Origin of the sequence: Pseudarthrobacter oxydans, from assembly GCF_034258515.1 — a bacterium.
Lineage (GTDB): Bacteria > Actinomycetota > Actinomycetes > Actinomycetales > Micrococcaceae > Arthrobacter.
On record NZ_CP139438.1, the window covers coordinates 963,660 to 1,425,032 of the forward strand.

At 66.1% G+C, this 461,373-nt stretch carries 409 protein-coding genes, 2 tRNA genes and 5 pseudogenes (2 of these 416 running past the window's edge); 231 read left to right on the plus strand and 185 right to left on the minus strand.

The features are described from left to right. The 6 genes and pseudogenes from SMD14_RS04445 to SMD14_RS04470 all read left to right on the plus strand — a co-directional run. Positions 1-734: the final stretch of a hypothetical protein gene (locus SMD14_RS04445; RefSeq protein ID WP_321215456.1), read on the plus strand. 994 nt of this gene lie to the left of the window's left edge; the window shows 734 of its 1,728 coding nt (coding positions 995-1,728); its start codon lies off the left edge, out of view; it ends in the stop codon at positions 732-734. Positions 735-927: 193 nt separating this feature from the next. Beyond that, entirely contained in the window at positions 928-1,581 is a 654-nt protein-coding gene (locus tag SMD14_RS04450; protein ID WP_321215457.1) for a DUF6318 family protein, read from the plus strand. 431 nt (positions 1,582-2,012) lie between these two features. Continuing rightward, the gene (locus SMD14_RS04455) at positions 2,013-2,525 is read left to right on the plus strand and encodes a hypothetical protein (protein WP_321215458.1); all 513 of its coding nucleotides are present in this window, start codon (positions 2,013-2,015) and stop codon (positions 2,523-2,525) included. Between the two features lie 121 nt (positions 2,526-2,646). Next, positions 2,647-2,880: pseudogene (locus SMD14_RS04460) on the plus strand (alkene reductase); the annotation flags it as partial. A 109-nt stretch (positions 2,881-2,989) separates the two neighbouring features. Next, positions 2,990-4,279 carry an ISL3 family transposase gene (locus SMD14_RS04465; protein ID WP_321214244.1) on the plus strand — a complete coding sequence of 430 codons (1,290 nt, stop codon included), beginning with the start codon at positions 2,990-2,992 and terminating at the stop codon, positions 4,277-4,279. Between the two features lie 36 nt (positions 4,280-4,315). Next, positions 4,316-5,170: pseudogene (locus SMD14_RS04470) on the plus strand (alkene reductase); the annotation flags it as partial. A gap of 217 nt (positions 5,171-5,387) precedes the next feature. On the opposite strand, the gene SMD14_RS04475 reads toward SMD14_RS04470, so the two are convergent. Continuing rightward, positions 5,388-5,705: a hypothetical protein gene (locus SMD14_RS04475; protein WP_157238978.1), complete on the minus strand. Its 318-nt coding sequence runs from the start codon at positions 5,703-5,705 to the stop codon at positions 5,388-5,390. A gap of 131 nt (positions 5,706-5,836) precedes the next feature. On the opposite strand from SMD14_RS04475, the gene SMD14_RS04480 reads away from it, so the two are divergent. Then, entirely contained in the window at positions 5,837-8,248 is a 2,412-nt protein-coding gene (locus SMD14_RS04480; RefSeq protein WP_321215459.1) for a Tex family protein, read from the plus strand. A 115-nt stretch (positions 8,249-8,363) separates the two neighbouring features. Then, positions 8,364-8,684 (plus strand): hypothetical protein, encoded by a 321-nt coding sequence (locus tag SMD14_RS04485; RefSeq protein WP_157238977.1) that lies wholly within the window; start codon positions 8,364-8,366, stop codon positions 8,682-8,684. On the opposite strand, the gene SMD14_RS04490 is transcribed toward SMD14_RS04485, so the two are convergent. From SMD14_RS04490 to SMD14_RS04505, 4 genes are all read right to left on the minus strand, one after another. Next, positions 8,681-9,388 carry a DUF2071 domain-containing protein gene (locus SMD14_RS04490; protein ID WP_321216219.1) on the minus strand — a complete coding sequence of 236 codons (708 nt, stop codon included), beginning with the start codon at positions 9,386-9,388 and terminating at the stop codon, positions 8,681-8,683. The two genes, SMD14_RS04485 and SMD14_RS04490, sit on opposite strands and share 4 nt — an antisense overlap. A gap of 108 nt (positions 9,389-9,496) precedes the next feature. Continuing rightward, on the minus strand, positions 9,497-9,892 hold the full coding sequence (locus SMD14_RS04495) for a DUF1622 domain-containing protein (RefSeq protein ID WP_321215460.1): 396 nt from the start codon (positions 9,890-9,892) through the stop codon (positions 9,497-9,499). Positions 9,893-9,963: 71 nt separating this feature from the next. After that, entirely contained in the window at positions 9,964-10,824 is an 861-nt protein-coding gene (locus SMD14_RS04500; protein WP_321215461.1) for an SDR family oxidoreductase, read from the minus strand. Positions 10,825-10,827: 3 nt separating this feature from the next. Beyond that, positions 10,828-11,748 (minus strand): MSMEG_6728 family protein, encoded by a 921-nt coding sequence (locus SMD14_RS04505; protein ID WP_157238974.1) that lies wholly within the window; start codon positions 11,746-11,748, stop codon positions 10,828-10,830. 156 nt (positions 11,749-11,904) lie between these two features. Here SMD14_RS04505 and SMD14_RS04510 point away from each other — a divergent pair, with 156 nt between their 5' ends. Next, a complete protein-coding gene (locus SMD14_RS04510) occupies positions 11,905-12,495 on the plus strand; it encodes a hypothetical protein (RefSeq protein ID WP_157238973.1) in 591 nt (196 codons plus the stop codon). A gap of 182 nt (positions 12,496-12,677) precedes the next feature. On the opposite strand, the gene SMD14_RS04515 is transcribed toward SMD14_RS04510, so the two are convergent. Both SMD14_RS04515 and SMD14_RS04520 read right to left on the minus strand, forming a co-directional pair. After that, complete coding sequence (locus SMD14_RS04515) at positions 12,678-13,313, minus strand: transglycosylase family protein (protein WP_321215462.1); 636 nt, start codon at positions 13,311-13,313, stop codon at positions 12,678-12,680. 171 nt (positions 13,314-13,484) lie between these two features. Beyond that, on the minus strand, positions 13,485-16,061 hold the full coding sequence (locus SMD14_RS04520; RefSeq protein WP_321215463.1) for an excinuclease ABC subunit UvrA: 2,577 nt from the start codon (positions 16,059-16,061) through the stop codon (positions 13,485-13,487). A gap of 48 nt (positions 16,062-16,109) precedes the next feature. Here SMD14_RS04520 and SMD14_RS04525 point away from each other — a divergent pair, with 48 nt between their 5' ends. The 3 genes from SMD14_RS04525 (at position 16,110) to SMD14_RS04535 (ending at position 18,826) form a co-directional block, all read left to right on the plus strand. Then, entirely contained in the window at positions 16,110-17,174 is a 1,065-nt protein-coding gene (locus SMD14_RS04525) for an adenosine deaminase (protein ID WP_321215464.1), read from the plus strand. A 254-nt stretch (positions 17,175-17,428) separates the two neighbouring features. After that, on the plus strand, positions 17,429-18,358 hold the full coding sequence (locus SMD14_RS04530; RefSeq protein ID WP_321215465.1) for a glycosidase: 930 nt from the start codon (positions 17,429-17,431) through the stop codon (positions 18,356-18,358). Between the two features lie 108 nt (positions 18,359-18,466). Next, on the plus strand, positions 18,467-18,826 hold the full coding sequence (locus SMD14_RS04535; protein WP_321215466.1) for an acylphosphatase: 360 nt from the start codon (positions 18,467-18,469) through the stop codon (positions 18,824-18,826). Positions 18,827-18,864: 38 nt separating this feature from the next. On the opposite strand, the gene SMD14_RS04540 is transcribed toward SMD14_RS04535, so the two are convergent. The 3 genes from SMD14_RS04540 to SMD14_RS04550 all read right to left on the minus strand — a co-directional run bounded on the left by SMD14_RS04540 (position 18,865) and on the right by SMD14_RS04550 (position 25,610). Next, positions 18,865-22,515, minus strand: a complete 3,651-nt coding sequence (locus tag SMD14_RS04540; protein ID WP_321215467.1) for a TM0106 family RecB-like putative nuclease — start codon at positions 22,513-22,515, stop codon at positions 18,865-18,867. 177 nt (positions 22,516-22,692) lie between these two features. Continuing rightward, positions 22,693-23,892, minus strand: coding sequence for a TerC family protein (locus SMD14_RS04545; RefSeq protein WP_321215468.1), 1,200 nt, complete (start codon positions 23,890-23,892; stop codon positions 22,693-22,695). Between the two features lie 41 nt (positions 23,893-23,933). Beyond that, on the minus strand, positions 23,934-25,610 hold the full coding sequence (locus SMD14_RS04550) for a RecQ family ATP-dependent DNA helicase (RefSeq protein WP_321215469.1): 1,677 nt from the start codon (positions 25,608-25,610) through the stop codon (positions 23,934-23,936). Positions 25,611-25,833: 223 nt separating this feature from the next. On the opposite strand from SMD14_RS04550, the gene SMD14_RS04555 reads away from it, so the two are divergent. Then, a complete protein-coding gene (locus tag SMD14_RS04555) occupies positions 25,834-28,161 on the plus strand; it encodes an FdhF/YdeP family oxidoreductase (RefSeq protein WP_321215470.1) in 2,328 nt (775 codons plus the stop codon). A gap of 22 nt (positions 28,162-28,183) precedes the next feature. On the opposite strand, the gene SMD14_RS04560 is transcribed toward SMD14_RS04555, so the two are convergent. Continuing rightward, a complete protein-coding gene (locus SMD14_RS04560; protein WP_157238966.1) occupies positions 28,184-28,513 on the minus strand; it encodes a DUF6457 domain-containing protein in 330 nt (109 codons plus the stop codon). Between the two features lie 322 nt (positions 28,514-28,835). Between SMD14_RS04560 and fdhA the strand changes: the two genes are divergently transcribed. The 4 genes from fdhA to SMD14_RS04580 all read left to right on the plus strand — a co-directional run bounded on the left by fdhA (position 28,836) and on the right by SMD14_RS04580 (position 33,019). After that, positions 28,836-30,053 carry a formaldehyde dehydrogenase, glutathione-independent gene (fdhA, locus tag SMD14_RS04565; protein ID WP_321215471.1) on the plus strand — a complete coding sequence of 406 codons (1,218 nt, stop codon included), beginning with the start codon at positions 28,836-28,838 and terminating at the stop codon, positions 30,051-30,053. 103 nt (positions 30,054-30,156) lie between these two features. Continuing rightward, positions 30,157-30,507, plus strand: coding sequence for a GNAT family N-acetyltransferase (locus tag SMD14_RS04570; protein WP_157238964.1), 351 nt, complete (start codon positions 30,157-30,159; stop codon positions 30,505-30,507). Positions 30,508-30,679: 172 nt separating this feature from the next. Continuing rightward, positions 30,680-31,603 carry a serine hydrolase gene (locus SMD14_RS04575; protein ID WP_157238963.1) on the plus strand — a complete coding sequence of 308 codons (924 nt, stop codon included), beginning with the start codon at positions 30,680-30,682 and terminating at the stop codon, positions 31,601-31,603. A gap of 45 nt (positions 31,604-31,648) precedes the next feature. Continuing rightward, on the plus strand, positions 31,649-33,019 hold the full coding sequence (locus SMD14_RS04580; RefSeq protein WP_321215472.1) for an MFS transporter: 1,371 nt from the start codon (positions 31,649-31,651) through the stop codon (positions 33,017-33,019). A gap of 14 nt (positions 33,020-33,033) precedes the next feature. On the opposite strand, the gene SMD14_RS04585 is transcribed toward SMD14_RS04580, so the two are convergent. The 12 genes from SMD14_RS04585 to SMD14_RS04640 all read right to left on the minus strand — a co-directional run bounded on the left by SMD14_RS04585 (position 33,034) and on the right by SMD14_RS04640 (position 46,578). Next, positions 33,034-33,786, minus strand: a complete 753-nt coding sequence (locus tag SMD14_RS04585) for a metalloregulator ArsR/SmtB family transcription factor (protein WP_321215473.1) — start codon at positions 33,784-33,786, stop codon at positions 33,034-33,036. A gap of 46 nt (positions 33,787-33,832) precedes the next feature. Continuing rightward, positions 33,833-35,068: a mechanosensitive ion channel domain-containing protein gene (locus SMD14_RS04590; protein ID WP_321215474.1), complete on the minus strand. Its 1,236-nt coding sequence runs from the start codon at positions 35,066-35,068 to the stop codon at positions 33,833-33,835. Positions 35,069-35,199: 131 nt separating this feature from the next. Beyond that, positions 35,200-36,282 (minus strand): glycerophosphodiester phosphodiesterase family protein, encoded by a 1,083-nt coding sequence (locus SMD14_RS04595; protein WP_321215475.1) that lies wholly within the window; start codon positions 36,280-36,282, stop codon positions 35,200-35,202. A gap of 208 nt (positions 36,283-36,490) precedes the next feature. Continuing rightward, positions 36,491-37,765, minus strand: coding sequence for an MFS transporter (locus SMD14_RS04600; protein WP_321215476.1), 1,275 nt, complete (start codon positions 37,763-37,765; stop codon positions 36,491-36,493). Between the two features lie 250 nt (positions 37,766-38,015). Beyond that, the gene (locus SMD14_RS04605) at positions 38,016-39,290 is read right to left on the minus strand and encodes an AGE family epimerase/isomerase (RefSeq protein WP_321215477.1); all 1,275 of its coding nucleotides are present in this window, start codon (positions 39,288-39,290) and stop codon (positions 38,016-38,018) included. A 44-nt stretch (positions 39,291-39,334) separates the two neighbouring features. After that, the gene (locus tag SMD14_RS04610; protein WP_321215478.1) at positions 39,335-40,078 is read right to left on the minus strand and encodes a sulfite exporter TauE/SafE family protein; all 744 of its coding nucleotides are present in this window, start codon (positions 40,076-40,078) and stop codon (positions 39,335-39,337) included. Next, positions 40,079-41,518: an NAD-dependent succinate-semialdehyde dehydrogenase gene (locus SMD14_RS04615; protein ID WP_321215479.1), complete on the minus strand. Its 1,440-nt coding sequence runs from the start codon at positions 41,516-41,518 to the stop codon at positions 40,079-40,081. A gap of 76 nt (positions 41,519-41,594) precedes the next feature. Then, positions 41,595-42,410 carry a carbohydrate ABC transporter permease gene (locus tag SMD14_RS04620; RefSeq protein WP_157238958.1) on the minus strand — a complete coding sequence of 272 codons (816 nt, stop codon included), beginning with the start codon at positions 42,408-42,410 and terminating at the stop codon, positions 41,595-41,597. 4 nt (positions 42,411-42,414) lie between these two features. Further along, entirely contained in the window at positions 42,415-43,377 is a 963-nt protein-coding gene (locus SMD14_RS04625) for a carbohydrate ABC transporter permease (protein WP_157238957.1), read from the minus strand. Next, complete coding sequence (locus tag SMD14_RS04630; protein ID WP_321215480.1) at positions 43,374-44,660, minus strand: extracellular solute-binding protein; 1,287 nt, start codon at positions 44,658-44,660, stop codon at positions 43,374-43,376. The genes SMD14_RS04625 and SMD14_RS04630 overlap by 4 nt, the downstream gene beginning before the upstream one ends. 90 nt (positions 44,661-44,750) lie before the next feature. After that, entirely contained in the window at positions 44,751-45,635 is an 885-nt protein-coding gene (locus SMD14_RS04635) for an aldolase (protein ID WP_321215481.1), read from the minus strand. A 28-nt stretch (positions 45,636-45,663) separates the two neighbouring features. Beyond that, on the minus strand, positions 45,664-46,578 hold the full coding sequence (locus tag SMD14_RS04640) for a PfkB family carbohydrate kinase (protein ID WP_321215482.1): 915 nt from the start codon (positions 46,576-46,578) through the stop codon (positions 45,664-45,666). A gap of 142 nt (positions 46,579-46,720) precedes the next feature. Between SMD14_RS04640 and SMD14_RS04645 the strand changes: the two genes are divergently transcribed. From SMD14_RS04645 to SMD14_RS04655, 3 genes are all read left to right on the plus strand, one after another. Next, positions 46,721-47,863 (plus strand): Gfo/Idh/MocA family oxidoreductase, encoded by a 1,143-nt coding sequence (locus tag SMD14_RS04645; protein ID WP_321215483.1) that lies wholly within the window; start codon positions 46,721-46,723, stop codon positions 47,861-47,863. 70 nt (positions 47,864-47,933) lie between these two features. Further along, positions 47,934-48,716 (plus strand): DeoR/GlpR family DNA-binding transcription regulator, encoded by a 783-nt coding sequence (locus SMD14_RS04650; protein WP_157238954.1) that lies wholly within the window; start codon positions 47,934-47,936, stop codon positions 48,714-48,716. Then, positions 48,713-49,645: a 2-hydroxyacid dehydrogenase gene (locus tag SMD14_RS04655; protein ID WP_321215484.1), complete on the plus strand. Its 933-nt coding sequence runs from the start codon at positions 48,713-48,715 to the stop codon at positions 49,643-49,645. Before SMD14_RS04650 ends, SMD14_RS04655 begins: the two co-directional genes overlap by 4 nt. Before the next feature lie 114 nt (positions 49,646-49,759). Here the strand turns inward: SMD14_RS04655 and SMD14_RS04660 are convergent, their stop codons facing one another. The 4 genes from SMD14_RS04660 to SMD14_RS04675 form a co-directional block, all read right to left on the minus strand. After that, positions 49,760-50,623: a hypothetical protein gene (locus tag SMD14_RS04660; RefSeq protein WP_321215485.1), complete on the minus strand. Its 864-nt coding sequence runs from the start codon at positions 50,621-50,623 to the stop codon at positions 49,760-49,762. Then, entirely contained in the window at positions 50,620-51,219 is a 600-nt protein-coding gene (locus SMD14_RS04665) for a hypothetical protein (protein ID WP_321215486.1), read from the minus strand. The genes SMD14_RS04660 and SMD14_RS04665 overlap by 4 nt, the downstream gene beginning before the upstream one ends. Before the next feature lie 709 nt (positions 51,220-51,928). After that, on the minus strand, positions 51,929-53,188 hold the full coding sequence (locus tag SMD14_RS04670) for an MFS transporter (RefSeq protein ID WP_321215487.1): 1,260 nt from the start codon (positions 53,186-53,188) through the stop codon (positions 51,929-51,931). After that, the gene (locus SMD14_RS04675; protein WP_321216220.1) at positions 53,185-53,562 is read right to left on the minus strand and encodes a MarR family transcriptional regulator; all 378 of its coding nucleotides are present in this window, start codon (positions 53,560-53,562) and stop codon (positions 53,185-53,187) included. The genes SMD14_RS04670 and SMD14_RS04675 overlap by 4 nt, the downstream gene beginning before the upstream one ends. A gap of 215 nt (positions 53,563-53,777) precedes the next feature. Between SMD14_RS04675 and SMD14_RS04680 the strand changes: the two genes are divergently transcribed. Further along, positions 53,778-54,371 (plus strand): heme-binding protein, encoded by a 594-nt coding sequence (locus tag SMD14_RS04680; protein ID WP_321215488.1) that lies wholly within the window; start codon positions 53,778-53,780, stop codon positions 54,369-54,371. A gap of 70 nt (positions 54,372-54,441) precedes the next feature. On the opposite strand, the gene SMD14_RS04685 is transcribed toward SMD14_RS04680, so the two are convergent. The 6 genes from SMD14_RS04685 to SMD14_RS04710 all read right to left on the minus strand — a co-directional run bounded on the left by SMD14_RS04685 (position 54,442) and on the right by SMD14_RS04710 (position 61,335). Continuing rightward, on the minus strand, positions 54,442-55,917 hold the full coding sequence (locus SMD14_RS04685; RefSeq protein WP_321215489.1) for a mannitol dehydrogenase family protein: 1,476 nt from the start codon (positions 55,915-55,917) through the stop codon (positions 54,442-54,444). 4 nt (positions 55,918-55,921) lie between these two features. Then, positions 55,922-56,896, minus strand: coding sequence for a carbohydrate kinase (locus SMD14_RS04690; RefSeq protein ID WP_321215490.1), 975 nt, complete (start codon positions 56,894-56,896; stop codon positions 55,922-55,924). Positions 56,897-56,898: 2 nt separating this feature from the next. After that, positions 56,899-57,957, minus strand: a complete 1,059-nt coding sequence (locus tag SMD14_RS04695; protein ID WP_321215491.1) for an NAD(P)-dependent alcohol dehydrogenase — start codon at positions 57,955-57,957, stop codon at positions 56,899-56,901. A 49-nt stretch (positions 57,958-58,006) separates the two neighbouring features. Further along, a complete protein-coding gene (locus tag SMD14_RS04700) occupies positions 58,007-58,957 on the minus strand; it encodes a carbohydrate ABC transporter permease (protein ID WP_321215492.1) in 951 nt (316 codons plus the stop codon). Beyond that, entirely contained in the window at positions 58,954-59,922 is a 969-nt protein-coding gene (locus tag SMD14_RS04705; RefSeq protein WP_321215493.1) for a sugar ABC transporter permease, read from the minus strand. The genes SMD14_RS04700 and SMD14_RS04705 overlap by 4 nt, the downstream gene beginning before the upstream one ends. A gap of 63 nt (positions 59,923-59,985) precedes the next feature. Beyond that, complete coding sequence (locus SMD14_RS04710; RefSeq protein WP_321215494.1) at positions 59,986-61,335, minus strand: sugar ABC transporter substrate-binding protein; 1,350 nt, start codon at positions 61,333-61,335, stop codon at positions 59,986-59,988. Positions 61,336-61,605: 270 nt separating this feature from the next. Between SMD14_RS04710 and SMD14_RS04715 the strand changes: the two genes are divergently transcribed. Beyond that, positions 61,606-62,529 carry an AraC family transcriptional regulator gene (locus SMD14_RS04715; protein WP_321215495.1) on the plus strand — a complete coding sequence of 308 codons (924 nt, stop codon included), beginning with the start codon at positions 61,606-61,608 and terminating at the stop codon, positions 62,527-62,529. A 33-nt stretch (positions 62,530-62,562) separates the two neighbouring features. Here the strand turns inward: SMD14_RS04715 and SMD14_RS04720 are convergent, their stop codons facing one another. After that, the gene (locus tag SMD14_RS04720; RefSeq protein ID WP_321215496.1) at positions 62,563-62,958 is read right to left on the minus strand and encodes a DUF1801 domain-containing protein; all 396 of its coding nucleotides are present in this window, start codon (positions 62,956-62,958) and stop codon (positions 62,563-62,565) included. A gap of 55 nt (positions 62,959-63,013) precedes the next feature. On the opposite strand from SMD14_RS04720, the gene SMD14_RS04725 reads away from it, so the two are divergent. Both SMD14_RS04725 and SMD14_RS04730 read left to right on the plus strand, forming a co-directional pair. Continuing rightward, positions 63,014-63,340, plus strand: coding sequence for a hypothetical protein (locus SMD14_RS04725; RefSeq protein ID WP_157238943.1), 327 nt, complete (start codon positions 63,014-63,016; stop codon positions 63,338-63,340). A gap of 172 nt (positions 63,341-63,512) precedes the next feature. Continuing rightward, positions 63,513-63,857 carry a DUF1801 domain-containing protein gene (locus tag SMD14_RS04730; RefSeq protein WP_321215497.1) on the plus strand — a complete coding sequence of 115 codons (345 nt, stop codon included), beginning with the start codon at positions 63,513-63,515 and terminating at the stop codon, positions 63,855-63,857. 3 nt (positions 63,858-63,860) lie between these two features. Here the strand turns inward: SMD14_RS04730 and SMD14_RS04735 are convergent, their stop codons facing one another. Beyond that, positions 63,861-65,045 carry a metallophosphoesterase family protein gene (locus tag SMD14_RS04735; protein ID WP_321215498.1) on the minus strand — a complete coding sequence of 395 codons (1,185 nt, stop codon included), beginning with the start codon at positions 65,043-65,045 and terminating at the stop codon, positions 63,861-63,863. Between the two features lie 141 nt (positions 65,046-65,186). On the opposite strand from SMD14_RS04735, the gene SMD14_RS04740 reads away from it, so the two are divergent. The 4 genes from SMD14_RS04740 to SMD14_RS04755 all read left to right on the plus strand — a co-directional run bounded on the left by SMD14_RS04740 (position 65,187) and on the right by SMD14_RS04755 (position 69,877). After that, the gene (locus SMD14_RS04740) at positions 65,187-65,699 is read left to right on the plus strand and encodes a mycothiol transferase (RefSeq protein ID WP_321215499.1); all 513 of its coding nucleotides are present in this window, start codon (positions 65,187-65,189) and stop codon (positions 65,697-65,699) included. A gap of 219 nt (positions 65,700-65,918) precedes the next feature. Further along, positions 65,919-66,296 (plus strand): VOC family protein, encoded by a 378-nt coding sequence (locus tag SMD14_RS04745; protein ID WP_157238940.1) that lies wholly within the window; start codon positions 65,919-65,921, stop codon positions 66,294-66,296. A gap of 263 nt (positions 66,297-66,559) precedes the next feature. Further along, entirely contained in the window at positions 66,560-67,687 is a 1,128-nt protein-coding gene (locus SMD14_RS04750) for a DUF1524 domain-containing protein (protein WP_321215500.1), read from the plus strand. A gap of 255 nt (positions 67,688-67,942) precedes the next feature. Beyond that, positions 67,943-69,877, plus strand: coding sequence for a hypothetical protein (locus SMD14_RS04755; protein WP_321215501.1), 1,935 nt, complete (start codon positions 67,943-67,945; stop codon positions 69,875-69,877). 66 nt (positions 69,878-69,943) lie between these two features. Here SMD14_RS04755 and SMD14_RS04760 read toward each other — a convergent pair whose 3' ends face one another. Together SMD14_RS04760 and SMD14_RS04765 are read right to left on the minus strand one after the other, a co-directional pair. Continuing rightward, positions 69,944-70,378, minus strand: coding sequence for a nuclear transport factor 2 family protein (locus tag SMD14_RS04760; RefSeq protein WP_321215502.1), 435 nt, complete (start codon positions 70,376-70,378; stop codon positions 69,944-69,946). 65 nt (positions 70,379-70,443) lie between these two features. Then, on the minus strand, positions 70,444-70,842 hold the full coding sequence (locus tag SMD14_RS04765; protein ID WP_321215503.1) for a DUF1304 domain-containing protein: 399 nt from the start codon (positions 70,840-70,842) through the stop codon (positions 70,444-70,446). Between the two features lie 120 nt (positions 70,843-70,962). Here SMD14_RS04765 and SMD14_RS04770 point away from each other — a divergent pair, with 120 nt between their 5' ends. Further along, a complete protein-coding gene (locus SMD14_RS04770) occupies positions 70,963-72,012 on the plus strand; it encodes a helix-turn-helix transcriptional regulator (RefSeq protein ID WP_321215504.1) in 1,050 nt (349 codons plus the stop codon). 36 nt (positions 72,013-72,048) lie between these two features. Here the strand turns inward: SMD14_RS04770 and SMD14_RS04775 are convergent, their stop codons facing one another. Then, the gene (locus tag SMD14_RS04775; protein ID WP_321215505.1) at positions 72,049-72,780 is read right to left on the minus strand and encodes a hypothetical protein; all 732 of its coding nucleotides are present in this window, start codon (positions 72,778-72,780) and stop codon (positions 72,049-72,051) included. A gap of 200 nt (positions 72,781-72,980) precedes the next feature. On the opposite strand from SMD14_RS04775, the gene SMD14_RS04780 reads away from it, so the two are divergent. The 3 genes from SMD14_RS04780 (at position 72,981) to SMD14_RS04790 (ending at position 75,915) form a co-directional block, all read left to right on the plus strand. Next, positions 72,981-73,922, plus strand: coding sequence for an ABC transporter ATP-binding protein (locus SMD14_RS04780; RefSeq protein ID WP_321215506.1), 942 nt, complete (start codon positions 72,981-72,983; stop codon positions 73,920-73,922). Continuing rightward, positions 73,922-75,541 (plus strand): polyketide antibiotic transporter, encoded by a 1,620-nt coding sequence (locus SMD14_RS04785; RefSeq protein ID WP_321215507.1) that lies wholly within the window; start codon positions 73,922-73,924, stop codon positions 75,539-75,541. The genes SMD14_RS04780 and SMD14_RS04785 overlap by 1 nt, the downstream gene beginning before the upstream one ends. 188 nt (positions 75,542-75,729) lie before the next feature. Continuing rightward, positions 75,730-75,915: a DUF1660 family phage protein gene (locus SMD14_RS04790; RefSeq protein WP_157238932.1), complete on the plus strand. Its 186-nt coding sequence runs from the start codon at positions 75,730-75,732 to the stop codon at positions 75,913-75,915. Positions 75,916-75,960: 45 nt separating this feature from the next. Here SMD14_RS04790 and SMD14_RS04795 read toward each other — a convergent pair whose 3' ends face one another. After that, positions 75,961-77,247 (minus strand): hemolysin family protein, encoded by a 1,287-nt coding sequence (locus SMD14_RS04795; RefSeq protein WP_321215508.1) that lies wholly within the window; start codon positions 77,245-77,247, stop codon positions 75,961-75,963. 164 nt (positions 77,248-77,411) lie between these two features. Between SMD14_RS04795 and SMD14_RS04800 the strand changes: the two genes are divergently transcribed. Together SMD14_RS04800 and fdhF are read left to right on the plus strand one after the other, a co-directional pair. Continuing rightward, positions 77,412-79,112, plus strand: a complete 1,701-nt coding sequence (locus SMD14_RS04800) for an NAD(P)H-dependent oxidoreductase subunit E (protein ID WP_321215509.1) — start codon at positions 77,412-77,414, stop codon at positions 79,110-79,112. Then, positions 79,109-81,772: a formate dehydrogenase subunit alpha gene (gene fdhF / locus SMD14_RS04805; RefSeq protein WP_321215510.1), complete on the plus strand. Its 2,664-nt coding sequence runs from the start codon at positions 79,109-79,111 to the stop codon at positions 81,770-81,772. The genes SMD14_RS04800 and fdhF overlap by 4 nt, the downstream gene beginning before the upstream one ends. Before the next feature lie 31 nt (positions 81,773-81,803). Here fdhF and SMD14_RS04810 read toward each other — a convergent pair whose 3' ends face one another. From SMD14_RS04810 to SMD14_RS04820, 3 genes are read right to left on the minus strand one after another with little or no spacing between them, the layout of a single operon-like run. Beyond that, positions 81,804-82,235: a DUF2177 family protein gene (locus SMD14_RS04810; protein ID WP_321215511.1), complete on the minus strand. Its 432-nt coding sequence runs from the start codon at positions 82,233-82,235 to the stop codon at positions 81,804-81,806. Continuing rightward, complete coding sequence (locus SMD14_RS04815) at positions 82,232-84,100, minus strand: AMP-dependent synthetase/ligase (RefSeq protein WP_321215512.1); 1,869 nt, start codon at positions 84,098-84,100, stop codon at positions 82,232-82,234. The genes SMD14_RS04810 and SMD14_RS04815 overlap by 4 nt, the downstream gene beginning before the upstream one ends. Beyond that, positions 84,097-84,558 (minus strand): MarR family transcriptional regulator, encoded by a 462-nt coding sequence (locus SMD14_RS04820; RefSeq protein WP_321215513.1) that lies wholly within the window; start codon positions 84,556-84,558, stop codon positions 84,097-84,099. Before SMD14_RS04820 ends, SMD14_RS04815 begins: the two co-directional genes overlap by 4 nt. Before the next feature lie 123 nt (positions 84,559-84,681). On the opposite strand from SMD14_RS04820, the gene SMD14_RS04825 reads away from it, so the two are divergent. From SMD14_RS04825 to SMD14_RS04850, 6 genes are all read left to right on the plus strand, one after another. After that, on the plus strand, positions 84,682-85,548 hold the full coding sequence (locus SMD14_RS04825; RefSeq protein WP_321215514.1) for a DUF1295 domain-containing protein: 867 nt from the start codon (positions 84,682-84,684) through the stop codon (positions 85,546-85,548). 85 nt (positions 85,549-85,633) lie between these two features. Then, complete coding sequence (locus SMD14_RS04830; RefSeq protein WP_157238926.1) at positions 85,634-85,969, plus strand: cupin domain-containing protein; 336 nt, start codon at positions 85,634-85,636, stop codon at positions 85,967-85,969. Positions 85,970-86,229: 260 nt separating this feature from the next. Beyond that, on the plus strand, positions 86,230-87,624 hold the full coding sequence (locus tag SMD14_RS04835; protein WP_157238925.1) for an OFA family MFS transporter: 1,395 nt from the start codon (positions 86,230-86,232) through the stop codon (positions 87,622-87,624). A gap of 1 nt (position 87,625) precedes the next feature. After that, on the plus strand, positions 87,626-87,769 hold the full coding sequence (locus SMD14_RS04840) for a hypothetical protein (protein ID WP_199775332.1): 144 nt from the start codon (positions 87,626-87,628) through the stop codon (positions 87,767-87,769). Between the two features lie 184 nt (positions 87,770-87,953). Then, positions 87,954-88,832: a DUF1524 domain-containing protein gene (locus tag SMD14_RS04845; RefSeq protein ID WP_321215515.1), complete on the plus strand. Its 879-nt coding sequence runs from the start codon at positions 87,954-87,956 to the stop codon at positions 88,830-88,832. Between the two features lie 141 nt (positions 88,833-88,973). Continuing rightward, on the plus strand, positions 88,974-89,864 hold the full coding sequence (locus SMD14_RS04850; RefSeq protein ID WP_321215516.1) for a diacylglycerol kinase family protein: 891 nt from the start codon (positions 88,974-88,976) through the stop codon (positions 89,862-89,864). 18 nt (positions 89,865-89,882) lie between these two features. On the opposite strand, the gene SMD14_RS04855 is transcribed toward SMD14_RS04850, so the two are convergent. Beyond that, on the minus strand, positions 89,883-90,350 hold the full coding sequence (locus SMD14_RS04855; protein WP_321215517.1) for a hypothetical protein: 468 nt from the start codon (positions 90,348-90,350) through the stop codon (positions 89,883-89,885). Between the two features lie 106 nt (positions 90,351-90,456). Here SMD14_RS04855 and SMD14_RS04860 point away from each other — a divergent pair, with 106 nt between their 5' ends. Continuing rightward, entirely contained in the window at positions 90,457-90,723 is a 267-nt protein-coding gene (locus SMD14_RS04860; RefSeq protein ID WP_321215518.1) for a hypothetical protein, read from the plus strand. Between the two features lie 4 nt (positions 90,724-90,727). On the opposite strand, the gene SMD14_RS04865 is transcribed toward SMD14_RS04860, so the two are convergent. Then, positions 90,728-93,400, minus strand: a complete 2,673-nt coding sequence (locus SMD14_RS04865; protein WP_321215519.1) for a PEP/pyruvate-binding domain-containing protein — start codon at positions 93,398-93,400, stop codon at positions 90,728-90,730. Between the two features lie 404 nt (positions 93,401-93,804). Here SMD14_RS04865 and SMD14_RS04870 point away from each other — a divergent pair, with 404 nt between their 5' ends. The 5 genes from SMD14_RS04870 (at position 93,805) to SMD14_RS04890 (ending at position 97,487) form a co-directional block, all read left to right on the plus strand. Then, positions 93,805-94,356, plus strand: coding sequence for a DUF1326 domain-containing protein (locus SMD14_RS04870; RefSeq protein ID WP_321215520.1), 552 nt, complete (start codon positions 93,805-93,807; stop codon positions 94,354-94,356). 53 nt (positions 94,357-94,409) lie between these two features. Next, positions 94,410-95,177, plus strand: a complete 768-nt coding sequence (locus SMD14_RS04875) for a DUF2182 domain-containing protein (protein WP_321215521.1) — start codon at positions 94,410-94,412, stop codon at positions 95,175-95,177. Between the two features lie 12 nt (positions 95,178-95,189). Next, entirely contained in the window at positions 95,190-95,510 is a 321-nt protein-coding gene (locus tag SMD14_RS04880) for a GYD domain-containing protein (protein WP_157238918.1), read from the plus strand. Positions 95,511-95,711: 201 nt separating this feature from the next. After that, positions 95,712-96,143 carry an ester cyclase gene (locus SMD14_RS04885; RefSeq protein ID WP_321215522.1) on the plus strand — a complete coding sequence of 144 codons (432 nt, stop codon included), beginning with the start codon at positions 95,712-95,714 and terminating at the stop codon, positions 96,141-96,143. A gap of 108 nt (positions 96,144-96,251) precedes the next feature. Then, positions 96,252-97,487: an endonuclease/exonuclease/phosphatase family protein gene (locus SMD14_RS04890; RefSeq protein ID WP_321215523.1), complete on the plus strand. Its 1,236-nt coding sequence runs from the start codon at positions 96,252-96,254 to the stop codon at positions 97,485-97,487. Positions 97,488-97,493: 6 nt separating this feature from the next. Here the strand turns inward: SMD14_RS04890 and SMD14_RS04895 are convergent, their stop codons facing one another. The 5 genes and pseudogenes from SMD14_RS04895 to SMD14_RS04915 all read right to left on the minus strand — a co-directional run bounded on the left by SMD14_RS04895 (position 97,494) and on the right by SMD14_RS04915 (position 103,835). After that, positions 97,494-99,188, minus strand: coding sequence for a SulP family inorganic anion transporter (locus SMD14_RS04895; RefSeq protein WP_321215524.1), 1,695 nt, complete (start codon positions 99,186-99,188; stop codon positions 97,494-97,496). Between the two features lie 98 nt (positions 99,189-99,286). Beyond that, positions 99,287-99,799 (minus strand): isoprenylcysteine carboxylmethyltransferase family protein, encoded by a 513-nt coding sequence (locus tag SMD14_RS04900; RefSeq protein WP_321215525.1) that lies wholly within the window; start codon positions 99,797-99,799, stop codon positions 99,287-99,289. A 4-nt stretch (positions 99,800-99,803) separates the two neighbouring features. Further along, a complete protein-coding gene (locus SMD14_RS04905; RefSeq protein ID WP_321215526.1) occupies positions 99,804-101,381 on the minus strand; it encodes a serine hydrolase domain-containing protein in 1,578 nt (525 codons plus the stop codon). Between the two features lie 86 nt (positions 101,382-101,467). Then, complete coding sequence (locus SMD14_RS04910) at positions 101,468-101,761, minus strand: DM13 domain-containing protein (RefSeq protein WP_321216221.1); 294 nt, start codon at positions 101,759-101,761, stop codon at positions 101,468-101,470. Between the two features lie 369 nt (positions 101,762-102,130). Further along, positions 102,131-103,835 (minus strand): annotated as a pseudogene (locus SMD14_RS04915) (HNH endonuclease). Between the two features lie 282 nt (positions 103,836-104,117). Here SMD14_RS04915 and SMD14_RS04920 point away from each other — a divergent pair. Next, on the plus strand, positions 104,118-105,632 hold the full coding sequence (locus tag SMD14_RS04920; protein WP_321215527.1) for an MFS transporter: 1,515 nt from the start codon (positions 104,118-104,120) through the stop codon (positions 105,630-105,632). A 119-nt stretch (positions 105,633-105,751) separates the two neighbouring features. On the opposite strand, the gene SMD14_RS04925 is transcribed toward SMD14_RS04920, so the two are convergent. After that, positions 105,752-106,756, minus strand: a complete 1,005-nt coding sequence (locus SMD14_RS04925) for a bile acid:sodium symporter family protein (protein ID WP_321215528.1) — start codon at positions 106,754-106,756, stop codon at positions 105,752-105,754. A gap of 130 nt (positions 106,757-106,886) precedes the next feature. Here SMD14_RS04925 and SMD14_RS04930 point away from each other — a divergent pair, with 130 nt between their 5' ends. The 16 genes from SMD14_RS04930 to SMD14_RS05005 all read left to right on the plus strand — a co-directional run bounded on the left by SMD14_RS04930 (position 106,887) and on the right by SMD14_RS05005 (position 122,874). Beyond that, a complete protein-coding gene (locus SMD14_RS04930; RefSeq protein ID WP_321215529.1) occupies positions 106,887-107,924 on the plus strand; it encodes a LacI family DNA-binding transcriptional regulator in 1,038 nt (345 codons plus the stop codon). Positions 107,925-107,943: 19 nt separating this feature from the next. Beyond that, positions 107,944-108,942 carry an aldo/keto reductase family protein gene (locus SMD14_RS04935; protein ID WP_321215530.1) on the plus strand — a complete coding sequence of 333 codons (999 nt, stop codon included), beginning with the start codon at positions 107,944-107,946 and terminating at the stop codon, positions 108,940-108,942. 234 nt (positions 108,943-109,176) lie between these two features. Then, on the plus strand, positions 109,177-109,962 hold the full coding sequence (locus SMD14_RS04940) for a hypothetical protein (RefSeq protein WP_321215531.1): 786 nt from the start codon (positions 109,177-109,179) through the stop codon (positions 109,960-109,962). Positions 109,963-110,027: 65 nt separating this feature from the next. Continuing rightward, positions 110,028-110,795, plus strand: coding sequence for a type 1 glutamine amidotransferase domain-containing protein (locus SMD14_RS04945; RefSeq protein ID WP_321215532.1), 768 nt, complete (start codon positions 110,028-110,030; stop codon positions 110,793-110,795). A gap of 34 nt (positions 110,796-110,829) precedes the next feature. Then, positions 110,830-111,105 carry a hypothetical protein gene (locus tag SMD14_RS04950; RefSeq protein ID WP_321215533.1) on the plus strand — a complete coding sequence of 92 codons (276 nt, stop codon included), beginning with the start codon at positions 110,830-110,832 and terminating at the stop codon, positions 111,103-111,105. A 347-nt stretch (positions 111,106-111,452) separates the two neighbouring features. Next, a complete protein-coding gene (locus SMD14_RS04955; RefSeq protein ID WP_197432414.1) occupies positions 111,453-112,448 on the plus strand; it encodes a substrate-binding domain-containing protein in 996 nt (331 codons plus the stop codon). Between the two features lie 7 nt (positions 112,449-112,455). Then, a complete protein-coding gene (locus SMD14_RS04960) occupies positions 112,456-113,985 on the plus strand; it encodes a sugar ABC transporter ATP-binding protein (RefSeq protein WP_321215534.1) in 1,530 nt (509 codons plus the stop codon). Positions 113,986-113,999: 14 nt separating this feature from the next. Continuing rightward, positions 114,000-115,061, plus strand: coding sequence for an ABC transporter permease (locus SMD14_RS04965; RefSeq protein WP_321215535.1), 1,062 nt, complete (start codon positions 114,000-114,002; stop codon positions 115,059-115,061). Between the two features lie 28 nt (positions 115,062-115,089). Then, on the plus strand, positions 115,090-116,556 hold the full coding sequence (locus SMD14_RS04970) for an iron-containing alcohol dehydrogenase (RefSeq protein ID WP_321215536.1): 1,467 nt from the start codon (positions 115,090-115,092) through the stop codon (positions 116,554-116,556). A 4-nt stretch (positions 116,557-116,560) separates the two neighbouring features. After that, entirely contained in the window at positions 116,561-118,072 is a 1,512-nt protein-coding gene (locus tag SMD14_RS04975; RefSeq protein ID WP_321215537.1) for an FGGY family carbohydrate kinase, read from the plus strand. Next, on the plus strand, positions 118,069-118,905 hold the full coding sequence (locus SMD14_RS04980; RefSeq protein WP_321215538.1) for an HAD-IIA family hydrolase: 837 nt from the start codon (positions 118,069-118,071) through the stop codon (positions 118,903-118,905). The genes SMD14_RS04975 and SMD14_RS04980 overlap by 4 nt, the downstream gene beginning before the upstream one ends. A gap of 105 nt (positions 118,906-119,010) precedes the next feature. Beyond that, positions 119,011-119,997, plus strand: coding sequence for a thiamine pyrophosphate-dependent dehydrogenase E1 component subunit alpha (locus SMD14_RS04985; RefSeq protein WP_197432413.1), 987 nt, complete (start codon positions 119,011-119,013; stop codon positions 119,995-119,997). Beyond that, positions 119,994-121,040 (plus strand): transketolase C-terminal domain-containing protein, encoded by a 1,047-nt coding sequence (locus SMD14_RS04990; protein ID WP_321215539.1) that lies wholly within the window; start codon positions 119,994-119,996, stop codon positions 121,038-121,040. The genes SMD14_RS04985 and SMD14_RS04990 overlap by 4 nt, the downstream gene beginning before the upstream one ends. A 35-nt stretch (positions 121,041-121,075) precedes the next feature. Then, positions 121,076-121,318 carry a biotin/lipoyl-containing protein gene (locus SMD14_RS04995; protein ID WP_104997022.1) on the plus strand — a complete coding sequence of 81 codons (243 nt, stop codon included), beginning with the start codon at positions 121,076-121,078 and terminating at the stop codon, positions 121,316-121,318. A gap of 27 nt (positions 121,319-121,345) precedes the next feature. Beyond that, the gene (locus SMD14_RS05000) at positions 121,346-122,209 is read left to right on the plus strand and encodes a class II fructose-bisphosphate aldolase (protein ID WP_157238900.1); all 864 of its coding nucleotides are present in this window, start codon (positions 121,346-121,348) and stop codon (positions 122,207-122,209) included. Further along, positions 122,206-122,874 carry a 2-oxo acid dehydrogenase subunit E2 gene (locus tag SMD14_RS05005; protein WP_321215540.1) on the plus strand — a complete coding sequence of 223 codons (669 nt, stop codon included), beginning with the start codon at positions 122,206-122,208 and terminating at the stop codon, positions 122,872-122,874. Before SMD14_RS05000 ends, SMD14_RS05005 begins: the two co-directional genes overlap by 4 nt. 457 nt (positions 122,875-123,331) lie before the next feature. On the opposite strand, the gene pepD is transcribed toward SMD14_RS05005, so the two are convergent. The 8 genes from pepD to SMD14_RS05045 form a co-directional block, all read right to left on the minus strand. Further along, the gene (gene pepD, locus SMD14_RS05010; protein ID WP_321215541.1) at positions 123,332-124,795 is read right to left on the minus strand and encodes a beta-Ala-His dipeptidase; all 1,464 of its coding nucleotides are present in this window, start codon (positions 124,793-124,795) and stop codon (positions 123,332-123,334) included. Between the two features lie 84 nt (positions 124,796-124,879). Then, positions 124,880-125,899 carry an ABC transporter permease gene (locus SMD14_RS05015; protein ID WP_157238895.1) on the minus strand — a complete coding sequence of 340 codons (1,020 nt, stop codon included), beginning with the start codon at positions 125,897-125,899 and terminating at the stop codon, positions 124,880-124,882. Positions 125,900-125,904: 5 nt separating this feature from the next. Then, positions 125,905-127,455: a sugar ABC transporter ATP-binding protein gene (locus tag SMD14_RS05020; RefSeq protein ID WP_157238894.1), complete on the minus strand. Its 1,551-nt coding sequence runs from the start codon at positions 127,453-127,455 to the stop codon at positions 125,905-125,907. Beyond that, the gene (locus SMD14_RS05025) at positions 127,452-128,483 is read right to left on the minus strand and encodes an ABC transporter permease (protein ID WP_157238893.1); all 1,032 of its coding nucleotides are present in this window, start codon (positions 128,481-128,483) and stop codon (positions 127,452-127,454) included. Before SMD14_RS05025 ends, SMD14_RS05020 begins: the two co-directional genes overlap by 4 nt. An 81-nt stretch (positions 128,484-128,564) precedes the next feature. Beyond that, positions 128,565-129,689 carry a sugar ABC transporter substrate-binding protein gene (locus SMD14_RS05030; RefSeq protein ID WP_197432411.1) on the minus strand — a complete coding sequence of 375 codons (1,125 nt, stop codon included), beginning with the start codon at positions 129,687-129,689 and terminating at the stop codon, positions 128,565-128,567. Between the two features lie 192 nt (positions 129,690-129,881). Then, positions 129,882-131,126 carry an epoxide hydrolase gene (locus SMD14_RS05035; protein WP_321215542.1) on the minus strand — a complete coding sequence of 415 codons (1,245 nt, stop codon included), beginning with the start codon at positions 131,124-131,126 and terminating at the stop codon, positions 129,882-129,884. Between the two features lie 39 nt (positions 131,127-131,165). Next, positions 131,166-132,113, minus strand: coding sequence for a 3-keto-5-aminohexanoate cleavage protein (locus SMD14_RS05040; protein ID WP_321215543.1), 948 nt, complete (start codon positions 132,111-132,113; stop codon positions 131,166-131,168). Between the two features lie 148 nt (positions 132,114-132,261). Further along, positions 132,262-133,296 carry a sugar-binding domain-containing protein gene (locus SMD14_RS05045; RefSeq protein ID WP_321215544.1) on the minus strand — a complete coding sequence of 345 codons (1,035 nt, stop codon included), beginning with the start codon at positions 133,294-133,296 and terminating at the stop codon, positions 132,262-132,264. A 134-nt stretch (positions 133,297-133,430) separates the two neighbouring features. On the opposite strand from SMD14_RS05045, the gene glpD reads away from it, so the two are divergent. The 7 genes from glpD (at position 133,431) to SMD14_RS05080 (ending at position 141,510) form a co-directional block, all read left to right on the plus strand. Beyond that, positions 133,431-135,068 carry a glycerol-3-phosphate dehydrogenase gene (gene glpD / locus SMD14_RS05050; protein ID WP_321215545.1) on the plus strand — a complete coding sequence of 546 codons (1,638 nt, stop codon included), beginning with the start codon at positions 133,431-133,433 and terminating at the stop codon, positions 135,066-135,068. Beyond that, positions 135,065-136,576 carry a glycerol kinase GlpK gene (locus SMD14_RS05055; protein WP_321215546.1) on the plus strand — a complete coding sequence of 504 codons (1,512 nt, stop codon included), beginning with the start codon at positions 135,065-135,067 and terminating at the stop codon, positions 136,574-136,576. Before glpD ends, SMD14_RS05055 begins: the two co-directional genes overlap by 4 nt. Before the next feature lie 77 nt (positions 136,577-136,653). Continuing rightward, a complete protein-coding gene (locus SMD14_RS05060) occupies positions 136,654-137,376 on the plus strand; it encodes a lipoyl protein ligase domain-containing protein (protein ID WP_321215547.1) in 723 nt (240 codons plus the stop codon). Continuing rightward, positions 137,366-139,084 carry a glycerol-3-phosphate dehydrogenase/oxidase gene (locus SMD14_RS05065; protein WP_409339708.1) on the plus strand — a complete coding sequence of 573 codons (1,719 nt, stop codon included), beginning with the start codon at positions 137,366-137,368 and terminating at the stop codon, positions 139,082-139,084. The genes SMD14_RS05060 and SMD14_RS05065 overlap by 11 nt, the downstream gene beginning before the upstream one ends. Then, positions 139,081-140,094 (plus strand): lipoyl synthase, encoded by a 1,014-nt coding sequence (gene lipA, locus SMD14_RS05070; RefSeq protein WP_321215548.1) that lies wholly within the window; start codon positions 139,081-139,083, stop codon positions 140,092-140,094. Before SMD14_RS05065 ends, lipA begins: the two co-directional genes overlap by 4 nt. A 38-nt stretch (positions 140,095-140,132) precedes the next feature. Beyond that, positions 140,133-141,032, plus strand: coding sequence for a serine hydrolase (locus SMD14_RS05075; protein ID WP_157238885.1), 900 nt, complete (start codon positions 140,133-140,135; stop codon positions 141,030-141,032). Between the two features lie 25 nt (positions 141,033-141,057). Further along, on the plus strand, positions 141,058-141,510 hold the full coding sequence (locus SMD14_RS05080; RefSeq protein WP_231754800.1) for a 6,7-dimethyl-8-ribityllumazine synthase: 453 nt from the start codon (positions 141,058-141,060) through the stop codon (positions 141,508-141,510). Here SMD14_RS05080 and SMD14_RS05085 read toward each other — a convergent pair. The 3 genes from SMD14_RS05085 to SMD14_RS05095 form a co-directional block, all read right to left on the minus strand. Beyond that, the gene (locus SMD14_RS05085; RefSeq protein ID WP_321215549.1) at positions 141,496-142,998 is read right to left on the minus strand and encodes an FGGY family carbohydrate kinase; all 1,503 of its coding nucleotides are present in this window, start codon (positions 142,996-142,998) and stop codon (positions 141,496-141,498) included. The two genes, SMD14_RS05080 and SMD14_RS05085, sit on opposite strands and share 15 nt — an antisense overlap. A gap of 204 nt (positions 142,999-143,202) precedes the next feature. Next, entirely contained in the window at positions 143,203-144,861 is a 1,659-nt protein-coding gene (locus SMD14_RS05090; protein ID WP_321215550.1) for a thiamine pyrophosphate-binding protein, read from the minus strand. A gap of 117 nt (positions 144,862-144,978) precedes the next feature. Then, positions 144,979-145,482, minus strand: a complete 504-nt coding sequence (locus SMD14_RS05095; RefSeq protein WP_321215551.1) for an Lrp/AsnC family transcriptional regulator — start codon at positions 145,480-145,482, stop codon at positions 144,979-144,981. 93 nt (positions 145,483-145,575) lie between these two features. Here SMD14_RS05095 and hisC point away from each other — a divergent pair, with 93 nt between their 5' ends. The 3 genes from hisC (at position 145,576) to SMD14_RS05110 (ending at position 149,638) form a co-directional block, all read left to right on the plus strand. Beyond that, positions 145,576-146,673, plus strand: a complete 1,098-nt coding sequence (hisC, locus tag SMD14_RS05100; protein WP_321215552.1) for a histidinol-phosphate transaminase — start codon at positions 145,576-145,578, stop codon at positions 146,671-146,673. A gap of 42 nt (positions 146,674-146,715) precedes the next feature. Beyond that, positions 146,716-148,125 carry an amino acid permease gene (locus SMD14_RS05105; protein ID WP_321215553.1) on the plus strand — a complete coding sequence of 470 codons (1,410 nt, stop codon included), beginning with the start codon at positions 146,716-146,718 and terminating at the stop codon, positions 148,123-148,125. Between the two features lie 436 nt (positions 148,126-148,561). After that, positions 148,562-149,638, plus strand: a complete 1,077-nt coding sequence (locus SMD14_RS05110) for a methyltransferase (RefSeq protein WP_409339718.1) — start codon at positions 148,562-148,564, stop codon at positions 149,636-149,638. 233 nt (positions 149,639-149,871) lie between these two features. Here the strand turns inward: SMD14_RS05110 and SMD14_RS05115 are convergent, their stop codons facing one another. From SMD14_RS05115 to SMD14_RS05130, 4 genes are all read right to left on the minus strand, one after another. Continuing rightward, positions 149,872-151,365 (minus strand): PTS ascorbate transporter subunit IIC, encoded by a 1,494-nt coding sequence (locus tag SMD14_RS05115; protein ID WP_321215555.1) that lies wholly within the window; start codon positions 151,363-151,365, stop codon positions 149,872-149,874. 75 nt (positions 151,366-151,440) lie between these two features. Then, positions 151,441-151,713, minus strand: coding sequence for a PTS sugar transporter subunit IIB (locus tag SMD14_RS05120; protein WP_321215556.1), 273 nt, complete (start codon positions 151,711-151,713; stop codon positions 151,441-151,443). A 40-nt stretch (positions 151,714-151,753) separates the two neighbouring features. After that, a complete protein-coding gene (locus SMD14_RS05125; protein ID WP_321215557.1) occupies positions 151,754-152,212 on the minus strand; it encodes a PTS sugar transporter subunit IIA in 459 nt (152 codons plus the stop codon). Between the two features lie 113 nt (positions 152,213-152,325). Beyond that, positions 152,326-153,504, minus strand: coding sequence for an ROK family protein (locus tag SMD14_RS05130; RefSeq protein ID WP_321215558.1), 1,179 nt, complete (start codon positions 153,502-153,504; stop codon positions 152,326-152,328). Between the two features lie 175 nt (positions 153,505-153,679). On the opposite strand from SMD14_RS05130, the gene SMD14_RS05135 reads away from it, so the two are divergent. Continuing rightward, a complete protein-coding gene (locus SMD14_RS05135) occupies positions 153,680-153,913 on the plus strand; it encodes a hypothetical protein (protein ID WP_321215559.1) in 234 nt (77 codons plus the stop codon). Positions 153,914-153,921: 8 nt separating this feature from the next. Here the strand turns inward: SMD14_RS05135 and SMD14_RS05140 are convergent, their stop codons facing one another. The 3 genes from SMD14_RS05140 to SMD14_RS05150 form a co-directional block, all read right to left on the minus strand. Continuing rightward, positions 153,922-154,212, minus strand: a complete 291-nt coding sequence (locus SMD14_RS05140) for a hypothetical protein (protein WP_321215560.1) — start codon at positions 154,210-154,212, stop codon at positions 153,922-153,924. Between the two features lie 258 nt (positions 154,213-154,470). Beyond that, entirely contained in the window at positions 154,471-155,364 is an 894-nt protein-coding gene (locus SMD14_RS05145) for an Ltp family lipoprotein (RefSeq protein WP_321215561.1), read from the minus strand. A 349-nt stretch (positions 155,365-155,713) separates the two neighbouring features. After that, the gene (locus tag SMD14_RS05150; protein WP_321215562.1) at positions 155,714-156,481 is read right to left on the minus strand and encodes an FCD domain-containing protein; all 768 of its coding nucleotides are present in this window, start codon (positions 156,479-156,481) and stop codon (positions 155,714-155,716) included. 95 nt (positions 156,482-156,576) lie between these two features. Here SMD14_RS05150 and SMD14_RS05155 point away from each other — a divergent pair, with 95 nt between their 5' ends. The 9 genes from SMD14_RS05155 (at position 156,577) to SMD14_RS05195 (ending at position 168,825) form a co-directional block, all read left to right on the plus strand. After that, the gene (locus SMD14_RS05155; RefSeq protein WP_321215563.1) at positions 156,577-157,455 is read left to right on the plus strand and encodes a carbon-nitrogen hydrolase family protein; all 879 of its coding nucleotides are present in this window, start codon (positions 156,577-156,579) and stop codon (positions 157,453-157,455) included. Positions 157,456-157,464: 9 nt separating this feature from the next. Further along, on the plus strand, positions 157,465-158,814 hold the full coding sequence (locus tag SMD14_RS05160; RefSeq protein ID WP_321215564.1) for an APC family permease: 1,350 nt from the start codon (positions 157,465-157,467) through the stop codon (positions 158,812-158,814). Positions 158,815-158,860: 46 nt separating this feature from the next. Further along, positions 158,861-159,640, plus strand: a complete 780-nt coding sequence (locus SMD14_RS05165) for a carbon-nitrogen hydrolase family protein (protein ID WP_321215565.1) — start codon at positions 158,861-158,863, stop codon at positions 159,638-159,640. A 201-nt stretch (positions 159,641-159,841) separates the two neighbouring features. Continuing rightward, a complete protein-coding gene (locus SMD14_RS05170) occupies positions 159,842-161,476 on the plus strand; it encodes a reverse transcriptase domain-containing protein (RefSeq protein WP_321215566.1) in 1,635 nt (544 codons plus the stop codon). Positions 161,477-161,904: 428 nt separating this feature from the next. Next, the gene (locus SMD14_RS05175; protein WP_321215567.1) at positions 161,905-162,534 is read left to right on the plus strand and encodes a DUF6338 family protein; all 630 of its coding nucleotides are present in this window, start codon (positions 161,905-161,907) and stop codon (positions 162,532-162,534) included. A gap of 663 nt (positions 162,535-163,197) precedes the next feature. After that, the gene (locus SMD14_RS05180) at positions 163,198-165,807 is read left to right on the plus strand and encodes a DUF3427 domain-containing protein (protein WP_321215568.1); all 2,610 of its coding nucleotides are present in this window, start codon (positions 163,198-163,200) and stop codon (positions 165,805-165,807) included. 246 nt (positions 165,808-166,053) lie between these two features. After that, positions 166,054-166,356 carry a nucleotide pyrophosphohydrolase gene (locus tag SMD14_RS05185; RefSeq protein WP_409339719.1) on the plus strand — a complete coding sequence of 101 codons (303 nt, stop codon included), beginning with the start codon at positions 166,054-166,056 and terminating at the stop codon, positions 166,354-166,356. A gap of 40 nt (positions 166,357-166,396) precedes the next feature. After that, positions 166,397-168,058, plus strand: a complete 1,662-nt coding sequence (locus SMD14_RS05190; RefSeq protein WP_321215570.1) for a DNA/RNA helicase domain-containing protein — start codon at positions 166,397-166,399, stop codon at positions 168,056-168,058. A gap of 263 nt (positions 168,059-168,321) precedes the next feature. Then, on the plus strand, positions 168,322-168,825 hold the full coding sequence (locus SMD14_RS05195; RefSeq protein ID WP_321216338.1) for a hypothetical protein: 504 nt from the start codon (positions 168,322-168,324) through the stop codon (positions 168,823-168,825). On the opposite strand, the pseudogene SMD14_RS05200 reads toward SMD14_RS05195, so the two are convergent. Both SMD14_RS05200 and SMD14_RS05205 read right to left on the minus strand, forming a co-directional pair. Then, positions 168,717-169,139 (minus strand): annotated as a pseudogene (locus SMD14_RS05200) (transcriptional regulator); the annotation flags it as partial. The gene SMD14_RS05195 and the pseudogene SMD14_RS05200 overlap by 109 nt on opposite strands. 214 nt (positions 169,140-169,353) lie before the next feature. Then, positions 169,354-169,992 (minus strand): hypothetical protein, encoded by a 639-nt coding sequence (locus SMD14_RS05205; RefSeq protein WP_321215571.1) that lies wholly within the window; start codon positions 169,990-169,992, stop codon positions 169,354-169,356. Between the two features lie 226 nt (positions 169,993-170,218). Between SMD14_RS05205 and SMD14_RS05210 the strand changes: the two genes are divergently transcribed. Continuing rightward, entirely contained in the window at positions 170,219-171,067 is an 849-nt protein-coding gene (locus tag SMD14_RS05210) for a class I SAM-dependent methyltransferase (protein WP_321215572.1), read from the plus strand. A gap of 61 nt (positions 171,068-171,128) precedes the next feature. Here SMD14_RS05210 and SMD14_RS05215 read toward each other — a convergent pair whose 3' ends face one another. After that, entirely contained in the window at positions 171,129-171,704 is a 576-nt protein-coding gene (locus SMD14_RS05215) for an HNH endonuclease (RefSeq protein WP_321215573.1), read from the minus strand. 304 nt (positions 171,705-172,008) lie between these two features. On the opposite strand from SMD14_RS05215, the gene SMD14_RS05220 reads away from it, so the two are divergent. Together SMD14_RS05220 and SMD14_RS05225 are read left to right on the plus strand one after the other, a co-directional pair. Beyond that, positions 172,009-172,746, plus strand: coding sequence for a hypothetical protein (locus SMD14_RS05220; protein ID WP_321215574.1), 738 nt, complete (start codon positions 172,009-172,011; stop codon positions 172,744-172,746). Between the two features lie 20 nt (positions 172,747-172,766). Beyond that, entirely contained in the window at positions 172,767-173,267 is a 501-nt protein-coding gene (locus SMD14_RS05225) for an SRPBCC family protein (protein ID WP_321215575.1), read from the plus strand. Positions 173,268-173,503: 236 nt separating this feature from the next. On the opposite strand, the gene SMD14_RS05230 is transcribed toward SMD14_RS05225, so the two are convergent. Beyond that, positions 173,504-173,923 carry a heme-binding protein gene (locus SMD14_RS05230; protein WP_321215576.1) on the minus strand — a complete coding sequence of 140 codons (420 nt, stop codon included), beginning with the start codon at positions 173,921-173,923 and terminating at the stop codon, positions 173,504-173,506. A gap of 181 nt (positions 173,924-174,104) precedes the next feature. On the opposite strand from SMD14_RS05230, the gene SMD14_RS05235 reads away from it, so the two are divergent. From SMD14_RS05235 to dhaK, 4 genes are read left to right on the plus strand one after another with little or no spacing between them, the layout of a single operon-like run. Continuing rightward, positions 174,105-174,968, plus strand: a complete 864-nt coding sequence (locus SMD14_RS05235) for a class II fructose-bisphosphate aldolase (protein WP_321215577.1) — start codon at positions 174,105-174,107, stop codon at positions 174,966-174,968. Next, a complete protein-coding gene (locus SMD14_RS05240; protein WP_321215578.1) occupies positions 174,968-175,795 on the plus strand; it encodes an HAD-IA family hydrolase in 828 nt (275 codons plus the stop codon). Before SMD14_RS05235 ends, SMD14_RS05240 begins: the two co-directional genes overlap by 1 nt. After that, positions 175,792-176,430: a dihydroxyacetone kinase subunit DhaL gene (gene dhaL / locus SMD14_RS05245; protein ID WP_310114722.1), complete on the plus strand. Its 639-nt coding sequence runs from the start codon at positions 175,792-175,794 to the stop codon at positions 176,428-176,430. Before SMD14_RS05240 ends, dhaL begins: the two co-directional genes overlap by 4 nt. A gap of 50 nt (positions 176,431-176,480) precedes the next feature. Further along, positions 176,481-177,476 carry a dihydroxyacetone kinase subunit DhaK gene (gene dhaK, locus SMD14_RS05250; RefSeq protein WP_321215579.1) on the plus strand — a complete coding sequence of 332 codons (996 nt, stop codon included), beginning with the start codon at positions 176,481-176,483 and terminating at the stop codon, positions 177,474-177,476. A 139-nt stretch (positions 177,477-177,615) separates the two neighbouring features. On the opposite strand, the gene SMD14_RS05255 is transcribed toward dhaK, so the two are convergent. Then, the gene (locus SMD14_RS05255) at positions 177,616-178,644 is read right to left on the minus strand and encodes an ATP-dependent 6-phosphofructokinase (protein WP_321215580.1); all 1,029 of its coding nucleotides are present in this window, start codon (positions 178,642-178,644) and stop codon (positions 177,616-177,618) included. Between the two features lie 215 nt (positions 178,645-178,859). Between SMD14_RS05255 and SMD14_RS05260 the strand changes: the two genes are divergently transcribed. Then, a complete protein-coding gene (locus tag SMD14_RS05260; RefSeq protein WP_321215581.1) occupies positions 178,860-180,734 on the plus strand; it encodes a GAF domain-containing protein in 1,875 nt (624 codons plus the stop codon). A 126-nt stretch (positions 180,735-180,860) separates the two neighbouring features. On the opposite strand, the gene SMD14_RS05265 is transcribed toward SMD14_RS05260, so the two are convergent. From SMD14_RS05265 to SMD14_RS05280, 4 genes are read right to left on the minus strand one after another with little or no spacing between them, the layout of a single operon-like run. After that, on the minus strand, positions 180,861-181,178 hold the full coding sequence (locus tag SMD14_RS05265) for a putative quinol monooxygenase (RefSeq protein WP_321215582.1): 318 nt from the start codon (positions 181,176-181,178) through the stop codon (positions 180,861-180,863). Positions 181,179-181,204: 26 nt separating this feature from the next. Beyond that, positions 181,205-182,239, minus strand: a complete 1,035-nt coding sequence (locus SMD14_RS05270) for an NAD(P)-dependent alcohol dehydrogenase (protein ID WP_310114733.1) — start codon at positions 182,237-182,239, stop codon at positions 181,205-181,207. Beyond that, positions 182,236-183,060: an iron-sulfur cluster assembly protein gene (locus SMD14_RS05275; protein ID WP_321215583.1), complete on the minus strand. Its 825-nt coding sequence runs from the start codon at positions 183,058-183,060 to the stop codon at positions 182,236-182,238. The genes SMD14_RS05270 and SMD14_RS05275 overlap by 4 nt, the downstream gene beginning before the upstream one ends. Further along, positions 183,057-184,103, minus strand: a complete 1,047-nt coding sequence (locus tag SMD14_RS05280) for an amidohydrolase family protein (protein ID WP_321215584.1) — start codon at positions 184,101-184,103, stop codon at positions 183,057-183,059. Before SMD14_RS05280 ends, SMD14_RS05275 begins: the two co-directional genes overlap by 4 nt. Positions 184,104-184,289: 186 nt before the next feature. On the opposite strand from SMD14_RS05280, the gene SMD14_RS05285 reads away from it, so the two are divergent. Both SMD14_RS05285 and SMD14_RS05290 read left to right on the plus strand, forming a co-directional pair. Next, a complete protein-coding gene (locus tag SMD14_RS05285; protein WP_321215585.1) occupies positions 184,290-185,762 on the plus strand; it encodes a helix-turn-helix domain-containing protein in 1,473 nt (490 codons plus the stop codon). An 81-nt stretch (positions 185,763-185,843) separates the two neighbouring features. Beyond that, positions 185,844-186,323 (plus strand): nucleoside deaminase, encoded by a 480-nt coding sequence (locus tag SMD14_RS05290; RefSeq protein WP_321215586.1) that lies wholly within the window; start codon positions 185,844-185,846, stop codon positions 186,321-186,323. Positions 186,324-186,441: 118 nt separating this feature from the next. Here SMD14_RS05290 and SMD14_RS05295 read toward each other — a convergent pair whose 3' ends face one another. Beyond that, positions 186,442-187,083, minus strand: a complete 642-nt coding sequence (locus SMD14_RS05295) for a hypothetical protein (RefSeq protein WP_321215587.1) — start codon at positions 187,081-187,083, stop codon at positions 186,442-186,444. 625 nt (positions 187,084-187,708) lie between these two features. Here SMD14_RS05295 and SMD14_RS05300 point away from each other — a divergent pair. Next, entirely contained in the window at positions 187,709-188,041 is a 333-nt protein-coding gene (locus SMD14_RS05300) for a hypothetical protein (protein WP_321215588.1), read from the plus strand. A gap of 11 nt (positions 188,042-188,052) precedes the next feature. Here SMD14_RS05300 and SMD14_RS05305 read toward each other — a convergent pair whose 3' ends face one another. The 10 genes from SMD14_RS05305 to SMD14_RS05350 form a co-directional block, all read right to left on the minus strand. Further along, positions 188,053-188,418: a hypothetical protein gene (locus SMD14_RS05305; protein WP_321215589.1), complete on the minus strand. Its 366-nt coding sequence runs from the start codon at positions 188,416-188,418 to the stop codon at positions 188,053-188,055. Between the two features lie 294 nt (positions 188,419-188,712). Further along, the gene (locus SMD14_RS05310; RefSeq protein ID WP_321215590.1) at positions 188,713-189,906 is read right to left on the minus strand and encodes a Gfo/Idh/MocA family oxidoreductase; all 1,194 of its coding nucleotides are present in this window, start codon (positions 189,904-189,906) and stop codon (positions 188,713-188,715) included. Between the two features lie 315 nt (positions 189,907-190,221). After that, complete coding sequence (locus SMD14_RS05315) at positions 190,222-191,355, minus strand: agarase (RefSeq protein WP_321215591.1); 1,134 nt, start codon at positions 191,353-191,355, stop codon at positions 190,222-190,224. Between the two features lie 25 nt (positions 191,356-191,380). Next, positions 191,381-192,355 carry an ABC transporter permease gene (locus tag SMD14_RS05320; RefSeq protein ID WP_321215592.1) on the minus strand — a complete coding sequence of 325 codons (975 nt, stop codon included), beginning with the start codon at positions 192,353-192,355 and terminating at the stop codon, positions 191,381-191,383. Continuing rightward, positions 192,330-193,955 carry a sugar ABC transporter ATP-binding protein gene (locus SMD14_RS05325; RefSeq protein ID WP_321215593.1) on the minus strand — a complete coding sequence of 542 codons (1,626 nt, stop codon included), beginning with the start codon at positions 193,953-193,955 and terminating at the stop codon, positions 192,330-192,332. The genes SMD14_RS05320 and SMD14_RS05325 overlap by 26 nt, the downstream gene beginning before the upstream one ends. A gap of 1 nt (position 193,956) precedes the next feature. Further along, positions 193,957-195,117, minus strand: a complete 1,161-nt coding sequence (locus SMD14_RS05330; RefSeq protein WP_321215594.1) for a substrate-binding domain-containing protein — start codon at positions 195,115-195,117, stop codon at positions 193,957-193,959. 165 nt (positions 195,118-195,282) lie between these two features. Beyond that, complete coding sequence (locus SMD14_RS05335) at positions 195,283-196,164, minus strand: alpha/beta hydrolase (protein ID WP_321215595.1); 882 nt, start codon at positions 196,162-196,164, stop codon at positions 195,283-195,285. 49 nt (positions 196,165-196,213) lie between these two features. Continuing rightward, positions 196,214-197,368 carry a substrate-binding domain-containing protein gene (locus SMD14_RS05340; RefSeq protein ID WP_321215596.1) on the minus strand — a complete coding sequence of 385 codons (1,155 nt, stop codon included), beginning with the start codon at positions 197,366-197,368 and terminating at the stop codon, positions 196,214-196,216. 113 nt (positions 197,369-197,481) lie between these two features. Then, positions 197,482-197,970: a hypothetical protein gene (locus SMD14_RS05345; RefSeq protein WP_321215597.1), complete on the minus strand. Its 489-nt coding sequence runs from the start codon at positions 197,968-197,970 to the stop codon at positions 197,482-197,484. 121 nt (positions 197,971-198,091) lie between these two features. After that, on the minus strand, positions 198,092-199,162 hold the full coding sequence (locus tag SMD14_RS05350) for a LacI family DNA-binding transcriptional regulator (protein ID WP_321215598.1): 1,071 nt from the start codon (positions 199,160-199,162) through the stop codon (positions 198,092-198,094). A gap of 317 nt (positions 199,163-199,479) precedes the next feature. On the opposite strand from SMD14_RS05350, the gene SMD14_RS05355 reads away from it, so the two are divergent. After that, positions 199,480-199,857, plus strand: coding sequence for a VOC family protein (locus tag SMD14_RS05355; RefSeq protein WP_157238837.1), 378 nt, complete (start codon positions 199,480-199,482; stop codon positions 199,855-199,857). Positions 199,858-199,903: 46 nt separating this feature from the next. Here the strand turns inward: SMD14_RS05355 and SMD14_RS05360 are convergent, their stop codons facing one another. Continuing rightward, entirely contained in the window at positions 199,904-200,650 is a 747-nt protein-coding gene (locus tag SMD14_RS05360; protein WP_321215599.1) for a haloacid dehalogenase type II, read from the minus strand. A 44-nt stretch (positions 200,651-200,694) separates the two neighbouring features. On the opposite strand from SMD14_RS05360, the gene SMD14_RS05365 reads away from it, so the two are divergent. The 13 genes from SMD14_RS05365 to SMD14_RS05425 all read left to right on the plus strand — a co-directional run bounded on the left by SMD14_RS05365 (position 200,695) and on the right by SMD14_RS05425 (position 215,149). Continuing rightward, positions 200,695-201,315 (plus strand): flavin reductase family protein, encoded by a 621-nt coding sequence (locus SMD14_RS05365; RefSeq protein ID WP_321215600.1) that lies wholly within the window; start codon positions 200,695-200,697, stop codon positions 201,313-201,315. Between the two features lie 83 nt (positions 201,316-201,398). After that, positions 201,399-204,245, plus strand: coding sequence for an FAD-binding and (Fe-S)-binding domain-containing protein (locus SMD14_RS05370; protein ID WP_321215601.1), 2,847 nt, complete (start codon positions 201,399-201,401; stop codon positions 204,243-204,245). Positions 204,246-204,270: 25 nt separating this feature from the next. Next, a complete protein-coding gene (locus tag SMD14_RS05375) occupies positions 204,271-204,951 on the plus strand; it encodes a GntR family transcriptional regulator (RefSeq protein WP_321215602.1) in 681 nt (226 codons plus the stop codon). 128 nt (positions 204,952-205,079) lie between these two features. Beyond that, positions 205,080-205,826 carry an SDR family oxidoreductase gene (locus tag SMD14_RS05380; RefSeq protein ID WP_321215603.1) on the plus strand — a complete coding sequence of 249 codons (747 nt, stop codon included), beginning with the start codon at positions 205,080-205,082 and terminating at the stop codon, positions 205,824-205,826. Then, positions 205,819-206,505: a carboxymuconolactone decarboxylase family protein gene (locus SMD14_RS05385; protein ID WP_321215604.1), complete on the plus strand. Its 687-nt coding sequence runs from the start codon at positions 205,819-205,821 to the stop codon at positions 206,503-206,505. Before SMD14_RS05380 ends, SMD14_RS05385 begins: the two co-directional genes overlap by 8 nt. Then, positions 206,502-207,521 carry a TAXI family TRAP transporter solute-binding subunit gene (locus SMD14_RS05390; RefSeq protein WP_321215605.1) on the plus strand — a complete coding sequence of 340 codons (1,020 nt, stop codon included), beginning with the start codon at positions 206,502-206,504 and terminating at the stop codon, positions 207,519-207,521. The genes SMD14_RS05385 and SMD14_RS05390 overlap by 4 nt, the downstream gene beginning before the upstream one ends. A 6-nt stretch (positions 207,522-207,527) precedes the next feature. After that, positions 207,528-208,043, plus strand: a complete 516-nt coding sequence (locus SMD14_RS05395) for a hypothetical protein (RefSeq protein ID WP_321215606.1) — start codon at positions 207,528-207,530, stop codon at positions 208,041-208,043. Then, complete coding sequence (locus SMD14_RS05400) at positions 208,040-210,145, plus strand: TRAP transporter fused permease subunit (protein ID WP_321215607.1); 2,106 nt, start codon at positions 208,040-208,042, stop codon at positions 210,143-210,145. The genes SMD14_RS05395 and SMD14_RS05400 overlap by 4 nt, the downstream gene beginning before the upstream one ends. Further along, on the plus strand, positions 210,142-211,047 hold the full coding sequence (locus tag SMD14_RS05405; RefSeq protein ID WP_321215608.1) for a dihydrodipicolinate synthase family protein: 906 nt from the start codon (positions 210,142-210,144) through the stop codon (positions 211,045-211,047). The genes SMD14_RS05400 and SMD14_RS05405 overlap by 4 nt, the downstream gene beginning before the upstream one ends. A gap of 11 nt (positions 211,048-211,058) precedes the next feature. After that, a complete protein-coding gene (locus tag SMD14_RS05410; RefSeq protein WP_321215609.1) occupies positions 211,059-211,820 on the plus strand; it encodes an SDR family oxidoreductase in 762 nt (253 codons plus the stop codon). 16 nt (positions 211,821-211,836) lie between these two features. Then, positions 211,837-212,733 (plus strand): fumarylacetoacetate hydrolase family protein, encoded by an 897-nt coding sequence (locus SMD14_RS05415; protein WP_321215610.1) that lies wholly within the window; start codon positions 211,837-211,839, stop codon positions 212,731-212,733. Between the two features lie 36 nt (positions 212,734-212,769). Beyond that, positions 212,770-213,984 carry a CaiB/BaiF CoA transferase family protein gene (locus SMD14_RS05420; RefSeq protein WP_409339709.1) on the plus strand — a complete coding sequence of 405 codons (1,215 nt, stop codon included), beginning with the start codon at positions 212,770-212,772 and terminating at the stop codon, positions 213,982-213,984. A gap of 4 nt (positions 213,985-213,988) precedes the next feature. Then, positions 213,989-215,149, plus strand: coding sequence for an acyl-CoA dehydrogenase family protein (locus SMD14_RS05425; RefSeq protein WP_321215611.1), 1,161 nt, complete (start codon positions 213,989-213,991; stop codon positions 215,147-215,149). Between the two features lie 14 nt (positions 215,150-215,163). Here the strand turns inward: SMD14_RS05425 and lhgO are convergent, their stop codons facing one another. Then, positions 215,164-216,381: an L-2-hydroxyglutarate oxidase gene (gene lhgO / locus SMD14_RS05430; protein ID WP_321215612.1), complete on the minus strand. Its 1,218-nt coding sequence runs from the start codon at positions 216,379-216,381 to the stop codon at positions 215,164-215,166. Positions 216,382-216,429: 48 nt separating this feature from the next. Between lhgO and SMD14_RS05435 the strand changes: the two genes are divergently transcribed. Beyond that, entirely contained in the window at positions 216,430-217,131 is a 702-nt protein-coding gene (locus tag SMD14_RS05435; RefSeq protein WP_321215613.1) for a GntR family transcriptional regulator, read from the plus strand. A gap of 161 nt (positions 217,132-217,292) precedes the next feature. On the opposite strand, the gene SMD14_RS05440 is transcribed toward SMD14_RS05435, so the two are convergent. Further along, positions 217,293-218,678, minus strand: coding sequence for an SLC13 family permease (locus SMD14_RS05440; RefSeq protein WP_321215614.1), 1,386 nt, complete (start codon positions 218,676-218,678; stop codon positions 217,293-217,295). 12 nt (positions 218,679-218,690) lie between these two features. After that, entirely contained in the window at positions 218,691-219,509 is an 819-nt protein-coding gene (locus SMD14_RS05445) for an Asp/Glu racemase (RefSeq protein ID WP_321215615.1), read from the minus strand. A gap of 175 nt (positions 219,510-219,684) precedes the next feature. Between SMD14_RS05445 and SMD14_RS05450 the strand changes: the two genes are divergently transcribed. After that, positions 219,685-220,473 (plus strand): IclR family transcriptional regulator, encoded by a 789-nt coding sequence (locus tag SMD14_RS05450; protein ID WP_321215616.1) that lies wholly within the window; start codon positions 219,685-219,687, stop codon positions 220,471-220,473. Positions 220,474-220,539: 66 nt separating this feature from the next. On the opposite strand, the gene SMD14_RS05455 is transcribed toward SMD14_RS05450, so the two are convergent. From SMD14_RS05455 to SMD14_RS05470, 4 genes are all read right to left on the minus strand, one after another. Continuing rightward, entirely contained in the window at positions 220,540-221,325 is a 786-nt protein-coding gene (locus SMD14_RS05455) for a DeoR/GlpR family DNA-binding transcription regulator (RefSeq protein WP_321215617.1), read from the minus strand. A 70-nt stretch (positions 221,326-221,395) separates the two neighbouring features. After that, positions 221,396-223,780, minus strand: a complete 2,385-nt coding sequence (gene pdxA / locus SMD14_RS05460; protein ID WP_321215618.1) for a 4-hydroxythreonine-4-phosphate dehydrogenase PdxA — start codon at positions 223,778-223,780, stop codon at positions 221,396-221,398. 155 nt (positions 223,781-223,935) lie between these two features. After that, complete coding sequence (locus SMD14_RS05465) at positions 223,936-224,472, minus strand: GNAT family N-acetyltransferase (RefSeq protein ID WP_321215619.1); 537 nt, start codon at positions 224,470-224,472, stop codon at positions 223,936-223,938. Continuing rightward, positions 224,469-225,335 carry a ribokinase gene (locus SMD14_RS05470; protein ID WP_321215620.1) on the minus strand — a complete coding sequence of 289 codons (867 nt, stop codon included), beginning with the start codon at positions 225,333-225,335 and terminating at the stop codon, positions 224,469-224,471. The genes SMD14_RS05465 and SMD14_RS05470 overlap by 4 nt, the downstream gene beginning before the upstream one ends. Positions 225,336-225,484: 149 nt before the next feature. Here SMD14_RS05470 and SMD14_RS05475 point away from each other — a divergent pair, with 149 nt between their 5' ends. Further along, on the plus strand, positions 225,485-226,927 hold the full coding sequence (locus SMD14_RS05475; RefSeq protein ID WP_321215621.1) for an MFS transporter: 1,443 nt from the start codon (positions 225,485-225,487) through the stop codon (positions 226,925-226,927). A 28-nt stretch (positions 226,928-226,955) separates the two neighbouring features. Then, complete coding sequence (locus tag SMD14_RS05480) at positions 226,956-227,972, plus strand: nucleoside hydrolase (RefSeq protein ID WP_321215622.1); 1,017 nt, start codon at positions 226,956-226,958, stop codon at positions 227,970-227,972. On the opposite strand, the gene SMD14_RS05485 is transcribed toward SMD14_RS05480, so the two are convergent. Beyond that, the gene (locus tag SMD14_RS05485) at positions 227,967-229,061 is read right to left on the minus strand and encodes a LacI family DNA-binding transcriptional regulator (protein WP_321215623.1); all 1,095 of its coding nucleotides are present in this window, start codon (positions 229,059-229,061) and stop codon (positions 227,967-227,969) included. The two genes, SMD14_RS05480 and SMD14_RS05485, sit on opposite strands and share 6 nt — an antisense overlap. A 209-nt stretch (positions 229,062-229,270) precedes the next feature. Between SMD14_RS05485 and SMD14_RS05490 the strand changes: the two genes are divergently transcribed. The 6 genes from SMD14_RS05490 to SMD14_RS05515 all read left to right on the plus strand — a co-directional run bounded on the left by SMD14_RS05490 (position 229,271) and on the right by SMD14_RS05515 (position 235,612). Then, complete coding sequence (locus SMD14_RS05490) at positions 229,271-229,753, plus strand: hypothetical protein (protein ID WP_321215624.1); 483 nt, start codon at positions 229,271-229,273, stop codon at positions 229,751-229,753. A gap of 49 nt (positions 229,754-229,802) precedes the next feature. Beyond that, the gene (locus SMD14_RS05495; RefSeq protein ID WP_321215625.1) at positions 229,803-230,963 is read left to right on the plus strand and encodes a substrate-binding domain-containing protein; all 1,161 of its coding nucleotides are present in this window, start codon (positions 229,803-229,805) and stop codon (positions 230,961-230,963) included. 51 nt (positions 230,964-231,014) lie between these two features. Next, positions 231,015-232,523 (plus strand): sugar ABC transporter ATP-binding protein, encoded by a 1,509-nt coding sequence (locus SMD14_RS05500; protein ID WP_321215626.1) that lies wholly within the window; start codon positions 231,015-231,017, stop codon positions 232,521-232,523. Between the two features lie 3 nt (positions 232,524-232,526). Next, a complete protein-coding gene (locus SMD14_RS05505; protein WP_321215627.1) occupies positions 232,527-233,510 on the plus strand; it encodes an ABC transporter permease in 984 nt (327 codons plus the stop codon). 46 nt (positions 233,511-233,556) lie between these two features. Further along, the gene (locus SMD14_RS05510) at positions 233,557-234,372 is read left to right on the plus strand and encodes a sugar phosphate isomerase/epimerase (RefSeq protein WP_321215628.1); all 816 of its coding nucleotides are present in this window, start codon (positions 233,557-233,559) and stop codon (positions 234,370-234,372) included. A 67-nt stretch (positions 234,373-234,439) separates the two neighbouring features. Next, positions 234,440-235,612 (plus strand): Gfo/Idh/MocA family oxidoreductase, encoded by a 1,173-nt coding sequence (locus SMD14_RS05515; RefSeq protein ID WP_321215629.1) that lies wholly within the window; start codon positions 234,440-234,442, stop codon positions 235,610-235,612. A gap of 117 nt (positions 235,613-235,729) precedes the next feature. Here SMD14_RS05515 and xylB read toward each other — a convergent pair whose 3' ends face one another. Further along, positions 235,730-237,130 carry a xylulokinase gene (gene xylB / locus SMD14_RS05520; protein ID WP_321215630.1) on the minus strand — a complete coding sequence of 467 codons (1,401 nt, stop codon included), beginning with the start codon at positions 237,128-237,130 and terminating at the stop codon, positions 235,730-235,732. Beyond that, a complete protein-coding gene (locus tag SMD14_RS05525) occupies positions 237,127-238,080 on the minus strand; it encodes a sugar-binding domain-containing protein (protein WP_321215631.1) in 954 nt (317 codons plus the stop codon). Before SMD14_RS05525 ends, xylB begins: the two co-directional genes overlap by 4 nt. A gap of 219 nt (positions 238,081-238,299) precedes the next feature. On the opposite strand from SMD14_RS05525, the gene SMD14_RS05530 reads away from it, so the two are divergent. The 7 genes from SMD14_RS05530 (at position 238,300) to SMD14_RS05560 (ending at position 245,260) form a co-directional block, all read left to right on the plus strand. Continuing rightward, a complete protein-coding gene (locus tag SMD14_RS05530) occupies positions 238,300-239,646 on the plus strand; it encodes a sugar ABC transporter substrate-binding protein (RefSeq protein ID WP_321215632.1) in 1,347 nt (448 codons plus the stop codon). 62 nt (positions 239,647-239,708) lie between these two features. Next, positions 239,709-240,677 carry a sugar ABC transporter permease gene (locus SMD14_RS05535; RefSeq protein ID WP_321215633.1) on the plus strand — a complete coding sequence of 323 codons (969 nt, stop codon included), beginning with the start codon at positions 239,709-239,711 and terminating at the stop codon, positions 240,675-240,677. Next, the gene (locus SMD14_RS05540) at positions 240,674-241,594 is read left to right on the plus strand and encodes a carbohydrate ABC transporter permease (RefSeq protein WP_321215634.1); all 921 of its coding nucleotides are present in this window, start codon (positions 240,674-240,676) and stop codon (positions 241,592-241,594) included. Before SMD14_RS05535 ends, SMD14_RS05540 begins: the two co-directional genes overlap by 4 nt. 55 nt (positions 241,595-241,649) lie before the next feature. Next, positions 241,650-242,711 (plus strand): NAD(P)-dependent alcohol dehydrogenase, encoded by a 1,062-nt coding sequence (locus SMD14_RS05545; protein ID WP_321215635.1) that lies wholly within the window; start codon positions 241,650-241,652, stop codon positions 242,709-242,711. Between the two features lie 23 nt (positions 242,712-242,734). Beyond that, entirely contained in the window at positions 242,735-244,207 is a 1,473-nt protein-coding gene (locus SMD14_RS05550; protein WP_321215636.1) for a mannitol dehydrogenase family protein, read from the plus strand. A 162-nt stretch (positions 244,208-244,369) separates the two neighbouring features. After that, on the plus strand, positions 244,370-244,681 hold the full coding sequence (locus SMD14_RS05555; RefSeq protein ID WP_321215637.1) for a hypothetical protein: 312 nt from the start codon (positions 244,370-244,372) through the stop codon (positions 244,679-244,681). 147 nt (positions 244,682-244,828) lie between these two features. Then, positions 244,829-245,260, plus strand: a complete 432-nt coding sequence (locus SMD14_RS05560) for an SRPBCC family protein (protein ID WP_321215638.1) — start codon at positions 244,829-244,831, stop codon at positions 245,258-245,260. Positions 245,261-245,367: 107 nt separating this feature from the next. Here SMD14_RS05560 and SMD14_RS05565 read toward each other — a convergent pair whose 3' ends face one another. After that, a complete protein-coding gene (locus SMD14_RS05565; RefSeq protein WP_104997112.1) occupies positions 245,368-246,150 on the minus strand; it encodes a GntR family transcriptional regulator in 783 nt (260 codons plus the stop codon). A 150-nt stretch (positions 246,151-246,300) separates the two neighbouring features. Here SMD14_RS05565 and SMD14_RS05570 point away from each other — a divergent pair, with 150 nt between their 5' ends. Further along, complete coding sequence (locus SMD14_RS05570; RefSeq protein WP_321215639.1) at positions 246,301-248,541, plus strand: EAL domain-containing protein; 2,241 nt, start codon at positions 246,301-246,303, stop codon at positions 248,539-248,541. A 611-nt stretch (positions 248,542-249,152) separates the two neighbouring features. Here the strand turns inward: SMD14_RS05570 and SMD14_RS05575 are convergent. The 5 genes from SMD14_RS05575 to eat all read right to left on the minus strand — a co-directional run bounded on the left by SMD14_RS05575 (position 249,153) and on the right by eat (position 254,939). Beyond that, positions 249,153-249,932, minus strand: coding sequence for a 3-oxoacyl-ACP reductase (locus SMD14_RS05575; RefSeq protein WP_409339710.1), 780 nt, complete (start codon positions 249,930-249,932; stop codon positions 249,153-249,155). Between the two features lie 24 nt (positions 249,933-249,956). Continuing rightward, complete coding sequence (locus SMD14_RS05580) at positions 249,957-251,324, minus strand: aldehyde dehydrogenase family protein (RefSeq protein ID WP_321215640.1); 1,368 nt, start codon at positions 251,322-251,324, stop codon at positions 249,957-249,959. Continuing rightward, positions 251,305-252,069 carry a gamma-glutamyl-gamma-aminobutyrate hydrolase family protein gene (locus SMD14_RS05585; protein ID WP_321215641.1) on the minus strand — a complete coding sequence of 255 codons (765 nt, stop codon included), beginning with the start codon at positions 252,067-252,069 and terminating at the stop codon, positions 251,305-251,307. Before SMD14_RS05585 ends, SMD14_RS05580 begins: the two co-directional genes overlap by 20 nt. Continuing rightward, complete coding sequence (locus tag SMD14_RS05590; protein WP_321215642.1) at positions 252,050-253,432, minus strand: glutamine synthetase family protein; 1,383 nt, start codon at positions 253,430-253,432, stop codon at positions 252,050-252,052. The genes SMD14_RS05585 and SMD14_RS05590 overlap by 20 nt, the downstream gene beginning before the upstream one ends. A 67-nt stretch (positions 253,433-253,499) precedes the next feature. Next, the gene (gene eat / locus SMD14_RS05595) at positions 253,500-254,939 is read right to left on the minus strand and encodes an ethanolamine permease (protein ID WP_321215643.1); all 1,440 of its coding nucleotides are present in this window, start codon (positions 254,937-254,939) and stop codon (positions 253,500-253,502) included. Between the two features lie 192 nt (positions 254,940-255,131). Here eat and SMD14_RS05600 point away from each other — a divergent pair, with 192 nt between their 5' ends. Both SMD14_RS05600 and SMD14_RS05605 read left to right on the plus strand, forming a co-directional pair. After that, positions 255,132-255,887, plus strand: coding sequence for an FCD domain-containing protein (locus SMD14_RS05600; protein ID WP_321215644.1), 756 nt, complete (start codon positions 255,132-255,134; stop codon positions 255,885-255,887). A 193-nt stretch (positions 255,888-256,080) separates the two neighbouring features. Continuing rightward, the gene (locus tag SMD14_RS05605; RefSeq protein ID WP_321215645.1) at positions 256,081-257,031 is read left to right on the plus strand and encodes a hypothetical protein; all 951 of its coding nucleotides are present in this window, start codon (positions 256,081-256,083) and stop codon (positions 257,029-257,031) included. 36 nt (positions 257,032-257,067) lie between these two features. On the opposite strand, the gene SMD14_RS05610 is transcribed toward SMD14_RS05605, so the two are convergent. Next, entirely contained in the window at positions 257,068-259,023 is a 1,956-nt protein-coding gene (locus SMD14_RS05610) for a S8 family serine peptidase (RefSeq protein WP_321215646.1), read from the minus strand. 190 nt (positions 259,024-259,213) lie between these two features. Here SMD14_RS05610 and SMD14_RS05615 point away from each other — a divergent pair, with 190 nt between their 5' ends. Next, positions 259,214-259,444 (plus strand): hypothetical protein, encoded by a 231-nt coding sequence (locus SMD14_RS05615; protein ID WP_157238817.1) that lies wholly within the window; start codon positions 259,214-259,216, stop codon positions 259,442-259,444. Positions 259,445-259,467: 23 nt separating this feature from the next. Here the strand turns inward: SMD14_RS05615 and SMD14_RS05620 are convergent, their stop codons facing one another. The 4 genes from SMD14_RS05620 to SMD14_RS05635 form a co-directional block, all read right to left on the minus strand. Next, positions 259,468-260,193 carry a hemerythrin domain-containing protein gene (locus SMD14_RS05620; protein WP_321215647.1) on the minus strand — a complete coding sequence of 242 codons (726 nt, stop codon included), beginning with the start codon at positions 260,191-260,193 and terminating at the stop codon, positions 259,468-259,470. A 148-nt stretch (positions 260,194-260,341) separates the two neighbouring features. Continuing rightward, the gene (locus SMD14_RS05625; protein WP_321215648.1) at positions 260,342-260,599 is read right to left on the minus strand and encodes a hypothetical protein; all 258 of its coding nucleotides are present in this window, start codon (positions 260,597-260,599) and stop codon (positions 260,342-260,344) included. 8 nt (positions 260,600-260,607) lie between these two features. After that, entirely contained in the window at positions 260,608-261,705 is a 1,098-nt protein-coding gene (locus SMD14_RS05630) for a C2 family cysteine protease (RefSeq protein WP_321215649.1), read from the minus strand. An 82-nt stretch (positions 261,706-261,787) separates the two neighbouring features. Continuing rightward, positions 261,788-262,291, minus strand: a complete 504-nt coding sequence (locus SMD14_RS05635) for a hypothetical protein (RefSeq protein ID WP_321215650.1) — start codon at positions 262,289-262,291, stop codon at positions 261,788-261,790. Between the two features lie 252 nt (positions 262,292-262,543). Between SMD14_RS05635 and SMD14_RS05640 the strand changes: the two genes are divergently transcribed. Beyond that, the gene (locus SMD14_RS05640) at positions 262,544-263,212 is read left to right on the plus strand and encodes a hypothetical protein (RefSeq protein ID WP_321215651.1); all 669 of its coding nucleotides are present in this window, start codon (positions 262,544-262,546) and stop codon (positions 263,210-263,212) included. A gap of 102 nt (positions 263,213-263,314) precedes the next feature. Here SMD14_RS05640 and SMD14_RS05645 read toward each other — a convergent pair whose 3' ends face one another. Continuing rightward, positions 263,315-263,767 carry a DUF4383 domain-containing protein gene (locus tag SMD14_RS05645; protein WP_157238814.1) on the minus strand — a complete coding sequence of 151 codons (453 nt, stop codon included), beginning with the start codon at positions 263,765-263,767 and terminating at the stop codon, positions 263,315-263,317. Between the two features lie 172 nt (positions 263,768-263,939). Between SMD14_RS05645 and SMD14_RS05650 the strand changes: the two genes are divergently transcribed. The 3 genes from SMD14_RS05650 to mgtA all read left to right on the plus strand — a co-directional run bounded on the left by SMD14_RS05650 (position 263,940) and on the right by mgtA (position 268,659). Next, the gene (locus SMD14_RS05650; RefSeq protein ID WP_321215652.1) at positions 263,940-265,190 is read left to right on the plus strand and encodes a S8 family serine peptidase; all 1,251 of its coding nucleotides are present in this window, start codon (positions 263,940-263,942) and stop codon (positions 265,188-265,190) included. An 82-nt stretch (positions 265,191-265,272) separates the two neighbouring features. After that, positions 265,273-265,953 carry a hypothetical protein gene (locus tag SMD14_RS05655; RefSeq protein ID WP_321215653.1) on the plus strand — a complete coding sequence of 227 codons (681 nt, stop codon included), beginning with the start codon at positions 265,273-265,275 and terminating at the stop codon, positions 265,951-265,953. Positions 265,954-265,959: 6 nt separating this feature from the next. Beyond that, complete coding sequence (gene mgtA / locus SMD14_RS05660) at positions 265,960-268,659, plus strand: magnesium-translocating P-type ATPase (protein ID WP_321215654.1); 2,700 nt, start codon at positions 265,960-265,962, stop codon at positions 268,657-268,659. A 27-nt stretch (positions 268,660-268,686) separates the two neighbouring features. Here the strand turns inward: mgtA and SMD14_RS05665 are convergent, their stop codons facing one another. Beyond that, complete coding sequence (locus SMD14_RS05665) at positions 268,687-269,463, minus strand: alpha/beta hydrolase (protein ID WP_321215655.1); 777 nt, start codon at positions 269,461-269,463, stop codon at positions 268,687-268,689. Positions 269,464-269,517: 54 nt separating this feature from the next. Then, entirely contained in the window at positions 269,518-270,774 is a 1,257-nt protein-coding gene (locus SMD14_RS05670; protein ID WP_321215656.1) for an NAD(P)/FAD-dependent oxidoreductase, read from the minus strand. 247 nt (positions 270,775-271,021) lie between these two features. On the opposite strand from SMD14_RS05670, the gene SMD14_RS05675 reads away from it, so the two are divergent. The 3 genes from SMD14_RS05675 (at position 271,022) to SMD14_RS05685 (ending at position 273,777) form a co-directional block, all read left to right on the plus strand. Beyond that, the gene (locus tag SMD14_RS05675; protein ID WP_009372930.1) at positions 271,022-271,225 is read left to right on the plus strand and encodes a cold-shock protein; all 204 of its coding nucleotides are present in this window, start codon (positions 271,022-271,024) and stop codon (positions 271,223-271,225) included. 141 nt (positions 271,226-271,366) lie between these two features. Further along, positions 271,367-272,638 carry a plasmid pRiA4b ORF-3 family protein gene (locus tag SMD14_RS05680; protein ID WP_321215657.1) on the plus strand — a complete coding sequence of 424 codons (1,272 nt, stop codon included), beginning with the start codon at positions 271,367-271,369 and terminating at the stop codon, positions 272,636-272,638. Between the two features lie 290 nt (positions 272,639-272,928). After that, positions 272,929-273,777, plus strand: a complete 849-nt coding sequence (locus SMD14_RS05685; protein ID WP_321215658.1) for an alpha/beta fold hydrolase — start codon at positions 272,929-272,931, stop codon at positions 273,775-273,777. 19 nt (positions 273,778-273,796) lie between these two features. Here SMD14_RS05685 and ctaD read toward each other — a convergent pair whose 3' ends face one another. Further along, positions 273,797-275,551 carry a cytochrome c oxidase subunit I gene (ctaD, locus tag SMD14_RS05690; protein WP_157238806.1) on the minus strand — a complete coding sequence of 585 codons (1,755 nt, stop codon included), beginning with the start codon at positions 275,549-275,551 and terminating at the stop codon, positions 273,797-273,799. 114 nt (positions 275,552-275,665) lie between these two features. After that, positions 275,666-276,400: a FadR/GntR family transcriptional regulator gene (locus tag SMD14_RS05695; protein WP_157238805.1), complete on the minus strand. Its 735-nt coding sequence runs from the start codon at positions 276,398-276,400 to the stop codon at positions 275,666-275,668. 190 nt (positions 276,401-276,590) lie between these two features. Between SMD14_RS05695 and SMD14_RS05700 the strand changes: the two genes are divergently transcribed. From SMD14_RS05700 to SMD14_RS05710, 3 genes are all read left to right on the plus strand, one after another. Next, positions 276,591-277,136 carry a gluconokinase gene (locus tag SMD14_RS05700; protein ID WP_321215659.1) on the plus strand — a complete coding sequence of 182 codons (546 nt, stop codon included), beginning with the start codon at positions 276,591-276,593 and terminating at the stop codon, positions 277,134-277,136. 41 nt (positions 277,137-277,177) lie between these two features. After that, entirely contained in the window at positions 277,178-278,581 is a 1,404-nt protein-coding gene (locus SMD14_RS05705; protein ID WP_321215660.1) for a GntP family permease, read from the plus strand. A 260-nt stretch (positions 278,582-278,841) separates the two neighbouring features. Next, positions 278,842-279,579 (plus strand): hypothetical protein, encoded by a 738-nt coding sequence (locus SMD14_RS05710; protein WP_157238802.1) that lies wholly within the window; start codon positions 278,842-278,844, stop codon positions 279,577-279,579. Between the two features lie 80 nt (positions 279,580-279,659). Here SMD14_RS05710 and SMD14_RS05715 read toward each other — a convergent pair whose 3' ends face one another. Next, the gene (locus SMD14_RS05715; RefSeq protein WP_321215661.1) at positions 279,660-281,249 is read right to left on the minus strand and encodes an alkaline phosphatase D family protein; all 1,590 of its coding nucleotides are present in this window, start codon (positions 281,247-281,249) and stop codon (positions 279,660-279,662) included. A gap of 115 nt (positions 281,250-281,364) precedes the next feature. Further along, entirely contained in the window at positions 281,365-281,751 is a 387-nt protein-coding gene (locus SMD14_RS05720; protein WP_157238800.1) for a TfoX/Sxy family protein, read from the minus strand. A 147-nt stretch (positions 281,752-281,898) separates the two neighbouring features. On the opposite strand from SMD14_RS05720, the gene SMD14_RS05725 reads away from it, so the two are divergent. Continuing rightward, positions 281,899-282,717, plus strand: a complete 819-nt coding sequence (locus SMD14_RS05725; RefSeq protein WP_157238799.1) for an SDR family NAD(P)-dependent oxidoreductase — start codon at positions 281,899-281,901, stop codon at positions 282,715-282,717. A gap of 118 nt (positions 282,718-282,835) precedes the next feature. Here SMD14_RS05725 and SMD14_RS05730 read toward each other — a convergent pair whose 3' ends face one another. Both SMD14_RS05730 and SMD14_RS05735 read right to left on the minus strand, forming a co-directional pair. Beyond that, a complete protein-coding gene (locus tag SMD14_RS05730; protein ID WP_321215662.1) occupies positions 282,836-283,453 on the minus strand; it encodes an FMN-binding negative transcriptional regulator in 618 nt (205 codons plus the stop codon). 2 nt (positions 283,454-283,455) lie between these two features. Then, positions 283,456-284,430 (minus strand): annotated as a pseudogene (locus SMD14_RS05735) (DMT family transporter). Between SMD14_RS05735 and SMD14_RS05740 the strand changes: the two are divergent. Continuing rightward, complete coding sequence (locus SMD14_RS05740) at positions 284,429-285,841, plus strand: PLP-dependent aminotransferase family protein (RefSeq protein ID WP_321215663.1); 1,413 nt, start codon at positions 284,429-284,431, stop codon at positions 285,839-285,841. The pseudogene SMD14_RS05735 and the gene SMD14_RS05740 sit on opposite strands and share 2 nt — an antisense overlap. A 3-nt stretch (positions 285,842-285,844) precedes the next feature. Here the strand turns inward: SMD14_RS05740 and SMD14_RS05745 are convergent, their stop codons facing one another. Further along, on the minus strand, positions 285,845-286,369 hold the full coding sequence (locus SMD14_RS05745) for a hypothetical protein (RefSeq protein ID WP_321215664.1): 525 nt from the start codon (positions 286,367-286,369) through the stop codon (positions 285,845-285,847). Between the two features lie 238 nt (positions 286,370-286,607). Between SMD14_RS05745 and SMD14_RS05750 the strand changes: the two genes are divergently transcribed. After that, positions 286,608-289,577, plus strand: a complete 2,970-nt coding sequence (locus tag SMD14_RS05750; RefSeq protein WP_321215665.1) for a BTAD domain-containing putative transcriptional regulator — start codon at positions 286,608-286,610, stop codon at positions 289,575-289,577. 36 nt (positions 289,578-289,613) lie between these two features. On the opposite strand, the gene SMD14_RS05755 is transcribed toward SMD14_RS05750, so the two are convergent. Both SMD14_RS05755 and SMD14_RS05760 read right to left on the minus strand, forming a co-directional pair. Then, a complete protein-coding gene (locus tag SMD14_RS05755) occupies positions 289,614-289,835 on the minus strand; it encodes a hypothetical protein (RefSeq protein ID WP_321215666.1) in 222 nt (73 codons plus the stop codon). Between the two features lie 39 nt (positions 289,836-289,874). Continuing rightward, positions 289,875-290,426: a dihydrofolate reductase family protein gene (locus tag SMD14_RS05760; RefSeq protein WP_321215667.1), complete on the minus strand. Its 552-nt coding sequence runs from the start codon at positions 290,424-290,426 to the stop codon at positions 289,875-289,877. A gap of 209 nt (positions 290,427-290,635) precedes the next feature. Here SMD14_RS05760 and SMD14_RS05765 point away from each other — a divergent pair, with 209 nt between their 5' ends. Continuing rightward, complete coding sequence (locus SMD14_RS05765) at positions 290,636-291,076, plus strand: hypothetical protein (RefSeq protein WP_321215668.1); 441 nt, start codon at positions 290,636-290,638, stop codon at positions 291,074-291,076. Here the strand turns inward: SMD14_RS05765 and SMD14_RS05770 are convergent. The 4 genes from SMD14_RS05770 to SMD14_RS05785 form a co-directional block, all read right to left on the minus strand. After that, positions 291,073-291,990 (minus strand): diguanylate cyclase, encoded by a 918-nt coding sequence (locus SMD14_RS05770; RefSeq protein WP_321215669.1) that lies wholly within the window; start codon positions 291,988-291,990, stop codon positions 291,073-291,075. The genes SMD14_RS05765 and SMD14_RS05770 overlap by 4 nt on opposite strands. Continuing rightward, complete coding sequence (locus SMD14_RS05775) at positions 291,987-295,040, minus strand: response regulator (protein ID WP_321215670.1); 3,054 nt, start codon at positions 295,038-295,040, stop codon at positions 291,987-291,989. Before SMD14_RS05775 ends, SMD14_RS05770 begins: the two co-directional genes overlap by 4 nt. Before the next feature lie 144 nt (positions 295,041-295,184). Further along, a complete protein-coding gene (locus SMD14_RS05780) occupies positions 295,185-297,326 on the minus strand; it encodes an EAL domain-containing protein (RefSeq protein WP_321215671.1) in 2,142 nt (713 codons plus the stop codon). A 183-nt stretch (positions 297,327-297,509) separates the two neighbouring features. After that, positions 297,510-297,779, minus strand: a complete 270-nt coding sequence (locus SMD14_RS05785) for a GlsB/YeaQ/YmgE family stress response membrane protein (RefSeq protein ID WP_104997136.1) — start codon at positions 297,777-297,779, stop codon at positions 297,510-297,512. A 165-nt stretch (positions 297,780-297,944) separates the two neighbouring features. Between SMD14_RS05785 and SMD14_RS05790 the strand changes: the two genes are divergently transcribed. Continuing rightward, the gene (locus tag SMD14_RS05790; RefSeq protein ID WP_321215672.1) at positions 297,945-298,811 is read left to right on the plus strand and encodes an HAD family hydrolase; all 867 of its coding nucleotides are present in this window, start codon (positions 297,945-297,947) and stop codon (positions 298,809-298,811) included. On the opposite strand, the gene SMD14_RS05795 is transcribed toward SMD14_RS05790, so the two are convergent. Then, entirely contained in the window at positions 298,808-300,187 is a 1,380-nt protein-coding gene (locus tag SMD14_RS05795) for a UDP-glucose/GDP-mannose dehydrogenase family protein (RefSeq protein WP_321215673.1), read from the minus strand. The genes SMD14_RS05790 and SMD14_RS05795 overlap by 4 nt on opposite strands. Then, on the minus strand, positions 300,184-301,341 hold the full coding sequence (locus SMD14_RS05800; RefSeq protein WP_321215674.1) for a glycosyltransferase family 1 protein: 1,158 nt from the start codon (positions 301,339-301,341) through the stop codon (positions 300,184-300,186). The genes SMD14_RS05795 and SMD14_RS05800 overlap by 4 nt, the downstream gene beginning before the upstream one ends. 259 nt (positions 301,342-301,600) lie before the next feature. Here SMD14_RS05800 and SMD14_RS05805 point away from each other — a divergent pair, with 259 nt between their 5' ends. Beyond that, positions 301,601-302,437, plus strand: coding sequence for a PRC and DUF2382 domain-containing protein (locus tag SMD14_RS05805; RefSeq protein ID WP_321215675.1), 837 nt, complete (start codon positions 301,601-301,603; stop codon positions 302,435-302,437). A 241-nt stretch (positions 302,438-302,678) separates the two neighbouring features. Here SMD14_RS05805 and SMD14_RS05810 read toward each other — a convergent pair whose 3' ends face one another. Then, entirely contained in the window at positions 302,679-303,137 is a 459-nt protein-coding gene (locus SMD14_RS05810) for a DUF4383 domain-containing protein (RefSeq protein ID WP_321215676.1), read from the minus strand. A gap of 155 nt (positions 303,138-303,292) precedes the next feature. On the opposite strand from SMD14_RS05810, the gene SMD14_RS05815 reads away from it, so the two are divergent. Next, complete coding sequence (locus SMD14_RS05815) at positions 303,293-304,606, plus strand: DUF6350 family protein (RefSeq protein WP_321215677.1); 1,314 nt, start codon at positions 303,293-303,295, stop codon at positions 304,604-304,606. A gap of 22 nt (positions 304,607-304,628) precedes the next feature. Here the strand turns inward: SMD14_RS05815 and SMD14_RS05820 are convergent, their stop codons facing one another. Then, positions 304,629-305,060, minus strand: coding sequence for a hypothetical protein (locus SMD14_RS05820; protein ID WP_321215678.1), 432 nt, complete (start codon positions 305,058-305,060; stop codon positions 304,629-304,631). Positions 305,061-305,099: 39 nt separating this feature from the next. Here SMD14_RS05820 and purN point away from each other — a divergent pair, with 39 nt between their 5' ends. Both purN and SMD14_RS05830 read left to right on the plus strand, forming a co-directional pair. Next, the gene (gene purN, locus SMD14_RS05825) at positions 305,100-305,693 is read left to right on the plus strand and encodes a phosphoribosylglycinamide formyltransferase (protein WP_321215679.1); all 594 of its coding nucleotides are present in this window, start codon (positions 305,100-305,102) and stop codon (positions 305,691-305,693) included. 715 nt (positions 305,694-306,408) lie between these two features. After that, the gene (locus SMD14_RS05830; RefSeq protein ID WP_321215680.1) at positions 306,409-306,753 is read left to right on the plus strand and encodes a hypothetical protein; all 345 of its coding nucleotides are present in this window, start codon (positions 306,409-306,411) and stop codon (positions 306,751-306,753) included. Between the two features lie 68 nt (positions 306,754-306,821). Here SMD14_RS05830 and SMD14_RS05835 read toward each other — a convergent pair whose 3' ends face one another. Continuing rightward, positions 306,822-308,174 carry an MFS transporter gene (locus tag SMD14_RS05835; protein WP_157238782.1) on the minus strand — a complete coding sequence of 451 codons (1,353 nt, stop codon included), beginning with the start codon at positions 308,172-308,174 and terminating at the stop codon, positions 306,822-306,824. Between the two features lie 142 nt (positions 308,175-308,316). Between SMD14_RS05835 and purH the strand changes: the two genes are divergently transcribed. After that, positions 308,317-310,014 (plus strand): bifunctional phosphoribosylaminoimidazolecarboxamide formyltransferase/IMP cyclohydrolase, encoded by a 1,698-nt coding sequence (purH, locus tag SMD14_RS05840; RefSeq protein WP_321215681.1) that lies wholly within the window; start codon positions 308,317-308,319, stop codon positions 310,012-310,014. Positions 310,015-310,144: 130 nt separating this feature from the next. Here the strand turns inward: purH and SMD14_RS05845 are convergent, their stop codons facing one another. Together SMD14_RS05845 and SMD14_RS05850 are read right to left on the minus strand one after the other, a co-directional pair. Next, positions 310,145-310,351 (minus strand): hypothetical protein, encoded by a 207-nt coding sequence (locus SMD14_RS05845; RefSeq protein ID WP_321215682.1) that lies wholly within the window; start codon positions 310,349-310,351, stop codon positions 310,145-310,147. Continuing rightward, complete coding sequence (locus SMD14_RS05850) at positions 310,335-311,300, minus strand: hypothetical protein (protein WP_321215683.1); 966 nt, start codon at positions 311,298-311,300, stop codon at positions 310,335-310,337. Before SMD14_RS05850 ends, SMD14_RS05845 begins: the two co-directional genes overlap by 17 nt. 329 nt (positions 311,301-311,629) lie before the next feature. Between SMD14_RS05850 and SMD14_RS05855 the strand changes: the two genes are divergently transcribed. Further along, a complete protein-coding gene (locus SMD14_RS05855) occupies positions 311,630-313,849 on the plus strand; it encodes an NADP-dependent isocitrate dehydrogenase (RefSeq protein WP_321215684.1) in 2,220 nt (739 codons plus the stop codon). 87 nt (positions 313,850-313,936) lie between these two features. Here SMD14_RS05855 and SMD14_RS05860 read toward each other — a convergent pair whose 3' ends face one another. Further along, positions 313,937-314,860: an EamA family transporter gene (locus tag SMD14_RS05860; protein ID WP_321215685.1), complete on the minus strand. Its 924-nt coding sequence runs from the start codon at positions 314,858-314,860 to the stop codon at positions 313,937-313,939. A gap of 83 nt (positions 314,861-314,943) precedes the next feature. Here SMD14_RS05860 and SMD14_RS05865 point away from each other — a divergent pair, with 83 nt between their 5' ends. Further along, entirely contained in the window at positions 314,944-315,867 is a 924-nt protein-coding gene (locus SMD14_RS05865; RefSeq protein WP_321215686.1) for a LysR family transcriptional regulator, read from the plus strand. 36 nt (positions 315,868-315,903) lie between these two features. On the opposite strand, the gene SMD14_RS05870 is transcribed toward SMD14_RS05865, so the two are convergent. From SMD14_RS05870 to SMD14_RS05910, 9 genes are all read right to left on the minus strand, one after another. Next, positions 315,904-316,383 (minus strand): FIMAH domain-containing protein, encoded by a 480-nt coding sequence (locus tag SMD14_RS05870; RefSeq protein ID WP_321215687.1) that lies wholly within the window; start codon positions 316,381-316,383, stop codon positions 315,904-315,906. Further along, the gene (locus tag SMD14_RS05875) at positions 316,380-317,600 is read right to left on the minus strand and encodes a serine/threonine-protein kinase (protein WP_321215688.1); all 1,221 of its coding nucleotides are present in this window, start codon (positions 317,598-317,600) and stop codon (positions 316,380-316,382) included. Before SMD14_RS05875 ends, SMD14_RS05870 begins: the two co-directional genes overlap by 4 nt. Positions 317,601-317,878: 278 nt before the next feature. Next, positions 317,879-319,588 carry a hypothetical protein gene (locus SMD14_RS05880; protein WP_321215689.1) on the minus strand — a complete coding sequence of 570 codons (1,710 nt, stop codon included), beginning with the start codon at positions 319,586-319,588 and terminating at the stop codon, positions 317,879-317,881. A gap of 94 nt (positions 319,589-319,682) precedes the next feature. Beyond that, on the minus strand, positions 319,683-320,597 hold the full coding sequence (locus SMD14_RS05885; protein ID WP_321215690.1) for a hypothetical protein: 915 nt from the start codon (positions 320,595-320,597) through the stop codon (positions 319,683-319,685). 184 nt (positions 320,598-320,781) lie between these two features. After that, a complete protein-coding gene (locus tag SMD14_RS05890) occupies positions 320,782-321,852 on the minus strand; it encodes a Gfo/Idh/MocA family oxidoreductase (protein ID WP_321215691.1) in 1,071 nt (356 codons plus the stop codon). 212 nt (positions 321,853-322,064) lie between these two features. Continuing rightward, positions 322,065-323,165: a sugar-binding protein gene (locus tag SMD14_RS05895; protein WP_321215692.1), complete on the minus strand. Its 1,101-nt coding sequence runs from the start codon at positions 323,163-323,165 to the stop codon at positions 322,065-322,067. A 48-nt stretch (positions 323,166-323,213) separates the two neighbouring features. Beyond that, positions 323,214-324,491 carry a multiple monosaccharide ABC transporter permease gene (gene mmsB, locus SMD14_RS05900; protein ID WP_321215693.1) on the minus strand — a complete coding sequence of 426 codons (1,278 nt, stop codon included), beginning with the start codon at positions 324,489-324,491 and terminating at the stop codon, positions 323,214-323,216. A gap of 46 nt (positions 324,492-324,537) precedes the next feature. Beyond that, positions 324,538-326,094, minus strand: a complete 1,557-nt coding sequence (gene mmsA, locus SMD14_RS05905) for a multiple monosaccharide ABC transporter ATP-binding protein (protein ID WP_321215694.1) — start codon at positions 326,092-326,094, stop codon at positions 324,538-324,540. A 131-nt stretch (positions 326,095-326,225) separates the two neighbouring features. Beyond that, positions 326,226-327,416: an ROK family transcriptional regulator gene (locus SMD14_RS05910; RefSeq protein WP_157238769.1), complete on the minus strand. Its 1,191-nt coding sequence runs from the start codon at positions 327,414-327,416 to the stop codon at positions 326,226-326,228. A 200-nt stretch (positions 327,417-327,616) separates the two neighbouring features. Between SMD14_RS05910 and SMD14_RS05915 the strand changes: the two genes are divergently transcribed. Continuing rightward, positions 327,617-328,411, plus strand: coding sequence for a carbon-nitrogen hydrolase family protein (locus tag SMD14_RS05915; RefSeq protein WP_321215695.1), 795 nt, complete (start codon positions 327,617-327,619; stop codon positions 328,409-328,411). 13 nt (positions 328,412-328,424) lie between these two features. On the opposite strand, the gene SMD14_RS05920 is transcribed toward SMD14_RS05915, so the two are convergent. Beyond that, complete coding sequence (locus tag SMD14_RS05920; RefSeq protein WP_321215696.1) at positions 328,425-330,050, minus strand: PucR family transcriptional regulator; 1,626 nt, start codon at positions 330,048-330,050, stop codon at positions 328,425-328,427. 109 nt (positions 330,051-330,159) lie between these two features. On the opposite strand from SMD14_RS05920, the gene SMD14_RS05925 reads away from it, so the two are divergent. Together SMD14_RS05925 and SMD14_RS05930 are read left to right on the plus strand one after the other, a co-directional pair. After that, the gene (locus SMD14_RS05925) at positions 330,160-331,707 is read left to right on the plus strand and encodes an amino acid permease (RefSeq protein ID WP_321215697.1); all 1,548 of its coding nucleotides are present in this window, start codon (positions 330,160-330,162) and stop codon (positions 331,705-331,707) included. Then, entirely contained in the window at positions 331,704-333,437 is a 1,734-nt protein-coding gene (locus SMD14_RS05930; protein ID WP_321215698.1) for an FAD-dependent oxidoreductase, read from the plus strand. Before SMD14_RS05925 ends, SMD14_RS05930 begins: the two co-directional genes overlap by 4 nt. On the opposite strand, the gene SMD14_RS05935 is transcribed toward SMD14_RS05930, so the two are convergent. The 3 genes from SMD14_RS05935 to purU form a co-directional block, all read right to left on the minus strand. Continuing rightward, positions 333,434-333,952 (minus strand): gamma carbonic anhydrase family protein, encoded by a 519-nt coding sequence (locus tag SMD14_RS05935; RefSeq protein WP_157238765.1) that lies wholly within the window; start codon positions 333,950-333,952, stop codon positions 333,434-333,436. The two genes, SMD14_RS05930 and SMD14_RS05935, sit on opposite strands and share 4 nt — an antisense overlap. Before the next feature lie 102 nt (positions 333,953-334,054). Beyond that, positions 334,055-334,717, minus strand: coding sequence for a class I SAM-dependent methyltransferase (locus tag SMD14_RS05940; RefSeq protein WP_321215699.1), 663 nt, complete (start codon positions 334,715-334,717; stop codon positions 334,055-334,057). Positions 334,718-334,747: 30 nt separating this feature from the next. Beyond that, entirely contained in the window at positions 334,748-335,608 is an 861-nt protein-coding gene (gene purU / locus SMD14_RS05945; RefSeq protein WP_321215700.1) for a formyltetrahydrofolate deformylase, read from the minus strand. 279 nt (positions 335,609-335,887) lie between these two features. On the opposite strand from purU, the gene glyA reads away from it, so the two are divergent. The 10 genes from glyA (at position 335,888) to SMD14_RS05995 (ending at position 345,337) form a co-directional block, all read left to right on the plus strand. Beyond that, positions 335,888-337,183, plus strand: coding sequence for a serine hydroxymethyltransferase (glyA, locus tag SMD14_RS05950; RefSeq protein ID WP_321215701.1), 1,296 nt, complete (start codon positions 335,888-335,890; stop codon positions 337,181-337,183). A 3-nt stretch (positions 337,184-337,186) separates the two neighbouring features. Further along, on the plus strand, positions 337,187-338,107 hold the full coding sequence (locus SMD14_RS05955) for a bifunctional methylenetetrahydrofolate dehydrogenase/methenyltetrahydrofolate cyclohydrolase (RefSeq protein WP_157238763.1): 921 nt from the start codon (positions 337,187-337,189) through the stop codon (positions 338,105-338,107). Between the two features lie 136 nt (positions 338,108-338,243). Beyond that, positions 338,244-339,245 carry an ABC transporter ATP-binding protein gene (locus SMD14_RS05960; RefSeq protein ID WP_409339711.1) on the plus strand — a complete coding sequence of 334 codons (1,002 nt, stop codon included), beginning with the start codon at positions 338,244-338,246 and terminating at the stop codon, positions 339,243-339,245. Further along, positions 339,238-340,083 carry an ABC transporter permease gene (locus tag SMD14_RS05965; protein WP_321215702.1) on the plus strand — a complete coding sequence of 282 codons (846 nt, stop codon included), beginning with the start codon at positions 339,238-339,240 and terminating at the stop codon, positions 340,081-340,083. Before SMD14_RS05960 ends, SMD14_RS05965 begins: the two co-directional genes overlap by 8 nt. Continuing rightward, the gene (locus SMD14_RS05970; protein WP_321215703.1) at positions 340,080-340,913 is read left to right on the plus strand and encodes an ABC transporter permease; all 834 of its coding nucleotides are present in this window, start codon (positions 340,080-340,082) and stop codon (positions 340,911-340,913) included. Before SMD14_RS05965 ends, SMD14_RS05970 begins: the two co-directional genes overlap by 4 nt. 140 nt (positions 340,914-341,053) lie before the next feature. Beyond that, the gene (locus SMD14_RS05975) at positions 341,054-341,614 is read left to right on the plus strand and encodes a hypothetical protein (RefSeq protein WP_157238761.1); all 561 of its coding nucleotides are present in this window, start codon (positions 341,054-341,056) and stop codon (positions 341,612-341,614) included. Positions 341,615-341,624: 10 nt separating this feature from the next. Next, positions 341,625-342,458 carry an exodeoxyribonuclease III gene (locus SMD14_RS05980; protein WP_321215704.1) on the plus strand — a complete coding sequence of 278 codons (834 nt, stop codon included), beginning with the start codon at positions 341,625-341,627 and terminating at the stop codon, positions 342,456-342,458. 21 nt (positions 342,459-342,479) lie between these two features. Further along, complete coding sequence (gene trpS, locus SMD14_RS05985) at positions 342,480-343,523, plus strand: tryptophan--tRNA ligase (protein ID WP_157238760.1); 1,044 nt, start codon at positions 342,480-342,482, stop codon at positions 343,521-343,523. Positions 343,524-343,527: 4 nt separating this feature from the next. Next, a complete protein-coding gene (locus SMD14_RS05990; protein WP_231754792.1) occupies positions 343,528-344,190 on the plus strand; it encodes a 2'-5' RNA ligase family protein in 663 nt (220 codons plus the stop codon). Between the two features lie 97 nt (positions 344,191-344,287). Further along, a complete protein-coding gene (locus tag SMD14_RS05995; protein WP_321216226.1) occupies positions 344,288-345,337 on the plus strand; it encodes a YihY/virulence factor BrkB family protein in 1,050 nt (349 codons plus the stop codon). On the opposite strand, the gene SMD14_RS06000 is transcribed toward SMD14_RS05995, so the two are convergent. From SMD14_RS06000 to sdhC, 5 genes are all read right to left on the minus strand, one after another. Next, on the minus strand, positions 345,294-346,064 hold the full coding sequence (locus SMD14_RS06000; protein WP_321215705.1) for an alpha/beta fold hydrolase: 771 nt from the start codon (positions 346,062-346,064) through the stop codon (positions 345,294-345,296). The genes SMD14_RS05995 and SMD14_RS06000 overlap by 44 nt on opposite strands. Before the next feature lie 94 nt (positions 346,065-346,158). Next, positions 346,159-346,941, minus strand: coding sequence for a succinate dehydrogenase iron-sulfur subunit (locus SMD14_RS06005; protein ID WP_104997174.1), 783 nt, complete (start codon positions 346,939-346,941; stop codon positions 346,159-346,161). A gap of 2 nt (positions 346,942-346,943) precedes the next feature. Continuing rightward, positions 346,944-348,743 carry a succinate dehydrogenase flavoprotein subunit gene (gene sdhA / locus SMD14_RS06010; protein WP_157238758.1) on the minus strand — a complete coding sequence of 600 codons (1,800 nt, stop codon included), beginning with the start codon at positions 348,741-348,743 and terminating at the stop codon, positions 346,944-346,946. Positions 348,744-348,851: 108 nt separating this feature from the next. Further along, on the minus strand, positions 348,852-349,313 hold the full coding sequence (locus SMD14_RS06015; RefSeq protein ID WP_157238757.1) for a succinate dehydrogenase hydrophobic membrane anchor subunit: 462 nt from the start codon (positions 349,311-349,313) through the stop codon (positions 348,852-348,854). Between the two features lie 3 nt (positions 349,314-349,316). After that, a complete protein-coding gene (gene sdhC, locus SMD14_RS06020) occupies positions 349,317-349,652 on the minus strand; it encodes a succinate dehydrogenase, cytochrome b556 subunit (protein ID WP_231754962.1) in 336 nt (111 codons plus the stop codon). Positions 349,653-349,981: 329 nt separating this feature from the next. Between sdhC and SMD14_RS06025 the strand changes: the two genes are divergently transcribed. The 24 genes from SMD14_RS06025 (at position 349,982) to SMD14_RS06140 (ending at position 374,861) form a co-directional block, all read left to right on the plus strand. After that, positions 349,982-351,115, plus strand: a complete 1,134-nt coding sequence (locus tag SMD14_RS06025) for a mannose-1-phosphate guanylyltransferase (RefSeq protein WP_157238756.1) — start codon at positions 349,982-349,984, stop codon at positions 351,113-351,115. Positions 351,116-351,171: 56 nt separating this feature from the next. After that, positions 351,172-352,371: an amidohydrolase gene (locus SMD14_RS06030; protein WP_321215706.1), complete on the plus strand. Its 1,200-nt coding sequence runs from the start codon at positions 351,172-351,174 to the stop codon at positions 352,369-352,371. A 108-nt stretch (positions 352,372-352,479) separates the two neighbouring features. Next, entirely contained in the window at positions 352,480-352,914 is a 435-nt protein-coding gene (locus SMD14_RS06035) for a MarR family transcriptional regulator (protein WP_321215707.1), read from the plus strand. Positions 352,915-352,963: 49 nt separating this feature from the next. Next, positions 352,964-353,392 (plus strand): organic hydroperoxide resistance protein, encoded by a 429-nt coding sequence (locus SMD14_RS06040; RefSeq protein WP_321215708.1) that lies wholly within the window; start codon positions 352,964-352,966, stop codon positions 353,390-353,392. Next, positions 353,389-354,408 (plus strand): NADP-dependent oxidoreductase, encoded by a 1,020-nt coding sequence (locus SMD14_RS06045; protein ID WP_321215709.1) that lies wholly within the window; start codon positions 353,389-353,391, stop codon positions 354,406-354,408. The genes SMD14_RS06040 and SMD14_RS06045 overlap by 4 nt, the downstream gene beginning before the upstream one ends. A 306-nt stretch (positions 354,409-354,714) precedes the next feature. Further along, entirely contained in the window at positions 354,715-355,785 is a 1,071-nt protein-coding gene (locus SMD14_RS06050; protein WP_321216227.1) for a BMP family ABC transporter substrate-binding protein, read from the plus strand. Positions 355,786-355,962: 177 nt separating this feature from the next. Continuing rightward, complete coding sequence (locus tag SMD14_RS06055; RefSeq protein WP_321215710.1) at positions 355,963-357,549, plus strand: ABC transporter ATP-binding protein; 1,587 nt, start codon at positions 355,963-355,965, stop codon at positions 357,547-357,549. After that, positions 357,542-358,915, plus strand: coding sequence for an ABC transporter permease (locus SMD14_RS06060; RefSeq protein ID WP_321215711.1), 1,374 nt, complete (start codon positions 357,542-357,544; stop codon positions 358,913-358,915). The genes SMD14_RS06055 and SMD14_RS06060 overlap by 8 nt, the downstream gene beginning before the upstream one ends. Then, positions 358,912-360,234 (plus strand): ABC transporter permease, encoded by a 1,323-nt coding sequence (locus tag SMD14_RS06065; protein ID WP_157238751.1) that lies wholly within the window; start codon positions 358,912-358,914, stop codon positions 360,232-360,234. Before SMD14_RS06060 ends, SMD14_RS06065 begins: the two co-directional genes overlap by 4 nt. Positions 360,235-360,307: 73 nt before the next feature. Then, positions 360,308-360,655: a cytidine deaminase gene (locus SMD14_RS06070; RefSeq protein WP_231754961.1), complete on the plus strand. Its 348-nt coding sequence runs from the start codon at positions 360,308-360,310 to the stop codon at positions 360,653-360,655. Beyond that, a complete protein-coding gene (locus SMD14_RS06075) occupies positions 360,655-361,998 on the plus strand; it encodes a thymidine phosphorylase (RefSeq protein WP_157238749.1) in 1,344 nt (447 codons plus the stop codon). The genes SMD14_RS06070 and SMD14_RS06075 overlap by 1 nt, the downstream gene beginning before the upstream one ends. A 6-nt stretch (positions 361,999-362,004) precedes the next feature. Further along, positions 362,005-362,634, plus strand: coding sequence for a DedA family protein (locus SMD14_RS06080; RefSeq protein ID WP_157238748.1), 630 nt, complete (start codon positions 362,005-362,007; stop codon positions 362,632-362,634). Positions 362,635-362,761: 127 nt separating this feature from the next. Further along, complete coding sequence (locus SMD14_RS06085) at positions 362,762-363,490, plus strand: DedA family protein (protein ID WP_321215712.1); 729 nt, start codon at positions 362,762-362,764, stop codon at positions 363,488-363,490. A 39-nt stretch (positions 363,491-363,529) separates the two neighbouring features. Then, positions 363,530-364,660, plus strand: coding sequence for an adenosine deaminase (locus SMD14_RS06090; RefSeq protein ID WP_321215713.1), 1,131 nt, complete (start codon positions 363,530-363,532; stop codon positions 364,658-364,660). A gap of 58 nt (positions 364,661-364,718) precedes the next feature. Further along, the gene (locus tag SMD14_RS06095; RefSeq protein WP_321216228.1) at positions 364,719-365,318 is read left to right on the plus strand and encodes a MazG nucleotide pyrophosphohydrolase domain-containing protein; all 600 of its coding nucleotides are present in this window, start codon (positions 364,719-364,721) and stop codon (positions 365,316-365,318) included. 133 nt (positions 365,319-365,451) lie between these two features. Then, on the plus strand, positions 365,452-366,732 hold the full coding sequence (gene eno, locus SMD14_RS06100; RefSeq protein WP_157238746.1) for a phosphopyruvate hydratase: 1,281 nt from the start codon (positions 365,452-365,454) through the stop codon (positions 366,730-366,732). 124 nt (positions 366,733-366,856) lie between these two features. Beyond that, positions 366,857-367,516, plus strand: coding sequence for a septum formation initiator family protein (locus SMD14_RS06105; RefSeq protein WP_157238745.1), 660 nt, complete (start codon positions 366,857-366,859; stop codon positions 367,514-367,516). Positions 367,517-367,544: 28 nt separating this feature from the next. Further along, complete coding sequence (locus SMD14_RS06110; protein WP_321215714.1) at positions 367,545-368,216, plus strand: DUF501 domain-containing protein; 672 nt, start codon at positions 367,545-367,547, stop codon at positions 368,214-368,216. Next, entirely contained in the window at positions 368,213-369,160 is a 948-nt protein-coding gene (locus SMD14_RS06115; protein WP_321215715.1) for a Ppx/GppA phosphatase family protein, read from the plus strand. The genes SMD14_RS06110 and SMD14_RS06115 overlap by 4 nt, the downstream gene beginning before the upstream one ends. A 4-nt stretch (positions 369,161-369,164) precedes the next feature. Next, positions 369,165-370,574, plus strand: coding sequence for a S8 family serine peptidase (locus SMD14_RS06120; RefSeq protein WP_157238744.1), 1,410 nt, complete (start codon positions 369,165-369,167; stop codon positions 370,572-370,574). A gap of 35 nt (positions 370,575-370,609) precedes the next feature. Next, the gene (locus SMD14_RS06125; protein WP_321215716.1) at positions 370,610-372,109 is read left to right on the plus strand and encodes an FAD-dependent oxidoreductase; all 1,500 of its coding nucleotides are present in this window, start codon (positions 370,610-370,612) and stop codon (positions 372,107-372,109) included. 145 nt (positions 372,110-372,254) lie between these two features. Then, entirely contained in the window at positions 372,255-373,199 is a 945-nt protein-coding gene (locus tag SMD14_RS06130; RefSeq protein ID WP_321215717.1) for an N-acetyltransferase, read from the plus strand. 20 nt (positions 373,200-373,219) lie between these two features. Further along, positions 373,220-373,293, plus strand: a tRNA-Leu gene (locus SMD14_RS06135). Between the two features lie 212 nt (positions 373,294-373,505). Beyond that, on the plus strand, positions 373,506-374,861 hold the full coding sequence (locus tag SMD14_RS06140) for an ABC transporter substrate-binding protein (protein WP_157238741.1): 1,356 nt from the start codon (positions 373,506-373,508) through the stop codon (positions 374,859-374,861). A gap of 65 nt (positions 374,862-374,926) precedes the next feature. Here SMD14_RS06140 and SMD14_RS06145 read toward each other — a convergent pair whose 3' ends face one another. Genes SMD14_RS06145 through SMD14_RS06160 form a run of 4 tightly spaced genes read right to left on the minus strand, consistent with a single transcriptional unit; the run spans position 374,927 to position 379,025 of the window. Further along, on the minus strand, positions 374,927-375,700 hold the full coding sequence (locus tag SMD14_RS06145) for an ABC transporter ATP-binding protein (protein ID WP_321215718.1): 774 nt from the start codon (positions 375,698-375,700) through the stop codon (positions 374,927-374,929). Next, complete coding sequence (locus SMD14_RS06150) at positions 375,697-376,767, minus strand: ABC transporter ATP-binding protein (RefSeq protein ID WP_157238739.1); 1,071 nt, start codon at positions 376,765-376,767, stop codon at positions 375,697-375,699. The genes SMD14_RS06145 and SMD14_RS06150 overlap by 4 nt, the downstream gene beginning before the upstream one ends. Continuing rightward, positions 376,764-377,732 (minus strand): branched-chain amino acid ABC transporter permease, encoded by a 969-nt coding sequence (locus SMD14_RS06155; RefSeq protein WP_157238738.1) that lies wholly within the window; start codon positions 377,730-377,732, stop codon positions 376,764-376,766. Before SMD14_RS06155 ends, SMD14_RS06150 begins: the two co-directional genes overlap by 4 nt. A 9-nt stretch (positions 377,733-377,741) precedes the next feature. After that, positions 377,742-379,025, minus strand: coding sequence for a branched-chain amino acid ABC transporter permease (locus tag SMD14_RS06160; RefSeq protein ID WP_321215719.1), 1,284 nt, complete (start codon positions 379,023-379,025; stop codon positions 377,742-377,744). Positions 379,026-379,385: 360 nt separating this feature from the next. Here SMD14_RS06160 and SMD14_RS06165 point away from each other — a divergent pair, with 360 nt between their 5' ends. Then, positions 379,386-380,270 carry a Bax inhibitor-1/YccA family protein gene (locus SMD14_RS06165; RefSeq protein WP_157238736.1) on the plus strand — a complete coding sequence of 295 codons (885 nt, stop codon included), beginning with the start codon at positions 379,386-379,388 and terminating at the stop codon, positions 380,268-380,270. A 94-nt stretch (positions 380,271-380,364) separates the two neighbouring features. Here SMD14_RS06165 and galK read toward each other — a convergent pair whose 3' ends face one another. Together galK and galT are read right to left on the minus strand one after the other, a co-directional pair. After that, entirely contained in the window at positions 380,365-381,552 is a 1,188-nt protein-coding gene (galK, locus tag SMD14_RS06170) for a galactokinase (protein WP_321215720.1), read from the minus strand. After that, positions 381,549-382,703, minus strand: a complete 1,155-nt coding sequence (gene galT / locus SMD14_RS06175) for a galactose-1-phosphate uridylyltransferase (RefSeq protein WP_321215721.1) — start codon at positions 382,701-382,703, stop codon at positions 381,549-381,551. The genes galK and galT overlap by 4 nt, the downstream gene beginning before the upstream one ends. A gap of 101 nt (positions 382,704-382,804) precedes the next feature. Between galT and SMD14_RS06180 the strand changes: the two genes are divergently transcribed. From SMD14_RS06180 to SMD14_RS06195, 4 genes are read left to right on the plus strand one after another with little or no spacing between them, the layout of a single operon-like run. Then, positions 382,805-383,764 carry an aldose 1-epimerase family protein gene (locus tag SMD14_RS06180; protein ID WP_321215722.1) on the plus strand — a complete coding sequence of 320 codons (960 nt, stop codon included), beginning with the start codon at positions 382,805-382,807 and terminating at the stop codon, positions 383,762-383,764. Positions 383,765-383,803: 39 nt separating this feature from the next. Then, complete coding sequence (locus tag SMD14_RS06185; RefSeq protein WP_321215723.1) at positions 383,804-385,138, plus strand: AI-2E family transporter; 1,335 nt, start codon at positions 383,804-383,806, stop codon at positions 385,136-385,138. Between the two features lie 3 nt (positions 385,139-385,141). After that, entirely contained in the window at positions 385,142-386,380 is a 1,239-nt protein-coding gene (ilvA, locus tag SMD14_RS06190) for a threonine ammonia-lyase (protein WP_321215724.1), read from the plus strand. A gap of 8 nt (positions 386,381-386,388) precedes the next feature. Continuing rightward, a complete protein-coding gene (locus SMD14_RS06195; RefSeq protein WP_157238733.1) occupies positions 386,389-387,009 on the plus strand; it encodes a rhomboid family intramembrane serine protease in 621 nt (206 codons plus the stop codon). 70 nt (positions 387,010-387,079) lie between these two features. On the opposite strand, the gene greA is transcribed toward SMD14_RS06195, so the two are convergent. Together greA and SMD14_RS06205 are read right to left on the minus strand one after the other, a co-directional pair. Continuing rightward, positions 387,080-387,574 (minus strand): transcription elongation factor GreA, encoded by a 495-nt coding sequence (gene greA / locus SMD14_RS06200; protein ID WP_321215725.1) that lies wholly within the window; start codon positions 387,572-387,574, stop codon positions 387,080-387,082. A 192-nt stretch (positions 387,575-387,766) separates the two neighbouring features. Next, positions 387,767-388,219, minus strand: coding sequence for a DUF4307 domain-containing protein (locus SMD14_RS06205; protein ID WP_321215726.1), 453 nt, complete (start codon positions 388,217-388,219; stop codon positions 387,767-387,769). Positions 388,220-388,342: 123 nt separating this feature from the next. Here SMD14_RS06205 and mca point away from each other — a divergent pair, with 123 nt between their 5' ends. Together mca and SMD14_RS06215 are read left to right on the plus strand one after the other, a co-directional pair. Next, a complete protein-coding gene (mca, locus tag SMD14_RS06210; RefSeq protein ID WP_157238730.1) occupies positions 388,343-389,248 on the plus strand; it encodes a mycothiol conjugate amidase Mca in 906 nt (301 codons plus the stop codon). Between the two features lie 98 nt (positions 389,249-389,346). Then, a complete protein-coding gene (locus tag SMD14_RS06215) occupies positions 389,347-389,691 on the plus strand; it encodes a hypothetical protein (protein WP_321215727.1) in 345 nt (114 codons plus the stop codon). A 58-nt stretch (positions 389,692-389,749) separates the two neighbouring features. On the opposite strand, the gene trhA is transcribed toward SMD14_RS06215, so the two are convergent. Further along, positions 389,750-390,493 carry a PAQR family membrane homeostasis protein TrhA gene (trhA, locus tag SMD14_RS06220; RefSeq protein ID WP_409339712.1) on the minus strand — a complete coding sequence of 248 codons (744 nt, stop codon included), beginning with the start codon at positions 390,491-390,493 and terminating at the stop codon, positions 389,750-389,752. A 150-nt stretch (positions 390,494-390,643) separates the two neighbouring features. Here trhA and SMD14_RS06225 point away from each other — a divergent pair, with 150 nt between their 5' ends. After that, positions 390,644-391,405, plus strand: a complete 762-nt coding sequence (locus tag SMD14_RS06225; RefSeq protein WP_321216230.1) for an isoprenyl transferase — start codon at positions 390,644-390,646, stop codon at positions 391,403-391,405. A 239-nt stretch (positions 391,406-391,644) separates the two neighbouring features. Beyond that, the gene (locus SMD14_RS06230; RefSeq protein ID WP_321215728.1) at positions 391,645-393,063 is read left to right on the plus strand and encodes a PhoH family protein; all 1,419 of its coding nucleotides are present in this window, start codon (positions 391,645-391,647) and stop codon (positions 393,061-393,063) included. A gap of 158 nt (positions 393,064-393,221) precedes the next feature. Here SMD14_RS06230 and SMD14_RS06235 read toward each other — a convergent pair whose 3' ends face one another. The 4 genes from SMD14_RS06235 to SMD14_RS06250 all read right to left on the minus strand — a co-directional run bounded on the left by SMD14_RS06235 (position 393,222) and on the right by SMD14_RS06250 (position 397,458). Further along, positions 393,222-393,869, minus strand: coding sequence for a GNAT family protein (locus SMD14_RS06235; RefSeq protein WP_321215729.1), 648 nt, complete (start codon positions 393,867-393,869; stop codon positions 393,222-393,224). A gap of 43 nt (positions 393,870-393,912) precedes the next feature. Continuing rightward, the gene (locus SMD14_RS06240) at positions 393,913-394,599 is read right to left on the minus strand and encodes a hypothetical protein (protein ID WP_409339720.1); all 687 of its coding nucleotides are present in this window, start codon (positions 394,597-394,599) and stop codon (positions 393,913-393,915) included. 298 nt (positions 394,600-394,897) lie between these two features. After that, complete coding sequence (locus SMD14_RS06245) at positions 394,898-395,644, minus strand: FadR/GntR family transcriptional regulator (protein WP_237429435.1); 747 nt, start codon at positions 395,642-395,644, stop codon at positions 394,898-394,900. Positions 395,645-395,718: 74 nt separating this feature from the next. After that, the gene (locus SMD14_RS06250) at positions 395,719-397,458 is read right to left on the minus strand and encodes an L-lactate permease (RefSeq protein ID WP_321215730.1); all 1,740 of its coding nucleotides are present in this window, start codon (positions 397,456-397,458) and stop codon (positions 395,719-395,721) included. A 186-nt stretch (positions 397,459-397,644) separates the two neighbouring features. Here SMD14_RS06250 and SMD14_RS06255 point away from each other — a divergent pair, with 186 nt between their 5' ends. The 5 genes from SMD14_RS06255 to SMD14_RS06275 all read left to right on the plus strand — a co-directional run bounded on the left by SMD14_RS06255 (position 397,645) and on the right by SMD14_RS06275 (position 401,922). Beyond that, positions 397,645-398,448 carry a (Fe-S)-binding protein gene (locus SMD14_RS06255; RefSeq protein WP_157238333.1) on the plus strand — a complete coding sequence of 268 codons (804 nt, stop codon included), beginning with the start codon at positions 397,645-397,647 and terminating at the stop codon, positions 398,446-398,448. Continuing rightward, a complete protein-coding gene (locus SMD14_RS06260) occupies positions 398,445-399,971 on the plus strand; it encodes a LutB/LldF family L-lactate oxidation iron-sulfur protein (protein ID WP_254753037.1) in 1,527 nt (508 codons plus the stop codon). Before SMD14_RS06255 ends, SMD14_RS06260 begins: the two co-directional genes overlap by 4 nt. Further along, on the plus strand, positions 399,968-400,600 hold the full coding sequence (locus SMD14_RS06265) for a lactate utilization protein C (protein ID WP_157238331.1): 633 nt from the start codon (positions 399,968-399,970) through the stop codon (positions 400,598-400,600). The genes SMD14_RS06260 and SMD14_RS06265 overlap by 4 nt, the downstream gene beginning before the upstream one ends. A gap of 65 nt (positions 400,601-400,665) precedes the next feature. Next, on the plus strand, positions 400,666-401,004 hold the full coding sequence (locus SMD14_RS06270; protein ID WP_157238330.1) for a hypothetical protein: 339 nt from the start codon (positions 400,666-400,668) through the stop codon (positions 401,002-401,004). A 219-nt stretch (positions 401,005-401,223) separates the two neighbouring features. Beyond that, positions 401,224-401,922: a GPP34 family phosphoprotein gene (locus tag SMD14_RS06275; RefSeq protein ID WP_157238329.1), complete on the plus strand. Its 699-nt coding sequence runs from the start codon at positions 401,224-401,226 to the stop codon at positions 401,920-401,922. A gap of 178 nt (positions 401,923-402,100) precedes the next feature. Here SMD14_RS06275 and SMD14_RS06280 read toward each other — a convergent pair whose 3' ends face one another. Both SMD14_RS06280 and SMD14_RS06285 read right to left on the minus strand, forming a co-directional pair. Next, positions 402,101-402,688, minus strand: a complete 588-nt coding sequence (locus tag SMD14_RS06280) for a hypothetical protein (RefSeq protein WP_321215731.1) — start codon at positions 402,686-402,688, stop codon at positions 402,101-402,103. Then, a complete protein-coding gene (locus SMD14_RS06285; protein ID WP_197432374.1) occupies positions 402,685-404,751 on the minus strand; it encodes a tyrosine-type recombinase/integrase in 2,067 nt (688 codons plus the stop codon). The genes SMD14_RS06280 and SMD14_RS06285 overlap by 4 nt, the downstream gene beginning before the upstream one ends. Positions 404,752-405,174: 423 nt before the next feature. On the opposite strand from SMD14_RS06285, the gene SMD14_RS06290 reads away from it, so the two are divergent. Further along, a complete protein-coding gene (locus SMD14_RS06290; RefSeq protein WP_197432373.1) occupies positions 405,175-405,354 on the plus strand; it encodes a hypothetical protein in 180 nt (59 codons plus the stop codon). 38 nt (positions 405,355-405,392) lie between these two features. On the opposite strand, the gene SMD14_RS06295 is transcribed toward SMD14_RS06290, so the two are convergent. Further along, the gene (locus tag SMD14_RS06295) at positions 405,393-406,586 is read right to left on the minus strand and encodes a tyrosine-type recombinase/integrase (protein ID WP_321215732.1); all 1,194 of its coding nucleotides are present in this window, start codon (positions 406,584-406,586) and stop codon (positions 405,393-405,395) included. 60 nt (positions 406,587-406,646) lie between these two features. After that, positions 406,647-406,829: a hypothetical protein gene (locus SMD14_RS06300; RefSeq protein WP_321215733.1), complete on the minus strand. Its 183-nt coding sequence runs from the start codon at positions 406,827-406,829 to the stop codon at positions 406,647-406,649. Positions 406,830-406,888: 59 nt separating this feature from the next. Between SMD14_RS06300 and SMD14_RS06305 the strand changes: the two genes are divergently transcribed. Then, positions 406,889-407,443, plus strand: a complete 555-nt coding sequence (locus SMD14_RS06305) for an A24 family peptidase (protein ID WP_321215734.1) — start codon at positions 406,889-406,891, stop codon at positions 407,441-407,443. A 72-nt stretch (positions 407,444-407,515) separates the two neighbouring features. Next, the gene (locus SMD14_RS06310; protein ID WP_321215735.1) at positions 407,516-407,986 is read left to right on the plus strand and encodes an NUDIX domain-containing protein; all 471 of its coding nucleotides are present in this window, start codon (positions 407,516-407,518) and stop codon (positions 407,984-407,986) included. Between the two features lie 156 nt (positions 407,987-408,142). On the opposite strand, the gene SMD14_RS06315 is transcribed toward SMD14_RS06310, so the two are convergent. The 3 genes from SMD14_RS06315 to SMD14_RS06325 form a co-directional block, all read right to left on the minus strand. Beyond that, positions 408,143-409,570 (minus strand): class II fumarate hydratase, encoded by a 1,428-nt coding sequence (locus SMD14_RS06315; RefSeq protein WP_091418460.1) that lies wholly within the window; start codon positions 409,568-409,570, stop codon positions 408,143-408,145. 87 nt (positions 409,571-409,657) lie between these two features. Further along, the gene (locus tag SMD14_RS06320; protein WP_321215736.1) at positions 409,658-410,272 is read right to left on the minus strand and encodes a carbonic anhydrase; all 615 of its coding nucleotides are present in this window, start codon (positions 410,270-410,272) and stop codon (positions 409,658-409,660) included. 9 nt (positions 410,273-410,281) lie between these two features. After that, the gene (locus SMD14_RS06325) at positions 410,282-410,962 is read right to left on the minus strand and encodes a DUF4245 domain-containing protein (protein ID WP_157242614.1); all 681 of its coding nucleotides are present in this window, start codon (positions 410,960-410,962) and stop codon (positions 410,282-410,284) included. A 225-nt stretch (positions 410,963-411,187) separates the two neighbouring features. On the opposite strand from SMD14_RS06325, the gene glpX reads away from it, so the two are divergent. After that, positions 411,188-412,210, plus strand: a complete 1,023-nt coding sequence (gene glpX, locus SMD14_RS06330) for a class II fructose-bisphosphatase (protein WP_157242613.1) — start codon at positions 411,188-411,190, stop codon at positions 412,208-412,210. Positions 412,211-412,296: 86 nt separating this feature from the next. After that, entirely contained in the window at positions 412,297-413,352 is a 1,056-nt protein-coding gene (locus tag SMD14_RS06335) for a peptidoglycan bridge formation glycyltransferase FemA/FemB family protein (RefSeq protein ID WP_321215737.1), read from the plus strand. 90 nt (positions 413,353-413,442) lie between these two features. Here SMD14_RS06335 and manA read toward each other — a convergent pair whose 3' ends face one another. From manA to SMD14_RS06355, 4 genes are read right to left on the minus strand one after another with little or no spacing between them, the layout of a single operon-like run. Then, positions 413,443-414,693 carry a mannose-6-phosphate isomerase, class I gene (manA, locus tag SMD14_RS06340; RefSeq protein WP_321215738.1) on the minus strand — a complete coding sequence of 417 codons (1,251 nt, stop codon included), beginning with the start codon at positions 414,691-414,693 and terminating at the stop codon, positions 413,443-413,445. Between the two features lie 29 nt (positions 414,694-414,722). Beyond that, entirely contained in the window at positions 414,723-416,369 is a 1,647-nt protein-coding gene (locus tag SMD14_RS06345) for an LCP family protein (protein ID WP_321215739.1), read from the minus strand. 10 nt (positions 416,370-416,379) lie between these two features. Further along, positions 416,380-416,964 carry a 5-(carboxyamino)imidazole ribonucleotide mutase gene (purE, locus tag SMD14_RS06350; RefSeq protein WP_157238722.1) on the minus strand — a complete coding sequence of 195 codons (585 nt, stop codon included), beginning with the start codon at positions 416,962-416,964 and terminating at the stop codon, positions 416,380-416,382. Beyond that, complete coding sequence (locus SMD14_RS06355) at positions 416,961-418,109, minus strand: 5-(carboxyamino)imidazole ribonucleotide synthase (protein WP_157242612.1); 1,149 nt, start codon at positions 418,107-418,109, stop codon at positions 416,961-416,963. Before SMD14_RS06355 ends, purE begins: the two co-directional genes overlap by 4 nt. 219 nt (positions 418,110-418,328) lie before the next feature. On the opposite strand from SMD14_RS06355, the gene SMD14_RS06360 reads away from it, so the two are divergent. Then, positions 418,329-418,907 (plus strand): GtrA family protein, encoded by a 579-nt coding sequence (locus SMD14_RS06360; RefSeq protein ID WP_157238721.1) that lies wholly within the window; start codon positions 418,329-418,331, stop codon positions 418,905-418,907. Between the two features lie 13 nt (positions 418,908-418,920). Here SMD14_RS06360 and SMD14_RS06365 read toward each other — a convergent pair whose 3' ends face one another. Next, positions 418,921-419,619, minus strand: coding sequence for a TIGR03089 family protein (locus tag SMD14_RS06365; RefSeq protein ID WP_157238720.1), 699 nt, complete (start codon positions 419,617-419,619; stop codon positions 418,921-418,923). Between the two features lie 406 nt (positions 419,620-420,025). Here SMD14_RS06365 and SMD14_RS06370 point away from each other — a divergent pair, with 406 nt between their 5' ends. Genes SMD14_RS06370 through SMD14_RS06380 form a run of 3 tightly spaced genes read left to right on the plus strand, consistent with a single transcriptional unit; the run spans position 420,026 to position 425,638 of the window. Next, a complete protein-coding gene (locus tag SMD14_RS06370; protein WP_157238719.1) occupies positions 420,026-420,559 on the plus strand; it encodes a WhiB family transcriptional regulator in 534 nt (177 codons plus the stop codon). A 29-nt stretch (positions 420,560-420,588) separates the two neighbouring features. Further along, on the plus strand, positions 420,589-423,957 hold the full coding sequence (locus SMD14_RS06375; protein ID WP_321215740.1) for a glycosyltransferase family 2 protein: 3,369 nt from the start codon (positions 420,589-420,591) through the stop codon (positions 423,955-423,957). Then, on the plus strand, positions 423,950-425,638 hold the full coding sequence (locus SMD14_RS06380) for a DUF5719 family protein (protein ID WP_321215741.1): 1,689 nt from the start codon (positions 423,950-423,952) through the stop codon (positions 425,636-425,638). Before SMD14_RS06375 ends, SMD14_RS06380 begins: the two co-directional genes overlap by 8 nt. Positions 425,639-425,665: 27 nt before the next feature. Here the strand turns inward: SMD14_RS06380 and SMD14_RS06385 are convergent, their stop codons facing one another. Beyond that, a complete protein-coding gene (locus tag SMD14_RS06385; protein ID WP_321215742.1) occupies positions 425,666-426,178 on the minus strand; it encodes a metallopeptidase family protein in 513 nt (170 codons plus the stop codon). Between the two features lie 119 nt (positions 426,179-426,297). On the opposite strand from SMD14_RS06385, the gene SMD14_RS06390 reads away from it, so the two are divergent. The 4 genes from SMD14_RS06390 (at position 426,298) to SMD14_RS06405 (ending at position 429,793) form a co-directional block, all read left to right on the plus strand. After that, on the plus strand, positions 426,298-426,687 hold the full coding sequence (locus tag SMD14_RS06390) for a DUF3499 domain-containing protein (protein ID WP_321215743.1): 390 nt from the start codon (positions 426,298-426,300) through the stop codon (positions 426,685-426,687). Between the two features lie 78 nt (positions 426,688-426,765). Then, positions 426,766-426,993 (plus strand): Trm112 family protein, encoded by a 228-nt coding sequence (locus SMD14_RS06395; RefSeq protein WP_104997233.1) that lies wholly within the window; start codon positions 426,766-426,768, stop codon positions 426,991-426,993. Positions 426,994-427,002: 9 nt separating this feature from the next. After that, a complete protein-coding gene (ahcY, locus tag SMD14_RS06400) occupies positions 427,003-428,490 on the plus strand; it encodes an adenosylhomocysteinase (protein ID WP_157238716.1) in 1,488 nt (495 codons plus the stop codon). 64 nt (positions 428,491-428,554) lie between these two features. After that, positions 428,555-429,793, plus strand: a complete 1,239-nt coding sequence (locus SMD14_RS06405) for an Ig-like domain-containing protein (RefSeq protein ID WP_321215744.1) — start codon at positions 428,555-428,557, stop codon at positions 429,791-429,793. 3 nt (positions 429,794-429,796) lie between these two features. Here the strand turns inward: SMD14_RS06405 and SMD14_RS06410 are convergent, their stop codons facing one another. Continuing rightward, positions 429,797-430,597: an RDD family protein gene (locus SMD14_RS06410; RefSeq protein ID WP_321215745.1), complete on the minus strand. Its 801-nt coding sequence runs from the start codon at positions 430,595-430,597 to the stop codon at positions 429,797-429,799. 71 nt (positions 430,598-430,668) lie between these two features. On the opposite strand from SMD14_RS06410, the gene SMD14_RS06415 reads away from it, so the two are divergent. After that, complete coding sequence (locus SMD14_RS06415; RefSeq protein ID WP_321215746.1) at positions 430,669-431,661, plus strand: stage II sporulation protein M; 993 nt, start codon at positions 430,669-430,671, stop codon at positions 431,659-431,661. A 124-nt stretch (positions 431,662-431,785) separates the two neighbouring features. Further along, entirely contained in the window at positions 431,786-432,982 is a 1,197-nt protein-coding gene (locus tag SMD14_RS06420; RefSeq protein ID WP_321215747.1) for a TIGR01906 family membrane protein, read from the plus strand. A gap of 55 nt (positions 432,983-433,037) precedes the next feature. Here SMD14_RS06420 and SMD14_RS06425 read toward each other — a convergent pair whose 3' ends face one another. Both SMD14_RS06425 and SMD14_RS06430 read right to left on the minus strand, forming a co-directional pair. Beyond that, entirely contained in the window at positions 433,038-434,867 is a 1,830-nt protein-coding gene (locus SMD14_RS06425; protein WP_321215748.1) for an AMP-dependent synthetase/ligase, read from the minus strand. A 67-nt stretch (positions 434,868-434,934) separates the two neighbouring features. After that, positions 434,935-436,662 (minus strand): phospholipid carrier-dependent glycosyltransferase, encoded by a 1,728-nt coding sequence (locus SMD14_RS06430; RefSeq protein ID WP_321215749.1) that lies wholly within the window; start codon positions 436,660-436,662, stop codon positions 434,935-434,937. A 46-nt stretch (positions 436,663-436,708) separates the two neighbouring features. On the opposite strand from SMD14_RS06430, the gene rsmI reads away from it, so the two are divergent. Both rsmI and SMD14_RS06440 read left to right on the plus strand, forming a co-directional pair. Continuing rightward, on the plus strand, positions 436,709-437,584 hold the full coding sequence (gene rsmI, locus SMD14_RS06435; RefSeq protein WP_321215750.1) for a 16S rRNA (cytidine(1402)-2'-O)-methyltransferase: 876 nt from the start codon (positions 436,709-436,711) through the stop codon (positions 437,582-437,584). A gap of 184 nt (positions 437,585-437,768) precedes the next feature. Then, on the plus strand, positions 437,769-439,268 hold the full coding sequence (locus SMD14_RS06440) for an NAD-dependent succinate-semialdehyde dehydrogenase (RefSeq protein WP_321215751.1): 1,500 nt from the start codon (positions 437,769-437,771) through the stop codon (positions 439,266-439,268). A 19-nt stretch (positions 439,269-439,287) separates the two neighbouring features. On the opposite strand, the gene SMD14_RS06445 is transcribed toward SMD14_RS06440, so the two are convergent. The 3 genes from SMD14_RS06445 to SMD14_RS06455 are packed head-to-tail and all read right to left on the minus strand — an operon-like array spanning position 439,288 to position 444,399. Then, the gene (locus tag SMD14_RS06445; RefSeq protein WP_409339713.1) at positions 439,288-441,825 is read right to left on the minus strand and encodes a DUF3488 and transglutaminase-like domain-containing protein; all 2,538 of its coding nucleotides are present in this window, start codon (positions 441,823-441,825) and stop codon (positions 439,288-439,290) included. Then, positions 441,822-443,261, minus strand: a complete 1,440-nt coding sequence (locus tag SMD14_RS06450) for a DUF58 domain-containing protein (RefSeq protein WP_157238714.1) — start codon at positions 443,259-443,261, stop codon at positions 441,822-441,824. The genes SMD14_RS06445 and SMD14_RS06450 overlap by 4 nt, the downstream gene beginning before the upstream one ends. 10 nt (positions 443,262-443,271) lie before the next feature. After that, positions 443,272-444,399 (minus strand): MoxR family ATPase, encoded by a 1,128-nt coding sequence (locus SMD14_RS06455; RefSeq protein ID WP_157238713.1) that lies wholly within the window; start codon positions 444,397-444,399, stop codon positions 443,272-443,274. 162 nt (positions 444,400-444,561) lie between these two features. On the opposite strand from SMD14_RS06455, the gene SMD14_RS06460 reads away from it, so the two are divergent. From SMD14_RS06460 to SMD14_RS06480, 5 genes are all read left to right on the plus strand, one after another. Further along, complete coding sequence (locus tag SMD14_RS06460) at positions 444,562-445,467, plus strand: TatD family hydrolase (protein WP_321215752.1); 906 nt, start codon at positions 444,562-444,564, stop codon at positions 445,465-445,467. 253 nt (positions 445,468-445,720) lie between these two features. Beyond that, positions 445,721-446,914 (plus strand): resuscitation-promoting factor, encoded by a 1,194-nt coding sequence (locus tag SMD14_RS06465; RefSeq protein WP_157238711.1) that lies wholly within the window; start codon positions 445,721-445,723, stop codon positions 446,912-446,914. A gap of 162 nt (positions 446,915-447,076) precedes the next feature. Further along, entirely contained in the window at positions 447,077-447,946 is an 870-nt protein-coding gene (gene rsmA, locus SMD14_RS06470; RefSeq protein ID WP_321215753.1) for a 16S rRNA (adenine(1518)-N(6)/adenine(1519)-N(6))-dimethyltransferase RsmA, read from the plus strand. Further along, positions 447,943-448,902: a 4-(cytidine 5'-diphospho)-2-C-methyl-D-erythritol kinase gene (locus SMD14_RS06475; protein ID WP_157238710.1), complete on the plus strand. Its 960-nt coding sequence runs from the start codon at positions 447,943-447,945 to the stop codon at positions 448,900-448,902. The genes rsmA and SMD14_RS06475 overlap by 4 nt, the downstream gene beginning before the upstream one ends. A gap of 37 nt (positions 448,903-448,939) precedes the next feature. Next, positions 448,940-450,769, plus strand: a complete 1,830-nt coding sequence (locus SMD14_RS06480; RefSeq protein WP_157238709.1) for an ABC-F family ATP-binding cassette domain-containing protein — start codon at positions 448,940-448,942, stop codon at positions 450,767-450,769. A gap of 108 nt (positions 450,770-450,877) precedes the next feature. On the opposite strand, the gene SMD14_RS06485 is transcribed toward SMD14_RS06480, so the two are convergent. Continuing rightward, positions 450,878-451,504: a TetR/AcrR family transcriptional regulator gene (locus tag SMD14_RS06485; protein WP_321215754.1), complete on the minus strand. Its 627-nt coding sequence runs from the start codon at positions 451,502-451,504 to the stop codon at positions 450,878-450,880. 176 nt (positions 451,505-451,680) lie between these two features. Between SMD14_RS06485 and SMD14_RS06490 the strand changes: the two genes are divergently transcribed. From SMD14_RS06490 to SMD14_RS06520, 7 genes are all read left to right on the plus strand, one after another. Then, positions 451,681-451,752 (plus strand) — tRNA-Gln (locus SMD14_RS06490). Positions 451,753-451,853: 101 nt separating this feature from the next. Next, a complete protein-coding gene (gene glmU / locus SMD14_RS06495) occupies positions 451,854-453,332 on the plus strand; it encodes a bifunctional UDP-N-acetylglucosamine diphosphorylase/glucosamine-1-phosphate N-acetyltransferase GlmU (protein WP_321215755.1) in 1,479 nt (492 codons plus the stop codon). 2 nt (positions 453,333-453,334) lie between these two features. Further along, positions 453,335-454,315 (plus strand): ribose-phosphate diphosphokinase, encoded by a 981-nt coding sequence (locus SMD14_RS06500; protein WP_157238708.1) that lies wholly within the window; start codon positions 453,335-453,337, stop codon positions 454,313-454,315. Between the two features lie 286 nt (positions 454,316-454,601). Continuing rightward, positions 454,602-455,222 carry a 50S ribosomal protein L25/general stress protein Ctc gene (locus SMD14_RS06505; RefSeq protein WP_157238707.1) on the plus strand — a complete coding sequence of 207 codons (621 nt, stop codon included), beginning with the start codon at positions 454,602-454,604 and terminating at the stop codon, positions 455,220-455,222. 109 nt (positions 455,223-455,331) lie between these two features. Then, positions 455,332-455,925 (plus strand): aminoacyl-tRNA hydrolase, encoded by a 594-nt coding sequence (pth, locus tag SMD14_RS06510; RefSeq protein ID WP_157238706.1) that lies wholly within the window; start codon positions 455,332-455,334, stop codon positions 455,923-455,925. Between the two features lie 170 nt (positions 455,926-456,095). Then, positions 456,096-458,831, plus strand: a complete 2,736-nt coding sequence (locus SMD14_RS06515) for a LuxR C-terminal-related transcriptional regulator (protein WP_321215756.1) — start codon at positions 456,096-456,098, stop codon at positions 458,829-458,831. A gap of 106 nt (positions 458,832-458,937) precedes the next feature. Then, positions 458,938-461,373: the 5' portion of a LuxR C-terminal-related transcriptional regulator gene (locus SMD14_RS06520; RefSeq protein ID WP_157238704.1), read on the plus strand. 102 nt of this gene lie beyond the right edge of the window; only the first 2,436 of its 2,538 coding nucleotides appear in the window; the start codon lies at positions 458,938-458,940; its stop codon lies off the right edge, out of view.

Here is a 461,373-nt window from a genome sequence, read left to right on the forward strand (position 1 = left end):
TGATGCCGGCCTGGCTGGCCATGACGCTCGCCGTGGTGCTGGTGGTCATCTCCCAGATCAAGATCAATGTCACCAACGCGTATTCGGGCTCCCTGGCGTGGACCAACTCGTTCACGCGAATCACCAAGACGTACCCCGGCCGCATGGTGTTCGTGGTGGTCAACCTGGCCATTGCCCTGGTTCTGATGGAAGCCAACATGTTCGACTTCCTCAACACCATCCTCGGCTTCTACGCCAACTGCGCCATGGCCTGGGTGGTCACGGTGGCGTCCGACATCGCCATCAACAAGTACCTGCTGAAGATTTCACCCAAGGTTCCTGAGTTCCGCCGCGGCATGCTGTACGCCGTGAATCCGGTGGGCTTTGTGTCGATGCTCGCCTCCGCCGGAATTTCGATTGCCGTGTTCTTTGGTGCCTTTGGCTCCGCGATCCAGCCGTTTTCGCCGATCTTTGCGGTAGGCCTTGCCCTGGTCCTTCCGCCGGTGCTGGCGCTGGCCACCCGCGGACGGTACTACCTGCGCCGCACCGACGACGGCATCGACCTGCCGATGTTCGACGCCGACGGGAACCCTAGCGACGCCAGGCTCCTGTGCCACGTGACCGGCATCGAGTTCGAGCGCCCTGACATGGTCCGTTCCGCGAAAGACGCTGCCGACGGCGGCCCGCAGTATGTTTCTTCGCTCGCGTTGTCCACGGACAAGACAGGGGAGCTGGTGCTGCCGCCACAGAAGTAGCTATTCGCTGCAATAGGGAAAGCCGGTTCCTATGTGCCGGCTTTCTTTATGACTTTTCCCCGGGCTGTTGGTGGTGGTAAAACTCGTGGCGGGGCAGCTGTGGATAAGTTTGATCGCTGAATTGTGACCTGGGCTACCCTTAAGTCATTGTCCGGAGCAAGCCGTCTTGAAACTACTGGGGGATTAGCGGCCCATGACATCACAGAACGTCCCTACGTCCTGGCGAGCCCGGTCCAGTGCCGCCGCGTTCATCGTTGCAGCGGGGCTGACACTCGCCGGCTGCGCGGGTGGCGCCCCCGCAGACCCCGGCGCGTTGTCCTCCGCGCCGACGGGCTCGCCGACGTCCAGCCCTTCGGCCACCCCGGCCCCGACCCCCACCGCCGTGTACAAGCCGGCTGACGCATCCGGGCCGGCCCAAAACGTCCCAGTCCCCGTGCTGCCCGAGGTGGCAAAGACAGAGACGAAGGAGGGCGCTGAGGCGTTTGCGAAGTATTGGTTCTCAATTCTGGGCTACGCATATGAGACGGGTGACACTCGCGCGTTATCCAAGTTTTCTAAACCTGAGTGCGCATTCTGCCAGGGCCTCGTGGATGACATCGACGCTGCTTGGGCTGAAAACAAGTGGATTTCTGGCGGTCAAATAGAAATTCCGGTGGCAACCGCGAAGCCTGCCACTGACGGCTCTACGCAGGTGGTCCTTCAAGTACTACAGAAGGAACTGGTCATCCACAACCAAGACGGGAGCCCATATCAAGAAAAGACCCCCGCAACGAATGCGGGAAGCGTCGCAGTAATGAAGTACGCCGATGAAGGATGGGTGGTCAACGACCTAGGGTTGATCCGTTAGCCATGGGTTACATAGGCAAGATCCTCACAATTCTCGCCTGCTGTGTGTTGCTTCTGACGACGTCTTTGTTGACTGCCCACGCGGAAGACGGGGCGGATCCAAAGCCACGGATCGGTGGAGGCTTTGTAGACACTGGGCTTCAAATGGGGGCGGATACTTGGATAACTGATCCTGATACTGGCGAATTTCGTCGTGCTGAACCCGGCAGTGTCAACACGGACCCCAACGAGTACAAGTACGAACTCCAATGCCACCTCGGTGGGGGAGACTTCGACACGCCCTGCCTCGCGCGGCAGCTTGAGTGCAAAAACGGTCCCGGGGGTAAGGAAGGCATTCCCGTCACCTGGCTCTCCCGGCCCCGAGGTGTACCCGGCGCTGTTTGGGCTCATCACTCCGGCCCTACGTGCCTATTCGACGCCAGACCCGAGGACTTGCTGCCCAGGATCGCTGCCGACATCCAACGGCAGTTCCAAAGCCTTCCGGTCAACGCCGGGACCGTGGTGGCCCAACCGAGTCCCCACACGCTGAGGGGTGCCGAAACCAACTTCTACGCGGAGGCAGCTGAACAGCAATTCGACGTCACCATGTTCGGGCAGGAGGTGCACATTGTCGCCACCCCGGTCCAGTACACCTGGAACTACGGGGACGGCACCGTGTTCGGTCCCCAGCCGTCAATGGGCGGACCATTGCCGCAGGACCGCTGGGGCGAGAAGACCCGGACGAGCCACGCCTACGGAGCCACGGGGGACTTCCAGGTAGTGCTGACCACCACCTTCCAGGGAACGTACTCGGTCAACGCCGGGCCGCCCCTGCCGATTCCCGGCCAGGGCCAGTTCAACGCTCCTGCCCAGACCATCAGCGTGTGGCGCTCGCTCACCCGAAACTACGCCGACGACTGCAACGCCAATCCCCAGGGCCAGGGCTGCCCGGGCGCGCCGCGGTAGGGGGTCAGCAAGGCAAGCGTTGCCCGCGAACCTGCTGTGATTCCCATCGCAACCGGAATAGCCGCGGGTGGTTCCCGGTTGGCAAGGACAGTACGTCTTCAGCCTTCGAAAGGAACTGCGCATGCTGTTTTCCCCTCTCACCCTCGGCGAACTTGAACTCCCCAACCGGCTGGTCATGGCGCCCCTGACGCGGCTCCGCGCAGGTGAGGAAGGCGTCCCCGGCCCGCTCGTCGTCGAGCATTACCGCCAGCGCGCGTCCCTTGGCCTCATCGTCAGCGAAGGAACGTTCCCCACGCCCGCCGGCCGATCCTACGCCGGCCAGCCGGGCATCGTCACCGAAGAACAGGTTGCCGGCTCTTCGTGGTTGATGGGGAATTGTGTTCGTGTCGTTGAAGACAAGAGGGCCCGTGGCCCTGCTGGGATGAGTGTGTCTAAGCATTCAACCTGGAACAGGACCACGAGCCGTGATCGAGCCTACCGGGGTCGCAGCCGATGCTGCCACCATCCTTTTTAACCTTCCGGACTACCGCGTCATTTCCACTGTCATCGCTGCCGGCCAGCGGCGGGTCATTATCGAAACCGACCACCCGCCGGGGTGCCCGAGCTGTGGTGTCATCGCCTCCCGGCGAAAGGAACGCCGTCTCCAGCGGCTCCGCGATATTCCGGTCGCTGGCACGGTGGAAGTGCTTTGGTCCAAGTACCGCTGGTACTGCGAAGAGCCAAGGTGCGACCGGCTGTCGTTCTTTGAATCCACGCCCCAAGTCCCGCGCCGCGCCCGCTCGACGGGCCGGCTTCGGGACCAGCTTGCAGAGGCGGTCATCCGCTCCGGCCGGGCGGTGTCTGAAACCGCTGCCGGCTTCGCCGTGTCCTGGTGGTTGGTCCGGGCCGCGGTTACCGAGGCCTGCTTACTGAAACTGCCTGACGTGGACAAGCTCAGCCCTCGGATGCTCGGCATCGATGAACACCGATTCCGGTCCGTGCGCTACTTCCAGGACCCGTCAACAAAGGTGTGGACCCGGTTCGAGCCGTGGATGACAACCATCGTTGACCTGGACACCGGACAGGTCCTCGGCGTGGTCGACGGGCGGGACCACAAGGGCGTCGGAGACTGGCTGTTCGCCCGGCCCCTGGAATGGCGGCTGGCCGTGCAGGTCGTCGCCATCGACCCCTCCGCGGCGTTCCGCAAAGCGCTGCGGATGTGGCTTCCCCGGACCGCGGTGGCGGTTGATCACTTCCACCTGATCTCGCTGGCCAACCAGGCCATGACCGAGACCCGGCAGAACCTCTCCCAACAGGTCAAGGGCCGCCGCGGACGGGCTGTCGACAAGGCCTGGGCCCACCGCATGCTGCTCCTGCGCGGCGGCGACAACCTCAGCAGCAGGGCAGCCCTCCGACTCAAGGAAGTGTTCGCGCTGGACGATCCAACAGGAACCCTCCAGGCCGTCTGGAAAGTCAAGGAACAGCTCCGGGCCCTGCTGCGCAGCGGCTCGCTCGAAGACTCCGCGGCAGCGAAAACAAAACTCGAAGAGCTCGTGAAGGCAGCAGCCAGGCCGGAAACGAACAGGCTCTACCGCACTGTCTGCAGGTGGTGGAAAGAGATCGAGGTGCTCATCATTACCGGCGCGACGACCGGCAAGGTCGAGGCCAACAACACCGCTATCAAAAACATCAAGCGCACCGCACGTGGTTATCGCAATCCCGCCAACTACAAATCGATTATTCTCTTGAGAAGTGCCGTCCGCACGGCGGCATGACGCTCACTCCAGGGACCCGTTTCCCCACGAACCGCGAAGAGCCAGGTTGCCGGCTGGAAGAAGGTCACCGACGCCGTTCACGCCGAAGGAGGCCGCATGTTCGCACAGATCATGCACGGCGGCCGCGTCTCGCACCCGGACATCACCGGCGGGCTCGCGCTGGTGGCTCCCAGTGCCGTCGCCATCGAAGGCGAAGTCCGCACGCCCCTTGGCAAGCAGCCCTACCCGGTGCCGCATGCGCTCACCACGGATGAGCTGCCCATGGTGATCCAGGAGTTCGTGAACGCGTCGCTCAACGCCATCGAGGCCGGCTTCGACGGCGTCGAACTGCACTCGGCCAACGGCTACCTGCTGCACGAATTCCTGGCGCCCAACTCCAATGTTCGCGACGACAGCTACGGCGGCTCGCCCGAGAACCGTGCCCGGTTCGTCATCGAAACCGTGAACGCCGTGGTGGCCGCCGTTGGCGCCAACCGCGTGGGCATCCGCATCTCCCCCGAGCACAACGTGCAGGGCATCGCTGAAACTGATGCCGCCGACGTTCGTGCCACGTATGAGGTGCTCGTGGACAGCATCGCACCGCTCAACCTTGCCTACCTGAGCATCCTGCACCACGAGCCGTCCGGGGAGCTGGTCCAGGATCTCCGTGCCCGCTTCGGCGGGACCTTCCTGGTGAACACCGGATTCGGCGTGATCACCACCCGGGATGAGGCCGCGTCCCTGGTGGCAGACGGTCTCGCCGACGCCGTGGTGGTGGGCCGCCCCGCCATCGCCAACCCGGACCTTGCCCGCCGCTGGAAGGAAAGCCTCCCGCTGAACGAGCCGGACCCGTCCACGTTCTACGCCGACGGTGCTCAGGGATACACGGACTACCCCGCCTACCAGAACTAGAACAAGGCTTAACGACGACGGCGGCACCCGGCTTTGGGTGCCGCCGTTGCTGGCTGCGCGGTGTGCTGTCCCGGCAGCTGGCGCCGAAGGCCATCCGACGGCCTCCGGATCACACTGTTAATTTGGCCCGCCGGGCCCTCAGGGATGCCGGCGGTGATCAGATGCTACTCCATCGAATGGACTTTTGCTAGGCCTGATTTTCGGCAAGCGCATGCCGCTAAAGCACGGCCTCCCGGCCGGTTCCTTCCCTCATCACCAGCCGGCCGTCCTCGATCGAAACCAGCACGCTTTTAGGCTTGCCGGTGACCTTTGTGATCGCCTTAAGCCCCCGGTTGGTCACCTCCACGCCCACCTGCGCGCCCTTCGCCGGCAGCTCCACGGACACCTCGTTGGCAATGCCCAGAATCGGGTTGGTGGACACACCGAGGTCCCGCCGTGCTTGTTTGCCGTTGACCGTCACGGTGATGTTGGCCTCCTCGAACCCCTCCTGAAAGACGATAAGCAGTTCCCGCATGGTGGCCTCTTCCTCGAGCATTGGGCGCTTGTGACGGCACCTCCACTACAGCACTTTGCGGGCGGGAGCGGAATACCTTTGCGGGCCGTGCCGGTAAGCCTGCTGCTGAATCGGCAGTGGAGCCGGGCAAGCCCGTAAGGCAAGATGTTCTGGTGACTCAACTGCCGCAGGCCCCGTCCGCTCCCTCCCCGTCCACGAAACCGGACGATGCCATCTACTCGCAGATAGCCGCAGAGCTGGGTGTCAAGGCCTGGCAGGTGAAGGCGGCTGTTGAACTGCTCGACGGCGGATCCACAGTGCCGTTCATCGCCCGCTACCGCAAGGAGGCCACGGGGACGCTCGACGATACCCAGCTCCGCGAGCTCGACGAACGGCTCCGCTACCTCCGCGAACTTGCCGACCGCCGTCGTTCGGTGCTCGACGCGATCGAAGCGCAGGGCCAGCTGACTCCCGAGCTGGCGAAGGCCATCCTCGCCGCGGACACGAAGTCCAGGCTTGAAGACATTTACCTGCCGTTCAAGTCCAAGCGGCGGACGAAGGCACAGATTGCGCGGGAAGCCGGCCTGGAGCCCCTGGCGGATGCCCTGCTCAAACGGCCGGACCTGGACCCGGAACGCGAGGCCGCCAAGTACCTCAACTCCGGGCACGCCATCGCCGACGCGGCTGCGGCCCTCGCCGGGGCACGCGCGATCCTTGTTGAGAGGGTGGCCCAGGACCCTGACCTCGCGGCCACCCTGCGCGAGCGGCTGTGGACGCAGGGCCGCATGGTGTCCCGCGTGAAGAAGGGGAAGGAAGTCGAGGGCCAGAAGTTCGCCGACTACTTCGAGTTCGCCCAGGCGCCCGCCGGGATGCCTTCCCACCGCGTCCTTGCATTGCTCCGCGGCGAGAAGGACGGCGTCCTTGAGCTGGACCTTGCCGAGGCAGATCCAGCGGACGACGACGGCCTGGCCGCCGCGCGCTCGCGGTACGAGGCCGCGGTGGCCAGGTGCCTCGGGGTCACCGACCGTGGCCGTCCCGCCGACGCGTGGCTGGTCCAGACTGCGCAGGTGGCGTGGCGGTCCCGGGTGCTGTCCCGGCTGACCGCGGATCTCCGCGGCAAAATGTTCGCTGCCGCCGAGGATGAGGCCGTCCGGGTCTTCGCCGCCAACCTGCGCGACGTGCTGCTGGCCGCCCCGGCGGGGAACCGGGCCACGCTCGGGCTGGACCCGGGACTGCGCACCGGCGTCAAAGTGGCTGTGGTGGACGGCACCGGCAAGGTGGTGGCCACCGACACCGTCTACCCGCATGCGCCCGCCCGGAAGTGGGACGAAGCATTGGCAACCCTGGTGCGGCTGGCGCGGCAGCACGCCGTCGAACTTATCGCCATTGGCAACGGCACGGCGTCGCGGGAAACGGACAAACTCGCGGCGGAGCTGATCAAGCGGCTGCCGGAAGTGGACCGGAAGCCGCAGAAGCTGGTGGTGTCCGAAGCGGGTGCGTCTGTCTATTCGGCCTCGGCCCTGGCCGCTGCTGAGCTGCCGGGGATGGACGTGTCCCTTCGCGGAGCGGTCTCCATTGCCCGCCGTCTCCAGGACCCGCTCGCCGAGCTGGTGAAAATCGACCCGAAGTCCATCGGTGTGGGCCAGTACCAGCATGACGTGACGGCCTCGAAACTGGACCGCAGCCTGGACGCCGTGGTGGAGGACTGCGTGAACGCCGTCGGCGTGGACGTCAACACCGCCTCGCCCGCGCTGCTCAGCCGCGTGGCCGGCGTCGGGCCCTTGCTGAGCGAAAACATTGTGGCCTACCGGAACGAGCACGGCCCCTTCGCCAAGCGCACGGACCTGAAAAAGGTGCCGCGGCTCGGTGCCAAGGCGTTCGAGCAGTGCGCCGGCTTCCTCCGGATCACCGGGGGAGCGGAGCCGCTGGACGCATCCAGTGTGCATCCGGAGTCCTACGCGGTGGCGCGTAAGATCCGGGCTGCCGCCGGTTCCGCGCCGGCCTCCTCCCTGGACCCGCGCGACTTCGTGGACGATACGTTCGGCCTGCCCACGGTGCAGGACATTCTGTCCGAGCTGGACAAGCCCGGCCGGGACCCGCGTCCCGCGTTTGCGGCCGCGACATTCTCCGAGGGAATCGAGAAGATCTCAGACCTCAAGCCCGGAATGGTGCTGGAAGGAACGGTGACCAATGTTGCTGCGTTCGGCGCGTTCGTGGATGTGGGCGTCCACCAGGATGGCCTGGTCCACGTCTCGGCGATGGCCAACCGCTTTGTTTCCGATCCGCGGGAAGTGGTTAAGTCCGGCCAGGTGGTGCGGGTGAAGGTGCTGGAGGCGGATCCTGACCGGAAGCGGATTTCGCTGACCCTGAGGCTCGACGACGAACCCTCCGTTGGAGGGGCGGGCTCGGGGCGCGCCGGCAACAGTTCACGAACCCAGGGACGCGGCAGGGAGAAGGGCGGAAATCCCGCACGGAATATGCCATCGCCGGCCCGCTCGTCCGCGGCCCCGGCGCCTGTTAGGAAGGAAGCCCCTGTCAACACGGCCATGGCTGAGGCGTTGCGGAAGGCCGGCCTGGACAAGTAGCCGCTTCCCTGACGGTCAGGCGAGGGCAGCGGTCGGTTGACGTGGGAAGACACGTCCGGAGCGGCTCGGCCTCGGCCGACTTTCGGCGGCAGGGGGTTTCTGCAAAGGTTGCTTCATGACTTATTTCCTGGAGTACACGATTCCCGCCGCGCCCGACGAAGCCGAGTTTGAGTTTCCCTATGATGAGATCAACCCCGGGACCACTATTCCGTTGTCGGAGACCGATGCGGAGGTGGTGCACGCCCCGGAACTCCCGGCCAGGACCGGCATCGTCGCTGCCACCGTTCCCGAAGCGAAGCTTGAGGCTGAGCAGCTGATCCTGCACAGCCGGGCTTCTGAAGGTTCCCTCTACTTTGACCCGTCCAATTCCCTGCAGGCCGGAGTTGGAACGCTCGTTGCCACGTTCAGCGAAGGCCGGGGCTGGCAGGACGCCTAAGTGCCCGCAGGCTGGCCGGGGCGCCCCACCAGCCTTGGCCGTCCGAACTGGGTCCGCACGCCAGGCGAAAACAGGACAGATTCAGGCGGCCCGCTCACCCTGATACCCGCTGAAGCAATCAGTTCATCCTTCACATGGTGCAGCGTGGCAGAGCACAGCGGCCATGGCTCGTGGGTGTTGGGAATGTAGATGCTCCGTCCCCCGAATACGCCGTGCATGCCAAACCTTGCCGTCAGAAAGACCGATAACGGGTCGTCGACGGCGGCCCCGGGCTGGGGTACGACGACGAAACTGCTCCGTGCCCCTTGCCCGAAGCGCCTGACAGAAAAGCCGGGGGCGTCATTGCCCGGCGAGTCCGGCTCCGCCTGCGAATACCGGATCCGCGACCACACGTAGGGAATTCCCGCTGCCCGGGCCGCCAAAACCACTGGCAGCCGGTCCGCGTCCAAGCTCAGGAAGACCACGCCCCGGGTTCCGTCGGGTTCCCGCGAGTAGAGGCGCACATTGACTTCATTGAAGCTGCCCAGATACGGGATCCGTGGGCCGCGTCCAAATCCGGCGTTCTTCATGCGGAAACCGATAAGCCCCACCCACGAACTGCCGTCGAAGACGTCCGGCTGCACTCCAGGGGGCATGAATCGGGCAGCTACGCTTTCCGGGAGGCGCCAGTGAAGGAAGATGGCGTCGGCCCACCGCTGGTCCATGATGCGGGGCAGTGGAAGCTCAGGCGGGGTGGGCCAGAGGCCGGCGGCGGTTGGATGGGTGTCCACGTGCGAAGCCTACCGGAGGCTGCCGGCCGTTCACGCTGGCGCTTATTCGGCGGCGGCGCCCGCAGGATAGCGGGCCTCCCGGGACTCCTTCTGCCACGGCCAGCGCCCGGTGATTTCCAGCTCCAGCGAGAAACTGAGGAACGTCCGGATCAGAACGATGACGGCGAGAACGCCGACACTTTCGAAGGTTGGGGTGACGGCGACCGTGCGGATGATGTCGGCGGCCACCAGCAGTTCAAGGCCCAGGAGGATGGACCTGCCCAGCAGCTGCCGGTAAGAGCGGTACAGAGTCAGCTTTTCGGCGCCGGCGGGCAGTCTGCGGGGCTGGTGGCCGCGAAGCGCGAGGGGGATGGAGATGAGCGCCCCGACCACCATCACGGCCACCCCCGCAAAATCGACAAATTCGCCGACCGTTTCAATGATGTGCCGAAAATCCATGGTGTATGCCTTCCTATGCGCCCGAGGCCAAGCTGCCAGCCTAAGCGCCGGCGCCGGTGTGCGGCCGCAATCTATGGGTGGCGTACCCCGTTGCCGGCGAGGATGTCCCGGTAGCCCTCCCGGAAAGAGGGGAACGCGAATTCGAACCCCGTGCTGCGCAGCAGGTCGTTGCGGCAGCGCTTGTTGCCGCCTCGTGCGGGCCCGGCATCACCCACTGGCGGCTCCGCAAGCCCCAGCTCCGCGGCGAGGAAGCGCAGCACCGTCCCCAGATCGGCGGGGTCGTTGTCCACGCCGACGTAGACTGGGGCCGGTTCTGGAGGCACGGTGGCCAGGTGGACGATGGCGGCAGCAGCGTCGTCGCGATGGATGCGGTTGGTGTACCTGCTATCTTCCGGAACCACGGCGGTGCCGCCCCGGACTTGGTCGATCAGGCGGGTGCGGCCAGGTCCGTAAATGCCGCCCAGCCGGAGGGACGTCGCCGTGGTAGCCGTTTCGCTGAATGCTGCCTGCAGCAGCTGCTCCGCTTCCAGCAGGACGCGGCCGGAAAACCCGCCGGGGCGGGGAGACGTATTTTCATCCACCCAGCCGCCCCCGGCATCGCCGTAAACCGCCGTGGAGGAAACGAAGAGCACCCGCTGCGGCCTCACGCCGTCGCGTTCCAGGGCATCAAGCACATGGGTGAGACCGTCCACATAGGCGGCCCGGTAGGCCTCTTCTGTTGGCGAGTCGGCAGCTACCGCTATGACGACGGCGGTGGTGTCCGCCGGGACGCGCGGCAGGCCGGGTGCGCTCAGGTCCGCCGCAACACCTTCGATGGCGGCCGGCAGTTTGGCGGGGGAACGGCGCCAGCCCACAACGCGGTGGCCAAGGGCGTGGAACCGCAGCCCGGCTTCGGTCCCCAGGTCACCGCAGCCGGCTAAAAGGATGGTCATTCTTTACGGCGCCTCAACCGGGAAGAACACGCGCGGGTCCTGGAGAAGGGCCGGGTAGGCAAAGGCGGTGCGGTCAATGATTTCAGTAACGGTGAAATTCCTGCCGAACCGGCCGTCCTCCAGCGTGATGGGCCGGCCCACCACCTGTCCGACCGCGAACTTCGCGCCGTGCTCGAACGGAACGGCCACCGGGGTTTTGCCCGGCAACGTCGAGAACGCTTCCTCCTGTGCGAGGCGCTTGCGGGTTGGCTTCTTGACCAGCTGCCTGGGCGGCGCCTTCCGGGGCTGCCGGGAAGGACGGCGGGATCCGTCGTCCAGGAAGACAGGGGAGTAGTCATCGTCGCCAAGAACCGCCGCCGCTGCGGCCGCGGAGCTCCGGCTCACCGGCGGAAGCGCCACCGTGTTCAGCGTCTGGGGGTCGACGTCGTGGTGCGGTGAACGGAGGATCCACAGAATGTCGCCCTCGGGCTCCTGCGGCAGGAACTCATGCTTGGGCTCCGGCCAGATGTAGTCCATCTCGGGGATGGCATCGGCGAACACTGAGCTGTAGAACTTCGGTTCCTTGCGCACCAGCTTGGAGCGGTGGCTGAGGTGGAAGTCAGCATCCCCAAGCCACGGCGGCATCGGAATCTTCGCCGCATAGTCCGGGTGGGCGGCCTGCGGTGCGAACTCGGTGATGTTCGCCCGGGTGTTGTCGGGGTGGCCGCGCTTGGTCCACTCATCCACCATTGCCAGGCCGTACATGGTGAGGGCCGGCACGTAGCCCATCCACATCCGGATGGCCGGGTGGGTCTGCCAGCCGTATCCCGGAAGCACCAGGGATCGAAGCGTCTGCAGCGCCTCGACGCGCTGCTTGCCCAGCCTGGCGGTGTCCAGGGCGGCGGCGCTCTGCCGGAAATCGGGGTACGGAAGGAAGGTTTGCATCTCTTCAGTCTGACGGCACCTGGCGGATGTGCCAATTGCAGTGCCACGGGCCACATGGGGAGGTCCTGGATGTTCACATCGTGGACGCATGCATACGACGGGGGCCTCCAGGCACTAAGATCACCGCAACCACCCCAGCGTTTTGGAAGCTCACTCATGACATCAACAGTTGAAAAAACCACCGGAACCACTCCAGCCTTCGTGCCCCGCTACGGTCAGATGCTAAGTCCGGAAGCAAAGGGCATCCTGGTCCTCGACGAGTTCACCATCGATCCTGCCGCAGCGCGCAAAGAGCAGCACCGCTTCCGCGACGGCATGGCTGCGGTCGCCCGGACCATGCGCCGGATTGCCGCCCTCCGCGTGGTGATCGCGATTGTAGCCATCGGGAACCTGCCGCTGTTCCTGCTCTCCAGCGGCTGGTGGATCTACGCCGTGTCGCTCACCCTCGTGGTGGCCGTACACGCGGCTGTTTCGTGGCTGAACCGCCACGAGCCGCGGCTCAAGCAGCGCTCCGCCCTGGAGCTGCACATGCACCGCGAACGCAGCGCCAACTACCGCAAGGTGCGCGACGCCGTGAAATACATGATCGACACCCCTGCGCGCATGAACGAGCACCTCTACCTGGAACTGCTCGCCGCAAAGCGCGTCGCCCTCAACCTGGCCCACGGCACCGTCGCCCTGCTGGACACCAGCGACGACTCCGCCTGGAAGGTACGGATCGTACGGGAGCTGCCGGCCGCCAGCTGACCTGCCAGGCGGTGCCTGTAAGAATTAAAGAACGACGCCGGCACGTCCCTTATGGGGGCGTGCCGGCGTCGTTTTTTGGTCAACGGAATTTGTCTATCGCCGACCTGTCTGGGGTGCCCCTGGGGGCTGGCGCCTCGCCGTGACTGGGCCCGCGGCGACAAGCCGCAGAGCCCATGCAGCCACTACGCGGGGAGCTGGAGGACCTGCCCCTCGAATACGAGGTTGGGATCAGAAATGGTGTCCGTGTTGGCGTCGGCAAGGTGCTGCCAGCCGCCCTCGACGCCAAGCTTCTGGGCCACGATGCTCAGGGTGTCGCCGGCCTGCAGCGTGTAGGTCTCGCCGCTGAGGGCCACTGTTGTGGCATGCTTTGCCACCGGCGCCTGGGCCACGGGCGCGCTTTGGACCGGAGCGGTTTGCGCGGCCTGGACCGGAGCGCTCTGGACAGGCGTTGCCTGGACTGCCCCGGTGGCGCCGCCGCTCAGGCCCAGCTGTGCGGCGCAGGACGGCCAGGCGCCCCAGCCCTGCGAGGCCTGGACCTGCTCGGCTACGGCGATCTGCTGCTCGCGGCTCGCGTCCGCGGCTGAACCGGTGCCTCCGTAGGCAGCCCAGGTGGTGGGGCTGAACTGCAGGCCGCCGGAGTAGCCGTTTCCGGTGTTGGTGGCCCAGTTGCCGCCGCTCTCACACTGCGCCAAGGCGTCCCAGGTGGAGGTGCTGGTGGTGGCGCTGGCCGCCGTCGCCGAGAGCGCCAGGCCTGCCGCGGAGATGGCGGCTACAGTGGCCCCGCGGCGCGCGGCAGTACGGAATTTGGTGTTTTTCATGATGGTGATGCTCCTGAAGGCCACCTGCGCTGGTTCCGTCCCCGGAGATCATCGCGCCACTGCCCGCCCCTGACGAATAGAGGTCACTTTCGGTGTCTGCCTGCTGGGCAGTTGTGGTGGAGGCAGCACCGGGCATTCCTTGGCCCGCCAGCAGCGGGCATGCTTTTCACGCTAGGACATCACCGGGGCGTTATCAAATCGAGATTTTCCTGGGTGTTGGCTGGTGGTTGCCTGACCGAGCGCGGCGGCCAGGTAGGAAGCGGTGCGGCTGCGGGTGGAACGTGCGACGGCGGCAGGCGTCCCGGCCGCCATGATCTGCCCGCCCTTGTCCCCTCCTGACGGTCCAAGGTCGATCACCCAATCTGCCCCCGCCACCACTGCCATGTCGTGCTCGACCACCACCACCGAGTTTCCGGCATCCACCAGGCCGTGGAGCTGGGTCATCAGCAGCTGCACGTCGGCAGGATGCAGTCCGGTGGTCGGTTCATCGAGGAGGTAGAGGCTGTGGCCGCGCTGTGCCCGTTGAAGTTCGGTAGCGAGCTTGATGCGCTGCGCCTCGCCGCCGGAGAGCTCGGTGGCCGGCTGCCCCAGCCGCAAATAGCCGAGGCCCACGTCCCTCAGGCTTTTGAGGCTCCTCGCGGCAGCAGGGATGCCGGCCAGGAAATCGGAGGCGGCGTCCACCGTCATGGCCAGAACCTCGGCGACGTTCAGGCCCCGGTACAGCACCTCAAGCGTTTCGGGGTTGTAGCGGGACCCCGCGCACTCCGGGCACGGGCCGTAACTGCCGGGCAGGAAGAGCAGTTCGACGGCGACGAACCCCTCGCCCTGGCAGGTTTCGCAGCGCCCGCCAGCCACGTTGAAGGAGAACCTCCCGGCGCCGAAGCCGCGGGCCTTGGCCTGCTCCGTGGCGGCGAATTCCTTGCGGACGGCGTCGAAAAGCCCGGTGTAGGTGGCCAGGTTGGAACGCGGGGTCCGGCCGATGGGCTTCTGGTCCACAGTCACCAGGCGGTCAATGCGGTGGCCGCCCAGGACGCTTCCCAGCTCCAGGGGCTCCGCGGCCCCGCCCTGCTCCACCGGGGTCCTGAGCCCGGAGCCGACAGCCTCGCCCAGGACTTTGCCCACAAGAGTGGACTTGCCGGAGCCGGACACCCCGGTGACTGCCGTCAGCACGCCCAGCGGGAACTCGGCATCCAGCCCGCGCAGGTTGTGCCGGGTGATGTTCTTCAGCTCCAGCCATTCCTCCGGCTCCCTGGCCCCGCCCGAACTGGAACCGCCGTGCGGGACGGAGCCGCCGTCGTCGAACAGGAAAGGCCTGGTCACTGACGCCTCGATTGCGGCGAGCCCGTCAACCGGTCCGCTGTACAGCACCTCGCCGCCGCCTTCGCCGGCCCGCGGGCCCACGTCCACCAGCCAGTCGGCCCTGCGGACCACGTCCATGTTGTGTTCCACCACGAATACCGAGTTGCCGGACGATTTCAGCTGCTCCAGCACTACCAGCAGCGGCTCCGCGTCGGCCGGATGAAGCCCGGCGGAGGGCTCATCCAGCACGTAGATCACACCGAACAGGCCCGACCGCAGCTGTGTGGCGATCCTGAGCCGCTGCATCTCGCCCGGCGACAGGGTGGGGGTGGCCCGGCCGAGCGCCAAGTAGCCGAGCCCGAGGTCCAGCAGGACCGTGATCCGCTGCAGCAGGTCCCGGGTGATGGCCACCGCCACCTCGTTCGACTCTCCGGAAAGCTGCCTGCGGGAGGCCGTGCCGGCGTCGTCCAGTCCAGCGGTGGGACGGACAACCTCGGCCAGCTCCACCATGGGGAGCCCGTTCAGTTCCGCGATGGTCCTGCCCGCAAACGTGACGGCCAGGGCCTCGGGCACCAGCCCCGTCCCGGAACAGCGGGGGCACGGCCCGGACTCCATGTAGGCCAGCACGCGGTCGCGCATGGAGGCGCTCTGCGAGTCGGCCAGCGTATGGAGGACGTAGCTCCTGGCGCTCCAGAACCGCCCCTTGTACGGTTTGGCCACCCGGTCGCGCTGCGGAGTCACCTCCACCACCGGCTGCTCCTCCGTGAAAAGGATCCAGTCGCGGTGTTTCCTGGGCAGCCTGCGCCAGGGGATGTCGACGTCGTAGCCCAGGTGGGTGAGGATGTCCCGGAGGTTTTTCCCCTGCCAGGCGCCGGGCCAGGCGGCGATGGCGCCGTCGCGGATGCTGAGTGACGGGTCCGGGACCAGCGAGGACTCGGTGACGGTGTGCGCGACGCCCAGTCCATGGCATTCCCGGCAGGCGCCGGCGGCCGTGTTGGGGGAGAAGGCATCCGAGTCCAGCTGGGTGGAGCCTGCCGGGTACGTGCCCGCCCGGGAGAACAGCATGCGCAGGGAGTTGGAAAGCGTGGTGACGGTTCCCACCGTGGACCGGCTGCTGGGCGCGCCGCGGCGCTGTTGCAGGGCGACGGCGGGCGGAAGCCCGCTGATCAGCTCCACCTTGGGGTTGTGCCCCTGCTGGATCAGGCGGCGCGCGTACGGGGCGACGGACTCGAAGTAGCGCCGCTGGGCCTCGGCATAGATGGTACCGAACGCCAGGGAGGACTTGCCGGACCCGGAGACGCCCGTGAACGCCACGATCGCATCGCGCGGGACGTCCACGTCAACGTTCCGGAGATTGTTTTCCCGGGCTCCCCGGACCCGGACAAAGCCGTCGGTGGCGGGGGCCGGAACCGGGTACTGCAGGTCATCAGCGTGCTTAGCGTTCTGCATTGGTTCGACTCTAGTGGTGATTCCGGCGCTGGGCATTATCCTGACCCGATGGATAACTTTGCCGGCGGCACTGCCGTGCCCGAAACAGAACTGGACGCAGCAGAGCTTGAAGTCCCCGCCAGGATCCTTCCGGTGGCCGAGCTGCACCTTCACATCGAGGGAACCCTCCAGCCCGAGCTGATCTTCGCGCTCGCAGAGAGAAACGGCATCGCCCTGCCGTACGCAAGCCTGGACGAACTCCGGGAAAGGTACGAGTTCACGGACCTGCAGTCCTTTCTGGACCTGTACTACGCGAACATGGCGGTGCTGCAGACCGAACAGGACTTCGCCGACATGACCCGGGCCTACCTGGAGCGGGCTGCTGCTGCCGGAGTCCGGCACGCCGAAATCATGATGGACCCGCAGGCCCACCTCTCGCGCGGGATTTCCCTGCAGACCTGCGTCAACGGTGTGGCTTCCGTACTGGCAACGTCGCAGGAGGACTTCGGGATTTCCACCCTGCTGATCGCTGCGTTCCTGCGCGATCTGTCCGAGGACTCGGCACTGGAAGTGCTGGACAGCCTGCTGGCCATGAACGCACCCATTGCCGCCGTCGGCCTGGATTCCGCCGAGGTGGGCAATCCGCCGTCGAAATTCGAGCGGCTCTATGACAAGGCACGCGAGGCAGGCCTGCGGCTGACGGCGCACGCCGGCGAGGAGGGACCGCCGTCGTACATCATCGAAGCCCTGGACATCCTGGGCGTGGAACGCATTGACCACGGCATCCGCTGCATGGAGGATCCGGACCTGGTGGAGCGCCTGGTAGATGCGCGGATTCCGCTCACCGTCTGCCCGCTGTCCAACGTCCGGCTCCGGGCCGTGGACACCCTTGCCGAGCATCCGCTGCCCGCAATGCTCGCGGCCGGGCTGAACGTGTCCGTCAACTCGGACGATCCCGCGTACTTTGGCGGCTACGTGGACGACAACTTCGCCCAGTTGGGGGCGGTGTTTGAGCTGTCCGACTTCGACAAGGCCCGGCTGGCAGCGAACTCGATCCATTCGTCCTTCGCCTCCGAGGAACGGAAGGCGGAACTGCTGGAGGAACTGAACAGCGGCGAAGTGGCGGGCGCCTAACGTGTCCCAGGCAACAGCCGCTGGTGAATCCGGCTAATATAGGTGCCGCAGGCGTGTCTGGGAAGTGCAATGTCGCACCCATGTCAGCGCTCAAGGGTTGTGCAGTCAGCCCGTTTCCCGAGACCTCAGCCTCATTTGTTGGGATGTCCGCTTAATAGTCGGTCACGACACGCATTGTTAACCATTTCAAGTCGCGCGATTTAACCGGCAATTGGCAAGATGCCTATGACCGATCGCTTTTATAAAGGGGAACCATGGCCAAGTCCACCGCAGAAAACACCTTCCTTCGCCTCAAGACCGTGCTGGATGTCCTGACCGAAGGCGTGTGGTCAGGCGATGCACTGAACGCGGGGCAAGTCCTCGCGGAGGCTACGGCACGCGTGCCGTTCAACGAGCACGAGGCCGAACTGCTCAGCGGCGGGATTCCCCGCGGCCACAAGACGCTCACCTCGGCCACCGCAAAGCTGGTCAAGGCCGGCTGGCTGGTCAAGGGCCGCTCCGGCTGGACCATCACTGACGAAGGCATGCGCGCAACGGTTGCCTTCCCGGACGCCGTGTCCTTTGCCACCGCGCTCGACGCCGGCACTCCAGTGCCGGCCGATGTCCAGGTTCCCACTGCTCCCGAGGGCTTCGTGCGCAGGACCACCGCGGTCCCCGAAACGGCAGCCCCGGCAGCCGTGGCCGCCGACGCCAAGAAGGCTCCCGCCAAGAAGACCCCGGCAAAGAAGGCCGCCGCCGCCGTGGGCAAGGCAGCCAAGGTGCTCGAGGACGCCGTCGAGCCCGTGGTCAAAGCCGTCCGCACCCGCAAGGCGCCGGCCAAGGCAACTGAAACCGCTGCACCCGTGGCAGCGGAGCCGTTCGAGGACGCGGATGTTGAGACGCACCCGCAGCCCGAGGCGGTGGCCGTAGCCGGCGACTTCAACACGATCCTGGGTGCTCCGGAGAACTGGGCACCGCAGTACGACGAAGCCCAGATGGAGTTCGACTTCCTGGACCAGCTCTGGAAGAAGAGCACCGAACTGCCCGCCGGCTTCTACACCTTCAAGATCGCCCTCAACCGGTCCTGGGATGAGAACTACGGCGCGTTCGGCGTGTTCGACGGCCCCAACCACGAGCTGCACCACGCCGGCGGTCCGGTCACCATCCGCTACAACCACAGCACGCGCGACATCACCATCAACTAACTCCCGTGCCCCCTCCCAACTAGGTAGCGCCATGTCGTTTTGGACGCTCAAAACGACACTTACTGCTACCTAGTTGGGAGGGGACGGCACTGACGGAGGGGAGGCACCATGGCACGGCACGCAGGTCCGTCATCCGGGGTGCCCGATCCTTCTGAGGGAGCCGCCTCATCCGACGCAGCCGCGTCATCCGAGGCGGGTTCGGTGCGGCTGACGGCCCGGGTTTTTGGGGTGGTCCAGGGGGTGGGCTTCCGCTACCGGACTATGGGCAAAGCGGAAGAGCTTGGCCTCACCGGCGAGGTGAAGAACCTTGCCGACGGCTCGGTCGGCCTGGTTGCCGAGGGACCCCAGTGGAAAATCAACGAGCTCCGGACCTGGCTGAATTCCGAACGCACCCCCGGGCGTGTGGAGCGCGTGGAGGACTCCATCTCCGCGGCCGAGGGAAACTTCCGCAGCTTCCGGGCGCGCTGAGCCCTGCAGCTCCGTGCTCAATTCCGTGCTCAATCGGCTCAATCCCGCGGGCTGAGGCCGATGAAGGCGCCCAGCTCTTCCAGCGCGGCGGGCTTGTGCGGCATGTAGCTGGTGAGCTCGGGGGAGCGGATGATCACGGCCCGCCATTGCCCGCGTGACACGGCCACATTGATCCGGTTCCTGTTAAGCAGGAACTCAGCTCCCCGCGGCGCCTCGGCCACGGCGGAGCAGGCCATGGATACGAGTACAACGGGCGCTTCCTGGCCCTGGAACTTGTCCACGGTCCCCACCCGGACATCCGGCAGCCCGGCTTCCTCCAGGGTTTTCCGGACCAGGTGGACCTGGGCGTTGTAGGCGGCCACCACCAGCAGGTCCTGCTGGTCGAGGGGCCGTGCCTCGCCCTGCGCCCCCGGCGTCCATTTCAGCCCAAGGTGCCGCCGTGCCTGGCGGACCACCTCCGCCGCCTCTTCCCTGGACGCTGTGGTGTTGCCGGTATGCTCCACGAACACGGTTTCGACGCCGGGTGGCAGCTCCTCGAGTTTCCGCTGCGATGCTGCCGGGGCGGACTGCAGCTTTCCTTCGTAGCTGAGCCCGGAAACTGCGCGGCACAGTTCCGGGTGCATCCGCCAGCTGTCGGCCAGGAAGTAGCCAAGGCTGGCAGGCAGGGTGGCGTGTCCCGCGGCCAGCCAGCCCAGGGCGGACTCGTCCACGGGCTCCGGGTGCGCGCCCTGGGTGACCTGTGGCAGCTGCTGCGGATCGCCGAGCAGGAGCAGCCGCTTGGCGGCCCGGGAAACGGCAAGGGTGTTGGCGAGCGAGAACTGCCCGGCTTCATCGATCACCAGCAGATCCAGGGAACCGGCGGGGACTTCCTTGCCGGTCATGGTCCACGCCGTTCCGCCCACCAGGCAGCCGCCGGAGGACGCAAGCAGCCGGGCGACGTCGCCGTCCCTGCCGGACTTCCAGGGAACATCGTGCGGGGACGCCAGCTTCTTGGCTACCGCCGCCGGGTCAACGCCGCCGGCGGCAATGGCGCGGCAGAGCAGGTTCTCCACCACGTTGTGCGACTGGCCCACCACGCCGATCTTCCAGCCTTCTTTCACCAGCCGGCCGATGACGTGGGCCCCGACGTACGTCTTTCCCGTGCCCGGCGGCCCCTGCACGGCAAGGTAGGAACGGTCAAGGTCCCGGAGGGACGCCGTGATGGCCGCAGCGTAGTCCGCGCTGCCATCGGTGTTGTGGGGCACGTCCACGGGCCCGGCCAGGGTGCTGAACCGCGGGGGCTGCTTGCGCAGGATGTCCAGCCCGGGTTGCGCCGGGAGCGAAGGAACGGACGCTCCGACGGTGGCGGCGATCTCCGCGATCGCAGCTTCGATGCTCGCGGTGGCCAGCGGCTGGTCCTCGGTGAGGGCCACGGGCAGGTGCGGGTAGGCGGCAACCTTCCCCGACTCGCGCTCGGCGATGGTGACGATGGTGTGCTCCGGGTCGTCAGGCGCCGGAGCAAGCTCGCTGATCCTCGTCCCGAAGGCGTAGGCGCGTGCTCCGGGAGCAGCGTCCGGGGCGGCCATGCCCTCCGGCGGCGGTGCGTCGTAGAGCCGGCACCAGGTGGAGTCTGCGCGGAAATCGGACCCCTCGGTCATGGTGCCCCGGAGCCGGAGTACCCGCGTCCGCATGCGCTCCCGGGGCTTGGCCAGCGCCCAGTCGGAGGTGACCTCGGCCGAGGACACCACGAACACGTTCCGTTGGTCCGCCCAGTTCTCAAGCGGTGCTTCCACGCGGTCGAAGTGCTGCCACCAGAACTGTTTGCGCTCGCGGCGGTGGTAGCCGGTGGCGGCGGCCACCATCGCGATGGCGCGTTCGTCGTCGGTCCAGGGGCGGTTGTCCGGAAGATCTGCCAAGTACCCGCGCAGCCGGGCCTCCGCCGGACTTTCCTCGGGGACAGGCCGCTGTTCCGGCGCTGGCCGTCGTTCGGCAGCGCCCTGCCCTTCGGCAGCGCCCTGCCCTTCGGCTGCGCCCTGGCGTTCCGGGGGCGCTGCGGCCGCTGCGGCCTGCGCCCCCACCTCGCGCAGCCAGTCCCGGAGCCGGAGCGTGGACAGGCAGTCGTAACGGTTGTAGTCCGAGATGGACGCCAGGACCTTGTCCGCTTCCGCCATGTTCCCGGCATCGCGGGCCGCGCAATAGGCGGCGTTGGCCACCACCGAGGCACCCGCGTCCGTCACGTCCCCCGAGCGCAGGTTGTTGCCCATATAGAGCGGCTCCAGTTTCTTGATGGAATACGAGGGCTCGGAAATGCGCAGCGAATGCCGGACAGTGGCGTAAAGATCCACCAACAGCCCTTCCCGGAGCCAGCTGTCCACTGTCTCCTCCCCGGCCTGGTGCGCCAGCGAGAGGTTGCGGAGTGCCGTCTTTTCGTACGGTGCGTAGTGGTAGACGTGCAGGTCCGGATACCGTGCCCGGCGTTCCTCCACGTAGCCAAGGAAAGCCAGGAAGGCGCGGCGCTCCCCGGACCTGGAGTGCGCCCAGAACGGGCGGAACACCGGGTCGCCGTGGTGGCCTGGAGCCGGTGCCTCGACCACTCCGAACAGGTATTCGATGCCCCAGGCTCCGGTGGCGGGATCCTGCCAGAGGGGGTCTCCCTCGAAGTCGAAGAAGATGTCCCCGGGGCTGGGAGGCGGCAGTGACCCGATGGTGTTCCCGGGCAGGACAGTGAACGCGACTGTGTGCGGCTGGCCGTCCTTGGTGAACGTCCGGGAGCCCGCGACGGCGTCCAGCCCCAGCTGCATTCGGGCCTGCGACCGGAGCCGGGCCACGGAATTCCGGGCGTCCCCGGCAGGCATCGCCGCAAGTTCGTCGATAGTGATGATGCCGGCGGCGTGCAGTTTCTTTCGCTGCACCACCGACATCCCTGCCACCATCAGGAGGTCCCGGTGCAGCTGCACCTGCTCGGCGCAGTAATCGCACCGGCCGCAGTGGACGATTCCCGGCTGCTGCCACCTCACCGTGGCGCCAGCCTCCCTGTGGTGCGCAACCAGTTCGCGGAAACGGCGCCGCCGTTCGCGGAAAACAGGCAGCAGGTCCGGAAGCGAATGGCTGCTGCGGAGCCAGTCCTCACCTATGCGTGTGCCCAGCACCAGCGTGACCACTGGTGAGGGCTCAATGCCCATCCCCAGCAGCTGGTCCCCGTACGCCGCAAGCTGCAGCAGCGCGCCCACCTTGGCGTGCCGGGCGAGTTTGGTGTCCCAGACCTCATAGCGCCCGGGGTTTCCGGTGCCCGCGGCTTCGTTGACCAGGAAGTCCGCGTAGCCCAGGAACTCGCCGTCAAAGAACGTGGCCTGGAAGACCACGTCCGCCCCGGACCGCAGGGCGAGCTCTGTTTCGGCATGCTTGGCCTGCAGCTCCCCGCGGCCGTTCCGGCCACGATCAAGGGAGTACACGCCCGCACCCCGGCCGGCATCCCATTCGCCGTACTTGGCAAGCAGGCTGGCCAGGACGGTTTGCTCGTGCCGGTCGCCCAGTTCGCCGGCGCGGACCTGCATTTCGTCTGCGGGAAAGACCGCCTTGGGGGAGCGGCCCAGTTTCTCGTCCAGGACCCGGAGCGTGCGGTACTCACACTCGCTGGCGGCCACAAGGTCGCTGGCGGAAAACACCAGGTCCGGCGGCGCGCCGGCCGCAGCAGCTTCAAGCAGGAACACGGAGCCTCCCCATCGACAGCCGGGCCGTCATCGGCGGGCCGGAGGAGGATTTCCCCTGGCCCTGAATCAAACCTAGCAACAGGCACCGACAAACAGCCGGGCCCCGGAACTAGGTAGCGCCAGGTGTCGTTTTGAGCCCCCAAAACGACACTTGGCGCTACCTAGTTGGGTGGGCGGTCAGCCCTCCGCGGCCGCCCGCACCTGGGCTTTGTCATGCTCGGCATGGGCGGAGCGCAGCAGGTCCATGAACTCGGTTTCGTTCCGGATGAGGCGCTTGTACTTCTCCGGGAGCTTGCGGATCTGGTCCTCCTCGCGGCACATTGCGGCGAAGATCTTGTCCCGCTCGTTCATGTCCGTCTCGTAGTTCAGGTCCAGGTATTCAACGGCATGCCGCCTGGCACCGGAAACGGCGTTCTTGGCCTTGCCCTTGGGGCTGAAAATGGATGCCAGGACGGTGACCACCAGGACGCCCAGGATCACGCTCAGGGACACGCCCGTGCTGACCTCCACCACGTTCACGTGCTCGCCGTCGTTGATGAACGGCAGGGTGTTCTCGTGCAGGGCGTGCAGGATGAGCTTCACGCCGATGAACCCCAGGATGACGGCCAGGCCGTAGGAAAGGAAGATCAGGCGGTCCAGCAGCCCGTCGATCAGGAAGAACAGCTGCCGCAGGCCCATCAGGGAGAACGCCGTGGCCGTGAACACGATGAACACGTTCTGCGTCAGGCCGAAAATTGCCGGGATGGAGTCCAGCGCAAACAGGATGTCCGTGCCGCCGATCGCCACCATCACCAGGAGCATCGGGGTGAGGACGCGCTTGCCGTCCTGCACGGTGAAGAGCTTGTCGCCGTCGTAGTGTTCCGACGCCGGCAGGAGCTTCTTGGCCAGCCGGACCACCAGGCCGTCGGAGTCGTCGTCGTGGCTGTCCGGCTTGAGCAGGTTGCCGGCGGTGATGAGCAGGATCAGCCCGAAGATGTAGAACACCCAGGCGAAGCTGTTGATCAGTGCCGCGCCGAGGAAAATGAATGCCGTGCGGGCGATCAGGGAAAAGACGATGCCGAACAGCAGCACCTTCTGCTGGTCCGCGCGGGGCACCCGGAAGCTGGCCATGATGATGAGGAACACGAAGAGGTTGTCCACGGACAGCGCCTTCTCCGTGATGTACCCGGCAAAGTACTCGGTGCCCATGGTGGGTCCGCCGAACAGCAGCACGCCGAGCCCGAAAAGCAGCGCGATGCCCACGTAGAGGGCTGACCAGACGGCCGATTCCTTGAGCGAGGGAGTGTGTGCCTTGCGGACGTGGAAGAAGAAGTCGAAGGCCAGCAGGCCTACGATCCCAATGACGGTCAGGGTCCAGACATAAGAAGGTACTTCCACGCGGCGGGCCTTTCGTTGGGGTCTCTTCCCAGCCTACCTACCTACGCGGGCTTCAGGAGTTCGTGTTCCATCACGGCGGTCCGCGAGAGGGTTTTGTAGCCCTCCTGTTCAAACAGGACGGTCATCACGTCCTCCTCGTGCCGCATCACCAGCCCCGGACCCCACTCCTTATGGACCACGGCGGACTGGAGCGGGAACCGCTCCTCCGCCTGATCGCCCGAAGCACTGCCGCCGTCGTCCGCTGAATGAAGGGCCGGCTTCTTCGCGGCAGCATCGGCGCACGCGTCGCAGTTGCCGCACGGCCCCGGCAGGTCCTCGCCAAAGTAGGACAGCAGGAACTGCCGCCGGCAGCTGTCCGTCTCGGCGTAGCCGCGCATCATGGTGAGCCGGGACTGGTCCACGCGCTGCCGGGCTTCGGCGAGTTCGACGACGCCGCCCACCAGGGCGGGCAGCTTCGCCGTGGAGGCGAGCCGGACGCCGCGCCTGCCGGACGTGACAGCGCCGGTTTCCTCCAGCTGGTTCACCAGCGAGGTGATGCGGCGGGCCGGCAAACCCGTGAGTTCGGCAAGGGAAGACCTGGGGGCAGGCGCGCCCGCTGACTTGAGGACCTTCAGCAGGGCCAGGAGCGCCCCGGGATCGGCGGAGTGGGTTGCGAAGAACTTCCGCAGGCCCAGATCCTCTGAGCGGTAGTGCAGCACGGCCGCAGCGGGCTCACCGTCACGCCCCGCCCGGCCTATCTCCTGGTAGTAGGAATCCAGCGACTCGGGAATGTCCGCGTGGACCACGAAGCGCACATTGGGTTTGTCGATTCCCATGCCGAACGCGGTGGTGGCCACCACGACGTCCAGCTTGTCGGCCAGGAACTGTTCGTGGATGCGCTCGCGGTCCGCGGCGGAGCGGCCGGCGTGGTACGCCTCCGCGCGCAGCCCCTCCTTCCCCAGCTTGGCGGCGTACTTTTCGGTGTCTTTGCGGGTGGCGGCGTAGAGGAGGCCCTGCCCGTCCCGTGCCATCGCCGCCACCTGTTGCACCACGGCCTGGCGCTTGCCCTTGTCCTCATGGTGCCGGACGACGTCCAGGCTGATGTTGGGCCGGTCGAAGCCGTGCACCAGGACCAGCGGGTCCTTCATGCGCAGCCGCTCCACGATCTCGTCCCGGACCGGGGGCGAGGCAGTGGCGGTGAGGGCCGCAACGGGGGGATTGCCCAGCCGTTCACGGACGCTGCCCAGGCTGAGGTAGTCGGGGCGGAAATCGTGGCCCCAGGAGGAGACGCAGTGGGCCTCGTCTACGACGAACAGCGTGATGTCCAGGGCGGCGATGCGGTCCACCGTCTTCTGCTTGGCCAGCTGCTCCGGGGCGAGGAACAGGAACGCGGCCTTGCCGGCTTCCACCGCGTGCCACGCGGCCTCCACCTCCGAATCGCTGCGGGACGAATTGACGGCGACGGCGGCGCCCGCCCCCAGGTCCGCGGCCAGCCCGTCGAGCTGGTCCTCCTGCAGTGCGATGAGCGGGGAGACCACGACGGCGGGCCGCCGGGTCTTGTTGTGGAGGAACAGGGCAGCGACCTGGTAGATCGCAGATTTTCCGTAGCCGGTGGGCATCACCGCAAGGACGTCACGGCCGCCGGCCAGCGCGGCCATGCCGGCCAGCTGGCCGTCCCGCAGGTGCGGCAGGGAAAAGGAGGACGCCGCGAGGGCGGACAGGGCAAGATCGTCGGACATGAAAGGCGCTCCGCAGAGTGGTTCCCGCGGCCGCTTGCTTCAGCCGAGGTGACCAGCCTATCGCGGCCGGGAAGCGCCGTCGTCCGTCCTTCGCGGAGGGTGGTCCCGGACAAGAGGCCGTTTTCCTTGACTTCCCGGTTCCCCTGAACAAGTGTGGAAAGAGCCCGGACCCCCGAACATCCGGAGGGTGGCAGGTACCGGCTTAATGCGAGGAGAACCAGCAGTGACGCGCAAAAACCCCGAAGTCGATGAGGCTGACGAGTCTGAGATTGAAGTCAGCGGCCACCCGAAAACGTGGGCTGCCGGCGTGCCCGGCGTCTACCATTCCATGCAGCCGGCGCTCAAGCACATGGGCCTGGACCGGTCGCGGAAGACCCTGCTGGCGCTGAACCAGAAGGACGGGTTCGACTGCATGAGCTGCGCCTGGCCGGACCCGGGCCACCGCAAAACGTTCGAATTCTGCGAAAACGGCGCCAAGGCAGTGACCTGGGAGGCCACCCCGGTGGTGATCGGGTCCGAATTCTGGGCGGAGCATCCGGTCAGCGAGCTGCGGGAGCGGTCCGAGTACTGGCTGGGCATGCAGGGGCGCCTGACGGAGCCTGTATACAAGCCTGCAGGCGAAGACCACTACCGGCCCGTGGGCTGGGACGAAGCGTTCGGGATCATTGCGGACAAGCTGAATTCGCTGCCCAGCCCCGACCAGGCAGCCTTCTACACCAGCGGCCGGACCTCGAACGAGGCAGCCTTCCTGTACCAGCTGTTCATCCGCGGATACGGCACCAACAACCTGCCGGACTGCTCCAACATGTGCCACGAGTCCTCGGGCTGGGCCATGGGCCAGACCATCGGCATCGGCAAAGCCACGGTTTCCTATGACGACTTCGCCAAGGCCGAGCTGATCATCATCATGGGCCAGAACCCGGGCACCAACCACCCCCGGATGCTCACCGCACTCGAAGAAGCGAAGGAGGCCGGTGCCCGGATCGTGGCGGTCAACCCGCTGCCCGAGGCCGGGCTGATGCGCTACAAGAACCCGCAGACGGTGAAGGGGATCATCGGCCGCGGCACCGACCTGGCGGACCAGTTCCTGCAGGTGCGGATCGGCGGCGACATGGCGCTGCTGCAGGCCGTTTCCAAACGCGTCCTCGATGCCGAGGCCGCTCATCCGGGGACGGTGCTTGACCACCAGTTCCTGGAGGAGCACTGCGACGGCCTCGAGGAACTCCGGGCGCACCTTGCTGAACTGGACGAGGCCGCCGTCCTTGAGGCCACGGGCCTGCGGACTGAGGAAATCGACGAGCTCGCGGCCCGGTACCTGGCCGCGGAGAAGGTGATCATCACCTGGGCGATGGGCATCACGCAGCAGAAGAAGGGCGTGGCCACCATCAAGGAAATCATCAACCTGCTGCTGCTGCGCGGCAACATCGGCAAGCCCGGCGCCGGCGCCTCCCCGATCCGGGGGCACAGCAACGTCCAGGGCGACCGGACCATGGGGATCTGGGAACAGATGCCGCCGGCATTCCTGGACGCCCTGGGCAAGGAATTCAGCTTCGAACCGCCGCGGACGCATGGCGCGGATGCGGTGGAGACCATCCGGCAGATGCGCGACGGCGGGATCAAGGTCTTCATCGCCATGGGCGGCAACTTCGTGGGCGCCATGTCGGACACCCGGGCTGCCGAGGCGGCGATGGAAGGCACCGAACTGTCCGTCCACGTTTCCACCAAGCTCAACCACTCCCACGCGGTCACGGGCGCCGAGGCCTTGATCCTGCCCACGCTCGGGCGGACCGAGATTGACCGGCAGGAGTCCGGCCCGCAGTTCGTGTCCGTGGAGGACACCGTCTGCGCCGTCCACGCCTCCCACGGCACGGTTGAACCCGTGGCGCCCGGCCTGCTCTCGGAGGTCGCCATCGTCTGCCGGATGGCGCAGCGGGTGCTGGGGGACCGGATCGCGGCGGACTGGGCGGGCTTCCAAAAGAACTACGACCTGATCCGCGAGCACATCTCCCACGTGGTGGTGGGCTGCGAGGACTACAACCGGAAGGTCAGGCAGGACGGCGGCTTCGTCCTGCCGAACGGTCCCCGCGACTCCCGAACGTTCAACACCCCCACCGGCAAGGCCATGCTGACCGTCAACGAGCTCGAGCATGTGGAGCGGCCGGCCGGCACCCTGATCCTGCAGAGCATGCGCTCGCACGACCAGTTCAACACCACCATCTACGGCCACAACGACCGCTACCGCGGCATCAAGAAGGGCCGCGAAGTGGTGTTCGTGAACCCGGCGGACCTTGCCGAACTGGGGCTTGAAGACGGGCAGCACGTGGACGTGCGCGGCGTGTACGGGGACAACGCAGAGCGGGTCCTCCGCAACTACCGGCTGGTGTCCTATCCCTCAGCCCGCGGGTGTGCTGCAGCCTACTATCCGGAAGCCAACGTGCTGGTGCCGCTGGAGAGCGTGGCGGAGGGCAGCCAGACGCCCGTCTCCAAAGCCGTGATCGTCCGTCTTGAGCCCGTTGCCGCCTTCCGTGAGGAGCCAACGGCCGCGGGATAAGCCGCGGTACAAAGCGGCGCGACTACTGCGCGGTGTCCGCCCAGCCTTTGCGGGCGGGCCCGCCGTCGTGCCCGTCCTCGCACAGCTGGAAGGCGGTGTCCGCGGCTTTGGCCACCGCGGCAGCCGCGTTCCCGCGGTTGCCTGCGCTGCCGGTTCCGGCCTGCAGCCCAGCCGCGTAGCCCACCATGAAGGTGGTCACCGGGGCTGCGGCGTGGGTGACAGACCCGGCCGATTTCCGGGCCAGGTCCAGGAGCAGTTCGTGGTCCACTTTCAGGTCCAGGATCTGCAGCGCCTGGGCCAGCCGGTTGCTCCATTGGTCCAGGATCTGCATTTCGTCCTCGTTGGCTGGCATGTCCGCTCCTTGGTTTTTCGGTCGCTTGCGATCGTTGGGTCGTCCTCCGTGCCGAGACTACAAGGCTTCGCCGCGGAAGTCATTGGTTCCAGCCGGCGCAACCCCCAATTCATCAACGGGTAGACAGCCGGGCTTACTACCTCTAGATATGACGGCCCACCCGTGCTTAGACTGGGCGCACCCCACCTCGAGGATGCCCTCCGGCAACTGTTTCATGAGCTGCCAGCAGATGCTGGACGGTGCCTGTCCGGCGGGGTGCGCATCACCACTCATGAATCACGGCCGCCCCACCGGGCCATCCGTGGGATAACAGGAGAAAAAGATGACAGGGAACAAAGCCGTTGCCTACAAGGGGCCGGGAAAAGTCGAACTGATTGATATCGACTACCCAACGTTCGAACTCAAGGACGGGCCGGGCGTCAACCCGGCAAACGTCGGGCGCGCCGTCAACCATGGCGTAATCCTCAAGACCGTGGCCACCAATATCTGTGGTTCGGACCAGCACATGGTGCGCGGCCGCACCACGGCACCGCCGGACCTGGTGCTGGGGCATGAGATCACAGGCGAAGTGGTGGAGGTGGGCCGTGACGTTGAATTCATCAAGGTCGGGGACCTCTGCTCTGTGCCGTTCAACATTGCCTGCGGCCGGTGCCGGAACTGTAAGGAGCGCAAGACGGGCATTTGCCTGAACGTAAACCCGGACCGCCCGGGCAGCGCCTACGGATACGTGGACATGGGCGGCTGGGTGGGCGGCCAGGCCAACTACGTGCTGGTGCCGTACGCCGACTGGAACCTGCTGAAGTTCCCGGACAAGGACCGGGCCATGGAGAAAATCCTTGACCTGGCCATGCTTTCGGATATCTTCCCCACGGGATTCCACGGCGCCGTGAGTGCCGGTGTGGGGGTTGGTTCCACGGTGTACATTGCGGGGGCCGGCCCCGTGGGCCTGGCAGCGGCCACCAGCGCGCACCTGCTGGGCGCCGCCGTCGTGATTGTTGGCGACCTGAACGAGGACAGGCTGGCGCGGGCGCGCAGCTTCGGCTGCGAAACGGTGGACCTCACCAAGGGAGGCCCGGCGGAGCAGATCGAGCAGATCCTTGGCGTGCCGGAAGTGGACTGCGGCGTGGACGCGGTGGGCTTCGAGGCGAGGGGCCACGGACACGGCAAGGATGCCGAAGAAGCGCCGGCCACCGTGCTGAACTCGCTGATGGACATCACCGCTGCCGGCGGTGCGCTGGGCATCCCGGGGCTGTACGTGACGGGTGATCCGGGCGGCATCGACGAGGCAGCCAAGAAGGGTTCCCTCAGCCTGAGCCTGGGTACCGGGTGGGCCAAGTCGCTGAGCTTCACCACGGGCCAGTGCCCGGTGATGAAGTACAACCGGCAGCTGATGATGGCCATCCTGAACGACAAGGTGAACATCGCCAAGAACGTGAACGCCAAGGCGATCACGCTTGAGGAGGCGCCGCAGGGCTACGCGGAGTTCGACGCCGGTGCAGCAACCAAGTACGTCCTCAACCCGAACGGCTACCTGAGTTAACCCGGACTGGCGGACGGTGGGTCCGGGCAAGGGAAGGGTGCGGGAACAAGTGTCCCTCGGCTGTGGTTAGCTGAAGGACACACCGCACAGAAGGAGATTCCCCTTGAGCGACATCACCGTCCGCCACAACCCCGGCCGCGGGCGCTTCGAAATCCTCGACGCCGGCAACGTGATCGGCAAGGCCGCATACAAGGATTACGACGGCGGCGCCGCGCCGCAGCGGATTTTCTATCACACGGTGATCAACGAGGAGTACGGCGGCCAGGGACTGGCGGGCCAGCTCGCCACCGCCGCGCTGGGTGCCACGGTCAGCGCCGGAATGGGCATCGTCCCGGTGTGCCCCTACATCAAGAAATTCCTCGCCAAGCATCCTGACTACGCGGATCACACAGTGCGTGTTGCTCCCGCGCACCTGGAGTTCCTGGACGCCGCATTGGCTGCCCGCACCCGCTGACGGACATCGCACCTGCGCGGACGCGGGTGCCATGTCCACAAAGGGGTGCGGGACATGGCGCGCCTGCGGCTTATCAGGCCGCTCCCAACCTTCAATGGTCTAATCAACATCGCATCGCGTGCGCTGGGGCCGCGTGATGCAGACCGGGTTGTTGAAGGAGACAGGAGCCCCTATGTCGGTGGACCAGAAGAAGTTTTCGTCCGGGCCGGACTCCCGCCCGAGCCGCCGCGGGGCGGGAAGGCGAAGGCTTGCGGTGCTGTTTTGTGCCGTGGCGCTCGTGATTGCCGCCACCTTTGTCCTGGCCGTCCAGCGTTCGGTGCCGCTTGACGGGTTGGAGGGATCGGTCCCGGCGGCCGCGCCCGCGGAGCCTGTTGCCGCCGCCCCGGATTCCCTGCAGGACCGCATCGACTCACTCCTGACGGAAAAGGCCGGCTACCGGATCGGGGTGGCCCTGGCGGACGTTTCCGGTGGTGCAGCCCTGACCTTCGGGGACCAGGAGGCCTTCAACGCGGCGAGCACGGCAAAGATCATCACGGCAGCGGCCTACTACCGCTTGGTGGAAAAGGGCGAGGCGCGCCTCGACGACCCCCTGGGGGACTACGACGCGGCGTTCCAGCTTGAAGCGATGGTGAACCAAAGCAACAACGATTCCTGGCTGCTCCTGATGAATGCCGTGGGCTACCCGGAGCTGATCGCCTACGCCGCCTCGATCGGGGTTACTTACGATCCCGAGGAAAACCTCCTGACTCCTGCCGCGATGGCCAGTGTCCTCAAACAGCTTTACGCCGGGGACCTGCTGAACGCAGAAAATACGGCGGAACTGCTCGGCTATATGCAGGACACGAACAACGAGGACCTGATCCCCGCCGGCTCCCAGGCCGGAATCGAGGTGTTCCACAAGTACGGGGAGTTCGACCGGCACCTGCACGATGCCGCGGTCCTGGATTACCGCGGCTCATCCTTTGCGCTGGTGATCTACACCGAGAATGCGGAAGGAGGGGAAGCTGCCGGACAGGCCGACACCATCCGCGAACTGACCGGACTGGTTGAAGAAGCTTTGTTCCCCCCGGTGCAGGCCGGGAACCAGGGCGGATAGTCCATCAACTCGCGCCGCCGGCACCGTGTGCGCCAGACTGTTTCCGTGAGCAACAAACCCCGGACTGCCCTGGCCGTCGCCGGCCTCAGCCTGGGCACGGCACTGAACCCCCTCAACTCCTCCATGATCGCCGTTGCCCTGGTGGTGCTCCGCGCGGACTTCGGGCTCGACGTCGCCGCCGTCACCTGGGTGGTCACGTCCTTCTACCTCGCGTCCGCGGCAGGCCAGCCCGTGATGGGCAGGCTGGCGGACCGGTTCGGCCCGCGGCGGATGTTCATGCTCGGCATGGCCTTGGTCGCGGTGACGTGTGCGCTGGCGCCGTTTGCCCCGAACTTCGCCCTGCTCTGCGTGGCCCGTGCGGTGATGGCGCTCGGTACGGCCACCGCGTACCCCAGCGCTGTGGTGATGGTGGGGGCCATTGCGCACCGGGCCAATGTGGAGCCGGCGCGTCCTCTTGGCCGGCTTCAGATGGTGAACACCTCGGCCGCTGCGGTGGGCCCCGTCGTTGGTGGACTGCTGGTCAGCCTCGTTGGCTGGGAAGCCCTGTTCCTGCTCAACGTCCCGCTGGCGCTGGCCGCACTGTTGATCGTCCGCCAGGCGGCACCCAGCGACAAGGCCCGGGAGCGCGGCAGCGTCGCGCAGCTGCTGCGCGACTCGGACATCCCCGGGATCCTGGGATTCGTGGCCGCGCTGCTGCTGGTGATGATGGCCGCACTGAACGTCTTTCCTGCCTACCGCTGGTGGATGCTGGCCGCCGGAACGCTCATCGCCGCACTGTTCGCCTGGCGCGAGCTGCGCTTCGACCGCCCCTTCCTTGACCTGAGGCTGCTGGGACGCAACAAACCCCTGATGCTCATCTACCTGGCCTTCGCGGTGTTCAGCAGCGTGTACTACTTTGTCTTTTTCGGGCTTCCCCAGCTCCTCCAGGAAGCCGGCGGCTACGATCCCGGCGTCGTGGGCCTCCTGATGCTGCCGCTGGCGGGCCTGTCCGTCCTGGCCACGCCCTGGGCGGTCCGGGCGATGGGAAGGTTCGGCGTGCGGCGGGTGCTGATTGCCGGCGTCGTCATCCTCACCGTGGCGGCCGCGCTGATGTGGCTGCTGACCGGCACGCTGGTGATTCCGCTGGTGGTGGTGCTGACTGCCCTGATGGGCGTCCCGTACGGAACGGTGGGCATCGCCACCAACCAGGGCATGTTCGTTTCCATCGGGCCGCAGGAGCGCGGCGTTGCGGCGGGCATCTACCAGACCTGCCGGTATGTGGGCGCCATCACCGCCACCGTGATGATCGGCGTCTTCGCGGGCGGCGGCGTGGACCAGGAAAGCTGGGCCCGGATGGTCCTCGCGATGCTGGTCCTGTGCGCGGTGACGTTCGGCGTGAGCCTGCTGTGGCGGCGGCGCCCCGCACCCCGCACCTAGTTGGGGCGGCCGCCCTAGGTGTACATCAGCGAGCCGGGCGTGGTCAGCTTCTCGCCGGTCTCCAGCCAGGTCTTCAGGCCGGAGAGGATCATCGGCCAGCCGCCGTAGAGCTGCTCGTTGGCGCCTTCGCGAAGGTCGCTGTGGGTGACGGTCAGGCGGCAGGAATCGCCCACCTGCTCGATGTCCCACGTGACCTTCGAGGTTCCCTCGGCCTTGACGTCCTCACCCCAGAGGGCACGCATGGTCTGGACCAGCCGGCGGGGCGGGTCCACCTCCAGGTTCTCGCCCTCACCCAGCGGAGCACCCGCCTTGACGTTGTTCATCGTGAAGCTGCCGCCAGGGGTCCAGTCCGTTTCGATGGTGTTCCCGAACTGGTACTTGCTGCGGATCTCGCTGTTGGTGATGGCTTCCCAGAGCCGTTCCGGCGTGGTCTTGATGTAGATTTCGAAGATTTTTTCCATGGGACTTTCCAATCTGGATTTGAGGTCGCTGAGGCCAGCGGCCCATGGTTCTGCATATTTGCTCACCCAGCGGTCGTGGAGGAGCCGGATGGGCACCGGGTTCAGGAAATGCAGCTTTTCACGCCCCCGACGGCGGGCCACCACCAGTCCGGCTTCCTCCAGGATCCTGAGGTGCTTGGCGACCCCGAACCGGCTCATGTCGAAGCGTCTTTCGAGGGCGCCGAGGGTCTGCCCGTCCTCGCGGAACAGCTCGTCAAGGAGCTCCCGCCGGGTGGGGTCTGCGAGTGCCTTGAACACGGCATCCATGGGGACAATGATATGTGACCATTTGGTCACATATCAAGGGCCTTTCCTAGTTCCGTGCGGCCAGGGTCTGGTCCCGGTCCTGGAAGACATCCTCGCCGGGGCCGGTGAAGGCACGCGAGCGCTGCACGGCCTCGATCGAGCCGGTGAACAGCTGTGATTCGTGCGGATCCGCGGCCGTCCGGGCGCCGTCCCGGCTGGACGTACCCAGCCCCCGCAATGGCTGCCGGCGGCGGGTGGAGGTGCCGCCGTCGGACGCTGCCTCGGTCCAGCGCTGCTGGGGGAGCGCTTCCGGATGGCCCTGCTGCAGGAAGGTGACCATGGCCTCGCGGATGAGGCAGCGCAGGTCGAAGAGCGCGGCGCTGTCCGCGGCGCTGACCAGGATGCGCACCCGGACGAACCCGCCGGTGGCGTCGGTGATCTGCAGGATGCCCACGCGCTCGTCCCACAGGTCCGTGCCGGCGAGGACGGACCGCAGCTCGGCGCGCATGTCCTCCACGGGGGCGCGCCAGTCGAGGTCGAACTCCACGGTGCCCATCACCTCGGACTGGCGCCGGGTCCAGTTCTCGAACGGCGTGGTGGTGAAGTAGGTGGACGGGAGGATCAGGCGGCGGTCGTCCCAGATGTGGACCACCACGTAGGTGAGGGTGATTTCCTCGATCCGGCCCCACTCCTTCTGCACCACCACAACGTCGTCCACGCGGATGGCGTCCGTGAAGGCCAGCTGCATGCCGGCGAAGACGTTCACCAGGGAAGTCTGCGCTGCGAGGCCGGCGACGATCGAGATGACCCCGGCGGAGGCCAGCAGCCCGGCGCCGAGGGCCTGGATGGCCGGGAACGTGAGCATCACCGAACCGGCGGCAAGCACCACCACCAGCGCAACACCGATCCGCCGGGCCAGGATCATCTGCGTCCGGAGCCGCCGCGCGCGCCGGTTGTCCGCAACGTCCACGCTGTACCGGCCCAGGACCACCGCCTCGATGATCAGCAGTACGGCCACGGCCAGCCAGGCGAGGGAGCCGATGAGGGATATCAGCAGCAGGTGGTCGACGGCGCCGTGCCAGCTTTCGCCGGCTGCCGTGAGTCCCAGCGCGGTGCGGACGCCGATCAGGCACAGTGCCAGGCGCAGCGGCTGGCGGGCAACCCGGGACGTGGCCTGCAGTTCCGGACGCTTGCGGTTGAGGCGCAGGACGAGCTTGCGCAGCAGCCAGGACAGGACCAGGCCTGCGGCCACTGCCAGGGTGACGGCAATGAAGGGCATGGCGGGATTGAGTAGGTCTTGCATCCTTTAACCTCTACCAACGTCGGGCCCGGGGCCGAAATCCGCCTCCGCCCCGGCGTGGTGCAAAGGCACGACGGCGGCTGCCGGACTCCTGCGCGGATGTCCGGCAGCCGCCGTCGGGCATTGTCCGGAAATCAGCCCTGCAGCGAGTAGGCCTTGGGCAGCTTCAGGCCGCGCTCTTCCATGAGGGTGCGCAGGCGGGTGGGGTAGTCGGTAATGATGCCGTCCACACCCAGGTCCATCAGGCGTTGCATGTCCGCGGTGGTGTTCACGGTCCAGGGGATCACGGGCAGGCCCAGCCCGTGGGCTTCGGCGATCATCTCAGGGGTGACGGAGCGGAACGCGGGGGAAATGACGTCATACCCCTGGGCGGCTGCCGCCTTGGCAAGGGAGCCGTCGTAGTCGTCGATGTCGATGCCGCCCAGGTTGGGGCTGGCGCCGGGCTGGCCCACACCCATCCAGGCGTCTCCGCTGGAGAGCGCCACCAGCGTGAGCTCGGGCGCGATTTCCCGGGTGAGGTTGAGGGAAGACCAGTCAAAGGACTGCAGGGTGGTGCGGTCCGCCATGCCGGAGGCCTGGATTTCGGCCACCACGGCGCGGGTGAGGGATTCCATGCCGGCGCCGCCGATCTGGCTGCCCTCCACCTTGGTCTCCACGTTCAAGCGGACCTTCTCGGCGCCCGCGTCACGCACCAGCTGGTAGACGTCCTTGAGCTCGGCGATCCGGTTGCCCTCGATCACATCCTGCTCCGGGTAGCCGGCCAGCTGCGCGTAGCCGCAGTTCAGCGTCTTGACCTGGGCCAGGGACAGTTCGGCCACGCGGTCGCCCACGTAGGGGAATTCGGGGTCGCCGGCGGTGGCCGGCGCGGTGTCGATGCATTTGGTGGCCTGGATGGTGTCGTCGTGCCAGACGATCACGTTGCCGTCCTCGGTGAGGTGCGTGTCCAGCTCGAGGGTGGTCACGCCCAGCGCCAGGGAACTCGTGAACGCGGCCAGAGACTCCTCGGTCCATTCGCCGCGGCCGCCGCGGTGGGACTGCAGGTCGAAGGAGCCGTTGCGTTCGTTTACCTTCGGGGCCGTTGTTGCCTGCGCCCCTCCGGCAGCGTTCGACGACGGCGTGCCGGCGTCGGTGTCCGGGGCGGCGGCGGCGGGACCTGCCGAAGCGAACGCGGCGGCGATGAGGGCGGCGGCTGCCGCGGACGTCAGGACTTTGCGCATGTGATGGTTCCTCCTGGATGACGGGGCCGGCGTTTCCGCCGGTGACCCGTCAACGCTAGGAGGGGCAGGTTGCGGTTCGGGTGCGGGGAATTGGAGGGGAGGTTAACGCGGGACGCCGGGCCGGCGCGCTGGGTCCACCCGCCATCGATTGCTCCGCAAATGTCGTTATGAGCGGTGAAAACGGCCGGTACGGAGCAATCGATGGGGGTTAGGGACGGGGGCGCGACGGCGGTGCACTGGTTTCCGCCACGGGAACCTCCTCCGAACGGACGGGGCGGGGCTCCAGCCACACCCGCTCCCGCGGTCCGGGCGGATACGCGTGCGTCTTCCCTGCAAGGGCGATGATCCACGCCGCCACCACCGGCAGCGCCGCGGCGACGGGAACCAGCAGCGGTCCGCCCACCACCAGTGCCGCCGAGCCGTACAGGGCGCCCACCGTGATGCCCAGCTGGATGGTCAGCACAGTGAGGCCGTTCGCGGCTTCCTGGAACTCGCCTCCGGCCCGCAGGATGGCGGACTGGTTGTAGATGCCGATCGCGCCGAGTCCCGCACCCCAGACCGTCATGAGGACCAGGGCGACGGGGAAGTTGCCCACCGCGAGAGGGAGGAAGAACATGGAAAGGGCGATCACCGCCGTCGTCATGAGCAGGGAACGCCGGGGCCGGGAATCCACGGTGAGGCCCGCGATCCAGATGCCCAGCAGCCCGGAGCCGCCCAGGACGGTGAGCGAGAGGCTGATGGCGTAGTCGGGGAAGCCTGCCTCGCGGATGTACGGCGCGATGTAGGTGAACAGCGCGAAATGGGCCAGGACCAGCAGCGGCCAGGCGATGGCCACCGACTTGACTCCGGGCTGGGCGATGGCCTTGCGCAGTGAGGGACGGACGGCGTCGGAAATACGCTGGACCCGCGGCAGCAGGAAGAACGCCAGCACCGTCAGGACCAGCCCGAACCCTGCCAGCACCAGGAACGCCGAGCGCCAGCCGAGGAACCCGCCCAGCGCCGTGCCCACGGGCGCGCCGATAGCCAGGCCCAGGCTGTTGCCGCTGAAGACAATGGCCAGGGCCTTGCCCACCTTGTCTGCCGGAACCACCCTGGTGACGAACGGGGCCATGGTGGTCCAGAGCAGGCCGTGCGCCAGGCCCCCCACCAGCCGGGCGATCATGGCGGCGGTGAAGTCCGGCGCGAGTCCCACCATCGCATTGCTGAGCGCGAACGTCAGGACGAGCCCCACCAGCAGCGCATGGCGGGGAATCTTCCCCAGCAGCCGGGCAGCCGGGACCACCGTGACCACAATGACAGCGGCATAGGCCGCGGCCAGGTAGCCCGCAACCGGCTCGGACACGTTCAGGCCGCTGCTGATCTGCGGCAGCAGCCCGGACGGCAGGAGCTCGGTGGTGATGGCGGTGAAGGCGATGGTGGCCAAAACCACCATCGCGGCGTACGGGAAACGGGCAGGTTCCGGCGCGGGAATGGCGGAGGACATGAGGGAAGGATCCATTCAAGGGGGAGGGTTGGAACGCGGCTCGCTGGCCGGGCAGTTCCTCCCTTAAATTTACAGGATCGCGGCCCCTGCTCCATGCCGTTTCCGGCGCGTCGGAGCGTGTCCCCGGACGCAATCCGCTTTCCGCCGGAGCCGGCTACCGGGTGCCCAGGTCAGTGTCCGTGCGGGACCCCGGCCGGACGGACCTGCCGCCCTGGCAGGTGCAGGGGCCCTGCACCTGCATCCGCAGGAATCAGCGGCCTGCAGGGTCCTTGTCCTGGCTGGTCCCGGTGATGCGTGCGTCCAGCAGGCCCGCCGCAACTGCCGGAGCCAGACCGGGTGCCAGCGGAAGGCGCGGGACCACCAGGCAGTGCCACAGGTGATAGATGTCCGCCTTGCCGGACCATACGGTGGAGGTGACATTGCCGTTCTCGTCGAGCTCCTGCTTCCAGGACCCGTGCTCGTAGTCGATGAACCAGTCGCGGGCGTGGTCCCAGATCCGCTCGTACCAGTCCGCATACTTCTTCTCGCCCGTGGCGATGTAGAGGGCGGCCGCGCCCCCGATGGCCTCTGCCGGCACCCACCGGATGCGGGTGGTGACAACGGGCTTGCCCTCCCAGTCCACGGTGTAGACAAATCCCGGGTGGCCGTCCGGCTCCCACGCGTCACGGATGGCTGCGTCGAACAGGCCCCGGGCGTCTTCCAGGAGCCAGGCCGGAACGTCCAGGCCGCGGGCTTCGAGTCCGGCGCGGAGGTGGAGGAGCAGGCGCGCCCACTCAACCCAGTGGCCCGGCGTTCCGCCGTAGGCGCGGAACTGGCTGGCCCGGTCATCGGTGTTGTACTCCGGCATGGGGTTCCACTCCGGGTCGAAGTGTTCGAACACCCGGTAATTGTTGTTGCGCGCGAACTTGTGGATGAGTACCTCGGCGATGTGAAGGGCCCGCTCAAGCCAGCGGTTCTCCCCGGTCACGTCAGCGACGATCAGGTAGGCCTCGACCGAATGCATGCTGGCGTTTCCGCCCCGGTATGCCTCGGTTTCGGTGAATTCCCGGTTCCACGAGTCGAAGCACATGTTGGCCTGGTGGTCCCAGAATTTCGTGTCGGCGATCCGGAGCGCCTCGTCGAGCAGTTCGCGCGCACCGGGCCGCCCTGCGGCGACGGCACTGGCAGCGGCGAGGAGCACGAACGAATGCTGGTAGCCGGACTTCGTATCGTTTACCGGTCCGTTTTCGTTGACCTCGGCGTACCAGCCGCCGAACTCATCATCGTGCAGTGCCCCGTTGAGTGCCGCGATCCCGTGGTCCACGAGTGTTGCGGCACCCGGCCGTCCCATGAGGGCGGCGACGGAAAAACTGTGGACCATCCGGGCGGTAATCCAGAGATGGGTCGGCTTGTCGGCGAACACCTTGCCGTAGTTGTCGAGCCAGCCGAATCCTGTCGGGACCTTTGAGGCCGCGGCGAAATTGATCAGCCGGTCGGTTTCCGCCTCGAGCCAGCGTGCGTGGGCGGCACTGTTCAGCCACGTCATGTTGTTTCCTCTCTCTGTTACGGGTGCAAGCGAAGTTGTTGGGGTTACCCGACGGCGTCGAGGACGCCTCGGATGATGGTGGCGGCCGCCCCCAGGTAGGCCAGGATGATCAGGAGTATCTGCGCGGCGCGGGCGGGGACATACTTCGAAGCGATGTCGCCCAGCACCAGCCCACCCAGGCAGGCCACACCCACGGCCACCCACATGCCCCACGGAAGCGCGGGAAATGTGGCCGGCGCGGTCAGTGCCTTGGAGATCAGCGAGAACGTCCCAATGGTGAAGAAGTACGGCTGCATGGTGGCTGCGAAGGACTTGTGCTGCCACCGGGTGGCGATGGAGTACATGCTGACCGCCGGTCCACCCACGCCGGCGGCTGTGTTCATGAACCCGCTCAGGCCGCCGGCCGTGAAGAGGTAGCGCCGCCGTGCCGGAAGGGTGACGGACTTGAGGGCCAGCAGGACAGTCAGTCCGACGGCGAGGATCACCCCGATGCCGATCTCCAGCACCGCCGGTGGAACGAGGCGGATCAGGAAGGCCGCGGGGATGATCCCGAGCAGGGCCGAGGCCGTGAGCAGAACGTACCGTTTCCAGTCAATGTCCCGCACCACGCGGAAGATGATGGCCCCCGCGGTCACGGCACCGCACATGTTCACGAGCACCACGCCTTCCACCGGGCCCAGGAGCAGGACCAGGAAGGGTGCAGCCACCAGGGCGAAGCCCATTCCGGTGATGCGCTGCATCCCGGCTCCCATCACCACGGCGCCCAGCACCAGCCCGGTGGTCAGCACCTAGGGCCTCCAGGCCACGTACTGGACCTCCTCGAATTCCTCCAGGCCCAGGCTTGATCCTTCCCGGCCCAGCCCTGACTGCTTGGCGCCGCCCATGGGCGCGAAGGCCACGGACGGGAGTGGATCGTTCACGCCCACGATGCCCGCCTCGAGCTGCTCCGGAATGTCCCAGCCGCGCCTGGGGCTGCTGCTCCAAACGTAGGCGGCCAGGCCCATCTCCGTAGCGTTGGCTTTCCTGATGGCTTCCTCCTCCGAGGAGAAGGTTACGACGCCGGCTGCCGGGCCGAACACTTCCTCCGTCACCAGGGGCGCGTCGTCCGGGACATCCGCCAGCAGGGTGGGTGCCAGGAAGGAGCCCTGGCCGGGAACATCGGTGCGTTGGGTGACGCGTCGGGCGCCGCGCTCCAGGGCATCGTCGATCAAGGCCTGGACCGCGGTGACCCGGTCGGCGTCGATCATGGGACCGAGGTCCGGAACCTGGCCGCCGCCGTCGGGAACGCCGTGGCCGATGCTCATCGCGTCAAAGCGCGCGGCCAGCCTGGCGGCGAACTCCTCGGCGATGCTCTCCTGGACCAGGAACCGGTTGGCGGCCACGCAGGACTGCCCGGTGTTGCGGAGCCGGCCCAGGACGGCACCCTCGACGGCGGCATCCAGGTCGGCGTCCTCGAACACGATGAAGGGCGCGTTGCCGCCCAGCTCCAGCAGCGGCCGGACCACCCGTTCCGATGCGGAGGCCATGATCTGCCGGCCCACGCCCGTGGAGCCGGTGAAGCTGACTGCCCTGACCGCGGGGTGGGACATCAGGGCAGCGGTGACCTCGCGGGAGGGGCCGTGGACCAGGTTGACCACGCCGGCGGGGAACCCGGCGTCGTGCAGGACTTCGAACAGCCCGGTGGCAGCCAGCGGGGCCTTCTCGGACACCCTGCCCACCACGGTGCAGCCGGCAGCCAGCATCGCGGCGAGCTTCCGGGCCTGGATGGAGACCGGGAAGTTCCAGGGCGTGAGGCTGAGGGCCACGCCGATGGGTTTGCGGAGGCTCAGGTGGCGGCGGCCCTGCAGTTCGGGCGGGCTGACGGTGCCGGTGGCGCGGCGCGCTTCCTCGGCGAACCAGCGGAAGTACTCCACGGAGAAGTCCACTTCGCCTTGCGCTTCAGGGAGCCGTTTGCCCGCTTCAAGCGCCAGGGTGTGGGCAAGTTCGTCGCGGCGTTCGGCCAGGAGGTCGGCGGCGTTGCGGAGCAGGTCCGCCCGGTTCCGGACGGTGGTGCGCGACCAGGAACTGAAGGCCTCCGCCGCGGCGTCGGCGGCCTTGGTGGCATCCTTGCCGGTGCCCCAGGCCACCTCGCCCACGGTGCTGCCGTTGCCGGGGTCAGTCACGTCCTTGGCGGTTCCGGCGGTGTGCCAGGTGCCGTTGACGAGGTGTTGGGCTGACTTGAGGTTCACGAATGATGCCTTTCATTGGGCTGGAAGGGGTCCAGTGCGGCGGGGCGGGCGCGGCTGGCCGCCGTCGTCGTGACGCTCATCCCTTGCTGGCGCCTGCGGTGATGCCGGCCACGAAGTAGCGCTGCAGGAAGACGTAGGCCACCACCACGGGAAGGGAGGCCATGATGACGCCGGCGAACAGCAGCGGGTAGTTGGTCTGGAACTCGCCCTGGAAGCTGAGCAGTGCCAGCGGCAGGGTGCGGTTGCCGGGGGACTGGATGAACAGCAGCGGGTACAGCAGTTCGTTCCAGTGGATCACGAACAGGAAGATGGCGGCCGCGGCGATGGACGGGGCGGACAGCGGCAGGGCGATCGAAACGTAGGTCCGCCAGGGGCCCGTGCCGTCGATCGAGGAAGCCTCATAGAGTTCCTTGGGCAGGGTCCGCATGAACCCGCCCAGGATGAAGACGGCAATGGGCAGGGTGGACACCAGGTTCGCCACCACCAGGCCGGCCAGGCTGTCCAGGAGACCCAGCCGCCCGAACAGCACGTACAGCGGCACCATGTTCGCCTGGGCGGGGATGGCCATGCCCAGGACAAGGAAGCCGAAGATGGCCCAGGACATGAAGCCGCGGAGCCGGGAGACGGCGTAGCCGGCCAGGCTGGCAAGGAACAGGGTGAGCGGAACGGAGATGGCGGTGACAATCACGCTGTTCCAGAACGAGGACCCGAGATCCTGGCCGCCGATCACTTCCGCGTAGTTGGCGGGGGAGAGGGACTGCGGCAGGCTGAACGGCCCGGCGAACAGTTCCTGGGTGGACTTGAAGCTGCCGAACCCCACCACGGTCAGCGGAACGATGATGATGACCGCGTAGATCGCGAGGATTCCGCGGCGGGTTATTGACGCGAGCATGCTGTCATTCCCCCTTCGGGGTGAGGCGGAGCAGGCGGCGCTGCAGCCAGGTGACCAGGGCGATCATCGCCATGAAGATGATCGACTGGGCAGCGGCGTAGCCGAACTCCGAGTTGGCAAAGGTGCTGTAGATGCGCGTGGAGAGGATGTCCAGGGACTGCTTGGGCGGGTTGCCCGCGATGCCGAGGATCAGGTCGAAGGCCTTGAACGACTGCACCGTGGTGTAGGCCACCACAATGGACGTTGCCGGTGCCACGAACGGCCAGGTGATGGACTTGAACTGCTGCCACTTGTTGGCACCGTCCATCTCGGCCGCCTCGTAAAGTTCCCGCGGAATGGCCTGCAGGCCGGCGATGTACACCACCATCATCTGCCCGGCGTGGAACCACACCTGCGTCACGGCCACCCAGTACAGGGCCTGGGCGTCGTTGCCGAGGTAGGAGCTCTGGAGTGATTCCAGGCCCACGCCGCCCAGGACCGAGTTGGCCAGGCCGAAGTTGGGGTCGTAGATGAACTTCCAGATGAAGGCCACCGAGACCGAGGACAGGATGGTGGGGAAGAAGAACAGCGCGCGGAGCAGGACGCTTCCCCGGGAGTTCTTCGTCAGCAGCAGCGCCAGGATCAGCGAGAACAGCGTCTGCGCGATCACCACCAGCAGCACGAACTTGAGGTTGTTCGTCAGCGCGTTGGTGAACAGCGAGTCCTTGGTGAAAGCCCGGATGAAGTTGTCCAGGCCCACGTAGTTGAACGCTGCCGAGAAGCCGTTCCAGTCCGTGATGGCGTACTGGAAGGCCTGCAGCGTTGGCATCACCAGGAAGAAGGCGATGACGGCCACCGCGGGAAGCGGGAACAGGTACAGTGCCGGATTCACCCGCGTGGGCGAGCGGCGGCGCTTCTTCGAGGCGTCAGTTTCGGTGTGTTTGTCCGGCGCCTTCCGTGTGGGCGCCGTCCCGGGATGGATGCTCATAGCCGTTCATCAACAATCTTCTGGGCGGCCTCCGCTGCCTGCTCCGGGCTGGTGCCGGAGATGACGGCGGTGGCGCTGGCTTCCACGGCGTTGCGGACGTCGAGGTTCTGGAACTGGAAACGCGCCGCCAGCGCCGTCATCCTGTCCAGCCACGGGCTCAGCCGCTTAAGGTCCGGGTTGGTGTAGTCCACATTGTTCACGGACACGTGCTGGGCGGTCTTGTTGGCGTAGTAGCCGGCGTTCTCCGGCTCGGAGAGGAAATCGATCCACGCGGCCGCCGCGGCCTGGTTCTTGCTCGCAGAGTTCACGCCCAGGATGAACGTGGCGTTGTAGACGCCCTCGTACTTGCTGTTGCCGTCCGAGGTGTTGGGGAACACCAGCTCGATGGGGAACTGGGCGCCCAGGCCGCGGACGGCGGCGATGTGGTAGGAGCCGGTGGCCAGCATGGCGGCCTTCCCCTGCGAGAACAGGTTCTGGGCCGGCTCCACGGCGGTGCCCGTGGCGTTGGGCTGCAGGTAGGGGACCAGGTCCTTGTACTGGTTGAGCATCTTGATGAACCAGTCGTCAGTGACCTTCAGCTTGCCCTGCTCGATCTGGGCGCACATGTCGTCCACGGGGGCGTTGTTGGCGATCATGTTGTTGAACAGCTGGCCGCCGTTTCCAACATCGCCGCCCGGCCAGGAGATGGGAATGACGCCGGCCGCGGCCAGTTTGTCGCACATGGCCAGGAAGGAATCCCAGTCCTTCGGGGCAAGCTCGGCGCCGGCCTTGTCGAACAGGTCAACGTTGGCCATGGGCATGGGGAACACCACCTGGTAGGGCAGGCCCAGCTGGCTCTCCCCGGACTGGCCGGCGGAGAGCAGGCCTTCCTGGTAGTTGGAGACAGCCTTGCTGCCCTTCAGGTCCGTGTAGATGCCGGCGTCGGTGAAGTTCTTGAACTGGGCGCCGCGGAAGGTGGCAAAGGCGTCACCGATGGAGCCGCCGCGGAGTTTCTGCAGGGCCTGGGCGTTGTAGTCGTTGGACGTGGAAATGTCCTGGGCAACCTCTACGCCCTCGTGCATGGCAGCGAAGCGCTTGATCAGTTCGTCGAACACCGCCTTGTCCTCGCCGCGCCAGTGGGCGAAGGACACCTTGCCGGTGACGGCTCCGGTGGAGGGCGCGGCAGGGCCGGTGGCGCCGCCGGGTGCGGTGGAACCGCCGGGCCCGGCACATGCTGCCGCCGTGGCGCCGAAGCCCAGGGCTCCGAGAACAGCGATGGCCTGCCTGCGTGAAATCTGACTCACAATAATCTCCTCGTTGAGTGTTTGCTGTGCCTTGTTTACTTGACTGCGGAAAGGGTTGCCACGGTCACGACGCTTTGGCTCCCCGGGGGCTTAGGCGTTGGCCCTTTGGGCGGTGACCACGTCGTCCACCACGGCGCAGAGGCGCTGCAGCCGCCGGACGGCGTCAGTGGACAGGGATTCGACGACGTCGGGCGCGCCGATGCAGGACGCCCAGACAGCGCGTCCGGAGAGGAAGCCGCTGGCACCTTCCAGGCAGGCCCACCGGACCGCCTCCGGGAAGACGTCCTCGGGGACACCGGAGGAGAGCACCACCCAGGGGCCGTCGATGGCATTGGTCAGCTCGGCGCAGGCGGCCCGGACCTCTGCTTCGGACGCCTGGCCGTGGAACGGGACTTCGGCCTTGTACAGGTCAGCGCCCAGGCTGCCAAGCTCCTTGGCGGCGGCGAGGATGCCGGCGTTCCAGTCAAAGTCTCCGCCGGCCAGCGGCTTGCGGGAGACGGGCTCGATAATGCTGATGAGGCCGGCGGACTGGCACCGTTCCACGAATTCGCGGACCATTTCCACCCGGCCTTCGGCGGGCTCGTCCGGGCGGTAGAGGACCAGGAGCTTGAGGGCCTTCACGCCCAGGGCCTTGTACTTGTGCGGGTCCACCAGGCGGTCAATGGTTACCTCGCCCACCAGTTCGCCGTGTGCGGATTCGAAGTGGTCCGCCGAGGCGATCAGCCCGCAGCCGGGGTCCACCACGTTGTCCTCGATGGCCTGGTCGAGGGCGAACTGCCGGTCGATCAGGACGCCAGAGGCGTAGGGGGTGAGGATTTTGGCGGCCTGGAGCTTGAAGTCCTGGAGGTCCTGGTCCGTGACGGGCTGGTCCGTGTGCTCGGCGAACATGTTGCGCATGGCTTCGCGCTGGTCCACGGCGAGCATCGCGAAGGCGCCTGACGGGCGCTGGAGGGGTGTGAGGTCTGTGGGGCTCATGGGCTGCTTCTTTCAGCTGGGCGGTGGGTTAGGCGGGCAGGTTGGTGGCGAGGACAGGAGTGATGGTCTGGTGGGGGATGGCGGAGCGGCCGTCCAGTCCCTGGCAGGACGCGGAGGCGGTGCGGCCGGCAAAGGCTGCGGCCTCCACCAGCGGCAGCCCGGCGGCGACGGCGGCCAGGAGGGCGCCGTGGTAGACGTCGCCGGCGCCCAGGGTGGAGACGATGTTGGCCGGGGTGGCGGGCACGTGGACCGGGTCGCCGTTGCCGTCCTTGACCCAGGCCCCCTCCGAGCCGGCGGTGGCCACGACGGCGGAGGCGCCGTCGTCGACCGCTCTTTGAAGGAGCGCCGCGGCGGGAAGCTGCTCGCCGTACTCTGCGCGGAGCCGTTCGATGGTGGGGACGTACAGTGCGACGCCCTTGGGATTGAAGGACGGGATGGGGTTGCCGGCATCCACGCTGATCCTTAGGGTGCCAAGGTCCCCGCGTGTGGCGGAGGCGACGGCGTTCCAGCCCAGGTGGTCCACGTGGACCCAGGCTGCCGACTGCAGCAGTTCATGGAAGCGGCTGCCGGCCGGAAAGCTGACCGGCGGCACCGGACGGGTGACGATGGCCCGGCTTTCGGAAGCCTTGCTGACCACGATCACGCTGGCCCCTGTTTTGACGTCCGGGTCGCGGATGACGGCGGAGGTGTCAACGCCTTCTGCCTGCAGGCCGGCGATGATGCGGTCGCCTTCCTCGTCGGTGCCGAGGACACCGGCGAAGGCTGTTGCAGCTCCGGCGCGGGCTGCTGCCACGGCTGCGGTGGCGGCCGGCCCGCCGCCCGCGGTCGCGAAATCCGCGGCGACGGTGCGGCTGTCCGCAGCAGGGTAGTCCTCCACCAAAGCGATGGAGTCAAGTGTGGCGCACCCTACGAAGAGCAGGGTTCCAGTTGACGGTTGGGGCACGTTCCACCTCGTTGTAGTTCCGGCTGGTACTGAAGAAATATACACACGCTATGTTGGAATAACAACACTTTCTGTATAGTTCTGTTTGGGATGCAACGCCGCGGTCCCCCCAAAAACTCAACGTAGAGAAACGGAGCAGCTCATGTCATTGCCTTCTGCGGAACCGGTCCGGACCATCCGATACGGCCTCATCGGCGCAGGCCACATGGCCCGCGAACACGTCCGGAACCTCGCCCTGATCCCCGGAAGCCGGATCACCGCAGTGTCCGATCCCCAGCAGTCCTCCCTGGAGGAGACTGTTGCGGAGATCGGGTACGGGGTGGAGACGTTTCCCTCCCACCAGGAACTGCTGGCCTCCGGCCTGGTGGATGCACTCGTGATCGCCAGCCCCAACGACACGCACCTGGGCATCCTGAAGGACATCTTCGCCAGCGGAACCAACCTGCCCGTGCTCGTGGAGAAGCCTGTGTGCACCACCGCCGAGCAGGCCGATGAACTCGAGGCGCTGGCCGCCGGCTACCCGGCGCCCGTGTGGGTCGCGATGGAATACCGCTATATGCCGCCGGTGCAGGAAGTCATCCAGGCTGCGCACAACGGCAAGCTCGGCAACATCTACATGCTCTCCATCGTGGAGCACCGCTTCCCGTTCCTGCACAAGGTGGATGCCTGGAACCGCTTCGCGGAGCGGACCGGCGGAACCCTGGTGGAGAAGTGCTGCCACTTCTTCGATTTGATGCGGCTGATCCTGCAGGATGAGCCGGTCCGGGTCTACGCCAGCGGCGGCCACGACGTGAACCATATGGACGAGGTCTACGACGGCCGCGTGTCGGACATGATCGATAATGCCTACGTGATCGTGGACTTCAAGGGCGGCCGCCGCGCCATGCTGGAGCTGTCCATGTTCGCCGAGGGGTCCAAGTTCCAGGAACGGATCTCCATCGTGGGGGATGCCGCCAAGATCGAGACGCTCATCCCGGTGGCAGCCAACCACTGGATCCCCGGTGACGAGGCGGAGGCCACCGTGGAGTTCAGCCCGCGCTCGCCGCTGGGCCCTGAAAAGCACGAGGTCCCGGTGGATGAGGCAGTACTGGCCGCGGGCGCGCACCACGGCTCCACGTACTACGAGCACCTTGGGTACCGGAAGGCGATCCTCGGCGAGGGGCCGGTGGAAGTTACGGTTGCCGACGGGCTGCAGTCGGTCCGGATGGGCCTTGCGGCCGAACGTTCAATCGCGGAAGGACGCCCCGTGGAGCTTACGAATGCCGGTGCCGGGGTACGACACTAGGTAAGTTGGTGTTGGAATTGCAACACTCCGCCGAGCCTGGTGTCCGGCGCATGGTCAGAAAGAAGGGGTTATGAGCATTGCACGTGGGGATGCGCCGCTGACGCCCCGCCAGCGCACCATCCTGGACGAGCTGGGCCGGCGCGGGTTCATTTCCACCACCGATCTGGCCGAGACCTTCGCGGTCTCGGACATGACGGTGCGCCGGGACACGCGGGTATTGTCCAAACTGGGCCTGGTCCGGGTGGTGCACGGCGGCGTGAGCGCCATCCATGGGCAGGGCCAGAACGCGGACTTCGCTGCCCGGGTCCGTGAGGATGCCGAAGCCAAGCTTCGCGTGGCCCGCGCCTGCGTATCCATGATCGGGGAGCGGGACGCGATCATCCTGGACGCCGGCACCACCACGTACCAGATTGCGCAGGAGCTGCCCGCCGCGTTCAAGGGGACAATCATTACCCACTCGGCCCCGGCCATCCAGCGGTGCCTGCAGCTGACCTCGGCACGGACCATCTGCCTCGGCGGGGAACTGCTGCTGGACAGCCAGGCGTTCAACGGCCCCATGACCGTCAGCGCTGCGGCCGGGCTGCGCGCCAGGACCGCGTTCATTGGCGTCAGCGGAATCCACGACGAGGCGTTTTACATTGAGCGTGACGTGGAACGCGCCACTAAGATCGCACTCATGAACTCTGCGGAACAGGTGGTAGTGGTGGCAACACACCAGAAGATGCTGCGGTACGCGCTGGCCCGGCTGGCGGCCTTCGACGCCGCGGATGTCCTGGTGACGGACGCGCCCCCGCCGCGGGAAATCGAATCGGCGCTGCGTGCGGCGAACGTCAAGCTCGTGGTGGCGGCATGACCGCGCCGCTGCGGATTGCCCTGCCCGACCAGAAACTGGTGGAGGCGCTGGAGCCGGCTTCCGGCGTCGAATTCTTCGTATGGGACTTTTCCGGCCCTGCCCCCGCCGGGCGTTTGGACATCGTGGTGCCGCCGTACATGCGCGGGCCGGAGGTGCTGGCTGCGCTGGAGTCCGTGGAGATCGGCCTGGTCCAGAGCCAGTCCATCGGGTACGACGGCGTGGCGGACGTCCTGCCCGCCGGTTGCCTTTTCGCCAACGCGGCAGGCGTGCATGAAACGTCGACGGCGGAACTTGCCCTGGGCATGATGATTGCCAGCCAGCGCGGCATGGCCGACTTTGCACGGAACCAGGCCACCGGGACCTGGGACAACAGGCAGCGGCCCAGCCTGGCTGACCGCCGGGTGCTGCTGGTGGGCTACGGGGGAGTGGGCAAGGCCATCGAGGCCCGGCTCCTGCCCTTCGAAACGCAGGTGACCCGGATGGCGAGCCGTGAACGCGAGGACGCCGGCGGAAAGATCTTCGGGATCGACTCACTGTATGAGCAGCTGCCCCTGCACGACATCGTGGTGGTCAGCGTGCCCCTCAGCGAGCAGACAAAGCAGCTGGTGGATGCAAAGTTCCTGGCAGCAATGCCTGACGGGGCGCTGCTGGTGAACGTGGCCCGCGGACCGGTGGCGGACACGGACGCGCTGCTGGCGGAGACGTCCTCGGGCCGTTTGCGTGCCGCGCTGGACGTGACGGACCCCGAGCCGCTGCCCGCTGACCATCCCCTCTGGACCTCTCCCGGCGTGCTGATTACCCCGCATGTCGGCGGGGCCAGCTCGGCGATGTTCCCGCGGATGGTCCGGCTGATCAAGCAGCAGATCGGGCTGATGCTGGAGGGCAAGGAGCCCGTCAACGTGGTGCTGGGCGGCCCGTCCCGGAGCTAGGTTCTGCGGTTTACTGCAACGCGGGGTCACTCCCAGCCGAATAATTGACCGTTATTAGGCCAAAAGTGACCCCGTGTTGCCTGTTGAGGGGCGGCCGCGGGCTTGTTGGTGGGGCTATCTCCGGAATTCGATGCGGACCGAGTTGTCGTCCGGCAGGACGATGACCGTTCCGTCCCGCGGCGCCCAGCCGTCGTGCAGGAAGAAGAAACGTCCGCCGCTCAGCACCAGCAGCCGGAGCCCGTCGTACCGGTAGAGCGGAGCTTCGCCGTTGCCCACCTTCACTTCGGTGACCGCGCCGGAGCCGATGCCCAGCGGCTTGGGCGAATACACCTCCGCCCGGGGCATGAACTGGACGCCTTGCTCGTAGTCCACGGCCAGCCGCCGGCCCAGCGCCTGCGCATAGTCGGCCGTGCCCCAGAAAAGCAGCAGCGTCACGATGCTCAGGATCAGCGTGGTTTCCACCGCCCGCTGCTCGGCGCTCAGGGCCGGCACCCGGCTGCTCCGGCCCAGGCGGCGGAGGTGGACGCACCAGGTGGCCACCAGTACGCCCAGGGCCATCAGATACGGCGAGAAGAGCGCCGTCCGGGTGCGATCAACCACCGCCAGCACCAGGCTGACTCCGACCACAAGCCCACTGACCAGGGCGCCGATGCCTGCGGCCCGGAGGATGACGGCGCGTCCGCGGTCCTCCTCGATCCGGCGGCGCAGCAAGCGGTCAAGCGCCAGCCAGGCAACGCTGGCGGCAAGGATGCAGACCAGCGGCAGGAAGAGCGCGTTGATGCTGATGAGCAGGTAGTCCTGCACTGTGTACCCGAAGAGGCTGACGTTGAGGCCCATGTACGCCGCCTGTGCATCGGCGCGTGCCCAGCCGAAGTAGAACAGCAGCGCCGTGGCAACCGTAACCGGCGGGCCGATGGCGGAAATAACTCCGACGGCGCGGGACCATGAGGAACGCCCGTCTCCGTCGCCCTCCGTCACGGTGCGGCGCCCGGCGCCGGGCACGTACTCTGGTCCGCGGCGTACTCGAAGGAAGCGGATCCCTGGACCTGCCAGTCGGCGTCGGCAATACTCACTTCGGCGGTGGTGGGTTGCCCTTCAGCCAGTGGCGGTGCCAGGAAGTAGAACTCAAACGGGAAGTTGGTGTCCGTGAAGCTCTGGCGCTGGCTGACCAGTGCCGTGGTGGTGCCAACGTTGACTGAACGGACGGTGCCGGCGGGGAGGCCGGTGACGCTTCCGTCCAGGATGAGCACGTCCCCTGCGCAGACCTGGAAGGGCTGGCTGTCGCCCGCATCATCCTGCACGGCTTTGAGTTTCGGAACGCAGGCGGTCCCGGGGCGGGGGGCAAGCTCAATGATGGCATCCGGCTTTTGTATCCGGACGGCAGCGATATTGCTGAGGATCTGCTGCGCGGCTTCAGACCAGCAGTCAGGCGGGGACGTCGACAGGGCAGGAACGCCCGCCTCCCAGGCAGCCTGGTCACCCTTCAGGCCGAAGCAAAGCGTCCGTGCTGCCTCTTCCACGGTATTGAAGGGTTCGGAGAAGCCGGGAACCGACTCACAATTCAAGTCCTTCAAGCGCACATACCAAATCGGATCCCCCCTGCCGACCGGGCCTATCGGCAGCCAGTCGAGCACCACGGTCTCGGGGGCTGGCGGCTGGGCAGCGGCGGGCGGACCGGGCGGCGGCGCGGGCGGCTGGTCGGGAGCCTGCGGAGCGGGTGCCGGTGGCTGGGCAGGGGCGGGTGGACCGGGTGGCTGCGCCGGACCGGGCCCCTGCGGCTGGCGTGGCACGGGCGGCGGCTGTTGAGCCGGTGCCGGGTCCTGGCCTTGCGGCAGGCTTTGCCCGCTGTCAGGACCGGAGCCTGAAGCATCAGAGCTTGAATTATCAGAGCCTGAACCGCCGGATCCGTCCGGTCCCCGGCTGGCGCCGCCGCCGGCCGTTTCTTCAGCGGGCCGATCCGACGGCGATGCATCCTGCCTGCTTTCGCTGGACGAGGCGCTGCTGGCTGCCGGGCCACTCCTGTCCTCTGTCGACATGCAGGCGGACAGAAGCAGCGACAGGACCAGCGCCCAGACAAAGGCGATAGGGTGGCGGCGGCTGTAGGAGTGCATCTCGCACCATCACTGTCTCTGTATGCCGAACTTCCAGCCTTGGGTTGAGTGCCGGGATCTCCGGCAGGGAGGGCCCAACCTCGCAGGGTAGTTGCGTACACCGGCATTAAACGCTCCAGGCGTTACTGTGCCGTTACTGCGTGGCCCGTGTGCGATTTCTATACAGCGTGTTCTATGCAGCGTGCTGGCGCTTCCTCCGGAACACCATCCGCAGGTGGTCGCGCACGCCCAGGCTGCTCCTCCGGCTGGCCACGATCACGCCGGAGGCCGCGGCCAGCAGCACGATGACACCGCCGGCGGCCACGGACCAGCGCGCGCCGAACTCCGTGCCGATCCAGCCCATCAGGGGCGCGCCCACGGCGGTGCCGCCCTGCAGGACCGCCAGGTAGAGTGCCAGCACGCGCCCACGGAAGCGGGGCTCCACGGAGAGCTGGATGCTGGTGTTGCAGCTGTTCAGGAACGTGATGGACGCCAGCCCGATCGGGACCAGGACGGCCGCATACAGCCAGAACGAGGGCGACACACTCCCCAGGAGGGTAAACGCGCCGAGCCCCAGCGCACCGCCCAGCAGGAACCGCAGCCGCGGCCCGGCCCGGCGTGCCGCAAGCAGCGCGCCGCCCAGCGTACCCACCGCCATGATGGAACCAAGAAGCCCGAATTCGCCCGGGCCGGCGCCGAACTCAGTAGTGGCCATCAGTGCGTTGATGATGGGAAAGTTCATTCCGAATGCCCCCAGGATGCCCACCAGGACCATGATCAGCACCAGGTCCGGCCGGTTGCGCACGTAGCGGACGCCTTCCGCCACCTGGTGCCTGCTCCGTGTTGCCGGGGCGGCGGGCACGAGTTCTGCGGTCCGGATCCGGAAGAGGGAAACAATGACGGCGGCGAAGCTGGCTGCGTTCAGGAGGAAGACCGGTCCCGTGCCCACCCAGGCAATGAGTACCCCGGCAATGGCAGGGCCGGTCAGCCGGGCTGTGTTGAAGGACGCGGAGTTCAGTGCAACGGCGTTGGAAATGTTGTCCCGCCCCACGAGTTCTGACACGAAGGACTGGCGTGACGGCGCATCGATGGCGCTGGCTATTCCCAGGCACAGGGCGGCCAGATAGGCGTGCCACAGCTCCGCGGCGCCGGTCACCACCAGGAGCCCGAGCACCAGCCCGGTCAGGCCCATGGCCACCTGCGTCCACAGCAGGATCACCCTCTTTCGGTAGCGGTCCGCCAGCACTCCGCCGTACGGGCCGAGCAGCAGCATGGGGAGGAACTGCAGGCCGGTGGTGATGCCGACGGCGGCGCCGGAGTAGTCGGTGAGGACGGTCAGGACCAGCCAGTCCTGCGCCACCCGCTGCATCCAGGTCCCGATGTTGGACACCAGCGCGCCGCTCGCCCAGATCCGGTAGTTGCGGTTTTCCAGCGCACGGAACATCGCGCTCATCTGCCGCTCATCTCCTGCATGATGCGTGCGGCCCGGCTCAGGACCAGCCGGTCTTCCTCGCTCAGCCCGGCCACGCGTTGCGCGAGCCACGCGGTCCGCTGGTTCCGGGCCTCTTCAAGGACGGCCCGGCCGGCGTCGGTGATGTCGATGTGGACCTGGCGGCCGTCGTCGGGGTTTGCCGCCCTGGAGACGAAGCCCAGTTCGGCGAGGGCGTTGACGATCCGGGTCATGGACGGGGCCTGCACGTGCTCGCTGGTGGCCAGTTCGCGGAGGGTGCTGGGTCCGCTGCCGTTGAGTAATGCCAGCACCGTGTACTGGCCCGGCGTGATGACGTCGCCGGTTGCCTCGACGCGGAGCCGCCGCGAGGTGCGCATAACGGCGGTCCGGAGGTCAATGGCCAGGGTGTCCGGGCTGGTCTCCCCGGTAATGCTCTCGTTCTTGGCTGTGGTCACGTCCGTGGTGCGCCTCCTAAAAATGCTTAGCAATGCTAATTAGTCCTGCTAATAAGTATGCTCCCATTTGGAAGAGGCGGCAAGCCGTCGCCGGGTATGGCGGCTTCCGCCAGGGCTGGCGTAGGCTCTGGTGGACCATGACAGAACGGCAACCCTACGAGCTGGTCCGGCGCTATCCGCACTTCGAACTGCGCCGCTATCCCGGGTACGTCGTGGCCGAAACCAAGGTGGCCGCCACCTTTGACCGTGCCGGAAACATGGCCTTCCGGCGCTTGTTCAACTACATCAGCGGGAGCAATTCAACCCGCGGGAAGCTGGCCATGACCGCCCCGGTTATCCAGGAGCCCGGATCGCCGCAGAAGCTGGCTATGACCGCCCCGGTGCTTCAGTCCGGTTCCCTGGCAGGAAGGGGTGGACCTGCCGAGTATGTGGTGGCTTTTGTGCTTCCTGCCGGCGTGACAGCTGAAACCGCGCCCGTTCCCGCCGACCCCGCCGTGACGGTGCGGGCCGTGCCCGGTTCCCTTGCCGCAGTGCTGCGCTTCTCCGGCAGCGGGTCAGCCGCCGCGTTCGAACGGCGCAACAGCGGCCTGCAGGCGGCACTGACCCTTGCCGGCCTGACGCCGGTGGGGCCGCCGCGGTTTGCCCGCTTCGATCCGCCGTTCAAGCCGTGGTTCCTGCGGCGGAATGAGGTTGTACAGGACGTTCAGGAGCCTGTGGACGCTGCGGGCTGACCTTCCCGGGCCGCCGCGTTCAGGAAGTTCGATGACGGCACAACAGGTCCACCGAGGCTTGCCCCCTGCCCTACTGGCCTGCCAAAGCTTCAAGCGTGGCCCGTGAACCGGCGTTGTGGAGGCTTGTCAGCGCCCGGGTATACGCGGCGAAGAATTCCTGGTTGCCGGCCAGGTCGCCGAAGACCTCCCGGTCCGAGATGAAGGCCAGCGGTTCCTCCCGCTGCCGGGCGGCTGAGGCCATCAGCTTGTCCCTGAGGCGGTCGACGACGTCAATCGGGTTGCCCTGCTCGTCGGCGCCTTCGGCATAGCGGGCCCAGCTGGCAACGATGGCGGCGGACCGGCGGATTTCCCCGCCCCGATCAAGGTTGATGCGGATGACCGGCAGCAGCCATTTGGGGATCCGGTCCGAGCTTTCCGCACAGAGGCGGGCAAGGGTGTCCCGGACGTGTTCGTTGGTGAAGCGTTCGATGAGGGTGTGTTTGTAGTGGGCGAGGTCCACGCCGGGCACCGGCTCCAGGGTGGGGGTGGCCTCCTTGTCCATGTAGTCGAGCAGGAACTTTGCGAACAGCGGGTCCTGGGCAGCTTCGTGGGCGTAGCGGTAGCCGGCCAGGTGGCCGAAGTAGCACATGCCCTGGTGGCGGGCGTTGAGGAGGCGGAGTTTCATCAGTTCGTACGGTTCAACATCCGCCACGAGCTGGACCCCGGCGTCCTCAAACGGGGGACGTCCAAGGCTGAACGTGTCCTCGAGGACCCACTGCTCAAACGGCTCGCACACCACGGGCCACGCATCCTCGACGCCGAACTCCGCCGAAACGGCGGCGCGGTCAGCGTCGGCGGTGACGGGCGTGATCCGGTCCACCATGCTGTTGGGGAAGGGAACGTTCGCGGTGATCCAGGCGCCGAGGTCCGGGTCCTTGAGCACGGCGAAGGCAGTGAACATCTTCCGCGCCACGTCGCCGTTGCCCTGGATGTTGTCGCAGGACATCACCGTGAAGGGGACCAGGCCGCGGGCACGACGGCGGGCCAGGGCTTCGGTGATGAGGCCGAAGGTCGTCCGGGGTGCTGCCCCCGGCTGGAGGTCGTGGACCACGTCGGGGTTGCCGGCGTCGAACTCGCCGGTGACGTGGTGGAAGTTGTACCCGCCCTCGGTGATTGTGAGTGAAACGATCCGGACGGCGCCGGACGCCATCTTCTCGATGACGGACTCGGGATCGTCAGGGGCGAACAGGTACTCGATGATCGAGCCGATGACCCGCCCTTCCCGGGTCCCGTCCGGGTTCTTGACCACCAGGGTGTAGAGGCAGTCCTGGCTGTCCATGACCTGTTTCATGCGGGCATCACCGGGCAGGACCCCCACGCCGCAGATGGCCCAGTCGAGGGCCTTGCCCTCGTTCATCAGCCGGTCCAGGTACATGGCCTGGTGGGCGCGGTGGAAGCCGCCCACGCCGAAGTGGACGATTCCCGCCGTCAGAGAGGCCCGGTCGTAGGCGGGGACGGCCAAGGATGCAGGCAGTCCGGCAAGGGCCCGGGTTTGTAGTGCAGTCATGGGGCTAGCCTTCCGCAGGGGCGGGCAGGCCGGGCGGTGTTCCGGCCGGCTTTCCGGACAGGGAACCCAGCTCGGCTGACGTGGGCGGGTTGGCCCCCGGCCGGGAACACGTGATGGCGGCGGCCCTGTTCGCGTAGGCCGCCAGGGCATCCAGGTCTTCGGGGGAGAGGCTCCGCAGGCGCGGCCTGTTGGCGGCACCGAGCGCGTCCCGTTGCGCCAGGCCGGCGATCAGGGCGGCCATGAAGGAGTCGCCCGCCCCCACGGTGTCCGCCACGGCGACCGTTTCGCCGGGCATCTCCACGCGCCCCTGCCGGGTCAGGACCACCGGTCCGTCCGCGCCGCGCGTCAGCGCAACCAGTGCCGGTCCCAGCGCCAGCCACGCGGCAAGGGACTCGTCCAAGGTCCTGCCGGGGTAGAGCCAGCGCAGGTCCTCGTCGCTGGCTTTGACGATGTCACTGGCGGCCACAAAGTCCTCGGCTTCACGGCGTGCGGCTTCAACATTCCCGCTGATGGCCGGCCGGCAGTTGGGATCGAAACTCACCGTCGCGTGCGGGCGTGCCGCTTCGGCCAGGCCCCGGACGGCCTTGTTGCCGGGTGCCAGGACCGTGGCGATGGATCCGGTGTGGACATGCAGCGAACCCTGCACCGCGGCAAGCGCCGGGATGGAGGCCCCGTTGACGTCCCAGCTGATGTTGAACGTGTACTCGGCTGCGCCGGTAGCGTCCAGGGACGCCAGCGCGGACGACGTCGGCAGGGAACCTCCCACGATCGGTTCAACATTGTTGGTGCGCAGGTGGCCAGCGATCAGCTTCCCGTGGACGTCGTCGCCATAGTGCGTGACCAGCCTGGTCCCCAGGCCCAGCCGCGCGCACCCTACCGCGACGTTGAGCGGGCTCCCGCCCGGGTGCACCTGCTGCGCGGAGCCCCGGCCGGGGGCCTCAATGATGTCAACGAGCGACTCGCCGATGATGGTGATCATGGTCAGCGGCCCGGGTAGACAACGGCTTTGAGCTGGCCGGGCTGCTTGCCCGCCTTGAGCGCGTTCTCGGAGTCCGCGAGTGGAAACCTGCCGGTGACCAGGATGTCCAGGTCCACCTTGCCGTCCGCGATCAGCTGGATGGCCAGCGGCCAGGTGTTGGTGTAGCGGAACACGCCGGAGAGCCAGATCTCGCGGTTCTGGATGTAGGAGACGGGGAGTTCGACGTCGTCCGCGCCCAGGCCGACCAGGATGACTCTGCCTGCAGGGGCCACGGCCTTGATCCCGGCGCGGACCGCCTGCGGTGCGCCGGACGCGTCAATGAACGCGTCGACGTCGAGCCCTTCCACGCTGTCCGTCTTTGCGTTGAGCGCGTGGGTGGCGCCGTGTTCGAGGGCGAAGGCGAGCCGGTCCTCGGCGATGTCGGAGATGTAGATCTCGGTGGCGCCGTACGCGCGGGCGGCCTGGGCGGCGATGATGCCGATGGGCCCGGCGCCGGCGATCAGGACCCGGCTGCCGGGCTTGATTTGTGCGCGTTCGCAGGCCCAGAGCCCTACGGAGAGCGGCTCGATGAGGGCGGCAGCCTCGTCGCTGACGCTGTCCGGGATGTCGTAGGCGAAGTCGGACTGGATGGTGACGTATTCGGCGAAGGCGCCGTCAACGGGCGGGGTGGCGTAGAACTCGATGTCCGGGCAGAGGTTGTAGCGGCCGGCCTTGCACTGCTTGCACGTGCGGCAGGGGCGCTGGGGCTCGACGGCGACGCGCTTGCCGATGCGGGCGGGGTCAACGGCGGATCCGACGGCGGAGATCCGGCCGGAGAGTTCGTGGCCGAGGATGAGCGGGTGGTCCACCACGTAGGGGCCGATCCGGCCGTGCTCGTAGTAGTGGACGTCGCTGCCGCAGACGCCGACGGCGGCGACCTGGACCAGGACCTGGTCGGCGTCGAGCTGCGGGAGGGGCAGGGTTTCCATGGCCATCTCGCCCTGGCGCTTGAGGATGGACGCGCGCATGGTGGCCGGCAGGCCGGAGCCGGTGGCCGGGGACTGGGTGGTTGTTGTGGTCATCGGAGTGATCCTTCTGAGTGTTGGGCGGGCTGGTTTATCTCACGGCCTGCTATTTCACGGCGCCGAGGGAGAGTCCCTGGACGAGCTTGTCCTGGGCGGCGAACCCCGCAAAAAGCACGGGCAGGGAGATGACGACGGCGGCCGCGCACACCTTGGCGAGGAAGAGGCCCTGGCTGGAGACGAAGCCGGTGAGGAAGACCGGGGCTGTTCCGGCCATGACGCCGGTGAGGACCCGGGCGAGGAGCAGTTCGTTCCAGCTGAAGATGAAGCAGATCAGGGCGGTGGCGGCGATCCCCGGCATCGCGACCGGGGCGACGACGGCGCGGAGGGTCAGGAGCAGGCCGGCTCCGTCGATCTGGGAGGCTTCGAGCATTTCCACCGGGACTTCGGCGAGGAAGGACCGCATCATCCAGACAGCGATGGGCAGGTTCATGGAGGTGTACATCAGGACCAGGAACCAGATGTTGTCCAGCCCGCCGATGGTTTTGGCGAACAGGAACAGCGGCAGGACCGCGGCGACGATGGGCAGCATCTTGGTGGAAAGGAAGAAGAACATTACGTCCGTCCACTTCTTGATCGGCCTGATCGAGAGGGCGTAGGCGGCCGGGATGGCCAGGACCAGCACCAGGACGGTGGACAGGACGGAAGCGGTGGCCGAGTTGATCAGCGGCGGCCAGGGGCTGACTCCGGAGCTGGCGCCGAAGAATTCCGCGTAGGCATCGAGGGTCAGGGGTGCGCCGATGGACGGCGGGTTGGTGGCGGCATCCGTTTCGGAGTGGAAGGAGGTCAGGATCATCCAGAGGACCGGGGCCACGAACAGCAGGGCCAGCAGCCAGGCGGCGATGCCGGCGGCGGTGTTGTTGCGCGTGGGATCCATCCGGGACTTGCCCCGGCCGGATCTTCCGAATCCGCGGCGGCCGGCCCCGGTGTTCGGGGCGGTGGGCGGTGTTGAACGGGCGAGGCCCGGCTGGCGGGGTTCGGCAGGAGTGAGGGTGCTCATCGTGCTGCCTCCTTCTTGAAGAGTGAAAAGACGGTGCGGAGGGCGAAGGTGGCCACGATGATGGTGCCGATGACCACCACGACGCCTGTTGCTGAGGCCAGACCGTATTCATTGGCGAAGTAGAAGGTCTGGTAGATGGAGTACGGCAGGTTGGCCGTGCCCAGGCCGCCCGAGGTGAGCGTGAAGACGGCGTCGAAGTTCTGCACGATGTAGATGGCGCCGAGCAGGCCGCCCAGCTCCAGGTACTGGCGCAGGTGCGGCAGGGTCAGGTGGCGGAAGATTTCCCAGGGGCTGGCCCCGTCCATCTGCGCCGCTTCCACGGTGTCCATGGGCCGGGACTGCAGCCCGGCGAGCAGGATGAGCATCATAAACGGCGTCCACTGCCACACCAGCGAGAGGATGACGGCGGTCAGGGGTGCCTGCGAGAGGAGGTCCGGCTGCGGCGGGGTGCTGCTGCCGAAGAGCGACCAGATCCAGGTCAGGATGCCGTTGATCAGGCCGTATGTCGGGTTCAGCAGGGCGTGCTTCCATACGAGGGCAGCAGCTACGGGAACCACCAGGAACGGTGCGATCAGCAGGGTGCGGGCAAGCCCGCGGCCAATGAACTTCTTGTCCAGGAGCAGGGCCAGGACCAGACCGATGACCAGGCTGGCCAGGACCACCGAGACGGTGAGGACGATGGTGGTGAAGATGGCCTGGCGCAGGTCCGCGTTGGTGAGGACCTCCACGTAGTTGCTGAAACCCGCGAATCCCGTCTGGTCCGGGCGGAGGCTGTTCCAGTTCAGGAAGGAAATGATCAGGGTGGCAGCAAAGGGAAGCTGCGTGACGATAATGAGGAAGACCAGGGCCGGCAGCAGTGGCGCGCGCCGTGCCCACGCCGTGGCGCGTTCACGGGCCCTGGCGTCTTTGGAAGGTTTGGGGGCGCTGTGCCCTGAACGGGCGACGCGCGCTGTTGCGGAAGTCATCATGTTCTCCTGCGGTTCTGTGGCCCGCCCGCAGGGCGGGCCACAGAACCGATTGGTGGGTGGTTACTTCTTGTACTTGTCGCCGATTTTCTGGGCGGCTTCCTGGCCCTTGGCCAGTGCGTCCTCCACGGTGCCCTGTCCGGCTATCGCCGAGCTGACGCCCTGGGAGACTGTGGTGCCAAGGTCGGCGAACTCGGGGATGCCGACGAACTGGATGCCAACCACCGGACGTTCCTGCACACCCGGGTTCTTCGGGTCGGCGTTCTCAATGGCGGAGCGTTCGGCCTTGAAGAACGGTGCGGCCTTCTGGAACTCGGCGTTCTCGTAGGTGGAGATGCGCTTGCCGGACGGAACCTTGGCCCATCCCAGCTTCGAGGCGACCAGTTCTTCATATTTCTTCGAGCTGGCCCAGGCGATGAACTTGCCTGCGGCGTCCTGCTTCTTGGACGCAGCCTGCACACCCCAGGACCAGGTCCACAGCCAGCCCGAGGAGTCGGTCTTCTTGACCGGGGCCTGGGCGTAGCCGATCTTGCCCTTCACCGGCGAACCCTCCGCTTCGAGGGCGCCCGCTGCAGAGGTGGCGTCGTACCACATGGCCACCTTGGACTGGCTCATGTTGTTCAGGCACTCGGTGAACCCGGCCTGGGCCGCGCCGGCTTCACCGTGCTTCTTGACCAGGTCCACGTAGAACTTGGTGGCCTCGGTGAATTCCGGAGCATTGACTTTGGCGTTCCAGTCCTTGTCGAACCAGGTGCCGCCGAAGGTGTTCACCACGGTGGTCAGCGGCGCGAAAACCTGGCCCCAGCCGGGCTGGCCGCGGAGGCAGATGCCCTTCATTCCCGGCGCGGCGCCGTCGGCCTGGGCGGCGAGCTCGGCCACCTGGTCCCAGGTGGGCTTCTCCGGCATCGTCAGGCCCTTGGCCTCAAGGATGTCCTTGCGGTACATCAGGAAGGACGACTCACCGTAGAAGGGTTCGCCGTAGAGCTTGCCGTCCTTGCCCGTCAGGGACGCCGTGTAGGCGGGAAGAATGTCGTCCTGGTTGAATTCGGCGTCCTTGGCCACACTGTCCAGCGGGGCCAGCCACTTGTTGGCGGAGTAGAACGGGATCTCATAGTTGGACAGGGACGCCACATCGTACTGGCCGGCCTGGCTGGAGAACTCCTGGCTGATCTTGGCCCGGACGTCGTTCTCCGGCAGGATCGTGTAGTTGACCTTGATCCCGGTGTCCTTGGTGAAGTTGTCTGCAGTGAGCTTCTGCAGGTCCTCCATCTGGGGATTGTTCACCATCAGGACATTGATGCTGTTCTGGTCACCGGCAGCAGTGCCGCCGCCGGCACCGGAGCAGGCCGATGCGGAGAGTGCGATGCACAAGGCACCGGCAGCCAGTGTGGCAGTGCGCATTTTTGGGCGCATTGAGGACTCCTTTGTTCTTCAGGGGGTGCGCAGTCACCACATCCGACTGCTGCGTCGGGATGCCTGACCGTGGCGCGGCGTGAGATCGGGAAGCCGATGTGCCGCTGATGTTCCTCAAGATTAGGCCGGTGGCGTGGGGCACAACTAGCGCCGTGGTTGCCGATTTCTGATACTAATTTTCCGCAGCAGGTCCCCGCATTAGGCGCTACTCTGGGGAAAGGTCCCTGGATCTTGTCCAGAATTCATAACCACTTGGGTGCGGAGAAACACATGACTGCCACGGACACAGCCGACGGAGCTGCGGCCCGGCTGGCCGAGAGGCTGCTCGGAATGCGGGCCAACCGGGAGATCATCCCGCCCGATCCCAACCACTCCGTCCGGTGGGTGGAACACAGCTACCCCAGCCCGGTGGCGCGGTGGAACTACCACCCCGAGTACGAGATCCACCTCATCCGCAAGGGCACCGGAAAGTTCATCGTGGGCGACCATATCGGCACGTTCGAAGCCGGCCACGTGTCCCTTGTCGGATCGGGGCTGCCGCACGACTGGGTCAGCGACCTTGAACCCGGCGAGGTGCTGGAGAACCGGGATGCCGTGATCCAGTTCGACGGCAAATGGGTTGAGCAGACGGCTTCGCTGGTCCCGGAGATGGCTGAGGTGAAGCCACTGCTGGAGCAGTCCCGGCGGGGGATCGAATTCCTGGGGCCCTCGGCGGAGAACGCGGCAGCCGCCATAGAAGCGATGGGTGCCAGCACGGGGCTGGTGCGGTTGCGCCACCTGCTGGACCTCTTTGTGGTGCTGGCGCGGGCTCCGCAGGAAGAACGGCGATACCTCGCGGACGAATGGTTCCGGCCGCAGCTGGATGGCCAGGCCGCCGCCGTGGTGGACATCGTGCTCGAGTACGTCTTCACCAACCATGCCGGCAGCGTGAAGATGTCCGAGGCCGCCGGGCTGGTGGGCATGTCCGAGCCCACCTTCTCCAAATACTTCAAGCGCGCTACCGGCCAAAACTTCAGTGACCTGGTGCGCAAGCTCCGGCTTGCACATGCCCGCCGGCTGCTGGAGCACAGCGACAAGGCCATCTCGGAGATCTGCTACGAAGTGGGGTTCTCCAACCTTTCCAACTTCAACCGCCACTTCCTGAACGACGCAGGGGAGACGCCGAGGAACTACCGCCAGCGCGTTCAGGGCTGAGGATCTCCTGGCAGCCGGCAGCTGGGCCTGGAACTACTGGCTACCCTTGATTTTCCGCCAGCCGCCCGCGCGGTTGGTTACGATGATTGCCCGGAACATCTCCAGCAGGGCATCCTCGTTGATTGGATCGTCCGCGTAGTAGGAAATCATCCGGCCCGTCTTGTTGCCGTGGCCGCCCGTGATGATGTTGTGCGGGTCCGGGGTGAGCCCGCCGTCGTACAGGAAAACATTGACGTGGTCTTTGGTGGCGAGGAGGGCGCAAATGTTGCCCTGCAGCACGAAGTACGGCTGGACCGTGCGCTTGATAGTCTCCTCGACGCCAGGGTCGGCAGCATGGACGAGGTCCCGCACCTTCAGGCAGACGGCCTGCTGCCAGGGCGGGAGTGCGCCGATGTACTGGTCAACACGTGGATCCTTCCGGTAGGTCATCCTTGAACTCCTGACAGGACTGTTACTGGCTGGGCAGCGCTCGTAGGGTGGGGCCATGGCTGATACATTTTCGTCCCTGATTGAAGCATTCAAGAACGTTGGCGTCTCCAAGGCCTATGGTGCGCCCGTCCAGCTGGGCGGGGAAGAGGTCATTCCCGTGGCGCTGGTGTCCTTCGGGTTCGGCGGCGGCGGGGAGGCCGGGCAGGACGGCGCCTCCGGTGGCGGGGGTGGCGGGATGGTGCTGCCGCTCGGCGTCTACCGGAACGTCGGCGGGCAGGTGGCGTTCCGGCCGAACACCGTGGTTGCCCTGATGTGCCTCGTCCCGGTCATCAGCGCTGTGGGCGCAGCCGTCCGGAAGGCGATCCTCGCCGCAAAGAAGTAGCGGGGACGCCCGGCGCCACGGGGCTGCGCAACAAGGCCCGGGTTCACTGCGCACGGACTGCTCCTGCGCACCGACGCCGGGCCTCACTGCGCCAGTCCGCGGCGCAGGGAGCTGCCATGGAGCTGGAACTGCCGTCCGCCGTCGTACATCCCTGCGGGGCTAGGATGGCCGCATGGGTGACGTAGACGATTCCCTTGCCGCGTTGGACGAGCCGGCGCGCGGCTGCCTGCAGCGTGTCATTGCGGCGGCGCGGCGCGTGGTCCCGGAGGCCGACGAAGGCCGCAGCTACGGGATGCCGGCACTGAAGGTGGACGGCAAACCGCTGATCGGCGTGGTGGCAGCAGCCAGGCACCTGTCCATCTTTCCGTTCTCGCCCGAGGTGGTGGACGCCGTCGCGCCCAGGCTGGCGGGCTTCTCGCTGTCCAAGGGTACTGTCCGGTTCACGCCGGACCATCCCGTCCCCGAGGAAGTGGTGGAGGAGATGGTCCGGCTGCGGCTGGCGGAGATCCGGAAGTAGCGCCTAGAGCTGCGCCGGGTCCAGGGGCAGGGGAGTGATCGGCTGGTCGTTCGCGGTCAGGTCGATGCCCAGGTCCTTGGCGAACACCAGGCGGGTCTCCTTGTAGATCCCCGCGTGGTTCTCATCCAGCTCGAAGACGCGCGCGCCGCGGAGCCGGTTCCGGTCGGCGCCCGGCAGCCCGTAGGCGCCGAATCCCGTCCCGGGTGCGTAGCCGAGTTCCACGCCGTAGTAGTTGCCCACGTAGGTGTTGACGTGGTCGTGGCCCACGAAGTAGCCGCGGACGTCCCCGCGTTCCAGGAAGGCGTTGAACAGCCCGGAGTTGAAGGGGCCGGGGCACTCGTCCTCGTTCCGCTCGCCCACGATGCCGTGCTTCTTCACCGCCCGCTGGTGGTCCGCGTCCGTCCGGGAATCGATGCTGGCGAACCACATGCTGCGGTGTTCGTGCAGGGCGATGTGGCCCCACATCAGGGAGGGGATCTTCCTGCCGTACTTCTGCTCGGTGGCCATGGAGAGGTTGCGGTACCAGGCCACCTGGTCCATGCGGACCCAGTCCCAGTCCGGATAGCCCTCGAAGTCCTGGCCGTTGATGGTGTCCGGGGCGTAGCGGCCGGTGTCGATGAGCCAGAGGCCGAAGGCTGGGTCCTTGGATTTCGAGGACTGCACCAGCAGCAGCGAGTTGGACGTGCCGGTGAGGCCATCGGTGGAGTCGCCGTTGACGTTGAATGCGTAGCTCTGCAGGAACTGCAGCATCCTGGCTTCGGTCATGCCGGTCCTCGCCACCGAGTCCTCGTCGTGGTTGCCGAACGTGACGGCCCACGGGATCTGCCGGCGTTCCATCGGCTGGACCACGTGGTTCAGGGCCTGCTTGACCTCGAGTTCGGTGTCGCAGCCGCCGTTGATCACGTCCCCGTTGATCACCACGAAGTCAGGCTTTTCGGCATCCAGCGTGCGGTCCATGAGCTCGATGGTGCGGCGGTCCGTCTGCTCGTCGTCCTGGGTGTCGTTGAACTGGATCACCTTGAACCGGCCGTCCGGGCGGAACGCGAGGGCGGGCTTGGGGGCCTTCGTTCCCGGTGCGGCGTTGGCTCCGGTTCCGGCCGCCGCGGTCATGCCGAGTGCGCCCAGGGTTCCGGCTGCCGCGAGGGCCGCCCGCCTGCTGAAGTTGGGCTGGTTGAGTTTGATGGTCATCGCTGCCTCTCTGCATTGTTGCGGCCGGGTTCCGGCCGCCGTCACCTGCGAGGGTAGGAAGCCCGGGCATCGGGGTGCCTAACGCATGGTGAACGGCACGTGCGAAGCTAGCGTCTAGGGGACACATACCGGGAGGGACCTGTGAAAACCAACGAACTGCTGCTGGACGCCTTCGGCCGGATCCGCGAGAACGTGGAGGCCACCCTTGACGGGCTCGACGGCGGGACGCTTGCCTGGCGGCCGGCCGGCACCGGCAACTCGATTGCCTGGCTGATCTGGCACCTCAGCCGCGTGGAGGACGCGCAGGTGGCGGACGTCGCCGGCCGCGAACAGGCCTGGACTGCCCAGGACTTCGTGGGCCGCTTCAACCTTCCGCTGGACCCCCGCGACACCGGCTACGGCCATTCCACGGAGCAGGTGGATTCGGTGCAGGCTGAGCCGGAACTGCTGCTGGAGTACTACGACGCCGTCCACCGGCGGACCGTGGAGTTCCTGCAGGACCTCGGGGACCGGGACCTTGACCGCGTCGTGGATACCCGGTGGGACCCGCCCGTCACGCTTGGCGTGCGGTTGGTGAGCACCCTGGCGGACTGCCTCCAGCACGTGGGGCAGGCCGCATACGCCAAGGGCCTGAATCAGGTGCGGGGGCAGTAGCAATCCCCTATTTCCGTAGGCACATTTCGGTTCCATAATGGCCACATAGGCTTCGGGGACCCTCGCGCCAATGACGGCTGGCGGGGCACGCAGAGTCCCAGGTGGCCGCCCCGGAAACAGGCGCGACGGGCGGCCCTGCGTTCCCGGACTTGGTGGTTCGGGTCCGCGCCCGGGGGAGAGCAACCGCCGCCAATACAAGAATGCACAAAGGAAATCACCATGCTCAAAGATTCGGCAATCATGGCTGTCCTTCCCGCAAAGGACATTAACAGGGCCAAGGATTTCTATCGGGACAAGCTGGGGCTGGAGCCTTCCGAGACAGTGGAGGACAACCTGGTGTACCGCTGCGGCAAGGGAACAAGCTTCCTTGTGTACCAGACGGAAAATGCGGGCACGGCCAAGAACACCCAGATGGGGTGGGAGACTGACAACCTCGAGCGCGACATGGAGGAGTTGCGGGGCCGCGGCGTTGTCTTTGAAGACTATGACTTCCCCGGACTGAAGACAGAGAACGGCGTTGCCACTGACTCATTTGGGAAGGGCGCGTGGTTCCTCGACAGCGAGGGGAACATCCTCAATATCGCCCAGCGCGCATAGCAGCAGCCACAAGCCCGCGTGAGCACGGTGCCCGCGCGGGCTGAGCCCTGCCTGTGCACCACCAGGTTGGCCGCACGACGCAGCGATTGTTACGCCCCGAATCCTCCGTGCCGCAACAACCATCAAGCCTTGATCAAAGTTAACGCAGGTTCTCCCCAGTTTCGGCGTCCTCTGCGGTTCGGGGAAATAGGTTCTTTCCATAACCAGTTTTGGCTAAGCAAAAGGCCCGGCTTATTGCCGGGCCTTTATTTAATGGGGAAACATTGCCGCCACGCGCCTTCACCTTCACCGTCGCTGGGATCAGCGCCCTGCTGGTCCTTCCGGTCCTCGTCGGCTGCGCGGGCCCTGCCGGCCTGAAGGCCGCCTCGCCGGAAACCACAACTTCGCCAGCCGCCGCTGCGGCGGGCGCAACCGCCAAAGCAACGCCGTCGTCGTCGTCCGTCCAGGAAACGGGCGCACCGCTTGATCCCGAAACCACGGACCTGATGCCGCAGGCCGCGGCCGTGGCGGCTCCAAGGACGCAGCCCGCGTTCGCCACCAGGGCGATGGACCTGTTGGCCACCCTTCCCATCAAGGGCCGGGCGCCCAGAACGGGGTATGACCGGGCGCTGTTCGGGCAGGCGTGGCTGGACGTTGACCGCAACGGCTGCGACACCCGCAATGACATGCTCAAGCGGGACCTCACGGGCCTCACCTACACCAACATCGTGCCCTGCAAGGTGCAGTCGGGGACGCTGGTGGACCCGTACACGGGCGCCACCATCAGTTTCCTGCGGGGGAGCGGGACCAGCAGCAAGGTGCAGATCGACCATGTTGTTGCGCTCAGCGATGCGTGGCAGAAGGGCGCCCAGCAGCTCACCACTGAACAGCGGACGGCGTTCGCCAATGATCCGCTGAACCTCCAGTCCACGGACGGCCCCACCAACATGAAAAAGGGCGACGGCGACGCGGCCACCTGGCTGCCGCCGAACAAGGGCTTCCGCTGCGAATACGTCTCCCGGCAGATTTCAGTGAAGGCTACCTATAGCCTGTGGGTCACCAAGGCCGAGCACGACGCGATGGCCAGGATCCTGGCCGACTGCCCGGGCCAGTTGGCGCCCACAAACCAGGAGGCACCTGCCACTCCGGCGCCCGCACCTGCTGTGGCGCCGGCTCCGGTAGTGGCGCCGCCGGCCCCTATTGCTCCGGCCCCGGTTGCTCCGGCCCCCGCTGCGCCGGCACCTGCTCCGGCCCCGCCTGTGGTGCCCGCCCCTGCCGCTCCGGCGCCCGCGGCCGCCTACTACGCCAACTGTGCCGCGGCCAGGGCTGCCGGTGCAGCACCGCTCTTCGCCGGGCAGGCGGGCTACCGGGCCGGCCTGGACCGTGATTCCGACGGCGTAGCCTGCGAGTAGCCGCTACCGCGCAAGTTCAGTTTGCTGAATGCCGTGGATACCTTCGTTCTTGGAGGTATCCACGGCTTTCGTCTGCCATCGTGTCAGTTGACAGCGCTTTCATGGCCATGACCGTAGGCGACTCGCACCAGCCTTTCCGGTCTTGTAGTTGATGAACCTGAAAGAAAGCTGAAAATTCCCTAGACATTGGAATAATTCCAGGTTTAGGCTGAGCGCCATTGGGGGCCAAAGAAAAAATTCAGCTGGAGGCAAGGCATGCCACAACGCAGTAGATTGGTTGTTTTTGCAGCACTAAGTACCCTGGCGCTATCAACGTTCGGTCTCTCGGGCGCCACGGCCCACCCGGACGGCCAGCACGGCATGGACGAAGGGCACCTCGTCGGGACCGGTGAGTTCGGGAAGATTGACCTGGTGGATGTGGTCCGCCTGACCAACACCCCTGACCTGATCGCAGATGTGAGTGTCTCGCCCGACGGAAACACCGCCTTCCTCGCCAACTGGGGCGAGCCTGACTGTGCGGGGCCGGAAACGGGCGGACAGACCAGCCCGGATGCCGGCGTCTACATCGTGGACATCACGGGCGTAGACCAGGGCACGGCCGGAGCGGCACCGAAACAGGTGGGGTTCATCCCATCCCACCAGGACACCCGCCCCGGCGAAGGCCTGCAGGTCGTCGAAATCAGCACCCCAAGCTTCACCGGTCAAGTCCTTGTGGTGAACAACGAGGCCTGCGGAAAGAACGCCAAAGGCGGCGTTTCGCTCTTTGATGTGACAGACCCGCTCAACCCGAAGAAGCTGTCCGAGAACTTCGGTGACCGCGCGCCGGGCAGCCGTGATTCCAATGAGATCCACAGCGCCTTTGCGTGGGATGCAGGGGACAAGGCCTATGTGGTGATGACCGACAATGAGGAGTTCACGGACGTGGACATCCTTGACATCACCAACCCGCACCGTCCGCGCCTGGTCGCGGAATACGACCTGAATGCCTTTGACGTGAATCAGCCCGACCTGGGGCTGACCCATTCTTTCCTTCATGACATGGTGGTCAAGGAAATCAACGGTCATTTCATCATGCTGCTTTCCTATTGGGACGGCGGCTACGTTCTCCTGAATGTCGATGATCCCGCCAACGCGGTATTCCTTGGGGACTCGGAATTCGCGGCAGTTGACCCCGAGCTCCTTGAATCCCTGGGGGTGTCCCTCACCCCTGAGGGCAACGCGCACCAGGCGGAGTTCACGGCGGACAACCGGTTCATCATCAGTACGGATGAGGACTTCGCCCCCTACCGCACGGACGATTTCAAGATCACCAGCGGAGCCAACCAGGGCACTTACCCCTCGGTGATTGTTTCCGGGGGCCAGGCACCTGCCGTCCTGCCGGACCTGACCCTGAATGGTCCTGTGGTGTATGGCGGCTACGCCTGCCCCGGCTCAGCGCCCGTTCCCACCCCGGAGAGCATCCCGGGATACCTGGAATCGCTGGCACCCGGGGAGGAAACCACCCTGGTGCTCCAACGAGGTCCGGTCGGTGACCCCAGTGCCCCGGAGGGAGCGTGCTTCCCGGGGGAGAAGGCCCATCAAGCAGCCCTTGCGGGCTGGGACGCCGTGCTTTTCGTCAACCACCACACGGGTGAGGCTGCCACAACTGAGCCGTTCTGCGGGTCAGGCGCCTTCGTGGACGAGATCGTTGCCGTCTGCACCACCCACGCGGCATTCCACCGGCTCTTCGAGCTGGCACCGCTGGATGCGCCGTGGACCTACCCCGAAGCCCTTCCCATCGGCACCGTCGGGGCGGACATTGAAGTGGGGTCCGTCTTTGACGGCTGGGGCTATGTCCACCTCCTGGACGCAACCACCCTGCAGGAGCTGGACACGTTCGCCATCCCCGAAGCCCACGATCCCGCTTACGCGCTCAATTACGGGGACCTCAGTGTTCACGAGGTAGCCGTGGACCCGCAGGATCCGTCCCTGGCCTACCTCTCGTACTACTCCGGCGGCCTCCGGGCCATCCAGATCCAGTGCAGCGACCCTGCCGACAACACCACCTGCGAACTGGTGGAAGTCGGCGGCTACCTGGATGAGGCAGGAAACGACTTCTGGGGAGTGGAAACGTTTGTTGGTGAGGACGGCATGACCTACGTCCTGGGCAGCGACCGGGACAGCGGCCTCTGGATCTTCACGGATCCGTAAACCCGGAACAAAACACGGAGGGGGGCGGCTGGGCGCCCCCCTCCGTCTTTTAAGCTCCGTCCTCCTTCACTGCGAGCTGAGCTCGCGCATCAGTCCGAGCTGTCCCAGGAACTCCAGCTGGTCGAAGTAGAAGTGGTGGGAGGTGATTTCCCCGTCCTTGACCGTTGTGACGTCGCAGCTCCTGATCCGGAGCGTCTTGCCCGTGGCCGGCAGGGTTTCGCCGGACGGCATGCGCAGCGGCCCGGTGTTGGTTCCCACGACGACGCCCTCATTGATCGCCACGTCCCCGGCCTCGTACTTGGCCGTGTGCTCGTACCGGACGTCCTCCATGGCCTCCCAGTAGGCGAAGAGGTGGCTGGTGATGGCATCACGTCCGCGGAGTTCCCCCTTGTCCGGGGTGTAGGCCACGGCGTCGGCGGCGTAACAGCGCGCCAGCGCCTCTTTGTCTTTTGATCCCATGGCCGCGGTGAGGCGGTCAGTGACTTCGCGTGCCTGTCCCATGTGTGGACCTCCCAATCAATGTAACTATTTGTTGGCGCCCGAAGGCTGTTGCCGATCGAACGGCTTCAGAACGGCAGCGCAACCAGGGCTATCAGCGCCGGCACGGTGGCGCCGAGGGTTCCCGGGATGCTGTCGCCCTTCTTCGGATAGTGGCCCATCATGTCCGCCAGGAACATGGCCGGAGCGGTCAGCACCATGTTCAGGCAGCAGTAGACCACCAGGGTGTAGCCCACCACCGTGTAGCCCATGTTCACAGCCACCACCCCGGCCAGGACTCCCAGGCCGATCACCAGGTTGCGGAACCCGGTGGGGATGGCCCACATCATCACGGCCGGAACGTTCCGCGGCGGGGTGCTCAGGAACTTTTGTGCCCCCGGCCGGTGCATCAGGAAGCTCTCCAGCGGGAACACCGCGATGTAGATCAGCGCGGCCAGCACCGCGAACAGCTGGGATACGGCGTTCATGAGGAAAAAGTACGACGCCGGCACCACCGGCCGCGATCCCCTCGCCGAGGGTTCAGGGGAGCTTGGGGAACCCCCACTTTGGGGGATTGCGCCGCCACCTGGCGGGCGGATACTTGACCTATGTGGGAGGAGCGCGCCGAGCGTGCCAGGCGGGAGATCGCCGCCCTGGCCGCCGGCGGGATGAGCCTGGCCGACCTTTATGAATCGGCGCTCGCCGTCGTGCAGCGGGCGGTGCCGTTCGAGCAGGGTTGCTGGGCCGGCGTGGACCCCGATTCCCTCGTGATGACCTCTGTTACCAACTGGAAGCCGTGGCCGGTTGGGGTGCGGGAGTACGAGGAGTACTCGGCCCGCTTCGCCGAAAGCGAATACACCGGCACCGAACCGAACAACTTCGCCGAGCTGCTGCGCCGCCCGCGGCCCATCGCCCGGATGTCCGATGCGCCGCACCGCGAAGTGGTCCGGAGTGTCCGGATCAACGACCTGCTCAAGCCCCAGGGCCTGGAGCACGAACTGCGGGCCGCCTTCCGTGTGGACGAGGCGTGCTGGGGAGTCGGCAGCATTTTTCGGGACGGCGGACATGATTTCACTGACCGCGAAGTCGAATTCTTCGGGGCCGTGACCGCCACGCTGGCGGCGGCTACCCGGATCGCCGTGCGAGCGGCGCACCCGCCGGGGCCGGCCGCCGTCGGGCCCGTGATTGTCCTGGCCGGGCTGCACGGCGAGCTGCGCGCGGCCACGTCCGCCGCCGCAGCCTGGCTGGCCGAGGTGGAGGACGCGGCGCCGGGCCGCTTCACGATGACGCTGCACTCAGTGGTGGCCCAGGCCCACGCCTCGAGGTCCGGGACGGCCCGGGCCAGGATGCGGGACGCCGGGAACAGCTGGGTGGTGCTGCAGGCCAGCCGCCTGATCACCGGGGACGACCCCCAGCAGATGGTGGTCACCGTGGAACCAGCCACCACGCACGACGTCGCCACCCTGCTGCTCGCGGCGTACGGCGTCACGGCGCGGGAACGGGAGGTCTGCTTGGAGGTGCTGTCCGGAAGTCCGACGGCGGACATCGCCCGGCACCTGTTCATCTCCCCGCACACGGTGCATGACCACCTGAAGTCGCTCTACGGGAAAGTGGGCGTGGGCAGTCGCGGCGAACTGGTGGCCAGGCTGGCGGCGTGAGGCCGTGCTGAGGAGAGATGCCTGCGCGGCGAGACTCTACTGCCGGGCCGTGTCCGGAAGATGCCGGGCGGGGTCGAACCGGTCGAAGGACGACGCGCCGATCAGGAAAATGCCGCGCTGGGGGATCAGGAAATCGCCCAGGCGGGTCTGGACGCGCAGGGGTTGCGGGGCGCCGAGGTCTTCGCCGGCAAGTGCGGCAGTGCTCCGGGAGACAAACCACATCCGGCGGGGTTTGGCGCGGAAGCCCTGGCGGTTGGGAACGGAGCCGGTCAGGCCGAGCCGCCCCGCCCCCAGCAACGGGCCTGAGGCGGCGCCCATGACCTTCAGGACTGATGTGTTCTCCAGAGCCTGGCCCGGCAGTGCGGTCAGTGCCGCCGTCATTGCGCGCGTAACGGGACTGGATTCCAGTTCCACGTCCCACGCCAGGCCCACGTCTCCGGCGATGCGCACGCTGAAGGCGGCGTCGGCGGTCCAGGCAACCTCGATGGGGCACTGGACCGCCGATTCCAGTGCAGCACCGAAGTAGCGGGCGCAGGAAACCTGGGGCGGGGCGTCAGCGTAGATGGTCCAGGAACCGGACGGCCGGCGCAGCCAGACTGATCGGTAGCCGGGCCCAACACTGGTGACGGGGAATCGGCGCATGGCCAGGACGTGGCCGGAACTGAACGGCAGCCCCATCACGCCGTAGCCGGAGAACCGTTCGTCCTCCCCGGGTCCAAGTTCGGCTTGGTGTTCAACGTCGGAGGCCTGCTCCCGGATGCTTTTCATAGCCTTTGCCTCCGCCTCGAGTGGTGGCGCCAGTCTACGCCCGCAAGCGGGATCGCGGGCGGTCTTCTCCGGGGGGCGGGACGCTTGTATGCTGAGGAACGGAGAGCCGGGAAGCCTGGTCGGCCCGTAGGCAAACGCCTTCGGAACGCCCCGGCGCCGCCTTGGGCGTTCGCGTGACGGACCCGAGGAGCAGACGGCTCATGGATACAGCACAACCTGTCATCGAAGCCCGCGGTCTTGCGAAGCACTTTGGCAGGACCAAGGCACTGGACGGCCTCAACCTGAGCGTGGCAGCGGGGGAGGTCCACGGGTTCCTCGGCCCCAACGGGGCTGGCAAATCCACCACGCTGAGGATACTGCTGGGGCTCATCCGTCCCACAGCAGGCTCGGTTCGCGTATTCGGGCTCGATCCCTGGGCCGATCCGGAGGCGGTGCACCGGGACGTCGCCTATGTTCCGGGCGATGTGAGCCTGTGGCCGAACCTTTCGGGCGGGGAAGTCATCGACCTGCTCACCGGACTGCGCGGCGGCGCGGACGAGAATCTGCGCCGCGAGCTCGTTGAGGAGTTTGAGTTCGACCCCCGGAAGAAGGCCCGGACCTATTCGAGGGGCAACCGGCAGAAGGTCGCCCTGATTGCAGCGTTTGCCCGCCCGGCGCGGTTGTACTTGCTGGACGAGCCGAGCGCCGGCCTGGACCCGGTGATGGATGCCGTGTTTCGCCGCCAGATCGAACGGGTGACAGGGGACGGCGCCACGGTGCTGCTGTCCAGCCACATCCTCAGCGAGGTGGAGCAGCTGTGTGACCGGTTGACCATCATCCGGTCCGGCGTGGCCGTGGAAACGGGCACCCTGGGCGAACTCAGGCACCTGCAGCGTACGCATTTCCGCGTAACGGGACTGTCCGACGGTGTCCGGCTGGCTGCCGTGCCCGGAGCTCACGGGCTGAGCATCAGTGACGGCGCAGCGGAGTTCGACGCCGATCCCTCGGATCTGGGCGCCGTGCTGGCGGCCATTGCGGAACCGGGGGTCACCGGCCTCTCCGTGGCGCCGCCGTCCCTGGAATCCCTGTTCCTGCGGCACTACAGCGACGGCGACAGCGGGGGAAACAGCGCCGGCAAGGGCCGCAGCAGCGAGGTGCGGTAATGAACGGCGTGCTGCGGCTGGTCCTGTTCCAGGCCAGGCGGGACAGGGTGGCGTTACCGGTCTGGATCCTGGGCATTACGCTGCTCGGCGTTGCCACCTCGGCTGCCGTGGCAACGCAGTTCGGTGCTGAGTCATCGCAGGCGGCCATCCTTACTGTGGCGGCATCCAATCCCGCGTTCCTGTTCCTCCGCGGCCTGCCTGACGGGACCGGCACCGGTCCGGTGGTTTTCTTCACGGCCTACGCCTTCACCGCGGTCCTGGCCAGCCTGATGAGCACGTTCCTGGTGGTGCGCCATACGCGTTCGGACGAGGAGCTCGGACGGGCTGAACTCTTGGGGTCCGTCCCCGCCCCGCGGGCAGCGTCCCTGATGGCAACGCTTCTGCTGGGCGCCGTTGCGAACCTGGTGCTGGCTGTGTTCGTCGCCGCCGGATTCATCGCAGCCGGACTGCCTGGCGGCGGCGCCGCGGGGGCCGGGGCCGCCGTCGGAACAGTCGGTGCCTGCTTTGTGGGCCTCGCCGCCGTGGCCGCCCAAGTGCTGCCCTCGGGCAGGAGCGCGAACGGTGCCGCCGCGGCCCTCGTGGGTGCGGCGTACCTGCTCCGCGGCCTGGGCGACGCACTGGGGACGCCGGCTGCGGACCTGCTCCACGTGTCAAGTGCCTGGCCGTCGCTGCTGTCGCCCATCGGCTGGGGCCAGCGCTCGCGGCCGTTCACGAGCCCGGATCCGTCCATGCTGCTGGTGCCGCTCGCTGCCGCCGTGGCCCTGGGAACTGTCGCCTTGGTGATCCGGCGACGGCGGGACGTGGGCGCCAGCCTGCTGATCCAGCGCAACGGCAGGGAGCGTGCCGGTGTGGGAGGCACATCATTTGTCGGCCTGGCCTGGCGCCTGCAGCGTTCTACGCTGGCCGGCTGGTGCGCCGGTGCGGCGGCCCTGGGTGCCGTTGCAGGGGCCCTTGGCCCCCTGGTATCCGAGACCGTGTCCGGCATGGCTCCCATCAAGGAACTCATTGACCGGCTTGTCCCGGGCGGCCGGGCCGGGCTTATCGACGTGTTCGTGACCGCCATGCTGGGCATCGCCGGAGTGTTCGCAGCGGCTGCAGGCATCCAGGCCGTGCTCAGGATGCGGGCTGAGGAGTCCGAGGGCAGGGCTGAACTGCTGCTGGCCACGCCGGCCTCCCGGACCCGCTGGCTCGGCGCGAACATGCTGATCGCTGCGGCCTCCGCAACCGGCGTCACCGGCACGGCAGGCGCCGCTGCCGCCGTCGGCCTTGGCATGTCAGGTGCCGCCGGCGGTCCGGCGTGGTCGCTGGTTCCTGCGGCCCTGGCTTACGTTCCCGCGGCTCTGGTGTTCCTGGCAACCGCCGCGGCGGCCGTCGCGTTGGCGCCCCGGCTCAGCATCCTCCTGGGGTGGGGGTGGCTGGCAGCGGGGCTTGTCCTGGGAGAGTTCGGGGAGCTGTTCGGCCTGCCGCTGTGGCTGCAGGATGCCAGCCCGTTCCGGCACTCCTCTGCCATGCCGGTGGAGCCCTTCAACCAGGCCGGGGCGCTGGGCCTGGTTGCCGTTGCCGCGCTTGGGACTGGACTGGCGGCCTTCTCCCTCCGCCGCAGGGACCTTACGGCATGAGGCCGGGCCTTATGCCACCGGGACCACGCAAAGGAACGCCTGGAGGTCCCGGTGGTGGCCGGCTGGCGGCGTGAGGCGGTGCTGCCAATGAAATTACAGTGGATGCGCCGTCCCCAGGCGCGTAGAATTTAGCCGGCTCCGGTGGTTCCGGCCCGGTTCCTACCGTGCCTTTTGAGATGGATTTCATCATGCTTACGAAACTGCTCTGCAAGCTGAACCTGGGACATCACTGGTTACTTGAAGAGGAACCCAAGGGGACCTTCCGCCGGCGGTGCACGCGATGCGGAAAGTACGATCACCGGACCCAAACGTGGACCGGGCACCTGGACTCCGGGGACCGACCGCCCCAGCACGACAGCCGGAAATACTACTGACAATGCTTCCGCGCACCGTCCGTGGCGGCGCCGGTCTACGCCCGGCTACCCGCCGGCGGGAGTGACGCGGATGCGGGAGATGCGGAGCCGGTCCATCGCCGTCACGGTCAGCACGTGGCCGGCCACCTCCACTTTGTCGCCGACGCGGGGGAGGCGGCCCAGCCGGTCAATGACGAACCCGGCCACCGTCTCGTAGTGCCCTTCCGGCAGTTCGATGCCGGCGGCCGATTCGAACTCCTGCAGGATCAGCCCGCCGTCCACGTCCACCGCCCCGTTGGTCCTGGTGACGCGGTCCTCGGGTTCGGCCCCGGTGTCGTACTCGTCGTAGATCTCGCCCACGAGTTCCTCCACCAGGTCCTCCAGGGTGACGATGCCGTCCGTGCCGCCGTATTCGTCCACCACCAGCGCAATGTGCTGGCCCAGCCTGCGCATCCGCGACAGTGAGGGCAGAACCTTGTTGGTGCCGGGCAGCGGGAGGATCTCCCGCGCGATGTCACGCACCAGCCCGTCGTCGTACTTCCCGTCCCGGGGCATGAGGTCACGGACGTGGATGAAGCCCAGGACGTCGTCGGGCGTTCGGTCAATGACCGGATACCGTGAGAACGGGCCGTCCCGGACCATGCTGCGCACGGCCGCGATGGTGAGGTTGCCGTCGATGAAGGTCACGTCGGTGCGCGGCCGCATCACTTCCTGCAGCGAGCGGTCCCCGGCCCCGAAGACGTCGCTGAGGATGCTCCGGCTGTGTTCCTCCAGTTCCTCGCTCTCGGCCACCATGTCCCAGAGTTCTTCGGAGCTGACGCTCTCCTGCCTGGCGTGCGGGTCGCCGCCGAAGAGCCGCACCACGGCGTCCGTGGAGACGGACAGGAGCCAGACGGCGGGGCGCATGATCTCGGAGAGGACCCCCAGCGGCGGGGCAAGGACCTTGGTGAAGCCGACAGCGCTTTGCATCGCCAGGCGCTTGGGCACCAGTTCGCCGAGCACCAGGGACAGGTAGGCCACCAGCAGCGTCATGCCGATGAACGCAGCGGGTTCGGCCGCGGCGCCGAACCCGATTCCCTCGAGGAGGGGCTCGACGTCGGGCGCGATGGTGGACGCGCCGTAGGCGGCCGAGAAGAAGCCGGACAGGGTCACGCCGATCTGCACGGTGGAGAGGAAACGATTGGGGTTGCCGGCCAGGGCAGCGATCCGGGCCCCGCGCTTCCCCGTTTTTTCCATCCGGCGCACCTGGCTCTCGCGGAGGGACACCAGCGCCATTTCCGTCCCCGCGAACACCCCGCCCAGCAGCACGAAGAAGAGGACCAACAGGAAATTGAGCAGCGTATCCGCGTCCATGCTCAGACACTATCGAATGGTGCCGTGCGGGTTACGCTTCCGGCCGTAGCGGCGCAGGGCGTCCTGCCAGCCGGAACCATGGGGAAAGTCCCGCCAGCTGGACTCCTCCCCGAGGGACTTTCGGCCCTTTCCCCGCCCGGGCCGGAGCGGCCATGGTTGGAGACATGCAGGAGCCCAGCCCCGCGCCCCCGGGCGCAGCAATGGATGGCCGGAGGGACCGGAACAATGACGATCCGTTCCGCCGGTACGCCACCCGTTTCGGCCGGCCAGTGAATGAAGTCCCGGACGCCCTCCGGAACTCCGGCAGCACCCCCAGGGACATAGCCCGGACGCTCAACCTGCCTGCGGCAGCGGTCGAGGGGCCGGCATCCTTCTTCGCCGATTTCGCAGCTCCCCGCGGGTCCCGGCATGTGCGGGTCTGCACTGCGGCGGCCTGTTTCGCTGCCACCGGCGGCACGCACGTTTCCGAGGTGGAAGAGGCGCTCGGGGTGCAGAGCGGCACCTGCAGCGGGGATGGATCCGTCTCGCTTCAGGCAGTGCGCTGCCTGGGCTACTGCTTCTCCGGTCCCGCAGCCCTGGATGGCGTGGTCCCGCATTCGGGGCCCGGGCTGGCAGCGCAGTTGCGTGGATCGGTGCCGCCGGAGGCCCCACCCATTCCGGTGGCCAGCGATGCCCGGGTCCCTGTGGTGACCGCGGGACTGCTCGGAGCATCGCCGCCCTGGTCCGTCTGGCCGGGCGTCGCCGCCGCAGCAGCACCCGGCGATGTCCTGGCTGAGGTCGACGTCGCGCAGCTTCGGGGCCGGGGCGGAGCCGGATTCCGCGCCGCCGCGAAATGGCGGGCAGCGCTTGAGCACCCTGCGCCGCGAGTGGTGGTGGCCAACGGGGACGAGGGCGATCCGGGTTCCTACGCCGACCGCCTCCTGATGGAACAGGATCCGCACCGGGTGCTTGAGGGCCTCGCCTTGGCGTGCTTCGCCGTCGGCGCCGCCACGGGAATCGTGTTTGTCCGTTCCGAGTACCCGCACGCTGCCGCCCGGCTGCGGGAGGCAGTGGCTGAAGCGCGCAGCGCAGGACTTCTCGGCCCGGATGCGGCGGGCAGCGGGTCCAGCCTGGAGTTCCACGTGGCTGAAGGCGCCGGGTCCTACGTCTCGGGGGAGGAGACGGCGCTGCTCAACGGGCTCGAAGGCCTGCGCGGGACCGTACGTCCGCGGCCGCCGTTTCCCACCGCGCGCGGACTCGGCGGCCGTCCCACTGTGGTCAACAACGTTGAAACCTTGAGTGCGGTCCCGTGGATCGTGCAGCACGGCGGAGCCGCCTACGCTGCGCTGGGGACTGCGGATGAGTCCGGCACCGTGCTCGCTTGCCTGTCCGAGCGTTTCCTCCGGCCCGGCGCATATGAGGTGGAGATCGGCACGCCGGTGCGGCGGATCGTGGAGGTTCTCGGGGGCGGGCTCCGCGATGGCCGGATACTGCGCGCCCTGCAGATAGGGGGCCCGCTGGGAGGCTTCCTTGGCCCAGGGGATCTCGACCTGCCGCTGAGTAACGCGGCCCTGGCCACGCGCGGGGCCGCGCTGGGCCACGCGGGAATCGTCGCCTTCGATGACAGGGTCACCGGCGGGCAGGTGCTGGAGAACCTGTGGCAGTTCGCCGCGGAGGAGAGTTGCGGGCAGTGCTCGCCCTGCCGGGTGGGGGCCTGGCGCGGCCGTGCCCTCGCGGCGCTGCCGGATGGTCCTGCAGTAGAACATGAGCGCCGCGAAGTGCTGGGCACCATGGCGGCGGGCAGCCTGTGCGCCTTCGGCCGCCGCGTGCCGGCCGCGGTACGGAGCCTCGCCCGCGTCTACGGACTTGCCGGGTGGCCGGAGTGAAACTGTTCATTGATGGCACGGCCGTCGAGGTGCCGTCCGGAGCCACCCTGCTTGAGGCGGTGCGTGCGGCGGGCCTGGCCCTCCCCGCTTTGTGCCACGACGACCGGCTCAGCACGGTGGCGTCCTGCCGGACGTGCCTGGTGGACGTCAACGGCAGGGGTCTGGCCGCCGCCTGCAGCACCCCGGCCGAGGACGGCCTGCGCATTGACGTCGAGGCCTCCCGCGAAGTCCGGCGTGCTGCGCTGCAGGCTATCGTCGCCGGGTTGCCTCCCCGGGCGCTGGACATTCCAGCCGACCGCAGCGAACTGGTCCGCCAATGCGCCGAGTACGGGGTGGCTGCTCCGTCCGGAGTTGTCCTGCCGCCGGAGCGGGGCGTCGACCATTCGCACCCCTACGTCAAGCTTGACCGTGATCTCTGCATTGCCTGCGGCCGGTGCGTCCGTGCCTGTGCAGAAATCCAGGGTACGTTCGCGCTGACGCTCGTTGGCCGCGGGGCCGGAACCGTGGTGGCGCCGGGTACAGGCGGTCCCTGGGCGGAATCCGACTGCGTCTCCTGCGGGGCGTGCGTGGACACCTGCCCCACCGGAGCCCTGTCCGAACCGGGGCTGCTCAATCTGTTGCCGCTTGAGCGGCAGACCCTGACCACCTGCGGTTACTGCGGCGTGGGCTGCAGCCTGGAAGTCTCGACGCGCGGCAACACCATCATGACCGTCAAGCCCGCCGGGGACGGCTCGGTCAATCGCGGCCACGCCTGCGTCAAAGGGCGGTTTGCCCACGGCTTCCTCGGTTCCGCAGACCGGCTCACCACCCCGCTGATCCGCCGTAACGGAACGCTGACCCCGGCAACCTGGACAGAGGCAGTCGGGTTCGTGGCGGCACGCCTCGGCAGCATCCGGGACGGACAACCAGACGGGTTTGCCCTGATTTCCTCTGCCCGGGCCACCAACGAGGAGAACTACCTGGCCCAGAAATTCGCCCGGACCGTCATGGGGACCAACAACGTGGACAACTGTTCCCGGCTCTGCCATGCCCCTTCCGCGGCCGGCCTGGCCGCCACGTTCGGGCTGGGCGGCGGGACGAACCCGTTCGACGATTTGGAGCGGTGCGATGCGGTCCTCCTGGTGGGGGCGAACCCGACGGCGGCCCACCCGGTGGTGGGATCCCGCATCTTCCAGCGCGTCATGGACGGCGCCCGCCTGGTAGTGGTGGATCCGCGGCGTACCTCGCTGGCCCGGTACGCCGACGTCCACCTCAGGCCCAGGCCGGGGACCAATGTGGCCGTGTTCAACGGCCTCGCGCACGTCCTGGTCAGGGAGGGCCTGGTGGACACCGCCTTCCTGGACCTGCATACCACCGGCTACGAGGAACTGTTTGGGCTGTTGGAAGACTACCCGCCGGAGCGGGTGGCCGCGATTTCCGGTGTCCCGGCGGACGACCTCGTGCAGGCGGCCCTTTTGTACGGGCAGGCGCTGGCGCCGGCCATCTTTTACGGCCTGGGCGTGACGGAACACCTCCACGGCACGGACGGTGTCCGGACGCTGTCCAACCTTGCCCTCCTGCGGGGCGCCGTGGGCCCGGGTGCAGGAGGAGGGGTGAACCCGCTGCGCGGCCAGAACAACGTTCAGGGTGCTTCCGACATGGGCGCCCTGCCGGACCTGCTGCCGGGTTACCAGAAGGTCCTGGACCCTGCGGCCAGGGCCCGGTGCGCCGGGACCTGGCGGGTCGATGTGCCGCCCCTGCCAGGGCTTAGGATCCCGCAGATGTTCGATGCTGCCCGGGCAGGGTCGCTGCAGGCGTTGTGGGTCATAGGCGAGGACGTTCTCACCACGGACCCTGACAGCACGGCCGTGCGGGCGGCCCTGGAGGCGTGCCCGCTGGTGATCTGCAACGACCTGTTCCTCTCCGCGACGACCGCCGCAGCCGACGTCGTCTTCCCCGTGGCCGCCTGGCTGGAAAAGGACGGCACATTCGTCAACTTCGACAGGCGTTTCCAGCGGGTAAGGCAGGCAGTGGAGCCCCCGGCCGGCGTCCGCACCGACTTTGCGGTGCTGCATGCGGTTGCAGGCAGGATGGGCGCGGACCTTGGCTGCGCCACACCGGCTGAAGCCATGGCCGAATGCGCTGCCGTGGCGCCGCTGTTTGGCGGTATCTCGCACCCCCGCCTGGACCGCGAAGGGCCTCTGCACTGGCCGTGCGGGTCCGCCGACTCGGCGGGAACCCCCCGGTTGTACCAGGAGAGGTTTGCCACCCCGGACGGGCTGGCCCACCTGGCAGCGAGGAACTACCTGCCCCCGGGCGAACAATGCGACGCCGAGTTTCCGTTCCTGCTGATCACCGGGCGCAGGGGGGAGCACTATAACTCCGGAAGTATGACCCGGCGGACCGGCAACCTGCGCCTGAGCGCAGACGAGACGGTGGACATCGAGCCCGGGGATGCCGCCGCCCTGGGACTGAACGACGGCGATCCGGTCCGGCTGGGCAGCAGGCACGGGTCGGCGGTCCTTCAGGCCAGGATCACCGACGAGGTGGAACCGGGCCAGGTGTTCGCCGGCTTCCATTTTCCCGGCGCATCGGTCAATAGCCTCACCTCCAGGGTGGAGGACGAGGTGACCGGATGTCCCGAATACAAGCTGACGGCAGTCCGCCTGTCCAGGTCCTGATGACAGTGCGGACTGCCCGGCCGAACGCAGGCTAGGACGCGCGGTTCTTCGCGAGGAACCTGCGCAGGACGGTGGCCGTCAGCCAGGTGACCAGGCTGCAGGCCGCGGCGCCCCAAAGGATGTCCGTTACGGCGACGATTGCGGTGAAGTCCTTGAGCACGGCAAACGCCGTCAGTGCCCAGGTGGCGTAGGTGAAGAAGCCGAACAGCGCCGCGCCCGTGACCCGCTGCCGCATCGTTGCGTGCGCGTCGTTGGGGCGGACGCCGTAGTGCACCATCCCTGCGACAAAAATGAGGTAAAAGGCCACGGCTCCGGCAGCGTTGGGCCTGGGGGCAATCAGGTGGCCGATCTGGCTTTGGTAGAGGTTGCTCGCCACGAAGCTGATCCAGACGAGGTCCAGCACAGCGAAGATCACGGCGGTGACCGCGTAGGACAGCAGCCATCTCTTGGTCCGGGTGTTCATGCTTGGCTCCTTGACTCGGCGTAGAGGTTCTCCACGATGTGGCGGGCGCGTTCGGTGAACGCGGTGCGTTTGAGTTTCATGGTGGACGTGACCATTCCGTTGGCCTCGCTGAGGTCGGCCAGGAGCAGCACGAACTTGCGCACCTGCTCGGAGCGGGCCAGCTTTGCGTTGGCGGCACTGACCGCCTTGCCGATGGTGCTGAGGAGGCGCGCGTCCTCTATCTGGACGGCGCCTCCGTCGTCCGGGATCCGCAGCCCGGCGAGATCGTTGATGCCCTCGCGCTCGGCCCACGCCGTGACCGACTCGGGGTCCAGCAGCACCAGGCCGCCCAGGTACGGTTTGCCCTCGCCCACCATGACGGCGTGGGCCACCAGCGGATCGCCCTCCACGTAGCCTTCCCAGATGGCGGGGGTGATGGTCTTCCCGCCGGCGGTGACAATCACGTCCTTGATCCTGCCCTTGAGGGTCAGCCGTCCCAGCTCATCGAGTTCGCCGAGGTCTCCTGTGTGGAAGTACCCCTCCGTGAACACGCCCTGGTTGTCCGCCGGCCTGCGGTAGCCGGCGAACACGCCCACGCCGCGGGCCAGTACCTCGCCGCGGTCCGAGATGCGCACGGTGGTTCCCGGCATCGGGACGCCCACCGTGCCGGCGCCGATGGCGTCCGGCATATTCCCGGTCAGCGGCGCGGTGGTCTCCGTGAGGCCGTAGCCCTCGATGACGGGCAGGCCAAGGCCACGGAAGAACAGGGACAGCTCGGCGTCCAGTGCGGCGGCGCCGGACAGCAGGTAGTCCAAACGGCCACCCATCAAAGCGCGGAGCCGGGCGTAGAACGCGCGGTCGAACACTGCGTGCCGCGCACGCAGGCCGAACGGGGCGCGCAAGGACGGGTCGGCGTCGTGCGCTTCAGCGAACCGGCCCCACTCCACAGCGGTCTGCTGCGCCGCAGCCCATACCAGCCCAAGGCGTTTCCGGGCCGCTGCGCCGGCAGCGGACGCCAGGATTTTCTGCAGCACCCGGGGGACCACCACCAGGAAGGTGGGCTTCAGGACCCCGAGGGCGGGCACCACGTCCTTGGGATCGGACAGGTGGGCGATGCGCATGCCGTTGGCCAGGCAGATCAGCTGCAGGCCGCGGGCCAGCACGTGGGCCATGGGCAGGAAGATGACGGTGTTGCCGCCTTCGCGGACCACGCCCGTATAGGCGGCGCCCACGTTGAGCACCTGGCCCACGAAATTGCCGTGGGTGATCAGGGCGCCCTTGGGCGCGGCGGTGGTGCCGGAGGTGTAGACGATGGTGGCCACGGCGTTCAGGTCCGGCAGCAGGCGCCGCTCCTCAACGGTGCTGTCCGGGATGGCGGCGCCGCGCAGTTTCAGCTCGGCAAGGTCCGCGCCGGGACGTGCGTCCATGGTCCAGACGCCCAGGTTTGTCCGCCCGGCCTGTTCAAAGCCCTGTTCCAACAGGAGGGCGTGCCCGGCGGTGCCGGCGACGGCCAGGCGCACGGCGGCGTCGTCGAGGACCGCGGCCACCTGGGGCAGGGCGGAGGTTTCATAGACGGGGACCACGACGGCGGCGGCGAACCACGCTGCCATGTCCGCCACTGCCCATTCATACCGGGTGGGCGACATGATGGCGAGGGACTCGCCGGGCTGCAGGCCGGCGGCGATGAGGCCCTTGGCCAGGGCGCGCACCTCCTCGACGAACTGCCGCGTGGTCACCTGGCGCCACGGATCCGTGATGGCGCCCTCCGGGGCCCGCACCTCGAAGGCAACATGGTCCGGGGACGTCCTGAACCGCTGCATCAGCAGTTCCGTGGCGTTCCGGTGGCTGGACGGTTCAACCAGCAGCGGGGTGGAGAACTCTCTCAAGCGGTGTCCTTTGTCGAAAGGGTATTCAGGTGGTTCTGCATGAGGTGCCGGGCGGTGTGGAGGAACCCGGCCACGGCGTCCTGCTGGGCGGCAGGCAGGGATTCGAGGTGCCGGTTGGTGGCATCCATGAGGGGCCGCATCAGGTTCATGATGTCCCGGGAGGCGGCGGCGGTGGCACTGACGTGGACATGGCGGCGGTCCCCTTCGCCGCGGAGGCGTTCCGCGTAGCCGCGGCTTTGCAGCCGGCTGACGATCGCGGTGGTGGTGGCGGCCGTGGCGCCCAGCTTCAGAGCGAGGTTTCCCACCGTCATGGGTCCGGACTGGGACAGTGTGGAGAGGGCGCGGTAGTCGGTGAGGTTGAGCCCCAACCTGTCCGCCACTTCGCGTTCAGTCTCGTTGGCCAGCGCCAGAACAGCGTGGAGGGCGACGGCGGCCGGATGGTACGACGGTGTGCTCATGGTTCCTCCCATCTTCGCTAGTCTATATAGTAATTAGATAACCTTGTAATCAAATCAGTTTGAAGAAGCGGAGTGCGCCGGGACCGCGTGGCTGCCGTCCCGGCTTGGGAAAGGAATGCCCTGATGAAGGATTCGGACCGTAAGGCGCTCATCATTTTTGTGGTCGCGGTGCTGGTGGGGGCGCTTGTCGCCTTCGCTGGCAGCCAGGGTGGTGCCACCGTGGGCGGGTTCCCCCTCTTTGCGCTGGGGGTGGCGGCGGCGTTCCTTATCCAGTGGCTGGCCTTTATCCCGGCGTTCAAGGCGCAGACCGAGAAGTACTACGACCTCACCGGCGCCCTGACCTACATCTCCATCACCCTGCTCCTGGTTGTGCTGACCCCGGGTGTGGACGCGCGGGGGCTGCTGCTGGCGGCCATGGTGGTGGCGTGGGCCGTAAGGCTGGGGAGCTTCCTGTTCCGCCGCGTCAGCAAGCACGGCAAGGATGACCGGTTCGATGAGATCAAGCCATCGTTCATCCGGTTCCTGAACACCTGGACAGTGCAGGGGCTGTGGGTGGTCCTCACCGCGGCTGCTGCCTGGATTGCCATTACATCCGTTGCCCGGGTGGCGCTCGACGGGTGGGCGCTGGCGGGCTTCCTGGTGTGGGCTGGTGGCTTCGGCATCGAGGCTGTGGCGGACAACCAGAAGGGCCGGTTCAAGGCTGATCCGGCCAATAAGGGCCGCTTCATCTCCACCGGACTGTGGTCCAAGTCCCGGCACCCCAACTACTTCGGCGAGATTGTGCTCTGGACCGGCGTGCTCCTGATCGCCGTTCCGGTACTGCAGGGCTGGCAATGGCTGGCCCTGCTGTCTCCGCTCTTCGTGGCGCTGCTCCTGATCAAGGGCAGCGGCATCCCGCTGCTGGAGAAGAAGGCCGACCGGAAATGGGGCGGCGAGCCCGAGTACGAGGCCTACAAGAAAAACACCCCGGTCCTCATCCCGAAGCTGTAGGGCAAGTTGGCGGACGAGCTTCCTCAGGCGGAGCTCGGGACGCTGGCCTCTGGCACTGCCTCTCCGTGGTGGGTACGGTGTCCGCATGCAGAAGATATCGATTGATGCCCTGGCCCGCCAGCAGCTCGAAGCAGCGGTGGCGGCTCCCAGCGGGCGGGCGGCGGACACGGCGTTCGGCGGACATGAGAAAAAGCTGCGCCAGACGGTCATGGCCTTCCGTGCCGGCACGCAGCTGAGCGAGCACCAGAATCCCGGCGAGGCCACGGTCTACGTGATCAGGGGATCGGTCTGGCTGAAGTCCGGTGGTGAAGCCTGGCAGGGCAAGGCCGGGGATCTCCTGATTGTCCCGAATGGGCTGCACAGCCTTGAGGCCGAGGAGGACTCGGCGGTGCTGTTCACGGTGGTCAAAACGGACCGGTAGGGGCGGGGCGGCGGCTTCGGTGAAGCTGCTGCCGCCCGGAACCCGCCTCCCGCTGTCCCGGCGCAACCGGCGGGCACAAAGCCGGCCGCCGCTCACCGCGGATTTGCCGCCGCTCGGCGCAAGAATCATACGTTTGCTGACGATTTGCCTCATGATTGCCGGAGGCCACAGCGCTATAAGAGGGACTTTCGCCTCTGGAGGGGTATGCGCTGCGGCAGCGAACAGACATCGACGTCGTCGAACAAGCAAAGGGAATATCTATGGGCTGGCTGGACCGAGAACGAACTGTTGCCCCGCCGGGATTCAACCGCTGGCTGGTGCCCCCCGCCGCGCTCGCGGTCCACCTCTGCATCGGGCAGGCCTACGCCACGAGCGTGTACAAGACCGCCCTGGTCAAGCACTTCGGCGCCAGCCTGACCGAGATCGGCGTGATCTTCTCCATCGCCATCGTGATGCTGGGCCTCTCGGCCGCGATCATGGGCACGTGGGTGGACAAGAACGGCCCGCGCAAGGCGATGTTCACCTCGGCCATGTTCTGGGCCGGCGGCTTCCTGATCGGCTCGCTCGGCATCTTCACCCACCAGCTGTGGCTCGTGTACCTCGGTTACGGCTTCATCGGCGGCATCGGCCTGGGCATCGGCTACATCTCGCCCGTGTCCACCCTGATCAAGTGGTTCCCGGACCGGCCCGGCCTCGCCACCGGCATGGCCATCATGGGCTTCGGCGGCGGCGCGCTGATCGCCAGTCCCGTCTCCACGGCGCTGCTCAAGATGTACGATCCCAACTCCGGCGCCAAGGACTGGGTGGCCAGCGGCGATGCCGTGGGCAAGCTGTTCCTGACCCTCGCCGTCGTCTACCTTGCGTACATGCTCTTCGGCGCTTTCACCATCAAGGTCCCCGCCGACGGATGGAAGCCGGCAGGGTTCGACCCCGCCAAGGTCAAGGCCGCCAAGCTGGTCACCACGGAGAACGTCTCGGCGAAGAATGCCGTGAAGACGCGCCAGTTCTGGCTGCTGTGGATCGCGCTGTTCTGCAACGTCACCGCGGGCATCGGCATCCTGGAGCAGGCCGCGCCCATGATCCAGGACTTCTTCCGCCAGTCCGACGGCGTGTCCCTGGTGAGTGCCGCCGTCGCCGCCGGCTTTGTGGGGCTCCTGTCCATCGGCAACATGGCGGGGCGTTTCGCCTGGTCCGCCACCTCCGACGTCACCGGCCGCAAGCGCATCTATATGGTGTACCTCGGCGTCGGCGCCGTCCTGTACACGGTGCTGGCGCTGGCCGGGTCCAGCACCACGTTCCTCTACGTGGCGCTCGCCTTCGTCATCATTTCGTTCTACGGCGGCGGCTTCGCCACCGTTCCGGCCTACCTGCGGGACCTCTTCGGGACGTTCCAGGTGGGGGCCATCCACGGCCGGCTGCTGACCGCCTGGTCCGCCGCCGGAGTGGCCGGGCCGCTGATCGTCAACGCGTTCCTGGATGCCCAGGGCAAGCCCGGCCAGTTGGACGCCGCGTCCTACCAGCCGGCGCTGCTGACCATGGTGGCGCTGCTGGTGGTCGGCTTCCTGGCCAACCTGATGGTCAAGCCGGTGGACGCACGATTCCACGAACCCCGCCCCGACCGCGGACGGGCACACGAACCTGCCATGGAGGCCTGAGATGAGCACTGCACACACCCCCGGCGCGCAGGCGCCCGCCAAAGTATCGGTCGGCAAACTCGCCATCGCCTGGGCACTGGTGGGCGTCCCGCTGGCCTACGGGATCTACCAGACCCTGACCCGGGTGGCTGCGCTGTTCGGGTGAGGAATGACGCCAGCCCCGCGCCGGCCGCGGCGCAGGGTTGGCGCAGGAGTCCTTAAGAATTTCCCCAGTTCCACCAAAACGCACCTTTCCGGTTCACAGCGGGCCATAGGCTCTTCCTCGGCGCAAAACACGGCCATGATGCCTGTGCGCCGGAACCTGTCGTGCACACAACCTGGGGAACCGCATGTCCATCACCACGTCCTTGCCTGAAACCATGCCTGCGTCCGGCACCCGCGCGGCGGCCGCCGTCGTACTTGCCGCCGTCCTTGCCCTGCTCACCGGGGGTGCCCCGGCAGCTGCCGACACCCTGGACAGCACCGCAACGCAGGCGGCCGGGCCGTCGGCCGCCGTTGAGGCAGCGGACCTGCTGGCCACCCTCCCCGTGAAGGGCCGCGCGCCCAAGACCGGATACGAGCGGGCACTGTTTGGCCCGACGTGGGCGGACGTGGACCAGAACGGCTGCGATACCCGGAACGACATCCTGCGGCGGGACCTGACCGAGGTCACCTACACCACCAGCGTCCCCTGCACGGTCAAGACCGGCATCCTGGCGGACCCGTACACGGGCACAACCATCAGCTTCGTCCGCGGCACCACCACCAGCAGTGCCGTGCAGATCGACCACGTGGTGGCGCTCAGCGACGCCTGGCAGAAGGGCGCGCAGCAGCTGACCACGGAGCAGCGGACGGCGTTCGCCAACGATCCGCTGAACCTGCAGGCAACGGACGGCCCCACCAACCAGCAAAAGGGCGACGGCGACGCCGCCACCTGGCTGCCCGCGAACAAGGGCTTCCGGTGCGAGTACGTCGCCCGGCAGGTCTCGGTCAAGGCACGGTACAGCCTGTGGGTGACGCAGGCCGAGCACGACGCGATCGCGGGCATCCTTGCCGGGTGCCCCGGGCAGGTGGCGCCCGCCGCCGTCGAACCCGCCGCTCCTGCCGCGGTCTATTACGCCAACTGCGCCGAGGTGGTGGCTGCCGGAGCGGCCCCTCTGTACGCCGGTTCGCCAGGCTACAGGTCCGGGCTCGACGGGGATTCCGACGGGGTGGCCTGCGAGGGGTAGCTGTTGCCCGGGCCAGTCCGGGGGCTGTCCGGCAGGGCCCCGCGGACGACGGCGGCACGGTCAACTTCAGGACGGGGGTATCCACGGATAGGCTGGAGCTGACCGCACCAAGGCAACAAAGGGCACCGGAGGATGGGCACGATGGCTGACGACCGGGCACCGGCCTTTGACCGGGTCGTCCTCATTTTCAATCCGACGAGGGCCGGGATGGCCGCGCGGATCGATTCACTGCAGGAGGAGCTTGCCACGAACCTTCCGGGCCTGCAGGTGGTCCTGCTGCCCACGGAGTTCGCGGGGCACGCCCGGGACCTGGCACGGTCAGCGGCCGGAAGCGGAGAACCGCTCATCGTCTCGGTCAGCGGCGACGGCGGTTATAACGAGGTGGTCAACGGGGTGATGGACGTGCCCGCCAGCAAGGCGGTGTGCACTGTGCTCCCGGCAGGCAACGCCAACGATCACCACAGGAGCATGCAGGTCCGGCCGCTCACCGAGGCCATCCGTGAGGGCAGCGTCCGCCGCATCGACCTGTTGCGCGTGACCTTCCGGGGGATGCACCGGGAGCAGGTCCGGTACGCGCACTCCTATGTGGGGTTCGGGCTCACGCCGCTGATGGCCATCGGGATCGAAAAGGGTGGAAAAGGGAAAGTCCTGGAACTCATCTCCGTTGCCCGGACGCTTTCGGGCCTGAGACCGTTTGAGCTGGTGCGGGCCGACGGCGCCACCGCGAAGTTCGACAGCCTGATCCTGGCCAACGTCTCGCGCATGGCCAAATATGGAACGGTCAGCGAGTCGCACTCTCCGGACGATGGCCGGTTCGAGGTGGTGACGCTGCCCCATGCCGGGCTTATGAGGATGGCGCTCATGACCCTTCGGGCCGTCACGCTGGGGCTTGGGCACCAGCCCAGCGTCAGCAGTTACGCCTTCACGACGCGGGACGCCGTACCCTGCCAGATTGACGGCGAAGTGGTCTATGTCCAGGCGGGGACCCATGTCCTGGTGGAAAGCGCCAAGGGCGCCCTATCCACCATCTGACGGATCAGGGCGGTTGCCCTAAGCGTGTGCTGGACCGCCGAAGGACGGACGCCGGCCGGACCGGTAGGCAGAGTCGATGACGGGGCCGAGCTCGTCGAGCACGGTCTTGTTTCCCGGCAGAACCACGTGGGCCAGGAATTCGGATTCAAGGGTGGCAATGCCTGCCGCCGCCGCCGCGAGTTTGGCGTCGATGGCCAGTGCCAGGGCATGCCAGGACTTGCGGTTGGCGCGTTCGAGGACCTTTGCGTTCGCCTCGTGAAGCGGGCCGTCGGCGATGTCCCCGCGGATAACCAGGGGGCCTTCGGACTGCAACAGCGGCAGGACAATCCGGAATTGCCGCCCGCCGCCCTTGAAGGCAATGGCACTATGGTTCCCACGTTGGGTGAAAAGAACGTCCGTTGCCCCGTAGTCTCCGAGCGCCCGCCTGATGTGTTTCCGGGAAGCCTCGCTGGTGAAGGAATCGCCCCGGGTGTAAGGACCTGTCATTCTTCAACTATGCGCCTCCCAGCCACTCTTTACTGCATGGCCGGTACCTGCGCGGAGTGAATCTGCGCCAGACTGGAAGCTGCACCCACCACGAAAGCGGATTCCCTTGATTACTCTCCAGCAGGACGCAGACGGCTTCATCCGGATGAACCGGCACTACCCCAACAGCGTCCGCATCAGGATCGCCTTCACCGACGGCAGCACCGGTGAGTTCTCAGGGCAGACCCTCAACAATGCCTACGACGCAGCCCTCGCGGAATTCCGCGCGAAGAACGGCCTCGACGCGCGGGGGTTCTCCAGGACGTCCGCCAGCCGGCAGAACTCCGGCAACAAAGTCGATTTTGTTCCCGTGCATCCCGGCATGGGGGAGTAACCGCTCAGCTTCGGGGAACCCCCGGACCGGCATGGTCCTCGATCGTGACCGTCCCCGCGTCCCCGTCCACGCTGACCCGCGGGCCGCCGGCAAGCCGCTGCGTGGCAACCCCGGTGCCGAGCACGGCCGGGATGCCGTACTCGCGGGCCACGATGGAGCTGTGGCTGAGCGGGCCGCCGACGTCCGTCACCACACCTGAGGCCATCGCGAACAGCGGCGTCCACGCGGGTGTGGTGATGCGGGCCACCAGCACCTCGCCGGGCTGCATGAGGGCGAAATCCTGCGGACCCCTCAGCACGCGGGCCGGCGCGGTGACCCGGCCGGAGCTCGCCCCGGCACCCTTGATCACATCACCGGGCTGGTGCTGGGAGCCTGCCGGCATCATGGAACCGAAGGCTTTGTCCATCCACCGGCGCTCCGGCAGCATCTGCGGCGCGGCAGCCTTCACCTGGCCCCGCCACAGCATCCTGCGCTCCTCCACGGCAGCGGCGCGCACGGGCCGCCCGGCCCCGGCGATTGCAGCGCCCCCGCGGGCTTCCGGTTCGGCGAGGCCGAACTCGACGGCGCTCCGCAGTTCCTGGAACCGCAGCCAGAACACGTCGTCCGGCGCGGCGATGACGCCCGATTCCACCAGCCGCCGGCCCAGTTCCAGCAGCATCCGCCGCAGCAGCGGCCAGGCGAGTCCGACGTCGGCCAGCGCGTCCTCACGGATGGGCGCGGTCTCCTGCGCCCACCCCAGCAGCCGGCGGAACACGGCCCGGCGGCGCGGTCCCAGCCTGCCTTCCATCTGCTTGGTCAGTTCCTCCCGGCGCTCGGTCAGCAGCTGCTGCCGCTCGTGCGGGTCGGTGCCTTGCCCGCGCAGGTAGAACTTCACGGTCTCCAGCTGGGCGGAGGGATCGTCGGCCGGCACCGGGGTGGCGAAATCCAGGTTGTAGACGGCGTGGCCAAACCGGTCCAGGTGCTCCCTGAACGTGAACCGCCATTCCTGCCACAGGACGTCGTCCACACCCTCGGGCGCGGAGCCGGTGCGCTGGCACTCGGCGAGCACCGCCGTCGGCCGTTCCAGCAGGGCCGCCGCCAGTCCGGGATCGCTGCGGGCCCAGCCGGCCAGGTCGTACAGGGACTTTTCCGCCCGGATGGGCTCGCTGTCGAAGCCCAGGAGGAAGGTCTGGGCCGGCGGATCGCCGTCGCGCCGGAGGACCTTGTCGTAGAAGGCCCGGAAGGAGATTTCGCTCATGGTGGCGAGCGGAATGATGGACTGCACGGCCGTGTAGTACACGGTTCCGGCGTCCAGGAGGGCCTGCGCCCCCGCCAGCAGTTCCTCCCCGGGGAGGTCGGCCGGCGGCGTCACGGACCAGTCCTTGATCACCCGTTCGTAGCGCGGATGCGAGTATTCGCGCCAGCCCGCAATGCCCATGTGCCCTTTGCCGCGGGCCAGCGCGCCCAGTGCCGTGAACAGCCTGCCCGTCAGGCGCCACATGCCGGAGGTGCGGTAGTAGTAATAGGCGTAGCCGTTGATGGTGGGCAGGTGAATGTCGCCCTCGCGGAGGACGTCCTTGCCGGTCGCTTCCGCCATGAGGGCCCGCAGCGAGCGCGATACCGAGCCGTCAATCAGGTCGGCAAAGAGCGGGGAGAGCGGGTCGGGGAGCTGTTCCACGATGCTCGCGCGGAAGTAGAGGCCCTTCGGATACGGCAGCGGCCAGGTCTCCGGGGTTTCCGCGGCGGGTTCGGGCAGGGCCGTGATGGGGCGGGACTGCAGCAGGTAGAACCGGCCGCCGGCCCGCGCCCACTCGATGTCCTGCGGCACCCCGAAATGTTCCGCGATCCGCTGTCCGTAGCGGGCCAGTTCGGCCGCCTCCTGGTCGTCCAGGACGGGCGCACGACGGCGGGCTGCCGCCACCGGTTCCTCCCGGGTTCCGTCCTCCACGGAGACGGTCATGATTTCTTTGTCCGCCGTCTGCCGCGACACCACCGCGCCCGTCCCGGCGTCCACCACGAGGTCGTCCGTGGTGACCGTCCCGCTGACCACGGCCTCGCCCAGCCCCCACGCGGCGCTGATCACCGCCTGGTCGCGCCGCCCGTTTGCGGGGTTGGCGGTGAACATCACCCCCGCGGCCTCGGCCTCCACCATCTGCTGGACCACGACGGCGAGGCGCACCTGGTCGGCCCGCACGCCTTCGCGGGCGCGGTAGGCCATGGCGCGCGCCGTCCAGAGGGAGGCCCAGCAGTTGATGACGGCCTCCGTCAGTGCCGCCGCGCCGCGGACGTTCAGGTAGCTTTCCTGCTGCCCGGCGAAACTGGCCGATTCGAGGTCCTCGGCGGTGGCGGAGGACCGCACCGACACTGCGGTGTCCCCGCCGCCCAGGCGCTCGTAGGCGGCGCCGAGCCTGGCCGCGATCCCGGCCGGCATGGTGCCGTTCCGGAACAGGCCGCGGATCCGCTCCGAGGCGGTTTCGTAGTCCTGCGGCGAAGCCTGCGGTGGCAGGGCGGCCAGGTCCTGGATGGCCGCGCCGAGGGTGTTCGCCGTGACGAACTCCGAGTACGCGGCGGTGGTCAGGACAAACCCCGGCGGGACCGGCAACCCGGCCTGGATGAGGCCGCCGAGCCCCACGGCCTTGCCGCCGGCCACGGCAACATCGCCGCGCCCCACGTCGCCCAGATCGCTGATGTACGTCATGGCTGCGCCTCCTTGCCGGGTGAGCCGTGGTCGTGCAACGGACATTCCTGGAGGTGCCCGGAGCCCCGGCCCGGTAAAGGCTCGACGCAGGACCCGCGGGCGTTTTGCCCCCATGCCTTCCTGATCCAGCGTGGGCCGAGCCGCCGGACATCGCTAGGGCCGAACGGCCTTGGCCCGCCGCTCCAAGGGCTCCTGACATTGGGTATTTCGGCATATTGACTGCCCGCAGCCGGAGGAATAGCGTCTGCGTTAACGGGGTCATTCACCCCGTTTCCACGGAACGAGGCGCCGGTCCGGGCCACCTCTGCACGGCGCTGGCGCCAGGTGAGGAGGATGCTGTGTCTTGGGAAATGTCTGGAACATACGCTGGAAACTGCACGTGCCAGCTGGTGTGTCCATGCCCCGTGGACGGCGTGCCCACCGGGCCCGGGGGCGAGTGCCGCAACCTGAATGTCTTCCATATCGCAACGGGGAGCCACGACGCCACGGACCTTTCCGGCGTCGACTTCGCCTTCGTGGCCTTGTTCCCCACGAATCTGACAGGGGGCGGCTGGAAGGTGGGTGCCGTCGTCGACCAGTCCGCATCCGACGACCAGGTGAGCGCCCTGGAAACCATCCTTCGCGGCCAGGCCGGGGGACCCTTCGGCGACTTTGCCGGCCTGTACGGCGAGTGGCTGGGACTGGAACGCGCCACAGTCACGTTCACGGACGGTGAGCGGCCCTCCGGTTCAGTCTCGGACAAGGCTCAGTTCACGTTCGAGCCGCTGCCCGGACCCGACGGCGGCGCGACCACAATGAAGAACGCGATGTACGGCTTTGCGCCTGAGTTCCGGATCGGAAAGGGGCCCGGGCACGTGGACCTTTTCGGTATCGACTTCGACGGCGTCTACGGCGAAACGTCCGACTTCACGTTCGCCAGTGAGATGGCGGAGGGTGCCCCCAAGGGCCGGGTCTGAACGGCCGGCCGGTGGAACGCAGGAAGCTGTTCAGGAGCGTAACCGGTCAGACGGTGGCGAAAGCCTCCCGTGTCGATCCGCGGGAGGCAGTCCTCGTGGCTGTCCTGCTGGTCCTCGCCGCTGCCAGCTGGATATTGGCGTCCACGCAGCTGACCGGGATGGACATGGGTATCTGGACGGCCCCGGGGCCGGTGGGCTTCTTCACCGTGACGTGGGTGGTGATGCTCGCAGCCATGATGTTCCCGTCCGTGGCACCGATGGTGGTGGCATACCACCGGATCCAGCGGCACCGACGGCAGGGCGGACAGTACGCTCCGGCAGGGTCCACTGCCGCCTTCGTGGCCGGGTACCTCGCATCATGGACGGCCTTTGGCCTGGTGGCGTATGGGCTCTATGCGTGGGCGGCCGCGGCGGTGCCAGGGGTTTTCGCTGCTGACCAGGGCGGGCGCTACATTGCGGCCGGAGTCATCATGATGGCGGCGGTTTATCAGTTCACCCCGGCAAAAAACGTCAGCCTGATGAAATGCCGGTCCCCGATGGACTTTATCCTGCACCGGATGCGGCCGGGCTACGCGGGTGCCGTCCGGATGGGCGTGGAGCACGGCGCCTGGTGTGTGGCCTGCTGCTGGGCGCTGATGACGGCGCTGTTCGCGCTTGGCGCGATGAGCGTCGGATGGATGGCCCTGATCGGGGCCTTCATCGCGGGGGAGAAGATGCTGCCGTGGAAGCGGCTGGCCAACTGGTCCGTTGCGGTGGCGCTGGCTGCCATTGCACTCGGTGTGGCACTTGCTCCCTCGGCGACAACCGGGATGGGAATGTAGAAGGGAAAAGCGATGCCGAAGTATCTGTTTGAAGCAACGTACATGGGCGAGGGAATCAAGGGGCTCATGAAGGAAGGGGGCACCAAGCGGCGTGAGGCCCTGGCCGAGGCCCTCAAGTCCATAGGCGGTTCGCTGGAGAGCTTCTACTACGCGTTTGGCTACTACGACGTCCTTGGCGTTTTCGAGGCGCCGGACGACGCCAGTGCCGCAGCACTGTCACTGATCGTCAATTCCACAGGGAGCGTCAACGTCCGCCTGAAGCCGCTCCTCACCGTGGAAGACATCGACGAGGCAGCCAAGAAGACCCCGTCGTACCGGGCCCCGGGACAGTAGGGGAGGCCGGCACTTTGGCCTGCGGCCGCCGTCGTCCATTTACGACGGCGGCGCCGGGCCTTGGCGCGGCCACTTGGGTTTGGGCTGTCCCCACCTGCCTGGCGGGCAGGCCCCTGGATCGGCCTGGCAGCAGGCCATTGAATATGCCTTTCACCGGACCAGCATGAGGCTCGTCCGGGCATTTCAAGGAGGAGATACGAAATGTCACGCACTGAAGTAGAGCAAATTGACGACCGCGGAATGGCGGCCTGGGACCAGCATGACACGGCGGCCTTCGCCGGCCTGCTGGCCGATGATTTCACCTTTTCGGATGTTATGGTCCCCGAGCCTTTCCGCACGCGGGATGAGGTCCAGACCTACATGGACTCATGGTTCACGGCGTTTCCGGACATGCGCATCAAGACCACCAGGAGGGTGGTCAGCGACGACGAGGTCGCGGGAGAAGTGGAGTTCACCGGCACAAACACCGGTCCGCTTCGCATGGGAGGCCAGGAGATTCCGGCCACGGGCAAATCGGTGGTTGGAACCGGCGCGTATTTCGCGTCGGTCAGGGACGGAAAAATCGTCTCGTTCCGGGCCCATCCGGACGTTGCATCATTGATGGGGCAGTTGGGGTTGATGCCCGGGATGTGACGCTGGATTATTGTCCGTTCGCCCGGCGTACTCCCCGTGGTCATGTTGGCGGCATAGGTTGAACGCACCACCGTTGTTCGTACCGCCTCATCGCTGCCAAGGAGTCCCGTGTCCACTAGACGCCCCCTCACCGCTGCCGTCATCGCTGCCGTCGTCGGTAGTCTCGCCGTTGGTACCGCCGGGACTCCGGCCGCCGCCGAGCCCTCAAAGGACCATGCGGAGGACCTGCGGGTGGCCACCTACAACCTGTCGCTGAACCGGGCAAGCGCCGGCGAACTCGAGGCCGACCTGAGCACTCCGGACGACCCGCAGGCACGCACCGTCGCCGAGGTCATCCAGCGTGCGAACCCGGATGTCATCCTGCTGAACGAGTTCGACTACGTGCCCAACATGCGGGCCGCCGATCTGTTCCGCGACAACTACCTGGCGGCAGGCCAGGGCGGGGCTGATCCCGTGGACTACCCCTACGCCTACGTGGCGCCGTCGAACACCGGGATCCCGAGCGGGTTCGACCTCAACAACAACGGCAGGGTCGGCGGCGGTGACGACGCCTTCGGCTTCGGCGCATTCGAGGGCCAGTACGGCATGGCCATCCTGTCGAAGTACCCCATCGACACGAAAAACGTGAGGACGTTCCAGAACTTCCTCTGGAAGGACATGCCGGGTGCGCTCCTGCCGGACAACCCGGCGACACCCGAACCTGCCGACTGGTATTCGCCGGAGGAACTCGAGGTGGTGCGCCTGTCGAGCAAGTCGCACTGGGACGTTCCGGTGAAGGTGGGCGGCGAAACGGTGCACGTGCTTGCCTCGCACCCCACTCCGCCAACCTTTGACGGCCCCGAGGACCGGAACGGCCGCCGCAACCACGACGAGATCCGGTTCTGGGCTGACTACGTCACTCCGGGCAAGTCGGCATACATCGTGGATGATGAGGGCGGGAAGCGGGGGCTCCTGCCGAGCGAACCGTTCGTCATCGTCGGCGACCAGAACGCCGACCCGCTCGACGGCGATTCCGTGGATGGCGCGGTCAACCAGCTCCTTGATTCCAAGCAGATCGTGGACCCGCTGCCGGCCTCCGATGGCGCCGTGGAGGCCGCGGCCCTGCAGGGCGGAGCCAATGCCGCCCACAAGGGTGACCCCCGCTACGACACCGCCGACTTCGCCGACACCGCCCCGGGAAACTTGCGGGCTGACTACGTGCTGCCCTCACGCAGGATCCGGGTCCTCGATTCCGGCGTGTTCTGGCCCACCCAGGCCGACTCCCTGTCACGGCTGACCGGCGCCTATCCGTTCCCGGGCAGCGACCACCGCCTCGTATGGATGGACATGCAGGTGCGCGGCTGAGGACTCCTAGGTTCCCCCGCCCTCCCGCTGGAACGCCCGCACGGCTTCGCTCACGGTCGGGTAGAAGTGTCCGGGCGAGAAGCGGGAGCCCACGCCGTACTGCACCAGCCTGTCCTTGACCGGGCCTTTGAGCTCGGCGAACACCAGGTCCACGCCGTGCCGTTCCAGCCATTCGTCCAGCTGCACCAGTTCGTCCAGTGCCGTGGTGTCGATTCCCGTCACCGGCTCTGCCGCCAGCACCACGCGTTCGATGCCGGGCGGCGCCTGGCCCAGCTTGTTGCGCACGAAGGATCCCAGCAGCGATCCGTTGCCAAAAAACAGCGGTGCGTCGAAGCGCAGGATCAGCATGCCGGGGACGCGTTCGCCGTCCGGATGGCGGCTCACGTCGTGGTATCCCGGCACCCCGGGCACATCCACCAGCTCGGCGCGGTAGGGGTCCCAGGCCCGCCGCAGGAAGTCCAGGATTGCCAGGCCCACGGCCACGGCGATGCCGGGGAGGACCCCCAAGATGGTGACCCCCAGGAAAGCCGCCAGCATCACCAGGGATTCACTGCGGCTCATGCCGATCAGCCGCCGCACGCCGGCGGGGTCGGCCAGTGCTGCGGCTGCCGCGATGACAATGGCGGCCAGGGTGGCGGCCGGCAGGAACTCGGTGACGCCGGGCGCCGCCAGCATGAAGACGAGCACCAGGACGGCACCTGCCACGCCCGTGAGCTGGGATTTCGCCCCGGCCTCCACGGCCACCGGCGTGCGGGACGCGCTGGCCGAGATCGGGAAGCCGCCCAGCAGCCCGCTGGCCGCGTTCGCCGCACCCAGGGCGGCCATTTCATGGTTGCCGGAAACCCTGCGGTCCCCTGCCGCGGCCAGGGACTGGGACAGGGTTCCGGTATCAACGAAGACGATGAGGGCAATGGCGGCGGCGGCCGGCAGCAGCGCCAGGACGTCGGCCCAGCCGATTCCGCCGAGGGCCGGCGCGGGGAGCCCCTGCGGGAGGGCGCCGGTGACTTTGACGCGCTCCTGGAGTCCCAGCACGGCCACGGCGAGGCAGGACACCACCACCGCGATGAGCACGCCGGGGACCTTCCAGTTCAGCCGGCGGGGAACCCAGATGAGCGCCAGCGAGGCCAGGCCCAGCAGCAGTGCCGTCATGTTGGTTTCGCCGGCAAGCACCTTCGGCGTTGCGGCCAGCAGTTTTTCCCAGGGCGTGCCGTCCTCCACGGAGATCCCCAGGAGGGTGGGAAGCTGGGACACCGCCACCAGCAGGGCGATGCCGTTGAGGTAGCCCAGCCGGATGGGCTTGGACAGCAGTCCCGTGATGATGCCCAGCCGCAGGGCCGAACCGCATAGCAGGATGAGGCCGATCAGGATGGCCAGGAGTCCAGCCAGGGCCACGGATTTCTGGTCGTTGTCCGCGGCCAGGGGAACCAGCGCCGCAACGATCATCGGGGCGAGCGCGGAATCCGGCCCCAGCACCAGCACGCGCGACGGCCCCACTGCCGCGTAGACAATCAGCGGCACCACCGTCGCGTAGAGGCCCGTCACCGGCGGCAGGCCGGCGGCCTGGGCGTACGCCATGCCCGCGGGGACCAGGATCGCGAAGAGCGCGAGGCCTGCCACCAGGTCGTGCCGCAGCCACTCGGTTTTGTAGCCGCGCAGGGCTGGCGGGAGCCACCGGGATCGGGCGTTTCCGGAGCGGCTCATCTTCAGATCATGTCCCAACACTGCCCCTGCCCGCCATCCATAGTTGGGCGTTGCGTGGCGGCGTACGACGGCGGCGCCTGGGTTCCAGCCGAAGGAACCTACATGCGGGGGAGGCCGAGGTAGCGTGGCACCTTTTCCGCGTAGTCCGGGTAGGACTCCGGGAACAGCCCGGCGAGCGTGGCCTCCTCGTCCAGGACAAACCGGTGCTCCACCAGCAGCTCGGCCGGCAGCAGCGCGAGGACCCAGGCTGACCCGGCCATGGTTCCGGCGCCGAGCTGGATGAGCCACCAGCCCACGTACATCGGGTGCCGGGTGACGGCATACGGGCCGGTGGCCACCAGGTCCTCCGGGTGCTCCAGGTCAAACGGGCCGGCCGAGCGCTGCCGGCGTTCGGCCAGGGCCCAGGCATTGAGGCCGGCGCCGGCGATCACCAGGCCCGTGCCTGCCGCTCTCTGGACGGAACGGGGGCCGGGAAGCGGCAGGGGACGGAGCCTGGCAAGGAGGGCATCGAGGGCGATCGCGGCCACGACGGCCGGCGGCAGCGGAAGGTTTTCGTAGACGGCCTTCACGCGTCCCGCCAGGGTGCGCACAGGACTCACGCCGGCTTTCATGGCTTCAGGGTACGCCGCGCGGGCCCCGGCGCAGCTCCCTGGAGAGCAGCCAGACGGTCCGCGGAACAGGCCACAGGATGGCGAGTCCCAGCACCGGCACCAGCGAAACGCCGACGTCCGGGAACTGGCGGATGATGACCAGCAGGTCGGTGTCGAACCGGGCGGGCGCGTAGATGAGGCACAGCCAGAGGGCAAAGGCATCCAGTGCCAGGGCGGCGGCGGCCCACGCCAGGGGAGCCCATCGTCCACGGCGCGCGAACCGCCGTCGGAAAATCACCGAGAGGGACAGCCACAGGCTCAGCAGTTCCGCCAGCAGCAGGCCCAGCGAGACGGCCCAGCTGGACTGCTGCAGCCAGTCCTCGGACACCACGGCGGGCACGGGGGAGTGCCCGTGGAGGATCCGCAGGATGTTCGTGTCGATGGCCTTGAGCCGGGACGGGGCGGCGGTGTCGTTGCCGTTGATGACCAGGGCCACGCCCAGGCCGGACTCCGGGACCATCGCCAGGTAGGTGTGGCTGTTGCCCCATTCCCCCTGGTGCTCCAGCAGCAGCGGCACGTCTTCAGCGGCGGTGCCCCGGGCGGCGGGGTCAACGGATTCCACGAGCGGCCGGGTGTACCAGCCCATGCCGTAGCCCTTCGATGCGTCCACGGAGGTGCGGGGTACGAACATCGCCGTCACGCTTCCAGGCTCGAGGATGCGGGCGGTCCCGTAGCGCCCGCCGTCGAGCAGTGCCATCAGCTCGCGGCCCAGGTCCTCGGCCGAGGCGTACAGGGTGCTGGAGGGCATCCCCGCGGCGGGCGCCGGGACGTCGGTCCGGACCCAGACGGTGCTGAACCAGCGGGCATAGCCCTCGGCCGCATTGTCCTCCCGGGCGGCGGCCGCCGTCGTATGGCTGTGCACCATGCCCAGCGATCCGAAGACGTACTGCTGCAGGTACTCCCCGAAGGGCTGGTTGGCGGCGGTCTGCACCAGGAGGCCCAGCACGTTGTAGTTGGCACTGGCGTAGTGGAAACGCTGCCCCGGGTCGCCGGCCAGCGGGGATCCGGCCATCCCACGGACTGATGCCTCGAGGGCTTCCGGCTCCTGGCTGAGGGACGCCTCGAAGGCCGTGTCCCTGGAGGACATGCCGCTGGTCTGGTGGAGCAGGTGCCGGACCGTGATGGCCGGGGATCGGGGATCGTCCAGCGTGAACCAGGGCAGGTAGGTCCGCACGGGCTCATCCAGCCGCAGCCGACCGGCCTCCACCTGCTGCATCACCGCGATGGCCGTCAGGGACTTGCTGGTGGAGGCCAGCAGCACCGGCGTCTGGAGGGTCATCGGCCGTCCGGCCGGGTCCGCCTTGCCGAAGGCGGCGGAGTGCACCTGCCTGCCGTCACGCACGACGGCGATCGCGGCACCGGGAATGCCGAGGGTTTCGAGCTGGTCAAGCAGTAAGGCGTCCACCGCGGCGTAGGCGTGTTGGGCTTGGGCGGTGTCCGTGGCGGCACCTGTTGCGATGGCGGCTGTTGTCGGGGCGGCGCCTGCGACGGCCACCAGGAGGCACACGAGGAGGCAGCACGGTGACCTGGGCATTGTCCGCATGGCTGCACCTGCTTCAGCCGGCAGTCCCTTCACGGTAGGGCCTGGCCAGGCGGAAGACAATGCTGTCCGGCCAGCGTGAGACGGGTTTACGGGTTCAGCTCGGCGGCGGCGAATGACACGGCGAAACGGGCGCACCAGATGCTGACCGAGCCATAGTCGCTCAGCACCGTACCTGCCGGGATCTCATAGTTCTGATCGCCCTTGTTGGCTTTGAGTGCGCCGAGGTCGAGGTACGCGCCGTCGTCGAAGACATACCAGCCGGCGAATCCCTCCACCACCGGGGCGTTGCTGAGCCACACCCGGAGGTCGGGACCATCGGAAGTATCGAGGCCTTCGAACCGGAGGATCCGGCTCCCGTCGGGAAGTTCGAGGATCCGCACCGTTCCCGAGCTGGCGTGCTCATGGCTGATCAGCCGGCCTGCTGCCAGTTCACGCGGAAGCGCGACGGGCGCGGCGAGGGCTGACGGCGTTAGGGAGGGACCCTGGGACGCAGGCGCAGGCGTGGCAACTGCCGGAACATCCTCGATCACGGTTGAGCTGGTGAAGATGCGCCAGGGCTGGAACAGGTACAGCCCTACAGCAACCGCGATGACAGCCACGAGCGCCACAGCCGGTATGACGACGCGCCTTCTCATACCACGTCAACGTCCGGACGAGAGGCGCCGTTCCGGTCCCGGAAGGCCAGCCCGATGCGTCCCCCGGCCCCGTCCCGGTCAGCACATGGTTAGGGCACCTGAACACGTGGCCCATCATCCTGACAAGAGCTGGAGCAGCAGCCCTTCCAGCGCACTGGTGTGTGCTGGACTGGTTTCGGATGCACTGATCTTCGACCCACAAGATTTCGTCGGGCTGGTTTCCGGGGCACTGTTTTCCAGTGGCAGGACGCCCGGCGGCCATTGTGGTGGTTCGCGGTCGGGTTGTTCGGCTTGGTACTGCTGCCCGGTGGGTGAGGTCCAGCCGGGTGGTTCGTCCTTGGCAGCCGGCGTCGGTTCCCAGCCGCTGTTGTGTTTGAGCCGGTGATGTTTTGGGCAGACCTGTGCCAGGTTGCTGATTCCGGTGGTTCTGCCAGGCCTTGAGGTGGTCGATTTCGTTGTCGAGGGCGTTGTTGCTGCAGCCGGGGAAAGCGCATTTGCCGTCCCGAAGATGCAGCGCTTTCCTCATGGCTTTGGTGAGTCGATAACTGGTGCGGCCGATCTCCAGTGGTGTTCCGTCGCTCGGGTCAAGCAGGACGCGGCGGAACGACTCGGCACCCCCGGAGAGGAGTTGGCGGGCCATCGAGGCGGGGATGGAGCCGTAGCCGTCGAGCACGGCGGGTTCGTCGGTGAGTCCGAGAAGGGCGAAGAACGGAACGGTCACAAGCACGTCGGCGCGGGGAGTGGGGACCTTCGCGGCATCCGTGTCCAGGGCGGGGTTGGGCGTGCCTTCGAAGGTGCCGGGCGCGGTGGGGTCCGGTTCTGCCGGTGCCCGGTTGCCGTGGCTGCCGGGATGGTCGCTAATGCCCAGGTCTGTTGCGGGTTCGTCGGAGCCGACGACTGTGGCCAGGCCGATCATGTCCTCCGGCGCCTCGCCCGAGACGTCACCGGTCCCGGTGGGCCCCGGGGCTGTGGCACCGCGGTAGGTGAGGAGCCGGTGGGTGAGGATGTCGGGCCGGAGCTGGGTGAGGGTGCGGGGTTCGTCGGGGCCTTGGAGGCTTCGGGCGGTTGCGGTGAGGTCGTTCCAGATCGCCAGGGCTTGGTCGGCGGGCAGGTACGCAGCGACCCAGGCCATCCCGTCACGGTCCGGCGTGAATTCCACGCGCCGATCGGCCACGCCCTTGCGGTGGCGCTTCTCGAGCGACTCCGGGTGATGGCGTTCCCGCCAGCCCCGCACCTTTGCCCGTAACCGGGCCGGCACCAGTTCCGAGGCGGGGCAACCCCGGGCCGGGTTGGGTGCGTCGGGGTCGAGGAAGTGCTCCACCAGTGCGGCTGCGGCGGCGTGGTCCAAACACTCAGTTTCGTCGGTAAAAATCCGGGCCTGCTGCCAGGAGAGGCTGCCGGCGGAAAGGGCGTCCATGAGCGGCGGCATTGCACACACCCGCCGGGACTGGGTGACGAACGCGGACGCGGCACCGGAGCTGATGGTGAGGATCCCGGCGATTTCCTCAACAGTGGAGATCTCGGTGTAGGTCCGGTCATGCAGGGGCGCGTCCGGCGGGGTCATGGCGCGCTGCAGGTCCATCGCTTCGGCGGCGGACCGCACCTTCCGCGCCGAGGCCTGGGACTCCAGCTTCTTCTCCAGCCCCATCCGCTCGAGCCGGATTTCGTACGCCCGCTGCAATACATCGACTCCGTCCCCCGCGGCACCTGAGGCTCCGGCAGAAGCGAGGGCGGCGTCCTCGGCATCAAGCGCGGCGAGCGCAGCAACGGTGGCATGGATAGCCTCCACTCCCGTCCCGGTTCCCGCTCCGTTTTCCACAGGAATATCGTCTAACGGGGGTACGACATTTTGGTCGGCCGGCACTGGACTGGGCCAAACCAGCAGACCTGGCGTGGCCACACAGGGCCCGCCCATGCGGAACACACGCCCGCGCTCTCAAAGTGCGTGCCGCCGTCGTACTTCTCCCAAATGCGCAACCGTTGTTGCCCTGGCGGGTGCAGCGGCAGGATGATCGAAAGTGTTGGGCTCCTGCCGGCCAGGCGGGCCGGAAGAACGACGACGTATGCCCAGCTAAGCGAGCGAGGCGGCGGTGAGCGGGCCATGACAGAGCACAGAGGGCGGCAGCGGCGGTTGCAGGTTTCCGACGTCAACGTCGTCAACCCCCGCACGCTGCGGAAGGCGCTCGGCGGGACCATCGTGGGCAACACGATGGAATGGTACGACGTGGGCGTGTTCGGCTACCTCATCACCACCATGGGGCCGGTGTTCCTGCCTGAGGCGGACAGGGCCGTGCAGAACCTGTTCCTGCTGGGGACCTTCGGCGCCACGTTCATCGCCCGGCCGCTGGGCGGGATCTTTTTCGGCTGGCTGGGCGACAAGATGGGCCGCCAGAAGGTGCTGGCCATGACGCTGATGCTCATGGCGGCCGCGACGTTCGCCGTCGGCCTGCTGCCCGGGTACTCGGTGCTGGGCATCTGGGCGGCGGTGCTGCTGGTGGTCCTCAAGCTGGTGCAGGGCTTTTCCACCGGCGGCGAATACTCCGGCGCCACCACGTTCGTGTGCGAGCACTCACCGGACCGCCGCCGCGGCTTCTACGTCAGTTTCCTGGACATGGGCAGCTACCTGGGATTTGCGGCGGGCGGGCTGGTGGTGTCCCTCCTCCAGCTGGCGCTGGGCCAGGAGCAGATGGAGGCGTGGGGCTGGCGGATCCCGTTCCTGGTGGCCGGTCCACTGGGCGCCGTGGCCGTCTACTTCCGGATGAAGATCGAGGAGTCGGCCGCTTTCAAAGCCACGCTGGAAGCCGAAGCCGTGGCAGCCAAGCACCCCGAGACGGGGGAGGACCTCCGCCCCGTGGGCCCGATCGGGATCCTGAAGGCCCACTGGCGGCCGATCGTGCTGGCCATGATCCTGGCGGCGGCAGCCAACACGGTGGCCTACGCCCTCACGTCCTACATGCCCACGTACCTGACCAGCAACAAGGGGTACAGCGAGGTGGAGGGGACGCTGCTGACCATCCCTGTGCTGGTGGCCATGGCGTTGTGCATCCCGTTCACGGGGCTGCTGTCGGACCGGATCGGCCGCCGTCCCGTGCTGTGGATCGGGGCCTTCAGCACCGTGGTGTTGGCGGTTCCCGCGTTCCTGGCGATAGCGGCGGGCAGCCTCCCTATGACGTTGCTGGGCCTGGCCCTGATCGCCTTCCCGGTGGCGTTCTCGGTGCCGAACCTCGCGTCGGCGCTGCCCGCGCTCTTTCCCACCGAGCACCGCTATTCCGCCATGGGCATCGCCTACAACCTGGCGGTGGCCATCTTCGGCGGAACGGCCCCGTTCATCATCGCGTCCCTGATCCAGCTGACCGGCGACGACATGGCGATTGCGTACTACCTCATGGCCGTGGCCGCGGTGGCTGCCGTGGCCATCCGGTTCCTGCCCGAATCGGCCCGGCGGCACCTGCCCGGGTCCATGCCCAGCGTGGAGTCGGAGGAGGCCGCCCGGAAGCTGGTGGAGACGCAGGACAACAACCCACTGCTGGACGTGGACTCGCTGCCGTTCGAAAGCAGCTTCGAGATTGCCCGGGCGGAGCACAAGGAGCGGCCCGGGAAGCCGACGGCGACGTGAAACGGCCAGGGCTGCGGCCTCGCTGATCGCGACGGTGGCGGCCAGGGCGAACGTTGACGGTTCGTGCGTCGGTGAATCCCGGCAGCGGCACGGACGCCGCGGTGAGGGCGTGGTTTCTGTTACTCCGCGATCACCACGGCAGCCGCGTCCCTGTCGCGTGCGGCAACGGTGCCGCGGCGGCGCCAGTAGGCGGCCAGTACAGCGCCGGAAACGTTGTGCCATACCGAGAAAATGGCGCCGGGGAGGGCCGATTCGGGAGTCAGGTACTGCCGTGCCAGGCCTGCGGCAAGGCCCGAGTTCTGCATGCCGACCTCAATAGCGGTGGTGCGCCGGGACGGAACCGGGAGCCTGAACAGGCGGGCGGCGGCGTAACCCAGGGCGTATCCCAGCCCGTTGTGCAGGATGACAGCCACAAGAACCAGGAGCCCGGCCGAGAAGATCGCCTTGGCGCTTCCGGCCACCACTGCGACCACCACGACGGTGATGGCGAGGACCGAGATCCAGGGCAGGGCGGGCAACGACTTGTTGACCAGGCGCGGCAGGAAGAGCCGGATCACCAGTCCCAGCAGCACGGGGAACAGCACGATCTGGACGATGGACCAGGCCATGGAGCCGGCGTCGACCGGCATGTACTGTCCGGCCAGCCACAGGGCCAGCACCGGGGTGAGCAGGGGAGCTAACAGCGTGGACACTGTGGTCATCGCCACGGACAGGGCCACGTCCCCCTTGGCCAGGTAGGACACCACGTTGGAGGCAGTGCCGCCGGGGCAGCAGCCCACCAGGATGACGCCTGCCGCCAGCGCGGGGGGCAGTCCGAGTGCCGCCGCGACCAGCCAGCCAAGGAACGGCATGATGGCGTACTGCGCCACCACGCCGATCACCACGGGCACGGGCCGCTTGGCGATGACGGCGAAGTCGGGCGGCGTCAGCGTCAGCCCCATGCCGAACATGATGACCCCCAGAAGGGGGTTGATCCAGGGGCCCAAGCCTATGAAAGCCGTCGGCGCGGCAAGTGCCACGGCGCCTCCGGCCAGGATGAGAAGGGGAAAGAGTGTGACGGCCACGCGGGCGCTGCGTTCCTCGGCGGCGGACGCCGGCGCGGAGGACTCGGATAAAGAAGACATGGCTACCGGATTATCACAGTGAGTGCTGGCTCTCGGAATCGGCGGAGATTGATGACGCGCCACCGTGGCGCCGCGCGGCATATTTGCAAGCGCTTGCGAAGATGATGCTGCATTGGCTACCGTGGAAGGCGTGTCAACAACAGTAGAGCGGGTAGCGGAACGCGCAGGCGTCTCCATTTCAACGGTTTCGCGTGCGCTGAGGGACGTCCCGGGAATCTCGGCTGCCACCCGCAAGCGCGTGCATGAAGCTGCGGAAGCACTCGGCTACGCCATCTCGCCCAGCGCCTCAAGGCTGGCGACCGGGCGCACCCGGACTGTCGCCGTCGTCGTGCCCCTGCTCAGCAAGTGGTTCTTCGCGGAGGTCATCGCGGCCGCCGGACGGGTGCTGAGCCGGGAGGGCTATGACGTGCTCCTGGTGGAGCTGTCCACCCCGGACCTGCGGGAGAAGTTCTTTGCCGGCCCCCGGCTCCACGGCCGTGCTGACGCGGCCCTCGTGATCGCCCTCCAGCTGGCCCCCGCCGAGCTCGCGGCGCTCCAGGCCCAGGGGCTGGCTGTTGCCCTTGTCGGTTCCGAGCGGGCCGGAGCGTCGTCGGTCCGGGTGGAGGACAGGGCCGGCGGGCGCGCGGCGGCCAGGCACCTGCTGAACCTCGGGCACGAACGGATTGCCTTCCTGGGCATCCGGCAGGAGGAACGCTCACCGCTCGGCGGGGTGCCGCCGGCAGAGCGGCTTCTCGGCTACCAGGAGGCGCTGGCCGAAGCGGGGCTGCCGGCTGATCCGGCGATGGTGCTCGCCGTCGAGAACACGGTGGACGCGGGAGCGGCGGCCATGGCGGAGCTGCTCACCGCGGCGGAATCGCCGACGGCGCTGGTCGCTGCGTCGGATGAGCTCGCCTTCGGAGCGCTCGCCGCCCTTCGCGGGGCGGGAATGGACGTCCCGGGCGACTTTTCCGTGGTGGGATACGACAACCACGAGCTCGCCGGTGCCGTTGGACTTACCACCATGGACCACGGCGTTTCCGAACAGGGCAGCCTGGCGGCCGGGGCCGTCCTCGCCGCCCTGTCCGGCGCCCCCGCTTCTGCCGGCACCATCGAGCCCCGCCTCGTGGTCCGCCACACCACCGCACCGCCCCGGCGCCTCCGCCGGGCGGTCCTTTCCAGCCAGAACTGACCCCTACGGGAGGAAAACCATGGAATACCGCAAGCTTGGAAACTCAGGCATGTACGTCAGCGCCATCGCCTACGGCAACTGGACCACGCACGGCGAACAGATCGACCAGGACGCAGCCACGGAGTGCGTCCGCGCCGCCCTCGACCTGGGCATCACCACGTTCGACACGGCGGACGCCTATGCCGGCACGCGCGCCGAGACGGCCCTGGGTGAGGCGCTCAAGGGAACCCGGCGCGAGGGCCTGGAGCTCTTCACCAAGGTCTATTTCCCCACGGGGGAGGGCAAGAACGATCGCGGGCTGTCCCGGAAGCACATCATGGAGTCCATCAACGGCTCGCTGCGCCGGCTCCGCACGGACTACGTGGACCTGTACCAGGCCCACCGGTACGACTACGCGACTCCGCTCGAAGAGACCATGCAGGCCTTCGCCGACATTGTCCGCGCAGGCAAGGCCCACTACATCGGCGTTTCGGAGTGGACGGTGGATGAGATCCGCCGCGGCGCCAAGCTCGCCCGGGAGCTCGGCATCCACCTGGTCTCCAGCCAGCCGCAGTACAACATGCTGTGGCGGGTCATCGAGCCCGAAATCGTGCCCCTGAGCGAGGAACTGGGGCTGTCCCAGATTGTCTGGTCACCCATCGCCCAGGGGGTCCTCACCGGCAAGTACCTTCCGGGACAGGGCGGGCCCTCGGCGTCACGCTTCACCACGGACGACGGCGGGGCCAAGACCGAGCACCGGTACATGCAGGAGGAGGTGCTGGAGCGGGTCCAGGAGCTCAAGCCGCTGGCGGAAGAGGCCGGCCTGTCCATGGCGGCATTTGCCGTGGCCTGGGTCCTGCAGAACCAGAACGTCTCGTCCGCCATTGTGGGCGCCTCACGGCCGGAGCAGCTCCGGGACAACGTCACCGCGGCGGGAGTGCGCCTTGACCCGGAGCTCCTCAGCCGGGTGGATGCCGTCCTGGGGGACCTCGTGGAGCGGGATCCCGCGAAGGTGGAGTCCTTCCCGGAACGCGTCTGACGCTTCAGCATGCTGGTGGGGCTCCACGGCGCCCGGAGTCCGGCTCTTGCGGCCCCGGAGCGGGCGTAACGTGCCGTAAAGGCGGGGCCGGCATTTCGGCTGACAGCTGCTGCCGGCCGCCTCGCGCTGCGCCTCCCCGCCGCTCCCGCCGGGTGCCGGCCCGCCAGGCGCCAGGCCCGTAGACTCGGCGTCATGTCTCATGGGGGGATGCCGGCACGGCGCATAAGAATGTCCATGGCTGCGGCCGTTCTGGCCATGTCGCTGGCGGGGTGTGAGTACAGCGGCCCGGACGAGCCGCCGGCGCCTTCATCCCCGCCGCCCGCAACGCCGTCGGCCGCGTCCTTCAAGGACAACGTCAACGAAGTGGCCCGTTTGCTCGAGGCTTCCCCCACGGACCCCGGCATGCCGTCAGCGGCTGAACCCGCGGGGAAGCTGTCCCTTGACCTGGCGCCCGGAGACTATCTGGTCACCGGCGCCTGTGCAGGGGTTTATGGGGCCAAGCTCACCTTGGTGAAGCCTGACGGCGTACCGGAGGCGACCGGCTTTGAGTGCACCTCCAGGCTGGACCGCTTTGTCAGGCACGACGGCGGGCCCCTCACCATCAGCGCGGTGCCGCCCACGGGCAGACCCGCCGCAACGGGCGTCAAGGTGCAGGCCAACCCTGACCGCAGGCTTTCGGAGCTCGAAGACCTTTCAGACTGGGCAGCACAGCAGCTGCAACCGCCTCTGCCCGGAGAGCTGCGGGGAACCAGCAGCGGGAACACAACCACCACGGCCAGCCTGTCGGCCCCACCGGGCCAGTTTGAACTGCACCTGGTCTGTGCCGGACTGCCGGTAGCCGAGTTGTCCGTCTCCACCTGGAAGCGAGCGGAAGTCCTCGCCCCCGTGCAGGTCCCTTGCGGCGGGAGCGTGTTCAAGGCGCCGGTGGTGCTGCCCACCGAGGGGGCCGACCTCACGCTGGGACCCGGTGGCCCGGACAGCCGGTTCGCTTACCGGCTCGTCCCCACAGGCCAGCCCTGAATCGCCTCCGGACGCCGTGGATCGGGCTGGGCGTAGGGTGGGGAGTTGGACGATAGGAGCATTTCATGAAGAAAATCCTCATGGTACTGACCAGCGTTTCCGAGATCGGCGATACGGGAGAGAAGACCGGTTACAACGTGGCTGAGGCTGCGCATCCCTGGAAGGTGTTCAAGGATTCCGGGCATTTCGTCGACTTTGCGTCCATCCAGGGCGGCCAGCCCCCGCGCGACGAGGTGGACACGAAAGATCCCATCCAGGTCGCCTTCACGGAGGATGAGACCACGCGCGCCGGCCTCTACAACACTGCCCGCGTCGACGTCGTGGATCCGGAGCAGTACGACGCCGTCTATCTCGTGGGCGGCCACGGCACCATGTGGGACTTCCCGGACAGCGAAGGCCTGCAGAACCTGGTGGCCAGCGTCTACAACAACGGCGGTTTGGTGGGCGCGGTCTGCCATGGACCGGCCGGCCTGCTGAACGTGGAACTGGAGAACGGGCTTCGCCTCGTCGAGGGCCGCAAGGTGGCCGCCTTCACCAATGACGAGGAAGTCGCTGCGGGCAAGGACAAGGTCATTCCGTTCTTCCTGGCAGACCGGCTTGAGGAGCAGGGCGCCACCCACGTCTTCGCTGATGTCTTTGAGGAAAAGGTTGTTGTGGACGACCGGCTGGTGACCGGCCAGAACCCGTCGTCAGCGGCCGGCGTGGCCAAGGAGATGGAGAAGCTCTTCGCAGTGGTCATCCACCAGGAAAAAGCAGAGGAACAGCACGACGCCAAGGCTCTGCGCGCCGAGAAGGACGCCGTCAAGGCGGCTGCCGCGGAAGCGGAGCAGTAGCACCCAGCAGGCACTGAAACTGGCGGCCACCCGGATGAAAGGGTGGCCGTCAGTTTGCGTACAGGCGGAACCCGGAGCCCGGGCGCAGGCCTCGGCTGCCGCTCCGACGCAGCTGCTCGCGCTGCAGGATCCGGACGGAAAGTGGGCAGGCGGAGCGTACTTTCCCAAGGACTCCTACTTCGAGGGGCCGGAGGCTGCAGAAGATACGGGGCAGCCGTACACCGCCACCACCTGGTCCCTGAACACGCTGCGCGAGTGGGGCCCCGATCCGGCGCCCGGTCCTCCTTCCGCTGGTTCTACAAAGCCTTGAATGCGGCGGACTACTTCCGCGCGGCAGCAATGAACGACGGCGGAACTACGCATCCGCGCTTGGCTGACGCTATCGAGCTGGTCCGGTCAGCCCGGCAACAGGAATGCACGTCGTTGCAGGAGCGGCGCCACCCCGGCCGTGTGTCGTTCCGGCCGGCGAGCCCTCCAAGTGGCTGACGTTCCACGCTCTGCGGGTCCTCGGCTGGTGCGACGCGCCCTAATTCCCTTTGAACATGGTCTGCCTTGACAGTTATGTGATCCATGCCTCACCATCAATGCATAGTAATTGCGTGCCTGAATAAAAATTTCAACTCGACAGTGAAGTCGCTAAGACAAGAGGAGACGATGATGACTTCCCACAAGATGATCCGCTCGGGGTGCGCCGTTATGACGGCCGCCATCATGGCGCTCTCGCTTGCTGCATGCGGGGGCGCAGGTACTCCCGCCGCCGGGGACCAGAAGAAGGTGATTGGTGTGTCGGTGGCGGACCAGAAGTCACTCTTCTATGTGGCCGAGGTTGCCGGCATCAAGGACGAGGCGAAGAAGCTGGGCTACGACGTGAACATCACGTCTGCCAACAACGACTCGTCCGCCCAGGTCAAGCAGGTCAATGATCTTTTGACGAAGGAGATCGGTGCCCTGATCTTCACCTCCCAAGACTCAACCGCTGCTGCTGCTGGTGTCCGTGCCGCCAATAAGGCGGACGTCCCGGTGGTCGCGGTCGACCAGCGCCCGGAGTCCGGCCAGGGTGATCTTGCCACCTACATCGCGACTGACAGCGTCAAAGCCGCCTACGAGCTCTGCACATGGATGTTTGGGCAGATCGGCGGGTCGGGCGAGATAGCCATTCTGCACGGCGTACTCGGGTCCACCGCGGAAATCCAGCGGACGGAGGGATGCCAGAAGGCCCTCAAGGAGACGCCAGGCATCAAGGTTGTTGCCGAGGAAACCGCCAACTGGGATGAGACCGAGGCCTACAAGGCCACCCAGAACATCCTCACGGCGAACCCCAACCTCAAAGCCGTTTTTGGTGAGAGCGACGCAATGTCGCTCGGCGCCTCCAAGGCAGCCAAGGCCTCCGGAAAGACAATCTTCTCGGTGGGCATCGACGGCTTCCCGACCATGTTCGATGCGGTCGCGAGTGGCCTGACCCAGGCGACCATGGCACAGCAGCCGTACATGATGGGCCAGCTCGCCGTACGCAACGCCGTCGCCCTCATGGAGGGCAAGGGCCAGGACATCCCGAAGGAGCAGTACCAGGACACGGTGCTGATCAACAAGGACACGGTTGCCAAGCACAAGGTCGAAGATTTCTACGGCCCGGACGCCCAGTCCTTCAAGTGATTCCACGATGACGACTCAACAAGCTTCGGCCGGCCTGGAGGGCATTGGCCTGATGAAGGCATACTCCGGGGTGACGGTCCTGAAATCGGTCGACTTCCGGGTCGAGTCGGGCACCGTTGTCGGGCTCGTGGGCGAAAATGGTGCGGGAAAGTCGACCCTCAGCTCGATCATCACCGGCGTCGTGAAGCCGGACGGCGGCACCATGCGGCTGGACGGGGCGGACTACGCCCCTTCCAGCCCCGCCGAAGCACTCCGGCAGGGTGTGGCGCTCATCCACCAGGAGACGCGCCTCATCCAGGACCTCTCGGTCGCCGAGAACATCTTCCTCGGCCGGCTTCCGCACCGGCGCGGCCGTGTGGACTGGGAACTCGTCCGCCGCGAGTCGAGGACCGTCCTCGACTCGCTTGGGGTGGAACTCGATGTTCGCCGCCCCGTCCGCGGCCTCTCGATGGCCATGCAGCAGGAGATCGAGATCGCCAAGGCCCTCAGCCGCCGTCCCCGGTACGTCGTGTTCGACGAGCCCTCGGCCTCCCTCGGAGAGTCGGAGACCGAACACGTCCTCGAGCGGATCCGCGCGCTGCGGGCCGCCGGCGCCGGCGTCGTCTATATCTCCCACCGGCTCGACGAGGTCCGGGAGGTCGCAGACGAGATCGTGTGCCTGCGTGACGGCTCGCGTGTCCAGTCCTGGGATTCGGGAGACGTGGACAAGGGAAAGATCATCAACGCTATGGTCGGACGAGAGTTCACGTACGAGCACGTCCCGCCGCAGCCGAGCCGCGATACGACCGTGCTTGAGGTCCGGGGCCTCGGCCGGCGCGGTGCGTTCGCGGACATTAACTTCGAGTTGGCCGCGGGGGAGGTCCTCGGGATCGCCGGCCTCGTCGGCGCGGGGCGGACCGAGGTGGTCCGGGCCATCGCCGGTGTGGACCGCCCTGACTCGGGTGAAGTCATCCTTGAGGGGCGAAAGCTTCCCTGCAGCAGCCCGCAGTCAGCGATCCGCGCCGGGATCGTCATGGTCCCGGAAGACCGCAAGGGCCAGGGCCTCAACCTGGACCGCACCGCCGAGGAGAACGTGACACTCCCGTGGGAGCGGGAGCTTGCCCGCAAGGGCCTGCTGACACGCAAGTTGGTCCGGAAAGTTGCAGGGGCGCAGGCCCGCCGGCTCGACGTCCGCGGCAACATGGCGCTGCCGGTGAAGTCGATGTCCGGCGGAAACCAGCAGAAGGTCCTCATCGGCAAATGGCTGGTCAAGGATCCGAAGGTCCTCATTATCGACGAACCCACCCGCGGCGTCGACGTCGGCGCCAAGATGGCCATTTACGAGATCATCCGCTCCCTCGCGGCCGAGGGGATGTCCGTCATCGTCGTCTCATCCGAGCTTGACGAGGTCCTGGGCCTCTCGCACCGGGTCCTGGTGATGTCGCAGGGCCGGCAGCGGGGGATTCTCCGCCGGGGAGAAGCCACCCCGGAGACCGTCATGTCGCTGGCCGTGCACTCGTCGGAATCAGCGGCCTCCCCCCTTATTTCCCAGCAGTAGAAAGAGCATCAGCCATGCGAACCACAACGGATCATGCCATCAACCAACGGTCCTCAGGACGCGGCGGCCGGACCCCGGAAGATGCGGGGACTGGCACCTCTCCGGGACGGGGTACCGGCCCTGGCCTGGCCGGGATTGCCGCCAATGTGCTCCGTCGGGTCCCCGGGCCGCTGATCGGCCTCATCGCGGTGATGATCGCGCTGTCCATCATGTCGCCGTACTTCCTGACGTGGCGCAATCTGTCCAACGTGATCACCCAAAACGCCGATATCGGCATCATGGGAGTCGGTGCGGCCCTGGTCATCCTCATCGGCGGCATCGACCTGTCCGTCGGATCCACGCTGGCCCTGTCGCTCATGACCAGCGCGTGGCTCTACCGCTCCGCCGGCGTTCCCTTCGAACTGTGCGTTGTCCTGGGCCTAACTGTCGGGGCCGCGGTGGGTTTCATCAACGGCGTGCTCTCGACCTACGGCCGCATCCAGCCCTTCGTGGCCACCCTCGCCACCATGTCCGCGGCGGCGGGACTGGCGCTCTACCTGACCAACGGCAACCCGATCAACGGGTTCCCGGAGTGGTACCTGGCCATCACCAGCAACGACATCCTCGGGATCCCGCTCGAAGGGATCATCATGGTGGCCACGTTCCTTATCGCGGCCTACTGGCTCCGGTTCCGCCCTTCGGGCCGCGCGCTCTACGCTATCGGCGGGAACGCCGAAGTGGCGCGGCTCTCCGGCCTTAATGTGACGCGCATCAAGATCGGCGTGTACGTGGTGGCGGGCTTCCTCGCAGCCCTTGCCGGCGTCATCGTCGGCTCCCGGCTTGACTCTGCACAGCCCACGGCGGGAACCGCCGACCTCCTGAATGTTATCGCCGTCGTCGTGATCGGCGGCGCGAGCCTGTCCGGCGGCTCCGGCGGCATGCTGAACACGTTCATCGGCCTCCTGATCATCGGCGTCCTGAACAACGGCATGTCGCTCCTGAACGTCTCCCCGAACCTCCAGCCGGTTGTCATCGGCATCGCGATCATCGTTGCCGTCCTAACCGACCGCGCCAGCCGCTCCCGCCAAGGCGCCTGACGGCGCATCCCCGTTCCGAGAGGACACCATGACCACCGACACCTACGTCGTAGAGCCCATCGAGGAGCTGCTCGCCGAGGCCGATCCCGACCAGACGCTCGCTCCCTGCGGGCTCCGGCAGCTCATCATCGGCCCCGGCGCGCTTGGTGCAGTAGCCGACTCGGTCACCCGGCTCCTGCCTGCTCCACAGCCCGGCAGCGTGCCGCCGCGGGTCTCGCTCCTCGTGGACCGTACCCGGATCGCACGCTCCGGGGAGGACATCAAAGATCTCATCCAGGCCCAGCTCGCAGCCAGGTTCACTGTCGTGGGCACAGTGCTCGACGACGGGCACGCTGAGCTCCACGTCGTCGACAGCGTCCTCGATGAGGCCGCTGGTGTTGTCCTTGGCGCGGATGCCGTCGTAGCTGTCGGCGGCGGCACCATCAGCGACATCGCGAAGGTCGCGGTCCAGCGCGCAGGCGCCGCAGGCAGCACCCCGGTCCTGGTTTCGGTTCAGACAGCCGCCTCCGTCGACGGGTACACCGACGACGTGTCCGTGGTCCTGCGGGACGGGGTGAAACGCACCATACCCTCATGCTGGCCAGACGCCGTCCTCTCCGATACGGACGTCATCGCCGAGGCGCCGGAAGCCATGAACCGTGCCGGTTTCGGCGAGATGACGTCCATGCTGGTTGCCCCGGCCGACTGGCGGCTGGCTTCCCTCGTGGGCACCGATCCGACGTACAAGCCCAATGCCGTGCGCCTGCTCGGCATGGTCGGCAAGGACTTGGAGAGCTGGAGTGCAGGGGTCCGGGAGGCCCGGCCCGAGTCAGTAGGCGCCCTCGCGCGCGCCCTTGCATTGCGCGGGATCGTCACAGGTGTAGCCGGGACGACGGCCGTCCTTTCCGGCGTCGAGCACCTGATCAGCCACATGCTTGACCAATACCACGGCGCCCATGATGAACCCATCGGCTTCCACGGCGCCCAGGTGGGGGCCGGTTCAGTGATCGCCGCCAGCGCCTGGGACATGCTGTTCGAGAGGCTGGCTGCCGCGCCCGGCAGCCGGCCGCACCTGGCAGCCCTCGATCACGGACCCGCCAGGCTGAGAGTCCTCGCTGCCTTCGAGCGGATCGATCCAAGCCTGCGCGTGGCCGAGGAATGCTGGCGCGACTACTCCGCCAAGCTCGATGTTGTGGGGCGCGGGCTGGCCCGGGTAGGAGCGATGCTGGAGGGCTGGGCCGACGTCCGCGGGGAACTTCGGGACCTCGTCCGGCCCGCGGAGTCGATCGCCTCTGCGCTCGCGGGCGCAGGCGCCCCTGTCTCGCTGTCCGGACTTGAGCCTTCCGTGGATGCCGAACTGGGACGGTGGGCGGTCGAGAACTGCGCCCTCATGCGGAACCGCTTCACGGTCGTGGACCTGCTCACGCTCCTCGGATGGTGGGAGGCCGCGGACGTGGACGAGGTGCTGGAGCGCGCCGCCCAGGCCGCTGCAGCTGCGGCCCCGGAAGGGAAGTGAAGCCATGCTGCGCGACTATGTGATCGGCGTCGACTGCTCCACCACGGCCGCCAAAGCCGTCGTCTGGAACGCCCGCGGCGAGGCACTCTCGCAGGCGCGCTGCGCCTTCGGCCTCAGCCAGCCCCGTCCGGGGTGGGGGGAACAGAACGCAGAGGACTGGTGGACCGCCTCCGCTGAAGCGATCCGGCGGGCAGCCCAGACCGTGGACACCTCCCGGATCGGCGCCATCTGCATCACCCATCAGCGCGAGAGCTTCGTGTGCCTCGATGACGAGGGCATCCCGCTCCGGCCGGCCATGCTGTGGCTTGACACCCGTGCCACCGAGGAGGTCTCCACCTTCGGCACGGAAGACGTCCACCGCCTCACCGGCAAGCCCGCCAACCCGACCCCGGCCTGGTACAAGCTCCACTGGCTCCAGGCCCATGAACCTGACACGGTCTCACGCATCGGCAAGGTGGTGGACGTTCATGGGTTCCTGGTCCACCGCCTCACCGGCGCCTGGCTCACTTCCTGGGCCTCGGCGGATCCGCTCGGCCTGGTGGACATGTCCACCTTCGATTACGACGACGGACTGGTCACCGCGGTGGGCCTTGACCGCAGGCAGCTCAGTGAACTCCGGCCGCCCGGCAGCCTCTTGGGCAATCTGACGGACGACGCCGCCGCGCGCCTTGGCCTGCCGTCGGGAGTCGCCGTCGTGGCCGGCGCAGGGGACGGGCAATGCGCACAGTTGGGTGCCGGGGCAACCTCGGGCGGCCGGGCCTACCTTAACCTCGGCAGCGGGATCGTGTCGGGGACGTTCTCCGACCATTATTCCTATGCACGCGAATACCGGACGCTCTCCGCAGCTGTTCCCGGTGCCTATACCCTGGAAACCTTCATCGGCGGAGGCACCATCAACCTGGGCTGGTTCATCGAGAGATTCTCGGGGATCGACGCCCAGAGCCTCGGCCTGGGGCTGAGCCCCGAGCAGGTCCTTGAAACCGCCGCGGCGGCTCTTCCCCCCGGTTCGGAGGGCCTGCTGGCCTTGCCGTACTGGACCGGTGCCCTCACTCCGTACTGGGACCATAACGCGCGCGGTGCGCTGCTGGGCCTCACGGGCATTCATGGCAAGGCACACGTGTACCGGGCACTGCTCGAGGGCCTCGCTTTCGAACAGCGGCTCCTGACCACCGGGGCGGAGAAGGCCCTGGCGGAGCCCGTGGCCGAAGTGATCGCCCTGGGCGGCGGCTCCCGCAGCCCGGTATGGTGCCAGATTATCGCCGACGTCATGCAGCGCAGCGTCTCTGTGGTGCGCGATCCGGAGAGCACCTGCCTTGGTGCGGGGATGCTGGCCGCGGCCGCCGCGGGCATCCACGATTCCGTGGCCTCCGCCGCGAAGGCCATGAGCGGAACAGGGCTGTCCTACGAGCCCCAACCCACCGCGGCCGCAGCGTACGACCGGCTCTACGACGTCTACCGCGATATTTATCCGGCCAACCGGGCTGTCTTCGCCAAGCTCGCGGAGGCAACACGATGACTGCCGCAACGAACCTTACGTCCAGGCCCGTGAGAGCCTACGCCGGCTACCTCTTCGATCTGGACGGCACGATCTACCTGGGCGACGAGTTGCTCCCGGGTGCCGCGGAGCTGGTGCACGGGCTGCGGGACGCCGGACGCGAGACCCTGTTCCTCTCCAATAACCCCACCAAGAACCCGCAGATGTACGCGGACAAGCTGACCCGGCTGGGCCTGCCAACCCCGGTTAACCGGATCGTGAACCCGCTGGTCACGATCGCCGCGTGGCTGCGCAAGGAAGCCCCCGGAGCGGGGGTCTTCGTCATCGGCGAAGAGCCGCTCCAACAGGCCATCCGTTCGGCCGGTTTCCGGGTAACCGAGGATCCCCGGGACATTGACGTCGTCGTCGCGAGCTATGACCGCGGCTTCGACTACCGCAAGCTCCAGATCGCCTTTGACGCCCTCTGGCAGCACCGGCGGGCCCGCCTGGTGGCGACGAACCCGGATGCCTACTGTCCGATGCCGATGGGCCGGGGGGAGCCGGACGCCGCGGCGGTGATCGCCGCGATCGAGGCATGCACTGGAGTGCGGTGCGAGGCCAACGTGGGAAAGCCGGCCGGAGTCATGCTGCAGACAGCGCTGGACGTCCTGGGGCTTTCCGGATCGGACTGCGTCATGGTGGGGGACCGGCTCCAGACAGACATCGCCATGGCGGTGGACGCCGGCATGGATTCGGCCCTCGTCCTCACAGGCGAGGCCACGGCGGAGATGGCGGGGCTGCTGCCCCCTGAGCGGCGGCCGACGGTGGTGCTGCCCCGTATCGATGCACTTCTGGAGCCCTTCCGGGGCTCCTGAACAGGCGAAGCAGGCACTTATGGCGGATCGGGCTCTTGCCAGTTCGGCCACCCATCAATAGAATTAGAATTCATACCTTGAATATTTACTCAGAAAGGAGCCGTGATGGATCTTTCATCGCAGAATTTGCTGGAGATGCAGCGGCGCATGCTGCGGATCCGCCGTTTTGACGAGCGGGCCTCACTCATGGTCAAGCGCGGCAAGATCCCTGGCACCGTGCACACCAGCATCGGGCAGGAGGCCCAGGTTGTCGGTGCCTGCATGGCACTCGGGGACGGGGACTACATGTCCGGTAACCACCGAAGCCACGGCCATCCGATCGGCAAGGGTTCCCCGCTGGGACCGCTCATGGCCGAGCTCGTGGGCAAGGCCACGGGCGTCTGCCAGGGCAAGGGCGGGTCGCTGCACCTGGCCGACTTCGCCGTCGGGAGCCTGGGCGAGTCCGGCATCGTGGGCTCGTCGATTCCGATCGCCACCGGTGCTGCGCTCTCGAGCAAGGTGCTGGGCAACGGCAAAGTGTCCCTTGCGTTCTTCGGCGACGGCGCAGCGAACCAGGGGTGCCTGTACGAGGCCATGAATATCTCCGGCGTGTGGGACCTGCCGGTGGTCTTCCTGTGCGAGAACAACCAGTACGCGCTGTCCACCCCCGCCCACACAGTGACTTCCGGGGTGATCGCGGACCGTGCCGCCGGCTTCGGGATGCCTGGTGTCCGGGTGGAGGACGGCCAGGACGTGCTCGCGGTGTTCGAGGCGGTCACGACGGCCGTCGAACGCGCACGCCGGGGAGAAGGCCCTTCCCTCGTGGAAGTGGTCACGTACCGGTTCAACGAGCACTCCGAGGGGCTGCGTCTTGGCACCGACTACCGCAATGCGGAAGAAAAGGCGGCCTGGGTCGAGCGGGACCCAATTGTGCTGTTCCGGCGGCACCTTGAGAGGGAGGGGATCGCCACAGCGGAGGAACTCGACGCCCTGGAGGCCGAAGTCCTCGCCGAGGTCGACGAGGCCGTGCGGTTCACGGACGAGAGCCCCTACCCCGACCCCAGCGTCGCCTTCAAAGACCTCTACACCGAGCCGATCGGAGCAATCGCATGACTGTCATGAGCTACCTTGGTGCCATCGGCGCCGCCCAGCGCGAGGCCATGGAGGCCGACGAGCGGGTCGTCATTATTGGCGAGGACGTCGAAGCCAACGTCTACGGCACCACCGGCGCCGGCAAGTCCCGCAAGGACAAGGGCGACTTCCTGGAGATGTTCGGGGCCAACCGCATCCGCAACACCCCGATCTCCGAGGAAGTCATCGTCGGCGCCGCGATCGGCGCCGCGATGACCGGCCTGCGCCCGATCGTCGACCTGTCGTACTCGAGCTTCCTGTACATGGCGATGGACCAGTTCGTGAACCAGGCCGCCAAGAACCGCTACATGTTCGGCGGCCAGGCGTCCATCCCCGTGGTGTTCCGCTCAGCGATGTTCTACGGGCTAAACACCGGCGCGCACCACTCCGACCGGCCGTACCCGATGTTCATGAACGTCCCCGGGCTGAAGATCATCGTCCCGTCCAACCCGTACGACGCGAAAGGCCTGCTCCGCAGCGCGGTGGATTCCGATGACCCCGTCCTGACCTTCGAAGCCTGCATGCTGTGGGGCAGCAAGGGCGAGGTCCCGGAGGAGGAATACCGCATCCCGTTCGGCCAGGCCAACGTGGCCCGGACCGGCGATGACGTCACCGTCGTCGCGATTTCCAGCGCCGTCCCGGAAGCCCTCGCGGCTGCCGAAACCCTGGCCGGGGAGGGCGTCTCGGTCGAGGTCATCGACCCGCGCACCCTCGTCCCGTTCGACACCGAAGCAGTCATCCGGTCCGTCCAGCGCACCGGCCGGCTGGTCATCGCCGATCCGGCCCACCGCACTTGCTCCGCTGCGGCGGAGATCTCGGCCATCGTGGCCGAGGAGGCCTTCGAGTCCCTCCGGGCCCCCATCATCCGGGTGACCACCCCCGATACCCAGATCCCGTTCAGCCCCGCCCTCGAGAAGCAGCTCTACCCGAACCGGACAAAGATCGAGGACGCCGTCCGCCGTATCACGGGCTTGATGGCGAACACCCTGAACAACGAACTCACATCGCCCGCACCGCGCATGTGACACCCCTAAAGAACACCGAAGCAAGGAGAAAGAACATGGCAAAAGTTGAGGTCCTGCTGCCCCAGTGGGGAATGGGCATGAGCGAAGGCACCATCGCCACCTGGCTGAAGAACGTCGGCGACACCGTCACCGAGGACGAGCCGCTGGCCGAGGTCGAGGCCGAGAAAGTCGAGGAGACCCTCGAGTCCCCCGCCTCCGGCGTCCTGGCCGAAATCGTCGTCCCCGAAGGCGAAACGGTCGACGTCCGAAGCGTGATCGCCTACATCGAGACCGCCTGACGGTCCAGGGCAGGAAAGGGAACGGTTATGCCACAGGTCGATCCACGCCAGATCATCAAGGACGCGTCCGAGGGCTCTTACGCTGTCGGTGCCTTCAATATGCACAACGAGGAGACCACTGAAGCGCTCGTCAAGGCCGCCGAACGTGCCAAGTCTCCGGTTTTCCTCCAGGTGGGCCGGGCCATCGTGCCCCACATGGGGCTCAAGAAGGCCTACGAGATGACGCGCCGCATCGCCGAGGAGTCCGAGGCCGAATATGTGATCCACCTGGACCACGGGCCGTGGGAGGAAGTCTTTGAGGCCATCAAGCTTGGATTCACATCCATCATGTACGACGGCGCCCACCTTCCGTTCGAGGAGAACATCCGCACCACGCGGAAGGTCGTCGAGGTAGCGCACTCCTTCGGCATCCCCGTCGAGGCCGAGCTGGGAAAGATTCCCGACGCCGACCAGCAGGTCGACTGGCAGTCCTACTACACCAATGTTGCCGAAGCCGAGCGTTTCGTTGCGGAGACGGGCGTTGACTTCCTCGCTATTTCCGTGGGGATCGTGCACGGTGTTCCGCTTGCGACAGCGCAGCCCCTGGACATCCAGAGGGTCAAGGAGATCGAGGCCGCCGTGAACATCCCGCTGGTCCTCCATGGCGCCTCAGGCGTCCCGGATGACGAGATCCGGGCTGCCATGGCCGCCGGTGTGCATAAGTTCAATGCAGATACGGACCTGCGCCTGGCGTTCCGTTCAGGCATCGAAGCCGTTTGGTCGCAGGGCGACCGCCAGCTGGAGGACGCGATGGCGGAGGGCCGGGAACGGATGATCCAAGCGACCATCGAGAAGATGGAGCTGTACGGTTGCGCCGGAAAGGCCCGCGGCCTGGTTCAGGCAAAGCGGTGACGGCGATCGAGGAAGAGGGCAGGACTGTCGTCCCGCTCAAGGGAATCAGGCGGACTGCTGCGCGGCGCATGGTGGCCGCGTGGGAGGCCCCTGCTTTCCACCTTGCCGTTGAGGCGGACATGGGGGCTGCGCTCCGCGTGAAGGAGCGCAGCCCCGGCGCCACGGTCACGGATGCCATCCTCGCCGCCTGCGCGGCAGCGCTGCGTGACCACGCCGCCCTGAACGCTCACTACGCCGACGAGACGGTTACCAGGTTCGAGCGCATCAACGTCGGCATGGCCGTCGACACTCCGGCAGGGCTGGTGGTTCCCGTCATCAAGGACGCTGCGTCGCTTGACTTGGCCGGTATGGCGAATGCGCGCCGGGACATCGTCCAGCGCGCCCGCGAGGGCCAGCTCACCATGGACGACGTGACGGACGGTACCTTCACCGTCTCCAACCTGGGCATGATGGGGATCGACGGCTTCGATGCCATCCTCAACGTCCCGCAGGTTGCCATCCTCGCCGTCGGCGCCACGCGCCAGCAGTTCGTGCCGACCGACGACGGGCAGGGTGCCTGGAGGCCCCGCGCGCGGCTCACCCTCACGTGCGACCATCGGGCCATTGACGGTGCCACGGGGGCGCGCTTCCTGGCCGCAGTGCGGGACAACATCGAATCGAGTTGATTGGGACCGCCCCGCGGCAAGTAGGCCCGGACAACCGCAAGGTTGTCCGGGCCTCCTTTTTATGTGCTGACGGCGGGTCCCCTGGATACCGAGGACATGTCACCTGCGGAGTAGCAGCCGTTGACCGCGGTGCGGGCCTCTATCTGTACCGGTAGGGCAGCTGCCTGTTCGCGCTCACTTGCGGGCGCGGACGCACGTTTGTTGGAGTGGCACCGTGGGTATGCGCCGTATCCCGTCTGCCCTGGACCGCATTTCCGGCCGCCGCCTGACGGACAGCAGGCTAACGCGAAGAACAGGGGACGACGCCGGGCAGCCGCTGCGTCGGCTGGCGTCACCGGGGGCCTCAGCTCCGGGATGGGTCAGCCTTAGCGGGACAGGCCCAGGGGCCCTGGCCACGCAGGAAACCCCCGGCCTTCATAGCCGGGGGTTTCCTTGGTTTCAGTGGATGGGTGCCCGCTTACTTCAGGCGGGACACAACCTCCTTGACGAGGGGCCATACGCGGGTCACCGAAGTGTGGTTGACGGTCTCCTTGGGGGAGTGGAGATCATGAAGTTCCGTACCGATCGAGATGATATCCAGCCCGGGGATCTTCTGGCTGAACATGCCAAGTTCGAGGCTGCACTGGGAGACGTGGACTTCGGCGTCGTGGCCCATCACGTCGCGGAATGCCCCGCGGGCCACGCTCAGCAGCGGCGAGTCCGGACGATAGGGGAATTCCGCTGCGTCAAGGCCATACTCTTCGACTGCCACTCCGCCGCCGGCGAGTGCGGCGAGCGCACGGACACGGTCCAGGATCTCGTGTTTGCGGGAAGTTACCGCCGCGGTGATCGTGGACATGAGCCGGGCGCCGTTAGCAGTGGTGCGCACCGTGCCCAGGTTGTTGGAGCTCTCGACGATTCCCGGAACCGTGAGGCTCCAGCTGAGCACGCCGTTCGGGATGAGTGCCGTCAAGCGGGCGAAGCGTGCCGCCGCTGCGGGGGAGAAGACCCGGTCCGGAGTCTCGGCCGGCACCAGCTCAAGGCGCAGGCCGGGCTCAGCCTCTCGGTATTCATTCTGCAGCACACCCTCGAGCTCCAAAATGACCTTGCGCACGCCGTCCGCGTCCTCTGGCCGCACGAGCAGGGTGCTTTGGGCGTCCGCGGGGATTGCGTTGTTCTGGGCACCGCCGTGGGGGTCGGAGATCCGCACGTCATACTGGGAGAGTATGGCGTTGAGAGCCCGGGCGAGGACCAAGACGGCGTTGGCGCGCTCAAGGTGGATGTCGAACTCGCAATGCCCGCCGGACAGGCCGCGGACCTTAAGCTGCATCGCATCCAAATGCGTGGAGGGAGCGGACTCCCATTCCGCGGGGATGTCCACGGTAAAGGTTATGTCTCCGCTGCAGCCGGCGAGGATCTCCTTGTCGGTGATCCAGTTGAAGTCGATCATCCGCTTGCCGGACAATTTCGAGGTGTCGAATCCGGCGGCCCCGACCTTTCCCTTTTCCTCCATCGCGGTCAGAACCGCTTCAAGGGGAGGATGCGGGATGTCCGTTGAGTCCAGCAGGGCCAGGATGTAGGAAACGCCGATGCCGTTGTCCGCGCCCAGGGACGTGCCGTTCGCCGTGACGAAGTCACCCTCGATGAGGAGTTCGATCGGGTCGCGTTCGAAGTCGTGCACCACTCCGTCCTCCTTCTCGCACACCATGTCCAGGTGTCCGTGGAGGATGAGCGGCGGCGCGTCCTCCAGCCCGAGCTGGCCGGGCTTGCGGACCAGGACGCAGTGCAGATCGTCTTGGGTGGCTTCCAGGCCGCGGTCCCGGGCGAAGCCGACGACCCAGTCGGCGACCTCTTTCTCGTTGCCCGAGCCGCGGGGAATGCCGGCAAGGGTCTCAAAGAAGGAGAACACCTCCTGCGGCTGGAGTGATTTGAGAACTGACATGGGGTGTGTACCTTTCGGAAAGGGAAGGGAAGTCCCTCGCGGCGTTGCGGAGGACGGGAACAAGACGTGTGGTGGTGGCCAGTGCTATTTGACCACTTCGTTGTGGCCTCGGCCCATAGTCAGTGCCACGGCGGCGATGATCACCAGGCCGTAGACCAGGCTCTGCGCCTGGGGTGTGACGCCGACGGCGGCGGCGCCGATGGGCACGAGCGCGACGGTCAGGGCGCCGAAGATGATGTTGATCGGGTTTGTGATACCGCCGGTGATGGCGGTGCCGCCAACAATGGCTGCGGCGATGCCCGGCAGCAGGAGGTCGCTTCCCAGGCCGAAGGACGACGCCGCCCCGGCTTGCGCAATGACGAGCATGCCGGCGAGGCCGGCCAGAAGGCCGGAGAGAGCGAAGGCCAGCACTTTGAACCAGCGGGTCCGCAGGCCCGAGAACAATGCACCCTTCTCGTTGAGTCCCACGGCTGTCATGCCTTCACCGGCCCGGGTAAACCGGAGGAAGGCCCACAGGCCCACCGCCATTAGCACACCGACCCAGAAGGCCAGCGGCAGGCCGGCAAAAGCGGTCCCGAACAGGGGAGCGAGGAGTTGGCCGTTCGCCGTGGCATACACGGTGGTCGCATTGCTGATCACCAGTGAAGCTGCCTGCAGGATGCCGAGCGTGCCGAGCGTCAGGGCAAAGGAAGGGATCTGGCCGAACGCAACCAGGAAACCGTTGGCGGCCCCAATGAGGGTCACGACGCCGAGGGTGACGACGGGTGCCGCGGGACCGAGGGGCCCAAGAGTCTGAGCGAGGATGATCGCCGCGAAGATCACGATCGCTGCATTTGACAGGTCGATCGAACCCACATGGAGCACCATGGCCTGCCCCAACGCAACCAGGAGGATGGTCGCGGCCTGGACGGCAAGGATTGCCATGCCGCCACCGGTCAGGAATGCCGGACGGAGGATGGCCACGAGGGCGAACAGGGCAAGGAATACCGCGAAGGGCCCGGCGGTGAACCACAGATTCCGTGGCGGGCGGCGTGCGGACTTCGTCTTGCCGTCGGCGGCGGCCGGCGCTGTGGCCGGATGCTCGAGAAGGGCTTTCTTTGACATGGGATTCACACCATCTTTTCAAGCAGGTCGAGGGAAGTCGGGCTGTCGACCGAGAGGTCGAAGCGGGCGGTGATTTCGCCGTCGCGCATCACGATGATCTCGTCCGCCATCTCGAGGGCCTCCTCGAGCGTGTCGGGCAGCAGGATCACGGCGGCGCCGTCCTCCTGGGCGGCACGGATCTGGTCGTTCACCGTTTGCGAAGCTCCCGGGTCGAGGCCGCGGAGCGGGTGGTCAAGGATCAGGACGCTAAGCTCCTCAGCGCGCAGCCACTTGGCCATGACCACCTTTTGCTGGTTGCCGCCGGAGAAGCGGCCAAGGGGCAGGCGGGGGTCGCGGGGCCGGATGTCGAGGCGCTCGAACCATTCCTCGGCGGCCTTCATACGGGCCTTGCGCCGCAGGAACGGGCCCCTGGCTGCCTCGCGCGGATGGACCAGGGTGAGGTTTTCGGCCGCGCTCAGGCCGCCGACCATGCCCTCGACTTTCCGTTCGGAGGGGATGTAGGCCAGTCCGTTCCGTACGGCCCGGCGCATCGACCAGCCCTGGACGGCTCCGCCGGCAACCTCGAGGGTGCCGGAGTCGAACGGCTCGGCTCCAAAGAGGGCCCGGCAAACGGATTCGCGCCCGGAGCCCATGGCGCCCACGATGGCTAGGGACCGCCCAGGAGAGACGGCGAACGAAACGTCCTTGAATTGCCCCTTACGGCTCAGGCCCTTGGCCTCGACGGCCGCGACGGCGCCCGCGGCGTTGCCGCCCTTGCGCACCCGCGCCCGTGATTCCTGTCCGATCATGAGGCGGAAGAGGTCATCTTCGCTGACTTCCTCCCGCCGCACGTCTGCCACGACTTCGCCGTGCCGCATCACCACTACGCGGTCGCAGATCCGGAGGACTTCGTCGAGCCGGTGGGAGACGAACAGCACCGAACCGATTTCCCGCAGGGAGCGGATCTCGCGCTCAAGGATCGCCGTTTCGTTGCGCTCCAGCACTGAGGTGGGCTCGTCGAGGATCACCAGCGGTGCTGCGTGGATGGCCTCGTCCACTCGTAGTGCCCGGGCGATTTCGACCATCTGGCGGTCCACGAAGGAGAGGTCGCTGACCGTGGTGCGAGGGTCGATGTTGGAGCCAACACGGGCCAGGATGGCGGCTGCCTCCGCATTGAGGCGCTTCCAGCGGTAGAACCCGTAACTCGTGGCCGCGTCCTTGGAGGACAGGGCATTCATCGCGATGTTTTCAGCGACGGACAGGTTAGACAGGAGCGACTGCTCCTGGTGCACGACGCCGATGCCCGCGGCAACGGCGTCCTGCGGCCTGCGGAACTTGACCGGCCGGCCGGCTGCCTCGATGACTCCGGAATCCGGCTGGTGCAGCCCGGTCAGGATCTTCAGCAGGGTGGATTTGCCGGCGCCGTTTTCACCGATCAGCCCGACCACTTCATGGCGCGGGATCTCGAGGGAGACATTCTTGACCGCGTGGGTCGTGCCGAAGGATTTCGAAATGTCGGTCAGCTTGAGTGCCGGGGTTTCGACGCCGGTGCGGGGCGCCAGGGAAGCGTTGGTCATTTTACGATCCTCAGTCTGCTGCGGTGCGGCCAGGTAGCCACGAGGACGGCCGCGATCAGGACGGTTCCGGAGACGGCGGATTGGATATTCGGGCTGACCCCGCTGAGGATGAGCCCGTTGTTGAGGACGGTCAGCATGAGCACACCGATCGCGGTGCGGAGGATGCCGCCCTTACCGCCGCCAAGGGACGTGCCGCCGATCACCACGGCTGCGATGGTCAGGAAGAGCGTCCCCACGCCCACGGTGGCCGATCCTGCACCGAGTTTGAGGGCTGCCAACACGCCGGCGGCGGCGCTGCAGGCGCCGGCGACAACGAAGACGTAGAGCTTGTACCTGAGCACCGGAATGCCGTTGCCCTTGGAGATCTCCTCGCTGTCGCCGATCGCGTAGGCGAAGCGACCCAGCCGCGTGAAACGGGCCACGAACATCCCCGCCAGGACGAAGGCGGCGGCGAGCAGGAATGAGTTGGGCAACCCGAAGGTGAGGGTGGACGGCCAGCCCTTGATGCCGCCGTCGGGCAGGAAGGGAATGGACTTGTCACCGAAGAGCACAGTGGCGATTCCAAGGCCCACGAACCAGACGCCCAGTGTGACGATGAACGAGGGAACCTTGAGGCGCGTGTGCACCAGGCCGCTCAGGAGGCCGAGGCCCACGCCTACGGCGAGCGCCGCAACAATGGCCCAGGGCCCCAGGTCCGCGCTTCCGCGGCTGTTGGCCGTCATCAGGACGAAGGTCATGCCTGCTGCGCCCATCACGCCCTCTACAGAGAGGTCAATCGAACCGGTCAAGATGACCAGGGTTGCGCCGACGCCGATGATCAACGGAAGGGACGCGTGGTCCAGGATGGTCCGCAGGTTCTCCGGCGTCAGGAACGTCGCGGGGTTCAGCGCCGCGAAAACGGCGATCAGTCCGACCAGGGCAAGCACTTCGCCGAGGTTTTTGGCCTCGAACCGGCGGCCTGTCCGGAGGGGTGGCTGTGATGGGGCGGGTGCCTCGAGGAGGCCCGTCCCGGTGTCCTTGTGTGTCATTACTTTCACCTGTCGTGGTTGCTCCGGTGGGGCGGCTCCGGACCCGTCTGTGCGGTGTCCGGAGCCGCCGTTTGCGGTCCGTTAGGGCAGCTTCTCCGGGCCGCCGGAGACCAGCGGCACGGGCTCGGTGTCCCAGGGGCCGTTTTCGATCAGATCGTCCATCCAGCCGTCGATATCGCCGTCGTACTTGGTGAATTCGGCGTGGTTGTCCGGGGTGACGCAGCTCAGCTTGAACAGGCTGTTGCGCTTCTCCTTGGGCAATTCCGATGGCTTGATCTCACCGGTGGCTGCGAGGTACGAGGTGTAGAGCCCGATCGCGGCGGCCATGAATCCGCGGTGGAAGGTCTCGCCGGCGATGGCGCCGTTGCCCATGTTCTCCTTCATCATGTCGACGACCGGCGGGTAGAGACCGTCCGAGGCGAACTTGACGTCGTTGATCCGCCCCGCATCCTTCACCGCCTGGACGGCGCCGATGATCATGCCGTCATCGGCAGCCCACACGCCGTCGATCTTGTCGCCGTACTTTGCGAGGAGGTTCTGGGTCTCCTTGAGCCCGAGCTGCGGGTCCCAGTTGGCCGGGCGCGTTTCGAGCAGCTTCACGTCCGGGTACGCCTTGAGCGCGTCCTGCAGGCCGGCCACGCGGGTCTGGCTGGTGGTGCTGTCGAGCACGCCCGCGAGGGCCACGATGTTGCCCTTGCCGCCGATGCTGTCGGCGAGCGCCTTGGCCGTGCACTGGCCGCTCTCGACCCCGGAGTGCTTCTGGAAGGCGACGAAGTTGTCACCCTGGTCCCACGGTTCGAAGTTGTCCGGCTTGTTCCACCAGACCGTTGCGTAGCCGCCCGCGGCCTTCACTGCGTTGACGATGGGAGGGGCGTCCGAGCTGGCGACGGTGTTGACCATCAGCGCGACCTTCTTGCCCTGCGCCAGGATGGCCTGGATCTTGGAGATCTCGGTCTGCGAGCTTCCCTCGGAGTCGACGATCTCGAGCGGCACGTCGAGCTTCTTGGACAGAGCCTTCGCGCCCTCGATCATCGAGGCCATGTAGGGGTTGGTGGTGTTGATGACGGAGGCGACGAGGACGATGTCCTTCTTGTCGATCGGCTGCTGGGACGCGGCCGTGGTCGACGAGCAGGCGGTGGTGGCCATCAGGCCGGCCACGAGCCCGAACGCCGCTATGCGGCGTCGGACGAGTTTCTTGAGGTGCATCAAAGACTCCTTTGTGAGAGACGACCTGGAGCAAGTACAGTTTCGGAATCGCATATATATTCATCTACTGCATTAGCATGCTATCGAGTGTGCTTCATCTCACAGCAGCCTGTCAAGGGGCCTTGAAGGGCGGCCTTTAACGCAGTGTGGGGAGCCTGCCAGGCAGGCTCCCCACGACGCGTTATGGTGCGGTCAGCGGAAGGTGCGGAAGAAAGTCCTCACGTCGTCCACGTAGGTGTCGGGCACCTCAAGCGGGGCGAAGTGGCCCCCCTCGTCGTGCACTCGGTACTGCTGGAGGTTGAAGTACTTCTCCGTCCAGGTCCGCGGCGGCTTGTAGATCTCGCCGGGGTAGATGCCCACTGCCGTGGGGGCGCCGACGACGGGAAACCTGTCATGAGACGGTGACCAGGGGTTCCCCCGGCACTCCCAGTAGTAACGGGAGGACGTGCCCCCGGTGTTGGTGAGGAAGTACACCGCGGCGGTGGTGACCAGGTCTTCCTTGGGCCATACGCGTTCAAAGGCTTCGGTGCCGTGGCCGCGCTCCTCCAGGCCCCAGAAGTAGCGCTTCTCGGTGATCCAGGCCAGCTGGGCTGCGGGGGAGTCCGCAACGAGCGCAGCCAGGGTCTGGGGCTTTGTCAGCTGGATTTCGCCGTAACCGCTCTCCTTTTGGACAAAGAGCTTGCCGCGTTCGAACCAGCCCTTCTCGTCGGAGTCGTTGTACTCGCTCTCATCTGGCAGCCCGAGGAAGGGGTCGTATTGCACGCCGGGAGGCGCATCCGGGTGTTCGGCAAGGTAGTGGCTCATCTGGGCCGGGAAGTGCGTGTAGACGCCGTAGACGTCCTGCTCGTACTTGTGGCCGTGCTGCTGCGCAATCAGGGCGCCCCAGTCGCCGCCGGCCGTGGCGTACTTCTCATAGCCCAGCACGTCCTTCATGAGGGCGTTCTCCAGGTCCGCCGTCCGCCACCAGTTCCAGCCCGGTTCGGTCAGCGGCGAGGAGAAGCCGTATCCCGGAAGCGAGATGAGGACGACGTCGAAGGCGTCCGCCGGATCGCCGCCGTAGCTCGCCGGGTCGGAGAGCGGCCCGATGACCTTGCGCAGGTCCCAAAAGGTCCAGGGCCAGCCATGGTGGATGAGCAGCGGCATGGGGTTGGGCCCCTTGCCCTTGACGTGGATGAAGTGGAGCGGGACGCCCATCAGCTCCGTCTTGAAGTGCGGCAGTTCGTTCATGCGCCGCTCGACGTCCCGCCAGTCGTATTCGTTGATCCAGTAATCGACGAGCTGCTTGTGGTAGTCGGTGTTGTAGCCGTACCGCCAGTCGTCGTTGGCGAAGTCCACCGGATACCTCGTGCGGCGGAGCCGCTCGTTCATATCCTTGAGGTCCTCATCCGGGATCGAGATGGTGAAGGGGGTGACCCCGCCTTCGTTGTGCGCAGCCATTGCGCCTCCTCGTGAAATAGATGGTTGGATTTGCCGTGCTCAGGTGATGTTGTAGAGGGCCCGCGCCTCTTCATGGGTTGCGATGGGCCGGCCTACCTCCCGGGCGATCTCCTGGGCCTGCTGGAGGAGTTCGAGGTTGGTGGGATTGCGGGCGGGATCATAGAAGAGCTCAAGGCCGGTCTTAATGTGGCCGCCCAGTTCGATGGCCCGGCGCAGGATGGCGGTGTCGTCGAGGGCGCCCTGCCCCCAGATCGAGATGTACCAGGGGTGCTTGACCTTTGCTTCCTCGATCATGGTGAGGTAGTAGTACAGGCTCTCGAGGCTGGGTTTCATCCCGTTCGTGCCGATCGGTTCCATGGCGGTGAGTCCGTAGTCGCCGATGAGGTAGAAGTCCCACATGGATCCCTGGGTCGAGAGGCCCCGGTTGACGTAGTGCATCGCGTGGCGCAGATGGCCCGGCTCGTACACACCGAACACCATGGCCAGGTCCCTTTCGCGGAACATTTTGACCTGGCTTGCCACGCGCTGGTAGTTGAATCCGAATTCCGGGCCGGAGAGGTAGCCTTCCTCGTCTTCGTCGACGGCGAACAGGGTCAGGCCGGTGTCGACGCAGCCGATGCGCACATTGCCGCCTTCGTACAGGTGCGGCACGTGCTCGAGGCCGTTTTCATGCGGCAGGAGCCGGAGGTTGTTGCAAGTAGTGGGATACCACGTGATGTCCGGGTGCTTCTCGAGGACCCGGTCCCAGGTGCGCATGTAGTCCTTGTAGGCGTTCTCCCCGAGGAGGTCGAAGCTCGTGTTGTGAGCATGGATTGCTCCTGCACCTGCCTCCCAGCACCTGATCGCGTCCTCCGCGATCTCCTCGTAGGTGATGGGCGTGTTCGGGTTCATCTCCTTCGTGCGGATGCCGTTGATGTGGGACTCGATCACGACGGGGTAGTCCCAGTTCGGCTTCATTTCGGCATACTTGTCAAGGCGGGTGGGCACGACTAACTCCTGACGGACGGCGTGGCGGCGCCGATTCAGCGGCAGAAGCCGGATTTATGAATCGTTATGCGCACGTCAATTGAATATGCAATCGATCATGGGACGTGCGTCACAGTCTTGTCAATAGCTGCCCGGTGCTTTCGGTGCCTCAGGCTTTTGACGCCGACATGCGGCGCCGCGTATTGCCCTTGGCGGGAGGTGTTTCCCGGGCCCCCTGCAGCGCGGCGGGAGCTGAATCGACCAGGAACTGGGCGGTTGCAGAATCGGTCACGAGCGTGTCCACCCACCCGCCCGCGACCGCTGCCCTGATGGCACGGTGCTTGCGGGCCCCGCCGGCGACGGCCCACCGGTGGCGGGCACTCTTGAGCTGCTCCCGGGTGATGCCTACCACCAGGTCCTCGAGCTCGGAGTCGATCGGATTCCCGTCAGCGTCCAGGAAATGCAGGCATACCTCTCCTACCGCCCCCAGCTCGCGAACATGGGCGTATTGCTCGTCTGTGAAGAAATTGTCACCCGGCCGGAGGTCGGGGTCGATCTCGTCGGCGCCGATGCCCACCAGTGCCAGGTCCACGGAGTCGAGCATCTCAAGCGCCTTCTGGGCGTGCGGGTCACGACTGAGCAGAAGGTCCTTCATCTCAGGGCTCGCTGCCACGCCCGGCGTCCGAAGGAAGACGGGTTGTGCGCCGGTGAGTGCCGCGAACTGCTGGGTGGACCTCGCTGTGTCGTGCTGCAGTGCGGGCGGGCCGAGGTCGCCCAGCGTCTCGATGACGTGCTTGCAGCGCGTGCGCATCGGAAGCATGACGTCGATCATGAGGCGCATCGTCTTGCTCCACGAGGTGAGCGCAATCGTGTGCACTTCGAACGCAACGTCGTGGAGGAGGGCGGCCATGGTGTGGGCCAGATCCTTGCCCAGCTCCGTCTCGTCATCGCTCACTGCGTCGACAATGTGGACTTCACTGAGCCCGTAGATCGACTCGATGCGCTCCTCAAGTTCGGCGTGAACATGCTGCGGAACAGCGACGACCGTGCGTACGATCGAGGCATCCTCCGCCTGGGCCAAAAGCCGGGAAACCCGGGACTGTGAGATCTGAAGCCGCTTGGCGATGTCCGTCTGGCGCATCTCGTGCGTATGGTATAGACGCGCGACCTTGATCATTAGCCGTTGCCCGTCGACATCGGTCATTGGCCAGCTCCTTTCGTTCCATTCCCATCCTAGGTCCCCCTTGACACGCAGACCCGGGGATTGGAAACTCGTAAATGGAAATGCAGATGATAAATATTTATTCTACAGCGCTGTGGAAGAGGAAGGAAGCGGCAATGGAGGAGTACACCACCCCTTTTGACGTCGTCGTCGTCGGAGCAGGCATTAATGGCCTGGGGATCGCCCGCGATGCGGCCGTCAGGGGCCTGCGGGTCGTCCTGTTGGAGCAGGACGACATCTGCAGCGGAGTCTCCGCGTGGTCGGGCCGGCTTGTCCACGGTGGGCTTCGGTACCTTGAGCACCGTGACTTCGCGCTCGTGCGCGAATCGCTGCGGGAACGGGAGCTCCTGTTCCGCCTCGCGCCCCATCTCGTCAAGCCGCTGCGGCTCATCATGCCGCTGAGCTCGCACAGCCGCCGGCCGGCCTGGCTTATCCGGATCGGCATGTTCCTCTATGATGCACTGTCCTTCGACAAGAAGACCCAGGGACACGAAGTCCTCGACCGCAATGCGATCCTGCGCCGCTTCCCGGGCATCTCGCCCGATGGTCTCCGCGGCGCAGTTGTGTTCACGGACGGCCAGGTGGAGTACGCGGAACGCCTCTGCACCGAGGTGGCCATCGCGGCTGCGGGCGCTGGCGCCGTGATCCGGACGAAGGCGCGGGTGGAAGAGCCCATCCTCGAGGGAGGGCGGGTGGTGGGGGTGCGCTATCGGGACACCCTGACCGATGAAATGCACGAGGTCCGCGCACCGATCGTCCTCAACGTCGCCGGCCCCTGGATCGACCGGATCTTCCGCCGGGGCGCGCCTGCGCAGCCCCGCCTTAACGGGGGCACAAAGGGCAGCCACCTGATCGTGGACCGCTTCCCCGGAGCCCCGGACGACGTGGTCTACTACGAGTCCAAGACCGACGGCCGCCTCGTCCTCGTGATTCCGTGGATGGGCCGGTACCTGATTGGAACCACGGACCTCCGTTTCGACGCCGATCCCGGCGAGGCGCGCTGCGACGCCGACGAGATGGACTACCTGCTCGGCGAGGTGAACGAACTCATTCCGGGTGCCCACCTGACGCCGAAAGACGTCCTCTTCACCTACTCCGGCGTCCGCCCGCTGCCGTACGCGCCTGATGTCGAAGAGTGGGAGATTCCCCGGAGCCATGTCCTCCACGACCACGCCCCGGATCTCCCCGGCCTCATCACGGTGGTGGGCGGGAAGCTCACCACCTACCGGCAGCTTGCCGAGGACGCGGTGAATGACGCCTTCAAGCGGCTCGGGCGAAAGAGCCCGAAGTGCGTCACGGCAAACCTTCCCCTGCCTGGCGCGGCCGGGGATTTCGAGGAGGTGCGCCTCGCCCTCCGCGGGAAAGGATTGGCGGGCAAGACGGTCGACCGGCTCCTTGCCCTCTACGGGACACGTGCGCTCGACGTCGTCGCGCAGGCGGGCGGGAACGTCGTCGGCCTTCCCGTTCTGGATCCCGGGACGGGCGCACTCGAGGCCGAGATTCTCCTGGCGGTACGGTATGAGTTCGCAAAGACGCTCACGGACGTCCTTGCCCGCCGGATGCTGTTGGCGTTCGAGCCCGGGCATGGCCTCGACGCGGCCGGGCGGGCTGCTGCCGTCATGGGCGCCGAATGCGGCTGGGACGAGGACCGGCAGGCAGCAGAAATCCGTGGCTACCGCGAGTGGCTGGAACGGCTCGCCGTCCCCACCCGCGCCGCGGAGGACCGGCCCGCAGTAAAGGGCTCCACACCGTGAGCCCCCGGTACGTCCTGGCACTCGACGAAGGGTCGACGAGCGCACGCGCGGTCCTCGTCTCCCTTGAGGGCAGGATCGTAGCGGAGGCCCGCCATCCGGTTACCCCCCTGTTTCCGAAGCCGCGGTGGGTCGAACTCGATCCCATGGCGCTGTGGGAGGCCCAGCGGAACAGCATGCAGGCCGTCATGGCAAAGGTCGGAGCGACCACCGATGATCTCGCCGCGGTTGGCATCACTACCCATCGGGAATCCTGCCTCCTGTGGGATCGGCGGACCGGCGAGCCTGTCCACAACGCCATCATGTGGATGTCCAAGCAGACGGACGCGATCGTGCAGCGGTGGCGGATGGACGGCCTGGACTACGAGTTCCGGCAGCGGACAGGCCTGTTCAACGACTCGTTCTTCAGTGCCGCCAAGCTGGCGTGGGTTCTTGAGAACGTCCCGGGCGTGCAGGAGCGCGCCGGGCGGGGCGAACTTGCGGCCGGGACGGTGGACACGTGGCTGCTGTGGCAGCTGACCGGTGGCCGTTCGCATTTCACGGACCACAGCGAGGCGTCCCGGACGGCGCTCTTCTCCCTGGAGACCGTGGACTGGGACGAGAAGCTCGTCGAGGCCTGCGGCATCCCCGCACGCCTGCTGCCCTCTGCGCTCCCGTCCGACTCCCACTTCGGTGACATGCGGCCCGCCAACGTAGGCCTTCCGGGGACGTCCAGCGTGCCCGTCATGGCCATCATGGGCGACCAGCAGGCCGGAATGTTCGGGCAGGCGTGCTTCGGGACCGGATCCGTGAAGAACACCTATGGTACGGCGGGTGTGCTCACGGCCAACAGCGGTCCGACGCCGGCCATCCTGGACGGCCTCACCGCGAGCGTGGGTTGGACGGCAGGGGGAGCCACCGCCTACGAGATCGAGGGCGTCGTCTTCCACTGCGGCCAGACGCTGCAGTGGATGCGGGAACGCCTGGGTATCCTGACCGCCGAGACCGACCTGGAGGAACTGGGACGCCGGGTGGAGGACACCGGGGGCGTCTACATCGTGCCCGCCTTCGCGGGCCTGTGCGCACCGCACTGGTCGAGGGACAGCAAAGCGAGCATCGTCGGACTCACGCTGGAGAGCAGCGCTGAGCACATCGTTCGCGCAGGCATCGAGGCCATGGCCTACCAGACACGGGACAACATTGACGTGCTCGTGGCTGGGGGAAACCCTGTTCCCGAGCTCAAGGTGGACGGCGGCGCCGCGCGCAGCAACCTCCTGTGCCAGTTCCAGGCGGACATTCTCGGCATCCCGGTACTCCGCCCTACCGAACTCGAGCGCACAGCGCTGGGCGTCGCGCACCTCGCCGGCATGGGCGCCGGCCTCTGGAGCCGCGACGACCTGGAGACCGGGTGGCAGATCGACCGGGTGTTCGAACCGGTGATGGCCGCGGACCGGCGTGAGGAGCTCTACGCCGGATGGTGCGACGCTGTGAGGACGGTGACGGGGCGCAATCCTGGTCCCGGAGCGACGTGACGGGCGCGCACCCGCCTTTCGGCTCCGGGGCCGTCCGCCCGGTGCGCGACCCGCGGCCGCGACCCGGCTGCGAGGATATGGATTTCATCGCCAACAGCCTTGCCTCCCTTCCCGGTGCCGCAGGCGGAGAACTCAACTTTTCCCGGCCGCTCTCCACGGCAGCCTTCAGCCGACGTGACTCCATCGGCGCCGGCTACCGGGAAGCATGCGCCGTCCTGGCGGCGCGCGGCTATGCGCCAATCATCAGGCCGGTAGGTGGGCACCTCGCGGTATACGGCCCCGGAGACCTCGTGGTCCACCTCTGGGCACCACACCCGGACGCCCGGTCATCGATCCGTGAGCGGTTCGAGGCATTCGGCGAGGCCGCCGCGTTGGCTCTGCGGGGGCTTGGGGTGGACGCCCGGGTAGGGGCGGTACCCGGCGAATACTGCACCGGGGAGTTCAGCGTCAACGACGCCGCCCGCGCCAAGCTGGTCGGGACAGGGCAGCGCCTCACGAAGCACGGCTACCTGTTCAGCGCCGTCGTCATGGTCGAGGACGCAGGTCAGGCGCGGACGGCCCTGGGAGAGGCATATTCGCTCATGGGGCTCGACTTCCGCCCCGAATCCGTGGGCTGCGTCGCAGATGCAGTACCCGGGGCCACCGTCGAAGACGTCCGCGAAGCCCTGGTCGGCACCCTCATGCCAATGCTCCAGGCCAGTGCACCCCCCGGCCACCTCCAGTCCACAGCGTGCCGCGCCACGCACCACCTTCACTCCCGTTCGTCCTACAGCCTGTCAGGAGCCTCCCGTGTCCACTGACCACCCCGTCCGCGCCACTGTCCGAGCCCTGGCGGACCATCCGCAGGCGAGTGTCCTCATCGTGGGAGGGGGCATCAACGGCGTTGGCACGTTCCGTGACCTTGCGCTGCAGGGCGTCGACGTGGCGCTCGTGGAGCGCGGCGATTTCTGCCAGGGCGCCTCCGGGGCCTCATCCCACATGATCCATGGCGGAATCCGGTACCTTGAGAACGGCGAATTCCGGCTGGTGCATGAGTCGGTTGTCGAGCGGAACAGGCTCCTGCGCATCGCGCCGCACTACGTCAAGCCGCTGGAGACCACCATCCCGGTGTTCTCCACATTCTCCGGGCTGTTGAACGCCCCGCTGCGCTTCTTCACGCACCGTTCCGGCAAACCGCAGGAACGCGGGGCCCTCCTGGTGAAGGTGGGCCTGAGCCTCTACGACGCGTTCTCCCGCCGCGGCGGGACCGTGCCGCGGCACCGGTTCGTCGGACGCAAGCGGTCCCTGGCGGAGCTGCCGGCCCTGCGTGCGGACGTCAAGTACACGGCGACGTACTTCGACGCTTCGGTGCATGATCCCGAGCGGCTCACCCTGGACGTGCTCCGGGACGGGCTTGAGGCGGGGTCGCATGCGCGTGCTGCCAACTATGTGTCCCTCGTCGGGGCGGACGACGGCGGCGCCCGGCTCCGCGATGAGCTCACCGGGGAGGAATTCGCCTTCACCGCGGACATCGTCGTGAACATGACCGGCGCCTGGGTGGACAACACAAACGGTGCCCTCGGCTCGCCGTCGCGGTTCATGGGAGGGACCAAGGGCTCGCACATCGTCTTGGACAACCCCGGGCTGCTGGCCGCCACCGGCGGACGGGAGATCTTCTTCGAGCACAGCGACGGACGGATTGTCCTCATCTACCCCATAGGCGACCGCGTGCTGGTAGGCACCACCGACGTGGACGCGGGGGAGGACCTCGAACCCGTCTGCACCGACGCCGAGATCCAGTATTTCTTCGACCTCATCCGCCATGTGTTTCCCGCCGTGGCGGTGGATCGGAAGGACATCGTGTACACGTTCTCCGGCGTCCGGCCGCTGCCGCGCCATGATGACACCGCCCCGGGTTTCGTGTCCCGCGACTACCGCATTGAACGGTCAGTGTTCCCGGGCACCGACCGGCCGGTGCTGAGCGTGGTCGGCGGGAAGTGGACCACCTTCCGTGCATTGTCCGAGCATGTGGCCGATGATGTCCTCTCCTTGCTGGGGCGGGGCCGCTCCGCGAACACCGCGGATCTTCCGATCGGGGGAGGACGGGGCTACCCCGTGGACCGGGCCGGCATGGAGACCTGGGTCGCCGGGCACACCGGGCCGGGGGCGGACGGCCAACGGGTCCGGACCCTGCTCGCCCGCTATGGCACCCGCGCCGCGGAGGTCCTGGCGTTCCTTGCCCAAGGACAGGACGCCCCGCTGCAGAGCACCGCCGAGCTGAGCGTCCGTGAGCTGGCCTGGATGGCCAAGCACGAGCATGTAGCCCACGTCGCCGATGTCCTTGTCCGGCGGACCAGCCTGGCTTTCCGCGGCCTGGTCACCGCAGAACTCGCCCACGAGGTAGCCTCGCACCTGGCGCCCTGCCTCGGCTGGGACACCCACCAGATTCAGCACGAGGCGCAGGCAGCGTTGTCGCTGCTCGCTCAACGCCACCGAGCCGGCACAGCAATCTCGGGGGTGCTGCAATGACATTGGCACCTGAAGGCCGGAAGCTTTTGCGCGTTGAACAGCGCAACTCGGCTGTCCCGGTGGAGCGGAAGCCGGACTGGATCAAGGCCAAGGTCCAGATGGGCCCGGAGTTCGTCCAGCTCAAGAACCTGGTCAACAAGGAAGGCCTGCACACGGTGTGCGAGGAGGCCGGCTGCCCCAACATCTTCGAGTGCTGGGAGGACAAGGAAGCCACGTTCCTGATCGGCGGGTCCGAGTGCACCCGGCGGTGTGACTTCTGCCAGATCGATACCGGCAAGCCCTCCCCGGTGGACAGGTTCGAACCCACCAAGGTGGCCCGCTCCGTCCAGGCCATGCAGCTGCGCTACGCCACCGTCACCGGGGTGGCCCGCGACGACCTCGAGGACGAGGGCGTGTGGCTGTACGCCGAAACGGTCCGCAAGATCCACGAACTGAACCCCGGCACCGGGGTGGAGCTGCTGATCCCGGACTTCTCCGGCAAACCCGAACACATCGAAGCGATCTGCGACTCCAGGCCCGAGGTCTTCGCGCACAACGTGGAGACGGTGCCGAGGATCTTCAAGCGGATCCGGCCCGCGTTCCGCTACGAACGGTCCCTGGACGTGATCACGCAGGGCCGGAACCTGGGCATGGTGACCAAGTCCAACCTGATCCTTGGCATGGGCGAAACCCGGGAAGAGATCTCCGAGGCGCTGCGGGACCTGCACGAGGCCGGCTGCGACCTGATCACCATCACCCAGTACCTGCGCCCGTCCGAGCGGCACCTGCCGGTGGACCGCTGGGTCAAGCCGCAGGAATTCGTGGACCTCCAGGACGAGGCCAACGAGATCGGCTTCCTGGGCGTCATGTCCGGGCCGCTGGTCCGTTCCTCCTACCGCGCCGGCCGGCTCTGGGCCACCGCGATGCGGAAGAAGGGCCGGGACATCCCCGCCGAACTCGCCCACATCGCCGACGGCATCCAGGACTCCGGCACCACCCGCCAGGAAGCCGCAACCCTTCTGGCCCGCTGAAACCCGACGCCCCGCCCTGCAGAACCGAAAGAGGAAGCATGATTGACCGCTCCACCCAGCCTTCGGCCTTGGCCGCCGACGTGCTGGTCCAGCTGAAACAGTGGCCGGGCGCCCCCTCCCTCGCCGTCGTGGGGCCCGAAGGGGTGCTGGGCTGCCACGACGAAGGACACGTTTATCGGCTCGCTTCGGTGACCAAACTGCTCACCGCCCTTACCCTCCTGGTCGCCGTGGAACAGGGGGCCGCCTCGCTCGACGCACCTGCCGGTCCCCCGGGATCCACGCTGCGCCACCTGCTGGCCCACGCCTCGGGCGTGGGGTTCGATGAGGAAAAGGTCCGGGCGAAGCCTGGAGCCAGAAGGATCTACTCGAACCGGGGCATAGACCTGGCCGCGGAGTACCTCAGTGCCCAAACCGGCAGGTCCTTTGAAAGGGAACTGAGCGAACGGGTCCTGAAGCCGCTCGGGATGGTCCGGACATCACTGGCCGGCCCGCCGTCAAAAGGCGGCATGGCACCCATTGGCGACATCGCCCGGCTCGCCCATGAGCTTCTGCGGCCCCGCACCCTCTCCAACTCCGTGGTGGACGCCTTGTCCTCTGTGGAGTTCCAGGGGCTGGCCGGGATGCTGCCTGGATTCGGCCGCCATGGCGAGAACTCCTGGGGCCTCGGCGCCGAAGTGCGGGGCACCAAGGAACCCCATTGGACGAGTCCGCAGAACTCTGCGGCCACGTTCGGGCATTTTGGCATGGCAGGGAGCTTCCTCTGGGTGGACCGGGAAGCGGACTTGGCATGTGCAGCGCTGTCCACCGTCGATTTCGGGCCCTGGGCCACGCGCGTGTGGCCAGAGACATCTTCCGCCGTCCTGAAGTGCTACCGCGATGTCCAACCACCCGCGCCGGCAGTCCCGGCCGTGCAGATCCAGGATGAGAGTATTTCCTGATACATCAAGAAGAAAGGCACCCCTCTTGTCACCCAACACCAATTCCTCTTTCCGAGTAGCGATCGTTAGCGCCCAATGGCATGCTGACATTGTCGACCGCGCCGTCGAGAGCTTTCGTGCCCGACTCAAGGAACTGGGCGGCGCCGAAGTCGACGCCTATCAGGTCCCCGGCGCCTTCGAAATTCCCCTGGTGGTCCGAAGGCTCGCCGCTTCCGGCAAATACGACGGCATTGCCACCTCTGCCCTGGTGGTTGATGGAGGCATCTACCGCCATGAGTTCGTCTCGCAAACCGTCGTGGAGGCCCTGATGAGAGTACAAATGGAAACGGATGTGCCAGTCTTCTCGGGTGTCCTGACTCCTCATCATTTCCATGAACACGAAGAGCACCGGAACCAATTTTCCAACCATTTCGTGACAAAGGGACGTGAGCTGGCAGACGCTCTAGCCTCGACGCTTACGACGCTACGGTCCCTGTAGGGCGGAACGCAGCCTTGACCTCCGCACCGCGTGCGCCCATTGTTCCCGCCGCGCCCGGGCTTCCTCTGGAGTAAGCGAGGGCACGAAAGCCGTGCGGTCCCTGTTGAGCGTTTCGCACTCCGGCTCTGTCCAGAATCCACGGGCGACTCCAGCAAGATGGGCGGCTCCAATCGCCGAAAGTTCGGCTACGTTGTTGCGCAGGATCTCCTGCTGGGAAAGATCCGCCTGAAGCTGGGCCAGCCAGTCATTCTGGGCCGGACCCCCGTCAATCAGGACATCGGTGACAGGTTTTCCCGCCGCCCGCGCCACTTCGGCGAATACGTCTTCGGTCTGGAGGGCGATGGATTCAAAGGCAGCCCGGGCGATCTCGGCCTGGCTGGTTCCCAGCCCGAAGCCACTGATGATGGCCTTGGCCTGAGGATCCCAATAGGGAGCACCGAGTCCTGAGAAGGCGGGCACCAAGTCCAAGCCCGAGTTCGGGGGTGCGCTGGCGGCCAGCCGGCTTAAGCCGTACGGATCCGTGCCGAAGAGCTCGGACAGCCAAATCAGTGTGGACCCCGTGGAAAGGATAGTCCCCTCCACGGCGTAGGCGGGGCTCCCGGTACTCCAGGCGATGGTCTGGACTAGCCCTCCGTCCTCAGGTGCCGGAGCCGCCCCGCTCAGCGCAATCACCGAGCTGCCAGTGCCGTAAGTGGCTTTGACCCGGCCGGGTTCCCTGACACCGTTGGCGTACAGGGCGGCATGGGAATCACCGAGGACTGCATGAATTCTCGTGTCCCGCGGAAGGGAGGGAAGAGCCCTGAGGGGCCCGGAGGCCTGGTCAGAGGCGACAATCTCCGGCAAAGCCTGCTCCGGGATGCCAAACCGCTCGGCCAGGCCGGCATCCCATTCCGCCCGCTCCAGGTTCAGTAGTTGGGTGCGGCTGGCATTGCCTAGCTCGATCCGATGTTCGCCCGTCAGCGAGAAGAGCAGCCAGGAGTCGACGGTCCCCACGGCTATCCGGCCTGACCGGCAGCCCGCGCGGTCCGGATCGACCTGGTCAAGGAGCCAGCCAAGCTTCAAGGCCGAGAACATCGGATCAAGAGGGAGCCCGGTGCGGGAGCGGACGTCGTGTCCCCACCCTTCTGCAAAGGCGGCAGTTGCGCGTTCCGTGGTCCTTCGGTCCTGCCACCCGAGCATCGGACCCAAGGGCCTGCCGGTCTGCCGGTCCCAGACCACAGCGGATTCGCGCTGGTTGCTCAGTCCAATGGCCATGACATTCAACGGCCGTTGTTCGAGAAGCGACGCTACAGCCCTGAGGACGCTGTCCCGGATCTCCACAGCGTCCTGTTCCACCCAGCCGGGGCGGGGATCCTTCCGCGAGACCGGGACCGAGCTGCGGGCCACTACGTGGCCGCGGGAATCAAGTGCTATCGCCTTCGTCGACCCAGTACCTTGATCGACGGCGACGACGACGTCGGTGGCCCCTTGCCGGGAAGATGCGTTCACGGAATTCCTGTCCAACTATCGGTGATGTCGGCCGCGGCAGCGGTGCCAGAGCGTCCTCAACGATTACGGAGATATATATGCAGATAATAGGTATATATCCTTTATTGGAAAGTTTGAAGGTCCCTGGAAGGACATGTCAAGGGACTGACCGAGTTTCTTTGGGCCGCCAGTTCCTGCGGGCAGGGCCGCCCGCCGCTGGAGTCGTTACCCCGCCACCGCTGCCTTCGCGGCCTGCGAGGCCTGCATCCACTCGCTCAGCCACGGCGCCCGGACGCTGGACGTGATCCGGCAGTCGGCCACGAAGGTGCCCTTGGCGCCGGCGTCGATCCACTCCTGCAGCGCGGACAGGTCGGCCAACGAGCGGATGATCGCCGACTCGGCACCCAAAGCGCGGGCAACCCCGCTGAAGTCCACCTCGGGGATCAGCATGGGCTTCTCGGTCAGGCCTTGCGATCCGTACTGATGGATTTCGGCCCCGTAGGCGGCGTCGTTGTAGATCACCACAACCGCGCTTCGAGCCGTACCGATGAGGGATTCGAGGTCGGACAGGCCCATCAGGAACCCGCCGTCGCCGGAGGCCAGCACCAGGGTGCGGCCGTCCTCCAGCGCACGGGCTGCTCCAACGGCGCTCGCAAGTCCCAGCCCGATGGTCTGGTAGGCGGTGCCCACCATCACCAGGTCCTGGGGCCGCGGGATGTTCCAGTACATGGGTGCCCAGCCGACGAAGTGCCCGCCGTCCTGGACCACCGTGCGGCGCTCCGGCAGCACGCCATCAAGGGCGATGGCGAGGGCGCGCGGGTCCAGCCGGCCGTCCGATGTTTCCGCGGAGCCCGGGTGGTGCCCCGGCCCCTCGGCCAGCCGACGGCGGGCTTCCGCGCGCCAGGCACCCGTCGCAGTCCCGACGTCGAGCAGTGCCAAGAGGCGCGAAGCAGCAGCCTTCGCGTCCGCGCTGACGAACAGGTCCACCCGGGGGTGCGTGGGCTGCAGGCCGGCGTCGATCTGGATGACGGTGCTGTCCGGGCCGATCAGGTGCCCGAACCGCATGGTGAACGGGCTCAGGCTGGCCCCGGCCACCAGGACCACGTCGGCCTCGCCCATGAGGCCCGCCGCGGTGTCGGTGCCGAAACCGCCCGCGACGCCCAGGTACCCCTCGCCGTTGAGGAGGTTGAGCGCCAGGGCGGTGCCGGCGGTCAGTGCGCCGAGCCGGTCGGCGAGCTCGCGGAGTTCCGGCCCGGCACCGGCGAGGTGCGCACCCCGGCCCGCCAGGATCAGCGGCCGCCTGGCACCGGCGAGCAGGCGGGCTGCCTGCCCAAGGCCGCCGTCGACGTCGTCCGTCACCTTTGGTGCCTGCGGCGCCGGAAGTACCTCGTCCGCCGCCTCAAGTGCCGCGAGGTCGTAGGGGATGGCAAGCACGACGGCGGTGCGCCAGGTGAGTGCGTATTCCACCGCCTGCCGGGTGACGGCACCTGCGGCGTCGCGGGTGACGGTGAAGGTGGCCGCGCCGAGGCCCGCGGCGATGGCCGCCTGGTCCACGTCCCAGGGCCGGGCGCCGCTGGTGGGCGCATCCCCGGTGACCAGCACCACAGGGACCTGCGCCTGGACCGCCTCGGCCAGGGCGGTGAGCGCGTTGGTGTAGCCGGGGCCGTAGGTGGTGGTGCCCGCGGCGAGCCGTCCCGACGTCCGGTAGTACGCGTCCGCCGCGGCCACGGCGGCGCCCTCGTGCCGGACGGGGGAGAAGCGGAGGCCCTGCTTCTCCGCGGCGTCCAGGAAGTAGACGTTGCCGTTGCCCATCACGCCGAACACATCGCTGACATAGCTGCTGAGGACCTGCGCCACGCGGCCGGAGACGGTGAGAGTAGTCATGCAGGCATCGTGTGGCCTGCGTCTCATGTTTGCAATACCGATGGATCCTGCTGGGACTTTTGGCAGCAGGAGGCGCTGGCAGTGACAATCTGCCCAGTTGTGACGCCACCCTGAGGGTCAGTCCGAGGGGCGTGCCTCCTGTTCCGACAGCCGGCTGATGAGTCCGTCGTAGCGGGGCGGCATGAGTTCCAGGATGGAGATGGCCGTGCTGGTGCGCTGGACCCCTTCGATCTCCAGGATCTGGTTGGTGATGCGGTAGAGGTCGCCGGTGTCGCGGGCCACCACCTTGGCCACGAGGTCCGCGTCCCCGGTGGTGGCATGGACCTCGATGACCTCCGGGATCGCCTCGAGTCCGCTCTCCACCGAGCCTGTCCGGGTCTGGCTGATCGAGAGCGACAGGAAGGCCATCAGGTCGTAGCCCAGCGCGGCGGGGTCCAGCCGGCGGCTGAAGGAGCGGAGCGCGCCGCTGCGCTCCAGCCGCGCCAGCCGGGCGTGGACCGTGTTCCGGGCGACGCCGAGCGTGCGGGAGAGTGCCAGGGCGCTGGCTTCGGGATCCTTGTCCAGGGCCAGGATGATCCTGCCGTCGAGGGAATCCAGGGTGCGAGAGTTCGCGATGGTCATATTTTCACCACACACAGTAGAAGTTGAGCAGAAGTCCCAATGGTTAGAGGGTATCTTGCAATGTGGTCCGGGTCACTCCCATGATCGGACCTCATGACCAGTAATCAGCTTGTGGCCGGTCCCGAGGCGGCGCTGCCCACCCTTCGCGGCGCCGTCGCCGGCCTTCCGTCCTACGTGCCGGGCCGCCGCGGTGCCGGCGTGGACACCGCAGCCCTCGCCAGCAATGAAAGCCACTACGACCCGCTGCCCGCAGCCGTCACCGCGGTGGCCGAAGCGGCCGGCAGGATGAACCGCTACCCGGACATGGCCGCCGTCGAACTCCGCGAACGGCTCGCCCGGCACCTCGGCGTCACCGCGGAGGAAGTGGCTGTGGGTCCCGGCAGCGTGGGCGTCCTCCAGCAGATCATCACCGGACTGTGCGACGCCGGGGATGAGGTGGTGTTCGCCTGGCGCTCCTTCGAGGCGTACCCCATCCTGGTGGAGCTGGCGGGCGCCCGGCCGGTCCGCATTCCGCTGGACGAGGCGGAGGGGCACGACCTCGAAGCCATGGCCGCAGCCGTCACTGACCGCACCAGGGTCATCCTGCTCTGCACGCCCAACAACCCCACCGGGGTGCCGATCAGCCATGACCGCATTGAGGCCTTCCTGCAGACTGTGCCGTCCAGTGTCCTGGTGGTGATCGACGAGGCCTACGTCGAGTACGCTGAAGCCGGCAGCGGCCCCGATTCCCTGGCGCTCTACCGCCGGTACCCGAACGTCTGCATCCTGCGCACCTTCTCCAAGGCTTACGGCCTCGCTGGCCTGCGCGTCGGCTATGCGATTACGACGGCGGCAATCGCCGACGGTTTGCGCCGGACCGCCCTGCCCTTCGCCGTGAGCGCGCTGGCGCAGAAGGCAGCCGTCGCGTCGCTGGACGCGGGGGAGGAGATGGAAGCGCGGGTGGCCGCCGTCAAGCGGGAGCGCGCACGGATGGCCACGGAACTCGCGGCCCAGGGCTGGAAACTGCAGCCGAGCCAGGGCAATTTCCTGTGGATCCGCGCCGGTGAGGGCCTCCGGGCGAGGCTCGTGGACGCGTTCGACCGCGCGGGCATCCTGGTCCGGGCGTACCAGGGCGACGGCGTGCGGATCACCGTGGCCGACCCCGCCTCCAACGACCGCGTGCTCCGGATCCTCGGAGCCCACGCAGCCTGAAGTTTTATCCCCAACAGTTCCACCACAACCAGAGGAATCCCCATGGAACAACAGACAAAGACGTCTGCGCGCGCCCTCGGCGCCGCCCTCAAACCCCGCCAGCTCACCATGATGGGGCTCGGAAGCGCCATCGGCGCGGGTCTCTTCATCGGCTCCGGCGCAGGCATCCAGGCCGCCGGCCCGGCGGTGCTGATCTCCTACCTCGTGGCCGGCACCCTCATCATCCTGGTGATGTGGGCCCTCGGCGAGATGGCCGCGGCCAACCCGGACAGCGGCGCCTTCTCGGTCTACACCGCCAAGGCCTACGGGCCAGTGGCCGGTGCCACCGTGGGCTGGCTCTGGTGGCTGCAGCTCGTGGTGGTCATCGCCGCCGAAGCGCTCGGTGCGGCAGGGCTGTTGGCAACCATCTTCCCGGCGCTGCCGGTGTGGCTGATGGCCTTCGTGTTCATCGTGGTGCTTACCGCCGTGAACCTGACCAGCGTGAAGAACTTCGGCGAGTTCGAGTTCTGGTTCGCCCTGCTCAAGGTGGCGGCGATCGTCGGGTTCCTCTTGGTGGGCTTTGCGCTGCTCTTCGGCTGGCTGCCGGGCGTGCAGTCGCCGGGCCTTTCCAACTTCACCGGTGACGGATTCGCGACCAACGGGTTCGCCGGGATTGCCACGGCACTGTTCGTGGTGGCGTTCGCGTTCGGCGGCACCGAGATTGTGTCCGTGGCCGCAGCCGAGACCGCAGAGCCGGCCCGCAGCGTGAAGAAAGCCGTCCGCACGGTGCTGTGGCGCATCCTGGTGTTCTACATCGGTGCCATCTTCATCATCGCTGCGGTGGTTCCCGTGGGTTCGGCGGGGCTGAAGAGCCCGTTCGCCGCCGTGCTGGAGGCCGCCGGCATGCCCGGTGCAGCCACCGCCATCACCCTGGTGGCCGTCGCGGCGCTGCTCTCCGCGCTCAACGCCAACCTCTACGGCGCCTCCCGGATGGCGTACTCCCTGGCTGAGCGGGGCGAAGCGCCGCGGCTGCTTGCTTCCGTGTCCAAGGGGCGGGTCCCGGTGGCCGCGGTGCTGGCGAGCATCGCCTTCGGCGTTGTCACGGTGGTGCTGGAGCTGGTTTTCCCCGAGATGGTGCTGGGCGTCCTGCTCAACATCGTGGGCTCCACCTGCCTGCTCGTGTGGACGTCCGCGCTCCTGGCCCAGCTCGCGCTGCGCCTCCGCGCCGACCGCGAGGGGACGGAGCTTCCCCTGCGGATGCCCGGCTTCCCGTGGCTGACCGGGCTTGGCCTGGTCATCCTCGCGGCGATCTTCACGGTGGGCTTCATCGGCGAGGACTCCCGTCCCCAGCTCCTGAGCACGTTCGCGCTCGTCGCGCTGCTGGCGGTTGGGTGCTGGGTGAACCAGCGGAACCGTAAGGTTGCGCCTGTTGAAGCGTCGGAGGACGCCAAGCAGCCGGTGCTCGTCGACTGAATAATCCGCTTTGGCCCGGTTTGCGGGTTCAGAGCCCACGAAAGGCGCGTCCGGCTTTGGCCGGGCGCGCCTTTCTGTACCGACCGGAGATGCGGGGAATGGGTACGCGGCGGGGGGTGTCGGTCTGGCCCCCGATGAGCGACGGCGGCCGCAGCACACCTGTATCCTGAGTATCTAGTTCAAGGGCCCCGGCGGCCATCGACCAAGCCCGGCGCGCAGCCGGATGAGGGGTCTGGAAGCTGGGCCGCAGCCTTGGACGTCGTCGAACAGCCGCCGCAATCGTCACTCCGGCCGGCTCCCGAATTTTCGGAATGGATCCTTCATCAGCATTGACCCGCCAGCACCCGCGGTAATCCCGACGCCGGTCCCCAATCCCGTGCGCGCTGCTGCGGCGGATGAGCCGGCCGTTGTGACCTGGGTTGAGGCCGGGACCAGCATGACCGCGCGCTGGCGGTCGGCGAACGGCAGGCCGGCGCCGACGCGGGTCGAAGTGGTGGACGATTCCCTTACGGCCGATGAGGCGTACCGGATGGCGTCACAGGGGATCGCGATGCTCTGGCGCGGTGACTTCCATAACGGGCGGCAGCTCCTTAACGCCTTGGACCGGCGGGTAGGCGGCGGTAAGAAAGGGACCGCCGGAACCGGTGCCGAGAGGTTCTACCGGCACCGCCAGGCCGCCTCGCACCGTGCCCGCATTCTCGGTCTGCTGCTGATTCCCCTTGATCCGGGCCCGGTGGTGCCGCTGCGCCGCGCCCCGGACATCCGGGACGCCGCCGCCGAGGCGTACGGTGGCATCGGCGAACCGTCCGTGGTGTCCCTGCATGAGCTGGTCGGGGCCGTTGGCGCCCACGAGTGGCGACGGAACGGCGTCTACGTCGAGGCCCTCCAGGGCCGCATCCACCCGCACTACGGCACGTTCTTCCCCACCCGGAGCGAGTATGTGGATCTCGTGGGCGCCGCCGCGCTGCCTACTGAGACGCTGGCGTTCGACGTCGGAACCGGCACCGGGGTGCTCGCTGCCGTTCTCGCCCGCCGCGGCGTCCGCCGCGTGGTGGCGACGGACAATGAGCCGCGCGCCGTCGCCTGCGCAGCTGAGAATTTCCGGAACCTCGGTGTTGCGGACCGTGCTGAGGCGGTCCTGACCGACATGTTCCCGCCGGGCCGGGCGCCGCTGATCGTGTGCAACCCGCCCTGGATCCCGGCCACGCCGCATTCCAGCCTGGACAGCGCGGTCTACGACCCCGGGAGCAGGATGCTGTTCCGCTTCCTGAACGGACTGCCCGACCATCTGGAGCCGGGCGGTGAGGGCTGGCTTGTCCTCTCCGACCTGGCCGAGCACCTTGGCCTGCGCTCGCGTGAGGATCTGCTGGCCGCCATCGAGGCTGCAGGGCTGAAGGTGGTGGAGCGGCTCGACACCAAGCCAACGCACCCGAAGGCATCGGACCGCGACGATCCCCTGTTCGAGGCGCGCGCGGCCGAGGTCACGTCCCTGTGGCGGCTGGTTCGCCGCTAGCCTCGCAGATAGTCCCGGGACAATCAGGCGTGGCCGGCGGACCTGGCCAGCGGCCGCCGTCGGACGTTACGCCTGCGGCGGCGGGGGACCAAGTGTTTGCCGGTGCTCGTCGGCTGATCCAGGGGCTGCGAGCCGTTTGCGGGTTCACGTCGTACTGAGGGCGCGTCCGGCGTTGGCCGGACACGCCCTCAGGGGTTGCGCGAATCTCACTACGAACGGTTCCGGGAGCCCCGTTATGCAGTGGTACTTTCCTGCTTAGCTTTAGCCTTTTCGCTTTCCTGGGCCTCGGCGAGCCAGGCATCACGCCTCGCGCCAGGGACCCATCCGGTATCGACAACCCGCCGTTGGAAGACGATGGCGGCTGCAACGAGGATGGTAGCGATAAGAATGGCAAGGACGGCGCCAAGTGCAGGGCCGCCGGCCAGACTAACGCCGATGAGGGTGCCGAACCAGCCGAAATCGGCGTCACCGAAGGTGCTGTTTGCGAGCCCGAACTGGCCCAGGACGAGCAACAGGACGGCGGGCAGGATGGTGATGATGATGCCGTTCACGAAACCGCCGAGCATGGCTCCCCGGCGCCCGCCTGTTGCGTTGCCGTACACGCCGGCGCCGCCGCCGGTAAAGAAGTGTGGCACCATTCCGGGAAGGATCAGGGCCAGGCCGAAGGCGGGATTCAGCCACAGAGCCAGGATGCCGAGGGCGATCAGGCCGCCGGTGAAGGAGCTCAGGAAGCCGATGAGCACGGCATTGGCGCCGAACGGGAAAACGATGGGGATGTCAAGGGCGGCTTTGGCTCCGGGAACCACCTTGGCTGCAATACCCTGGAAGGCGGGAACGAGCTCGCCCAGCACTGTCCGCACGCCATAGAGGATGACGGCCACGCCGACGCCGAACAGCAGCGCCTGTTCGAAGCCCGCCATGAGGAAGGCTCCCGCATCAGGGGCGTCAAAGATTGCCAGCGCGTCGGCAAGCGGGAGGGCGATCAGACCCCAGATGGCGAAAACCATGTAAATGAGTACCATGGACAGCGACGTGGCCACCATGGAGTCGCGGAGGAACTTCAGCCCCTGCGGGAATTGGATGTCTTCGGCTGACTTGCTGCGCTTGCCCGCGGCCTGTCCGACTGCGCCCGCTGCGATGTAACCCAAAGAACCGAAGTGGCCGATTGCGATGGTGTCATTGCCGGTGATCTTCTTCGTCCACGGGTGCAGGAATGCTGGCATGACCACCATGATCACGCCCAGCAGGACGGCCCCGAGGAGCACGACCAGCCAGTCAAGGCCTTCTCCCAGGCCGACGGACAGAATAACGGTGAGCATGGTGGCCATGAACACCATGTGGTGACCGGTCAGGAAGACGTACTTCAACGGAGTGAAGCGCGCCAGTACCAGCATGATGAGAAAGCCAAGGGTCAGGACGTATGCGCTCTGGGCGCCGAACTGTTCCTGGGCCATTGCGGTAATGACCTCGTTCGTCGGGATGACACCCTGGGCGCCGGTAACGGTGAGGATCAGTTGACCGAGGGGGTCAAGTGATCCGGTGACGACGGTGGCGCCCACGCCAAGGATGAAGAAGCCCAAGGTTGCCTTGAGCGCACCTCCGATGACCTGGCCCGAGTTGCGCCGCAATGCGATTAGGCCTGCTGCGGTAATGATGCCGATCAGGTACGCGGGCACATTGAGAATTTGCTGCCCTATGAAATTCAGTACTACTACGAGCCAGTCCATGCCGTAGGCACTCCCTTATTGCTGAAATGTTGGTTGGTCTTGTGGTGTTGCAGGTGGAGGTACCACCGGCAGTGACTATCGAATAGCGGCAGACAGTTTTTTATGGATCTCATCGAGGTCAAAGAAGTTTTCGATAACGATGACCTCTGCGGGGACATCGCCGATTTCAGGTGCGAGCTCCTCGGAAGTAAGCACGATCTGCGCCGTCTGGGCGGCGCCGCGGGCAACTCCAATGTCAGCGGCCTCAATATCGGCATCGATGCCGAGATCCTGGAGAACCTTTTCTGCGTTCATTTTCAAGAGCACTGATGTCCCAATGCCCATTCCACATACAGCGACGATCTTCATGGTTCGTTGCCTTTCAATTCAGGGGTGATGTTGGAGTTGCTTATTTCGGTGAGGCGGCGCGTTCCAGGAGGGAGCGAACTTCTTCCGGACTCGCCGCGGCGTCAAGGCCACTGCGGGTGGCCGGATTCGAAAGGATTCCGGCGACTGCCCTGAGGACTTCGATGTGGGCAGTGTGGTCAAGGGCTGCGAGGCCTATGACCAGGGAGACGGGGTCGTTGGATTTGTGCCCGAACTCCACAGGGGAGGCCAGGCTGACCCAGCTGAGCCCTCCCTTTTTGACGGATTCGGAGGGGCGTGCGTGGGCGAGGGCGACTCCGGGGGCGATGACGATGTAGGGGCCGTGCTCTTCGACGGCCTCGATCATCTGTTCGGTGTAGTCCTCTGTGGTGACTCCGCCTGCCACCAGGCCATCTCCGGCACAGCGGATGGCTTCCCTCCAGTCGGAAGCGGCGACATTGGTGGCGATGGACGAGAGTTCTTCAGCGAGGTTTAAAGCCACGGGGATCCTTCAGGTAACGGATCACATCACGACGATGTGAGGTATATCACCGTAGCAAGGATTGGTGGCTTAAGTCTATTAGTAGACCAAAGTATTTTCGTTGGCGGGTCTTCCTAGCCGGATGCCAGGACAAGAGAGTTGGCTCCGCTGTGGGTAAGCCGGCTGATCCTGTCGGGCGCGAAGAGTGTGTCCTGGGCAAGCAGTGATGCTCCGGTCAGGCCGGCCACATCTCCAAGGCCGGAGCGTTCGACGACGAGCTCCCGGGTGGCGAATTCACGTGCACCGGCGAAGATAGCCTCGCGGATGGGTGTGAGGAAGGGTTCGCCCGCTGCGGCGAGACTTCCGCCGATAATGACGGCCTCTGGATTGATCAGTCCAACGATGTCGGCCAGCGTCTGGCCAAGGGCGGTTCCCGTTTCCTCAAGGAGAGTTAGCGTTCGGTGGTCCCCGTTGTTCGCGAGCTCAACAATGTCCGCTCCTGTCCTGACTTTGTAGCCGCGGGCCACTAGTTCGGCGCGTATCACCGCTCCGCTGGCTACGGTTTCGAGCCGTTGGAGGCGGCCGCCACCGATTCGGGGCCGGCTCAGGTCGCCGGCTCCTCCGCGCGCGCCGCGGTACACGGCCCCGTCCAGCACAAACCCCAGCCCGATCCCGATGCCGGCTTTCACGCCCACGATGTCCCGGTATCCCACCCTGCCCCGCCTTGCTTCCGCCAGGGCCATGGTGTTTACGTCCCGATCAACTGCCAGGACGGCATGTCCATATCTGCTCAAGAAGTAGTCGCGGACAGCCACGCCGTCCCATTGCTTATCGACTTGCGGTGATGCCAGGCATCCGGTTGTGACATCCACGGGCCCGGGGACGCCGACGCCGATCCCCACGACGTCAGCCCTGGTCTTCCCCAGGCGGAGCAGCATGTGGTCGAAAACCTGGCCTGCCCATTCGAAAATCTCAGCAGGCCCCTGGCTTGGCCCGATGTCTGCCTCGTCAACGCTGAGGATGGTGGAGACCAGGTCCGTGATGGCCACCATGCTGTGTGAACCGCTGATATCAAGGGCCAGAAGCACGCCAGAATCCGGCTTGACCGCAAACGTTTCGGGTGGGCGTCCGCCGCGGGAGTCCAGTTGACCTACGCTCATGATGATGGAGGCGTTCAGTAGCTCTTCGAGCCGCCGGGCAAGGGTGATTCGCGACCACCCCAGCCGCTCCAGAAGGTCATTCCTGGTCGTCGCCTGGCCGGACCTGATCAGGCCCAGGACAACGCCCGATCCTGTCGAAAGTGATTGTGCCATTCCAACCTCTCGTTTGGTCGCCACGCAGGAATCCGAGCGGATACCGTTTATGCATACTAGTAACCGAAAGTCTATCGTGACTCAGGACACCTGGCCGTAGTCTGGGGGCCGTGCCTGTGCACGGAGAGCGGCATTGTCCCGTGGTGGAATCTGCATGGAAGGCGGTAGGCGGGACTTGTCGGCAGCAGCACGCCTTACGGCGGGAAGTACGACGGCGGAGGCGGGCCGGGAGCGCGCTGTCAGGGACATCTCCGGTGCAGAGGGCGGCCACGAGCGCGATGTGGTCGTGGTTGGACTTGTGGAGCTTCTCGATGGGGTAGGGGAGGAAGTGGTCGTAGAGTTGGCCCGGTTTGCGGGTTCAGAGCCCACGAGGGGCGCGTCCGGCTTTGGCCGGGCGCGCCCCTCGTGAGACAGAAGCTATTTGGTTACGTGCACTACCACTGCCTTCTCGACGGCTTGTTCCGCTCCTGCGTTGTCGATTCCAGTAACTGTCCAGTTGCTGAGCAACAGCACGGTCTTTCCGGTGTCAGAGTTATAGACGAGCTTTTTGAAGCCAAGCGCGGTCAATTCATCGTCGAGTGCTTCCGCATTCATTCCAGCGGCGTTGGCCGGGATCACGGCGGTCGCTGGTGCAGCAGGAGCCGGTGCCGGGGCTGCCACAACGGCAGGAGCAACAGGTTCGGCTGTGACCGTGGCGGTCGCCGTCACTGTTGCCGTTGCAGTAACGGTTGCCGTGGCCGTTTGGGTAACGGTATGCGTGACGGTTGGAGCTGCTTGAGGGGATCCCGCGCAGCTTGAAAGGGCCAAGCACAGGAGCGCGCCGCTGGCCAGTGTTGTCGTGAGTTTCAAACCTAATTTCCCCTCGAAATGTATTGGCAAATCTGGATGCCCCGTTGCGGCTCGCTGTCCAGTTCGGCACCGAAGCCTCTCGCGGCGCCGCGATGGGACGGATTGTCTTTGGACCAGCTAGAGGCCGGTGGTGCTGGCTCCATATTCGGCCTGCTCCGGCGTATAGCCCTCAAAGAGCAACTGGTCGACCAGCCCGGACCGCGAGAAGGATGTGAACTTCAAGTAATCCTTGGCCTTCTTTGCTGCCTGCTCGTTGTAGTCAATCGTCATGTGGTCCACGGCCCAGGTTGCATCATCGACGGAGAACTTCTCGAACACCAGCTGATCGATCAGGCCGGACCGCGAGAAGGCGGTGAACTTGAGGTAGTCGCCGGCTTTCCGCTGGGCACTCTGCTGGCTGATGGTCCCTTTCTTGGCGGCGGCTTCGGCCTCGGCCGCAGCCTTCGCAGCAGCCGCGTCAGCGGCAGCCTGAGCTTTGGCGGCAGCATCGGCTTCGGCTTTTGCCTTAGCCGCTGCATCCGCCTCAGCCTTGGCTTTTGCAGCGGCCTCAGCTTCGGCCGCTGCAACAGCGGGGTCCTTTGTGGGAGCTGGAGTGGCAGACGCGGTCTGAGCTGCAGTGGCGACCTTGGGAGAGGAGGCGACGGGCGCTGACGAAGGTGCAGAGCCCGCGCGGGCCGAGTTGACGACGATGCTGAGGAGAATGACAACGCCGGTGACGATCAGGGCCACTTTCTTGTGCCTGTCATAACCTTCCAGCGGAAGCCCACGCTTGTCGCGTGTCTTGTTAGCCAGCACCAAGATGAGGTCAATCAATGCCCAGATGCCGAGCCCACCAAAAGTGACGAGCTTCAGGATGCCGGTTCCCACCTTGCCGAGGTAGAAGCGGTCAACGCCGAAGACGCCAAGGAGCAGCGAGAGCAGCCAGGTCGCCAGGAACGACTTGTTGCTTACCGGCGGTTGACCATAGCCGTAGTTCGGAGGATAGGGGGCGGTGTAGGGTTGCTGGCTCATGAGAGTCCTTCCATAGGACACCTGACCGACGTGCGATAAAAAGCGTGCGGGGTTGGGTGCGGTGATGGACACACATGGAGGAAATCCAGCGTGGAGCGTGGACCGCAAAAGCGGTACACCGAGCCAGCCGACAGAAACAACATTTTCGCTTCCCCCAATAGCGTCAAAGTCATTTCATTAGATCTGAGAAAATGCCGCCTTTTTTGGTTTCTGGGAGAAAACTGCGCGAATCCTGATATTTAGTCGCGAATCTTGACGATTTATTGATGCTTTTTTGGGTCCTCATTCCAAGCCTTGGTTGGAAATTCGTACGTCGATAGCCGACTGATTGTGGCCATCGCAGCCCCTATCAGTCCGAGATCGGGGCTGAGGGTTCGCCCTTAGCTAGTCCCATAAACATCGTCCGGTGCAGGATGTCCACGTGCTTCCTGGCAACTTCCACGGCGTCCTGGACATCTCCGGCGCGGAGGGCAGCCACCAGGGCGATGTGGTCCTGGTTGGATTTGTGCAGCTTCTCGATGGGGTAGGGGATGAAGTAGTCGTAGAGCTCCGCTAGCGTCTCGTGATAAACCTCGACGGCGGAGTCCAGACATGATGCAGTGCCCACCAGCTGATGGAACTGCTCGTCCATCCGGTGGTAGTACGACCAGTCGGTCGCGTTAGCCATTTCCCGGGTCAGCCGCTCCAGCTCATCCAGCTGCTGGCCAGTGGCGTTGACCGCTGCGTAATGCGTTACCGCGCATTCGAACAGCAGCCGCCGGTCCACCAGCCGGTTCACCGCCTGGGACTCGGCCGGCGACGCCGACAGGGAAGCCAAAACATCCGTAGGCGGCGCCTCCGCCACAAACGTTCCCCCGGCCCGCCCGCGCCGGCGCACCACCACGCCCTGCTCCGCCAAACTCGCCAGCGCACGGCGGGCCGTGATCGGGCTGACCGAAAGGCCCAGGGCAACGTCCTCCTGGTCCGGCAGCCGCTCACCCGGTTTCAAGAGCCCCAACGAAATCGCCATCCCGATCCGCATCCGCACGGCGTCCATGGCACTGCGGCGCTCCATGCCGGGCATCCTGCCGGCGCCGAGGGGCGGGGGCTCGACGGTGTCCTCCAGCTGACGGGTCATATCCGCTACTTTACGGCCCACACCAGCCCCCTTCCCTTTATTGGATCATTCTGATCTAATATAACCCGGATCACACCCCAACGCGGAGAAAACCCATGCAACGCATCCTTCCCCTCATCGCCGCCCAGGCCCGGCCGCGGCTCATCGGCGAACCCGTTTCGGCCTTCGCGGACGAGGTCAAAGCGGCCCTCGAAGCCCAGCCGCACAGCAAGCTGGTCGTCTTCCCCGAGCTGCACCTCTTCGGCGACGGAAACCCGGACCTGCAGCGCGCGGAGATCCTTCAAGAATCCGCCGAACCCCTGGACGGGCCACGGGTCAAAGAACTCAAACAGCTCGCGAAAGACCTCAACATCTGGCTGGTCCCCGGCAGTGTCTGCGAACGCGGCCCCGAAGGCCAGCTGTTCAACACCCAGCTGGTCCTGTCCCCCGAAGGGGAGCTCGCCGGCTACTACCGGAAGATCTTCCCCTGGCGCCCGTTCGAGCCCTACGATCCCGGCGACAGGTTCACCACCGTGGACCTGCCCGGCATCGGCAGGGTGGGCCTGAACATCTGCTACGACGCCTGGTACCCGGAGGTGTCCCGCCAGCTCGCCTGGATGGGCGCCGAGGTGATCCTCAACGTCGTCAAAACCACCACCCCGGACCGCAAGCAGGAACTGATCCTCGCGAAGGCCAACGCCATCGTGAACCAGGTCTTTATGGTCAGCGTCAACTGCGCCGGCCCCACCGGCCAGGGCAAGAGCATCATCGTGGACCCGGAGGGCAACACCCTCGCCGAGGCCCCGGACGACGCACCCCGGCTGCTCACCGCGGAACTGGACCTGGCCGCCGTCGACCGCGTCCGCACGCACGGCACGGAGAACCTCAACCGCCCCTGGTCGCAGTTCCGCGAGGGGGAGCCCGCCGTCGAACTTTCCGTCTACCAAGGCCGGATCAACCCGGCCACCTGGACACCGCCGTCCTACAAGCCCTAAGGAAACATCGTGACAACCACCCTTACCCGCACGCTGAAGCTGCCCTCGCTGGTCCTGTTCGGGCTGGCGTACCTGACCCCGATCATCGTCCTGGGGATCTTCGGCATCATCGCCGAAACCACCGGCGGTGCCGCGCCCGCCGCGTACCTCGTGGCGCTCGTGGCCATGCTGTTCACCGCGCACAGCTACGGCCGGATGGCCATCGCCTACCCCGTGGCCGGCTCCGCCTACACCTACGTCCGCCGCTCCATCGATTCCCGGGTGGGGTTCCTGGTGGGCTGGGCCGTGCTGCTGGACTACCTCTTCCTGCCCATGGTCATCTGGCTCATCGGCGGCTCGTACCTGAGCGCCCAGTTCCCCGGCATCCCCATCGGCGTCTGGATCGTGGGCTTCATCGTCATCACCACGCTGCTGAACATCCTGGGCATCAAGGTGGCGGACAAGGCCAACTACGTGCTGATGGCCTTCCAGCTGCTGGTCCTCGTGTTCTTCGTGGCGCTGGCCATCGGCAGCGTCGTGTCCGCCAACGGCGCCGGGGGACTGGCCAGTGGGCAGCCGTTCTTCAATGACACCGCCAGCTTCGCCACCATCTCCGCCGGCGCCGCCATCGCCGCGTACTCGTTCCTCGGGTTCGACGCCGTCACCACCCTCACCGAGGAAACCATCAACCCGCGCCGGACCGTGCCGCGCGCCATCATGCTCGTGGCCCTGATCGGCGGCGGCATCTTCGTAGCGGTCTCCTACGTGACCCAGCTGGTGCACCCCGGCGGCGTGTTCGAGGACTCCGCCTCCGCTGCCAGCTCAATCGCACTGCAGATCGGCGGACAGCTGTTCGGCGCCGTGTTCCTGGCCGGCCTGGTGGTGGCGCAGTTCGCCTCCGGCCTCGCCGCGCAGGCCAGCGCCTCCCGCCTGCTCTACGCAATGGGCCGCGACTCCGTCCTGCCCAAGGCAGTCTTCGGCAAGCTGAACGAGAAGTTCCACACGCCGGTGGCAAACCTGGTGATCACCGGCATCGTGGGCCTGATCGCGATCTTCCTGGACGTGGCCACGTCGACGTCGTTCATCAACTTTGGTGCCTTTACCGCCTTCACGCTGGTGAACGCCTCGGTGGTGTTCCACTATGTGCGCCAGGGCCGGGCCGGGCACCGGCTGAACGCGGTGTCCTACGTGGTGGTCCCGGTGATCGGCGCCGTCATCTGCGCCTACCTGATCTCCCAGCTGGACAGCAACGCCATTACCCTGGGACTGTCATGGCTGGTACTGGGCGTGCTGGTCCTGGCCCTGATCACCCGCGGCTTCAAGGCCTCGCCGCCGGAGATGGCGGCCACGGAGAAGGCGACGGTCGAGGCGGCCGCCTGACTTCTGGTTACTTGTGTGGTTCGTTGGGGCCGGGAAAGGAAGATTCGTGAGGATAGCGCTGGGGCAGCTGGAGTCGGGTGCCGACATCCAGGCGAACCTTGCCGCGATCGACCGGTTCACCGCCCAGGCCGCGCGCGACGGCGCCGCGCTGGTCGCCTTCCCGGAGTACGCCACCTACGAGAAGAAGAAGGTGGACGCGACGTTCCCCGCAGTGGCGGAGCCGCTGAACGGCCCCGTCTGCCAGGAGCTTGCCGCCATTGCCCGCCGCCACCGCATCGCGCTGGTGGCGGGGGTGGTGGAAACCTCGGACGAGTCCGGGCGGGCGTACAACACCCTGGTGGCTTACGGGCCCGACGGCGGCCGGCTGGCTTTCTACCGGAAGATCCACCTTTTCGACGCGCAGGGCTTTGGGGAGTCGACGTTCATCAAGCCCGGGCCGTCCACGGAGCCGGTGGTGTTCGAGCACGGGGGAGTGCGGTTCGGGCTGATGACCTGCTACGACCTCCGGTTCCCGGAGCTGGCCAGATCATTGGCCGACGCCGGCGCGCAGGTCCTGCTGGTCTGCTCGTCATGGGTGCCGGGCGTGCATAAGACGGAGCAGTGGCTGGCGCTGAATGCGGCCCGGGCGATCGAGAACAGCGTGTACGTGGCGGGGGTGTGCCAGGCGCCGCCGGTCTCCGTGGGGCGGAGCGTGCTGGTGGACCCGCTGGGGGTTGTTGAGGCTGATCTTGGGCTTGAGGCTGGTGTCCGGACGGTGGAGGTGTCGCTGGAGACAGTGAAGCGGGTGCGGGAGGCGTTCCCGATGTTCCGGCAGCGGCGAATATAACCCCTTCTCTTTCCCGACTCCCTGCGAGTAGCGGAAGTTGCGCTCCATGAGAGCGGCCAATCGCAAGGACACGCCGTAAAGGGGTGGCATGCCCACTCGGTGCACTGCTCTTGTTTATGATTTTGCGTGGGTTCCAAGAGGAACTAGGCTACCTGCCATTTGTAAGCGGATCATGACTGATCATCACCGATTACCTGAGGCGTGCTGTTCAACCAGCGCTCCTGCGTGAGGCTCATTTTATTTGTGGTGGGTTGGCCGCCGATGGTGCCCGCGAAAGCGGGCACCATCACCAAATTAGGGGGCAGGGTGTGGCGAGAGCTTGACAAGGCGATTTTGATAAGTGCGACGAGGCAAATTCGCGACTTTGAAAAATATCGGAAAGACGTGCAGGATGAGAATGCGCGCAGAAAGCGTAGAAGCCTTGATCAGCCGCCCCTGCTGGAGGTAGTTCGTCCCTCCCGGTGGAACGAGAGCCCTGCTTTTAATCCGTACCTCGTCCGCAAGCGGCGCGCTAGTATCGCTCATGCCATTACTGAGAAGCTGAAGAGTGGAACTTACGTTCCTCAAAGACCGGCGTCTTTTAGTGTTCCGAAACCCTCGGGTGGTGAACGTCGGGTTAATACCTACAGTATCGCTGATGAGGTGATATCTAAGCGCCTTTACCAGTCCCTTATGGGGAAGAACGCTGCAAAGTTAAGTGCACATTCGTTTGCGTATAGAAACGATCGCACGCCGCACGATGCTATTTCCTATATTTATAATGACATGAAGAACGAGCATCGCCTGTTTATTGCAGAATTCGACTTCAGTAAGTTTTTCGATCTCATATCGCACGAATACATCTGGCAGACTTTCTCTCACCTCGGGATTATTTCGTCTCCCCTGGAGCGGTCTCTCATTAGGACCTTCCTGGCTCATCCACCGTCTTCCGCCAACGAAGCGGGAAACGAAAAAAATGAAGAAGTGGGGCTCCCTCAGGGAACCTCGATCAGCCTTTTCTTGGCAAACGTCGCTGCAACTCCTATCGATCGCTCTCTCGAGAGACTGGGAGTTGGGTTTTCGAGATATGCTGACGATACTCTTATTTGGAGTGACAGTTATGAGAAGATTTGCACTGCTTCGCGTATTTTACAGGAGGCTGCACATGAAATCGGATCGCCGATAAATTTTGAAAAAAGCCCCGGTATTCGAATTTTGTCGAAGCCTGAAGCGCGGTCTTCAGAGATCGAAGAAACTAAGTCCGTCAACTATTTGGGGCACACTCTTGGGCTGAATAGTGTCCGAATGCGCGAGACAGCAGTCGATCGAATAAAAAAGCGAGTTCAGACTCTGATATACACGAACTTGCTTATGGAACCCTTGCGTGATAACCAAAATATGAATGCGATCACGTCAAATGATCGCGATTACGTGACCTACGTCTGGCAACTTCGACGCTACCTTTATGGACCCTTGAGTGAGAACGACGTTCGTCGCTTTCAGCATGGCGGCATTCCTGCGATGTCGTTTCAGGGCGTGATGTCGTTCTTCCCGCTTGTGGATCACGACAAGGATCTCGTTGAACTTGACGTGTGGATAGCAACTCAAACGTGGCTGGCCCTTAAAAGACGCCAGCGGCTGCTTGCGAAGCGTGTAACGCGAGTACCCCGAACTTGGGGGCTTAGTAGGTCGAAACTTATTCGACTAAAAGTCGTATCCGGAACCACTGGGGAAGAAATTGATCTACGACTCCCAAGCCTAAGAAGAATTGCGGGCGTCATCCGAATGGCTGTCGATACCCATGGTCTTGCCTCTGTCTCAGATGGGTCAGACCTCTATCTCTACGAGTCAGACTAAGAGTTTGCGGGGCAGGTGTTGGTCATCCTGTGCCTTGTGGCGCCGTCCAACGTAGGCATAGTTGCTACGGGTGCACCGGCTCTGTGACCAGGCCAACCATTCTTTGCTTCCACGTCCAGGCTCTCTGTCATCTCCGCGTTAGACTTTTCCGACGGGTGGAGCTACGTCCTGGGCCTGTTCTTTGAGGATCTCAGCCATAATGAAGAGATGAGCGAAGACAAAAGTATCCTCCGGGGTGTAGACCCCACTTCCGCCAATGAGGCCCTTCATGGATCGGCCAGCAGGGGGTCGCACGTAATGCCGACGAGTTCACTCCCCGCCAACTTCGTCCCACCATCCGCAGCGCTGAAACCCGCGGAACAAGTGTCGACGCAGCGCCCTTCCTCCGCCCCCAGCTAATTCACGTGGTGCCTGGGAGCCTTTGGGCTGTGCTTGCCGTGCTGGGACTGCTGCCCGGTTGGATATTCCTCGTAAAACGCGAAAAGCATCTACGCGGAGCAACTCGGAGTGGCTTCGGTGAACTTCTCCAAGTAGCAGCTGTCGGTGCGGGTCTGACGGGCACGGCGCTCCTGATTTGGTCGATTTTTTCCGAGCCAATTGCTCCCCTTGGGTTTGTCAGCCTGAATGAGCTCGCCGCTTCAGGGGGAACATATCTGGCCGCCCATCCGCGCCACGTCATCTCCACCCTTGCCCTGGTTCTAAGCGCTGCCTGTTTGTTTGCACTGCTGCTGGCCACGTACAAATATCAATCCCTCCATGACGCATACAAGCCGGGCTCGTCTTGGGAACAGGCCTTTAGTGGAGTGCCCCAGGGCAAGGGTCTTTGGTTAGGTATTCAATTGAGGGAAGGCCCACTTGTTGAGGGTGTTCTCCATAGTTTCGATATTGCCGAAGCGAGTGATGGCAACCGAGATGTAGTGCTGAGGCATCCTATCTACGTAACCATCAACGATGCTCGCGGAATTACGGAACTAGACCGCTTGGTGATTTCTTCTGAGCAGATGCAGTACATGAGTGCGATCCATATTGAGCTCGCCAGCGAAAATTCCGGCGTTTGACATTCTGCTGCTAAGGGCAGTCTGAGTCGCGCATACACAGTCGAATTGTGCAGCTTCTGTAGAACAAGTTTGAGTGTGTTGAGTGCGTCCTCTGCCTGGATCCAATAACCTGGCGCTGTGATTAACTATTTTGGGGGATCAGCGGAGGAACAGTTACCCGAGGGCCTGTACGAACTTCTAAGCACAGATTTACTCAGGACACGTCTGCATCAATCAGCAGGACTGCAGCCAGTCTTCGCTGAGATAGAAGACGAAGACTCTCCGGACATTCTCTCTCGTCATCTGGCAGATGCTGTTCGGAAGGCTCTCACCGGAGCAAAGCCAGCCGACCGGGTCGCTTTGGCGAATCGACTTCTTCAAGAGCTTCGGCATGGCGACCTAATCACTGATGTCCCTTCCCAGCTCCAGGCGCTCCATCGCCCGAATTCGCTCAAGCGTCGCCAACTCCGCCGACCCACCACAAAGCTGAGCGACTCGGCTCTGCTCACCAATAGCAAGAACGACCCAAATCTCGCGGCTGAGCTCCGGGCCGAGATGGAGTCGGCTAACACCGTTGATCTTCTTTGCGCCTTCGTCCGTTGGACCGGGCTGAGGCTTCTCGAGCCAGCCCTTGAACAACTCATAGAACGCGGCGCCAAGCTCCGAGTCATTACCACCACCTATATGGGCGCAACAGAACGCCGTGCCCTCGACGAGCTCGCCACACGTTATGGGGCAGAGGTAAAGATCAGCTACGAAACGCAGGCAACCCGACTGCACGCCAAAGCCTGGCTGTTCCGCCGCAATACCGGATTCGACACCGCCTACGTAGGCAGCTCCAACCTGAGCCAGGCTGCGCTCCTTGACGGGCTGGAATGGAACGTCCGCCTCAGTTCGGTCGCAACACCCGCCCTCCTGCAGAAGTTCGAGGTCACCTTCGACAGCTACTGGGAGCAGCGCGCCTTCCAAAGCTACGACCCGGAACGCGACGGCGAAAAGCTGGACGCTGCGTTGGAACGGAACGGTGGCCGTCGCACGGCGGCGCCGGATGCAACTACCGGCCTTGAGGTTCAGCCGTTCCTTCACCAGGAAGAGATGTTGGAGGACCTGGAAGCCGAGCGGCTCAAGGGCTTCACTCAGAACCTCCTGGTCGCGGCCACGGGAACCGGCAAGACGGTCATCGCAGCCCTGGACTACAAGCGGCTATGCGAAGCTGCCGGCCACGACCTAAGGCTGCTCTTCGTTGCCCATCGGCAGGAGATTCTCAAGCAGGCAATGCGCACCTACCGCGACGTCATGCAGGACGGAGCCTTCGGTGAACTCTACGTGGGGGACCACAAGCCGCAAGAGTGGAAGCACATCTTCGCGTCCGTCCAGTCGCTCTCCTCCCTCGGTGTTGAGCAGCTGGAGCCGGACTTCTTCGACGTCGTCGTAATCGATGAGTTCCACCATGCTATGGCGCCCACATACCGTCGCGTGATTGATCACCTGCAGCCGCAGCAGCTCCTGGGACTCACGGCTACACCGGAGCGGGGTGACGGCCTCGACGTCGCCAAGCAGTTCTTCGACGGCCGCACGGCCAGCGAACTGCGCCTCTGGGATGCACTGGACGCTGACCTGCTGGTGCCGTTCCACTACTTCGGTGTCTCTGACGACGTGGACCTGAGCCAGTTGGACTGGAAACGTGGCAACTACGACCCCACCCAGCTGAGCGCCCTCTACACGGGGAACGACGCCCGCGCCGCCAAGGTGATCCGCGAACTCAGGGACAAGGTGACCAGCACCGACCAGATGCGGGCCATTGGCTTCTGTGTCTCCGTGCAGCACGCCCACTACATGGCCGAGGTGTTCAACCGAGCCGGTGTCGCCTCCGTCGCCGTCGACGGCACCACTGACAATGCCGACCGGGAGGAAGCCCTCCGGCGCCTGGGCAAGCGGGAGATCAGCTGCATCTTCGCCGTCGACCTTTTCAATGAAGGGCTGGACCTGCCGCAGGTGGACACCATCCTGCTGCTCCGGCCCACGCAGAGTGCCACGGTCTTTCTTCAGCAGCTGGGACGCGGGCTGCGCCGTGCCGAGGGCAAGGCGGTGCTGACGGTTCTGGACTTTATCGGCCAGCAGCGCCGTGAGTTCCGCTTTGACCTGCGCTACCGGGCGCTGACCGGCTACGGCCGAAAGGAGCTGGAGAAGGCTGTCGAGGACGAGTTCCCGTACCTGCCGTCCGGCTCGCAGATCGTGCTGGACCGGGTGGCGCAGAAGGTGGTCCTGGACAACATCAAGGCCCAGCTCCGGTTCAACCGGGCGCAGCTGGTCCGGGACATTGCCTCGTACGCCGAGACCGAGCTGGAGGCCTATCTGGAGCGGTCGGGGAATGACGTGAAAACGATCTACCGTTCCACCAGGGACTCGTGGACCGGTTACCTCCGGCAGGCAGGGCTGATCGAAGGGTACTCGCCCCTGGAGACGGTGCTCCGCGGGAAGATCGAGGAGCTGTCAGACGGGGAGGAGAAGAAGCTGCTGGGCCGCATGGCCGCGCTTATTCACGTGGACGATCCGGAACGCGCTGCAGCCTATTCGATGTTGGTTTCTCCCGACGCGCCCCGCTACGCGGGGCTTGGCCTGCGCGAGCAGGCTTTCGCACGCATGCTCTTTTACACGCTATGGGACGACGGCGGCGGGTTCGCAACGTACGACGACGGCCTGGACCATCTGCGTGGCTACCAGTTTGTGTGCCGCGAAATTCGCCAGGTCGTGAAGCTGGGGTTGGCGGCATCAAAGCATGCGGCTAAGAGCCTCGGTGCGGGGCTGCAGCATGTCCCGCTGCTCTCGCATGCTACCTACCGGCGCGAGGAGGTTCTCGCGGCGCTTCAGTACGGTTCGCTGGAACAGGGCAAGAACGTCCAGCACCGGGAGGGTGTCGCTTGGTGTCCGGCTACCGCGACAGACGCCTTCTTTGTCACCCTGAACAAGGACGACAAGAAGCACTCCGCGACGACGATGTACAAGGACTACGCCCTCAGCCCGGAGCTGTTCCACTGGGAGTCACAGAATGCAACGTCGCCAACGAGCCCGACGGGACGTCGGTATCTGGACCGAGCGTCGCATGGTTCTCGGGTGCTGATATTCACGAGAGACACGGCGGACGATGAGACCGGACTGACGGTTCCCTACACGTGTCTGGGTCAGGTGGACTACGTTCAGCATTTGGGCGAAAGGCCGATCGCGATTACCTGGAAGCTGCATAGGCCGATGCCGGCGGACGTTTATGCGACCGCAGCGGCGGTGGCGCAGTAGTTGTACCGCGTCCAGGCCAACTCGATATGCCCGCCATTACGGCCGCAAAGACTACAGAATTCTCGAAATTCTGAAGCTCTGCGCCTGTGTATCATTTTGCGGCGGTTCGCACAGTCCACCTATGCTGTACACCATCGAGCAGTACAACATGACGCGTGCAAATAATTCCAATAGTTCACCTGACAGTTGTTCAGACTAGCTCGTCCTGCCGCGTGTTACGGTGACTTGGTGTCCGACAAAACCGTAATGCAGTTGCTTCGAGAGTTCGTTGCCGAGCGAGAGTGGGGACAGTTCCACAGCAGCGCAAACTTGGCCAAATCCATCTCGATAGAGTCGGGCGAACTTCTGGAATGCTTCCAATGGAATGATGAAGCGGAAACAGAAAGGGTTCAGTCGGAGCTTGCTGACGTCTTGACGTATGCCTACCTCTTAGCCGATCGTCTGGGCGTCGACCCCGATACCATAGTGGCCAAGAAACTCGAGGAGTCCCGGACGAAGTACCCGGTGGAAAAGGCTCGCGGGCGAAGTTCGAAGTATGACGAACTTTAGGATTGAACGTCGGAGCTTCTCGCCGCACGAGATTGACCAATTGAGCCGAAGCGGCGACTACTTCACTAACTGGCCCGTTGTATACACGCTGAATGACTCAAGAAGTGTGTACGTCGGTGAATCGAGAAGCGTAGCTTCCCGCATGCGGCAGCACTTGAAGTCATCTGAGAAGAGTGGCCTGCATCGGATGCATCTAGTCATTGATGACACTTTTCATAAATCTGCTTGCCTTGACTTGGAGTCATTCCTAATTCGACTTTTTGCTGGCGAAGGACGCTTTCAGGTGCTGAATGGAAACGCTGGAGTCAGCGACTCGGACTACTATGATCGCGCGAAGTACACCGGCTCTTTCAATCTGATATTTGAGGAACTTCGCAGAGAGGGACTGTTTGAGCGGTCGATTCCCGAAATTGTGAACAGCGATCTCTTCAAGTTCTCACCCTTCAAAGCTCTTAATAGCGACCAAGCGGGTGCGGTGGGAGAGATTCTAGACGGTCTTCTCGAAGATATCGATTGTGGAAAACCAAGTACCAGTGTAATCCAGGGTGATCCCGGCACGGGGAAGACAATCATTGCAATATACCTCATGAAACTTTTACGAGATATCCAGCTTTCGCAAGAAGGTGAGAACTTTGATAGTGATTCGATCTTTTCGGATTACTTCGTGGAAGGGAATCGCGATCTCATTGCTGATCTTAAAATTGGGTTGGTTATCCCGCAGCAGTCGCTGCGTTCAACCATAAAAAAGGTCTTTAGTAGGACACCTTCTCTTCAGCCTGGGATGGTTTTGAGTCCCTTTGATCTCTCACCCTCCGAAGAGTCCTACGACCTACTGATAGTTGACGAAGCGCACAGGCTCAGCCAACGAGCGAATCAGCCGTCCGGCCCTCAGAACAAGAAATTTCGCGAGATCACTGAAGCCCTATTTGGCATAGATGACCTTTCGGTCACTCAGCTGGACTGGGTTCGCAAGAGCAGCAAGCACCAGATACTGCTGGTGGATGCTGAACAAAGCGTTCGGCCCGCGGATCTGCCCAAGGATGTCGTTCGGTCGCTAATAGAACATTCTCGGGTTGAGAAGAAGTTCTATCCCCTGCACTCCCAGATGCGTGTCCGTGGCGGAACGGATTATATTAAATACATTCGTGCGATCCTTTCGTCCGAACCACCCGTTCCTTCGCGGGTCGAGAATTACGATTTCAAGCTTTTTGATGACGTGAGTGAGATGCACCAGGAAATACGTTTGCGGGAATCCGAGGTCCAGCTTGCTCGACTGGTGGCAGGCTTCGCGTGGCCTTGGAAGACAAAGTCAGATCCGAATGCGTTCGACATCGAAATTAGTGGGTACCGACTTCGCTGGAACCAGGCACAAACGGACTGGATCAATTCTGCCACTTCAGTAAACGAGGTCGGCTCTATTCACACCGTCCAGGGGTACGATCTAAACTATGCAGGTGTAATCATTGGGCCGGACCTCCGCTTCGATCTGGAGACTCAATCCGTCGTTATCGATCGAGCTAGCTATTTCGATAAGAAGGGCAAAGAAAACAACCCCAAGCTTGGGCTGGTGTACACTGACAGCGATTTGCTTCGATACATCGTGAACATTTACGCAGTCCTGATGACGCGAGGTATGCATGGGACCTACGTGTACGTGCACGACAAGGCCCTTCGCGAATACCTGCGCCAGTTCTTTCCCTAACGCAACTGGCTGGAGTCACAACCCAGAACCCATCTGTGGACAACCACCGAACCACTAGCGCCACATCACCACTAGCCCGAACGGCCGCCCCAACAGCTAGGTCCAGCTGGTCCCGCAGCAGCTGCACCACCAGGACACCCGACCGGCTGAGCAGGGGAGCCGTGCACGCCTCCAGCGCCTCGGCCACCCGCCCTTCGCGCAGCAGCCGCAGCACCCGACCGTAATCCGCGCACCCCGTCAGTCCGGCAGCCAGCCAGTACGGGTTGGACTCCACCGCACCACCCAGCATCGACCGCACCCGGAACATCTCCGTCCGGATGGCCGGCGGTGTGCCCGCATCCCGGTGCAGCTCGTACGCCAATTCGTCGGCGCTCCATCCCTGCGACCGTGAGTCCAACAGCGCCAGGATCTCCGCCCGGCGCAGCGTCAACGGTACCCGACTCCCGTCGGTAAACACCGCGGCAGGCCTGTCACCCAGCAGCTCCAGCGACGAAACCGCAACACTAGGATGGCGCACACTCTGCCGGGACGCACGTACGGAAGACGAAGCGCCCAGGGAAGCGCCGCCGTCGGGCGTTCTCAGCATCGACTCCGCCACTCGGACGGCGCACCGCACCATCCGCAGCGTGTCCGCGCTGATCGTGTCCAGAGGGCCTGACACGTCGAGCACGCCCAGCAACCGGCCCGTGGCCGGGTCTGTGATGGGCGCCGCCGTGCAGGCCCAGTCGTGGTGGGTGCGGACCAGGTGCTCGGCGGAGAACAGCTGAACCGGCCCGCCGGTGACCAGCGCCTCGCTGACGGCGTTGGTGCCGATCCCCGCCTCGGACCAGTCCGCACCTTCCGGGAACTCCAGCCGGTCCGCCCGGCGCAGCGCCTCCCGGCTGCCCACCCGCCACAGGATCTCCCCGCTGGCGTCGGTGAGCACCAGCAGGTGCCGGCCTGAACTGGAATCGTCGGCCAGCAGGTCCTGTAGGGCCGGCATCACCCGCTGCAGCCGGTGCTCGCGCCGCAGCTGCAGTACCTCGGACGGATCGTGCAGGTGGCGGGGGCTGTGCTGGTCCGGGCTGATGCCCAGCGCCATGGACCGGCGCCACGACTCCGCCAGCGGCACGGGGATCTCCGGACGGGGGACACCGGCGATGACCAGCTCGTGCGCGCGGCGCAGGGCACGCGCGTACTTTGCAGTGAAGCCCGCCGGTTGTGCCTTACTAGGGCTGGGTCAGCCGACGCCGCACCTGACCCCGGCAGGCCGCCGTCGTCCCTTCCAATGATCTCTCACTTCCCGCCCCATCCCTTCAGCTGGTGCTTGGGGCAGGAGGGGCAGCCAGCCTGCTGCCGCCGCCGGACACCATGAAGTAGCCCGCCGTCATCATGGCGAGCCCAAAGGGTATGGCCAGCAGGACGGCGGGGGTTTGCTCATTGGCGGCCAGCAGGGCGACGGTGCTGACCAGGAAGAGGATCCCGAGCCAGCGAGGAAAAATGCCTGAACGAAGAATAAGGACCCCGATCATCAGGAGGCCTGCGGTGACGGCCAGCAGTCCGGGGATGACGAAGAAGGGCATCCCGGGGAAGTCGCCGGCGAAGAATGCGCTTTGGACGATCCCGCCGGCAAACAAGAGGACGAAGCCGGCCGCGGCTGTGATCAGGCCGGTGGTCGCAAGCTTCCGGCGTTGGCCGGATTGCCTTGCCAGCAGCGTCATTCCGGCGATACCCACCAGTATGAGGAGGCACGCGGCAGAGCCAGCCACAGGCACGATGCCCGTGGATGAACGCAGCGCCCCCGTGGGGCAGTCCATGCCGATACAGCCAATGGGCTGCAGGTTATGCAGGAAGGCTGCCAGGGCAGCAAGCGCTCCGCCGAGCATGGATGCCGCGCCGGCCCACCTGGGGAACTGCCATGTCCAGAAGGTGTCGTCGAATCTTCCCTGGGCCACCACGGACTCCTAACTCTCTGGAGACCGGAAGTAAGTCCTCTCATGCTGGACCGCACCCGCGCGGCGGTCAAGGGTTGCGGCTGCCAGGCCCGCAACTTGAACATGCCGGTGCATCCGTAGGACGCCTGCCGTTCCCCGGCAGGGAAGGAACGACGACGGCGGGACGCAGGTGCCTCCGTCGTCCTGCCTCTTCCTTCGCTGCGGAGCGCCGTTGTAGGGTCGGGGCGTGATCGTCCCCGATATTTCCCAGAACGCCGCGGCGGTGGCGGATCACTACGACGAGCTCGATCCCATTTACCGCCGGGTGTGGGGCGAGCATGTCCACCACGGGCTCTGGGCGACGGGCCGCGAGACACCCGGCGAGGCCGTCGAGGCGCTGGTGGACACAGTCGGTGACCGGCTGGGGCTCAGGCCGGGACAGGCGTGCGCCGACATCGGCTGCGGCTACGGCTCCACCGCACGGCGGCTTGCGGTGACCCGCGGGGTCCGCGTCACCGGCTTCACGCTGTCCGCTGAGCAGGCCCGGTATGCCGCCGCGCATCCCGTCCCCGGCGTTGATATCCAGGTCAGCGACTGGCTCACCAACGGGTTGGCCGACGCCTCGGCCGATGCGGCATGGGCAATCGAGTCGAGCGAGCACATGGTGGACAAGCCCAGGTTCTTCGCCGAGGCGCACCGCGTGCTCGCGCCCGGCGGCCGCCTCGTCATCTGCGCGTGGCTCGCCGGGACCGATGCCAGCGGCTGGAAGGTCCGCCACCTGCTCGAGCCGATCTGCCGGGAGGGGCGCCTGCCCTCGATGGGCACGCGCGAGGAGTATGAGGCGATGGCAACGGCGGCGGGCTTTGAACTCACCGGGTTTGAGGATGTCAGCCGCCGGGTTGCCCGGACTTGGCCGATCTGCGCCGGCCGGCTCGTGAAGGCCTTGCTCACCGATCGCGAGACCCGCCGCCTGGCCCTGGGCGCACGCAACCGCAACTCCTTTCTGGGCATTCCCCGCCTGATCCTTGCATACCGCACCGGCGCGATGCGGTACGGGATCTTCACGCTCGCGAAGGCTGGAGACGGCGAGCCGTAAACCGGCGCTATTCAACGCGGCGGAAGCCGACTGACCGCAAGTTTCAGTTCAAGACACTGCCTCAGGGCACGGGCTGCCGTTCGCCCACGCTGAGGGAGGCCGACGGCGGCAGGTACTCCCGCCGTCGTCGTTCCATCCGTTGCTGCTGGCCCGGCGACGGGATTCTGGCACGCTTGGCGCGGTTGCATCTGGCACAGGCTGCGACGAAGTTCTGCAGGCTGGTGGAGCCGCCCTTGGACCACGGGTAAAAGTGGTCGCCGTGCTCGGCCTGTCGGCCGCAACGGCGCCCGAAGCCGACTTCCAGTTCACACACACCGCCAGCCCGGGCCATCCCTTCACGGCGCTGCTGGCGAGTGAAACGGCGCACCGGATCCCGGCGCCGGACGTCCCGGCGGGTGATGACGGCAGCGGCAATACCCAGGACGACGGCGGCCACACCGGGGAGTGCAACTGCGGCGACGACGTTCTCCACCATGCCGCGCAGTACCCCCGCGGCGGCGGACGGCCCCGCTCCGGTGGCCGGTGTTGTCTTCGACATGAGCGCCGACATCACCGCGACAGCGAGCCAAACCATCACCGCTGAGTACGCCAGGCGAAGCCCCTGCCGGGTCCAGTAGATACGGCCGAGTTCCGGCATTGATTACCCCCAATTTTCAGTTCGCCGGAGGGCCCGTGGCCCCGGATGACTAGGGAATCCTATAGGCCGGACGCGGGGCGGTGTCCCAGGTTTAGCTCAGTTTTTGCCGAGGTTCCGCGTCCACTCTTGGCGGGAGGAGACGCACGTGGCTCCAGGCCCCGGCCTCCAGTGCGTTTCGCCCGGGAGGTCAGCACCCCGGTGGAGGACCCGTTACCAGGGGCTTGCGGGGTTTTGCTCGGCCGCGTACAAAAGGACGTCCCGTGGCGATTAGACGCAGGTCACTAACAGGTGCAAGGGTGGACGCGTGGATGCCGACATCAACTTCTATTTCGACCCCGTCTGCCCTTTCGCCTGGATGACAAGCAAGTGGGTGCGGCAGGTGCAGGCACAGCGCGAGTACACCGTGGACTGGCGGTTCATTTCGTTGCGCCTTATCAACGCCCACGTTGACTATGACGCGCAGTTCCCGCCTGAGTACGAGGCCGGACACACGGCCGGGCTCCGGCTCCTGCGGGTGGCGGCCCGGGCACGTGCTGAGCATGGCCGCGAGTCGATCGCCCGGCTGTACGAGGCGTTCGGCACCCAGATTTTCGAAGCTGCCCCGGACACGGCCGGCCAGCGCAGCGAGGCCGAGGTGCGTGAGGAACGGGGGACGCGAGAGTTCGTGGAGCCGGTCCTGGCCCAGGCCGGCCTGCCCCTGGAGCTTGCGGAGGCTCTCGACGACGACTTCTGGGACTGCGAGATCCGGCAGGAGACGGATGAGGCGCTGGGGCTGACGGGCAAGGACGTGGGCACGCCCATCATCCACTTCGAACCACCCGCCGGCGTGGCATTCTTCGGGCCGGTGATCAGCCGGCTGCCGGACGACCAGTCGGCCGCCGAGCTGTGGGACCACGTGGTGGGGCTGGCACGGTTCCCTGGTTTCGCGGAGCTCAAGCGAAGCCTGCGAGAGCGGCCGCAGCTTCCGGCCCTCGGGGTCAGCTCCGGTGCAGTCGGTCAGCAGGAGGACTGGCACGGCGGTAGCCGGCGGCAGAAGAAGTGACCGTCTGTAAGGATGGACCCATGAACCAGAACAGCATCCGCCACCACCAGGAATCGGTCACCGTCAAGGCATCAGCAGAGGCGCTGTACGACCTGGTCTCCGACATCACCCGCACCGGTGAGTGGAGCCCGGTTTGCACGTCATGCTGGTGGGACGACGAGGACAGCGCCGGCCAGCCCGGTGCCTGGTTCACCGGCCGTAACGAGCTCCCGCACCGGTCCTGGGAGACCCGCTCGCAGGTGGTGGCTGCCGAGCGCGGCCGCGAGTTCGCCTGGGTGGTGGGCGGCAGGTTTGTCCGCTGGGGCTTCGCCCTCACGCCGGCAGACGACGGAACCATCCTGAGCGAGTCTTGGGAATTCCTGCCGGAGGGCATAGCCATGTTCGAGGAGAAGTTTGGTGATGGGGCTGACGCCCAGATCGCCGACCGCACCCGGCAGGCGCTGGACGGCATTCCGAAAACGCTCGCAGCAATCAAGCGGATCGCCGAGTCCGTCGCTGCAAATGAGGAAGTCAGGTCCTAGGACTGGACCTGCTGCATCACCGAGCAAGGCCCGCAAGCGTCCGCTAAGGCATTGCTTCAATCCAGCGGCTGCCGTTCGCCCAGGCTGACGGATCGACGGCGGCAGGTACTTCCGCCGTCGTCGCTCCATCCGCTGCTGCTCGCCCGGCGAGGGGATCCTGGCACGCTCAGCCTCCGTGTCCTGTGATCGAGCCGGACACGGCGGAGTGGGAACCCACGCTTCCAAGGCAGAGCCCGCTAGTACGCCCCGGCTCCGGCCAGCGCAACCTCCTGGTCCTGCTCAATGGTCCCGGTGGACACCCCGATTGCCCCCATGATCCGCCCGTCCCGCACCAGCGGGATGCCGCCGGGGAACACTACCAGCCGTCCGCCGTGGGCGTCACTGAGCCCGTGGATGGGGCCGGCGGGGCGGGTGGCTTCCTGCAAATCGCCGGTCTCGCACTGGAACGCAATGGCCGTGTAGGCCTTGTTGATCGAGATCGTGATGGAGCCGATGTTCGCGCCGTCCATCCGGGCGTGCGCCTTGAGGTTGCCGCCGGCGTCAACGACCGCGATGTCCATCGGCTGGCCTATCTCGGCGGCCTTCTTCGCGGCGGCGTCGATGACCTGCTGCGCTTCTTCGAGGGTGATGGTTTCCAGAACGGTTCCGTTAGCCATGGCGGGAGTCCTTTTCGCTGGTGGTGGGGGAGTGGTTGTGATTCCGTGACACCACTTGAGCACGGGACCCGCCGCACGCAACAGGTGGGGATGACCCCCAAGCCCGGGTGCGGGTTTCCCCCCGTACCCGGAAAAGGAAAGCCCGCTTAGCGTTGAAGGCAGCCAAACAAGGAGGTTTCCCATGGGTGTTGTGCCCCTGAAGGACATAGTCGATCCGGCTTTTCACGCCCGCTACGGCGTTCCGGCCATCAACATTTTCAACGACCTGACCATGGAAGCGGTCCTCGCCGCGGCCGAGGAAGCAAACTCCCCGGTCATCCTGCAGACCTCGGTGAAGACGGTCCGCAGCATCGGCTCCCGCCAGCTGTTCGATATGTGGAAGTCGCTGACCGCCGGCATTCAGGTCCCCGTCACCCTGCACCTGGACCACTGCCCGGACCGGGAGGTGCTCACCGAATGCCTCAAAGCCGGCTGGAACTCCGTGCTTTTTGACGCCTCCAGCATGCCGGTGGAGGAAAACCAGCGCCAGACCATCGAGGTGGTTGCCGAGGCCCGGCAGTACGGCGCCCAAGTAGAAGGCGAGATCGAGGCGATCACCGGCGTCGAGGATGACCACGGCTCGGACGACGTCGCCCCCCAGCAGAGCCTGGAAACGGTGCTGAACTTCATCGACGCCACGGGCATCGACGTCTTTGCACCCTCGATCGGCAACGCGCACGGCTCCTACAAGGCTGCCCCGGTGCTCGACCTCGGCCGGGTCACCGAGATCGTCGAGGCCCGGCACATCCCCATCGCACTGCACGGCGGGTCCGGCCTGAGCCAGGAGCAGTTCGCGGACCTGATCGCCCGCGGCTGCGCGAAGGTCAACATCTCCACCGCCTTGAAGGAAACGTTCATGCAGTCCTCCCTGGCTTTCCTCAAACAGGCCGAGCAGGACAACAAGTGGGACCCGCCGTCCCTGTTCAAGCACACACGCGGGGAGGTCATGGCGATGGTCAAGGAGCTGACCGAGCAGTTCGGCAGCGCCGGCAAGGGCGGCCGCTGATGCCGGCCCTGATCTTCGACTGCGACGGCGTCCTCGCCGACACCGAACAGCACGGCCACCTGCCGGCCTTCAACCGTACCTTCACCGACTTTAACGTCCCGGTCCAGTGGAGCGTCGAAGAGTACGCGGAGAAGGTCAAGATCGGCGGCGGCAAGGAACGGATGCGCAGCATCCTCACCCCGGAACTCGCCCACAGCCTGGGCCTGAAAGACGACGCCGCCGTGGACGAGGCCATCCTGGCATGGCACCAGCGGAAGACCGCCGTTTACAAGGACATGGTGGCGTCCGGAGTCATGCCCGCCCGGCCCGGGATCGCCCGGATCGTCCAGGAAGCGCATGACGCCGGATGGACCCTCGCGGTGGCCTCCACCTCGGCGGAGCCGGCCGTCCGCGCCGTCCTCACGCACGCCGTCGGCGAGGACCTCGCGAAGCATTTCGCTGTGTTTGCCGGCGATGTCGTCCCGGCGAAGAAGCCCGCCCCGGACATTTACCTGCTCGCGCTCAGGGAGCTGAACCTTGACCCGGACGACGCGATCGTGGTTGAGGACAGCGCCAACGGCCTGCGCGCCGCCCTGGGCGCGGGACTGCGAACCCTGGTCACGGTCAGTGGCTACACCCGTGAGGAGGACTTCACCGGCGCCTCGCTCGTGGTGAGCTCGCTGGGCGACCCCGCCGGCGAGGCCACCGAAGTCCTGGCTAACGACGCCGGCGTCGACGTTTCCGGCGTCGTGACCCTCGCGACGCTGCAGGCCATCCTGTCCACGCCCAGGCCAGGCACCGGCGCCGCAAACCCCGCCGCCCATTCGACCCCCACGGAGACCCCATGACCGCCACCGACCTCGCCGACGTCGAATACGTCGTCCGCACCCTCGCGCAGACTGCAGTCGATAAGGAAAAGGAGTTCGGCGACCTGGACGCCGTCGTGGGCGACGGCGACCTGGGCTACTCCCTGGCCCGCGGCTTCGAGAAGGTCCTGCAGGACTGGGACAGCTTCAAGCGCGACGACGTCCCCACGTTCCTGCAGCAGATCGCCCTGGCGATCTCAAGCCGGATCGGCGGCACCTCCGGCCCGCTGTGGGGAACCGCGTTTCTGCGCGCCTCCGCCGCGGCGAAGACCGTGGACACCATCGACGGCGCCGCCGCCGTCGCCATGCTGCGCGCCGCCGCCGAGGGCATCATGGCCCGGGGCGGCGCGAGCCTGGGAGACAAGACCCTGCTGGACGCACTCGTCCCGGCCACCGACGAGCTGGAACGCCAGCTCGCCGCCGGTGCCGGGGCCGCCGAATGCCGGGCCGCGTTCGCGAAAACCGTCAGGGAATGCGCGGACGCCACCAGCAAGCTCGAGGCCAGGCGGGGCCGGGCCAGCTACAGCGGCGAGCGCAGCATCGGCTCCCCGGACGCCGGCGCGGTAGCGATCGCCATCATCATTGAACGCATCACCGAGGGCTGGGACCAGCGTTAGCCCTGTTTGCCTTCCCATCAACCTGACCAGCACAACGACGTGGAGATCACATGAAAAAGTTCGTCAACGACCCCAAACAGTTCGTCCCCGAGATGCTCGAAGGGCTGGCCCTGGCCAACCCCGAGACCCTCAAGTACGTCCCCGAATACAACCTGATCATGCGCGCTGACGGCCCGGACCAGAACAAGGTCTCGATCGTGCAGGGCTCCGGCTCCGGCCATGAACCCGCGCACGTCATGATCGTGGGCAAGGGCATGCTTGACGCCGCCTGCCCGGGCGACGTGTTCGCCGCACCGCCGTTCGACTACGTCTACGAGACCACCAAAATGATGGCCTCGCCCAAAGGCGTGCTGCTGCTGGTGAACAACTACACCGGCGACAAGATGGTCTTCGACATGGCCCAGGAAATGTCCTCCGCCGAGGGCATCCAGGTCAGGACCCTCTTCATCAACGACGACGTCTCCGTGGAGGACTCCACCTACACGATCGGCCGCCGCGGCGTGGCCGGGAACTTCTTCGTCATCAAGGCTGTCGCCGCCGCCGCCGAGCGCGGCGCGGACCTGGACGAGGTGATCCGGATCGGTGAGAAGGTCAACTCGGTCACCCGCAGCATGGGCGTCGCACTGACCGCCTGCACCCCGCCGTCCAAGGGCAGCCCGCTGTTCGAACTCGGTGAGGACGAGATCGAGATCGGCGTCGGCATCCACGGTGAACCGGGCCGGCGTCGGGCGGCCATGATGAGCGCCAACGAGATCGTCGAGGAAATGCTCACTCCGATCGTCCAGGACCTGCCGTTCGGCGACGGGGACCGCGTGGCACTCATGATCAACGGCCTGGGCGGAACCCCCATCAGCGAGCTGTACCTGCTCTACGGCCAGGCCCACAAGCGCCTCGCCGAGCAGGGCATCAGCGTCGGCCGCAGCTACGTCGGCGAGTACTGCACCTCCCTGGACATGGCCGGGGCGTCCATCACCCTGGTCAAGCTCGACGACGAGATCGAGTCACTGCTCAGGGACCCGGCCGAGATCCCGATCCGGGTGTTCTAAAGGGCCCTCCCAATCATTGGGGTGGCCAGGGAGTGAAGTACGAAGCCGGAGCCGGCCACCCTTTTCGGGTAGCCGGCTCCGGTTTCTGTCCTGGCTCGCTTTTGTAGTCGCTCGTCGCAACGCCGTCGCACTGGGCCGCTTAGCCGAACAGGTACGTCGCCTCGTCGTAGCGGTCCTGCGGCACCGTCTTGAGCTTGCCGATGGCTTCGGCCAGGCTCACCCGGACGATCTTGTCCCCCCGCGTGGCGACCATTTTGCCCCACGCCCTCTCGTGGATCGCGTCGACGGCGGCGAGGCCCAGCCGGGTGGCAAGGACCCGGTCCGTGGCGCTTGGGGCGCCGCCCCGCTGGATGTGGCCCAGCGTCGTCGAACGCGTCTCAATGCCGGTGCGGTCCTCGATCACCGGGGCGAGCCGCTCGCCGATCCCCCCGAGCCTGGGCCGATTAAAGCCGTCCAGGCCCCGGTCAGCGTGCGGTTCGGTCATGTCTGCGGACACGAACCCCTCGGCAACGACCACCAGGGGGGTGCGGCCGCGCCGGAACGGGCCTTCCACCCAGTCGCAGATTTCATCCAGGGTGGCCGTCTGTTCGGGGATGAGGATCGCGTGCGCGCTGGTGGCCATACCGGCGTAGAGTGCGATCCAGCCGGCATGCCGGCCCATGACCTCCGCGATCATGCAGCGGTGATGGGACTGCCCGGTGGTCTTGAGCCGGTCGATTGCCTCTGTGGCGATTTCCACCGCCGTGTGGAAGCCGAAGGAGAAGTCTGTGGCGGAGAGGTCGTTGTCCACCGTCTTGGGCACACCGACGATGGGGATCCCCGCGTCGCTCAGGATCTTCGCCGCAGCCATGGTGCCCTCGCCGCCGATCACAATCAGCGCGTCCACGCCCACGGAGCGCAAATTCGCTTGGATCCGCTCGACGCCGCCACCCTCACCGAGCGGGCTGAAGCGCGACGTGCCAAGGATGGTGCCGCCCAGGTTCGCGATGCCGCGCACACTCATCCAGTCCAGGTTGATGGTGCTGCCCTCGACGAGGCCGCGCCAGCCGTCCGTGAAGCCGACAAACTCGTCGCCGTGGACGCGGATCCCGCGCAGCACGCACGAGCGGATAACCGTGTTAAGCCCCGGGCAGTCGCCGCCGCTGGTCAGGATTCCGATGCGGGCCATCAGTCTTACCTCCGCCGTGAGAGCCGTCCCTGTTGTGTGGTTTCGTGTCTTCCACGAAACCACCTATCCGGGAGCGGCGGTATGAGGACTTCCCCGCCGTCGGGATGCGGGTTATCCCGCACGCAGACCGGCGTGGGAGGTGCCATTATGGTGGGACAGATCACCAGTGCACCGCCGGAGGACCTGCGACGCACGGTTCGTCAAGGAGGACGAGAATGACAGACACCGAGACGGAACCCGATACCGTGATCCGCAGCCTGCACGACGCCGAAGACACGCAGGGCAAGCTGGACACGGTCGTCGCCCTCGCCCGGGACCTCGCCGGCCGGTTTGAGCTGCAGCCGTTGCTGGCCCGGATCCTGGGCCACGCTACCTCCCTGCTGGGGTGCGCATCGGGGTCGATCGCCCTGGTCAACGAGGCCAGCGGCACCTACACCAAAAAAGTGGACATCGGCGTCGGATGCCAGGAGGGCCAGACCTTTTCCCTGAAGGAGGGCTTCACCGGCCAGGTAGTCAGCAGCCGGTCCACCGTCATCCTCGACGCATACAGCAGCGTTGAACGCGGGCATATCCCACCGACGGATCCGCGGTGGGACTGCGCCGTGATCGGTGTCCCGATCCAATGGGGCGAGCAGATCGTGGGCGCCTTCATTGTTTTCAGCCCGGAGCCGGGCCGGGTGTTCACTCCGGAGGAAGCCCGGCTGGCCGAACTCCTGGCCAACCATGCCGCAATTGCCTTGGCCAACTCGGAACTGCACTCCAAAGCCTCGGCCCGTGAACTCGAGGCTGCCGTGGCCGCCGAACGCGAACGTGCGGTCCGCGACGTGCACGAGACCGTTGGCCGGGCCCTTGCTGCCCTGCTGCTCAGCCTGGACGAGGCTGAGAAAGCCAGCAGGCTCGACGGGGCGGAACATGCCATCACTCCGCACCTCAGCAGAGCCCGGACCATTGCCCACGATGCCCTGGCCGAGACCCGCCGCACGGTCCTGGGCATGGGTCCGGCCGCGCTCGCCGGCCGGACCCTTGATGACGCCATTGCCGCGGAACTGGTATGGGTGGAGTCGATGACCGGCGCCGGAACCCAGCTGAAAGTGATCGGCGAGCCCCGCCCGCTGGCGCCCGAGATCGCGCACCAGGCATTCAAGATTGTCCAGGAGGCGCTGAACAATGTGGTGGTCCACGCGCGCGCCACGACGGTGCGCGCCGGACTGATCTACGAGCGCGGCGCGCTCGCCATCGTCGTGGAGGACAACGGTCAAGGCTTCGACCTCGCCGCAGCCCACGGTGACCACACCACGCTTCCGTCCGGATGCCTGGGGTTGCACGGCATGACGTCCCGGGCCGTGCACCTGGGCGGCGACCTGCACATCGAATCCACTTCGGGATGGGGGACCAAGGTGCGGGCCACCCTTCCGGACCGTGCACCTGCGCCGGAGGCGTCCGGGCAGCCGCAGTGGAAGATCCTGATTGCCAATGACCATCCGATCATTAGCGCCGGCCTGGTCCGGCTGCTGGGCATCGCCGAGCCCGCTATCCAGGTCAGCGCTGAGGTGACCTCGGCCGAGCAGCTCTGCGACGCCTACGAATTGCTGCGCCCGGACGTGATTTTGATGGATCTGGACATGGTCCACCAGAACACCACCGGGCTTCTTGCCCGGATCCGCGAGTTCGACCCTGGTGTCGCGGTTGTTGTGCTCACGGACAACCCCACCGTGGAGCAGGTGCGCTCCGCCCGGCAAGCAGGTGTGCGCGGCTTCATCAACCGGCGTGCGAATGGAGAAACCATGGCCCGCATTATCGTGGCTGCAGGTCAGGGCGAAGCCTCGATGGAAGGCGAAATCTTCGACCACCTCATCAGCGGCTCCGCTGCCGACGCCGGGTCCGTTCAATTCACGACGCGCGAACGCGAGGTCCACGACATGGTCATCCGCGGCATGGCGGACAAGCAAGTTGCCCGGGAGCTGGAGATTTCCGTGAAGACGGTTGAGAAGCACGTGGGCTCCATCCTCCGCAAGACCGGGGCACGCAACCGGACCATGCTGGTGAGCATCAACGCACAGGAGGCGATTCCCCTGCAGCACTGGCGGTAGCCCTCCGGCCGCCGTCGGGACGGAAGGCGTCCTGAAAACGACGGTGGTCCGGATGGCAGCACCGTTGACATCTGGACCACCGTTGGGACACGCCGGTACGCGAGGAAGTCTGGCGTGGCCCAGGGCTTACTTGACGGCGAGCTCCCCGAGTTCGGACCAGCCGTCCACCTTGACGTTCACGATGTCCGGAGTCCGGGCCAGGTACGCCGGCAGCTCGGCCGTGGCCTTCTTGAAATGATCCGACTTCACGTGTTCACCGCCGGCCTCGTCGTCGCGGAACGCCTCGATCAGGACGTAGGTGTTGGGGTCGGCAAGGGAGCGCGCCCATTCGAAGAACAGGCAGCCCTCCTCGGCGCTGGTTTTGTCAGTGAACTCCCGTGAGATCTCCGGCCACGCGTCGGCGTGCTCCGGCTTGACCGGGAATTTCGCGGTAATGAAAATCATTGGTTCTCCTTCGATGGATGGGAGGATCAGGGCACCAGGATGGCTCGGCCACGGACCTTGCCGGCATCCAGGTCGCTGATGGCCTGCTGGAAGTCGTCCAGCTTGTACTTTTGGGTGTGCAGCGTGACAGCCCCCCGGGCGGCCAGCGCCATCAGGTCCTGCAGGTCATTGTAGGACCCCACGAGGTTGCCGATGATGTTGATTTCCGAGGAGATGATGTCGATGGTGGGCACGCTGATGTTCTCGCCGTAGCCCACCACGAAGTAGTCGCCGGCGCGGCGCAGCATGGCAATGCCTTCGGACGTGGCCCCGCCCTCGCCCACAAAGTCGATCAGCACCTCCGCGCCATGGCCGCCAGTCAGGGCCAGCACCCGCTCCACCTGGCTGCCGTCCGCCACCACGCCTTCGTCCGCGCCGATGGACTTGGCCAGCTCCAGCGCTGCGGGGTTGCGGTCCACAACGATGATCCGGCTGGGCGTGAGGGCCTTCAGCACCTGGATGCCGATGTGCCCTAGGCCTCCGGCACCGATCACCACGCAGGTGTCCCGCGGCTTCAGCCTCTTCGCTGCCTTGGCGGCGGCGTGATAGGCGGTCAGCCCGGCGTCGGCAAGGGCCGCCACGTCCGCAGGCTCCAGCGAATCATCGATCTTCACCACCGAGCGGGCTGAGGTGAGGAGATACTCGGCGTACCCGCCGTGGGTGTCAATGCCGGGGAACCTGCTGTTCTCACAGTGCACATCGTCGCCGGAACGGCACGCGCGGCACAGGCCGCAGGTGATCAGCGGGTGCAGGATCACCTTGTCGCCTTCCTTGACGTTGGTCACGGCGCTGCCCACGGCGTGCACCCAGCCCGCGTTCTCATGGCCGATCGTGTACGGCAGCTCCACCTGGGACTTCTCGGCCCACTGGCCCTCCAGGATGTGCAGGTCCGTCCGGCATACGCCGGCCCCTCCGATTTTGACCACAACGTCCCACGCCCCGGCCACTTCCGGGATGGGCGCCTCGGTCATCTTCAGGCCTTCGTGGTAGCCGACCACCTGGACGGCTCGCATGGTGTTCATGGGTGGGTCTCCTTGACTGTGAACGAAAGCAGGTGGTGATGGTCGGCGGGCTCGGCCCCTTCGGGCCGGTCCGTCTGGTCGGCGCCCGAGCCGGCGTATCGGGTGCGCAGCAGGCCCCGGCAGAAGTGCGCGTTCCCGTCGATGGAAATGCGCGTGGAACGCGCCCGCCGCAGCGCCAGCGGCACATGCTCGGCGGGATAGGGGCGGCCGTCATGGTCAACAAGTACGACGGCGGCAGGTTCCGCGGGCAGGCCAAGCGCCGTCCGCCGTCGTACTAATGCGTCCTTGGTCCGGCCCGCCGGCAGGTCACCCAGCCGCACCGTCCCCACGTTCGCTTCGGACAGCGCGGGATCGGCGCGCAGCTGTTCGGTCAGGCAGCGTTCCATGGCGGCGGTGTGCGCCTTCCGGCGGAACATCAGCCGCAGCTCGTCCAGGCTGTCCTCAGCCTCGTGGCCAAAGGTGCCCCGGTAGCCGGCGTCCGCCGCGAGGCCGGCATTGATCAGGGCGGAGTCGTGGTGGTCATCGAGTTCCACCACCACCTTTCCCACCCAGGGGAGTGCCGAGACCACGTCCTTGCTGTCCGACGCCATGAGGTAGGCGAAGTTCGGGGAGCAGAACGAGGTGGGCAGCCGCAGGTGCACGGCCACCACGGCGCCGTCCGCCGCGCCGGCCACGTCAATGGACCGCACGAAGCCCAGATCGGTGATCGGCTCATCGAGTTCGGGATCCAGCACGCTGCCCAGTGCCTGCCGGACGTCCTGCGCCGCACGGTCCAGCGCCGTCACGCCCCGGACGGTGCGCTCAGTCAGTGCCGCCGTCATGCCGCGCCCGCCAGGTCCGCCCGCTCCGGCTGGCGCGGGCCCGTGGCCGTTTCCCCGGCGTCCGGCAGCTGAAGTTCTGCCGGCACCGGGATGTTGTACATCTTCGCGGCGTTCAGGCCGAGGATCTTCTTCTTCTGGTCGGTGGTGATCGGAGCGTACTCGGTCATGTCCTCCGGGATCTGGAAGTCCACGAAGCGCTCCACCAGCCAGCGCGGGGTCCACAGGGCGTAGTCGCTGGAGAAGAAGAGCCGGTCCTCGCCGATCCAGTAAATGAGTTCTCCGATGATCTGCGCGAAGTAGCGGGGCCGGGTGTGCATGAACGGCATGGCGACGGCGAGGCCGCCGTAGACGTTGGGTTCCTGGGTGGCGATCCAGCAGAAATCCTCCAGCCGCGGCAGGCCCACATGCTCCACAATAAAGTTCAGGTCAGTGAAGTCCGAGGCCACGTGGTCCACATCCGATACATCGAACGAGTCCCGGTCCAGCGGCCGGATGGTGGGGCCCTTGTGGACGTGGATGTTCTTGATGCCGAGCTTCCGGCACTCCTCGAAGTAGCGGTAGGCCCACGGATCGGAGAGCTTGTAGCCGCGGGAATCCCCGTGCCATTCCGCGGTGTAGAGCTTGACCCCCGTGAACTTCATCTTCTCGTGGTCCGCGCGGAGCCGGTCCAGGCCGCGTTCGCCGTCGCGCGGGTCAAAGCAGTGGTTGTACGTGAGCTTGTCCGGGTGCGCGGCGGCCAGGCCGTACGCCTCCTGCGTCTGGCCGAAACCGTTCTTGTAGAACTCGCCCAGGTACGCAGGCTGGAAGATGGCGTGGTCCACGTAGCCGTCCTCGAACAGGTCCTTCATCAGGCGCTCGCCACCCTGGTACAGGTATTCCTCGTAGGTCCACAGCTCCTCATCGGGGGAGAGGTTGCGGTGGTAGTCGTAGAAGCAATCGATGAACTGCTTGCCGTGAACGTTGCGCTGGTTCTCCGGCCGGGCGTCCCACAGGGCGATGTGGGCGTCAACGATGAAGTAGTTCTCGCCGTCCTTGCTGTACATGTCGTTCTCCTCCCCGCGACTGCCATAGTCGCGACACCAACGAGGCTAGGGCGGTTCCGTGCCCGTCAACATGTGACCGGTGTCTCATTTTGAGACAGGCAGGGTTCCCCGTCCCGGTCACGGCCACGTACTCTCGAATGACGCAGGACAAGGAGGACGGCAATGGTGCCGAATAGGAACGTGCCAGTGCCGCGGCCAGACCGCGGCGTCCCGGGCGCTGAACTTGCGGTTGCCTCGCGGCGCCTTCTCGCGTCGTGGCAGCGGAGCGAGGAATACGGCGTTTCAGCCGAGGAGGTGGACCCGGTCTGGGCCGGGTCGGTGGACGCCGACTCACTGTTCTACCAGTGCGGGCAGGAGGTGCTGACCGGCCTGCACCAGACCCTGGCCAACGAGCCGCTGAGCCTGATGCTTACGGACGCCGACGGGTTGGTGCTCAACCGGTTCAGCGGCGACACGTCGCTACTGCGGGCGCTGGACAAGGTGCACCTGGCCCCGGGCTTCGCATTCTCGGAGCGGGAGGCGGGAACCACCGGCTTGGGCCTGGCCCTGGCCGACCGCACACCGAGCCTGGTCCGCGCCGAGGAACACTACAGCGCCAGCCTGCGCACCTACACCTGCGCTGCCGTCCCGGTCCTTGATCCTCTCAGCGGCCACCTTGAGGGCAGCGTCAACATCACCACCTGGTCCAAGTCCTCCCCGGAGCTGCTGCTCGCACTGGCCCAGTCCGCCGCGAGCACCATGTCCGCTTTGATGCTGGCCAAATCCGGGGGCCGGCAGCCGAAACCCGGCCCGAGGGGCGGGGTGTTCCGGGTGCAGCGGGGACGGCTGGAACCCGGGTCCGGCACGCTGCGGGCCATGTCCCTGCCGTGGACCGAGGCCTTGGACAGCGCGGCAGCGGCGCTGGTTTCCGGCAAGGTGGCGGCCGCCGTCGGAGAACCGGGGACCGGCCGCTCCACCCTCATGGGCCAGGCCATCCGCCAGGCGCACCCCGGTAGCCGCATCCTCTGCGCTGCGGTCCCGGCACCCCTGGATGTTGAAGCCTGGCTGTCGCTCTGGACGCCGGAGCTGTCCAAGCCCCACACCGCGGTGATCGTGGAAAACATCGACCTCCTCCCGGCCTGGGCCGCGCAGGAGCTCAGCGCCCGTGCGGTCAGCTCGCGTGTCCGGGGATCCGCAGACCATCCGTCCGCCGTCAGCTGGGCCGTGACCGCGGAGGAGCTCACCGCCATCCCGGCGCCCCTGGCTGCGCTGGTGGAGACAGTGGTGCCGGTCCCGGCCCTGCGGGACCGCGGACCCGACGTGATGCCCCTGGCCCGATACGCCGCACGCCAGGCCCGAATGCGGGAGGTGGATTTCACGCCTGCCGCCGAACGTGCGCTGACCGCGTATGGGTGGCCGGGCAACATCGACGAACTCTTCGGGATGGTCCAGGACGCGGCCCTGCGCACGGAAACCATCGATGTCCGGCACCTGCCAGCTGCGCTGCTGGGCCGCTCCGGTCCCCGGCTGACGCGGATCGAGGCTGTTGAGCGGGACGAGATTGCCAGGTGCCTCTCCCGGCCCGGGATAACGGTTGCCGCTGCCGCGGCGGAACTGGGGATCAGCCGCGCCACGATCTACCGGCGCATGGCCCGGCTGGGAATCACCGTGCCGAAGTAGGCCTGCAGGCAGCCGGACGCAGGGACCGAGGCCGCCGGCAGGATCGCACCGCGTGGCGGCCAGGGGTGCAACAATGGCGCCATGACCCACGAGCAGCATCAGTCCGCCGCGCCGGAACCGGACAGCGCCGGCCTTCCCGCCTTCGAAGCCGCCTACCAGGCCGCCCAAAAGGGCCTGGCCGAGGGCGGCATCCCCATCGGGGCGGCGCTCGCCCGTGACGGCGTGGTGATTGCCAGCGGGCACAACGAACGCGTCCAGAAGGCCGATCCGGTCGCACACGGAGAAATGTCCGCGCTCCGAGCCGCCGGGCGGCAGAGGAGCTACCGGGACACCACGCTCTACACCACCCTCGCCCCGTGTGCCATGTGCGCCGGGACCATCATCCAGTTCAAGATCCCCCGCGTGGTGGTGGGGGAGGCACGCACGTTCGACGGCGAATTGGAACTTCTGCGGTCACGCGGGGTGGAGGTGGTGGTCCTGGATGATCAGCGCTGCGTGGACATGATGCGAGCCTTCCAGGCTGACAACCCGGACCTATGGGCGGAGGACATCGCCGAGTAGGGGTGCTCGACGCCCCGCCGGTGCGTTGCAGTCAAGAATGAAGTTTCAGTTGCCGGGCAGCTCTGCCTCCTGGTGGACCTTGGTCCCAGGAGGCAGACCTGCCTGACGGGTCGGGTGCTTACCTTTCGCAGCCCACGCCGTCACGGTCGTTGTCGAGTCCATAGATGTCGGACCCTACAACGGTGACGGGTCCCCTCACGTACGCCGGGCCGTTACCGCTCCCTCCGGCGCAATCGACGTCGGACGCAATCGGAACACACGCGCCTGCATAGTTTGGATCGCATCCGGTAGGGGCTGCGGGGACGGCGGGCTGCACAGGCGCCTGGGCTTTTGCGGCCGCCGCGGCGGCCGCTGCTGCAGCCGCGGCTTGCTGCTGGCGGGCCGCTTCTGCGGCAGCAGCTTCCTGTCGGGCCTGCTCCGCGGCGGCCTGCTCCGCTGCTGCCTTTGCTGCGGCTTCTTCTTGTGCTGCCTTTTCTGCCGCCGCCTTCTCGGCGGCGGCGTTGGCGGCCGCTGCCGCCCGCGCGTCCGTTACCCGCTTCGATTCCGACTGCTCCATCCACAGCAGATTCCCGGCGTCGGTCTTCGTGCAGATGAAGACTTTGGGCGCGTACTTTTCGGTCGCGTTTTCGGTGATGCAGGCGGATGACGCCGGCGCTGTTGGAGTAGGTGTTGGCGTTGCAGTGGAGGACGCGGTCTCGCTTGTCAGGGCAGCCTTGGACGACGCAGCCGACTGACCGCATGCCGTCGTGGATATCACCACGGCTGCAACTACAGCCGCACCAGCCACTCGACGTCGGGAAATCAACGGACGCGGCGACGTCCGGACCACATGGTCAGCTTCATTGGTGATCGGCTTTCGCACTCCATTGCGTCCGATGCGTATATTCATTTGTGCCCCCCGTAATTCTAATAATTGCGAAACATTCGTCATTCTTATGGTGCGGGACCTGATCATCGCCACGAACCGGCTTAGCTGCGAGCAGCGGAGTCCGAATGAAATTGCTGAGGCAATATGCCGTTGGTCAGCATGGGACATGCGCCAGCTGAGCGTGGGAAAAGCAGGGCCATGGAAGCAATCCTTGTCCTGCTGCCTCAACGTCTGCGCAATTTCTTCCCAGCTTTGGCGCAAGAACACGGACCGCTGACTCAAGGCCGCTCCGTCGATGCCCTGCCCCTAGTGGGCACCCCCAACTCCTCAAACCGCGCAGTTCGGGGGCCCGGGCACCGGCGGCGGGAGTCGGCGTCGAGCATCTTCGAACCGCGCGCCGCGGCAGTGGTGCTGCCCAGAGTCCCACCGCGCCGCACCGGGGACCTTCGCCCCTTCCCTGCCGTGGACGCGGCCGGGGAGGCTGGATGGCAGGAGAGGGAACAGGGAGGTGGCTGGCATGAGCAGCTGGGACTTGGGAATGGCCGGACTGGCGCTGCTGGCGGCCATGTCGCTGGCCTTTGGCCTGGTGGCGCAGCTGATCGTGGGCTGGCACGTGGCCCGCTGGCTCTGGCTCTATTCAGCCCTGGCCTATTTCGTGGCGGGGATCCTGGTCAGCGAAGTCTGGTTCGGCTGGGCCACCGAGGAGGAGCTGCAGCCCAACATAGACGGGTTGTCCTTTGACGAAGTGCAGCTGGTGACCCTCGCCGGCCTGATTGCAGCCGTCACCGCACGGCTCGTCCTCCGGCGCAGAGGCCGCGCCGGAGGATCCGCCGGGAAACCGGCTGGCTGAAAACCGGACCCCTAGCTGCGGGAGTCCAGGGCGTCGAACTGCTCCTGCCACAGGGACAACTCGCGGGCCTTGTAAAGCCTGTGCGACGGGCTCCATTTTGGCCAGATCCCGGACGCGGGCTGCGCTTGTGCCGGCGGCCGGTCCTGGACGCGGGGGACCTTCGGCGGGGAGGGTGCGCGCGCCACCATCCGTGCGTTGCCTACGGCTGGCCTGGCCAACGTTTGGGGCCGGGTTCCGTGCCCGGCGAGCACGGGCTTCAGGTCCATCGCCCAGAGAATCAGCTTGCAGCCTGTCCAGATGATGCCGCACAGGACCATCGCGGCGAACAGGACGGCAATCCACAACAGCAGCCCGATCGCGGAGAAAATTACCACCATGGTCCATTTTACGGACGTGGCCGCCGTTAAGGGGAGGGCCGAATCTCACGAACACCACAGCAGCACGTCCTCGCCCGGCACATACCAGTCCCTCTCGGGCGCCCGCCGGAAGTCCGGCGGCTCATACATCCCGTGCGCCGCGTCCTCCACGTTCTCGCGCATAAGTCACGGCCACGTGGGGAAGGGCGGTCTGTTCTGTCTTGCTCCCTCCAGCTGAACAGCCCGTACTGCTCATGAGGACACCTTGTTGCAGCACTGGAACGGACCGAGCCTGACGCAAATGTCCAAACCGCCTCAGTGCTTCGGCGTTGTGGTCAGCTCCGCAACCGTCGGCACGTCCACCCAAGCGCCCTTGTGTGCCGAAGTGACGATGGCGTCATCGATGAGTGCTGTCTGGTAGCCGTCGGCAAAGTTGGGACTGACGCTGGTGCCTTCAACGATGGCTTTGAAGAAGTCGTGTGCCTCAATGATCTTCGTCTCGCCATAGCCGATGCCCAGGGCCGGGATAGGCCATAAGCCGTCACCGTAGGGGTGGGCGGGGCCCGTGTACACGGTCCGGAAACCGCGCCGGTCGTTCTGGTCTGCGGCAAAGCAGACCTGCAGTTCGTCGCGCCGCTCATAGTTGAAGGCGATGCTGCCTTCGGTGCCGTGTATTTCGAAGGTGATGAAGTTGTTGCGGCCATACGCGTTGCGCGTGGCCTCGATTGAGCCGACGGCGCCATTGGCGAAACGGACCATGGTCATGACCTCGTCGTCGACGTCGACCTCACCGCGCGGGCCTTCGCCGCCGCGAACGGTGCCCAGCGCATCGGCGCCTCCACTTTGCAGCGGGCGTTCCGGAATCCACGTGGACAGGAGCGAGGTCACGGAGGAGAACTCGCCCACAAGGTAACGGGCCATGTCCACGACGTGCGTAGCGATGTCTCCGAGGGCCCCAGAGCCTGCAATGTTCTTTTGGAAACGCCATGAAAGGGGGGAACTGGGGTCCGCAGACCAGTCTTGGAGGTACGTACCGCGGAAGTTAAGGATCTGCCCGATGGCGCCTTCCTCGATGTATTTCTTGGCCAGGGCGACGGCGGGTGTGCGGCGATAGTTAAAGGCGACCATGTGGACGATGCCTGCGTCTTTGACAGCGTCATACATGGCCCTTGCCTCCTCGCCGGTGCGGGCAAGGGGCTTTTCGCAGATGATGTGCTTGCCTGCCTGTGCGGCGGCGATGGCAATCTCCGCGTGCAGGTGGTTCGGGGTGGCGATGTCGACGACGTCGATAGCAGGGTCGTCGACGATCCGGCGCCAGTCGGAGGTGGAGTGTTCGAAGCCAAAGCGGCGGGCGGCCTCTGCCGCGAGTTCGTCGGTGGCTTCCGCGATGGTGTGGCGGACGGGCAGGGCCGGTGCGGGCCAGAAGAACATGGGCATGGCGGAGTACGCCAGAGAATGCGCCTTGCCCATGAAGCCGCCTCCGATGAGGCCGACGTTGAGGTTTTTCACGATGGTGTTCCTTTCGGGAGAAGCGTGGGGTTTCCGGGAGGAGTTTCTCGAGGTAAGTGCGGCTGATCGCGGCGGCGGCCCGGGGGCGCCGCCGTACCCATCTGGTTCGACCCTGAGCCAGCTGTCGTAGCTGCTCTCTTTGATGGCCTGGAGGCCTGCACTTTCTGGGATGTCAACCCGGGGTGAGGCAGGCGGATGCCCCACGGAGTAGCCGGCCTGCTGAACCGTCCGGTGTGGAACGGCCGGGGCTATAGCCATGGTCCCCGCCGGGCGGTTTCCACACGCCCGGCGGTCCGGATCACGACAGGTCGGCTGTCACTTGCGTTGATCGGCGGCCGCCTTTGCTTTGGCGTTGGCTTCCCGGATCTGATCGGTCATGTCCGTATAGAACTCGTCCTGCGGGTCCTTGATGCCCCAGCCCCGGCCGAGGTTTTCGATATAGCCGCACCAGTGCCAGCCGATGATCCAGGGCTCGGCCATAACCTTCGCAAGCCCATTGGCGTAATCAGCGCCGCGTTCGGAGTGCGTGCTCATGTCACTGGTCCGGTGGGGGTTCATGTCCGTGGGTACCCAGTTGCCGATGTCAGCGATGACGACGGGCTTGCCGGTTAGGTCGTGCCAGCGGCGAAGGTCATCGATCATCGTCTTGTATTCCTCGTCGGACTTGCCGGTGAAGTACTGGACGGAAAGGACGTCCACGAACGGGACCATCGCGCGCAGGGCTGCTTCCGGGATGCCTTTGTTGCCGTTGTAGCGGTCGCCGAGGATCAGGTGGTTGGGGTCATACCGGCGGATGGCCTCGGTGATGGTCTTGTAGTACTGGGTTGCGACCTCGAAAAGCTTTTTGTCGTGTTCCTCTTGGCTGAGCCCGTCGAATCCGGGCCAGAACCTGCCGGCGGCGTGGGGCAGCCAGGCGGGGATGTCTACCAGAAAGTAGCCAATGAGGTTTTGGCTGTTCTTGTGGTCGGAGACCATCCGTCGGGCGATCCAGTCTGCATACTTCTGGAAGTCCTCCCCGAAGACGTCTCGGAAGGCGGGGTGGCCGTTCCAGTCCTCGATTTCCTGCACGCGGATTTGCACCACGTATGGCATGCCGGCGTCCAGCAGGTGCTGATCCGGCCAGGGCAGGGAATGGCCAAGGTCAACGGGGTCCCCGAACCAGTCCAGTGCCTCTCCCCAGCCGCCGCTGATGTACTGGGACGTCCAGCCGATCGTGTTGAAGTTAAGGTTTTGGAGGTCCCGGACTACGCCCTTTGTCCAGGACTGACGGGAGCCATACTTGCGTTCGAAGATTTCCACGTTGTGCGGGTAGCGCAGGTCGGTGTCGTCGATGTGGTTGAGGGCAAGGGAGAGGAAGGGCTTGCCCTCGGGGTCGATGAAGCTCCACGCTCCGTCGCTGTTCCGGGCGACCCGGAAGAAACCATTGTTCGGTGTTTCAGTTGCTGACATTTCAATCTCTCCTTTGCGAGTTCCGCTATTTCTTACTGAGGGACACTGCGGCGATGATGATGGCGCCCTTGATGATTTGCTGCACCGAGGAATCAACGCCCATGAGGACCAAGCCATTGTTCATCATGCCGATAATCAGGGATCCGGCAAGGGCTCCGATGACAGTTCCCCTGCCGCCGAAGAGGCTGACTCCACCGAGGATGACCGCGGCGATGACGTCCAGTTCCAGACCGACGCCGACGTCTGGGCGGGCGGCGTGGGCGATGCCTGTGAACAGGAGCGAGGCCACGCCGACGAGGGCGCCGGTGATGACGAATGAGAGAATCACGGTGCGTTGGGTCTTGACGCCGGTGAAGCGTGCTGCCTGGGCATTACCGCCGGTGGCGAAAACCCGAAGCCCGAAGACACTCTTGTGAAGGAGCATAAAGCCCAGGGCAACAATCACGACGGTCCAGACTACGGCGATGGGAACGCCGAGGATACTGCTGTCGCCGAAGATGCTGAAGTAGGGCCGGTTGGCGATGATCACCGGGCGGGTGTCAGTAATGAGCAATGCGATACCACGGGCGACGCCAAGCATGCCCAGCGTGACTAGGAAGCTGGGAATTCCCAGCTTCACGGTCAGGAATCCGTTGACGAATCCGAACACGACACCGACCGAGATGGCTGCCAGGGCACCGAGCACCCAGAAGTTCGAGACGTGCTGGAGTGCCAGGGCGGAGGCCATTCCGGAGAGCGCGAACACGCTGCCGACGGAGAGGTCGATTTGGGCGTTGACAATGACCAGCGTGACTCCGACGGCGATGATGGACACGATCGCCGTTTGTCGGCCCACATTGGCGAAGTTCTGCACGCTGAAGAAGACGGGAGAGGCAATGGAGAAGAAGAGCACCAGACCCACGAGTGCGATGTAAACGAAGTATTCGCGGATGAGGTCCAGGGGAGACCGGCTGCCCCATTGCGGCCTGGTCAGGCTAATGCTGTTGGTGATCGCGCTCATGGCTCTCACGAACCCTTTCATTGAGTCTTGAATAAATGTATTGATCTGTCATGTCCGGCGTGACCTTCTCCGGCTCGCTCATGGATGTGGACGTCATGAAGTAGATTTCGTCGCAGAGCTCCTGCAGTTCGACGAAGTCGGACGAGGCGACGATGATCGCCGCTCCTTCTTCCGCGAACCGGTGGATGACCCGGTAGATCTCCTGGCGGGCGCGGACATCCACGCCCTGGGTCGGTTCGTCGAGAAGCAGGAGGTGCATGCCAGGCTGAAGCCATTTGGCGAAGACGACTTTCTGCTGGTTGCCGCCGGACAATGTCTGGACGGGGCTGTCGATCGAGTTCGTCTTTACCTGCAGCGTCTCTACGAGTCCGCTGATCAGTGTCCGTGCTGCCCGGTTATCGACGAGGCCGCCCTTGCGCAGTGACTTGTAGTGGGCCAATGCGAGGTTCCGATGGATCGAGTGCTGCATCACGAGGCCCGACCGGTGCCGGTCCTCGGGAACGAGAGCTACTCCTGCGCTGAGCGCCTCCCAAGGGTGCTTGAAACGGACTGTCCGACCATTGAGCCTGATTTCCCCGGCGGTGCTGCGGCGCATGCCGCCGATCGTTTCCAACAGCTCGGTGCGGCCGGTACCGATCAGACCGGCGATGCCGATAATACGCCCCGCCTCAGCAGTGAAGCTGATGTCCGAGAAGCGGTCCCCGGTGAGTTCGGTTACCTGGAGTTTCGGCCCGCCGGAGGAGTTGGCCAGCAGCTCAGGGTGCGCGAACCGGTCAAACGCCTCCTTCGGAGGACCGGGCTCCTGGGGTTCAGCGCCCGTGATCTCGCGGACCAGCGCGCTCATCTCCAAATCGGCAACGTCGGCGGTCAGGACCTTCCTGCCGTCTCGGATGATCGTTACCCGGTCGGCCAGCTCGAAGACCTCCGTTAAGCGGTGGGTAACGTAGATGATGCCCACCCCTGACTTCTGGATGTCGCGGATGCTGTTGAACAGCAGTAGCTGGTCTGCTTTGGTCAGCGTAGAGGTGGGTTCGTCCAGGACCAGGACCCGGGCGTCCCGATGGACGGCCTTGGCGATCTCGACAAGCTGGCGGGAGGCGACCGAGAGGTTCTCGACCAATTCCCCGGGCGGCAGGTGCAAACCCAGCGAGTCGATGAGTTCCTGGGCGACGGCGTTCATCTTCTTCTTGTGCACCATCCCGAAGGCGTTGTGCAGCTCGTTGCCGAGGAAGATGTTCTGCGCCACCGAGAGGGACGGGACCAAGCTGAGCTCCTGAAAGACCGTCGCGATGTCCGATTGGACGCGTTCGCGCCCGTCCACCTCGACAAAACCTTCATCCTGAGGCTGGACGCCGTCGAGGATCTTTATCAACGTGGACTTTCCGGCCCCGTTGGGCCCCAGCAGTGCGTGGACCTCGCCGGGACGTAGATCGAAATCGACGTCCTTCAGCGCATAGACTCCGTTGAAAGCCTTGCTGACACCACGCGCCTGGAGCAGCGGCATGCTTTTGCCCTGTCCGGCGCCGCTGGCTTCCGCCGCTTCAGTCGCGGTGGTCATACCTGTGTCATCGATTGCTGTTTGCTTGCTGATGTTGGCCATGTCATTTGTCTCCGCACAGTCCCGAGGTCGCGCACGCGTCGAGGACTTCCTGGGGCGGCTTGGAATGGAAGATCTCCTCGTACTTCTGCAGGAGGTTTCCCGGTGTCACTGCGACGGAGGGAAGAGCGACCCACGCCGGAACCTCGTTGCCGATCAGAGCATGCGCGGCTGCCCTGCCCTCCGCGACTCCCTGGTTGTAGGGCTCCTGGGCGCCAATGGCTTTGATGTAGCCGCCACTGGCCATTTCGACGGCGACTTCCGTGCCGAGGTCGATCGTTGTGATCGGGACGTTGACGCCGGCGTTTCGGAGGGAGGCGACCGACTGCATGGCCGGTGAATCCCAGATGACAAATAGCCCGTTGACGTCAGGGTTTGCCGTCATGAAATTGGCGGCCGCTGGCCCGACGGCGTTGGTGTCCGTGAAGCCGACTTCCTTGATCTTCACGTCCGGGCGGTTCTCCTTGAACCATTCCTTAACTCGCTGCGTGCGCTGGTTCGTGGTGTAGAAATCGACTGCAAAGTCGACGATGCCGGCTGTGCCGTTCTCCGGGATGAACTCCGACAGGCCGGCAGCGGCAATCTGGCCGTTGCCTTGGTTGTCCGGAGCAATCACCGCTTGGTATTCGGTGGGGTATGAGAGCCCGGAGGCAGGCATATGGATGAAGACGAGTTTGATGCCGGATTCCGCGACCTTCTTGTAGGTCTGGGCGGTGGCGACATCATCGGTGGGGATGCTGATGATCAGGTCCGGCTTCTTGGTGATCAGGTTCTCAAGGTCTGCAATCTGTTGCTGGACTTTGAACTTTGCATCCGTGACCCCGACGACCTCAACGCCGAGTTCGCCGAGCGTCTGCTGGATGCCTTCGATCGTCAGCCGGGACCAATCGATGTCCATGGTGTTCATGGAGATGCCGACGGAGAACTTGCCCTCGGCCACCTTCTTTTTGTCCTCATCGCTGAGCTTGAGGGCGTCCGCGAGGGCGGGTTCCTCCCCGTTCTTGCCCTTGCCGACGATTCCGGTGGGGGAGATCGATGCGGCGTCGACGGCAATGGAGTCCTGGGATGTTGCGCTGCTGCCGGCGTCGCTGGAACAGCCGGACAACGAGATAGCGATCGCGGTGAGCAGCCCGGCCGCTGCGGAAAGCGTCTTTCTGCGTGTCATGACAGTGGTCCTTCTGATGGCCAGGGAAGCCGGCGGGCGGACTTCACCTGAGGGAATGAAAAGTGAGTAAGGGGAGTGATGCCGTCGGTTTGTCGGACATCCCCGATCGGATGCGGGGATGTGCGCGGGACAGCCGGGCGGCCGCCCCGCGCACGTGTGTTGCTCTTATTCCTTGAAGAACTGCAGGTACGCCTCTGCGAGAGCCTCTGGATCCTCTTCCGCCAACTGGTGGCCCCAAGGCAGGATGACGCCCCGCACATCCTCAGCAACTTCGCGCATCTGCCGCTCGTTGTCCGCCCCGATGAAGTACTCGCTTCCCACGGCCAGGACGGGCATGGTGAGCTTGGTCTTTGCCGCCTCACGGTTCTGCTCGGCATCCTCGAGGGTGGCCCGGTAGATGGCGAACATACTCCGGAGGCCGCCGGGCGAGGAGTAGCAGCGGACGTACTCGTCCAGTGCGTCAGGGGTGATCGCCTGTGGGTTGTGCGTCTCGTGCTTGATGAAGTAGTTGAAGTACTCCCGCTCCTTACCGGTGATCAGCAACTCGGGGAAGTCCGGCACGTTGTAGAAGTTGATGTGCCAGAGCCACACGTAGGTGCTGACGTTCTCCTTTGTCAGGAATGAGTAGTCCTCAAGTCCGAAACCGGGGAGGATCATCTCCTGGTAGACGAGTTTCTTCACCCGCTCGGGGTACTGGGCGGCGACCTGGTAGGCCGTGGAGGCTCCCCAGTCTTCCCCGACGAGGTAGAAGGTCTCGTAGCCCAGGTGCGTGGCCAGCTGGGCAATGTCTTCGGCCATGTTTTTCATGTCGAAGCCGCTCTGGGGGTGTTCTGAATCGCCCAGACCTCGGAGATCGGGTGCAATGACGGTGTAGTAGGGGGTCAGCAGCGGGATGACGCGGCGCCAGTGGTAGGAGGTTTTCGGCACGCCGTGCAGCAGGAAGAGGGGTTCACCTTCGCCGGCGATGGAGTAGTGGAGCCTGACTCCGTTGACGAATGCTCGTCCGTGCTTGGCCGGTACGCCGTTGTGGTCCTGAATGATGTCCATGATTTACAGCTCCTTGTTCTATTGGTACTTGTGGGTTTGGTAGGAGGGCTTACGCGCAGCCGTCGGTCGACTTGCAGGCCTCAATGAGCTGGCTGGGGGGATCCTGGTGGTAGACCTGCTTCCACGCGTCGAGGACGTTGTTCTGCAGAACCGGCACGGCCGGGAAAGCGAGCCAGTTGGGAGCGGTGCCACCCAACAGGACCTTGACGGCCATGTCGGCCTCGGCAAGGCCTTGGTCGTAGGGGACCTGGGCACCGAGAGCCTTGATGTTTCCTCCGGTAGCGAGGTCGGCCGCCACATCCGAGGCGATGTTGACCGCGGTGATTGGCATCGTCTTGCCTTGGGCCCGCAGCGCCTGATCAATTCCCACAGCCGGGACTTCCCACTCGGTGAACATTCCCTGGACATCGGGGTTCGCCGTGAGGAAATTGCCGGCATCCTTGCCGGAGTTGGCCGGATCCAGGAACTCGGCAACCTTGATCTTGATGTCGGGGCGGTTCTCCTTCATCCAGTCGACGAAGCCCTTCATGCGTTCCTTCGTCACGAAGAAGTCGACACCGAAGTCGAGGACGCCCACCGTACCGCCCTCGGGTATGTACTTGGCCAGCGCCTCAGCGCAGACGGCGCCGTTGCCCTGGTTGTCCGAAGAGACCATGCCCTGGTAGTCCTTGGGGTACTCCAGCCCCGAGGGCACGTTATCCATCATGATGAGTTTGATGCCGGCGGCACCTATCTTGCGGTACGCCTCGGCCGTCGCTGTGTCGTCCACTGGGATGCTGATGATCGCGTCCGGCTTCAGTTGGATCATGTTCTCGATGCTGGACACTTGCTTTTGGACGTCGAAGTTGGGATCGGCCACCCCTATGACCTCGGCGTCGTATTTCTTAAGCCGCTCGGTGATGCCCCGGACCTGCTCGGTGGACCACTCGATGTTCATGGTCTGCATGACGATGCCGACCCGGAACTTCTTCTGCTTGGCTTGGTTGACTTCTCCCTCGGTGAGCTTGATGTCGTCGAGGGTCCCTGACTTCACGCCCTTCGGACCGAGGCCGACGATGTCCTCAGGCACCAGGTCTGCTGCCTTTACCTGGGCCAGCGGATTCTCAGCGCCACCGGGTGCTCCCCCCGTGTCCGAGGCGCACCCCGCCAGCAGCGAAGCCATTGTGGCCAGGGCAAGGGCCCCGGCGGTTACTGACTTTCTCATTCTCATTTTCCCTTCAGTTGATGGACGGTGACCCCGATTGGTGCCCTTTTTGGGCATGACATTTCACGGTGTGTTGGGTTGTTGCTGCTATTGGGTAACTGAGGAGCGACGGCTCAGGCGAGGGCGGTCGCCAGAGCAGGGGGCAGCGGGGACAGGACGAGCCCTCCCGCGGCCGATGCTGCGCGGATGGCGGCTGCCTTGTCGGAGGCATTCAAGAACATTTCCGCGTGGGGCCTGTCCAAGAAGAGGCCCACGGAGCAGGGTCCGTAGTGGGCCTGAACCCACCGGACGGTCTGGCCCGCCATTTCCCCCAGGTCCCCCCGCGGCTCAACGGCGCCGCTGTCCACGGTCGTCACCGACACGGGCGTGCCCGAAGAGTCAACAGAGACGACCAGGCTTGCCCACAGGACGCCAGCTTCGAAGACGCCGACGACAGCCGTGGAGTGTTGGGGGATGAAGACCTGGATGCCGAGCGCGACGTCCTCGCCCGTGCAACCCGTCTCTCTGAGGAGTTTTTCGACGTGCGCCCAATGCTCTGCGCCCAGGTTGTGTAGTTCGACGTCGGGGCGGAGCGCGAGGACCTGCAGGATGTTTTCACCCATTTTGCGCTCCTTCCTCTTCGTCGAGTCTGATCACCGTGATCGTTTACGGTCTAACCATCGTGAACGTTTACGGAGAACGTGTCAAGAGTCACAGGAGAAAGATCTTCAAAAGTTTCAGAAGCTAGCTGGGCCGGCTGATGGCAGGGGCGGAGCTCATGCGGACAACCAGCGTGGGCGGGCTGGGGGTACGGTCGACCTCGCGGCCGTCGATTGCGCCCAGGAGAACCTCGATGCTGGCATCCGCGAGGGAGGTGAAATCCTGTCGGACTGTTGTGAGTGGAGGCAGGAAGTAGTCCGATCCCTCGATGTCGTCGAAACCGACGATGCTGACGTCCTCCGGGACGCGCACACCTTTTTCAGCAAAGGCCCGGATGACGCCCAAAGCAGTGTGATCGCTGGCGGCGACAATAGCTTGGGGAATGTTGCCCTCCTCAACCAGTCGCAAGCCTGTCTCGTAGGCCCATTTCGGGCTCCAGTCGCCCTCCAGGCAGAGTCCGGGGAGCAGGCCCGCATCTCGCAGAGCCGCCTCCCACCCCCGCTTGCGGACCCGCCCATCAAACCAGTCCATGGAGCCTGCCAGATGGGCGATGTCGGTGTGACCCAGTTCGATAAGATGTTCGGTCGCCAGGCGCGCCCCCAGCTCCTGGTTTTCGGAGTATGTGAAGACGTTTGGTGTCGATGAGGCCCCCGCGGCGATCATCTCGACTGGAACCCGGACCGAGGCGCTCCAGACTGCCGAGGCCATTGACACCATCGGCGCGATAACGATGATTCCGTCCACGCCGATGTCGTCCAGGGTGTCCAGAGCCTTCTGCACGGAGTCCTCGTAAGGCACCTCGACTGTCACGACGGTGGTGGAGTAGCCCTTCTTCCGGGCGGTGTTTTCGAGGGCCATCAGCGTGCCCACCGGTCCGAAGCGCGGCGAGCCGTCAGTGAGAATCCCAATGGACGTCGATCGGCTGGTCACCAAGGTGGTGGCTGCGCGGTTGCGGCGATACCCGATGTCCTTAATGATTTGCAGTACCCGTTCACGGGTTGCAGCATTGACATCCGGAGCACTGTTAAGGACCCGCGATACGGTCCCGTAGGAGACGCCGGCGATGCGCGCAACATCGGTAATGTTCGGCTTGCGGGGCGAAGATGACCTGGGCGGTCTTGCCTCGGCGTCTTGTTGCCCCACTACTCCTGCCACGGACCCTCTCCTCTCTGCCCATCGATCCTCAAGGGGAAGGCTGGCTGCGTGGTCAAGCCTACAGACTCACGAAGTGCAAGCTGCGACTATTTGGCACACGAACCACGGAATGTGCACAAATACCAAGCGGTAAAAGGGAAGCCGATCCTCAGCAGGAGCCTGCCTGTGGGGACGAACAGCCTGGCCCATTTTTGGCGGGCTGACCCTCGAAGGGTTCAAGTCCGGGCTTCGAGGGCTCCATCATGCGTTTGACAGGCTTGTTTCGACAAGAGCGGGGTTGCTGACTGTGCGCCCGGGACCTCCGTACACTGGGGGTCATGGTCTCCCGTATCAGCGAACTGGTCCTCAACTGCGCCAATCCGGAACTCCTGGCAGGGTTCTGGAACGATGTCCTCGGCTATGTCGAGCTCGGCCGGGAGGACGGTGCCATCGAGATCGGCCCGCCGGACGCCGGGTTCGGCGGCCTGCAGCCCACCATCATCCTGAGCCCGAGCAGCAATCCGCGGACCGGTCGCCTCCCCCTGCACATCGACGTCAACCCCGTCGACCGGGACCAGGACGCCGAGCTGGAACGCCTGCTTGCCCTCGGGGCCCGCCCGGCCGACGTCGGGCAGGCAGGCGACGAGCCGTGGCACGTCCTGGCCGACCCTGAAGGCAACGAGTTCTGCCTCCTGCGCAAGCGGCTTGATGCCTGATCCGGCCCGGAGCTAGACCGGCAACCCTTCAGCAGTTTGAGCCGGGTCAGGCTCCGAGCCGGTCCGCCAGCTCCGGAATGCTCGACGCCGAAAGGTCCCAGTCGCTCTCCGGCGTCAGATCCGCAGCCTGGCCGGGGCCGTGTTCGGTGGGGCGGGCGATGAACGCAGTCGCCAGACCGGCCTCCCGGGCAGCACGCAGGTCGTTGTTGTGGGCGGCCACGAGCATCACGGCACCCGGTCTGAGGTCCAGGAACTCCGCAGTCCGAAGGTAGGCCGCGGGCAGCGGCTTGTAGGTGCGCGTCATGTCCGAGCCGATGATCACGTCCCACGGAAGGCCGGCGTTTCTGGCCATGTGCAGTAACAGCGAGGTGTTGCCATTGGAGAGGGGACCCACGATGTAGCTGCGGCGCACGGCGGCCAGGCCTTCCACGCTGTCCGGCCATGGGGGCAGACGGTGCCAAGACGTGTTCAACTCCTCCAGGGTTCCTGCGTCCAGCCGGTCCGGATCGAAGCCGTGATGGCGGAGCACCTGGTCCAGGTTTTCGCGGTGGAGTGTGTCCAGGGTGGCGAATTCGCGGGATCCGGTGCGGATCGCCTCCATTGCCGGCTGGTAGAGGGCGCGCCAGTCATCGGCGAACGCCTCGGCGTCGAGATCCTGTCCATGTGCCGCGGCGAAGGCGGCCGCTTGCCGGGCGACGCCGGTGCGCCAGTCCACCACCGTGCCGAAGGTGTCGAAGAGGACGGCGCGCACCCCGCACCCGGTTGACGGTGAACGGTATGGCTGGAACGTCATATCCTCTCTCCTTCCCAAACTTCCCTGACCGCTAGTCTGGCAGTATGCGCACTGATTTCGATCCCGCAACCATGTCCGCCGGTGATTTCTACCGGCTGCTCACCGCGGTGGTGGTGCCCCGGCCCATCGCCTGGGTATCGAGCGTCTCGCCGGAGGGCGTTGACAACCTGGCCCCGCACTCGTTCTTCACCGTGGCGTCCACGAATCCGCCCATCGTGCAGTTCACCTCGGTGGGGGAGAAGGATTCGCTCCGCAACATCACCGAGTCCAAAGAATTCGTGGTGAACCTCGCCCCGGCAGCGCTGCTGGAGGAGGTCAACGCCACCGGCACCAATTTTCCGCCCGATGTCAGTGAGTTCGACGCCGCCGGCCTCACCCGGGAGCCGAGCCTCACCGTGGCTGCGCCGCGGGTCAAGGAATCGCTGGCGGTGCTCGAATGCCGCCTCCATTCCGTCCTGCCGATGGGGGATTCCACGCTTGTTTTCGGCGAAGTGACGCACGCAGCGGTGAGTGACGAGGTGCTGGACGGCAGCCACCCTCGGATTGACCTGCTGGAGCCGCTGTCCCGGCTGGGGCTGGACGAGTGGGGCACGCAGAGTACCGTCCAGGAACTCAAACGGATCCGGCTCAAGGACTGGCCGGGGCCGTTCCGCCCGAAGGCCTGAGACCCGCCGAACAAAGGTGTGCGCGGGCGATTCTCCCGTGCGGCAGCTAGAGACCCTACCGCCCAATGAGGAGCATTTCGGCCGTGACCCTGAGTACACCGATCCCGCTACAACCCACGCATGCGATTGTCGCTGAGCTGCGCACCGTGCTCGAGGGAACCGCGGATGACTCCTCGCTGGCCAGGGCACAATACACCACAGATGCCTCCAACTTCCGGGTGGTCCCCGAAATCGTGGTGCTGCCCAAGACCCGCCGGGACGTCGAGGAGGCAGTGGCAATCGCACGGAAACACCGCATGCCCGTTACCGTACGCGGCGGCGGCACGTCCTGCGCCGGGAACGCCATCGGCCCGGGCATGGTCCTGGACGTGTCCCGTTACATGAACCGCATCCTTGCCATCGACCCCGAAGCGGCCACCGCCGTCGTGGAACCCGGAGTGCTGCTCAGTGACCTTCAGGATGCCGCTGCCCCGTTCGGGCTGCGGTTCGGTCCGGACCCTTCGACAGCAACACGCTGCACTATCGGCGGCATGATCGGAAACAACGCCTGCGGACCGCACGGACTCTCCTACGGGCGCACCGCGGACAACGTTGTGTCAATGACCTGGCTGACAGGTTCGGGGGACATTGTCACCGCAGGCTCGGGCACGGACGCCCTGGAGGCCGTGCCCGGGCTGGCCGCCTTCGTGGCGGAAAATATGGCCGTTCTGAGGACCGAATTCGGCCGGTTCGGCCGGCAGATCTCCGGGTACTCGCTGGAGCACCTGCTGCCCGAGAAGGGGCACAATCTCGCGGCTGCCCTGACAGGCACAGAGGGGAGCTGCGGAATACTCCTCGAAGCGGAGCTCAGGCTCGTTCCGAAGGCGGCGGCCCCTGCCTTGGCCGTGCTTGGCTACACGGATATGGCAACCGCCGCCGATGACGTTCCGGCACTGCTGCCGTTCCGCCCGCTGGCACTGGAAGGGCTGGACGCGAAGCTCGTCGACGTCGTGCGCCGGGCGCACGGCCCCGCCAGCGTCCCGGCGCTTCCCGCCGGCGGCGGCTGGCTGATGGCCGAGCTCGGCGGCGCCACCGCAGAAGAAGCCGTTGAGTCCGCCGAGAACCTGGTCGCCGCCTCCAAGGCGGATGCTGCCACGGTGCTGCCCGCCGGCCCTGAAGCCACCCGCCTCTGGCAGATCCGTGCGGACGGGGCGGGACTGGCCGGCCGCACCGCTTCAGGGGAGCAGGCCTGGCCAGGATGGGAAGACTCTGCCGTCCCGCCGGAGAGGCTCGGCAGCTACCTCCGCGGCCTGGAACGGCTGATGGGTGAGGAAGGGCTTTCCGGACTGGCTTACGGCCACTTCGGCGACGGGTGCGTTCACGTCCGCATCGACTTCCCGCTGGACGCCAACGGGGTGGTCATGCGCCGCTTCCTGGAGCGCGCCGCGGCCTTGGCAGTCGGGCACGGGGGATCGCTCTCGGGCGAACACGGCGACGGCAGGGCCCGCTCGGAATTGCTCCCCACCATGTACAGCCCCGCAGCACTTCGGGCAATGAGTGATTTCAAGGCCCTTTTCGATTCGGAAGACCTGTTCAACCCCGGTGTCGTAGTCCGGCCGTCGCCCCTCGACGCTGACCTGCGCCGGCCACAGGCGCTGTCCCTGCGCGCCAGTGACGGATTCGCCTTCGCCCACGACGACGGCGACATCACCAAAGCCGTACACCGCTGCGTGGGGGTCGGAAAATGCCGCGCGGACCTGCGCTCCCAGGGCGGTTTCATGTGTCCGTCCTATATCGCAACCCGGGAGGAGAAAGACTCCACCCGCGGCCGGGCACGGGTACTCCAGGAGATGCTGAACGGCGGCGTGGTGACCCTGGGCTGGTCCTCGCCGGAAGTGCACGACGCACTCGACCTCTGCCTTAGCTGCAAAGCCTGCGCCAGCGACTGCCCCACCGGCATCGACATGGCCATGTTCAAGTCCGAAACGCTCCACCAGACCTACCGGGGACGGTTACGTCCGCTGAGCCACTACACGCTGGGGCGCCTTCCCCAATGGCTGCGCCTCTCCGCCCCGGTGGCGCCCCTGGTCAACCTCGCCGGGCGCCTTCCGCTGCTGCGGGAGACCATTATGGCGCTGATGGGGGCCGACAGCCGCAGGTCCTTTCCGCAGCTGCCCCGTGCCCCGTTCAGGAAGACGAAGGTGGGCCGGAACCGCAGCCATGGCCGGAAGGGAGGACACAAAGTCCTGCTTTGGGTCGATTCATTCTCCGACGCGCTGGCGCCCGAGGTGGCGCGCGACGCCGTCGAAGTCCTCGTGGCCGCCGGCTGCGACGTGGAGATCGCCGGCCCCGGGGCATGCTGCGGACTGACGCTCATCTCCACAGGACAGCTGACGGCCGCGAAAGCGAAGCTCCGCGCGACGGTAGACCTCCTCCTGCCGCATACCAAGGCCGGCCGGACGGTGGTTGGGCTCGAACCCAGCTGCACGGCGACGCTGCGCTCGGACCTGGTGGAACTCCTGGCCGGCGATCCCCGCGCCGCGCAAGTGTCAGCCGCCGTGAAAACTGTCGCTGAATTCCTGGCCGGGATCGACTGGACTCCGCCGCCCGCCGCGGAAAGGCTCCTCGTCCAGCCGCACTGCCACCACTACGCGGTGATGGGCTACGCGGCCGATGAGGCCCTGCTGGCAGCCATGGGATGCGACGTGGAAACGTCTGCCGGCTGCTGCGGGCTGGCCGGCAACTTTGGCATGGAAAAGGGGCACTACGACGTGTCCGAGAACATCGCGCGACGGGGGATTCTCGCCAAAGCAGAGTCCTTGCCCGATTACGGCATCATGGCCGACGGCTTTTCCTGCCGCACCCAGGTCCGCGACCTGGCCGGACTGGAGAGCCGGCACCTGGTCCAAGTCATCGCGGACGCCCTGCGCGCCACTAGAATTCAGGTGTGAAAGCAGATGCGATTGCGGTGGCGGGATGAGCGAGGACGCCGCGAAAGAGTTTAGGCGCCCTCCCACTGCGCAGGCTTTCGTCCTTACCGAGCTGCGGCGCGCAATCATCGCTGGGGATTTCCTTCCCGGACAGCCGCTCCGCCAAAACACGCTCGCCGAGCGGTTCGGCGTCAGCAGGGTTCCCGTCCGCGAGGCATTCAAGGTCCTTGAAAGTGAGGGCCAGGTGGTCTACGAGCCCCACCGCGGCCACAAAGTGGCCAGCCTGTCGCTCGCGGACCTTTTGGAGGTCTACCGGCTCAGGCAACTGCTCGAATCAGAGGCTGCACGGGTTGCCGTCAAAAACCGGAGCGACGGCGTACTTGCGGCGATGAGGGTGGCCGCCACTGACGTTGAAACGGCCAGCGCGGCCGGCGATCTGCTCAAGATGACAGAGGCGAACCGCCGGTTCCACTTCGAACTGTTGGCAGCGGCGCGCATGCCCCGCCTGGAACGGATCGTCCAGGTCCTGTGGGACGCGACCGAGGCTTACCGGTTCGTCTACTACGGGTCTGAACATAACCGGGCCACAGTGGAGCGCGAACACGCCCGCATTATCGAGGCTTATGCGGACTCGGACGCGGAGCTGCTTATCGGGCTGCTGGACGAGCACCGTGAGCACGCAGTGGATGCCCTCCGGACATTCCTGGACGCCCCCGGCCGCCGATAACATAACGGTTGTGTGACGCGGGTTACAGCCGGTCGGGATATTGGATACAATATACGAATGGTCTCCCGAACCCTCCGCAATGATGCGGACTTCAACGCAGCCGTGGCACAGCCGGCCAGCGAAACATCGTGGCGTCCGTGAATGACTGGCTCGGATTGAACGGTGCCCGCGTTCTGGTGGCAGGCGCCGGCGGAATCGGGAGCGCCTGCATCGAGGAATTCATGGCAGCCGGGGCGAACGTGCTCGCGGTTGACCGTGACCAGGCCCGGCTGGCTGCGCTTGGTGAGGGCGTCGTAACCGAACAGGTTGACCTCACTTCCACGGCCGGCTGCGAGGACGCCGTCGCCGCGGCCCGGGAACGGCTCGGCGGACTGGACGTTCTGGTGCACTCCGTCGGCATCAACCGTCGGACCCCGATCCTCGACACTGAGGATGAGGACTGGAGCCGCATCCTCGAGATCAACCTCACCAGCGCCTTCAAGCTGGGCCGTGCAGCCGGCCGCGTCATGGTCCAGGCCGGCTTCGGGCGCCAGATCTACTGCTCATCGGTCTCAAGTATCCTGGCGCACCCCGACCACGGTCCCTACGCAGCCAGCAAGGGCGGCATCAACCAACTGGTCCGGGTCATGGCCCGCGAATGGGCCTCCAGCGGAGTCACGGTAAACGCCATCGCCCCAGGCTACGTGGACACGGAACTTACCAAGGCGCATCTGGACCAACCCGGAGTGCGCCGCCACTATACCTCGATGGTCCCTGCCGGACGGCTCGGAACGGTCCACGACCTTACCGGTCCTGTTGTCTATTTGGCGTCCCGCCAGGCGGCGTTCGTCACCGGTCACGTCCTGTACGTGGACGGGGGAAGGACCCTTGTCTAAATCGGTCCACGAGGAAGTCAGCCCCGCCGCACCCCGGGGCGGCCGCTTTCCCCTCCTCGCCCCGCCTGAACTCTCGGACCAGCAGCGCGACTTGTACGTCGCCATCGCAGGCCCGCCGAGGGGAAATGGGCCATTTTCCATCGTCGACGAAGGCGGCTGCCTTACCGGCCCCTTCAACGCGCTGTTGTACTCGCCCGCCATCGGAAGCGCGGTGCAGGCCTTGGGCGCCGTCCTGCGCTTCGGCGGATCACTGCCGGACCGCACACGGGAGCTGGTCATCTGCGCCGTCGCCGCGGAACTGGAATCCGCCTACGAATGGTACGCGCACAGCCGGGTCGCCACGACTGTGGGCGTCAACGCCACCGAACTGCAAAAGCTGCACGACGGCGAATCCCCGGACACGCTGTCGGCGGACGAAGGCGCGGCGCTGGGCCTGGCGCTTGCCCTGCTGCGGGGCACCGCCGTCGGCGAGGACGTCCATGCGGCGGCCCTCGAACACTTCGGACACAGCGGCATCACGGAGCTTTCGGTGCTGGTGGGCTACTACCGCCTGCTGGCAGGCATCCTCGCCGCCGGCGATGTTCCCGTTCCGCCAGCGGCCACCGGAGAACCGCGCACAAGACCGGCCCACCTTCATTCAGCCAACACCATCATCACTACCCAGGGAGAACAACCATGACCGCAATGACAACTCCGGCCCGGAGACGCGTGCACCGCCTCTGGGCGGCAGCAGCGCTTGTACCGGCAATTTTCCTGACCGCCTGCGGCAGCCCCGCTCCCAGCGGCGGCGGGGGTGGAGGCGGTGGTGCGGCCGGCGAGGGCGGCACGTTGTCCATCGCCACGGGCGGCACCGGCGGGGTCTACTATCCGCTGGGCGGCGGCTTCGCCACCGTGATCCGGGACAACGTCAAGGGCTATGACGCCACTGTGCAGGAAACGAACGCTTCCGTGGACAACATGCTGCTGCTCGATAACGGCTCCGCCCAGCTCGCCTTCTCCGTGGGTGATGTGGTGTCCGATGCCGTCAAGGGCGAGGGTGAATTCAAGGGAAAACCCCTGGAGCTTTGCTCTCTGGGCAACATCTACAACAACTTCATGCAGGCCGTCACCGTTAACGACAAGGGGATCAAGAACGTCAAGGACATGGCGGGCAAGGTCATCTCGGTCGGCGCACCAAGCTCCGCTACCGAGGTTGGGGCGCTGCGCGTCCTCGAGGCCGCCGGAATTGATCCGACCTCCGGCATCCAGCGCCGCCAGCTCGGAGCGGCGGAGACCGTCGCCGCCCTGCGCGACGGAACGATCGACGCCGGATTCTGGTCCGGAGGGCTGCCCACCGGCGCGCTGATTGACCTGGCCGGCGACGGCGACATGAAGCTGCTTCCGATCGGTGAGTACGCGGACCCGCTCGCGCAGAAATACGGGGCCTACTACGTGAAGAAGGACATCCCTGCCAACACCTATGAAGGCCAGACCGAGGCCGTCCCGGCGATCGCCTCGCCGAACATCCTGGTGGCGAGCAAGAAGATGGATCAGAAGTTGCAGCAGGACATCACCACCGCCCTCTTTGACAACAAAGAGGCGCTGGTCAAGGTCCATCCCGCAGCCGGCGAAATGGATAAGGCCACAGCAGGGACAGTTCCCTTCGTGGAGACCTGCCCAGGTGCGAAGGCCTACTTCGACAAGGCCGGAAGCTAGCACCCCGTGCCTAAGCCAGCCGCCGCCGTCGTCGGACTCGTCTGCCTCGGCATGCTGGGCGCAGGCGGAATAGCCGTGGCCGGCGGGCCGGTGGAACCCCACCGTGCCCGTGCCATCGTGATCAGCAAGGACGGCGGCGTGCTGGCCAGCATTCCCCTTGCCGGGGACACGTTCGCGGTGAGCTACCGCAACTCCCTCTACGGCACCGCCGCTGAAGAGCGGTACACCGTCCACGACGGCGGAAGCTACCGCCTGACGCAGCTGGCCGCCGACCAGCTGGCGGTGCTTGAAGAGTATTACGCCGTTCCCGGACCGCCGTCGGCGGCCGGGGGCGGCGACCGCCGGGAATGGGTGGCCGACCCTGATCCGGCGCACCCGGCGGAGTTTAGCCGGCTGTCACTCGCAGCAACGGATCTGGGCCACCGCACGGTGTACGTCCCGGGCGCCCCGCCGCTTGAACTATGGAAGTTAGTCGAAGACAGCGACCCGTTCGTTGTGCTATCCCTCAAGGAGACCCCATGACCGACAATCCTTACGGCAACGGCGCCGTTGAGGCACGCAAGGCGCCCGAGCCCCCGCGGCACTCCGTGCGGAGGGATGCGGAGGAGGATGTCGCCGGCCCCCGGGACAAGGAAGCCGGCCCTCAGGACAAGGAAGGGGTGATTGATGAAGAGGCGCTGATCGCGGAGTACGAGGCGGAGAAGCCTGCCCGCCATCTGAACGGGATACCCGGCACTGTGATACACGCCATCGGTGCGGCACTGTCCCTGTTCAGCCTGTACTGGGTCTTCAACCCCATGCCCACCCAGTTCTACCTGCCCGCGTTCCTGATGATCGGGCTGCCCCTGACGTTCCTGGTCTACCGCGGGTGGGGCCGTTCCCCTGCGGCCAAGGCGTCCGGACGCTCTGACAACCCCCACATACTCGACTGGCTGCTCGCCGCAGTCGCGGTAGTTCCGTTCGCCTACATCATCTCGGACTGGGACGGCTTTTTCCGCCGCGCGATCACACCCACCTACCTTGACCTGATCATGGGCGTCATCGCGATCCTGGTCACCCTGGAGGCATCCCGCCGGACGGTGGGCATCCTCGTCCCGGTGGTGGTGATCTGCTTCTTCGCGTACGCGGCGTTCGGGTCCTTCGTCCCTGCCCCTTTCAACACCGCCTCCTTCAACTGGATCCGCCTTGTTGGCCACAACGTCATGGGGACGCAAGGCCTGTTCGGGGTCCCCACCGACGTCGCGGCGTCATACATTATTCTTTTCACCATCTACGGCGCCGTTCTGGGCGCCTCGGGCGCCACGAAATTCTTTATCGATCTCTCGTTCTCCGCCTTCGGACAGTCGAAGTCGGGCCCCGGCCGGACCGTGACGCTTGCCGGCTTCCTGCTGGGCACCGTGTCGGGTTCCGGCGTCGCCACCACCGTGACCCTGGGCGGCATCTCCTGGCCGCTGCTGCGCAAGGCCGGCTACCCGAAGGAATACGGCGGCGCCATCCTGGCTGCTGCCGGCATCGGCGCCATCATGTCCCCGCCCACGCTCGGTGCCGCAGCCTTCATCATCGCCGCGCTGCTTGGAGTCTCATACCTCCAGGTGCTCATCTGGGCCACCATTCCCACGGTCCTCTACTACTTTGGCATCATCCTCGCCATCGAAATGGACGCCCGGCGGTTCAAGACCCGGGCGGTGGATTTGGAGGTCAAGCGGGTGGGCAAACTGCTGCTGCGGTTCGGATACCACTTCAGTTCCCTTGTTGCGATCGTGGTGTTCATGGCCATGGGCATGACACCTTTCCGGGCCGTGGTGTTCGCCACCGGTCTCGCATTCGTGCTCAGTTTCCTGGACCGCCAGTCCTGGCTGACGCCCAAGCGCATCTGGGACGCGCTCGCCACCGGTGCCATGGGCGCCCTGTCCGTGATCCCGGTGATGGCGGCCGCAGGCCTCATCGTCGGAATCATGACCCTCACCGGCCTGGGCCTTAAGCTCGCGAACATCATCGTGGACTTTGCCGGCGGCAGCCTGCTCCTGACCGCCATCTTCTCCGCAATCTCCGTAACCCTCCTGGGACTTGCGGTGCCGGTGACGGCAAGCTTCATCATCTCGTGGGTGATTATCGGACCGGCGCTGCAGGATGTCGGCGTTCCAGCCTTCGCGGCCGCCATGTTCATCTTCTACTACTCGGTGCTTAGCGAGGTGTCCCCGCCCACTGCACTCTCGCCCTTCGCGGCGTCGGCCATTACCGGCGGCAAACCCATCAAGACGATGTGGCTGACCTGGCGGTACACACTGTCGGCGTTCCTGGTTCCGTTCATCTTTGTGCTGTCTGACGACGGCGTCGGGCTGCTCCTGCAGGGTGGTCCGGGGACGATTGCACTGGCGTTCACCGTGTCGCTCTTGGCTGTGGCCTCCCTCGCCGTGGCAACCGGGGCCTGGCTGATCGGACCGGCCCGCTGGCCCGAACGGGTCCTGCTGGGCGCCGGGTCACTGCCAATGCTGGTCATGGAGCCCCTCTACATCGGCATCGGGGCAGCCATCATCGCCGTGGGCGTCCTGGTACATATCCTCGGGCTTCGGAAACACCGCACAGACATGGTCACTGGCCGAAAGGACAAGGCACCACTATGACCACACCGATCCAGCACCTCGCTCCCGGGCTCTGGGGCGTTCTGGCCACACCGTTCAGCGGAACCAATTTCGCCGTGGACACCCACTCCCTGCGCCGCGAAGTGCAGCTTTACACCGCGATACCGGCAACCGGAATGGTGGTGCTTGGCGTCTTCGGCGAGGGGGCATCCCTCGATGCCGGGGAGCAGGCCCTGATTGTGCGCACCGTCGCCGAGGAGGCCAAGGGGGCGCCCCTGGTGGTGGGCCTCTCAGCCCGGTCAACGGCCGTCGCGCTGGAGCAAGCCCGAACCGCGGTTCAGGCGGCGGGCAGCAGCCTTGCGGCACTTATGGTGCAGGCCAGCAGCTCCGATCCGGAAGTGCTGGCAGCCCACCTGACCGCCGTGCACCGCGCCACGGGCGCGGGAATCGTGCTGCAGGACTATCCCGTGGCGTCCGGCGTGAACATCAGCGCATCGCAGATCCTTGAGGTCCTCGCGCAGTGCCCGTTCATCGTGGCCGTGAAGTCGGAGGCGCCGCCTACGGCCTCCGCCATTGCCAGGCTGACGCGCGCCACGTCCGTTCCCGTGTATGGCGGACTCGGGGGAGTGGGACTGCTGGATGAACTGGCCGCCGGAGCTGCCGGTGCCATGACCGGATTCTCGCATCCCGAGGGTCTCCAGGCCGCGTTGAGCGCATGGGCCGACGGCGGCTTCCGCGCCGCCCGCGAGGCCTTCGCCCCGTGGCTTCCCCTGGTGAACTTCGAGGCCCAGCCCGGCGTCGGGCTGGCCCTGCGCAAGGAAGTGCTGCGCCGGCGCGGCATCATCGCCGAATCCATCGTGAGGCCCCCCGCGCCGAAGCTGCCGCAGGAACTGGCTGATCTGATCGATGCCCACCTCGACGCCATCCGGGTGGTGACTTCCTGATGGAGACCGGTTTGAAAGGAAAAAACGTCCTGGTTCCGGGCGCAAGCTCAGGCATCGGCCTCGCCGTCGCCCGCGCGTTGGCGGGGGAAGGGGCAAACGTTGTGTTGGCCGCGCGGCGCGGGGACCTGGTCCGGGCGGAAGCTGCCCGGCTGGATTCCGCCGTCGGCATCGGCATTGACCTTACGGACGACGGCGCCCCGTCAGCCCTGGTGGAGGCAGCGGCGGAGGCCTTTGGCCCCATCGATGTGCTCATCCTCAACAGCGGCGGACCGCCTCCCGGCGGTGCTGCGGACGTCTCCGCTGAACAGGCCCTTGAGGCTGTGCACCAGTTGCTTCTGCAACACATTCGACTCATCAACCTGGTGCTTCCGGGCATGCGGGAGCGCGGGTGGGGGCGCGTGGTGGCAGTGGGTTCGAGCGGGGTGCAGCAGCCGCTGCCCAACCTGGCGTTGTCCAACGTCGGACGGGCCGGGCTCGCCGGGTACCTGAAGACCCTGGCGGCGGAGGTGGCAAAGGACGGCGTGACCGTCAACATGGTGCTCCCCGGCCGCATCGATACCGACCGCGTTGGCTCACTGGACGCAGCGGCTGCCAAACGCACCGGCCGCACGCCGGAGGAAGCGAGGGCGGTCTCGGAGGCAACGATCCCCGCCGGCCGGTACGGCACGCCCGACGAGTTTGCCGCAGTGGTGACCTTCCTCGCGAGCGGACCGGCATCCTACGTGACCGGGGAACAGATCCGCTGCGACGGCGGACTTGTCCGTTCCTACTAACCGAAAGAACAATTCCATGACTTCCCGCGTCCTTCATCTGTGCGCCATCCGCGACGGATCCACCCCCGACGGGGCCAACCCCCGGCAGGCCCGCGAAGAGGCGGCCGTAGTCCACCCGCAGCGCGGAGCCGCCCTGGTCCGCGACCTGCTCCCGGGCTTTACCGGCGACATCCTCGACGTCCTCACCGGAGACCTGCTCGGGGAGCTGGAAACGGCCGCGGCCAACGCGGACGACGCCGTCTTCCGCGACCCGGAGCACGTCACCTTTGGCGCGCCGTACCGTCACCCCCGCATGCTGTGGGGGATCGGGCTGAACTACGTGGAGCACGCCTCCGACCTGACCGAAGCCGTGCCCGACGAGCCGGCCTCGTTCATCAAGGGGGACCATACGGTCATCGGCCCGGACGAGAACATTCCGATCCCGGAGCAGAGCCAGCGCACCACCACCGAAGCGGAGATCGCCGTCGTGATCGGCCGGTACTGCCGCAATGTCGAACCGGAGGATGCACTGTCCTATCTCGCCGGCGTCGTACCGGTCCTGGACCAGACCGCGGAAGACATCCTGCAGCGCAATCCGCGGTTCCTCACGCGCTCCAAGAACTTTCCGGGGTTCTTCTCCTTCGGCCCCCGGATCGTGCCCCTCGCCGAGGTGGAAGAGGCCGCCGGTTCCCTGGCCGAGGTCACGGTATCCACCGTGGTCAATGGGGAGGTGCGCCGCAGCAACACGGTGTCGCACATGCGCTACGACCCGGCCTACCTGATCAGTTTCCACAGCAAGGTCATGCCACTCTTCCCCGGAGACATCATCTCCACCGGAACCCCCGGAGCCGTGCATATCGAACCCGGGGACGTCGCCGAATGCCGCGTGTCGGGGCTCGGAACCCTCAGCAATCCCGTGACCGCCTCCAACTGAGCCTGCAGAACCACAACATAAGGAGGCTGACGCTCGTTGAGCAGCACTCAATCTTTCCCCCAATCCCCTCCCGCCGCCGCACCCCTGAAAGGGATCAAGGTGGCGGACTTCTCCCGAGTCCTCGCCGGACCCTTTGCCACCATGATGCTCGCTGACTTTGGCGCCGATGTGATCAAGGTGGAGAGCCCGGGCGGTGACGACACCCGGGCCTGGGTGCCGCCCGTGGACGAACACGGCGCGGGCACGTACTTCTCCAGCGTCAACCGGAACAAACGCTCGGTGGTGTGCGACCTGCGCAGCCAGGCAGGGCTCGCGCAGGCGCTGGACATAGCGCTGGCCGCCGACGTCGTCGTCGAGAACTTCCGACCCGGCGTCATGCAGCGCTTCGGCCTGGACTATGACACCCTCCGGGCGGTGCGCCCGGACCTGGTCTACTGCTCCATCACCGGATTCGGCAGCAAGGGCGGCGCGCACCTGCCCGGATACGACCTCCTGGTCCAGGCCGTGGGGGGACTGATGAGCGTCACCGGATCCCCGGAGTCGGAACCGAGCAAGGTAGGGGTGGCGCTGGTGGATGTGGTGACAGGCCAAAACGCGGTGGTGGGCATCCTGGCTGCGCTGCGGAGCCGGGACCAGACCGGCAGGGGACAGCGGGTGGAAGTCAACCTTCTCTCCTCGCTGCTTGCCGGCCTCGTCAACCAGGCCTCCAGCACCCTGGCCACCGGCGAATCCCCGCAACGAATGGGCAACGCCCATCCCAGCATTGCGCCGTACGAGACGCTGCAGACCGCGGACGGGCCGCTCGCCCTGGCGGTCGGAACGGACAAGCAGTTTGCCGCCCTGGCGCGGGTGCTCGGCGTTCCCGAGTTGGCCGACGACAGCAGATTCCGTGGGAACTCGAACAGGGTGGCCCACCGGGTCGCGCTGAAGGCGCTGCTTGAGGAGCAGCTCCGGAAAAAGCCAGCGGTTGAATGGTCAGGCCTGCTCAGCGAAGCGGGCGTACCCGCCGGCAAGGTCAACTCCATCGTGGAAGCGATCCAGTTGGCCGCCGACCTGGGGCTGGAACCCGTGGTGGAAATTGCGGACGGGTCCAGCCCCCGCACCTCCCGCCAGGTGGCCAACCCGATCCAGCTTTCGGAAACACCTGCCACCTACCGGCGGCTGCCGCCGCTGCTCGGCGAACACAGCGGTGCGAGCTTCCCGGAGCGGAACCGCCGGGCAGCCCTCCAAACCCACCCCACCGGAAAGTAGAACCATGACTGACACTTCAGACCTCATCGGCATTGACACACTGCTCACGGATGAGGAAGTCGCCGTGCGGGAGAAAGTCCGCGGATTCGTGGACACGGCCATCAAACCAAACATCGCCGACTGGTACGAGCGCGCGGAGTTTCCGCTGGACATAGTCCCGCAGATGGCGGAACTCGGCCTTCTCGGCATGCACATCAAGGGCTACGGGTGCCCGGGCCGGACCTCGGTGGAGTACGGCCTGGCCGCCATGGAACTGGAGGCCGGCGACTCGGGTCTGCGGACGTTTGTCAGCGTCCAGGGTTCGCTGGCCATGAGCGCCATTGCCAAGCACGGATCGGAAGAGCAGAAGCAGGAGTGGCTTCCGCGGATGGCCGCCGGAACCGCTATCGGCTGCTTCGGACTCACCGAGCCTTCCGCCGGGTCCGACCCCGGAAACATGCTGACTTTCGCCAAGCGCGACGGCGACGACTGGATCCTCAACGGCTCCAAGCGCTGGATCGGGCTCGCCTCGGTGGCGCAGGTGGCCATCATCTGGGCCATGACCGACGACGGCGTCCGTGGTTTCGTCGTCCCGACCGACACCCACGGCTTCAAGGCCACCCCCATCCAGCAGAAACTCTCCATGCGCGCGTCTATCCAGTGCGACATCGAACTGACAGATATTCGGCTGCCAGCCAGCGCTATGCTGCCCAACGCCAAGGGCCTCCGCGGCCCGTTCGAGTGCCTCAACGAGGCCCGCTATGGCATTATCTGGGGCGCCATGGGGGCGGCGCGTGACAGCTACCTGACGGCCCTGGACTACTCGCAGCAGCGCATGCAGTTCGGCAAGCCGCTCGCTGGCTACCAGCTGACCCAGGAAAAACTCGTCAACATGGCACTGGAGATCAACAAGGGCACGCTCCTGGCCTTGCAGTTGGGCCGGCTGAAGGACGCCGGAGTGCTCCAGCCGCATCAGATCTCCGTGGGCAAGCTGAACAACTGCCGCGAGGCGATCAAGATCTGCCGCGATGCCCGGGCCATGCTTGGCGGGAACGGTATCACCCTTGACTATTCCCCGCTGCGCCACGCCAACAACCTCGAGAGCGTGCGCACCTACGAGGGTACGGACGAGGTGCACACGCTGATTCTGGGCAACCACATCACGGGAATTTCGGCCTTCCGATGAGGAGGCGCTTCCGGTTAGTGGGCGCCGTCCCGCCCTTCAAGGGCCTGGTTGACGATGTATTCGGCGATGGCCAGCGAGGAGGTGGCGCCGGGGGAGGGCGCGTTGCGTACCAGGGTCAGGTCCTGGCGGCGGGCAATCACGAAGTCATCCACGAGGGACCCGTCAGCGTTCATTGCCTGGGCGCGGACACCCCGCGTGCCGGGCACAATGGATGCTCCCTCGAGCGACGGGACGAAACGCGTCGCCTCGGCGATGAACTTGCGCTTGCTGATGACCGTCTGGAACTCACGCGCGGCCGACGGCAGGTTTTTGCGGGCGAAGTTCCAAAAACCGGGGAACAGCGCGTAATCCAGGACGTCACGCACATTGACGTCCTTCCAGGAGTACGATTCCCGTCCGAACGAGATGAACGCGTTGGGGCCCAGCATCATTTCGCCGTCGATGCGCTTGGTGAGGTGCACACCGAGAAAAGGATGCCGGGCATCAGGAACCGGATAGATCAGTCCCTTGACCTGGTTGCGTGCCTCCGGGCCGAGGAGAAAATACTGACCGAAGAACGGCACGATGCACGGGGTGGAGAGTTCCCCGGTGGACGCGGCCAGCCGGTCGGATTGTAGTCCGGTGCAGGCCACCGCAAGGTCGTAGTGCTCAGCTCCGTCCCTCGTGTGGACCACGACGCCCTGCCCCTGCTGCTCCAGGGAGCTGACTTCCTGTCCCAGCCGGATCTGCCCGCCTGCCTGGCGGACGTCGTCGGCAAGGGCGTTGGTGACGGCGGCATAGTCAACGATGGCCGTTTCAGGCGAGTGCAGTGCCGCCACCCCGACAGCATTCGGCTCCACTTCCTTGATCTCGTCACCGCCCAGCATCCTGGCTCCGGGCACACCGTTGGCTTGTGCCCGGACGAAAATGTCGTCAAGCCGCCGGCGTTCTTCGGCCGTCTGGGCGATGACCAGCTTTCCGCACTGATCGTAGGGGAGCTTCTTGGCGGCGCAGTATTCCTTCAGCAGCTCGACTCCCCGGCGGCACAGCGTGGCCTTCAAGCCGCCGGGTTCGTAGTAGAGGCCGGCGTGCACCACTCCGGAGTTGTGGCCCGTCTGGTGGGAAGCGAGTTTCTCCTCCTTCTCGTAGACGGTAACTGACGCACCTTCGAGCTGGTTTATCAGCTCCCGGGCCACGGCGACACCGATGATGCCACCGCCGACGACGGCACAGCGCAATGGGTTCGCGGGCATGGAAATCCTTATCGCTGGGTGGAAAGTTGTCCGTGCGAGAATGTGCTCGTGGACAACCTTGAACGTGCAGACAATCTGACAGATCAGGCCATCTCAAGACTTCGAACTGCGATATTGGCCGGCGAATTGAAGCCGGGGGAGCTCTACTCCGCGACCCAACTGGGCGAATGGCTGGGTGTTTCCAGAACGCCGATCCGGGAGGCAGTGCAGCAATTGGCGAAGACGGGCCTTGTTGCAGTGGAACGCAATCGAGGGATTCGGGTTCGATCCACAACCTTGGAAGACCTCATCGACGGATTCCAGGTCCGACTCATGCTCGAGGTGCCGGTAGCCCGGCAAGCAGCCGCAGTTCGCACGGACGCCGATGTCCAAAGGGTCAAGGAGGCGTTCGAGGCCTTTGGGCAAATTGCTGAAACCGGCGACCCTGCTGCTACGTTACGGGCCGACCGCGACTTCCACTTGGCGCTGCTGACTACCACCGGCAACCACCGGGCGGTGAAGATCCTGGAGGACCTACGCAACGTCGTCCTGCTCACAGGGGTTGAAACAGTCCCCAGATCGCGTTCCTCCATGGAAGCCTTTGAGGACCACAGGGACATCTACCAGGCGTTCATGGACGGAGAAGCCGAGAAAGCCGGGGAGGCCATGCGACGCCACATAATCAATACGGCCCGGATGCTTGTCCTGCGCGAAGCGCACGAGCGGGGCAGTTCCATGGTGGACGTCGATTCGCTTCTCAACTGGACGTAATTCGCCCGGAGAGTGGGGCGGGGACCTGGAAACAGCCTTCGTGAGGATCTGCATCGGTACAAGCTACCGCTGTTGCATGCAACATGCAACCAAATGGACCCGTCCGGGGGAAGGGATGCCCTGCCACGCAGGACATCCCTTCCCTTTCAGATGGACGGTGATCAGCCGAGGCCCAACTGGACGAACACGAACCACACGAGGAGCGGCACCACGCCGATCATCGCGATGGCCCAGAGCAGCAGCGCCCGGAAGAACATCCGCTCGTCCTTGGGCTGTGCGCTCGCCATCAGCAGGGCGCCGCTGGTGGACATCGGGCTCACGTCGACCACCGAGGAGCTGATGGCGATGGCCGTCACTACCCCGATGGGCGTCAGCAACGGATCCATGGCGATGGGTGCGACCACCGGGCTGATGACGCCCAGGGTGCCGGTGGTTGAGGCGAAGGCCGAGACGATGGCCACCACATAGCTGGTGATCAGGGCGGCCAGGGAGCTGTTGCCCAGGCCGGCGATGCCTTCCTGCAGTTCCTTCAGCGCACCCATCTTTTCGAGCATGCCCACGTACGTGACAATGCCGGTCACCAGGATGATCGCAGACCACGGCATGCTCTCCACTGCCGGCTTCTGCACGTTCGAGTCCAGGACGATCAGCACTGCGGCTATGACCAGCGAAGCGACGCCGACGTCAATGCCCAGGACAGTGGTGAGCACCAGCAGCGAGGCGATGCCCACCAGGGTGAGGATGCGCATGGGTGTTGCGGCCACCTTCTCGGGGCGGGTCTTGGTTCCGGCGGCCACAGAAGTGCGCGCCGGGGCGGTGAGCACAGCCGTTCCGGACCCGGAGGGAGCTGAAGCGCTGCTGACGGCGGGAGCGGCAGCGCCGCCGTCGTGCTTTGCACCGCCGGTCTCACCGGCCTGGAGGCGCGCCTCCGCCTTGGCCATGCGGCGCTTCATGATGGCCTGGACCAGGACGTAGGCGATGGCGGCCAGGATGGCATTGAAGACGAAGCAGTAGGCGTAGAGCTTGAAGGAACCGTCTGAGGCTCCGGCGCCGTCCAGCATCTTGTTGGCCAGAACGCCGAAGGGGTTGACCGGGGAGAAGGCGCCGGCATTGGCGCCCTGGACGATGACCAGTCCCATGGCCAGGGTGCTGATGCCGAACCGCATGCCCAGCGCCAGGCCCACCGGGGCCACGATGGCGATGGCGGCCGGAGTGAAAGCGCCGGCCGAAGCCAGGGCGGCCGTCAGCAGGAACATCAGGATGGGGACCAGGATCTTCCGGTCGCCGGCGAGCCGTTCAGCCCAGTAGGCCAGCAGGTCGATGGTGCCGTTGATCCGAACAATGGCGAAGAGCAGGGTGGCGCCTACCAGGATGAAGAAGAGCCCGGCGGGGAACTGGCCGATGACGTCCTTGATGGACATGCCTGCAAGGAGGGTACCGACGCCGAACGCGGCAACGGTGGCCAGCAGGCCGGCATTGATCTTGGTGAAGGAACCGATGGCGAAGGCCGCCACCAGGACAAGGAACGCGATGATTGAAAGAGACATGGTGCCGGCCGCCTAGGAGTTCGCCGGGGTGAGGACGCCGGCGCCGGACAGCAGGCTGCCGGCTCCGGTGATGGCGGGCCGGTGGCCGAGAGCCTTGAGGATCTCGTACGTGGTGGCCGTGGCCGCCGTGATGACCGGCAGTCCGAGCTCGTCCTCCACGGCCTGGACCGCAGCCAGCGACGGCATCTGGACACAGGCGGAGAGTACGACGGCGTCCGCGCCTTCGCGCTGCAGGCTGCGGGCAAGCGCGGGCAGGTTCTGCGGGTCAAGGCAGCCGACCTCAAGGTTGTCCGCCACCTCGAGGCTGATGGCGTCCAGCACCGTGATGCCGGAGCCTTCGATGTAGTCCACCACCATCTTGGTGAGCGGCTTCATGTAGGGGGTAATCATGGCCACCTTGCCGGCACCGATTTCCTGCAGGGTGCGCACCAGGGCGCCGGCGCTGCTGGTGACCGGGGCTGGGTGCCCGTTGCCGGCGGCGGCATCTGCGATGACTTTCTCCGAGCCCTCGTGGGCTTCGGGGCCCTGGGCCATGACGGCAACGAGGCAGGCGTAGGCGATGACGTCCACGTCGGCGTCGGAGACTGCTTCGGCGCAGCCGGCCGCCTTGCCCACCATGGCCAGCAGCTCTTCCCGGGTGACCTTCTTCATGCCGGCGCGGGCCGAGTGGAACGTGTACTTGTGGCCGGTCGCTTCGGCCTGGCGCCGGAACAGTTCAGGCAGTTCGGTCTCCATGGTGGTGTTGGAGCTGGGGACGATCAGTCCCACCCGGCTGGTCCCGGGGCGCTTGGGCTCGGGAGCGGTTTCGCAGGTGATGTCGGGGGTGCTCATGGCTTCTCCACGTCGTTGTGATGGGGGTTTTGCAAACAACCCATAGAGTGGGTTCTGATCCCATGATGTGGGTTGCTTGCGACTAATGTCAAACGGGTCACATCCCAGGTCCTGCTTCCTGCTCACTAAGCTGGAGGCTGTTCGAGGAAAAGTACTGAAGGGAAATTTGAAGACAGTGGCAACGGAAGCGGGTGCCGGGGCCTCACCCCTGCTGGTCCTGCACAAGGTGGCGGAGATCCTGGATTGTTTTTCGGTGCAGGAGCCGGAGCCCACGCTGCAGCAGATCATCCGGAAGACCGGATTGCCGTCCAGCACCTGCCAGCGCCTGGTGCAGAACATGCTGCGGGAGGGCTTCCTGGACCGCGAGGGCGACCGTTACCGGATCGGCATCGGGCTGGTCCGCTGGGCTACCCCCGGGACGTTCGGGCTGGACGTGGTCCGCCTGGTGAAGCCGGTCCTCCAGCAGCTGCGCGATGAGACCGGCGAAACGGCGTGCCTGTACGTCCGGGACGGCGCGTTCCGGACCATCATTGCCGTGGCCGAAACCCGGCACGTGGTGATGCGCCCGTTCATGGTGGGTATGGTGATGCCGCTGCATGCCGGAGCCCCGGGGAAGATTTTCCTGGCGTTCGACCCCGAAGCCTGGGGCGCCCTGGACGAGCATGGCCTGGACCGCTTTACCCCCGACACGCCGGCTTCCCTGGAGCTGCTGCGGCAGCAGGCGGCGGTGGCGAAGGAGCAGGGGTTCTATGCGGCGTTCGGGGAACGGAACGAGGACGTGGGTTCCATCAGCGCGCCCGTCTTCGACCACGCCGGGCGGCTCGCCTGCGCCATCGGCCTGGGATTCCCGACCCAGCGGATCGGGCCTGCGGACGTCGAGCGGCTGGGGCCCGTGGTTGCGCGGGCGGGAATGGAAGCCAGCCGTGCGCTGGGGTATGACAGCAGCCAGGCCGCCCCGCTGTAATCGGTTCCACCCAACTAAGTAGCGCTAAGTGTCGTTATGACTCCTGATAACGACACTTAGCGCTACTTAGTTGGGCCGTCGAACCCGGACCTCAGCCACCTCAACCTGCACCCCCGCCTCCCGGAACTTCTGCACCTGCCCGGGGTCGGCGCCGTCGTCCGTCACCAGGGTCCAGGGCAAAGCCAGCCGCGCCCACGCATGGAAGGGCCGGAGCCCGAGCTTTGAAGAGTCCGCCAGGACGTAGACTTCGCGGCCGCGCCTGGCCATGAGCTCCTTGAGCCGGGTCTGGGCGTGGTCGGCTTCGCAGATGCCGTCCTCGGCGGTGACGGCGTCGGCGCCCAGGAACACCCGGTCAAAGCTCATCCGCTCCAGCGACGCCTCGGCCAGCGGCCCCACAAAACTTTGCGAAACGCTGCGGAGCCGGCCGCCCAGGCAGTCCACCTCGATGCCCTCGGAATCGGCCAGTTCCTGCAGGGTGTTGATGCCCGGGGTGGTCACGGACAGCTTCTCGAACCCGCGCAGCTCGTGGGCCAGGGCACCCACGGTGGAGCCGGCGTCGAGCAGGATGTTCTCACCGGGCCGGATCACGGCCGCCGCCCACCGGGCGATGGCGTGCTTCTGCTCGAACGCCTCGCCGGTGCGCTGCCGCAGCGACGCCTCGGGGTGCGCGCCCAGGGCCATGGCGCCGCCGTAGGTGCGGGCCAGCCGGCCCTGCCCGTTCAGCAGCGCCAGGTCCCGGCGGATGGTGGAGGCCGTCACCTCGAACCGGGCGGAGAGTTCCTCCACGGAGGCCAGGCCGGTGGTCACGGCAAGGTGGTAGATCTCCTCGCGCCGCGCGTTTGCGCTCAGCATTCCCGGTCTCCTTCCCGTGGCAGTGGTACCCATGCTATTTCCGCCCGCCTGAAACTCCCCGCAGCACCGCCTACACGGCCACAGCAGGCCGGGTGGCCATCGCCGCCGCCTGGTGCAGCGCCTCCACCATGGACCGCGAATCCGCGATCGCCTTGCCGGCAATGTCGAACGCGGTGCCGTGGTCCACAGACGTGCGGATCACCGGCAGGCCCACGGTGATGTTCACGCCGGCCTCGATGCCCAGCACCTTCACCGGCCCGTGCCCCTGGTCGTGGTACATGGCCACCACCAGGTCGTAATCGCCGCGGCCGGCCAGGAAGAACAGCGTGTCCGCGGGCAGCGGGCCCACCGCGTTGATCCCGTCCACCTGCGCCGCCTTCACACCCGGCTCGATCTTCTCCGCTTCCTCGCCCTGCCCGAACAGGCCGTTCTCGCCGGCGTGCGGGTTGATGGCGCACACGCCGATCTTCGGGTTCGGGATGCCCGCCCGGACCAGTGCCTCGTGGCCGCGGCGGATGGTGCGCTCCACCAGGTCCGGGTTGATCTTGCGGATGGCGTCCATCAGCCCGATGTGCGTGGTCACGTGGATCACCCGGATCTTGGGCGTGGAGAGCATCATGGACACCTCCTCCGTGCCCGTCAGGTGAGCCAGCAGCTCGGTGTGCCCGGGGAAGATATGGCCGGCTGCGTGCAGCGCCTCCTTGTTCAGCGGCGCCGTGCAGATCGCCTGCACCTTCCCGGCCATCGCCAGCTCGCTGGCCATCCGGATGTATTCGTACGCGGCGTGTCCGGCCACGGGGGAGAGCTGCCCCCACGGAAGGTCCTCCGGCAGCAGCGCGAGGTCGATCACGTTCACCCGGCCCGGCGTGAACACCGCGTCCTCCACGTCCTCAATGCTCTGGATGTCCGCCTGGATACCCAGGACGTCCGCGGCCTGGCGCAGGCGCAGCGCGTCGCCGATCACCACGGGCCGGCACTCGGCATTGCTCTGCGGATCCAGCACGGCGGCAACCACCACCTCCGGCCCCACTCCGGCCCCGTCGCCCATGGTCACGGCCACGTTGGGGAGGGCGTTCTGCTCGGTGCTGCTCACTGCGGCGGTTGTCATGTCTGCTCCAGGTCGTTTGGAAGTCTTGCTGGGAAGGGTGGTGGCGGGAGCCTGCGCGGACCGGCCGCGGCGCTCCCGGATTTCGTCGTAAAGCTGTAGGAGGGCCAGGTGGTCGCCGAAGCTGCCGGGCTTGGTGCCCACCAGCGTTCCGTCGTCCGCCCTGCTGAGCACGACGCCGTGCTGCACGGCCGCGAGCGGTACCAGCCGGTGGAGACCCACGGCGTCCAGGACTTCCCTGGCCGTCTCGCCGCCGGTGAGGATCAGGTCTGTTGGTGTTGCCTTGGCAGCCGCGGCTGCGAACTTTGACAGGGCCTGCACGATGCGGGCTGACCCGGACGGGTCCACTTTTGAAGTAGCAAGTGTGATGGCTACGCGGTGGCCTGCCCGCAAATCCGCTGAAACCTGGGCCAGTTGGGAAGCATAGGCCCCGACGGCTCCGGCGTACTGTGGGTGCAGCCGAACCACCGTGAAGCCGTGGGCTTCCAGCCGGGCCAGCTGCGCCTGCGCGGTTCCGGAAGCGGAGCCGACGACGGCGAGCACCGGCCTGGCGGCTGCCTGCGGTTGAGTGGTGGCTGTGTCAGCCTGTGCCCTGGGTTGCGCATTTCGCGCAGCTTGGGTTGCGAGACGCTGTGCGAGGGCGTCAGCCGTTCCGCCGGTTCCCACCAGCACAATGCGGCGGCCGCCGGTCTGGAAGCCCAGCTCGAGCAAGGCGTCCACCACGGACTCCAGGTCCTGGACGGTGTCGCAGTCGGCCACCACCAGCGAGGGCTGGTCCGAATCCATCAGCGGGGCCAGTGTGGCAGCCAGTGAACCGGACCGCACCTCAGCGAGGGGCAGGGTCTGCACCGATGACGGGTCCTCCGGGCGCAGCAGCGAGGGGATATCCGCTGGCGGGGCTGAATGTTCGGCCTGCCACAGATCCGTCTCCGCCAGGGGAGTCCCGGCAACCAAAGGCCGGCCGTCAACTACGGACCGCTGCAGCTGGGGGAGTGCCCCCGCGACAACGGCATGGAAACCAAGGCCGGCCAGCGCGGCTACTTCGGCACGGACGTTGCCGCGCCACAGGGAGTCCACTTTCTTGAACATCACCTGCGCACCAGCAGCCTCGGGGCTGGCAAAGGCTTCCTTGACCATAGCCTCGGCAGCAGATTCAGCAAGTCCGCGGGAGTGCGTATCGGTGACCACCACGTCGGTGACAGGCTCCGGGAAGGAGGTGCCGCCGTCGTGCGTTACCGGAATAGTGTGAGTGCCCACTAGGACCTGCACACTCAGCCCGTGCTGCACAAAGCAGGAGCCAACCTCGGCGGCGCCGGAGAAATCGTCGGCCTGCACAAATACGGAAGCCACGTTGCTCCTCTCGTCCTCGGCTGGGCCCGCGCTGTGGCGGGATACATTCATCATGACATGCGTGCGCGAATCACGCTAGAATAGTTGCGCAATTTGCGCACCCACAACAAAGTGATGGACACAACATTCGGCGCAGTCACTCCGGCCGGCTGCAGTTAGGGGGAGCGCTGGATCTCCCGAAGAGGGACCGTTGCCTCCACGAGTTGGAGCGTGAACACCCACAGCAGCACGTCCTCGCCCGGCACGTACCAGTCGCGCTCGGGCGCCCGCCGGAAGCCAAGCGACTCGTAGAGAGCGTGCGCGCGTTCCATAAACGTGGCGCTCGTGATGCTGATCGCCCCGATGCCGGGCAGCTGCCGGGCGTGCTCCACGATCCCGCGGACCACGGCGCGGCCCACGCCGCCGCCCTGGTGCGCCGGGTCCACCGCCAGCATCCGGAACTCCAGCTCCCCGTCGGCGGCGATCTCGCTGTACGGCTGGCCGGCGAACGTCAGCGTCACCGCCGCCACCACCCGGCCCGCAGCCTCCGCCACCCAAACCTGCGCATGCTGGGCGCGGTGCTCCACATCCTCCAGCACACCCATGTACGGGTGGTCCGCGGCGAAATGCCCGGCCCGGAGGTAGGCGTCGCGCGTAATGCGCCGGACCTCCGGGAAGTCCGACGGCGCCGCCCGCCGGAGTGCGACGCTCACCGCGCGCCGCCGGTTGCGGCAGTCCGCTCCACGTAGTGGCCCAGCCGTGCCAAATCCGGCTGCGATGAAGGATCGCCCACGGCATCCCCGCCCACCGCGTTCGCCACGGCCAGCGCCCGCGCATGGTCCAGCCCCTGGCGCAGCGCCAGGACCAGGGCGGCGCAGAACGCATCGCCGGCACCCACGGTGTTCGCCACTGTGACCGCAACGGAAGGAGCCTCGGCCACCTTCCGGCCGTGCTGGAACATCGCCGAGCCGTCCCCGCCGTAGGTCACGGCCACCAGTTTGGCCGAGGCGAGGGCGGGGATCAGGGTGTATTCGCTCTCGTTGACGATTACCAGGTCGCAGCGCTCCAGCAGTTCCGCCGGCAGGTCCATGGCCGGAGCGGCGTTCAGCACGAAATACCCGGGAGTCTTCCGCGCGGCCTCCAGCACCACGGGCAGGCCCACCTCCAGCTGGCACAGCACCGTCTCCTCCGGGCCGAACTCCACCCCGTCCAGCGACAGGTGCGAGTTGGCGCCCGGGCACACCACGATCTGGTTTTCGCCGTCGCGGTCCACCACGATCAGCGCCGTCCCGGTGGCCCCCGGAAGGACGGCCACGCCGGCGGTGTCGACGCCGGCACCCGCCAGGGCGTCCAGCATCCGCTGCCCCTGGGCGTCACTGCCCACGGCGCCGACCATGCGCGCGCTGCCGCCCAGCCGCGCCGCTGCCGCGGCCTGGTTGGCGCCCTTGCCGCCGGGCTGCTCGGAGAGCACGGCGCCGCCGATGGTCTCGCCCGCCGTCGGAAGGCGGTCGGCGGTGGCGATCAGGTCCAGGTTGATGCTGCCGACCACGGTGACGGCAGGTCGTGTTGTGTTCATGGGAAAACTCTCTCAGGGGGAGGGCCGGAAGCGGCGGGGGTTTCGAAAAAGTGTAGCGCATGGTTGTACTTGTGAGTCATACATGGTTGTATAACAACTCGAAATCGCCATGAAAGACGATCCCTTCTGCTCGAACAAAGGAGTTTGATGTGAACACCCCAACCCCCGCGGCAGCCGCGCCTCCCGCCCAGGGCGGCGCCGCCGTCGTACATCCCGCGGACCCGCCGAAAGCCGCCGGCCGCCGCGCCGCCCTGCTGATCTCCACCCTGCTGCTGGGCGTGCTGTCCTTCCAGCTCAACGCCAGCATGGTCACCCCGGCGCTGCCGCAGATCGCCGCCGAGTTCGGCCAGGGCGCGGACAGCGCCGCCCCCGTCCAGTCCATGTTCTTCCTGGCCGGCGCCATCGCCGGGCCGGTCATCGGCCGCTGGAGCGACTTCATCGGCCGCCGCGCCGCCCTGCTCCTGGTCCTGGGGATCATGGGCGCCGGTACCGTCCTCTGCATCACCGCCCCCACGCTTGAACTGCTGGTCACCGGCCGGTTCCTGCAGGGCGTCTCCAGCGCGGTCTTCGCCCTCGCCTACATCGTGCTCAGCGAAAACCTGCATGCGAAACTCTTCGGCACCTCCGTGGGCATCATCGCCGCCATCAACGGGGGAGTGGGCGGCGTGGACGGCTACGTGGGCGGGCTCATGGCCGAGACCCTCGGCTTCCGGTCCATTTTCGTCGTCGTCCTGGTCCTCACCGCCGTCGCCGCCGGCTGCATCATCCGGATTGTCCCGGCCGGCCGGCCGCAGGGCGTGCGCGGCGCCATGGACTGGTGGGGCGCCGGGTCCCTCTCGCTGTTCCTGGTGTTCACCACCTACTTCGTCTCCGGCGGGTCCGCCGCGGGCTGGACCGCGCCGTCCACGCTGGCCCTGCTGGCAGGCACCGTGGCGTCCTTCGCCGCGTTCTGGATGATCGAGAAGCGCCGCAGCCACCCGCTGATCGCCGTCCACCACCTGCGCTCCCGCCAGGTGTGGCCGGTCATCGCCACCACCGTCCTCACCCTGGCCGGCATCTTCGCCATCATCAACTTCACCGTGGTGCTGCTGAGCCAGGATCCCGACGGCGGCTTCGGGCTCAGTGCCTCCATCTCGGCTTTGCTGTTCCTCACCCCGGCCGCTTTGATTGGAGTGTTTGCCGCGCCTTTGGCCGGCTGGCTGGCCGACCGTCGGGGCTGGATCCGGACCCTCCGGTTTGGCACGGGGCTGAGCCTCGCCTGCGCCGTCGTTGCGGCCGCGTTTTCGGACAGCCAGGTGGCTGTGCTGGTCGCCGTCGCGGCCCTGGGCATCTTCTACAACGGCTTCTTCCTCACCGCCATCAACGGGCTCTCGGTGCTGCTCTCACCCAAGGAGGCGCCGGCTGCGCTGCCCGGCATCAACGGCGCCTCGTTCGGCATCGGGGCGAGCCTCGGCGTCGTCCTCGTGGCGCCGTTCGCCGCCCAGGCCACGGCCGCCGGGTACGCCACTGCCCTCTGGATTTCGGTGGGCATCACCGCCGCCGCGTTCATCACCAGCCTCTTCGTCGCCGCCCCCAAGGGCGAGACCGTCTGACCCCTTATCCCATTCGAAGGAATCTATTGTGACTGCCCCTATTTACCTGGACTGCGACACCGGCATCGACGACGCCCTCGCCCTGGCCTACCTCCTCGCCGCCCCCGCGGCCGAGGTGGTGGGCATCGGGACCGTCAGCGGCAACGTCAGTGCCGCCGCCGGCGCCCGCAACACCCTTGACCTGCTGGCGCTCGCCGGCGCCGCGCACATCCCCGTGGCTCTGGGCGCCCATGATCCGCTGGTTGGCTCGTTTGCCGGCGGGGCGCCGTGGGTGCACGGGGAGAACGGGATCGGGGAGGTTTCCCTGGCGCCTTCCGGTGCCCCGCTGGCCGCGGAGTCCGCGGCGGAGATGCTGGTCCGGCTGGCGCGTTCCCATCCGGGCGCGCTGCGCGTGCTGGCGATCGGCCCGCTGACCAACATCGCCGGGGCGCTGCGGCTGGAGCCCGCGCTGCCCTCCCTGGTGGAGTCCGTGACGGTGATGGGCGGGGCCGCGCTGGCGCCGGGGAACATCACGCCCGTGGCCGAGGCGAACATCTGGCACGACCCCGAGGCCGCCGCTTTGGTGCTGGCCGCGGACTGGGACGTGACCCTGGTGCCGCTGGACGTGACCATGGCCTCGGTGCTGGAGGAGCCGCACCGGCAGGCGCTGCTGGCCTCCTCCGCGCCGGTGCCGCGGGCGCTGGGGGAGATGCTGGGCTATTACTTCCGGTTCTACGAGGGCATCTACGGCCGGCCCTGCTCCGCGATGCACGATCCTCTGGCGGCGGCGCTCGCCGTCGGGGCTGTCAAGCCTGCCCTGGCACCCGTGGTGCGGGCCGCCGTCGACACCTCCGACGGGCCGTCCCGCGGCCAGACCGTCTGCGACCTGCGCGGGCTGTACGCGGGCTACCCGCCGGTGACGGACGCGCGGTGCCGTGTGGTCCTCTCGCTGGAGGAGGACTTCGCGCCGCACCTGGTGGAGACGCTGCTCGCCTTCCCTTTCGGCGCAGGTGCTGAACGCACGACGGCGGCACTCGCCTCCGCCGCGCCGGCACCGGCGTTATGAGGCGGGTAGAGGCGGCACATTTCGGCTGTGGGAGGCAGCGCGGATGGAGCTGTTACGCACAACAAGGGTCGGTGCGATTGGCGTACGGTCCACGTCCCGTCCTTCCATCGCACCAAGAAGCACTTCCATGCTCATAAGCGCCAGGGCGTTGAAGTCCTGGCGCACGGTGGTCAGGGGCGGCAGGAAGTAGTCCGATCCTTCAATATCGTCGAAGCCTACGATGCTGACATCTTCCGGGACGCGGACGCCGTTTTCGGCGAAGGCACGTATGACCCCCAAGGCGGTGTGGTCGCTGGCGGCGAAGATGGCCTGGGGGACCTTGTCTTCCCGGACGAGCCGGAGCCCGGTCTCGTAGGCCCACCGGGGGCTCCAGTCACCCTCCAGGCACAGCCCGGGCTTGAGCCCGGCGTCACGGAGCGCCGCCTCCCAGCCGCGCTTGCGCACCCGTCCGTCGAACCAGTCCATGGAGCCGGCGAGGTGGGCGATATCCGTGTGGCCCAGGTCGATAAGGTGCTGGGTGGCCAGCCGCGCCCCGAGTTCCTGGTTTTCCGAATAGGTGAAGACGTTGGGAGTCGATGATGCTCCGGCAGCGATCATCTCCACCGGCACCCGGAATGACGCATTCCAGACGGCCGCTGCCATCTCCACCAGAGGCGCAATGACAATGATTCCCCCCACGCCGGTATCGTCCAGGGTGTCCAGGGCTGCCTGCACGGACTCTTCGTCGGGTTGTTCGACACTGATGACGGTTGTGGCGTAGCCCTTCTTGCGGGCGACGTTCTCAAGGGCCATGAGCGTCCCCACCGGGCCGAACCGCGGAGAGCCGTCCGAGAGGATGCCGATGGAAGTGGACCGGCTGGTGACCAGCGCGGTGGCTGCCCGGTTCCGGCGGTACCCGATGTCCTTGATGACCTGCAGAACCCGCTGGCGCGTAGCCGCGCTCACGTCCGGCGCGTCATTGAGTACCCGCGAGACTGTTCCGAAAGAGACTCCGGCGGCCTGGGCCACATCGTTGATTGTGGGCTTCCGGCGCAGCGGGGCATCCGGTAGCTTCTCGTTCGCCTCACGGGGAACCGCCGTGCCTGCCACGTTCTCTCCTGTCTTGCACCTCCCGGACCGAACCAATGGGTTCCGTGCGTTTTCAATCTTATGTCCGTCCCGACTCTCCGCAGGCCGGTACCTTCCCGCATGTGATGGTTGACACCCCTCTCCGTAAACGTTTACGATGATTCCGTAAACGTTCACGGTAATTTCGTAAACGCTTACGGAGATGGCACATTCAATGAGGAAGGAGCGGGATGGCTGACAGCATCGTCCACGCACTCGCGCTCGATCCCCGCACCGGGCTTCGAAATGTCGACCACGCCCAGTGGGCAAATTTGGAAGTGCTCCTGGAGGATACAGCGCCTAACGATCTCGCAGCCGCTGTCCGCACCTTCGTCTCCGCCGGTTCCTCAGCCGTCGTCGGAATCTTCGATGGCAACCTCCTCTGGGCCAGCCTGGTGGTCTCCGTCGACAACTCGGGCACGCCCGCGTCGGTGTCCACCATTGACGGTCCGCTGGCCGAAAACGGCGGGGAAATGGCCAAAGCCGCGGGCGAGGCGGTGCGGTGGGTCCAAGCCCATCACGGGCCCTGTTCCCTGGGTCTCTTCGTCGACAAAGAGCATGCAAAGGCGCTCCTGAAAGCTTCAGACAAGGCCGCCGCCCTTCGCACGGCCTCGGCCGCCGGCGGGCTCGTCCTCTCGCCGGTTCCCCCTGCCCTGGCCGTAGCACTCGCCTGATCCATCCCAGGCATCCACCCCATCCATCCACTCAAAGCACTGGAGAACAATGATGATCCGCAGGCTTCCCATCGTGGCCCTGGCCGCAGCCCTGTCACTTTCCGTCGCTTCCTGCAGCGGTTCAACAACGGCCACATCAAACGCCCCCGACGCCGGCGTGTCCGAAAAGGCCCAGCAGGCCCTCGACAAGATCAAGGGGCAGGTCCTGAGCAAGGGCCCCAACGGCGAGGCGCCCTCGCCCGCGTCCGTCGCGGATCTGACACCCGAAGAGATCGGGAAGGTCAAGGGACTCAACGCCAAAGCGGCAATCGTGATGCACTATGGCGGCAATGACTGGGCCACGGCCCAGGTCAACGGTCTCAAGAGCGAATTCGAAAAGCTCGGCATCAAGGTCATCGCCACAACCGACGCGAACTTCAAGCCGGACAAGCAGGTCTCGGACATCGAAACCGTCATGACCCAGGACCCCGACATCATCGTTTCCATCCCCACGGACCCCGTGGCCACCGCCTCCGCGTACAAGAAAGCCGCCGACGCCGGTACAAAGCTCGTCTTCATGGACAACGTCCCGCAGGGACTGACCGCCGGCAAGGACTACGTCTCTGTTGTTTCCGCGGACAACTACGGCAACGGCGTCGTCTCCGCCCACCAGATGGCCAAAGCGCTCGGTGGCAAGGGCAAGATCGGGCTCGTCTTCCACCAGGCCGACTTCTTCGTGACCAAGCAGCGCTACGACGGATTCAAGGAAACGATCACGAAGGAATACCCGGAGATCCAGATCGTCGAGGAAAAGGGCATCGCCGGTCCGGACTTCGCCGGGGACGCCCAGGCTGCCGCGAACGCCATGCTGAGCAAGTACCCTGACCTCGCCGGCATCTGGGCGGTGTGGGACGTCCCGGCAGAGGGTGTCATGGCTGCAGCCCGTGCCGCAGGCCGTCCGGACCTGAAGATCGCCACGGAGGACCTCGGCAAGAATGTCGCCATCGCCTTGGCCAAGGACGAACTCGTCGTCGGCCTGGGAGCGCAGGTGCCGTTCGACCAGGGTGTCACGGAAGCCCGGCTGGCCGCAGGTGCGCTCATCGGCAAGCAAGCGCCCGCCTATGTGGCGCTGAGCGCCCTCCCGGTTGACCACTCCAACGTCCTGGAAGCCTGGCAGCAGGTCTACCACGAGGACGCTCCGAAGGATATCCAGGACTCCTACAAGCAGTAGCCAGACCCGACGGCGCGGGGTTCCACCCCGCGCCGCGCCGAAAGGGCAACAATGAACACCGCAGACAATGTCGTCGAAATGCGCTCGATCTCCAAGGGCTTCAACGGCGTTTCCGTGCTGAAGGACGTCGGCTTCGACGTCCGAAAGGGTGAGGTCCACGCACTCGCAGGCGGGAACGGCGCCGGGAAGTCCACGCTCATGAAGATCCTTCAGGGCGTGTACCAGGCAGACGCAGGCGAGATCTTCATAGGCGGGGAGCCAGCCGCGATTAGCTCGATCCAGGACGCGAAGGCTGCCGGGATCGGGATGGTCTTCCAGGAATTCAGCCTCGTACCGAGCCTGACCGTTGCCCAGAACATCTTCCTGGCTGCCGAACCGCTCGGCAGGGGCGGGCTCATTGACGACCGCACCGCGGTGAAACGGGCCAGGGAGGTCTTCGCTGAGATGGAGGTCGACGTCGACCCCCGCGCGGAGGTCTCCCGGCTCGGGACTGCCTACTGGCAGCTGACCGAGATTGCCAAGGCCCTCGCCCAAAACGCCCAAGTGCTGATCATGGACGAACCCACTGCCAGCCTGGCCCGGCACGAGTCCGAAGCTCTCTTCGAACTGATTGACCGCCTCAAGCAGCGCGGCATCTCGATCATCTACATCTCGCACCGAATGGACGAGGTGTACAGGCTCGCTGACCGGATCACCATCCTCCGCGACGGCCGCCACCTCCTTACCGCGCCGCTGACCGACGTCACTCCCGAACAGATCGTGGAAGGCATCGTGGGCAAGAAGATCGAGGGCCAGCTTTCCTATCGTGCGCGGGACCATGTGGTGCACGACGGCGCGCCCTGGCTTGAGGTGCGGGGGCTTAATGCCGGGCACCGGGTGCGGGACGTTTCCTTTACGCTCCGGCCCGGCGAGATCCTCGGACTGGCAGGGCTGATGGGAAGCGGACGCACCGAGCTCGCCCGTGCCCTCTTCGGCATTGACAAGGTGGACAGCGGGGAAGTCCTCCTGCGGGGCAAAAAGGTCACCCTTGCCACGCCCCAGCAGGCCATCAATGCCGGGATCGCCCTCATTCCGGAGGACCGCAGGGCACAAGGCCTCGTGCTGGAGCATTCCGTCCAGGACAACCTGCTGCTGCCGCTGCTCGGACAGATCCAGCGGGGGCCCCTCCTGGACGGCGCCAAGGGCAAGGAGTTGTCCTCGTCACTGATCAAGAGGTTCGCAGTCAAGGTGGCCCACCCCAACCGCCCGGTGCGGCTCCTCTCGGGCGGCAACCAGCAGAAGGTGGTCATCGCCAAGTGGCTGGGCACCGATCCGGACATCCTGATCCTGGACGAGCCCACGGCCGGCGTGGACATCGGCACCAAAAGCGAAATTTTGGACATGATCCGTGAGCTGGCGAGTGCCGGCAAAGCCGTCATCGTCATCTCCTCCGAGTACCCCGAACTACTCGCGGTCAGCGACCGCGTCCTCGTCCTCAGGGACGGCTCCATCATCCGCGACATTCCCCGCAGCGAGATCGCTGACGAGGAGTATCTCCAACTTGCAGTCCAGGGAGTCTGAACAGTGAGCAAGGCAAACACCATCGCGCCCCGGGACACCGCGGCCCGCAATTTCGGCACCGTCCTGAAAGAACTCGATTGGCGGCGCTACGTCATCTACATCGGCTTCGTCGTCGTCTTCCTTTTCTTCGCCATTCTGCTGCGCGACCAGGGCTTCCTGTCGCCGAACAACCTGCTGAACATCTTCCGGCAGACCGCCACTATCACCGTCATCGCCGTGGGCATGACCTACGTGATCGCATGCGCCGAGATCGACCTGAGCGTCGGATCTGTGGCCGGCCTCTCCAGTGTCTGCACCGCGATGGCACTGTCCCAGTGGGGACTGGTTCCCGGCATCCTCGCGGGCCTCGCCGTCGGGCTCGTGGTCGGATCCGTCAACGGTGCGCTTGTCAGCCTCCTCGGCATCCCGTCCTTCCTGGTGACGCTCGGCATGCTGGGGATAGCCGTCGGCGTCGCCCAGTGGATCACCGCGTCGGCGCCGCAGCCCATCCTGAACGACACGTTCAACATGCTGTTTGGATCCGGCAACTTCGGTCCAATTCCGGGCTTGGTGGTCTGGAGCGCAATCTTCGTGGCCATCGGCGCCGTCGTGCTGAACCGCACCAGGTTCGGCCGCCAGGTCCTGGCTACAGGAGGCAACCGCAACGCTGCAGAGTTCACCGGCATCAACACCAAGCGCATCAAATTCCAGGTGCTCCTTATCTCGGCCATGGCGGCAAGCGTCGCCGGCATGCTCTACGCCGGCCGCCTCCAGTCCGGACGGTTCCAGTGGGGATCAGGAGACGAACTCTCTGCCATCGCTGCCGTCATCCTGGGTGGAACCAGCCTCTTCGGCGGGTTCGGCTCCATCATCGGCACACTCTTCGGCGCCCTGCTGATCGGCCTGATCAACAACGGACTGATCCTCGCCGGGCTCGACAGCAGCCAGCAGCAGGTTGTCCGCGGCGCAATCATCATCCTGGCCGTCGCTATGGCCCGGAAGAAGTAGCACACATGACTCCCAACCCTTCTTCGGCTCCTGAAAGGCAGAAGCAATGAAACTTGGTTACTGTTCCATCACCTGGGGTGGCGTCGTGGGCCACGCCCAAGGCGTGACAAGCGTCAAGGACCTCTTTTACCTCACCCACGGGTCCATGAAGGACGCCGTCCGGGACATCGCATCCGTCGGCTACGAGGGCGTTGAGATGTTCGACGGAAACCTCGCGGAATACGCGGAAAAGCCCGAGGAGCTCAAAGAAATCCTCGCCAGTTCCGGGGTATCCCTGGCAAGCGTGTACACGGGCGCCAACTTCATTTATGCCGACATCCTTCCGGACGAGCTGCACCGGATTCACCGGGCTGCCGAGTTGGCCGCAGACTTCGGTGCAGAACGCCTGGTGGTTGGAGGGGGAGCACGGCGCGCGGCCGGAACCACCGAAGAGGACTACCGCCGGCTCGGCAAGGCACTCGACAGCGTCACGGACATCGCCGAAAGCTTCGGGCTCTCGGCGAGCTACCATCCGCACCTGACCACCATCGTGGAAAGCCCGGACGAGCTGGACAAGCTCATGCCGCTCACGCGGATCGGTTTCTGCCCCGACACCGCCCACCTTGCGGCCGGCGGCGCAGACCCGGCAGCTGTCATCCGGAAGTACCCCGACCGGATCCGGCATGTCCACCTTAAGGACCTCCGGCAAGACCCCTTTTCATTCCTCCCCCTGGGCCAGGGCGAACTCGACTTCCCGGACATCCTCGCGGCAATCCGGGAGAGCGGATATGACAGTTGGCTCATGGTCGAACTCGACGGCTACGACGGGGATCCCCGGGAAGCCGCCGAGATCAGCAAGAAGTACCTCGAGAAACTCCTCTGACCCTCCTGACCACCAGGGAGAGCCACCGCAGGCGACTCCCGACTTTTCCGAAAGGAACACGATTCACATGCAGCACCTTAATGTCGGCCTCATCGGAGGCGGCTTCATGGGCAAAGCCCATTCCTTGGCTTACGCCGCCATGCCCATGTTCTTTTGGCCGGCTCCGGCCCTCCCGGTCCGCAAGGTCATCGCCGAGGCCAACCCCGAACTGGCTGCCGAAGCGGCCCGCCGCTTCGGCTTCGAGAACTCCACCTCGGACTGGCGCAGCATCATCGACGATCCGGACATCCACGTCGTAGACATTGCCACGCCCAACCACCTCCACGCCGAAATTGCGATAGCCGCGGCCGAAGCAGGCAAGCACATCATCTGCGAGAAGCCGCTGGCGCGTACAGGCGAAGAATCAAAAGCCATGTACGACGCGGTGAAGAACACCGACATCGTCCACATGGTCGCCTTCAACTACCGGCGCACTCCCGCCGTCGCGCTGGCCAAGAAATACATTGAGGAAGGCTCCATCGGCCGCATCCTCAGCTTCCGGGGTACCTACCTGCAGGACTGGAGCGCCGATCCCAATTCCCCGTTGTCCTGGCGTTTCCAGAAGTCGATCGCAGGTTCGGGCGCACTTGGTGACATCGCCACCCACGTCATTGACATGGCCCGGTACCTTGTGGGGGAGTTCAGCGCCGTCAATTCCCTCCTGTCCACGTGGATTCCTGAGCGGCCGCTCCAAGCGGGCGGTGCCGACGCACTCGGAACGGTGCGGGGCGGCGAAGGCCCGCGTGGCGAAGTTGACGTGGACGATGAGGTGATGACGATGATCCGCTTCGCCAACGGCGCCGTGGGATCCCTTGAGGCGACACGCAATGCGTATGGACGGAACAACTACATCACCTTCGAAATCCACGGAACCGAAGGAAGCATCGTCTTCAACTACGAACGACGCGATGAACTCCAGGTCTGCTTCGCCTCCGATCCAGGGGACCGCCGCGGATTCCGCACCGTTTACACCGGCCCGGCCCATCCGTACGGGGAAGGTCTCTGGCCCATTCCGGCTCTCGGTATCGGCTACGGGGAAACGAAGATCATCGAAGCCTACGATTTCTTCAAAGCCATTGCGGAAGGCGGAAGCGTGAGCCCCAATTTCGCAGACGGCTACCAGACAGCCCTCATTGACGACGCGATTGTCGAATCCGCTGCAAAAGAGGCCTGGGTGGAGGTTCCGCAGATCACCGCTTGACCCCACCCCTAAGAGTTTTTGGGCAGGTACCACGACTTTGGCACGATCCAAACCGCGGTATCTGCCCAAAAACTCCGGGGACCGGCCCCCGGGACGAGACGTCCGGGGACCGGCCGCTCACACGCCGTAGAAGTTCTTGCGCGCCTCAGCGTAGCGCTCCCGGACGCCGATGCCCCAGTCGCCCTCCGGCTCGTAGTAGGCTTCGATGCTGCGCTTCCAGTCCGGCGGCTCTCCTGTGGCTGCCCATGCGGCCTGCTTCGCTGCGCCGAGTGCGACGTACTCCCTGCTTGCCGGGATCTCGACGGGCAGGTTGAAAATGCTCGCCGCCGCCTGGCGGAGGGCCTGCGACTTGGAGCCGCCGCCGATGAGGAGGACCTTGTCCGGGGTGCCGCCGGACTGCTTCATGACGTCGATGGCGTCGGCCAAAGAACTGAGCACGCCCAGCACGGAGGCGCGGGCAAGGTTCTCCGGGGTCATGTTGCTCCTGGTCAGGCCGGCCAGGCTTCCTTTGGCATGCGGAAGGTTGGGGCTTCGCTCGCCGTCGAGATACGGAAGGAACGTGAGCCCGCCGGCATCGCTGTCCGCCTCCAGCGCCAGCGCATTCAGTTGTGCCAGGTCGACGCCGAGCATGGACGCGGTTGCCGCCATGACACGGGCAGAATTGAGCATGGCAAGCAGGGGCAGGTGGCCGCCGGCGGCGTCCGCGAATCCTGCGATTGCACCGGTATGGTCCGGGATGGGTGAGGGCGTGGTGGTGAAGACGGTGCCGGACGTGCCGATGGATACAACTACCTCGCCGGGGCGCAGGTCCAGTCCCAAAGCTGCCGCCGCGTTGTCCCCGGCGCCCGCGGCAAGGACGGCGCCGTCAACGCCCCATCCGTTCCGCACCGTTCCCGCCCGCTCATGCGATGCGACAATCCGCGGAAGGCGCGGAACGCGGCCGAAGAACCGCCCAAGCACGTCCGTCCGGTAGCTGTCCGTGACCGGCGAGAAATAGCCGGTACCGGACGCGTCGCTGCGGTCGGTGGTGAACTCGCCGCCCAGGGTTCCGTTCAGCCAGTCGTGGGGGAGGACAACCTGGTCAACGCGGTCCGCCAGCTCCGGCTGGTTCTGCGCGAGCCAGGCGAGCTTGGAGATGGTAAACGACGCCACCGGGACCAGGTTAACGGCGTCAACCCACGCCTCCGGGCCCAGCTCGTCCCGGAGCCTTGCCGCTTCCGCTGCGCTGCGTGTGTCGTTCCACAGCAGCGCGTCGTGGACGGGGGTGTCCGTGCTGTCGAGGGCCACCATTCCGTGCTGCTGGGCGCCGATGCCCACCCCGGCAACGGAGCCGCCCAGGCGGTCGACGCCGGCGGCATGCCAGGCCTCGCGCAGCGCAGAGGTCCAGATGCGGGGGTCGACGGCGGTCCGGTCGGGGTGGGCCGCCGCACCGGAAGCAACAACATCGCCGCTGTGCGCGTCCACCGCGAGGACCTTGCAGGACTGCGTGGAGGAATCTACCCCGACCACAATGCTCATTGACTGTTCTCCTTATCCATTAGCTCAGTAAGGGCCCGGGCCAGCGGGACATCTACGATCAGCGTGGTGACGAAACCGGCCCTGGCAACTGCCCGCACCGCATCTGCCCGTGCTGTTCCGTGCGATACGGCGATGACCTTGGGGGTGCGCTGCAACTGCTTGACAGTGACGGCGATGATTTGTTCGTCCAGCCCCGTTTCGACCGGAACGCCCGCTGCGTTGAGCAGCCGCCCAGAGCATTCCGCGACAGCGCCGGCCTCCACGGCTGCCTCCCGTACCGCCGCTTCGGCCCGATCCCACACCGTGGAACTGCCACTCTTCCAGGCGCCGACCGCGACCACTGCCAGATCGAGCGAATCCGCCTTCGCCAGGGCGCCGGCGATCTCCGGCTGGCGGCGCAGGCCGGCCGCCGTCGTCGGATCTTCCACCACCAGCGGCGACCACAGCGGCCAGGTGTGGCCGCCGCTTAGGTGCCCCAGCCGCTGGATCAGCTCGAGCGGATTGCTTTCCCCTTCTGCGGGGAGGGCCCCCGCGAGCTGGACGATGTCGCACCGGGGAAGCTCCCGGACCAGCGTCGAGGCCACGTCCAGGATGCGGGACCATGAAATCCCCAGCGTCCCGCCCGGGGGCGCCTGCCGCGTGACCTCGGCGGCGGCTGCTTTGGCCAGGATGCCCCGGGCCTGGTTCTCGTCGCCGGAGGTGGAGTCCGCCACGACGATCTCACGGATCCCCAGCCAGGACTCCAGCTGGCGGATCTCCGCGGCGGAGATGTGGGACGGGTAATGCACCTTGATTTCCACGATGCCGCGCTCGCGGGCCTCGGTGAGCAGCCGTGCCACCTGGAACCGCGAAATGTCATGGCTGACCGAAATTTCTACCTTGGAACGGTTCTCCAAGTAATACTCGCTGCTCACGCGGGCCAAGAGTTCTTCATGGGAATGCTCGGACATGTGCTCACCCCTTCTCTGATCATTTGAGTTTCCCGTCTTGCTCAAACGAGTATATATGACTAGAGTCACATGACAGATGAGCACATCGATGACGCTCAAATGTGCGGGGCTGGAAGTAGTTGAGGACCAGCGCTGCACCATTGGGCCCGATCCGGCTCATCCAGTCGCTGGGCCCACAGAGCCCGGGGCTGGTTGCCCGAATTGAACAAAGGAGTTTTTATGCGTCCCATGCGCGCCGCCTCATTGGCCGCCGGTGCCTTGTGCATCGCCCTTTCAGTGACCGCCTGCGCAGGTGCAGGCGGCGGAAGCACGTCCGGTGCCCAAGACAGCATCAACGTCCTCATGGTGAACAACCCGCAGATGGAAGACCTGCAGAAGCTGACCGCGGACAACTTCACCAAGGAAACCGGCATCAAGGTCAATTACACGATCCTGCCGGAGAACGATGTCCGGGCGAAGATCAGCCAGGAGTTCTCCAGCCAGGCGGGCCAATACGATGTCGCCTCGCTGTCCAACTACGAGATCCCGTTCTATGCCGCGAACAAGTGGCTGGCGCCCCTGGACAACGTGGCCGAGGACGCCGAATTCAACCAGGCAGACATTCTTCCTGCCTATACGGCGTCCCTGACCGGTACGGACGGAAAGCTCTACGGGGAGCCGTTCTACGGTGAGTCCTCGTTCCTGATGTACCGCAAGGACGTTTTCGAGGCGAAGGGCCTCACCATGCCGGAGAAGCCCACTTGGGACCAGGTGGCCGAGCTGGCCGCCAAGGTTGACGGCGCCGAAGCGGGCATGAAGGGGATCTGCCTGCGCGGCCAGCCCGGGTGGGGCCAGCTGTTCGCGCCGCTGACCACCGTGGTCAACACCTTCGGCGGCACCTGGTTCGACAAGGATTGGAACGCCAAGGTCAACGCCCCGGAATTCACCGAAGCCACCGAGTTCTACACCAAGCTGGTCCGCGAGCATGGTGAAGCCGGCGCCGCGCAGGCCGGGTTCACCGAATGCCTGAACAACATGAGCCAGGGCAAGGTGGCCATGTGGTACGACGCCACCTCCGCTGCCGGAGTCCTGGAAGGCGAGGGTTCCCCCGTGAAGGGCAAGCTTGGCTACGCCCAGGCCCCGGTGAAGAAGACGAAGTCTTCTGGCTGGCTCTGGACCTGGTCCTGGGGCGTCCAGGCCGCATCCAAGAAGCAGGACGCTGCCGGAAAGTTCGTCGCCTGGGCCAGCTCAAAGAAGTACGAGGAACTCGTTGCGGCGAAGCTCGGCTGGGCCAAGGTCCCCTCGGGAAAGCGCATTTCCACGTATGAGAACGCCGAATTCCAGAAGGCTGCCCCGTTCTTCGAGGCCGAGCGCACTGCCATCGAAAACGCCGACCCGAAAAATCCCGGGGCGCAGGAACGCCCGGCCGTCGGTATCCAGTTCGTGGGCATCCCTGAGTTCGCCGACCTGGGCACCTCGGTGTCCCAGGGTGTCAGCTCAGCGATTGCCGGGCAGGGCTCTGTAGCCGACGCCCTGGCCAAGGGCCAGGACGCGGCACAGAAAATCGGCGACAAGTACAAGAAATAAGTAACCCACCACCGGTGCTGTGGCCCGCAGTCGCGGGCCACAGCACGGCAGGAGAAGATATCATGACTACCGCAACAGCGCCTGTTGCCCGCCGCGGGCAGAGTGCCGCCAATCCAAACAAAAACGCCAGGTCCCGCGAACGCGCCCGGGCCTGGGCAAGGCGTGCGCCGCTGCTGCCGGCCCTGGTCTTCCTTATCGTCGTCACCCAGCTTCCGTTCGTGGCGACCCTGATCATTTCTTTCCTGAACTGGAACAGCCTCCGGCCGGACCAGACGGGCTTGGCCGGATTCGATAACTACATCCAGGTCCTTACCAACGCGGACCTCCGCCAGGCCATCCTGACCACCGTCGTCCTGACCGTTTCCGTGGTCCTGGCCAGCCTGGTCATCGGCCTCGGCCTGGCCCTGCTGCTGGACAAGAAGTTCATCGGCCGGGGCTTGGCGCGGACGCTGCTGATCGCACCGTTCCTCGTGGTGCCGGTGGCCGCGGCGCTGGTGTGGAAGCACGCCATCCTCAACCCGACATATGGGCTGATCAACGGAACGCTGACCTGGATCTGGTCCCTGTTCGGCAGCGACACCCCGCCACAGCCGGACTTCCTTTCCCAGGCGCCCCTGATGGCCGTCATCATCTCCCTGGTATGGCAGTGGACCCCGTTCATGATGCTGATCCTGCTGGCTGGCCTGCAGTCCCGCCCCATGGACACGATCGAAGCCGCGCAGATGGACGGGGCCAGCCCTTGGGCGATCTTCACCCACCTGACACTGCCGCACCTGCGCCAGTACCTGGAGCTCGGCGGCCTGCTCGGCGCGATCTACATCGTGCAGAACTTCGACGCCGTCTTCACCCTTACTTCCGGCGGCCTGGGCACCGCCAACCTGCCTTACGCCATCTACCAGACGTTCTATTTCGCCAATGAATACGGCCTTGCGTCCGCCGCCGGTGTTGTGGTGGTCATCGGCACCATCATCGTGGCCACCTTCGCCCTGCGCACCGTTTTCTCGCTCTTCAAAAAGGAGGCAGCACGATGAGCACCCTTACCCCTGCCGCGCATCGCAGCACCGGCGCCTTGAACCCGGGTTCCCGCCGGGGCTCCGGAAAGTCCCGCGGCAAGTCCCGGATGGATCCTGCCCGGAACAAGACTGCGGCCGGGATTGCCGCCTGGTTGCTGGCCCTGCTGTTCGCGTCACCCGTACTGTGGATGATCCTGACGTCATTCCATTCCGAAACCGACGCGGCCACCAACCCGCCGGCGATCGCCGCGGACCTGACCCTGGATGCCTACAAGGAGTTCTTCGGGGCCACGTCGGGCATCAGCCCGTGGCCGCCGCTCATCAACTCCGCAATGGCGTCGGTGTTCTCCACCGTCCTGGTGCTGGGCCTGGCCATCCCGGCCGCATACGCGCTGTCCATCCGGCCCGTGAAGAAGTGGACGGATGTGATGTTCTTCTTCCTGTCCACCAAGATGATGCCCGTAGTGGCTGCCGTTCTGCCCCTTTTTCTGTTCGCCAAGACGGCCGGGGCGCTGGACAACATCTGGTTCCTGATCCTGATGTACACCTCCATGAACCTGCCCATCGCCGTCTGGATGATGCGCTCCTTCCTCGCCGAGGTACCGGAGGAAATGATGGAAGCAGCCCAGATCGACGGGGCGAACCTGCTGCTCATCCTGCGGAAGATCATTGCCCCGGTGGCCATGCCCGGCATCGCCGCGACGGCACTGATCTGCTTCATCTTCAGCTGGAACGAACTGCTCCTGGCCCGCGTCCTCACCGGCGTCGTCTCCGGCACCGCACCGGTATTCCTCACCGGTTTCGTCTCCAGCCAGGGCCTGTTCCTCGCCAAAGTCTGTGCCGCCGCCGTCGTGATCTCCCTGCCCGTCCTCTTCGCCGGATTCGCCGCGCAGGACAAACTCGTCCAGGGCCTCTCCCTAGGAGCCGTGAAATAACCAGCGCCGTCACATAGCCAGCACCTTCCACTTCCATTCCTGAGGATTTCAACCGATGACAACATCAACCGCGCAGTCCCCCGCGCCCGAACAGCCTGACCTGCCGCCCACCATGCGGGCAGCTGTTTTGAAAAGCCAAGGCGAAATGGCCCTCGGAACCCTGCCTGTTCCCCGGCTGGAGCCCGACCAGCTTCTGGTGCAGGTCGCCGCCGTCGGTGTCTGCGGCAGCGACGTGCATTACTACGAGCACGGCCGGATCGGCGACTACGTGGTGGACCACCCGCTGATCCTCGGCCACGAACTCTCAGGCCGGATCGCCGCCGTCGGAAGCGACGTGGACCCTGCCCGCATCGGCCAGCGGGTCGCCGTCGAGCCCCAGCGCCCCTGCCGCACCTGCAAACAGTGCAAAGCCGGCCGCTACAACCTGTGCCCGGACATCGAGTTCTACGCCACCCCGCCGATCGACGGCGCCTTCGCCGAGTACGTCACCATCCAGTCCGATTTCGCCTACGACATTCCGGACAGCGTCAGTGACGAGGCCGCCGCGCTGATCGAACCTCTCTCCGTCGGGCTCTGGGCCTGTGAACGCGCCGGGATCAGGCCTGGCAGCCGGGTGCTGATCGCAGGTGCCGGACCCATCGGCATCATCGCCGCGCAGGCCGCCCGTGCGTTCGGCGCCAGCGAAATCTACATCAGCGACATCGCGGAGGACCGGCTCGCATTCGCCCTTGAACACGGTGCCACGCACGCGCTCAACGCCAGGACCGACCGTGTCGAAGGGCTCGACGTCGACGCGTTCATTGACGCCTCTGGCGCACCGCAGGCAGTCCGTTCCGGCATCAAGGCGGTGGCACCCGCCGGCCGGGTCATCCTCGTCGGTCTGGGGGCGGACGACGTTGAACTCCCCGTCTCCTACATCCAGAACCGCGAGATCTGGCTCTCCGGCGTCTTCCGCTACACCAACACCTGGCCGCTCGCCATCCAGCTCATCGCCGACGGAAAGGTGGACCTGGACATCCTGGTCACCGGCAGGTTCGGGCTGGCCGAATCCGAAGAAGCGCTCAAAGCCGGCAAACAGTCCGGACAGCTCAAAGCCATCGTCTACCCGGGCCGCTGAAACCCGGCCGGAAAGGAAAACTCATGCAACCGCTCACAACTGCAACACTGGCAGAACTGCCGGCGAACCTGGGCAAACCGTCCTATGACCGGTCCGCGTTGACGGCCGGAATCGTCCACTTCGGCGTCGGCGGCTTCCACCGCGCACACCAGACCATGTACCTGGACCAGCTGATGAACGCCGGCCAGGCCCGGGACTGGGCCATCTGCGGCGTGGGCGTCCTGCCCGGCGACGCCCGCATGAAGCAGGTCATGGACAAGCAGGACTGCCTCTACACGCTGGTGGTCAAGAACCCGGACGGCTCGCGCGAAGGCCGCGTCATCGGCTCGATCATCGAGTACCTGTTTGCCCCTGACAGCCCCGAGGCCGTCATCGAGAAGATGGCGTCCGGCGCCGTCCGGATAGTATCGCTGACCGTCACGGAGGGCGGGTACAACTTCCACCACGTCACCGGCGACTTCGACGCCGATAACCCGGACGTGGTCCACGACCTGCAGCCGGGGGCCGCACCGCGCACCACCTTCGGGCTCATCACCGAAGCCCTGCGCCGCCGTCGCGAACGGGGACTGGAGCCCTTCACCGTCATGTCCTGCGACAACATCCAGGGCAACGGCGACGTCGCGCGGAAGATGTTCACCGCCTTCGCCGCGCTCAAGGACCCTGAACTCGGCGCCTGGGTCGCGGAAAACGTACCGTTCCCCAACAGCATGGTGGACCGCATCACCCCGGTCACCACGGACGAAGACCGCCAGGCAATTGCGGCGGAATTCGGCGTGCAGGACGAATGGCCGGTGGTTTGCGAGCCGTTCGAGCAATGGGTGCTGGAGGACCACTTCAGCCTGGGACGCCCGTCCTTCGAAAAGGCCGGCGTGCAACTCGTGGACGACGTGGAACCCTACGAGCTGATGAAGCTGAGGCTCCTCAACGCGAGCCACCAGGGCATGTGCTACTTTGGCTACCTGGCCGGCTACCGCTATGCCCACGAGGTGGCGCAGGATCCGCTGTTCGCGCAGTTCCTGCTGGACTACATGGACAAGGAAGCAACACCGACACTGCACCCTGTGCCGGGAATCGACCTCGACGGCTACAAGCGGACCCTCATCGAACGCTTCTCCAACGAGTACGTCCGGGACACCCTGGCCCGCCTCTGTGCCGAGAGCTCTGACCGGATCCCGAAGTGGCTCCTGCCCGTGGTGCGCATCAACCTCGAAAACGGTGGAGAGATCAAGCGGTCTGCCGCCATTGTGGCGAGTTGGGCCCGCTACGCCGAAGGGACCGACGAGCAGGGCAACCCGGTCGACGTGGTGGACCGGCTCAAGGACACCGTGACGGCCGCCGCCGCACGCCAGCGCCAGGAGCCGCTGTCCTTCATTTCGAACCGCGACGTCTTCGGCGATCTGGTGGATGACGCGAGGTTTGTTGCCGCCTACTCCGAGGCCCTGGCCGCCCTGCACCAGCACGGTGCCAGGGAGACGCTCCGGAGCCTCCAGGCCTGACCCCACGAGCGGCCCCACCACCGCCGCACACGTGCGGACGACAGCCAATTCGCTCTTGCGGCGTTCATTCTGCAAGCGGAGAATGGCCTCACTGGCGGGGTTCTATATCCTCACCGCCGTGGAAATAGGGCTTCGTCGAAGCCCTATTTTCAGGAGGTATCCATGAACGTTAAGCGTGTTGCCGCTTCTTCCGCGGCGGCGATATTCGTTGTGCTTTCTGCAGGCGCTGTCCCGGCTTCGGCCGAGATCGCCAATGCGCACGCTGCGTGCACGGGACTTGGGATCTCGGACCACGCCGTCACAGACGGTCCCGGAGCCGTTTCCGCCATCGTCAATGAGATCAAAGATGCTGCTGACGCCTTTGGTTTTGATAATTCGGGCCAGGTTGTGAGCCGGTTCGCTCAGGTCCACGCCGGCACGCATGTCCCGGGTTGCGAGGACGCCATCTGGGAAATTCTGGTAGCAGGGCCGTAGCCCGGTTTCATTCTTGATGGAAGACGCCGCCATCAGCCAGCACTGACGCTGTGGCTTGGCGGGCATAAAACCATAAATAAGCGCAACTGTCGGCTGGACGGTCCGCCAGTGATGGGTCGTTTGGGCCGAACAGATCCAGGAGGAAAAATGGTCAAGTCTGCAGAGACGGTCATTCTTGCCCGGAGGCCCCAAGAGGTCTTCCGGTTCGTGGCCGATCTTCGGAATGAACCCAAGTGGCACACGGACGTTGAGTCGGTGCCGGCTGGCACCGACCCTATCCCCGTGGTCGGCAAGACCTACCCGCTGAAATTCAAGCCGTTCATGGGAACAACGGATGGCACCTTGACCGCGGTTGAAGTCCAGCAGGATGCGCGCCTCGTGTTCCGGGGCGAGTTCGGGGGGTTGAAGCCCACTATTTCTTACACGATCGAACCGGCGGGGGAGGGCACCAGGTTCACGCGTTCGGTGGAGTTGCACCCTTCCGGACTGAAGATGCTGATGACACCTGTCATGGCCTTCATGGTGCCGCGGAACAACAAGGCGGTGGTTGAGAATCTTAAGCGCGAGCTTGAGGCCTGACAAGCGGACACCGCTTCCATCAGCCTTGGAGTTTTTGGGCTGGTACGAGGACTTTGCCGGTGGCGAAGTCCGGTTATCTGCCCAAAAACTCGGCGCCGGGCGTGGGTTCAGGACTGGAACTGCTGCATCACCGAGAGGTGGCCGGCCCGGGCCGAGACCAGGCACTTGGCCAGATAGAAGGGCCGGTTGCCGTTCCGCACGTACTGCGTCAGGACCAGCACCGGGTCCGACGGGCGCAGGTCCAGCAGCTTCGCCCGGCTGGGTCCCACCTGGCTGAGGCTGATCTGGCACTCGCCCGGCCCGGCCAGCCGGCCCAGCTGGTTGTTGAGCGCGGCAAGCAAGGTGGCGCCGCCGTCGTCCTCTATCTCAAGGGGCGCGGCGGCGCCCTTGCCGACACTGACCGGCTGGGCGGTGACGTTTTCCTGCAGGTGGGCGATCGCCTCGCCGTCGCGGATCAGGACCGATTCCCAAAGCCAGCAGTCGGTGCCGGGCTCGACGCCGATGCCGGGGGCGACGAATTCTGAGGCGGCCTGCCGGACCACCTGGGTGCGCTTGACCTCCACCTGCTGGCCGGGGCTGCCGAGGACGTCCTCGAACGGCTGGATGCGCTCGATGCCGATGCGGGGGAGCGTGTCCGAGACGAAACGCCCGACGCCGCGCCGCGCCCTGATGAGACCGTCCTCCTCGAGCAGCATGAGGGCCTCGCGGACCACGGTGCGGCTGACCTTCATGTCCGTGCCGAGTTCGGTTTCGGTGGGGATCATGGACCCGGGCGTGAGCAGGCCGTTGCGGATGGCTGCGGCGATCCGTGAGTACACCGCGACGCGCAGGGGAGCGCCGGGCTGGGCGGCCACCGGCTGGGACAGGAACCGGGCGGCGTCCTGGTGCACGATATGCCTCGCTTGTCTGGGGTGGATCCGGAGTCGGTACGGGGGATTCCAGCCTAGTGCAACGTCGGACGCGTGTGTTGGACAAGCGCGGTACTCCTGCCTGTGCGGGCAGGGCGTTAATTCTATGCAACCACGCCCTTGCCGAGCGCCATGGTTGACGAAAAGCTGCCACCCATCCAGTATCAAGTGATCCACGGAACCGAATACGCACGTGTTCCGTCTAGGCGCAGGGGGAAGCGGGTGGACTGGTGGTGGCTCTCGTCGGCGGCCAATACGGTGGTGGCTGTCTCTTACCTGGCGATTTCGGTGGCGATCATTGTGCCCTTGGCCCGGTCCGGGCAGGTGCGCCGGAACCGGCTGGGGACTGCTACGGCAGCAATCTTCTTTACCTGCTCCGTCGGGCACGGCCTCCACGCTGTCCATCCGCTGCTGCCTTTCCTGGGGCTGGACGTCCTCGAGGGCCACGCCTCCAGGGAGGGCATCTCCTGGCATGACGCGTTGTGGGAGATGACAACGGCGGGAGTGGGCGTCTACTACTGGACGCTGCGCCGGGCGTACGCATCCATGCTGGCGGGACCGGCGATTTTCGAGGACCTGATCGAGCGGCAGCGCCTGGCGGAACTTGAAGCCGAAGCGGAGCTGAATGCTGTGCGCCGGCAGGGCGCCGCAGAGCTTGAACTCAGTGAGAAACGTTTCCGGCTTGCCTTTGAGCACGCCCCGATCGGCATCGCACTCCTCAGCCTGGACCCCGGAGAGGCGGGCAAGGTGCTGCGGGCCAACTCCGCCTTCTACGCCCTCCTGGGGCGCACGCCCTCGGACGTGGAGCCCGGCAGTGTCCTGGATTTCATCGTGCCGGAGGACCGGTCCGCGGCCCGGCACCGGCTGGCACAGATGCTGCGCGGAGAAGTCACTGAGTACACCGCTTCCCGGCGTTTCCTGCACGCCGGCGGCGACATCGTCTGGACGTCGATGACAAGCGCGGTGGTGGCCGATGACCGTGGCGTGCCGCTGTACCTGGTTGCCCAGTTCGAGGACATCACGGGCCGCCGCGAAGCTGAGCAGCTGCTCACCCGGCAGGCAATGCATGACGGCCTAACGGGCCTGCCCAACCGGGTGCTGCTGATGGACAGGATCAGCCATGCCCTTTCGCGGACCCAGGACCGCAGCACGCATGTGGCCGTGTTCTTCGTGGACGTGGACGGCTTCAAGGCCGTCAACGACACGTTGGGACATGCCGCCGGCGATCTCCTCCTCATCGAAGTAGGCCGGCGGCTGCGCTCCATGGGGCGCGGGGACGATACGGTGGCCCGCCTGGCAGGAGACGAATTCGTGGTGCTCTGCGAAGACGTCCAGGACCGGGCCGCAGCTGAAGCCACGGCCCGCCGCCTGCTGGACGGGCTGGAGCGGCCGTACGAAATCGACCGCGACGTCTTCCGGACCAGCGCCAGCATCGGCATAGCGCTGTCCGGCCGGGACAGCACCGCGGCCGACCTGCTGCAAAACGCCGACATCGCCATGTACCGGGCCAAGGAAGCAGGCCGGGGCCGGTACGTGTTCTACGACAGGAACCTGCGCGCCATCCGTGACAACCGGCTGCGCACCGAGAAGGAACTGCGGCAGGGAATTGAAAACGGCGAACTGCGCGTTCTCTTCCAGCCCGTCATTGGCCTGGCCGACGGAAGCCTTGCCTCCGTGGAGGCGCTCGTGCGCTGGGACCATCCGGACCGGGGCCTGCTCGCGCCGGCCGAGTTCCTGGACGTGGCGGAAACAACCGGGCTGATCGTTCCCCTGGGGCGCTGGATGATCCCCGAAGCCTGCCGCCAGGTCGCGGCATGGCAGCGCAAAGATCCCGGACGCGCTCCGCAGCACGTGTCTGTCAATGTCAGCGCCGTTGAACTCAGCAGCCCCGGCATGGTGAACGTCGTGGCGCGTGCCCTTCGCGAGGCCGGGCTTCCGCCCGGCGCACTGTGCGTTGAGATCACTGAGTCCGCCCTGCTGGACAGCAACAGCAGCAACATCTCCACCGTCTGGCAGCTGCGGGCCATGGGCATCCGGATCGCGCTGGATGACTTCGGCACGGGCTATTCCTCGCTGACCAACCTGAAGCGCTTCCCGGTGGATGTGGTCAAGATCGACAGGTCCTTCGTGGCCGGCCTTGGCACCGACGCCGAGGACACCGCCATCGTCGGCGCCGTCGTCGGGCTGGCCCACGCACTCGGGCTGGCCACCACGGCCGAAGGCGTCGAAACTGCCGCCCAGCGCGATCACCTGCGGCGCCTCGGATGCACCCACGCCCAGGGGTATCTCTACTCCCGGCCGGCAACCATCTCCGGGCTCACCGGACTCGCTGCCCGGCTCACGGCCATGGAGTCCGCAGAGCCGTTGCACTAAACCTGCCCGTCCAGGTCATTTTCGAACTCGTGCGGACCCGCGTGCTAGCAGCTCGACCGCGAGTTGTGCGTGCGCGTCTCCCCGTTGGTGGTGACGGTCCGGGAACCGCTGCGGCAGGTGTCGCCGTCCTCGGTAAAGGTGCTCGTACTGTTCATTTTTGTCACCTTGTCGTTCAGCATGTAGTGCGTTTTGTAGTCAAACGTCGACACAGTGCCCCCGTCGTTTTGCACTGTCATCTGATCGCGGGTGTTTGTGGTGTAGTACCCCTCATCGGTGACGCGCGTCGCGCCGCGGTACTCATACGATGAACCGTTGGGGAAGCTGTATTCGACGTGTTCCACCTGGGCGGGGTTGCTGCGGGAGTCAGACGGCGGCGCGGCCACGGCCGGCGAGGGCGAGAGCCAGGCCAGCGCCGGAGGCGAGGACGAGGCGGGTCATGCGGTTCATTTTGGGGTCCTTCCAGATATTGGTCGGGCACCCCAGCGCGCAGTGGGTAAATCCTAACGTTGGATTAACCCTTCCGTCAACGGGTTGGCCGTTGCTCCGCCGACGGCCGCCGCGTCTGCGGTGCGGCGGCCGTCGGCGGTGCAATCGTTTCCCCTGTTCCTGGTTTACTCGGGGGTGACGTAGGCTCCGGCAATGCCGCCATCTACCAGGAAGGTGGAGGCGGTGATGAAGGATGCGTCGTCGCTGGCCAGGAAGGCAACGGCAGCGGCAAGTTCCTCAGGCTCGGCGAACCGTCCCAGCGGAACGTGGACCAGCCTTCGCGCAGCCTTCTCTGGATCCTTGGCAAACAGTTCCTTCAACAGCGGCGTGTTGACGGGACCCGGGCAGAGGGCATTGACGCGGATGCCCTCGCGGGCGAACTGGACCCCCAGTTCACGGCTCATCGACAGGACACCGCCCTTGGACGCGCTGTAGGAAATCTGGGACGTGGCGGCACCCATCACCGCCACGAAGGACGCCGTGTTGATGATTGACCCCTTGCCCTGTGCCTGCATGTACGGCAGGGCGTATTTGCAGCAGTAAAACACGGAGGTGAGGTTTACTTCCTGCACCCGGCGCCAGGCGTCGATTCCCGTATCGATGATGGAGGCGTCATCCGCCGGGGAAATCCCGGCGTTGTTGAACGAGATATCCACGCTTCCGTATGTTTCATTGGTGACGGCATAGAGGTTCCTGACCTCCTCCTCGCTGGTGACGTCAACTTTTACGAACAGCCCGTCTACTTCCTCGGCAGCCTGCTGGCCGGCGGTGGAATCGAGGTCTGCGATGACGACGTGGGCCCCTTCGGAAGCGAACCTGCGTGCCGTGGCCAGCCCGATTCCGCTGGCACCGCCGGTGATGACGGCGCTGCGGCCCTTGAGGCGGCTGGAGATGACTTCAATCATGGTGCTATTCCTTACTTGCTCTGCTTAGTCGGTGGTGGAAATGAAGACGTTCTTGGTTTCGGTGAAGGCGTTCAGTGCGTCAGGGCCCAGTTCGCGGCCAAGGCCCGACTGCTTGAAGCCGCCAAAGGGTGTGGAGTACCTGACGGATGAGTGCGAGTTGACGGATAGGTTTCCGGACTCGAGTCCGCGGGCAACCCGCAGCGCCCGCCCCACATCCCGGGTCCAGATGGAGCCGGACAGGCCGTAGACAGTGTCGTTGGCAAGGCGGAGCGCGTCAGCCTCGTCCGTGAAGGGCACCACTGCCACGACCGGACCGAAGATCTCCTCCTTCATCACCCTGTCCTCGCGGGACGGCGTCAGGACGGTGGGAGGAAACCAGAACCCCCTCCCTTCAGGCGCCGACCCGCGGAACGCCACGGGAGCCCCGTCGGGCACGAAGCCGGACACGGTGCGGTGCTGCGCGGCGGAAATCAAAGGCCCCATGAACGCGTCTTCATCCCCGGGGTTCCCGACCTTCAGCGCCTTGACCGCAGGTTCGAGAAGTTCCAGGAACTTCTCGAAGACGTTGTGCTGCACCAGGATGCGGGAGCGGGAGCAGCAGTCCTGGCCGGCATTATCGAAGGCCCCGCCCGGCGCGGCGGCGGCGGCCGCCTCCAGGTCCGCATCAGCGAAGATGATGTTGGCGCTTTTGCCGCCCAGTTCCAGCGTCACGGGCTTGACCTGCTCGGCGCACCCGGCCATGATCCGTTTGCCCACGCCCGTTGACCCGGTGAAAACCACCTTGCGTACGGCAGGGTGGGTCACAAAGCGTTCCCCCACGATGGATCCCTTGCCTGGGATGATCTGCAGGACACCCGGCGGCAGTCCGGCTTCGAGTGCCAGGTGGCCAAGCCGCAGGGCAGTCAGCGGTGTCAGTTCGGCGGGCTTGAGGACCACGGTATTGCCCGCGGCCAGGGCGGGGGCAAAGCCCCATGCGGCGATGGGCATCGGGAAGTTCCAGGGGACAATGACGCCCACAACACCCAATGGCTCGTTGAAGGTGATATTGACCCCGCCGGCTACAGGGATCTGCTGTCCGAGGTGGCGTTCCGATGCCCCGGAGTAGTAGTTGAGGACGTCCCGGACATTGCCGGCCTCCCACCGCGCGTTGCCGATGGTGTGGCCGGCGTTGAGTACTTCAAGTTGGGCGAGGTTCTCGAGGTCCGCATCCACGGCAGCGGCGAAGCGGCGCAGCAGCATCGCCCGGTCTGCGGGTGGGACGTTGCGCCAGGCTTCGAAAGCCGCGGCGGCCTTCGCGATGGCCCTGTCCGTTTCTTCTAAGGAGTTGAGCGGAACCGTTTCAATGACTTCTTCGGTGGCCGGGTTCAGGACCTCAAACATGCTGCTGGACATCGACTAAGTTCTCCGTTCGTTCTGTGCGGTAGGTGCGGGCTGCATCAATGAACCCCTTGAAGAGCCGCAGGTCCTCCGGATTCTGTTCGGGGTGGTACTGCACCCCCAGCACCCAGCCGCCGGCTGTTGTCTCAAGGGCCTGTACGGTTCCGTCCTGCGCCGCCGCCGTCACGCAGAGGCCGTCCGCAATGCGGTCCATGGCCTGGTGGTGGTAGCAGGGGGCGCTGGCACGTTCCCCGAGCAGGCGGCCGCTGATGCTGCCAGGCCTGGTGGTGAATTTGACAGTGCCAAATACGCCCGGCGCCGGCTGGTATTGCGCTGAACCCGGCGTGACGTCAGGGATGTGCTGGATCAAGGATCCGCCCAGAGCCACGTTGAGGATTTGGGCTCCCCGGCAGATGGCAAACAACGGAAGTCCGGTGGCCAGCGCCGCCCTGGTCAGCGCGATGTCATGGGTGTCCCGGCCGGGTTGCGAGCGGGTCATTTCATGAGGCTCTGCACCGTAGTGCTCAGGCCCGACGTCGCTGCCGCCCGCGATGATAAGCCCATCCAGAAGCTCGACGACGGTGGTGTCGGTGCCGATCGGCGGCAGCAGGACAGGTGTACCGCCCGCCGCAACAACCGCCTCTACGTAGGTTCCGGGCAGGATTGCCGCGTCCGCTTTCCAGACCCCCCAGGCCGCCTCCTGGTAGTAGGTGGTGAGGCCGATGCGCGGCCGGTAAGCATTAGAGACGTTCAAAGCCACGCTTGTGCTCCCAATCCGTCACGGCACTGTCAAAGGCTTTAAGTTCTACGGCGGCAGCGTGCGCATAATGGTCCACAACCTCGTCGCCGAAGGACTTGCGGGCGATTTCGCTGGTGACCAGCAGGGCGCGCGCTTCCCTGAGAGTGGTGGGGATCCTGTCCGCGGCGGACTCATAGGCATTTCCCAGCATGATGGGTTCCAAAGGCAGATCATTCTCGATGCCGTGGATGGCTGCAGCGATGAGGGCCGCCGCCGCAAGGTAGGGGTTGACGTCGCCGCCACCCACGCGGTTTTCCACCCGAAGGCCGGGACCGCGGCCCACGACGCGCAGCGAGCAGCTGCGGTTGTCAAGGCCCCACGCGATGGCGGTTGGGGCGAAGCTGCCCTCGACGAAACGCTTGTATGAGTTGATGTTCGGCGCCAGGAAGTACGAAAGCTCCTTCATGGCTGCCAGCTGGCCCGCGACGAAGTTCTCCATGACGGGGCTGAACCCATGCTCCCCGCCACCGGCCAGTACCGGGTTGCCGTCCAGGTCCGTCAGGCTGAAATGGATGTGGCAGGAACTGCCCTCCCGCTCGTTGTATTTGGCCATGAACGTGATGCTCTTGCCGTGCTTCCCTGCGACTTCCTTTGCGCCGTTCTTGTAGAACGCGTGGTTGTCGCAGGCCCGAAGCGCCTCTGCATACCTGAACGTGATTTCCTGCTGGCCGTGGTTGCACTCGCCCTTCGAGGACTCGACTACAAGCCCGGCGTTCTCCATGCTCGTGCGGATGTCCCGGATGACGGGTTCCAGGCCTGCCGTGGCGAGCAGCGAGTAATCAACGTTGTAGCGGGTTGAGGGCTTAAGCCCGACGTAGTGCTTATCCCATGCTTCGGCGTAGCTGTCGTCAAACATGATGAATTCGAGTTCCGTGCCAATGTGGGCTCGGTAGCCGAGGGCCTCGAGCCGTTCGATCTGAGCCCGAAGGATCTGGCGGGGGGACTGGGCTACAGGACGCCCGTCAAGCCAGAAGATGTCGCACTGGACCATTGCCGTGCCTTCCAGCCAGGGAACAAGCCGGAGCGTGCTGACATCGGGCTTCATGACCATGTCGCCGTAGCCGGTTGCCCACGAGGACATCGCGTATCCATCAATGGTGTTCATTTCGACGTCGACGGAGAGGAGGTAGTTGCAGCCTTCAGCTCCGTGTCCCAGGACGTCCTCAAGGAACGACCTTGCGCCGCAGCGCTTTCCCTGGAGACGGCCCAGCGAATCGGTGATTGCGACGACCACCGTGTCGATCTCACCCGAAGCAACCTTCCGCTTCAGGTCTTCGACAGTCAGCGCGGCCTGGGAGTCGTTTCCCGTGGTGTGGTTGGTCATTTGATATCCGTAACTTCGATCCGATGATTTGCGTGATTTTTGCTCTCCGCAGGACGCGGGGGCGGTATTAGTTGCTGAGTTCGGCTTCCGCTGCCGCGAGCTGGGCAAATTCCTCTTCGGGCGCACCGGCCACAATCCGGTGCCGGCTGTAGAACCAGTAGTAGAGGAGCGCGGCGGCAAACACGGCGGCGGTGATGGACGCTGCCATGACATCGACGACGAACGTGGCGACGACGGCGACGGCGGCCAAGACGAGGGCAACGGTTGTTGTGACGGCGCCGCCCGGTGTCCGGTACCCGCGGTGAAGGTCGGGTTCCTTGATGCGCAGGACAATGTGCGAAAGGTTCAGCAGCACGTAGGAGACCGTGGCTCCGAAGACTGCAATGTTGATGAGCAGGGCGCCGTTGCCCGTTGTGGCAGCCAGGACGAACCCGAGGGCGCCGGGGACGATGAGGGCCCAGTATGGAGTGCGCCGTTTGCCTGTCAGGGAGAGCCACTTGGGAAGGTACCCTGCGCGGGAAAGGGCGAAGAGCTGCCGGGAATAGGCGTAGATGATGGAGAAGAAGCTGGCCACCAGCCCTGCGAGCCCCGCATAATTTACGAAGTCTGCGAGGATCGTATTGCCCCCGTAGGCCAGGCGGATTGCTTCGGGAAGGGGGTTGCTTGAGGCGCCCATCGCCTCGGAGCCGGCGGCACCGGGAACCAGGACCAGCATGAGGGCACCAAAGACCACCAGGACCACGAGGGCGGCGATGATGCCGCGGGGCATGTCCCTTTTGGGGTCCGCCGTTTCCTCCGCTGCCAGCGGGACGCCTTCAACCGCGAGGAAGAACCAGATGGCATATACGAGGGCAGCCACGGCACCGCCGATGCCCATGGGAAGGAAAGCGCTGGACGTCGGTGAGCCGTCCGGCACAACATCGAAAAGGTTTGCCGCGTTGAAGTGCGGTACCAGCCCCACCACCACTGCCGCCAGGGCGATGACGGCTATTGCGGTGATCGCAAAGATCAGTTTCAGTGCCTCGCCGACGCCGCGGAGGTGGATCCCGACGAAGACGGCGAAGGCAACAAGGTAGACCGGCCAGGAGTTCGTGAGGCCGAAGAGCCCCAGGGCTTCGACATAGCCGCCGATGAAGGTGGCGATGGCGGCGGGGGCCACGGCGTATTCGATCAGCACGGCCATCCCGGTGGCAAACCCGCCCAGCGGGCCAAGCGCCCGGCGCGCGAACCCGTAGCCGGCGCCGGTGGCGGGCAGTGCGGAGGAAAGTTCGGCCAGGCCGAACACCATGCAGGCGTACATGATGCCCATCAGGATGAACGCAATGAGCAGGCCGCCCCAGCCGCCCTGGGCAAGGCCCAGGTTCCAGCCGGCGAAGTCTCCGGAGATCACGTAGGCAACTCCGAGCCCGGCGAGCAGGACCCATCCGGCCGCTCCGCGTTTGAGTTGCCGGTGGTGGAGGTAGCCCTCGTCGTCATTGACGGGCTGCCCCGAGGGATGTAATGACATGGGAATTCCCTTCTTTCAAGGGTTCTAATGGTCTGTAATTAGTCCAAAAGTTCTTTGCCAGTGTGGTGCACGTCACCGCACGGAGTCAAGCAATATTCGTTTTTCTATTCAAATTTCGGAAAATTTCCCGCAGGCTCGGCCTGTGCGGGAAGCGGCAATAGGCCTGTTATTAGACCGCGCTAGGATGGACTCATGGAAGAGTCACTGCTTGGGGTCCCCACGAGGCTCATACGGCCGGTCCGGCACGGGAACGCCTTTGAGGAAACCATCGAACGGCTGCTCCAAAACATCAAGCTGGGGCTTTTTGGTGTGGGCGACAAGCTGCCGGCCGAGCGGGAGCTCTCGGAACTGCTGGGCGTGTCCAGGGCAACGCTGCGTGACGCCCTGGCGGAGCTCCAAAAGGCCGGCTATGTGGAAGTCCGCCGCGGCCGGACCGGGGGCACCTATGTATCCGCGCGGAGGCTGGGGGAGCTGAGGGGTAGCGCAGGCCTGGACCCGGCGGAGGTCAACGACGTCCTCACCTTCCGCGCCGTGCTGGAACCTGCTGCAGCGTCGCTGGCCGCGCAGGCCATGCTCTCCCCGCGGCAGCGACGCCACCTGCTCGACACCCTCGCCGACGTGGCAGGGGCACCCGCGGAACTGTACAGGCCCAAGGATGCGCGGTTTCACGTGGCCATCGCGGAAGTGTGCGGATCACCCAGCCTCGTTGCCGCCGTCGCAGACGCCCGGGCGAGGGTCAGCGACCTCCTTGACCGCATCCCGTTCCTGGAGCCCAACCTTGAGCATTCCAACCGGCAGCATCAGGAGCTCATCGATGCCATACTCCGTGGCGACGCGGAGGGCGCCTACCAGGTAGCTGCCGATCATCTGCAGGGGACGGCCTCCCTGCTCCACGGCTTTCTTATCTCTCCGGAGGGTTCGTCAGCCGCTACAAAAGCCGTGCGCTGAGATTTTCCATGGCAGTGCGCGCCCTTGACAGCCGGTCCAGCACTTAGGAATATCAAGACTGCCGGCGGGTCCCGGCTTCTTCCTGGGGACGCTGACCTCCGGTTCGGCCTCTCCAGGGGGTTATCGGATGCAGTCAGCACGCCGTCGTCGCAGACCCTTTCGCAGTGCGGCTGCGATTGCCGCGGCCGTCCTGATGGTATCCACGGCGGGCTGCGCCGGCCCTCCGGAACCCCCGGGGCTTCCCAACGGGTTTGCGCCCCCTGCACCTGATGTCCGGATCGCTGCCGTCGGCGACATGAACGACGCAGGGAACACTGACCCTGACAGCCCGTCCGGCCGGAACGCTGCTGCGATAAGCCGACTCGTGCAGGACGACCAGATCGACGCGTTCCTGGGTCTGGGTGACTTCCAGTACGACACCGCCTATTGCGACGACTACGTGAACTATTGGGCGACCCTATGGAGTGGCACAATGCCCAAGCTGTACTGGGTTTCGGCCCCCAACCATGACTGGGAACCCGGCCGCAATGAGGACCTCGACAACTTCATGAACGGCCAGTGCCCGGGGTCTCCGGAGAAGGCTGCGGTCAACGGGGAGCGTGGGCGCATCGAGAACGGGGAGGCGTACTCGAAGGACTTTGGGAACTGGCACTTCGCGTTCCTGTCCTCAGCGCACTGGCGGTACAACCCAGCACAGGCCCGGGCGATGACAAGATGGCTGGACAAGGATCTCGCCGCTGCGAAGGCGGCCGGGAAGCACCTGGCGGTGGTGCACCACGAGCCCTACTTCACGTCGAACACGTCCGAGCACAACCGGGCTGCTGACCACAAGCCGTGGATCGACGTGATGTGGAAGCACCGGGTGCGCCTGACACTGTCGGGGTCGCAGCACAACTACGAGCGGTCATGCCCGGTGAACAACAGGGACGAATGCGTCGATGACGGGATGACGGCGTTCCAGGTTTCCACTGGCGGCATTGGACTCCGCCCCTTCACCAGCAGTCCGCGGTATATCGAGAACCGGTTCAGCGATACCCACGGGTTCCTTCGGCTGACACTGCGCCATGACGGTTCCTTCGACTGGAACTTCATTGCAACACGAGGGCCGGGCACGGACTCAGGGACGCGTTCCGCACCCAAATAAGGGCCACCGTGTGCGCCGGTTCATCAAGCCCGCTGGCTAGCTGATGGCGGTCATGACGTTCCAGCCGGGCCCCACGTTGATGCGCCAGCCGAAGACGCCGTTGCCGGTGCCGGGGTAGGTCCAGAGGGTGCCGCTGGTGTCGCGGGCGGTGAGGTCGGGTTTGCCGTCGCCGGTGAGGTCGCCGGCTGCGCTGATGGCGGTCATGACGTTCCAGCCGGGGCCGACGTTGATGCGCCAGCCGAAGAGGCCGTTGCCGGTGCCGGGGTAGGTCCAGAGGGTGCCGTCGCTGTCGCGGGCGGTGAGGTCGGGTTTGCCGTCGCCGGTGAGGTCGCCGGCGGCGCTGATGGCGGTCATGACGTTCCAGCCGGGGCCGACGTTGATGCGCCAGCCGAAGAGGCCGTTGCCGGTGCCGGGGTAGGTCCAGAGGGTGCCGCTGGTGTCGCGGGCTACGAGGTCGGGTTTGCCGTCGCCGGTGAGGTCGCCGGCGGCGCTGATGGCGGTCATGACGTTCCAGCCGTCGCCGACGTTGATGCGCCAGCCGAAGAGGCCGTTGCCGGTGCCGGGGTAGGTCCAGAGGGTGCCGCTGGTGTCGCGGGCTACGAGGTCGGGTTTGCCGTCGCCGGTGAGGTCGCCGGCGGCGCTGATGGCGGTCATGACGTTCCAGCCGTCGCCGACTTTGATGCGCCAGCCGAAGAGGCCGTTGCCGGTGCCGGGGTAGGTCCAGAGGGTGCCGCTGGTGTCCCTGGCCAGCAGGTCGGGCAGGCCGTCTCCGGTAAAGTCCCGTTCTGCCACGACAGGAGCCGGCAGCCACGCCTCACGCCCCGTGTTGACCAGACGGTTGGGGGTGCCCGGTGACGCGCCGGTGATAACACCCGCGGCGGCGGCTGAAGTCAGTTCGGCGGAGATCCCGGCCGGCGTCTGCCCGGGGTTCTGGGACAGGGCAACCGCAGCTGCACCCGCAACGTGCGGGGCCGCCATGGACGTGCCGTTCATGGTGGCCGTAGCCGTCGTCGAGGTGTGCCCGGCCGACAGGATGCCGACGCCGGGCGCATACAGGTCAACACAGCTTCCATAGTTTGAAAACCATGCCTGGCGGTCCGAGGAATCGCTGGCTGCGACAGTCAGCGCCTCGGGCACCCGTGCCGGTGACCGGGTGCAGGCATCTATCGAGGTGTTGCCGGCAGCCACAACTGTTGTGACGCCGTCGCTAATGACTCCGCGGACGGCCGCGTCCACCACGCTGTTGGCGCCGCTGCCAAGGCTGAGGTTGGCGACGGCGGGTGTGCCCGCGGCATGGTGGGAGGCTATCCAGTCAAGACCGGCGACGACGTCCGAGTCATAGCCGGAGCCTTGGCAGTCGAGGACACGAACCGGGACGATGGTGGCTGCCTTCGCCACCCCGAACGCTTTCCCGGCGATGGTGCCGGCCACGTGCGTGCCGTGGCCGTTGCAGTCACCGCTGCCCAGGCCGTCAGCAACGGCGGTCCAGCCCGCAGTCACCCGTCCGCCAAAATCAGTGTGTGCGGCGAACACGCCGGTATCGATGACGTAGGCGTTGACGCCGGCCCCGGAGGACGGCGGCGCGAAGGTGCCGGAGAGCGGGAGCGCCTTTTGGTCGATCCTGTCCAACCCCCATGGCGGCGACTGCTGGGTCTCGGACAGGGAAACGGGCGCATCCGGGGCGATGGCGGAGATCCGGGGTGAACGGGCGAGGGCAGCCGCCTGCCCCGAGGTGGCTGTGATGACTGCACCCCGTACCGCGGCAGAGAAGGTTTTTCCCACGGCCACGCCTTGGGAGCGTAGGCCCTGGGCCTCATTGGCGACGTCGGCGCCCGGGGCGAAGCTGACCAGGTACCGTTCGCTGCCGCCGGGACTTTGCGGCTCGAACGCGGCCGCAGAGGGTGCCGCAACAGCCGGCGCGGCTGCAGGCAGAACAGCGGCCGCCAGCACAAAGGCGCCAAACGCGCCCAAGAGTCGTTTCGACAATGGCATGAATCTGCTTCCCCCCTGTACACCGGCTGAGCCCGGGGCCTTTCCCGACGCTTGGACTCCGCTCAGGAAACCGTACGTTGTGGCCGTAAGGAGTTTACAGGAGCAGCCCCGGCGGCGTCCGCCGCCAAAGCCGCCAAATTTAACCTCACCGGGCCCTTCCAGAGTCCTGCTGGCGTGGGAGACTTCAGTCATGGGCATCGAACAGTGGTGGGCAAAGCTGCAGCCATCCACGCAGGAGTGGCTGATCGAGAACAACGGCGACGTGGTGCCCCCGGCAGTGGTGGCCGAAATTGCCCAGGCCGGCGGACCGGCCGGCGACGATTCATGGTGGGCCGGCCAGGGCGAAACCCCGGGGCACTATTTCCCTGACGAGGCCATCGACTGGGTCGAGACCACCGCAAACGATGAGGAAGCCGATTAGCGGAGGAACACCATGGCTGTCTTTCAGAGCGTCTCGGGAATCGGGCGCCCAGGGAAGAGCGTGGCATACTGCCGGCGGTACATCCGGCGCCCGACCAGGCGGTAGGCAAGCCGGACCGGCAGTGGAATCTCCCTGAACAGTTCCTTCCGGTCCTGGGGAGGATTGGTGGCCAGCACCATGCCGAGGTAGGCCACCATGAACTTCTTGTCGAACTGCTCGATCCCGTGCTGGCCCACCCCTTCCATCTCCTTCTGGTCCATCACCCGGTCCACGACGGGCATCACCTCGGTGACCTCGCGCCGCAGGTGCACCTTGAGGACGGACGAGAGGTCCTCGTAAAGGCCGGCGAGTTCCTCGCCCGCCTCCGCGTCCGCCTTCTGCATCCAGCGCAGGCGGACAGGTTCAATGCCCTCAAGCCGCTGCGTGACCTGCCTGTGCTGCTCGAGCATCAGCCCCACGTGCAGGGCGCAGGCCGGTGCCCGTTCCGCCAGCTGCGGGTACATGAGCAGGTCTTCGCCCTCATGGTGGACGTGGAGCACCTTGTCGAAGTTGCCGAGCACCTCACCCACATACGCTGCCCGGCCGGTATCGCCGGGCGCCACGGACCGCACCAGGCCGGGTGCCTCGTCGTAAGCCCAGAGGAAAAAACGGTGGATGCGCCGCATTGCCGCAGTCCCGGTGCAGAGGACCGGCCCCGGCGGCAGGGGTGCTGCGGTTTCGCCGGGCTGCATGGTGAAGAAGTCGGTCACTGGATGGTCCCCTAACGGTGCTCACGCGAGACCAGGACCTCTCCCCGGGAGCATCGTATCGCCCGCCCTGCCGCCGCCACAATGGCGGGGAAGGGGCTCTGCGGCGGGCCTTGGACCCTACTGACAGTTTCCGCCCGGGCGGCTGTGCTCAGGCGGAGTAGGTGAGGTCCGCCGACGCTGTGCGTTCCCCGTCAGCAGGCCGGATGGAATCGAACCGGAGGGTGCCCGCGCCCGGCAGGGCCACCGACTGCCCTTCACGGAAAGCCTGCTTGCGTTCCTGCCCTCCGGCGCGGATCCAGACCTGGATGGCAGGGGCGCCGCCGGTGAACCCGATCTTCACGATTCCCACGAGCACACCGCCGAAGTTGGGCTGCATGCCCTGCCGGACTGTAACAAGCTCTTCCACGGCCATCCTCACTTCAGATCCACTGAGTACACCGAGTCAAAGTTTTCCTTGTACTCGTCTTCGGTCAATTCCAAGGTGCCCGACTTCTGGTCGTCATCGCCCGCCATGTAGCCGCCCGACGGTCCCCACGGGTTGGCCAGGACCACCACCTTTTCACCGTCACCGTTGGTTTTCACATCCACCACAATGTACGCATGGTTGGGCACCACATCGGTGCGGCTGACCTCATCGGACTCCCAGAACCAGTCGAAGTCATCGTCCTTGACGTCCTGGCTCCCCACGGACACCGCCTGGCCCTCACCGAGCTTGTCCTCGATTCCCGCCAGGTCCATCTCGCCGTCCCGGTCCGCGGACTTGCCGGTCATCAGCTCCATGGCCTCATCGCTGAACCCGCCGTCGATATCCTCGTAGGAACCGCCCCGCTGTTCCGCGGCAGCGCGTTCGTAGATGGACAGCCAGTTCGGCGCACCGTCGGCACCCCTGACGCCGCCCTCGGTGGACTTGGCCTCAACCGTTACCTCCACGGGCTCGCCGTCCTGGTACAGGGTCACCACCCAGTGCGTGGGCGGATCACCCACCGGCCGCAGGTGTTCAGCCAGGAACTCATCAACCTTGCCTTCACGTTCAAGCATCTGGGCCACCGACCCCATCCCCGCCAGGAGCCAGCAGTCACCGATCTGTCCCTGCCTGATGTCGGCCGGATCGCCGGCATCCGGATCCTCGCGGACATCGCCCGGCACATCCACGTCGGGGCGGTCGGGGTCCAGCGGCCCCGGGTCTCCGGGAGGGTTGGAGTCCGGCGTCCCTGAACCATCAGGTTTCGCCGCGCCTCCGGCTGTACCGGCACTGGCCCTTGCCTGCTCGTCCGCGTCGCGAAACAAGTCCTGCGCCTGGCTCTGCAGGTCCGCCGCCACACGCTTCAGCATGGGCCCGTGCCCGGCATCCCAGGCCGCCCGGAACACCGTGGCGTCACGCCCGTCCCAGCGAACGCTGGAAAGCAGCTGGCCCAGTTCCGCGGACAGCGAGGCCATTTTTTCGGACTGCTGGGACATCGACCTGGCCAGCGCCCTTAACTGTTCAATGTCTGCGCCGTAAAACCCGGGCATTCGTCCGTCCCCCTCGTTTCGACGCCGTACCAGCGCCATCGTAGGCCTGCTGCGGCCACTGGTGCGATGGGCAGAACTTCCCTCAGCTCTGGGGAAGCTCGGCCGGATCGCAGGTCGCGGAGTTCACCGGCACGCTGATGCGCAGGTAGGCCGGGCTCTTCGACTCGATGGTCAGGGTGGCGCCGGCCGCATCAGTGCTGCGCGCCACCACCCAGCCGCCAGGGACATCGTCTGTCCCGCCAAAGGCAGGGAAGCCGTGCCTGGCCAGGACGGGGTCGCCGGCGGAGAAAATGTCTGCGAAATGGTTCGAGGGTTCCACCACGTCCGCACTGCTTTTCATCGTCTGCGGGTACAGCATGCACCGGCCGTCGTCCAACCGCGACAGGGCGGCCGGCTTGTCCCGGGCCCAGGTGATGCTGGGCAGCTTCTCTTCCAGGGCGGCGATCAGCTCTGCCCGCAGGGAGTCATACCTGGGGAAAGTGTCCGCGACGGATGCCGGTGCGCTGGTGACCGGCGGGGCGCTGCTTGTCTTGGTGGCAGGTCCGTCGGGGGCCGCGCAGCCGGCCGCGGCAAGCGTCCCCAGCATCAAACCAGATGCCAGCAGGTGCCGCCGTGATTGTGCCCGACCCGCCATTTTGCCCCCAACTGCTGTCATGGGCACCTGGAACGGCCCCACCGAATGCTTCCACACTTTCACAGCATCCGGCGATGGGCACAACAACCCTGTGCCGGCCGTTCCGCGCTGGCCCGGACCTAAGTCCCTGTTTCACGGTGAAGCCTCAGGCGTAGCTTGAAAGTGGCTCCCCGAAAAACCGGGGTCCACACCCAAGGGGGCAACATGGCCAGGCCGAGGCTGTCGGCACTCAGCGTTCTGGGGTTCTCCGCGCTTTTCATGCTCACAGGCTGTTTTGGCCCGCCGTCCCCGGCGCCTACCAGCACCTCCGCCTCCCCGAGCCCCTCCGCTTCAAGCGCGACGGCGAGCCCCACCTCGCAGACCAGCGCGCCGGTGACCGCGTCCCCCACGGCGACAGCGCCGCCGTCGTCCGTTCCCGCGAGCCCGCCGGCGACGGCGGAACCAAGCCCTACCGGACTCCCGGAACAGGTGGCGCCGCTGACCATCTACTACGTGGCGGTGGACGACAACGGCGTCTCCGGGCCCAGGATCGGCTGCGGCGACAGCCTCGTCGCCACCACCACCGCGCCCGTGCGCTTCACCGACCAGGTGGGCCCCAGCATCGGCGCGCTGCTGGCGAACAAGAGCCGCGACGTCGGGATGTCGGGGCTGGTGAACGTCCTGTACCAGTCGAACCTCAGCTATCTGGGCGGTGAGCTGAACGGAAGCACGATCACCATCTGGCTCACCGGGCAGTTCATGCTGGGCGGCGTGTGCGACATCCCGCGAGCGAAGGGCCAGCTGGAGTACACCGCCATGGCCGCGTCCGGGGCCACGAGTGCCCAGGTGTTCGTCAACGGCCGCCCCATCGACGAGGTGCTCAGCCTCAAGTAGCGCCCGGGAGCGCGGACGGCAATGCCCCCGGCCCCAGCGGGAGGCTGCGGACGGGGGCATTGCCGTGTTGGTGCCAGGCGGGGCTGCCGCCGGAAACTGCCGTTAAGCGCGGGCCTTGCTGTGCCCCTTGGTGAGCACCAGGGCCAGGGCCACCATGCCGACGCCGAGCAGCAGGTGCAGGACGTTGTCGAAGCTGTTCAGCGGGACGAAGTTGCCGGCGGAGTCCTGGGGGACCACCAGGCCGTAGACGAAGAGGACCAGGTAGATGATGCCGCCGTAGAGCAGGAAGGAACGGGCGCCGCCGGCGGTTCGGGCCAGGGCGATGCCGGCTGCGCCGAAGAGCAGGTGGACGATATTGTGCAGGGCCGAGACCTGGAAGAGGCCCAGCAGCATGGCCTCGGAATGGCTGCCGGCGAAGTGCAGCTGTTCGAAGTTGGCCGTGATGCCCGGAACGAAGCCCAGGACGCCGACCAGCAGGAATACTGCGCCTACGGCCAGTGATGCCTTTTGCACGTTGGTGCGGGTTGCCGTGCCTGTGTGCGTGTGTGTTGCCATGGTGTTCTCCTGAATGCGATATGGGGTTCATGGGTTAGCCGGTTATGTTTACCGGCCGGCCCAAAGGGTTATGCCAGCAATTCGGGCTGTATCGCATTACGGATGGGTGCGCGCTAAAAAAGATTTGTCCGGGGCACTATCCAGCCGGTGGTGATCGGAGCAAGATAACCCCATGAAAAAAGCAGGCATCGCCGGATTCTTGGCGGCAATCATGGGAATAAGCGGAATTGCTTTTGCGGCCCAGGGCAACGCAGCCGCCGAGCCTTCATTTGTCGCGGGCCAGATTATGGTGAAATTCCGTGACGATGGCGCCGCGGCCGGCACCCTGCGCGGGCACGGCCTCAGCGAAGGCCCTGAAATCGGCAGCACCGGTGCCCGGCTAATAGAGGTGCCGGAGGGGAAGGAACTTCAACTTATTGAAGCCCTCAGCCGGAATCCTATGGTGGAGTACGCCGAGCCGGACAAGATCGTCAGGCCTGCCACGAACGATCAATACTTTCCGCGCCAATACGCCCTGCAAAACGATGGCCAGTCGTTCACTAACACCGCCGGCACCGTGACTGTCAGCGGCGACCCAAAATACGCCGACGCCGACGTGGACGCCGTGGAAGCGTGGACTGTCACCACCGGCAGCGGGATAGGCGTTGCCGTCCTCGATTCCGGCGTCGCAACCGACAACCCGGACATCAACCCGAAGGTCGTTGCACGGGCCAACTTCACCACTGCACGAAACAACGAGGACAATTACGGCCACGGCACGCACGTTGCCGGGATCGTTGCCGCCACGTCGGAGAACTCCATAGGCGTCGCCGGCGTTTGCCCGGGCTGCACCATCCTGGCCGGCAAAGTCCTCAACGATACCGGGATGGGATCCAGCTCAGGCCTCGCGAACGGCATCAACTGGGCGGTCAGCAGCGGTGCGAAGGTGATTAACATGAGCCTTGCCGTGGGGGCGACCACCACTCTCGAGACCGCCGTCAATAACGCCTGGCGCGATGGCGTGGTGCTCGTTGCCGCCGCCGGCAACGGGGGCAACACAACCATGATGTACCCCGGCGCCTATGCCAACGTCATCGCCGTCGGAGCCACCGACAACAAGGACGCCAAGGCCTCATTCTCAACCTACGGAGCCTGGGTGGACGTCGCAGCACCGGGAGTCAGCGTCTACTCCACCTTCCCCAACCACAAATTCGCCATCGCGAGGCAGTACGGCCGCTCCCTCGGTTACGACATCGGCAGCGGCACCTCGATGGCCGCGCCCATCGTTGCCGCGGTGGCCGCCCTTGCGTGGAAGTCCCATGCCGGCGCCACCAACGCTTCAGTCCGCTTCAACATCGAATCAACAGCCGAGATGAAGGCCGGCTCTGAAACATACTGGGCGCACGGCCGCGTCAACGCCGACCTGGCGGTCCGCCAGCCGTAACCCCGGCAATCGGGCCTAAAGCCCGTACTGGAGCTGCCGCCACCGGGGCTTTAATGGGGGGCAAGCGGACTAAGGAGCTGTCATGAAACGCTTGCTCATGGGACTGTCCACTGCGGCCATGGTGGCTGCGGGCGCAACACCGGCCGGAGCGGCTCCGCCCAACATCTACCACACCATCTCGTCCGCCCACGGCGCCGCCGTGGCGGTCAGCACGGTTGGCTGCGAGCAGACCGAGATCTTCGTCTCCTCAAGCACGGCGATGTACGCCGGACAGCCCGGCCCCGTGAACAAGCAGGGCCTCACGGCAGTGTTTGTCCGCGTCACCGACACCTGCGCCCAGGCATCCGGCGTCAGCGCAGCCGCCGGAGGCGGTGCGGTGCTGTTCCAGGCAGACGGCCAGAACATGGCGCCCCTGGTGGTTGACCCGAGGCTGACCGCCGCCTCCATCAGCACTGACATCCCGGGCACGGACGGCAACGGCAATCCCGTCACCATCAGGCTCTCGGCAACGTGGACCGGAACGGGCCCGCTCGAGCACCAGACCACGAACGTCCACAACAACTACCCCGGCGAGGGCAACGTCAACTCCACGGACAACAACCTCCGGCGCACCGCCACGGCAGGGGTGTCAGTGGCGGTCGGCGGCGTCGCCGCTTCCGGCACGGACACCGGCGCGCTCCTGGAACAGGTGAAGTCCCGCTGCATCGAAGTGGCCCGGCCGGGCGTGGAGGATTTCTACCCCTGCTTCGGTTTCCCCGCGTAGTCCTGCATGACAGACCTGAACGTCCGGCAGCGCAGCCCGCTCCAGCTCCCCATCAGCGATGCGGCGGCCCTGGCAGCCCAGCAGGTGCTGGAGCAGCTGGGCTCCAGCCCCGCGGGCCTGGCCGGCGACGAGGCGGCACGCCGCCTGGCGGAACTCGGGCCCAACGCCGTGCGCACCCACCGCGCCAACGGCTGGGCCGTGCTGGGGCGCCAGTTCGCCAGCCCCATCCTGATCCTGCTGCTCATCACCGCCGGGCTGTCGCTGTTCCTGGGAGATGCCACCAATTCAATCGTCATTGGCGTGATCCTGCTGGTCAGCGTCGGCCTGGGCTTCACCAACGAATTCCGCGCCGAACGGGCGTCCGAGGCCCTGCACGACCGCGTGACGCACCGTGCGGTGGTGCTCCGCGGCGGAACAACCAGGGAAGTGGACGTCACCGCACTGGTGCCGGGCGACGTCGTCCACCTCTCCCTGGGCGCCATCATTCCCGCCGACATCCGCCTCCTCACCGCCAGCGGACTCCTGTGCGACGAAAGCATCCTCACCGGGGAGTCCCTTCCCGCCGCGAAGGACCCCGCGCCGGTGCCCGCCGGCGCCGCCCTGGCAGACCTCGCCTCCTGCGTGTTCATGGGCACCGTCATCCAGTCCGGCAGCTGCACCGGCGTGGTGGTGGCCACCGGCGGCCGCGCCGAGTTCGGCCGGATCGCCCTGGGCCTGGGCGAACGGCAGCCACAGACCGAATTCCAGCTCGGGCTCAAGCGGTTCTCCTTCCTGCTGCTGCAGGTGGCCATCGTGCTGACCACCCTGATCTTCATCGCCAACCTGCTGCTCCAGCGTCCGCTCATCGAATCGCTCCTCTTTTCGCTGGCCATCGCGGTGGGCATCACGCCGCAGCTGCTGCCCGCCGTCGTCAGCACGTCCCTGGCCACCGGCACGCGCCAGCTGGCCAGGCGGAAGGTGCTGGTCAAACGCCTGGTGTGCATCGAGGACCTGGGCGACATGGACATCCTGGTCACCGACAAGACCGGCACCCTGACGGAGGGGCGGATCAGCTTCACCGGCGCGCTGCCTGTTGCCCCGGAGACGTCCGACGGCGGCCTGCTCACCCTGGGCCTGCTGGCCACCGAGGCGGACTACGCCGAGGCCAAGCTCTCCTCCGCCGGGCAGAACCCGCTGGACGCGGCCCTCTGGGACAGCCCCGGCGCGGCCGCCTTCGATGCGGCCCGCTTCGAGCGGATGGACCTGATCGGCTTCGACCACCAGCGCCGCCGCACCACCGTGCTGGTGCGGGAGGCGGGCGGCCGCCCGCGACTGGTCACCAAGGGCGCCCCGGAGGACGTCCTCGCCCTGTGCGGCCCGACCCCGCCCGCCGTGCAGGCGATGCTGGACGAACAGTTCGACGCCGGCTCCCGGGTTGTCGCCGTGGCCGCCCGGGATGCGGCCGGGCTCGTCCAGCTCACCCCGGCGGACGAACGCGGCCTGTCACTGGCCGGATTCCTGGTCTTTTTGGACAAGCCCAAGGCCAACGCCAGGGAGTCCCTTGACCGGCTTGAGGCGCTGGGTATTTCGGTGAAGATCGCCACGGGGGACAACGCCAAGGTGGCGGAGAAGGTCTGCGACGATGTCGGCGTGATCTCCGGGGGGACCCTGACCGGAGCCGAGGTCGATGCGCTGTCCGACGCCGCGCTCGCCGCGTCCGCCCGGACCGCCACCATCTTCGCCCGCGTTTCCCCCGAGCAGAAGGCGCGCATCATCACGCTGCTGCGCCAGAGCGGCGGCTCCGTCGGGTTCATGGGGGACGGCGTCAACGACGCCCTGGCCCTGCACAAGGCGGACATCGGCATCTCCGTGGACAGTGCCACCGACGTCGCCAAGGACGCCGCCGACGTCGTGCTGCTGGACAAGGACCTCGGCGTCCTGGCCGAAGGGGTGATGGAGGGGCGGCGGATCTTCGCGAACACCATCAAGTACGTGCTGATGGGAACCTCCAGCAACTTCGGCAACATGTTCAGCGCCGCCACGGCGTCCGTGGTGCTGAGCTTCCTGCCCATGCTGCCCGGCCAGATCCTGCTCAACAACCTGCTCTACGACGCCGGCCAGCTCGCCATCCCGGGCGACCGTGTGGACCGGGAGCAGCTCCGGGCGCCGTCGCACTGGAACATAGCCTTCATCCGGCGTTTCATGTTCCTCTTCGGGCCCATCAGCTCGCTCTTTGACTTCGCCACCTTCGCCCTGATGCTGTTCGCATTCGACGCCGTGCCGGGGGAGTTCCGGGCGGGCTGGTTCATCGAGTCGATCGCCACCCAGACCCTCATCATCTTCGCCATCAGGACCCGCCGCGTCCCGTTCCTCCGCAGCCGGCCGTCCGCCGGCCTGGTCGCGGCCTCGCTGGGCGTTGTGGCGCTCGGCGTCTACCTGCCGCTCTCGCCGCTGCAGGGCCTGCTGGGCTTCGACCCGCTGCCGGTCCCGTTCTTCCTGGCCCTGCTCGGCATGATCGCGGTGTACCTGGTGCTGGTGGAGATCGCCAAGCGGTGGTTCTTCTCCCGCGCCGCCCAGAAGCTGCCCGCCGGGCCGGTGGCCGTCCGCCGCCGCCCGGACACCCACCACCTCTCCCGCCGCGCCTTCAGGTTCAGTGCGCCGGTCCGGGTACGCCCGCGCCGCCGCTTCCGTGTTCGCCCCCGGCGGCGCCAACGCATGCGCGCTTGAGCCCGGAGTGTGCCCGGGAGGGCTTTCCTAAAGCCTGCCCAGGCTCTTTTCCGCCTTCTCCCAGTGCCGCCGGAGCAATTCAGCCAGACGCTTGGGCTCGATCCGGTGGGGAGGATCGAAGTGGTGGCGCTTGGGGAACACCTCCAGATGGAAGTCGGGGAAGAACACCCGTGCCAGCCGGGCGGCAATCTCGCCGTAGTCGTCGGGGTTGCTCAGGCCCCCCAGTGCGAAGAACACGGGCGGTTTAAAGGCGGCCAAACGGGCCCTGTCCAGGTCGTAGCTCTTGAAGGTCCGCAGGAACGCCTTGATGCCCGCGGGCCGCTTGGCCATCCACGGCGGCGGGGGACCGGGCGGCGGTGGCGGAAGGACGACGTCGTGCCTCACTCCCAGCCTCATGAAGGCGGGCATGAACTGCTCGGGCGGGAGCGTTTCCAGCCGCTCGTACTGTTTCCAGAGTTCGGTGTGGGCGGGGCTCCAATCCCAGTTCCCGGCCCAGGCGGGTTCCAGCAGCGCCAGGCTGAGCAGCCTGTCAGGATGTTTTGCGGCAAAAGCCAGGGCAGCAGCGCCGCCGCCGGAGTACCCGAGAAGGTGGAAGGTGCCCCACCCCCGGGCATCGGCCTCCCGCAGCACGCCGTCAATCTCGGTGTCCAGGCTCCAGCCGGGGGGAGGTTCGTCGTCCGCGTAGAGCTCCAGGTCCTTGGCGACAGCCTGCACATCGGGCCCCAGGGCTTCAATCAGCGGGCCGTAGGCCTCATCGGCGGGGAGGACGGAGCCCGGGAGCAGGATGACCCGAATCTGTTTCATGGAAGGAACCCTACGCCGGGGGCGGCCGTTGGCAAGGGGTGCTTCCGCACGGCTTCAGCCGCCCAGGCCGGCGATGTGGCCGGCCACGTATTTGGCGTCGTCGCCCACCAGCGCCAGGGTGGCCGAGGCGTGCCTCGTCAGCCAGGGCAGTCCGACGGCGTACAGGCCGGTGACGTCCGTGACGCCCCGGGAGTGCCGGGGGTAGTTCCACTCATCCAGCACGGGGATGTCCAGGAATCTGAAGTCCAGGCCGTACCCGGTGGCCCAGATGACCGCCGTGATGCCTTCGGCGTCCAGGTCCAGCCGTGCCCCGGATTCCGGGGGGAGCCATGAATCGGTCCGCGGCGTTTCCGGGGCCGGCGCATCAATGCCGGCCGCCGCGATGTAGGCGTCCGCCATCAGCTTCAGGCGCTGGCCGAACCCTGCCTCAACCATCGCCAGGCGTTCGGGGAGGTCGTCGCTGAAGGCGAGGACGCCGTCGTCGATTCCCTCAAAGCGGCCGTGGAGCCGGACGCCGCGGCGGCCCAGGTCCCGCACTCGGATGCTGTGGCCGCCGTCGTTGCCGGAAACCAGCGGATTGCACAGGAAACGCGCCGCGGGGGAGGGGAGCTGGTCCACCTGGAAACCGTTGATGCCGTACTCGGGGCCGTGCAGGTTGACCTGCAGGATCCAGTGGAAGACGTCCTGGCCCCGGTACCGGCGCGGCGCCTCGGGGCAGGTGGAGACGGCCAGGTGCACCTCCCGGCCGGCCGCCAGCAGGTCCTCGGTGATCTGCCCGCCGGACTGTCCGGTGCCCACCACCAGCACGGCACCGCCCGGCAGCTGCTGCGGATTGCGGTAGTCGTGGCTGTGCAACTGGAGCACATGCGAGGGAAGGCCGGCCGACGCCGCCGGGATGCGCGGCAGCTGGAAGGCCCCGTTGGCCAGCACGACGTTCTGTGCCGCGAACTGCCCGCCGTTGGTTTCCACGCTGAATCCGCCGTCAGCCCGGCCGATCCGGGTGGCTTCCGTGTCCAGCAGCACCGGCGCGGCAATCCGCTGGGCATAATCACGGAACAGGCCGATGACGGCGTCACGGGGAAGGAAAGCGTCAGGCTCGGGACCGTCGTAGGTCAGGCCCGGCAACATGAAGGAGAAGTTGGGCGTGTTCAGGTAGAACGAATCCCAGCGGTCCTGCCATGCCCCGCCCAGGGCATCCCGCCGCTCCAGCACCTGGTGCTCCACGCCGTGCCGCGCCAGCCAGTAGCTGGTGGCCAGGCCGGCCTGCCCGGCTCCGATCACCAGGGTGTTCACCCGTTGCGGTATCTCCATGGTTTGCTCCCGCAGGTCAGGATGCCGACTGGATCTGCTGGCAGGATATGCCCGGATGGACGCCGTGGTAAGTGCTGCTCCAAATCTCCTGTAGTGTTGTTCCTGTTGTTGTGTTTATGCAGTTGGTAGTTCAGGCAGTACGCGCGGTCGAAAGTCCGCGTTCTTCTGAAGTAGCGGTTTTGAACACCCCACACCGGAGGGCCCGAAAGTCGGGACTTTCCCTCCACCTTCACGAAGGACAAAAATAATGGCTACTGGTACCGTCAAATGGTTTAACGCTGAAAAGGGCTTCGGCTTCATTTCCCCCGATGACTCTTCACAGGATGTTTTCGCACACTACTCTGCGATCAACTCCAACGGCTTCCGCTCCCTCGAAGAGAACCAGAAGGTTTCCTTCGACACCGAGCAGGGCCCCAAGGGTCCCCAGGCCACCAACATCCAGGCACTCTAATCCATTAGGGAATCTGGGGCCTTCGGGTTTCGAATTTTGAAAAAGCAGGGCCGGTCGCTGACCGGCCCTGCTTTTGCTTAACCCGGCTGTGCTGCCAGATCAGCGATGCAGGACCTCCTGCGGCTCTGGAAAGATGACCCTATGCAGTCCGCCGCACGCGTCCCCGCCTTTGAACTCCGCATCAGCATTGAGGACACCGAGCCAGTGATCTGGCGCCGACTGCGGGTTCCCGCCGCCCTGACAGTCGAAGAATTCCATCTTGCCGTGCAGGCGGCCTTCGGCTGGGAGGACCGCCACGTTTACGCCGTCAGGTGCGTAGATCCCAGCGGGAACCAGCGCGTGGTTGCAGGGCCCCTCGGCGCAACGGAGGACTCGGGCGCAGAGGCGGCCTCCGCCGTCGTCCTTTCGGACCTGTTGGATCCCCGGAAGCCGGGCACGGCCTGCGAGTACGAGTACGACTTCGGCGACGGCTGGACTCACCAGGTGGAGTTGCTCGGGCCGGCCGAACTGGCTTACGGCGAGCTCCAGTGCCTGGGCGGCGCCAACCGTGGTCCCGTGGAGGATTCCGGTGGGCCGGAGGGATATGCCAACCTGGTCCGCATCCTCGCGGACCGGCACCATCCGGAGCATGGCGATGCCGGGAGATGGGTCTTCGAGACCACCGGGGAGTTTGGCCAGAGGTTCGACGCCACCCGCTTCGACGTGGACGCTGCCAACCGCCGGCTGCGGATCCTCAGCCTCCAGTGGTGGCCGCAGCCGCTCACTGACGGCGAGCGCGATGCGGTGCTGAAGCCCGTGCGCTGGTTCCTGGAGAATGCCGAGGGTGATGGCCTGGAACTGACGAAGGACGGGTACCTGAAACCCTTCCTGGTGGCGCGCGCCGTGGAGGAAATCGGCTGGGACGGAGCCGTCCTGGGCAAGGGAAACCGTGAAGCGAATGTCTTGCCGGTCCGTGAACTCCGGGAGCATGTCCTGGCGTGGAAGCTGGTACGGAAGCTCAAAGGCAGGCTGGTGCTCACACCCCGCGGCCGGCGGGCGCTCGAACGGCCGGGCGACTTGTGGGACTACATGGTGGACGTGATCGCCAATCCGAAGCACGACGCCGTACGGCTGGCCATGCGCCTCTACACACACTGGTACCTCAGTGGCATTGCGCCGCCGCGGCTCCTTGAAAGGGATGTGATCAGCCTGGCCCTGGAGGACGCCGGATTCGTTACCCCGTCCGGCCACGGCATCCCCGAGGAATGGGTCACCGACATCTACCGGCGTGTGCTGTGGAGCCTCATGTGCCTGCGCGTGTTCGATCGCGGCGACCACCTTTTCCACCGGCAAATGCTGACCGACGGCGGCGTGAAGTTCTTCATGGCGGTCAGGGACGCTGACCGGCATTCTCCGGGCGGTCCTGCGAGCTGACAGCCATGGCTGTCCGTGCACGGATGTGCAGCGGCAGTGAACGGTGATGCGCCGCCGGTCCGGGGCCACAATCTGGCTACTGACCAGTAACAACGATGTGGAGTGCCCTTCACATCCGCCGCCGCACCCGGCGCAAACGGCGGGCGGTCTTGGCCGCACGTTTGTGCAGAATCCGCCGCCGCCGCCCGGTCCTGCCTAGCATTTGAAGACCCCCGGGAGGAACCTGGCCCGCAGCACAGGCTCCGGTTCCTGCCCGGCCCATCCGCTGACACGCAAACGAAGAGGTTTCTATGTCACTGCTCAAAAAGGCACTGTCCCTGGCCGCGACCGCCGTCCTCGCCGGTTCCCTCGCCGCGGCACCCGCCCACGCGGACGTCGTCGAAATATCCCCGCCCGGCGCCAACGACTGGTCCTGCAAGCCGTCGGCCGAGCACCCCTACCCTGTCATCCTGGTCCCCGGGACCTTTGAAAGCATGGCAAAAAACTGGTCCACCCTCTCGCCGTACCTCAAGAGCGCCGGGTACTGCGTCTTTGCGCTCAACTACGGGGAGACGAACGGCGTCTACGCCACCGCGCCTGTAGCCGATTCCGCGAAGGAACTCGCCCCGTTTGTCGACGCTGTCCGCGCAGCCACCGGCGCAAAGAAGGTGGACCTCGTGGGCCACAGCCAGGGCGGCATGATGCCCCGCTACTACATGGGCTTCCTCGGCGGCGCCAAGAACGTCAACCAGCTCGTCGGAATCGCCCCCTCGAACCACGGCACGGAAGGCGTGATCCTTCCTCCGCCGGACGTCGTGGCCGACCCGAACTACACGGCTCTCGGCTGCACTGCCTGCGCCGACCAGCAGGCAGGTTCGCCGTTCATGCAGGAACTCAACTCCATCGGTGACACCGTGGCCGGACCGTCCTACACCGTGATCTCCACCGTCTACGACGAAGTGGTGATTCCCTACAACAGCCAGTTCCTCTCCGGCCCGGCGCGGCAGGTCACCAACATCACCATCCAGGACAAGTGCCCGGCGGATGTGTTTGAGCACGACCAGACGCCGAACGACCCCGTGGTGCACCAGATCGTCGCCCACGCCCTGGGCAGGGCGTCTGGGCCGGCGGATCCGGCTTACCAGCCCAGCTGCATCTAGCAGCGGACCGGCCCGCTCGCTACTTGTCCGGGTTCGGCTCCCGAACGTCCTTTTCACCGATGTCCGCCGCGCCAAGGGCTGCCGCCGCTGCGCTGTGGACCGGTTCATGTTCGCGGACCCGGATCTCTGGGTGGTGCAGGTCCAGGGCCGGCCGCTCGGAACGGATCCGGGGCAGGGACGTGAAGTTGTGCCGCGGCGGCGGGCAGGACGTGGCCCATTCCAGCGAGGCGCCGAAGCCCCAGGGATCGTCCACGGTCACCTTCTTGCCCGCCCGCCAGGTGATGTAGACGTTCCAGAAGAACGGGATCAGGGAGGCGCCCAGCAGGAAGGAACTGAAGGTGGAGAACTGGTTCATCAAGGTGAAGTTGTCCTCCACCAGGTAGTCCGCATACCGGCGGGGCATTCCCATGACGCCCAGCCAGTGCTGGATGAGGAACGTCCCGTGGAAGCCAACGAGCAGCATCCAGAAGTGGATCTTGCCCAGGCGTTCATTGAGCATGGTGCCGGTGAATTTGGGCCACCAGAAGTAGAAGCCGGCGAACATCGCGAACACCACGGTGCCGAACACCACGTAGTGGAAGTGCGCCACCACGAAGTAGGAGTCCGAGACGTGGAAGTCCAGCGGCGGGGACGCCAGGATGATGCCGGTGAGGCCGCCGAAAAGGAAGGTGATCAGGAAGCCGATGCTCCAGAGCATCGGGGTCTCGAACGTCAGCGAACCGCCCCACATGGTGCCGATCCAGTTGAAGAACTTCACGCCGGTGGGGACTGCGATCAGCATGGTCATGAACGCGAAGAACGGCAGCAGCACGGATCCGGTGACGTACATGTGGTGTGCCCACACCGTCATGGACAGCGCGGCGATGGAGATGGTGGCGTAGACCAGGCCCTTGTAGCCGAAGATCGGTTTGCGGCTGAAGACCGGGAAGATCTCCGAAACGATGCCGAAGAACGGCAGCGCGATGATGTACACCTCGGGGTGGCCGAAGAACCAGAACAGGTGCTGCCAGAGGACGGCACCGCCGTTTTCGGGATCGTAGATGTGGGCTCCGAAGCGGCGGTCCGCGCCGAGGGCGAACAGTGCTGCTGCCAGCGGCGGGAAGGCCATGATGACCAGGATGGCCGTCACCAGGGTATTCCAGGTGAAGATCGGCATCCGCCACATGGTCAGGCCGGGGGCGCGCATGCAGATGATGGTGGTGATGAAGTTGACCGCACCCAGGATGGTGCCGAAACCGGACAGCGCCAGGCCGAACACCCACAGGTCCCCGCCGATGCCGGGACTGAAGGTGGTATCGGACAGCGGCGCGTAAGCGAACCAGCCGAACGATGCCGCACCCTGCGGGGTGATGAAGCCGGACACCGCAATGGTGGAACCGAAGAGGAAGAACCAGAATGCCAGCGCGTTCAGCCGCGGGAACGCGACGTCCGGCGCGCCGATCTGCAGCGGCATGATCACGTTCGCGAAGCCCGCGAAGAGCGGGGTGGCAAACATCAGCAGCATGATGATGCCGTGCATGGTGAACAGCTGGTTGTACTGCTCCTTCGTCTGCAGCACCTGCATGCCCGGCTCGAACAGTTCCGCCCGGATGAGCAGCGCCATCACGCCGCCCATGCAGAAGAACGCAAAGGACGTGATCAGGTACATGTACCCGATGGTCTTGTGGTCCGTGGTGGTGAGCCAGTTGACCACGATGCTGCCCTTGCGCCGGGGTACCACGGCCGGCGCAGCGGTAGCGGCGAGCCCTTCACCTGAACGTCCGGTAGTGGTCATCGTTCCACCTCGCAGATCTCCTGGATGGCGCTGAAGGCCCCTTGCGTAAGCCCTACTTTGAAGGCTACTCAGGATCGCGGTGTCCGGGAAGGGCTTTGATGAGGCGCCGGGGCGCTAGTGCAGCCCCATCGCGTTCCGGACCTCGTCCAGGATGTGGTGCATTGCTGATTCCGCCACCGCCGTGTCCCCGGCCGCCACGGCTGCAGCCACGTCCTCATGCGCCTGCAGCGCCTCGTTCCGGGGCTTGAACGGCATCAGCCCCTGCTGCGTCCGGCTGGTGAGCACTTCCGCCACCATGCCCTCGAGTGCCTGGAACATCTCGTTTCCGCAGCTTCGCAGCAGCAGCTGGTGGAACTCGATATCGGCCGCCAGGAACCCCTGGAGGTCGCCGGCCTCACCCAGCCGCCGCAGCTCCGCCGCAAGGGCAACAAGCTGTGCGCGTTCCGCGGCGCTGGCACGGCGGGCGGCGCCTGCGGCGGCAATGGGCTCGACGGCGATGCGCAGCTCCGTGAGGCTGCTGTACTGGACGTCGCGCCGGTCCGAGGCAAGCCGCCAGCGCACCAGCTTGGGGTCGAAGACGTTCCAGCACCGGCGCTCCTGCACCACGATGCCAACCCGCCGCCGCGAATAGACCAGGTTCATCGACTCCAACACCTTCATGGTGTCCCGCGCAACGGTGCGGGAAATTCCGTACTCCTGCTGCAGGCCTTCCAGGGTGAGCCTGCTGCCCGGGGCCAGCTTTGCGGAGGCGATGGCGACGCCGACCGCCTCCAAAACGCGCTCGTGCATTGCGGGGGAGGCCCCGCCGTCGTGCGCATCATCCGCGCCCGCACCTGTCGCCGTCGACATATTTTCCGCCTCTCTCCGCGCCGGAGCGCACCTCCAGAATAGCGAACAAAAACAGTAAGGTATGACCTGTGACACGCAAAGATAGTATTTATTAGACTCAAAGGTGATACCTTATGGCGTAGCCCACGTAACGACGGGCACGCAGCGAGCTTCTTCGAAAGCCAAAGACGTCTTCTCCGGAGGTATGAACATGCAGAATCCCCCCACGCATCTTGTGGTGATGGGCGTCGCCGGGTCCGGCAAAACCACCCTGGCGGCGGCCCTGTCCGGACAGCTGGGGTGGGCCTGCGCCGAAGCGGACGAGTTCCACCCGGACGCGAACATCGCCAAGATGACCCAGGGCATCCCGCTGCAGGACGAGGACCGCTGGCCGTGGCTCCGGGAAATCCAGGCCTGGATGAGCGCCCAGGCCCAGGCCGGCTGCAGCACGGTCATCACCTGCTCCGCCCTGAAGAAAAGCTACCGCCAGCTCCTGTCCGAAGCGGAGGGACGCGTCATCTTCCTCCACCTCGACGGCGGCGCGGACCTGATCAGCCGGCGCATGCAGGGCCGGGAGGGCCACTTCATGCCGCCCGCCCTGCTGCCGAGCCAGCTGGCCACCCTCGAGGCGCTCAGCCAGGAAGAGCTCGACGCCGGCAGCCTCCGCCTGGACATCGCGCAGTCACCCGGGCAGCTGGTCGCCGCCGTCGTGCAGGCCCTTCACCTTTCCTCCGGCCAGACGCCCAGCGCGTCCTGACCACCCCTGACCCCCAACAAATCCTGCTTCAAAGGAGAACCATGACCATCGAAGGATGGACCCAAACACTGGGCGCAGGGCCGCTGCTGCTCATCGCCGCCGCAGCGATCCTCGTCCTGCTGTTCCTGATCATCAGGCTGCGCATGCACGCCCTGGTCGCGCTGATCCTGATCAGCCTCGCCACTGCCTTCGCCACCGGCATCCCCGCCAGCCAGGTGGTCCCGGTGCTGATCAACGGCTTCGGCACCACGCTCGGCACGGTGGCACTCCTGGTGGGCCTGGGCGCGATGCTCGGCCGCATCGTCGAAACCAGCGGCGGCGCCAAGGTGCTGGCCGACTACCTCATCGGCGTCTTCGGCGAAAAGCGCGCCCCGTTCGCCCTGGGCCTGGCCTCGCTGATCTTCGGCTTCCCCATCTTCTTCGACGCCGGCCTGGTTGTCATGCTGCCCGTGGTCTTCGCGGTGGCCCACCGCCTGGGCGGGGGAGTGCTCCGCTACGGCCTGCCCGCCGCCGGCGCATTTTCCGTGATGCACATCTTCCTGCCGCCGCACCCGGGCCCGGTGTCCGCAGCGGCCTTCTTCGACGCCAACATCGGCCTGGTGACCATCGCCGGCCTCATCGTCGCCATCCCCACCTGGTACGTCACCGCCTACCTGTACGGCCTCTACACCGGCAAGAAGCTGGTCCTGCCCGTGCCGGAAATCCTGGGCCACGCCACCGCCGAAGCCGAGTCGCACCCGCCGCGCTTCCGCACCATCGTGGGCCTGCTGCTCCTGCCGCTGCTCCTGATCTTCATGAACACCGGGCTGAACACCCTGGCTACCTCCGGTGTACTCGCCGAAGGCGTCAAGAAGGAGCAGTGGTACCAGGTCCTGCGCACCCTCGGCGAAACTCCGGTGGCACTGCTGATCGCCGTGCTGGTGGCCTTGTTCGTGCTCGGCGCCAGGCGGGGCAAGGACGCGGGCGCGCTCGAGAAGCTGCTCGAATCATCCCTGGGCCCGGTCTGCTCCGTCATCCTGATCACCGGCGCCGGCGGCATGTTCGGCGGCGTCCTGCGCACCTCCGGCATTGGCCAGGCCCTGGCCGACGTTCTGGGCGACCTGGGCATCCCGCTCATCCTCGCAGGCTTCCTGATCTCCGCCATCCTGCGCATCGCCCAGGGTTCGGCCACCGTGGCGCTGACCACCACCGCCGGCCTGATCGCCCCCGCTGTTGCCCTGGCGGGGCTGAACGGGATGCAGGTTGCCGCCCTGGTGATTGCCGTGGCCGCCGGTTCCGTGGTGGTCTCCCACGTCAACGACTCCGGGTTCTGGCTGGTGGGCCGCTTCTTCGGCATGGACGTCAAGACCACCCTGAAGACCTGGACCGTCATGGAGACCCTCATCGGCGTGATGGGCTTTGCCATCGCCGCAGTGATCTTCCTGGTGGCAGGCCTGGCGGGTTAGCCTGCCGAACTATGGCTCCCCTCCCCAACTAAGTAGCGCCAGGTGTCGTTTTGAAACCCCAAAACGACACCTGGCGCTACTTGCTTTCTAAGCGCGTGCCGGAGATACCCAGCTTTCGATGATTCACCCTGCTTGGTAAGGGGTAGCCGAAGGAGTTCAGGTTGGCGACGGACTGCACTAACTTTCTCCTATGGCCATGGGCAAGCAAACGTGCTCGGACCCCCAATAGGAATTTCTACTCAGAAGGAGTGGGAAAGGTCATGAATCAACCAACCAAGATTTTCCTGGCCGTCCTCGTCGTGCTGCTCGTAGCTGCAGGAGTGGCACTTTTCGTCACTGAAAGCACCAGGAAGAGCAGGGCCGCCGAGTACACCCCCCAGGTTAACCCCGCAGATTTCAGCACCAAGATCACGAACAAATACTTTGCCCTTCCGGTGGGCAAGAAGTTGACCTATGAAACCGTTGAGCAGGGGAAGGTCACCGAGACGATCGAAATCGAAATCCTGCAGGAAACCAAGACCATCGAGGGCGTTGAGACCGTCATTTACCTGGACAAGGAATTCAAGAACGGGCAGCTCGTGGAGGAAACCCGGGATTATCTGGCGCAGCACAAAAACGGCGACGTGTGGTATTTCGGCGAGGACGTGAACAACTTCTGGAACGGGATCCTGATCAACCACTCGGGCAGCTTTCTCCACGGGAAAGACGGGGCACAAGCGGGGATCTGGATGAAAGCCGAGCAGCGCGTGGGGGATTCCTACCGGCAGGAATTCTACGCGGGCTATGCGGAAGACATGCGGGAGACGGCGGCCACCGGCGAGACCGTCTCCACGAAGGCCCGGACCTACACCGGCTGCGTCAAGGTTTACGACTGGTCGCCCCTTGAAAAGAATGCCCGGGAGCACAAGTACTACTGCCCGGAGGTTGCCGCTCTGGTCCTCACCGAGGACCTGCAGTCTGGAAGCCGGTCAGAACTCGTGAAAGTCGTCGCCCCGTAGCCTCCGGCAGCGGAACACCCGGCACCGGAAGGTCCGGCCGGTGTGCCGGCCGGACCTTCCGCTGGAACCGGTTTTCGAGCCTAACCGCGCGCCTGCAGCCCGGGCACGCCGTCCTGGATCGCGAACGAGGCCTTCGTCGAAACGGGGGCGCCCGGCGTCGTGACATAGTCCAGCGTCCGGAAGTCCGCCGTCATGGCGTCCTTGGTGATCCTGGTGTTCACGTAGCCGCGGTTGTCGTTGTAGAACTTCAGGTGCGGGTTCCACGCCATGGTGGGTTCCGTGGTGGAGCCGGTGCCATTGCCGGTGGAGGTGATGGATGTGCACACCAGTTCCGAGCCCACCACGGGCGAGGCCGGGTCCTTGTAGTCCACCTTGAGGTCGTTGGCCCAGTTGCGGTGCACGTCGCCGGTGAGTACGACGGCGTTGCGCACGTTGGCGTCCACCCAGCCTTGGGTGATGCGTCGGCGGGATGCGGCGTACCCGTCCCAGCCGTCCATCGAGACGTCGTCGATCTCCGGCGCCTGGGCGCGGTCACGCTCGGCGAAGAAGACCTGCTGGCCCAGGATGTCCCAGCGCTGGGTGGAGTTCCGGAAGCCGTCCAGCAGCCATGTCTCTTGCTCGGCACCGGTGATGGTGCGGTTCTCGGCCAGGCGCTCGGCCACGTTCTTCTTCCAGCCGTCGCCGGCGAGCTGGTCGTCGCGGTACTGCCGGGTGTCCATCATGTGGAAATTGGCGAGCTGGCCCCACTGGATGGTGCGGTAGATCTTCATGTCGAACCCGGCCGGAACGGACGAGGCCCGCAGCGGCATGTTCTCGTAATACGCCTGGAACGCGGCGGCCCGCCGCTGCCGGAAACGCTCCGTGGTGTCGTTCATCTGGTTGGGGTCGCGGTTCTCGGGGACCTCGTCCGCCCAGTTGTTGTCCACCTCGTGGTCATCCCACACCACAAGCCACGGCGCGATCGCGTGCGCTGCCTGCAGGTCGGCGTCGGACTTGTACTGGGCGTGCCGCTGGCGGTAGCCGGCGAGGCTCACAGTCTCGGGGCCCTGGTGGTCGCGCGGATTGCCGCCGCCGATCACGTAGCTGCCCTTCTTGTACTCGTACAGGTAGTCGCCCAGGTGCAGCACCAGGTCCGGGTGGTCCTCGGCGAGGCGCGTGTAGGCGGTGAAGTAGCCGTGCTCGTACTGGGAGCAGCTGGCAAACGCCATGGCCAGGGCGGCAGGCGTCTCGTGCAGCGCCGGGGCGGTCAGGGTTCGGCCGGTTGCGCTGATGTGGCGGCCGCTGCGGAACCGGTAGAAGTATTCACGGCCCGGCTTGAGGCCCTTCAGTTCCACGTGCACCGAGTGGGCGGTTTCGATTCCGGCCTGTTCGACGCCGCGGGCTACTACAGTGCGCATGCCCTCGTCCTCGGCCACCTCCCAGGCCACCGGGACCTGGCGGGAGGGCATGCCGCCCAGGCCGTCCTCGGCCAGGGGGGCCAATGCCAGGCGGGTCCAGATCACGAAGCCGTCCGGCCACGGCTCGCCGGAGGCAATGCCCAGCATGAACGGATCGGTGCGGAGGCCGGCGTCGTCTGCTGTTGAAACGGCGACTGCGGCACCCGGCAGGGCGGCGACGAGGCCGGCCCCGAGGCCGGCGGAAATGAGGGATCTGCGTGAGATGTTGTCCATGGGTCCGACCGTAGGGAGGCCGGTTGGACGGATGCTGAGGGCGGCATGAATGACTGGTTAACTGCGTGACAAAAACTGTCTTGCCTGGTGCGGGCCCCTCGAACCCGCCCACTAGCTACGTACCTGCCGCCCGGGACTTCGCGGCCTTCGGCTCCTTCGGCGGCAGCCCCGCCACGTACTCGAAGGCCTTGTGGATCCACGCCCTGGCACGGGCGTCGTCGCCGTCGCCTTCCTCGTTCCAGACTTCCGGCAATCCCGTGTAGCCGCCCATGGGCCGCTCCGCCGGGCCGAAGGGGACGGTCCGCTCCCCGCCTTCGAGCTGCTGCCTGTCCTCCGGCGAGAGCTTGATCCCGACGGTGGAGCCAAACAGGCCGGCGAACATGTTGCCGTTGACGAACGCACCGAGGTTGCCGAACATCGGCTTCACCACCACGCCGGGGCCGTCCGGCACCAAGGACCGGAAACGCTCCTTGTCCGCGTCTGACGCTTTGGGCATCTCCATGGCTTTCCCCCCGGGTTCAGCTGGCTGGTCTGTGCAGGATATGCCCTCTTGTCCGCGCCGGGGAACACCTGCCGTGCCGCCGTCGTTGTGCCGGTAGGCAATACGCCCAGCCAGGGCGCCGCGACTTCCCCAACCAAAGGACACCCCTTGACTCCTCGCACCATCGTGATCACCGGCGCCAGCGACGGCATCGGCGCAGCAGCCGCCCGGACGCTGGCCAAGGCAGGGGAGCAGGTGGTCGTCGTCGGCCGTTCCGCGGAGAAGACCCGCGCCATGGCCAAGGAACTGGACGCCGACTACTTTGTCAGCGACTTCGCGGAGCTCGCTCAGGTCCGCACCCTCGCCGCCCAGCTGAAGTCCGACTACCCGCGCATCGATGTCCTGGCCAACAACGCCGGCGGCATCATGGGCAAGCGCACCCTCACCGTGGACGGCAACGAATCCACGTTCCAGGTCAACCACCTGGCGCCGTTCCTGCTCACCACGCTGCTGATGGACACCCTGGTTGCCAGCAACGCCAAAGTCATCAACACCTCCAGCGGCGCCAACAACTTCGGCAAGCTGGACCTGTTCGACCTCACGGCCGAGCACGGCTACTCCACCAACCGCGCCTACGGCACCGGCAAGCTCGCCAACATCCTCTTCACCTCCGAGCTGCACCGCCGCTTCGGCGAGCAGGGAATCACGACGGCGGCATTCCACCCGGGCGTGGTCCGCACCAACTTTGCGGCCGAGTCCAGCAGCCCGTTCCGGCACGCCTACAAGACGCTGCTGAACCGCTTCATGCTCACGCCGGACCAGGGCGCAGACACCCTGCTCTGGCTGGTCAACGGCACCGCGGGCAAGGACTGGATCTCCGGTGCGTACTACTACAAGCGCGCCCTGGCCAAGGCCAACCCCCAGGCCTACGACGCCGAGCTGGCGCGCGGCCTGTGGGAGCAGAGCGAGGAGCTCGTGGCTGCCTGAGAGGCCCACGGCTGCCCGGCTGGGCCGGGAATGCGTGACTTTTGGGTTTCCCGTAGGCGGAGCCCGCGTGCTTTCGGGGCCTTGGCTCCTTGCAGCGCCCAAAAGTCACGCATTTGCGTCAGCGGGCGCGCTCTACATCCGCCGCGGCCTCTGACTGGCCCCGGGCAGTAAGCCCCGCCACTACGCCGTCCACGTCCGCTTCGGGCCGGTTCTGGCTCAGCTTGGCCTTGGCCTCGATCCGGGTGATGACCAGTTCGACTCCCACGATGGCCCGCAGCTGCCCGGCGATGTACCGGCCAGGCGCGTCATCCACGCTCCACGGGTGGTCAAAGCCGGCCTCGTGCACACCGGTGAGGCGCCGGACCTGCCGGTCCAGCCATGCAGGGTCGTCGTGGATCACCAGCCGTCCGTACACGTGCGCCGTGGTGTAGTTCCAGGTGGGCACAACGCGTCCGTGCTCGGCCTTGGACGCGTACCAGGACGGGGAAACGTAGGCGTCCGCACCCTGGATGATGGCCAGCGCGTCCCCGACGGCGGGTTGGGACCACTGCGTGTTGTTCCGCGCAACGTGCCCCTGCAACGCGCCGTGCTCGCCGGCATCGGGATCGTAAACGAAGGGCAGGAGTGTGGCGATGAGGCCGTGCGGGGTCATGGTGATGAGGTTCGCTGCTCCCGGGCGGGTGAGGAGGTCCTGGACGGTGTCGGGGACCGCGGCAAAGTGGGCTGGAACGTACATGGCTAATCCTTTGCTGGCTGGAGGACGGGGCCGGGGAGGGCGGCAATGTGGGCCGCCGCGGGCCTGAGCCGCACCCGGACGGCGGCCCCGGCGCACAGGATGACCGCCAGCCCGCCGAGGACCGTGGATCATGTCAGGGCTTCGCCCAGCAGGAGCGCCGCCCAGCAGATGGTGAGCACGGGCTGGATGAGCTGGATCTGGCTGACGCGGGCGATGGGGCCGATGGCCAGGCCCCGGTACCAGGCGAAGAAGCCCAGGAACATGCTCACCACGGCGAGGTACGCGAAGGCGGCCCACTGCGCCGGGGTTGCGGACGGCGGCTGCTGGATGGCGGAGACGGCGGCCAGGGCCAGCATCAGCGGCAAAGCGAGGACCAGCGCCCAGGAAATGGTCTGCCAGGATCCCAGTTCGCGGGCCAGCAGGCCGCCCTCTGCGTAGCCCACAGCCGCAGCCACCACCGAGCCGAGGAGCAACAGGTCCGTCCAGTGCAGGACACCCAGGCCGGCGGACTGCAGGGACGCGAAGGCGATGACCGCGAAGGCGCCGAGGCCGCTGACCAGCCAGAAAGCAAGCGGCGGGCGTTCCCGCCCGCGGATAACGGCGGCCGTGGCCGTTGCTGCAGGGAGGAGGGCGATGACCACGGCGCCGTGGCCTGCCGGGGTGCTGGTCAGGGCAAAGGAGGTCAGTAGCGGGAAGCCGATCACGACGCCGGCCGCAACCACCGCCAGGCGCACCCACTGCGTCCCGCGGGGGAGCAGTTGCCGGCTAAGTGCCAGGGCGGACGCCGCCAGGACTGCCGCCACCACGGCCCGGCCGGAGCCTATGAACAGCGGGGACAGGCCGGCAACGGCAACCTTCGTGAACGGTACGGTGAACGAAAAGGCTGCCACGCCAACCAGGCCGAGCAGCAGTCCGGATGGCTGCGGGCTCAGTATCGCCGTGCCGGAAGAATGAGTAGCGCTACTATTGTCTTTCATGAACAACGATAGCAGTTCGCGGATAGCGGCGCACCTGAAATCCTGGCTGTCCGCAGCCGCGCCGGGAGCGAAACTGCCGTCCACCCGTTCCCTGGTGGCCGAGTACCAGGCCAGCCCGGTCACCGTTCAGAAGGCCCTGCAGACCCTCGCGGCGCAGGGCCTCATTGAGAGCCGCCCCGGTGTGGGGACGTTCGTGCGGGCTGCCCGGATGGCGCGCCCGTCCGACTACGGCTGGCAGACGGCGGCGCTCCGCTCGCCGCTGGTTGCGCTGCCGCCGGCCTCCTCCACCATGCGGGACGTGCCGCTCGGGGCCATCGCCTTCCACTCCGGCTATCCTGCCCGCGAGCTCCTCCCCGAGCGGCTGGTGCGGGCAGCCCTTACGCGTGCCTCCCGCGGTGACGCGGCATTGTCCAGGCCGCCCGCGGCCGGCCTGCCGGAGCTGCAGTCGTGGTTCGCCCACGAGCTCGGCGCGTCGACGCCGGCCGGAATTTCGCCGCCGAACCCAAGCGACGTCGTCGTACTCCCCGGGAGCCAGAGCGGGCTGAGCTCCGTCTTCAGCGCGCTGGTGGGCAGGGGGCAGCCGTTGCTGATGGAGTCGCCGTCCTACTGGGGCGCCATCCTCGCGGCAGCGCAGGCGGGCGTCCGCGTTGTCCCGGTGCCCAGCGGCCCGGAAGGGCCGGACGCCGGGGAGCTTGCCCGCGCCTTTGACGAGTCTGGCGCCCGGGTTTTCTACGCACAGCCCAACTACGCAAACCCCACCGGCGCGCAGTGGACTCCGGAACGGCGCGACGAGGTCCTGGACGTGGTCCGCGCGAAGGGCGCGTTCCTGGTGGAGGACGACTGGGCACACGACTTCGGCATCACCTCCAGCCCCGTGCCTGTGGCTTCCCGCGACGATTCCGGGCACGTCGTCTACCTGCGCTCGCTGACCAAGAGCGTGTCCACTTCCATCCGGGTGGCGGCCCTTATTGCCCGCGGGCCGGCGCGGGAGCGCATCCTTGCGGACCGTGCCGCCGAATCGATGTACGTCAGCGGACTGCTGCAGGCCGCAGCGCTCGACGTCGTCACGCAGCCAGGGTGGCAGACGCACCTGCGCAGCCTGCGCCACCAGCTTGAATCCCGCAGGGACCTGCTGGTCACCAGCGTGCGGGAGCACATCCCCCAGGCGCACCTTGAGCAGGTGCCGAGAGGCGGGCTTCACCTGTGGTTGCGGCTTCCGGACGGGACGGACCTGGCGCGCCTGACCCGGGACTGCGAAGCCGCAGGGGTCATCATTGCCCCTGGCGACGAGTGGTTCCCGGCTGAGCCTGCGGGTCCTTTCGTCCGGCTCAACTACTCCGGCACGAATCCGGGCGCCTTCCCGGAAGGCGCCCGGATCATTGGCCGGATGCTGGAGCTGAACCTGGCCTAGCAGTCAGCCGGCCAGTGCCGCGCAGACGTCAGTGGCAGTCCCGGATGAACTGACCAGGGTCCAAACACCCTCGGTGCTGATGGTGTAAACGACCCTTCCGAGGTATTGGGTGGTGGAGGGGCCGGCTGGGATGTCCGTGGGGAACATGACGATGCCGTTATGCCCAGTGGCTGTGACGGTTCGGGAACCGTCGGGGTTGACCACAGTATTTGACACGGATCCATCTGTTCTGAAGGTGATGGACTCGCCCGCCTCTGGATTGTCCGGGTCACTTCCGTAGTTGGTGTAGGTGAGCAGGACGCCCTTGCCTGCGGTGATAATCCGGACGACATTGCCGTTCCGGTCAACAAACTCCCGCGTTTGAAGCTTGCCTCCCGTCGATGATATTCCGAGGTTGAAGTCCGCACAGCCCACACCCGCCGGGAGGATGTCGGGTTCGGCTGCCAACGCCGGCTGGGCCGGTGCAACAAGGGCAGCTGCGGCCAATGCGGCTGGGGCGAGGCCTCGAGTGATGCTGCTGGTTTTCATTGTATTTTCCTTTCAGGTGTACCGGATCGTGCAAGTACAGGCTGACTCCGGGCGCTTAAGGGAGCCTTAATCACGGCGCAAGCTATGGACCCTCCGCGTGCCCGGGAGCATGATGGGGTTGATGCAGTTCCCCAGGGGGCTCATCATGTGGCATGGCGGGCGCTAGGGGCCGCTGGTCGAGGAGTCCACAGGATCGGGAGTGTCCCGCTTCCGTGGCCGGTCAGTAGGGGGCTTGCCGATGAGCGCTTTGTGGATCAGGGCCCTGGGTCCGTTGCAGGTGATTGCCGACGGCGTCCAGGTTCCCGTCAGCAGCCGCAACCTCCGTATTGTCCTCGAATGCCTGGCACTGCGCGCAAACTCGGTAGTGGCAGCTGACTTTTTGGCTGAAGCTTTGTGGGAAGGCCATCCGCCGGCGCATCCCGGACCGCAACTCCAGGTCTACGTGGCGAACCTGAGGAACTTGCTGGAGCCTAACCGCCCCAAGGGGGTTGCCTCGCGCCGCCTGGCCAGCAGGCCCGGCGGCTACCTCCTGGCTGTTGCCGACGACGAACTCGACCTGCTGCAGTTCCGCGCGCACCTTGCCGCCGGCGAGCATGAGGTGGGAGCGGGACAACTTGCCGGCGGCGCGGTCCGCCTGCGCCAGGCCCTGGACCTGTTCGAGTGCCCTGCGTTTCCTGACCTGGCCGACATTGAGCTGCTGGTCCCGGACCTGGAAGAGGTGGAGGAGGCCCGGCTGGACACGTGCCAGGACCTCTTCGACGTGGAACTGGCCCTGGGCCGCCATGCCAACGTGGTGGGGGAGCTCCAGCGGCTAGTATCGCAGCATCCGTTCCGGGAACGCCTGTGGGCGTCGCTGGTGCTCGCCTTGTACCGCTCCGACCGGCAGGCAGACGCACTGGCCGCATGCCGGACGGCGCGGAAAACCTTTGCGGCGGAGCTGGGCATTGATCCCGGCGTGCGCCTGCAGGAGCTCGAATCCCAGGTGCTGCGGCAGGATACCTCCCTTGCGCCGCCCACCGCCAACGAAAACCGCCGCCGCACCAGGCAGCGCCTAGACAACCTGCCTGCCGCACTCACCCCCATGGTGGGCCGGGATGCTGAACTGGGGGAGGTTTGCTCGCTCTACCGCTCCGAGGGGTGCCGGCTTGTCACCGTCACGGGGGCGGGCGGGGCAGGGAAGACCCGCCTCGCCATGGCGGCTGCCAGCCGCCTGGGCGAGCACATGGCTGACGGCGCGGGCTGGGTCAACCTGTCCCCGCTCACCCAGGCTGAGCAGGTTCCGGGTGCCATCACGGCGGCACTCGGACTGGAGGCTCCAGCCGGCGAAGACCCGTTGAAAATCGCATCCCGGTTTCTCCAAGCCCGAACCCTGCTCCTGGTCCTGGACAACTTCGAGCATCTGGAAGGCGCATGGCCGGTGGTGCTGGACCTGCTCACCGCAGCTCCCGAACTCCGGATCCTTACCACCAGCCGGAGGCGGCTGGGGTTGCGTCCCGAGTACGAGTTTGAGCTTGAGCCGCTTGAACTGCCGCCCCTCGACCCGCCCCTGCCGCCGGCGCAGCTGCGGGAGGTGCCCGCAATAAAGCTGCTCCTGAGCCGGGGCAGGGCCGTCCGCCCGCATTTCACCGTGGATCCCGGAAACGCGCTGGTGTTAACACGCCTGTGCCACCGGCTGGACGGCCTGCCCTTGGCCATCGAACTGGCGGCGGCCCAGCTGCGGCAGCTCAGCGAACACGATCTCCTCGCCGACCTGGAGGTCAGCCTGGCTGCGTTGCCGGCCAGTTTCCAGGATCTTCCGGACCGGCAGCGGACCCTCACAGCCACGATGGAGTGGAGTTATCAACTACTGGCGGATGCGGAACGCGTGCTTTTGTGCCAACTCGGTGTTTTCGCCAGCGATCCAACCCTGGCCGCGATCGACGCTGTGCGCGGCCCCGTCCCCTCCGATGCGCCATCCACGCAGGAACTGCTGTCCGCGCTCGCGGACCAGAGCCTGCTGCGGCGCTACACGGACAGGTCAGGACGGCGGCGTGTGTCCCTGCTGCAGTCCATCCGCGAGTTTGCCCGCGACCGGCTGGCGCTGCTTCCCGCAGAGCCTGAAGTGCGGCGCCGGCACGCCGAGCACTACGTTGCCTTGGCCGAGGCCGTATGCCCGCGGTTGTGGGGCCGGGACCAGGTGGACGCTTTCCGGACGCTGCACTCCGATGCGCTCGACCTCCGTGCGGCACTGCTGTGGGCGGCAGCACCGCATGGTTCAACGGAACTGGCCTTTCGCCTTGTGGGTCAGCTCTGGCACTACTGGGAGCTCACCGGAGACTTTGCCGAACAGCAGCGGACTGCAGTTGCGCTGGTAGAGGCAGTGCCGGATGCTCCACCGGAGCTTCGAGGCCCGGCGCTAAGCGGGGCCGCTACCTTGAGCTGGGCTTTGGGATGCTATGCCAAGGCGGCCACTCTTCATGGCTTGGCGCTGAACGCGTTCCGCGAGACCGCAAACGCTTCTGCCAGCGCCTGGACGACCATGTGCCTTGCCGTACAGTCTGCATACCTTGGAGACAGTGTCGCCGCAGAGCGGCTTGCTGCGGACGCGTTGTCCTCTCCATCTGCCAGCCACCGCACCCGACTGTACGCACTAATTCTCCTGTCCCGCATGGCCTTCTACGCTGGCGAGCGGGCGCGGGCACTGGAGTTGTCCCGGCAGTGCGTAGAGCTCGGCCGGCCACTCAGTGACCGGTCGCTGCTGGGTGTGGTGCTCATCAATCTTGCGGACTGCAACGAACAGGAAGGCGACTACGAGGCAGCGGAACGGCTTCTGCTGGAGGCTGTCAACGCGTCGCTGGAACTTGGTGCCCACGGCAACCTCGTTGCATTTCTTGAATCATTGGCCGGAGTTTATGCCCGGCAGAACCGCCTGGAGTTCGCCATCAGGTTGCTTGCGGCAGCTGACGCTTACCGTACGGATCACGTACGGCCCCTGGACGCGGAGGAAGGGAAACGCGTAGCAGCCATCATTGCAAGAGTCCGGGCGGAAGCCGGCCCAATCCGCTTCGGCCTTGCCTGGGCTGGCGGAAGAAGCCTCACCATAACGCAGGCGGTCAACGAGGTGCTGCAGGGCGCACACCACACCGGAGTCCCACCGGGCGCTGGCCACCCAGCAGACCGGTATCCGTCAACCCCGGAGAGCGTCGTGGACCCGGCCCCGTGGTCCTGACTCATGGTCCTGGCGCCGGTGTCGTAACCAGTCGGGTCAGTCCTTCGTGTCCTCGGTGCCCTCTTCCTCCGCGTGTGCCGCCTTCTCCCGGGCCTCCTGCTGGTGCTGCTCAAGTTTCGCTTCGGCATCCCTGCGCCGGTAGCCGATGGACCGGGCCTGTTCAGGGGTGGGATGCCGGTGCTCCCGTTCCCAGCTGTGGTCGTTGACGCCGGTACCGGGGACTACCTCGTCATCAGGATTGTTGGCTTCTTCATCCATATTCAAACCCTTTCACAGTCCCGGTGCGGATAGTAGGGCCTACGCCCCGAGCCGCCCGTAGGTGCTGATCACGTTGCCTTTGCTGGTCCGGGACGCGTCCTGCAGTACCAGCCGGGTGGCGGGGTCGCCGTCCTGGAACAGGCGCCGGCCGGTTCCCGCGATCACCGGGTGGGTCATGAGGGTCAGCGAGTCCAGCAGCCCGGCGAACAGCAGCTGACGGGTCACCGAAATGCTGCCGCACACGGCCATCTCGCCGCCGTCGCGCTCCTTCAACCCCGCCACGAACTCCTCCAGCGGCGCGTCCATCAGCTGCGAGTTCTGCCATTCCAGCGGCGCCGCCAGCGTCCGGGACGCCACGAACTTCTCCACCGGGTTGATGAACGCGGCGAAGTCCTCGTCCACGGACGCGTTTGGCCAGTAGGCGGCCCACTCCTGGTAGCTGACCCGGCCCAGCACCACCGTCTCCACTGTTTCCATCATGGTGGTCAGGCCGGCTCCCAGCTCGTCGTCGAAGCTGTCGAACTGGAACTTGTACGGATCGGAGACCACCCCGTCCACTGAGTGGAACAAGCCGGCAGTGACTTTGCGCATGGGGACCTCCAGAGTGGCTTTCGAGTGGACAGGCACCACGCTAGTGCGCCCTCCCGCCACGCGGAAGATCCCTGCTGGAATGCACGACGCCGGCCGCTCCAGTTACGTTCGTCACTCGCCGCGGCGTCTTGCGCGGTTTCGCCGATTCCGGGCCCCATACTTGTGGTGAGCGGCCGTTGCCGCGCCCCCGGCCAGGCAGGAGGAAGTGCATGGAAACCCTGAAAAAAATCGTGACCAACCAGTATTTCCCGGCCGGTGCAGTCCTTACTGCCGTCCTGCTCTTCTGGGCCGTGGGACTCTTGGGCGGGCTGTCCCTCCTGAACAACAACCAGCCGCCGCTGACAACGCTCACCTGGATGCTGTTTGTCTACATGGCTGCGGTGCTCACCCCTCTCGCCGGCGCAGTGGCCGCCGTCGACCTGGTCCGGCGCTGGCGGCGCAACCGCACAACTGAAGCATCGGGCGCAGCTGAAGCATCGGGCGCCATTGAAGCTGCGCCGGCATCGGAGCCGGATGTTCCAGCCGAAGAAGGATCTGCCGCCCAGCCCGTGCCGGTTCAGGACCAGCCGGTTCAGGACCAGCCGGGACAGCAGCGCCCAATACAGCAGACGCCGGTCCAGCAGAAGCCTGGCTCCAAGAAAGCTGCCTAGCCGGATTGCCGGGCCAGTTCCACCCGGTTACGCCCCCGGGCTTTGGCCGCATACAGGGCCGCATCGGCCTCGCCCAGGAGGGTAACCGCATCCACCCGGTGCTCTGCCGTGAACGCGGAGATCCCCGCACTGAGCCGCAGTTGGCCGGACGGATCGCCGGCGTGCTCGATCGCCAGGTTCCGAACAGCATCCAGTGCCCGCTCCATGAGTGCCTTCGCGCCGGATACCGACTGCTTGGGCAGGACCAGCAGGAACTCCTCCCCGCCGAAGCGGTACACGCCGTCGCTCTTGCGAACGGAGCCGAGCAGCGCTTCCGCCACCGCCCGCAGGGCCTGGTCTCCTGCAGGGTGGCCGTACAGGTCGTTATAGGTCTTGAAGTTGTCCACATCGCACATGGCCAGGCTGTACCTTTCCCCGTACCGAACGCTCCACTGGTGGAGCTGTTCCAGATCCTCCGAGAGCTTCAGCCGGTTGTGCAGGCCTGTCAGCGGATCTGTGCGCGCCTGCCGGGCAAGGACCCTGCGGTAATGCGCCAGGTCCGCATGGAGGGTGGTGACGCGCAGCGCCACCAGCAGCCGGGCCTGCAGCACAAAAGGGTCCAACGGCTTGGTGACGTAATCGTCTGCCCCGGCCTTGAGCCCGGCCAGGATGTCCTCGCGGGACCCCTGCGACGTCAGCAGGACGACGTAGGTGTAAAGGTCCTCCTCGCGCTCTCGGATGGCCCGGCACAAGGCCAACCCGTCCATTCCAGGCATCACCCTGTCCGTTACCACCACATCGGGTTGGTGCTCCAGGTACAGGGCCCAGGCCTGGTCGCCGTCGGCGGCTGCCAGGCAGTCATGCCCGGAACGCTCGACGGCGGCCCTTGCCACCATCAGCGATCCCGGATCGTCGTCAGCCACCAGCACCTTCACGTTGCCGCCTTCAACGCCGCGTCCAGTCCTGCGTCCAGCAGCCGCAGTTCCGCCTCGAGACGGCGGATCAGTACCGGGCCGTCTCCGTCCCTTCCGCTGCGACCTATCCGTTCGAGTTCTGCACAGGTCCCTGCTACTTGTGCCGCCCCGATATTGGCAGCCGCCCCCTTCAGCGCGTGAGCCGCACTGGCAAGTGCGGGCCCGTCGCCGTCGGTTACTGCTGCGTTCAGAGCCGCGAGGCGTCCGGGGACCGCCCGCCTGAACGCGGCCGCCGCCTCGGGCAGCAGGCCCAGGCCGTCGCCGGGCCCCAGGTCCCGCAGGATGGCAAGCCTGTCCTGGTCCAGGACCGGAGTGGCTTCGGGGGCGGCAGGAGCCCGGACCCCGGTGACGGCAAGCGGGTGCGGGGCAGGTTGGGGGACCGGCCGGGGCTCGGGTTCCGGAACCCAGCGTGCCAGCGTGGCTTCCAGCGCGGCGGCATCAACGGGCTTGGCGAGGTAGTCGTCCATACCGGCTGCCAGGCAGCGTTCCCGGTCGCCGTCCAGCGCCCCCGCCGTCATGGCAATGATCGGCAGGCGGGTATGGGTGCCCGCCCTGCCGCGGATCTGCCGCGTTGCCTCGAAACCGTCCATCACCGGCATGTGGCAGTCCATCAGCACGGCCGAGTACCTGGAATCCGCCGTGGCGCTGAGGGCCTCGGCGCCGTTGGACACCACGTCCACGGCATAGCCGAGTCCGCTGACCGTTGCGCGGGCCACTAGCTGGTTCACCTCGTTGTCCTCCACCACCAGGATGCGTCCCTTCGACGGCCCGTCCGCCACCGGCGCCGGCTGTGCTGAACCGGCGGCCGGAACGGAAGGCTCGTGCGTAGACATGAGCCGGACCAGCCGGTTGTAGAACTCGGAGCTCCGGACCGGCTTCATGAGCCATTCGCGCACCCCGGCATCCGTGATCTCGGCCGCGTTGACCTGCATGGTGGACGTGAGCACAATCAATTCGATGTCCGCCAGTCCGGGTTCGGCCTTCAGGCGCCGCGCCAGCGCCAGCCCGTCCATGCCCGGCATGCACAAGTCCAGGACCGCCAGGTGGAACGGGTTCCCGGCGGTGTGCGCCTCGCGGGCACGCACCAAGGCTGAGGCCGCATCGGGGAATACTTCCGGTTGCAGCAGCCAGCCGCGCAACTGGGATTCGAGGACCAGCCTGTTGGTGGCGTTGTCATCCACCACCAAAACCCGAAGGCCGCTCAGGAAGCCGGCCGCCGGAACCGGGTCCGTGGACGGCGGCGCCACTGGCAAGGGCAGCCGGAACCGGAAGGTGCTGCCCTTCCCCGGAGCGCTCTCCACGGCAATTTCGCCATCCATCGCATCGGCCAGGCGGCGGCAGATGGCAAGGCCCAGCCCGGTACCGCCGTATCTCCGGGTGGTGGAGGCATCGGCCTGGGAGAACGACTGGAAAAGCCTGCGGTGCTGGGAAGGGTGGATCCCGATGCCGGTGTCACGCACTTCGAAGCACGCCATGGCGGTGCTTCCGGGTGCCGCTCCGGGGTTCTCCGTTGTGACTCTGATGGACACCTCGCCCGACGCCGTGAATTTCACCGCGTTGGAGGCAAGATTAAGGAGGACCTGCCGGATCCGGCCGGAGTCACCCACCAGCCGTACCGGGACGTCCGGCTCGCAGTAGGCGATCAGCTCCAGGCTCTTGGCCTGTGCCGGTTCCGCCAGGAGCCCGGCCACCTCCTCCACCAACGTGCGCGGATCAAAGGGACGCGACTCCAGGTCAACCTTGCCGGCCTCCAGCTTGGAGAAATCGAGGATGTCATTGATCAGGGCCAGCAATGCCTCACCCGCGCTCTTGACGCCTTCCGCGTACTGCTTCTGGGTCTGGTCCAGCGGGGTCTCCAGCAACAGGGCTGTAAGGCCCACCACGCCGTTCATGGGGGTACGGATTTCATGGCTCATGGTGGCCAGGAACTCCGACTTCAGGCGGCTGGACTCCATCGCTGCCTCCCGGGCCGCTTCGAGCTCCTTTGTGCGGACGGCCACCTCGTCCTCCAGCCGCGTGGTGAGGGTGATGTTCTCAAAAATGATCAGCACCTGCCGGACCAGGACAAACACCAGCACGGCAGCGCCCACCACCAGCAGGAACGGCTCGAGTTCGTCCATGTGGGGCTCCGCGAACAGCACCACCGCCATGAGGAGCGGGACGTACGGCAGCAACTCCAGGGCGAGGGTGTAGCCAGTCCGGTCCGTCCCCGCGCTTTCCTCGTACGGTGCCAGCGGGGCAAGGGCGATCAGGAGGAAGGCGATGATCCATCCCAGGGCGAGGGGCGACCCGGTGGTGCCGGTAACGCCGTCGAACGTCATCCGCACGTAGATGCTGTCCGTCACGGCCAGTACCAGCAGGCCGCTCCCCAGGAACAGCCAGGGCCGCCGCTCGCCCGGCTGGCGACGCATGGCAAGGACCAGCACCAGGGACGTAATCACCAGGTCCGCCACGGGGTAGGCCATCCCGATGAGCCGCGCCAGCGGATCGCCCTCGGCCTCGAAGGCCTGCCCAAGCACCATGTACCAGCTGACCACCAGGACGGAACCGGCAATCACCGCAGCGTCCATGACCGCCCGGTACAGCGCCACCGCGTGGTTGCCGCTGCGCCGCCTGAAGGCAAAAAGAGCCGCGACTGCGGGCACCGAGTAACCGATGAACAGGGCATCCGCCAGGGAGGGGAACGGATATACGTGGTTGTTCGCGAGGCCGTAGAAGGCGTAAAGGGCCATTCCGGCGGCCCACAAAAAGGCCGCGACAGCCATGAAGGTCCAGGCCCTGGCATTGACGCCCCGGCGCAGCGCGGCGCGGGTGCAGCTTGCTCCGGCAAGCAGGGAAGCTGCGAGGATCAGGAAGTCACCGGTCACGAGGGCGGCCGGAGATCCGCTGTTCACGGCAAGGAACAGCCCGAGCGCAGCCAAGGCTGCGGCCGTGCACAGCGCCGGCCATTTTAGCGGCGCCATGCTGCTGCCGCCGGCGGACCGCCGCTGCGGGAGACCAGTCTGAGACACGCGGAACCTCCCCCTGTGTGCGCCCGTACTCCGAAGGCCTTTACCCCTGAAAAAACCGAGACCGGAGCCCGCCCGAGACCTGGGCGGGAGACGCCCTCCCATGCTATCCCCTCAGGGCGGAAGGCGCTCCTGTCCGGGGTCTCGCTACCGCCCCTTGAGGGCATTGAGGGCTTCCTCCGCGTGCTGCAGCGCCTGCTCCAGCCGCGGGCCGGGCTGCGGCAGCGAGAACAGGTACCCCTGGAGCGTGTCGCATTCCAGTGCCGTGAGGTAGTCCGCCTGCGCTGCCGTTTCCACACCTTCCGCGGTGACAGTCAGGCCAAGGCTGTGGGCCATGTTGATCATTGAGCTGAGGATGGGAAGCCGCTCATTGCCGGTATGCACCATGGACACGAACGTCCTGTCGATCTTCACAGTGTCCACCGGCAGGTCCTGAAGCCTGCCCAGCGAGGAATAGCCGGTGCCGAAGTCGTCCAGGGCAACCCTTGCGCCCGCGTCCCGCAGGGTGCTGAGCTGTTTGATCAGGGTGCAGTCAGCGTCGAAGAACACGCTCTCGGTGACCTCCAGGACGAGCTGGTAGGCGGCAACGCCCTTGGCCTCCGCGAGCCCCAGGACCGTCTGCGCGAAATCCGGGTCCTGGAGCTGGACGCCGGAGACGTTCACGGCGAGCGACCGGGACGGGTCCCGGCTCAGCCAGGGTGCCAGCTCCGCCATGCCCCGTGCCATCACTTCGGCACCGATCTCGTTAATCAGTCCCGTGCGTTCCGCCAGCGGGATGAAGACCGACGGCGGGACGCGGGTGCCGTCGCAGTCCCACCTCGCCAGCGCCTCAAACGTGACCACCTGGTCCATGCGGTGGGAAACGATGGGCTGGAAATCCACCGAGATCTCGCTCCGGGCTACGGCGAGCTGCAGCCCGCCCTCCATGTAGGTCCTTTGCACCAGGGCCGTCATCATGTCCGGGTGGAAGCGCAGGAATCGGTTCTTGCCTGCGGCTTTCGCCGCGTACATGGCGATGTCGGCCTGGCGCAGGAGCTCGGAGGCGCCCACATTGTCCCGGGCCATTGAGGCGAGCCCCAGGCTGAGACTGGGCCGCAGGACCGTGCCCTGGATGGTGACCGGGACGTTCAGGCACCGGACAATGCATTCGGCAATGGCATCGGCGTCCGGGCAGGCTGTCAGGAGGACCACGAATTCGTCACCGCCCAGCCGGGCTACGACGTCGGCAGTCGGGGCGCAGCCGCGGAGCCTGCGGGACACCTCGATGAGCATCTCGTCGCCGGCCTGATGCCCCAGGATGTCATTGACTTCCTTGAAGTCGTCCAGGTCCAGGAGCAGGACGTCCACTGTCTTCAGCCGGGGCTCCTCCACGGAACCGGCCAGTGCATCATTGAACACCGCCCTGTTGGCCAGTCCCGTGAGGGGGTCCTGGAACGCCATCGTGCGCAGTTTCTCGGCCTGGGCCGCCAGATCCACCATGGCCTGATGAGCCTGCTCCTGGGCCTTCCGCCGCGGCGTCACATCCCGGAAGCTCCACACCCGGCCGACCACGTCATTGCCCACCCGCTGGGGCCGCGAATACCGTTCGAAGGTCCGGCCGTCCGTCAGGTCCACCACATCATGGCTCTCCGCCGAGGGGCTGTCCGCCAGCTCTGCGAGCCGGGCAGTGAAGGCAACCGGATCCGCGATCTGGGCCATGACCAGCTCCATCACCGGTTCCTCGCTGTCGCCCGCCATAAGCTCCGGCGGGATACCCCACATGGAGAGGAACTGGTCGTTGAAACCGGCCACGTGGCCGGCGGAGCTCATCACCAGGATGCCGTCCGCGGTTGACTCCAGCGTGGCGGTCAGCAGGGACATCGCCTCCCGCAGGTCCGCATCCGCGTCCTGGCGGTGGGAAGTACCCCGGACGGACAGCAGCAGTAGCGGCACGGCGGGAACGACGTCGTCGGATCCCGGCACCAGGGAACCCGCTGCTTCAGCGGGGAACTCCGTTCCATCCCTGCGCACGCCGTAGATTTCGCGCGGCGGGAGGTGCTCCCGGGGCCCGGCAAGGAGCCTGGCGAGAAGCTGCGCCACCTCGCCGCGGAAGCCCTCGGCCAGGAGCGTCCGGTGGTCCCGCCCGGCCAGGTCCCCGCTGGCGTACCCGAACATCCTCCCGGCGGCGGCGTTGGCCATAGTGATGCTCCCGTCGGCCGCAATGGCCAGGAGAGCGTCCGGGCTGGCGTCCAGGACCGTGCCGAACATCAGTCCTGCCGGATTTTTTCTGTGGCTCCAGTCATCAGTCATTGCGCCACCCCCCTCGCACATCATAAAGCGCGAATGCTGAATTGGTGGCGGAACAGCAGGAATCGGTTACAGGCCGGCCGGCGCCCTGTGTGCGGCCCGGTTGCCGGGTTCCCCGGGAACGCAAATAGCGCCGCCCCCTCGGAGGGGCGGCGCTATTTTCTTGTTGAGGAATATGTGGGGTTGCTACACCCGGCGGCCGCTGCGGTTGGCAACCGCACCGTAAACCAGGAGCACGATGACTGAACCAAGAATTGCCAGCAGCCAAGTGCGGAGGTCGAAGAATTCAGCCAGTCCGCCGCCGAAAATCAGCGAGCCGATCCAGCCGCCCAAAAGGGCGCCGACAACGCCGAGGACCAGGGTGACCACCCAGCCTCCGCCTTGGCGGCCAGGCAAGATGGCCTTTGCGATGGCGCCGGCGATCAGGCCCAAAATGAGAAATCCGAGAATACCCATGTTGCCACTCCTTAATCGGTAAGTTGTGCCGGGCCCCCATTTCCGGTTCCATAATTCAATCAGTGTGCTTACTGCTCTGCAAGGGTTTGATTGTCACGGGATGACTGTCAGTTTTCCTGTATCGATAGGATTGGGTGACCCCGCCATCTACCAAGGAGCTCCCGCATGTGCAGCCAGCAGACCGTCCGGCCGCGTGCCGTGTTCCTCGATATCGACGGCACTTACGCAGACCATGGGCTCGCTCCGGACGCCCATGTGGAGGCAGTCCGCACCGCACGCCGGCTGGGACACCTCGTCTTTGTGTGCACCGGCCGGCCGCTGGCCATGGTCCCCGCCCACATCCTTGAAGCTGGTTTTGACGGGACCATCACCGGCGCCGGCGCCAGGGTGGAGCTGGACGGCCAGGTCCTCAAGGACACGCGCTTCGACCAGGACCTGGCCGGCCGCATCGTTGACGCCCTGGATGCCCATGACGTGGCCTACATCCTCGAAGCCCCGGAATCCCTTCACGGCCGCACGGGCGTGGACCGGCGGCTGAGGGAGGTGCTTGGGCCCATTTTTGCCGACCGCCCGCAGCATGACGGCGTCCTCGGGACCGATGTGGATCCCCTTGAAGACATCCTGGGACCCATGCAGTACAGCGACGACCTCCGCGCCGTCTCCTACGCCAAGATCTCCTGTTTCGATTCTGACGTGCCACTGAAGCAGCTGGTGGACCTGCTCGGTCCGCAGGTGGGGCTCATCCCCAGCTCCCTCTCCGCCCTGGGGGACCGTGCCGGGGAGATCTTCATGGCCGGGACCCACAAGGCGGTGGGCATCCAGGTGGTGGAGGAGCATCTGGGCCTTGACCGGGCGGACATCGTGGCTATCGGCGACAGCGCCAACGACATTGAAATGCTTGAATACGCCGGGGTGGGGATCGCCGTGGAAGGCGGGCACCCTGCCGTGCTGGCCGTTGCCGACCGGTTTACGGCCGGCCCGGCGGGCAACGGCGTGGCCCTCGCCTTCGCCGAGCTGGGCCTGCTGGACTAAACCCGGGGCAGGGCCCTCTCCACAGCCGGCACGTCGGCGCCCCTGGTGCCCAGGCCGCGCACCACCCAGCCGTGGGCCTGCCATTCCGCCGCGTCCAGCACGTTGCGCGCGTCCAGCACCACCCGCCGTCGTACGGCCGCACCCGCAGCCTCAGGGGACAGCCGCCTGTATTCATCCCACTCCGTGAGCAGCAGGACCAACTCGGCGCCTTCGAGCGCCCGCCCGGCGGCGGCCTCGAACCGCAGGCGCGGGTAGCGCCGCCAGGCGTGGTTCACCGCCTTGGGATCCGTGACCGTGACGTGCGCCCCGGCCGCGGCCAGCCGGTCGGCCACGTCCAGGGCGGGGGAGTCCCGGATGTCGTCGGTGTCCGGTTTGAAGGAAGCGCCCAGCACGGTGATGGAGCGGCCGGCAACGCTGCCGCCGCAGAGTTCGTCGGCCAGGCCGACCGTCCGTTCGCGCTGGCCCAGGTTGACCGAATCAACGAGGCGCATCCAGTCGTCCACGGCCGTGACCCCCAGGTCCGCGGCCTGCGCCCGGAAGCTGCGGATGTCTTTGGGCAGGCAGCCGCCCCCAAACCCGAGTCCGGCATGCAGGTACCGTCCGCCGATGCGCGGGTCCATCCCCATCGCCTCGCTGAGTTCCGCCACGTCCGCGCCCGAGGCGTCGCACAGTTCGGACACGGCATTGATGAAGCTGATTTTGGTGGCCAGGTAGGCGTTGGCGGCCGACTTGATGAGCTCTGCAGTGGCAAAGTTGCAGACCAAGCGCGGAATGCCTGCCCGGAGAAGCGGTTCGTAGACGGTGTCCAGGGCCGCTGTCTCCCCGAGCGGCGCGCCGGTGCCGCTGTGAAAGGCGGCTGCGCGCCCGCCGTCGACCCCGTAGACCAGCCGGTCCGGCACCAGCGAGTCCTTCACCGCGGTTCCCTGCCGGAGGAATTCCGGGTTCCAGGCGAGCAGCACGTCCGGCCGGGGTGCCAGTACGCCGCGGAGCATCTCCACCGTGCCTACGGGGACGGTGGATTTGCCGACGACGACGGCGCCCGCCGCCAGGTGCGGCAGCAGGGCTTCGGTGGCGGAGACCAGGAAGGTGAGGTCGGCGGCGTCGGACGTTTTGTCCTGCGGGGTGCCCACGCACAGGAAGTGCACTTGCGCGTCCTTCGCAGCGGCGGCGCTGGTGGAAAAGGTGAGCCTGCCGGTTTGCCGGCCGTCCCGCAGCAGTTCGTCCAGGCCCGGTTCGTGGAAGGGGGCGGCACCGCGCGCCAGCTGCTCCACTTTGCCGGGATCGACGTCAATCCCCACCACGGTGTGGCCCATGGAAGCGAGGGTGGCGGCATGCACGGCGCCCAGGTAACCGCAGCCAATCACGGAAATTTTCACAATGCTGCTCCTTCGGTGCTGCCAGAGCCCAGGGAAACCGGGACTCCGGCAATGGCGTCTTCGTAGTGGCGCACCAGTTCGGCGCAGAGGGCAGGCCAGGTCCTGTCCTGCACGGAGGCATGCGCCGCGGCGGCGAACGCGCGGCGTTTGGCGTCGTCGCCCATCAGGTCGAGAACTTGGCTCCGCATGGCGGACAGGTCGCCGGGCTCGTAGAGCCAGCCCGTCCGCGAGTTCTCCACCAGGTCCAGCGGGCCCCCGCGGCCGGTGGCCACCACCGGCACGCCCGATGCCATCGCCTCCTGGATGGTCTGGCAGAAGGTCTCGAACTCACCCGGGTGGACGAAGAGGTCGAAGGACGCCACGGCGCGTGCCAATTCTTCGCCCCCCAGGAACCCGGTGAAGACCGCGTCCGGTAAGGCCTCCTCCAGCGCCGCACGCTGCGGTCCGTCGCCCACGATGACCAGCCTGGTGTTGGGGACGCCGGCCAGAGCAGCGAGGTCCTCCACCTGCTTCTCCATCGCGAGCCTGCCCACGTAGCCGATGATCCGCCTGCCGCCGGGAGCCACCCCGGCCCGCCACCCGTCGTCGCGCTTTTCCGGTGAAAACCTGGCAGTGTCCACCCCGCGCCGCCACATCCGCACCCGTGGAATGCCGCGGCCGCGCAACTGGTTCAGCGCGAACGTTGACGGCACCAGGGTGCGGGAGGCGAGCAAATGGATGTTCTCCACCCGGTTCCACGCCCAGTTTTCCAGGAACGGAACCCCGTACCTTCCCGCGTAGCTGGGAACCTCGGTCTGGTAGATCGCCACGGTGGGGATGCCCAGCTGGTGGGCGGCCTGGACGGCACGCCAGCCCAGGATGAACGGCGAAGCCAGGTGGACGACGTCCGGTGCGTAATCGGCAAGGATTCGCTTGACCCGGTACACACCGCCCATCGCCACCCGGACGTTTGTGTAGCCGGCCAGCGGAACTGCCGGCAGCCGGTGGATCTCTGCGCCCTTGACGTGGTCCGGCGCTTGGGCGTCCTGCGCAGAGGGTGCGATGACCAGGACGTCGTCGCCCCGGTCCTGGAGATGGTCCAGCACCCTCAGGATGGAATGGGTGACCCCGTTCATCAGCGGCAGGAATGATTCAGCAACAATTGCGATCCTCACCCCTCCACGATGGGCTGGGGGCTTGAAATGGCGGGGGAGAAAGCGTTACCCGCAGGAGAAGGCTGGGTGAACAGGAACCGCCGTGTTTCGAAAAAATTACTAAGTAGGCTTCCCTTTTGATGCTAAGCATGCTTACGGTATGGGTGCAGCTAACGCGAAGCCTCAAGCAGTCGGGGCGGAGGCCGCGCCACGGGAACGCCGTGCCGGTGCATCCATTGGTTAGCTAAGCCCAGCGCAACGACACATCCAAGGAGACGTCATGCTCAACCGGGAAAACATTGAGAACCTGCTCACCAAGGGCGGCAACGTTATCGGCTCCGATGGCGAGAAGATCGGCTCCATCGGCCAGCTTTATGCGGACGACGACACCGGCGAGCCCACCTGGGTCACCGCCAAGACCGGCCTTTTTGGCACCTCCCAGTCCTTCGTGCCCGTCGAGGGTGCGCACAGCCAGGGCGACGACCTGGTGGTGCCCTACAGCAAGGAGCACGTCAAGGACGCCCCGCGGGTGGACGTGGACGGCCACCTCACCCCCGAGGAAGAGGACCGGCTCTACACATACTATGAGCGCGGCGCCCGGACCTACTCCGAGTCCCAAGACGATGTGGACCTGCAGGGCGACGCCGACCTGAACGCAGGCACTCCCACGGCAGGTATCGATTCGGACCGCCGCGCTGACCGGGGCACCGTGGGCCACGACACCTCAGGCCCCACCACGGATGACGCCATGACGCGCTCCGAGGAGCGGCTCCACGTCGGGACCGAGCGGGAAACCACGGGCCGGGCACGGCTGCGGAAATACGTCACCACGGAAAACGTCACCAAGACCGTTCCCGTGCAGCGTGAAGAAGTCCGGCTTGAACGCGAGCCCATCACAGATGCCAACAGGGGTTCGGCCCTCAGCGGACCGGACATCAGCGAGGAAGAGCATGAGGTGGTCCTGCATGAGGAACGCCCCGTGGTGCAGAAGGAAGCCGTTCCCGTCGAGCGGGTCCGCCTCGACAAGGACGTTGTCCACGACGACGTGACGGTCAATGAGGAAGTCCGCAAGGAGCACATCGACGCTGACGGTGTCGACCGGGACGGGCGCCGCTAGCGAGGCAGTGCGGAGGCTGAAGCGCCGCTGAACGGACCGGCGACGAGGCAACAGCACAGCGAACGACGCCGGGAGTCCTCCTTGGGGGCTCCCGGCGTCGTTTCTGCATGCCGACCTGGTTAAAACGCTGGTGCAGCCCCCGCTCAGGGCGGCGACTGCACCAGCCAGTAGGACGAATATCGTCAGAACTTAGGTTCTTCTTTCATTCGCGGCTCCTGTTTCCCGGCTTACGGATTCCGGGTTATGTCCTGCCGGCCTGGTTCCTCGAGAACAGCCAGCCGGCAACAATCATCACTGCGCCCAGTGCCAGGTGGGTCCAGTTGTCCAGCATGTTCAGCGAGAGGAAGTTCGCCGCTGAATCCACGCCGACAATCAGGCCGTAGACGGCAAGGACCATGTACAGTGCGCCTGCTCCCAGGAGGAAGTTCCGTGCCCCATGTTCGGTGCGGGACATTGCCCAGCCGGTAGCGCCGATGGCCAGCTGCACGATGTTAAGCAGCATGGATACTTGGAACAGTCCAAGGAACATGGCGTGTGACGCCGGTCCGAGGAACAACAGTTCGCTGTATTGGGTGGTGACGCCGGGGATGAACCCCAGGATACCCACCAGCATCAAAACAATTCCCACTCCCATGCCCGCGTTTTGGACGTCTGCCCGGCCAAAGTGAACGCCGTGTGCATGTGGGGATGCGGTAGTCATTTTCTCCTCCAATCCACTCGTTGTGGACAGTTAAATCTTACGGCGGACGCCTCTGAAAAGCGCCGGTGCGGGCGCACCTGAAGTTTCCTCATGATCAGGCGGTTGAGCCTGTCGTTCCCGGCCCGGGCGGGCTGGCCGTGACACCATGGGGCACGATGAAACTGCGTGCTGACCAGACCGGAGACCGTGGCCTTCCCATGCCCTTGTGGCTGCAGGGTGCCCTTGAAACGGCACAGGCAGCCGTCATTTCGGCACTGGTTGTGATCGCCCCGATCATCGCCGTCTGGGCAACCGCCGGTTTCCATGACAGTGCCTTCGATGTCCTGGCCCGACTGGCCGGGCAGTCCTGGCTGCTGGTCCACGGTGTGCCGCTGGGACTCACTGCCGCGGGTCCGAACGCCGCGGCCAACGGGAACTCCGGGGTCCTTTCGCTCATCCCGTTGGGCCTGACCCTGCTGCCGTTCCTGCTTGCCTGGCGGGCCGGCCGGCGCCTGGCCCGCGCCTCCTACACGGACCAGCTTTGGCAGGCCCTGCTCGGTTCATGGGTTGTCTACGCCGCCTTCGGCACAGCCACCGGCTTCGTCTGCCGCACGCCCGACGTCGCCATCAATCCCTGGCATGCCATGTTCATACCCCTTGTTCCCTATGCGCTCGGCATGGTGGTCGGCGCGCGGCGCGAGGCCGGTTCCTGGAGCCGGCTGATCGGCGTCGACGCAGTGGACTGGATCTCCCGCACCAGCCAGCATTCGCGGTGGGCCGGCTCCTACCTCGGTTCCGCCGCGAAGGCAGGGTTCGTCGCAGCTGTTTCGGCGCTTGCCCTGGCGGCGGTGCTGCTGGCCGTTGACCTGTTTATTCACTGGAACCTGGTGGTCGCCGTCTATGAAGCGCTCGACGCCGGTGCAGTCGGCGGTGCCGCCCTGACCATCGCGCAGCTTGGGTTCCTGCCCAACCTCGCGGTCTTTGCCCTGGCCTGGACATCCGGGGCAGGCTTTGCCATGGGCGCCGGTTCCCAGGTGGGCCCGCTGGGGACTGCCGTCGGACCGCTGCCTTCCATCCCGGTGCTGGCCGCCATTCCCTCCGGGCCCCTGGACTACGCCTTCGTGGCCCTGATCGTCCCGGTGCTGGCCGGGGTCCTGGCCGGCTGGTGGTTCCTGCGGGAGGGTGAAAACCATTTTGACGAGTGGCTGGCCATCAAGATCCGTGCGCGCTGGTTCACGGCCAGCCTTTCCACCCTGGTGCTCGGGGTGCTGACCGGAGTGGCCGCCGGGCTGCTGGCTTTCGGGCTGGCCTGGCTGGCCCGCGGGTCAGCCGGAATTGGACGCCTGACGGACATCGGGCCGGACCCGTTCTGGACGGGAGTCTGGCTGGCCGCGGAGGTGGGGGCCGGCGTCGTCATCGGTTACGCCGCCGGACCGTGGCTGGAACGTGAGCACGCCGCAAAGGAACGGGAAGAGGAGCTGGTTTCCTAGGCTGCCGCCGCTCGTGGCCCGGCTAGGGAATCTGCCGGGGCAGCGAATCCTGCAGCTGGATCCGGCATGCGGACTGGGCCTTGTCCGTGAGCGCACGGCCAACACATGCCTGGTATTCGCGGACTTCGTCGAAGAACACCGCCGTGACAAGGATCAGCAGCACCATGATTGCGGACACCACCAGGCCGGAGATGGTGCCCACCAGGACCAGTTTCGATTCCTTCAAGCGCGCCGCCCGCACCAGCAGGACGATTCCCAACGTGATGCTGGCGGCCGTCAGGACGCCCGTCAGCCACAGGTAAGTGACGTCCAGCTGGTAGACGAAGAAGGAGCCCAGCACCGAGACGACGAACATCCGGAACAGGGTGTGGGTCTTCGCGAGCGAGGCCTTGGCCGCCTCGCTGAGCCGCGGTTTGGCCCGCTGCTGCCCAGCCGGTCCCGGTGTGGTGTTCATGTTTTCCAGCCTACGCGAGCCTGCCCATAAGCTAGAGCCATGCGCATCGTAGTCCTCGTCTCCGGTACCGGGTCCAACCTCCAGGCCGTCATCGACGCAGTCAAGGCAGGGGATCTGGACGTGGAAATCGCTGCCGTGGGGGCCGACCGCCCGGGCACGTACGGGGTGGAACGGTCCGCCGCCGCCGGCATTCCCACGTTTGTGGTGGACTTCAAGGCGTACCCGGACCGGGCGCACTGGAACGCGGCGTTGACGGAGGCCGTGGCAGGGTTTGAGCCGGACGTGGTGGTCTCCTCGGGGTTCATGCGGATCGTCAGCCCGGAGTTCATCGAAGCTTTTAACGGCAGGTACCTCAACACGCACCCCGCGTTGCTCCCCGCCTTCCCGGGTGCCCATGGCGTGCGGGACGCGCTGGCCTACGGCGTGAAGGTCACCGGCTGCACGGTGCACTGGGCCGACGCCGGCGTGGACACCGGCCCCATCATTGCGCAGGAAGCCGTGGCCATCGAGGAATCGGACACGGAGGAGACCCTGCACGAACGCATCAAGGTGGTGGAACGCCGGCTCCTGGTGTCCACCCTGGCCGCCCTGGCCGCGGCCGCCCTGACCCCTCCTCCCCACCCAACTAGGTAGCGCTAAGTGTCGTTATGAGGGCTCATAACGACACTTAGCGCTACCTAGTTGGGCATGGGCGGGCGGGCCTGTGGATAACCTCTGCGGCATCCCGCCCCGCCTGCCACGATGGGCGGATGAAGGTACCGAGTCAATTACCCGACCAGTTGGCGTCCCTCCCTTTTACTTTCCAGGAAGCGGTCGACGCCGGAATCAGCCGCCGACGCCTACGCCACCCTGGTTTGCTCTGGCCAAGCCGGGGAGTCCGGGTGCCGGACGGGGACGATGCATCACGCCTCGCCCCCCGCATCCGTCCCTATACTTTGGTCACTGAGTTTGCCGCCGCTTCGCACGCCTCGGCCTTTCTCCTTTGGGAATTTCCAGGCTTCCTCCCGGGCAGTGATGAGCCATTGCTGCACATCTCGCGACCTGACACCGTTGCCATCATGCGTCGGCCCGGTGTGAAGGGACACCGCGGGCAGTTCTTTGCGGACGAGATCGAAAATCTTGCCGGACTGCTGGTCACTTCCCGGGTGAGGACATGGTTGGATTGCGCCCGCAAGATGAGCATCGAGGAGCTGACCGTGGTTGCAGACCACTTGCTTCGCATTCCGCGGACCGGCTTCGAGGGCAGGTCCGAGCCCTATGCAACCGGGAGGCCCTCGAGGACATGCTTGACCGGCACAAGGGAACACCGGGCATAAGGAAGGCGCGGGTTGCCCTTGAGCGTGCACGGGTGGGATCTGACTCGGCCCCTGAGACCAGGCTGCGGCTGGCGCTCGAGGACGCGGGCCTGCCCGAGCCTCTGCTGAACCTGCCCACGGAACTGGGAGCCGGCGTCGTTCGCCAACCTGACCTGGGTTATCCGGAACAGAAGGTGGCGGTGGAATACGACGGCGACGGGCACTCCGAGGCCGGCCAAATCATCAGGGACATCACCCGCGAGGAGGACTTCGTCCGGGCAGGCTGGATTCTGGTGAGGATTTCGAAGCGGCACATGGAGAGGGATGCCCGGCCGGCGACGGCCAAAATCCGTTCAGCACTCCTGAGCCGGGGCTGGTACCCCAAGAAGGAAAACTAGGTAGCGCCAAGTGTCGTTACGAGGGCTCAAAACGACACTTGGCGCTACCTAGTTGGGAGGCGGGGGCGTTATTCGAGGCGGCGCTGTTTGGTCTCGGGGGAGAAGAACGCCATCCAGAGCACGGCCAGCAGCACCAGCCCGCCGGCCAAAGCGAAGCTCGTGGCCAGGCCCAGTTCGGGCCAGAAGTAGTTTGCGAAGATCAACGGCCCGAACCCGGCGCCCAGCCGTGAAAATGTGGATGCCCAGCCGAAGCCGGTGCCGCGCAGTTCCGTGGGGTAGAGCTCGGAAACGTAGGCGTAGAGCACCGGAATGGCCACCTGAACCACGAACCCGAACACCAGCAGCCAGAACACGGCCGCCGTGGGGATGTCCACCACGATCGCCACGATCACCAGGGTCAATGCGGACAGCGGACCGGTGATTGCCAGGATCCACTTGCGGCCAACCCGCTCCACCAGCAGGGCCGCCACGATCACGCCCAAAAGCCCCACCGCCGCCATGGACGCCGTGGTGACAAACGCCTTGTACTCGGCAAAGCCGGCGCCGATGAGGATCCGCGGCATCCACGTCAGGGACAGGTAGTACACCAGCAGGATGCTGAAGAACAGGGACCAGGCCGCGGCCGTGATCTTCCAGTTGTACTGCCACACGAGGCGCAGCTGATGCCAGGCGCTGCCGGCCGACAACCGTGGCACCTCCTGGGCATCGGGCAGGCTGTAGGCGCGGGCCTCCGCTCCGGTCGCGGCCACCAGGCCGTCGATGACGTTGGCTGCTTCTTCCCGCCTGCCTTTACGGATCAGGAACAGCGGGGACTCCGGCACGCTGCGCCGGACCCAGAACACCAACAGGGCAGGCAGGACCATCACCAGCATGGTCAGCCGCCAGTCGCCGAAAGCGGCTACCAGTGCGGCGGAGACGAAGCCCGCCAGGGCTGCGCCCACCGGCCACCAGCCGTCCATGGCCGTCAGGACGCGCCCGCGTTGCTTGCGGGGAGTGAACTCACCCACCAGGGCATAGTCCACGGGGATGCAGCCGCCCAGGCCGAAACCGGCCATGAACCGGAACACGCAGAACCAGATGAAGTCGGGGGAGAACGCGCCAAGCACGGTAAAGAGCGAAAAGATCAGCAGCGTGGCCGTGAAGGCTTTCTTGCGCCCGATCGTGTCAGCGATGGTGCCCCACACGAACGCGCCCAGGGCCATGCCAATCAGGTTCGATGTGCCCACCCATGCCACTTCACCCGGGGTGAGGGCCCAGTGCGTTGAGAGCAACGGGATCAGGATGCCGTTCAGCGTCACGTCCCACGCATCGAACATGAAGCCGAGGCCGCCGATCAGAAAGATCCTGCCCTGGACTTTCCATCGCCAGGGCAGTTCCTGGACCACCTGTTCGCCGCTCGGCACAGTGGTGTAAGTATTCATCGCAGCCTCCTGGGAAAACTCTAGCCGGGCGCACCGGCGTTCACACTCAGCCCGACTCGCGGGGCAACCTCCGCTTCGGGATAAACTGGGCCCTATCCCCACCAACCGCGGCGTTGTTCCGCGAGATAAGACGGAGACATTTGTGAGCTTCACGCAGCATGAGCGCGTATCCATCGACCGTGTTCCCATCCGCCGGGCGCTGATCTCGGTTTACGACAAGACCGGTCTGGAGGAGCTCGCCCAGGGCCTGCACGCAGCGGGAGTCAAGCTTGTATCCACCGGGTCCACCGCCAAGAAGATCGCCGCGGCGGGCATTCCCGTCCAGGAGGTCGAGGAGGTCACCGGCTCCCCGGAGATGCTGGACGGCCGGGTCAAGACGCTGCATCCGCGCGTCCACGGCGGCATCCTGGCTGACCGCCGCGTGGCAGCCCACATGGACACGCTCACCCGGATGGAGATCGAGCCCTTCGACCTGGTGGTGGTGAACCTCTACCCGTTCGTGGAGACCGTGAAGTCCGGCGCGGCCCAGGACGACGTCGTCGAACAGATCGACATCGGCGGCCCCGCCATGGTGCGCTCTGCTGCGAAGAACCATGCCGCCGTCGCCATTGTGGTGGACCCGTCCTTCTACGGCCAGGTGGTCACAGCGGCCGCTGAAGGCGGCTTTGACCTGAAGACGCGACGGCGGCTGGCCGCCAAGGCGTTCGCCCACACCGCGTCCTACGACAACGCCGTGGCCACCTGGACGGCGAGCCAGTTCCTGGACGAGGACGGCGACGGCGTCATCGACTGGCCCGCCTACGCCGGCCTTTCGCTGGAGCGCTCCGAGGTGCTGCGCTACGGCGAGAACCCGCACCAGCAGGCTGCCCTGTACGTGGACAAGGCCGCGCCCGTGGGCATCGCCCAGGCCGACCAGCTGCACGGCAAGGCCATGAGCTACAACAACTTCGTTGACGCCGACGCCGCCCTCCGCGCCGCCTACGACTTCAGCGAACCGGCCGTAGCCATCATCAAGCACGCCAACCCGTGCGGCGTGGCCGTCGGTTCCGCAGATGCCGCCGACCCCATCGCCGACGCCCATGCCAAGGCCCACGCCTGTGATCCGGTTTCCGCGTTCGGCGGCGTGATCGCGGCCAACCGCACCATCACCGCTGGAATGGCCAACACCGTCAAGGACATCTTCACCGAGGTCGTCATCGCTCCGGGCTTCGAACCCGAAGCTGTGGAAATTTTGTCCAAGAAGAAGAACATCCGGCTGCTTACCCTGCCGGAAGGCTACGGCCGCTACCCCACGGAGTTCCGCCAGGTCTCCGGCGGCATGCTGGTCCAGGTCAGCGACAAGGTGGACGCCGAGGGCGACAACCCGGCCAACTGGACCCTCGCCGCCGGTGACGCCGCCGATGAGAAAACCCTTGCGGACCTTGCGTTCGCCTGGACGGCCTGCCGCGCCGCCAAGTCCAACGCCATCCTGCTCGCCTCGAACGGCGCCGCCGTCGGTATCGGCATGGGCCAGGTCAACCGCCTGGACTCCTGCCGCCTGGCCGTGGAGCGGGCCAACACGCTGGGCGTGGAGGTGGAGTCCGGCAGTGCCGGCGGGAGCGACGCACCCGGGGGTGCCACCAACACCGGCGGTGCCGGCGCACCCCAGCGTGCCCGCGGCGCCGTTGCAGCTTCCGACGCGTTCTTCCCGTTCGCTGATGGCCTGCAGATCCTGATCGACGCCGGCGTCCGCGCCGTGGTCCAGCCCGGCGGTTCCGTCCGGGACGAGGAAGTCATCGCGGCGGCCAACGCCGCAGGGATCACCATGTACTTCACCGGCGCCCGGCACTTCTTCCACTGATCCCCAATCGAGTGCTCCGTAGGTGTCGTTTTGCCGGGTGAATACGACACCTACGGAGCAGTCGATGAGTTAACGACGAGGGCGCCCGCCCCGCGAAGGGGACGGGCGCCGTCGTTAGCTTCTTGCTTTGTCAGTCAGAAGGCCCGGACTCCGGTTTACCGGTGTCCGCGTCCCCCTGCTTGAGACGCGGACCCTCTCCCGGAAGCCGCAGCTCCCGGGGATTGGCTTCCGCCATCCGTTCCTCTGTCCAGTACTCGAGGACCTCCTCGTGAGTCTGGTTCAGCTCGACGTGGCTGACGGAATCGCGGCCGGGAATGTCCTTAGGATTTCGCTGCACTGTTATAGGTGGCCTGGATGACGGAGCCCCAGTACGGGCCGTACATGACGGCGGAGCGGTTGTAGCCGTAGCTGTTGATGGAGTTCTGTATGCCATCGGAGCTAGTGCCGATGAACCAGGGCCCGCCGGAGGAACCGCCGGTCATGTCGCAGCGGATTCCCTGGGTTTCAAACTGGGGGTTGATGGTATCTCGTGTTGCCGTGCCGGTGCAGCTCTTGAGGGTCTCGCCGTTGAAGGGGGCTGCCGCCGGGTAGCCGAAGGACTTATAAGTGAGGCCGTACGCCTGGTTGAAGGCAACGCCGGACCCGCCCACCACGGCAGTAAGGGTCTTGCCGTTCAAGGGGCTCATGACGGCGAAGCCCGTGTCGTAGGCCATGTTCCCGTCCCGGCTCCACGCAGTGGGGGAGTAGAGGGCCTTGGCAGTCCATTTGCCGTAGGGTGCCGCGCCGTTCTCATACGCAGGAACAAAGATGAAGTTGGTGGCGTTCGCGCCCGGCCCCTCATTCACGCAGTGGCCGGCGGTGGCCACGGTGCTGTTGTTCCCCGACGAAACGGCATTGCCCGAGCAGACGTAGTTGGAGCCGCCCATGCTGAAGAAGACCTTGCCGATGTGTTTTACCGGCGCCTCACTCTGGGCGATGGTGGGTTTGCCCTTGGTGGCCTTGACCGTGGTGTCCTTGCCCTTCTCCACAACGTCGGTGCTTGACCGGTTGCCCCGTTCCAGGGCCTTGCCGGCCAGGACATCTCCGGGGACCGCGCTGCGCATCCGGTCAGCCGTCCAGTAATCTGCCACGCCTCTGGTATCAAGGATCGCACTGGTCACGGAGGGATTCTTGTTATCCTCGGTTGCGGTCGGTGCAGCGGTGGCCCCGCCAGCAGAGGTAAGTGCCAGAACGGCGGCAGCAGAGAGGCTCAGGAGGCCGGAAGCAAGGGACCTGGTGCGTGTCATTGTTGTCCTGTCTGAACGTGGAAAGGCCCCGAAGGCCCCAGAGTGACCCTGCGAATTTATCGCTACATGACAAGTTTGTAAATAGTAGTGACGTATCACGTATGGCCGCCGCCCGCAGCGGCGGACAGGTGCGGCATGAAATGCGCGACGGCGGCCGGTCCCTTGGTGCGTCCCGGCGTCGTAGGTTCTCCATCGCTGTAATCCTGCTCACCGTGAGGGTAACGCAGGGGCTCCGGTAGGGTTGAAATTCGCGCGCTCGGGTAAGTTGTACATGGTGAAATAGACCGAATTTTTCACAACCAAGCCGACCCACAGGGAGACGCCCGCGCATGTCCAAGATTATCTACACCCACACCGACGAAGCGCCGATGCTGGCTACCTATTCGTTCCTGCCCATCATCGAGGCGTTCGCCTCGACAGCAGGTGTGGAGGTGGAGACCCGCGACATTTCGCTCGCCGGCCGCATCATCGCCGTCTTCGGTGACTACCTGACCCCCGAGCAGCAGATCGGTGACGCCCTTGCTGAACTCGGCGAGCTGGCGAAGACGCCGGAAGCCAACATCATCAAGCTGCCCAACATCAGCGCCTCCATCCCGCAGCTGAAGGCAGCCATCGCCGAACTGCAGGGCCAGGGCTACGCCCTTCCGGACTACCCGGACAACCCGTCCTCGGACGAGGAAACGGCCATCCGCTCGCGCTACGACAAGATCAAGGGCTCCGCCGTGAACCCGGTCCTGCGCGAAGGCAACTCGGACCGCCGCGCACCGCTGTCCGTCAAGAACTACGCCCGCCAGAACCCGCACTCCATGGGCGCCTGGACCCCGGATTCCAAGACCAATGTGGCCACCATGGGCCAGGACGACTTCCGCTCCAACGAGAAGTCGGTTGTCATCGGGTCCGAGGGCACCATCGCCATCCAGCTCGTGCGGGAAGACGGCTCCGTGAAGGTCCTGAAGAAGGCATTCCCGGTCCTGGCCGGAGAGGTCATCGACGGCACCGTGATGCGCGCCGCCGCCCTGGACGAATTCCTGAAGGCACAGGTTGCCCGCGCCAAGGAAGAGGGCGTGCTGTTCTCCGCCCACCTCAAGGCCACCATGATGAAGGTTTCGGACCCCATCATCTTCGGCCACGTGGTCAAGGCCTACTTCTCCGAACTCTTCGAGACCTACGGCAAGCAGCTCTCCGCCGCCGGCATCAGCCCCAACAACGGCCTGGCCGCCATTCTGAGCAGCCTCGAGGACCTGCCAGAGGACGTCCGCGAAGGCGTGCAGGCCCTCATCAAGAAGGGTCTCGAAGAGGGCCCCGCCCTGGCCATGGTGGACTCGGACAAGGGAATCACCACCCTGAACGTCCCCAGCGACGTCATCGTGGACGCCTCCATGCCCGCCATGATCCGCAGCTCCGGCCACATGTGGGGCCCGGACGGCAAGGAAGCTGACACCCTGGCCGTCCTGCCGGACAGCTCCTACGCCGGCATCTACCAGGTGGTCATCGATGACTGCCGCGCCAACGGCGCCTACGACCCCACCACCATGGGCACCGTCCCGAACGTGGGCCTCATGGCACAGGCCGCCGAGGAATACGGCAGCCACGACAAGACCTTCGAAATCCAGGAAGCCGGCACCGTCCAGATCGTTGACGGTTCCGGAAACGTCCTGATTGAGCACCAGGTTTCCGAAGGCGACATCTGGCGCGCCTGCCAGACGAAGGACCTGCCCATCCGCGACTGGGTCAAGCTGGCCGTCACCCGCGCCCGCGCCTCCCAGACCCCCGCCGTGTTCTGGCTGGACGAAGAGCGTGCCCACGACGCCAACCTCATCGCCAAGGTCAACGAGTACCTTAAGGAGCACGACACCGAGGGCCTGGACATCCAGATCATGTCCCCGGTCAAGGCCATCGCCTTCACCCTGGAGCGCATCCGCAAGGGCGAGGACACCATCTCGGTGTCCGGCAACGTCCTGCGCGACTACCTCACGGACCTGTTCCCCATCCTGGAGCTGGGCACCAGCGCCAAGATGCTCTCCGTTGTTCCGCTGATGAACGGCGGCGGGCTCTTCGAAACCGGCGCCGGCGGCTCCGCCCCGAAGCACGTCCAGCAGCTGCTCAAGGAAAACCACCTCCGGTGGGACAGCCTGGGTGAGTTCCTGGCCCTGGCCGTCAGCTTCGAGCACCTGGCCACCACCACGGACAACAAGCGCGCCCAGGTCCTGGCCGACACACTGGACCGCGCCACCGGAACCTTCCTGCTGGAGAACAAGTCGCCCAGCCGCCGTGCCGGCGAGCTGGACAACCGCGGCAGCCACTACTTCCTGGCCCGCTACTGGGCCGAGGAACTGGCCAAGCAGACGGACGACGCCGACCTGGCCGCCTCCTTCAGCTCCATCGCCGGAGAGCTTTCCTCGAAGGAGGAAACGATTGTTGGCGAACTGGCCGAGGTCCAGGGCTCGCCGGTGGACATCGGCGGCTACTACCACCCGGACGAGGCCAAGGTTTCGGCCGTGATGCGTCCGTCCGCCACGCTCAACAAGGTTCTCGCCACGCTGAGCTAGCCCACCTGGAACCAGCACTACGAAAGGGGCGGCGCCCCGGAGTTGAAATGTTCAACTTCCGGGACGCCGTCCCTTTGCGTCCCTTGGTCAGGAGCGGGACGCCGCCCCCTTCGCCGCTACCGGCCCGCCGTCGTCCATCACTCCAATGTCCGCCGGCCTTTCCCTGCCGGCCTGAAGCGTCACCCCGATGCCTGCCGCGACGACCAGCCCGATGCCCAGGAAGGCGGCCGGCCCGGGCAGCTGGCCCAGGACCAGGAATCCAATCACCACGGCGATGGCCGGCTCCAGGCTCATCAGTGTTCCGAATGCGGAGGCCTTCAGGCGGCGCAGGGCGAGCAGTTCGAGGCTGAAGGGGATCACCGGCATCAGCAGGGCCAGGCCTGCTCCCACCAGGAGCAGCTGCCAGTCAAGATGCGCCAGTGGAGCCGGCCCGACAAGCAGCGTGGTTGCCACTGCGGCCACCGGCATGGAAACTGCCAGTGCCTGGAGGCCGTTGACTTCATCACCGGCCCGCTGGGTCAGGAGGATATAGCCTGCCCAGCATGCGGCGGCGCCCAAGGCAAAGAGGACACCGGCGGGATCTGTCCCGCCGTGCCACGGTTCGGTCAGGGCGGCCACGCCGGCAGCGGCAACAAGCGCCCACCAGCGTCCCGCCTTGCGTCCGCGGATGACTGCGACGGAGAGGGGACCCAGGAACTCCAGGGCGGTGGCGGTGCCCAGCGGAATCCGGACGGCGGCGGCCATGTACATCAGCGTCATGCCCGCCGTCACCAGGCCGAGCAGGATGCACGTGACCAGGCCCCGCCGGCTGAACCGGGAGCGCCACGGTCGGGTGAAGGCCACCAGAATCAGAGCGGCCCAGATGAGGCGCAGCCACGCCACGCCGTCGGAGCCGAGGCGGTCGGACAGGCCGACTGAAGCGGCCAGGCCCAGCTGGACGCAGCACATGGCGGCGCCGGCCATTGCTGTTCCGGAGCGCACGCCGTTGAAGTGTTGTTGTGAAAATGGCATGGAGCCAGTAGACCGTACGTAAAACGTCTACGTCCACATGATAATTCTTCACATATTGTCCATAAAATATGGACAATAACTGTATGGAGACGCGTCGCTTGGAAGTCCTGCTTGAACTGGCCCGGCAGGGCTCCATGCGGAACGTGGCAGACTCACTGGGCACGACGACGTCGACCGTCTCCCAGCAGATCGCGGCGCTGGCGCGGGAAACCGGCACCGCGCTGCTCGAACCCGCCGGCCGGCGCGTGCGCCTCACCCCTGCCGGGCGGCGGCTCGCCGGTCACGCGGTGACCATCCTGGCGGCGGTGGATGCGGCCACTGCCGAGCTCGACCCGGGTGCCGAGCCAGCCGGAACAGTCCGGGTTGCCGGCTTCGTCACGGCTGTCCGTAAGATCCTGATGCCCATCGTCGGGGAGCTCGCCGTCACCCACCCTGGCGTCAAACTCGAAGTCCGGGAGCACGAGCCCGCCGAAGCCCTGGCGCTGCTTGCTGCCGATTCAGTGGATCTGGCTTTGACGTACGACTACAACCTTGCCCCGGACAGCACCGGCGCCGCCTTCGATTCCATCCACTTGTGGAGCACACCCTGGAGCCTCGGCGTCCCCGAGGCAGCGGCACCCGTTGCCGGCACCGCTCCGGAGGTCCTAGCGGCCTTCCGGGACCGCGACTGGATCGGCAACTCACGGAACAGGGCGGACGAGGAAGTCCTCCGGCTGCTCGCATCGATGGGGGACTTTGAGCCGCGGGTGAGGCATCAGGCCGACAGCCTCGAGCTGGTTGAGGACCTCATCCTGGCCGGGATGGGCGTGGGGCTGCTGCCTGCCGACCGGGAACCGCGGGCCGGCGTCGCCCTTGTTCCGCTGAGTTCCCCGGATGTCCGCGTGCGCGCCTACGCCCGTACCCGGCGCGGCAACAGTACCTGGGCCGCGCTCGCCGCGGTCCTGAACCAGATCACCGGTAAGGCCGCGGCGCTGCCGGGTGCCGCTGCCGCCCACGGAGCGGCTTGAGCCGTTGTCCTCGGGCAGCGCCAGGTACCCTCCGCGTCAGCCGTTTCCCTTTCCCTTGCCCTCGTTGTCCTTCTTGCCGGTGCTGGTTTCGGGTACAGGAGCCGGTGCAGGAGTTTCGACGGCGGGCGCTCGGGTCTCGGCGGCCTGTGTTTCCTTGGCGGCCTGCTCCTCTGCCGCTGCCTTGTCTGCTGCAGCCGCCGCAACGGCATCATTAAGGTCTGCCCGGACGGCCGCGGCGATCGTGGTGATGCTCCGGCGCCGTTCTGCCGAAATCCGGCCCCCGGTCTGTGCCGCTTCCAACTCAGCCTCGAGCCCCTCGAGTGCCTTCAGTGCGGCGGCGGGGTTGTCCTGCGACGAAGCCTGCGTCACTTCAAGCACGCGGGCCTGCAGTTGCCGTGCGGCTGAACGCTGAAGCCCCGTATCCGCTGTGCCGCAGCCGCTCAGCAGTCCGGCAGCCAGCAGGACCGCGGAAAATCCCAGCACAGACTGGCGTCCGCGGTCCGAAGGAAACGTCACGGCTCCACGCTCTTCTGGAGTTGCTCCAGATGCTCGCCGAGGACCCCGGTCACCGTGGGATAGGGCACGACGTCGGGTGTGGACTGAGTGGACAAGGTCAAGATCCCTGCCGCTATAGCGGCCACAATCACCACAAGGCCAAGGATGGCTGCCAGCCAGAACCGCTTGGTCCTGGGCTTTATGCCTTTCTCGCGGTCCCGGTTCAGGGCGTCCATTGCCCCGGCCCGTTCCCGGTCCCCGGCAGCACCGGGCCCTGCGGCCTCCAGAATCTCCTCCACCGATTCCTCGGCGGTAATGGAGGGAGGGCGGAATGGCATGGCAGGCAGTACCCGCGTGGTTTCGGGCGCAATTTCCCCGGGCGTTGACGCGGGCGAAACCAAGGCCTGCCGCAGGGCAGTTTCGATGTCCGCGGCATGCGGCCGTTCAAGCGGTTCTATGGCGGTCATGGACCGGATGAGGTCAGCCCATTCTGATGGCAGGTCCTCGGGAATTTCCGGTGCGCGGTGAAGCCGTGCAACGGCAGATTCCACCGCGCTGCCAGGATACTCCACGGTTCCCTTGATGCATTCGAGCAGCACCAGGCCCAGCGAATAGATGTCCGTCGACGGCGCAAGGGGCTGGCCCAGTGCCTGCTCGGGACTGAGGTAGGCAGCGGTGCCCACCATGGTTCCCGTGGCGGTCAGCCGGGTTGAATCAACAATCCGTGCGATGCCGAAGTCGGTGAGCTTTGGTCGCAGGGGTTCGCCGGGACGTATCTGAACCAGCAGGATGTTGCCGGGCTTGATGTCCCGGTGGATGATGCCGAGTCCGTGGACGTAGGCCAGTGCGTCGGCGATCCCCGCGCCGATGACGGCCAACTCATCAAGGGGAACCGTGCTGTGCCGGATCCGGCTTCTGAGGTCCTGGCCTTCCACGAGTTCCATGGTCAGGAACGGGCGCGGTTCGTCCGGTATCCGGGTATCGATCCCGGCGTCGAAAAGTGTCACCAGTCCCGGGTGGTTCAGTGTGGCAAGAAGCCGGATTTCTGCTTCCTGGCGTTTCAGTTCGTCGGCGTCGGGGGCCTGCGGTGCGAAGAGCTTGAGTGCTACGTCCCGGCCCAGATTTTCGTCCCGGGCACAGTAAACCGATGACATACCGCCGCGGCCAATAACCTCACCCAACCGATAACGTCCGCCAACCACTTCATTCTTGATGGAGCTAGGCGATTCCGCCACCATGTCCCGTTCCTCCCGGTGCGCTGCGGCACTCTCGTACGTCAAATTATACGGGCGCGCTGGTTCAGCCGGGGATAATGCCGTGCTTCACGGCAGGGCACACCGACGGCCCGGCAGCGAAAGACGAGCCTTTCGCTGCCGGACCATCGGTCACAAGGACATGTGTGCTGAAGACATGTTGTGTAAGGTCTTGCGTTCTTTCCTGTCGCACCTCCTTTCCCTCAGCCTGCTCGCTGCTGCCGCTTCAGGCGCGTGGCGCAGGCACCGTCAGTGCGTTCAGGTCAGGACACTTTCCGCTTACGGAACATCAGGAGTCCTGCCACGAGGAGCAGCAGGGCGAGGGGGACCAGTGAGGTGTCCACGCCCGTCTTGGCCAGGGCGGCGGCGCTGCCCTGGGCCGGGACGCTGCGGAGGCCGGTGCTGCCCGCTGCGGCGTCGACGGCGATGGCGCCGCCAACTGCCGTGGAGCCGGCAGCAGGGGCTGCCGGGAAACCATCGGTGTTGGAGGTGCCGGCACCGGTTCCGTTGTCCGTACCCGTACCCGTACCCGTACCCGTGCCCGTGTCCGTGGAGGGGGTGCTGGTGCCGGGGTCTATGGTGCCGGCGCCTCCGGTGTTGCCGTCGGTCCCGGGATCTACGGTGCCCGGGTTGTCAGTTCCGGGGGTGCTGCCACCGCCCAGTCCAAGGTCGATGCCGAGGCCGATGACGACATCAGCTCCGCCGGTGGTGCCGTTGGTGCCGGTGCCAAGGCCGACGACGGCATCCACTACGGTGTCGAGGCCACCGCTGGTGCCTTCAGTGCTGTTGCCGCCAAGGCCGAGGTCTACGGCTGCGTCAATGGCGGCGGCGAGCCCGCCGGTGGTGCCGGTGTTGCCGGTGCCGAGGTCGACGAGGGCATCCGCAGCGACGGCCAGATCGGCAGCGGCCGTATCCGTGCCGGTGGTGCCGAGGCCGAGGCTGACGGCGGCTGCAGCGGTGAGGTCCGCGGAGCCGTTGCCGGTTTCGGTGACTGTTCCAAGGCCCAGGACTGCTTCTGCGGCGAGGGCCACATCCGCGGTGGTTGAGTCGACGGGTGCGGTGTTTCCGAGGCCGAGGGCCGCGTCTGCGGCCACAACCGCGTCAGCAGTGGTTGTGCCGGAGCCGTTGGTGCCGGTGCCGAGGTCGACGAGGGCATCCGCAGCGACGGCCAGATCGGTTGCGGCCGTATCCGTGCCGGTGGTGCCGAGGCCGAGGCTGACGGCGGCTGCCGCGGTGAGGTCCGCGGAGCCGTTGCCGGTTTCGGTGACTGTTCCGAGGCCGAGGGCTGCGTCGGCGGCGAGGGCCACGTCCGCGGTGGTTGAGTCGGCCGTTGCGGTGTTTCCGAGTCCCAGGCTTGCTTCTGCGGCGAGGGCCGCGTCGGCAGTGGTTGTGCCGGTGCCGAGGACGACGACGGCATCCGCAGCGACGGCCAGATCGGTTGCGGCCGTATCCGTGCCGGTGGTGCCGGTGCCGAGGTTAACGGCGGCTGCCGCGGTGAGGGCTGCGGTGCCGTTGCCGGTTTCGGGGACTGTTCCGAGGCCGAGGGCTGCGTCGGCGGCGAGGGCCACGTCCGCGGTGGTTGAGTCGGCCGTTGCGGTGTTTCCGAGTCCCAGGCTTGCGTCCGCGGCGACAACCACATCGGTGGTGGTTGTGCCGGTGCCGTTGGTGCCGGTGCCAAGGTCGACGGCGGCTGCCGCAGTGAGATCGGTTGTGGTGCCGTTGTCGGTTCCGGTGACCGTTCCAAGGTTGACTGCCGCGTCCACGACCGCGGCGACGGCCGTTGAATCGGACGGCGTTGGGCCACCCAGCAGGTCCAACGACGCCGAATCAGCGGCCGCCGCCGAGATAAGGGCGGATGCGGAGAGATCCGATCCGCTGGTGGTGTCCGCGGCGTTCGCCGCGGTGCAGCCGAGGGCTAATAGCCCGCCGGCGAAGAGGGTGCCAAGCAGCCCCCTGCGAAGGTTCGCACTCATGATGATGTCTCCTGAAAGAAGTTGAGGTGTCGGGCTGCTTGGACAGCAACCCGCGTTGTCCGTGTTCTGCCTCGAGAGGGCAGACGGATCTCAACTAGTCAGGACGGGAACCGGGGTCGAAGGACACCGGTGCAGGAGCGTGATCAGAAATATCCGCGGCGCGGATGGCGCCGGGCGCTGAAGTGTCAAAATTGAAGGCGCTTAACCAGGCCGCCGCACCGTACGATCCCGCGGAGGCCGCGCTGCTTCCCGTGCCCGAAGCGGGTACGGCCGGAGCCTGGGAAGGGGCGGGCGAGGGGTCCGCCGTCGGCTGATCCTGGGCAGAATCGGGGCGGTCAACAGACGTCCACGACGCTGAAGAAGCAAGGGCAACCCCACCAACAGGCGCAACACCAGTAGCAGAAGCAGCCTCAACAAACGGAATGGCCGACGTAGGCGCCGTGGAGGCAGCTTCGACGCCTGCCGGGACAGTTCCGGCGCTGGCGGGACTTTCCCCGTCGCCGCTCACGAGGGGCAGGTCGGGAAGCTCAACGGCCAGCGGTGCCGAGCCTGTTACCAAGTCCAAAACAGGCTGCAGCACAGGATCAAGCACCGGCAGCGCCTCGGCGACAGGTGAAATTACTGCCTCCGTCACTTCCGCCGCCGCGGCGTCGGCTGCCTGAGCAATAGGAACGGAGATGACCGATACCGCCTCGGCCGGCACCACATGGTTTACAACGGGTACCGAGTAAACCAGCTGGTCTGCAAGGCCCGAGGCGTCTCCCACGAGGGGCGTCAGCAGCCCCGGTGAGGAAACCGGCTCAGGTTTGGGCGTGGCGGGTGCGGGAGCAACAGGCAGCTTTTCCGTCACCGACGAGACTGAACCGGTGACGCCCCCCAACAGCGTAGTTGCGTCCGAAAGGGTATCGGCCGAAGCCGTGGATGCCGAAAACGTCAGCCACGTGAGGGCGGCAGCACCGGCAAGGAACACCGGCCGAAGGGCACGCAACGGCGAGCGATCACCAGCCATGCGTACCACCCCCAGTACTGATTGCATTCGAGTGGCTATAGCCTAAGACCGAATGTTGCAGGAAGTCTAGGGGCTGCTAAAACAACTCGACAAAATCGAAAACCTCAGGTCGAAGGAATCACAGACGGTCGCGGCCCGGTCACAGAGTTGACGCGGCGATCAAAGGGTTCCCGGTGTGCGCTGGTCAGTGCCGGTCATTTGGATAGCTGACGCCGAGCTGCGCGCGGACCCCGTCAAAGAGCCGCATGGTGTTCAACGTGTCCTCCAGTGGCATGACCGGGCTCTCGGTCAAGCCCTGCTGGATGCAGCGGGTTACTTCACGCAGTTCGTATGCGTACCCTCGGCCCACCACATCAAAAGCTTCGGTCCGGCGCTCGTCCCAACCTGTGGACACCGTCAGTTCCCCGGGGTTATTGATGGAGCCCACGCTCTGGAGGAAGCCGAGGCTGCCCGCAACTGTGGCGGTCCGGGGACCGTGGGCCAACAGTGAGGACGTAAGCTGCACCTGCGCTCCGTGGTTGTAACCCAGCGTCAGGGCGTTCTGGGCATCCACGCCGTCGCCGTTAATGAAGCCGGTGGCGCTCACCATCTGCGGAAAACCGAGGGTGCCCAGGGCCCAGAGCAGCGGATAAACCGTAATGTCCAGCAGCGCTCCGCCTCCGTCCTGCCTTGCCCACAGCCTGGATGTGGGGGAGTAGGGGGCCGGAAAGCCAAGGTCCGCGGTTACCCAGTGGACTTCGCCGAGCTCTCCGGACGCTGCGATCTCAAAGGCCCGCTGCATGCTCGGCAGGAAGCGGCTCCAGACAGCCTCCATGAGGAAAAGCTTGCGGCTTCGGGCGAGGTCGATGAGTTCGGCTGCCTCGCGGGCGTTGATGGTGAAGGCTTTTTCGCACAGAACGTGCTTACCGGCGTTAAGCGCCGCAAGCACCATTTCGTAGTGCTGCGCGTGGGGCGTCGCCACGTAGACAACGTCCACCTCCTCATCTGCGAGCAGCCGCTGGTATCCGGGCACACCGCCGTCCTCGCCGTAGGCCTTCGCGAAGTCATATGCAACCGCAAAGGCGTCGGCCGTGTCCTGGGCCCTCGAGCTGACGGCATACAGTTCGGCATCTGCGAGCAAGGCCAGGTCCTGGGACACGGAGCGGGCAATGCCGCCGGTGGCGATGATTCCCCAGCGGAGGGGGGCTCCGGTGGCGGAACGGGGATCCTGGTCTGGCTGGCTGAACAACCACGGCTTCGCGATGGGCGCACTCATGGTGCCCATCCTCTCATTGCAGTGCTGGAGGGATCCGCTATGACCTGCGGAAAGTGATAAGGGGTTCGCGGGTGGCGGGCACGGCACTCCGGCTGCGCACTGGCTCCTCCGTCAGCGGCTGTTATGAGCGTGCCACGAAGCCGTATCCCTTGTGGCACAGGAAAGCCCGGCCTCCAATGTGTGGAGGCCGGGCTTTCCTGCAAAAAGGTTGCTTACTTGGTGATCGGTTCCAGGACCGGATCGCCGACGTAGGCGCTCTTCACGTTGGCGGCCGTGACGATGACCGGTTCCAGCAGGTATGCGGGAACGGTCTTGACGCCGTTCTTGTAGGAGTCCTTGTCGTTGATCTCAGGCGTCTTGCCTGCCTGGAGGTCCTTCACCATGGTGATGGCGTGTTCAACGAGCTTGCGGGTGTCCTTGTTGATCGTGGAGTACTGCTCGCCGGCCATGATGGACTTGACGGATTCAACCTCGGAGTCCTGTCCGGTCACCACCGGAAGCGGCTTGCCGGCGCCCTTGACGGCGGTCAGGACTGCGCGGGCCAAGGTGTCATTCGGGGAGAGGACGCCGTCCAGGGACGCGCTGCTGTAGCTGCCCGTGAGCAGGGTGTCCATGCGCCGCTGGGCGTTTTCGGCCTTCCAGTCCTGGGTTACGGCTTTTTCGAAGGTGGTCTGGCCGGAGAGCACCTTAAGGGTGCCGTCGTCGATCTTGGGCTTCAGGACGCTCATGGCGCCGTCGAAGAAGACCTTCGCATTGGCATCATCGGGCGAACCTGCCAGGAGCTCAATGTTGTACGGGCCCGAGGGCTTCTTGGCCTTCATGCCTTCCAGCAGGGCCTGGCCCTGGAGCTCGCCCACCTTGAAGTTGTCGTAGGCCACGTAGTAGTCCACGTTTTCGGTGTTCAGCAACAGGCGGTCGTAGGCGATGATGGTGGCGCCGGCATCCTTGGCCTGCTGGAGCTGGGTGCCCAACTGCGAGCCATCAAGGGCGCCCACAATGACCACCTTGGCGCCCTTGGCGATCATGGCACTGATCTGGTTTTGCTGCTCGGCCACACCGTTGTTGGCGAACTGTACCGTGGGCTTGAAACCGGCACTGGTCAGCCCATCGTTGAACAGCTTTTCCGCCAGGACCCAGTTCTCGCTGGTCTTCTTGGGAAGTGCGACGCCGATCGCGGAGTCCTGAGCGAAGCCGCCGGTTCCGCCGGTCGAACCGCCTGAGGTGGATGGTTCGGAACGTCCGCAGCCCGTCAGCGCCAGTGCTGCGATCGCAGCAACTGCTGCTGCTTTTCCTGCTTTGCCAAACATTCGCATTTCTGTGTCCACTTTCTTTTTGGGGTATTGGTTAGGAAGCTGAAATGCTCAGGCTTCCCTGGAAATGGTTTCTCTGGTGGAGGTGACTTCGTCCGGCTGCAGCGGTGTTCCGCTGGACGGCCGGCTGAAGTTCTTCATCATCAAGCCGATGATTGATGCCCGGCCCTGGGACTTGTTGTAGACGTCGATAGCCACAGCCACCAGCAGCACCAGGCCCTTGATCATGGACTGCCAGTCGGCGCCCACGCTCAGAAGTTGCAGGCCGTTGTTCAGCACGGCCATCACCAGGCCTCCGACGATGGATCCGATGACGGTGCCCACGCCGCCGGTCACTGCCGCGCCGCCGATAAACACAGCCGCGATGGCGTCAAGTTCCCAGCCTGTACCGTCCGAGGGGCCTGCAGAGGTTGACCGGGCAACGAAGATCATGCCGGCCAGCCCGGCAATGATGGACATGTTCATCATGACCAGGAAGTTGATCTTCTTCGACTTCACGCCGGAGAGCTCTGCCGCGTGGCGGTTGCCGCCTACGGCGTAGACGTGCCGACCAACCACGGTCTTGGAGGAGATGAAGCCGTAGATCAACACCATGACGGCGAGGATGAGGCCCGGAACCGGGAAAGAGGTCCCCGGGCGGCCGGTGGCGAACAAATATGTTGCGTAAAGGATGGCACCGCAGATCAGGACGAGCCTGAGGACGCTGACCCACGTTTCCGAGACCACCGCTCCGAGTGCCTTGGCAGTACGGCGGCGCCGAACTTCGCTGAACACAACGAACGCAACAGCGGCAAGCCCGAGGAGCAGTGTGAGGTTATTGAACCCTGTATCCGGCCCAACTTCGGGAAGATAGCCGGCCCCGATGTACTGGAACTCCCTGGGAACAGGAATCGAATTGGACTGGCCAACAAACTGCTGCGCACCGCGGAAGATCAGCATGCCCGCAAGGGTAACGATGAACGCCGGAATGCCGACATAGGCGGTCCACCAGCCATGCCAAGCCCCAATTGCGGCGCCAAGGCCCAGCCCCAGCAGGATGGCCAGGTACCAGGGAATGCTCCAGTCGCGCATGGCGATGGCCACCACCATGCCTACGAACGCCGCCACCGAGCCCACGGACAGGTCGATGTGGCCAGCGATGATGACCAGCACCATGCCGATGGCCAGGATCAGGATGTAGGAGTTTCCGTTGAAGAGGTTGATGACGTTGCCCGGGGTGAGGGTAATGCCGCCTGTAAGCCACTGGAAAAGAACTATCAGAGCCACCAAGGCAAAGATCATCCCAAATTGGCGGGTGTCGCCACCGAAGAGTTTCTTGAGCGCGTTCATTTTTTTCGGTCCTCGTATCTGGAAGGTTCTGGAAGGCTCCAGAGGGTTAGGCGGCTTTTCGGGCGGAAGTCATCAGTTTCATCAGGCTCTCCTGGCTTGCTTCCTCTTTGTTGAGCACGCCTGTTATGGAGCCCTCAAAAATGGTGTAGATGCGGTCCGAGAGGCCCAGGAGTTCCGGGAGTTCCGAGGAGATCACGATGACTCCTTTGCCCTGGTTGGCCAGCTGCTGGATGATGCCGTAGATCTCGTACTTGGCGCCAACGTCGATGCCGCGGGTGGGTTCATCCAAGATCAGCAGTTCCGGGTCCGTGAACATCCACTTGGCGAGGACCACCTTCTGCTGGTTCCCGCCGGAGAGTTTGGCTACCCCTTCCTGGACCGAAGGGGCCTTTGTCCGCAAGGACTTCCGGTACTCCTCGGCGACCGCAAACTCCTTGTTTGTGTCCACAACGCTGCGTTTGCTGATCTTCTCCAGGTTCGCTGACACCGTAGTCGTCTTGATGTCGTCCAGCAGGTTCAGTCCCAGCGACTTGCGGTCTTCGGTGACGTAGCCCAGGCCTGCTTCAATGGCTTGGTGGACGCTCTTGAGGGCCACTTCCTTGCCGTGCATATAGATATGTCCGGAGACGAAGCGGCCGTAGGAACGGCCGAAAACGGAGCGGGCGAGTTCGGTGCGGCCCGCGCCCATCAGGCCGGCGAACCCCACGATCTCGCCGCGGCGGACGAAGAAGCTTGAGTTCTTGCAGACCAGCCGGTCCTGCACATTGGGATGTGCAACGGTCCAGTTCTTGACTTCGAAGAACACCTCGCCGATTTTGGGCGTGTGTTCCGGGAATCGGGATTCGAGCGCGCGGCCTACCATGCCTTTGATGATGCGGTCCTCGTCCACGCCGTCGGCCTTCACGTTCAGCGTTTCGATGGACTTGCCGTCGCGGATGATGGTGATCTCATCGGCGATCTGCTCGATCTCGTTGAGCTTGTGGGAAATGATGATGCTGGTGATGCCCTTGGCTTTCAGGCCAAGCATCAAGTCCAGCAGGTGCTGGGAATCAGACTCGTTCAAAGCGGCCGTGGGTTCGTCCAGGATGAGGATCTTCACGGACTTGTTCAGGGCCTTGGCGATTTCCACCAGCTGCTGCTTGCCTACGCCGATTTCCTTGATGGGCGTTTCCGGGTCCTCCCGCAGGCCCACGCGGGCCAGCAGGTCAAGGGAACGCAGCCGCGCTTCTGCCCAGTCGATGACGCCGCGCTTGGTGGGCTCGTTGCCCAGGAAGATGTTCTCCATAATGGACAGTTCCGGGATCAGCGCGAGTTCCTGGTGGATGATCACGATGCCGGCATGTTCGCTGGCCCGGATGTCCCGGAACTGCTGCACCTGGCCCTGGTAGACGATGTCGCCGTCGTAGCTGCCGTACGGGTAGACGCCGGAGAGGACCTTCATCAGGGTGGATTTGCCGGCGCCGTTTTCGCCGCAGATGGCGTGGATTTCCCCGGCCTTCACGCGCAGGCTCACGTTGTCCAACGCTTTAACGCCGGGGAATTCCTTGGTGATGGACCGCATCTCAAGGATGATCGGTTCCGTTTGCGTGGTCTGGGACGTCATGAACCCTAACCCTCCAATGCAATGACTTCTTTGTCCGGCCGGCAAAGCGCAGGGCCGTCTGATCCAAAAGTAAACTGGATCACTGCTGTTGTCGTCAAGTCTTTAACGCAAACCGGGCATAACGAAACGGTCTACGTCTTGCGGATTCCGGCATGCTGGAACACCAGGGCGGCCGCCCCGAGCGCTTCCGCCCGGTCCCCCAGGGAGGACATGGCAAGGGTTGTGGTCTCGCCGATGACAGGCACCGCGTGCCTGATGAGACCCCGCCTGATCGGGTCCAGGAGAATGTCGCCGAGGCCTGCCAGCGGGCCTCCCACCACTATCACTTCCGGGTTGATCAGGTTGGCCACGTTGCCCAGGGCGCGGCCTACGGCGAGGCCTGCATCGTCGATCACCCGGAGCGTGGCGGAGTCCCGTGCCAGGGCCTTGCGAACGATGTCCGCGGGCGTCAGCGGCCGGTCTTCACCGCGGCTGAGGAGTTCGATCATGGTGGTGGTGGAGGCGATGGTCTCCAGGCATCCGCGGTTGCCGCAGCGGCACACCAATCCCTGTTCGTGGATGGTGGCGTGGCCAATTTCGCCGGTGATTCCCACGTTCCCGTAGTAGGGGGCGCCGTTGAGGATAAGTCCGGCACCGATGCCGGATCCGATCTTGAGGAACAGCAGGTTACTGACCCCCGAATGGTGCCCCCAGGTCACCTCTGACCAGGCGCCCAGATTGGCGTCGTTGTCAACAAAAACCGGGATTTTTAGCGTTTCTTCAAGGTATTGGAGGATGTTGATGCCCACCCATTCCGGCAGGATGGCCCCCTGCGCCACCGTCCCGGTGCGCCGGTCGATGGGACCGGGAATTCCGACGCCGGCACCCACCACGGCCGTGCGTTCGACACCGCTTTCCCGCAGCAGTTTCTCCAGCAGGGCCATTGCCGCCTGGACCCCTTCTTCGGCCTGGTGGCCAAGGGGAAGCATCACGGATTCCTCCGCGATCACGTGGTAACTGAGCGAGGCCAGGACCACGCGGAGGTGCCGTCGCCCGAAGTCGATGCCTACGGCCACGGCACCGTTGCTGTTCAGCCGGACGTTCAGTGCGCGGCGGCCGGAACTGGTGGTGGGTTCCGCCGATGCCAGGCCGGAATCCAGCATGATCTTGACGATGTTGGAAACCGTCGCCGTGGAGAGGCCTGTCTGCCGGGCAAGTTCGGCCTGCGTGGCGGGGCCGACCATCAGCGTTTCAATGATCCGTTGTTGGTTCAGCTGCCGCAGGGCGGATTGGGAGCCGGGATTCTTGGGCTTGCTCCTCGTTGAGCGCGGGATTGCGGACATGCTAAGAAGATTGCCCTATCCCCAGTCTTGTAGTCAAGAAGTTAACGCATCGGATGGATTTGATCCTTATGTGGGCGGGTAAGTCAATCCGCCCTCGGACGGGTGTGGGAGGGTGCAAACAGTCCTGGGGGCGCGGCTGAGGCCTCGCTACTCTGGACAGAGGGCCCCACCCGGGGGCCCCGGATATGGAAGGTGGGCCAGTGCTGCTGGCAGTTCTGCAGGCTAACTCCGCGGTCCTCGACATTGAGGCCAACTGCCGCACTATCGCCGCTGCTGCCCGGGATGCTGCTGCCCGTGGGGCGGCAGTCCTGGTCACCCCTGAGCTCTTCCCCGTGGGCTATGCCCCGCGCCGGGTGCGCGCGGAACTGGAGCCTTCCCTCCTGCCGGCGCTCCAGGAACGGCTGGCCGGGATCGCACGCGACAACGGCATCGCACTGGTCTATAGCCTTCCCCGCCTCTCCGGGCAGGGGGACTGGCAGATCAGCGCCACCCTTGTGGACGCAAGGGGCAACAACCTGCTCAGCTATGGCAAGGTGCACCTGTTCGGCCCCGACGAGCGGGCGGCCTTCAGCCCCGCCGGGGAACGGCCCGGTGTGGTGGATTTCAACGGGATACCCACCTCGATGGTGATCTGCTACGACGTCGAATTTCCGGAGTCCGTGCGGGCCGCGGCTGTGGGCGGGGCGGAGCTGCTGCTGGTCCCCACCGCGCTGGCGCACGGCTTCGACGACGTCCCGCAGGTCCTGCTCCGTGCGCGGGCACTTGAGAGCCAGCTGACCATCGCCTACGCCAACCACTCCGGGGAGGAGGACGGGTGCAGGTTCCTCGGCGGCAGCGTTGTTGCAGGGCCCGACGGCGGGCTGCTGGCGGAGGCAGGCGGGGAGCCGCAGCTTCTTTACGCCGAGGTGGATCCTGGCGCCGCCGCCCGTGAGCGCCGGGCCGTTCCGTACCTGGATGAGCGCCGCCCGGACGTCTACCGGTCCTGGGGCCTCTGAACCGGGCCCACAGCTACGCGCTGTCCCGCACCTGGCCGTCCGGTGCAGCGTCCTCCGCGTACTGCAGCGCGATCCACAGCTCGGCCCTGGCCTGGGCCTGCCCCAGATCCATGCCCAGCAGCTCCGCCACGGCATTGATCTGGCGGCGCACGCTGTTCCGGTGCAGCCCAAGGTCCTTGGCGGTGGCGTCCCAGCTTCCGTGGGCGGCCAGCCAGGACCGAAGGAGCCGTAGCTGCGAGGCCCGGCGTTCGGCGTCGAGCTCCAGGACGGGCGCGAGAATGCGCGCGGCCAGCAGGGCGCCCGCATCGCTGCCCAGCAGGCCGGTAACGGACCACGTCAGCTCCTCTTCCCTGAGGCTCCTTCCTGCCGCCGCCACGCGCGGGCGCAGGGCGCTGGCCCTCCGGTACGCGTCGGCGAGGCCTGGCAGCCCCGTGGGTTCACCCACCACCAGCCGCCAGCCCAGCTGTTCCACCTCGGACAGCAGTGGCTCGTCAACTTTGAGCCGCGTCACGGCCGTGAACCCATAATCGGTGAGCTCCACCATTTTGGTGTCGAACAGCCTGCGCCATTGGAGCAGCTCCCGCACCGGCCCGTCGGCTGCAGGGGCGGCAGCGGCCTGTGCCCGGACCCCCTGGACCACCCGGACCTGGCCTTGCCTGGTTCCCGAGACGCTTTGGGCCAGCAAGTCCTGAAGGCTGCCCAGCCCGCGGCTGTTGCCGTCGGACAGGCTCTCCGGGTGGAGGAGCAGGGCTGTGGCCAGCTGGCTGGGGGCCAGGGAGCCGCTGGTCCGCTGCCGCACGAGCAACTCCAGCAGGCCCACCACGGAGGACACCACATTGTTCTGCGCCGGGGTGAGCGGCCTGCCCGTGCCCAGCACCAGGCTGCCGAGCGTGGCGTCCCTGGTGCTCCGGAGCGGGTGGCCGAACACCAAGGTAGATCCTTCGGACGTTTCCAGTGTTTCCGTCTCCACGCGGGGGCCGCTGCCGCTGAGGAGCCGCTTGAGCAGCGGCTGCAGCTGGGAGAGCCCGACGGCGGCCCCCGCCCGGGCGCGCACCCTCCCGTCCGTGCCCACAAGGACGGCCCATACGGGAACACGCTGGATCAGCGCCGCCAGCAGCTCGTGTTCCGGCCGGGCGGAAAGGACCGCCCTCATGAGGTGCCGGTTGGTCTCCGCCAACTGCCGGAACACCTGCGCGTTGCCGGATTCGAGGAGCTTGGAAAACTCAAGGCCCAGGGCGGCGAAGGGAACGGTGGCCGGGACCTCCACGAGGGTGAGCCCGTGCTGCCGGCAGGCCGCCACCACGTGGGCGGGTACGGCGTCGTAATACGGCTCCAGGCCGAAGCCCAGGGCCGCAACCCCGGCAGCCACGAGCCGCCGGACGTACTCATCCGCCCTCGCGGGGCCGCTGCCGCCGCCCTCACGGAAGGGCAGTCCGGCCGTGAGGACGAATTCGCCGTCGAGCAGGTACGGCGTGGGGTCCTCCAGTTCGCTGGGTTCCACCCAGCGCAGCGGTGCCTGCCCGTTGCCGGCGTCGTTCAGCACCACCACTTCGCGCGGCAGGGCTGCCAGGAACCGTTCCAGCGTTACGGCGTCCAGCTGGTCCGGGCGGTCACTGGCGGATGGTGCATTGCGTCTCATGAATGAAGACTATAGGTCACTTTGCACATCGTTGAGATGCTCCTCACAACCCTACGCTTGGGGAGGGGAAACCAGTTCAACCATTCACCGACACGAACGGACGTCAACGATGACTGTGCCTACACTCTCCGGTCACGCACCGGCCGGCAGCAGCGGAACAAGCGGCCGCCCGACCCTGGCCGCGCAACTGCTGCGCCGCAAACCCATCGCCCAGATGGTCAGCGAGGCGGCAAGCAACGACGGCGGCCCCCGCCTGGTCCGCAGTTTCGGGGTGCTTCAGCTGACCATGATCTCCGTGGGCGCAACCCTTGGCACCGGCATCCTGGTGATCCTGGGCGAATCCGTTCCGCTGGCCGGGCCCGCCATCTGGATTTCCTTCGCGATCGCCGGCCTGGCAGCGCTGCTGTCCGCTGTTTCGTATGCCGAGATGGCAGGGATGGTCCCGGTGGCAGGCTCCAGCTACTCCTATACCTACGCCACCATGGGCGAGGGGATGGCGTGGATCTGCGGCTGGTGCCTGGTGCTGGAGTACGCGGTGTCCGTCGCCGCAGTCGCCGTGGGCGCGGGGCAGTATGTGAATGAAGCGCTGGCGGTGTTTGGTTCCGTCCTCCCGGACGCGGTGTCCCAGCCGCCCGGGGACGGCGGCCTGGTCAACGTCCCGGCCATGGTCATCGTGGTGCTCGCAACGATCCTCCTGGTCCGCGGCGCGAAGGAGAGCGCCTGGATCAACACGTCTATCGTGGTGGTGAAGGTGGGCATCCTGCTGTTCTTCTGCGTCGTAGCCTTCACTGCGTTCAACGCCGGAAACTTCGAGCCGCTGCTGCCGATGGGCGCTGCCGGCGTCTCAGCCGCCGCCTCCCGGGTGTTCTTCTCCTACATCGGGTTCGATGCCGCCTCCACCGCAGGCGAAGAAGCCCGCGACCCCAAGCGCGACCTGCCCCGCGCCATCATGCTCTCCATGCTGATCGTCACCACCATCTACGTCCTGGTTGCGGTTGCCGCCATCGGCGCCCGGCCGTGGGGCTGGTTCGACGGGACCGAGGCCGCCCTGGTGAAGATCCTTGAGGAAACCACAGGCCAGCCATGGATTGCCCTGGTCTTCGCGGTGGGCGCCGTCCTGGCCATTGCCAGCATCGTCCTCACCGTGCTGTACGGGCAGACGCGCATCCTGCTGTCGATGGCCCGCGACGGCCTCATTCCGAAAATCTTCGGCCGCGTTTCCCGCCGCACCGGCACCCCCGTTGCCGGCACGCTCCTGGTGGGCATCGCCGTCGCGCTCACTGCCGGCCTTGTGCCGCTCGGCGCGCTCGCGGACGCCACCAGCATCGGCACCCTGTTCGCCTTCGCACTGGTGAACGTCGCCGTCGTCTACCTCCGCCGTACCCGGCCGGAGCTGGAGCGGACCTTCCGCGTGCCGCTCTTCCCGCTCACGCCCATCCTCGGGGCCGCCATGTGCGCCTACCTGATGGCCAACCTCGGCGCAGACACCTGGGTGGTCTTTGCCCTCTGGATGCTGGTGGGCGCTGCCGCCTACTTCGGCTACGGCCGGCGGAACTCGCGGCTGGCGGCCCTCAGCAACGAGGAATACCGTGGACTTGCCGGACCGCAACTTTCACCACAGCCCACCCCCGAACCGTCAAAGGCAGAACTTCCATGACCACCGCCACCGAACTGCCGGCCTCAGATCCGTCCAGCACCACGGCCACCCGGGCCGCCGGCCCTACGGCAGACGGCGCCGCCGCCGGCCCCATCACCATGCTGAACCCGGACTTTCCGTTCAGCTACGACCATTACCTGGCCCACCCGGACGGCCTGGGCTCTGTTCCACCTGAACTGCTGGGGACCGAGGTGGCCGTCATCGGGGCGGGCCTGTCCGGCCTGGTCGCGGCCTACGAGCTCATGAAGCTCGGACTGCGGCCGGTGGTCTATGAAGCGGACCAGATCGGCGGGCGCCTCCGCACCGCCTCATTCCCCGCGGCGCCCGGAGTGGTGGCGGACCTCGGCGGCATGCGGTTCCCGGAATCCGGCAAGGCGTTCTACCACTACGTGGACCTGCTGGGGCTGGACACCCAGGAGTTCCCCAACCCGCTGTCCCCGGCCACGTCCAGCACCGTGATTGAGCTGGCCGGCAAGAAGCACTATGCGGAAAAGCCCGGCGACCTGCCGCCGTTCTTCAGGGAAGTGGCGGACGCCTGGAAGGCCGCGGTCAACGACGGCGCCAAGTTCGTCGAGATGCAGGAAGCCATCCGAGCCCGCGACACGGCCCGGATCAAGGAACTCTGGAACGGCCTGCTGCCGCTGATGGACGAGCAGACCTTCTACGGCTTCATCGCGGCCAGCGAGTCCTTCAAGGAGGCGGGCTTCGCACACCGGGAGGCCTTCGGCCAGGTGGGTTTCGGCACCGGCGGATGGGACACCGACTTCCCGAACTCCATCCTGGAGATCCTCCGCGTGGTCTACACCGACGCGGACGACCAGCACCGCCTCATCAGCGGCGGAGCGCAGAGGCTGCCCGAGGCACTGTGGCAGCACGCGCCGTCGGGCATGGTGCACTGGCCGGAAGGAACGTCCCTGGCCGCCCTGCACTCCGGTTCGCCCCGCGGCGCAGTCGGCCGGATCAGCCGCGACGCCGACGGCAACCTGCGGATCCGCGAACGGTGGGGCCGCGAAGCCACCTACCCCGCAGTGGTGGCCACATGCCAGTCCTGGCTGCTGTCCACGCGCATCCACACCGAGGAGGCGCTGTTCCCCGCCGAACTGTGGACAGCGATCGAACGCTCGCACTACATGCAGTCCTCCAAGACGTTCGTCATGGTGGACCGGCCGTTCTGGAAGGACATCGACCCGGACACCGGCAACGAGGTCTTGTCCATGACGCTGACCGACCGGCTCAACCGCGCCACCTACCTGTTGGACAACGGCCCGGACAAGCCCGCCGTCATCCTGCTCTCCTACACGTGGAACGACGACGCACTGAAGTGGCTGGCGCTGGACGCTGACGAACGCGTGGAACTGATGCTGCACTCGCTCGAGCAGATCTACCCGGGCGTGGACATTGCCGGCCACATCGTGGGCCAGCCCATTACGGTGTCCTGGGAGGCCGACCCCAACTTCATGGGCGCCTTCAAGGCAAACCTGCCCGGCCATTACCGGTACCAGCAGCGGCTGTTCACCCACTTCAAGCAGGACGCGCTGCCGGCCTCCCAGCGCGGGATCTTCCTGGCCGGCGACGACGTCTCCTTCACCGCCGGCTGGGCGGAAGGCGCCGTGACCACCGGCCTTAACGCCGTGTGGGGCGTGGTGAACCACCTGGGCGGCTCGTCAGCGCCGGGCAACCCGGGTCCGGGCGAGCTGCTGGACGCGATCGGGCCGATCAGCCTCGATTAAGCGTGCAGCTCCCGGTGGGCCCGGGCCAGTTCAACGTAGCGTGCGGCGTTGGCCCGGACGCCGTCGTACTCTTCGTCGGTGAGTTCCCGGCGGACCTTTCCCGGAACGCCCGCCACGAGCGAGCGGGGCGGGACAACGGTGCCTTCGAGCACCACGGCGCCGGCCGCTACCAGCGAGCCGGCGCCGATCACTGCGCCGTTGAGCACTGTTGCGCCCATGCCGATCAGGCAGTCGTCCTCCACAGTGCAGCCATGGACGACGGCGGCGTGCCCCACGCTGACGCGTTCGCCCACCGTGCAGGGGAAGCCTGGGTCCGCGTGCAGCACCACATTGTCCTGCAGGTTGCTGCCCTCGCCGACGGTGATGACGGCGGTGTCAGCCCGCACGGAGACACCGTAAAAGGCGCTGGAATCCCGGGCGAGGGTGGCGTTGCCGATGATCGACGCCGTGGGTGCGACAAAGGCGGAATCGTGGACAGCCGGGGTGTTTCCGGCGAAAGGGTAAAGAGGAGCCATGCGCCAAGCCTAGGACACCTACGCCCCACCCCAACCAGGTAGCGCCAAGTGTCGTTTTGAAACCTCAAAACGACACTTGGCGCTACCTGGTTGGGTTCGGGGTTACCTGCGGTGAGGAGTGCGCAGGACCAGGAACTGGTAGTGCTGCGTCCAGTGCCCGGCGCCGGGGCCGGACTCGGCTCCTGTTCCCTCCGGCCACGTGACAAAGTCCTCGACCCTGCCGTGGCGACCAAAGACTTCCCGGACCGTGGCGTCGCTGCGGCGGCTGAAAAAGCGGGGCTCGCCGTCGTCGTCCTCCGGATTCAGCACCTCTTCATCCTCACCGGACCAGAGGCCGACGGCGATCGGGGCGCCGGGCGCGGCGACCCGCACCAGCTCGGCCAGGACGGCATCGATGTCGCTGGCGGGGATGTGCAGCAGCGTGCTCATGGTCCACAGGGCAGCGAAGGCGCCGCTGGGGAACGGCAGGGCCCGGACGCTGGCCACCGAGACGTCAAGGCCCCGCGCCCTGGCCCGGCGGACCTGCCCTTCGGCGAGGTCCACGCCCGTGTAGTGGATGCCGGCCTCAACGAACTTCAGGCCGTCGAGCCCGGTCCCGGTCCCCACTTCCAGGACGGAATGCCGCCCTTCGGACTTCAGCAGGGCAATAAAGCGGTCGCGTTGCTCCACACGGCTATGCGACGGCGGGTAGTCAGCCCCGGAGGCTGCACGGCGGTTGTAGAAGTCGGCGAGGCGCCGCTCGGCATCCGTAGTGGCCGGATCCATCCCGCCTCCCCGCCTTCTTTAAGACGGCCGTCAGTTAAAGACGACGGTCCGGTTGCCGTCCAGGAGCACGCGGTGCTCTGCGTGCCACTGCACCGCCTGGACCAGGGTGCGGCCCTCCACGTCCCTGCCCATCTGCACGAACTGTTCCGGCGTCCGCGCGTGGTCCACCCGGATGACTTCCTGCTCGATGATGGGACCCTCGTCCAGCGCCGCTGTCACGTAGTGGGCGGTGGCGCCGATGAGCTTCACACCGCGGGCATGCGCCTGGTGGTAGGGCTTGGCACCCTTGAAGGACGGCAGGAAGGAGTGGTGGATGTTGATGGCCTTGCCGGTCAGCTCCGTGCAGAGCTCATCGGAGAGGATCTGCATGTAACGGGCCAGGACGGTCAGCTCGATGTCGTGCTCGGCCATGATGGCGCGGAGTTTGTCCTCCGCCTGGGCCTTGGTGTCCGGGGTGACCGGGATGTAGTGGAACGGGATGCCGTAGAACTCAGCGAGCCCGGCAAGGTCCTGGTGGTTGGAAACGATGGCGGGGATCTCGATGGGCAGCGTCCCGGAGCGCTGCTGGAACAGGAGGTCGTTGAGGCAGTGGGCAGAGGTACTGGCCATGACCAGGGTGCGCACTTTCTGGCCCACGGTGTTGAGGCTCCACTGCATCCCGAACGCCTCGGCCACCGGCTCAAGGGCAGCGCGCAGCTCGGACTTGGCCGCCGCCGTCGTCACCTCTACCCGCATGAAGAAGTTGCCCGTGGCAGGGCTGCCGTACTGCTGCGAATCCGTAATATTGCAGCCCGCCACCAGCAGGGCGCCGGCCACCGCGTGGACAATTCCGGGGCGGTCCGGGCAGGACAGGGTAACTACGTAGGCTTGGTTCAGCTGCTCTTCACTCACGCGTACAAGCCTACCCGCGCTGCGGCGCCCGGGTTTGGTACGCTGAGAGGGTCGCAACTGGCGTTGGGTGGCTAACCACCAGGGAGCGGCAATCACGAAGACCACGGATCGTACGCCTGGGCCGAGGGTCATGTCTTGCCGGATTTGGGGCTGCACCTGCGTCAGTACTGCAGCGCCATGCCCGCAGCTTCCCACGCGCTGTCATCAGTGCGGTGTGAAGGTGCGCCAGCCGGTAGCCTGACCTTAGCAGTGCCCGTACGCCTAGCCAGGAGTTCTTTCGTGACTACAGCCACCTCCACTACCGCCGTCAGCAACCAGCCGCTGGCCGAGCTCGACCCCGAAATCGCAGCAGTCCTTGACCAGGAGCTCGGCCGCCAGCGCGGCACCCTGGAAATGATCGCCTCCGAGAACTTCGCCCCCCGCGCCGTCATGGAAGCCCAGGGCTCCGTCCTCACGAACAAGTATGCCGAGGGCTACCCGGGCCGCCGCTACTACGGCGGCTGCGAATACGTGGACATTGCCGAGCAGCTGGCCATCGACAGGGTCAAGGCCCTGTTCGGCGCCGAGTACGCCAACGTCCAGCCGCACTCAGGCGCCCAGGCCAACGCCGCGGCCCTGTCCGCCATGATCACTCCCGGCGACAAGATCCTGGGCCTGTCCTTGGCGCACGGCGGCCACCTGACCCACGGCATGAAGCTGAACTTCTCCGGCAAGCTGTACAAAGTTGCTGCCTACCAGGTTGAGGAAGACAACTTCCGCATCGACATGGACAAGCTCCGCGAACAGGCCATCGCCGAGAAGCCGCAGGTCATCATCGCCGGCTGGTCCGCCTACCCGCGCCACCTGGACTTCGCTGCCTTCCGCTCCATCGCCGACGAGGTCGGGGCCCTTCTCTGGACCGACATGGCCCACTTCGCCGGCCTGGTTGCCGCCGGACTGCACCCGAGCCCGGTTCCGCACTCCGACGTCGTCACCTCCACAGTGCACAAGACCCTCGCCGGGCCGCGCTCCGGCGTGATCCTGGCCAAGCAGGAGTGGGCCAAGAAGCTCAACTCCAGCGTTTTCCCGGGCCAGCAGGGCGGCCCGCTGATGCACGTGATCGCAGCCAAGGCCGTGGCCTTCAAGATCGCCGGCACCGAGGAATTCAAGGAGCGCCAGGAGCGCGTCCTGGAAGGCGCCAGGATCATCGCCGACCGCCTCAACCAGGCGGACGTCGCCGACGCCGGCGTCTCCGTCCTGACCGGCGGCACGGACGTGCACCTGGTCCTTGTCGACCTCCGCAACTCCCAGCTGGACGGACAGCAGGCCGAAGACCTCCTGCACTCGGTGGGCATCACCGTGAACCGCAACGCCGTTCCGTTCGACCCCCGCCCCCCGATGGTCACCTCCGGCCTGCGCATCGGCACCCCGGCACTGGCCACCCGCGGCTTCGGCGCCGCCGAGTTCACCGAGGTTGCCGAGATCATCGCCACCGCCCTGAAGGCCGGCACCGGTGCCGACGTCGAGTCCCTGCAGGCGCGCGTGGACAAGCTGGCCGCCGACTTCCCGCTGTACCCGCAGCACGAGCAGTGGTGACCCATGACTGAAACCACCCAGACCGCAAAGGTCCTTGACGGCAAGCTTGCCGCCGCCGCCATCAAGGCCGAGCTGGCCGAACGCGTGGCCGCACTCAAGGCCAAGGGCGTAACGCCCGGCATCGCAACCGTCCTCGTGGGAGCGGATCCGGCCTCGCAGCTGTACGTGTCCATGAAGCACAAGCAGTCCGCGGAAATCGGGATGAACTCGATCCAGCGCGAGCTGCCGGCCGATGCCACCCAGGAGCAGGTCGAGGCACTCATTGACGAACTCAATGCGGACCCCGCCTGCCACGGATACATCGTCCAGCTGCCGCTGCCCAAGCACCTGGACACCGATGCGATCCTGGAGCGCATCGACCCCGCGAAGGATGCCGACGGCCTGCACCCCACCAACCTTGGCAAGCTGGTGCTCAACGTCAACGGGGAGATCACCTCGCCGCTGCCGTGCACGCCCCGCGGCGTGATCGAGCTCCTGGAGCGCAACGGCTACAGCCTCAAGGGCAAGCACGTTGTGGTGGTGGGCCGCGGCGTCACCATCGGCCGCTCGATCGGGCTGCTGCTCACCCGGCGCGCCGTCAACGCCACGGTGACGCTGACGCACACGGGAACCGAGAACCTCCCGGAACTGCTGCGGCAGGCGGACGTCATTGTGGGCGCGGCCGGTGCCAAGCACATCGTCAAGGCCTCCGACGTGAAGCCCGGCGCGGCCGTGCTGGACGTGGGCGTCACCCGGGAAACCGATCCCGAGACCGGCAAGAGCCGGGTCTACGGCGACATCGACCCCGCCGTGGCCGAGGTGGCCGGCTGGATTTCACCGAACCCCGGAGGCGTCGGTCCCATGACCGTGGCGCTGCTGATGACGAACGTGGTGGAAGCCGCGGAACGCCAGGTGGCACAGAAGAGCGGCCCGGGAAGCGCCTAGCACCAGGCAAAAACAGCAAGGCACGACGGCGGCACGGCACCTTTCACACGGAAGCGGCCGTGCCGCCGTCGGACTTTTAAGCGCAGAAGTGGCAGTCCCCTTCCACCTGCGCCGCAGCTCCACTAGTCTGCGGAGGGTGCACAACAAAGCCGCCGTGCCGCCGGGCGCAGCAGTCGGCCCTGTCCAGCCTGCCGCCGGGCCGCGAAGCGAAGACCACCGTACGGTCATTACGGCAGAGAACCTGACGAAGACCTACGGCGACGTGGCCGCCGTGGACGGAATCTCCTTCAGCGTCGCGGCGGGGGAGTCCTTTGGCCTGCTGGGCCCGAACGGTGCCGGCAAATCCACCACCATGAAAATGATCGGCGGCGTCACCCGGCGCACCTCCGGAAACCTCCGCATCCTGGGCCTCGACCCGGACTCGCACGGGCCCGAAGTGCGGGCGCACCTGGGCGTGGTGCCGCAGCAGGACAACCTGGATGAGGAGCTCCGGGTCCGGGACAACCTGCTGGTCTACGGGCGCTACTTCGGCCTGCCCATGAGCTACCTGAGACCGAAGGCCGACGAACTGCTGGAATTCGCGCAGCTGACGGACAAGGCGAAATCCAAAGTGGACGCGCTGTCCGGCGGCATGAAGCGGCGGCTGACCATCGCGCGTTCGTTGATCAACGAACCCCGGATCCTTTTGCTGGACGAGCCCACCACCGGTCTGGATCCGCAGGCCCGGCACATCCTCTGGGACCGCCTGTTCCGGCTCAAGGAACAGGGCGTCACCCTTATCCTGACAACCCACTACATGGACGAGGCCGAGCAGCTTTGCGACCGGCTGATCGTGGTGGACAAGGGCAGGATCATGGCTGAGGGATCGCCCGCGCAGCTGATCCGCGAGCACTCCACCCGCGAGGTGGTTGAGCTGCGGTTCGGATCCGAGCGGAACACCACGATCGCCTCGGAGCTGCAGGGCATCGGGGAGCGGCTGGAGGTCCTCCCGGACCGGGTGCTGATTTACGCGCACGACGGCGAGTCCACCCTTGAGCAGGTGGCGTCCCGCGGCCTGCGGCCGCTGACATCGCTGGTGCGGAGGTCCTCGCTGGAGGACGTGTTCCTGCGGTTGACGGGCAGAAGCCTTGTTGACTGACGGCACGGCAAGGGAGGCGTTGCGGGCCCACAGCCCGGACATTGCGGCTGCCAGGGCGCGGCGGTGGGGCGCGTTCTATTACGCAGAGCAGGTGCTGCGGGTGATGAAGGGCTACGGCTGGTCCATCATCATGTACAGCGTGGGCCACCCGGTGGCGTACCTGTTTGCCATGGGCGTGGGCCTGGCCACCCTTGTAGACGCGCAGGGCGCGGAGGCCTTCGGGGGAGTGGGCTACGTGACCTTTGTGGCCCCGGCGCTGCTGGTGTCCGCGTCCGTGATGACGGCCACCAACGAGTTCACGTTCCCCGTGATGGACGGGTTCAAATGGCGCCGCACCTACTACGGGCCGCACGCCTCGCCGCTGACTCCCCAGCAGATTGCGGCGGGCCACATCATGGCGGTGACCCTGCGCCTCCTGCTGCAGTCCGCCGTCTACTTCGCCGCTGTTGTCCTCTTCGGTGCCGCGCCCGGCGGCTGGGGCTGGGCCACCATCCTGGTGGCAACGCTCGCGGGCCTTTCCTTTGGCCTGCCGCTGATGGCCTACTCGGCCTCCATCACCGAGGACAAGGGCCAGTTTGCGCTGGTGATGCGGTTTATCGTGATGCCGCTCTTCCTGTTCTCCGGGACCTTCTTTCCGCTGGACAGCCTTCCCCTGGCGGTGCGCTGGGTGGGCTGGATCTCGCCCATCTGGCATGGCACCGAACTGGGACGGGTGTTCAGCTACGGGTACCAGCAGCCGCCGCTGCTCACCGTCCTCCACGCGGTGGTGCTCGTGGCCCTGGCGGTGCTGGGCTGGTTCCTGACCCGGCGGCAGTTCGCGGCAAGGATGGGCAAGTGAGCGCCGGGCTGCCAGTGAAAAGCGCGCCGGACCAGGCCCGCAGCAGGACGTTCGGGCCGCTGTATTCGCGCAACGCCAGGGCCGTCATTTCGCGCGGCCTGCTGGCCACCCGGAGCACAAACTGGCTGGTGATGCTCTCCGGGTTCTTCGAGCCGGTCCTGTTCCTCATCTCCATGGGGGTGGGGCTCGGCGCAATCGTGGGCTCGGTCCAGGGCCCAGGCGGCGGGGAGATCAGCTACGCCGCATACATTGCCCCGGCCCTGCTCGCAGTCTCGGCGATGAACGGCGCGGTCTACGACTCCACCTGGAACGTGTTCTTCAAAATGAACTTCGCGAAGCTTTACCAGGGCATGCTGTACACCTCGCTGGGGCCGCTGGACGTTGCCCTCGGGGAGATCTTCCTGGCGCTCCTGCGCGGCCTGCTCTACGCCATGGGTTTCACGGCGGTGATGGGGGTCATGGGATTGATCACCACACCCTGGGCGCTCCTGATGGTGCCTGCCTCCGTGCTGATCGCCTTCGGCTTCGCGAGCATCGGGATGGGGATCACCAGTTTCCTGAAGACCTTCCAGCAGATGGACTGGGTCAACTTCGTGATGCTGCCCATGTTCCTGTTCAGCGCCACGTTCTACCCGCTGAGCGTCTACCCACAGGCCATCCAGTGGCTCATCCAGGCCATGCCGCTGTGGCACGGGGTAGAACTCCTGCGCCAGATCAGCGTGGGCGCCTTCACCGCTGCCACCCCCGTCCACATCGGCTACTACCTGGTGATGACCGCCGTCGGCATGCTGCTCACCACGGTCCGCCTGCGCCAGCTCTTCCTGAAGTAGCCCCCCAACTAGGTAGCGCTAAGTGTCGTTTTAGGGGTTCAAAACGACACTTGGCGCTACCTAGTTGGGAGGGGAGGGGCGCTGTTCGCCGGAGGTGGAAGGCGGCAGGAGCACACCCGGGGGTTTGAGAGAATGGGTGCATGCAATCTCTGGGCAGCTCCAAGTCATCCTCCAAACCCGCCAGGGGCGGATTCTCCATGTTCCGCATCAGCGGCCCGGGACTGATGGTCCTGGTCACCGCGTTCGTTGTGGCCGTGATCTTCGCCGCCAACCAGAACGACGTCGTGGGCTGGGTTGTTGCGGTCATCGCAGCCTTCTGGCTCGCGCTGGCCTGCTTTGTGGTGTTCAGCATCCAGAAGGCGGCAAAGAGGGCCGGCGCCAAGCTCAGCGAAGCCCAGAACGCGTTCACGTCCGCTGCAGGGCGCGGCCCCTACGCCGCAGCAGACCAGGGTGGAACCCGGGTTGTTGCCGAGCGCAGCCAGGCTGAGGAGGTCCGCGACCTCAAGCTGGACCACTCATTCAAGATTGTCCAGGTCCAGGTCCGCGTGGTGGAGGAGGAGCGCGCCAAGGGTGCCGCCGCCAACCAGGACACCATCCACCGGGCACTCGAAACCATTGAGATCACGGCCACCAACGCCAGGGACATGATCAAGTCCTCGGGCGGCAGTGGAGAGCCGGTCACCGGAACCATCATCGACTAGAGTGGAGCGGGTGAGCTCGGCATTGAACAAGGACCACCTTCGCATCGCATCCGTCAACGTCAACGGCCTCCGGGCTGCGTTCAAGAACGGCATGGCGGCATGGCTGGAGCCGCGCGGGGTGGACATCCTCTGCCTGCAGGAAGTCCGCGCCCCTGACGCCATCGTGCGCCAGCTGCTGGGCGAAGGCTGGCACATCCTGCACGCCGAGGCTGAGGCCAAGGGCCGGGCCGGCGTCGCTATCGCATCGCGTGAGGAGCCGCTGGAAACCCGCAACGGCATCGGTGACGACTACTTCGCCACCGCCGGGCGCTGGGTTGAGGCCGACTTCCGCTTACGGGATGCGGCGGGAGAACCCGTGCAGCTCACCGTGGCCAGTGCCTACGTCCACTCCGGCGAGGTGGGCACGGCGAAGCAGGATGACAAATTCAGGTTCCTGGAGGTCATGAGCACCAGGCTCCCGGAACTGACCAAGCACAGCGACCACGCCCTGGTGGTGGGCGACCTTAACGTGGCCCACACGCCGCTGGACATCCGCAACTCAAAAGCCAACGTCAAGAGGGCGGGCCACCTGCCGGAAGAACGCGCGTACTTTGACAGGTTCTTCGGCGAGGAAATCGGCTGGCATGACGTGCACCGCAACCTGGCTGGACCGGTTGACGGGCCATACACCTGGTGGTCGCAGCGCGGCAAGGCCTTTGACAATGACACCGGCTGGCGCATCGACTACCACCTGGCCACCCCGGCGCTGGCCGCCTCCGCGATCTCAGCGGTGGTGGACCGTGCGGCGTCGTGGGATACCCGCTTCTCCGACCATGCCCCGCTGGTAGTGGATTACCAGCTCTAAGCCCCGAAGGTTTCCTCCCACATGACTACCCCAACTTCGCCAGCCGCAAAGAAGCGCATCCTCTCCGGCGCCAAGCCCACGGCCGATTCCCTGCACCTGGGCAACTACATCGGCGCCGTCCGCAACTGGGTGGACATGCAGGCTGAGTACGACGCCGTCTTCTTCATCCCGGACCTGCACGCCATCACCGTGGACTTCGATCCGGCCGAGCTGGCCAAGCGCACCCGGATCGTTGCCGCGCAGTACATCGCAGCGGGCATCGATCCGGACAAGAGCATCTTTTTCGTCCAGTCCCACGTGCCCGAACATGCGCAGCTGGCCTGGGCATTGAACTGCATCACCGGTTTCGGCGAAGCCTCGCGCATGACCCAGTTCAAGGACAAGACCCAGAAGTCCGGCGCCGACGCCGCCACCCTGGGGCTTTTTGCCTATCCCACCCTCATGGCTGCGGACATCCTGCTGTACCAGACGGACCTGGTGCCGGTAGGCGAGGACCAGCGGCAGCACCTGGAGCTCACCCGGAACCTGGCGCAGCGCTTCAATACCCGCTTTGGTCCCACCTTCACCGTTCCCGAGGCGACCATCGTCAAGGAAAGCGCCAAGATCTACGACCTGCAGAACCCCAGCGCCAAGATGTCCAAGACCGGGGAATCACCTAACGGGATCATCCAGCTCCTGGAGGACCCGAAGATCGCGGCCAAGCGCATCAAATCGGCAGTGACGGATGCCGGAACTGAAATCCGGTTTGACCCGGAGGAGAAACCCGGCGTCTCCAACCTGCTCACTATTTACTCTTCCTTGACCGGAAAAACGGTGGCCGAGCTCGAAGCCGAGTACCAGGGCAAGATGTACGGCCATCTTAAAGTGGACCTTGCGGAGGTAATGGTGGACTTCATCACGCCCCTGCGGAACCGCACCAACGAGCTGATGGCGGATCCGGCCGAGCTGGACCGGCTGCTCGCACACGGGGCCGAGCGCGCCCGGGAAATTGCCTCAGTGACCCTCGCCCAGGTGTACGAGCGCATGGGTTTCCTTCCGTCCCTCAGCCTCGCCGGAGTCCACTAGCGCTATGTCCTCCAGCAAAGTCACCGCTAGGGAAGGCACCCGTTCCCCCCGCCGGACGGCGGGGACAGCAGCCAACCCCCACGGAGACCCAGCAGATCGTCGCGTTGCGCCGCATGCCCGCCCATCCCGGACGGAGGACATCAGCGTCGGCGTCATCCTTGGCTTTCCGGCCGACATCGCGGCGGAGCTGCAGCGTTGGCGGGCGTCCTTCGGTGATCCCCTCGCGGACGTGGTTCCGGCCCACATCACCCTGGTGACCACTACCCCTACGAAGGATTGGGAGGCCACCCGCGAGCACGTGAGGGACGTCGCCCGCCGGCAGCGGCCCTTCACCGTCACCATCGCGGGAACGGGAACTTTCCGTCCGGTCTCGCCGGTGGTGTTCATCAACGTTGAGGACGGCTTCGAAGACTGCGTCGACCTGCACGAAAAGCTCCAGCAGGGTCCCCTGCACCGCGAGTTGCCGTTTGCCTACCACCCGCACGTCACCATCGCCCATGATGTGGCCCCGGAAAGCCTCGACGAAGCCGAAACGGTGCTGCGGAACTACAGAGCCACCTTCCCCGTGGTTAGCATGGGACTTTACGAGCACGATGCCAACGGCATCTGGCAGCTACGGGAAGAGCTGGACTTTGGGACCCAAACTGACAACGACGGCGGCGCCTGACTCACGGACCCCGTTGCGGCACCAGGCGAGGCAGCCCGAACGGCAGCCCCTTCCCACAGACCACGCCCACCTGAAGCTCGCGGTCATCCAGAAGCAGATGGCGTGGAACAAGGCACGGAGGGCCGGCAACGGGCCCCTGGCAGGCCTGATGGCCATGGTCCAGTGGCTTCTGGCCCGCCTTAACGCCCTTCGTCCCATGCGCGCCTTCCGGCACTACACACTTCAGCACGGCCCGCTGATGAGCGCCGGCATCGGCTTCAACATGTTCTTCTCCATCACCGGCCTCCTCACCACCGGCTTCTCCATTGCCGGCCTGGTCCTGCGCGGACAGCCGGCACTCCTGGACACGATCATCAGCAGCGTCGCCCAAAGCGCGCCGGGACTCTTGAAGCTAAACGGGGGCAATGGCCTGGTTGACCCCCAGGACCTGCTGAACCCGGACGGTCTCGGCTGGACGGCGCTGATCGGTGCCGTGGTCACGATCATCACGTCCCTGGGCTGGATCGCCGGCCTCCGGGACGGGCTGCGCGGCGTGCTGGAGCTGCCACCGCTGCTGGTCAACCCCATACTCATGAAACTCCGGGATGCAGGCACGTTGCTGCTACTGGGCGTGGCCCTGGTGATCAGCGCCGGAGCTTCCCTGGTGTTTGGAACCGCCGCCGGCTGGGTTTCCGACTTCCTGCGGCTCGATGATGCTGTTGCCGGTCCGCTGACCACGTCGATCAAGATCGCTGTCCCGCTGGTCCTGAACTGGGCTACCGCGCTCATCATGTTCCGGCTCGCGGGGAGCCTGAAGCTGGAGCGCCGGGCCCTGCTGGAAGGCACCATCCTGGCGGCACTGGGCACCACCACATTGCAGATCTTCAGCACCGAACTGCTGGCCGGGGCAGGGCGCAATCCCATCCTGGCGCCGTTCGCGATCATCATCGGCCTGCTGATCTGGTTCAACCTGGTGAGCCAGGTCTACCTGGTCTCAGCCGGCTGGGCCGCGATTCGGGAGGCGGACCTGCACGGCACCTCCGCCGGCCATGACAAGGGCACGTGGGGTGCCCGCCAAGTGCAGCCCGGGAAGGTGCCCGTGCATCCTGATGCGGGCTTCCCGGCTACTGCCCGGCGTCGAGGTACTGGTCGGCCCAGGCAGCAATGATGCGCGCGGCCCTGGCTGCCTGGCCTTTGCCGGTCAGCAGGTGGTCGCTGCCTTCGAGCGACACAAAGTTCCTTGGATGCCGGGCCGTCTGGAAGATGGTGCTGGCATTTTCGATTCCCACGGTGTTGTCCGTGGGGGAGTGGAGCACCATCAGCGGCTTGTGAAGCTGTTTGATGCAGTCCGTCAGGTCGGCATTCTCCAGGTCTTCCACGAAGTGCTTGCGGATCTCCACCCGCTTTCCGCCGAGGTCCACTTCGGCGCTGCCTTCACTCAGGATCTTGTCCAAAGCCGCGTCGAAGACATGGGCCACGTGCTTCGGTGAAAACGGCGCACCCACGGTAGCGACGGCGTCGAGCTCTGGAATTTCCCGGGCCGCTGCCAGGACCGCGGCGCCGCCGAAGGAATGGCCCACCAACAGGGAAATCGGCTTCCCTTCGCTGCGCATGAACTCCGCGGCCTTCACAGTGTCCGCCACCTTGTGGCTGAAGGAGCCGGCGGACCATTCTCCCGCGGAGCCGCCCAGGCCAAGGTTGTCGAACCGGAGCATGCCAACCCCGCTGTCCGCCAGTGCCTTGCACATCCGGGACGCGGACGGGCTGTCCTTTCCCAGCGTGAAACCGTGGGAGAATACTCCCCAGCCCTTGACGGGCCCCTCCGGAACGTCGATGATTCCCGAGAGCATCTCGCCGGTTGAGCCTTCAAAGCTTACTTTTTCGGAGCGGGACACCGCGTCCCCTTTCTGCTGTGCGTCTAAACCTGTAAACGACGACGGCGCCCTCCCCCTAAGTGGGGGACGGCGCCGTCGTCAGCTAAATCCTTTGTCAGATCTTGCGGGAGAGAATGGCCTGCTTGACCTCGGCGATTGCCTGGGTCACCTGGATGCCGCGGGGGCATGCCTCCGAGCAGTTGAAGGTGGTGCGGCAGCGCCACACGCCTTCCTTGTCGTTGAGGATCTCCAGGCGCATGTCGCCGGCGTCATCGCGGGAATCGAAGATGAAGCGGTGTGCGTTGACGATCGCGGCGGGGCCGAAGTACTGCCCGTCGGTCCAGAAAACGGGGCAGGAGGACGTGCACGCGGCGCAGAGGATGCACTTGGTGGTGTCGTCAAAGCGCTCACGGTCCTCGGCGGACTGGAGGCGTTCCCGGGTGGGTTCGTGGCCCTTGTTGATGAGGAACGGCATGACCTCGCGGTAGGACTGGAAGAACGGTTCCATGTCCACGATGAGGTCCTTTTCCACCGGCAGGCCCTTGATGGGCTCCACCGTGATGGGCTTGGACGTGTCCAGGTCCTTGAGGAGCGTCTTGCAGGCCAGGCGGTTGCGGCCGTTGATGCGCATGGCATCGGAGCCGCACACACCGTGGGCGCAGGAGCGGCGGAAGGACAGCGTGCCGTCCGTTTCCCACTTGACCTTGTGCAGGGCGTCCAGGACACGGTCCGTGCCGTACATGGTCAGGTGGAAATCGTCCCACGTGGCTTCCTCGGAAACCTCCGGGTTGTACCGGCGGACGCGCAGGTGCACATCGAACGTGGGGATCTCGCCGCCACCGCCGACGCCGGCAGGCAGTTCAATCTTTGAGGCTGGCTCAGCGATTTCAGCGGTCATCTTTAGTACTTCCTCACCATCGGCTCGTAGCGGGTAAAGACGACCGGCTTGGTGGCCAGGCGGATGCCGGCAATTGACTCAGCCGATCCGTCCGCCGGCGCGTGGTCATCCTTGTACGCCATGGAGTGCTTCATGAATTTCTCGTCGTCACGCTCGGGGAAGTCCTCGCGGAAGTGTCCGCCGCGGGATTCCTCACGGTGCAGGGCGGCCACGGTCATGACCTTGGCCAGTTCCAGCAGGAAGCCGAGCTCAACGGCCTCAAGCAGGTCCAGGTTGAAGCGCTTGCCCTTGTCCTGGACGTTGATGCGCCTGTACCGCTCCTCGAAGGAAGCGATGTCGCGGAGGACCTGGTTCAGCGTCTCCGCCGTGCGGAACACCTGCATGTTGGCGTCCATGGTGTCCTGGAGTTCCTTGCGGATCACAGCCACCTTCTCGTCACCGCTGCCGTTGCGGGCTATATCCAGCAGTTCGGTGGTGTACGCCAGCGGGTTCTCGGGCAGTTCCACGAAGTCAGCCGTCTTGGCGTATTCTGCCGCTGCGATGCCGGCACGCTTGCCGAACACGTTGATGTCCAGCAGCGAGTTGGTGCCAAGGCGGTTGGAGCCGTGAACGGACACGCACGCAACTTCGCCGGCTGCGTACAGGCCCGGGACCACGGTGTCGTTGTCCTGCAGGACCTCGGTGGTGATGTTGGTGGGGATGCCGCCCATGGCGTAGTGCGCGGTGGGGAACACGGGGACGGGCTCCGTGTACGGCTCCACACCCAGGTAGGTGCGGGCGAACTCGGTGATGTCCGGGAGCTTGGCATCGATGTGCGCGGGCTCGAGGTGCGTCAGGTCCAGGAGGACGTAGTCCTTGTTCGGGCCGCAGCCCCGGCCCTCACGGACCTCGTTGGCCATGGAGCGTGCCACGATGTCGCGGGGCGCCAGGTCCTTGATGGTGGGGGCGTAACGCTCCATGAAGCGCTCACCCTCGGAGTTGCGCAGGATGGCTCCCTCACCGCGGGCAGCCTCGGAAAGGAGGATGCCCAGGCCGGCCAGGCCGGTCGGGTGGAACTGGAAGAACTCCATGTCCTCCAGGGGGATGCCGCGGCGGAAGGCGATGCCCATGCCGTCGCCGGTCAGGGTATGCGCGTTGGAGGTGGTCTTGAAGACCTTGCCCGCGCCGCCGGAGGCGAACACCACGGACTTGGCCTGGAAGACGTGCAGTTCGCCCGAGGCGAGGTCGTAGGAGACGACGCCGGCAACGCGCTTCTGCTTGTAGGGCGTACCGTCCGCGCGGACAGCATCCTCTTCGACCGTCAGCAGGTCCAGGACGTAGTACTCGTTGTAGAACTCAACGTTGTGCTTGACGCAGTTCTGGTAGAGGGTCTGCAGGATCATGTGGCCGGTGCGGTCCGCGGCGTAGCAGGCGCGGCGGACAGGGGCCTTGCCGTGGTCGCGGGTGTGCCCGCCGAACCGGCGCTGGTCAATCCGGCCTTCGGGCGTGCGGTTGAACGGCAGGCCCATCTTTTCGAGGTCAAGCACGGCGTCGATGGCTTCCTTCGCCATGACCTCAGCGGCGTCCTGGTCAACCAGGTAGTCGCCGCCCTTAATGGTGTCGAACGTGTGCCATTCCCAGTTGTCTTCTTCGACGTTGGCAAGGGCCGCACACATGCCACCCTGCGCCGCACCGGTGTGCGAGCGGGTGGGGTAGAGCTTGGTCAGTACTGCTGTGCGCGCGCGCTGACCTGATTCGATCGCGGCGCGCATGCCAGCGCCACCGGCACCGACGATGACGACGTCGTACTTATGGACCTGCATACCAGATGCTCTTTCTCTCAAAATTCGCTATAAAACAACGGGCCGGCGTGGCCTGCGCCGCAAAACAGGGCCCGCGGTTGTACCCGCGGGCCCGGGGTGGTGCCGGTGCTAGGCAGGGCAGAATCCGCCAGGCAGGGGCACGCCGTCGACGACGGGGCAAGGGTCGAAGGTGAAGATCACCAGGGTGCCCAGGACGATGATGACGACGGTGGCCGAGTAGAGGACCGTCTTCAGCCAGCGGCGGGTTGAGTCCTTTTCGGCGTAGTCGTTAATGATGGTGCGGACGCCGTTGGTTCCGTGCAGCATGGCCAGCCACAGCATGGCGAGGTCCCAGAACTGCCAGAACGGGTCGGCCCACTTGCCGGCCACAAAACCGAAGTCGATGGCGTGGATGCCCTCGCCCACCAGGAGGTTCACAAAGAGGTGCCCGAAGATCAGGACCACAAGGACCACGCCGGAGAGCCGCATGAAGAGCCATGCGAGCATCTCGAAGTTGCCCTTGCTCCCGCCGTGACGGCGGTACTGCGGGGCGATCCGCCCGCTGCGCGGACTTTCGATGGTTGCACTCATGGCTTAGTGACCTCCGAGGGCGAGGGACAGGTGGCGGATGGAGAAGGCGACCATGGTGACAAGCCAGAGTGCAAGGACTGCCCACAGCATCTGCCGCTGGTACTTGGCGCCCTTCTTCCAGAAGTCAACCGCGATGATCCGCAGGCCGTTGAAGGCGTGGAAGACAATGGCGGCAACAAGGCCCGTCTCACCCAGGGCCATGAGGGGGTTCTTGTAGGCACCGATCACGGTGGTGTAGGCCTCTGGAGACACGCGCACCAAGGAGGTGTCCAAAACGTGGACCAACAAGAAGAAAAAGATCACTACACCGGTAATGCGGTGTCCTACCCAAGACCACATGCCTTCACGGCCGCGGTACAAGGTGCCAGCTGGTTTTGTCGGCACTGATAAACCTCCCTGCAACACAGCGGCGCTGGCATGAGATCCACGCGGGGGGAACGCCTGCTGCGAGAGCACTCGTAGCTCAGGCCTAAATCTAGGCTTCGCTGACAGCTTATTCAATTTAGGAGTTCCTTGGTGACCAGCAGTGGCGCGGATCCCGCGAAATTTTGAGACAAAGGACACACTCGCCGCGGCCAGTGCCGGGCATGGCTGCCAATTTGCCGTCCGGCAGGGGCCTGAACCGCTTGACGGAGGGTGCATTGCCCGTTCCGCTAAAGTAGGCGGTGATGAGTACAGACAAAGTGACAAGCCCGGCATCACCCCTTGACCGCTTCATCGCGGTGATCCCGGCCGGCGGCGTGGGGACCCGCCTCTGGCCCCTGTCACGCGCCGCAGCTCCCAAATTCCTGCACGACCTCACCGGCTCCGGCAGCACCCTGTTGCGTGCCACCTATGACCGGCTGCACCCGCTTGCCGGAAGCAAGGTGCTGGTGGTTACCGGGAAGGCCCACCGCGATGCGGTGTGCCGCCAGCTTCCGGAACTCGAGGATTCGGATCTCGTCCTCGAGTCCGAGCCAAAGGATTCCGCGGCAGCGATCGGCCTTGCCGCCGCGATACTCCACGAGCGCGACCCCGACACGATCATGGGGTCCTTCGCTGCGGACCAGGTGATCAGCCCGGACCACCTCTTCCAGGAGGCAGTCCGCGAGGCAATCCACACTGCGGCTGCCGGCAAGATCGTGACCATCGGCATCAAGCCCACCCACCCGTCCACGGGGTTCGGCTACATCCGCTCCGGCCAGGCCCTTCACATCGACGGTGCTCCGAGCGCCCAGGACGTGGTGGAGTTCGTCGAAAAGCCGGACGAGCAGGTGGCCCAGCAGTACGTGGACAGCGGCAACTACGTATGGAACGCCGGCATGTTCGTGGCGCCCGTGGCGCTGCTGCTCAAGCACCTGGAAGCCAACCAGCCCGAACTGTTCGGCGGCCTGCAGGAAATCGCGCGGGCCTGGGACACTCCCGAGCGGGACGAGGTCACCGCCCGCGTCTGGCCCACCCTGCCGAAGATCGCCATTGACTACGCGGTGGCCGAGCCTGCCGCCGAAGCCGGGGACGTCGCCGTCGTGCCTGGCTCCTTCCGCTGGGACGACGTCGGCGACTTCGCCTCCGTGGGCCGGCTCAACAGTGCCAAGGAAGTTGACGACGTCACTGTGCTGGGGGAAGGCGCGCGCGTCTTCACGGAAAACTCCAGCGGCGTGGTGGTCACCGACACCAAGCGCGTGATCGCCCTGATCGGAATCCAGGATGTTGTCATCGTGGACACGCCGGACGCGCTGCTGGTGACCACCATGGCCAACTCCCAGCGGGTCAAGGCCGCCGTCGACGCCCTCAAAGCCAGCGGGGATACCGACGTCCTCTGATGTAACGCGGCGACCGTGATGGCCGCTAATGCCGACACCCTCGCTAGAGTGAAACAGTGCGCAATTACACTACTGAAGCCGAGCCCACCGCCCTGGTGGCTCCGTGGCTCGAGCCGCTCCTGCCGGAACTGATCGACTTCCGCAGGGACCTCCACGCACACCCGGAACTCTCCTTCAAGGAATTCCGCACCACGGACAAGCTCGCCGAGCGGCTTGAAGCTGCCGGCCTCACGCCGCGCCGCCTGGAGGGCACCGGCCTCACGGTGGACGTGGGGGAGGGGCCCATTGCCACGGCACTGCGCGGTGACATCGATGCCCTGCCCATCATCGAGGAGACCGGCCTGCCGTTCGCCTCGAAGAACCACGGCGTCACCCACGCCTGCGGCCACGACGTCCACACCACCACCATGCTGGGCATCGCCCTGGTGCTGCACCGGATGCACCAGGACGAGCCGCTCGGCGCCACTGTCCGCATCATCTTCCAGCCGGCTGAGGAAACCATGCCCGGCGGGGCCCATGCCTGCATCGAGCAGGGCGTCCTGGACGGCGTGCCGAGGATCCTGGCCCTGCACTGTGATCCCCGGATCGACGTGGGCAAGATCGGGACGCGCATCGGCGCCATCACCTCAGCCTCCGACACCATCCGGATCGAGCTGTCCGGCCGCGGCGGGCACACGTCCCGGCCGCACCTGACGGAAGAACTGGTCTTTGCGCTGGCACAGATCGCAGTGAGCGTGCCCGCGGTGCTCTCGCGCCGGCTGGATGTCCGCAGCGGGGTGTCCGTGGTGTGGGGGCAGATCTCCGCGGGTTCGGCACCCAACGCCATTCCCGGCACCGGCTACATGGCGGGAACCATGCGGTGCCTGGACCGCGACGCGTGGCACGAGGCCGGCGAACTCCTGGACGAGGTGGTCCACCAGGTGGCCGCGCCCTATGGCGTGGACGTGCGGCTGGAGCACACCAGGGGAGTGCCGCCGGTAGTGAACTCGGAGCATGAGACGGCCATCATCGAAGCGGCCGCACGCGCCGAAATCGGGGAAAGCGCCGTGGTCCTGACCCCGCAGTCCATGGGCGGGGAGGACTTCGCCTGGTTCCTTGCCGAACTTCCCGGAGCCATGATGCGCTTGGGCACCAAGACTCCCGGCGGCGAGGAATACGACCTGCACCGCGGGGACTACATCGTGGACGAGCGGGCCCTGGGACTGGGAATCCGCGTTCTCACTGCAGCCGCGCTGCGCACCATCCGCGACATCTAATTCCGGGAAACGGGGTGTGCCCGATTGCGTCGGGCACACCCCCAAGACCACTTCCGTGCCGGAACAAGTAAGTTGTGCACAACTTACTTGTGTACTATCGTTTCTGTCATGACTGACGCACCCCGGCTAAACCACCAGGTCTGCTTTGCGCTCTATTCCGCCTCCCGGGCTGCCACCGCGGTATACCGCCCGGTCCTCGAGGACCTGGGCCTGACCTATCCGCAGTACCTGGTGATGCTGGTGCTGTGGGAAAACGAACCGCGCGGCGTGAAGGAGATCGGCGAGGAGCTCGGACTGGACTCCGGCACCTTGTCGCCGTTGCTGAAGCGGCTGGAAGCCCTTGGCCTGTGTGAGCGGCGCCGGTCTGGCGAGGATGAGCGCCGTGTCGCCATCCATCTCACCTCCGCCGGGCGGGAGCTTAGCGGCAAAGCGGGCGCCATCCCGCAGCGCCTCGCCCAGGCCGCGGGACTTACTGCCGAGGAACTGGATCAGCTGCGCAACACGCTGGACCGGCTGACGGACGCCCTCCACAAGGCGAACTGACAGTTCAGTCAAAAGAACTTATTCAACCCCTACAGGACGGATACCACCCGTGAAACCTCTATACACTGCCGAGGCACTCGCTTCGGGCGAAGGCCGCGACGGCAATGCGCGGACGAACGACGGCAAGCTGGACGTTACCCTGTCCAGCCCCGTGGAGCTGGGCGGAACGGGCCAGGGCACCAATCCCGAGCAGCTCTTCGCGGCGGGCTACGCCGCGTGCTTCCACTCAGCACTCCGATTGGTGGGCCGCAAGGAGCAGGCCGACCTGACGGATTCCGCCGTCGCGGCCAAGGTGCACCTGGGCCAGCTGGACGGCGCCGGGTTCGGACTCGCCGCTGAACTGGAGGTGGCGCTCCCCGCCCTGGACCTGGCAGCCGCCGAGGCGCTGGTGGCCAAGGCTCACGAGATCTGCCCCTACTCCAACGCCACCCGCGGCAACATCAGTGTGGACATCAGGATTCTGGAGTTCGCCGCATGAGCGCCGGAACCTTGCCCGCCAGCACCCGCGAAATCCAACTCGCCTCCCGCCCGGTAGGGCGGCCAACCCCGGATAACTTCCGGCTGGCCGAGTCCCCGCTGCCTGAACTTGGTGACGGACAGGTCCTGGTGCGCAACCTGTTCATCTCCGTGGACCCCTACATGCGCGGCCGCATGAATGACGTGAAGTCCTATTCAGCGCCGTTCGCCCTGGGCAAGGCGCTCGACGGCGGCGCGGTGGGTGAGGTGATCGCGTCCCGTTCCGGTGAGCGAAAGGAGGGGGACGTCGTCGTGCATTCACTCGGCTGGCGGGACTATGCGGTGGTGGACGCCGCGGCCGCCACGCCTGCCCGCACCACACTTGCCCCGGCGTCCGCGTTCCTCGGCGCCTTGGGCATGACCGGCCTTACCGCCTATGCCGGGCTGCTCAAGGTTGCCCGGTTCGCTCCGGGAGATGCCGTCTTCGTCTCCGGCGCTGCAGGGGCAGTCGGTTCGCTCGTAGGCCAGATCGCGAAGGCGATGGGCGCTTCCCGCGTCATCGGCTCGGCAGGTTCCCCGGCCAAGGTGGCACGGCTCCTGGAGCTGGGCTTCGACGCCGCCTTCGACTACCACGACGGGCCTGTGCGCGGCCAGCTGGAACAGGCCGCCGGCCCCGGCGGCATTGATGTCTACTTCGACAATGTGGGCGGAGAGCACCTCGAGGCGGCACTGGCCGTCCTCAACGTTGGCGGGCGGGTGGCGATGTGCGGGGCCATAGCCCAATACAACTCCACCGAACCGACGCCTGCGCCCCGCAACCTGATGCTGGCCATCGGCAAGCAGCTCACGCTTAAGGGGTTCCTGGTGGGCGGCCAGCGGCAACACGCCGCGGAGTTCGCCGAAAAGATGGCGGGCTGGCTGGCTGACGGCACGGTCCGCTATGACGAGACGATCGTGGACGGGCTGGAAAACGCCCCGCAGGCGTTCATGGACCTCCTGGACGGGGCCAACACCGGAAAGATGCTGGTGCGCCTTTAGCCAGGCGCCGCGACCTGCGGCCGCCATGGCCAACCGATAGGGGTGCCGCTAACAGGCGGTGCCCCTACTGGTTGGTAACAACTTGTAAACAATCTTCGGGATACCCTGCGGCTGTGCTACGGGACGTGGCGCAGGCCACTAAAGTGGGTGCCATCAGTGCGCTCCGGCGCAGTGCTGCGTGCCCTCAGTGACAACAGAATTTCAGTGTAGAAACGGACACTCATTGAATTCGAGCCGTAGCGCCACTCTCTTCATCCTGGAGGAAAATTGAAGAAATCACTGCGTGCAAGTTTCAAGCGCGGTTCAATGGCCGGCGTGGCTACCCTAGGTGCTTCGGCGCTCGTGTTGACCGCCTGTGGCGCAGCCCCGGAAGCCGGAAGCACCTCAACTGCAGGAGCCAGCGACTACACCGGCTGCATCGTTTCCGACTCCGGCGGGTTCGATGACCAGTCCTTCAACCAGTCCTCCTACGAGGGTCTCAAGAAGGCCGAGAAGGACCTGGGCATCAAGGTCAACCAGGTGGAGTCAAAGACCAACAACGACTTCGAACCCAACCTCAGGGCGATGGTTACGGCCGGCTGCGACCTCACCGTCACCGTGGGCTTCCTGCTCGGCGACGCCACCAAGGCGCAGGCAACGGCCAACCCGGACAGCCACTTCGCCATCATCGACTTCGGCTACGCGACGCCCATCAGCAACGTCAAGCCGATCATCTACGACACCGCCCAGGCAGCCTTCCTTGCCGGCTACCTCGCTGCAGGGACCACCAAGACCGGAACGGTTGCCACCTTCGGCGGCATCAAGCTTCCCACCGTCACCATCTTCATGGACGGCTATGCGGACGGCGTGAAGTACTACAACGAAAAGAAGGGCAAGGACGTCAAGCTCCTTGGCTGGAACAAGGAAGCCCAGGACGGCAGCTTCACCGGTGACTTCGAGAAGCAGGACGTCGGCAAGCAGCTCACCCAGAACTTCCTGGACCAGGGCGCGGACATCGTGATGCCCGTGGCCGGTCCGGTAGGCAAGGGTGCAGGCTCTGCGCTCAAGGAGGCCAAGGCAGCAGGCAAGGACGTCAAGCTGATCTGGGTGGACTCCGACGGGTTCCTCACGGCACCTGACTACAAGGACATCATGCTGTCCTCGGTCATGAAGCAGATGGGCGACGCCGTGGAGGCAGTCGTCAAGGAGGACAAGGAAGGCAAGTTCAGCAACACGCCGTACGTTGGCACCCTGGCCAACGAGGGCGTCCAGCTGGCCCCGTTCCACGACCTCGACTCCCAGGTCCCGGCCGAACTGAAGTCCGAGCTGGACCAGATCAAGAAGGACATCATCGACGGGAAACTGAAGGTCGAGTCCGCGGCAAGCCCCAAGGCCTGACCCCGCCTGAGCGCCACCCCCGGCCGGTAACCGACTGGCCGGGCGGTGGCGCTTTTTTGCTGGCTGCCCCCACCTGGCCGCAGCCTGCCTTTCCCATGACTGCACCCACTAGGCTTGGTGCTGCAGCCACATATCCTGTCCGGTCGATCACTGGACGCTTCGAGATTGGTCAGAGTTTTGAAACTTGAACTCCGAGGGATCACAAAACGCTTTGGCACCCTGGTGGCGAACGACCACATCAACGTGGTGGTGGAATCCGGACAGATCCACTGCCTGCTGGGTGAGAACGGGGCCGGAAAATCCACCCTCATGAATGTGCTGTACGGGCTCTACGAACCGTCTGAGGGCGAGATCCTGGTTGACGGCACGCCAGTTTCCTTCCGCGGACCGGGAGACGCCATGGCGGCGGGCATCGGGATGGTGCACCAGCACTTCATGCTGGTTCCCGTCTTCACGGTCGCCGAGAACGTGGCGTTGGGCGCCGAGCCCACCAAGGCCGCGGGCTTCCTCAACCTCGACGAAACGCGCCGCCGGATCAAGGAGATCTCGGACCAGTACGGCTTCGACGTGGACCCGGACGCGCTGGTGGAGGACCTGCCGGTGGGCGTCCAGCAGCGGGTGGAAATCATCAAGGCGCTGGTCCGCAATGCCAGGGTCCTCATCCTGGACGAACCCACCGCCGTCCTGACACCGCAGGAAACGGACGAACTGCTGGACATCATGCGCCAGCTCAAGTCCGGCGGAACGTCCATCGTCTTCATATCCCACAAGCTGCGGGAAGTGAAAGCAGTCTCGGACACCATTACGGTGATCCGCCGCGGCAAGGTGGTGGGGACGGCTGACCCCGCTGCGTCCACTACCGAACTGGCCTCCATGATGGTGGGCCGTGCCGTCAACCTCAAACTGGATAAAGCACCGGCCAGGCCGAAGGAAAAGACGTTCGAGGTCCGGGACCTTACCGTCATCGCTCCCAACGGCCAGCACGTCGTGGACGGCCTGAGTTTTGAGATAGCCAGGGGAGAGATCCTTGCAATTGCCGGCGTCCAGGGGAACGGCCAAACCGAGCTGACGGAGGCGATCCTCGGCCTGCAGGAGCGGGTCCACGGCTCCATCCTGCTGGACGGGCAGGAGCTCGTGGGCCGCAGCGTCAAAGAGGTCCTGAACGCAGGAGTGGGCTTCGTGCCCGAGGACCGCTCCGTTGACGGCCTTATCGGCACTTTTTCGATTGCCGAGAACCTGATCCTGGACCGGTACGATCAGGCCCCCTTCGCAAAGGGCATCAGCATGAGCCCTGCCAAGGTGCTGGAAAACGCAACCTCCCGGATCGAAGAGTTTGACGTCCGGACCCCTTCAGGAGCCCTTGCCGCCGGAACGCTTTCCGGCGGCAACCAGCAGAAGGTGGTGATGGCCCGCGAGCTGTCCCGTCCGCTGCGCCTGTTCATCGCCTCCCAGCCCACCCGCGGCGTGGACGTGGGGTCCATCGAATTCCTGCACAAGCGGATCGTGGCTGAACGCGACCAGGGCACGCCCGTCATGATCGTCTCCACCGAACTTGACGAAGTGATGGAACTGGCCGACAGGATCGCCGTGCTCTACAAGGGCAAACTGGTGGGCGTGGTTCCGGCCGGAACCAGCCGCGACGTCCTGGGCCTCATGATGGCGGGCATCCCGCCGGAGGAACACACGGCCCCGACAGGCAGTGAACAGGATCCCGCCGCCACCACGGCTTCCGTATCCGACGCCGAAGGAGGCGACCATGTCTGACACGCATCCCCCCAAGCACGCGGCCGGCGAGCCTGGCCCCGAGGCGCAGGAGTCCGCTGTCCCGGACGAGCGGACGGCCGCCGTCGTGGCCGTTGATACTGCCGGCGGGGTCATGGAACCATCCGCCGTTCCGGCCACCGCCCAAAGCGGAAAGATCCCCGGCGGTCCCGACACCCTGCTGCGCAAGATCTTCACCGGCAGCGGCATGGTCTCCGTCCTGGCGGTCCTGCTGGCCCTCATCATCGGCGGGCTGCTGATCGCCAGCACCGACAAGCAGGTGGCCACCACCTCCACGTACTTCTTCGCACGGCCCACCGACTTCCTGTCCGCCGTCTGGAACGCGGCCACGCGGTCCTACATCGCCCTGTTCCAGGGCTCGGTCTTCAACCCCCGCGGCAACAGCGTTGCGGCCCAGTTCGCGCCGTTCATGGAGACCCTCACCATCGCCACCCCGCTCATCACGGCCGGCCTGGGCGTAGCGCTGGCCTTCCGCGCGGGGCTGTTCAACATCGGCGCCCAGGGCCAGATCATCGTGGCCGGCATCCTGGCCGCCTGGGTGGGTTTCGCGCTCGACCTTCCCGTGGGCCTGCACCTGCTCCTGGTCCTGGCGGCAGGCATCGTCGGCGGCGCCTTCTGGGGCGGGCTCGTCGGCCTCCTCAAGGCCCGCACGGGGGCCCACGAAGTCATCCTGACCATCATGTTCAACTACATCGCGCTGTACTTCCTGCGGTACCTGCTGAACACTCCGGCGTTCCAGCGGCCGGGGGAGTCGAACCCCATCTCGCCCATCCTGGACCCTACCGCTGTCTACCCGCAGATCTTCGGCACCCAGTACCGGCTCCACCTCGGCTTCCTCCTGGCCATAGCCACCACTGTCCTGGTCTGGTGGCTCCTCAACCGCTCCACCGTGGGCTTCGAATTCCGCGCCGTAGGCGCAAACCCCAAGGCGGCGCAGACAGCGGGCATCAACGTGTCCCGCTCCACCATCCTGGTGATGGCACTCGCCGGAGGGCTGGCGGGCATGTCCGGCGTCGCCCAGGTGGCGGGCACGGAGAAGGTCCTTACCGACGGCGTTGCCGCCACCTATGGCTTCGACGCCATCACAGTGGCCCTGCTGGGGCGTTCGACGCCGTGGGGCACCTTCGCAGCCGGCCTGCTGTTCGGCGCCTTCCGGGCCGGGGCGGTCCAGATGCAGATCCAGACCGGCACGCCCATCGATATCGTCCTGGTGGTCCAGTCCCTGATCGTGCTCTTCATTGCAGCACCGCCCCTCGTCAGGGCCGTATTCGGCCTCAACCCGCGGCGCAGGAAGCCGGCCAAAGCCGGCAAGTCCCGTAAGGCAGCAACCACCGGAGGTGCAGCATGAGCACAACAGTTTCCTCGCCCCGCTCCGGAAAACCGCAGCCGGAGGACGCCTCAGCGAAGGCAGGTTCCGCCCTCTCCAGCAAACCCGTCAGCTGGCGGACGCCGGCGATGCTCACGGCCTTCGGCCTGATCGCCCTGGTGTTCTTCGGCCTGATGGCCCCCAACCAGACGGCCAGCTTCGGCATCTCCACAGGGGAAGACTTCTTCCAGCTGCCGGCCCTGGCGGTCAACGCGGCTGCCGGCGGCATCGTGCTGTCCGTCCTCCTGCTGGGGCTCGCCGCCTATGCGGTGTACCTCAAGACCAAGGACATGCCGGCCCCGGGCTGGCTGACGGTGACCTTCATCGTCCTGTTTACGGCCGCTTTCCTCATCTGGGTGGTGGGCGGCGCCCGCACCCCGAACATTTCGCTGGCCGGCCTCATCGCCGGCTCGGTGACCCTCGCCGTTCCGCTGGTGTTCGGATCACTGTCCGGCGTCCTCTGCGAACGGGTGGGCGTGGTAAACATCGCCATTGAGGGCCAACTGCTGGGCGGTGCGTTCACCGCCGCCATTGTGGCCAGCATGACGCAGAACCCCTTCATCGGGCTGCTGGCTGCTGCCGTGGCCGGTGCAGTGGTGTCCATGGTGCTGGCACTCTTCAGCATCAAGTACCTGGTGAACCAGATCATCGTCGGCGTGGTCCTGAATGTGCTGGTTTCGGGTGTGACCGGGTTTCTGTTCAGCACGGTGATGCAGGCCAACAAGGCGCAGTTCAACTCGCCCCCGGGGCTGGACATCATCGAAATCCCCGTCCTGTCCAGCATCCCCGTGATCGGCCCCATCCTCTTCCGGCAGTCCCTGGTGGGCTACCTCATGTACATCGCCGTCCTGGTGGTCTGGGTGGGCCTGTTCAAGACACGTTGGGGCCTCCGGGTGCGCGCCGTGGGCGAACACCCGCAGGCCGCGGACACCCTGGGCATCAACGTGAATGCCACCCGGTTCTGGAACGTCACCCTTGGCGGCGCCGTGGCCGGCATCGGCGGCTCCTTCTTTACCCTGGTGGCCATCGACAGCTTCACCAAGGAGATCTCCGGCGGCCGCGGCTTCATCGCCCTGGCAGCCCTGATCTTTGGCCGGTGGAACCCGATCGGAGCCTTCTTCGCAGCGCTCCTGTTCGGTTTCGCGGACAACCTCCAGAGCATCGTTACGATCATCGGCACGCCCGTTCCAAGCCAGTTCATGGCCATGCTCCCGTACCTGGTGACGGTCCTCGCAGTGGCCGGGCTGGTGGGCAAATCCCGGGGACCGGCGGCCAGCGGCATCCCCTATGTCAAGGGCTGACGTCGTGGACAGCACTGCGGGCGCCGCGCGGCCGGTTGACTGGGCCGCGCTGGAGGCATCCGCCGTCGCCGCCATGCGCCACGCCTACGTTCCCTACTCGAAGTTCCCGGTGGGAGCGGCGGCACTGACCCACGACGGCCGTATTGTCAGCGGCTGCAATGTAGAGAACGCCAGCTACGGCCTTACCCTCTGCGCCGAGTGCGCGCTGGTGGGCAACCTGCACATGACCGGCGGCGGGCTGCTCCGCGCCTTCTACTGCGTGGACGGCAGCGGCAACATCCTCATGCCCTGTGGACGCTGCCGCCAGCTGCTGTACGAGTTCCGCGCCCCGGACATGGAGCTCATGACGACCCAAGGCATCAAGTCCATGGACCAGGTGTTGCCTGACGCCTTCGGTCCCGAACACCTGAAGGAAACATAATGACTGACAAGGTGACAGAGACCCGCGCAGTGGACAACATTGCCGAACCCTTCGACGCCGTCGACATCATCCGCGTAAAGCGGGACAAGGGCACCCTCAGCCCGGAACAGATCGACTGGACCATCGATGCCTACACCCGCGGCGCCATCGCGGACGAACAGATGGCAGCCCTGAACATGGCCATCCTGCTCAACGGCATGGACCGCACCGAGATCGCCCGGTGGACCGCTGCGATGATCGCGTCCGGCGAACGCATGGACTTCTCCAGCCTTCGCCGGCCTGACGGCGGCCTGAAGTACACGTCTGACAAGCATTCCACGGGGGGCGTGGGGGACAAGATCACCCTGCCGCTCGCGCCGTTGGTTGCGGTTTTCGGGGTCGCCGTACCGCAGCTCTCCGGCCGGGGCCTTGGCCACACCGGCGGCACCCTGGACAAGCTTGAATCCATCCCTGGCTGGCGTGCCTCCCTCAGCAATGAGGAAATCCTGGCCCAGCTCCAGGACGTGGGCGCGGTGATCTGCGCCGCTGGCGCCGGCCTGGCCCCGGCGGACCGGAAGCTGTACGCACTGCGGGACGTCACGGGCACGGTTGAAGCCATTCCCTTGATTGCCTCCTCCATCATGAGCAAGAAAATCGCGGAAGGGACCGGCTCCCTGGTCCTGGACGTGAAGGTGGGCAGCGGTGCCTTCATGAAGGATGAGGCCAGGGCCCGGGAGCTTGCCGAGACCATGGTGGCGCTGGGCAAGGACGCAGGAGTGAACACCGTGGCACTGCTCACCAACATGGATACCCCGCTGGGACTGACCGCGGGCAACGCCATCGAGGTCGAAGAATCCTTGGAGGTGCTTGCCGGGGGCGGCCCGGAGGACGTGGTGGAGCTGACCGTCAGGCTCGCCGAGGAAATGCTGGCCTCGGCGGGAGTGAACGACGCAGATCCGGCCGCCGCCCTCAAGGACGGCCGCGCCATGGATGTCTGGAACCGCATGATCGAAGCCCAGGGCGGCGATCCGCGGGCCAAGCTTCCGGCGGCCCGGGAGTCCGAGGTGGTCTACGCCCCGGCGGACGGCGTGCTTGTGGAACTTGATGCCCTGGCCGTCGGTGTTGCAGCCTGGCGCCTGGGCGCCGGCCGTGCCCGCAAGGAGGACGCCGTGCAGGCCGGTGCCGGGGTCCGGATGCACGCCAAGCCCGGCGCCGTGGTCCGGGCCGGCGAGCCCCTGATGACGCTGCTCACGGACACCCCGGAACGGTTCGCGCGGGCGAAGGAGGCGCTGGAGCACGCAGTGGTCATTGCGCCCGAGGGATCGCGGCCGGCGCAGCGGCTGATCATCGACCGAATAGCATAGGGATCCATGCAGGCCATCAATGACTTCATCCTCGCCGCAGCCGGGCAGCCCTGGGTGCTGGTCCTGGTGCTGGCCTGCTGCGTCATTGACGGCTTCTTTCCGCCCATCCCCAGCGAGTCGGTGGTGGTGGGCCTCGCCGCCGTTGCCGCCACCGCGGACGTCCCCAACCCCTGGGTCCTGATGCTGGTGGCTGCACTGGGGGCATTCTCGGGGGACAACATTGCCTATCTGATCGGCCGCAAGGTGGGCACCAGGAGATGGGGGTGGATGCGTAACCCCCGGATGCAGAGCGCCTTCCGGTGGGCGGGCAGGGAACTGCGGAAGCGTCCGGCCTCGCTCATCCTCGTGGCGAGGTTCGTTCCGATCGGGAGGGTGGCAGTGAACCTGACAGCGGGCTTCACGCATTATCCCCACGTGCGTTTCATCGGCCTCACCGTTCTGTCCGCGACCCTCTGGGCCGGCTACTCCGTGGGGATCGGGCTGTTTTTCGGGCAGTGGTTCGAGGACAACCACCTTTTGGGCGCCGCCATCGCCATCATCTGCGCCGTGGCGCTGGGGATCCTCGTGGACCTGGGCATCAACCGCCTCCGTCGCCGGCCTCCGATGGTGGAACGGATGAAGGAACCGGAAGCGTAGTTGAAGCGTTGTTCCAGGAAGGCCAAGGCGTAGCGAATCGCGCCTTGGCCATGGGACACTTAGGAACGATTTCCGCTTTGGCTGCGCCACTTACGGCTATGCCATTTTGCATAGGAGCAAGACCCGCGTGGAGTTTATTAATGAGGCCGTGCTCCATGCAGCTGGTCAGTGGTGGATTTACCCGATACTGCTCGTGTTCTTCTTCGTTGACGGCTTCGCGATGGTGGTCCCCAGCGAGACCCTGATCGTGGCACTGGCGGCCTTTTCCCGGCACAGCGGGGAGCCCAATCTTTGGATCCTCGGCCTGACAGCCCTGGTTGGGGCCATTGCCGGGGACAATATGGCGTTTATGCTCGGACGGCGGATTGGCCTGGACCGGTGGAAGTGGATGCGCCGCCCCAAGGTCCAGAAAGCCTTCGGCTGGGCCCGCTACGAGCTCGAAAAGCGCGGCGCCGTGCTGATCTTTACTGCCCGCTACATTCCGTGGGGCCGGGTGGCCGTCAACTACGTGGCCGGCAGCACGGGCTTCGCCCACCGGCGCTTCTTCCTGTTGGATGCCTTCGCCTGCATCACGTGGGTGGGCTATTCGATTGGCATCGGCCTGCTGGCCAGTTCGTTCCCCTGGCTCCACCACAATCCGCTGCTCAGCGCGGGCATAGCCGTGGTCTTCGCCATCGTGCTCGGCATCCTCATTGACCACGTCCTGCGCTGGTGGCACAAGCACCTTGCCCGCAACGACGCCGAAGAGGTTGATGAGTGGCTTGACGGCGGTCCCTCCGGCGCCCGGGGCCCCGTTAACGGCAGCTCGGCCGTCCTCGCTCCTGCGGCCCGGGACGGCAAGCCTGCCGCTAATTAGCGGCTGGCTTTGAACTCCCGCCCACCCTAAGGTGGGAAGGTGACTGAGCCCATTGTTGACGCTGCCCCTGCCATCGATTTCGACCTGAAGAACCTCCCCAAGGTCTCCCTCCACGACCACCTGGACGGAGGACTGCGTCCGGCCACCATCATCGAACTGGCCGAGGCCGTTGGCCACACGCTGCCTTCCACCGATCCCGTGGCGCTGGGCGAATGGTTCCGGGAGTCCGCCAACTCCGGCTCGCTGGTCCGCTACCTGGAAACGTTTGACCACACCGTTGCCGTCATGCAGACCCACGAAGGCCTGTTCCGGGTGGCCAAGGAGTTCGTTGAGGACCTCGCTGACGACGGCGTGGTGTACGGCGAAGTCCGGTGGGCGCCCGAGCAGCACTTCCAGAAGGGCCTCACGCTGGACCAGGCGGTGGAGGCCGTGCAGGAAGGACTCGAAGCCGGCGTCGAAGCCGTAGGGGAGAGCGGACGCGAGATCCAGGTGGGCCAGCTCATCACCGCCATGCGCCACGCGGACCGCGGGCAGGAGATCGCTGAACTCGCCGTCCGCCACCGCAACAAGGGCGCAGTCGGCTTCGACATCGCCGGAGCCGAGGACGGCTTCCTGCCTTCCCGTTTCCGGGACGCCTTCACCTACCTGGCCCAGCAGAACTTCCCGGCCACCGTGCACGCCGGCGAGGCCGCCGGGCTGGACAGCATCCAGTCCGCCCTGGTGGACGGCCGCGCCCTGCGGCTGGGACACGGCGTCCGGATTGCCGAGGACATCATGGTGGAGTTCGACGACGATGCAGAGGACACGATTGGCCTGGTCACCCTGGGCGACCTCTCCAGCTGGATCCGCGACCGCGGCATCGCCCTGGAAATCTGCCCCTCCTCCAACCTCCAGACCGGTGCGATCGCCGGGTTCGGCGAGGGCATCGAAAGCCATCCCCTGGACATGCTCTACCAGCTCGGCTTCAACGTCACCATCAACACCGACAACCGGCTGATGAGCGGTGTCACCCTGACCGACGAGTTCGAACTGCTGGTGGAAACCTTCGACTACGACCTCGATGACCTGCTGGAGCTGACGCTCAACGCGGCCGAGGCTGCCTTCCTGCCGCTCGAGGAGAAGGAAGCCCTGGTGGAGTACATCAACGACACCTACGCGAACCTTGGCTGAAACTCCCGCCGAAGGACTGGTGGCGGTCATAGCGCAACTGCGGGAACACTGCCCGTGGATGGGCGCCCTGACGCACGCCTCCCTGGTGGAATACCTGCTGGAAGAGACGTTCGAGGTGGCCGAGACCATCGAGGCCGGCGTGCCGGCGGAGAAGGATTTCGACGTCGAGCTCCAGGGCGAGCTGGGCGACGTCCTGCTTCAGGTGGTCCTGCACGCCCGCCTCGCTGAGGAGCGCGGCGCCTTCACGTTCGACGACGTCGCGCGCGGCCTGGGTGCCAAGATGGTCCGCCGCAACCCGCACGTGTTCCGCCCGGACGGCTCACTGCAGGACAGCTTTCCCGCAACGGTCGAGGAGATCGTGCAGAAGTGGGATGCGGTGAAGCGGGCGGAGCGGCCGGAGCGGCAGGATCCGTTCGAAGGGATCCCGCTGGCCCTGCCGGCGCTCGCGAGGGCGCAGAAGTCCATCGACCGGGCGGCAAGGGCCGGTGTCGAACTGCCTGCACAGGCTCCCATCCCGGAAACGGAAGAAGAACTCGGCGAGCTGCTGCTCGCCGTCGTACGCGCCGCACAAGCCAACGGATTCGACGCTGAGCGCGCCCTCCGCGGCGCCGTGCGGAACTACCAGCAGCACGTCCCGCAGCAGCACCAACAAAGTTAGCCGCACCATCATGACGTCCGGGGGTGGATAGTTTTCCGTAACCCGGACCACTCTCGACTACGCTGGTCTGTGACGAGTACGTCGAGTCTTTCTGCAAGATCCCCCCGTTAATCGCCCATAAGGAGCAAAATTCATGGCGCTTATCGATGCCATCCACGCCCGCGAGATCCTCGATTCCCGTGGCAACCCGACCGTAGAAGTTGAGGTCCTGCTCTCCGACGGCCAGATCGGCCGCGCCGCAGTTCCCTCCGGTGCTTCCACCGGTGAGCACGAGGCTGTTGAACTGCGCGACGGCGACAAGGGCCGTTACCTCGGCAAGGGCGTCCAGAAGGCCGTGGACGCGATCATCGACCAGATCGCTCCGGCCCTGACCGGCTTCGACGCCACCGACCAGCGCAGCATCGACCAGGCCATGCTGGACCTGGACGGTACCCCGAACAAGGGCAAGCTGGGCGCCAACGCCATCCTGGGCGTTTCCCTGGCCGTTGCCAACGCAGCCGCCGCCTCCGCGGACCTGCCCCTCTACAAGTACCTCGGCGGACCGAACGCGCACGTCCTGCCCGTGCCGCTCATGAACATCCTCAACGGCGGCTCCCACGCGGATTCCGACGTCGACATCCAGGAATTCATGGTTGTGCCGCTGGGTGCCGAGACCTTCTCCGAGGGCCTCCGCTGGGGCGTTGAGGTCTACCACGCCCTCAAGTCCGTCCTGAAGGAAAAGGGCCTCGCCACCGGCCTGGGCGACGAAGGCGGCTTCGCACCGAACCTGCCGTCCAACCGTGCAGCACTGGACCTGATCCAGGAAGCCATCAAGAACGCCGGCTACACCCCGGGCAAGGACATCGCGCTGGCCCTGGACGTGGCCTCCTCGGAGTTCTTCACCGACGGCGCCTACCAGTTCGAAGGCAAGTCCCTGACCTCCGCCGAGATGAGCGCCTACTACGCCGAGCTCGTGGCGGACTACCCGCTGGTCTCCATCGAGGACCCGCTGGACGAGAACGACTGGGACGGCTGGAAGACCCTCACCGACTCCATCGGCGACAAGGTGCAGCTGGTGGGCGACGACCTCTTCGTCACCAACCCCTCCATCCTGCAGCGCGGCATCGACACCAAGACCGCCAACTCTCTCCTGGTGAAGGTCAACCAGATCGGTTCCCTGACCGAGACGCTCGACGCCGTCAGCCTGGCCCAGCGTGCCGGCTACACCACCATCACCTCGCACCGCTCCGGCGAAACCGAGGACACCACCATCGCCGACATCTCGGTGGCCACCAACGCCGGCCAGATCAAGACCGGCGCCCCCGCCCGCTCCGAGCGCGTGGCCAAGTACAACCAGCTGCTGCGCATCGAAGAGGAACTCGACGACGCCGCCCGCTACGCAGGCCGCAGCGCGTTCCCGCGTTTCAAGGGCTAGTAGCCGCGTAAAGCAAACAACGGTGGCTATGGTTGAAAGACCATAGCCACCGTTGCTGTTTCGGCAGCATTTGTTTCAGCCCAGATAGTGGCGGCCCAGGCAGGCTGCGCGTTTCAGGAGTGTCATGGCTACCCGCCGTCCCAAAGTTCCCAAGGTCGCCCCATCCCGCGCCGCAAAGGAAGCCCCCGAGGGCGCGGACGTCATCCTCGCGGACTTCGGCCCGGGCAAGGACACGACGGCAGGAGACGCGGCCGGCGCACAACCGGCCGGCACCGCAGCCGGGCGCCGGGACCAGGCCTCCCGCAAGGGGCCTGAACAGGCCCGCCGCAAGGGCAGCAGCGCCACCGACGGCAAGGCAGGCCCGGCGGCTCCCGCAGACGACGAAGACCAGCAGCCGGTACCGGCCAAGGCGTTCTCCGGGCGGATGCTGGCGCTGGCCGTGGTGATGATTGCCATCACCATCATGCTTGCGCCCACAGTGAAGATCTTCTTCGACAAGAAGGCCGAGATTGACGCGCTGAATGCCGATATCGCTGCCCGCCAGGCGGAAGGCGACACCCTGCGGCAGCAGGTGTCCCGCTGGCAGGACCCCAACTACGTGAAGCAGCAGGCCCGCGACCGCATTAACATGGTTATGCCGGGAGAAACCGGCTACTGGGTCTTCGGCAGCGATCTGCCGGCCGGAGAAACCAGCAGCCAGGCCGGTGCAGCAACACAAGACCCCGCCGATCTGCCGTGGGTGGATTCCCTGTGGGAGTCCATTACGCGCGCGGCTACAGACTGAACCGCAACAGGAAGGACGGCCCGCCACAGTGGAACACAACACGGCAGCCGCCCGGGACGAATCCCGCCAACCATCAGCGCACGATCTTGAAGTCCTGAGCCGCCAGCTGGGACGGCCGGTCCGTGATGTGGTGGAAATTCCTGCCCGCTGCGTCTGCGGCAATCCGCTCGTGGCCGCCACGGCTCCCCGGCTCAGCAACGGGACTCCGTTTCCCACCACCTTTTACCTGACACACCCGGTCATCACCTCAGCGGTGTCGCGGCTCGAAGCCGCAGGCGTCATGAACGAGATGAATGAGCAGCTGGCCGGTGATGAAGAACTGTCCGCGGCCTACCGCGCAGCACACGAAGACTACCTCGCGGCCCGCGACGCCATCGGGGAGCGGTCCGGCATCGGGGCTGTCCCCGAAATTGACGGTATCTCCGCCGGAGGCATGCCCACGCGCGTCAAATGCCTGCACGTCCTGGTGGGGCATTCCCTGGCCGCCGGGCCCGGGGTCAACCCGCTCGGGGACCAGGCGCTGGCCGGCATCACCGAATGGTGGACCGCGGACAGGTGCTACTGCGACGGCGCCTGGGACACCACGGGAGAGGCACCGTCCAGGGACCTGAGCCGCCACGGGCCGCAGGGTTTGCCGGACATCGTGGGCCGGCCGGCCCCGGTGCGGAAATCCGCCGGCACGGCTGGAGCCGCGGAGTGACACGCGTTGCGGCCATTGACTGCGGCACCAACTCCATCCGCCTCCTGATTGCCGACGTTGAACGGACCAACGGCACCACCTCGCTCAAGGACGTGGTGCGGGAAATGCGCGTGGTGCGGCTGGGTCAGGGGGTGGACGCAACGGGCGAGCTGGCACCGGAGGCGCTGGAGCGCACGTTTGCGGCAACCGCTGACTATGCTGCGCTCATCCGCGACCACGGCGCCGCCAGGGTCCGTTTTGTTGCAACCTCGGCCAGCCGCGACGCACGCAACCGGCAGGTCTTCGTTGACGGGATCCGCGACCTGCTTGGCGTGGAGCCCGAAGTGATCTCCGGCGACGAGGAAGCCGCCTTGTCCTTCGCCGGAGCCAGCAGCGTGCTGCCCATCCTGGACGGACACGAGGTGCTGGTGGTGGACCTGGGCGGCGGCAGCACCGAGTTCGTCCTGGGTACGGCTGCCGGGGTCACGGCCGCAAAGTCCGTGGATATCGGTTGCGTCCGCCTTACTGAGCGGCACCTCCAGGACGATCCCCCCACTGCCCAACAGATAGCGGACGCCGAAGCGGACGTGGACGCAGCCATCGCCCGCGCCCGCCGCGACGTGCCGCTGGAACGCGCCACCGCCGTCGTCGGTGTTGCCGGGTCCATCACCACCATCACCGCACACGCGCTCGGACTGGCCGAGTACTCGCCGGCTGCAATCCACGGCACCGAACTGCCCCTGGAAACCGTCCGGGCGGCCTCCACCGGCCTTCTGGAGATGACCAGGTCGGAGCGGGCCGCGCTGCCCTACATGCACCCCGGGCGGGTCGACGTGATCGGTGCCGGAGGGCTGGTGTGGCGGCGCATCCTGGAACAGCTGGGGGAGCTGACCGGCGGCCGCGTCGCCACAGCTACCGCCAGTGAGCACGACATCCTCGACGGCATCGCCCTGAGCATCGGCTGAACGGATGCACTACTTCATTCCACGGGCAACGCCCCCGCTTCGCCGTGCCGCCGCAGCGCTGCTTGCCCTGCTCCTGGCTGCCTGCTGCCTGGGTACCGGCCTTTTCGCCGCTCCCGCAGCGCACGCGGACGAATGGCGGGACAAGCAGTACTGGCTTCCTGAGTCCGGCATCACCAAGGCCTGGGAAGTTTCCAAGGGTGCGGGGGTCAAGGTGGCCATCATCGACAGCGGCATTGACGCGCAGCACCCTGACCTGAAGGGCGCCGTGATCGGCGGCTACGACGCCTCCGGCTCGGGCCAGCCGGACGGACAGAAAAGCGTGGGCGTGAAGCCGGAACACGGCACCCTGGTGGCCACGATGCTTGCCGGACGCGGACACCAGCCGGCCAGTGCCAGCCCCAGCCCGGCGCCCGGCCCGGCCGGCCTGCCCCCGGAAGGAATCGTAGGCGTGGCACCCGAGGCGCAGCTCCTCTCCGTCTCCACGTGGCTGGGTTCCACCAACCCCTCCGGCAAGAGCGATCAGGACCAGATCCCGGAAGCTGTCCGCTGGGCGGTGGACAACGGGGCAAAGGTCATCAATATCTCGCTCGGCAGCACTACTCCGCAGTGGCCCCAGAGCTGGGATGCGGCGTTCCTTTACGCCGAGCAGAAGGACGTGGTCATCGTTGCGGCTGCCGGAAACCGGGTGGGCGGCAACATCCAGGTGGGGGCTCCGGCCACCATCCCCGGCGTCCTCACGGTCGCCGGCCTGGACCGCAAAGGCGTGGCCAGCGTTGACGCCTCCTCCCAGGGCATCAGTATCGGCGTGGCCGCCCCGGCGGAGAACCTGCTGGGCGGCCTTCCGGGCGGTGGCTACGCCGAATGGGCCGGAACGTCCGGCAGTGCCCCCATTGTTTCCGGCGTGGCGGCACTGATCCGCTCCAAGTGGCCGGCCATGAGCGCAGAGCAGGTGATCAACAGGATTGTGTCCACGGCCAAGGATGCCGGGGCGCCGGGGAAGGATCCGCTGTACGGCTTTGGCGTGCTGAACGCCGAGGCGGCGCTGAAGGACGATGTCCCGGAAGTCACCGGCAACCCGCTGGGGTCCATCGCCGAATGGATCAGGGTCCACCGCAGGGGAAACCTGGCTTCTCCCGCGCCGCTGCCCACCACCGACGTTCCCAGCGCAGTCCCCACGCTGCCCGAAGCAACGGTGCCTGCAGCTGAGGCGCCCTCGAAGCGTGACAGTGCCATCGGCGCCGCCGTCGTCATTGGCTTTGCCGTGCTGTTCGTGGCGATCATCGCGGCCGCCGCGGTCCAGCTGCGCCGGGCCGCCAGGAACCCCGCCCTGCTCAGTGAAGAAGCGGAAACGGGGGCTGTCCAAAGGGTGGAATCCCGCGGAAAACCTGAGATTACGGGCCGAACTCCCAGTTAGTGAAGATTTTCACAAACTGTTGTATTCTTAAACCCATGGCAACCACCCCAGAGCTCCAGGACCGTCCCAGGGTACTCGTCGTCGGCGGCGGGTACGTCGGCCTGTACGTAGCACTCAAACTGCAGAAGAAGATCGCGAATGCCGGTGGCATCGTCACCCTCGTGGATCCACTGCCCTACATGACCTACCAGCCCTTCCTCCCTGAGGTAGCCGGCGGAAACATCGAGGCCCGCCACGCTGTGGTCTCCCACCGCAAGCACCTCCAGCAGACCGAACTGATCCAGGGCCGCGTTACCTCGATCGACCACGAGAACCGCACCGCGGTTGTGGCTCCCGCCGACGGCGGGGCTCCCTTCGAGGTTCCGTACTTCGACGTCGTCCTGGCGGCCGGCGCCATCACGCGTACGTTCCCCATCAAGGGACTCGCGGACAAGGGCATCGGCCTGAAGACCATCGAGGAAGCGGTTGCCCTCCGCAACAAGGTCCTGGAGCGCATCGAACTGGCCTCCACCATGACCGATCCCGCTGCCCGCGCCAAGGCCCTCACCTTCGTGGTGGTCGGCGGCGGCTTTGCCGGCATCGAATGCATCACCGAGATGGAGGACCTTGCCCGGGCCGCCGTCCGGAACAACCCGCGCATCAAGCAGGAGGAAGTCCGCTTCGTCCTGGTTGAGGCCATGGGCCGGATCATGCCCGAGGTCACCGCAAAGCAGGCTGAGTGGGTTGTGGAGCACCTCCGCAGCCGCGGCATCGAGGTGCTCCTGAACACCTCGCTGGACAGTGCCGAAGGCACCCTCAAGCTCATCAACCTTCCGGACAAGTCCCCGGCCCAGGAGTTCGAAGCGGACACCCTCGTGTGGACCGCCGGCGTGCAGGCCAACCCCATGGTCCGCTCCACCGATTTCCCGCTCGAGCCCCGCGGCCGCGTCCGCGTCCTGCCGGACCTCCGCATCGCCGGTGACGAAGGCATCATCGAGAACGCCTGGGCCGCCGGCGACGTCGCGGCTGTTCCGGACCTCACCGGCAAGGGCCTCCCGGACGGCACCTGCGTCCCCAACGCCCAGCACGCCCTCCGCCAGGCCAAGCGCCTCGCCAAGAACCTGTGGGCTTCCCGCTGGGACAAGCCGCTCAAGGACTACAAGCACAAGAACCTGGGCGCTGTAGCCGGCTTCGGTGAGTGGAAGGGCGTCGCCAACATCAACCTGGTTGGCAGCATCGGCCTCAAGGGCGGCCTCGCGTGGCTTGCGCACCGTGGCTACCACGGCCTGGCCATGCCTACGTTCGAGCGCAAGTTCCGCGTGATCCTGAACTGGGTCATCGCCTTCTTTGCCGGCCGCGACACCACCCAGCTGCTGGACCTGGACAACCCCCGGGGCGCCTTCGTGGCAGCAGCCGCCCCGGCACCCAAGCCGGCGGCTGCGCCGGCCCCGGCGCCCGCTCCGGTGCCCGCGGCTGTGTCCGCCGGATCCGGTTCCACGGCGACGGCACCTGCCGCTGCCGAAGCCAAGGAAACCGTTTCGGCCAAGGCCAAATAGCGCCTGCGCCGCGCCCTGCGCTGCAACGTCCGACGGCGGCTGTCCCCTTCCAGGGGGCAGCCGCCGTTTGCGTGGGCCCGGCAGGATGTGTCCGGGCCGGCCGCACTTCCCGCCGACGGCGTTGCCCGGCTTCTAGACTGGCACCATGACTGGCGAAAAAAACCTCGAGGCACTGTTGGCCGGGATGCATCCGGTACAGCGCGACGGCGAATACGTCTACGTGCTGTGGCCCTACGGGAGGGCGCTGGTGGAGGGCATTGAGGCGGCAGTCCGCGAGGCGGAAGGCCTCACGGTGGTGCTGCCCCGGGCGGTGGCGGACAGGGAAGGCCTGCCCTACGACTTCGTGGGTGCGTGGATCACCCTGCAGGTGCATTCCGCCCTGGAGGCTGTAGGCCTCACCGCCGCTGTCAGCAAGGCGCTCACCGAGGCAAGGATCAGCTGCAACGTGCTGGCCGGCTTCCACCATGACCACCTGCTGGTGCCGGTGGCGGATGCGTCCCGGGCCCTGGAGGTCCTTGCCGAGCTTTCCGCGCGGAGCCGGCAGGCGCCGCCGTCGGAGCTGGTGCTGCGGGACGAAAGGCCGGAGGACCGGGAAGCGATCCTGGCCCTCACGGCTGATGCCTTCGCCGTCTCGCCGGTCACGGGGTTGCCCGTGGAGGGTGAGTCGGCGGAGGTGCGGGTACTGCGCGGGCTTTTCGGGTCGGAGGAGTACCTGCCGGAGTTCAGTGTGGTGGCGGTCCAGGACGGCAGAGTGGTGGGCCACGTCATCAGCACCCGGGGCTGGGTGGGCGATCACCCGCTGCTGGGCCTGGGTCCCCTCGGGGTCACGCCGCGGCTCCAGCGGCACGGTATCGGTTCGGCGCTCATGAAGGAGACCATCAGCCGGGCGAACGCTGCCGGGGAGAGCGGCATCGCCCTCCTTGGCAGCCCCGCGTATTACTCCCGGTTTGGTTTTGTCCCCGCCACGTCGCTGGGGGTCCTGCCGCCCGAGGAATCGTGGGGAGACCACTTCCAGCTGCTGCCGCTCGCGCTCTGGCCGGGTGGAGTCCACGGCACCTTCCGGTACGCCGAACCGTTCAGGCTCGTCTGACGGGATACCATTGACCGGGCGCCCCAGTAGCCCAATTGGCAGAGGCAGCGGACTTAAAATCCGCGTGTTGTGGGTTCGAGTCCCACCTGGGGTACAAAAGCAGGCCAAGGGCCCAAGAAACGGAAGCCGCCCGCACGCAGCGGGCGGCTTCCGGCGTTTAATTCCACATATGCAACTACTGTTATAAGGATGTGACCTCAGTCACTTATCTTCCCCGTGTATATGCATTAGCTTGAAACTAAATCAGGAACACCTGGTTTTTTCGTGTCAAAGGCCGTTCGCACCTTTAGATCGAGGAGCTCGTAAATGACTTTATTCCCCCAGGCGGGAACCCGTGTTGCCAAGCTGACAGCGCTTGGCATCGGCGTTGCCTTCATGGCAACGGCATGCGGCGGTTCGTCCACACCCACGGCAACCGAATCTTCCGCCACCGGATCTGCGGCAGGAATCGCGTGTCCGGCAGCTGAGGGCGGCGGAGGCGCGGCCGCCAGCCAGGCTGCCGACACCCCCTCGGTGCCGCCGTCAACCGCCACTACTGAAACCCCGCTGCGGATTGGCTCGCTCCTTCCCACCACCGGCTCGCTGGCCTTCCTCGGCCCGCCCGAAATCGCCGGCGTCAACCTTGGCATCGAGGAAGTCAACAAGGCGGGCGGCGTCCTGGGCAAGCCGGTCGAAGTAATCCACCGCGACTCCGGTGACACCAAGACCGACATCGCCACGCAGTCCACGTCCGCGTTGCTGGGCCAGGGGGTCAGTGCCATCATCGGTGCAGCGTCCTCCGGTGTATCCAAGACGGTCATCAACCAGATCACCGGCGCCGGTGTCATCCAGTTCTCACCGGCCAACACCTCCCCGGACTTCACCACGTGGGATGACAAGGGCCTGTACTGGCGTACAGCGCCTTCCGACGTTCTCCAGGGCAAGGTGCTCGGCAACTACATGGCCACCTGCGGCGCGCAGACCGTGGGCATGATCGTCCTCAATGACGCGTACGGAACCGGGCTGGCCAAGAACATCAAGTCGGCCTTTGAATCGGCCGGCGGCCAGGTTGTGGCAGAGGAGCTCTTCAATGAGGGCGATACCCAGTTCAGCAGCCAGGTGGACAAGGTCATTGCCGCCAAGCCCGATGCCATCGCCCTGATCACCTTTGACCAGGCCAAGAGCATCGTCCCGCTGATGACGGGCAAGGGCGTCAAGCCCACCCAGATGTTCCTGGTGGACGGCAACACCTCCGACTACAGCAAGGACTTCCAGGCGGGCACCCTGAAGGGCGCGCGGGGCACCATCCCGGGCACCTTCGCCCAGGAGAACTTCAAGAAGAAGTTGCTGGCCATCGACCCCGCCCTGAAGGACTACAGCTACGCCGGTGAATCCTACGATGCCGTCAACCTGATCGCGCTGGCAGCCGAGTCGGCGAAGAGCACCAAGGGCGTGGATATTGCAGCCAAGCTCAAGGAAGTCTCTCAAGGCGGCGAGAAGTGCACGTCCTACGCCTCCTGCGTCACGCTGATCCGTGCGGGCAAGGATGCGGACTATGACGGCCAGTCCGGCCCGGTGACGTTCTCTGACGCCGGTGACCCGACGGAAGCCTACATCGGCATCTACGAGTACCAGGATGACAACAAGTACAAGGCAGTCAAGGAAGAGTTCGGCAAGCTCTAACAGCCCCGCCTGATACACAAAGGAGCCCCCGTCCAAGAGGACGGGGGCTCCTTTGCGCGGTGGTGCTATTCGACGGTGTCGGCCAGCGTCCCGAGGTAGAGCTGGATGACTTTGGGGTCCTTCATCAGCTCGCGGCCGGTGCCGGTGTAGGCGTCCCGGCCCTGGTCCAGGACGTAGGCGCGGTCGCAGATCTGCAGGCAGCGCCGGGCGTTCTGTTCCACCATGATCACCGAGACCCCTGCGCGGTTGATCTCATGGACGCGCAGGAAGGTCTCGTCCTGCTTGACGGGGGAGAGGCCCGCGGAGGGCTCATCAAGCAGCAGCACGGCCGGGTCCATCATCAGGGCACGGCCCATGGCCACCATCTGGCGTTCGCCGCCGGAGAGCGAGCCGGCCCGCTGCGCGCGCCGCTTGCCCAGTTCCGGGAACAGGCCGGCCACGAAGTCGAACCGTTCGGCGAAATCCTTGGGCCGCTGGAACATGCCCATCTGCAGGTTTTCCTCGATGGTCAGCGTGGCGAACACATTGTTGGTTTGCGGGACGAAGCCCACCCCGCGGGACACCAGCTTGTTCGCCTTCAGCCCGGTGATGTCCTGGCCGCGGACCACCACCGTGCCCGAATGGACCTTCACCAGGCCGAACATCGCCTTCAGGAGGGTGGACTTGCCGGCGCCGTTGGGGCCGATGATGCCGATCAGTTCGCCTTTGCGGGCCTCGATGCTGCAGCCGTTGAGGATATTGACTCCCGGCAGGTATCCCGCCACAAGGTCGGTGACCTTGACCACCGAATCCCCGTCAATGACCGGGTATGCGGCCGGTGCCGCGCTGGTGCTGCTCATTGGCTGTCCTTCCCTGTGTTGCCTGTGTCCGTGCTGCCGTGGCGGCCCCGGGCCCCGCCCGGGCGGTCCTCGTCCGCCTCCTTGGCCACAACGTCGAGCGAGATGATGCCCGCATTTTCCGTTCCGACGATCGATTCCTCGTCCGCAACAAGTTCGGCTGCAAGCTCCTTGAGGCCTTCGGAGTCACCGAGGTCGACGTCGTGGTGTGCACCCAGGTAGGCGTCGATGACGGCAGGGTTCTTCATCACTTCGCCGGGCGGGCCTTCCGCGACCACCTTTCCCTCGGCCATGACCACAACCCAGTCTGCGATGTGGCGGACCATATGCATGTCGTGTTCCACGAACAGGACTGTCATGCCTTCGGCTTTGAGGTTCTTGATGTGGTCCAGCAGCGACTGGGTCAGGGCCGGGTTGACGCCTGCCATGGGTTCGTCAAGCATCACCAGCTTGGGCCGCACCATGAGGGACCTGGCCATCTCCAGGAGCTTGCGCTGGCCGCCGGACAGCGACGCCGCGTAGTCGTCCTTCTTGGCGTCGAGCTTGAACTTCTCCAGCAGCACGTCGGCTTCGCCGGTGATTTGTTTCTCCCGGCCGCCCCACATGCCTTTGAACAGCGCCTTGGACAGCCGCTCGCCGGGCTGGTTTGCCGCACCGAGGCGCATGTTTTCCATCACGGTCAGCTTGCCCATGACCTTGGTGAGCTGGAAGGTGCGCACCATGCCCATCCGCGCCACCTTGTAGGGAGACACTCCGGCGAGGCTCTTGCCTTCGAACTGCCACTTACCGGTATTGGGTGTGTCGAAGCCGGTGAGCAGGTTGAAGAGGGTGGTCTTGCCCGCGCCGTTGGGGCCGATGAGCGCCGTGATCTTGTGGCGGGGGATTTCGAGGTACTCGACGTCCACCGCATTGATGCCGCCGAAGCTGCGGGTCACATTTTCCGCCACCACGATGGGGTCGCGCTTTTTGCAGCCGGGCCCCACTTCTCCGGCCGCGATGGGCCGGGTGTCGGTCATGTAGTCCAACTCGCCCGTACCGGCCGGTGTGGGTTCTTCGCTGTGCATGCTCATGCGAACGCCAGCTCCTTCTTGTTTCCAAAGACGCCCTGGGGCCTGAAGATCATCAGCAGCATCAGGGCGACGCCAACCAGGATGTAGCGCAGCTGGCCGGCCTGGACCGTGTTCAGCCACGTGATGGCCCCTGACTCGATCAGGCCGTAGAGGATGCCTTGGGTCAGTGACAGCACGACCCAGAAGATCATCGCGCCGATGACCGGTCCGAGCACGGTGCCCAGGCCTCCCAGCAGGAGGCAGGTGTAGAGGAAGAACGTCAGCTCAGTGCCGTAGTTGGCCGGCTGCACCGCTCCGCGGGGGAGGGTGAAGATCATGCCGGCGAGTGCGCCAAGGACGCCGCCGATAATGAGTGCCTGCATCTTGTAGGCATAGACGTTCTTGCCCAGGGACCGGACCGCGTTCTCGTCTTCGCGGATGCCCTTGAGGACGCGTCCCCAGGGGCTGCGCATCAGCAGCCACACCAGGGTGCAGCAGAGGGCTACCAGTGCCCAGCCCACCACGCGGATGAAGAAGTCTCGGTTGTTCATGCCGAAATAGGAGCCCTCAGGGAACGGGTTCATTGCGTAGAACCCGCCTTCGAAGGCCGCCAGCCCGTTGGCCGATCCCGTCACCGAGGTGAGCTGGTTGGTGGTCACGATGTACCGGACGATTTCCGCCGCTGCAATGGTCACGATGGCGAGGTAGTCTGCCCGGAGCCGCAGGGTGGGAATGCCGAGAAGCAGCGCAAAAATTGCGGAGGCAATGATGGCGATCAGCAGTCCCACGAAGAACGGGACACCGAAGGTGAGGGTGGAGATGGCGAAGCCGTAGGCTCCCACCGCCATGAAGCCGGCCTGGCCGAAGTTCAGCAGGCCGGAGTAGCCGAAGTGCACGGCGAGCCCGAGCGCGGCCAGGGCGTATGCGGCCGTCGTCGGGCTGAAAATTTCACTTGCAGCGCTGGCAAGAATGAATCCAAAATCCATGGCTGTCTCCTAACCCACGCGCTCGCGCCGGCCCAGGATTCCCTGCGGCCGGAACAATAGGACAACGATCATGATGAACAGGGCACCCACGTACTTAAGGTCCGCGGCAAGGCCGAACACGGTGGTCAGCTCCACGAAGATGCCCACGATGACGGAACCGATCAGGGCGCCGAAGACCGTGCCGAGGCCGCCCAGGGTGACGCCGGCGAAGATCAGCAGGAGGATGGCCGAGCCCATGTCGAAGGTGACGCCGGGACGGTAGTAGGCCCAGAGGATGCCACCCAGGGAGGCCAGCATGCCGCCGGTGATCCAGACGATCCGGATGACGGAGTCGACGTCGATGCCCGAGGCGGCCGCAAGGGCAGGGTTGTCGGCTACCGCACGGGTTGCCTTGCCCAGCCTGGTCTTCAGCAGCACGATGCCGATCAGGGCGATCACCACCGCGCTGATCCCGAGGGACCAGAGGTTGTTGGGCGAGATGGAAACCGGGCCCAGCTGGATTTCGGGGCTCTGTGCGAACGGCAGCTGCTGGGTGGCACCGCCGAAGTAGAACTGGATGACATACCGGACGGCAAGTGCAAGTCCGATGCTGACGATCATCATGGGCACCAGGCCGGTGCCGCGCCGGCGCAGCGGCCGCCACAGGCCCCGGTCCTGGGCATATCCGAACAGGCCGCCGCCCAACAGGGACAGGATCAGGGCCAGCCAGAAGGGAAGACCGATGGCGTTGAAGGCAAACACCAGCACCGCTCCAAGGGTGACCATCTCGCCGTGGGCGAAGTTGGTGAGCCCGGTGGTGCCGAAAATCAGGGACAGGCCAACTGAGGCGAGGGCAAGGAGAAGGCCGAAGCTCAGGCCGGCCACGAGGCGGTTGAGCAGGTTTTGGCCGAAGTCCTGCTGCTGCACCACGATGCCCTTGCCGAAGGCGAAGATCACAGACAGGTTTGAGGTCTGGCTGAAGGTCACCTGGCGCGGATTCTCCTGGCCATCAGCCAGCTTGATGCCCTCGGGAAGGGTCGATTCGTCCAGTTCCACCGTGTACGTGCCCTGATCGGGGACGCCGATGTTCCAGGATCCGTTCGCGGACGATTTGGCCGTACCGGTGAAGCCGTCCTTCTTGGCCGTGATGGTCACATCCGCCAGGGGTGCGCGGGTGTCATCGCGGAGAAATCCACTGATGTTGTTTTGGAATGTCTGGTTCGACGGGGATGGTGTCGGAGCCGGGGAAGTGGCCTGCGATGCCGGTGCTGCCACGAGAAGGATTGCCAGGATGGAGGCGCTTACGGCTCCCATTAACCTCAGCAACCCACGGCGTCCTCCGGCCGGCCGGCCTTGGGGTGTACTTCTCAAATTGAAAAACCTCCACTTGGGGGGCGGTCTCGGCTGCGCCTTTGCAGCCGTTGCGAACGGATGCAGGGAGGGGATGGTGCCAATCTGGCGCGGCACCGCACGTGTGTGAGTTCCGTCACCCTGCTTGGCTTATGGTACAGCGCGGATGTTGCGGGAAATGCCGAGGTTCAGGCGCCGATGGTAGCGATCGGATAACAACTCCGCCGTCCTGACGGGGGCGGGGAACTTTCACGGGTGCAATTACGTGAGAATTGGTACCGTAAACCTTAAGGTTTCAACACATCCCTATGGAGGAATCCAGCAATGGCACTTGGCGGCAACCCGATCTTCAACGGAAAAAGCTTCCGTGGAGCCACCCAGGCACCGCCTGTCCCGCAGGCTCCCTACGGACACGCACCCTATGGCCAGCAGCCGTACGGGCAGGCACCCTACGGCCAGCAGGCATACGGCCAGCCACAGAACATGACCACTGAGCAGCTGCAGCAGATGTACAGCCAGCCCGCTGCGGGCCCGGCGGACACCGGCAGGATGACCTTCGACGACGTCATCGTCAAGACCGCCGCCTGCCTCGGAGTGCTGCTCGCCGGTGCCGCGGTGACAATGTTCGTCAGCATGGGCCTGGCTTCGCTCCTGATGATCGTTGGCGCGCTGGGCGGCTTCGTGCTTGCCCTGGTCAACACTTTCAAGAAGCAGCCGTCGCCGGCACTGATTCTTGCCTACGCAGGCCTTGAAGGCCTCTTCCTCGGCGGCCTCACCCGGGTCCTGGACACCATGTACCCGGGAGTGGGGCTTCAGGCTGTGCTCGGCACGCTGTCCGTGTTCACGGTGACGCTGCTCCTGTTCAAGAGCGGCAAGGTGCGCGCCACCCCGAAGGCCATGAAGTTCTTCATGATCGCTTTGGTTGGCTACGCCCTCTTCTCCGTCGTGAACCTCGTCATGATGATGACCGGCCTGACATCGGAACCCTTCGGGCTGCGCAGCGGCATCATCGGCGTCGCCATCGGCATCCTGGCCATCGGCCTCGCGGCATTCTCCCTGGTCATGGACTTCACCAGCATCGAGGAGGGCGTCCGCAATGGCGCTCCCCAGCGCTTCTCCTGGACGGCCGCATTCGGCCTGACGGTCACGCTGGTATGGCTCTACGTGGAGATCATCCGCCTGCTGTCCATCCTGCGCGGGGAAGAGTAGCGCACAAGGCGGCAACCGCCGTCGGACCTTCCCAATAGCTGAGGGCCCCACCGTATGGTGGGGCCCTCAGCAGTTAACCGCACTGGGGCCGGCGCTAGGCGATCCGCCGGGCTCCCGCCGCGGGCGAGACCGCGAAGATGTCCGGCGCCTTGAAGCCGGCATCCGCGAAAGCAGTGGCGACGGCGTCACGCACCTTTTGCTCCAGGGCCACCGGGGTGAGCGCTATGGCCGCCCCGCCGAATCCGCCCCCGGTCATCCGTGCACCGATGGCGCCGCCGGCGCGGGAAGCGTCCACTGCCAGGTCCAGCTCGGGGCAGGAGATCTCGAAGTCGTCCCGCATGGACGTGTGGCTGGCATCCAGCAGGGGACCAATGGCCGCTGGCCCTTGGCTTGCCAGGAGCTCCACAGTCTGGAGTACGCGATCGTTTTCCGTGACCACGTGGCGGACGCGCCGGAACGTGACGTGATCCAGGAGGCCGCCGGCTTCCTCCAGATCGCCCACCTGCACGTCACGGAGCGCCTTGACCCCCAGCACCTCCGCGCCGAGTTCGCAGGATGCCCGCCGGGAGGCGTAGCCGCCGTCGGCATGCGAGTGCGAGACCTTGGTGTCGATCACGAGCATCACCAGGTCCGCCGGCCCTGTCTCGAAGGGAACCAGGCGCACGTTCTGGTCGCGGCAGTCGAGGAAGACCGCGTGGCCTTCCGAACCGCGGAGCGAGGCGGACTGGTCCATGATCCCTGTGGGAGCGCCGACGAACTCATTCTCGGCACGCTGTGTGGCCAGCACCATTTCGCGGGCTTCGAGCCCGGCCCCGGTCAGATCGTTCAGTGCCGAGATGACCGCACATTCAATCGCGTGGGAGGAGGACAGTCCGGCTCCGAGGGGGACATCCGAGTCCAGCAGCAGGTCAACGCCCGGGACAGCGATGCCTCGCTGTTGCAGGGCCCACATCACGCCGAGCGGGTATTTGGTCCATCCTTTGGCGGAGCCTGGCTCCAGGGAATCCAGCGTGGTGCTTACCATGCCTTGGTCGCCGTAGGTGGAGAGCAGGCGCACGGAGGAATCGGGGCGGACCCTGACGGCCACCCGGGCGGTGCGGTCGATGGCGAAGGGCAGGACGAAACCCTCGTTGTAGTCCGTGTGCTCGCCGATTAGGTTTACGCGGCCCGGCGCTTGCCAGATTCCGTCCGGAGCGCCGCCGAATTCCCGCGAAAACCGTGCTGCAAGGTCCTGGGTCCCGGCAGGCGCGCCCGTGGCCAGGGGATCCGGTGCGAGGTTCACGCGTGCGCTCCTTCAGGTGCGGCCGCTGCGGCGGCGGGGGTGGTGGAAAGCGGAAGGGTCACCGCGCGCAGCCGCTCCGCGACGCTTTCCGGGGTGGTGTCATTGATGAAGGCGCCCATGGCAGCCTCCGATCCTGCCAGGTACTTCAGCTTATCGGCCGCCCTCCGCGGGGAGGTCAGCTGGAGGTGGAGGTAGCCGGCGGGCCGCAGGACCGGATCCAGGGGAGCCTGGTGCCAGGCCGAAATGTACGGGGTTGGCGTGGGGTAGAGGCCGTCCACCCGCCGGAGCAGATCGAGGTAGACGCACGCGAGTTCGTCCTTCTCCTCGCCGCTCAGCGCCGCGAGGTCCGGGACCTGGCGGTGGGGCACCAGGTGGATTTCGAGCGGCCAGCGGGCGGCAAAGGGAACGTACGCGCTGAAGTTCTCCCCTTCCAGGACCATCCTGCTTCCGTCCTCCCGCTCGGAACGCAGCAGTGAGCCGGTGAGGGTGTCGCCGCCGCCCTGGGCATCGTAGAACCTTCGTGCTGCGGCGCCGAGGACGCCCGCGCGGGGGGTGATGTAAGGGTAGGCGTAGATTTGTCCGTGGGGGTGGTGGAGCGTTACTCCAATGTCCGCCCCACGGTTTTCGAAGGGGAAGACCTGCTTGATTCCGGGCAGCTCGCTCAGGGCCTGCGTTCGCTGCGCCCATGCCTCGATGACGGTACGGGACCGCTCTTCGCCCAGTTCGCTGAATGATCCGGTGTGGGCGGGTGTGAACGCCACTACCTCGCAGCGTCCGTACGCGGGACCCTTGGTACCCCACGATGCCTCGCCCGGTATCGGGCCCAGCGCGGGGCCAAGTGAGGGGAAGCGGTTTTCAAACACCACCACGTCGTAGTCCGAAGCCGGGATTTCAGAGGGGTTGCTGGGGGTGGTGGGGCAGATCGGGCACTGGTCCGCCGGCGGGAGGTGCGTTCGGGTCTGCCGGTGCGCGGCGACGGCAACCCACTCATCCGTCAGTGCGTCGTAGCGGACCTCGCCCGGTTCCCCCCTCGGGGGAAGCCCCCGGTGGTCGGTGGTGAATTCGGCGGCTCGCGGCTTGGGAGTCCCGGCGTCATCGAAATAGATGAGCTCCCTGCCGTCGGAGAGCGTGGTGCTCGTGATAGCTGTCATGAAAAAAGTGTGACACGTTCGATCAAAAAAGAATAGTTAACAACAAAATATAACATCGAGCCTGCTGCGGGCACGTGTCCGGCCGGGGTACGGTGTTGCCCATGACTTCCAGTTATCCCCGTGAATCCAACAGCGAGCCTGGCCTGCGGAGCTATGCCACCGGCAGGCAGTATGAGCTCCGCCGCGGCGATGCCCTGGCCGTGGTCACCGAACTTGCCGCCGGCCTGCGGTCTTTCAGCAGGGGAGGAACGCTCCTGACGGAAACCTACGGCGACGACCAGATCGCACCCGGCGCTGCCGGCATTACGTTGGCGCCGTGGGCCAACCGCGTGGAGGACGGCAAGTGGTTCCTGAACGGGAAAAAGCAGCAGCTGGACATCACCGAGGTGGCCAGGAACAACGCCAGCCACGGGCTGCTCCGCAATTCCGCCTATGCCCTAGTGGACGAGTCAGAGCACTCGGTTACCTTGGAGGCCACCATCTTTCCGCAGCACGGGTACCCCTTCCTGGCGCGGCACCGCGTGCAGTACCAGCTCGGGGATGACCTGGGGCTGGTGGTCCGCCAGACCCTGCTCAACGATGCCAAGGAGCCGGCACCCTTCGTCCTGGGCGCCCACCCTTACCTGCGGCTGGGTGACACGCCCGTCGAGGACCTGGTGCTGACCGTTGCTGCCGACACGCGCCTGGTGGCTGACGAGCGCCTCATCCCGCGCAGCACGGCAGCCGTCCAGGGCGAGACCGATTTCCGGGCCGGGCAGAACATCGCGGCGCTCGCCGTGGACGTCGCGCTGACAGGCCTGCACTTCGAAGCAGGGAAAGCCCGCCACACGCTCGCGGGGAAGGACGGCAGGAACGTGAGCCTCTGGCAGGACGAAGCCTGCCAATACGTCCACGTCTTCGTCAGCACCGAGTATCCCGGACGCAGCCGCGCGGTGGCCGTTGAACCCATGACCGGGCCGGCCAACGCCTTCAACTCCGGGGACGGCCTGCGCTGGCTGAACCCGGGTGAGTCCTTCACCATCGAATGGGGGATTGACTACACTCCGGGCAGCGAAGGGTAGCGGTTTCCGAATAAGCCCCGGCTGGGGAAGTATTATGCTATGACGCCAGCAGAGGATGCCGTTACCTCCCCCAGCCCTTCCCCAAGCCAGCAACTGCCTGCATTGAACCAGCCCCTGCGGGTCCTTGCGGACCGTGAACTGGACCGCGACATACCCTACGGCGTGCGGATCGCGGCGTCCTGGGCCTGGCGCCTGGGACTGATCCTCCTGGTGGGAGGTGCGCTGGTCTGGCTGCTGAGCAGGATCAGCTTCCTTATCATTCCGGTCATGGTGGCTGCCTTGCTCGCCGGGCTCCTGAGCCCGGTGGTGCGATGGCTCAAGAAAAACAGGCTGCCGTCCGGGCTGGCTGTGGCCGTCACCGTGCTGGGCTTCATCGGCCTGATCGCAGGATCCCTGGCGCTGGTGGGCAGGCAACTGGTCGCCGGTTTCGGGGAGCTCTGGTCCGAGGCGCTCGCCGGGGTCAAGCAGATCCAGGACTGGCTGGCTGACGGGCCGCTCCATGTCACGGCAGACCAGATGGACCAGTACCTGAGGGAAGCCACCACCGCCCTGCAAAACAACACCAGCAGCATTGTCAGCGGGGCCCTGTCCTTCGGCAGCACGGCGGGGCACTTTGCTGCCGGTCTCATCCTTGCTCTGTTCATCCTGATTTTCTTCCTCTTGGAGGGGGACCGGATCTGGGCGTTCCTGGTCCGTTTGCTCCCCAGGAAGGCCAGGGCAGCAACGTTCGGTGCCGGGCGCAAGGGTTGGGCATCAATGGTCAGCTACGCCCGCATCCAGATGTTTGTGGCCTTCGTTGACGCGGTAGGGATCGGAGTGGGCGCCGCCATTATCGGCGTCCCCCTGGCGCTTCCCCTGAGCGTGCTCGTTTTCATCGGTTCGTTCATCCCGATCGTCGGCGCCCTCGTGACCGGCGCCATCGCGGTCCTGCTGGCACTGGTGGCCAACGGCCCCATCAACGCCCTGATCATGCTCGGCATCGTCCTGCTCGTCCAGCAGTTGGAAAGCCACATCCTCCAGCCGCTCGTCATGGGCAAGGCCGTGGCCCTGCATCCGGTGGCAGTGATCCTGTCGGTGGCAGCGGGATCCTACCTTGCCGGCATTCCGGGCGCGCTCTTTTCGGTGCCCATCCTCGCCGTCGCAAACACTGCCATTCGCTACATCGCCGCCAGAACGTGGGAACATGAACAAGTGCCGGCATTCACCGGAGAGCCTTTGACGGCGGGCGCCGGAGTGGACAACACCATCCGGGACGTCCAGCCGCCGGCAGTACTCAGCCGCGGCAAGGGCGCCGCCGCCGGCACGAAAGCAGAACAACCTGATGCCCCTCCCGCTGCGGAACGGGGCGCCGGGGCCGAACCCAAAGGAGAATAGTCCGTGAACATCCTCGAAACCCTTCCCGTCACGCTGGACGATGTCCTGGAGGCGCAGAAGCTGCTCGACGGGATTATTGCGCGGACGCCGGTGGAATCATCCCGCGCCCTTGGAACCATGGTGGGCGGGGATGTCTTCTTCAAGTGCGAAAACCTCCAGCGGGCCGGATCGTTCAAGGTCCGCGGCGCGTACGTGCGCATGGCGCGGCTTTCCCCCGAGGAAAAGAAGCGCGGAGTGGTGGCTGCTTCTGCCGGCAACCATGCCCAAGGCGTGGCCGTTGCCGCCAAGAGCCTGGGAATCAAAGCCCGCATCTACATGCCGCTGGGCGTGGCGCTGCCTAAGCTGGCGGCCACCCGCAGCCATGGTGCCGAGGTGATCCTCCACGGCCACAACGTTGACGAGGCGCTCGCCGAGGCCCAGCGCTACAGCAACGAGACGGGAACCGTTTTTGTCCACCCCTTCGACAACGTGGACGTGGTGGCGGGCCAGGGCACGCTGGGCCTGGAAATCCTCGAGCAGGTTCCCAAAGTGGACACCATCCTCATGGGCGTCGGCGGCGGAGGGCTCCTGGCCGGGGTCGCCGTCGCTGTCAAAGCCAGGGCCAAGGAACTCGGGCGGAACATCCGCATCATCGGGGTCCAGGCCGAAAATGCCGCCGCCTATCCTCCCTCCCTCGCCGCGGATGCCCTGGTGCCCCTGAAGAAGGTCTCCACCATGGCTGACGGCATCGCCGTCGGCCGGCCCGGGCAGCTCCCCTTCAGCATCATCCGTGAGCTCGTCGATGACGTGGTGACGGTCAGTGAAGACTCGCTGGCCCGCGCACTGATCTTCCTGCTGGAGCGCGCCAAGATGGTGGTGGAGCCCGCGGGTGCAGTTGGCGTGGCAGCGCTGATGGACGGCAAGATCGAGAACCCGGGAACCACGGTAGCGGTCCTGTCCGGCGGCAACATCGACCCCATGCTCATGCTCAAGGTCATCCAGCGGGGCCTCTCCGCGGCTGGGCGCTACATGACGGTCCGCATGATGCTCGATGACCGGCCCGGTTCGCTGGCCACCATCGCCAGGATCATCGCCGAGAACGATGCCAACGTCACCGGCCTGGACCACACCCGCGTGGGTGGCGCCATCAGCATGGGGGACGTGTCCATCACGGTGAACCTTGAAACCAAGGGCCACGAGCACGGGGAACAGGTGCTCAGCGCCCTGCGTGCCGAGGGCTTCCAGCCCATCGTGGTGCACTAGGACGCCCCATGGCCGGACTGGCGGGAAACGGGAGCCTCGGGCAGCGGCGGACAGTCGCCGCCCGGGCCAAGGGCGGGCTGCTCGTGCTGGGCAGCTTCGTGGTGTTCCTCTTCGTCATCGAACTGTTCAACATGGTGATGCTGCGCTCGCTCAACGCGACGTTCGGACTCCGGCCCAGGACCGCCGACGGGCTGCTGGACATCTTCACTTTCCCGCTCCTGCACGCCAACCTGAACCATCTCCTGTCAAACAGCCTGCCCCTGGTCATCTTTGGCTTCCTGGTGTTCCTTTCGGGGCTCCGGGTATTCCTGACTGCCCTGGCCTTCAGCTGGCTGGGATCCGGCCTCACCGTGTGGCTGATTGGCGACGGCGGCATCACAGTGGGAGCGTCAGGCCTGGTGTTCGGCCTGTTTGCCTTTCTCCTGGTCCGGGGATTCATTAACCGCAGCTGGCGGCAGATCCTCCTGGCCGTGGTCCTCTTCATGGGGTACGGGAGCATACTGCTGGGGGTCCTGCCCATCGTGGCAGGCTACATCTCATGGCAGGCGCACCTCGGCGGGGCGGCCGGGGGAGTGGTGGCCGCCCTCCTGCTTCGCCGCCGCAGCCAGGCCATGGGTCCGGCGATCTAGGTTCCTGCCGCTTAACTGGAAACGCCGGCCGCCCCTTTCGGGACGGCCGGCGTTTCCAGGATATGGACGGCTATGCAGCGTAAGGCTTGGCGGAGAGGATCTCCACCTTGATGTCCTTGCCGTTGGGAGCCGTGTAGCTCAGGGTTTCGCCTTCCTTGTGTCCAAGAATGGCTGCCCCCAGGGGTGACTTCTCGCTGAATACGTCAAGATCGGAATCACCGGCGATTTCGCGGGAACCGAGCAGGAAAGTCTCTTCGTCGCCAGCGATCCTGGCAACGACGATCATGCCGGGCTCCACGATCCCGTCGTCCGCGGGAGCCGCGCCGACGTGGGCGTCACGGAGCAGCGCGGTCAGCTGGCGGATGCGGGCCTCGATCTTGCCCTGCTCCTCCTTGGCTGCGTGGTAGCCGCCGTTCTCCTTGAGGTCACCCTCCTGCCGGGCTGCTTCAATCTTCTGGACGATCTCTGCCCGGCCAGCGCCGGAAAGGTGGTCCAGCTCTGCCTTCAGGCGGTCAAAAGCTTCCTGGGTGAGCCAGGCTGCAGCTGCGCTGTTGGTGGTAGACACGGACTTCTCCTCTTGTGGTCCTACATGCAAAAGACCCCGCCACGGTGGCCACTTGTGGAACAGTAACCAGCTCAGCGGGGTAAAGGTATGCCTTCATTGTAGTCAATCCCTTGGAGTTAACCCAACAACGAAGCGGCGCACGTCACATGCTCCGGCCACTTTTTCAGGCGCCGGCCCCAGGCAACACCGGACTTATGTGTCAGCGGCCCAGCAGCTGTCCACCACCCCGGAGACGGACAGTGACTCCGTGCGTACGGGCACCCTCTGCGCAACTGTGCGGCCGCCGTCGGCTGTTCCGTCGGCCTGTGCGGGCGGAATGTCCACAACCTTCCACCCCACCACCGCGAACTTGGAGTCCAGTGCCTTGACGGCGCACTTGACGGCGGTTCCGGGCTCGCGCGTCACCTGGAAGTCAACTTCCGCAAGCGTGGCGTCCGTGGTGCTGTAGCCAATGTCCTTGAACGAAACGTCGGACAGCGACTGGGAGGTGGAAACCCAGGCGAGGAACCCGATTCCCGCGGCCAGCGCCGCACCGCCGATGGCGCGCCTGGCTCCTGGCTGCAGCCTGCGCTTTTTAGCACCATAGCGATTGGCTAGGCTAGTGTTTGCGGGCGCGGATTGGGCCGGCTGGTCCGGGGAAGTCACCAGACCAGTTTAGTGCCCTTTCCGGCGGAAGCTTGTTGGTCCCAGCCCGGGCCAGCGTCCGCCCGCCCAAGTGATCCGTCAAGCGCCCACAGGCCGCAGAAAAGAATAAGGAGCCGTCCCTCGATGACAGCGTCCAGCACCTCCCCGGCGCCGCTACGGCTGCTCGCGGTCCACGCCCATCCGGACGATGAGTCCAGCAAGGGCGCTGCGACGATGGCCAAATACGCCGCGTCCGGCGTGGACGTCCTGGTGGCCACGTGCACCGACGGGTCCCGGGGAGACATCCAGAACCCGGCAGTTGAGGGGGAGCCGCATCCCAAGCGGGACATGGCCGGCGCCAGGCGCCTGGAAATGGAACGGGCAGCGGCCATCCTGGGCATCAGGCAGCGGTGGCTGGGCTTCGTGGACTCGGGCCTGCCCGAGGGCGACCCCCTTCCGCCGCTTCCCGCCGGATCCTTCGCCACCCTGCCCCTGCACCAAGCGGCTGCGCCCCTGGTGCGGCTGGTCCGGTCCTTCAAGCCGCATGTCATCCTCAGCTACGACGAAAACGGCGGATACCCCCATCCGGACCACATCATGGCCCACCGGGTGGCAGTGGAAGCCTTCGAGTCCGCCGGTGACGGTTCGCGCTATCCGGACGCCGGCGAGCCCTGGGAACCCAGCAAGCTCTACTACGACAGGGCATTCAGTCCGGAGCGTTTCCGGGCACTGCATTTTGCCCTGGAGGAGGCAGGCCTCCAGTCTCCGTACGCCGAGCGGCTGGCAGCGTGGCTCGAAGCGGACGCGGAGGGCCATACCCCGCCTCCCGCCACCCACCCCACCACTACCCAGGTGGACTGCGGGGACTTCTTCGAAGTACGCGACGACGCGCTCCGGGCCCACAGGACCCAGGTGGACCCATTGGGGTTCTTTTTCGCCGTCTCGCCCGAGATGCAGCGCCGGGCCTGGCCGTGGGAGGACTACTCCCTGATTCACTCCAGGGTTCCCTCGGAGCTCCCCGAGCGGGATCTGTTCGCGGGGCTAAGATAGAAGCAGCCGGCAATTTCTATGTCGCGTAGAAGATAGGGTCCGGCGCCTCGCCGTCCCGCCGCGGCTTCTGCCACCCGCACCACAGAAGGTATACAACCGTGCATCACCTGCTCCTCAGCCTGGCCACCACCCCCACGCCCCTGCCCACGCCCACGCTGCGTGAGGGGATTTCCGAGGACCAGGTGACGCCCGGCCTGCTGGGCTTCATCATGACGGCGTTCTTCGTGGTTGCCACCGCACTGCTGATCGTGGACATGGTCCGGCGCATCCGGCGCGTGCGGTACCGGGCACAGGTGGAAGAGGACCGCATTGCTGCCGCAGCCGCGGCGGACGTGGAGGCGGCGGACGCCGCCCAGGATGCGTCCGGCGGGCAGGTGCCCGGCACCGTGCAGGGAACGGCCGACGGCGGGACAGGGCCCGTGCAGGGAGACCAGCGGCACTGACCATCCGCACCGGCTTCCCATGGAGTGCGGAGCCTTTCGCCCGCGGTGTTCGGCCGCGCTAGCTGAGGACCGCCATGGCTATGGCCGTGAAGTGTGCCGCGAAGGCCACCACGGTCAGGGCGTGGAACAGCTCGTGGAAGCCGAAGTGGTGGTAGCTGATGTTCGGTTTTTTCAGCGCATAGAACACGGCTCCGGTGATGTACAGGATGCCGCCCACGCAGATGAGGACAGCCGATGGAATGCTGGCCTGGAAAAATTGCGGCAGGTAAACGAGGGCGCCGCAGCCCAGGGCTATGTAGATGGGTACGTAGAGCCAGCGCGGGGCATCCGTCCACAGAAGCCGGAACAGCACCCCGAGGATGGCCCCGGACCAGATGACCCACAGCAGGAGGACCGCCTGGGGGCGCTCCAGCAGGGTCCAGGCCAGGGGCGTGTAGCTGCCGGCAATCACCAGCATGATGTTCGTATGGTCCAGCCGCTTGAGGACGATCTTAACCCTTGGCGACCAGTTGCCCCGGTGGTACACCGCGCTGACTCCGAACAGCAGGACGCCCGTTGCCGCGTAGACGGCGGACGTAATTTTGCGGTCCGTCGTGGGGGCAAGAACCACCAGCACGATTCCTGCCGCCAGTGCGAGCGGCGCCGTAACGGTATGGATCCAGCCCCGCCATTTCGGCTTGATCATCAGGAGTTCGGCCAGCCGGACGGCGGCGTCGTCCACAGCGTTTGTTTCGTGGCCTGATTCCGCCCTGCTGTCCTTGCGCTGCGGCGTCCGCGGGGCGTCCGGGGTGTCGCTGTTCATGCTCCCAGAATAACCTACGCCGCAGTAAGTTACTGATGAGTAGCTATGTGCGGAACGGCCTTCCGGAGCACGTCTGCAGGTCCTGGCCGCTCCGGACGGTAGCCTAGGATGTGCAAGTACGTACAGCAAGGAAGTCAGGTGAGTGAGCGCGTGGAGTTGCCCGGGTTCCTCTACGGCTTCTACGAGCGCAGGCTGCTCAAGGACCTTCCGCGTGACCGGATACCCCGGCACATCGGCGTGATGGTGGACGGGAACCGCCGGTGGGCGAAGCAGTTCAATGCCCCCACCAGCCAGGGCCACCAGGCGGGCGCAGACAAGATCCACGAGTTCCTTGGCTGGTGCCAGGAACTCGGGGTCAAAGTGGTCACCCTGTACATGCTGTCCACCGACAATATGAACAGGTCCAGCGAGGAACTGGACCTGCTGATGGGCATCATCGCCAACACCCTGGACCGCCTGGACGAGGACGCCAACATCTCGGTCCATGCGATGGGAGCCCCGGAGCTCCTGCCCGATTACCTGGCAGAACGGCTCAACAAGCTGACGGCGCGGACTCCCGTCAGGGAGAAGATCCATGTCAACGTGGCCGTGGGATACGGCGGCCGGCGGGAGATCGTCGACGCGGTGCGGGAACTCCTCCACGATGCCGTGGCGAGGGGAGCGGACATCTCCCAACTGGCCGACGACCTCTGCGTGGACGACATTTCCCGGTTCCTGTACACCCGCGGCCAGCCGGACCCGGACCTGGTGATCCGCACATCGGGGGAGCAGCGGCTCTCAGGCTTCCTGATGTGGCAGAGCGCCTACAGCGAGTTCTACTTCTGCGAGGCCCTGTGGCCCGCATTCCGCAAGGTGGACTTCCTGCGGGCCCTGCGCGACTACGCTGGCCGGCAGCGCCGCTTCGGCTCCTGACACATCCGGTTAATCACGAATTCATAGTCCCGCAACAGGAATCGCCGCGTAATGGTTGCGGAAATTAGTTGGCGTGGATTTACGTTATATCCATCAGCAGGCAAAACCGCCGGCTGATCGGGGAGGCCAGTACATGGAGCGAAACATCGCACCGGTTGTATGGGAGGCCGGACCCGGCCTCGTGGCCGAGCCGCCTCACCAATAACAATTCCGGGCTGGTGCCCGGGGCTGGAGTCGATGTGGCTACTTCTGAACAACTGCCCGAGGTCCTTTCCGACCAGGGAGAGAAAGCTACCTCTCGCGCCATGCGAGCCACCATACAAACCGGTGCGGCAGAAGATGCCGCGGCCGGTTTTGCTGTCTCCGGAAGGGAAGCCGCCATTAACACCTTCGTCATCGACACCTCCGTCCTGCTCTCCGACCCCCGTGCGCTGCTCCGCTTTGCGGAACACGAGGTGATCGTCCCGGTGGTAGTCATCACGGAACTGGAAGCGAAACGGCACGATCCCGAGCTTGGCTACTTCGCCCGGAAGGCGCTCCGGCTGCTCGACGACCTTCGGGTCAAACACGGCGGACTCAACCAGCCCATTCCCATCGGCGACGACGGCGGCTCCCTGATGGTGGAGCTCAACCACATCTCCTCCGAGGTCCTTCCGCTGGGATTCCGCAGCGGCGACAACGACAGCCGGATCCTCGCCGTGGCGAAGAACCTCGCCAACGAGGGCCGCAACGTCACCGTCGTGTCCAAGGACCTTCCGATGCGCGTCAAGGCTTCCGCCATGGGCCTCACCGCCGACGAATACCGCAACGAGCTGGTGAAGGATTCAGGCTGGACCGGCATCGCCGAAGTGGAAGTCGGCGAACAGGAGATCTCCACGCTGTACGGCCACGAGCCCGTCTTCATCCCCGCCGCCGCGGAGATGCCGGTCAACACCGGACTCGTGCTGCTCTCCAACCGCGGCTCCGCCCTGGGCAGGGTGGGGGCAGACAAGCAGGTCCGGCTCGTCAAAGGCGACCGCGACGTGTTCGGGCTCCACGGACGGTCCGCGGAGCAGCGGCTGGCCATCGACCTGCTGATGGATCCCGCCGTCGGCATCGTCTCCATCGGCGGCAGGGCAGGCACCGGCAAGTCCGCCCTTGCTTTGTGCGCCGGCCTGGAAGCAGTGCTGGAACGCCGAGAGCACCGCAAGGTCATCGTGTTCCGGCCCCTCTACGCGGTGGGCGGCCAGGAACTGGGCTACCTGCCCGGCTCCGAATCCGAAAAAATGAACCCTTGGGCGCAGGCGGTTTTCGACACCCTCGGCGCACTGGTCAGCCAGGAAGTAGTGGAGGAGGTCATGGACCGCGGCATGCTCGAGGTCATGCCGCTCACCCACATCCGCGGACGCTCCCTCCACGACGCCTTCGTGATCGTTGACGAAGCCCAGTCCCTCGAGAAGAACGTCCTGCTCACCGTCATGAGCCGCATGGGCCAGAACTCAAAGGTCGTGCTGACCCACGACGTCGCCCAGCGCGACAACCTCCGCGTCGGACGCCACGACGGCATCGCCGCCGTCGTCGAAACCCTGAAAGGACACCCGCTCTTCGGCCACATCACCCTGACCCGCTCCGAAAGGTCCCCGATCGCAGCCCTGGTCACCGAACTGCTCGAAGGCTAAGCGGGGGTGGCTGGAGGGCCGTGGTTCCGTTCGGCGGGCCACGGCCCTTCGCCGTCGCTTAGACACCTCCCGGCGCGCCGCTACGGTCGCTGGGCGACCTGCGCATCGCTCTGGTCGGCGATGCGCTCCTACGCGAAGGACCGTAACCCGCCTCGTGGTCAGGTCACCTTCAGGAAGTTCGCGGCTGCTTCGTGGCCCTCTACCTTGAGGGTCCAGTCGGGGCGCTTGAAGGAGTCCGGGGTGAGGCGGACGTGCTGGACTGTCTCGACTTGCGTGCCCCAGGCCTTTCTGGTGATGCCGTTGAGCTCGTAGCCGAGGGAGCGGGAGACGCCGAGGGAGGCTTCGTTCCAGCTGGCGGCCTCGGACTCGGCTACTTCTGCGCCCAGCCAGTCAAACGCGTAAAGGGCGACGGCGGCACGCATCTCCTTGCCAAATCCGCGGCCCTGCACTGACTGCTTGAGCCACGATCCCGTGCTGACCGTCTTGAGGGTGGCGAAGTCCTTGGCCCCGACGTCCTGGCAGCCGATGAACTCACCCCCGCGCCAGATGCCCAGCAGGAGGGTCCACGACTCGGGGGTGCACTCCGCGCGGCAGCGCCAGTACCAGCGGGCCATGTTCGGTCCAAGCTCTTCGGCCGGAAGCTCAGTCCATGGAGTGCTGAACGGGTTTCTGTCGCGGGCATGAATCCCGCTCTGCGCCGCTGCAACTGCCGCCGGAATCTCATGGTCCTGGATGGGGCGCAGCTCCAGCCGGGGCGTTGCCAGCGTGAGATCGAAGAGCGGCCACACGGTGTTCAGCGTCGTCATCCGCGAAGCCTAGCCGATGAGCCCGCATTGCGGCCTGTCACAGTCAGGCGGGGACATCCCAGCTGATGTGGCGCCGGACGTCCGTAAGGTTCATGGACTCGGCCAGGAACAGGTCGTCCAGCATGTACTCATCTACGGCGAGGATCCGCAGCCAGTGCCCGTACTGGTCCGTGTCGGATTCAAGGGAGCGGCTGGAAACACACACACCCGTTCCCAGGTCCACCCGGATCCGGCTGCGGCCCGGCAGGCACAGGGGAGCGGCAGGATCCACGGGATGGTAGGCGGCGGTGGGGGAGACGACGGCCTCGAGCGCGGGCCGGCCCTCATGCTCCCTACGGTGGATGTCGTGGAGTTCCATGGCGTTACTGCCCGGGAACTCGAGGGGCACGGGGGCGTTGCCTGCGAGTTCCACCGGGTCCAGGGCGGCGGAGAAGCGTCCGTTGCCGAAGCCCGGCTCGCCGTAGGCTGCTTCCGGGCGGCGCCGCACCAGCCCCAGGTCGTCGTAGACGGGCGTCACCAGATGGGGCGGGAGGAGCCAGGATCTCCGGGTGGAGCTGGTGTAAAGGCCGTCCTTTGAATCGTTGATTCCCGTGGTGCTGTGGAGGACCAGTCCCTCAGGGCTTTCGAGGCGGAGTGCCCCGGGCCGGCGCAGCCAGGCGCGGACAAGCGGAGCAGCAGGACTGGGGGCCTGTCTGATTATCTCCCCTTGTGGATCGTATGGGCTGGTCAGGAGCTGGTGCTGGTGTGAGCCACGTTGGGCACGTCGGTGCTGTTGTAGCTACTTCCATCAGTTCCAGAGGTCTTGTGCTGTTCGTAGTGTGGCTTTTGTCCAGAAATGGCCGTTTTTCTTCACGGCGTGGTTGGGCGGTTAGAGGTTCACATGAGGAGGGCTTGAGCGCGCAGCTTCAATGACGTCGTTTGGTGATGGCGCTAGTTCATTGATTTTCATGACTTAGCTCCCACCCCGCTGTAAGGGTCGGTCAGTGTGGCGGACGTGCGAAAGCGCCTGCATGAATCGTCACACTAGTTCAGCTCCCGATTTCGGCGGCGGTCGCTTCCTGTGCCTTCTGATGGAACCACTCGATGTGCTCTTGCAGGAGTCGGGCTGCGAGCTCTCCTTCGTGTGACTGGACGGCGTCGAAGATGCCGTGATGCTGGTTTCGAAGTGTGGAGATTACGTCGGGCCAGGCGTCCATGGCGTCCATTGCGCCTTTAACGTAGCCAACAATGGCGCCGCTGAGTGATTCCATCATGGTTGCGACCACAGCGTTCCCTGCCAGGGAGCTCAGGGCGACATGGAACCTGGCGTCCAGTTCATGGAACGTTTCACGACTGATGCCGGGATTGTCCATGGCTTGCAGGAGCTGGGCTGCCTGTTCTAGGTCCTCGTCGCCTCCTGTACGGTTCGCGCCGGCCCGGGCGGTCCAGGTTTCGAGCAGGATGCGGGTCTCGACAATGTCTTCGACCGGCAGTGTGCTGCTGGCGACGTGCAGTCGTAGGGCCGATGACAGGCCCGCGGAGGGGTCGGAGACGACGATTGCCCCGGAGGAGGGTCCGGATCCGACCGAGCTGCGCAGTATTCCCATGGCGTCCAGTACCCGGATGGCCTCCCGCACCGACGCCCTGGAAATCCCGTAGCTTTCGGCGAGGGTGCGTTCTCCCGGGAGCCGGTCCCCGACTTTGATTTTGCCCGAGCGGAGGTCCGCCTCGATGTCCTTCAGGAGCGCGTCATGGGTACGACGGCGGGGTGTTGCTCCTGCTTCGGCGGTGATCACGGGCGGTTCCTTACGGGCGGGCAGTGTGCGGGCCAGGGGGCGGCCCGCACACTGCGTCTTGAGTAGGCTGGACGCTAAGGCAGCATCCAGCCGAGGATGGGAGTGGACTGGAGGTAGGAGAGGGTGCACAGCACCAGCAGCAGCGCCACGCTCCACCCGACTACTTTACGCAGGATCACCGATTCCTTGCCTTCAAGGTTGACCGCGGACGCCGCGATGGCGAGGTTCTGTGGGCTGATCAGCTTGCCCACAACACCACCGGAGGTATTGCCGGCCACGAGAAGGTTCGGATCGATTCCTGCTTTCATGCCGGCGGTCTGCTGCAGCTTGGCGAACAGGGCATTCGCGGAGGTGTCGGAGCCGGTGACGGCCGTGCCGATCCAGCCGAGGACGGGTGAGAGGAAGGCGAAGAAGGTTCCGGTGCCGGCCAGCCAGGTGCCGATGGAAATGGTCTGTCCGGAGAAGTTCATGACGTAGGCCAGTGCCAGGACGGTGATGATGGTCAGGCCTGCCCAGCGCATCCGGTAGATGGTGTTCCAGATTTCTTTCACGGCGTTGCCGACGGTGATGTTGTAGCGGCCGTTTTCGTTGTACTTGGAGTACACGGCGGCGACGATCAGGCCGGTGAGCAGGAGAAGGGTGCCGGGGGTGGAGAGCCATTGGAAGGAGTAGATGGTGGAGGAGACGGGCTTGCCTGCTGCGTCAACGAGTGCGTCGTGCAGGATCGGCCACGGGATCTTGATGTCGGTGGAGGCCAGGAACGCGGGGACGTTTACACCGAGTTTCCAGAGTTTGGCGATGCCGAAGACGACGATGACCAGGAAGTAGGGGAACAGGGCGAGCCAGGTCCGCATCGGGGTCAGGCGGTCCGCTGTGGTGTCGGGGGTGCTGGTGAGGGTGGTGGCCCGGTGTGAGCCGCCGCCTGTGATGGCGGATTCCTTTTCAACGGCTGCGGCGGCCACACCGAGGCGGTCGCGTGCTTCGGAGCTGCCCTTCGGGGTCCAGACGCGGAAGAACAGTACGGCAGCGCCGAGGCCGGCGAGGGATGCGACGATGTCGGTGAGTTCGTAGGAGAAGTAGTTCGAGCACAGGAACTGCGCGATGGCGAAGGCGAAGCCGACGGCGAGTGCGGCGGGCCAGCAGTCTTTCAGGCCCTTGCGGCCATCGAGGATGAAGAGCAGGATCAGCGGCACGATGGTGGCCAGCAGCGGTGCCTGGCGCCCGACGATCGAGGCGATGTCCGTGGCGTGGAGTCCGGTGAGTCCCGCGGCGGTGGTGATGGGGATGGCCATGGCGCCGAAAGCGACCGGGGCGGTGTTGGCGACCAGGACGGCTGCCGCGGCGCGCAGCGGCGGCAGTCCGAGGGCGAGGAGCATGGTGGCGGTGATCGCGACAGGTGCGCCGAATCCGGCGAGGGCTTCGAGCAGGCCGCCGAAGCAGAAGGCGATCAGGACAGCCTGGAGCCGGACGTCGCCTTTACCGATCACGTCGAAGACGCGGCGGAGGTCCTCGAAGCGTCCGCTGAGGACAGTGACCTGGTAGAGCCAGACGGCCATGATGACGATCCACAGGACAGGGAAGGCGCCGAAGACGCCGCCCTGGGTCGCGGAGAGCAGTGCAAGGCCGGCTGGCATCTGGAATGCCACGATGCCAACGAGCAGGGCCATCAGCAGGGCGAAGGCCCCGGCGACATGGGCTCTGGTCTTGACGACGGCGAGCAGGATGAAGAACGTCAGTAGCGGCAGCAGGGCGACGATGGCCGACCACATGACGCTGTTGAGCACCGGGTCGGTGCTGGGTGTGAACTGGTCCACGGAGTTCCTCCACATTGAGGGGGGTGACAGGGGATATGGTCAGACCTCTGTGGTCGGACCATCAGAGTGTAGCGTAAATTTTCCTGAAAGTGTGAGCGGCTTCACTTGGATTCGCCGGTTGCCAGTGGCGTCGGTCACGTGATCTACTATGGTCAGACCACAAACCCCTTAGCCCGAAAGGCTGCCATGCGAATCGCTTTGTTCGCTACGTGCATCGTGGATGCGATGTACCCCGCCACAGCGCGTGCCACCGTGAAAATCCTGGAACGGCTGGGACACGAAGTTGTGTTCCCGTCCGGCCAGGCCTGCTGCGGGCAGATGCACGTCAACAGCGGCTACCTCAAGGAAGCTGTCCCCGTGATCGCCAACCACGTCGCCGCCTTCGACACCGAGGACTACGACGTCGCCGTCGCACCGTCCGGTTCCTGCGTCGCCTCCGTGAAGCACCAGCACCCCATGGTCGCCCGCTCGTGCGGCGACAAGGATCTGGAAACACGTGCCACCGCAGTCGGTGCCAAAACCTATGAGCTCTCCGAACTGCTCGTGGACGTTCTCGGCGTGACCGATGCTGGCGCGCAGCTCGGTTCCTACTTCCCGCACCGCGTCACCTACCACCCGAGCTGCCATGGCATGCGCCTGCTCCGGCTCGGGGACCGGCAGGCGCGGTTGCTGGGCAGTGTCGCAGGGATCGACATGGCCGAACTGCCGGAAGCTGACCAGTGCTGTGGCTTCGGCGGCACGTTCTCGATGAAGAACGCCGACGTCTCCTCCGCCATGCTTGAGGACAAGACGGCGAATATCACGGCAACAGGGGCAAGCCTGTGCGCCGGAGGGGACGCGTCCTGCCTCATGCACATCGGCGGCGGCCTCTCCCGCCAGGGCAGCGACATCACCACCCTGCACCTGGCCGAAATCCTTGCCAGCACCCTCGAGGAGCCCGCGTCCGTCACCGGCGAAGTGCGCATCTCCACCGGAAAGGCCACGCGATGAGCACTTACCTCGGCATGCCCTCCATACCTGTCTATGGCACGGGCAACCTGCACGCCTCCGAGTCCTTCCCGAAGGCCGCCCACCGCGAACTCGGGAACGCCCAGCTCCGGGCCAACCTCGGCCACGCCACCCACACCATCCGTGACAAGCGGATCGCTGTGGTCTCCGAACTGCCGGACTGGGAACAGCTGCGCGATGCCGGTTCCGCGATCAAGGAATCTGTGATGGCACGGCTGCCCGAGCTCTTGGAACAGTTCGAGAAGACCTTCACGGCCCGCGGCGGCGTCATTCACTGGGCCCGCGACGCCACGGAGGCCAACGAGATCGTGGCCGGGCTGATCCGGGAGACCGGTGAAACTGAAGTGGTCAAGATCAAGTCCATGGCCACGCAGGAAATCGGCCTGAACGAGTACCTCGAAGAGCAGGGCATCGCAGCGTTCGAGACCGACCTCGCCGAGCTGATCGTCCAGCTGGACCATGACAAGCCCAGCCACATTCTGGTCCCGGCGATCCATAAGAACCGCAGCCAGGTCCGGGACATTTTCCTGCGCGAAATGGAGGGCGTGGACCCTGATCTGACCAACGAACCGGCCCGCCTCGCCGGTGCCGCCAGGGCGCACCTGCGCCGGAAGTTCCTTACCGCCAAGGTCGCCGTTTCCGGGGCCAACTTCGCACTGGCAGATTCGGGCACCCTCGCTGTTGTTGAATCTGAAGGTAACGGCCGGATGTGTCTGACACTGCCCGAGACACTGATTACGGTGATGGGCGTGGAGAAGCTTCTCCCCACCTGGCAGGACCTTGAAGTGTTCATGCAGCTGCTGCCGCGTTCCTCCACCGGGGAACGGATGAACCCCTATACCTCGCTCTGGACCGGCGTCACCGAAGGCGACGGGCCGCAGAACGTGCACCTGGTGCTTTTGGATAACGGCCGCAGCGCCGCGCTGGCAGATGAAATGGGCCGGTCCGCGCTGCACTGCATCCGCTGCAGCGCCTGCATGAACGTCTGCCCGGTTTATGAGCGCACGGGCGGCCACGCCTACGGCTCCACCTACCCCGGGCCTATCGGGGCGATTCTCTCACCGCTGATGACCGGCATCCAGGCCGAGGAGAACAACTCGCTGCCCTACGCGTCCTCACTCTGCGGGGCCTGCTATGACGCCTGCCCGGTAAAGATCAACATCCCCGACATCCTGGTGCACCTGCGCAGCGTCGATGTGGACAGCAAACGCGGCAAGAAGAAGATCCCCACCCAGATGGATGTCGGCATGAACGCCGCCTCCTGGGCGCTGTCCTCAGGAAAACGTCTCGGCCTTCTCGAAAAGGGGCTGCCGCTGGGACGCCTGGCCGCCGGCCCGGACAAGAAGATCACCAAGCTGCCCGGCATCGCCGCCGGCTGGACCCAAAGCCGCGACATCCCGGCACCCCCCTCGCAGTCCTTCCGGGACTGGTGGAAAAAGGAACACCGGACACCAGAGCCAGACGCTGCCCCCGCCGCGTCCCAAGATCAGGAAAACCAGCCATGAGCGCACGCGAAGAAATCCTCGAGCGGATCCGCACCGCCCTGAAAGACAGCCCCGTGGCGCCCGAGATCCCGCGGGAGTACCGGGCGGCATCCCAGCTGGATGAGGAGGCACTGATCGAGCTGCTGGTGGACCGCCTGATCGACTACAAAGCACAGGTCTCGGTCGTGGACAACGCAGAGGTCCCGGCGCGGATCGCGGAACTCCTCGCCGACGCCGGCAGCTACGTCGTGCCCACAGGGCTCGACGCCGGCTGGCTCACAGGACTCGAACTCGAACACGACAGCCGGCGCCGCCAGGACTCGGCCGCAGCGCCGCTGTCCGTCGCCGAGCTCGACGGCATCGACGCCGTCGTGACCGGCAGCGCCGTCGCCGTCGCCGAGACCGGGACCATCATCCTGGACGGCAGCCCCAACCAGGGCCGCCGCGCGATCACCCTGGTCCCGGACCACCACATCTGCATCGTCAAAACCACTGATATAACCGGGATCCTGCCCGAAGCGCTGCGCCGGATCGACGGCACTCGGCCCCTGACCATGATCAGCGGCCCGAGTGCCACCAGCGACATCGAACTTGAACGCGTCGAGGGAGTCCACGGCCCCCGCAAGCTCGACGTCATTATCGCCCGGTAGGATCCGGGCCGAAAGGCACCAACGCAGTTTCCGTTCCCCTCCGCAGTTGAACGAAAGGTACCCGCATGACTTTCTACCGCCATGACCTCTGGCACACCCTTCTCGGCGCCCTCGTGGAAGTCCGGAAAAACGGCACGGTCGTTCGGGAAGGACTCGTTGAGGATGTCATGCCCGATTCCTCGGCGCTCTGGATCGCCGCCGACGGGCTCACCGGCCGTGTTCTGATCGAAGCCGCTGAAGGACACGAGGTGTGGGTCGAGCCCAGAAAGCTTGAGGGTCAGCGCTCCTACCGGATGACATCGCTAGCACTTCAGGACGGGAGCGGACATCGGGCACGCAGGAACGCCGGCCATGGACGGCACCGCTACCGCGTCAGAACTGCAGTGACGGACAAGGCGTCGTAGACACCTTGCTCCGGCTTTCCAATACCTTCGCCACGAAATGACCGCCTGACCGTAACTAGGGCAGTTATGGCAACAGCCACGGCAGCACGGACAGGGGATCTATCCGCGTTGCCGTGGCCGCACCCCGCGCCGGGACGGCAGACACGCGTCTAGCCAGTCATCTTCTATGAATCAACGCGACTGGTTGTGACGGAACCCTGACGGGAGCACCATGATCTTATGGATCCTCAAACAGCTAATGGCGGAGAGCTGAGCCTTCCACAGGCGTTCCTCCTGCTGGCAACGAACGATATCGACGGCGAACCGGAGCTGCCGTCTTACGTACTCAGGACCACGGTGGCGGGGGCAATCCTGGCCGAACTGGACCTGCTTGGCGCAATCGAACTGCAGGGCAAGAATGTCCGGGCCACCGGTACAGAGCCACAAACACACCTCCAGCACGAACTGGAGATCATCCGCCACAAATCCCGTCCGCACCCACCTAAAAAGTGGGTCTCCATGCTCGAGGGCCGTGCCGAGGTGCAGCGCGTCTACGAGAGCATGGCCTCCCGAGGCATCCTGGATCAAGTCGGCGAAAAGCACCTCGGCGTGTTCAAGAGCGTGCGGTACCCGGAGAAGGACCATACTCCAGAAGCGGCGCTCCTGAAGAGGATCGAGTCGGCGCTGAGCGGTGGCCGCGCCGAATCGGCGTCCGGTTCCCGTGCCGAGCAGTTGGAGCCTTCAGAAACTGCCCGCGCGGAAACAGATCCCAGGAACCGGGCGCTGATCGCACTCCTGCACGCAGCGCGCTTGCTTGAGAAGCTATTCCCGGCAGCCGATCGGAACCGGATTCAGGACCTGACGCATGACCACTGGCCGGCCCGTGCGGTGGAGGACGAACTTCGCGAGCTCAGGGTGGCTGCTGAACCGCTCGTCTAGGAGACCGTGCTACAGCTTGTAACGGCAGGCCCTCCCTCCCGGGAATATCTTGTCTGTGCCTTCGTGGGCCCGGCCAGTTACTGACGAATGGGAGCCGGAGCGCGACAGGACAGCTTGTTCCCTCGGCCCGAGTCCAGACCAGAAGAGGTAGCTGCAACCGAAGCTGTAAGACTGAAGTTTAAGTTCGGCCGGGGCGGGTTCGTTCTGGGCGGTTTAGTTCGGTCATCAGGGAACGGTTAACGCTGTGGGCTGCTTGCAGGTCTGATGAGAGTGCTGCGACTTGCTGCTGAGCGTGATGAAGCTCTTGGGTTCTCTCGCTGGTTTGTTTGGAGAGGATGGCGTTTTGATCTGTCAGTTCCTGGACGCGAAGGCTTTGGGAGTGGGCGTCCGTGCCGTCGATTTGGTCCCCGAGCAGTTCGGAGATGCGTCGCTGGTGCCTCTGTAGTTCGTGCCTGAGCCGTTGGTTCTCCTGGCGCAGAAGATCACGTTCGACTTGGAGCGAGCCCGTCGTTGATTTTGTTGTTTCCGGGGATGTCACGGAGCCCGTGGCATGTCGTTTCTGTGCTTTCCTGACCTCGTCCAGGAGGGGTTCCTGTCGGACGAGCCACGGGCTGACACCGGCGAGGCGTGCAACCTCGGCTACCGTGATGGGGCTGCGCGTACGTTCCATGGCCTCAAGGGTTGCCAGAACCGCACCTCGTTTGTTATTGCTGTCCTTCTTTCGTTGCCGGACCATGGCGGCCGCGTTGCCCGGATGTCTGCTCACTCGATCTCCTTGCCGTTATCGGTCCTGAGTCTGAGGCTTCCGACCGGGATGAAGGGCTTCTCGACGGCGGTCGGGACGCTGGCGCGGACCCGGCGGAGCACAGCGGAGGCCTCGGCCAGTGACTCCCGCTCGATGGAAGGCAGGTCGGCAAGGCGTGATTCCTGTGCCTGGATAAGGCCCGTGAACGCTTCTATTTCATTCTTGGTGTCCGTGATTAACGAGGGGCGCAGGTTCTGGGCGATCTGCCACGCGAGGTCTTCTTTCATGCGTTCCAGATGCGCCTTGAGGTCAGGCAGGTGGGAAGGATCCGATCTGAAGAACGTACAGCCGCCGCATTGGAAGCGGGCGGGGCATGCCTTGCCTCCTGCTTTGATGTTGGTCGGTTCGGTGCAGTTGCCGAACGGGACGGCCACGGCGGCCATTGAGTAGAGCTCTTCAGCGACGGGGGCGTGGGTGCCGTGGGTGTCGAAGGAGAGTCTTTTGACGGATTCGATGGCTTTACGTTTTCGTGCGTTGGTCACCGTGTAGTACCTGGCTGTGGTGTCCGCGGATCGGTGGTCCATGAGGCGGCGGAGGGTTTCCTGGGCGACTCCTGCGTCGGCCAGCCGTTGGCAGTAGGAGTGGCGGAATGCATAGGCGAAGACGGAGGTTTTGCCGAAAGGAGTCCCCGTTCCGGGGCCGTTTGCCGGGCCGGGCAGGTCCGGGAGCCGGTTATCGATCCAGTCACGGAGCCGGCGGTTGAACCAGGCCGTTTTGAGGTGTTTGTCCCGGGCGCGGGAGCGGAACGTGGGAAACAGCCAGTCCTGCTGCCCGGCAGGCATCGCCTCGATGTGGCGGTCGCGGATGATGAACCACGACTCCAGGGCGTGGGCGGTTTCTGCCCAGATGGGGAGGCGCCTGCCCCTGCGTCTGCCTTTGTCGTTGTGCCACAGCAGGGTGGCTTGACCGGTCCTGTCGTAGCTCAGGCATTCCCTTCGGAGGCTTGCCGTCTCGTTCGGCCGCCTCCCGGCGTCGCGCAGCAGGGTCATGTAGCAGGTGAAGGCTGCTTTATAGACGTCATTGGGGACCGCGGCCGAGGTCGGACTGGCGACACGGGCCGTGGGTAACTGTTTGAAGAGGTACTCGATGACGGGTTCGGGGATTGCCCGTCCGGTCTCGTCGTCAGCGTCTGTCCCTGGGGCGTCTTCTAGTGGGATTTGCAGGTCGTAGTCGAGGGAGAAGGAGAGCGTGGTGTGTTCGAACAGGTCAGAGTTCTTCCGGGTGTAGTCGATCATGCCCGCCACGGTTGACCCGAGAAAGCGTTTGTAGGCGTTGGTCAGGGGTTTTCCGTCGAGCCGCGTCAGGCCGGCCAGTGCATGTGCGAGCACCTTGCCATGCTCGCGGGTCAGTCCGGATGCGTTGGTCGGCGCGGGAAGGCGTCGCGCCGAGCATTGGACGATGAAGTCGGTGCATAGTCTTGCGACGTGAGTGATGAGGGTCGTCGAGGAGGTTTCGGTGGTGGACCGCTCCAGGATCCAGAGCTTGGTCATGTGCCGGGCCCAGTCCAGAGGGATCGGGCGGAAATCCAGGGCAGCCATGGATCGTGCGGAGCCGGATCTGTTTGAAGAGGTCATGAGCAGACCGAACGGGATGAGGTCCGATTGCAGCAGATCACCGTCCGTGGACCACGGGACGTAGCGTTCCAGCAACCTCGCCCGCACCACCCGGAACATGGACCAGGCATTTACGGAACACAGCATATTGCCCTCAGCAAGTGCGTGGGTGTCGGCGTTCAGGAAGGACTTCGTGGCCTGAGGGAATTCCAGCGCCGACTTGATGAGGGCCTTGGTCGTGGTGATGTTGATCGGGAAGCCAATGCGGTCCTGATGCTGAAGGGACCACAGCAGTTCCGTGGCCAGTCCCGGGTGCCGGCGGCGTAGAGGGGCCAGGTTGAGTTCGTACCCGTCGGTTCTCGCCGGCGGCGCGTGGATTTCCCGGTAGCCGTCAGGTTCCAGAGAGACGACAGCTTCGCGTTCAAGATGCAGCGCAAGCTCACTCGGGTCGTGGATCAGCTTGGCGTGCATTCTGCAGATGCCCGTCTGGTTGGCGTGGTGACGTTTGTAGCCGCACCACGGAACTGCGCAATACTCTGGCGCTGCTACCGGATTGGCGGCTTGGGACGCGATCCATTCCTTGATGTCTTCGACTGTGTGGCGTGGTTGGTGGCCCAGACACAGGGGAGGGAGCCGGTCTTTTTGCTGGTGCCATCGTTTGGGGTTCCCCTCCGTCGGGGTCATCAAGGGCACACCAAGTCCCTTGCTACGGTTTGTGCAGTTCGTCACCGAACACAGGATCGGGACGACGCGGGATGCCCAGTTGGTGTCCTGCAGCTGGACTGCCCTTTCGACCCAGGCCTCGGCGGTCATGGCGCCGAGGCGTCTGGTGTGCCGGAGGTAGCGGCCGGTGCAGACGTTGCACAGCCCGCTGCGGCGTGTAAATGAGGGGCCATGGCAGCCAGGGAACCTGCACTGGTTGACGAGCGTGCCCAAGTGGCCAGGAACTCCGGTGAAGACCCAGGCCTCGCTGTCCCATTCCTCCGGCCGCCAATCGTCCCGGATTTCCTGGGCAAGCATGTGCTGGAAGCCTGCAAGGTCCGCGGCCGGGTCGACTGGTTCCGGCCGCGGTAGGACCGGAGAAACATCGAAGATGACTGATTGTCCGCCGCTCATGTGGGCTCCGACGAACGGAACCGGACACGTTCGATGGCCTCGCGCAGGTCCTGGTCGGAGGAGTGCTCATACATGAGCTGGGATGAGGGACTGCGGTGCCCGAGCAGTGCCTGAACGTCCCGCGTCGGCACTCCTGCCCTCTTCCAGCGGGTCGCCGCGGTGTGCCGTGTCATGTGCGGGTTTACCCGGAGCCCAGCACGGCCTGAAGAGCGGTAGAACATCTTCACGGCGTTGGAGTACTTCAACGCTTCCCCGACATGGGACCGGGAATACAGGTTGACGAAGACCATCGGGTTGGAATCCTGGGCCAACCGGTCGATGCGGTCCTCAAGGTACAGGTAATACAGGGTGCAGACCGCTTCAGTGACCGGGACTGTGCGTGGGTTCGAGGATTTGGACAGCGCAGCGTTGGGATTCTGTCGCCGCCGGACGTGGATATGTGGCCCAACGGACACACAACCGACGGCACGCGAGTCATGGAAAAGGTGCAGATCCTCTGTCCGCAGCCCCAAGGCCTCACCGATCCGGACGCCCGTTTCGACCATCAGTGCCACCAGGAAACGGTCACGGTGGTTGGAGACCGCCTCCAGCAACGACTCCGCACCGGTTTCATTCAGCAACTTCGGGGCTTCTTCGATTTCCTTGACGCGAACTGCCCGGGACCTCAACACCTGGCCCGGCAGGAGTCTGTCACCGGAATAGCCGTAGGCGATTCTGGTTTCGTAGAAGCCTGCGGCCGTCTTCTCACTGACCAGATCACTGCGCGCGGCCCACATGTAGAACTGGGTTATTGCCGCGGCATACTGGTTCATTGTTTTCCCGCTCCGGTAGCGCGGCTCACGATATTCCGCGTTTCCCTCCGGGGCGTTCAACGCGGTGACGGCGAGCTCCCGGATGAACCGGGAAACGACAGGAACACCGTCAGTCCAGTCCAACCTCGCCGGACCGAGCCAGGTGAAGAAAGCGGCCAGGCGCTGCGCGTAGGCCCGGATGGTGTTGGCGGACCGGGCAGAACCCAGAAGGTAGTGAAGGTAGGCGCTGGCCTCAGAATGCAACTCGTAGGTGGAGGAGTCCACTACTGCCCAGGACGGGCCTCCAGCCTTGTGGATGACGCTGAACGCGATCCAGCGCCGTGAAATCGGGACGATCGGGTGGGTGGTCGACGGAAACGGAATCAGGGACTGCGGCATACGAACGTACCTCGTCAGGGTAGATAATCCGTGCGTTCCGAGACGACCCTAATGCAGAACCTACATCGCTGTGAACCCCACTTGAGGGCAGATAACTGCAAACGGCTCGTCCCAGTATTCAAAGCGCAGCGACTGCCACTTCCAGGGAGAGGACCGGCACAGGTCCCGGAACATGGCCGCGAGGTCCGTCGAGGCAGCACCACTGTCCGGATCCGGCCGGTGCCGGGATTCCCACGTCGCCATATCCACAGTTTACGCGCGGCCAGTACTGCCACGGAGCGGAAATCCAGTAGCATCCGAGGGTGATCCAACGACTGGGCGAACTGTGGCAGCACACCCCGCTGGCCTTCTGGCTGGTGCTGGCTGCCTGCGCCTACTTCGCGGTGATGGCCGTGCGGCTCACAGTGATTGACGTCCGCCACCACCTCCTGCCAAACCGGATTGTCTTCCCGTCCTACGCCGTTGCCGGAGTGCTCCTCCTCGCGGCGTCGGCCTTTCCCGGAACCGGCGACGGCGGGGCCCCGGATTCTCCCGGATCTCCCGCAGGCATCCTGGCCCTTCCGGTGCTCCGGGTAGTGGCCGGAGCCGCCATCCTGTGGCTCTTCTACTTCATTCTCCGGGCGGCCTACCCACCCGGAATGGGATTTGGCGATGTGAAACTCGCAGGAGTCCTGGGTATGTACCTCGGCTACCTTGGCTGGGGCCACCTGTTTGCCGGTACCTTCCTGGCCTTCCTGCTGGGCGGCGTGTGGTCCATCGTGCTCCTGGCCGCGCGCAGGGGGACATTGAAATCCTCCATCCCGTTCGGGCCGTTTATGCTCGCAGGAACTGCTGCGGCCATGCTGCTTCCGGCCTGACCCTCGGCAGCAAGGGGCCCGGGGACAGCTTCCAGCGGGCAAAGGGGGCAGACACTTCGGTAGGCTGGCGGGATGCCAGCGCCTGACTACGTCCTGAAGCTCCGTAAGAAAATCGGCAATGATCCCCTGTGGGTTCCCGGGGTCCGCGGCGTGGTGGTGGACGCGCTGGGACGTGTCCTGCTCGCACAGCGGGCGGACAACAAACAATGGGCCCTGGTCAGCGGGATGCTGGAGCCCGGGGAGCAGCCGGCCCGCGGCCTGGTGCGGGAGATTTTCGAGGAAACGGCAGTGGTGGCCGAACCCGAGCGGGTGGTCTCCGTCGGGGCCGTTGGTCCCTTTACCTACCCGAACGGCGACGTGTGCGAGTTCTTGGATGTGGTGTTCCTCTGCCGCTACGTTTCCGGAACCGCCCGGGTGAATGACGACGAATCCCTGGCCGTCGGGTGGTTCGGCATTAATGAACTGCCTGAACTCATGGCCGGCCACCTCACCAGCATCCACCGTGCCCTGGCTCCGGCGGAAGCCGCCCACTTCGAACCCTGAGCCCTCCCGGGCGTTCATGCGACGGCCGCCCGCCTTCGCGGGAAATCCCGGCGCTCGCAGCTGGCCTTAAAGACGCCGGCCGCCCGCCTTCGCTGGGAAGATGGGCGGCCGCCGTCGTGCTTGCCACCGCCAGGCGGACCTGGCGGGGAAGGGGACCTAGGCCTTGTGGGCCGGAGCCGTCATGGTGGTGACATCCAGTGCCTTGTCCAGATCGGCTTCGGAGACCTTGCCCTCGCCGTCCCCGACGAAGCCCAGCTTCTCGGTTGCCTGGCGTACGGTAAGGCCCTCAGCCACGGCCGTCTTGGCGATCTTGGCCGCGTTCTCGTAGCCGATGTACTTGTTCAGCGGGGTCACGATGGACGGTGAGGCCTCGGCCAGGAAGCGGGCGCGCTCCACGTTCGCGGTGATGCCGTCAATCATCTTGTCCGCCATGACGCGGCTGGTGTTGGCGAGCAGGCGGATGGATTCCAGCAGGTTGGACGCCATGACCGGGATGCCGACGTTAAGCTCGAACGCGCCGTTGGTGCCGGACCAGGCGATGGCGGTGTCGTTGCCGATGACCTGTGCCGCCACCATGATGGATGCCTCGCAGATGACCGGGTTGACCTTGCCCGGCATGATCGAGGAACCCGGCTGCAGGTCCGGGATGGCGATTTCGCCAAGGCCCGTGTTGGGGCCCGAGCCCATCCAGCGGAGATCGTTGTTGATCTTCATGAACGAGATCGCGATGTTGCGCAACTGGCTGGACGCCTCGATCAGGCCGTCGCGGTTGGCCTGGGCCTCGAAGTGGTCGCGGGCCTCCGTCAGGGGAAGCCCCGTGTCGGTTGCAAGCAGTTCGATGACGCGCTCCGGGAAGCCCGCCGGGGTGTTGATGCCGGTGCCCACGGCCGTGCCGCCGAGCGGAACCTCAGCGACGCGGGGGAGCGAGGCGTTGATCCGCTCGATGCCGTAGCGGACCTGCGCGGCGTAGCCGCCGAACTCCTGGCCGAGCATCACCGGGGTGGCGTCCATCAGGTGGGTGCGGCCGGACTTGACGACGTCCTTGAACTCGACAGCCTTCCGCTCCAGGGACTCGGCAAGGTAGCCGAGGGCCGGAATGAGGTCGTTGATCAGGGCCGAGGTGGCGGCGACATGGACCGATGTGGGGAAGACGTCGTTGGAGGACTGTGAGGCGTTGACGTGGTCGTTCGGGTGGACAACCTTGTCACTGCCGGCGGCCTTGAGGGCGCGCGAGGCGAGCTCGGCGATGACCTCGTTGGTGTTCATGTTCGAGGACGTGCCGGAGCCCGTCTGGAAGACGTCGATGGGGAAGTCGCCGTCATACTTGCCGGCGGCCACCTCATCGGCTGCATCTGCGATCGCCTTGGCCAGCTCGCCGTCGAGCACACCCAGTTCAGCGTTGGCCTGGGCGGCAGCCTTCTTGACCCGGGCCAGTGCTTCAATGTGCGCACGTTCCAGGGTCTTGCCGGAAATGGGGAAGTTCTCCACTGCCCGCTGCGTCTGCGCGCGGTACAGTGCGTTCACGGGGACGCGGACTTCGCCCATCGTGTCATGTTCAATGCGGAACTCTTCAGTGGAAGTCATGGGGCTAGCTTAGGACGCACGGGCGCCGCATCGAAAACCGTGAACTGCTTGCTACAGGCCCACCGCCGCGGCAGTTTTGGGAAGCTCCTAGTGCTCGCCGATTCCGGAAACCAGGTTGGCGCGGCCTTCGGCCAGGCTGTACGAGAGGCCGATGACCGCGGTCTTGCCCGAGCCGATTGCGTCGGAAATCACACGGGAGCTGTCCACGAGGCGCTGCGATGTCTGCTTGACGTGTTCCACCACCATGTCATTGACTTCGGTTTCGTCATTGCGCAGGGAGGTGAGGACCGACGGCGTAATCCGTTCCACCAGGTCCCGGATGAAACCTGTCGGCATCTCTCCGGTTTCCACCGCGGACTTCGTGGCGCTGACGGCCCCGCAGCTGTCGTGCCCCAGGATCACGATCAAGGGCACCCCCAGCACTGCCACGCTGTATTCCAGCGAGCCCAGGACGGCGTCGTCAATGACCTGGCCGGCCGTCCTGACGACGAAGACGTCGCCGAGACCCACATCGAAGATGATCTCTGCGGCGAGCCGCGAGTCGGAGCAACCGAAGATGACGGCGAAGGGGTGCTGGTTCTCCACGAGGGACGACCGCCGTGACGCATCCTGGTTGGGGTGCGAGGTCTCACCGTTTACGAATCGTTCATTGCCTTCGCGCAGACGGCGCCAGGCGAGTGCAGGAGTCAGATAGGTAGCCACGCGCCTACCTTACGGTGCGGCGGGCGCGGAGGGTGAAACTGTGACAGCCGGGTTGCTTTCCAGGGACCTGACGACGGCGTCCGCCAGCACGGCGATCTCGTCCAGCTGGGCCTCCCCGGACAGGACAACGGTGGTGCCGCGGTAGTCCAGCACCAGGGACTTTTCGCCCTTGCCGGTGTCCCGAAGCTGCCAGTCCTGCCCGCCGGCGTTCCGGGAGCCGGTGACGGGCGCGTTCCTGGTTTGCTGAAGAAGCCAGGTGGGGTTGGCGCTCCTGGTCTGGACCAGGCTGATGAAGGATTCCCTGGGCGTCAGGTAGCCCACTTCCCAGGTGGGGACACCGCTGCCGGTTCCGGCTTCCCACCGGGCGTAGTTCGGCCGGAAAGTATTGCCGGTGTCCGGGGCCACGGGTGTGAATCCCGCCACATCCGTGGCGTTGCGTGCGGTGGCTCCCACATCGATGTTCGGACGGTAGCCCTCGCTTTTGGGGAGCGGATTCATGAGGATGATGGGCAGGAACGCGGCGATGCTCACCACCAGGGCGATGACCATTCCAATCACCGAGGCGTTGGCGCGCTTGGCGGCTGCCGCCGGAATGACGGGCTTGACCTGCCCCTGTCCTGCCGTGGCGCCGGACACGCTGCTGCCTCCGGATCCGTGCGGCTCGGGACTGGGGGTGGTCTTTTCCTGCATGTCATTCACCCCTCTATAGTCGCCCATGGCGGCAGTCAACTTCCATTTGGCCTCCGCGGGCTCCCTGGCACGGCCTCCTGGCACATTGCGGTGGTGCGTCATCCGCCGCTCCGAAGGCGGTGCCGCGACTATGATCGATATCAGAGGAATCACCGCCCTGCTGCACCGGCGGGGTGGGTTCAATGATCGCCACTCGAAGAAGAGGTTCACGTGTCACCAGCGTCCATGACCCAGAAGTACTCCACGCTCTCCCCGTCCCTGGCGGTGGGCAATGATGAGCCGGACCGGAACCTTGCCCTCGAGCTCGTCCGCGTCACCGAAGCAGCCGCCATCGCCGGCGGCCACTGGGTTGGCTTCGGCGACAAGAACAAGGCTGACGGTGCCGCCGTTGACGCCATGCGCTCCTTCCTGCAGACCGTCCACTTCAACGGTGTCGTGGTCATCGGTGAAGGCGAAAAAGACGAAGCTCCGATGCTCTTCAACGGCGAACGCGTCGGTGACGGTACGGGGCCCGAATGCGATGTGGCCGTTGACCCCATCGATGGAACCAGGCTGACCGCGCTGGGCATCAACAACGCCCTCGCCGTCCTGGCAGTGGCAGAGCGCGGCTCCATGTTCGACCCCTCCGCCGTGTTCTACATGGAGAAGCTCGTCACTGGCCCGGAAGCCGCTGACATGGTGGACCTCCGCCTCCCGGTCAAGCAGAACCTCCACCTGATCGCGAAGGCCAAGGGCGTCAAGGTCAACCAGCTCAACGTCATGATCCTCGACCGTGACCGCCACAAGCCGCTGGTGGAGGAAATCCGGCAGGCAGGCGCGCGCACCAAGTTCATCATGGACGGCGACGTGGCAGGCGCCATCGCGGCCGCCCGCTCGGGCACCGGCGTCGACGCACTGATGGGCATCGGCGGGACCCCGGAGGGCATCGTGGCCGCCTGCGCCATCAAGTCCCTCGGCGGTGTCATCCAGGGCCGCCTGTGGCCCACCAGCGACGAAGAGAAGCAGAAGGCCATCGACGCCGGCCACGACCTCGAGCGGGTCCTGTCCACCAACGACCTCGTCTCCAGTGACAACTGCTACTTTGCCGCCACCGGCATCACCGACGGCGACCTCCTCAAGGGCGTCCGCTACTCCAAGGACAGGGTCCTCACCCAGTCCATCGTCATGCGTTCCAAGTCCGGCACCATCCGCTTCGTTGACGGCGAGCACCGGGCTGACAAGTGGGAAGGCTACGCCCGCAAGAGCTGACCCCGGCCGCGTTGTGATCCCAGGCCCCCGGAGCGCACCGCGTTCCGGGGGCCTGGCGTTTAAGCCGTTGGTATAGGGTTGAAGCCATGATTCCTGCTGTTGTGCCCTGTACTGACCGCGCCCTCTGGGACGACCACGTTGACCGGTTCCAGGGACATCCGCAACAGCTCTGGGGGTGGGGCGAGACCAAGGCCATGCACGGCTGGTCCGTGGACCGTGTGCTCATCAATGACGGCGGGAACACCATTGGCTGCGCCCAGCTGCTGGTCCGGCGCCTTCCCCTTCCGTTCCGTGCGCTGGTGTACATTCCCCGTGGCCCCATGTGCGCACCGGAGAATGCGCAGGCGGTCCTCAACAGCCTGGCCCGCCATGCCGCCGTCCGCCACCGGGGAGTGGCCCTGAGCATCGAACCGGACTGGGACCAGGATTCAGTTTTCGCCGGTGCAGTGGCGGCCGCCGGGTTCCGGTCATCCAGCAATACGGTGCTTATCCCGCGGACCCTGATCCTTGACCTCACCAGGACCGATGACGAGCTCATGGCGGACATGTCCAAGTCCACCCGGGCCAACATCCGCAAGGCCATGCGCAGCGACGTTGAGTTCCGCAAAGTGAAGAACGACGCCGAACTTGAGCAGGTACTGGCCGTCTACCACGAGACCGCGGACCGGGCCGGTTTCGGGATCCACGAGGACCAGTACTACCGGGACATCTTCAAGAACATGGCGGACGGCTCGCCGATCATCGGGGCGTTCGACGGCGAGCAGCTGCTGGCGTTTGTCTGGCTCGCCAGGAGCGGCGCCACCGCCTTCGAGCTCTACGGCGGCGTGTCCGGCGAGGGGCAGAAGCAGCGCGTCAACTACGGCGTGAAATGGGCGGCGCTGCAGGCGATGCGCGAGGACGGATGCTCCCGCTACGACTTCAACGGGCTGCTCAACGACGGCATCTCCGACTTCAAGAAGCAGTTCGCCAAGCACGAGAACATGCTGCTGGGCACCTGGGAAAAACCGCTCTCGCCGTTCTACCCGGCCTATGCCCAGGCCATGCCACTGGCGCGGCGCGGGCTGCAGACCGGCCGGCGGCTGCTGAAGGCTGCTGCCGGCAGGGTCCGGCCCGTACTCAAGAAGCTGCGCCCGGGCAGCTAGCCCCGGCAGGCAAAGGGCGACGGCGGCACCCGGGCGGGTGCCGCCGTCGCCCTTTGCCGTTGCCGCCAGTAAGCCGCGGGGCGCAGCCTGCTAAAGGCCCGTGGTCACGGCGAAAGCAAGCGCAGGTTCCGTGCTCCCTGCCACCGGGTGAACGTTGACCGGAGCCTCGGCTGCGGCCAGGAAGGCGCTGCCGCCCCGGGAGAGCTCCAGGTCGCCCTTGGGCGAATCCAGGTAGATGTTGCCGGCCACAACAATGACCACGGCCGCGCCGGACTGTGCCAGCGGTACCGGTCCCGCGCCGGGTGAGAGCTCGATGCGCTGGAGCTGGAATTCCTCGAACGGGGGGCGGAACAGTTCCTGGTCCAGGACCGTCCTTTCGGCCGCGAGCCTGGGCACGGCCACTGGCTGGAAGTCGACAGTCCGCAGGAGTTCGGGCACATCCACGAACTTGGGGGTGAGGCCGCCGCGCAGGACATTGTCGGAGGATGCCATGACCTCCACGCCCAGGCCGTGCAGGTAGGCATGGACGTTTCCGGCGGGGAGGTATACCGCCTCACCCGGTGCCAGCGAAATGCGGTTCAGCAGCAGGGAGATCAGGACTCCGGGATCGCCGGGGTACTTTTCGTTCAGGCTGATCACTGTGTTGAGTTCGGCCTCGTAGGGGGCAAGGGGCGCTCCGGAGAGGAGCGCAGCCACCACCAGCGCAGTAGCATCAGCCACGAGCTGGCCGCCGCTGATCAGGCGCTCGAAGGCCTTCCGCAGGCCCGTGCTTTCACCGGGGGACTGGAGGTCCGCAAGCAGCCCATTGACCAGCGCGGGAGCCCCGCCCTCCACGGAGTCGAAGGCGGCCGCAACATGCTGCAGGATGTCCACGGTCCGGGCTGCCGGACGGAAACCGCACAGCGCCTCAAACGGCGTCAGGGCGAGAATCATCTCCGGCTTGTGGTTGTCGTCGCGGTAGTTCCGGTTGGGTGCATCCGGAGCCAGGCCCGCTGCGTTTTCCCGCGCAAACCCCGCCCGTGCCTGCTCCAGGCTCGGATGGACCTGCAGGGACAGTGGCTGGGCTGCCGCCAGGATCTTGGCCAGGAACGGCAGCCGCGGACCAAAGCGGGCCACGGAGTCCGCGCCAAGGAAATGCTCCGGATCGCGCGAGATCAGGGCGTCCAGGCCCGTAGTCGCCGAACCGTCCTCGGGAACGCGGGCAACCGACGGGGAATCGGGGTGCGCGCCGATCCACAGTTCCGCTTCGGGGCCGCCGGATTCCGGGCGTCCCAGGAGGGCGGCGATGGCCGTCGTCGAACCCCAGGCGTAATCCCGGAGGACGTTGTCAATCTGGTACAAAACCGTTCCGTTCCTTGGTGGGTTGGCCGCTAGAGCGGGGCGCACTGGCCGTTGGTGGCCACGAGCTGGCGGATGGTTTCTTCATCGCCATTGCGCTTGAGCTGGTTCAGCATCTCTTCAGTGATCGGCTCGCCGTCGGGGGTTGTGGTCACCGGGGTGAAGTCCGACGGCGTGGGCTGCTGCGGGGCGCGGCCGCCGGCCGGCAGGGCGGCGGGGGAGGCCCCGGCCGCCTGGATGCGGCCGGCGCCCGCCTTCGGGACGGCGATGGCGTCGTCGGGAATTCCTGCCGACTGGGCGCCCTTGGCGGAGGCCGACGCCAGCAACTGGTCCACGCGCTGGTGGATCTGGTCGAAGTCCGGGACGGTGGAGAAGGAGGCGTCGAAGTCCGGGGGGCCGATCGTAAGCCGCTTGACGTCCTGGCCCTTCGCCTTGATCGCGAGGTCCAGGAAGCTGCCAAGCTGGGAGGAGGAAATGTTGGATTCCACAACCTGGGTGCCCGCGTTGGCGATGTCTTCGAACTTGGCCAGCAGCGTGGCCGGGTCCAGTTGCTTCAGCATGGCCTGCTGGACGCATTGCTGGCGCTGGATGCGGGCGTAGTCATCCACATACTCGCGTGACCGTCCGTACCAGAGCGCCTGGTTGCCGTCGAGTGTCTGCTCTCCGGCCGGGATCCACCCGAGGGGCATGCCGTGGGTTTGGCTGTAATCGTCGAAGTAGCCGCTCATGGGTACCCAGCCGCCGGCCTTGATCTTGATGCCGCCCATGGCGTCGATGAGCGTGGCAAAGCCCTCCATGTCCACCAGGACATAGGCCTGGATTGTCATTCCCAGCGTTCCGGAGACGGCTTCCATGGTTGCCTGCGCGCCCGGATCGGCCACCCCCGGGTAGAGGTCCGCGTGCTGGTTGGTGACTTCGGTGTTAATGGCATTGATCAGGCATTCGTCGCCGCAGTTGTAGCCGTCGGGATAGATCTCCCGCATCGGCGAGTCTTTGCTGAACTGCGCGTTCTGGAAGTTGCGGGGGACGGAAATGATGGCGGTCTGGCCGGTTTCGGCGTCAACGCTCAGCACCGAGAGGCTGTCCGGACGCCGTCCGGTACGGTCCTCACCGGCGTCGCCGCCCATCATCAGGAAGTTGTAGCGCCCGTCCACGGGGTCGATAGCGGGCCCGGCGGAAAAAATGTTGCCGATCGCGTTACGGCCCACATTGAGGAGGTAGGCGGCGTAGCCGAGCGACCCGCTCCCGAGGACCAGGGCCAGTACCAGGGCAAACCCGACGGCGGGCCGTACCGAGGGCTCCAGCAGTACGGGGCGGATCAGCCGCAGGGTGTTGATGAACAGTGCCGCCCAGCCGACGGCCAGCGCTACCAGCAGGATCACGATCGCCAGGGAGGCGAAGGGGTTGGTGATGATGTTGATCAGGAGGGGCCGGTTGAGGAGCAGCAGGAGCAGGGTGAGCGCCAGCACTGCCCAGACGGAGAGCGTTACGGCCAGTGCGGCGCGGCCCAGCCTGCGGTCGCCGGCCACAATCTGGGCACTGCCCGGGACCAGGAGAGTCAGGAGGACAAGCACGAAGGCCCGCTTGGTGCGGACGTGCGGAGAGGCGCTGACCGGGTACCGGACGGGGTCTGTCATTGCGCCGCCGGGAGCGGAGTCGTGCAGCTTGCTGCTGGACATACGCGCCGCCCTAGCGGCTGCCCCGCAGGGCGCCGTTGCCTTCGGCGAAGACTTCGCTGACCTTTTGCCGCAGGTTCGCACCCTTGCGGGTTGCGACGGCGTTGAGGTCCGCGGCGAAATCAAGGAGGTCTGCGCGAAGCGATGCGGCAAGCTCGTCCGTGCCGGCTGCCAGTATCCGCACCGCCAGGAGTCCCGCGTTGCGTGCCCCGGCGATTGAAACGGTAGCCACCGGGACGCCGGCCGGCATCTGGACGATGGACAGGAGTGAGTCCATGCCGTCCAGGGTTTTCAGGGGGACAGGCACGCCGATGACCGGAAGCGGCGTAACGCTGGCCAGCATGCCCGGCAGGTGGGCCGCGCCCCCGGCGCCGGCAATGATGACCCTCAGGCCGCGCTCATGGGCCGTCTGCCCGTAGCGGATCATTTCCGTAGGCATGCGGTGGGCTGACACGACGTCGGCTTCGAACGGAATGCCGAACTCCGCCAGCGCGTCCGCGGCGGCTTCCATGACAGGCCAGTCCGAGTCGGAGCCCATGACCAGGCCTACCAGGGGCGCTGTCTCCGAAGCGGTGGCTGGTGTGGCTTGGGCGCTCATGCGTTCTCCTCGAAAGTGCTTGGCGTTTCCTCCGCCGCCACCCGCCCGTCGCGGATGATGTTGGCCACCATGGTGGCACGGCGGCGAACGGACTCGACGTCCGCGGTTGATGAACCCACCAGGTTCACGTGGCCGATCTTGCGGCCGGGCCGGACGGACTTGCCGTAGCAATGCACCTTCGCGGCAGGTTCGCTGGCAAGCGCCAGCGGGAAGGCGGAATACAGGTCCTGGTTCTCGCCGCCCAGGAAGTTCTTCATCACCACCACCGGTGCAAGGACATCGGTGGCGCCAAGGGGAAGGTTCAGTACCGCCCGGAGGTGCTGCTCGAACTGGCTGGTCACCGAGCCGTCCTGCGTCCAGTGGCCGGTGTTGTGGGGGCGCATGGCGAGTTCGTTGATCAGGAACCCTGCCCCGGAGCCCGGCGTCTCGAAGAGTTCAACGGCCAGCACGCCCGTCACTCCCAGCTCGCCGGCAATCCGCAGTGCGGCGTCTTCCGCTGCCGCGGCAACCTCCACGGGGATATCCAGCGCGGGCGCTATGACCTCGTCACACACGCCGTCCACCTGGATGGTGTGCACCACGGGCCATGCCCGGGCCTCGCCGTCGGGCGTCCGTGCCACCAACGCAGACAGTTCCCGCGTGAACTCGACTTTGGCCTCGGCGAGGAGGGGGCTCATGGCGTCAAACCATTCCTCTGTGTCCGCAGCCTCTTCCGCTGAGCCCACCATGCGGACACCCTTGCCGTCGTAGCCGCCGCGCGGCATCTTCAGCACAACCGGCCAGCCGGTTTGTTCCCCGAAGCTGACGAGGCCGGCCACATCCTTCACGGCGGCCCAGGCAGGATTGGGAAGTTCCAGCCGATCGATGGCTGCACGCATTACCAGCTTGTCCTGGGCGTTGACGAGCGCGTCGGGTCCGGGCTGGATATTGACGCCGGCATCCTGCAGGGCACGAAGGTGGGCCGTTGGGACGTGCTCATGGTCAAAGGTCATGACGTCCAGGCCTTCTGCGAAGTCCAGGAGGGTCTGCAGGTCCTTGTAGTCACCCACGGGCGAGGACGGCACCGCCGAGACAGCGGAGACATCGTCACCTTCGGCAAGGACGCGTAGTTCAAAGCCAAGTGCGGTTGCGGCCGGGGCCATCATGCGGGCAAGCTGGCCGCCGCCCACCACGCCTATTACTGGAAAAGTCACATTGCCAGCCTACCGAAGACCGCCCGGTATCCCACGTTTCCGGTCCGCGGCGGCAGGAGTGTTTCGGCCGCCGAAGGCCCCGGCGCAGGTTGGGGAGGCTGCCACGCAGGTTTGGGGGCTAAAATAGGCGTCTGGCCCGATGGCCCACATTTCAGACAGCCATGGAGGGCCATGTTTACCGCACTTGCAGACCGTATCCGGGGGCTCGCGTCCCTTTTTTGGCGTGAAGTAGCCAAATTCGGAGCTGTTGGCGGCGTTGCGTTCGTCATCGACAACGGCCTGACCTACTACCTCATGCACGGCCCCATGACCGACAGCGAGGCCAAGGCAAGGTTTGTCGGCGCCTCGGTGGCCACGGTGTTCTCCTGGATTGCCAACCGGCTCTGGACCTTCCGGCACCGCCGGCAGGCCAACGTGCTCCGGGAATTCCTGATGTTCGTCCTCATCAACGGGATCGGCATCGGCATCTCCACCGGCTTCACGGCCCTCGCCAAGTACGGTATGGGCGTGACGGACAAGAACATGCTGTTCTTCGCTGGAATAGTAGGCATCCTGGTGGCCACTGTTGTCCGCTTCTTCGCCTACCGGTTCCTGGTGTTCAACCAGGAACTGGACCAGGAGCCGGAGTTTTCCCACGACCACGAGCTCATCGAGCTGCACCACCACGCCAAGGAGCACGACCGCCGCACCACGGAGCACGCCGTCGCCGTCGAGCGGGAAACCTCGGCCGAAGGCCAGGGCAAGGCTTAGCCGGCCCGGCAGCTCAGCTGCCGTGGATGCGTTCCGCTGCGAGCAGTTTGTCCGTCAGCTGCACGTCCGGGTGGGTTACCACCACCGAGCCGTCGCGCCGCCAGGCGCCGAGGGCGTTTGACAGGGCAGCCTCGAGGCCGTTCCCGGCAGGGATGTGCAGCCGCACGCCCTCTTCATGGGGTGCCGCGAAGCCGTCGAGCAGGTCCCGGTGAAGGTGGCGCCGGCCGTCGCTGGCCACGATCGCGCAGCCTGAAGGATCAGCTTCGGCGTGGGCCATGAACACGTCGCCGTGGGAGCGGACTTCCGCCGCGTAGTCGATATAGCCAGTGCCCAGCTCACCCGGCCAGCGCATGGCCAGCGCAGGCAGCGCGACGGCGATGACGGCGTCGTACCTTCCCTCGACTGTTCCCGGATCGGCGGTGACCAGGTAATCCGCCGAGCTGCCGTCAAGGACCGTCTGCATCCCGAGCTGCCAGGCGGCAAGTGCCCAGACCATCGACTTCCAGTGCGCCGGCAGTTCCAGGCCGAGCCGCATGCCGGGGGCGGCGTCCAGTTCGTCCTGAAGCAGGTTGCTGGTCTTGGCAACCCAGTTGTCCAGCACCCGGCCGGATAACTCGACGCGCTCGTCGCCGGGGCCGTACCAGGTGAGGCGCGGGGCGGTGGAGTTGCCTGAACGAAGGGTTGCCATGAGGTCGGCTGCCGGGTTGGTCATGGCTACATCCTGCCACCGGCGAAGGTCTTTGGACCACGGTTTGCCGGCCTCCGCCGGCGCAGCGCTCAAGGGCCCGTCCCGTAACACGGCGTGAGATATCTCACACCAGATGCTCAGCGTGCTTGCTATTTCTTGGGATTGCGGCTATTTTCCGGCAAACGGCGGTGAATTTGAGGGTTCAGGGCCGTCGGTTCGGGCTGCCGGACTCCTGCACCGCGCGGTCGTAATAAATTACCGGGCGTGGCGTACGCCTTATTCGTGATCCAGAGTGATTATTATCCGGCAGCGGCTTGACTCGCCCAAGTTACACACGTGTAATTAGATAACTAAAGGCAACTGCGTAAATGCCGGCACACAACCGAGTGCCACGTATCCAGGCAGGGGCTGCAACATCAGGAGGGTCGCCATGGGGCAAGCAGAGCGTATCCAGGAAGATGCCGTCGTGGCCGGCCAGGCAACGGCAAAATACCGCGCGCGGGGGGTGCCGAGCGACTGGTACGTTGACCCGGCCGACCCCCATGCCGCCGAGCGGTACAACAGGAACGCCGGGGGCGCCCTTGAGGACCAGGCCACTGCCTTCCTCGCCGCGCACGAGGCCCTGTTGGACGGCGGCGCCGAGCCGGAGGATGAACTCGACCCTCCCATGGAGCTTGCCGCAGGAGGCGCCACCCAGCCCGTATGGATCGGACTGCCTTTCCAGCAGGATTTCGACGACGAGGGCGAGCTGGGCTGGCAAACGGACGCGTTGTGCGCCCAAACTGACCCCGAGGCATTCTTCCCTGAAAAAGGCGGCTCCACCCGCGACGCAAAAAAGGTTTGCGGGGCCTGCAACGTGCGTTCGCAATGCCTGGAGTACGCGTTGGCGAACGACGAACGGTTTGGCATTTGGGGAGGCCTTTCCGAGCGCGAGCGCCGGCGGCTTAGGAAGCGAGCAATCTAATTCACCAGGATGTCCATGTCACTGCCGTTGTGGTCGCCCACAACGGCAGTGCCTATCTGCCCAGAACCCTCGCAGCCCTTGCGGACCAGACCCGGCCCGTGGACTACGCCATTGGCGTCGACACCGGATCCCGGGATGATTCCAAGGCCCTTCTCCAGCAGGCCCTGGGCACGGCCCACGTCGTCAGCCAGCAGCGGGGTAAAGGCGGCATGGGGGCGGCGGTGCTGGCCGGCCTGGCTGAACTGGCGCCATGGCGCGGAAGCGATGCAGGCGGCAAGGCCGAGTGGATCTGGCTGCTTCATGACGATGCAGCACCCGCACCGCAGGCCCTCGCCGAGCTGCTCAGCGCCGTCGAACGCGCGCCTTCCGTCACCGTAGCCGGCTGCAAGCAGCTGGACTGGGACGCCGGACGCAAGTTGATCGACGTCGGCCTGTCCACCAGCCGGTGGGCCGAACGGCTCACCCTGATCGACGCCGACGAACTGGACCAGGGACAGTACGACGGGCGCAGTGACACCTTTGCGGTCAATTCCGCCGGAATGCTGGTTCGCCGCGACATCTGGGAGCAGCTGGGCGGTTTCGATCCCGCCCTGCCCGGCAGCGGCGATGACGTCGACTTCTGCTGGCGCAACCGGCTGGCAGGGCACCGCGTTGTGGTGGTGCCCGCGGCCAGGATGTTCCACGTCGCGCACCGGCCGCACGCGCTGGGCAATGCCGCAGCCGCCCGGAAAGCCCAGGTCCATCTGCGCCTGAAACACTCGCCGCTGTGGATGGTACCCGTCCATGGAACAGGGGCCCTCCTGGGCAGCCTGTTCAAGCTGGTGCTCAGCATTCTGGTAAAAGACCCCGGCCACGGCTTGTCCCAGCTGGTTGCTACCTGCGCCGCCCTCGGCAGGCCGCGCGCCGTGGCCAAGGCCCGACGCAGCGCCCGCCAAACCCGCCGGATCCGCAGGTCGGTGATCCGCAAGCTCCAAACGCCCAGGCGCGAGGTCTGGAGCCACCGCCGGTCCCTGATGGAGGCGCTCGGCTCGGACAATTCACCTGCCGATGACCTCGAGCAGGATCCACTGGCGCACCAACCCACGGGGGATGCGTCGGACGACTTCGCGGCCCTTGCCACCTCAAAACGCGGTTGGGTGGGCAACGGCGCCCTGGCCACCGTCATCATCGCATCCGTCGCGTCAATGCTGGCCCTTACGGGACTTTTCCGTGCCGACGCCGTAACCGGTGGCGCCCTCATTCCCGTTTCCGGCGAGCTCGGCGATCTGTGGCACCACGCCTCAAGCTGGTGGATCACGCTCGGCGCAGGATTGCCCGGGCGGGGAGACCCCTTTGGATACGTCCTGTGGATCCTGGGCGTACTCGGCGGGGGCGACGCCAACCCTGCCATCGCCTGGCTGCTGCTGCTCGCAACTCCGCTGTCCGGGCTGACGGCGTGGTTCGCTGCGGGAGGCCTGACAGTCCGGCGCCGCCTGCGGCTGGCCGCAGCGGTCTTTTGGGCTGCCGCCCCTGCCCTCCAGGTGGCGCTTAACCAGGGCCGGGCCGGCGCACTGGTTGCCCACATCATGCTTCCCTTGCTGGTCCTTGCGCTGCTGCGGGCCACCGGCTCTGCAATAGGGCACGGCCGCTTCACACTGCCTGCCCCTGCCGACGGCCGCCTCGGCGACAGGCCGCCGGCCCGGCCCGGCATCAACGGCACGCCGTCCTGGACCGCTGCCGCGGCCGCGGGCCTTACATTGGCCGTTGTTGCCGCGTCGGCACCGTCGCTCCTGGCTCCGGCCGCCGTGGTCATCGTGCTCTGCGGCCTCCTGCTCGGCCGCCGCGGGCGCACGGTCTGGTGGGCCCTGCTGCCTGCCGCGGCCCTTTTCATTCCCTTCGGCATCTCCGTGCTCGACAGGCCGAGGGCGTTGCTGGCGGATCCCGGCCCGCCGCTGGCCTTTGACGCTGCACCTTTGTGGCAGCAGCTGCTGGGACAGCCGCTGCAGTTTGATCCGCAGGGCGGCCTTGAGGGGCTTCCCCACTTCACCGGCGGCCCATTCCCCTGGGCCTTGCTGCTGGCGCTCCTGGGGGCGGTCCCGGTGCTCGCCCTGGCCGTTGCCGGGCTGCTGGTCCCCGGACACCGCGCCAGGACAGTGAGGTGTTTCTGGGTGGCCGGCATCATTGCCTTGGCAGGCGGCTGGCTGGCAGGCCACGTGGCTACCGGACTGAGCGCGGAAACGATGGTGACCCCCTTCACCGGGCCGGCCGTCTCGGCCGCGGCCTTCGCACTCCTGGCCGCAGGCATCCTGGGTGCCGAACAACTCCTGGCCATGACCGACAAAGCTGTGGCCAGCAGCACCACCAAGCACAGGACTGCCCTGCGGTCAGTTGCTGCCGTCAGCATGGTCCTCCTGCTGGCCGGCCCCTTGGCGGGAATGGCGGCCTGGTCCGCCCAGAACCTGCTTCGCCCTGCGACGGCCGCCGCGGGGACGGGCCCGGCGGGCGCCGGTGCCACGGCAACGGGCGTTGCCGACGACGCTGACGCGCTCGGAGCTCCCCGCCTGGTGGAGCCCGCCACCCCGCGGACCCTCCCGGCTACCGCGATCGACCGCGGCACGGGGCCGGAGCAGACCCGCACCCTGCTGATCAGTACACGGGACAACGGCACTTTCGATGCGACCCTGATGCGGGGCGCCGGTACCACCTTGGACAGTTTCTCGGCCATTGCGTCCGCACGGAACATCATCGGTGCGCCGGGGGCAGAGTCAGTACGCGAGGATGATGACGTCGCCGCCGCCGTCCGCCGCGTGGTGGCCACCCTTGTTGCAGGCCAGGGCGTGGACCCGCGGAACGACCTCGAGCAGCTCGGCGTCGGGTTCATTGTGCTGCGCTCAGCGGACACCGCGGCGCAACTGACAGCCAGCAGGATGGATGCTGTACCCGGACTTGTGGCGGTAGGCCAGACCGACGTGGGATGGCTCTGGCGGATCACCCCGCTGAACCAGCCGGTACTGGAGGCTGCCGATGTTGCGCACCGGGTGCGGATCGTGGACGCAGGCGGTGCTTCCATCGGCTTGGTTCCCTCCGCCTACACGGACGTCGACGCCCCCGTGGGTGCCGGCCCGGAAGGGCGCCTTGTGGTCCTGGCAGAACGCGCGGATCCGGGCTGGAGCGCCTGGATCGACGGCCGCAGGCTCACGGCAACCACCTCGGGCTGGGCCCAGGCCTTCACGCTCCCTGCCTCCGGAGGACAGTTGACCATCCGTTATGAGAACCCTTGGGCGCTGTGGACGGCCGTAGCGCAGGTCACGGTGATTGGCCTGACGGTCCTGCTCGCCATCCCGATGCCCGCCCGGAGGACACGGACCGGCCTTTCACGGGACGAGGGCTCCCTGCGTAAGGAACACCAGAATGCATGAGCACACTCCGCCCGCTGAAGCGCCGGAAGCCCTGGCCTCCGGCGGGGCGCAAAGCGCAACGGGCGCCGAAAGCACCTCGGACACTGACCATCGTTCGTTCCGGCGGGCTTCAGTACCGGGACGCAAAGCGGCGCTGGCGGGGCTCGCTTCGGCGGCAGTGATCCTCGCCGGAGCGGGGGCAGTGGTAGCGGGTGGATCCCTCCTGCCACAGGCGGATTCCAGCCGTGCGGTGGCCGCCCCGGCAGTAGCTGTTCCCGCCGGGACGAGCCTGGGTGTGTGCCCGGGACCGGCCCGGCTGCTGGAAGGCACCGAGGCTGGAACTGATCCCCAGTTCAGTCCGGTGTCCGCTACGGCCGCCACTTCTGTCACAGCGGCGGTCCTCGGCTCGGCGGGAGTGCTGCCGGCAAGCCGGCTGTCGCAGCTGGACGGGACAACCGCCGTCGAAATTTCCAAGGAGCCCGGCCAGGCTGCTTCTGCCGGTTCGCCCCAGGAACTCCTGGCCGGAGTGGTGGCAGCCCGTCCCGTGGAAAAGGCCAGCGTACTGAGCGCCGACGCCTTGGCAAACCAGAAGGCATCGGCCGCGGCGGTGATGAAGTTCACTGCCACAGACGGGGATCTCCAGGGCACCGCAGCATCCAACTGCCAGCCGCCCTCCAACGACCAGTGGCTTGCAGGGGCGAGCACAACCGTGGGCCGGGCGTCCGTGCTGGTGCTGACAAATGCCTCCACCACGCCGGCGACCGTAAGCCTGGAACTTTTTGGCGCCCAAGGGCAGATCCAGGCGCCTGGCAGCCGCGGCCTGCTTGTCGCTCCGGGCACCTCCCGATCCGTGGTCCTCGCAGGCCTTGCGCCCGGGGAGCCGCAGCTCAGTGTCCACATCCGCAGCGCCGGCGGTCCCGTCGCGGCCGTGATCCAACAGGGCGTACTGCGCGGCCTTACCCCCGGGGGAGTGGACTTCATTGCGCCGGGAGCAGCTCCCGCTGTGCGCCAGGTGATGACGGGCGTGGACATCCAGGACCCCGCCGGGCTGGCCCAGCTGACCGGGAAGCCAGGGTATGGGGATGCCGGCCCGGCACTTCAGCTGACGGTTCCGGGGCCGTCGGACGCAGTGGTGGAGGTCAAGCTCTACGGCCGGGACGGCCAAAAGGCCCTGCCCTCCGGGGGCGTCATTACGGCAAAGGCAGGCGCCGTCACCGAAGTCTCGCTCGCTGGTGTCCCCGCCGGGCAGTACACGGTGGCCGCGTCCTCGGATGTCTCGTTCGTCGCCGCCACGCGGATCCCCCGGGGGCTCCAGGAAGACCGGCCGTCGGACGTCGCCTGGGCAGCGTCAGGGGTGAGGCTGGGCAGCCAGCACGTGGTTCCGGTTCCCCAGGGCGGGAGCCGCAGCCTGATCTTCGGCGCCCTGGACGCCAGGGCCACCATCACCTATTCCGCCATCACATCGGACGGCAAAGTCCGGACCCCGTCCACCGCCGATATTGCCGGCGGAACCACGTCTTCCATAGCGGTGCCGGACAAGGTTGAGGACGTGGGCGTCGTGGGCTACGTAGTTTCCGCATCCGGAGATGCCGCGTACGGCGCTGTGCTGGTTCAGCAGGATGGCAGGAACGACGTCTCAACGCTGGCGTTCCTGGCGGCCGCCGCCGGCCAGGAAACAGTGCCCGTGACGCTCAGCCACTAGGCCGGCGGCACAGCCGCTGCGGCCGGTTCAGTACCGGCGGCGGTAGACCGGGTCCAGTGTCTCCGGAGCCACTCCGAGCATCTCGGCGGTGTGCTCCACAACGACATCGTGGATCAGGTCCTGGAGCTCTTCCGGGCCGGGGCTCGCCTGTTCCACCACGCGCCGGTACACGGTAATCATGGGTCCTTCCCCGTCCGCAGCGGGAGTATAGGAGCCCATGGGAGCGGGGGAAGTGCTGGCTGCCAGCTGCTCCAGGTCCGGGGGGATCTCGTCCACGCCAAACCGGACCCCGTCCAGCGTCTTGCCCCAGATGTCGTGAAGCCGTTGGGCGGAATCCATCACCATGTCATCAAAGCGGTCCGAGCGGGTCCGGTAGCCGGGATGGGTCGGGAGCACCACTTCCCCGCGGAGCCCGCGCCCGTGGCGGTTGCGCCGGCGCATTGCGAAGCTCTTGCCCGGTGAGCCGGTCCCTAAATCCCTGCGGGCATCCGGATCAGCCAACCGGACCGTGAAACCGGATTTCTGGTTCGATGACTGCATACATTGACTGTAAACCCGGCGGAACATTTACGCGATACATTCTGCCTGGGGCACGGACGCGGCGGCCCCGGGGTAGCAATGCGCCGTTTTGGCCGCGATACGGAGTAGTCTGTGATGTCGTGGGAGCTATCCGTCAGTGTTCAAGATCTGCCTGCCGCCAGTCAGCGGTGGCCACCCTGACGTACGTCTATGCAGACTCCACAGCAGTCCTCGGTCCGCTGGCCACGTACGCCGAGCCGCATTGTTACGATTTGTGCGAGCAGCACGCAGGCTCCCTGACGGTCCCGCGGGGCTGGGAGGTCCTGCGGCTGGCGATGCCGTCGACTCCCCAGCAGCCCGGCCCTGATGACCTGCTCGCCCTTGCGAATGCCGTCCGGGATGCTGCGGCCCTGCCCAACCAGGCGAAGCAGCCGCCGGCGCAGCGCGGCCCCCATTCAGCCCTTGAGGCGCCGGCCGGCGCCGAAGGCACCCGCAGGGGACACTTGCGCGTCCTGCGTGAACCCTCCTGACATCCATGTGGCGGTAGGCTGGAAGCTGCACATCAGTCCGCTACCGGCGCGAGCGCGCCCGCCAGGGAGCACCAATAAATGCCCAAGATCAGTCCCGAACTGCTGTCCGTCCTGCGTTGTCCCGTGACCGGTTCGCCCCTGGTGCAGGAAGGCGAGGAACTGGTTGCCGCCGTCGCTGCGGAATCCGGGGTCAAGCCCCGCTACGCCATCGAGGACGGCATACCGCTGCTCCTGCCCCCGGAGCTGCTCGCTGCAGCCTCCGCGGCAGGATCTGACCAACATGACTCAGCCTCCGGAACGAATTAAGGACCATCCATGACTTTTGATTACAAGGTTGCCGACATCTCCCTGGCGGAAGCCGGCCGCCACCAGATCCGCCTTGCCGAGCACGAAATGCCGGGGCTTATGTCGCTGCGCGAGGAGTTTGGGCCCACCCAGCCGCTCCAGGGCGCCCGAATCGCAGGGTCACTGCACATGACAGTGCAGACAGCGGTGTTGATTGAAACCCTCACGGCCCTGGGCGCGGAGGTCCGCTGGGCCTCCTGCAATATTTTCTCCACCCAAGACGAAGCCGCCGCCGCCGTGGTGGTCGGCAAGGGCACCGTGGAGGACCCTCAGGGTGTGCCGGTGTTCGCCTGGAAAGGCGAAACCCTCGAAGAGTACTGGTGGACCGCCGAGCAGATCCTTACCTGGCCGGGCGCGGAGTCCAATCCCGAACTGGGACCCAACATGATCCTGGACGACGGCGGCGACGCCACCATGCTGGTGCACAAGGGTGTGGAGTTCGAGGCAGCGGGCAACGTGCCGTCCGCTGATCCCACTGATTCGGAAGAGTACGGAATCTTCCTTGAGGTCCTCCGCCGCTCCCTGGCCGCGGATCCGAAGAAGTGGACCCGGACGGCTGCCACCATCAAGGGCGTCAGCGAGGAAACCACCACGGGCGTGCACCGCCTGTACCAGCTCGCTGAACAGGGCAAGCTGCTGTTCCCGGCCATTAACGTCAACGACTCCGTCACCAAGAGCAAGTTCGACAACAAATACGGGATCCGCCACTCGCTCCCGGACGGGATCAACCGCGCCACGGATGTGCTCATGGGCGGCAAGGTCGCCGTCGTCTGCGGCTACGGCGACGTCGGCAAGGGCGCCGCGGAAGCGCTGCGTGGCCAGGGTTCGCGGGTCATCGTTACCGAAATTGATCCCATCTGCGCGTTGCAGGCCGCGATGGACGGCTACCAGGTGGCCAAGCTGGAGTCTGTCCTCGCGCAGGGTGACATCTTCATCACCACCACGGGCAACAAGGACGTCATCATGGCGGAGCACATGGCCGGCATGAAGAACAAAGCGATCGTGGGCAACATCGGCCACTTCGACAACGAGATCGACATGGCGGGGCTCGCGAGGGTCCCCGGCATCAAGAAGGTCGAAATCAAGCCGCAGGTCCACGAATGGGTTTTCGAGCAGGACCCTGCCACAGGCGAGGCCAGCCGGTCCATCATCGTCCTTTCCGAAGGCCGGCTGCTGAACCTGGGCAACGCCACCGGGCACCCGTCCTTCGTCATGAGCAACTCGTTTGCCAACCAGACCATTGCGCAGATTGAGCTGTGGACCAAGAAGGACCAGCCCGAAGGCGAACGCGAATACGAAAACCAGGTCTACGTGCTGCCCAAGGTCCTGGACGAAAAGGTGGCCCGCCTGCACCTGGATGCCCTGGGCGTTGAGCTGACCGAGCTGAGCAAGGACCAGGCCGAGTACCTGGACATTGACGTCGCCGGCCCATACAAGCCCGAGCATTATCGTTACTAAGAAGTAAAGCGCCCGGGCGCCCACTGCGCCCGGGCCGTTACTTTCTGCGCCTAGGATCAAACATATGGAGCCCGAAGTCCAGTCCCGCCGTCCGGGACGCCTCAAGAAAATCCTCCTCGTGGTGGCCGTGTGTGTCCTCGCCGCCATCGGTGGCGTTTTAGCTGCGGTTGCGCCGGGCATCGCCCGGGGTGCCATCGAATCCGAGGCGGGATCCGCCATCAGGACTTCCCCCGGCATTGCCTCGCCGGTTATTGCTCCCGTCAAGTCCGACGCCGTTCCGGCCGGCGGCGCCAAGCAGGTAAATCCGGCGGCCCCGGTGTCGCTGAAGGTAACCAACGGCACCATCGAGCGGGTCACCCTGACCAGTACCTCAGGTGAAATCGTCGAGGGCCGCATTGACGCCGCGGGCACCGGCTGGTCTGCGGCCGGACCGCTCAAGTTCAACACCGACTACAGCTACACGTATGTCGTCAAGGACCAGGCGGGCCGCGAAACAAGCACCACGCAGTCCTTCAGCACGGTATCCAGCACGCACGAGGCGGACGCTGCCATCTACCCGCTTGATGGCATGAAAGTCGGCGTCGGGCAGCCGTTGCAGGTCATTTTCAGCGAGCCGGTGGTCAACCGCGAAGCCGTGGAAAAGGCCATCACCATCACCAGCAGCGCCGGCCAGGTGGGAGCGTTCCACTGGTACAGCGACACCATGGTCCGGTACCGGCCAGAGACCTTCTGGGCCGCCAACTCCACCATCAGCATGGATATGAAGCTCTTCGGCGTGGACCTGGGCAACGGCCAGATTGCCAATTTCAACAAGAAGGTGAACGTCTCGATCGGCGACAAGAAGGTGGCAGTTGCCGACGCCGCCGCGCATACCTTCACGCTGAGCGTCAATGACCAGGTGGTGAAGACCCTGCCGGTGAGCATGGGGGACAAGCGCTTCCCGTCGGCCCGTGGCTATGGCGTGCTGATGGAAAAGAAGCGGTTCGACCACTTCCGGGCCTCGAGCATCGGCCTGAAACCCGACGATCCGGCCTACTACGGTGACGTCGACGTGGAATACACCATCCGCCTCACCCTCAGCGGCGCCTACATCCACCAGGCCCTTGAGTCGGCCTTTCCGTTCATTGGCAACACGAACGTCTCGCATGGCTGCATCGGGTTCGCTCCCGACGGCGCTGCCTGGGTCTTCGACAACATGGGCACCGGGGATGTGGTGCAGATCGTGAACACCGAGGGCGACTACGCCGCCCACGACGACGGGTTCGGCGACTGGAACATTCCATGGAGTGAGTACGACAACTGACGGTCAGCTGCCGAAAGGCAGCCGCTGCAGCCGCTCGCCCGTCTCGGTGTTGCGCCGGCGCGATTGGGCCAGCCGGGTCAGCTCCCGGTTGCGGCGTTCAGCCACGACGGCGGCAAGGTAGTCGTCCGGCCCGGTACCGGCGGGAGGGGGCGGAGCCACGTGGGCGGACAGTTCGGTGGCGATGGACGCGGCCATTTCAGAGCGGGACAGGGGGGCCATCCGCCCTGCCTGGCGGAGGAACTGCGTAGCCCTGCGGGCCGTAGCATCAGGGATCCGTCCGATATCGGCGGCGGCTGCCCACGCTTTCAGCCGATGCGGAACGAAGACCGGCACCGGCTGCTCCACGGGGACGCGCGTACGGACTGCATAGGTTCCGGCCATGAGGTCACCCAGCCGGCGTGACTTGTCATTGAAGAGCGCAACGGTCAGCGCAATCCCGCCAAAAGTCAGGTAGATCTCCAGGAATCCGGTCAGGCCGCGGATGACTGCATGCCGGAAACGGATGGCGCCGCCGTCCTCCCGAACCACCCGGAGGCCGGTGGCCAGCTTCCCCAGGGACAGGCCGCGGCTGAGCGTTTCAACACCTACCGGAACAATCACCAGGCAAAAGACCACGGCCACCAGGATCAGGGCGCGCGTGGCCGCCTCGTCGAGGTCCTCACCGGCAGCGGACAGGCCAATCAGGATCGCCACCAGCAGGATGACGCTGAAGGCAACATCAAGGAGCAGGCCAAGGGCGCGGGCCGCAAAGGACGCCGGCCGCAGTTCCAGCACCACGGCCTCGCCGGTGACAATCGAACTCACAGGTTTTTCCCGTTCTCGAGGCTTACGGTGTGGTCGCTCACAGTCTAGTGCCGGAGCGCTAGGCTGGTCCCGTGGATATGGACGCCTTCTCCGCTGTCAACGCGGACAAGTGGGCACGGCTGCACGAGCTTGCCTCCAAGGGCAGGCTCAGCGGCCGCGAGGCCGATGAACTGCTGGCGCTGTACCAGTCCACGTCCGCGCACTTGTCCCTGATCCGCTCGGTTGCCCCCGAAAGCGGGCTCTCCGCCTCGCTGTCCGCCACCCTCGCCCAGGCGAGGACACGGTTCACCGGCGCGCGGTCCAATCCCATGGCGGACCTGGCACGGTTCTTCGTGGTCGCACTTCCGGCTGCGTTCTATCGGCTGACCTGGCTCACGCTTGCCTGCGGCACGGCCTTCGCCCTCATCGGTGCGGCGTACGCACTCTGGATTGGCACGTCCCCGGAAGCGCTGCGGGCAGTGGCGTCCGAGGCCGCGGCCCGGCAGTACGTCGAGGAAGACTTCATCAACTACTATTCCGAGAACCCGGCTGCGTCCTTTGCAGGCGCCGTGTGGACCAACAACGCCTGGATCAGCGCACAGGCTGTCGCCCTGGGGATCACCGGCTTCTGGGTTCCGATGATCCTGTTCAGCAACGCCCAGGGCGTGGGGGTCGCCGCCGGTATCTTTGCCGCTGCCGGCAAAACCGACGTCTTCTTCAGCTACATCCTGCCGCACGGCCTGATGGAACTCACTGCAGTCTTCATCGCCTGTGCCGCCGGCCTGCGGATCTTCTGGGCGATGGTTTCACCGGGACCGAGAACCAGGGGAAGGGCGGTGGCCGAGGAAGGCAGGTCCCTGATCACCGTGGCCCTTGGCCTGGTCCTGGTGTTGTTTGTCTCCGGGCTGGTGGAAGGATTTGTCACTCCCAGTGCACTGCCGGTGTGGGCCAAGATTGCCATCGGCGCCGCAGTTTTGGCTGCGTACTGGTTCTACGTGCTGAAGTGGGGCAGGCCGGCTTACCTGGCCGGAGAACGCGGGGACCTCCGGCGTGAGGACGCGGGCTACCCGGAAATCGCTGCCTGAATCGTTGTAATCCGACCGGGGTGGTTCCTCGCCCAGCCGAAGGCGCGGACGGTAGGCTCGTCAACAGATAAAGCGCGCCTGCTGACCCCGGCCCGGCGCGGACATTCGACGGAAGTGACCTGCTGTGAAAGACGAAACACCGGCCCGCGCCAAAAGCCCGGAGCCGCAGCCGGAACCCCTCCTGGATACCTCCCGGGACTCCGACGAGCCCGCCTTTTCCTGGCTGACCCCCGGGCGCGGTTCCAGTGCAGCCAGCAGTTCCAGCGCAGCATCCGGGTCCTCGGCCGCCCCAGCCTCCGGCGCCCCGGCCCCATCCACCGCTGACGGTTCCGCCACTCCCACCGCCACCGCAGATGGTTCCCCCGCTTCCAGCGGCACGGCCGGGACGAAAGGCGCCGGCTCCGCAGGCGCTGAAGCCACATCAAGGGTTCCGGAAGGGACCGGCCGGGCTGAGACCAGGGCGGACCGGAAAGCAGCCGAAGCCGCCGCCGACCCCGACGGCGACGGCAGTTCCCCGGTCTTCAGGGAGCCCCTTGCCACGTCCGCGCTGCAGGTCCGCCCGCCGGAGGAAGAGGTGGAGCGCCGCAATGCCCAACGTGAGAGTGCCGCGAACGCCAAGCCGGTGGCGCCGCGCGTCATGCAGGTGTTGCTTGCTGTCTTCTTCCCGGTGACTTTGCTGATCCTGGCTGTCCGGGCGGTGACCAGTCCGCTGTTCCTGTGGGTGGAATACAACCGCCCCGGATTCCCCGGCGACGGGTACGGGTTCAGCACGGACGACCGGATGACCTACGGCTCCTACGCAGTGGATTACCTCAGCAACTGGTCCGGCCCGCGCTACCTGGGCGACCTGGTGCACCGCGGCGGCGACAAGTTGTTCAAGGACGGCGAAGTCAGCCACATGGCGGACGTAAAACTGGTGATCCTCTCAACCTTCGGCGCAGGTGTCCTGCTGCTCCTGTTGGGCCTCATCGCCGTCCTCTACCTCCGCAAACGAAGCACCGGGGGCGTCCGGCGGGGGCTGTTCGCCGGCTCCATCGTCACCTTAGTCCTCATCCTGGGCCTGGGGACGCTGGCGTTCCTGGGCTGGCAGCAGTTCTTTACCGAGTTCCACCGGATCTTCTTCGCCGACGGCACCTGGACCTTCAGCATGGATGACACCCTGATCCGGCTGTTCCCAGGCCAGTTCTGGATTGATGCCGGGATGGTGATCGCCGCCCTGGTTCTCCTGACAGCGCTCCTGACGCTCATCCTCACCTGGCCCACCCGCCGGCGGCGCGGACTGGTGAAGGACGAACCGGTTCCCGCCGCAGGCCAGGAGTAACCGGGACAGGATCGCCGTCCGGGCAGCCGGCTCCATACAGCCCGGGCGGACGGGGTCAGGCGTACAGCTTGGCGATCTCGTCGCCGTAGTCACGCACGACGGCGGCCCGCTTCAGTTTGAGGGACGGGGTCAGGTGTCCCGACTCCACTGTGAACTGGGCATCGAGGAGCGAGAAGCTCCGGACGGACTCGGCTTTGGACACCAGCAGGTTCGCCTGGTCCACCGCATCCTGGACTGCCGCGAGGACGTCCGGGTCCTTGATCGCGTCGCTGGCTGAGAGGGCGGGCAGGCCCTGCTCCGAACGCCAGTTGTCCACGCCCTCGGGGTCGAGGGTGACCAGCGCCGAGACGAAGGGTTTCCCATCGCCCACCACAACCGCATGCGCCACCAGCGGATGGGAACGGATCTTTTCCTCGAGAGGGCCCGGTGCCACATTCTTGCCGCCCGCAGTGACCAGCAGGTCCTTCTTACGGCCCGTCACGGTGAGGAACCCCTGCGGATCCAGTTCCCCGAGGTCGCCGGTCCGGAAAAAACCGTCCACAAAAGCCTCGGCATTCGCGGCCTGGTTGGCGTGGTAGCCCTTGAAGACGCCAATTCCCTTCACCAGGATTTCACCGTCTTCCGCCACCCGGATGGTGGTGCCGGGGATGGGTATCCCCACTGAGCCCACCCGGGTACGCGACGGGGTGTTGGCGGTGCACGGCGCCGTGGTTTCGGTTAACCCGTAGCCTTCCAGTACCGGGATGCCGGCGCCCCGGAAGAAGTGGGCGTCCTCCAGGGCCAGCGGACTGGCCCCGGATACGGTGTACCCGACCTGTCCGCCCAGGGCCTGCCGAAGGCGGGGATACAGCAGCCGGTCAAAGATTCCATGGCGCACCCGGCACAGCAGCCCGGGGCCGCTGCCCTTCCCGCGGTTCCGCTTATCCTCTTCCTGCGAGAACTCAATGGCCGTGGCCGATGCAGCCCGGAAGAGCCAGGCCTTGCCCGAGAGGGCAGCCTTGTGGGCGGCGGTGGCCCTGACTTTTTCGAAGATCCGCGGCACCACCAGCAGGAAAGTGGGCCGGAACGTGCCCAGGTCCTCAAGGAGCCGGGCGGCTCCCGGGGTATGGCCCAGAGTGGCCCCGGCGGCGAGGCACACCACTTGGACGGCACGGGCAAGGACGTGGGCCAGGGGCAGGAACATCAGGGTGCGGGCCTGGTCCTGCAGCAGCAGCTCCGGAAGGAACGCCACGATGTTCTTCGCCACCAGGGCGAAGTTTCCGTGCGTGATCTCGCAGCCCTTGGGATTTCCCGTGGTGCCCGACGTGTATACCAGGGAGGCGACGTCCGCCAGGCCGGCCCGGCTGCGGTGCCGCTCAAGCTCCGCGTCGGTAACCCCCGCGCCGGCAGCGGCGAGGCTGGCAAGGTCCGGTGCTTCGCCGTCGTAATCCATCCGCACTACGTTGACCAGCCGGTCCCGGAGCAGGAAGGAGCCCTCGAGCACAGTGGTGACCAGGTCCACCGTGGCCCGGTCGCCGGCAAAGACGCGGCGCACGCCGGCGTCCTGGATGATCCACTCCACCTGGCGTGCGGAGGACGTCTCGTAGATGGGGACCGTCACACCGCCGGCAAACCAGATCGCGAAATCGACCAGGGTCCATTCGTAGGAGGTGGGGGACATCACGGCCACGGCGTCGCCCGGCTCAAGGCCGCCGGCGATGAGGCCCTTGGCCAACGCGCTGACATCCTGCAGGAACTTGTGGGCTGTGACGTCAACCCAGCCGTTGGGCCCCTTCCTGCGGTACAGGGCGTGCGCAGGGTTGGCCTCATGCTGCTCCAGCAGCAGGTCAGTCACATTGCTGGCGGCGTCAAGCTCAACCAGCAGTTCGGTGCTCGCTTCTCTCACATCAGGTCTCCGTTTCCGCTGCCACGCCGCGGCAGCGGCTCCGTTGGGGGTCTGATGCCATCCTGCCCTAGATCCAGGACGGCATCCACATCCGGACTTTCCAGTCCTCGTAGGGAATGGTTTCGGCGGCCCAGACAGGATAGAAGAAAGCCGACAGGAGGACGGCGGCCGCCACGAAAAGGGCAACCAGGTAGAGCCCCGAGCGGCGGCGCCAGGGCGGGTCGGCGGCCTTGCCCAGGACGAGCCCCAGGCAGTATGTCAGGGCCAGGATGAGGAACGGTTCAAAGGAGACCGCGTAGAAGTAGAACATGGTCCGTTCGGGGTACAGGAACCATGGCAGGTATCCTGCGGCCACGCCGGCCAGCACCGCTCCGGCGCGCCAGTCCCGGCGCCCGGCCCACCAGAACAGGAGGACCACCAGGGCTATCGCCGCACCCCACCAGATCAGCGGGTTTCCCACGGACAGGATCGCAGAGGTGCATTTTTCCACTGCACAGCCGGGTGTGCCCTGTTGGGGCGATTCGTAAAAGAACGACGTCGGCCTGCCGAGTACCAGCCAGCTCCAGGCAGATGCCTCGTACGGGTGCTCCGAGCCCAGGCCCTGGTGGAACGTGTAGGCCTCCTGGTGGTAATGGGCCAGCGAGCGGACAGAGTCTGGCAGCCAGCCCCACTCGGCGGAGGGGTTGCCCTCGGCCCACCGGCGGAAGTACGCATGTTCGGACCGGAACCAGCCTGTCCACGTGGCCGCGTAGACGACACCGGCCACCGGAACGGTGCTAAGGAATGCCGGGATGCCGTCCTTGATGACGCCTCCGCTGATCCAGCCGCGGATGCCTGCCACGCGCCGGGCGCTCAGGTCCCACAGGACGGTGAGCAGTCCAAACCCGGCCAGGAAAAACAGGCCGGACCATTTGGTCCCGATTGCGAGCCCCAGGCAGATTCCTGCCGTTACCCGCCACCAGCGGACGCCCAGCCAGGGGCCGGAGAGCAGGTGGGCCGCCGTGGGGATGCCGCCGTTTCCTGCGGCAGCACGGGCCAGCCGAACCGCGAGCCGGCGCCGGCCGTCATCCCGGTCAAGCAGCAGGGCGCCAAACGCGGCGAGAACCCAGAACATAAGGAAGATATCCAGCAGCGAGGTCCGGGACATCACCAGGTGGTGGCCGTCCACGGCCAGGAGGAGTCCCGCGGCTCCGGCCAGCGGAAGGGACCGGAACAGCTTCAGGGCGATCAGCGACAGCAGCAGGATGGACAGGGTGCCGGTCAGCGCGGCGGAGAAGCGCCACCCAAACGGGTTGTCAGGGCCGAAAAGCCACATGCCCGCCGCAATCATCCACTTGCCCACGGGCGGATGGACCACGTACTCGGGGGACTCCAGCAGCACTCCGGGGTTTCCGGAGTTGAACGCGTCATTGGCCTTGTCCGGCCAGCTGCGTTCGTAGCCGCTGATCAGGTAGGAGTACGCGTCCTTCACGTAATACGTTTCGTCAAAGACCAGCTTGGGCGGCGCCTCGAGCCGGACAAGCCGCAGGATCCCGCCGACGAGGGCAGCCAGGACGGGAACCAGCAGGAGCCACAGCCGCAGCGACGGCGGGTAGTCGCGCCATGTTTGGACGCTGCCGAGGAGCCTGGCTGTGAGGGATTCCACCGTGAACGCCTCGGCGGGGCGGCTGACCCACGGCCGTTTTGCGGTACTCCCCGGACCGCCCGGGGTCCCCCGTGTTTCGCTGCCTGCTGCTGCGGGGGCGGCGTGTCCGGTCCCGCCCGGCCGCGTCGAGGTCTGCGTCACGAGCCCCATGCTACCGTTTGCGGCCGGCAGTCCTCCGCAGCAGTAGGCTGGTGGCGTGGACCCTAACCCCAGCACCCCTCCAGATTCCGGCCCGGCAACTCCAGGGCGCATCGTGCTTGCCGCCACTCCAATCGGCAACACCGGGGACGCTTCCGCAAGGCTGGTGGAGCTGCTGGGAACCGCTGACATCGTGGCCGCCGAGGACACGCGCCGGCTGCACCGCCTGGTCCAGAGCCTCGGCGTGACCGTGGCCGGACGGATCATCAGCTACCACGAACACAATGAGGCCGCGAAGACCGCCGAGCTGCTGGACCAGGTTCGGGCGGGGAACACCCTGGTCATGGTCACCGACGCCGGCATGCCCTCGGTGTCGGACCCCGGGTTCCGGCTGGTGCAAGGTGCCGTGGCGGCGGGCCTGACGGTCACCGCCGTGCCAGGGCCATCGGCAGTGCTCACCGCCCTGGCGTTGTCCGGCCTGCCCACGGACCGGTTCTGCTTTGAAGGCTTCCTTCCACGGAAGGCAGGGGAGAGGGCCTCGCGGCTCGCGGACCTGGCAGGCGAGCAGCGGACCATGGTGTTCTTCGAAGCGCCGCACCGGTTGGAGGCCATGCTCCGGGCACTGCGCGAACGGTTCGGGCCGGACCGTCCCGGTGCGGTGTGCCGCGAACTGACCAAGACGTATGAAGAAGTAATCCGTGGCACCCTCGGTGAACTTCTGGCTTGGGCGGAAAGCACGGAGATCAGGGGAGAGATCGCCGTTGTCCTGGGCGGTGCGCCGGACCAGGCGGCAGGGACGCCGGAGGACCACGTGGCGGCAGTTAACGAACTCGTGGCCCAGGGCATCCGGCTCAAGGAAGCCGTTGCAGCCGTCGCGGAGGACGTCCGGGTGAGCAAGAGGGAGCTCTATTCAGCCGTTTTGGCGGCCCGCTGAGAATCCCTGGCCGCACCCGCACCGGCTGTGCAGCTGCACAGCACCAGCGCGGACCGGCAGTGCGCAACGGCGTAGACCAGCGTGAAGCCGCCGCAGTAGTCTGGCAGTAATCCAGCCTGTATGGGCCCGGTCACTCCGGCCGCTGCCGACGGGCTGCACCAACCCTACTGACGAGGGAGTCATCGTGACTGTCACTGCACAGCCGGCCGTTTCCGCAGACCGCGAAAGCGCCCTTCTGGCCACTATCCCCACTGGCCTGCTCATCAACGGCGAATGGCGCGATGCCATCTCCGGGAAGACCTTCGACGTCGAAGATCCCGCCACCGGGAAGGTGCTGCTGAGCCTTGCCGACGCCGGGCCCGAGGACGGTGCCGCAGCCCTGGACGCGGCCGCCGCCGCGCAGGAGTCCTGGGCGAAGGTTCCTCCCCGCGAGCGGGGCGAAATCCTCCGCCGTGCCTTTGAACTGGTGACCGAGCGCGCCGAGGACTTCGCGTTGCTGATGACAATGGAAATGGGCAAGCCGCTGGCCGAAGCCCGCGGCGAGGTCACCTACGGCGCAGAGTTCCTGCGGTGGTTCTCGGAGGAAGCCGTCCGGGCCTTCGGCCGCTACTCCGTGTCTCCGGACGGCAAGTCGCGCCTGCTCGTGACCAAGAAGCCGGTGGGCCCCTGTTTGCTCATCACGCCCTGGAACTTCCCGCTGGCCATGGCCACCCGCAAGATCGCCCCCGCTGTCGCCGCCGGCTGCACCATGGTCCTGAAGTCGGCGAACCTTACCCCGCTGACCTCCCAGCTCTTTGCCGCCGTCATGATGGAAGCCGGCCTGCCGGCGGGCGTGCTGAATGTCATCCCCACCTCGACGGCAGGTGCCACCACCGGCCCGCTGATCAAGGACTCCCGGCTGCGGAAGCTCTCGTTTACCGGCTCCACGGAAGTGGGCCGCCGCCTGCTCGCCGATGCGTCCGGAACAGTCCTGCGCACCTCCATGGAGCTGGGCGGCAACGCCCCATTCGTGGTGTTCGAGGACGCTGACCTGGATGCCGCCGTCGCAGGGGCGATGCTCGCCAAGCTCCGCAACATGGGGGAGGCCTGCACGGCAGCGAACCGCTTCATCGTGCACGAGTCCATCGCCGCCGAGTTCGCGGAGAAGTTCGCCGCGAAAATGAAGGACATGACCACCGCACGCGGCACCGAGCCTGAGTCCAAAGTGGGCCCGCTTATTGATGCCAAGAGCCGGGACAAGGTCCATGAACTGGTCTCCGACGCTGTTGCCTCCGGCGCGAAAGCCATCGTGGGCGGCGGACCGGTGGAGGGTCCGGGCTACTTCTACCAGCCCACGATCCTGTCCGGGGTCACGGAGGGCACCCGGATCCTGTCCGAGGAAATCTTCGGCCCCGTGGCCCCGATCATCACCTTCAGCAGCGAGGACGACGCCGTCCGCCTGGCCAACAACACCGAATACGGGCTGGTGGCCTACGTCTTCACCAAGGACCTGAACCGCGGCATCCGGATGGGCGAGCGCCTCGAGACCGGCATGCTCGGCCTGAACGCCGGCGTCATTTCAAACGCGGCTGCCCCGTTCGGCGGAGTCAAGCAGTCCGGCCTGGGACGTGAGGGCGGCCTCGAAGGCATCGAGGAGTACCTCTACACGCAGTACATCGGCATCGCCGATCCCTACGCCGGATAAGTCGACGGGCTGGTAGCGGTCAGCCCCCGCTTCGCCGGTGGACGCCGTCGCGCGGTCCGGGCCTGGAAGGAACAGGCCAGGAGCGTGCGGCGGCTTTTGCCGTCCTGGCCAGGACTCGGCCAATGGCGCGGCCAGTGGAGCGGAACGGGGCGGCGAGGAAGCGCCCCAGGCCGCCCATGACCGACGGCGGCACCCAGGCGGCCTGCAGCCGCCGCCTGAGCGGAGCATTGGCGCGCAGTGTTTCTTCCACGGCCCCGACTTCGGCTGCCATGGCCGTTGCCCTGTCCCGGGCGGACTGGGACTTTGCGTCATCGGTATCCTGTTCCGGTATGGTGCGGGGCGGGCGGCCGTAGCTGTGGCGTTCGAACTCTTCCGTGAGGGCAGCGGCTGCCTGGTGCGCGGGCCGGTCCACGCCTTCCGGGTCTCCCAGCAGGGTGCCACGGAGCCGCGCCGAATAGGCCCGGGGTGTCTCGCTGGCGCCTGGGGGCAGTCCGTAGTCGGTGCCGAGATCCAGCAGTTCGCGCCATCCCATGGGCACGGCCTTGCCGGGGTCCTGCGGCCGGAGCCGCCGTGCCCGGATTCCCGCCCGAACCATCCTGGGGGCGGCCGCAAGGAGCGCCACCGCCAGGACGCCGCCGGCGCCCAGGAGCCACGGCAGGAGCTGGACGCCGGCGTCAGCGCCTCCGCCGCCACCGCCGGGGGCGGGCAGGGGAGTGGTGCTGGGTGCAGGAACGGGAGCGGGCGTGGCGCCGGGAACCAGGTCCTGGTTGTTGTCCAGTGCGTCGGGGGAGGCAGATACCGATGATTCCGTGGCGTATTCGGGGACCACACCGCGGGACGGAGTGGGCTCGAAGGGCACCCAGCCGAGGCCCTGGAAGTAAAGTTCCGGCCACGCGTGGGCATCACGCGCATCCACCTCATATTCGGGCAGCGCTCCCTGACCGGCCACGGAAACGGTGGCACCCGTGAGCCTGCCGGGGGCGTAGCCTACGGCGATCCGGCTGGGGATACCTTCCAGCCTCGCCATGACGGCCATGGCGGACGCGTAATGGATGCAGTATCCGCTCTTCTGCTCGAGGAAGTCAGCCAGCACCGAGAGCCCGTTGCCGTCGTAGCCGCCCTGCACCGGAGACTGCAGTGAGTAGGTGAACGCGGCCGAACGCAGGTACTTCTGGATCGCCATCGCCTTCTGGTACGGCGTGCCTGTCCCGGCGACGGTATCGGCGGTGGCGCGCACAATGTCGGGAACGTTGCCGGGGATCCGGGTGAAGTCCTCGGGGATGCCCTGGACTGCTGCGGAGGACTGATTCAGGAGCGCTGCCGTCAGTTTGGGCACGGAGGACGTCACCAGGTACTCCTGCCTTCGTGATGTTGTGGTGCCGGATCCCTTGATGCTCAAGGTCGCCGGGTCCCAGGTCCACCGGCCGCTGAGCCCGCGGACCGTTTCGGGGGCATACGGTGCGGGAAGGTAGGGGCTGTTGAAACTGCCGGCGTCGATGGCCGTGACCAGCCGGAGCTGTTCGTCGGCAAGCACCGTATAGCCAGGGTCGATCCTGCCGCCCATCGGCAGGCGGGAAGCGTCACGGTCGTCGGGGCCCCAGGATTCGCCGTCGAAATTGTCCACGGTGACCGAGCGCAGGTACAGCGGGGCGGCGGCATTGGTGGCGTAGGTGATCCGCCCGCTTCCGTCGGGAGTGCGCAGGCTGTTGCCCAGGGTGATCATGGGGTTCAGTCCTGTTGACGTGCCCCACGGATTGAGGCGGGATCCTTGCGGGAAGGTGCCCTGGTCGAAGCCGGGAATGGCCAGGGGCGCCACCAGGGTTGCGGCGAGGGCAACGGACCCCGTGAGAACGGCACGCCGCAGGTGGCCCGGACTCCGGGCGGCATCGGTCTGAAGCCGGGCATCGGGGGCGTAATACTGGCTGCAGGCAAGGATCATCAGGTATCCGGCAACTGTTGCGGCGAATCCCCAGAAGCCTACGCTCTGCGGCTTGATCATCGCGGGCACCACCAGGATCGCCAGCAGCCCCACCCCGGTAGCGGCCGGCATGCCGAGCGGCAGCGCAAGTGCATCCACCAGGATCACCGCCAGGCCCAGGACAGCGCAGGCAACCATGACGATGCCTACATTGGGCGCCACGGGCGCGGTCTCGGAGAGAACAGTCTCGCTGGCGCGCCGGACCAGGCGGTCCAGTTCGGCAAAGCTGCCTCCGGTGGGGACAAGCCCGGCAAAGCTTGAGCTGCGGAAAAAAGTCAGCGTCAGGATGGCACCCAGGGAAAGGAACCCGCCGGCCGTCACGAGCAGAGGCTGCGCGCGCAGGGACCGGAGGGCGGCCAGGGTGAAACTGACCACCAGGACGGTGGTCAGCACCGGCCAGTACCAGCCCCAGCCCCGGAGCACGCCGTTCAGCGAAAGGGCGGCACCGCACACGGCCACGGCGATCGCTCCGGCCATGGCCCAGGGGTAGGCGCCCACCGGGGGCCGGGCGGCGGGGTTTCCACCAGGCGTCCCGGACGGCAGGTCTGTTCCGTGCCTGCGGGCTGGTGCCATGGTCACCGGGACACCCCCGTTCCGCGGCGGACGTCGGCGGTCGGGGCGGGTATGGCAAGGTCCTGGTCGAACTGGCTCCAGGCCGCCGCTACGGGAACCGAGGGGGCAACGGCCACTGCCCGCCAGCCTCCCTGGCGGAGCACCTCCAGGACATCCGCGTACTCTGCGGGCCTTTCGGCAGCGATGATGGCAAAGGCATTGGTGGCGTAGCCTGCCGCCGGGGCAAGCGCAAGGGCCTCCATGCGGCTAATGGTTCCGAGCACCGCGATCACCGGACCCCGCATGCGGTGTGCGGACAGCTTGTCCATGAGGAGGTCGTCGAAAGCCTCCGGCCCCGGGTCATGGGACGTGCGGTCGCGAGTGGCCGCCCGGGCCGCCCACTCGTGAAGGACATTGTCGCGGCGGGCGTGGTGGGATCCGGTCAGCTGGATGGCCGCAAGGCTTTCTCCGATGGACTGGAGCCCGGCACCGCCGCTGTACTCCTCAACATCAGGTTCGGGAGCGGACGGCGAGTGCAGGAAGGCAGGCCCGCCGCCGGTGTCCAGCAGGCGCAGGGCGTAGTTTCGCTCCGCCAGGTGCGCGCTGATCGACATGACCGCCACAACGCTCCACTCGAAGGCCGCGCTGCTGGCCATGGAGGGCCCGTCCTGGCCAGCCTGCCCGGCCGGACCTGCGGAGCCCCCGGAAAACGCGCTGTACCGGTGGTCCATGACGATTGTTGCCTCGGGGGTGGTGACCGACTCCTCCTGACGCACCATGAGGTCGCCGTGGCGTGCAGTGGCGGCCCAATGCACCCGCCGCATGGGATCCCCGTGCCGGTACTCGCGGGTCATGACGTCGTCGTCGCTGGGATTGGCCCGGATCCTGGTGGCCGTGATGCCGTCGTTGCCCCGGGCGCCGGCCAGCCCGGTCAGGGGAAGCACGACGGCGGCAGGCGTCACGGTGAGGATGTCGCCGTCGTCAATCGCCTGGCGGTGCAGCGAAAGGCCGAACGGGTCCGTGAACTCAGCCGTCACCGGGCCAATGAGGAACTGCCCGCGCCGGGCTGAGCGCAGGTGGTACTCGTACCGGCTGGTGCCCCCTGTGGCGGAGCGGGAAGGGAAACGGAATGCCGGCGACTCGCCCAGGCGGGCAGGCAACCGCTCCTCCATGGTGGCCCGGCCGCTGCCGGTTCCCGTCCTGGCCACCGCGAGCCGGACGGTCGTGGGCGCGGAGGTTTCCACGGGGGAGGGGTTGAACTCCCGGTACACCTGGAACCTGGGTTTCACCAGCCGGATCCCGGCAAGGGAAACCAAAGGAAGGACTATGAGCAGCACGCTCAACGTCAACAAGTCCCTGCGGCCCATGATGTACGCAGCTCCGAGGGCGATGCCCCCGGCGGTGATCATGCCCCAGCCGCGGGTGGTGAAGAGGTGCCGGGGCACTTTGTCCAGCAGTGCCATGGGTAGCCGCCTAGCGGTTCCTGCCCAGGCCGGTGACCGGGGCAGCCGTCCTGCCGGCAGGGGCAGGGGCCCTTGTGCCGGCTCCAGCGGTCCCGGACGTGACGGGCAAGCGCGACAGGATGCCCCGCAGGACACTGTGGGGGGTCTCCCCGGCACCAGCGGCCTTCCGGTCCAGGATGATCCTGTGTGCCAGCACGGCTTCGGCGAGGTGGACGACGTCGTCCGGCAGCACGAAGTCGCGCCCGTCCAGGGCCGCGGTGGCTTTCGCCGCGCGCAGCAGCTGCAGCATGGACCGGGGGCTGGCACCCAGCCGGAGCAGCGGGCTTTCCCTGGTGGCCCTGCCCACGGACACTGTGTACTCCTTGACAGCCTGGGACACGTAAACCTGCTGGACGGTGGTGATCATGGCCGCCACCTCAGCTGCAGTGACGACAGCGGAAACCTTGGCCAGGGGCGAGGTTGCCTGATGCGTTTCGAGCATCTCGATCTCGGCGTCCTTGTCCGGGTATCCCATGGAGATCCTGGCCATGAAACGGTCCCGTTGCGCCTCGGGCAGCGGGTAGGTCCCCTCCATTTCGATGGGGTTCTGGGTGGCGACCACCATGAACGGCTCGTCGAGCCGGTACGAGTTGCCGTCCACCGTCACCTGGTGCTCTTCCATGCATTCAAGCAGCGCGGACTGGGTCTTGGCCGAGGCGCGGTTGATTTCGTCGCCGATGACGATGTTGGCGAAGACAGCCCCCGGACGGAACTCAAACAGCCGGGAGGCCTGGTTGTAGATGGACACGCCCGTCACATCGGACGGCAACAGGTCCGGGGTGAACTGGATCCGGTTGACGGTGCAGTCGATGGTGCGTGCCAGTGTCTTGGCGAGGAGTGTCTTCCCTACGCCCGGGACATCTTCAAGCAGCAGGTGGCCCTGGGCCAGCAGTACGGTCAGCGCCAGTTTGGCGGCGTCGGATTTCCCATCGATGACTGTATTAACGGACGTGAGGATGCGCTGGCTCGCTGCGTGGAAGGAAGCAGCGTCCATGGCTGCGGGGCGGTGACCGTTCAAACGGCTGACGGGATCGGTAATTCCCGCCAGGTTGCCGTGCACAGCGCTCACATCGTTGGCAGTGCGTCGGTGGGGTTCCATCGGCAACCTTTCAGCGCTGGTTCACCTGGACGGGACAGCAAGCCTGCCTTCGCCCGTCGGGTGGGCGTTCGCATGTGTTCGTACCAGACTACTAACACAACTGCCACCGCAGACAGAGAGTTCCGACAAATATGCGGCAGCATCCGCGGCTAGGCTGGACGGATGTGCAATCCGCTTCCTCCCGCTGCCTACCAGGACCCCGCAACGGCAGGCGCACCGGAGCCGGGGAACTCACGGCAAAAGGCGTTTCCGCCCGCTCCGGAACCCCTGCCGGTACCCGTTATGGACAACCACACCCACCTTGACTTCCCGGACGGACAGGCCCCGGTCGGAGTGAAGGCGGCTTTGGATGCCGCCGCGGCCGTGGGTGTCCAGGGAGCAGTCCAGGTGGGCTGCGACCTGGAATCGTCCCGGTTCACGGTCCGCGCGGTGGACCTGGACGAGCGGCTGCTGGGGGCGGTGGCGCTGCATCCCAACGACGCCCCCCGTTACGCCGCCCGCGGCCAACTGGAAGAAGCGCTCGCAGAGATTGAGCAGCTCGCCTCCCACCCCCGGATCCGGGCCATCGGGGAGACCGGGCTCGATTTCTACCGCACCGAGGGGGAGGGGCTGGCGCATCAGAGGTACTCCTTCCGGCGCCATATCGACATCGCCAAGCGCCTGGACCTGACGCTCCAGATCCACGACCGGGACGCGCATGACGACGTCGTCCAGGTACTGAGGGAAGAAGGCGCGCCGGGGCGGGTGGTTTTCCACTGTTTCTCCGGCGACGACGAGCTGGCGAGGATCTGCAACGAGGAAGGGTGGTGGATGTCCTTTGCAGGTACGCTGACTTTTCGGAATGCGGCGAATTTGCGCCGGGCCCTCGCAGTTGCGGACCCTGGTTTGGTCCTGGTGGAAACCGATGCGCCGTTCCTGACTCCGCACCCCCACCGCGGGCGGCCGAACGCCAGCTACATGGTTCCTTACACAGTCCGCGCCATGGCCGAATTGACAGAATCCGATCTTGCAGAAATATGCGCCCGAATAAGCGAAAATACCGTACGGGCATACGGATCCTGGGACTAGGCGGCCGTTTCCCGGGCATTGTCAAATAAATACCCGGTATGCACAATTGTTGGTTGCTTTATAACGCTACGGTTACAGTGGACAGATATTAGCCGGGGTCGGGGAAGGCCAGCGGGTAATTCACTTCTTTCTGCAGCAGGCTCTCGGGCGTTGCCCGGCCTGCCGATTGAGCGGAGTTTAGGCGGCGCAACGGTGCCCGGACTGCCCCTTGTGGCCGTACCGGGCATTTTATTGCGCGATTCCCCGTGCCCGGATGGACCTAAAGTTACGGGCAATCGTGATCAAGTTCTTTACGTCGGACGGCAAGTTCAGCTTTGTCAAGGTTGGCGCGCAACTGCTGGTGCTCTGCGCACTCGTGGTGGGCCTCGTAGCCTTCGTCGGCAATAACAAGACCATCACACTCAATGTTGACGGCAAGGTCTCGTCCGTGCAGACGTTCGGCGGAACTGTTGGCCAAGTGGTCAAGAGCGCCAACCTGGAACTCAACCCTGCAGACCGCGTGTCACCGTCCGTTGATGCGTCGGTCCAGAACGGCACGGTAATCAACGTCAACAAGGCCAAAGAGGTCAAGGTGAGCCTCGACGGTGCCGAGAAGACGGTGAACACTACCGCGCAGGACGTCGCGGGGCTGGTTACTGAACTCGGCGTCGCGAGCGCGTCCTCGGTTTCCGCGCCCAAGGATGCCCAGCTTTCAGTTGCCGGATCCTACGTTTCCATCTCCACACCGAAGTCCGTCAGCATTGTTGCCGACGGCAAGGTGGACACCGCAACCACCACGGCGGCCACCGTCGGCAAGGTCCTCGAAGACGCCGGCCTGGCCCTTGGTGCCAACGACCGCACGTCGCAGCCGGCTAACGCGCACGTGGTGAACAACATGGTCATCAAGGTCTCGCGCGTCGACACCGGCCAGACTGCGGTCGCCACAGAGGACGTCCCCTTCGAGATTGTCACCAGTGAGAGCGCCGAACTGCTGAAGGGTGAAAAAGAAGTCACCCAGGAAGGCGTCGCAGGCAAGCTGGAGAAGACCTTCAAGCTGGTACTGGTGGACGGCCGCGAAGCGTCCCGGACCCTTGTGTCGGAGACTGTTGCGGTCCAGCCCGTACCTGAGAAGGTCACCGTGGGCACCAAGCCCAAGCCCGTTGCGCAGGCTGCCACCTCGGCATCTGCAGGCGCCAACACCGGGGCCGCTGCTCCGGCAATGATGAACGAAGCCATGTGGGACAAGATTGCCCAGTGCGAGTCCGGTGGAAACTGGAGCATCAACTCCGGCAACGGTTACTACGGCGGCCTTCAGTTCGATATCCGGACCTGGATCGGCGCCGGCGGCGGCGCGTACGCCCCCAACGCCAGCCTTGCCACCAAGGCCCAGCAGATCGACATTGCCAACCGCGTTTACGCACAGCGCGGCCTGCAGCCGTGGGGCTGCGGTTGGGCTGCCACCAGCTGACCTCGCGGATTGCCTGCCCATGCGGGCACTGCGGCCGGTCCCGGATACCCGGGGCCGGCCGCAGCCGTTTAACCGGGCAGTCTTTCCCGGCGGGTTCCCCGCCTGTTTCCCCCTCCTGTTTTTCCGGTGGGGCGCCCGTACCGCGCGGGATAGGATACCTAGGTGACTGAACCAATCCCCGCGCCCGCACCATTGTTTGGTGCATCCGACATACGCCGGCTCGCGGAGGAGATCGGTGTCCGCCCCACCAAGACCCTCGGCCAGAACTTTGTCATCGACGGCAACACCATCCGCAGGATCGTGGCCGCCGCGGATGTTGGCCCGGAAGAGACAGTGCTGGAAGTGGGGCCGGGGCTGGGATCCCTGACCCTCGGACTCCTCGATGCTGCGGCGTCGGTAGTGGCGGTGGAAATTGACCCGGTGCTGGCTGCCAAACTGCCGGAAACCGTCAGGGAATGGCGGCCGGCCGCCGCGGGAGCCTTCCACCTGGTGCATGCCGATGCCATGAAGGTCACGGAGCTGCCGGTGCAGCCCACGGCACTGGTGGCCAATTTGCCCTACAACGTCGCCGTTCCCGTGGTGCTGCACCTCCTTCAGCACTTCCCCAGCCTCCAGCACGGACTGGTGATGGTCCAGGATGAGGTGGCGGACCGGCTGGCCGCTGGGCCGGGTTCCAAGACCTACGGCGTGCCGTCGGTAAAGGCGGCCTGGTACAGCCAGATGCGCAAAGCGGGGGTGATCGGCATGAACGTTTTCTGGCCGGCGCCCAAGATCCATTCGGGGCTGGTGGCCTTTACCCGGCGTGAGCCTCCGGTCACCACAGCCACCAGGGAACAGGTCTTCGCCGTGGTGGACGCCGCCTTCGCCCAGCGGCGCAAGACCCTGAGGGCCGCTTTGGCCGGTTGGGCCGGCGGGGCGCCGGAAGCGGAGCGCTGCCTCGTTGCCGCCGGCGTCGACCCCACCGCCAGGGGCGAGGTCATCGGCATCGAAGCCTTCGCGAAAATCGCGGAAGCCAAGCAGGCGCTGGCATGAGCGCCCCGGGACGGTTCACCGCAAGGACAGTCCGCGTCAAAGCCCCCGGCAAGGTGAACGTTTCGCTGGAAGTGGGGCCGCTGCGACCGGATGGCTACCACTCCGTTGCCAGCGTGTACCTGGCCGTATCCCTCTACGAGGAAGTGGCTGCCACCAGCACGGAGACGCCCGGGATCACCATCAGCCTCAGCCCGGCCAGCACGGTCGATCTTGACGCCGCGGACATCCCGCTCGACGGAAACAACCTGGCCCACAAGGCCGCGGCGATTATGGCCGACGTCTCCGAGCACTCCACCGGGGTCCATCTGGAAATTACCAAGCGCGTGCCGGTGGCAGGAGGCATGGGCGGCGGATCGGCAGATGCTGCCGCAACCCTGCTGGCCTGCGACGCGCTCTGGAACAGTGGCCTGTCGCGGGAAGAGCTGGCGCACCTCGCTGCCGAACTGGGGGCCGACGTCCCCTTTTCCCTCCTTGGCGGCACGGCGGTTGGCCTGGGCGTGGGCGACGAACTTTCGCCGGCGCTGGCTAAGGCACAGACCCACTGGGTACTGGTCACCGCGGACTACGGGCTTCCCACTCCCGAGGTGTACCGCACCCTTGACCGCCTCCGCGAAGCGGCCGGCGCCAACGCCGCAGAACCCACCGGGGTGGACCCGAAGATCCTGACAGCGTTGCGCAGCGGTGACGCCGAAGCGCTGAGCCGTGTCCTGGTCAACGACCTCCAGCGGGCATCCATTGAACTGGCGCCCGCCCTGCGCGATACGCTGGGTATCGGAGAATCGCACGGAGCAATTGCGGGCATCGTCTCCGGATCGGGGCCCACGGTGGCCCTGCTGACTGATGATTCGGTGGCCGCTGAAGGCCTGGCCGCGGATCTGCGGCACTACGGCTTGACAGCCCTCGCAGTCCATGGCCCGGTTCCGGGGGCGCGCATCATTTCCGACACCCTCCTCTAAACCTCCAGTTTTTTACCTGAAGCAGAAAGCAGTTCCTTTGGCACACCTTCTTGGCGGCGAGAACCTGACGGTCTCCTACGCGACCCGTACCGTCCTGGACGGGGTAACCCTGGGGCTTGAGGAGGGTGACAGGATCGGCATGGTGGGGCGCAACGGCGACGGCAAATCCACCCTGATGCGGCTGCTTGCCTTGCGCTCCACGCCGGATTCGGGCAGGGTCACCAAGCGCGGTGACGTCAACGTGGGATACCTGGATCAAAGCGACGTGCTCGACGGCGACCTGACAGTGGGTGCCGCGATCGTGGGGGACCAGGCGGACTACGAGTGGGCCCGCAATCCCCAGATCCGCGAAGTCATGGGCGGGCTGGTGTCCGACGTCGATTGGCACGCCAACGTCCATGCACTCTCCGGCGGCCAGAAGCGGCGCGTGGCGCTTGCCAAACTGCTGATCGAGGACCACGACGTCATCATGCTGGACGAGCCCACCAACCACCTCGACGTGGAGGGTGTGGCCTGGCTGTCGCGCCACCTGAGGACGCGCTGGCGGCCCAACCAGGGTGCTTTCCTGGTGGTGACCCACGACCGGTGGTTCCTCGATGAGGTCTGCAACAAGACCTGGGAAGTCCACGACGGGATCGTTGACCCCTTTGAAGGCGGTTATGCCGCCTACGTGCTGGCCCGTGCCGAGCGGGACCGGATGGCGTCCGTCGTCGAGGGCAAGCGCCAGCAGCTGGTCAAGAAGGAACTCGCCTGGCTCCGCCGCGGGGCACCCGCGCGGACGGCAAAGCCCAAGTTCAGGATTGAGGCCGCCAACGCCCTCATCGCAGATGTGCCTGAGCCGCGGGACTCCATGGCCCTCAGCAAGATGGCAACCGCCCGCCAGGGCAAGGACGTGCTGGACCTGGAGAACGTCTCCCTCAACTTTCAGGGCAGCGATGACGGGCGGAAGCTCTTCGACAACATCACCCTGCGTCTTGCCCCCGGCGAACGCCTGGGACTGGTGGGCGTCAACGGCGCCGGCAAGACCACGCTCCTGAAGCTTCTCAATGGAGAGATCCTTCCCGACGCCGGAAAGGTCAAGCGGGGCAAGACCGTGGTCACCGCTGTCCTGACCCAGGAGGTCAAGGAACTCGACGACGTCAAGGACCTGCGCGTCATCGAGGTGATTGAGCGGGAAAAGCGGTCCTTCAACGTGGGCGGCAAGGAATTCAGTGCCGGCCAGTTGGTGGAGCAGCTGGGTTTCACCAACGAGAAGCAGTGGACCCCGGTCAAGGACCTGTCCGGTGGCGAACGCCGCCGGCTCCAGCTTCTTCGCCTGCTTGTTGGCGAACCCAACGTGCTGATGCTGGATGAGCCCACCAACGACCTCGACACCGATACCCTTGCGGCCGTCGAAGATGTCCTGGATGGCTGGCCCGGAACCCTGGTGGTGGTCAGCCACGACCGCTACCTGCTGGAAAGGGTCACCGACCATCAGATGGCACTCCTCGGCGACGGCAAGCTCCGCGGCCTGCCCGGCGGCGTGGACCAGTACCTCGAGCTGCGTGAGTCTGCCCTGGCAGGCTCCACGGTCACCGGCGGCGGGAACCCCGTCACCAGCGCCGGCAGCAGCACCGCCGCCTCAGCCCCGTCAGGCGCCTCGGAAGCAGAGAAGCGCGACGCCCGGAAGGCCCTCAACAGGATCGAACGGCAGATCAAGAAGCTCGACCAGCAGGAAAAGAAGCTTCACGACGACATGGTCAAGAGCACGGAGAAGTCCGACTTCGACGCCCTGGCAGAACAGAACAAGCAGCTCAAGGACCTGGCCGACGAAAAGGACGCCCTGGAACTCGAATGGCTTGAGTCCTCGGAACTCCTGGGCGATTGACCCTCACAAGCGGGGAAGGGGGTTATCCGGCAGCATGCGTCAGAGGCGAGGAACGAGCCAGCATGCAGAGGATGACCCCCTTCGCCGCGGACGGAACCACGGCGAGGCCTAGAGTTCAGACTGCAGTTCCGGGTCCTTTTTGAGGCCGGTCAGGCCGTTCCAGGCGAGGTTGACGAGGTGTGCGGCCACCGTGTGCTTGTCGGGCTGGCGGGAGTCCTGCCACCATTGGCCGGTCATTGCCACCATGCCTACGAGCATTTGGGCGTACATGGCGCCGTCCCGGGCGCTGAAGCCGCGCCGGTCGAACTCGTCGGAGAGGATGTGTTCCACCTTGGCGGTCACGTGCGAGAGCAGTGTGGAAAAGGCGCCTTCCGGCTGGGACGGCGGAGCGTCCCGCATCAGGATCCGGAAACCTTCGGTGCGGTCCTCGATGTAGGTGAGCAGGGCCAGGGCGGCACGTTCCACCAGGACGCGCGGCTTGGCTTCCTCGGTGAGTGCGCCGTTGATGGAGTCCAGGAGGAGCCGAAACTCGTGCTCTACCACCTGGGTGTACAGGCCTTCCTTGGAGCCGAAGTGTTCGTAGATGACCGGCTTGGAGACTCCGGCGCAGGCAGCAATTTCCTCGATGGTGGTGCCGTCGAGCCCGCGGACGGCGAAGAGGCCGCGTCCGACGTCGATCAGCTGGCTCCGCCGCTGAAGCCCGGTCATCCGTCTCCGCGGGGGGTTGGTGCTCACCGTTCCATCATGCACTACGCGTTCCCGGCGGATTTGCGGCGCTCCGGACGGGCCGGGAAAGCGGGCGGGGCGGGACAGGAACGGGGGAAGGGCAGGGGATGAAGGGCCCATGTCGCGCGGCGCCCCGAACCCGTGGCAAAATAACTACTTGTGCCCGGCCGCGCGCCAAGGCATGGTCCGCTCTGGTGTAATGGCAGCACCCCGGCCTTTGGAGCCGTGGAGTATAGGTTCGAATCCTATGGGCGGAACTGCTGTGCGAGGAGCGTTCAGTAGGATGACATACGGTGCCGCCCGCAATTTCGCCGGGACACCGTAAGCGCCAGCGTAACCAAGCAAGGAGAGCCCGTACGTGATCCCCGAGAATACCGGCCCGGCCGCAGTAATCGTCCTGGCGGCAGGCGCCGGTACGCGGATGAAGTCGCGTACCCCCAAGATCCTGCATGAAATCGGCGGCAGGTCCATGGTGGGCCACGCACTGCTGGCCGCCCGCAGCATCAGCCCCCGGCAGCTGGCCATCGTGGTCCGCCACGAACGCGACCTGGTGGCACGCCACGTCGCGGAGCTGGACCCTGCTGCCCTGATCGTGGACCAGGACGACATCCCCGGCACCGGCCGTGCTGTGGAAGTGGCCCTGCAGGCCCTGGACGCAGAACAGGACCTTACCGGCACCGTGGTGGTGACCTACGGCGACGTGCCGCTGTTGTCCGGACAACTGCTGGCCGAGCTTGTGGCCACGCACGAGCGTGAAGCCAATGCCGTCACCGTGCTGACCGCCGATCTTGACGATGCCACGGGATACGGCCGGATCCTTCGCGGCGAGGACGGCACCGTGACCGGCATCCGCGAACACAAGGACGCATCGGACGCCGAACGCCTGATCCGTGAGGTCAACTCCGGCATCTACGCCTTTGACGCAGCCGTCCTCCGGGACGCACTCACCCACGTCACCACCGACAACTCGCAGGGCGAAAAATACCTCACTGATGTGCTCGGACTCGCCCGGAAGGCAGGCGGCCGCGTCGCCGCCGTCGTTACTGCCGACCGCTGGCAGGTGGAAGGCGCCAATGACCGCGTCCAGCTCTCCGCCCTCGGCGCAGAGCTGAACCGCCGCATCGTGGAGGCCTGGATGCGCGCCGGCGTCACCGTAGTGGACCCCGCCACCACCTGGGTCGATTCGTCCGTAACCCTGGACGAGGACGTCCGGATCCTTCCCAACACCCAACTCCACGGCGCCACCACCGTGGCGAGGGACGCCGTCGTCGGCCCCGACACCACCCTGACGGATGTCACCATCGGCGAGGGCGCAAAGGTAACCCGAACCCACGGTTCCGGCGCCGTCATCGGCGCGGGCGCCGCCGTCGGCCCCTTCACCTACCTGCGTCCGGGCACTGTCCTGGGGGACACCGGAAAGATCGGCGCGTTCTACGAAACCAAGAACGTGACTATCGGGCGCGGTTCCAAGCTGTCACACCTCGGATATGCCGGGGACGCCGAAATCGGCGAGGACACCAACATCGGCTGCGGAAACATCACGGCGAATTACGACGGCGAGAAGAAGCACCGCACGGTCATCGGCTCGGGCGTCCGGACAGGCTCCAACACGGTGTTCGTTGCTCCGGTCACCGTGGGCGACGGCGCCTACAGCGGTGCCGGCGCCGTGATCAGAAAAGACGTGCCGGCGGGAGCGCTTGCCGTGACCGTTGCCGCCCAACGCAATGCCGAGGGATGGGTCGCGGCCAACCGCCCGGGAACCCGCTCCGCTGAACTGGCCCAGGCGGCCACCACAGATTCCTCAAGTACCCCGGCATCTACAGAAGAGGGCAAGTAACCATGAGCGAAATTACGGCGCGCGGCGAGAAGAAGCTGGTGCTCGCAACCGGCCGGGCCCACCCGGAGCTGGCCAAGGAGATCGCCAAGGAGCTCGGTACCGACCTGCTGCCGGTGGACGCCTATGACTTCGCCAACGGTGAGATCTATGTCCGCGCCGGTGAAAGCGTCCGCGGCACGGATGCTTTTGTCATCCAGGCCCACCCCTTCCCGCTGAACAACTGGCTGATGGAACAGCTGATCATGATCGATTCGCTGAAGCGTGCCTCCGCCAAGCGCATCACGGTGGTGTCCCCGTTCTACCCCTACGCCCGCCAGGACAAGAAGGGCCGGGGCCGGGAGCCCATCTCCGCCCGCCTTGTGGCGGACCTGTACAAGACCGCCGGCGCGGACCGCATCATGAGCGTGGACCTGCACACCTCGCAGATCCAGGGCTTCTTCGACGGCCCGGTGGACCACCTCATGGCCATTCCGCTGCTTGCTGACTACATCCGCACCCGGGTGGCCGCCGAAAACGTTACCGTCGTTTCCCCGGACACCGGACGCGTCCGGGTCGCGGAGCAGTGGGCCGAGCGCCTGGGCGGCGCGCCGCTCGCCTTTGTGCACAAGAGCCGGGACCTGACTGTGCCGAACCAGGCCGTGTCCAAGACCGTGGTGGGCCAGATCGAGGGGCGCACCTGCGTCCTGATCGACGACATGATCGACACCGGCGGAACCATCTCCGGCGCCGTGCAGGTGCTGAAGAACGCCGGTGCCAAGGACGTCATCATCGCGGCCACCCACGCGGTCTTCTCCGATCCCGCCGCCAAGCGCCTCTCCGAGTCCGGCGCCCGTGAAGTGGTTGTCACCAACACCCTGCCGCTCACTGCATCCCAGCGGTTCCCCCAGCTGACGGTGCTTTCCATCGCCCCGCTGATCGCGCGCGCCGTCCGTGAAGTGTTCGACGACGGTTCGGTCACCAGCCTTTTCGACGGCAACGCCTGACGGCGTCGGCTGCAGTGGGCCCACGCCGGCAGGGTTCCCTGGGCGAGCCTGGGGAGCTGGCGGGGACCGTTTTCAGTAAACGGGCCCGGCGCTGGTAAGCTGTTCAGCGATACCTTGGCGAGGGAGAGCACCGGTAACCGCATATGCGGGAAGCCGTTGCAGGTCTCCGTTATCGACTGGGTCTGAATCTCCCTTCTAGGATGGGCCGGCTCCGGCCGCCCGGCGTTGAAGGTCGCAACAGACCTCCGCCCTTGCTGAACACCGTTTAGGATTCAAGGAGATTTCCATGTCTGAGCAGAAGCTCGCAGCAGAACTGCGCACCGAATTCGGCAAGGGCTACGCCCGCCGCGCCCGGATGGCCAACCTCATCCCCGCCGTCATCTACGGTCACGGCGCAGAGCCCATCCACGTCACGCTTCCGGCCAAGGCCACCACCCTGGCTGTCCGCACCCCCAACGCCCTGCTGTCCCTGGATATCAACGGCGAAGGCCACCTGGCCCTGGTGAAGGACGTCCAGCGCGACCCCATCAAGCAGATCATCGAGCACATCGACCTCCTCACCGTCCGCAAGGGCGAAAAGGTCACCGTTGACGTTCCCGTACATGTTGCCGGCGAAACCGCCCCCGGCACCGTGCACAACCTGGAACTGACTGTGGTGTCCCTCGAGGCCGAGGCCACGCACCTGCCCGAGGCCGTTGAGGTGAGCATCGAAGGCCGTGGCGCCGGTGAGCACATCCACGCTTCCGATCTGGTCCTGCCCAAGGGCTCGGTCCTGCTGACCGACCCCGAGGCCCTCGTGGTGAACATCTCCGAGGCCGTTGAGGTCGCAGAGGAAGAAGCAGGCGAAGAGGCCGAAGCTGCCTCCGAGGCCGCTTCCGCGGCCACCGAGGAAGCCGCAGCCGAGTAATCAGCCGCATTCCCTGCCAATGGCCGGACTCCCGCGGGGTCCGGCCATTGGCATGTCTACTGCCCGTTGCGGCACCAGGCCGGCGGGCCACCCACCCTAGGATTGACTCATGACTGATAGCTGGCTGATTGTCGGCCTTGGAAACCCCGGCGCCCAGTACCAGGGCAACCGGCACAATGTCGGCCAGATGGTGCTAGACGAGCTGGCAGGCCGCATAGGTGCCGGCTTCAAAAGCCACAAGGCCCGCGCCCAGGTCCTCGAAGGCCGCCTCGGCATCGGCGGACCCCGCGTCGTGCTGGCAAAGCCGATGAGCTACATGAACGTTTCCGGCGGGCCCGTTGCGGCGCTGGCGAACTTCTACGGCATTGCCCCGGACCATGTGGTGGCGGTCCACGACGAGATCGACATTCCCTTTAATACGGTCAAGCTCAAGATCGGCGGGGGAGAAGGCGGCCATAACGGGCTGCGGGACATCTCCAGGGCCTTGGCCACCAAGGACTATCTCCGCGTCAGGGTGGGGGTGGGCCGGCCGCCGGGACGCATGGAGACCGCCGATTACGTGCTGCGCGACTTCGGCTCCGCCGAGCTGAAGGAACTGCCCTTCCTCCTGGACGATGCTGCTGATGCGGTTGAAGCGCTGCTGCGCGACGGCCTCACGGCGGCGCAGCAGAAGTTCCATCCAGCGAAGTCCGAACGCCAGTAACCAAGAACTCCGGTCAGTCAATTACTCCAGCAACTTGAAATCTCCGGTAACTTTGAAAACTTAAGTGCCTTTGGCCCTGTCTCCTTGTCTCTGGTGCGGGGTAGTCTTCTACCTATGCGGGGGAGCGATGGGGCTACATCCCGCTATCGCGGGATGTAGGGGAAAAGTTCATGTCAATCGAGCCACTTAGCTGGGGACGTGGGTCAACACCTCACCACGTCGGGCTGAACACAGACACCTCCGAGAGGCGGGAGGGTCAGCTTTGGTCTGCCCCTGCACGCGGCGCAAACCTTGAGTCGGTCCGCACCGCCCTGACCGGCGCAGACTCCCTTGGGGTGGTGATCACCGGCGGCCGCGGCGTGGGAAAGTCCTCCCTGGCCCGCGCTGCCGTGATGGACCTCGGCCCCGACATCTGGTCACTGCAGCTCCGCAGCGGACCCGCCGGCTCCGCAACGCCCTATGGTTGCCTCTCCTTTCTCCTGGCCAGGCTTCCGCAGGCGTACATGGGCTCGCCCACGGCAATCCTCCGCGGCATTACTTCCCTGATCCGCAGTGACGCCGCAGGACGTCCCTGCATCATCACCCTTGACACCTCCGGCAGCATTGACGACATGAGCGCCGGAGTGCTGCTCAACGTCCTGCTGACCGGCACCGCCAAGATCATTGCTGTGGCCCCGAAAATCAGCGATCTTCCTGCCGATTTCCACTGGCTGCTCACGGACCACCGGCTGACCGAAGTCCGGCTGAACAACCTCAACGAACTGCAGACCCGCCAGGTCCTGTTGTCCCTGCTGGGGCACCGCGTTTCGGCCTCCCTGGTCAGCACCTATCACCACATGGTGGGCGGCAACCCGCTGCTCCTGAAGGCGCTCGTCACCGAACAGCAGCTGTCCGGAAACCTGGTGCTCTCCGATTCAGTCTGGACCCTGCGGGACAAAGTGGTGCTCGACGGCGCGGCCAGCCTGGACGACATCGTTCGCTCCAGATGGTCCAGGGAAACGCCCGAAACCCGGGAAGTCATCGAGATGCTTTCCTGCGCCCGCAGGGTTGAGCTGTCCAGGCTGACGGCCATCTACCGTGCCGAAGTGGTGGCCGACATGGAAGACGGCGGCCTGCTGGAGATCGACCAGTCCGACCATCGCTGGGTTTCGTTGCGTGAAAAGTACATTGGTGACGTGGTGCGCACCTGGCTGAGCATTGCCCGGCGCAGGGAACTGCGCAGCGTGCTCCTGGCCGGTGCGGAACCTGATCCTGCCGCCATGACCGTCGAGGAGCTGATGGCTTTCGCGGCGTGGACGCATGAATGCGAGGCGGACCTGAGTCCCGCCCTGGCGTTGGCTGCCGCGGAAGCGGCAGTCCAGCTCTTCGATCCGCGGTTTGCGCTGACGTACGCCGAAATGCTTCAGCGGACGGACCGGGAGTGGACGGCCGGCCAGCGGCAGAAAGCCGCCGCGTACCTTCAGCTGGACATGCCGGTCCAGGCCATGGCCGCACTTGATGACATTTCGCAGCCGGAACTCGAAAGCCTTGACGTCGAGGAGTATGCGGACGTCATAGCCGCCAAGTCGCAGGTCATGATGCGGCTCCCGGAGGCGGCAGGCAAGGTGCCGGACCTGCTCAGTGAAGCCCGGCAAAGGCTGGAGTCGGCCCCGAACTTTACTGGGTGGCCGGAGCCTGCGGCCGCCGCAGCGAACCGGGTGGCCTTGAGCGGGTTCGAGTATCGCGCGTTCGTGGGTGATTACGCCGCCATCATCCCGGACCTTGAAAGGGCTGCGGACCCTGCGCTGAACCCGGATACCGGCTACCGCATGGATTCGGCCGTCCTGCTGATGACCGCATTGGCCATGACCGGACGCGAGATGGATGCGCTGAGCCTCATGCGCCAGTTGGGCGGCCAAATCAGCGATGCCTCCCACATTGTTGGTCTGCGGGAACGTTATACCAGGGAGGCCTACCTGGTATTACTGACGGCGGGGCAATGGCGGCGGTGCATTGACCTCCTGGGTCCGCAGGCCACCGAGGAGCCGCACAGCCTTCCCTTCCGCAGTGCAGCAACCGAACTGGCAGCCGGCATTGCCTATGTCTATTCGGGCCGGGGCATGGCGGCCCTTGACCCCCTGATCTCCGCCGCGGCGCAGCTGGAGCTGCAGCCGGTCCAGGCCGCCCTGCGCTGCGCGTACGCGGCCATTGCACTGGCCCACGCCCAGACCGGCAACGTAGCCCAGGCGCGAAAGTACTTGGCGAAACTGCAAAGGACGTCCGGAAAGTCCAGCTTCATCACTGACAGCATCGTTGAGTTCTGCTCGCTCGTCGCGGGCCGCTGGCTGGGCGATCCCGACGCCGTGACCGGCCTCAAGCGGTGCGCCCGGCAGGAAATGGAGGCCGGGCGCTTCACCCTGGCCGGGATCAACCTGCTCGCTGCGACCATCAACGGCAGCGATGCGGACTTCCGCCTGCTTGAGGAGATTGCGGGCCACCGCCAGGGCCCGCTTGCCGAAGTTTCCCGGCTGATCGCCGTGGGAAGCAGGACGAAGGACGCCAGGACCCTCCTTGCCGGTGGTGAATTGGCCGCCACCCTCGAACTGGATGCCGTGGAGGCGCGGTGCATGGCCCTCGCTGTGGACTTCGCACGACAGGACGGCGATTCACTCACCGCGCGGACCGCGCAGGCCCGGCTGGACATCCTCGCCGCCACCGTGTCGAACCTTCCCATCGTCCCAAGCAGCGGAAGCCCGCTGCTGACCAGCAGGGAACGCCAGATTGCCCGGCTGGCGGGCCGGGGTTCCTCCAACCGCGATATCGCCCTGGAGATGGGCGTGTCGGTCCGTACCGTGGAAGGCCACTTGTACCAGGTCTTCACGAAGCTCGGCGTAACCTCCAGGGGTGATCTGACTGGACTCGTCTAACGGCCATAAGCCTGCCACAGCGCACCGGCTCCTCACCGGCCGCCGGGAGCCGCTTGAACGGATCTGCAATATTGTCCGGAACCATGCGAGCCAGGCGGTTTTTGTCATGGCAGGGCCGGGTATTGGAAAATCGTCCCTGACGGAGGGGATCGCGGAACGCCTTGGCGGGGACCTGAATGTTCTGCAGCTGCACGGCAGTTCCGCCCTGGCTGCCGTGCCGTTCGGCGTCCTCACTCCCTACACCGGCGAGTTGACTGCCGAGGAGTCTGTCTCTCCGGTTGCCGTCCTGCGGTCCATGTGGAGCTACTTCGAAAAGCTGAAGGCAGGAAGCGGAGCCCCTGTCCTCCTCCTCATTGATGATGCGCATTACCTGGACGAGGCTTCGGCCGGTGTGATTGCGGACCTGATCTCGGCCGGATGGGCAACAGTGGTTGCGGCTGCCAGGCCGCGGCCGGGCCTTCCGCAGCCACTGGACCAGCTCTGGTACGACGGCCTGGCCGAACGCGTGGACCTGCGCCCGCTGAACCGCGACCAGATCGAGGAAGTCCTGGCCCACGTTCTTGACGGGACAGTGCCGGATGCCACCGTGGACGCCGTCTGGAGCGCCTCCGGGGGCAACCCCCGGCTCCTGGACGCCCTGCTCCACGACGCTGCAGAGGCCGGAATACTGGCCAAGCGGAACGGAATTTGGGTCCTGCTGGGGTCTTTGCCCACGGATGGCGTCCGGCTCACGGGAGTTGTTACCAAGGATCACCTCCGCCGCCGGCCGGAGGAACAGGAGGCCCTGAAATTCATTGCCCTTGCCGGGCCGGTGGGCCGGAAGGTCATCGAAGACATTTGCGGCGCGCCGGTGGTCCGCTCCCTGCTGGATCAGCAGATGGTGGTCGAGAATTCAGGCGTCCCCGCTGAACTGACCGTCTGGAACAGCCTGTTCGCGGAGGCCATCAGAAACACCATTTCGGTCTCCCGCAGCCTGCAGCTCCTGGAAAAGATCCGGGAACACAAGGATCCCGCCACCCTGCGGGGAGAAGGCCGGCTGCGGTCCGTGGAGTGGTCCCTTGAGTGCGGCCTGCGCGTACCCGACGCCGAGATGCTGGACGCCGCACGCGAGGCACTGACCCGCTTTCGGAACCACAGCGCCCGCGCCATCGCTGCCAAGGTCCAGGACCCCGAGTTCCTTCCCCTTGCCCATGCCGTCCGAGCGCGCGCCCTGTACAACGAGGGCTCGTATGCGGACGCTGCGGCCCTGCTCGACGCCTGTTGGCTCCAGCTGGCAGGCCACCCCGAGGGTCCGTCCGTCCTGCTGCTGAGGGCGGCGGCCCATCAGGCAACGGGACGCCCCCTGGCGGACCTGGCAGAGGAGGGCGGGGAACAACACGCTGGCACAGCGGAGCCCGCAGCATGGTGGCTGGAACAGCTCTTGCAGCTGCTCCAGCTCGGTGCGGACATGGATGCGGAAGGATTGCGCGGGCGCGTAGCGGACATCAGGAACCGCAGCTCCACCGAAGAAGAGGTGCCGGTCAGGGCTGTCGGGGAGGCGCTCCTGGCACATGCCCTGGCCGCAGCGGGCAAGGCCGCCGAAGGACTCGAGGCAGCGCTTGTGGCGTCCGCGGAACTGCGGCCCCTGGAAGGGAAGCTGTTTTTCTTTCCAGAGTTCGTCCTGGGGCGGCTGGTCGCCGATTACCTCGCCATGGGGGAATGGCACTCCGCCGAGCGTGAGATCGAAAGCTACGCCGCAGGGCATACGTCCTCGGCCGCCACTTTCAATGGCAGCCTGCAGGTGCTGCGCGGCTACTCCCTGCTGCGGCAGGGCCGGATGGAACGGGCCTACCAGCTGCTGCTGCCGGCGGTGGAAGCGTTGCGGCTCAACGATCCGCTCCAGCTGTTCCGCTTCGGCTCTGCGCTGGGCTTCTATGTCGCGGCGCGGCTGGGAGACACTGCCCAAGGGAAGCGGCTGGAACAGGACTACAAGGATGCCTTGGCAGGTGCCCCCGCCCATGATTTCCTTGCCCGCGCCTACGCTGCCGCCGCGTCAGAGTACCTGTCCAGGGACGGCAAGGGCCTGGCTGCGCTGCACACGCTGATGACCACCCATGAGGCCTCCACGAGGGCCGGCACCCTGCTGGAGCTGCTCGGACTCGGCTGGGACCTGGGTGACCCCTCCGTGATCCCCATGGTGCAGAGGGCAGCTCACGGCGTGGAAGGCCGCTGGGCAGCCGCCATGCTGAAACTGGCCACGGACTGGGAAGCCGCTGACGGGGATGCGTTGATGGATACCGCGGCCTCGCTGGAGGAATCCGGTTTCGTCAACCTTGCACGTGAGGCCTACGCCCGCGCCAGCACCGTGCTGGAGCAGTCAGGGGAGCGCCGCCGCTCCAGGCAGGCCGTGGCCCAGCGCGAAAAGTGCGACCACGAACTGGGCGAGCGGTTCCGGGAGGGCCGTTTCATTGCCGCCACCCCGGCCGTACAGCTCACCCGCCGGGAGCAGGACATCGTCGAGCTTGCCGTGCAGGGCCTCACCGACCGCGAGATTGCCCAGCGG

Excerpts from the sequence above, each read along its gene's own strand:
- SMD14_RS04960 (WP_321215534.1), top strand. The coding sequence starts at position 112,456 with ATGACGACTCAACAAGCTTCGGCCGGCCTGGAGGGCATTGGCCTGATG.
- SMD14_RS04680 (WP_321215488.1), top strand. The coding sequence starts at position 53,778 with ATGACAGAACGGCAACCCTACGAGCTGGTCCGGCGCTATCCGCACTTC.
- SMD14_RS06005 (WP_104997174.1), bottom strand. The coding sequence starts at position 346,941 with ATGACCGCTGAAATCGCTGAGCCAGCCTCAAAGATTGAACTGCCTGCC.
- SMD14_RS05765 (WP_321215668.1), top strand. The coding sequence starts at position 290,636 with ATGGAAACCCTGAAAAAAATCGTGACCAACCAGTATTTCCCGGCCGGT.
- SMD14_RS05925 (WP_321215697.1), top strand. The coding sequence starts at position 330,160 with ATGACTGTGCCTACACTCTCCGGTCACGCACCGGCCGGCAGCAGCGGA.
- SMD14_RS04800 (WP_321215509.1), top strand. The coding sequence starts at position 77,412 with ATGCAGGAGCCCAGCCCCGCGCCCCCGGGCGCAGCAATGGATGGCCGG.
- SMD14_RS06395 (WP_104997233.1), top strand. The coding sequence starts at position 426,766 with ATGCCCAAGATCAGTCCCGAACTGCTGTCCGTCCTGCGTTGTCCCGTG.
- SMD14_RS04830 (WP_157238926.1), top strand. The coding sequence starts at position 85,634 with ATGCAGAAGATATCGATTGATGCCCTGGCCCGCCAGCAGCTCGAAGCA.
- SMD14_RS05630 (WP_321215649.1), bottom strand. The coding sequence starts at position 261,705 with ATGCCCGGGTTTTACGGCGCAGACATTGAACAGTTAAGGGCGCTGGCC.
- SMD14_RS05030 (WP_197432411.1), bottom strand. The coding sequence starts at position 129,689 with ATGCACCTCAAGAAACTCGTCCGACGCCGCATAGCGGCGTTCGGGCTC.
- SMD14_RS06370 (WP_157238719.1), top strand. The coding sequence starts at position 420,026 with ATGGGGCAAGCAGAGCGTATCCAGGAAGATGCCGTCGTGGCCGGCCAG.
- SMD14_RS05440 (WP_321215614.1), bottom strand. The coding sequence starts at position 218,678 with ATGTCTCTTTCAATCATCGCGTTCCTTGTCCTGGTGGCGGCCTTCGCC.
- SMD14_RS05535 (WP_321215633.1), top strand. The coding sequence starts at position 239,709 with ATGACTACCGCAACAGCGCCTGTTGCCCGCCGCGGGCAGAGTGCCGCC.
- SMD14_RS04515 (WP_321215462.1), bottom strand. The coding sequence starts at position 13,313 with ATGAAAAACACCAAATTCCGTACTGCCGCGCGCCGCGGGGCCACTGTA.
- SMD14_RS04780 (WP_321215506.1), top strand. The coding sequence starts at position 72,981 with ATGGATACAGCACAACCTGTCATCGAAGCCCGCGGTCTTGCGAAGCAC.
- SMD14_RS05300 (WP_321215588.1), top strand. The coding sequence starts at position 187,709 with ATGAGCAGCTGGGACTTGGGAATGGCCGGACTGGCGCTGCTGGCGGCC.
- SMD14_RS04700 (WP_321215492.1), bottom strand. The coding sequence starts at position 58,957 with ATGAGCACCCTCACTCCTGCCGAACCCCGCCAGCCGGGCCTCGCCCGT.
- pepD (WP_321215541.1), bottom strand. The coding sequence starts at position 124,795 with ATGTCAGTTCTCAAATCACTCCAGCCGCAGGAGGTGTTCTCCTTCTTT.
- dhaL (WP_310114722.1), top strand. The coding sequence starts at position 175,792 with ATGACCGCCACCGACCTCGCCGACGTCGAATACGTCGTCCGCACCCTC.
- SMD14_RS05670 (WP_321215656.1), bottom strand. The coding sequence starts at position 270,774 with ATGGAGATACCGCAACGGGTGAACACCCTGGTGATCGGAGCCGGGCAG.
- SMD14_RS04940 (WP_321215531.1), top strand. The coding sequence starts at position 109,177 with ATGGCTGCGGCCGTTCTGGCCATGTCGCTGGCGGGGTGTGAGTACAGC.
- SMD14_RS04505 (WP_157238974.1), bottom strand. The coding sequence starts at position 11,748 with ATGCAAACCTTCCTTCCGTACCCCGATTTCCGGCAGAGCGCCGCCGCC.
- SMD14_RS04920 (WP_321215527.1), top strand. The coding sequence starts at position 104,118 with ATGACAGAGCACAGAGGGCGGCAGCGGCGGTTGCAGGTTTCCGACGTC.
- SMD14_RS05705 (WP_321215660.1), top strand. The coding sequence starts at position 277,178 with ATGACCATCGAAGGATGGACCCAAACACTGGGCGCAGGGCCGCTGCTG.
- SMD14_RS04905 (WP_321215526.1), bottom strand. The coding sequence starts at position 101,381 with ATGCGGACAATGCCCAGGTCACCGTGCTGCCTCCTCGTGTGCCTCCTG.
- SMD14_RS05045 (WP_321215544.1), bottom strand. The coding sequence starts at position 133,296 with ATGACCGATGTCGACGGGCAACGGCTAATGATCAAGGTCGCGCGTCTA.
- SMD14_RS04590 (WP_321215474.1), bottom strand. The coding sequence starts at position 35,068 with ATGCAAGACCTACTCAATCCCGCCATGCCCTTCATTGCCGTCACCCTG.
- SMD14_RS04560 (WP_157238966.1), bottom strand. The coding sequence starts at position 28,513 with ATGCCAGCCAACGAGGACGAAATGCAGATCCTGGACCAATGGAGCAAC.
- eno (WP_157238746.1), top strand. The coding sequence starts at position 365,452 with ATGGCGCTTATCGATGCCATCCACGCCCGCGAGATCCTCGATTCCCGT.
- SMD14_RS04990 (WP_321215539.1), top strand. The coding sequence starts at position 119,994 with ATGACTGTCATGAGCTACCTTGGTGCCATCGGCGCCGCCCAGCGCGAG.
- SMD14_RS06130 (WP_321215717.1), top strand. The coding sequence starts at position 372,255 with ATGACTGGCGAAAAAAACCTCGAGGCACTGTTGGCCGGGATGCATCCG.
- SMD14_RS05455 (WP_321215617.1), bottom strand. The coding sequence starts at position 221,325 with ATGCTGAGCGCAAACGCGCGGCGCGAGGAGATCTACCACCTTGCCGTG.
- SMD14_RS05875 (WP_321215688.1), bottom strand. The coding sequence starts at position 317,600 with ATGGTGGCGGAATCGCCTAGCTCCATCAAGAATGAAGTGGTTGGCGGA.
- SMD14_RS05490 (WP_321215624.1), top strand. The coding sequence starts at position 229,271 with ATGGCTGACAGCATCGTCCACGCACTCGCGCTCGATCCCCGCACCGGG.
- SMD14_RS06140 (WP_157238741.1), top strand. The coding sequence starts at position 373,506 with ATGACTTTATTCCCCCAGGCGGGAACCCGTGTTGCCAAGCTGACAGCG.
- SMD14_RS05570 (WP_321215639.1), top strand. The coding sequence starts at position 246,301 with ATGGTTGACGAAAAGCTGCCACCCATCCAGTATCAAGTGATCCACGGA.
- SMD14_RS05315 (WP_321215591.1), bottom strand. The coding sequence starts at position 191,355 with ATGTCAGCAACTGAAACACCGAACAATGGTTTCTTCCGGGTCGCCCGG.
- SMD14_RS05365 (WP_321215600.1), top strand. The coding sequence starts at position 200,695 with ATGCGCACTGATTTCGATCCCGCAACCATGTCCGCCGGTGATTTCTAC.
- SMD14_RS04600 (WP_321215476.1), bottom strand. The coding sequence starts at position 37,765 with ATGTCCTCCGCCATTCCCGCGCCGGAACCTGCCCGTTTCCCGTACGCC.
- SMD14_RS05930 (WP_321215698.1), top strand. The coding sequence starts at position 331,704 with ATGACCACCGCCACCGAACTGCCGGCCTCAGATCCGTCCAGCACCACG.
- hisC (WP_321215552.1), top strand. The coding sequence starts at position 145,576 with ATGACCAGTAATCAGCTTGTGGCCGGTCCCGAGGCGGCGCTGCCCACC.
- SMD14_RS04850 (WP_321215516.1), top strand. The coding sequence starts at position 88,974 with ATGGCTGACGACCGGGCACCGGCCTTTGACCGGGTCGTCCTCATTTTC.
- SMD14_RS05880 (WP_321215689.1), bottom strand. The coding sequence starts at position 319,588 with ATGAGTGCGAACCTTCGCAGGGGGCTGCTTGGCACCCTCTTCGCCGGC.
- SMD14_RS05590 (WP_321215642.1), bottom strand. The coding sequence starts at position 253,432 with ATGACCAACCACACCACGGGAAACGACTCCCAGGCCGCGCTGACTGTC.
- SMD14_RS05700 (WP_321215659.1), top strand. The coding sequence starts at position 276,591 with ATGCAGAATCCCCCCACGCATCTTGTGGTGATGGGCGTCGCCGGGTCC.
- SMD14_RS05355 (WP_157238837.1), top strand. The coding sequence starts at position 199,480 with ATGGTCTCCCGTATCAGCGAACTGGTCCTCAACTGCGCCAATCCGGAA.
- SMD14_RS06125 (WP_321215716.1), top strand. The coding sequence starts at position 370,610 with ATGGCAACCACCCCAGAGCTCCAGGACCGTCCCAGGGTACTCGTCGTC.
- SMD14_RS04620 (WP_157238958.1), bottom strand. The coding sequence starts at position 42,410 with ATGCTCGCGTCAATAACCCGCCGCGGAATCCTCGCGATCTACGCGGTC.
- SMD14_RS06035 (WP_321215707.1), top strand. The coding sequence starts at position 352,480 with ATGACTGACGCACCCCGGCTAAACCACCAGGTCTGCTTTGCGCTCTAT.
- SMD14_RS05260 (WP_321215581.1), top strand. The coding sequence starts at position 178,860 with ATGACAGACACCGAGACGGAACCCGATACCGTGATCCGCAGCCTGCAC.
- SMD14_RS05745 (WP_321215664.1), bottom strand. The coding sequence starts at position 286,369 with ATGAAAACCAGCAGCATCACTCGAGGCCTCGCCCCAGCCGCATTGGCC.
- SMD14_RS04690 (WP_321215490.1), bottom strand. The coding sequence starts at position 56,896 with ATGATCACCATCATCGGCGAGTCGCTCGTTGACATCATTGAGGCCCCC.
- SMD14_RS06285 (WP_197432374.1), bottom strand. The coding sequence starts at position 404,751 with ATGCACGCCAAGCTGATCCACGACCCGAGTGAGCTTGCGCTGCATCTT.
- sdhA (WP_157238758.1), bottom strand. The coding sequence starts at position 348,743 with ATGCAGGTCCATAAGTACGACGTCGTCATCGTCGGTGCCGGTGGCGCT.
- SMD14_RS05810 (WP_321215676.1), bottom strand. The coding sequence starts at position 303,137 with ATGACTACCGCATCCCCACATGCACACGGCGTTCACTTTGGCCGGGCA.
- SMD14_RS05665 (WP_321215655.1), bottom strand. The coding sequence starts at position 269,463 with ATGAAACAGATTCGGGTCATCCTGCTCCCGGGCTCCGTCCTCCCCGCC.
- SMD14_RS05425 (WP_321215611.1), top strand. The coding sequence starts at position 213,989 with ATGACTGACACTTCAGACCTCATCGGCATTGACACACTGCTCACGGAT.
- SMD14_RS04675 (WP_321216220.1), bottom strand. The coding sequence starts at position 53,562 with ATGCGCACCTCGCGGCGGCTCCGCGTCGAGGCAACCGGCGACGTCATC.
- SMD14_RS04575 (WP_157238963.1), top strand. The coding sequence starts at position 30,680 with ATGTCGGTGGACCAGAAGAAGTTTTCGTCCGGGCCGGACTCCCGCCCG.
- SMD14_RS05130 (WP_321215558.1), bottom strand. The coding sequence starts at position 153,504 with ATGGCACAATCACTTTCGACAGGATCGGGCGTTGTCCTGGGCCTGATC.
- SMD14_RS06105 (WP_157238745.1), top strand. The coding sequence starts at position 366,857 with ATGGCTACCCGCCGTCCCAAAGTTCCCAAGGTCGCCCCATCCCGCGCC.
- SMD14_RS05105 (WP_321215553.1), top strand. The coding sequence starts at position 146,716 with ATGGAACAACAGACAAAGACGTCTGCGCGCGCCCTCGGCGCCGCCCTC.
- SMD14_RS04980 (WP_321215538.1), top strand. The coding sequence starts at position 118,069 with ATGACTGCCGCAACGAACCTTACGTCCAGGCCCGTGAGAGCCTACGCC.
- SMD14_RS06310 (WP_321215735.1), top strand. The coding sequence starts at position 407,516 with ATGCCAGCGCCTGACTACGTCCTGAAGCTCCGTAAGAAAATCGGCAAT.
- SMD14_RS05445 (WP_321215615.1), bottom strand. The coding sequence starts at position 219,509 with ATGAGCACCCCCGACATCACCTGCGAAACCGCTCCCGAGCCCAAGCGC.
- SMD14_RS04650 (WP_157238954.1), top strand. The coding sequence starts at position 47,934 with ATGAGCATTGCACGTGGGGATGCGCCGCTGACGCCCCGCCAGCGCACC.
- SMD14_RS04810 (WP_321215511.1), bottom strand. The coding sequence starts at position 82,235 with ATGAACACCCGGACCAAGAGATGGCTGCTGTCCTACGCGGTCACCGCC.
- SMD14_RS05540 (WP_321215634.1), top strand. The coding sequence starts at position 240,674 with ATGAGCACCCTTACCCCTGCCGCGCATCGCAGCACCGGCGCCTTGAAC.
- SMD14_RS06150 (WP_157238739.1), bottom strand. The coding sequence starts at position 376,767 with ATGAGCATGCACAGCGAAGAACCCACACCGGCCGGTACGGGCGAGTTG.
- trpS (WP_157238760.1), top strand. The coding sequence starts at position 342,480 with ATGACTACCCCAACTTCGCCAGCCGCAAAGAAGCGCATCCTCTCCGGC.
- fdhA (WP_321215471.1), top strand. The coding sequence starts at position 28,836 with ATGACAGGGAACAAAGCCGTTGCCTACAAGGGGCCGGGAAAAGTCGAA.
- SMD14_RS05695 (WP_157238805.1), bottom strand. The coding sequence starts at position 276,400 with ATGTCGACGGCGACAGGTGCGGGCGCGGATGATGCGCACGACGGCGGG.
- SMD14_RS05280 (WP_321215584.1), bottom strand. The coding sequence starts at position 184,103 with ATGTACAGCAAGGACGGCGAGAACTACTTCATCGTTGACGCCCACATC.
- SMD14_RS05755 (WP_321215666.1), bottom strand. The coding sequence starts at position 289,835 with ATGGATGAAGAAGCCAACAATCCTGATGACGAGGTAGTCCCCGGTACC.
- SMD14_RS04845 (WP_321215515.1), top strand. The coding sequence starts at position 87,954 with ATGTCCATCACCACGTCCTTGCCTGAAACCATGCCTGCGTCCGGCACC.
- SMD14_RS05015 (WP_157238895.1), bottom strand. The coding sequence starts at position 125,899 with ATGTCAAAGAAAGCCCTTCTCGAGCATCCGGCCACAGCGCCGGCCGCC.
- SMD14_RS05215 (WP_321215573.1), bottom strand. The coding sequence starts at position 171,704 with ATGCCGGAACTCGGCCGTATCTACTGGACCCGGCAGGGGCTTCGCCTG.
- galT (WP_321215721.1), bottom strand. The coding sequence starts at position 382,703 with ATGACAGCTATCACGAGCACCACGCTCTCCGACGGCAGGGAGCTCATC.
- SMD14_RS06065 (WP_157238751.1), top strand. The coding sequence starts at position 358,912 with ATGAGCACAACAGTTTCCTCGCCCCGCTCCGGAAAACCGCAGCCGGAG.
- SMD14_RS04900 (WP_321215525.1), bottom strand. The coding sequence starts at position 99,799 with ATGAAAGCCGGCGTGAGTCCTGTGCGCACCCTGGCGGGACGCGTGAAG.
- SMD14_RS05320 (WP_321215592.1), bottom strand. The coding sequence starts at position 192,355 with ATGAGCGCGATCACCAACAGCATTAGCCTGACCAGGCCGCAATGGGGC.
- glpX (WP_157242613.1), top strand. The coding sequence starts at position 411,188 with ATGACCCAGAAGTACTCCACGCTCTCCCCGTCCCTGGCGGTGGGCAAT.
- SMD14_RS05815 (WP_321215677.1), top strand. The coding sequence starts at position 303,293 with ATGAAACTGCGTGCTGACCAGACCGGAGACCGTGGCCTTCCCATGCCC.
- SMD14_RS06270 (WP_157238330.1), top strand. The coding sequence starts at position 400,666 with ATGACTTTCTACCGCCATGACCTCTGGCACACCCTTCTCGGCGCCCTC.
- SMD14_RS04510 (WP_157238973.1), top strand. The coding sequence starts at position 11,905 with ATGACATCAACAGTTGAAAAAACCACCGGAACCACTCCAGCCTTCGTG.
- SMD14_RS04730 (WP_321215497.1), top strand. The coding sequence starts at position 63,513 with ATGGGTGACGTAGACGATTCCCTTGCCGCGTTGGACGAGCCGGCGCGC.
- SMD14_RS04755 (WP_321215501.1), top strand. The coding sequence starts at position 67,943 with ATGCCACAACGCAGTAGATTGGTTGTTTTTGCAGCACTAAGTACCCTG.
- SMD14_RS05255 (WP_321215580.1), bottom strand. The coding sequence starts at position 178,644 with ATGGCCCGCATCGGAATCCTGACCAGCGGCGGCGACTGCCCGGGGCTT.
- SMD14_RS05150 (WP_321215562.1), bottom strand. The coding sequence starts at position 156,481 with ATGACCCGTCAGCTGGAGGACACCGTCGAGCCCCCGCCCCTCGGCGCC.
- SMD14_RS04970 (WP_321215536.1), top strand. The coding sequence starts at position 115,090 with ATGACCACCGACACCTACGTCGTAGAGCCCATCGAGGAGCTGCTCGCC.
- SMD14_RS06455 (WP_157238713.1), bottom strand. The coding sequence starts at position 444,399 with ATGGAACCCCACCGACGCACTGCCAACGATGTGAGCGCTGTGCACGGC.
- SMD14_RS05555 (WP_321215637.1), top strand. The coding sequence starts at position 244,370 with ATGAACGTTAAGCGTGTTGCCGCTTCTTCCGCGGCGGCGATATTCGTT.
- mca (WP_157238730.1), top strand. The coding sequence starts at position 388,343 with ATGACAGCGTCCAGCACCTCCCCGGCGCCGCTACGGCTGCTCGCGGTC.
- SMD14_RS04720 (WP_321215496.1), bottom strand. The coding sequence starts at position 62,958 with ATGACCTACCGGAAGGATCCACGTGTTGACCAGTACATCGGCGCACTC.
- SMD14_RS06060 (WP_321215711.1), top strand. The coding sequence starts at position 357,542 with ATGTCTGACACGCATCCCCCCAAGCACGCGGCCGGCGAGCCTGGCCCC.
- SMD14_RS06380 (WP_321215741.1), top strand. The coding sequence starts at position 423,950 with ATGCATGAGCACACTCCGCCCGCTGAAGCGCCGGAAGCCCTGGCCTCC.
- SMD14_RS04825 (WP_321215514.1), top strand. The coding sequence starts at position 84,682 with ATGAAGGATTCGGACCGTAAGGCGCTCATCATTTTTGTGGTCGCGGTG.
- SMD14_RS04695 (WP_321215491.1), bottom strand. The coding sequence starts at position 57,957 with ATGACCACAACAACCACCCAGTCCCCGGCCACCGGCTCCGGCCTGCCG.
- SMD14_RS04925 (WP_321215528.1), bottom strand. The coding sequence starts at position 106,756 with ATGTCTTCTTTATCCGAGTCCTCCGCGCCGGCGTCCGCCGCCGAGGAA.
- SMD14_RS04885 (WP_321215522.1), top strand. The coding sequence starts at position 95,712 with ATGTCACGCACTGAAGTAGAGCAAATTGACGACCGCGGAATGGCGGCC.
- SMD14_RS04605 (WP_321215477.1), bottom strand. The coding sequence starts at position 39,290 with ATGACGTGGCTGAACAGTGCCGCCCACGCACGCTGGCTCGAGGCGGAA.
- pth (WP_157238706.1), top strand. The coding sequence starts at position 455,332 with ATGACTGATAGCTGGCTGATTGTCGGCCTTGGAAACCCCGGCGCCCAG.
- SMD14_RS05680 (WP_321215657.1), top strand. The coding sequence starts at position 271,367 with ATGCAGTCCGCCGCACGCGTCCCCGCCTTTGAACTCCGCATCAGCATT.
- SMD14_RS06405 (WP_321215744.1), top strand. The coding sequence starts at position 428,555 with ATGGAGCCCGAAGTCCAGTCCCGCCGTCCGGGACGCCTCAAGAAAATC.
- SMD14_RS06080 (WP_157238748.1), top strand. The coding sequence starts at position 362,005 with ATGCAGGCCATCAATGACTTCATCCTCGCCGCAGCCGGGCAGCCCTGG.
- SMD14_RS04745 (WP_157238940.1), top strand. The coding sequence starts at position 65,919 with ATGCTCAAAGATTCGGCAATCATGGCTGTCCTTCCCGCAAAGGACATT.
- SMD14_RS05415 (WP_321215610.1), top strand. The coding sequence starts at position 211,837 with ATGACTTCCCGCGTCCTTCATCTGTGCGCCATCCGCGACGGATCCACC.
- SMD14_RS05560 (WP_321215638.1), top strand. The coding sequence starts at position 244,829 with ATGGTCAAGTCTGCAGAGACGGTCATTCTTGCCCGGAGGCCCCAAGAG.
- SMD14_RS05145 (WP_321215561.1), bottom strand. The coding sequence starts at position 155,364 with ATGAGCCAGCAACCCTACACCGCCCCCTATCCTCCGAACTACGGCTAT.
- SMD14_RS04995 (WP_104997022.1), top strand. The coding sequence starts at position 121,076 with ATGGCAAAAGTTGAGGTCCTGCTGCCCCAGTGGGGAATGGGCATGAGC.
- SMD14_RS05785 (WP_104997136.1), bottom strand. The coding sequence starts at position 297,779 with ATGGGTATTCTCGGATTTCTCATTTTGGGCCTGATCGCCGGCGCCATC.
- SMD14_RS04840 (WP_199775332.1), top strand. The coding sequence starts at position 87,626 with ATGAGCACTGCACACACCCCCGGCGCGCAGGCGCCCGCCAAAGTATCG.
- SMD14_RS05530 (WP_321215632.1), top strand. The coding sequence starts at position 238,300 with ATGCGTCCCATGCGCGCCGCCTCATTGGCCGCCGGTGCCTTGTGCATC.
- SMD14_RS04450 (WP_321215457.1), top strand. The coding sequence starts at position 928 with ATGACATCACAGAACGTCCCTACGTCCTGGCGAGCCCGGTCCAGTGCC.
- SMD14_RS05290 (WP_321215586.1), top strand. The coding sequence starts at position 185,844 with ATGACCCACGAGCAGCATCAGTCCGCCGCGCCGGAACCGGACAGCGCC.
- SMD14_RS06235 (WP_321215729.1), bottom strand. The coding sequence starts at position 393,869 with ATGACGACGCTGAACACCGTGTGGCCGCTCTTCGATCTCACGCTGGCA.
- SMD14_RS06365 (WP_157238720.1), bottom strand. The coding sequence starts at position 419,619 with ATGACCAACCCGGCAGCCGACCTCATGGCAACCCTTCGTTCAGGCAAC.
- SMD14_RS05835 (WP_157238782.1), bottom strand. The coding sequence starts at position 308,174 with ATGAATACTTACACCACTGTGCCGAGCGGCGAACAGGTGGTCCAGGAA.
- glpD (WP_321215545.1), top strand. The coding sequence starts at position 133,431 with ATGGAGGAGTACACCACCCCTTTTGACGTCGTCGTCGTCGGAGCAGGC.
- SMD14_RS04490 (WP_321216219.1), bottom strand. The coding sequence starts at position 9,388 with ATGGACCAGCGGTGGGCCGACGCCATCTTCCTTCACTGGCGCCTCCCG.
- SMD14_RS05645 (WP_157238814.1), bottom strand. The coding sequence starts at position 263,767 with ATGGCAACACACACGCACACAGGCACGGCAACCCGCACCAACGTGCAA.
- SMD14_RS04835 (WP_157238925.1), top strand. The coding sequence starts at position 86,230 with ATGGGCTGGCTGGACCGAGAACGAACTGTTGCCCCGCCGGGATTCAAC.
- SMD14_RS05515 (WP_321215629.1), top strand. The coding sequence starts at position 234,440 with ATGCAGCACCTTAATGTCGGCCTCATCGGAGGCGGCTTCATGGGCAAA.
- SMD14_RS06335 (WP_321215737.1), top strand. The coding sequence starts at position 412,297 with ATGATTCCTGCTGTTGTGCCCTGTACTGACCGCGCCCTCTGGGACGAC.
- SMD14_RS05000 (WP_157238900.1), top strand. The coding sequence starts at position 121,346 with ATGCCACAGGTCGATCCACGCCAGATCATCAAGGACGCGTCCGAGGGC.
- SMD14_RS06160 (WP_321215719.1), bottom strand. The coding sequence starts at position 379,025 with ATGGGAGCCGTAAGCGCCTCCATCCTGGCAATCCTTCTCGTGGCAGCA.
- SMD14_RS05975 (WP_157238761.1), top strand. The coding sequence starts at position 341,054 with ATGCAATCTCTGGGCAGCTCCAAGTCATCCTCCAAACCCGCCAGGGGC.
- SMD14_RS04735 (WP_321215498.1), bottom strand. The coding sequence starts at position 65,045 with ATGACCATCAAACTCAACCAGCCCAACTTCAGCAGGCGGGCGGCCCTC.
- SMD14_RS04475 (WP_157238978.1), bottom strand. The coding sequence starts at position 5,705 with ATGCTCGAGGAAGAGGCCACCATGCGGGAACTGCTTATCGTCTTTCAG.
- SMD14_RS05390 (WP_321215605.1), top strand. The coding sequence starts at position 206,502 with ATGACCGCAATGACAACTCCGGCCCGGAGACGCGTGCACCGCCTCTGG.
- SMD14_RS06450 (WP_157238714.1), bottom strand. The coding sequence starts at position 443,261 with ATGGCACTGCTGGACAAAGTGCCCCGGCACCTCTTCACCACCCGCGGC.
- SMD14_RS05740 (WP_321215663.1), top strand. The coding sequence starts at position 284,429 with ATGAACAACGATAGCAGTTCGCGGATAGCGGCGCACCTGAAATCCTGG.
- SMD14_RS04820 (WP_321215513.1), bottom strand. The coding sequence starts at position 84,558 with ATGAGCACACCGTCGTACCATCCGGCCGCCGTCGCCCTCCACGCTGTT.
- SMD14_RS06165 (WP_157238736.1), top strand. The coding sequence starts at position 379,386 with ATGGCACTTGGCGGCAACCCGATCTTCAACGGAAAAAGCTTCCGTGGA.
- xylB (WP_321215630.1), bottom strand. The coding sequence starts at position 237,130 with ATGAGCATTGTGGTCGGGGTAGATTCCTCCACGCAGTCCTGCAAGGTC.
- SMD14_RS05360 (WP_321215599.1), bottom strand. The coding sequence starts at position 200,650 with ATGACGTTCCAGCCATACCGTTCACCGTCAACCGGGTGCGGGGTGCGC.
- SMD14_RS05275 (WP_321215583.1), bottom strand. The coding sequence starts at position 183,060 with ATGACGGCGGCACTGACTGAGCGCACCGTCCGGGGCGTGACGGCGCTG.
- SMD14_RS05685 (WP_321215658.1), top strand. The coding sequence starts at position 272,929 with ATGTCACTGCTCAAAAAGGCACTGTCCCTGGCCGCGACCGCCGTCCTC.
- SMD14_RS05655 (WP_321215653.1), top strand. The coding sequence starts at position 265,273 with ATGAAACGCTTGCTCATGGGACTGTCCACTGCGGCCATGGTGGCTGCG.
- SMD14_RS04965 (WP_321215535.1), top strand. The coding sequence starts at position 114,000 with ATGCGAACCACAACGGATCATGCCATCAACCAACGGTCCTCAGGACGC.
- eat (WP_321215643.1), bottom strand. The coding sequence starts at position 254,939 with ATGTCATTACATCCCTCGGGGCAGCCCGTCAATGACGACGAGGGCTAC.
- SMD14_RS04485 (WP_157238977.1), top strand. The coding sequence starts at position 8,364 with ATGACTTATTTCCTGGAGTACACGATTCCCGCCGCGCCCGACGAAGCC.
- mgtA (WP_321215654.1), top strand. The coding sequence starts at position 265,960 with ATGACAGACCTGAACGTCCGGCAGCGCAGCCCGCTCCAGCTCCCCATC.
- SMD14_RS04975 (WP_321215537.1), top strand. The coding sequence starts at position 116,561 with ATGCTGCGCGACTATGTGATCGGCGTCGACTGCTCCACCACGGCCGCC.
- SMD14_RS04770 (WP_321215504.1), top strand. The coding sequence starts at position 70,963 with ATGTGGGAGGAGCGCGCCGAGCGTGCCAGGCGGGAGATCGCCGCCCTG.
- lhgO (WP_321215612.1), bottom strand. The coding sequence starts at position 216,381 with ATGCCCGCGAACCCATTGCGCTGTGCCGTCGTCGGCGGTGGCATCATC.
- SMD14_RS05760 (WP_321215667.1), bottom strand. The coding sequence starts at position 290,426 with ATGCGCAAAGTCACTGCCGGCTTGTTCCACTCAGTGGACGGGGTGGTC.
- SMD14_RS05035 (WP_321215542.1), bottom strand. The coding sequence starts at position 131,126 with ATGGCTGCGCACAACGAAGGCGGGGTCACCCCCTTCACCATCTCGATC.
- SMD14_RS04715 (WP_321215495.1), top strand. The coding sequence starts at position 61,606 with ATGACTGCCACGGACACAGCCGACGGAGCTGCGGCCCGGCTGGCCGAG.
- SMD14_RS04935 (WP_321215530.1), top strand. The coding sequence starts at position 107,944 with ATGGAATACCGCAAGCTTGGAAACTCAGGCATGTACGTCAGCGCCATC.
- SMD14_RS05090 (WP_321215550.1), bottom strand. The coding sequence starts at position 144,861 with ATGACTACTCTCACCGTCTCCGGCCGCGTGGCGCAGGTCCTCAGCAGC.
- SMD14_RS06515 (WP_321215756.1), top strand. The coding sequence starts at position 456,096 with ATGTCAATCGAGCCACTTAGCTGGGGACGTGGGTCAACACCTCACCAC.
- SMD14_RS06095 (WP_321216228.1), top strand. The coding sequence starts at position 364,719 with ATGGGCGCCCTGACGCACGCCTCCCTGGTGGAATACCTGCTGGAAGAG.
- SMD14_RS05820 (WP_321215678.1), bottom strand. The coding sequence starts at position 305,060 with ATGAACACCACACCGGGACCGGCTGGGCAGCAGCGGGCCAAACCGCGG.
- SMD14_RS06260 (WP_254753037.1), top strand. The coding sequence starts at position 398,445 with ATGAGCACTTACCTCGGCATGCCCTCCATACCTGTCTATGGCACGGGC.
- SMD14_RS06345 (WP_321215739.1), bottom strand. The coding sequence starts at position 416,369 with ATGTCCAGCAGCAAGCTGCACGACTCCGCTCCCGGCGGCGCAATGACA.
- SMD14_RS06120 (WP_157238744.1), top strand. The coding sequence starts at position 369,165 with ATGCACTACTTCATTCCACGGGCAACGCCCCCGCTTCGCCGTGCCGCC.
- SMD14_RS06295 (WP_321215732.1), bottom strand. The coding sequence starts at position 406,586 with ATGCCGCAGTCCCTGATTCCGTTTCCGTCGACCACCCACCCGATCGTC.
- SMD14_RS04880 (WP_157238918.1), top strand. The coding sequence starts at position 95,190 with ATGCCGAAGTATCTGTTTGAAGCAACGTACATGGGCGAGGGAATCAAG.
- SMD14_RS05885 (WP_321215690.1), bottom strand. The coding sequence starts at position 320,597 with ATGGCTGGTGATCGCTCGCCGTTGCGTGCCCTTCGGCCGGTGTTCCTT.
- SMD14_RS04495 (WP_321215460.1), bottom strand. The coding sequence starts at position 9,892 with ATGGATTTTCGGCACATCATTGAAACGGTCGGCGAATTTGTCGATTTT.
- SMD14_RS05525 (WP_321215631.1), bottom strand. The coding sequence starts at position 238,080 with ATGTCCGAGCATTCCCATGAAGAACTCTTGGCCCGCGTGAGCAGCGAG.
- SMD14_RS04760 (WP_321215502.1), bottom strand. The coding sequence starts at position 70,378 with ATGGGACAGGCACGCGAAGTCACTGACCGCCTCACCGCGGCCATGGGA.
- SMD14_RS05650 (WP_321215652.1), top strand. The coding sequence starts at position 263,940 with ATGAAAAAAGCAGGCATCGCCGGATTCTTGGCGGCAATCATGGGAATA.
- SMD14_RS05325 (WP_321215593.1), bottom strand. The coding sequence starts at position 193,955 with ATGGCCAACATCAGCAAGCAAACAGCAATCGATGACACAGGTATGACC.
- SMD14_RS05230 (WP_321215576.1), bottom strand. The coding sequence starts at position 173,923 with ATGGCTAACGGAACCGTTCTGGAAACCATCACCCTCGAAGAAGCGCAG.
- SMD14_RS05240 (WP_321215578.1), top strand. The coding sequence starts at position 174,968 with ATGCCGGCCCTGATCTTCGACTGCGACGGCGTCCTCGCCGACACCGAA.
- SMD14_RS06385 (WP_321215742.1), bottom strand. The coding sequence starts at position 426,178 with ATGCAGTCATCGAACCAGAAATCCGGTTTCACGGTCCGGTTGGCTGAT.
- SMD14_RS04710 (WP_321215494.1), bottom strand. The coding sequence starts at position 61,335 with ATGCGCCCAAAAATGCGCACTGCCACACTGGCTGCCGGTGCCTTGTGC.
- SMD14_RS05495 (WP_321215625.1), top strand. The coding sequence starts at position 229,803 with ATGATGATCCGCAGGCTTCCCATCGTGGCCCTGGCCGCAGCCCTGTCA.
- SMD14_RS06180 (WP_321215722.1), top strand. The coding sequence starts at position 382,805 with ATGACTTCCAGTTATCCCCGTGAATCCAACAGCGAGCCTGGCCTGCGG.
- SMD14_RS05790 (WP_321215672.1), top strand. The coding sequence starts at position 297,945 with ATGTGCAGCCAGCAGACCGTCCGGCCGCGTGCCGTGTTCCTCGATATC.
- SMD14_RS04525 (WP_321215464.1), top strand. The coding sequence starts at position 16,110 with ATGGATAACTTTGCCGGCGGCACTGCCGTGCCCGAAACAGAACTGGAC.
- SMD14_RS06465 (WP_157238711.1), top strand. The coding sequence starts at position 445,721 with ATGGACCTAAAGTTACGGGCAATCGTGATCAAGTTCTTTACGTCGGAC.
- SMD14_RS05995 (WP_321216226.1), top strand. The coding sequence starts at position 344,288 with ATGGCGTGGAACAAGGCACGGAGGGCCGGCAACGGGCCCCTGGCAGGC.
- SMD14_RS05335 (WP_321215595.1), bottom strand. The coding sequence starts at position 196,164 with ATGGACATCATTCAGGACCACAACGGCGTACCGGCCAAGCACGGACGA.
- SMD14_RS05340 (WP_321215596.1), bottom strand. The coding sequence starts at position 197,368 with ATGAGAAAGTCAGTAACCGCCGGGGCCCTTGCCCTGGCCACAATGGCT.
- SMD14_RS05635 (WP_321215650.1), bottom strand. The coding sequence starts at position 262,291 with ATGCTGGGGACGCTTGCCGCGGCCGGCTGCGCGGCCCCCGACGGACCT.
- SMD14_RS05550 (WP_321215636.1), top strand. The coding sequence starts at position 242,735 with ATGCAACCGCTCACAACTGCAACACTGGCAGAACTGCCGGCGAACCTG.
- SMD14_RS04670 (WP_321215487.1), bottom strand. The coding sequence starts at position 53,188 with ATGAGCGCGATGTTCCGTGCGCTGGAAAACCGCAACTACCGGATCTGG.
- SMD14_RS05405 (WP_321215608.1), top strand. The coding sequence starts at position 210,142 with ATGACCACACCGATCCAGCACCTCGCTCCCGGGCTCTGGGGCGTTCTG.
- SMD14_RS05225 (WP_321215575.1), top strand. The coding sequence starts at position 172,767 with ATGAACCAGAACAGCATCCGCCACCACCAGGAATCGGTCACCGTCAAG.
- SMD14_RS05330 (WP_321215594.1), bottom strand. The coding sequence starts at position 195,117 with ATGACACGCAGAAAGACGCTTTCCGCAGCGGCCGGGCTGCTCACCGCG.
- purN (WP_321215679.1), top strand. The coding sequence starts at position 305,100 with ATGCGCATCGTAGTCCTCGTCTCCGGTACCGGGTCCAACCTCCAGGCC.
- SMD14_RS05060 (WP_321215547.1), top strand. The coding sequence starts at position 136,654 with ATGGATTTCATCGCCAACAGCCTTGCCTCCCTTCCCGGTGCCGCAGGC.
- SMD14_RS05850 (WP_321215683.1), bottom strand. The coding sequence starts at position 311,300 with ATGACACGCACCAGGTCCCTTGCTTCCGGCCTCCTGAGCCTCTCTGCT.
- SMD14_RS04895 (WP_321215524.1), bottom strand. The coding sequence starts at position 99,188 with ATGAGCCGCTCCGGAAACGCCCGATCCCGGTGGCTCCCGCCAGCCCTG.
- SMD14_RS05180 (WP_321215568.1), top strand. The coding sequence starts at position 163,198 with ATGGGCGCAACAGAACGCCGTGCCCTCGACGAGCTCGCCACACGTTAT.
- SMD14_RS05910 (WP_157238769.1), bottom strand. The coding sequence starts at position 327,416 with ATGTCCGCAATCCCGCGCTCAACGAGGAGCAAGCCCAAGAATCCCGGC.
- SMD14_RS05115 (WP_321215555.1), bottom strand. The coding sequence starts at position 151,365 with ATGGACTGGCTCGTAGTAGTACTGAATTTCATAGGGCAGCAAATTCTC.
- SMD14_RS05580 (WP_321215640.1), bottom strand. The coding sequence starts at position 251,324 with ATGTCCAGCAGCATGTTTGAGGTCCTGAACCCGGCCACCGAAGAAGTC.
- SMD14_RS05890 (WP_321215691.1), bottom strand. The coding sequence starts at position 321,852 with ATGAGTGCGCCCATCGCGAAGCCGTGGTTGTTCAGCCAGCCAGACCAG.
- SMD14_RS04530 (WP_321215465.1), top strand. The coding sequence starts at position 17,429 with ATGGCCAAGTCCACCGCAGAAAACACCTTCCTTCGCCTCAAGACCGTG.
- SMD14_RS06265 (WP_157238331.1), top strand. The coding sequence starts at position 399,968 with ATGAGCGCACGCGAAGAAATCCTCGAGCGGATCCGCACCGCCCTGAAA.
- SMD14_RS05990 (WP_231754792.1), top strand. The coding sequence starts at position 343,528 with ATGTCCTCCAGCAAAGTCACCGCTAGGGAAGGCACCCGTTCCCCCCGC.
- SMD14_RS06070 (WP_231754961.1), top strand. The coding sequence starts at position 360,308 with ATGCGCCACGCCTACGTTCCCTACTCGAAGTTCCCGGTGGGAGCGGCG.
- SMD14_RS04535 (WP_321215466.1), top strand. The coding sequence starts at position 18,467 with ATGGCACGGCACGCAGGTCCGTCATCCGGGGTGCCCGATCCTTCTGAG.
- SMD14_RS05020 (WP_157238894.1), bottom strand. The coding sequence starts at position 127,455 with ATGACCAACGCTTCCCTGGCGCCCCGCACCGGCGTCGAAACCCCGGCA.
- SMD14_RS05575 (WP_409339710.1), bottom strand. The coding sequence starts at position 249,932 with ATGATTGAAGTCATCTCCAGCCGCCTCAAGGGCCGCAGCGCCGTCATC.
- SMD14_RS05235 (WP_321215577.1), top strand. The coding sequence starts at position 174,105 with ATGGGTGTTGTGCCCCTGAAGGACATAGTCGATCCGGCTTTTCACGCC.
- SMD14_RS05610 (WP_321215646.1), bottom strand. The coding sequence starts at position 259,023 with ATGCCATTGTCGAAACGACTCTTGGGCGCGTTTGGCGCCTTTGTGCTG.
- SMD14_RS06275 (WP_157238329.1), top strand. The coding sequence starts at position 401,224 with ATGGATCCTCAAACAGCTAATGGCGGAGAGCTGAGCCTTCCACAGGCG.
- SMD14_RS04635 (WP_321215481.1), bottom strand. The coding sequence starts at position 45,635 with ATGAGCCCCACAGACCTCACACCCCTCCAGCGCCCGTCAGGCGCCTTC.
- SMD14_RS05600 (WP_321215644.1), top strand. The coding sequence starts at position 255,132 with ATGGAAGAGTCACTGCTTGGGGTCCCCACGAGGCTCATACGGCCGGTC.
- SMD14_RS05710 (WP_157238802.1), top strand. The coding sequence starts at position 278,842 with ATGAATCAACCAACCAAGATTTTCCTGGCCGTCCTCGTCGTGCTGCTC.
- SMD14_RS04865 (WP_321215519.1), bottom strand. The coding sequence starts at position 93,400 with ATGACGTACATCAGCGATCTGGGCGACGTGGGGCGCGGCGATGTTGCC.
- SMD14_RS04705 (WP_321215493.1), bottom strand. The coding sequence starts at position 59,922 with ATGACTTCCGCAACAGCGCGCGTCGCCCGTTCAGGGCACAGCGCCCCC.
- SMD14_RS05855 (WP_321215684.1), top strand. The coding sequence starts at position 311,630 with ATGTCCAAGATTATCTACACCCACACCGACGAAGCGCCGATGCTGGCT.
- mmsA (WP_321215694.1), bottom strand. The coding sequence starts at position 326,094 with ATGACGTCCCAGACCACGCAAACGGAACCGATCATCCTTGAGATGCGG.
- SMD14_RS04595 (WP_321215475.1), bottom strand. The coding sequence starts at position 36,282 with ATGCGCAAAGTCCTGACGTCCGCGGCAGCCGCCGCCCTCATCGCCGCC.
- SMD14_RS06290 (WP_197432373.1), top strand. The coding sequence starts at position 405,175 with ATGGCAGCCAGGGAACCTGCACTGGTTGACGAGCGTGCCCAAGTGGCC.
- SMD14_RS04785 (WP_321215507.1), top strand. The coding sequence starts at position 73,922 with ATGAACGGCGTGCTGCGGCTGGTCCTGTTCCAGGCCAGGCGGGACAGG.
- SMD14_RS05185 (WP_409339719.1), top strand. The coding sequence starts at position 166,054 with ATGCAGTTGCTTCGAGAGTTCGTTGCCGAGCGAGAGTGGGGACAGTTC.
- SMD14_RS06025 (WP_157238756.1), top strand. The coding sequence starts at position 349,982 with ATGAGTACAGACAAAGTGACAAGCCCGGCATCACCCCTTGACCGCTTC.
- SMD14_RS04945 (WP_321215532.1), top strand. The coding sequence starts at position 110,028 with ATGAAGAAAATCCTCATGGTACTGACCAGCGTTTCCGAGATCGGCGAT.
- SMD14_RS04585 (WP_321215473.1), bottom strand. The coding sequence starts at position 33,786 with ATGGATGCCGTGTTCAAGGCACTCGCAGACCCCACCCGGCGGGAGCTC.
- SMD14_RS05715 (WP_321215661.1), bottom strand. The coding sequence starts at position 281,249 with ATGGACAACATCTCACGCAGATCCCTCATTTCCGCCGGCCTCGGGGCC.
- SMD14_RS05865 (WP_321215686.1), top strand. The coding sequence starts at position 314,944 with ATGGAGACGCGTCGCTTGGAAGTCCTGCTTGAACTGGCCCGGCAGGGC.
- SMD14_RS04625 (WP_157238957.1), bottom strand. The coding sequence starts at position 43,377 with ATGAGCATCCATCCCGGGACGGCGCCCACACGGAAGGCGCCGGACAAA.
- SMD14_RS04985 (WP_197432413.1), top strand. The coding sequence starts at position 119,011 with ATGGATCTTTCATCGCAGAATTTGCTGGAGATGCAGCGGCGCATGCTG.
- SMD14_RS05375 (WP_321215602.1), top strand. The coding sequence starts at position 204,271 with ATGAGCGAGGACGCCGCGAAAGAGTTTAGGCGCCCTCCCACTGCGCAG.
- SMD14_RS05935 (WP_157238765.1), bottom strand. The coding sequence starts at position 333,952 with ATGGCTCCTCTTTACCCTTTCGCCGGAAACACCCCGGCTGTCCACGAT.
- SMD14_RS05805 (WP_321215675.1), top strand. The coding sequence starts at position 301,601 with ATGCTCAACCGGGAAAACATTGAGAACCTGCTCACCAAGGGCGGCAAC.
- SMD14_RS05305 (WP_321215589.1), bottom strand. The coding sequence starts at position 188,418 with ATGGTGGTAATTTTCTCCGCGATCGGGCTGCTGTTGTGGATTGCCGTC.
- SMD14_RS05920 (WP_321215696.1), bottom strand. The coding sequence starts at position 330,050 with ATGAGACGCAATGCACCATCCGCCAGTGACCGCCCGGACCAGCTGGAC.
- SMD14_RS05510 (WP_321215628.1), top strand. The coding sequence starts at position 233,557 with ATGAAACTTGGTTACTGTTCCATCACCTGGGGTGGCGTCGTGGGCCAC.
- SMD14_RS05780 (WP_321215671.1), bottom strand. The coding sequence starts at position 297,326 with ATGACTGATGACTGGAGCCACAGAAAAAATCCGGCAGGACTGATGTTC.
- SMD14_RS05640 (WP_321215651.1), top strand. The coding sequence starts at position 262,544 with ATGGCCAGGCCGAGGCTGTCGGCACTCAGCGTTCTGGGGTTCTCCGCG.
- SMD14_RS06300 (WP_321215733.1), bottom strand. The coding sequence starts at position 406,829 with ATGGCGACGTGGGAATCCCGGCACCGGCCGGATCCGGACAGTGGTGCT.
- SMD14_RS05470 (WP_321215620.1), bottom strand. The coding sequence starts at position 225,335 with ATGAACACAACACGACCTGCCGTCACCGTGGTCGGCAGCATCAACCTG.
- SMD14_RS05750 (WP_321215665.1), top strand. The coding sequence starts at position 286,608 with ATGAGCGCTTTGTGGATCAGGGCCCTGGGTCCGTTGCAGGTGATTGCC.
- SMD14_RS04520 (WP_321215463.1), bottom strand. The coding sequence starts at position 16,061 with ATGCAGAACGCTAAGCACGCTGATGACCTGCAGTACCCGGTTCCGGCC.
- SMD14_RS05120 (WP_321215556.1), bottom strand. The coding sequence starts at position 151,713 with ATGAAGATCGTCGCTGTATGTGGAATGGGCATTGGGACATCAGTGCTC.
- SMD14_RS05615 (WP_157238817.1), top strand. The coding sequence starts at position 259,214 with ATGGGCATCGAACAGTGGTGGGCAAAGCTGCAGCCATCCACGCAGGAG.
- SMD14_RS05265 (WP_321215582.1), bottom strand. The coding sequence starts at position 181,178 with ATGATTTTCATTACCGCGAAATTCCCGGTCAAGCCGGAGCACGCCGAC.
- SMD14_RS06500 (WP_157238708.1), top strand. The coding sequence starts at position 453,335 with ATGAGCGAAATTACGGCGCGCGGCGAGAAGAAGCTGGTGCTCGCAACC.
- SMD14_RS06430 (WP_321215749.1), bottom strand. The coding sequence starts at position 436,662 with ATGGGGCTCGTGACGCAGACCTCGACGCGGCCGGGCGGGACCGGACAC.
- SMD14_RS04725 (WP_157238943.1), top strand. The coding sequence starts at position 63,014 with ATGGCTGATACATTTTCGTCCCTGATTGAAGCATTCAAGAACGTTGGC.
- SMD14_RS06185 (WP_321215723.1), top strand. The coding sequence starts at position 383,804 with ATGACGCCAGCAGAGGATGCCGTTACCTCCCCCAGCCCTTCCCCAAGC.
- mmsB (WP_321215693.1), bottom strand. The coding sequence starts at position 324,491 with ATGAACGCGCTCAAGAAACTCTTCGGTGGCGACACCCGCCAATTTGGG.
- SMD14_RS05940 (WP_321215699.1), bottom strand. The coding sequence starts at position 334,717 with ATGGATCCGGCCACTACGGATGCCGAGCGGCGCCTCGCCGACTTCTAC.
- sdhC (WP_231754962.1), bottom strand. The coding sequence starts at position 349,652 with ATGTGGTCTTGGGTAGGACACCGCATTACCGGTGTAGTGATCTTTTTC.
- SMD14_RS06145 (WP_321215718.1), bottom strand. The coding sequence starts at position 375,700 with ATGAGCAGCACCAGCGCGGCACCGGCCGCATACCCGGTCATTGACGGG.
- SMD14_RS04655 (WP_321215484.1), top strand. The coding sequence starts at position 48,713 with ATGACCGCGCCGCTGCGGATTGCCCTGCCCGACCAGAAACTGGTGGAG.
- SMD14_RS05730 (WP_321215662.1), bottom strand. The coding sequence starts at position 283,453 with ATGTACGTTCCAGCCCACTTTGCCGCGGTCCCCGACACCGTCCAGGAC.
- SMD14_RS06015 (WP_157238757.1), bottom strand. The coding sequence starts at position 349,313 with ATGAGTGCAACCATCGAAAGTCCGCGCAGCGGGCGGATCGCCCCGCAG.
- SMD14_RS06045 (WP_321215709.1), top strand. The coding sequence starts at position 353,389 with ATGAGCGCCGGAACCTTGCCCGCCAGCACCCGCGAAATCCAACTCGCC.
- SMD14_RS04950 (WP_321215533.1), top strand. The coding sequence starts at position 110,830 with ATGAAAGGGTGGCCGTCAGTTTGCGTACAGGCGGAACCCGGAGCCCGG.
- SMD14_RS05095 (WP_321215551.1), bottom strand. The coding sequence starts at position 145,482 with ATGACCATCGCGAACTCTCGCACCCTGGATTCCCTCGACGGCAGGATC.
- SMD14_RS04855 (WP_321215517.1), bottom strand. The coding sequence starts at position 90,350 with ATGACAGGTCCTTACACCCGGGGCGATTCCTTCACCAGCGAGGCTTCC.
- SMD14_RS06050 (WP_321216227.1), top strand. The coding sequence starts at position 354,715 with ATGGCCGGCGTGGCTACCCTAGGTGCTTCGGCGCTCGTGTTGACCGCC.
- SMD14_RS05545 (WP_321215635.1), top strand. The coding sequence starts at position 241,650 with ATGACAACATCAACCGCGCAGTCCCCCGCGCCCGAACAGCCTGACCTG.
- SMD14_RS05110 (WP_409339718.1), top strand. The coding sequence starts at position 148,562 with ATGACCGCGCGCTGGCGGTCGGCGAACGGCAGGCCGGCGCCGACGCGG.
- SMD14_RS04955 (WP_197432414.1), top strand. The coding sequence starts at position 111,453 with ATGACTTCCCACAAGATGATCCGCTCGGGGTGCGCCGTTATGACGGCC.
- SMD14_RS06195 (WP_157238733.1), top strand. The coding sequence starts at position 386,389 with ATGGCCGGACTGGCGGGAAACGGGAGCCTCGGGCAGCGGCGGACAGTC.
- SMD14_RS04765 (WP_321215503.1), bottom strand. The coding sequence starts at position 70,842 with ATGAACGCCGTATCCCAGCTGTTCGCGGTGCTGGCCGCGCTGATCTAC.
- SMD14_RS06505 (WP_157238707.1), top strand. The coding sequence starts at position 454,602 with ATGTCTGAGCAGAAGCTCGCAGCAGAACTGCGCACCGAATTCGGCAAG.
- trhA (WP_409339712.1), bottom strand. The coding sequence starts at position 390,493 with ATGAACAGCGACACCCCGGACGCCCCGCGGACGCCGCAGCGCAAGGAC.
- SMD14_RS04790 (WP_157238932.1), top strand. The coding sequence starts at position 75,730 with ATGCTTACGAAACTGCTCTGCAAGCTGAACCTGGGACATCACTGGTTA.
- SMD14_RS05605 (WP_321215645.1), top strand. The coding sequence starts at position 256,081 with ATGGTATCCACGGCGGGCTGCGCCGGCCCTCCGGAACCCCCGGGGCTT.
- SMD14_RS04685 (WP_321215489.1), bottom strand. The coding sequence starts at position 55,917 with ATGACTGCACTACAAACCCGGGCCCTTGCCGGACTGCCTGCATCCTTG.
- SMD14_RS05270 (WP_310114733.1), bottom strand. The coding sequence starts at position 182,239 with ATGAACACCATGCGAGCCGTCCAGGTGGTCGGCTACCACGAAGGCCTG.
- SMD14_RS06255 (WP_157238333.1), top strand. The coding sequence starts at position 397,645 with ATGCGAATCGCTTTGTTCGCTACGTGCATCGTGGATGCGATGTACCCC.
- SMD14_RS05860 (WP_321215685.1), bottom strand. The coding sequence starts at position 314,860 with ATGCCATTTTCACAACAACACTTCAACGGCGTGCGCTCCGGAACAGCA.
- SMD14_RS06475 (WP_157238710.1), top strand. The coding sequence starts at position 447,943 with ATGAGCGCCCCGGGACGGTTCACCGCAAGGACAGTCCGCGTCAAAGCC.
- SMD14_RS04550 (WP_321215469.1), bottom strand. The coding sequence starts at position 25,610 with ATGTCCGACGATCTTGCCCTGTCCGCCCTCGCGGCGTCCTCCTTTTCC.
- SMD14_RS05345 (WP_321215597.1), bottom strand. The coding sequence starts at position 197,970 with ATGGGTGAAAACATCCTGCAGGTCCTCGCGCTCCGCCCCGACGTCGAA.
- SMD14_RS05500 (WP_321215626.1), top strand. The coding sequence starts at position 231,015 with ATGAACACCGCAGACAATGTCGTCGAAATGCGCTCGATCTCCAAGGGC.
- SMD14_RS06355 (WP_157242612.1), bottom strand. The coding sequence starts at position 418,109 with ATGATGGCCCCGGCCGCAACCGCACTTGGCTTTGAACTACGCGTCCTT.
- ahcY (WP_157238716.1), top strand. The coding sequence starts at position 427,003 with ATGACTTTTGATTACAAGGTTGCCGACATCTCCCTGGCGGAAGCCGGC.
- SMD14_RS04775 (WP_321215505.1), bottom strand. The coding sequence starts at position 72,780 with ATGAAAAGCATCCGGGAGCAGGCCTCCGACGTTGAACACCAAGCCGAA.
- SMD14_RS05955 (WP_157238763.1), top strand. The coding sequence starts at position 337,187 with ATGACTGAAACCACCCAGACCGCAAAGGTCCTTGACGGCAAGCTTGCC.
- SMD14_RS05675 (WP_009372930.1), top strand. The coding sequence starts at position 271,022 with ATGGCTACTGGTACCGTCAAATGGTTTAACGCTGAAAAGGGCTTCGGC.
- SMD14_RS04795 (WP_321215508.1), bottom strand. The coding sequence starts at position 77,247 with ATGGACGCGGATACGCTGCTCAATTTCCTGTTGGTCCTCTTCTTCGTG.
- SMD14_RS06075 (WP_157238749.1), top strand. The coding sequence starts at position 360,655 with ATGACTGACAAGGTGACAGAGACCCGCGCAGTGGACAACATTGCCGAA.
- dhaK (WP_321215579.1), top strand. The coding sequence starts at position 176,481 with ATGAAAAAGTTCGTCAACGACCCCAAACAGTTCGTCCCCGAGATGCTC.
- SMD14_RS05155 (WP_321215563.1), top strand. The coding sequence starts at position 156,577 with ATGCAACGCATCCTTCCCCTCATCGCCGCCCAGGCCCGGCCGCGGCTC.
- SMD14_RS06155 (WP_157238738.1), bottom strand. The coding sequence starts at position 377,732 with ATGGATTTTGGATTCATTCTTGCCAGCGCTGCAAGTGAAATTTTCAGC.
- ctaD (WP_157238806.1), bottom strand. The coding sequence starts at position 275,551 with ATGACCACTACCGGACGTTCAGGTGAAGGGCTCGCCGCTACCGCTGCG.
- SMD14_RS05720 (WP_157238800.1), bottom strand. The coding sequence starts at position 281,751 with ATGGAGATGCCCAAAGCGTCAGACGCGGACAAGGAGCGTTTCCGGTCC.
- SMD14_RS05075 (WP_157238885.1), top strand. The coding sequence starts at position 140,133 with ATGATTGACCGCTCCACCCAGCCTTCGGCCTTGGCCGCCGACGTGCTG.
- SMD14_RS06325 (WP_157242614.1), bottom strand. The coding sequence starts at position 410,962 with ATGCAGGAAAAGACCACCCCCAGTCCCGAGCCGCACGGATCCGGAGGC.
- SMD14_RS05895 (WP_321215692.1), bottom strand. The coding sequence starts at position 323,165 with ATGCGAATGTTTGGCAAAGCAGGAAAAGCAGCAGCAGTTGCTGCGATC.
- lipA (WP_321215548.1), top strand. The coding sequence starts at position 139,081 with ATGACATTGGCACCTGAAGGCCGGAAGCTTTTGCGCGTTGAACAGCGC.
- SMD14_RS06360 (WP_157238721.1), top strand. The coding sequence starts at position 418,329 with ATGTTTACCGCACTTGCAGACCGTATCCGGGGGCTCGCGTCCCTTTTT.
- SMD14_RS04645 (WP_321215483.1), top strand. The coding sequence starts at position 46,721 with ATGTCATTGCCTTCTGCGGAACCGGTCCGGACCATCCGATACGGCCTC.
- SMD14_RS06460 (WP_321215752.1), top strand. The coding sequence starts at position 444,562 with ATGTGCAATCCGCTTCCTCCCGCTGCCTACCAGGACCCCGCAACGGCA.
- SMD14_RS05400 (WP_321215607.1), top strand. The coding sequence starts at position 208,040 with ATGACCGACAATCCTTACGGCAACGGCGCCGTTGAGGCACGCAAGGCG.
- purE (WP_157238722.1), bottom strand. The coding sequence starts at position 416,964 with ATGAGCGCCCAAGCCACACCAGCCACCGCTTCGGAGACAGCGCCCCTG.
- SMD14_RS05025 (WP_157238893.1), bottom strand. The coding sequence starts at position 128,483 with ATGACACACAAGGACACCGGGACGGGCCTCCTCGAGGCACCCGCCCCA.
- SMD14_RS04500 (WP_321215461.1), bottom strand. The coding sequence starts at position 10,824 with ATGACCATCCTTTTAGCCGGCTGCGGTGACCTGGGGACCGAAGCCGGG.
- SMD14_RS06315 (WP_091418460.1), bottom strand. The coding sequence starts at position 409,570 with ATGACTTCCACTGAAGAGTTCCGCATTGAACATGACACGATGGGCGAA.